Source organism: Stutzerimonas kunmingensis, assembly GCF_021432085.1.
Lineage (GTDB): Bacteria > Pseudomonadota > Gammaproteobacteria > Pseudomonadales > Pseudomonadaceae > Stutzerimonas.
On sequence record NZ_CP090366.1, the window covers coordinates 2,663,382 to 3,124,754 of the forward strand.

General features: G+C 60.8%; 422 protein-coding genes, 7 tRNA genes, 3 rRNA genes, 1 other RNA gene, 11 pseudogenes and 1 other annotated feature (2 of these 445 running past the window's edge). Of the genes and pseudogenes, 182 read left to right on the forward strand and 262 right to left on the reverse strand.

Features of this window, described 5'->3' with window-relative positions; all coding sequences use genetic code 11:
• Window positions 1–64: the 5' portion of a DUF1883 domain-containing protein gene (locus LW136_RS12490; protein ID WP_003279791.1), read on the reverse strand. It extends 236 nt beyond the left edge of the window; 64 of the gene's 300 nt are visible here — the first part of the coding sequence; its start codon is at window positions 62–64; its stop codon lies beyond the left edge, outside the window.
• Between the two features lie 331 nt (window positions 65–395).
• Here LW136_RS12490 and LW136_RS12495 point away from each other — a divergent pair, with 331 nt between their 5' ends.
• From LW136_RS12495 to LW136_RS12530, 8 genes are all read left to right on the forward strand, one after another.
• Window positions 396–1,544: an MFS transporter gene (locus tag LW136_RS12495; RefSeq protein ID WP_234173024.1), complete on the forward strand. Its 1,149-nt coding sequence runs from the start codon at window positions 396–398 to the stop codon at window positions 1,542–1,544.
• 22 nt (window positions 1,545–1,566) lie between these two features.
• Window positions 1,567–2,607 carry an RNA methyltransferase gene (locus tag LW136_RS12500; protein WP_125898400.1) on the forward strand — a complete coding sequence of 347 codons (1,041 nt, stop codon included), beginning with the start codon at window positions 1,567–1,569 and terminating at the stop codon, window positions 2,605–2,607.
• 81 nt (window positions 2,608–2,688) lie between these two features.
• The gene (locus LW136_RS12505) at window positions 2,689–4,005 is read left to right on the forward strand and encodes a leucine-rich repeat-containing protein kinase family protein (protein ID WP_234173025.1); all 1,317 of its coding nucleotides are present in this window, start codon (window positions 2,689–2,691) and stop codon (window positions 4,003–4,005) included.
• A gap of 24 nt (window positions 4,006–4,029) precedes the next feature.
• Entirely contained in the window at window positions 4,030–4,479 is a 450-nt protein-coding gene (locus LW136_RS12510; protein WP_234173026.1) for a 3-phosphoshikimate 1-carboxyvinyltransferase, read from the forward strand.
• Between the two features lie 166 nt (window positions 4,480–4,645).
• Window positions 4,646–5,176 carry an Hsp20/alpha crystallin family protein gene (locus tag LW136_RS12515; protein WP_234173027.1) on the forward strand — a complete coding sequence of 177 codons (531 nt, stop codon included), beginning with the start codon at window positions 4,646–4,648 and terminating at the stop codon, window positions 5,174–5,176.
• Window positions 5,177–5,342: 166 nt separating this feature from the next.
• On the forward strand, window positions 5,343–5,558 hold the full coding sequence (locus LW136_RS12520) for a DUF2970 domain-containing protein (RefSeq protein WP_023445301.1): 216 nt from the start codon (window positions 5,343–5,345) through the stop codon (window positions 5,556–5,558).
• A 345-nt stretch (window positions 5,559–5,903) separates the two neighbouring features.
• Window positions 5,904–7,562 (forward strand): nitrite/sulfite reductase, encoded by a 1,659-nt coding sequence (locus LW136_RS12525; RefSeq protein ID WP_023445300.1) that lies wholly within the window; start codon window positions 5,904–5,906, stop codon window positions 7,560–7,562.
• Window positions 7,546–8,046: a DUF934 domain-containing protein gene (locus LW136_RS12530; RefSeq protein WP_003279803.1), complete on the forward strand. Its 501-nt coding sequence runs from the start codon at window positions 7,546–7,548 to the stop codon at window positions 8,044–8,046. The genes LW136_RS12525 and LW136_RS12530 overlap by 17 nt, the downstream gene beginning before the upstream one ends.
• Window positions 8,047–8,315: 269 nt before the next feature.
• Here LW136_RS12530 and LW136_RS12535 read toward each other — a convergent pair whose 3' ends face one another.
• Window positions 8,316–9,308, reverse strand: a complete 993-nt coding sequence (locus LW136_RS12535) for a YhdH/YhfP family quinone oxidoreductase (protein ID WP_234173028.1) — start codon at window positions 9,306–9,308, stop codon at window positions 8,316–8,318.
• A 13-nt stretch (window positions 9,309–9,321) separates the two neighbouring features.
• Window positions 9,322–10,344 carry a protease SohB gene (gene sohB / locus LW136_RS12540; protein WP_230357445.1) on the reverse strand — a complete coding sequence of 341 codons (1,023 nt, stop codon included), beginning with the start codon at window positions 10,342–10,344 and terminating at the stop codon, window positions 9,322–9,324.
• A 179-nt stretch (window positions 10,345–10,523) separates the two neighbouring features.
• On the opposite strand from sohB, the gene LW136_RS12545 reads away from it, so the two are divergent.
• From LW136_RS12545 to LW136_RS12560, 4 genes are all read left to right on the forward strand, one after another.
• Window positions 10,524–11,222: a histidine phosphatase family protein gene (locus LW136_RS12545; protein WP_230357447.1), complete on the forward strand. Its 699-nt coding sequence runs from the start codon at window positions 10,524–10,526 to the stop codon at window positions 11,220–11,222.
• Between the two features lie 59 nt (window positions 11,223–11,281).
• Window positions 11,282–11,596 (forward strand): SCP2 sterol-binding domain-containing protein, encoded by a 315-nt coding sequence (locus LW136_RS12550; RefSeq protein ID WP_014820131.1) that lies wholly within the window; start codon window positions 11,282–11,284, stop codon window positions 11,594–11,596.
• 207 nt (window positions 11,597–11,803) lie between these two features.
• Entirely contained in the window at window positions 11,804–12,871 is a 1,068-nt protein-coding gene (locus LW136_RS12555; protein ID WP_014820130.1) for a phosphotransferase family protein, read from the forward strand.
• Between the two features lie 55 nt (window positions 12,872–12,926).
• A complete protein-coding gene (locus tag LW136_RS12560; protein ID WP_023445295.1) occupies window positions 12,927–13,694 on the forward strand; it encodes an SDR family oxidoreductase in 768 nt (255 codons plus the stop codon).
• Window positions 13,695–13,749: 55 nt separating this feature from the next.
• Here LW136_RS12560 and LW136_RS12565 read toward each other — a convergent pair whose 3' ends face one another.
• Window positions 13,750–14,397 (reverse strand): hypothetical protein, encoded by a 648-nt coding sequence (locus tag LW136_RS12565; protein WP_234173029.1) that lies wholly within the window; start codon window positions 14,395–14,397, stop codon window positions 13,750–13,752.
• Between the two features lie 194 nt (window positions 14,398–14,591).
• On the opposite strand from LW136_RS12565, the gene LW136_RS12570 reads away from it, so the two are divergent.
• On the forward strand, window positions 14,592–15,377 hold the full coding sequence (locus LW136_RS12570; RefSeq protein WP_234173030.1) for a TSUP family transporter: 786 nt from the start codon (window positions 14,592–14,594) through the stop codon (window positions 15,375–15,377).
• Here the strand turns inward: LW136_RS12570 and nudC are convergent.
• The 7 genes from nudC to LW136_RS12605 form a co-directional block, all read right to left on the reverse strand.
• Window positions 15,345–16,175: an NAD(+) diphosphatase gene (nudC, locus tag LW136_RS12575; protein WP_234173031.1), complete on the reverse strand. Its 831-nt coding sequence runs from the start codon at window positions 16,173–16,175 to the stop codon at window positions 15,345–15,347. The two genes, LW136_RS12570 and nudC, sit on opposite strands and share 33 nt — an antisense overlap.
• Window positions 16,175–17,857 carry a FimL-related protein gene (locus tag LW136_RS12580; protein WP_045666311.1) on the reverse strand — a complete coding sequence of 561 codons (1,683 nt, stop codon included), beginning with the start codon at window positions 17,855–17,857 and terminating at the stop codon, window positions 16,175–16,177. The genes nudC and LW136_RS12580 overlap by 1 nt, the downstream gene beginning before the upstream one ends.
• 37 nt (window positions 17,858–17,894) lie before the next feature.
• On the reverse strand, window positions 17,895–18,707 hold the full coding sequence (locus tag LW136_RS12585; RefSeq protein ID WP_014820125.1) for a crotonase/enoyl-CoA hydratase family protein: 813 nt from the start codon (window positions 18,705–18,707) through the stop codon (window positions 17,895–17,897).
• Between the two features lie 180 nt (window positions 18,708–18,887).
• Entirely contained in the window at window positions 18,888–21,140 is a 2,253-nt protein-coding gene (locus LW136_RS12590) for an Orn/Lys/Arg family decarboxylase (protein ID WP_234173032.1), read from the reverse strand.
• A gap of 116 nt (window positions 21,141–21,256) precedes the next feature.
• A complete protein-coding gene (gene dnaQ / locus LW136_RS12595; protein WP_234173033.1) occupies window positions 21,257–21,982 on the reverse strand; it encodes a DNA polymerase III subunit epsilon in 726 nt (241 codons plus the stop codon).
• Between the two features lie 14 nt (window positions 21,983–21,996).
• Window positions 21,997–22,452 carry a ribonuclease HI gene (gene rnhA / locus LW136_RS12600; RefSeq protein WP_014820122.1) on the reverse strand — a complete coding sequence of 152 codons (456 nt, stop codon included), beginning with the start codon at window positions 22,450–22,452 and terminating at the stop codon, window positions 21,997–21,999.
• A 38-nt stretch (window positions 22,453–22,490) separates the two neighbouring features.
• Window positions 22,491–23,261, reverse strand: a complete 771-nt coding sequence (locus tag LW136_RS12605; RefSeq protein ID WP_023445286.1) for a class I SAM-dependent methyltransferase — start codon at window positions 23,259–23,261, stop codon at window positions 22,491–22,493.
• 109 nt (window positions 23,262–23,370) lie between these two features.
• Here LW136_RS12605 and gloB point away from each other — a divergent pair, with 109 nt between their 5' ends.
• A complete protein-coding gene (gene gloB / locus LW136_RS12610) occupies window positions 23,371–24,150 on the forward strand; it encodes a hydroxyacylglutathione hydrolase (protein ID WP_041013715.1) in 780 nt (259 codons plus the stop codon).
• A 100-nt stretch (window positions 24,151–24,250) separates the two neighbouring features.
• Complete coding sequence (locus tag LW136_RS12615) at window positions 24,251–25,807, forward strand: lytic transglycosylase domain-containing protein (protein ID WP_234173034.1); 1,557 nt, start codon at window positions 24,251–24,253, stop codon at window positions 25,805–25,807.
• An 11-nt stretch (window positions 25,808–25,818) separates the two neighbouring features.
• On the opposite strand, the gene LW136_RS12620 is transcribed toward LW136_RS12615, so the two are convergent.
• On the reverse strand, window positions 25,819–27,270 hold the full coding sequence (locus tag LW136_RS12620) for an HDOD domain-containing protein (RefSeq protein WP_234173035.1): 1,452 nt from the start codon (window positions 27,268–27,270) through the stop codon (window positions 25,819–25,821).
• A gap of 139 nt (window positions 27,271–27,409) precedes the next feature.
• Here LW136_RS12620 and LW136_RS12625 point away from each other — a divergent pair, with 139 nt between their 5' ends.
• Genes LW136_RS12625 through fabI form a run of 6 tightly spaced genes read left to right on the forward strand, consistent with a single transcriptional unit; the run spans window position 27,410 to window position 35,657 of the window.
• Window positions 27,410–29,239 carry an extracellular solute-binding protein gene (locus LW136_RS12625; protein ID WP_234173036.1) on the forward strand — a complete coding sequence of 610 codons (1,830 nt, stop codon included), beginning with the start codon at window positions 27,410–27,412 and terminating at the stop codon, window positions 29,237–29,239.
• Window positions 29,236–31,122 (forward strand): extracellular solute-binding protein, encoded by a 1,887-nt coding sequence (locus LW136_RS12630; RefSeq protein WP_234173037.1) that lies wholly within the window; start codon window positions 29,236–29,238, stop codon window positions 31,120–31,122. Before LW136_RS12625 ends, LW136_RS12630 begins: the two co-directional genes overlap by 4 nt.
• 2 nt (window positions 31,123–31,124) lie before the next feature.
• Window positions 31,125–32,198: a microcin C ABC transporter permease YejB gene (locus LW136_RS12635; protein ID WP_234173038.1), complete on the forward strand. Its 1,074-nt coding sequence runs from the start codon at window positions 31,125–31,127 to the stop codon at window positions 32,196–32,198.
• 1 nt (window position 32,199) lies between these two features.
• A complete protein-coding gene (locus LW136_RS12640; protein WP_234173039.1) occupies window positions 32,200–33,219 on the forward strand; it encodes an ABC transporter permease in 1,020 nt (339 codons plus the stop codon).
• A gap of 1 nt (window position 33,220) precedes the next feature.
• The gene (locus LW136_RS12645; RefSeq protein ID WP_256449914.1) at window positions 33,221–34,882 is read left to right on the forward strand and encodes an ABC transporter ATP-binding protein; all 1,662 of its coding nucleotides are present in this window, start codon (window positions 33,221–33,223) and stop codon (window positions 34,880–34,882) included.
• Window positions 34,863–35,657 carry an enoyl-ACP reductase FabI gene (gene fabI / locus LW136_RS12650; RefSeq protein ID WP_003282073.1) on the forward strand — a complete coding sequence of 265 codons (795 nt, stop codon included), beginning with the start codon at window positions 34,863–34,865 and terminating at the stop codon, window positions 35,655–35,657. The genes LW136_RS12645 and fabI overlap by 20 nt, the downstream gene beginning before the upstream one ends.
• Before the next feature lie 67 nt (window positions 35,658–35,724).
• Here fabI and LW136_RS12655 read toward each other — a convergent pair whose 3' ends face one another.
• Complete coding sequence (locus tag LW136_RS12655) at window positions 35,725–36,489, reverse strand: SDR family NAD(P)-dependent oxidoreductase (protein WP_125898383.1); 765 nt, start codon at window positions 36,487–36,489, stop codon at window positions 35,725–35,727.
• Between the two features lie 251 nt (window positions 36,490–36,740).
• On the opposite strand from LW136_RS12655, the gene LW136_RS12660 reads away from it, so the two are divergent.
• Entirely contained in the window at window positions 36,741–37,610 is an 870-nt protein-coding gene (locus LW136_RS12660; protein ID WP_234175262.1) for a helix-turn-helix domain-containing protein, read from the forward strand.
• A 102-nt stretch (window positions 37,611–37,712) separates the two neighbouring features.
• On the opposite strand, the gene LW136_RS12665 is transcribed toward LW136_RS12660, so the two are convergent.
• Window positions 37,713–39,488: a PQQ-dependent methanol/ethanol family dehydrogenase gene (locus LW136_RS12665; protein WP_045665660.1), complete on the reverse strand. Its 1,776-nt coding sequence runs from the start codon at window positions 39,486–39,488 to the stop codon at window positions 37,713–37,715.
• Window positions 39,489–39,767: 279 nt separating this feature from the next.
• Here LW136_RS12665 and LW136_RS12670 point away from each other — a divergent pair, with 279 nt between their 5' ends.
• Complete coding sequence (locus LW136_RS12670) at window positions 39,768–41,006, forward strand: substrate-binding protein (protein WP_125898381.1); 1,239 nt, start codon at window positions 39,768–39,770, stop codon at window positions 41,004–41,006.
• A gap of 52 nt (window positions 41,007–41,058) precedes the next feature.
• On the opposite strand, the gene LW136_RS12675 is transcribed toward LW136_RS12670, so the two are convergent.
• Genes LW136_RS12675 through pedF form a run of 4 tightly spaced genes read right to left on the reverse strand, consistent with a single transcriptional unit; the run spans window position 41,059 to window position 44,190 of the window.
• On the reverse strand, window positions 41,059–41,988 hold the full coding sequence (locus LW136_RS12675) for a quinoprotein relay system zinc metallohydrolase 1 (RefSeq protein ID WP_234173040.1): 930 nt from the start codon (window positions 41,986–41,988) through the stop codon (window positions 41,059–41,061).
• Between the two features lie 53 nt (window positions 41,989–42,041).
• Complete coding sequence (locus LW136_RS12680) at window positions 42,042–42,788, reverse strand: quinoprotein dehydrogenase-associated SoxYZ-like carrier (RefSeq protein ID WP_234173041.1); 747 nt, start codon at window positions 42,786–42,788, stop codon at window positions 42,042–42,044.
• 50 nt (window positions 42,789–42,838) lie between these two features.
• Window positions 42,839–43,753: a substrate-binding periplasmic protein gene (locus LW136_RS12685; RefSeq protein WP_234175263.1), complete on the reverse strand. Its 915-nt coding sequence runs from the start codon at window positions 43,751–43,753 to the stop codon at window positions 42,839–42,841.
• Window positions 43,753–44,190 (reverse strand): cytochrome c-550 PedF, encoded by a 438-nt coding sequence (pedF, locus tag LW136_RS12690; RefSeq protein ID WP_023445273.1) that lies wholly within the window; start codon window positions 44,188–44,190, stop codon window positions 43,753–43,755. The genes LW136_RS12685 and pedF overlap by 1 nt, the downstream gene beginning before the upstream one ends.
• Window positions 44,191–44,499: 309 nt before the next feature.
• Here pedF and exaA point away from each other — a divergent pair, with 309 nt between their 5' ends.
• From exaA to LW136_RS12710, 4 genes are all read left to right on the forward strand, one after another.
• The gene (gene exaA, locus LW136_RS12695) at window positions 44,500–46,371 is read left to right on the forward strand and encodes a quinoprotein ethanol dehydrogenase (protein WP_234173042.1); all 1,872 of its coding nucleotides are present in this window, start codon (window positions 44,500–44,502) and stop codon (window positions 46,369–46,371) included.
• A gap of 163 nt (window positions 46,372–46,534) precedes the next feature.
• Window positions 46,535–47,188 (forward strand): pentapeptide repeat-containing protein, encoded by a 654-nt coding sequence (locus LW136_RS12700; protein WP_234173043.1) that lies wholly within the window; start codon window positions 46,535–46,537, stop codon window positions 47,186–47,188.
• A gap of 125 nt (window positions 47,189–47,313) precedes the next feature.
• Window positions 47,314–48,630, forward strand: coding sequence for a methyl-accepting chemotaxis protein (locus LW136_RS12705; RefSeq protein ID WP_234173044.1), 1,317 nt, complete (start codon window positions 47,314–47,316; stop codon window positions 48,628–48,630).
• Between the two features lie 106 nt (window positions 48,631–48,736).
• Window positions 48,737–49,372 (forward strand): 3'-5' exonuclease family protein, encoded by a 636-nt coding sequence (locus tag LW136_RS12710; protein ID WP_234173045.1) that lies wholly within the window; start codon window positions 48,737–48,739, stop codon window positions 49,370–49,372.
• 30 nt (window positions 49,373–49,402) lie between these two features.
• On the opposite strand, the gene LW136_RS12715 is transcribed toward LW136_RS12710, so the two are convergent.
• The 5 genes from LW136_RS12715 to LW136_RS12735 all read right to left on the reverse strand — a co-directional run bounded on the left by LW136_RS12715 (window position 49,403) and on the right by LW136_RS12735 (window position 55,900).
• Window positions 49,403–50,566, reverse strand: coding sequence for an MFS transporter (locus LW136_RS12715; RefSeq protein ID WP_234173046.1), 1,164 nt, complete (start codon window positions 50,564–50,566; stop codon window positions 49,403–49,405).
• Window positions 50,567–50,804: 238 nt separating this feature from the next.
• Window positions 50,805–53,105, reverse strand: coding sequence for a TonB-dependent receptor (locus LW136_RS12720; protein WP_234173047.1), 2,301 nt, complete (start codon window positions 53,103–53,105; stop codon window positions 50,805–50,807).
• 394 nt (window positions 53,106–53,499) lie between these two features.
• On the reverse strand, window positions 53,500–54,159 hold the full coding sequence (locus LW136_RS12725) for a response regulator transcription factor (RefSeq protein WP_041013699.1): 660 nt from the start codon (window positions 54,157–54,159) through the stop codon (window positions 53,500–53,502).
• Window positions 54,156–55,421 (reverse strand): HAMP domain-containing sensor histidine kinase, encoded by a 1,266-nt coding sequence (locus LW136_RS12730; protein ID WP_234173048.1) that lies wholly within the window; start codon window positions 55,419–55,421, stop codon window positions 54,156–54,158. The genes LW136_RS12725 and LW136_RS12730 overlap by 4 nt, the downstream gene beginning before the upstream one ends.
• Before the next feature lie 41 nt (window positions 55,422–55,462).
• Window positions 55,463–55,900 (reverse strand): cupredoxin domain-containing protein, encoded by a 438-nt coding sequence (locus LW136_RS12735; protein WP_014820096.1) that lies wholly within the window; start codon window positions 55,898–55,900, stop codon window positions 55,463–55,465.
• A 389-nt stretch (window positions 55,901–56,289) separates the two neighbouring features.
• On the opposite strand from LW136_RS12735, the pseudogene LW136_RS12745 reads away from it, so the two are divergent.
• The 8 genes and pseudogenes from LW136_RS12745 (at window position 56,290) to LW136_RS12780 (ending at window position 64,291) form a co-directional block, all read left to right on the forward strand.
• Window positions 56,290–58,462, forward strand: a pseudogene (locus LW136_RS12745) (methyl-accepting chemotaxis protein).
• Between the two features lie 138 nt (window positions 58,463–58,600).
• Complete coding sequence (locus LW136_RS12750; RefSeq protein WP_234173050.1) at window positions 58,601–59,788, forward strand: ABC transporter substrate-binding protein; 1,188 nt, start codon at window positions 58,601–58,603, stop codon at window positions 59,786–59,788.
• A complete protein-coding gene (locus tag LW136_RS12755) occupies window positions 59,785–60,273 on the forward strand; it encodes a tetratricopeptide repeat protein (RefSeq protein WP_234173051.1) in 489 nt (162 codons plus the stop codon). The genes LW136_RS12750 and LW136_RS12755 overlap by 4 nt, the downstream gene beginning before the upstream one ends.
• Before the next feature lie 18 nt (window positions 60,274–60,291).
• Window positions 60,292–61,263 carry a YVTN family beta-propeller repeat protein gene (locus LW136_RS12760; protein ID WP_234173052.1) on the forward strand — a complete coding sequence of 324 codons (972 nt, stop codon included), beginning with the start codon at window positions 60,292–60,294 and terminating at the stop codon, window positions 61,261–61,263.
• Window positions 61,260–62,117 carry an ABC transporter ATP-binding protein gene (locus tag LW136_RS12765; protein ID WP_234173053.1) on the forward strand — a complete coding sequence of 286 codons (858 nt, stop codon included), beginning with the start codon at window positions 61,260–61,262 and terminating at the stop codon, window positions 62,115–62,117. The genes LW136_RS12760 and LW136_RS12765 overlap by 4 nt, the downstream gene beginning before the upstream one ends.
• The gene (locus LW136_RS12770) at window positions 62,114–62,905 is read left to right on the forward strand and encodes an ABC transporter permease (RefSeq protein WP_234173054.1); all 792 of its coding nucleotides are present in this window, start codon (window positions 62,114–62,116) and stop codon (window positions 62,903–62,905) included. Before LW136_RS12765 ends, LW136_RS12770 begins: the two co-directional genes overlap by 4 nt.
• Window positions 62,906–63,008: 103 nt before the next feature.
• The gene (locus tag LW136_RS12775) at window positions 63,009–63,572 is read left to right on the forward strand and encodes a PQQ-dependent catabolism-associated CXXCW motif protein (protein WP_014820089.1); all 564 of its coding nucleotides are present in this window, start codon (window positions 63,009–63,011) and stop codon (window positions 63,570–63,572) included.
• A 53-nt stretch (window positions 63,573–63,625) separates the two neighbouring features.
• The gene (locus LW136_RS12780; RefSeq protein ID WP_014820088.1) at window positions 63,626–64,291 is read left to right on the forward strand and encodes a response regulator transcription factor; all 666 of its coding nucleotides are present in this window, start codon (window positions 63,626–63,628) and stop codon (window positions 64,289–64,291) included.
• A 28-nt stretch (window positions 64,292–64,319) separates the two neighbouring features.
• Here LW136_RS12780 and cysG read toward each other — a convergent pair whose 3' ends face one another.
• The 6 genes from cysG to ftsK all read right to left on the reverse strand — a co-directional run bounded on the left by cysG (window position 64,320) and on the right by ftsK (window position 72,061).
• Window positions 64,320–65,714, reverse strand: a complete 1,395-nt coding sequence (gene cysG, locus LW136_RS12785; RefSeq protein ID WP_179484083.1) for a siroheme synthase CysG — start codon at window positions 65,712–65,714, stop codon at window positions 64,320–64,322.
• A gap of 126 nt (window positions 65,715–65,840) precedes the next feature.
• Complete coding sequence (gene serS, locus LW136_RS12790; protein ID WP_234173055.1) at window positions 65,841–67,121, reverse strand: serine--tRNA ligase; 1,281 nt, start codon at window positions 67,119–67,121, stop codon at window positions 65,841–65,843.
• Window positions 67,122–67,193: 72 nt separating this feature from the next.
• Window positions 67,194–67,568 (reverse strand): fluoride efflux transporter CrcB, encoded by a 375-nt coding sequence (gene crcB, locus LW136_RS12795; protein WP_234173056.1) that lies wholly within the window; start codon window positions 67,566–67,568, stop codon window positions 67,194–67,196.
• On the reverse strand, window positions 67,565–68,890 hold the full coding sequence (locus LW136_RS12800) for a replication-associated recombination protein A (protein WP_234173057.1): 1,326 nt from the start codon (window positions 68,888–68,890) through the stop codon (window positions 67,565–67,567). Before LW136_RS12800 ends, crcB begins: the two co-directional genes overlap by 4 nt.
• Before the next feature lie 73 nt (window positions 68,891–68,963).
• Complete coding sequence (gene lolA, locus LW136_RS12805) at window positions 68,964–69,590, reverse strand: outer membrane lipoprotein periplasmic chaperone LolA (RefSeq protein ID WP_014820083.1); 627 nt, start codon at window positions 69,588–69,590, stop codon at window positions 68,964–68,966.
• 17 nt (window positions 69,591–69,607) lie between these two features.
• The gene (gene ftsK, locus LW136_RS12810; RefSeq protein WP_172602807.1) at window positions 69,608–72,061 is read right to left on the reverse strand and encodes a DNA translocase FtsK; all 2,454 of its coding nucleotides are present in this window, start codon (window positions 72,059–72,061) and stop codon (window positions 69,608–69,610) included.
• A 161-nt stretch (window positions 72,062–72,222) separates the two neighbouring features.
• Here ftsK and trxB point away from each other — a divergent pair, with 161 nt between their 5' ends.
• The 4 genes from trxB (at window position 72,223) to infA (LW136_RS12830) (ending at window position 74,981) form a co-directional block, all read left to right on the forward strand.
• Complete coding sequence (trxB, locus tag LW136_RS12815) at window positions 72,223–73,170, forward strand: thioredoxin-disulfide reductase (RefSeq protein WP_234173058.1); 948 nt, start codon at window positions 72,223–72,225, stop codon at window positions 73,168–73,170.
• A 51-nt stretch (window positions 73,171–73,221) separates the two neighbouring features.
• The gene (gene aat, locus LW136_RS12820) at window positions 73,222–73,902 is read left to right on the forward strand and encodes a leucyl/phenylalanyl-tRNA--protein transferase (RefSeq protein ID WP_023446954.1); all 681 of its coding nucleotides are present in this window, start codon (window positions 73,222–73,224) and stop codon (window positions 73,900–73,902) included.
• Between the two features lie 52 nt (window positions 73,903–73,954).
• The gene (locus LW136_RS12825; protein WP_014820079.1) at window positions 73,955–74,662 is read left to right on the forward strand and encodes an arginyltransferase; all 708 of its coding nucleotides are present in this window, start codon (window positions 73,955–73,957) and stop codon (window positions 74,660–74,662) included.
• 100 nt (window positions 74,663–74,762) lie between these two features.
• Window positions 74,763–74,981: a translation initiation factor IF-1 gene (gene infA, locus LW136_RS12830; RefSeq protein WP_002553999.1), complete on the forward strand. Its 219-nt coding sequence runs from the start codon at window positions 74,763–74,765 to the stop codon at window positions 74,979–74,981.
• 130 nt (window positions 74,982–75,111) lie between these two features.
• Here the strand turns inward: infA (LW136_RS12830) and LW136_RS12835 are convergent.
• Window positions 75,112–75,321, reverse strand: a pseudogene (locus LW136_RS12835) (hypothetical protein); the annotation flags it as partial.
• Here LW136_RS12835 and infA (LW136_RS12840) point away from each other — a divergent pair.
• Window positions 75,318–75,434: pseudogene (gene infA / locus LW136_RS12840) on the forward strand (translation initiation factor IF-1); the annotation flags it as partial. The pseudogenes LW136_RS12835 and infA (LW136_RS12840) overlap by 4 nt on opposite strands.
• A gap of 129 nt (window positions 75,435–75,563) precedes the next feature.
• On the opposite strand, the gene clpA reads toward infA (LW136_RS12840), so the two are convergent.
• Together clpA and clpS are read right to left on the reverse strand one after the other, a co-directional pair.
• A complete protein-coding gene (gene clpA / locus LW136_RS12845; RefSeq protein ID WP_234173060.1) occupies window positions 75,564–77,834 on the reverse strand; it encodes an ATP-dependent Clp protease ATP-binding subunit ClpA in 2,271 nt (756 codons plus the stop codon).
• A 29-nt stretch (window positions 77,835–77,863) separates the two neighbouring features.
• The gene (clpS, locus tag LW136_RS12850; protein WP_003298832.1) at window positions 77,864–78,226 is read right to left on the reverse strand and encodes an ATP-dependent Clp protease adapter ClpS; all 363 of its coding nucleotides are present in this window, start codon (window positions 78,224–78,226) and stop codon (window positions 77,864–77,866) included.
• A gap of 218 nt (window positions 78,227–78,444) precedes the next feature.
• Between clpS and cspD the strand changes: the two genes are divergently transcribed.
• Window positions 78,445–78,708: a cold shock domain-containing protein CspD gene (gene cspD, locus LW136_RS12855; RefSeq protein ID WP_003298830.1), complete on the forward strand. Its 264-nt coding sequence runs from the start codon at window positions 78,445–78,447 to the stop codon at window positions 78,706–78,708.
• Window positions 78,709–78,769: 61 nt separating this feature from the next.
• Here the strand turns inward: cspD and icd are convergent, their stop codons facing one another.
• On the reverse strand, window positions 78,770–80,026 hold the full coding sequence (gene icd / locus LW136_RS12860) for an NADP-dependent isocitrate dehydrogenase (RefSeq protein ID WP_014820077.1): 1,257 nt from the start codon (window positions 80,024–80,026) through the stop codon (window positions 78,770–78,772).
• Between the two features lie 362 nt (window positions 80,027–80,388).
• On the opposite strand from icd, the gene LW136_RS12865 reads away from it, so the two are divergent.
• The 11 genes from LW136_RS12865 (at window position 80,389) to LW136_RS12915 (ending at window position 93,823) form a co-directional block, all read left to right on the forward strand.
• Window positions 80,389–82,617 (forward strand): NADP-dependent isocitrate dehydrogenase, encoded by a 2,229-nt coding sequence (locus tag LW136_RS12865; RefSeq protein ID WP_234173061.1) that lies wholly within the window; start codon window positions 80,389–80,391, stop codon window positions 82,615–82,617.
• A 104-nt stretch (window positions 82,618–82,721) separates the two neighbouring features.
• Window positions 82,722–83,162 (forward strand): NUDIX hydrolase, encoded by a 441-nt coding sequence (locus LW136_RS12870; protein WP_046618908.1) that lies wholly within the window; start codon window positions 82,722–82,724, stop codon window positions 83,160–83,162.
• 69 nt (window positions 83,163–83,231) lie between these two features.
• Entirely contained in the window at window positions 83,232–84,359 is a 1,128-nt protein-coding gene (gene mnmA / locus LW136_RS12875) for a tRNA 2-thiouridine(34) synthase MnmA (protein WP_125898361.1), read from the forward strand.
• On the forward strand, window positions 84,356–84,994 hold the full coding sequence (hflD, locus tag LW136_RS12880; RefSeq protein ID WP_014820073.1) for a high frequency lysogenization protein HflD: 639 nt from the start codon (window positions 84,356–84,358) through the stop codon (window positions 84,992–84,994). The genes mnmA and hflD overlap by 4 nt, the downstream gene beginning before the upstream one ends.
• Window positions 84,995–85,081: 87 nt before the next feature.
• Window positions 85,082–86,452: an adenylosuccinate lyase gene (gene purB, locus LW136_RS12885; protein ID WP_234173062.1), complete on the forward strand. Its 1,371-nt coding sequence runs from the start codon at window positions 85,082–85,084 to the stop codon at window positions 86,450–86,452.
• A 76-nt stretch (window positions 86,453–86,528) separates the two neighbouring features.
• On the forward strand, window positions 86,529–87,695 hold the full coding sequence (locus tag LW136_RS12890; RefSeq protein WP_234173063.1) for a ribosomal protein uL16 3-hydroxylase: 1,167 nt from the start codon (window positions 86,529–86,531) through the stop codon (window positions 87,693–87,695).
• Complete coding sequence (locus LW136_RS12895; RefSeq protein WP_014820070.1) at window positions 87,688–88,113, forward strand: GNAT family N-acetyltransferase; 426 nt, start codon at window positions 87,688–87,690, stop codon at window positions 88,111–88,113. The genes LW136_RS12890 and LW136_RS12895 overlap by 8 nt, the downstream gene beginning before the upstream one ends.
• A gap of 6 nt (window positions 88,114–88,119) precedes the next feature.
• Window positions 88,120–88,749, forward strand: coding sequence for a DUF7931 domain-containing protein (locus tag LW136_RS12900; protein ID WP_234173064.1), 630 nt, complete (start codon window positions 88,120–88,122; stop codon window positions 88,747–88,749).
• On the forward strand, window positions 88,746–89,555 hold the full coding sequence (locus LW136_RS12905; RefSeq protein WP_125898357.1) for a secretin N-terminal domain-containing protein: 810 nt from the start codon (window positions 88,746–88,748) through the stop codon (window positions 89,553–89,555). Before LW136_RS12900 ends, LW136_RS12905 begins: the two co-directional genes overlap by 4 nt.
• A gap of 483 nt (window positions 89,556–90,038) precedes the next feature.
• Window positions 90,039–91,634 (forward strand): isocitrate lyase, encoded by a 1,596-nt coding sequence (locus tag LW136_RS12910; protein WP_234173065.1) that lies wholly within the window; start codon window positions 90,039–90,041, stop codon window positions 91,632–91,634.
• A 194-nt stretch (window positions 91,635–91,828) separates the two neighbouring features.
• Window positions 91,829–93,823, forward strand: a complete 1,995-nt coding sequence (locus tag LW136_RS12915) for a PhoX family protein (RefSeq protein WP_234173066.1) — start codon at window positions 91,829–91,831, stop codon at window positions 93,821–93,823.
• Window positions 93,824–93,876: 53 nt separating this feature from the next.
• Here LW136_RS12915 and LW136_RS12920 read toward each other — a convergent pair whose 3' ends face one another.
• The 8 genes from LW136_RS12920 to LW136_RS12955 all read right to left on the reverse strand — a co-directional run bounded on the left by LW136_RS12920 (window position 93,877) and on the right by LW136_RS12955 (window position 102,481).
• Window positions 93,877–94,926, reverse strand: coding sequence for an AI-2E family transporter (locus LW136_RS12920; RefSeq protein WP_041013682.1), 1,050 nt, complete (start codon window positions 94,924–94,926; stop codon window positions 93,877–93,879).
• Window positions 94,927–95,048: 122 nt separating this feature from the next.
• Entirely contained in the window at window positions 95,049–96,365 is a 1,317-nt protein-coding gene (locus LW136_RS12925) for a Na+/H+ antiporter family protein (RefSeq protein ID WP_234173067.1), read from the reverse strand.
• 221 nt (window positions 96,366–96,586) lie between these two features.
• Window positions 96,587–96,943 (reverse strand): 6-carboxytetrahydropterin synthase QueD, encoded by a 357-nt coding sequence (gene queD / locus LW136_RS12930; protein ID WP_014820063.1) that lies wholly within the window; start codon window positions 96,941–96,943, stop codon window positions 96,587–96,589.
• Window positions 96,944–97,277: 334 nt separating this feature from the next.
• Window positions 97,278–97,393 (reverse strand): 5S ribosomal RNA (gene rrf / locus LW136_RS12935).
• 133 nt (window positions 97,394–97,526) lie between these two features.
• Window positions 97,527–100,417: ribosomal RNA gene (locus LW136_RS12940) — 23S ribosomal RNA — on the reverse strand.
• Between the two features lie 253 nt (window positions 100,418–100,670).
• Window positions 100,671–100,746, reverse strand: a tRNA-Ala gene (locus LW136_RS12945).
• A 30-nt stretch (window positions 100,747–100,776) separates the two neighbouring features.
• Window positions 100,777–100,853, reverse strand: a tRNA-Ile gene (locus LW136_RS12950).
• Between the two features lie 91 nt (window positions 100,854–100,944).
• A 16S ribosomal RNA gene (locus LW136_RS12955) occupies window positions 100,945–102,481 on the reverse strand.
• Together the 16S, 23S and 5S rRNA genes with 2 tRNA genes alongside form the textbook arrangement of a ribosomal RNA operon.
• A 101-nt stretch (window positions 102,482–102,582) precedes the next feature.
• Between LW136_RS12955 and LW136_RS12960 the strand changes: the two genes are divergently transcribed.
• The 5 genes from LW136_RS12960 (at window position 102,583) to LW136_RS12980 (ending at window position 106,896) form a co-directional block, all read left to right on the forward strand.
• Complete coding sequence (locus tag LW136_RS12960) at window positions 102,583–102,969, forward strand: hypothetical protein (RefSeq protein ID WP_234175264.1); 387 nt, start codon at window positions 102,583–102,585, stop codon at window positions 102,967–102,969.
• 246 nt (window positions 102,970–103,215) lie between these two features.
• A complete protein-coding gene (locus tag LW136_RS12965) occupies window positions 103,216–104,553 on the forward strand; it encodes a TRZ/ATZ family hydrolase (protein ID WP_234173068.1) in 1,338 nt (445 codons plus the stop codon).
• 146 nt (window positions 104,554–104,699) lie between these two features.
• Window positions 104,700–105,398, forward strand: coding sequence for a bifunctional 2-polyprenyl-6-hydroxyphenol methylase/3-demethylubiquinol 3-O-methyltransferase UbiG (gene ubiG / locus LW136_RS12970; RefSeq protein WP_023444774.1), 699 nt, complete (start codon window positions 104,700–104,702; stop codon window positions 105,396–105,398).
• Entirely contained in the window at window positions 105,398–106,069 is a 672-nt protein-coding gene (mupP, locus tag LW136_RS12975) for an N-acetylmuramic acid 6-phosphate phosphatase MupP (RefSeq protein WP_014820631.1), read from the forward strand. Before ubiG ends, mupP begins: the two co-directional genes overlap by 1 nt.
• Before the next feature lie 86 nt (window positions 106,070–106,155).
• Window positions 106,156–106,896, forward strand: coding sequence for a YciK family oxidoreductase (locus LW136_RS12980; protein WP_234173069.1), 741 nt, complete (start codon window positions 106,156–106,158; stop codon window positions 106,894–106,896).
• Window positions 106,897–106,962: 66 nt separating this feature from the next.
• On the opposite strand, the gene rluB is transcribed toward LW136_RS12980, so the two are convergent.
• The 5 genes from rluB to prmB form a co-directional block, all read right to left on the reverse strand.
• A complete protein-coding gene (rluB, locus tag LW136_RS12985; RefSeq protein ID WP_041014290.1) occupies window positions 106,963–108,096 on the reverse strand; it encodes a 23S rRNA pseudouridine(2605) synthase RluB in 1,134 nt (377 codons plus the stop codon).
• A gap of 112 nt (window positions 108,097–108,208) precedes the next feature.
• Window positions 108,209–108,853: a bifunctional 4-hydroxy-2-oxoglutarate aldolase/2-dehydro-3-deoxy-phosphogluconate aldolase gene (locus LW136_RS12990; protein ID WP_041014291.1), complete on the reverse strand. Its 645-nt coding sequence runs from the start codon at window positions 108,851–108,853 to the stop codon at window positions 108,209–108,211.
• Window positions 108,854–108,870: 17 nt separating this feature from the next.
• Window positions 108,871–109,584 (reverse strand): 6-phosphogluconolactonase, encoded by a 714-nt coding sequence (pgl, locus tag LW136_RS12995; RefSeq protein WP_234173070.1) that lies wholly within the window; start codon window positions 109,582–109,584, stop codon window positions 108,871–108,873.
• A complete protein-coding gene (zwf, locus tag LW136_RS13000) occupies window positions 109,571–111,040 on the reverse strand; it encodes a glucose-6-phosphate dehydrogenase (protein WP_041014292.1) in 1,470 nt (489 codons plus the stop codon). Before zwf ends, pgl begins: the two co-directional genes overlap by 14 nt.
• A 237-nt stretch (window positions 111,041–111,277) precedes the next feature.
• Window positions 111,278–112,201, reverse strand: coding sequence for a 50S ribosomal protein L3 N(5)-glutamine methyltransferase (prmB, locus tag LW136_RS13005; RefSeq protein WP_023444768.1), 924 nt, complete (start codon window positions 112,199–112,201; stop codon window positions 111,278–111,280).
• Between the two features lie 312 nt (window positions 112,202–112,513).
• On the opposite strand from prmB, the gene LW136_RS13010 reads away from it, so the two are divergent.
• The 3 genes from LW136_RS13010 to folE all read left to right on the forward strand — a co-directional run bounded on the left by LW136_RS13010 (window position 112,514) and on the right by folE (window position 114,442).
• A complete protein-coding gene (locus LW136_RS13010; RefSeq protein WP_014820638.1) occupies window positions 112,514–113,110 on the forward strand; it encodes a cysteine hydrolase family protein in 597 nt (198 codons plus the stop codon).
• Between the two features lie 133 nt (window positions 113,111–113,243).
• Window positions 113,244–113,801, forward strand: coding sequence for a Smr/MutS family protein (locus LW136_RS13015; protein WP_014820639.1), 558 nt, complete (start codon window positions 113,244–113,246; stop codon window positions 113,799–113,801).
• Window positions 113,802–113,896: 95 nt separating this feature from the next.
• A complete protein-coding gene (folE, locus tag LW136_RS13020) occupies window positions 113,897–114,442 on the forward strand; it encodes a GTP cyclohydrolase I FolE (RefSeq protein ID WP_003282585.1) in 546 nt (181 codons plus the stop codon).
• 43 nt (window positions 114,443–114,485) lie between these two features.
• On the opposite strand, the gene LW136_RS13025 is transcribed toward folE, so the two are convergent.
• Window positions 114,486–115,088: a glutathione S-transferase family protein gene (locus LW136_RS13025; protein WP_023444766.1), complete on the reverse strand. Its 603-nt coding sequence runs from the start codon at window positions 115,086–115,088 to the stop codon at window positions 114,486–114,488.
• 39 nt (window positions 115,089–115,127) lie between these two features.
• Window positions 115,128–116,294: an aminotransferase-like domain-containing protein gene (locus LW136_RS13030; RefSeq protein ID WP_234173071.1), complete on the reverse strand. Its 1,167-nt coding sequence runs from the start codon at window positions 116,292–116,294 to the stop codon at window positions 115,128–115,130.
• Between the two features lie 80 nt (window positions 116,295–116,374).
• Between LW136_RS13030 and LW136_RS13035 the strand changes: the two genes are divergently transcribed.
• The gene (locus tag LW136_RS13035) at window positions 116,375–116,818 is read left to right on the forward strand and encodes a MarR family winged helix-turn-helix transcriptional regulator (RefSeq protein ID WP_003282582.1); all 444 of its coding nucleotides are present in this window, start codon (window positions 116,375–116,377) and stop codon (window positions 116,816–116,818) included.
• Window positions 116,819–116,910: 92 nt separating this feature from the next.
• Here LW136_RS13035 and rpsA read toward each other — a convergent pair whose 3' ends face one another.
• The 8 genes from rpsA to mtnA all read right to left on the reverse strand — a co-directional run bounded on the left by rpsA (window position 116,911) and on the right by mtnA (window position 129,208).
• Window positions 116,911–118,593 (reverse strand): 30S ribosomal protein S1, encoded by a 1,683-nt coding sequence (rpsA, locus tag LW136_RS13040; RefSeq protein ID WP_003302488.1) that lies wholly within the window; start codon window positions 118,591–118,593, stop codon window positions 116,911–116,913.
• A gap of 193 nt (window positions 118,594–118,786) precedes the next feature.
• The gene (gene cmk / locus LW136_RS13045; RefSeq protein WP_046621889.1) at window positions 118,787–119,476 is read right to left on the reverse strand and encodes a (d)CMP kinase; all 690 of its coding nucleotides are present in this window, start codon (window positions 119,474–119,476) and stop codon (window positions 118,787–118,789) included.
• Window positions 119,473–121,716, reverse strand: a complete 2,244-nt coding sequence (locus LW136_RS13050) for a bifunctional prephenate dehydrogenase/3-phosphoshikimate 1-carboxyvinyltransferase (RefSeq protein WP_234173072.1) — start codon at window positions 121,714–121,716, stop codon at window positions 119,473–119,475. Before LW136_RS13050 ends, cmk begins: the two co-directional genes overlap by 4 nt.
• Window positions 121,713–122,822 carry a histidinol-phosphate transaminase gene (gene hisC, locus LW136_RS13055; protein ID WP_234173073.1) on the reverse strand — a complete coding sequence of 370 codons (1,110 nt, stop codon included), beginning with the start codon at window positions 122,820–122,822 and terminating at the stop codon, window positions 121,713–121,715. Before hisC ends, LW136_RS13050 begins: the two co-directional genes overlap by 4 nt.
• Window positions 122,823–122,901: 79 nt before the next feature.
• Window positions 122,902–123,999 carry a prephenate dehydratase gene (gene pheA / locus LW136_RS13060; RefSeq protein ID WP_023444760.1) on the reverse strand — a complete coding sequence of 366 codons (1,098 nt, stop codon included), beginning with the start codon at window positions 123,997–123,999 and terminating at the stop codon, window positions 122,902–122,904.
• Window positions 123,999–125,084 (reverse strand): 3-phosphoserine/phosphohydroxythreonine transaminase, encoded by a 1,086-nt coding sequence (gene serC, locus LW136_RS13065; protein ID WP_041014296.1) that lies wholly within the window; start codon window positions 125,082–125,084, stop codon window positions 123,999–124,001. The genes pheA and serC overlap by 1 nt, the downstream gene beginning before the upstream one ends.
• A gap of 102 nt (window positions 125,085–125,186) precedes the next feature.
• On the reverse strand, window positions 125,187–127,997 hold the full coding sequence (gene gyrA, locus LW136_RS13070) for a DNA gyrase subunit A (RefSeq protein ID WP_014820647.1): 2,811 nt from the start codon (window positions 127,995–127,997) through the stop codon (window positions 125,187–125,189).
• A 134-nt stretch (window positions 127,998–128,131) separates the two neighbouring features.
• On the reverse strand, window positions 128,132–129,208 hold the full coding sequence (gene mtnA / locus LW136_RS13075) for an S-methyl-5-thioribose-1-phosphate isomerase (RefSeq protein ID WP_234173074.1): 1,077 nt from the start codon (window positions 129,206–129,208) through the stop codon (window positions 128,132–128,134).
• Between the two features lie 362 nt (window positions 129,209–129,570).
• On the opposite strand from mtnA, the gene imuA reads away from it, so the two are divergent.
• From imuA to LW136_RS13110, 7 genes and pseudogenes are all read left to right on the forward strand, one after another.
• Window positions 129,571–130,194 carry a translesion DNA synthesis-associated protein ImuA gene (gene imuA, locus LW136_RS13080; protein WP_234173075.1) on the forward strand — a complete coding sequence of 208 codons (624 nt, stop codon included), beginning with the start codon at window positions 129,571–129,573 and terminating at the stop codon, window positions 130,192–130,194.
• A 2-nt stretch (window positions 130,195–130,196) separates the two neighbouring features.
• Window positions 130,197–131,609, forward strand: a complete 1,413-nt coding sequence (locus tag LW136_RS13085; RefSeq protein WP_234175265.1) for a Y-family DNA polymerase — start codon at window positions 130,197–130,199, stop codon at window positions 131,607–131,609.
• A pseudogene (locus LW136_RS13090) lies at window positions 131,606–132,208 on the forward strand (PHP domain-containing protein); the annotation flags it as partial. The gene LW136_RS13085 and the pseudogene LW136_RS13090, both read left to right, overlap by 4 nt.
• Before the next feature lie 77 nt (window positions 132,209–132,285).
• Window positions 132,286–133,656, forward strand: a complete 1,371-nt coding sequence (locus LW136_RS13095; protein WP_003116647.1) for an IS1182-like element ISCfr1 family transposase — start codon at window positions 132,286–132,288, stop codon at window positions 133,654–133,656.
• 157 nt (window positions 133,657–133,813) lie between these two features.
• A pseudogene (locus LW136_RS13100) lies at window positions 133,814–136,297 on the forward strand (error-prone DNA polymerase); the annotation flags it as partial.
• 62 nt (window positions 136,298–136,359) lie between these two features.
• A pseudogene (locus LW136_RS13105) lies at window positions 136,360–136,681 on the forward strand (tyrosine-type recombinase/integrase); the annotation flags it as partial.
• 328 nt (window positions 136,682–137,009) lie between these two features.
• On the forward strand, window positions 137,010–138,419 hold the full coding sequence (locus LW136_RS13110) for a tyrosine-type recombinase/integrase (protein ID WP_234173076.1): 1,410 nt from the start codon (window positions 137,010–137,012) through the stop codon (window positions 138,417–138,419).
• On the opposite strand, the gene LW136_RS13115 is transcribed toward LW136_RS13110, so the two are convergent.
• The 3 genes from LW136_RS13115 to LW136_RS13125 all read right to left on the reverse strand — a co-directional run bounded on the left by LW136_RS13115 (window position 138,413) and on the right by LW136_RS13125 (window position 139,338).
• Window positions 138,413–138,706 carry a type II toxin-antitoxin system RelE/ParE family toxin gene (locus LW136_RS13115; RefSeq protein WP_234173077.1) on the reverse strand — a complete coding sequence of 98 codons (294 nt, stop codon included), beginning with the start codon at window positions 138,704–138,706 and terminating at the stop codon, window positions 138,413–138,415. The two genes, LW136_RS13110 and LW136_RS13115, sit on opposite strands and share 7 nt — an antisense overlap.
• Window positions 138,694–138,966: a CopG family ribbon-helix-helix protein gene (locus LW136_RS13120; protein WP_017940300.1), complete on the reverse strand. Its 273-nt coding sequence runs from the start codon at window positions 138,964–138,966 to the stop codon at window positions 138,694–138,696. Before LW136_RS13120 ends, LW136_RS13115 begins: the two co-directional genes overlap by 13 nt.
• 126 nt (window positions 138,967–139,092) lie before the next feature.
• Window positions 139,093–139,338, reverse strand: a complete 246-nt coding sequence (locus LW136_RS13125) for a type II toxin-antitoxin system Phd/YefM family antitoxin (RefSeq protein ID WP_034021179.1) — start codon at window positions 139,336–139,338, stop codon at window positions 139,093–139,095.
• Window positions 139,339–139,778: 440 nt separating this feature from the next.
• Here LW136_RS13125 and LW136_RS13130 point away from each other — a divergent pair, with 440 nt between their 5' ends.
• The gene (locus LW136_RS13130) at window positions 139,779–140,801 is read left to right on the forward strand and encodes a restriction endonuclease (RefSeq protein ID WP_234173078.1); all 1,023 of its coding nucleotides are present in this window, start codon (window positions 139,779–139,781) and stop codon (window positions 140,799–140,801) included.
• A gap of 147 nt (window positions 140,802–140,948) precedes the next feature.
• On the opposite strand, the gene LW136_RS13135 is transcribed toward LW136_RS13130, so the two are convergent.
• Entirely contained in the window at window positions 140,949–141,887 is a 939-nt protein-coding gene (locus LW136_RS13135) for a hypothetical protein (protein ID WP_234173079.1), read from the reverse strand.
• A 606-nt stretch (window positions 141,888–142,493) separates the two neighbouring features.
• On the opposite strand from LW136_RS13135, the gene phnC reads away from it, so the two are divergent.
• Genes phnC through LW136_RS13160 form a run of 5 tightly spaced genes read left to right on the forward strand, consistent with a single transcriptional unit; the run spans window position 142,494 to window position 146,884 of the window.
• Window positions 142,494–143,321: a phosphonate ABC transporter ATP-binding protein gene (phnC, locus tag LW136_RS13140; protein ID WP_003117867.1), complete on the forward strand. Its 828-nt coding sequence runs from the start codon at window positions 142,494–142,496 to the stop codon at window positions 143,319–143,321.
• The gene (phnD, locus tag LW136_RS13145; protein ID WP_003117866.1) at window positions 143,318–144,181 is read left to right on the forward strand and encodes a phosphate/phosphite/phosphonate ABC transporter substrate-binding protein; all 864 of its coding nucleotides are present in this window, start codon (window positions 143,318–143,320) and stop codon (window positions 144,179–144,181) included. Before phnC ends, phnD begins: the two co-directional genes overlap by 4 nt.
• An 8-nt stretch (window positions 144,182–144,189) precedes the next feature.
• Complete coding sequence (gene phnE, locus LW136_RS13150; protein WP_003298907.1) at window positions 144,190–145,017, forward strand: phosphonate ABC transporter, permease protein PhnE; 828 nt, start codon at window positions 144,190–144,192, stop codon at window positions 145,015–145,017.
• Window positions 145,018–145,025: 8 nt separating this feature from the next.
• Window positions 145,026–146,036, forward strand: a complete 1,011-nt coding sequence (ptxD, locus tag LW136_RS13155; RefSeq protein ID WP_003152798.1) for a phosphonate dehydrogenase PtxD — start codon at window positions 145,026–145,028, stop codon at window positions 146,034–146,036.
• Window positions 146,030–146,884 (forward strand): LysR family transcriptional regulator, encoded by an 855-nt coding sequence (locus LW136_RS13160; protein WP_003118389.1) that lies wholly within the window; start codon window positions 146,030–146,032, stop codon window positions 146,882–146,884. The genes ptxD and LW136_RS13160 overlap by 7 nt, the downstream gene beginning before the upstream one ends.
• 33 nt (window positions 146,885–146,917) lie before the next feature.
• Here the strand turns inward: LW136_RS13160 and LW136_RS13165 are convergent, their stop codons facing one another.
• The 3 genes from LW136_RS13165 to LW136_RS13175 all read right to left on the reverse strand — a co-directional run bounded on the left by LW136_RS13165 (window position 146,918) and on the right by LW136_RS13175 (window position 149,392).
• The gene (locus LW136_RS13165) at window positions 146,918–147,538 is read right to left on the reverse strand and encodes a tyrosine-type recombinase/integrase (RefSeq protein WP_003118388.1); all 621 of its coding nucleotides are present in this window, start codon (window positions 147,536–147,538) and stop codon (window positions 146,918–146,920) included.
• Window positions 147,539–147,669: 131 nt separating this feature from the next.
• Window positions 147,670–148,848: a hypothetical protein gene (locus tag LW136_RS13170; protein ID WP_234173080.1), complete on the reverse strand. Its 1,179-nt coding sequence runs from the start codon at window positions 148,846–148,848 to the stop codon at window positions 147,670–147,672.
• A gap of 124 nt (window positions 148,849–148,972) precedes the next feature.
• Entirely contained in the window at window positions 148,973–149,392 is a 420-nt protein-coding gene (locus LW136_RS13175; protein WP_234173081.1) for a hypothetical protein, read from the reverse strand.
• A 19-nt stretch (window positions 149,393–149,411) separates the two neighbouring features.
• On the opposite strand from LW136_RS13175, the gene LW136_RS13180 reads away from it, so the two are divergent.
• Window positions 149,412–150,634, forward strand: a protein-coding gene (locus LW136_RS13180) for an IS3 family transposase (protein WP_101152418.1) whose coding sequence is annotated in 2 segments (ribosomal slippage) — window positions 149,412–149,697 and window positions 149,697–150,634 — 1,224 coding nt in all. Because the reading frame shifts where the segments join, the coding sequence is not laid out codon by codon here.
• Window positions 149,690–149,806, forward strand: a sequence feature (AL1L pseudoknot). It overlaps the preceding gene by 117 nt.
• Before the next feature lies 1 nt (window position 150,635).
• On the opposite strand, the gene LW136_RS13185 is transcribed toward LW136_RS13180, so the two are convergent.
• From LW136_RS13185 to LW136_RS13205, 5 genes are all read right to left on the reverse strand, one after another.
• Window positions 150,636–152,951, reverse strand: coding sequence for a hypothetical protein (locus LW136_RS13185; protein WP_234173082.1), 2,316 nt, complete (start codon window positions 152,949–152,951; stop codon window positions 150,636–150,638).
• Window positions 152,945–154,498, reverse strand: a complete 1,554-nt coding sequence (locus tag LW136_RS13190; RefSeq protein ID WP_234173083.1) for a hypothetical protein — start codon at window positions 154,496–154,498, stop codon at window positions 152,945–152,947. Before LW136_RS13190 ends, LW136_RS13185 begins: the two co-directional genes overlap by 7 nt.
• Complete coding sequence (locus tag LW136_RS13195; protein WP_234173084.1) at window positions 154,495–156,570, reverse strand: hypothetical protein; 2,076 nt, start codon at window positions 156,568–156,570, stop codon at window positions 154,495–154,497. Before LW136_RS13195 ends, LW136_RS13190 begins: the two co-directional genes overlap by 4 nt.
• 242 nt (window positions 156,571–156,812) lie before the next feature.
• A complete protein-coding gene (locus LW136_RS13200) occupies window positions 156,813–157,166 on the reverse strand; it encodes a hypothetical protein (RefSeq protein WP_234173085.1) in 354 nt (117 codons plus the stop codon).
• Between the two features lie 52 nt (window positions 157,167–157,218).
• Complete coding sequence (locus tag LW136_RS13205) at window positions 157,219–157,536, reverse strand: hydrolase (protein WP_234173086.1); 318 nt, start codon at window positions 157,534–157,536, stop codon at window positions 157,219–157,221.
• A gap of 178 nt (window positions 157,537–157,714) precedes the next feature.
• Here LW136_RS13205 and LW136_RS13210 point away from each other — a divergent pair.
• Both LW136_RS13210 and LW136_RS13215 read left to right on the forward strand, forming a co-directional pair.
• Window positions 157,715–158,591, forward strand: a pseudogene (locus tag LW136_RS13210) (helix-turn-helix transcriptional regulator).
• Window positions 158,592–158,652: 61 nt separating this feature from the next.
• On the forward strand, window positions 158,653–158,820 hold the full coding sequence (locus LW136_RS13215) for a plasmid pRiA4b ORF-3 family protein (protein WP_234173087.1): 168 nt from the start codon (window positions 158,653–158,655) through the stop codon (window positions 158,818–158,820).
• A 154-nt stretch (window positions 158,821–158,974) separates the two neighbouring features.
• Here the strand turns inward: LW136_RS13215 and LW136_RS13220 are convergent, their stop codons facing one another.
• Window positions 158,975–159,442, reverse strand: a complete 468-nt coding sequence (locus LW136_RS13220; RefSeq protein WP_125867762.1) for a hypothetical protein — start codon at window positions 159,440–159,442, stop codon at window positions 158,975–158,977.
• A 982-nt stretch (window positions 159,443–160,424) separates the two neighbouring features.
• Here LW136_RS13220 and LW136_RS13225 point away from each other — a divergent pair.
• Complete coding sequence (locus LW136_RS13225) at window positions 160,425–161,078, forward strand: integrase domain-containing protein (RefSeq protein WP_234173088.1); 654 nt, start codon at window positions 160,425–160,427, stop codon at window positions 161,076–161,078.
• A 55-nt stretch (window positions 161,079–161,133) separates the two neighbouring features.
• Window positions 161,134–162,680 (forward strand): IS3 family transposase gene (locus tag LW136_RS13230; RefSeq protein WP_086937305.1). Its coding sequence is split into 2 segments (ribosomal slippage): window positions 161,134–161,620 and window positions 161,620–162,680, totalling 1,548 coding nucleotides; the frame shifts between segments, so codons are not numbered across the junction.
• Window positions 162,681–163,439: 759 nt separating this feature from the next.
• Here the strand turns inward: LW136_RS13230 and LW136_RS13235 are convergent.
• From LW136_RS13235 to LW136_RS13245, 3 genes and pseudogenes are all read right to left on the reverse strand, one after another.
• Window positions 163,440–164,636 carry a type II toxin-antitoxin system HipA family toxin gene (locus LW136_RS13235; protein ID WP_234173089.1) on the reverse strand — a complete coding sequence of 399 codons (1,197 nt, stop codon included), beginning with the start codon at window positions 164,634–164,636 and terminating at the stop codon, window positions 163,440–163,442.
• On the reverse strand, window positions 164,636–164,887 hold the full coding sequence (locus LW136_RS13240; protein WP_234173090.1) for a helix-turn-helix transcriptional regulator: 252 nt from the start codon (window positions 164,885–164,887) through the stop codon (window positions 164,636–164,638). Before LW136_RS13240 ends, LW136_RS13235 begins: the two co-directional genes overlap by 1 nt.
• A gap of 1,314 nt (window positions 164,888–166,201) precedes the next feature.
• Window positions 166,202–166,639, reverse strand: a pseudogene (locus tag LW136_RS13245) (transposase); the annotation flags it as partial.
• Window positions 166,640–166,866: 227 nt separating this feature from the next.
• Here LW136_RS13245 and LW136_RS13250 point away from each other — a divergent pair.
• The 3 genes from LW136_RS13250 to LW136_RS13260 all read left to right on the forward strand — a co-directional run bounded on the left by LW136_RS13250 (window position 166,867) and on the right by LW136_RS13260 (window position 168,413).
• Window positions 166,867–167,310 carry a hypothetical protein gene (locus LW136_RS13250; RefSeq protein ID WP_234173091.1) on the forward strand — a complete coding sequence of 148 codons (444 nt, stop codon included), beginning with the start codon at window positions 166,867–166,869 and terminating at the stop codon, window positions 167,308–167,310.
• Window positions 167,311–167,657: 347 nt separating this feature from the next.
• Window positions 167,658–167,858: a helix-turn-helix transcriptional regulator gene (locus tag LW136_RS13255; protein ID WP_079263246.1), complete on the forward strand. Its 201-nt coding sequence runs from the start codon at window positions 167,658–167,660 to the stop codon at window positions 167,856–167,858.
• 240 nt (window positions 167,859–168,098) lie between these two features.
• A complete protein-coding gene (locus tag LW136_RS13260) occupies window positions 168,099–168,413 on the forward strand; it encodes a hypothetical protein (RefSeq protein WP_234173092.1) in 315 nt (104 codons plus the stop codon).
• A 112-nt stretch (window positions 168,414–168,525) separates the two neighbouring features.
• Here the strand turns inward: LW136_RS13260 and LW136_RS13265 are convergent, their stop codons facing one another.
• The 4 genes and pseudogenes from LW136_RS13265 to LW136_RS13280 all read right to left on the reverse strand — a co-directional run.
• Window positions 168,526–168,945: a Rap1a/Tai family immunity protein gene (locus tag LW136_RS13265; protein ID WP_234173093.1), complete on the reverse strand. Its 420-nt coding sequence runs from the start codon at window positions 168,943–168,945 to the stop codon at window positions 168,526–168,528.
• A 379-nt stretch (window positions 168,946–169,324) separates the two neighbouring features.
• Window positions 169,325–171,544 carry a DEAD/DEAH box helicase gene (locus LW136_RS13270; RefSeq protein WP_234173094.1) on the reverse strand — a complete coding sequence of 740 codons (2,220 nt, stop codon included), beginning with the start codon at window positions 171,542–171,544 and terminating at the stop codon, window positions 169,325–169,327.
• Window positions 171,519–172,814, reverse strand: coding sequence for an ATP-binding protein (locus LW136_RS13275; protein WP_234173095.1), 1,296 nt, complete (start codon window positions 172,812–172,814; stop codon window positions 171,519–171,521). Before LW136_RS13275 ends, LW136_RS13270 begins: the two co-directional genes overlap by 26 nt.
• Window positions 172,811–173,347, reverse strand: a pseudogene (locus LW136_RS13280) (tellurite resistance TerB C-terminal domain-containing protein); the annotation flags it as partial. The pseudogene LW136_RS13280 and the gene LW136_RS13275, both read right to left, overlap by 4 nt.
• Before the next feature lie 227 nt (window positions 173,348–173,574).
• Between LW136_RS13280 and istA the strand changes: the two are divergent.
• Window positions 173,575–175,260 carry an IS21 family transposase gene (gene istA / locus LW136_RS13285; RefSeq protein ID WP_234173096.1) on the forward strand — a complete coding sequence of 562 codons (1,686 nt, stop codon included), beginning with the start codon at window positions 173,575–173,577 and terminating at the stop codon, window positions 175,258–175,260.
• Window positions 175,148–175,897 carry an IS21-like element IS1474 family helper ATPase IstB gene (gene istB / locus LW136_RS13290; RefSeq protein ID WP_003291621.1) on the forward strand — a complete coding sequence of 250 codons (750 nt, stop codon included), beginning with the start codon at window positions 175,148–175,150 and terminating at the stop codon, window positions 175,895–175,897. Before istA ends, istB begins: the two co-directional genes overlap by 113 nt.
• A 49-nt stretch (window positions 175,898–175,946) precedes the next feature.
• On the opposite strand, the gene LW136_RS13295 is transcribed toward istB, so the two are convergent.
• The 10 genes from LW136_RS13295 to thrS all read right to left on the reverse strand — a co-directional run bounded on the left by LW136_RS13295 (window position 175,947) and on the right by thrS (window position 184,139).
• Window positions 175,947–176,387 (reverse strand): phospholipase D-like domain-containing protein, encoded by a 441-nt coding sequence (locus LW136_RS13295; RefSeq protein WP_234173097.1) that lies wholly within the window; start codon window positions 176,385–176,387, stop codon window positions 175,947–175,949.
• Between the two features lie 228 nt (window positions 176,388–176,615).
• Window positions 176,616–176,692, reverse strand: a tRNA-Pro gene (locus LW136_RS13300).
• An 85-nt stretch (window positions 176,693–176,777) separates the two neighbouring features.
• Window positions 176,778–177,134: a MerR family transcriptional regulator gene (locus LW136_RS13305; protein WP_003298372.1), complete on the reverse strand. Its 357-nt coding sequence runs from the start codon at window positions 177,132–177,134 to the stop codon at window positions 176,778–176,780.
• The gene (gene ihfA / locus LW136_RS13310) at window positions 177,115–177,417 is read right to left on the reverse strand and encodes an integration host factor subunit alpha (RefSeq protein ID WP_003282572.1); all 303 of its coding nucleotides are present in this window, start codon (window positions 177,415–177,417) and stop codon (window positions 177,115–177,117) included. The genes LW136_RS13305 and ihfA overlap by 20 nt, the downstream gene beginning before the upstream one ends.
• A 3-nt stretch (window positions 177,418–177,420) precedes the next feature.
• A complete protein-coding gene (gene pheT, locus LW136_RS13315) occupies window positions 177,421–179,799 on the reverse strand; it encodes a phenylalanine--tRNA ligase subunit beta (protein ID WP_234173098.1) in 2,379 nt (792 codons plus the stop codon).
• 36 nt (window positions 179,800–179,835) lie between these two features.
• Complete coding sequence (pheS, locus tag LW136_RS13320) at window positions 179,836–180,852, reverse strand: phenylalanine--tRNA ligase subunit alpha (RefSeq protein WP_041014308.1); 1,017 nt, start codon at window positions 180,850–180,852, stop codon at window positions 179,836–179,838.
• Window positions 180,853–181,024: 172 nt separating this feature from the next.
• Window positions 181,025–181,381 carry a 50S ribosomal protein L20 gene (gene rplT / locus LW136_RS13325; protein ID WP_003282569.1) on the reverse strand — a complete coding sequence of 119 codons (357 nt, stop codon included), beginning with the start codon at window positions 181,379–181,381 and terminating at the stop codon, window positions 181,025–181,027.
• Between the two features lie 27 nt (window positions 181,382–181,408).
• Window positions 181,409–181,603 (reverse strand): 50S ribosomal protein L35, encoded by a 195-nt coding sequence (rpmI, locus tag LW136_RS13330; protein ID WP_003289526.1) that lies wholly within the window; start codon window positions 181,601–181,603, stop codon window positions 181,409–181,411.
• 62 nt (window positions 181,604–181,665) lie between these two features.
• Window positions 181,666–182,217, reverse strand: a complete 552-nt coding sequence (infC, locus tag LW136_RS13335) for a translation initiation factor IF-3 (RefSeq protein WP_172602761.1) — start codon at window positions 182,215–182,217, stop codon at window positions 181,666–181,668.
• On the reverse strand, window positions 182,217–184,139 hold the full coding sequence (gene thrS / locus LW136_RS13340) for a threonine--tRNA ligase (RefSeq protein WP_102833666.1): 1,923 nt from the start codon (window positions 184,137–184,139) through the stop codon (window positions 182,217–182,219). Before thrS ends, infC begins: the two co-directional genes overlap by 1 nt.
• 347 nt (window positions 184,140–184,486) lie before the next feature.
• Between thrS and LW136_RS13345 the strand changes: the two genes are divergently transcribed.
• A complete protein-coding gene (locus LW136_RS13345) occupies window positions 184,487–184,765 on the forward strand; it encodes a shufflon-specific recombinase (protein ID WP_102833667.1) in 279 nt (92 codons plus the stop codon).
• A gap of 15 nt (window positions 184,766–184,780) precedes the next feature.
• On the opposite strand, the gene LW136_RS13350 is transcribed toward LW136_RS13345, so the two are convergent.
• Both LW136_RS13350 and LW136_RS13355 read right to left on the reverse strand, forming a co-directional pair.
• Window positions 184,781–185,931, reverse strand: a protein-coding gene (locus tag LW136_RS13350; RefSeq protein WP_102833668.1) for an IS3 family transposase whose coding sequence is annotated in 2 segments (ribosomal slippage) — window positions 184,781–185,694 and window positions 185,694–185,931 — 1,152 coding nt in all. Because the reading frame shifts where the segments join, the coding sequence is not laid out codon by codon here.
• Between the two features lie 427 nt (window positions 185,932–186,358).
• Window positions 186,359–186,435: transfer RNA gene (locus LW136_RS13355), tRNA-Val, on the reverse strand.
• 167 nt (window positions 186,436–186,602) lie between these two features.
• Here LW136_RS13355 and LW136_RS13360 point away from each other — a divergent pair.
• On the forward strand, window positions 186,603–187,886 hold the full coding sequence (locus LW136_RS13360) for an NAD(P)/FAD-dependent oxidoreductase (RefSeq protein WP_102833669.1): 1,284 nt from the start codon (window positions 186,603–186,605) through the stop codon (window positions 187,884–187,886).
• 6 nt (window positions 187,887–187,892) lie between these two features.
• Here LW136_RS13360 and LW136_RS13365 read toward each other — a convergent pair whose 3' ends face one another.
• Both LW136_RS13365 and LW136_RS13370 read right to left on the reverse strand, forming a co-directional pair.
• Window positions 187,893–188,846 carry a PA2778 family cysteine peptidase gene (locus LW136_RS13365; protein ID WP_102833670.1) on the reverse strand — a complete coding sequence of 318 codons (954 nt, stop codon included), beginning with the start codon at window positions 188,844–188,846 and terminating at the stop codon, window positions 187,893–187,895.
• The gene (locus LW136_RS13370) at window positions 188,843–189,244 is read right to left on the reverse strand and encodes a PA2779 family protein (RefSeq protein ID WP_003298355.1); all 402 of its coding nucleotides are present in this window, start codon (window positions 189,242–189,244) and stop codon (window positions 188,843–188,845) included. Before LW136_RS13370 ends, LW136_RS13365 begins: the two co-directional genes overlap by 4 nt.
• A 184-nt stretch (window positions 189,245–189,428) precedes the next feature.
• On the opposite strand from LW136_RS13370, the gene LW136_RS13375 reads away from it, so the two are divergent.
• Complete coding sequence (locus LW136_RS13375) at window positions 189,429–189,746, forward strand: I78 family peptidase inhibitor (RefSeq protein ID WP_180982772.1); 318 nt, start codon at window positions 189,429–189,431, stop codon at window positions 189,744–189,746.
• A 74-nt stretch (window positions 189,747–189,820) separates the two neighbouring features.
• Here LW136_RS13375 and LW136_RS13380 read toward each other — a convergent pair whose 3' ends face one another.
• A complete protein-coding gene (locus LW136_RS13380; protein ID WP_230697802.1) occupies window positions 189,821–190,852 on the reverse strand; it encodes an acyltransferase family protein in 1,032 nt (343 codons plus the stop codon).
• A 228-nt stretch (window positions 190,853–191,080) separates the two neighbouring features.
• Between LW136_RS13380 and mobA the strand changes: the two genes are divergently transcribed.
• The 3 genes from mobA to LW136_RS13395 all read left to right on the forward strand — a co-directional run bounded on the left by mobA (window position 191,081) and on the right by LW136_RS13395 (window position 192,184).
• Entirely contained in the window at window positions 191,081–191,686 is a 606-nt protein-coding gene (gene mobA / locus LW136_RS13385; RefSeq protein WP_230697801.1) for a molybdenum cofactor guanylyltransferase MobA, read from the forward strand.
• Between the two features lie 45 nt (window positions 191,687–191,731).
• Window positions 191,732–191,953: a YgdI/YgdR family lipoprotein gene (locus LW136_RS13390; protein WP_003298350.1), complete on the forward strand. Its 222-nt coding sequence runs from the start codon at window positions 191,732–191,734 to the stop codon at window positions 191,951–191,953.
• Between the two features lie 154 nt (window positions 191,954–192,107).
• Window positions 192,108–192,184 (forward strand) — tRNA-Pro (locus LW136_RS13395).
• A gap of 83 nt (window positions 192,185–192,267) precedes the next feature.
• Here the strand turns inward: LW136_RS13395 and LW136_RS13400 are convergent.
• The gene (locus LW136_RS13400) at window positions 192,268–192,513 is read right to left on the reverse strand and encodes a glutaredoxin family protein (protein ID WP_031297609.1); all 246 of its coding nucleotides are present in this window, start codon (window positions 192,511–192,513) and stop codon (window positions 192,268–192,270) included.
• 421 nt (window positions 192,514–192,934) lie between these two features.
• Here LW136_RS13400 and LW136_RS13405 point away from each other — a divergent pair, with 421 nt between their 5' ends.
• From LW136_RS13405 to LW136_RS13430, 6 genes are all read left to right on the forward strand, one after another.
• A complete protein-coding gene (locus tag LW136_RS13405; protein ID WP_041014314.1) occupies window positions 192,935–194,221 on the forward strand; it encodes an OprD family porin in 1,287 nt (428 codons plus the stop codon).
• A 314-nt stretch (window positions 194,222–194,535) separates the two neighbouring features.
• Complete coding sequence (locus tag LW136_RS13410; RefSeq protein WP_014596936.1) at window positions 194,536–194,937, forward strand: ElaB/YgaM/YqjD family protein; 402 nt, start codon at window positions 194,536–194,538, stop codon at window positions 194,935–194,937.
• A 17-nt stretch (window positions 194,938–194,954) separates the two neighbouring features.
• Window positions 194,955–195,335, forward strand: a complete 381-nt coding sequence (locus tag LW136_RS13415; RefSeq protein WP_041014315.1) for a phage holin family protein — start codon at window positions 194,955–194,957, stop codon at window positions 195,333–195,335.
• Window positions 195,332–195,631, forward strand: coding sequence for a hypothetical protein (locus LW136_RS13420; protein WP_041014316.1), 300 nt, complete (start codon window positions 195,332–195,334; stop codon window positions 195,629–195,631). Before LW136_RS13415 ends, LW136_RS13420 begins: the two co-directional genes overlap by 4 nt.
• Before the next feature lie 254 nt (window positions 195,632–195,885).
• On the forward strand, window positions 195,886–197,217 hold the full coding sequence (locus LW136_RS13425; protein WP_041014317.1) for a deoxyguanosinetriphosphate triphosphohydrolase: 1,332 nt from the start codon (window positions 195,886–195,888) through the stop codon (window positions 197,215–197,217).
• Window positions 197,218–197,222: 5 nt separating this feature from the next.
• The gene (locus LW136_RS13430; RefSeq protein WP_044314297.1) at window positions 197,223–198,317 is read left to right on the forward strand and encodes an FUSC family protein; all 1,095 of its coding nucleotides are present in this window, start codon (window positions 197,223–197,225) and stop codon (window positions 198,315–198,317) included.
• Here the strand turns inward: LW136_RS13430 and LW136_RS13435 are convergent.
• Entirely contained in the window at window positions 198,301–198,645 is a 345-nt protein-coding gene (locus tag LW136_RS13435; protein ID WP_014820690.1) for a YggL family protein, read from the reverse strand. The genes LW136_RS13430 and LW136_RS13435 overlap by 17 nt on opposite strands.
• Window positions 198,646–198,920: 275 nt before the next feature.
• On the opposite strand from LW136_RS13435, the gene dacB reads away from it, so the two are divergent.
• Window positions 198,921–200,378 carry a D-alanyl-D-alanine carboxypeptidase/D-alanyl-D-alanine endopeptidase gene (gene dacB, locus LW136_RS13440; protein WP_102832773.1) on the forward strand — a complete coding sequence of 486 codons (1,458 nt, stop codon included), beginning with the start codon at window positions 198,921–198,923 and terminating at the stop codon, window positions 200,376–200,378.
• A gap of 35 nt (window positions 200,379–200,413) precedes the next feature.
• On the opposite strand, the gene rlmKL is transcribed toward dacB, so the two are convergent.
• Window positions 200,414–202,594, reverse strand: coding sequence for a bifunctional 23S rRNA (guanine(2069)-N(7))-methyltransferase RlmK/23S rRNA (guanine(2445)-N(2))-methyltransferase RlmL (gene rlmKL, locus LW136_RS13445; protein ID WP_102832774.1), 2,181 nt, complete (start codon window positions 202,592–202,594; stop codon window positions 200,414–200,416).
• Between the two features lie 359 nt (window positions 202,595–202,953).
• Here rlmKL and rmf point away from each other — a divergent pair, with 359 nt between their 5' ends.
• The gene (rmf, locus tag LW136_RS13450) at window positions 202,954–203,169 is read left to right on the forward strand and encodes a ribosome modulation factor (RefSeq protein ID WP_003280740.1); all 216 of its coding nucleotides are present in this window, start codon (window positions 202,954–202,956) and stop codon (window positions 203,167–203,169) included.
• A gap of 92 nt (window positions 203,170–203,261) precedes the next feature.
• On the opposite strand, the gene LW136_RS13455 is transcribed toward rmf, so the two are convergent.
• Together LW136_RS13455 and LW136_RS13460 are read right to left on the reverse strand one after the other, a co-directional pair.
• Window positions 203,262–204,293 (reverse strand): quinone-dependent dihydroorotate dehydrogenase, encoded by a 1,032-nt coding sequence (locus tag LW136_RS13455; protein WP_014820693.1) that lies wholly within the window; start codon window positions 204,291–204,293, stop codon window positions 203,262–203,264.
• 111 nt (window positions 204,294–204,404) lie between these two features.
• Window positions 204,405–204,626 carry a DUF2835 domain-containing protein gene (locus tag LW136_RS13460; protein ID WP_003298332.1) on the reverse strand — a complete coding sequence of 74 codons (222 nt, stop codon included), beginning with the start codon at window positions 204,624–204,626 and terminating at the stop codon, window positions 204,405–204,407.
• A 158-nt stretch (window positions 204,627–204,784) separates the two neighbouring features.
• Between LW136_RS13460 and LW136_RS13465 the strand changes: the two genes are divergently transcribed.
• Window positions 204,785–205,699: a DUF6685 family protein gene (locus tag LW136_RS13465; RefSeq protein WP_102832775.1), complete on the forward strand. Its 915-nt coding sequence runs from the start codon at window positions 204,785–204,787 to the stop codon at window positions 205,697–205,699.
• 151 nt (window positions 205,700–205,850) lie between these two features.
• Here the strand turns inward: LW136_RS13465 and LW136_RS13470 are convergent, their stop codons facing one another.
• Window positions 205,851–210,701 carry an NAD-glutamate dehydrogenase gene (locus tag LW136_RS13470; protein WP_102832776.1) on the reverse strand — a complete coding sequence of 1,617 codons (4,851 nt, stop codon included), beginning with the start codon at window positions 210,699–210,701 and terminating at the stop codon, window positions 205,851–205,853.
• 210 nt (window positions 210,702–210,911) lie between these two features.
• Here LW136_RS13470 and LW136_RS13475 point away from each other — a divergent pair, with 210 nt between their 5' ends.
• The 10 genes from LW136_RS13475 to LW136_RS13520 all read left to right on the forward strand — a co-directional run bounded on the left by LW136_RS13475 (window position 210,912) and on the right by LW136_RS13520 (window position 221,366).
• Window positions 210,912–211,871: an AAA family ATPase gene (locus LW136_RS13475; protein ID WP_003298329.1), complete on the forward strand. Its 960-nt coding sequence runs from the start codon at window positions 210,912–210,914 to the stop codon at window positions 211,869–211,871.
• Complete coding sequence (locus tag LW136_RS13480; protein WP_041014324.1) at window positions 211,871–212,833, forward strand: DUF58 domain-containing protein; 963 nt, start codon at window positions 211,871–211,873, stop codon at window positions 212,831–212,833. The genes LW136_RS13475 and LW136_RS13480 overlap by 1 nt, the downstream gene beginning before the upstream one ends.
• Window positions 212,830–213,324, forward strand: a complete 495-nt coding sequence (locus LW136_RS13485; RefSeq protein ID WP_041014325.1) for a DUF4381 domain-containing protein — start codon at window positions 212,830–212,832, stop codon at window positions 213,322–213,324. The genes LW136_RS13480 and LW136_RS13485 overlap by 4 nt, the downstream gene beginning before the upstream one ends.
• Window positions 213,317–214,336 carry a vWA domain-containing protein gene (locus LW136_RS13490; protein WP_041014326.1) on the forward strand — a complete coding sequence of 340 codons (1,020 nt, stop codon included), beginning with the start codon at window positions 213,317–213,319 and terminating at the stop codon, window positions 214,334–214,336. Before LW136_RS13485 ends, LW136_RS13490 begins: the two co-directional genes overlap by 8 nt.
• Window positions 214,333–216,057, forward strand: coding sequence for a VWA domain-containing protein (locus LW136_RS13495; protein ID WP_041014327.1), 1,725 nt, complete (start codon window positions 214,333–214,335; stop codon window positions 216,055–216,057). Before LW136_RS13490 ends, LW136_RS13495 begins: the two co-directional genes overlap by 4 nt.
• A complete protein-coding gene (locus LW136_RS13500; protein ID WP_041014328.1) occupies window positions 216,054–217,682 on the forward strand; it encodes a BatD family protein in 1,629 nt (542 codons plus the stop codon). The genes LW136_RS13495 and LW136_RS13500 overlap by 4 nt, the downstream gene beginning before the upstream one ends.
• Before the next feature lie 175 nt (window positions 217,683–217,857).
• A complete protein-coding gene (locus LW136_RS13505) occupies window positions 217,858–219,078 on the forward strand; it encodes a CmpA/NrtA family ABC transporter substrate-binding protein (RefSeq protein ID WP_041014329.1) in 1,221 nt (406 codons plus the stop codon).
• A gap of 14 nt (window positions 219,079–219,092) precedes the next feature.
• On the forward strand, window positions 219,093–219,671 hold the full coding sequence (locus tag LW136_RS13510) for an ANTAR domain-containing response regulator (protein ID WP_023445173.1): 579 nt from the start codon (window positions 219,093–219,095) through the stop codon (window positions 219,669–219,671).
• Window positions 219,672–219,971: 300 nt separating this feature from the next.
• Entirely contained in the window at window positions 219,972–220,694 is a 723-nt protein-coding gene (locus LW136_RS13515; RefSeq protein ID WP_041014330.1) for a hypothetical protein, read from the forward strand.
• Window positions 220,695–220,922: 228 nt separating this feature from the next.
• On the forward strand, window positions 220,923–221,366 hold the full coding sequence (locus LW136_RS13520; RefSeq protein WP_041014331.1) for a thioesterase family protein: 444 nt from the start codon (window positions 220,923–220,925) through the stop codon (window positions 221,364–221,366).
• Here LW136_RS13520 and LW136_RS13525 read toward each other — a convergent pair.
• Window positions 221,350–222,300 carry a 1-phosphofructokinase family hexose kinase gene (locus LW136_RS13525; RefSeq protein ID WP_041014332.1) on the reverse strand — a complete coding sequence of 317 codons (951 nt, stop codon included), beginning with the start codon at window positions 222,298–222,300 and terminating at the stop codon, window positions 221,350–221,352. The two genes, LW136_RS13520 and LW136_RS13525, sit on opposite strands and share 17 nt — an antisense overlap.
• 357 nt (window positions 222,301–222,657) lie before the next feature.
• On the opposite strand from LW136_RS13525, the gene LW136_RS13530 reads away from it, so the two are divergent.
• Both LW136_RS13530 and LW136_RS13535 read left to right on the forward strand, forming a co-directional pair.
• The gene (locus tag LW136_RS13530) at window positions 222,658–223,869 is read left to right on the forward strand and encodes a nitrate/nitrite transporter (protein WP_041014333.1); all 1,212 of its coding nucleotides are present in this window, start codon (window positions 222,658–222,660) and stop codon (window positions 223,867–223,869) included.
• Window positions 223,870–223,936: 67 nt separating this feature from the next.
• The gene (locus tag LW136_RS13535) at window positions 223,937–225,610 is read left to right on the forward strand and encodes a bifunctional protein-serine/threonine kinase/phosphatase (RefSeq protein WP_041014334.1); all 1,674 of its coding nucleotides are present in this window, start codon (window positions 223,937–223,939) and stop codon (window positions 225,608–225,610) included.
• A gap of 3 nt (window positions 225,611–225,613) precedes the next feature.
• Here the strand turns inward: LW136_RS13535 and LW136_RS13540 are convergent, their stop codons facing one another.
• Window positions 225,614–225,922, reverse strand: a complete 309-nt coding sequence (locus tag LW136_RS13540; RefSeq protein WP_041014335.1) for a hypothetical protein — start codon at window positions 225,920–225,922, stop codon at window positions 225,614–225,616.
• A gap of 484 nt (window positions 225,923–226,406) precedes the next feature.
• Here LW136_RS13540 and nirB point away from each other — a divergent pair, with 484 nt between their 5' ends.
• The 4 genes from nirB to cobA are packed head-to-tail and all read left to right on the forward strand — an operon-like array spanning window position 226,407 to window position 232,723.
• A complete protein-coding gene (gene nirB / locus LW136_RS13545) occupies window positions 226,407–228,857 on the forward strand; it encodes a nitrite reductase large subunit NirB (protein ID WP_041014336.1) in 2,451 nt (816 codons plus the stop codon).
• A 24-nt stretch (window positions 228,858–228,881) separates the two neighbouring features.
• A complete protein-coding gene (gene nirD, locus LW136_RS13550; RefSeq protein WP_014820710.1) occupies window positions 228,882–229,211 on the forward strand; it encodes a nitrite reductase small subunit NirD in 330 nt (109 codons plus the stop codon).
• A gap of 43 nt (window positions 229,212–229,254) precedes the next feature.
• The gene (locus LW136_RS13555; protein ID WP_041014337.1) at window positions 229,255–231,960 is read left to right on the forward strand and encodes a nitrate reductase; all 2,706 of its coding nucleotides are present in this window, start codon (window positions 229,255–229,257) and stop codon (window positions 231,958–231,960) included.
• Between the two features lie 25 nt (window positions 231,961–231,985).
• Window positions 231,986–232,723 carry a uroporphyrinogen-III C-methyltransferase gene (cobA, locus tag LW136_RS13560; protein WP_041014338.1) on the forward strand — a complete coding sequence of 246 codons (738 nt, stop codon included), beginning with the start codon at window positions 231,986–231,988 and terminating at the stop codon, window positions 232,721–232,723.
• Window positions 232,724–232,802: 79 nt separating this feature from the next.
• Here cobA and LW136_RS13565 read toward each other — a convergent pair whose 3' ends face one another.
• The 8 genes from LW136_RS13565 to LW136_RS13600 form a co-directional block, all read right to left on the reverse strand.
• Entirely contained in the window at window positions 232,803–235,157 is a 2,355-nt protein-coding gene (locus tag LW136_RS13565) for an efflux RND transporter permease subunit (protein WP_014820713.1), read from the reverse strand.
• A 16-nt stretch (window positions 235,158–235,173) separates the two neighbouring features.
• The gene (locus LW136_RS13570; protein ID WP_041014339.1) at window positions 235,174–236,172 is read right to left on the reverse strand and encodes a WD40/YVTN/BNR-like repeat-containing protein; all 999 of its coding nucleotides are present in this window, start codon (window positions 236,170–236,172) and stop codon (window positions 235,174–235,176) included.
• Window positions 236,173–236,582: 410 nt separating this feature from the next.
• Window positions 236,583–239,243, reverse strand: a complete 2,661-nt coding sequence (gene pepN / locus LW136_RS13575; protein WP_228208686.1) for an aminopeptidase N — start codon at window positions 239,241–239,243, stop codon at window positions 236,583–236,585.
• Window positions 239,244–239,463: 220 nt separating this feature from the next.
• Window positions 239,464–240,297, reverse strand: coding sequence for a DUF2797 domain-containing protein (locus LW136_RS13580; protein ID WP_234173099.1), 834 nt, complete (start codon window positions 240,295–240,297; stop codon window positions 239,464–239,466).
• Entirely contained in the window at window positions 240,297–240,575 is a 279-nt protein-coding gene (locus tag LW136_RS13585; protein WP_003298300.1) for a YeaC family protein, read from the reverse strand. Before LW136_RS13585 ends, LW136_RS13580 begins: the two co-directional genes overlap by 1 nt.
• Window positions 240,576–240,636: 61 nt before the next feature.
• Window positions 240,637–241,506, reverse strand: coding sequence for a rhomboid family intramembrane serine protease (locus LW136_RS13590; protein WP_125876215.1), 870 nt, complete (start codon window positions 241,504–241,506; stop codon window positions 240,637–240,639).
• Window positions 241,503–242,474 carry a metallophosphoesterase gene (locus LW136_RS13595; protein WP_046619652.1) on the reverse strand — a complete coding sequence of 324 codons (972 nt, stop codon included), beginning with the start codon at window positions 242,472–242,474 and terminating at the stop codon, window positions 241,503–241,505. The genes LW136_RS13590 and LW136_RS13595 overlap by 4 nt, the downstream gene beginning before the upstream one ends.
• On the reverse strand, window positions 242,474–243,361 hold the full coding sequence (locus LW136_RS13600; RefSeq protein ID WP_003280695.1) for an NAD(+) kinase: 888 nt from the start codon (window positions 243,359–243,361) through the stop codon (window positions 242,474–242,476). The genes LW136_RS13595 and LW136_RS13600 overlap by 1 nt, the downstream gene beginning before the upstream one ends.
• A gap of 212 nt (window positions 243,362–243,573) precedes the next feature.
• On the opposite strand from LW136_RS13600, the gene LW136_RS13605 reads away from it, so the two are divergent.
• Together LW136_RS13605 and chrA are read left to right on the forward strand one after the other, a co-directional pair.
• Entirely contained in the window at window positions 243,574–244,539 is a 966-nt protein-coding gene (locus tag LW136_RS13605; RefSeq protein ID WP_041014343.1) for a DUF1853 family protein, read from the forward strand.
• Between the two features lie 63 nt (window positions 244,540–244,602).
• Complete coding sequence (chrA, locus tag LW136_RS13610) at window positions 244,603–245,823, forward strand: chromate efflux transporter (protein ID WP_041014344.1); 1,221 nt, start codon at window positions 244,603–244,605, stop codon at window positions 245,821–245,823.
• Between the two features lie 22 nt (window positions 245,824–245,845).
• Here chrA and LW136_RS13615 read toward each other — a convergent pair whose 3' ends face one another.
• Entirely contained in the window at window positions 245,846–246,598 is a 753-nt protein-coding gene (locus LW136_RS13615) for a sulfite exporter TauE/SafE family protein (protein ID WP_041014345.1), read from the reverse strand.
• A 109-nt stretch (window positions 246,599–246,707) separates the two neighbouring features.
• On the opposite strand from LW136_RS13615, the gene LW136_RS13620 reads away from it, so the two are divergent.
• Entirely contained in the window at window positions 246,708–247,664 is a 957-nt protein-coding gene (locus tag LW136_RS13620; protein WP_041014346.1) for a LysR family transcriptional regulator, read from the forward strand.
• A gap of 11 nt (window positions 247,665–247,675) precedes the next feature.
• Here LW136_RS13620 and LW136_RS13625 read toward each other — a convergent pair whose 3' ends face one another.
• Together LW136_RS13625 and speE are read right to left on the reverse strand one after the other, a co-directional pair.
• Window positions 247,676–248,017, reverse strand: coding sequence for a ribonuclease E inhibitor RraB (locus LW136_RS13625; RefSeq protein ID WP_023445156.1), 342 nt, complete (start codon window positions 248,015–248,017; stop codon window positions 247,676–247,678).
• 330 nt (window positions 248,018–248,347) lie between these two features.
• Window positions 248,348–249,208 carry a polyamine aminopropyltransferase gene (speE, locus tag LW136_RS13630; protein WP_234173100.1) on the reverse strand — a complete coding sequence of 287 codons (861 nt, stop codon included), beginning with the start codon at window positions 249,206–249,208 and terminating at the stop codon, window positions 248,348–248,350.
• Between the two features lie 188 nt (window positions 249,209–249,396).
• Between speE and LW136_RS13635 the strand changes: the two genes are divergently transcribed.
• Complete coding sequence (locus LW136_RS13635) at window positions 249,397–250,281, forward strand: DNA-3-methyladenine glycosylase family protein (RefSeq protein WP_041014348.1); 885 nt, start codon at window positions 249,397–249,399, stop codon at window positions 250,279–250,281.
• On the opposite strand, the gene LW136_RS13640 is transcribed toward LW136_RS13635, so the two are convergent.
• From LW136_RS13640 to aroC, 8 genes are all read right to left on the reverse strand, one after another.
• Entirely contained in the window at window positions 250,278–250,838 is a 561-nt protein-coding gene (locus LW136_RS13640) for a histidine phosphatase family protein (RefSeq protein WP_041014349.1), read from the reverse strand. The two genes, LW136_RS13635 and LW136_RS13640, sit on opposite strands and share 4 nt — an antisense overlap.
• Before the next feature lie 3 nt (window positions 250,839–250,841).
• Window positions 250,842–251,033: a PLDc N-terminal domain-containing protein gene (locus tag LW136_RS13645; protein WP_023445152.1), complete on the reverse strand. Its 192-nt coding sequence runs from the start codon at window positions 251,031–251,033 to the stop codon at window positions 250,842–250,844.
• Window positions 251,034–251,039: 6 nt separating this feature from the next.
• Window positions 251,040–251,249: a PLDc N-terminal domain-containing protein gene (locus LW136_RS13650; protein ID WP_041014350.1), complete on the reverse strand. Its 210-nt coding sequence runs from the start codon at window positions 251,247–251,249 to the stop codon at window positions 251,040–251,042.
• A 76-nt stretch (window positions 251,250–251,325) separates the two neighbouring features.
• Window positions 251,326–252,009 (reverse strand): acireductone synthase, encoded by a 684-nt coding sequence (gene mtnC / locus LW136_RS13655; protein WP_041014351.1) that lies wholly within the window; start codon window positions 252,007–252,009, stop codon window positions 251,326–251,328.
• 1 nt (window position 252,010) lies between these two features.
• Window positions 252,011–252,556 (reverse strand): 1,2-dihydroxy-3-keto-5-methylthiopentene dioxygenase, encoded by a 546-nt coding sequence (locus LW136_RS13660; protein WP_041014352.1) that lies wholly within the window; start codon window positions 252,554–252,556, stop codon window positions 252,011–252,013.
• A 53-nt stretch (window positions 252,557–252,609) separates the two neighbouring features.
• A complete protein-coding gene (locus LW136_RS13665) occupies window positions 252,610–253,230 on the reverse strand; it encodes a methylthioribulose 1-phosphate dehydratase (protein WP_234173101.1) in 621 nt (206 codons plus the stop codon).
• A complete protein-coding gene (locus LW136_RS13670; protein ID WP_041014354.1) occupies window positions 253,227–254,378 on the reverse strand; it encodes an MFS transporter in 1,152 nt (383 codons plus the stop codon). The genes LW136_RS13665 and LW136_RS13670 overlap by 4 nt, the downstream gene beginning before the upstream one ends.
• Before the next feature lie 74 nt (window positions 254,379–254,452).
• Entirely contained in the window at window positions 254,453–255,544 is a 1,092-nt protein-coding gene (gene aroC / locus LW136_RS13675; protein ID WP_041014355.1) for a chorismate synthase, read from the reverse strand.
• Window positions 255,545–255,689: 145 nt separating this feature from the next.
• Between aroC and LW136_RS13680 the strand changes: the two genes are divergently transcribed.
• On the forward strand, window positions 255,690–256,652 hold the full coding sequence (locus LW136_RS13680; RefSeq protein ID WP_041014356.1) for an alpha/beta hydrolase: 963 nt from the start codon (window positions 255,690–255,692) through the stop codon (window positions 256,650–256,652).
• An 81-nt stretch (window positions 256,653–256,733) separates the two neighbouring features.
• A complete protein-coding gene (locus tag LW136_RS13685) occupies window positions 256,734–257,513 on the forward strand; it encodes a hypothetical protein (protein WP_041014357.1) in 780 nt (259 codons plus the stop codon).
• 10 nt (window positions 257,514–257,523) lie between these two features.
• Here LW136_RS13685 and LW136_RS13690 read toward each other — a convergent pair whose 3' ends face one another.
• The 14 genes from LW136_RS13690 to LW136_RS13755 form a co-directional block, all read right to left on the reverse strand.
• Window positions 257,524–258,747, reverse strand: a complete 1,224-nt coding sequence (locus LW136_RS13690; protein ID WP_234173102.1) for a maltoporin — start codon at window positions 258,745–258,747, stop codon at window positions 257,524–257,526.
• A 104-nt stretch (window positions 258,748–258,851) separates the two neighbouring features.
• The gene (locus tag LW136_RS13695; protein WP_234173103.1) at window positions 258,852–260,024 is read right to left on the reverse strand and encodes an ABC transporter ATP-binding protein; all 1,173 of its coding nucleotides are present in this window, start codon (window positions 260,022–260,024) and stop codon (window positions 258,852–258,854) included.
• Between the two features lie 11 nt (window positions 260,025–260,035).
• Window positions 260,036–260,878, reverse strand: coding sequence for a carbohydrate ABC transporter permease (locus LW136_RS13700; RefSeq protein WP_003300621.1), 843 nt, complete (start codon window positions 260,876–260,878; stop codon window positions 260,036–260,038).
• Complete coding sequence (locus tag LW136_RS13705; RefSeq protein WP_234173104.1) at window positions 260,871–261,788, reverse strand: carbohydrate ABC transporter permease; 918 nt, start codon at window positions 261,786–261,788, stop codon at window positions 260,871–260,873. The genes LW136_RS13700 and LW136_RS13705 overlap by 8 nt, the downstream gene beginning before the upstream one ends.
• A 108-nt stretch (window positions 261,789–261,896) precedes the next feature.
• Complete coding sequence (locus tag LW136_RS13710; protein WP_023445140.1) at window positions 261,897–263,144, reverse strand: ABC transporter substrate-binding protein; 1,248 nt, start codon at window positions 263,142–263,144, stop codon at window positions 261,897–261,899.
• Between the two features lie 158 nt (window positions 263,145–263,302).
• On the reverse strand, window positions 263,303–264,754 hold the full coding sequence (locus LW136_RS13715; protein WP_272877619.1) for an ATP-binding protein: 1,452 nt from the start codon (window positions 264,752–264,754) through the stop codon (window positions 263,303–263,305).
• The gene (locus tag LW136_RS13720) at window positions 264,738–265,472 is read right to left on the reverse strand and encodes a response regulator (protein WP_003280657.1); all 735 of its coding nucleotides are present in this window, start codon (window positions 265,470–265,472) and stop codon (window positions 264,738–264,740) included. The genes LW136_RS13715 and LW136_RS13720 overlap by 17 nt, the downstream gene beginning before the upstream one ends.
• Before the next feature lie 56 nt (window positions 265,473–265,528).
• Window positions 265,529–266,491, reverse strand: coding sequence for a glucokinase (locus tag LW136_RS13725; RefSeq protein WP_090523037.1), 963 nt, complete (start codon window positions 266,489–266,491; stop codon window positions 265,529–265,531).
• On the reverse strand, window positions 266,488–268,317 hold the full coding sequence (edd, locus tag LW136_RS13730) for a phosphogluconate dehydratase (protein ID WP_234173105.1): 1,830 nt from the start codon (window positions 268,315–268,317) through the stop codon (window positions 266,488–266,490). Before edd ends, LW136_RS13725 begins: the two co-directional genes overlap by 4 nt.
• Before the next feature lie 168 nt (window positions 268,318–268,485).
• Window positions 268,486–269,259, reverse strand: a complete 774-nt coding sequence (gene scpB, locus LW136_RS13735; RefSeq protein WP_234173106.1) for an SMC-Scp complex subunit ScpB — start codon at window positions 269,257–269,259, stop codon at window positions 268,486–268,488.
• 19 nt (window positions 269,260–269,278) lie between these two features.
• Entirely contained in the window at window positions 269,279–270,100 is an 822-nt protein-coding gene (locus LW136_RS13740; protein WP_256449915.1) for a segregation and condensation protein A, read from the reverse strand.
• 34 nt (window positions 270,101–270,134) lie between these two features.
• Window positions 270,135–271,310: a tryptophan--tRNA ligase gene (locus LW136_RS13745; protein ID WP_014820747.1), complete on the reverse strand. Its 1,176-nt coding sequence runs from the start codon at window positions 271,308–271,310 to the stop codon at window positions 270,135–270,137.
• Window positions 271,311–271,521: 211 nt separating this feature from the next.
• Window positions 271,522–272,145 carry an L-threonylcarbamoyladenylate synthase gene (locus LW136_RS13750; RefSeq protein WP_014820748.1) on the reverse strand — a complete coding sequence of 208 codons (624 nt, stop codon included), beginning with the start codon at window positions 272,143–272,145 and terminating at the stop codon, window positions 271,522–271,524.
• A gap of 13 nt (window positions 272,146–272,158) precedes the next feature.
• On the reverse strand, window positions 272,159–273,025 hold the full coding sequence (locus tag LW136_RS13755) for a PHP domain-containing protein (protein WP_041014367.1): 867 nt from the start codon (window positions 273,023–273,025) through the stop codon (window positions 272,159–272,161).
• 415 nt (window positions 273,026–273,440) lie between these two features.
• On the opposite strand from LW136_RS13755, the gene LW136_RS13760 reads away from it, so the two are divergent.
• The 5 genes from LW136_RS13760 (at window position 273,441) to LW136_RS13780 (ending at window position 276,878) form a co-directional block, all read left to right on the forward strand.
• Window positions 273,441–273,740, forward strand: coding sequence for a YciI family protein (locus LW136_RS13760; protein ID WP_234173107.1), 300 nt, complete (start codon window positions 273,441–273,443; stop codon window positions 273,738–273,740).
• Window positions 273,741–273,806: 66 nt separating this feature from the next.
• Entirely contained in the window at window positions 273,807–274,184 is a 378-nt protein-coding gene (locus LW136_RS13765; RefSeq protein ID WP_044314172.1) for an SH3 domain-containing protein, read from the forward strand.
• A 14-nt stretch (window positions 274,185–274,198) separates the two neighbouring features.
• Window positions 274,199–274,876 carry a response regulator transcription factor gene (locus LW136_RS13770; RefSeq protein WP_014820751.1) on the forward strand — a complete coding sequence of 226 codons (678 nt, stop codon included), beginning with the start codon at window positions 274,199–274,201 and terminating at the stop codon, window positions 274,874–274,876.
• A 139-nt stretch (window positions 274,877–275,015) separates the two neighbouring features.
• Window positions 275,016–275,429, forward strand: a complete 414-nt coding sequence (locus LW136_RS13775) for a Spy/CpxP family protein refolding chaperone (RefSeq protein WP_041014370.1) — start codon at window positions 275,016–275,018, stop codon at window positions 275,427–275,429.
• A 90-nt stretch (window positions 275,430–275,519) separates the two neighbouring features.
• Window positions 275,520–276,878, forward strand: coding sequence for a sensor histidine kinase (locus tag LW136_RS13780; protein WP_234173108.1), 1,359 nt, complete (start codon window positions 275,520–275,522; stop codon window positions 276,876–276,878).
• Here LW136_RS13780 and LW136_RS13785 read toward each other — a convergent pair.
• Complete coding sequence (locus tag LW136_RS13785) at window positions 276,872–277,435, reverse strand: NAD(P)H nitroreductase (RefSeq protein ID WP_234173109.1); 564 nt, start codon at window positions 277,433–277,435, stop codon at window positions 276,872–276,874. The genes LW136_RS13780 and LW136_RS13785 overlap by 7 nt on opposite strands.
• A 222-nt stretch (window positions 277,436–277,657) precedes the next feature.
• Window positions 277,658–278,029 carry a YkgJ family cysteine cluster protein gene (locus LW136_RS13790; protein WP_003300645.1) on the reverse strand — a complete coding sequence of 124 codons (372 nt, stop codon included), beginning with the start codon at window positions 278,027–278,029 and terminating at the stop codon, window positions 277,658–277,660.
• Window positions 278,030–278,217: 188 nt separating this feature from the next.
• On the opposite strand from LW136_RS13790, the gene LW136_RS13795 reads away from it, so the two are divergent.
• Window positions 278,218–279,669 carry a TrkH family potassium uptake protein gene (locus LW136_RS13795; protein WP_102832798.1) on the forward strand — a complete coding sequence of 484 codons (1,452 nt, stop codon included), beginning with the start codon at window positions 278,218–278,220 and terminating at the stop codon, window positions 279,667–279,669.
• A 1-nt stretch (window position 279,670) separates the two neighbouring features.
• Here the strand turns inward: LW136_RS13795 and LW136_RS13800 are convergent, their stop codons facing one another.
• Window positions 279,671–280,603, reverse strand: coding sequence for a DUF808 domain-containing protein (locus tag LW136_RS13800; protein WP_234173110.1), 933 nt, complete (start codon window positions 280,601–280,603; stop codon window positions 279,671–279,673).
• Between the two features lie 79 nt (window positions 280,604–280,682).
• The gene (locus LW136_RS13805; protein ID WP_234173111.1) at window positions 280,683–281,696 is read right to left on the reverse strand and encodes an AraC family transcriptional regulator; all 1,014 of its coding nucleotides are present in this window, start codon (window positions 281,694–281,696) and stop codon (window positions 280,683–280,685) included.
• 124 nt (window positions 281,697–281,820) lie between these two features.
• On the opposite strand from LW136_RS13805, the gene LW136_RS13810 reads away from it, so the two are divergent.
• The 4 genes from LW136_RS13810 (at window position 281,821) to LW136_RS13825 (ending at window position 285,787) form a co-directional block, all read left to right on the forward strand.
• On the forward strand, window positions 281,821–282,138 hold the full coding sequence (locus tag LW136_RS13810) for an Mpo1-like protein (RefSeq protein WP_234173112.1): 318 nt from the start codon (window positions 281,821–281,823) through the stop codon (window positions 282,136–282,138).
• A 257-nt stretch (window positions 282,139–282,395) separates the two neighbouring features.
• Complete coding sequence (locus tag LW136_RS13815; protein WP_234173113.1) at window positions 282,396–283,784, forward strand: adenylate/guanylate cyclase domain-containing protein; 1,389 nt, start codon at window positions 282,396–282,398, stop codon at window positions 283,782–283,784.
• A 238-nt stretch (window positions 283,785–284,022) separates the two neighbouring features.
• A complete protein-coding gene (locus LW136_RS13820; RefSeq protein WP_234173114.1) occupies window positions 284,023–284,781 on the forward strand; it encodes a helix-turn-helix transcriptional regulator in 759 nt (252 codons plus the stop codon).
• Window positions 284,782–284,908: 127 nt separating this feature from the next.
• Window positions 284,909–285,787: a DMT family transporter gene (locus tag LW136_RS13825; RefSeq protein WP_023445121.1), complete on the forward strand. Its 879-nt coding sequence runs from the start codon at window positions 284,909–284,911 to the stop codon at window positions 285,785–285,787.
• Window positions 285,788–285,790: 3 nt separating this feature from the next.
• Here the strand turns inward: LW136_RS13825 and LW136_RS13830 are convergent, their stop codons facing one another.
• Window positions 285,791–286,072: an Rdx family protein gene (locus LW136_RS13830; protein WP_003300657.1), complete on the reverse strand. Its 282-nt coding sequence runs from the start codon at window positions 286,070–286,072 to the stop codon at window positions 285,791–285,793.
• 69 nt (window positions 286,073–286,141) lie between these two features.
• Here LW136_RS13830 and LW136_RS13835 point away from each other — a divergent pair, with 69 nt between their 5' ends.
• Window positions 286,142–288,328 (forward strand): patatin-like phospholipase family protein, encoded by a 2,187-nt coding sequence (locus tag LW136_RS13835; protein ID WP_234173115.1) that lies wholly within the window; start codon window positions 286,142–286,144, stop codon window positions 288,326–288,328.
• Window positions 288,329–288,348: 20 nt separating this feature from the next.
• Here LW136_RS13835 and LW136_RS13840 read toward each other — a convergent pair whose 3' ends face one another.
• A complete protein-coding gene (locus LW136_RS13840) occupies window positions 288,349–288,780 on the reverse strand; it encodes a MarR family transcriptional regulator (RefSeq protein WP_014820763.1) in 432 nt (143 codons plus the stop codon).
• A 181-nt stretch (window positions 288,781–288,961) separates the two neighbouring features.
• A complete protein-coding gene (gene recQ, locus LW136_RS13845; protein WP_213573693.1) occupies window positions 288,962–291,085 on the reverse strand; it encodes a DNA helicase RecQ in 2,124 nt (707 codons plus the stop codon).
• 160 nt (window positions 291,086–291,245) lie between these two features.
• On the opposite strand from recQ, the gene LW136_RS13850 reads away from it, so the two are divergent.
• Entirely contained in the window at window positions 291,246–291,833 is a 588-nt protein-coding gene (locus LW136_RS13850) for a UPF0149 family protein (RefSeq protein WP_102832807.1), read from the forward strand.
• A 239-nt stretch (window positions 291,834–292,072) separates the two neighbouring features.
• Window positions 292,073–292,492, forward strand: a complete 420-nt coding sequence (locus LW136_RS13855) for a YbaN family protein (protein WP_234173116.1) — start codon at window positions 292,073–292,075, stop codon at window positions 292,490–292,492.
• 40 nt (window positions 292,493–292,532) lie between these two features.
• Here the strand turns inward: LW136_RS13855 and LW136_RS13860 are convergent, their stop codons facing one another.
• On the reverse strand, window positions 292,533–293,117 hold the full coding sequence (locus LW136_RS13860; RefSeq protein WP_234173117.1) for a tRNA-uridine aminocarboxypropyltransferase: 585 nt from the start codon (window positions 293,115–293,117) through the stop codon (window positions 292,533–292,535).
• Window positions 293,118–293,203: 86 nt separating this feature from the next.
• Between LW136_RS13860 and LW136_RS13865 the strand changes: the two genes are divergently transcribed.
• Window positions 293,204–293,875: a glutathione S-transferase gene (locus tag LW136_RS13865; RefSeq protein ID WP_023445114.1), complete on the forward strand. Its 672-nt coding sequence runs from the start codon at window positions 293,204–293,206 to the stop codon at window positions 293,873–293,875.
• Window positions 293,876–293,887: 12 nt separating this feature from the next.
• Here LW136_RS13865 and LW136_RS22820 read toward each other — a convergent pair whose 3' ends face one another.
• Window positions 293,888–294,010: a PA1414 family protein gene (locus LW136_RS22820; protein ID WP_260466202.1), complete on the reverse strand. Its 123-nt coding sequence runs from the start codon at window positions 294,008–294,010 to the stop codon at window positions 293,888–293,890.
• Between the two features lie 193 nt (window positions 294,011–294,203).
• On the reverse strand, window positions 294,204–295,925 hold the full coding sequence (gene aceK, locus LW136_RS13870; RefSeq protein ID WP_041014381.1) for a bifunctional isocitrate dehydrogenase kinase/phosphatase: 1,722 nt from the start codon (window positions 295,923–295,925) through the stop codon (window positions 294,204–294,206).
• Window positions 295,926–296,051: 126 nt separating this feature from the next.
• On the opposite strand from aceK, the gene LW136_RS13875 reads away from it, so the two are divergent.
• A complete protein-coding gene (locus tag LW136_RS13875; RefSeq protein WP_234173118.1) occupies window positions 296,052–296,966 on the forward strand; it encodes a DMT family transporter in 915 nt (304 codons plus the stop codon).
• Between the two features lie 24 nt (window positions 296,967–296,990).
• Here LW136_RS13875 and cysK read toward each other — a convergent pair whose 3' ends face one another.
• Entirely contained in the window at window positions 296,991–297,965 is a 975-nt protein-coding gene (cysK, locus tag LW136_RS13880) for a cysteine synthase A (RefSeq protein WP_014820772.1), read from the reverse strand.
• A gap of 123 nt (window positions 297,966–298,088) precedes the next feature.
• On the opposite strand from cysK, the gene LW136_RS13885 reads away from it, so the two are divergent.
• The 4 genes from LW136_RS13885 (at window position 298,089) to LW136_RS13900 (ending at window position 301,844) form a co-directional block, all read left to right on the forward strand.
• Window positions 298,089–299,159, forward strand: a complete 1,071-nt coding sequence (locus LW136_RS13885; protein WP_234173119.1) for a DUF748 domain-containing protein — start codon at window positions 298,089–298,091, stop codon at window positions 299,157–299,159.
• Between the two features lie 143 nt (window positions 299,160–299,302).
• The gene (locus LW136_RS13890; protein WP_234173120.1) at window positions 299,303–300,151 is read left to right on the forward strand and encodes an AAA family ATPase; all 849 of its coding nucleotides are present in this window, start codon (window positions 299,303–299,305) and stop codon (window positions 300,149–300,151) included.
• Window positions 300,152–300,202: 51 nt separating this feature from the next.
• Window positions 300,203–300,616, forward strand: coding sequence for a GFA family protein (locus LW136_RS13895; protein WP_234173121.1), 414 nt, complete (start codon window positions 300,203–300,205; stop codon window positions 300,614–300,616).
• A gap of 49 nt (window positions 300,617–300,665) precedes the next feature.
• On the forward strand, window positions 300,666–301,844 hold the full coding sequence (locus LW136_RS13900) for a vWA domain-containing protein (protein WP_014820776.1): 1,179 nt from the start codon (window positions 300,666–300,668) through the stop codon (window positions 301,842–301,844).
• A 72-nt stretch (window positions 301,845–301,916) separates the two neighbouring features.
• On the opposite strand, the gene LW136_RS13905 is transcribed toward LW136_RS13900, so the two are convergent.
• The 3 genes from LW136_RS13905 to LW136_RS13915 are packed head-to-tail and all read right to left on the reverse strand — an operon-like array spanning window position 301,917 to window position 303,714.
• Window positions 301,917–302,432, reverse strand: a complete 516-nt coding sequence (locus LW136_RS13905) for a DUF2937 family protein (RefSeq protein WP_044314204.1) — start codon at window positions 302,430–302,432, stop codon at window positions 301,917–301,919.
• Entirely contained in the window at window positions 302,426–303,208 is a 783-nt protein-coding gene (locus tag LW136_RS13910) for a class II glutamine amidotransferase (RefSeq protein WP_023445104.1), read from the reverse strand. Before LW136_RS13910 ends, LW136_RS13905 begins: the two co-directional genes overlap by 7 nt.
• A gap of 35 nt (window positions 303,209–303,243) precedes the next feature.
• Entirely contained in the window at window positions 303,244–303,714 is a 471-nt protein-coding gene (locus LW136_RS13915) for an MFS transporter (protein ID WP_191122445.1), read from the reverse strand.
• Between the two features lie 271 nt (window positions 303,715–303,985).
• Between LW136_RS13915 and LW136_RS13920 the strand changes: the two genes are divergently transcribed.
• Window positions 303,986–304,426 carry a universal stress protein gene (locus LW136_RS13920; RefSeq protein ID WP_014820780.1) on the forward strand — a complete coding sequence of 147 codons (441 nt, stop codon included), beginning with the start codon at window positions 303,986–303,988 and terminating at the stop codon, window positions 304,424–304,426.
• Between the two features lie 46 nt (window positions 304,427–304,472).
• Here the strand turns inward: LW136_RS13920 and LW136_RS13925 are convergent, their stop codons facing one another.
• Together LW136_RS13925 and LW136_RS13930 are read right to left on the reverse strand one after the other, a co-directional pair.
• Window positions 304,473–305,165 carry a DUF6901 family protein gene (locus tag LW136_RS13925; protein ID WP_014820781.1) on the reverse strand — a complete coding sequence of 231 codons (693 nt, stop codon included), beginning with the start codon at window positions 305,163–305,165 and terminating at the stop codon, window positions 304,473–304,475.
• A 167-nt stretch (window positions 305,166–305,332) separates the two neighbouring features.
• Complete coding sequence (locus tag LW136_RS13930) at window positions 305,333–307,243, reverse strand: ATP-binding cassette domain-containing protein (RefSeq protein ID WP_234173122.1); 1,911 nt, start codon at window positions 307,241–307,243, stop codon at window positions 305,333–305,335.
• A 290-nt stretch (window positions 307,244–307,533) separates the two neighbouring features.
• Here LW136_RS13930 and LW136_RS13935 point away from each other — a divergent pair, with 290 nt between their 5' ends.
• Window positions 307,534–309,456 (forward strand): transglycosylase SLT domain-containing protein, encoded by a 1,923-nt coding sequence (locus LW136_RS13935; protein ID WP_234173123.1) that lies wholly within the window; start codon window positions 307,534–307,536, stop codon window positions 309,454–309,456.
• 57 nt (window positions 309,457–309,513) lie between these two features.
• Here LW136_RS13935 and LW136_RS13940 read toward each other — a convergent pair whose 3' ends face one another.
• The 3 genes from LW136_RS13940 to yegS form a co-directional block, all read right to left on the reverse strand.
• Window positions 309,514–310,314 carry an MOSC domain-containing protein gene (locus LW136_RS13940; RefSeq protein WP_234173124.1) on the reverse strand — a complete coding sequence of 267 codons (801 nt, stop codon included), beginning with the start codon at window positions 310,312–310,314 and terminating at the stop codon, window positions 309,514–309,516.
• Between the two features lie 80 nt (window positions 310,315–310,394).
• Window positions 310,395–311,327, reverse strand: coding sequence for a chemotaxis protein CheV (locus tag LW136_RS13945; RefSeq protein ID WP_125876291.1), 933 nt, complete (start codon window positions 311,325–311,327; stop codon window positions 310,395–310,397).
• A gap of 118 nt (window positions 311,328–311,445) precedes the next feature.
• Window positions 311,446–312,357 (reverse strand): lipid kinase YegS, encoded by a 912-nt coding sequence (yegS, locus tag LW136_RS13950; protein ID WP_234173125.1) that lies wholly within the window; start codon window positions 312,355–312,357, stop codon window positions 311,446–311,448.
• Window positions 312,358–312,732: 375 nt separating this feature from the next.
• Here yegS and LW136_RS13955 point away from each other — a divergent pair, with 375 nt between their 5' ends.
• The 11 genes from LW136_RS13955 (at window position 312,733) to LW136_RS14005 (ending at window position 326,390) form a co-directional block, all read left to right on the forward strand.
• The gene (locus LW136_RS13955; protein WP_014820787.1) at window positions 312,733–314,160 is read left to right on the forward strand and encodes an undecaprenyl-phosphate glucose phosphotransferase; all 1,428 of its coding nucleotides are present in this window, start codon (window positions 312,733–312,735) and stop codon (window positions 314,158–314,160) included.
• A gap of 154 nt (window positions 314,161–314,314) precedes the next feature.
• A complete protein-coding gene (locus tag LW136_RS13960) occupies window positions 314,315–314,752 on the forward strand; it encodes a low molecular weight protein-tyrosine-phosphatase (RefSeq protein WP_014820788.1) in 438 nt (145 codons plus the stop codon).
• A 13-nt stretch (window positions 314,753–314,765) separates the two neighbouring features.
• Entirely contained in the window at window positions 314,766–316,982 is a 2,217-nt protein-coding gene (locus LW136_RS13965; protein WP_042926903.1) for a polysaccharide biosynthesis tyrosine autokinase, read from the forward strand.
• A 130-nt stretch (window positions 316,983–317,112) separates the two neighbouring features.
• Window positions 317,113–318,192 carry a glycoside hydrolase family 5 protein gene (locus tag LW136_RS13970; RefSeq protein WP_234173126.1) on the forward strand — a complete coding sequence of 360 codons (1,080 nt, stop codon included), beginning with the start codon at window positions 317,113–317,115 and terminating at the stop codon, window positions 318,190–318,192.
• An 18-nt stretch (window positions 318,193–318,210) separates the two neighbouring features.
• Entirely contained in the window at window positions 318,211–319,398 is a 1,188-nt protein-coding gene (locus LW136_RS13975; protein WP_046619760.1) for a polysaccharide pyruvyl transferase family protein, read from the forward strand.
• Window positions 319,399–319,400: 2 nt separating this feature from the next.
• Window positions 319,401–320,633: an oligosaccharide flippase family protein gene (locus LW136_RS13980; RefSeq protein ID WP_045667101.1), complete on the forward strand. Its 1,233-nt coding sequence runs from the start codon at window positions 319,401–319,403 to the stop codon at window positions 320,631–320,633.
• A gap of 64 nt (window positions 320,634–320,697) precedes the next feature.
• On the forward strand, window positions 320,698–321,948 hold the full coding sequence (locus tag LW136_RS13985; protein ID WP_014820793.1) for a Coenzyme F420 hydrogenase/dehydrogenase, beta subunit C-terminal domain: 1,251 nt from the start codon (window positions 320,698–320,700) through the stop codon (window positions 321,946–321,948).
• A 44-nt stretch (window positions 321,949–321,992) separates the two neighbouring features.
• Complete coding sequence (locus tag LW136_RS13990; RefSeq protein WP_041014396.1) at window positions 321,993–323,246, forward strand: hypothetical protein; 1,254 nt, start codon at window positions 321,993–321,995, stop codon at window positions 323,244–323,246.
• Entirely contained in the window at window positions 323,206–324,081 is an 876-nt protein-coding gene (locus tag LW136_RS13995; protein ID WP_044314201.1) for a glycosyltransferase family 2 protein, read from the forward strand. Before LW136_RS13990 ends, LW136_RS13995 begins: the two co-directional genes overlap by 41 nt.
• Window positions 324,074–324,841, forward strand: coding sequence for a WecB/TagA/CpsF family glycosyltransferase (locus LW136_RS14000; protein ID WP_044314202.1), 768 nt, complete (start codon window positions 324,074–324,076; stop codon window positions 324,839–324,841). The genes LW136_RS13995 and LW136_RS14000 overlap by 8 nt, the downstream gene beginning before the upstream one ends.
• 448 nt (window positions 324,842–325,289) lie before the next feature.
• The gene (locus LW136_RS14005) at window positions 325,290–326,390 is read left to right on the forward strand and encodes a polysaccharide biosynthesis/export family protein (RefSeq protein ID WP_044314203.1); all 1,101 of its coding nucleotides are present in this window, start codon (window positions 325,290–325,292) and stop codon (window positions 326,388–326,390) included.
• Between the two features lie 242 nt (window positions 326,391–326,632).
• On the opposite strand, the gene LW136_RS14010 is transcribed toward LW136_RS14005, so the two are convergent.
• Together LW136_RS14010 and pap are read right to left on the reverse strand one after the other, a co-directional pair.
• The gene (locus tag LW136_RS14010) at window positions 326,633–327,817 is read right to left on the reverse strand and encodes a thiolase family protein (protein WP_234173127.1); all 1,185 of its coding nucleotides are present in this window, start codon (window positions 327,815–327,817) and stop codon (window positions 326,633–326,635) included.
• A gap of 306 nt (window positions 327,818–328,123) precedes the next feature.
• Entirely contained in the window at window positions 328,124–329,623 is a 1,500-nt protein-coding gene (pap, locus tag LW136_RS14015) for a polyphosphate:AMP phosphotransferase (RefSeq protein WP_044315584.1), read from the reverse strand.
• 290 nt (window positions 329,624–329,913) lie between these two features.
• On the opposite strand from pap, the gene LW136_RS14020 reads away from it, so the two are divergent.
• Together LW136_RS14020 and LW136_RS14025 are read left to right on the forward strand one after the other, a co-directional pair.
• Window positions 329,914–330,651, forward strand: a complete 738-nt coding sequence (locus tag LW136_RS14020; RefSeq protein ID WP_044315585.1) for a 4'-phosphopantetheinyl transferase family protein — start codon at window positions 329,914–329,916, stop codon at window positions 330,649–330,651.
• Window positions 330,652–330,835: 184 nt separating this feature from the next.
• Window positions 330,836–331,243, forward strand: a complete 408-nt coding sequence (locus tag LW136_RS14025) for a PA2817 family protein (protein WP_046619785.1) — start codon at window positions 330,836–330,838, stop codon at window positions 331,241–331,243.
• A 206-nt stretch (window positions 331,244–331,449) separates the two neighbouring features.
• On the opposite strand, the gene LW136_RS14030 is transcribed toward LW136_RS14025, so the two are convergent.
• The 30 genes and pseudogenes from LW136_RS14030 to LW136_RS14175 form a co-directional block, all read right to left on the reverse strand.
• On the reverse strand, window positions 331,450–333,450 hold the full coding sequence (locus LW136_RS14030) for a polysaccharide biosynthesis protein (RefSeq protein ID WP_234173128.1): 2,001 nt from the start codon (window positions 333,448–333,450) through the stop codon (window positions 331,450–331,452).
• 195 nt (window positions 333,451–333,645) lie between these two features.
• Entirely contained in the window at window positions 333,646–334,194 is a 549-nt protein-coding gene (locus LW136_RS14035) for a sugar transferase (protein WP_234173129.1), read from the reverse strand.
• 19 nt (window positions 334,195–334,213) lie between these two features.
• On the reverse strand, window positions 334,214–335,152 hold the full coding sequence (locus LW136_RS14040; RefSeq protein ID WP_234173130.1) for a UDP-glucose 4-epimerase family protein: 939 nt from the start codon (window positions 335,150–335,152) through the stop codon (window positions 334,214–334,216).
• Window positions 335,153–335,155: 3 nt separating this feature from the next.
• Window positions 335,156–336,325 (reverse strand): glycosyltransferase family protein, encoded by a 1,170-nt coding sequence (locus LW136_RS14045; protein ID WP_234173131.1) that lies wholly within the window; start codon window positions 336,323–336,325, stop codon window positions 335,156–335,158.
• Window positions 336,325–337,455, reverse strand: a complete 1,131-nt coding sequence (gene wecB, locus LW136_RS14050) for a non-hydrolyzing UDP-N-acetylglucosamine 2-epimerase (protein ID WP_200650137.1) — start codon at window positions 337,453–337,455, stop codon at window positions 336,325–336,327. Before wecB ends, LW136_RS14045 begins: the two co-directional genes overlap by 1 nt.
• Before the next feature lie 19 nt (window positions 337,456–337,474).
• On the reverse strand, window positions 337,475–338,593 hold the full coding sequence (gene wbjC / locus LW136_RS14055; protein ID WP_234173132.1) for a UDP-2-acetamido-2,6-beta-L-arabino-hexul-4-ose reductase: 1,119 nt from the start codon (window positions 338,591–338,593) through the stop codon (window positions 337,475–337,477).
• A gap of 3 nt (window positions 338,594–338,596) precedes the next feature.
• Complete coding sequence (locus tag LW136_RS14060) at window positions 338,597–339,631, reverse strand: polysaccharide biosynthesis protein (RefSeq protein WP_042926923.1); 1,035 nt, start codon at window positions 339,629–339,631, stop codon at window positions 338,597–338,599.
• Window positions 339,632–339,662: 31 nt separating this feature from the next.
• Window positions 339,663–340,448 (reverse strand): AglZ/HisF2 family acetamidino modification protein, encoded by a 786-nt coding sequence (locus LW136_RS14065; RefSeq protein WP_102832825.1) that lies wholly within the window; start codon window positions 340,446–340,448, stop codon window positions 339,663–339,665.
• A gap of 1 nt (window position 340,449) precedes the next feature.
• Complete coding sequence (gene hisH / locus LW136_RS14070; protein WP_042926925.1) at window positions 340,450–341,064, reverse strand: imidazole glycerol phosphate synthase subunit HisH; 615 nt, start codon at window positions 341,062–341,064, stop codon at window positions 340,450–340,452.
• Entirely contained in the window at window positions 341,061–342,227 is a 1,167-nt protein-coding gene (locus LW136_RS14075) for an N-acetyl sugar amidotransferase (protein ID WP_234173133.1), read from the reverse strand. Before LW136_RS14075 ends, hisH begins: the two co-directional genes overlap by 4 nt.
• The gene (locus LW136_RS14080) at window positions 342,224–343,519 is read right to left on the reverse strand and encodes a hypothetical protein (protein WP_234173134.1); all 1,296 of its coding nucleotides are present in this window, start codon (window positions 343,517–343,519) and stop codon (window positions 342,224–342,226) included. The genes LW136_RS14075 and LW136_RS14080 overlap by 4 nt, the downstream gene beginning before the upstream one ends.
• Window positions 343,506–344,762: a lipopolysaccharide biosynthesis protein gene (locus LW136_RS14085; protein ID WP_048512693.1), complete on the reverse strand. Its 1,257-nt coding sequence runs from the start codon at window positions 344,760–344,762 to the stop codon at window positions 343,506–343,508. The genes LW136_RS14080 and LW136_RS14085 overlap by 14 nt, the downstream gene beginning before the upstream one ends.
• Window positions 344,763–344,819: 57 nt before the next feature.
• On the reverse strand, window positions 344,820–346,085 hold the full coding sequence (locus LW136_RS14090; RefSeq protein ID WP_234173135.1) for a hypothetical protein: 1,266 nt from the start codon (window positions 346,083–346,085) through the stop codon (window positions 344,820–344,822).
• A gap of 82 nt (window positions 346,086–346,167) precedes the next feature.
• Window positions 346,168–346,929: an oxidoreductase gene (locus LW136_RS14095; protein WP_042926928.1), complete on the reverse strand. Its 762-nt coding sequence runs from the start codon at window positions 346,927–346,929 to the stop codon at window positions 346,168–346,170.
• Window positions 346,916–347,617: an acylneuraminate cytidylyltransferase family protein gene (locus LW136_RS14100; protein ID WP_042926929.1), complete on the reverse strand. Its 702-nt coding sequence runs from the start codon at window positions 347,615–347,617 to the stop codon at window positions 346,916–346,918. Before LW136_RS14100 ends, LW136_RS14095 begins: the two co-directional genes overlap by 14 nt.
• Complete coding sequence (locus tag LW136_RS14105; RefSeq protein ID WP_048512695.1) at window positions 347,614–348,630, reverse strand: Gfo/Idh/MocA family protein; 1,017 nt, start codon at window positions 348,628–348,630, stop codon at window positions 347,614–347,616. Before LW136_RS14105 ends, LW136_RS14100 begins: the two co-directional genes overlap by 4 nt.
• Window positions 348,627–349,673, reverse strand: coding sequence for a nucleotidyltransferase family protein (locus LW136_RS14110; RefSeq protein ID WP_234173136.1), 1,047 nt, complete (start codon window positions 349,671–349,673; stop codon window positions 348,627–348,629). Before LW136_RS14110 ends, LW136_RS14105 begins: the two co-directional genes overlap by 4 nt.
• 18 nt (window positions 349,674–349,691) lie before the next feature.
• Window positions 349,692–350,360 carry an acetyltransferase gene (locus LW136_RS14115; RefSeq protein WP_200650141.1) on the reverse strand — a complete coding sequence of 223 codons (669 nt, stop codon included), beginning with the start codon at window positions 350,358–350,360 and terminating at the stop codon, window positions 349,692–349,694.
• On the reverse strand, window positions 350,357–351,442 hold the full coding sequence (gene neuB / locus LW136_RS14120) for an N-acetylneuraminate synthase (protein WP_042926932.1): 1,086 nt from the start codon (window positions 351,440–351,442) through the stop codon (window positions 350,357–350,359). Before neuB ends, LW136_RS14115 begins: the two co-directional genes overlap by 4 nt.
• A gap of 3 nt (window positions 351,443–351,445) precedes the next feature.
• Window positions 351,446–352,600, reverse strand: coding sequence for a UDP-N-acetylglucosamine 2-epimerase (gene neuC, locus LW136_RS14125; protein ID WP_042926933.1), 1,155 nt, complete (start codon window positions 352,598–352,600; stop codon window positions 351,446–351,448).
• A complete protein-coding gene (locus tag LW136_RS14130) occupies window positions 352,597–353,748 on the reverse strand; it encodes a LegC family aminotransferase (RefSeq protein ID WP_200650143.1) in 1,152 nt (383 codons plus the stop codon). Before LW136_RS14130 ends, neuC begins: the two co-directional genes overlap by 4 nt.
• Window positions 353,749–353,758: 10 nt before the next feature.
• The gene (locus LW136_RS14135) at window positions 353,759–354,739 is read right to left on the reverse strand and encodes an NAD-dependent 4,6-dehydratase LegB (protein ID WP_200650144.1); all 981 of its coding nucleotides are present in this window, start codon (window positions 354,737–354,739) and stop codon (window positions 353,759–353,761) included.
• Window positions 354,740–354,950: 211 nt separating this feature from the next.
• Complete coding sequence (locus LW136_RS14140; protein ID WP_234173137.1) at window positions 354,951–355,460, reverse strand: hypothetical protein; 510 nt, start codon at window positions 355,458–355,460, stop codon at window positions 354,951–354,953.
• A gap of 96 nt (window positions 355,461–355,556) precedes the next feature.
• Complete coding sequence (locus tag LW136_RS14145) at window positions 355,557–357,206, reverse strand: MBL fold metallo-hydrolase RNA specificity domain-containing protein (protein ID WP_234173138.1); 1,650 nt, start codon at window positions 357,204–357,206, stop codon at window positions 355,557–355,559.
• 127 nt (window positions 357,207–357,333) lie between these two features.
• On the reverse strand, window positions 357,334–358,614 hold the full coding sequence (locus LW136_RS14150) for a Wzz/FepE/Etk N-terminal domain-containing protein (RefSeq protein WP_234173139.1): 1,281 nt from the start codon (window positions 358,612–358,614) through the stop codon (window positions 357,334–357,336).
• A 259-nt stretch (window positions 358,615–358,873) separates the two neighbouring features.
• Window positions 358,874–360,154, reverse strand: a complete 1,281-nt coding sequence (locus LW136_RS14155) for an LPS O-antigen chain length determinant protein WzzB (RefSeq protein ID WP_234173140.1) — start codon at window positions 360,152–360,154, stop codon at window positions 358,874–358,876.
• Between the two features lie 150 nt (window positions 360,155–360,304).
• Window positions 360,305–360,589 (reverse strand): integration host factor subunit beta, encoded by a 285-nt coding sequence (gene ihfB / locus LW136_RS14160; protein WP_015276650.1) that lies wholly within the window; start codon window positions 360,587–360,589, stop codon window positions 360,305–360,307.
• Window positions 360,590–360,847: 258 nt separating this feature from the next.
• A complete protein-coding gene (locus LW136_RS14165) occupies window positions 360,848–362,518 on the reverse strand; it encodes a DEAD/DEAH box helicase (RefSeq protein WP_014820801.1) in 1,671 nt (556 codons plus the stop codon).
• Window positions 362,519–362,902: 384 nt separating this feature from the next.
• Window positions 362,903–365,066, reverse strand: a pseudogene (locus LW136_RS14170) (methyl-accepting chemotaxis protein).
• Between the two features lie 273 nt (window positions 365,067–365,339).
• Entirely contained in the window at window positions 365,340–366,089 is a 750-nt protein-coding gene (locus LW136_RS14175; protein ID WP_023444991.1) for a spermidine synthase, read from the reverse strand.
• 132 nt (window positions 366,090–366,221) lie between these two features.
• On the opposite strand from LW136_RS14175, the gene LW136_RS14180 reads away from it, so the two are divergent.
• Window positions 366,222–367,571: a class II 3-deoxy-7-phosphoheptulonate synthase gene (locus tag LW136_RS14180; protein ID WP_234173141.1), complete on the forward strand. Its 1,350-nt coding sequence runs from the start codon at window positions 366,222–366,224 to the stop codon at window positions 367,569–367,571.
• Window positions 367,572–367,700: 129 nt separating this feature from the next.
• Here LW136_RS14180 and efp read toward each other — a convergent pair whose 3' ends face one another.
• From efp to ffs, 3 genes are all read right to left on the reverse strand, one after another.
• Window positions 367,701–368,267 (reverse strand): elongation factor P, encoded by a 567-nt coding sequence (gene efp / locus LW136_RS14185; RefSeq protein ID WP_003280508.1) that lies wholly within the window; start codon window positions 368,265–368,267, stop codon window positions 367,701–367,703.
• A gap of 177 nt (window positions 368,268–368,444) precedes the next feature.
• Window positions 368,445–369,599, reverse strand: coding sequence for an elongation factor P maturation arginine rhamnosyltransferase EarP (earP, locus tag LW136_RS14190; protein WP_234173142.1), 1,155 nt, complete (start codon window positions 369,597–369,599; stop codon window positions 368,445–368,447).
• Window positions 369,600–369,795: 196 nt separating this feature from the next.
• An RNA gene (gene ffs / locus LW136_RS14195) (signal recognition particle sRNA small type) lies at window positions 369,796–369,892 on the reverse strand.
• A gap of 309 nt (window positions 369,893–370,201) precedes the next feature.
• Here ffs and LW136_RS14200 point away from each other — a divergent pair.
• The 3 genes from LW136_RS14200 (at window position 370,202) to LW136_RS14210 (ending at window position 372,832) form a co-directional block, all read left to right on the forward strand.
• Complete coding sequence (locus LW136_RS14200; protein ID WP_104097425.1) at window positions 370,202–371,188, forward strand: NAD(P)/FAD-dependent oxidoreductase; 987 nt, start codon at window positions 370,202–370,204, stop codon at window positions 371,186–371,188.
• Window positions 371,189–371,288: 100 nt separating this feature from the next.
• A complete protein-coding gene (locus LW136_RS14205; protein ID WP_003299513.1) occupies window positions 371,289–372,104 on the forward strand; it encodes a motility protein A in 816 nt (271 codons plus the stop codon).
• Window positions 372,101–372,832 carry an OmpA/MotB family protein gene (locus LW136_RS14210; RefSeq protein WP_234173143.1) on the forward strand — a complete coding sequence of 244 codons (732 nt, stop codon included), beginning with the start codon at window positions 372,101–372,103 and terminating at the stop codon, window positions 372,830–372,832. The genes LW136_RS14205 and LW136_RS14210 overlap by 4 nt, the downstream gene beginning before the upstream one ends.
• Before the next feature lie 4 nt (window positions 372,833–372,836).
• Here LW136_RS14210 and LW136_RS14215 read toward each other — a convergent pair whose 3' ends face one another.
• On the reverse strand, window positions 372,837–373,769 hold the full coding sequence (locus LW136_RS14215; RefSeq protein WP_104097288.1) for a ZIP family metal transporter: 933 nt from the start codon (window positions 373,767–373,769) through the stop codon (window positions 372,837–372,839).
• A 185-nt stretch (window positions 373,770–373,954) separates the two neighbouring features.
• Between LW136_RS14215 and LW136_RS14220 the strand changes: the two genes are divergently transcribed.
• From LW136_RS14220 to LW136_RS14250, 7 genes are all read left to right on the forward strand, one after another.
• Window positions 373,955–375,139, forward strand: coding sequence for an efflux RND transporter periplasmic adaptor subunit (locus LW136_RS14220; RefSeq protein WP_234173144.1), 1,185 nt, complete (start codon window positions 373,955–373,957; stop codon window positions 375,137–375,139).
• A gap of 4 nt (window positions 375,140–375,143) precedes the next feature.
• Window positions 375,144–376,364: an ABC transporter permease gene (locus tag LW136_RS14225; protein WP_234173145.1), complete on the forward strand. Its 1,221-nt coding sequence runs from the start codon at window positions 375,144–375,146 to the stop codon at window positions 376,362–376,364.
• On the forward strand, window positions 376,357–377,115 hold the full coding sequence (locus tag LW136_RS14230) for an ABC transporter ATP-binding protein (protein ID WP_234173146.1): 759 nt from the start codon (window positions 376,357–376,359) through the stop codon (window positions 377,113–377,115). Before LW136_RS14225 ends, LW136_RS14230 begins: the two co-directional genes overlap by 8 nt.
• Before the next feature lie 126 nt (window positions 377,116–377,241).
• Window positions 377,242–378,105 carry an MBL fold metallo-hydrolase gene (locus tag LW136_RS14235; RefSeq protein ID WP_125896535.1) on the forward strand — a complete coding sequence of 288 codons (864 nt, stop codon included), beginning with the start codon at window positions 377,242–377,244 and terminating at the stop codon, window positions 378,103–378,105.
• A gap of 23 nt (window positions 378,106–378,128) precedes the next feature.
• Window positions 378,129–379,877 carry a bifunctional protein tyrosine phosphatase family protein/NAD(P)/FAD-dependent oxidoreductase gene (locus LW136_RS14240; RefSeq protein WP_234173147.1) on the forward strand — a complete coding sequence of 583 codons (1,749 nt, stop codon included), beginning with the start codon at window positions 378,129–378,131 and terminating at the stop codon, window positions 379,875–379,877.
• On the forward strand, window positions 379,874–381,652 hold the full coding sequence (locus LW136_RS14245; protein ID WP_234173148.1) for a SulP family inorganic anion transporter: 1,779 nt from the start codon (window positions 379,874–379,876) through the stop codon (window positions 381,650–381,652). The genes LW136_RS14240 and LW136_RS14245 overlap by 4 nt, the downstream gene beginning before the upstream one ends.
• Window positions 381,649–382,029: a rhodanese-like domain-containing protein gene (locus tag LW136_RS14250; protein WP_230697735.1), complete on the forward strand. Its 381-nt coding sequence runs from the start codon at window positions 381,649–381,651 to the stop codon at window positions 382,027–382,029. Before LW136_RS14245 ends, LW136_RS14250 begins: the two co-directional genes overlap by 4 nt.
• 73 nt (window positions 382,030–382,102) lie before the next feature.
• Here LW136_RS14250 and LW136_RS14255 read toward each other — a convergent pair whose 3' ends face one another.
• From LW136_RS14255 to LW136_RS14270, 4 genes are read right to left on the reverse strand one after another with little or no spacing between them, the layout of a single operon-like run.
• Window positions 382,103–382,303, reverse strand: coding sequence for a YgaP family membrane protein (locus tag LW136_RS14255; protein ID WP_003299529.1), 201 nt, complete (start codon window positions 382,301–382,303; stop codon window positions 382,103–382,105).
• 13 nt (window positions 382,304–382,316) lie between these two features.
• Window positions 382,317–382,736 (reverse strand): YeeE/YedE family protein, encoded by a 420-nt coding sequence (locus tag LW136_RS14260; protein ID WP_014820815.1) that lies wholly within the window; start codon window positions 382,734–382,736, stop codon window positions 382,317–382,319.
• A 2-nt stretch (window positions 382,737–382,738) separates the two neighbouring features.
• Window positions 382,739–383,173, reverse strand: coding sequence for a YeeE/YedE family protein (locus LW136_RS14265; protein ID WP_234173149.1), 435 nt, complete (start codon window positions 383,171–383,173; stop codon window positions 382,739–382,741).
• Window positions 383,170–383,487, reverse strand: coding sequence for an ArsR/SmtB family transcription factor (locus tag LW136_RS14270; RefSeq protein ID WP_234173150.1), 318 nt, complete (start codon window positions 383,485–383,487; stop codon window positions 383,170–383,172). The genes LW136_RS14265 and LW136_RS14270 overlap by 4 nt, the downstream gene beginning before the upstream one ends.
• Window positions 383,488–383,671: 184 nt before the next feature.
• Here LW136_RS14270 and LW136_RS14275 point away from each other — a divergent pair, with 184 nt between their 5' ends.
• The gene (locus LW136_RS14275) at window positions 383,672–383,962 is read left to right on the forward strand and encodes a metal-sensing transcriptional repressor (protein ID WP_014820817.1); all 291 of its coding nucleotides are present in this window, start codon (window positions 383,672–383,674) and stop codon (window positions 383,960–383,962) included.
• A 223-nt stretch (window positions 383,963–384,185) separates the two neighbouring features.
• Here the strand turns inward: LW136_RS14275 and LW136_RS14280 are convergent.
• A tRNA-Gly gene (locus tag LW136_RS14280) sits at window positions 384,186–384,261 on the reverse strand.
• 17 nt (window positions 384,262–384,278) lie between these two features.
• Window positions 384,279–384,354 (reverse strand) — tRNA-Glu (locus LW136_RS14285).
• A 216-nt stretch (window positions 384,355–384,570) separates the two neighbouring features.
• On the opposite strand from LW136_RS14285, the gene LW136_RS14290 reads away from it, so the two are divergent.
• Together LW136_RS14290 and LW136_RS14295 are read left to right on the forward strand one after the other, a co-directional pair.
• Window positions 384,571–385,338, forward strand: coding sequence for a hypothetical protein (locus LW136_RS14290; protein ID WP_234173151.1), 768 nt, complete (start codon window positions 384,571–384,573; stop codon window positions 385,336–385,338).
• A 36-nt stretch (window positions 385,339–385,374) separates the two neighbouring features.
• A complete protein-coding gene (locus LW136_RS14295) occupies window positions 385,375–386,052 on the forward strand; it encodes a glutathione S-transferase family protein (protein WP_023445004.1) in 678 nt (225 codons plus the stop codon).
• 67 nt (window positions 386,053–386,119) lie between these two features.
• Here the strand turns inward: LW136_RS14295 and LW136_RS14300 are convergent, their stop codons facing one another.
• The 3 genes from LW136_RS14300 to msrB all read right to left on the reverse strand — a co-directional run bounded on the left by LW136_RS14300 (window position 386,120) and on the right by msrB (window position 388,006).
• Entirely contained in the window at window positions 386,120–387,010 is an 891-nt protein-coding gene (locus tag LW136_RS14300; protein ID WP_234173152.1) for an ATP-binding protein, read from the reverse strand.
• A gap of 88 nt (window positions 387,011–387,098) precedes the next feature.
• Entirely contained in the window at window positions 387,099–387,581 is a 483-nt protein-coding gene (locus LW136_RS14305) for a glutathione peroxidase (protein ID WP_234173153.1), read from the reverse strand.
• 26 nt (window positions 387,582–387,607) lie between these two features.
• Window positions 387,608–388,006, reverse strand: coding sequence for a peptide-methionine (R)-S-oxide reductase MsrB (gene msrB, locus LW136_RS14310; protein WP_234173154.1), 399 nt, complete (start codon window positions 388,004–388,006; stop codon window positions 387,608–387,610).
• Window positions 388,007–388,196: 190 nt separating this feature from the next.
• On the opposite strand from msrB, the gene LW136_RS14315 reads away from it, so the two are divergent.
• The 4 genes from LW136_RS14315 (at window position 388,197) to LW136_RS14330 (ending at window position 391,569) form a co-directional block, all read left to right on the forward strand.
• On the forward strand, window positions 388,197–389,408 hold the full coding sequence (locus LW136_RS14315) for a pyridoxal phosphate-dependent aminotransferase (protein WP_041014431.1): 1,212 nt from the start codon (window positions 388,197–388,199) through the stop codon (window positions 389,406–389,408).
• A 3-nt stretch (window positions 389,409–389,411) separates the two neighbouring features.
• Complete coding sequence (locus LW136_RS14320) at window positions 389,412–389,882, forward strand: hypothetical protein (RefSeq protein ID WP_003299546.1); 471 nt, start codon at window positions 389,412–389,414, stop codon at window positions 389,880–389,882.
• Window positions 389,883–389,970: 88 nt separating this feature from the next.
• Window positions 389,971–390,843, forward strand: a complete 873-nt coding sequence (gene htpX / locus LW136_RS14325; protein ID WP_003299548.1) for a protease HtpX — start codon at window positions 389,971–389,973, stop codon at window positions 390,841–390,843.
• Between the two features lie 81 nt (window positions 390,844–390,924).
• Entirely contained in the window at window positions 390,925–391,569 is a 645-nt protein-coding gene (locus LW136_RS14330; RefSeq protein ID WP_041014433.1) for a DUF2959 domain-containing protein, read from the forward strand.
• Window positions 391,570–391,594: 25 nt separating this feature from the next.
• Here the strand turns inward: LW136_RS14330 and LW136_RS14335 are convergent, their stop codons facing one another.
• From LW136_RS14335 to ccmA, 15 genes are all read right to left on the reverse strand, one after another.
• The gene (locus LW136_RS14335) at window positions 391,595–392,254 is read right to left on the reverse strand and encodes a thiopurine S-methyltransferase (RefSeq protein WP_125876380.1); all 660 of its coding nucleotides are present in this window, start codon (window positions 392,252–392,254) and stop codon (window positions 391,595–391,597) included.
• 61 nt (window positions 392,255–392,315) lie between these two features.
• On the reverse strand, window positions 392,316–393,704 hold the full coding sequence (locus tag LW136_RS14340; protein WP_125876382.1) for a sigma-54-dependent transcriptional regulator: 1,389 nt from the start codon (window positions 393,702–393,704) through the stop codon (window positions 392,316–392,318).
• Window positions 393,705–393,709: 5 nt separating this feature from the next.
• On the reverse strand, window positions 393,710–394,897 hold the full coding sequence (locus tag LW136_RS14345; RefSeq protein WP_234173155.1) for a sensor histidine kinase: 1,188 nt from the start codon (window positions 394,895–394,897) through the stop codon (window positions 393,710–393,712).
• Between the two features lie 167 nt (window positions 394,898–395,064).
• Complete coding sequence (locus LW136_RS14350; protein WP_042926965.1) at window positions 395,065–396,534, reverse strand: sigma-54 dependent transcriptional regulator; 1,470 nt, start codon at window positions 396,532–396,534, stop codon at window positions 395,065–395,067.
• 373 nt (window positions 396,535–396,907) lie between these two features.
• Window positions 396,908–397,204: a flagellar protein FliT gene (gene fliT / locus LW136_RS14355; protein ID WP_234173156.1), complete on the reverse strand. Its 297-nt coding sequence runs from the start codon at window positions 397,202–397,204 to the stop codon at window positions 396,908–396,910.
• A gap of 150 nt (window positions 397,205–397,354) precedes the next feature.
• A complete protein-coding gene (locus LW136_RS14360; protein WP_228208612.1) occupies window positions 397,355–397,795 on the reverse strand; it encodes a hypothetical protein in 441 nt (146 codons plus the stop codon).
• A 17-nt stretch (window positions 397,796–397,812) separates the two neighbouring features.
• The gene (gene ccmI, locus LW136_RS14365) at window positions 397,813–399,033 is read right to left on the reverse strand and encodes a c-type cytochrome biogenesis protein CcmI (protein ID WP_228208611.1); all 1,221 of its coding nucleotides are present in this window, start codon (window positions 399,031–399,033) and stop codon (window positions 397,813–397,815) included.
• The gene (locus LW136_RS14370; protein ID WP_042926970.1) at window positions 399,030–399,500 is read right to left on the reverse strand and encodes a cytochrome c-type biogenesis protein; all 471 of its coding nucleotides are present in this window, start codon (window positions 399,498–399,500) and stop codon (window positions 399,030–399,032) included. The genes ccmI and LW136_RS14370 overlap by 4 nt, the downstream gene beginning before the upstream one ends.
• The gene (locus tag LW136_RS14375; protein ID WP_014820832.1) at window positions 399,497–400,027 is read right to left on the reverse strand and encodes a DsbE family thiol:disulfide interchange protein; all 531 of its coding nucleotides are present in this window, start codon (window positions 400,025–400,027) and stop codon (window positions 399,497–399,499) included. The genes LW136_RS14370 and LW136_RS14375 overlap by 4 nt, the downstream gene beginning before the upstream one ends.
• A 1-nt stretch (window position 400,028) precedes the next feature.
• A complete protein-coding gene (locus LW136_RS14380; RefSeq protein WP_023446668.1) occupies window positions 400,029–402,002 on the reverse strand; it encodes a heme lyase CcmF/NrfE family subunit in 1,974 nt (657 codons plus the stop codon).
• Window positions 401,999–402,466, reverse strand: coding sequence for a cytochrome c maturation protein CcmE (ccmE, locus tag LW136_RS14385; RefSeq protein ID WP_041014444.1), 468 nt, complete (start codon window positions 402,464–402,466; stop codon window positions 401,999–402,001). The genes LW136_RS14380 and ccmE overlap by 4 nt, the downstream gene beginning before the upstream one ends.
• Entirely contained in the window at window positions 402,463–402,639 is a 177-nt protein-coding gene (ccmD, locus tag LW136_RS14390) for a heme exporter protein CcmD (protein WP_014820835.1), read from the reverse strand. The genes ccmE and ccmD overlap by 4 nt, the downstream gene beginning before the upstream one ends.
• On the reverse strand, window positions 402,636–403,391 hold the full coding sequence (locus LW136_RS14395; RefSeq protein WP_090521208.1) for a heme ABC transporter permease: 756 nt from the start codon (window positions 403,389–403,391) through the stop codon (window positions 402,636–402,638). Before LW136_RS14395 ends, ccmD begins: the two co-directional genes overlap by 4 nt.
• Window positions 403,392–403,484: 93 nt before the next feature.
• A complete protein-coding gene (ccmB, locus tag LW136_RS14400) occupies window positions 403,485–404,156 on the reverse strand; it encodes a heme exporter protein CcmB (RefSeq protein WP_014820836.1) in 672 nt (223 codons plus the stop codon).
• Window positions 404,153–404,788: a cytochrome c biogenesis heme-transporting ATPase CcmA gene (ccmA, locus tag LW136_RS14405; RefSeq protein ID WP_014820837.1), complete on the reverse strand. Its 636-nt coding sequence runs from the start codon at window positions 404,786–404,788 to the stop codon at window positions 404,153–404,155. The genes ccmB and ccmA overlap by 4 nt, the downstream gene beginning before the upstream one ends.
• Before the next feature lie 136 nt (window positions 404,789–404,924).
• Between ccmA and fliK the strand changes: the two genes are divergently transcribed.
• Together fliK and LW136_RS14415 are read left to right on the forward strand one after the other, a co-directional pair.
• The gene (gene fliK, locus LW136_RS14410; protein WP_090521209.1) at window positions 404,925–406,454 is read left to right on the forward strand and encodes a flagellar hook-length control protein FliK; all 1,530 of its coding nucleotides are present in this window, start codon (window positions 404,925–404,927) and stop codon (window positions 406,452–406,454) included.
• Entirely contained in the window at window positions 406,451–406,783 is a 333-nt protein-coding gene (locus LW136_RS14415; protein WP_023446671.1) for an EscU/YscU/HrcU family type III secretion system export apparatus switch protein, read from the forward strand. The genes fliK and LW136_RS14415 overlap by 4 nt, the downstream gene beginning before the upstream one ends.
• On the opposite strand, the gene LW136_RS14420 is transcribed toward LW136_RS14415, so the two are convergent.
• The 15 genes from LW136_RS14420 to flhA all read right to left on the reverse strand — a co-directional run bounded on the left by LW136_RS14420 (window position 406,764) and on the right by flhA (window position 421,425).
• Window positions 406,764–407,204 carry a rhodanese-like domain-containing protein gene (locus LW136_RS14420; RefSeq protein WP_014820840.1) on the reverse strand — a complete coding sequence of 147 codons (441 nt, stop codon included), beginning with the start codon at window positions 407,202–407,204 and terminating at the stop codon, window positions 406,764–406,766. The genes LW136_RS14415 and LW136_RS14420 overlap by 20 nt on opposite strands.
• 136 nt (window positions 407,205–407,340) lie before the next feature.
• Window positions 407,341–407,754: a DUF2802 domain-containing protein gene (locus LW136_RS14425; RefSeq protein ID WP_041014448.1), complete on the reverse strand. Its 414-nt coding sequence runs from the start codon at window positions 407,752–407,754 to the stop codon at window positions 407,341–407,343.
• Window positions 407,755–407,757: 3 nt separating this feature from the next.
• On the reverse strand, window positions 407,758–408,237 hold the full coding sequence (locus tag LW136_RS14430; RefSeq protein WP_014820842.1) for a chemotaxis protein CheW: 480 nt from the start codon (window positions 408,235–408,237) through the stop codon (window positions 407,758–407,760).
• A gap of 83 nt (window positions 408,238–408,320) precedes the next feature.
• Window positions 408,321–409,121: a CheW domain-containing protein gene (locus LW136_RS14435; RefSeq protein WP_090521211.1), complete on the reverse strand. Its 801-nt coding sequence runs from the start codon at window positions 409,119–409,121 to the stop codon at window positions 408,321–408,323.
• Window positions 409,122–409,208: 87 nt separating this feature from the next.
• Window positions 409,209–409,997 carry a ParA family protein gene (locus tag LW136_RS14440; protein WP_014820844.1) on the reverse strand — a complete coding sequence of 263 codons (789 nt, stop codon included), beginning with the start codon at window positions 409,995–409,997 and terminating at the stop codon, window positions 409,209–409,211.
• Window positions 409,998–410,084: 87 nt separating this feature from the next.
• The gene (motD, locus tag LW136_RS14445; protein ID WP_014820845.1) at window positions 410,085–410,927 is read right to left on the reverse strand and encodes a flagellar motor protein MotD; all 843 of its coding nucleotides are present in this window, start codon (window positions 410,925–410,927) and stop codon (window positions 410,085–410,087) included.
• 5 nt (window positions 410,928–410,932) lie between these two features.
• A complete protein-coding gene (locus LW136_RS14450) occupies window positions 410,933–411,673 on the reverse strand; it encodes a flagellar motor protein (protein ID WP_014820846.1) in 741 nt (246 codons plus the stop codon).
• A 16-nt stretch (window positions 411,674–411,689) separates the two neighbouring features.
• On the reverse strand, window positions 411,690–412,805 hold the full coding sequence (locus LW136_RS14455) for a protein-glutamate methylesterase/protein-glutamine glutaminase (protein WP_042926982.1): 1,116 nt from the start codon (window positions 412,803–412,805) through the stop codon (window positions 411,690–411,692).
• Between the two features lie 58 nt (window positions 412,806–412,863).
• Window positions 412,864–415,056: a chemotaxis protein CheA gene (locus LW136_RS14460; protein ID WP_042926983.1), complete on the reverse strand. Its 2,193-nt coding sequence runs from the start codon at window positions 415,054–415,056 to the stop codon at window positions 412,864–412,866.
• Window positions 415,057–415,067: 11 nt separating this feature from the next.
• A complete protein-coding gene (locus tag LW136_RS14465) occupies window positions 415,068–415,862 on the reverse strand; it encodes a protein phosphatase CheZ (protein ID WP_014820849.1) in 795 nt (264 codons plus the stop codon).
• A 23-nt stretch (window positions 415,863–415,885) separates the two neighbouring features.
• A complete protein-coding gene (locus LW136_RS14470) occupies window positions 415,886–416,260 on the reverse strand; it encodes a chemotaxis response regulator CheY (RefSeq protein WP_011913679.1) in 375 nt (124 codons plus the stop codon).
• Between the two features lie 74 nt (window positions 416,261–416,334).
• The gene (gene fliA, locus LW136_RS14475) at window positions 416,335–417,060 is read right to left on the reverse strand and encodes an RNA polymerase sigma factor FliA (protein WP_102832866.1); all 726 of its coding nucleotides are present in this window, start codon (window positions 417,058–417,060) and stop codon (window positions 416,335–416,337) included.
• Between the two features lie 17 nt (window positions 417,061–417,077).
• Complete coding sequence (gene fleN / locus LW136_RS14480) at window positions 417,078–417,905, reverse strand: flagellar synthesis regulator FleN (RefSeq protein WP_014820851.1); 828 nt, start codon at window positions 417,903–417,905, stop codon at window positions 417,078–417,080.
• A 91-nt stretch (window positions 417,906–417,996) separates the two neighbouring features.
• The gene (gene flhF, locus LW136_RS14485; protein WP_042926986.1) at window positions 417,997–419,289 is read right to left on the reverse strand and encodes a flagellar biosynthesis GTPase FlhF; all 1,293 of its coding nucleotides are present in this window, start codon (window positions 419,287–419,289) and stop codon (window positions 417,997–417,999) included.
• A gap of 15 nt (window positions 419,290–419,304) precedes the next feature.
• Entirely contained in the window at window positions 419,305–421,425 is a 2,121-nt protein-coding gene (gene flhA / locus LW136_RS14490; RefSeq protein ID WP_045666631.1) for a flagellar biosynthesis protein FlhA, read from the reverse strand.
• Window positions 421,426–421,646: 221 nt separating this feature from the next.
• Between flhA and sodC the strand changes: the two genes are divergently transcribed.
• On the forward strand, window positions 421,647–422,168 hold the full coding sequence (gene sodC / locus LW136_RS14495) for a superoxide dismutase family protein (RefSeq protein ID WP_014820854.1): 522 nt from the start codon (window positions 421,647–421,649) through the stop codon (window positions 422,166–422,168).
• Between the two features lie 43 nt (window positions 422,169–422,211).
• Here sodC and flhB read toward each other — a convergent pair whose 3' ends face one another.
• The 18 genes from flhB to fliE form a co-directional block, all read right to left on the reverse strand.
• Window positions 422,212–423,348: a flagellar biosynthesis protein FlhB gene (gene flhB, locus LW136_RS14500; RefSeq protein ID WP_014820855.1), complete on the reverse strand. Its 1,137-nt coding sequence runs from the start codon at window positions 423,346–423,348 to the stop codon at window positions 422,212–422,214.
• A 27-nt stretch (window positions 423,349–423,375) separates the two neighbouring features.
• The gene (fliR, locus tag LW136_RS14505; protein WP_014820856.1) at window positions 423,376–424,152 is read right to left on the reverse strand and encodes a flagellar biosynthetic protein FliR; all 777 of its coding nucleotides are present in this window, start codon (window positions 424,150–424,152) and stop codon (window positions 423,376–423,378) included.
• Window positions 424,153–424,156: 4 nt separating this feature from the next.
• Window positions 424,157–424,426: a flagellar biosynthesis protein FliQ gene (fliQ, locus tag LW136_RS14510; protein ID WP_102832867.1), complete on the reverse strand. Its 270-nt coding sequence runs from the start codon at window positions 424,424–424,426 to the stop codon at window positions 424,157–424,159.
• A gap of 11 nt (window positions 424,427–424,437) precedes the next feature.
• Window positions 424,438–425,214: a flagellar type III secretion system pore protein FliP gene (gene fliP, locus LW136_RS14515; RefSeq protein WP_023446685.1), complete on the reverse strand. Its 777-nt coding sequence runs from the start codon at window positions 425,212–425,214 to the stop codon at window positions 424,438–424,440.
• A complete protein-coding gene (fliO, locus tag LW136_RS14520; RefSeq protein ID WP_102832868.1) occupies window positions 425,214–425,633 on the reverse strand; it encodes a flagellar biosynthetic protein FliO in 420 nt (139 codons plus the stop codon). Before fliO ends, fliP begins: the two co-directional genes overlap by 1 nt.
• 1 nt (window position 425,634) lies before the next feature.
• Window positions 425,635–426,108, reverse strand: a complete 474-nt coding sequence (gene fliN / locus LW136_RS14525) for a flagellar motor switch protein FliN (protein WP_003299587.1) — start codon at window positions 426,106–426,108, stop codon at window positions 425,635–425,637.
• A 40-nt stretch (window positions 426,109–426,148) separates the two neighbouring features.
• Entirely contained in the window at window positions 426,149–427,120 is a 972-nt protein-coding gene (gene fliM, locus LW136_RS14530) for a flagellar motor switch protein FliM (protein WP_014820859.1), read from the reverse strand.
• Between the two features lie 13 nt (window positions 427,121–427,133).
• Window positions 427,134–427,667: a flagellar basal body-associated protein FliL gene (gene fliL / locus LW136_RS14535; protein ID WP_031298308.1), complete on the reverse strand. Its 534-nt coding sequence runs from the start codon at window positions 427,665–427,667 to the stop codon at window positions 427,134–427,136.
• A 244-nt stretch (window positions 427,668–427,911) separates the two neighbouring features.
• On the reverse strand, window positions 427,912–429,150 hold the full coding sequence (locus LW136_RS14540) for a flagellar hook-length control protein FliK (RefSeq protein WP_031298309.1): 1,239 nt from the start codon (window positions 429,148–429,150) through the stop codon (window positions 427,912–427,914).
• Window positions 429,151–429,316: 166 nt separating this feature from the next.
• Window positions 429,317–429,667, reverse strand: a complete 351-nt coding sequence (locus tag LW136_RS14545; RefSeq protein WP_014820862.1) for an Hpt domain-containing protein — start codon at window positions 429,665–429,667, stop codon at window positions 429,317–429,319.
• A 28-nt stretch (window positions 429,668–429,695) separates the two neighbouring features.
• Window positions 429,696–431,387, reverse strand: coding sequence for an ATP-binding SpoIIE family protein phosphatase (locus LW136_RS14550; protein WP_180982734.1), 1,692 nt, complete (start codon window positions 431,385–431,387; stop codon window positions 429,696–429,698).
• Window position 431,388: 1 nt separating this feature from the next.
• The gene (locus LW136_RS14555; RefSeq protein ID WP_003299593.1) at window positions 431,389–431,694 is read right to left on the reverse strand and encodes an STAS domain-containing protein; all 306 of its coding nucleotides are present in this window, start codon (window positions 431,692–431,694) and stop codon (window positions 431,389–431,391) included.
• A 237-nt stretch (window positions 431,695–431,931) separates the two neighbouring features.
• On the reverse strand, window positions 431,932–432,384 hold the full coding sequence (gene fliJ / locus LW136_RS14560) for a flagellar export protein FliJ (RefSeq protein WP_014820864.1): 453 nt from the start codon (window positions 432,382–432,384) through the stop codon (window positions 431,932–431,934).
• A gap of 3 nt (window positions 432,385–432,387) precedes the next feature.
• Window positions 432,388–433,746, reverse strand: a complete 1,359-nt coding sequence (fliI, locus tag LW136_RS14565; protein WP_014820865.1) for a flagellar protein export ATPase FliI — start codon at window positions 433,744–433,746, stop codon at window positions 432,388–432,390.
• Window positions 433,736–434,512 (reverse strand): flagellar assembly protein FliH, encoded by a 777-nt coding sequence (gene fliH / locus LW136_RS14570; protein ID WP_014820866.1) that lies wholly within the window; start codon window positions 434,510–434,512, stop codon window positions 433,736–433,738. Before fliH ends, fliI begins: the two co-directional genes overlap by 11 nt.
• 19 nt (window positions 434,513–434,531) lie before the next feature.
• Entirely contained in the window at window positions 434,532–435,548 is a 1,017-nt protein-coding gene (gene fliG, locus LW136_RS14575; RefSeq protein ID WP_014820867.1) for a flagellar motor switch protein FliG, read from the reverse strand.
• Complete coding sequence (fliF, locus tag LW136_RS14580; RefSeq protein ID WP_102832869.1) at window positions 435,541–437,322, reverse strand: flagellar basal-body MS-ring/collar protein FliF; 1,782 nt, start codon at window positions 437,320–437,322, stop codon at window positions 435,541–435,543. The genes fliG and fliF overlap by 8 nt, the downstream gene beginning before the upstream one ends.
• Window positions 437,323–437,335: 13 nt before the next feature.
• Complete coding sequence (gene fliE / locus LW136_RS14585) at window positions 437,336–437,665, reverse strand: flagellar hook-basal body complex protein FliE (RefSeq protein WP_003299599.1); 330 nt, start codon at window positions 437,663–437,665, stop codon at window positions 437,336–437,338.
• Window positions 437,666–437,911: 246 nt separating this feature from the next.
• On the opposite strand from fliE, the gene LW136_RS14590 reads away from it, so the two are divergent.
• Window positions 437,912–439,099, forward strand: a complete 1,188-nt coding sequence (locus tag LW136_RS14590; protein ID WP_102832870.1) for a benzoate/H(+) symporter BenE family transporter — start codon at window positions 437,912–437,914, stop codon at window positions 439,097–439,099.
• A gap of 45 nt (window positions 439,100–439,144) precedes the next feature.
• Here the strand turns inward: LW136_RS14590 and LW136_RS14595 are convergent, their stop codons facing one another.
• On the reverse strand, window positions 439,145–439,906 hold the full coding sequence (locus LW136_RS14595; protein WP_234173157.1) for an SDR family oxidoreductase: 762 nt from the start codon (window positions 439,904–439,906) through the stop codon (window positions 439,145–439,147).
• A gap of 217 nt (window positions 439,907–440,123) precedes the next feature.
• On the opposite strand from LW136_RS14595, the gene LW136_RS14600 reads away from it, so the two are divergent.
• A complete protein-coding gene (locus LW136_RS14600; protein ID WP_234173158.1) occupies window positions 440,124–441,128 on the forward strand; it encodes an NADP-dependent oxidoreductase in 1,005 nt (334 codons plus the stop codon).
• Window positions 441,129–441,179: 51 nt separating this feature from the next.
• On the opposite strand, the gene pyrF is transcribed toward LW136_RS14600, so the two are convergent.
• Window positions 441,180–441,875 carry an orotidine-5'-phosphate decarboxylase gene (gene pyrF / locus LW136_RS14605; protein ID WP_041014464.1) on the reverse strand — a complete coding sequence of 232 codons (696 nt, stop codon included), beginning with the start codon at window positions 441,873–441,875 and terminating at the stop codon, window positions 441,180–441,182.
• Between the two features lie 166 nt (window positions 441,876–442,041).
• Between pyrF and LW136_RS14610 the strand changes: the two genes are divergently transcribed.
• A complete protein-coding gene (locus LW136_RS14610; protein WP_082041320.1) occupies window positions 442,042–442,209 on the forward strand; it encodes a DUF2897 family protein in 168 nt (55 codons plus the stop codon).
• Between the two features lie 121 nt (window positions 442,210–442,330).
• Window positions 442,331–444,896 (forward strand): annotated as a pseudogene (locus LW136_RS22785) (bifunctional diguanylate cyclase/phosphodiesterase).
• A gap of 25 nt (window positions 444,897–444,921) precedes the next feature.
• Here LW136_RS22785 and LW136_RS14625 read toward each other — a convergent pair.
• From LW136_RS14625 to LW136_RS14655, 7 genes are all read right to left on the reverse strand, one after another.
• On the reverse strand, window positions 444,922–445,443 hold the full coding sequence (locus tag LW136_RS14625; protein WP_041014466.1) for a superantigen-like protein SSL4: 522 nt from the start codon (window positions 445,441–445,443) through the stop codon (window positions 444,922–444,924).
• Window positions 445,444–445,476: 33 nt separating this feature from the next.
• Window positions 445,477–446,907 (reverse strand): aminotransferase-like domain-containing protein, encoded by a 1,431-nt coding sequence (locus tag LW136_RS14630; protein WP_014820876.1) that lies wholly within the window; start codon window positions 446,905–446,907, stop codon window positions 445,477–445,479.
• Between the two features lie 110 nt (window positions 446,908–447,017).
• The gene (locus LW136_RS14635; RefSeq protein WP_234173159.1) at window positions 447,018–447,815 is read right to left on the reverse strand and encodes an OmpA family protein; all 798 of its coding nucleotides are present in this window, start codon (window positions 447,813–447,815) and stop codon (window positions 447,018–447,020) included.
• Complete coding sequence (locus LW136_RS14640; RefSeq protein ID WP_042922615.1) at window positions 447,812–448,168, reverse strand: DUF4398 domain-containing protein; 357 nt, start codon at window positions 448,166–448,168, stop codon at window positions 447,812–447,814. Before LW136_RS14640 ends, LW136_RS14635 begins: the two co-directional genes overlap by 4 nt.
• A gap of 8 nt (window positions 448,169–448,176) precedes the next feature.
• On the reverse strand, window positions 448,177–449,001 hold the full coding sequence (locus LW136_RS14645) for a substrate-binding periplasmic protein (protein ID WP_234173160.1): 825 nt from the start codon (window positions 448,999–449,001) through the stop codon (window positions 448,177–448,179).
• A 126-nt stretch (window positions 449,002–449,127) separates the two neighbouring features.
• Window positions 449,128–450,057 (reverse strand): electron transfer flavoprotein subunit alpha/FixB family protein, encoded by a 930-nt coding sequence (locus LW136_RS14650; protein ID WP_234173161.1) that lies wholly within the window; start codon window positions 450,055–450,057, stop codon window positions 449,128–449,130.
• The gene (locus LW136_RS14655; RefSeq protein WP_041014470.1) at window positions 450,058–450,807 is read right to left on the reverse strand and encodes an electron transfer flavoprotein subunit beta/FixA family protein; all 750 of its coding nucleotides are present in this window, start codon (window positions 450,805–450,807) and stop codon (window positions 450,058–450,060) included.
• A gap of 330 nt (window positions 450,808–451,137) precedes the next feature.
• Between LW136_RS14655 and LW136_RS14660 the strand changes: the two genes are divergently transcribed.
• Entirely contained in the window at window positions 451,138–452,793 is a 1,656-nt protein-coding gene (locus tag LW136_RS14660; protein WP_234173162.1) for an electron transfer flavoprotein-ubiquinone oxidoreductase, read from the forward strand.
• A 63-nt stretch (window positions 452,794–452,856) separates the two neighbouring features.
• Here LW136_RS14660 and LW136_RS14665 read toward each other — a convergent pair whose 3' ends face one another.
• The 4 genes from LW136_RS14665 to LW136_RS14680 form a co-directional block, all read right to left on the reverse strand.
• Window positions 452,857–453,426 (reverse strand): DUF1285 domain-containing protein, encoded by a 570-nt coding sequence (locus tag LW136_RS14665; RefSeq protein WP_234173163.1) that lies wholly within the window; start codon window positions 453,424–453,426, stop codon window positions 452,857–452,859.
• A gap of 55 nt (window positions 453,427–453,481) precedes the next feature.
• The gene (locus LW136_RS14670) at window positions 453,482–454,096 is read right to left on the reverse strand and encodes a DUF4823 domain-containing protein (RefSeq protein ID WP_234173164.1); all 615 of its coding nucleotides are present in this window, start codon (window positions 454,094–454,096) and stop codon (window positions 453,482–453,484) included.
• A 130-nt stretch (window positions 454,097–454,226) separates the two neighbouring features.
• Complete coding sequence (locus LW136_RS14675; RefSeq protein WP_234175269.1) at window positions 454,227–455,123, reverse strand: radical SAM protein; 897 nt, start codon at window positions 455,121–455,123, stop codon at window positions 454,227–454,229.
• Between the two features lie 38 nt (window positions 455,124–455,161).
• The gene (locus tag LW136_RS14680) at window positions 455,162–455,782 is read right to left on the reverse strand and encodes a TetR/AcrR family transcriptional regulator (protein ID WP_234173165.1); all 621 of its coding nucleotides are present in this window, start codon (window positions 455,780–455,782) and stop codon (window positions 455,162–455,164) included.
• A 75-nt stretch (window positions 455,783–455,857) separates the two neighbouring features.
• Between LW136_RS14680 and LW136_RS14685 the strand changes: the two genes are divergently transcribed.
• The gene (locus LW136_RS14685) at window positions 455,858–456,991 is read left to right on the forward strand and encodes an aminotransferase class V-fold PLP-dependent enzyme (RefSeq protein WP_234173166.1); all 1,134 of its coding nucleotides are present in this window, start codon (window positions 455,858–455,860) and stop codon (window positions 456,989–456,991) included.
• Between the two features lie 204 nt (window positions 456,992–457,195).
• On the opposite strand, the gene LW136_RS14690 is transcribed toward LW136_RS14685, so the two are convergent.
• From LW136_RS14690 to tmk, 5 genes are all read right to left on the reverse strand, one after another.
• Window positions 457,196–458,593, reverse strand: coding sequence for an amino acid permease (locus LW136_RS14690; protein WP_090521251.1), 1,398 nt, complete (start codon window positions 458,591–458,593; stop codon window positions 457,196–457,198).
• A 108-nt stretch (window positions 458,594–458,701) separates the two neighbouring features.
• Window positions 458,702–459,487, reverse strand: coding sequence for a TatD family hydrolase (locus LW136_RS14695; RefSeq protein WP_090521254.1), 786 nt, complete (start codon window positions 459,485–459,487; stop codon window positions 458,702–458,704).
• Window positions 459,488–459,606: 119 nt separating this feature from the next.
• Window positions 459,607–459,963: a PilZ domain-containing protein gene (locus tag LW136_RS14700; protein WP_003283656.1), complete on the reverse strand. Its 357-nt coding sequence runs from the start codon at window positions 459,961–459,963 to the stop codon at window positions 459,607–459,609.
• A gap of 31 nt (window positions 459,964–459,994) precedes the next feature.
• The gene (locus tag LW136_RS14705; RefSeq protein WP_014820889.1) at window positions 459,995–460,981 is read right to left on the reverse strand and encodes a DNA polymerase III subunit delta'; all 987 of its coding nucleotides are present in this window, start codon (window positions 460,979–460,981) and stop codon (window positions 459,995–459,997) included.
• A protein-coding gene (gene tmk / locus LW136_RS14710; RefSeq protein ID WP_041014478.1) for a dTMP kinase crosses the window boundary here: on the reverse strand, window positions 460,974–461,373 show its 3' portion. The gene runs 233 nt beyond the window's last position; only the last 400 of its 633 coding nucleotides appear in the window; the start codon falls outside the window, past its right edge; its stop codon occupies window positions 460,974–460,976. Before tmk ends, LW136_RS14705 begins: the two co-directional genes overlap by 8 nt.

The following is a 461,373-nucleotide window of genomic DNA, read 5'->3' on the forward strand; positions in this document are numbered from 1 at the left end:
GCGAGCATTCGATGACGACGATGTCGTCCTCGTTGAGGTGCTCGCGCTGGTGTATGAACTTCATCGACTGCTCCGACAGCGCACGTGGCGGCAAAGCGGCCAACGATAGCATGCGCACCCGCCGAACCGGACCGGTTGTGAACCACGCGGGAGGTGCACCATGGTGCCAGGCCTACGCGCGGGTTGTTCAGTAGCTCGGGTTGTGTATCCTCTGTGCACCTATCCAACTGCTACCCTCCTTCCATGTCCAGCACGTCACTCCCCTGCTCTTCAAGCCTGCCCGCGGGAAGCCGACTGCTGTTTCTCTTCGATACCGGATTGCTGGCCCTGTGGTGAAACGCGGCTCGCCGCGCACTTAACCCATCGCCAACCCAGTTCATCGAGGAATGCCGCCCATGCTTGCGGTCCGTAACACCCTTCAGATCGACTCCCCTATCGTGCGCAACGCAACCCGTTGCGGTTTCTTCATGGCCGGCTTCGGCCTGTCCGTCTGGGCGCCGCTGGTGCCCTATGTACGCGAACGCATAGAGATGACAGATGCAGTGTTCGGCCTTTTGCTGCTCTGCATCGGCGTCGGCTCGCTGACCTGGATGCCACTGTCCGGCGTGCTGGTAAGCCGCTGGGGCATCCGCCCGGTGCAGCTGTGCAGCGTCGTGCTTCTGGCGTTGGCGCTGGCCGGCATGGCCCTGACCGACTCGATGCTGTTGCTGGCCCTGTCACTGTTCTGCTTCGGCGGCAGCCTGGGCGTCATCGACGTGATCATGAACATTCAGGCGGTGCTGGTGGAGACCGCGGTCGGCCGCCGGCTGATGTCGAACTTCCACGGCATGTACAGCCTCGGCGCCATCAGCGGCGCACTGATGCTCACGGGCTTGCTGACCCTCGGTCTGGCACCGGAGATCGGCAGCTTTCTGATGATCGGGCTGATCGTTGCGGCGAATCTCGGCCTGGCTCGCGGCTTTCTGCCCAATCGTGCGCCGGGCGGCGGCTTCGCATTCGTGCGGCCCACAGGCGTGGTCCTGCTCGTAGGCCTGATGTGCTTTGTCGTCTATCTGGCCGAAGGCGCCGTGCTGGACTGGAGCGCGCTTTACCTGACCGGTGAGAAAGGCCTCGAAGTGGCCAAAGGCGGCCTGGGTTACGCAGCCTTCGCCCTCATGGTGACCATCGCGCGCTTCGCTGGCGGCCCGCTGGTAAATGCACTCGGCACGGCCCGCGTCATCGCCTTTGGCGGGTTGCTCGCTGCGTTCGGCATCGGCCTGAGCCTGGCCGCCGAGCACTGGGCCGTGGCGCTGATCGGCTACGGATTGTGCGGGCTGGGCTGCGCCAACGTCTCGCCGGTGCTGATTTCATCCCTGAGCCGGCAGGATGGCATGCCGGTGCAGCTGGCCGTTACCGTGGCGACCACCATCGGTTTCGCCGGAGTCCTCGCCGGCCCGGCCATGATGGGCGTGGTCGCGCATTTCAGCTCGCTGGGCATGGCCTTCGCGCTGCTCGCCGTCCTGCTGGTCGGCATCGTGCCGTTCTGCCGTCGCTTCACCGCGTGACCCCGGATAGAATGCGCGCCCTATGCGAATCCCAGACCTGCAGCAACGCCTCGCCGACATCGGCGCCAAGCCCCGTCATATCGGGCGAATGACCCGTGCCTGGCTCAAGGGCCTGCCGCTCGATGTCGGCCGGCGCCAGCAACAGGCCGAGGACTTCCTGCCGCTGAGCGTGCGCGCAGGGCTGCCGGCGCTGAGCGCCGAGATCGACGGACTGGCGCGGCTGCGTTCCGAACACCCGGCGGCCGACGGTTCGGCGCGCCTGCTGGTGGAGCTGGCCGATGGGCAAATGGTGGAAAGCGTATTGCTGCCGCGCGACGGGCTGTGCGTGTCCAGTCAGGTCGGCTGCGCCGTAGGCTGCGTGTTCTGCATGACCGGCAAGAGCGGACTGCTGCGTCAGCTGGGCAGTGCCGAAATTGTCGCCCAGGTCGCCCTCGCCCGACGCTTCCGCCCGGTAAAGAAGGTGGTATTCATGGGCATGGGCGAGCCCGCACACAATCTCGACAACGTGCTCGAAGCCATCGACCTGCTCGGCACGGACGGCGGCATCGGCCACAAGAATCTGGTGTTCTCCACCGTCGGCGACATGCGCGTGTTCGAGCGCCTGCCGCAGCAGCGGGTCAAGCCGGCGCTGGCCCTGTCCCTGCACAGCACCGATGCGGCGCTGCGTCAGGCCCTGCTGCCGCGAGCGCCGCAGATCGCACCCGACGAACTGGTCGACCTCGGCGAGGCCTATGCCCGCGCGACCGGATTCCCGATCCAGTACCAGTGGACCCTGCTCAAGGGCATCAACGACAACCAGGATGAGATGGATGGCATCCTGCGCCTGCTCAAGGGCAAGTACGCGGTGATGAACCTGATCCCCTATAACAGTCTGGAAGATGACGAATATCAGCGTCCCGATGGCGAGCGCATCGTGCAGATCGTGCGTTACCTGCACAGCCGCGGCGTGTTGACCAAGGTACGCAACTCGGCCGGCCAGGACATCGACGGCGGTTGCGGCCAGCTCCGCGCCCGGGCCGAGCAGGTACTTGATCGCAAGCGACGCGTTGATCGTGGGGCCTGAACCCACAAGCCCCCGTCACTGTCCCAGCGCAATACCCACGCCGCCCACACCGCACATCTGAGCAAGGAAAGCGCAAGCCGCATGCACACATTGGAACAACTGGAACGTGGCGAGCTGGCCGGAATCCGCCGCCTCGATCTCTCGGCCGACCTGCAGAGCTTCCCGGAGGCGATCTTCGCTCTCGCCGATACGCTGGAAGTGCTGAATCTCTCCGGTAACCGACTCGACAGCCTGCCTTCCGACCTCTCCCGCCTGAGCAAGCTGCGCATTCTGTTCTGCTCGGACAACCTCTTCACCGAGGTGCCGGACTGCCTCGGCGACTGCGAGCAGTTGGAGATGATCGGCTTCAAGGCCAATCAGATTCGCCATCTGCCCGCCGCCGCGTTGCCATCGGCGTTGCGCTGGCTGATCCTCACTGACAACCAGCTGCAGGCGTTGCCTGACGAGATCGGCAACTGCCGACGCCTGCAAAAACTGATGCTCGCTGGCAACCAGCTGTCTTCACTGCCGGATTCGCTGGCCAATTGCGTCAATCTCGAACTGCTGCGCATCGCCGCCAACCGCCTGCCAGCGCTGCCCGACTGGCTGCTGACACTGCCGCGACTCAGCTGGCTGGCCGCTGCCGGCAACCCCTTCAGCGACGCCAGCGAAGCGATGAGCCTCGCTCGTCATTCGCTACCGGCGATTCCGCGCGAACAGGTCGTCCTGCACGAGCAACTGGGCCAGGGTGCGTCGGGCATCATCTACCGTGCCGCATGGCAGCCGAGCGGACAGTCGCCCAAGCAAATGGCCGCCAAGCTGTTCAAGGGCCATGTCACCAGCGACGGCCTGCCCCACAGCGAGATGGCAGCCTGCGTATCCGCTGGCGCCCATCCAAATCTGATCGATGTTGCCGGGCCGCTGGCTGATCAGCCGGGCCAAACGCCGGGCCTGCTGATGGATCTGGTCGAGCCGGCCTTCCAGCCACTGGCTGGTCCGCCGTCGCTGGTCAGTTGCACACGCGATTGCTACGCCGAGGATCGAACCTTTACCGTGGAGCAGGCGCTGCGGATTGCCCGTGGCACCGCCTCGGCGGTCGCTCACCTGCATCAGCGCGGCATCCTGCATGGCGATCTGTACGCCCATAATCTGCTGGTCGACCCAACGGGCGAATGCCTGCTCAGCGATTTCGGCGCTGCCTCGTTCTTCGAGCCGGAGAGTGCCACTGGCCAAGCGCTGCAACGCATCGAATCGCGCGCTTTCGGTTGTCTGCTGGAAGAGTTGCGGCAACGCTGCCCAGACCTCGAAAACGATTCGCATCGGCACACGCTGTTCGAGCTACAGAATCAGTGCATGTCAGAGCAGCCAGAAGGCCGTCCAAACTTCAGTCAGTTGCACACCACTCTCGCCGCGCTCTGACGCGCTTTCCGGAGCGACCCAGCAATGAACTCACCCAAAGCAGACGAAGAACATACGCCCTACCCTAAACCCTACTCGGATGCGGCGGTCGATCAGGACCCGTTCATCCGTGGTTTGAAACAGCGCCTGCCCGAGCACTTGCGTGAATCCTTCAGCGAAGCGCAGCTCGATGCCCTGCGTGGGGTGTTCGGCGCACGGTCATGGGTCAAGCACCGCGTCGACCTGCGCGGTACGGTGAAGGTGTGGCGCGACCGCTATTACTTCGCGATCGTCGCCGGCCGCAACAAACGTAACCTGACGCGTCCCCAGCAAAATCTCTCGCTGATGGCCAAGGCTGCATTGGCAACCTTGTTCCTGCTGTTTTCTGCATTGGTAGGGCTGTTGATCCTGTACGTATTCAAGTCAGCGCTGGGGATCAACCTTTTCCCAGGCTTCTCGCTAGGGCTTTGGGACTGGCTGAAGGAGAGCATCTGAGCGTCTCAAAAACGCTCCATCTGACCGTGCGCAGACCACAGCCCTGCACTACTCTAAATGACGCACAGATAGTGGGGTATTGGTTGATCCGCTTCAATCCGCAGTCCTGCAGCTGGCAGAGCAAAGTCTTGCTTTGAACTTCCCTAGCTAATGAGGAGCTTGCGAAATGAACGATGCTTCGAAAAAGCCTTCAGTCAGTACGAACGAGAAAAACATGCCTTCGGCGTCTCAGGAGCCCTGGCGTCCCTTCGACACCCTGCGCCGACAGGTGGATCGCCTCTTCGACGACTTTGAACGTCCCTGGCATCTGCCCTTCAGCCGCCATGGTCTGGAAACCCCGCCCCTGTGGCAGGGTGGCCCCAATCGGATGCCGGCGATGGACGTTGTAGAGAAGGAAAACTCGTTCGAGATCACAGCCGAACTGCCCGGACTGGATGAGAAGGATGTGGAGGTAAAGCTGGCTGGCAACAGCCTGATCATCAAGGGTGAAAAACGCCAGGATCATAAGGAGGAACGCGACGGCTACCACCTATCCGAAAGATCCTACGGCAGCTTCCAACGCAGTTTCGCGCTGCCCGAAGGCGTGGACCGCGACAAGATCGAAGCCACGTTCGGCAAGGGTGTATTGCGCCTGTCATTGCCCAAGCAGCCGGGCACCGCCGACAACACGAAGAAAATCTCCATCAAGGCGGAGTAATGCGACGGACCGGTTTGTAGTACAGCCGGTCCTGTATTTCAAAAATAGCCTGTGCGCTCGCCTCGCTCGGCTCTCTTTACCGCATCAAGTCTTTGCGCTGGCAATGCCTTTGTACGACTAGACTCTGGAGAAACCGCGATTGGAGGCAGTCATGTCCGAGACACCAATGAAAGACGACCAGGAAAAGACTCTGACGCTTCGCGAAATGCTGAGCAGCGTTCTGGCTGCGGCACTGGGCGTACAGAGCGGCAAGAACAGGGCCCGGGATTTCAGCCATGGAAAACCCAGCCACTTCATCATTCTCGGCGTGGGTTTCACCGTTCTGTTCGTGCTGGTGATCCTGGGGTTGGTGAAACTGGTGCTCTATCTGGTTGGGAGCTGAGCTTTTACTACTGATGGCTGACCCAGAAGATCGCGGTGCCCACCGCGAGCATGATCAGACTGAAGATAGCCGCGGCGTCCACCACACTGTCGCGCTGTTCGTTTCTCACGGAAGTTCTCCTCTAGCGGTTCGATGATATCGACAGCTTCTTTGAGGCAGTTAAGACCACTGTTGTGCGTTGCTCAAGGGCAGCGGGTTATAAGTCCATTTCGCTTGGTTTGGTTCTAAACATATTCCCAAACATCACTTTTGCGTATAACCACGAGCTGGTATCGTGCCACCCTCCCTTAATGGGTGCGCGGCCGTGCGCGCGAATGCTGTAGACAGCCTGAAAACAGGACATTTATGTACGTTTACGATCAGTACGACCAACACATCATCGAGGATCGGGTCCGGCAGTTCCGCGACCAGACTCGCCGCTTCCTGGCTGGCGAACTCGCTGATGAAGAATTCCGCCCGCTGCGTCTGCAGAATGGCCTGTACATCCAGCGCTACGCGCCGATGCTGCGCGTAGCCGTGCCTTACGGGCTACTGTCCTCCACCCAGGTACGCAAGCTGGCCGAGATCGCACGTCATTACGACAAGGGCTACGCACACATCAGTACCCGGACCAACGTGCAGTTCAATTGGCCCGAGCTGGAAGACGTGCCGGAAATTCTTGCCGAGCTGGCCACCGTGCAGATGCACGCCATCCAGACCAGCGGCAACTGCATCCGCAACACCACCACCGACCAGTTCGCCGGTGTCGCCAAGGACGAGCTGATCGATCCCCGCCCGTGGTGCGAGATCATTCGCCAGTGGTCGACCTTCCACCCCGAATTCGCCTTCCTGCCGCGCAAGTTCAAGATCGCCGTCAACGGCGCGGTCAGCGACCGGGCCGCCATCGAGGTGCACGATATCGGCCTGGAAGCGGTGAAGAACGAGGCCGGCGACCTGGGCTTCCGTGTTTCGGTCGGCGGCGGCCTCGGGCGGACCCCCATCGTCGGCAGCTTCATCAACGAATTTCTGCCTTGGCAGCACCTGTTGAGCTATCTCGACGCCATCCTGCGGGTCTATAACCGCTATGGACGTCGTGACAACAAGTTCAAGGCACGCATCAAGATTCTGGTCAAGGCGCTCACGCCAGAAGTGTTTGCCGAGCGCGTCGATGCCGAATGGGCGCACCTCAAGGACGGCCCGACGACGCTGACCGAAGCTGAAGTTCAGCGTGTCAGCAAGTTTTTCGTCGATCCGGAGTACAAAGCCCTGGAAGACCAGAGCGCTGCGCTCGCCCAGCTGGACGCAGAGCATCCGGGCTTTGCCCGCTGGCGCCAGCGCAACGTGGTCGCACACAAGAAGCCCGGCTACGCGGCAGTCACCCTCTCGCTGAAGAGCACTGGCGTGGCGCCCGGCGACGTCACCGACAAGCAGCTCGATGCCATCGCCGATCTGGCCGATCGCTACAGCTTCGGCGAGGTGCGCAACTCCCACGAGCAGAACATGATTCTGGCCGATGTCGAGCAGGCCAAGCTGTTCGAGCTTTGGCATGAACTGCGCGAATTGGGTCTGGCCACGCCGAACATCGGCCTGCTGACCGACATCATCTGCTGCCCTGGCGGCGACTTCTGCTCGCTGGCCAACGCCAAGTCGATCCCAATCGCCGAATCCATCCAGCGTCGCTTCGATAACCTCGACTACCTGTTCGACCTGGGCAACATCGACCTGAACATCTCAGGCTGCATGAACGCCTGCGGTCACCACCATGTCGGCCATATTGGCATTCTGGGCGTGGACAAGAAGGGCGCGGAGTTCTACCAGGTTTCGCTGGGCGGCAGTTCCGGCCGTGACGCGAGCCTCGGCCAGATCCTCGGCCCATCCTTCGCCCAGGACTCGATGCCAGATGTGATCGAAAAGATCATCAACGTTTACGTGGAGCAGCGTACCGAAGATGAACAGTTCATCGACACTTACCGCCGCATCGGCATTGATCCCTTCAAGGAGCGCGTCTATGCAGCGAATCATTAAGAACGATCAACTGGTCGATGAGACCTGGCACCTGCTGCCCAAGGAACAGACGCTCGACGACCTGTGCAACAGCGACGATCTGATCGTGCCGCTGCATCTCTGGCTGGACCATGCCCATGCGCTGAAAGCCCGCGACGGCGGCCTCGGGGTCTGGCTCGATGCCAACGAGCAGGTCGAGGACATCGCAGACGACCTTGCGCACTTCCAGGTCATCGCGCTGAATTTCCCCAGCTTCACCGACGGCCGCCACTACTCCAGTGCCCGCCTTTTGCGCGAGCGCTACGGCTACAAAGGCGAGATCCGCGCCATCGGCGATGTGCTGCGGGACCAGCTGTTCTACATGCGTCGCTGCGGCTTCGATGCGTTCGCCATTCGCGCCGATCGGGACCCGGTCGACGCGCTGGAAGGCTTGAAGGACTTTTCGGTGACCTATCAGGCCGCGGCCGACGATGAGCGCCCGCTGTTCCGCCGTCGCCAGGGTTGATACCAGCCCGGTCGATTGCGACAAATGAAAAGCCCGCCTATTGGCGGGCTTTTCATTGCTTCATTGATACATCCAGAAGTTGGGGTGTTCGACCGGCGTGGTGACTACATCGGCCTTTTTTCCGGCAGCGATCTGTTTGATCTTTTCGGCGAGCTTCTTCATGAAACATTTCCTCGGTTGCGATCAGGAGTGGCGCTAGATTCCGCCAATTAACGCTACCGAGGAAATTCATTGCCACTATCGCGGCGATAAGCCAGCACGTGTGGAATTCAGTCCACGCGGACCAGCACTCGACCCACCTGGCCGCCGGCCAGAATGCGCTCGATCGCCGTCGGTAACTCCTCCAGCCCGACCTCCTGCGAGAGGTCGTCCAGATTGGCCAGCTTCCACTGCAGCGATAGCTTGTCCCACATGGAAGCCTTGACTACCAGCGGGATCTCCACCGAATCAACACCCAGCAGATTCACGCCGCGAAGAATGAACGGCAGCACACTGGCCTGGAAATGCGTCCCGGCGGTAAGCCCGCAACAGGCCACGCTGGCACCTCGCTGTAGCGACTTCACCACGTTGAACAGGATGTCTCCGCCAACGGTGTCCACTGCCCCGCCCCATTGTTCCTTGAGCAACGCTTTCTCCACACCAGCCTGCAGTGCAGCGCGCTCGACGATCTGGCTAGCCCCCAGGCGAATAAGGAAGTCCGCCTGATCAGCCTTGCCCGTGACCGCCGCAACCTTGTAACCAAGACTGGCCAATAGAGCCACAGCTATGCTGCCAACGCCACCCGTCGCGCCGGTGACCAGCACGGGCGCTTCGCCTGGCTCAAGACCCGCCTGTTCCAGCTTGTCGACGCAGAGGGCCGCGGTCAGCCCGGCCGTGCCGAGGATCATTGCCTCGCGCAGCGAAAGCCCCTGCGGGCGCTTGATCACCCAGGCCGCCGGAACGCGGATGTACTGGCCGAAGCCACCGGCGGTGTTCATGCCCAGGTCGTAGCCCGTGACGATCACCTCATCGCCTTCGGCGAATTCACCGACGCTGGACGAAGCCACGACACCCGCGGCGTCGATGCCTGGCGTATGGGGAAATGAGCGGGTCACGCCGCGATTGCCGCTCGCCGATAGCGCATCCTTGAAGTTCAGCGAGGAGTAATGCACCCGAATGAGTACCTCACCGGCTGGCAGCTCGTCGGTAGTACGTTCGACGATACGGGTTTCGAAACGACCCTCGGTCGTCTCGCTGACTTGTAGTGCCTTGAAGCTGCTCATGCGGTTCCCCTTGTCATTGCCAAAAGCGTTGTTCGTTCAGCCGGCTCCAGCCTTTCAGCAAGCCGTGCTCCATAACCGTACTGGCCGCCATACCGAAGCGCTCGGGCAGGCTTTTCTTCTGTATGTAATGCAACTGGAACAGTTCCGCTTCCTGAGCGCGCTCGGCGAGATACTGATCACTGGTCTTGAGTTCGTCCGCCAGATGCTTGCCCAACGCGGCAATGCCCAGCCACACCTCTCCCGTCGCCACGTCATCTATCGACAGGTTCTGCCGGTAACGCGCGACGAAGTTCTTGAACAGCTCGTGGGTCGTCTCCAGGTCTTCCTGGAACTTCTCGCGGCCCTTCTCGGTGTTCTCGCCGAACACGGTCAACGTGCGCTTGTACTCGCCAGCGGTCAGCACTTCGAAATCGACATCGTGCTTCTTCAGCAGTCGATGCACATTCGGCAGCTGTGCCACCACGCCAATGGAACCGAGGATGGCGAACGGTGCGGTGAGGATGCGATTACCGATACAGGCCATCATGTAGCCGCCGCTGGCTGCGACCTTGTCGACACAGACGGTCAGAGGCACGCCGGCATCACGAATGCGCACCAGCTGCGAGGCAGCCAGGCCATAGCCATGGACCATGCCGCCACCACTTTCCAGGCGCAGCACAACCTCATCCTGCGGCGTCGCCATAGTCAGCAATGCGGTGATCTCATGGCGCAGGTTGTCTACTGCAGACGCGCGAATATCGCCATCGAAATCGAGAACGAAGACTCGAGCTGGAGACTCGGCCTTCCTGTTCTGCTTGGCCGCCTTCGCTTCGCGCTTGCGCAATGCCTTGAACGCGTCCTTCTCCATTACGGCCTGCTCCAGGCGCTCACGCATGGATTTGTAGAATTCGTTGAGCTTGTGCACCTCGAGGTGCCCACCACCCTGTTTGCTGCGTCCCCGCCGCATCGAAGCCAGCGCGATGAGCACGATCACGATCGCCACGACCAACGTGACGGTCTTTGCCAGGAAGCTGGCATAGTCGACAAGAAATTCCACGTATCCCCCTCGATGAGTTCCGGTCGCCGACAAACTACCTTCGGCGGCATGCCGCCAGCATACCGGCGGGCCTGTGGCGGAGCCAGCGTGAGCGATTCAAACAAACGTTCGAATTATCGTTGACACTCCTGAACGATGTCCCTACCCTCGCGAAAAACAGTGCCGGCCGGAGCAGCAGCATGGGCAGTATCTACCTGATCAGGCATGGTCAGGCGTCTTTCGGCGCAGAAAACTACGACGTGCTGTCCCCGCTGGGATATCGCCAGTCCGAAGCCTTGGGTGACTACCTGGCGCAACTCGATGTGTCTTTCGATAGATGCCTGAGCGGCGAGCTGGATCGCCAGCAGAATACCGCCCGCGCCACGCTGGCGAGACTAGGCGCTCAGCCTGAGCTTGAAGTCGATGCTGCCTTCAATGAGTTTCACGCCGATGCGGTTATTCGCGCGCATCTTCCCGACCTGCTCCAGGTGGAGCCGAATGCGATGCACATCCTGCGCAACGCCGCCGATCATCGTGCCGACTTTCAGCGCCTGTTCACCCATGTAGTGCATCGCTGGATATCCGGTGAACATGAGAAGGACGACCTGGAGAGCTGGCAGCACTTTCTCGACCGTGTACGTGGTGGCCTGGATCGCGTTCTCGATCAAGCCGGCAAACGCGACCGTATCGCCATCTTCACCTCCGGTGGAACTATCACCGCGCTGCTGCAACTGATCATAGGCGTGCCGCCGATCAAGGCGTTCGAGATGAACTGGCAGATCGTCAACACCTCGCTCAGCCTGTTGAAATTTCGTGATCGGGATGTCGCACTGGCTTCGTTCAACAGCCATGCGCACCTGCAACTCCTGAAGAATCCGGAGCTCGTCACCCATAGATGAGCCCAGCCCCAAGCGGCCAAAAGCTGCGTGTACCCATAACGACCAAAAAGGAAACCCTCATGAGCAACGTCGCCGAGACTTTCAAAGGCATGCAGTCGAAGTTCAACCCCAGCGCCGCTGCCGGCCTGGATCTGGTCTTCCAGTTCAACATCACTGATGCCGAAAACTACTACCTGGTGGTCAAGGATGGCACCTGCGATCTGCAGCAGGGCGATTCCAGCGACGCCAACGTCACTCTGATCATGGACAGCGAAACCATGCAGGGCATCGTTAGCGGCGAAACCGACGGCATGCAGGCCTTCATGGCCGGCAAGCTGCGCGCCGAAGGCGACATGATGCTGGCCATGAAGCTCAGCGAACTGTTCCCAGCCTGAGGCGAAAGCTGATTGCTGAGATGTAAAGGAACCGAAGTCTCAGACTTCGGTTTTTTTATGCCAGCGATTCATACGCGGACGAATCAGGGAGCTTGATTAACCAGCAACACTCCGGCCAATAACAGCGCGCATCGCTTGGTCTACGCAACCTCGAGCATTAGATTACTGAATCATCTTGGGCACCGAACATAAGTAGAAGGGATAACAATGGCGCTTACAGATCAAACCACCCGCGTCCGTGCAGGCGAGGAGTTGCCGGTCGATATCATCGACCAATACTTGAAGGCGCATATCCCTGGCCTGAACGGTACACCGCAGATTTCCCAGTTTCCCGGCGGCGCATCGAATCTGACCTACCTGCTGCAGTACCCCGATCGCGATCTGGTCTTGCGCCGCCCTCCCTTCGGACACAAAGCCAAATCAGCCCACGACATGGGCCGCGAATTTCGCATTCTCAATCAGCTCAACGAAGGCTTTCCCTACTGCCCGAAGGCGTACGTGTACTGCACCGATGATTCAGTGATAGGCGCGGAGTTCTACGTGATGGAGCGCGTCAACGGCATCATCCTGCGCTCGGAGCTGCCGCCGGAACTGAGCCTCGATGAAGGGCAGACCCGTGCCCTCTGCGAGAGCTTCATCGACAAGTTCGTCGACTTGCACAATGTCGACTATCAGGCCTGCGGCCTCGGCGACCTGGGCAAGCCGGAAGGCTACGTGAAGCGCCAAATCGAGGGTTGGAGCGAGCGCTACGAACGCGCCATCACTCCCGATGCGCCCGCCTGGGAGGCGGTGAAGGCCTGGCTGAAGGACAAGATGCCGGCGGATCACCCCAAGCCGGGAATCATTCACAACGACTACCGTTTCGACAACGTCATCCTCAACCCGGACAACCCGATGGAGATCATCGGCGTACTGGACTGGGAAATGACCACCATCGGCGATCCGCTGATGGATCTGGGCAATACGCTGGCCTACTGGATCGAAGCCGCTGATCCCCAGCCAATGCAGGCAATGCGTCGCCAACCGAGTCATCTGCCCGGCATGCATACCCGGCAGGGCTTCGTCGATTACTACGCGCAACGAGCCGGCATCGAGATTCCCTGCATCGATTTCTACTACACCTATGGCCTGTTTCGCCTGGCTGGAATCGTTCAGCAGATCTACTACCGCTTCTATCACGGTCAGACCCAGGACCAGCGTTTCGCCTCATTCATCCACATGAACAAGTTGCTCGAACACAAGGCGCTGCAAGTGATCGGGCAATCGACGCTCTGAAGCTATCCAAACCCTGTGGCACGCCACAGGACCGAACAAGAAAAGAGGAACGACCATGTCCAAGACAACCCTGTTCGACCTAGACGGCAAGATCGCCTTCGTTTCCGGCGCCAGCCGCGGTATCGGCGAAGCCATCGCCAAACTGCTCGCGCAGCAAGGCGCCCATGTGATCGTATCCAGCCGCAAGATCGAAGGCTGCCAAGCGGTAGCCGACGCGATCATCGCTGAAGGCGGCAAGGCCACCCCGGTCGCCTGTCACATCGGCGAGATGGAACAGATCCAGTCAGTGTTTGCCCAGATCCGCGAACAGTTCGGCCGCCTCGATATTCTGGTCAACAATGCGGCGACCAATCCCCAGTTCTGCCACGTGCTGGATACCGATGTTTCGGCCTTCCAGAAAACCGTCGACGTGAATATCCGCGGCTACTTCTACATGTCCATCGAAGCCGGCAAGCTGATGCGCGAACACGGCGGCGGCAGCATCATCAACGTCGCTTCCATCAACGGGGTAACGCCCGGCAACTTCCAGGGCATCTACTCGATCACCAAGGGCGCCGTGATCAACATGACCAAGGCCTTCGCCAAGGAATGCGCGCAGTTCGGTATTCGCTGCAATGCCCTGCTCCCAGGCCTGACCGATACCAAATTCGCCTCAGCGCTGGTCAAGAATGAGTCCATCCTGGAGATGGCACTGCAGCACATCCCGTTGAGCCGGGTCGCCCAGCCGAGCGAAATGGCCGGTGCGGTGCTCTACCTGGCCAGCGACGCGTCCAGCTACACCACCGGCGTGTCGCTGAACGTCGACGGTGGTTATCTGGCCTGATCGTTCGCCGCACAAAAAAGGGAGCCAAGCGGCTCCCTTTTTTGTCTGCCCACGCTTACCAGTTCTTCAGTGCCTCGGTCGCAGCGGCATTCACCGGTTTCGCCAGTAGCCCCGTAGGCGCCAGTTCCACGGCATAGACGGCCCCATCGGCGATCGGCATGTACTCGACACGCAGCACTTGCGGTTCTAGGAAGTGCAGATCGCGGCGCTCGAGCTGCAGCGCGTCCCATATATCCACGCCCAGAGGGTTCTCGCTCAGTACAACGCGACCATGGCGGGCGATGTTCTGTTGCTCCACGGCGAGATATCGTCCGGAAAGCCGCTCCAGTCGATACCCTGACTCCAGACCTATCAGCTCAGCCAGGCTCTTCCAGCGAAGCAGATGGAGATCGAGCTGCCATAGATCACCTTCCAGCATCACCGTTCGCGTCTCGTTGCCCTGTTCCAGGCTGACTTCGTAACGCTGCGGACCCTGGGCGTGGAAACTCACAGTGACCAGCGGCTTCTTGTCAGGCAGCGCAGCGTAGGTGCTGACGTCGTAGCCAATCAGGCCAATCAATCCGGCGAACAGCAGGACTAAAAAGCCGCAAGTCCCGCGCAACCATCCCATCAGCCAGTGCCCCCCCAGTAGCAAGCGCAGCGCGACCAGCAATACGATCACAGCCAGCAGTGCGACCACGATCGCAAGCCCGAGATATTGCATAACTATGCGTCCTTTCAATTGGGTGCAACATTATCCGCAGGAGCAATCAGAGCAGCCAGCATCTGCATGGGACGGCCATCACGCGCTGACACTATTGTCTATCAGGACGTGGATCTCGGTCATACGAGCAAGCTCTTTCGCCGACGTGGCCAGTCGCATTATCCTCCGCTGCCGTTCTGCCTATTGAGGCCCGCATGCCCTTCGCACTTGAGCTCGCGCTCGATCCTGCCACGTTGGTGATTCTGTTCGCCGTTGCCTTCACCGCCGGATTCATTGACGCCATCGCCGGGGGCGGCGGGTTGTTGACCATCCCTGCCCTGCTGACCGCCGGCCTACCACCGCATCTCGTGCTGGGCACCAACAAGCTGTGCGCCACATTCGGCTCGGCCACAGCCAGCTACACTTTCTATCGCCGCCGACTGTTCGAGCCGTGCCTGTGGCGACGAGCGCTCACAGGCACGGCGATCGGCGCTGCAGCAGGTGCAGTAGTCGCGCAGTTCATGCCGGCAAGCTGGCTTAACCAGCTATTGCCGTTGGTAGTGTCTGCCTGCGGGATCTACCTGCTGTTCAGCCATATGCCGGCCAAATCAGCCAGCGATACAGTGCTCATCGGCCGTAGACGCCAATGGCCACAGAGCCTTTCACTGGGCTTCTACGACGGCGTAGCCGGTCCGGGAACCGGCGCCTTCTGGACGGTCAGCAGCATGTTGCTTTACCCGCTCGACCTGCTGAGAGCGAGCGGCGTAGCGCGGACGATGAATTTCGTCAGCAATGCCATGGCGCTTGCAGTATTCATAATCGGCGGTCACGTCGCCTGGGTGCTGGGCATTGGGATGGGGCTGGCCTTGATGGCAGGCGCCTACTTCGGCGCGCGCACGGCGATCCGCGGTGGCTCGCGGTTCATCCGTCCGGTATTCATTCTGGTAGTACTGGCGATGAGTCTGCGGCTAGCCTGGCAACACTGGTTCGGGGTGGCCTAGCCGACGGGACAGATAAAGCTCGATCAGATAGCGGGCGATGGATTGGCGCGCGGGCAACGCCGGCAGGTTGTCGATGGCGAACCAACGGGCATCCTCGATTTCCTCGGGCTGCAGCACGATATCGCCACCGGCATATTCCGCGTGGAATCCGAGCATGAGGGAATGGGGAAACGGCCAGCCCTGGCTGGCGATGTACTGCGGCGCATGAATGGCCACACCGACTTCTTCTCTTACCTCGCGTGCGACGCACTGCTCCACCGACTCACCCGGCTCAACATAACCGGCCAGCGTGCTGTAGACACCAGGCGCGAAACGCGGTGAGCGCGCCAGCAACAGTTCGTCTCCACGGGTGACCAGGACGATCATGCTCGGTGAAAGCCGCGGGTAGTGCTGAACTCCACAGGCTGGACAGTACATGGCACGCTCACCGGCTCGCGCCTGCATGGGCGAGCCACAGCTGCCACAGAAACGATGCTGGCTGACCCAGGTACCGATCTGCGTGGCATAGCCGAGGAGCCGGAACAGATCGCGATCGTCCTCCTGCATGAACTGGCGCAGGCCCTGCCAGCGCGCGCCTGGTACATCGGCCGGAAAGTCCAGTTCGAAAAGAAACACCGGCTCTCCGTCGAAGTGCCCCAGACCCTGTTCGCTGAGCAGCGGCAAATCCAGGCGCTTGAGCCAGTCCCGCGGAAAGAGCGCACCGTTGCCATCGAGCAGAAACTGCTGTCGACAATGCACCACCGCCCAGCCTCCTGCCATCGAGGGATTGAGCAGCGCCGCCTGCCAGCGCAAGCTCATCAGGCGGCTACCGGCATGCCCAGCGCGCGCACGCTCTCGCTGGCCAGATCAAGCACGCTCACGCGCGAGTCGTCACGTCGCAATACCGCGCCACCTTCAAGGTAGTACTCCAGGCTGGTCAGCGCATCGGCCAGAGTTTCCAGCAGTTGCTCGGGGGGCATCTGGTTCGATTCGAGCATGTGCTTTTGAATGAAATCAGCGCAGGCGCCGATCAGGTCCGCCGCGCGCTCCTGCTCGAGGAAACGCAGACCGCCGCGCACGGCCTGCAGGCTGAACGGCACGTTGGCCAGGTGCAATTTCTCCCCGTTGGACTCGAGATAAGCGGTGATCGCCCGCTTGGCCAGTGCCAGGCCTGCGGTCGCCTCATCGATTACCACGATGCACGCTTCGGTGAGCTGGTGATTGGCAAAGGCTTCCGCTTCCATTCCGGGTCGGGCGACCTGAGGCTTGCTATCGCGTCGATCGCCGCGCTCAAGGCTGGCGACCATGCTCTCGACATACAGCACGGCATCGGCGAGACGCTGGATGACATGCGGTTCCGGCGCATGCTCCAGGCTCCAGCCAGACACGTCGCCCAGCTGCGCCTGCAGCGTGCTGGCCGCAGATGAAAGGCCAACCATGCCGAGGGTCTTGGCCATCTTCCCGAGCAGGTTATGCAGGTTCGAGTAGGCTTCCGCCTGGGCGGTACCTCGCTCGATCAGATCCAGCAGATCCTTCAGGCTCGCCAGTTCCTCACGGATCGCCGAGGACAGCGAACGCATGACGGCCTGGCCCGGGCCGGCCAGGCGCTGGGATTCATCTTCCAGCAGGTGGTCGGTGAACGGCAGCGAACCCAGCGAGAACACCTGACGGACCTGGCTGGCGATAGGCCCATGGGTGTCCGCCAGCGCGACGACGTATAGCAGCTCCTTGAGCAGGCTGCGTGGCGCCTCGTATGCAGGGTTGCCAATGACCTGCTTGAGTTCCCGGTCCAGACGGGAAAACAGCTGCTTGCGCGACTTGCGCGGCAATAGCTGGCCGTCCAGTTGCGATTCGACAGCGGCGCTGCCGATCCAGCACAGCCGACCTCCTGGCGACTCGACGAAGAGATGATCCAGCCGCGTCAAAGCGCGGCCCATGAGTTTCAGGCTGGCTGGCAGATTCTCTTCACGAATGAAGCCAAGCAACCCGACCTGATACATCTGACGCAGCCGCCGGGCCTCGGCAACTGGCGCGACTCCCGAACGAACCGGCACGTCCAACGCAGGACGGGCATGGTCGAGCCGGACGCTGAAAAAGAAACTTTCCGGCAACGGCGGCTGCGCGCACGCCTGGCGCAGCGCGTTGATGGCTGGAAGCAGCAGCTCGGGGATTTCCTGGCGGCTGGCATCGACGCTTTCCAGATAACGCCGCAGCACATAGAGCGCGTTGCTCAGCGCGGCGAGTTGCACGTCACGGTCCTCACCAGCGCCGACCGGGATGTCGGTAGCCAGCTGCAATATCTCCTGCGCCAGCAACTCGGCGCCGGTCAGCTCGATGAGGTTGAGCGTGCCGCGTACCTGCTTGAGGTTTTCCACCGCCTGCTGCAACAGGCCGCCGTTGTTGCGATCGATGATGAAATGCTCGAGGCTCTGCTCGGCTTCTTCCATGGTGGCGAACAGTTCGTCACGTACCAGACCGAGTGAAGTAGCTCCAGTAACCATGCCTAGTGCGCCTCCCGCGCAAACGTGTGGTGACGCATCAGTCGGCAAAGTCCGGCTTCTGTTTGCTCATATGAGCGGCGATGGCGACCTTGATGTCGGCCGACTGCAGCATGGCCGCATTCCAGGTGGCGATGTACTCGAGGCCATCGTCGACCCGGTGATCGCGCATGTAACGGATCATCTCCTTGGTGCCGCGAATGGCGAGCGGTGATTTGCTGGCGATGTCACGGGCCAGCTCCAGCACGGCGTCCATCAGCATCTGCTGATCGGCATAGGTGCGATTGACCAGCCCGATGCTGCGAGCTTCCTCGCCGCTGATGGTGCGGCCGGTAAAGGCCAGTTCGCGCATCATGCCATCGCCGATGATGCGAGGCAGGCGCTGCAAGGTGCCGACATCGGCCGCCATGCCCATGTCGATTTCCTTGATCGAGAATTTCGCGTCCGCCGTGCTGTAACGCATGTCGCAAGCGGAGATCAGATCGATGGCGCCGCCCAGACAGTAACCCTGGATCGCGGCGATGACCGGCTTGCGGCAGTTGTCAACGGCATTGAACGATGCCTGCAGAGAGAGGATCTTGCGCCGCAGCTGCTCTGCATTGCGGCCGACGTCGTTGCCAAGCTGGCTGCCGACCGAAGCGAGCATCTGCAGGTCTATACCGGAAGAGAAGTGGTCACCGGCGCCACTGAGGACGACTACGCGCACTTCGTCGGTTGCATCGATCCAGTTGAAGATATCGATGATTTCCGACCAGAACGCAGCGTCCATCGCATTGATCTTTTCAGGCCGATTGATCACGACGCGGGCAATCTTGTCTGCCAACTCTACGCGGAAGGCTTTGTATTCGGTCACGCTATCATCCTCGACAGCAAGGGCGCATGGGGAGCGCCGTGGCGGGTAAACCCGTACGACGGCGGGCAACTATAACAACTGCCACCACGACGAGTGAATGTCGATGCAGACGATGTGATACAGACCACGCCGCCAGACGACCTGTTCATGCCGTTGTAGACGGTGGCGAGCATCGACGCATCATTCTTCGCGGATACAGTCGACGGTGTACACACATCCATCCGCGCCTGCCTCATGTTGCAGGCCATGAACGTCGGCATCGAATCCGGGGAAACGCTCGGCGAAATCACGGGCGAAACGAAGGTAATCGAGAATCGAGCGAGTCTCTTCGGTAAAGCGCTCGCCCGGCATGATCAACGGGATACCCGGCGGATACGGCACCAGCATGACCGCCGCGATCCGGCCCTGCAGTGCCTCGATCGGCACCGCTTCGACCTCGCCGCGAACCAGCTTGTCATAGGCCTGGGCCGGAGTCATCGCAGGCTCCGGCAACGCCGTGTACATCCTGCGCATGGCCCGCGCCGTGGCGTTTTCGCAATAACAGGCATGCAGCTCATCGCAGAGATCACGCAGCCCCATACCCGTATAGGCCGCTGCACCGGCGCGCGCAATCGATGGCAGGGCCTCGACCAGCGGGATATTGGCGTCGTAGTGACGCTTGAACTCCAGCAACTCGGTCAGCAGGGTGCTCCACTTGCCCTTGGTGATGCCCATGGAGAACAGCACCAGCATCGAATACAGCCCGGTTTTTTCCACCACCAGACCACGTTCCCAGAGAAACTTGCTGACCACCGCCGCCGGTATGCCACTTTCACCCAGTGCGCCGGATGCGGTAAGGCCCGGAGTGACGAGCGTGACCTTGATTGGGTCGAGCAGTACGTAATCGTCGGCGATATCGCCGAAGCCATGCCAGTCAGCCGTTGGCTCGAGAAGCCAGTCCGGGGTCACCAGCGCCTCGGCGCCGTCGACCAGTGGTGGCTGCCAGATGCTGAACCACCAGTCGTCGGCATCGATGTGCTGGCGCAGGTTGGCCAGCGCCCGACGAAAGCTCAGCGCCTCATCGAACGTCTCTTGAATCAACGAGCGTCCCGCTGGGCCTTCCATCATGGCCGACGCCACGTCCAGCGATGCGAGGATGCCGTACTGCGGCGAGGTGGAGATGTGCATCATGAAGGCTTCGTTGAAGCGATCGCGGTCGAGCTGCCGTGTCTGGCTGTCGAGCACATGGATCATCGAGGCCTGACTGAACGCCGCCAGCAGCTTGTGCGTCGAGTGGGTGGTGAACACCAGCGGGCCCTGCTCCCGCGTATCCATGCCGTAGCGGCCGTCATAGAATTCGTGGAATGCCGCGTAGGCGTACCAGGCCTCGTCGAAGTGCAGCACTTCTACGTTATCAGCCAGGGTGCGCTTGATCAGGTTGGCGTTGTAGCAGAGCCCGTCGTAGGTCGAGTTCGTCACCACCGCCAGCTTGACCTTCGGCGGCCGGCCACGCGCCAGCGGGTTGGCGGCGATCTTCGCCTGGATGGACTCGCGGGTGAATTCTTCCAGCGGAATCGGGCCGATGATGCCCAGCTCGTTACGAGTCGGGCTCATGTACAGCGGTATCGCGCCCGTCATGATGATGGCGTGCAGAATCGATTTGTGGCAGTTGCGATCCACCAGTACCAGATCGTCCCGCGCGACCATCGAATGCCAGACGATCTTGTTCGCCGTCGAAGTGCCATTGATCACGAAGAACGTGTGGTCGGCACCGAAGTTGCGTGCGGCGCGAGCTTCCGCCGCCGCTACCGGCCCGGTGTGATCTAGCAACGAGCCAAGCTCGGGTACCGAAACCGACAGGTCCGAGCGCAAGGTGTTTTCACCGAAGAACTGGTGGAACGCCTGGCCGACCGGACTCTTGCGGTAGGCCACGCCCCCACCGTGTCCCGGCGTATGCCAGGAATAGTTCGACTCGCCGGTATGGCGTACCAGCGCGCTGAAAAACGGTGGCAGCAGATCCTCGAGATACCCGCGTGCGGCCCGGGCGACCTGGCGCGCCAGAAACGGCACGGTGTCTTCGTACAGGTAAAGCAGGCCACGCAACTCGTTGAGATCGGCCATTGCCTCAGCAGGCGCATTCTCGATGGTGATCTGCTCGCCCAGTGCAAAGATCGGCAGACGCGGCGCGCGGCGACGAGCGACGCGGATCAGTTCCACCACGTCGTGCAGCAGGCGCTGATTGTCACCGGCGCCTTCTGCCGCAACCAGGATGCAGGCCAGCCCATGGTGCGTGGAGGCGACGATTCGTCCCTCGTTGGAGCTTGCTGTAGGCAGGATATTGAAGCCGTCGCGCTCCAGTTCGGAAGCGATGCCACGCACTCGCTCACCGGCAACGGTGTCGGCTTTTATGTCACGGTGAACGATGAGGATGGGGAATTTCAGGTCTTTGTACATGCGCACTCTCTGCGAACGATCCACCTACAGGGTAGAAGCGTCCGCAGCAAAGGAACAGCGCATTGAAACAAGCGGTTGAGAGGCAGCGTCGCAAGTAGGCGGCAATGCCGAGCCATTCAGACTTCGAGCTGAGCCCAGAGCGGAGCTGCGCCGGCGGCTTTCTCGATCGCGGCCATTCGCGCCATGTGCGCGGCAACCTCTTCTTCGGTAGCGCGCAGCACCGCAGTGCGCGGCCGATCGGCCGGTAGCCGGCGGATCGGTGTGGGCTGGGGGCGACCGCCGTCGGAACTTTCACCATCACCCGCGAGGGACAGATTGGTCTGCCCGCCGGTCATGGTCAGCCAGACGTCGGCGAGAATCTCGGCATCGAGCAGAGCGCCGTGCAGATCGCGGCCCGAATTGTCCACGCCGTAGCGTTTGCACAAGGCGTCGAGGCTGTTGCGCTGGCCCGGGTGACGCTCCCGAGCCATCAGCAGGGTATCGAGCACCGAGCAGTGGTCGGTGATCTCGGCACGCTCCTGCTGACCGAGCAGCGCGAACTCGTTATTGATGAAGCCAAGGTCGAACGCGGCGTTGTGGATGACCAGCTGCGCGTCCTTGATGAACTCGAAGAACTCGTCGGCGACGTCGCGGAACCGCGGCTTGTCGACAAGAAACTCGTTGGTGATGCCGTGAACGGCGATCGCGCCCTCGTCCACTTCACGATCAGGTTGCAGATAGACGTGGTAGTGCCGCCCGGTCAGGCGGCGGCCGATGACTTCGACACAGCCAATCTCGATGATCCGGTGGCCATCGGTCACCGGCATGCCGGTCGTTTCGGTATCCAGCACTACGCTGCGCATATCGTTTAGCTCACTTACACAATCGGTTGTCGTTTGGCCTGTACTACGCCGCGATTCGCAAGCAGGTCGGCATGCTCGTTACCGGGATGGCCGGTATGACCGCGAACCCACTCCCAGCTCACCTGATGGCGGTTGACCTGCTCGTCGAGCTGCTGCCAAAGGTCGGCATTCTTCACCGGCTGCTTGCTCGCCGTTTTCCAGCCGCGCTTCTTCCAGTTGGGCATCCAGTCGTTGATGCCCTGCATGACGTACTGCGAGTCGGTCACCAAACGAACCTTGCACGAGCGCTTCAGCTCCGCCAACCCGCGGATTGCCGCCATGAGCTCCATGCGGTTGTTGGTGGTGTCGGGCTCGCCGCCCCAGAGCTCACGCTTGACGCCCTTATAAATAAGTAGCGCCCCCCAGCCGCCCGGGCCGGGATTGCCCTTGCAGGCACCGTCGGTGTAGATCTCGACCCAATCGTCGCTCATGTGGATTGCTTACTCTGTTTGCCGACAGGCTCGGGGCGTCAAGGGAGTCGGTGTTGTTCGGCTTCGCGGCGGCTGACTTTGGCGACGGGCATCGGCAATAGCTTGCCCATGCGTTCGCGGCGCTCCTGGCGCAAGGGCCGCAGGCCGATCATCAACTTGCGCGCGACCAGCAGATAGAAACCGCCAGTTGGCGCCTGCAACTGCTGCCCGACGGACTCCAGACGAGACAACCGCGCCTGCCAGTCGCTCGAAGAAAGCGGCGGACAATAGCATCCGAAGCGACGTTTCTCCAGCGCGAACCCCAGCAGGTTCAGCCAGTCCCCTACCCTTGACGGACGAATGCAACGCGCCTGCCGGAACGCCTCGCGCGAGACCAGATGACGCAGGCCCCAGGCACTCCAGGGGTTGATACCGACGATCAGCAGATGCCCGCCCGGGCGAACGCCACGCGCCGCTTCACGCAACAACCCATGGGGCGACAGGCTGAAATCCAATGCATGCTGCAGCACCACGACATCAGCAGCATGCTCGCCGAGCGGCCAGGCCTGCTCCTCGCAATGAATCTCCACACCAGGCAGTGGCGCACCGAGGCGAACGCTGCGTTTGATGTTCTGTGGTTGCACCGGCTCGCCGCTGAACGGACCGTTGTGCACCAGATAGCTGCCGAAACAACGCGCCAGCTCTTCGGTCAGGACTTGCTTCTCCTGAACCAGCAGCTGCTGGCCCAGCGGCCCCTCGAACCAGGCGGACGCCTCATTGATCATGGACAGCCAATGGTCGCTGCCTTGGGTGGACGGTCGATCGTTCATCGCTCGGCTCCGTTCGCCGCGCGATCTGCGCGGCGCTGAGTTCGCTCGGGTTCAACTTTCCCATGGGACTGCTAGGATGCGCCTTTGTCACTCAATTGGCGACCCGCCCATGTTGAAGATCGAAGCCCTGCCCGCCTTCACCGACAACTACATCTGGTTGCTTCGGGACGAGTCCACTCAACGCTGCGCTGCCGTCGATCCCGGTGATGCCACGCCAGTCCTGAAGTGGCTGCGCGACCACCCGGGCTGGCAGCTCAGTGACATCCTGATTACCCACCACCATCACGACCACGTCGGCGGCGTCGAACGGCTCAAGACACAGACCGGCGCGCGCGTTCATGGACCGGCGGCCGAGAACATTCCCGCGCGCGACGAGGCGCTGAGCGACGGCCAGCACCTCGAGGTACTCGGGACGGACTTGCAGGTCATCGCCGTCCCTGGCCACACGCTTGGCCATATCGCTTATTTCCATGCTGACCCCGTGCAGCCCTGGCTGCTCTGTGGCGATACGCTGTTCGCCGCCGGCTGCGGGCGTCTGTTCGAAGGCACGCCCGAGCAGATGTTCCGCTCGCTGCAGCGCCTGGCCGATACACCGGATAGCACCCTCGTCTACTGCACCCACGAATACACGCTGAGCAATTTGCGCTTTGCCCGGGCAGTGGAACCGGACAACCCGGCCATTGGAAAACGCATGCGCGAGGTGACCGAACTGCGCGAATCGAACCGCTTCAGCTTGCCAAGCAGAATGGATATCGAGCGCGCGACCAACCCTTTTTTGCGTTGTGGTGTCGCCGCCGTTCAGCATGCGGCAAGCGAGCGCAGCGGCGGCCAGCTAGACGGCGATGTGGCGGTTTTCGCGGCTTTGCGCGCCTGGAAGGACGCCTTCTGACAAGGTCGACAGGTTCCCGAAACGCGGCATGCAGCCTTGACCCCACCAGGGGCCGTTCCTAGAATCCCCCGAATTTTGTTTCCGGGGAAGATTCCAGCCAATGCCGCCAGCTCCCAAGAAACGCCTCGAACCGGACGCCTTGGCAGCCTCTGGTCGGGCGTTGGCTCTAGCCGTTTGCGTCGCCCTAGCGGGCTGTCATAGCAACGCCGTGCGTGATGATGCACGCGATCAGGCAAGCCGCACCACGGCGCCTGTGGCACAAGAGCCCATCTGGCTGAACGACACCCCCGTCATCACCGAACACCAGGACATCTGGGAGCGAATTCGCGAGGGTTACAAGCTTCAAGAGCATCTGGACAGCAACCCCCGCATCGAGCAACAGCGCCTGCTGTTCTCCAGTCGCCCAAGATCCATCGAAATCGCCAGCGAGCGCGGCAGCCCCTATATCCACTACATTGTCGAGCGCCTCGAAGAGCGCGACATGCCGCTGGAACTGGCTTTGCTGCCGATCATCGAAAGCTCCTACGATCCCTTCGCCTATTCGCCCGCCCATGCCGTCGGGCTCTGGCAGTTCATTCCCGCCACCGGCCGGCACTTCAATCTTCGGCAGACAAGCTGGTACGACGGCCGCCGTGACATCACCGCCTCGACCAATGCAGCCCTGCGTTATCTGAGCTACCTGCACGGCCTGTTCAACGGTGACTGGCTGCTGGCACTGGCTGCCTACAACTCGGGTGAAGGCACCGTGAGCCGGGCCATCGAACGCAACCAGAAGCTAGGCCTGCCGACCGACTACTGGAACCTGCCATTGCCGCAGGAAACCCGCGACTACGTGCCGAAGCTGCTGGCCCTGTCGCAATTGATCCAGGCCCCCGAGGCCTATGGCATCAATCTCAATCCGATCGCCAACGAGCCCTACTTCGAAGTCATCGCGCTCAAGCAGCGCATGGATCTGGCGCGGGTCGCCAAACTCGCCGACCTGGACGAGGACGAGCTCTACCAGCTGAATCCTGCCTTCACCCGCCGAATTACCCTGGATGGTCCGCAGCAGCTGCTGGTGCCAATGGAAAAGGCTGAAATGCTGGCAGCCAACCTGGCGCTGATGAAGCCGCAGGACCTGGTCGACTGGCAGCAGTATCAGGTGCGCGCAGGAGACACCCTGGGCGTCATCGCCAACCGTCATCATCTGACCGTCAACATCATCCGCGACGTGAACCGGTTGAAGAGCGACACGTTGCGGATCGGGCAGGTCCTCAGCCTCCCAACCAGCGGTGATGCCGGCGCTTCGCGGGAGTTGTTGCACGCTGTAGCGCGTCAGCCGGCCGCCACGCCGCGCAGCTACCGGGTCAAATCTGGCGACAATCTCTGGGACATCGCCAAGGCTCAGCGCGTCTCGGTACGCGACCTGCAGCGCTGGAACAAGCTCTCCGGCAGCCAGCTCAAAGTGGGCCAGGCGCTGTTCCTGCAGGGCCCGGCAGTAGCCAAAGCGCAAAGCAAGGGAAATTCGCCTACCTATTACAAAGTGCAGAAAGGCGACTCGCTGTACCAGATCGCCAAGCGCTTCAACGTACAGCTGAACAACCTGAAGACCTGGAACCCGAAAGGCACCAGCGTGCTGCGCCCCGGCCAGCTGCTGACGCTATACCTCGCCAACTAGCCCTCCGCCATTCACCCAGCCGGACGCTTGCTCAGGGACTCCAGACAGCGCCCAGTCAGCTGGGTAAAGCGCTGAAACGCGACGAACTGTTCGTGTTTCAGCGCCCGCCCCGAAAACCGGCAATCGCCGTAGATCACACCTATTTCACGCGTCCCCGCCATCAGCGGTGCGATGAAGAACATGCCATTACCAAACCACTGTCGCAGCGGCTGGGTCACCAGGTCGGCCAAGTTATAACTTGCCGGCACGCCCATCCAGAGCGACTGCCGATGACGCAGTGCGTAACTGAACACGTTCGGCTGTTCGGGTTGGTCAGCGGGAAGCACGAAGCCCTGAATCCAGGTCTCGGTCCCTTCACCGACGGCGCAACGCACCTTGAAACGCGTCTGCTGATCGGCCAGCACCGCCACCATCACACGTTCCAGGCCAACCCCGCGGTGCAGCCCCTTCAGCAGCGTATCCAGAATCAACGTGGCATCGCCGCCGCCCGAAACCATGAGCCCCAGATCCTGCAGCGCCTGTTGCATCAGCAACAGATCCGGTTGCAGCAAGGCTGCCTGACGCTGGGCCTGCTGCAGGCGGATCTGCTCGGGATCGGTACTGGGTATGAGCCGGCCCAGACGACTGGCGCCGAATGTGGTCGCCACCTGCACGGTTTCATCGGCGCTAGCGAGTATCTGCTGCAACGCATCAGCTTCATCCACGCCGGTGAACTCGGCCACGGCCCTGGTCAGTGACGTCATCCGCTCGCACTCCCAGCCTCCGAGTGCGGCTTCGCTTATCTGTACGCCCAGCGCGACCGCGCGAGCGGCCGGATCGCTGCTGGCCACCTGAGTGTGCGCAAGACTGGTCAACTCTCCCAGGTTCCAGCTTCTGACCAGACCCAGGCTGAGCTGCCGGAAGCTGGTGCCCAACACGTTCTGCACTGCATCGTCGGGCTTGATGCCCGGCTGCGTCAGCTGCAGGGCCAGCTCATCCGCCTGCTCGCCACCGCAGCCCCAGAACGCCAGCTCGCCCACGTTGTAGAGCAGCGCGGCGATGAATACTTCTTCCTCGTGACGCGAAAGCACATAGCCGGCGATGTTGCGGGCTTGCACCGCGGCGTGAAACGAACGAGCCAGCAGTTCCAGCAGCTGCTCCCTCGGGGCGCGCTCGAGCAGGCTGTCGATCAGCGTGACCGACAGACTGATCAAGCGCACGTTCTCGAAGCCGATCATCACGATGGCCCGAGAAATCGTCTTGATGGTCTCCTGGGAGGGGTTGTAATAGCTGCTGTTGCCGACCCTCAGCACCTTGGAAGTCAGCGAGGCATCCCGAAGCAGGACATCGGCCAGTTGCTGCACCGAAGCATGTTCATGCACGGCAAGGCGCTGCAGATCCTTGACCACGGACGCCAACGCAGGCAGCTCCGATTGATTCAGGCGGTCTACCCATGCCTGAAGACCCTGGGCACGTACATCCAAGAGGCCACCTCTGCACAATGCCATTACGGGAAATGACCGGCAGTTTGCCCGAGTTGCCCGGCCTTTTTCCAGCGCATACAAGCTGTTACTGTACCGGCCCGAGAAGCCCCTAAGCGCCAAGGATCGGATTCCCCGTCTGATGCGAGCCCTGCTACCGTTACTGACCTGCCTGGCCTTGAGCTTTCCCGCCTTCGCCACCATCAGCGAAAGCCATGGTTATGCGCAGTTCGGCACTCTTAAGTATCCGGCCAACTTCACCCACTTCGATTGGGTGAATCCGCGCGCGCCGAAGGGTGGCCAGATCAAACTGATGGCCTCCGGGACGTTCGACACCCTGAACCCCTACACTTTCAAGGGTACCAGCCTGAGTTCGGCGCCCGGCTTTCTGCAATACGGCATCAGCGAGCTGAACGAGCCACTGATGGTCGGCACCGGCATCTACGACCCGTCCGGCGACGAGCCTGCCTCCAGCTACGGTCTGATTGCCGAGTCAGTGGAGCACAGCGATAACTACAGCTGGGTGGTTTTCAACCTGCGCAAGGAAGCCCGCTTTCATGACGGTAAGCCGATTACCGCCTATGACGTCGCCTTCTCCTATCGCACCCTGATAAAGGATGGGCACCCCCAGTACCGCTCCAACCTGCAGGGGGTGAAGCGGGTCGACATCCTCAACCGACATCGCATTCGTTTCGTATTCGAGCAACCGAAAAATCCGCTGCTGATCATGCGTCTCGGCGAACTGCCTGTGCTGCCACAGCACTACTGGAAGAATCGAGACTTCAGCGCGACCACCTTCGAACCCCCACTGGGCAGCGGCCCCTACCGCATCACGCATGTGCAGCCGGGCCGGCAGGTAGTCTTCGAGCGAGTGCGGGACTGGTGGGGCGCCAAGCTGCCGGCCAATCAGGGTAAATACAATTTCAACCGAGTCTCGGTCGAGTTCTATCGCGATAGCGTGGTGGCCTTCGAAGCCTTCAAGGTCGGCGAGTTCGACTTCTTCATCGAGCACCAGGCGAAGAACTGGGCCAATGGCTACCAGTTTCCGGCGGTGATGCGCGGCGACATCATTCGCGCTGAAATTCCCCACCAGATTCCGACCCAGACCCAGGCGCTGTTCATGAACGGGCGCCGCGCGACCTTCGCCGACAATCGTGTGCGCGAAGCGCTCGGCCTGATGTTCGACTTCGAATGGACCAATCGTGCCCTGTTCTACGGCGCCTACCGCCGCAGCGAAAGCTACTACCCCAACAGCGACTTCACGGCGACAGGCAAGCCCGAAGGTGGCGAGTGGCTGTTGCTCTCGCCGTACCGCAAGCAGCTCCCGCCCGAACTGTTCACCGAGCCATTCCAGCTGCCGAAGACCGAAGGCCGCGGAATTCCGCGGGAAACCCTGCGCCATGCGCTGAAGCTGCTCGCCGAGGCGGGCTGGAAAGCCTCGGATGCCGGTCTGTTGAACAGCGCCGGACAGCCGCTGCGCTTCGAGATCCTGCTGGTCAACCCGAGGCTCGAGCGCATCCTCCAGCCCTACGTCGAGAATCTGGCACGCATCGGCATTCAGGCCAACCTGCGTACCGTCGATAGCGCGCAGTACAAGCAGCGCCTCGATCATTACGACTACGACATGATCCTGATGACGCTGGCACAGAGCCTCAGCCCCGGGATCGAGCAGTATCTGTACTTTCATTCCAGTCAGGTCGACGTCAAGGGCGGTCGCAACTATGCCGGCATCGCCAATCCGATCGTCGACGACCTGGTTGACAAGCTGCTCGCCGCGCAGACCCGCGACGAGCAAGTCGCCGCCGCCCGCGCAATCGACCGCGTGCTGCTGTGGAACCACTACACCATTCCGAACTGGTTCATCAGTAACCACCGCCTGGCGTACCGCAATCGGTTCGCCCACGTCACCACGCCACCCTATACGCTGGGTTTGCGAGCCTGGTGGCTGAAGAGCCTGGAGAAGAGCAAATGATCAATCGCGTGCGCCCTTCGCTGTTTCGCGCCGGCCTGCTAAGCCTGTTCTGCATGGCGACCCTAGCCGACGCCGCTCCCCGCCATGCCCTGACGCTGTACGACGAGAAGCCCAAGTATCCGACCAACTTCCAGTACTTCGAGTACGTCAATCCCGAAGCCCCCAAGGGCGGCACGCTGCGCCAGGCTGGCTTCGGCAGCTTCGACTCGCTTAACCCTTTCATCAACAAGGGCGTTGCGGCTGACGATATCAGCCTGATCTACGACACCCTCACCACCAACAGCCTGGACGAGCCTTTCACCGTCTACGGCCTGCTGGCGGAAAAGATAGAAAAGGGACCGAACAACAGCTGGGTGCGCTTCCACCTGCGCCCGCAGGCACGCTTCCATGACGGCGAGCCGGTAGAGGCCGAGGACGTGGTGTTCACCTTCGAAACCCTGATGAGCCAGGGTGCCCCACAATACCGCGCCTACTACGCCGATGTGGAGAAAGTGACAGCGGAAAGCCAAAGACGTGTGCGCTTCGACTTCAAGCATGCCGGCAACCGAGAGCTGCCGATGATTCTCGGGCAGTTGCCAGTGCTGCCGAAGCACTGGTGGGATGGAAAGGACTTCACCTCGGGCAGCCTCGAACCACCTCTGGGTAGTGGCCCGTACCGCGTCGAGAAAGTCCAGGCCGGTCGCTCGATCCGCTACGAGCGCGTAGAGGATTACTGGGGCAAGGATCTACCGGTGAATCGCGGTTTCTACAACTTCGATCACATCAATTTCGATTACTACCGCGACAACACCGTGGCCTTGCAAGCGTTCAAGGCCGGTCATTTCGACTACTGGTTCGAAACCAGTGCGAAGAACTGGGCGACCGCCTACGACATCGATGCGGTCAGGGACGGCCGCATCATCAAGGAAGAGATCCGCAACCATAATCCGACCGGCATGCAGGGCTTTATCTTCAATATCCGTCGACCACAGCTGGAAGACCGCCGCGTCCGTGAAGCCCTCGGGTTGCTGTTCGACTTCGAATGGACCAATCGCCAGCTGTTCAATGGCGCCTACACCCGCACCCGCAGTTACTTCGACAACTCCGAGCTGGCGTCATCCGGCTTGCCGAGCGAAGACGAACTGAAGATTCTCGAGCCCCTTCGCGGCAAGGTTCCGGACGAGGTGTTCGACAAACCGTTCGAGCTGCCGCGTACCGAAGGCAACGGTGTGATTCGCGAACAGCAGCGCGAGGCATACCGGCTGCTCACTGAAGCGGGTTGGAAGGTCGAGAACGACCGCATGCTGGACGCTGCCGGCAAGCCGGTGAAGCTCGAATTCCTGCTGGTTCAGGCAGAGTTCGAGCGGGTGCTGCTGCCGTACAAGCGCAATTTGGCGGATCTCGGGATCGAACTGGAAATCCGCCGGGTCGATGTTTCGCAGTACATCAACCGCCTGCGTTCGCGCGATTACGACATGATCGTAAGCGGCTTCGGCCAATCCAACTCGCCCGGCAACGAGCAACGCGAGTTCTGGCACTCGGCAAGCGCCGACAACCCGGGCAGCCGTAACTTCATCGGTCTCAAGGACCCGGCAGTCGACAGCCTTGTGGAAGGTTTGATAGGGGCCGATTCGCGCAAGGAATTGATCACCTACACCCGCGCGCTCGATCGTGTGCTGCTCTGGGGGCATTACGTGGTGCCTAACTGGCACATAAAGACCTGGCGCGTGGCGTACTGGAATCACCTCGCGCATCCTGAGGTGACGCCCCGGCAGGACATCGGCCTGATGACCTGGTGGCGCAAACCCGACGTCAAGACACCTGTCGCCGATCCCGTCGAAGCGAAGAAGGCCGAGGAAGCTGGCGCTGCGGTCCCGGCTGATAGCGTCGAGGCGGAGCGCTAAGCATGCTGGCTTACATCGTTCGCCGACTGCTGCTGATCATCCCCACGCTGTTCGGCATTCTGCTGATCAATTTCATCATCATCCAGGCCGCACCTGGCGGCCCGGTGGAGCAGGCAATCGCCAAGCTGGAAGGCTTCGAAGGCGCCACCAGCCGGATATCTGGCGGTGGCTCGGAAGTCGCGGTCGCCGGCACAAGTTACCGGGGTGGCCAGGGTCTGGACCCCGAGCTGATCGCCGAGATCGAGCGCCTGTACGGCTTCGACAAACCACCCGCAGAGCGCTTCTGGATCATGCTCAGCAACTATCTGCGGCTGGATTTCGGCGAGAGCTTCTTCCGTGACGCCAAGGTGACCGACCTGATCATCGAGAAGATGCCGGTTTCCATCTCGCTGGGTCTGTGGAGCACCTTGATCATGTACCTGGCCTCGATCCCGCTGGGCATCGCCAAGGCCACGCGTCACGGCAGCAAGTTCGACGTCTGGAGCAGCTCGGCGATCATCGTCGGCTACGCCATACCGGCGTTCCTGTTCGCCATTCTGCTGATCGTGCTGTTCGCTGGCGGCAGTTACTGGAACTGGTTCCCGTTGCGCGGACTGACGTCGGCCAACTTCGATGACCTGACCCTGGCCGGCAAGATCATCGACTACTTCTGGCACCTGGCCCTGCCCGTCACCGCGCTGGTGATCGGCAACTTCGCGACGCTGACGCTGCTGACCAAGAACAGCTTTCTCGACGAGATCAACAAGCAGTACGTGATCACGGCGCGGGCCAAGGGCCTGAGCAAGAATCGCGTGCTCTACGGCCACGTGTTCCGCAATGCCATGTTGATCATCATCGCCGGCTTTCCGTCTGCCTTCATCGGCATGTTCTTCACCGGCTCGCTGCTGATCGAGGTGATCTTCTCCCTTGACGGGCTCGGCCTGCTCAGCTTCGAGGCGGCAATCAACCGCGACTATCCGGTGGTGTTCGGCACCCTCTTCCTCTTCACCCTGCTCGGACTGGTGGTGAAGCTGATCGGCGACCTGACCTACACCCTGGTCGACCCGCGCATCGATTTCGAAAGCAGGGAGGCCTGAGATGCAGTTGTCCCCCCTCAACCAGCGCCGGCTGGCGCTGTTCAAGGCACACAAGCGTGGCTGGTGGTCGCTGTGGATCTTCCTCGCGCTGTTCGTACTCAGCCTTGGCGCGGAGATCATCGCCAACGACAAGCCGATCGTGGTGCGCTACGACGGCGAATGGTTCTTCCCGGTGTTCAAGCGTTATCCGGAAACGGCCTTCGGCGGCGAGTTCCCGCTGCAGGCGAACTACAAGAGCCCGTACATCAAGGAACTGATCGCCGAAAAGGACGGCTGGATGGTCTGGCCGGTCATTCCCTTCAACTACTCGAGCATCAACTACGAACTGCAGGTACCCGCGCCTGCGCCGCCGTCACTGGAGAACTGGCTGGGCACCGATGACCAGGGCCGCGATGTACTCGCCCGGGTGATCTACGGCTTTCGCATCTCGGTCCTGTTCGCCCTGACCCTGACCCTGATCAGCTCGGTGATCGGCGTCATCGCCGGCGCCCTGCAGGGCTTCTATGGCGGCTGGGTCGACTTGGTTGGCCAGCGCCTGCTGGAGATCTGGTCCGGGCTGCCGGTGCTCTATCTGCTGATCATTCTGGCCAGCTTCGTGCAGCCGAACTTCTGGTGGCTGCTGGGCATCATGCTGCTGTTCTCCTGGATGAGCCTGGTGGACGTGGTACGTGCCGAATTCCTCCGTGGGCGCAACCTCGAGTACGTGCGCGCCGCTCGTGCGCTGGGCATGCAGAACGGCGCCATCATGTTCCGCCACATCCTGCCGAACGCCATGGTTTCCACCATGACCTTCATGCCGTTCATCCTCACCGGCGCCATCGGCACGCTCACCGCGCTGGACTTTCTCGGTTTCGGTCTGCCGGCCGGTTCTCCGTCGCTCGGTGAACTGGTCGCCCAGGGCAAGGCCAATCTGCAGGCGCCCTGGCTGGGCATCAGCGCCTTCATGGTGCTGGCAATCATGCTGACCTTGCTGGTGTTTATCGGGGAGGCGGCGCGCGATGCCTTCGACCCAAGGAAATAACATGGCCGAACAACCGATAGCCGAGAATCTGGTCGAGGTCCGCGATCTGGCCGTCGAGTTCGTCACCGGCGAGCAGGTCCAGCGTGTCGTCGAAGGCGTGACATTCGACATTCGCAAGGGCGAAACCCTGGCCCTGGTCGGGGAAAGCGGCTCGGGCAAGTCCGTGACGGCTCATTCCATCCTGCGACTGCTGCCCTACCCGCTCGCCCGCCATCCGCAAGGGCAGATCCTCTTCCACGGGCAGGACCTGCTCAAGGCCGACGAAAAGGCCATGCGTAAAATCCGTGGCAATCGCATCGCCATGGTCTTCCAGGAGCCGATGACCTCGCTCAACCCGCTGCACACCGTGGGCAAGCAGATCAACGAGGTGCTGGAGATTCACAAGGGCCTGCGCGGCAAGGCCGCAACCGCTCGCACCCTGGAGTTGCTGGAACTGGTCGGTATCCCGGAGCCGCGCAAGCGCATCCGCGCCTACCCGCACGAGCTGTCGGGCGGCCAGCGGCAACGGGTGGTCATCGCCATGGCGCTGGCCAACGAGCCTGAACTGCTGATCGCCGACGAGCCGACCACGGCCCTCGACGTCACCGTGCAGCTGAAAATCCTCGAACTGCTGAAGGAGTTGCAGGCACGCCTGGGCATGGCACTGCTGCTGATCAGCCACGACCTCAACCTGGTTCGGCGCATTGCCCATCGCGTATGTGTCATGCAGCGCGGTCGCGTCGTCGAACAGGCGTTGTGTGAAGATCTGTTCCGCGCACCTCAGCATCCGTATACCCAGGAACTGCTCGCGGCCGAGCCCAGTGGCGGTCCGGTGGCGGTCGAAGAAGCGGCACCATTGCTGGAAGTGGACGACCTGCGGGTGTGGTTCCCGATCAAGAAGGGCTTGCTGCGTCGCACCGTCGACCACATCAAGGCAGTCGACGGCGTCAACTTCAGCCTGCCCAAGGGGCAGACACTGGGTATCGTCGGCGAGAGCGGCTCCGGCAAGTCCACGCTTGGATTGGCTATCCTTCGATTGTTGGGTAGTCGGGGCGAGATCCGCTTCCAGGGCCAGCAACTGCAAAGCATGTCGCAGCGCCAGGTACGGCCGTTGCGGCGGCAGATGCAGGTGGTCTTTCAGGACCCCTTCGGTAGCCTGAGCCCACGCATGTCGGTTGGGCAAATCATTGGCGAAGGGTTGCACATCCACCGGATGGGCAATGCCAAGGAGCAGGAACAGGCAATCATTGACGCGCTTGTGGAGGTTGGTCTCGATCCGGAAACCCGGCATCGCTATCCCCATGAGTTTTCCGGCGGACAACGGCAGCGCATTGCCATTGCCCGGGCTCTGGTGTTGAAGCCGGCGCTGATACTGCTCGACGAGCCGACCTCGGCGCTCGATCGTACGGTACAGCGCCAGGTGGTAGAGCTTCTGCGCTCGTTGCAGGCCAAGTACAACCTGACCTACCTGTTCATCAGCCATGATCTGGCGGTGGTCAGGGCGCTGAGCCACCAGATGATGGTGGTCAAGCAGGGCCAGGTGGTGGAACAAAGTGCGGCCGCTGACATTTTTGCGGCACCACAACATCCGTATACACAGCAGCTGCTGGAATCCGCCTTCATGGCGCCCGGCACTGCCGAACAACCAGAAGAGGGACAAGCACATGGGTTTTCTCACCGGTAAGCGCGTACTGATCGTCGGCGTTGCCAGCAAACTTTCGATTGCCTCCGGCATCGCCGCCGCCATGCATCGCGAAGGTGCAGAACTGGCTTTCACCTACCAGGGCGACAAGCTCAAGGGTCGCGTCGAGGAATTCGCTTCCGGTTGGGGCTCGAGCCCTGAGCTGTGCTTCCCCTGCGACGTCGCCAACGATGAAGAGATCGCGCGCGTATTCGAAGAACTGAGCAAGAAGTGGGACGGCCTGGACTGCATCGTGCACTCGGTCGGCTTCGCTCCGGGCGACCAGCTCAACGGCGACTTCACCGAAGTCACCACCCGTGAAGGCTTCAAGATCGCCCACGACATCAGCGCCTACAGCTTCGTCGCCCTGGCCAAGGCCGGTCGCGAGATGATGAAGGGCCGCAACGGCAGCCTGCTGACCCTCTCCTACCTGGGTGCCGAGCGCACCATGCCGAACTACAACGTCATGGGCATGGCCAAGGCCAGCCTGGAAGCTGGCGTTCGTTACCTGGCCGGCAGCCTCGGCCCGGAAGGCACTCGCGTGAACTGCATCTCTGCCGGTCCGATCCGTACTCTGGCCGCCTCCGGCATCGCCAGCTTCCGCAAGATGCTGGCTGCCAACGAGAAGCAGACCCCTATGCGTCGCAACGTCACCATCGACGAAGTCGGCAATGCCGGCGCCTTCCTCTGCTCGGACCTGGCTTCCGGCATCAGCGGTGAGATCCTTTACGTCGACGGCGGCTTCAACACCACCGCAATGGGCTCGCTGGAAGACTGATCCCGCGTCCGTCTACGTAAGCACCGAACCCCGCCTGCTGGCGGGGTTCGTGTTTCTGCGCAGCGGCTCAGCCTGCCGTAACCGTCATGCCGCCATCGGCCATGACCACCGAGCCCACCATGAAGCTCGCCCGCTCCGAGGCGAGAAAGGCGACGATCTCGGCGATCTCCTCCGGTTGCGCCGCGCGCCCGATGGGTGCGGCTTCGCCATGCTGGGCAAGAAAGCCCGGGCCGTCCTCGACCACGTCGTTGAGGATGTTGGTCACCACATCGCCTACGCCGATGGCGTTGACCCGGATGCCATGCTCGATCGCCTCCAGCGCCAGTGTGCGGGTCAGCTGGGCCAGCGCGCCTTTCGAGGCCGTGTACGCGGCGATGGTCGGAAAGGCGAAGTAGGACGCGTAGGAAGCGATGTTGACGATCGCCCCCGAGCGGTTGGGCATCATCGCCTTGACCGCTTCGCGACAATGCAGGAACGCCGCCGTGGCATTGACCGCCTGGATGCGCTCCCAATCCTCGCGGCTCATGTCCACCACCCGCTTGTTGATGATGATGCCGGCGTTGTTGACCAGGATATCCAGCCGGCCAAAATGCTCGATGGCCAGGCCGACCGCACATTCGGCTGCGCCATCCTCGGAAATGTCCGCCAGCAGCGGCACCAGCCCCGGCCGAGCGAGTTTCTCGACAGCCGGGTTGATGTCTTCGGCGATGATCTTGGCGCCCCGATCATGCAACAACAAGGCAATCGCCCTGCCGATGCCGCTGGCGGCGCCGGTGACCAGCGCGACCTTGCCTGCAACTTCCTGAACGACGATGTGATTCGAATCAGTCATGGTGCTCTCCTCTCTTTCAGGCTGCGCCACGAGGCGCGGTGGGTTAACTGTCTCCCATCGCCGGAGGCCGGGCTTTCGCACGCTTGCGCTGGCTGTTGCGGTTTTGCGCGCAGCAGTGATCTGCCGGCGCGCAGGGTCCTGCGCTAACCTTTCGGCGCTGAACGCTTTCAAATGTTTGCCAGGAGCACGTCATGCCGCGGTCATCACAAGCCCCGCCACGGCCCCATGCGGGGCAGACCTGTCCCCAGTCGATGAGCCATTACCTGCCTGGTGAAGCGCGCGCGACCGCACAGCAGCCGCCGATGCAGGACGTGGTGGTGCAGCTGTTCAGCCATCGCACGATCATCGAACCGATACAGGTACCGGCAGTGTTGGAGCCGCTGCTGGTGCTGGTACTGGCCGGTGCGGCACGAGTCGAGGAACGTGCGCCGGGTGGGCAATGGAGCGCAGCAACCGTCAGGGCCGGCGACTTCTTCCTGACCGATACCCACGAGCCGTACGAAATGCGCTGGCAGACGCTGGAAGGTGAGCAATTCGAGGTGATGCACCTGTATCTCGGCCTGCCGCTCATCGACCAGGCCGCACGGGAACTGCTCGGGCCGCAGAGCACAGCGGTTGCCTTGCGGGACGTCTCCGGCGCCCACGACGACACGGTTCGCTGGTTGATGGAGAAGCTGCACCACGAGCTGGTTGAGCAGCACCAGCCCAGCCCGCTCTGCGTTCGCGGCCTGGCCCAGGCACTGGCCGTGCATCTGGTGCGCCACTATCGGGATCGGCAAGACGCCGTCCGCCGCAGCAACGCCTTGCCGGCCTACAAGCTGCGCCGGGTCGTCGAGGCGATGGATGCGCAGTTGGCCGACGATTTCAGTCTTGCTCAGCTGGCACGAACCGCCGAGCTGAGCGAGTACCACTTCAGCCGGATGTTCAAACGAGCCACCGGGCTTTCGCCGTCTCAGTACTTCATCGGCCTGCGCATGGCACGGGCGCGACGGCTGCTGATCGAAACGCAGCGCAGCGTCATCGATATCGGCCTGGAAGTGGGCTATTCGAGCCCGAGCCACTTCTCCCAGGTATTCCGCCGCGAGGTGGGCGTTACCCCCAGCGCCTATCGCCAGGCATGAGCTGCCTTTGCATGGCGCCAGAACGACAAAACCCCGGCCATGACGACCGGGGTTCTGTTTGCACAAACCCGACGGTCGCCGGGTTTGCGTCACGCAGGCTGATCAGCGCTTGGCGACCAGATCCTTCGGCAGCTTGAAGGTCCAGACCATACCGCCCTGGTTGAAGTCCTTCACGCGCTTGGCGACCTCGCCGCCCCACAGCGGTACCGCACCACCCCAGCCGGAGAGAACGGAAACGTACTGCTCGCCATCCATTTCCCAGGTGACCGGAGAACCGATGACGCCCGAGCCGGTGTTGAACTCGTAGACCTTCTTGCCGGTCTTGGCGTCGAAGGCCATCAGGTAGCCCTCAGGGTTGCCGGTGAACACCAGATTGCCCTTGGTGGCCAACACGCCGCCCCACAGCGGAGCGTAGTTGTTGTAGCGCCATACTTCCTTGCCGGTCTTCGGATCGATTGCGCGCAGCACACCGATGAAGTCGTCGTTGAGCGGCTTGATGGTGAAGCCGGCACCCAGGTAGGCGGCACCCTTCTTGTAGGATACGCCTTCGTTCCAGATGTCCATGCCCCACTCGTTTGACGGCACGTAGAACAGGCCGGTGTCCTGGCTGTAGGCCATTGGCATCCAGTTCTTGCCACCGAGGAAGGACGGTGCGACGAACACCGACTTGCCCTTGTCCGCGTCGGCAGGATTGCCCGGGCGGTGGGCTTCGTCGTAGATCGGACGGCCAGTCTTGTCCAGGCCCTTGGCCCAGGTGATCTTGTCAACGAACGGGAAGCCACGGATGAACTTGCCGTTGGTGCGATCTAGCACGTAGAAGAAGCCGTTACGGTCTGCGGTGCCGGCAGCCTTGATGGTCTTGCCGCCGTCCTTGTAGTCGAAGGAGATCAGCTCGTTGACGCCGTCGAAGTCCCAGCCGTCATGCGGGGTGGACTGGAAGTGCCACTTGATCGAGCCGTCATTCGGGTCCAGCGCCAGACGCGAGGACGAGTACAGGTTGTCGCCAGGGCGCAGGTGCGAGTTCCACGGCGCCGGGTTACCGGTACCGAACAGCAGCGAGTCGGTGTCCGGATCGTAGTAGCCGCCCAGCCATGGAGCTGCACCGCCGGTCTTCCACAGGTCGCCCGGCCAGGTCTTGCCGGCTTCGCCGCCGGAGATGCCGCTCTCGACCTTCTTGCCGTCCTTCCAGACGTAACCCATGTGGCCTTCCACGGTCGGACGGGTCCACAGCAGTTCACCGTTCTTCGCGTCGTAGGCTTCGATCTTGCCGACCACGCCGAATTCACCACCGGAAACACCGGTGATCAGCTTGCCGTTGACTACCAGCGGTGCGGCGGTCAGCGAGTAACCGGCCTTGTAGTCGGCGACAGTCTTCTTCCAGACCACCTTGCCGGTGTCCTTGTTCAGGGCGACCAGCTTGGCATCCAGGGTGCCGAAGATCACCAGATCGCCATACAGCGCAACACCACGGTTGATCACGTCACAGCACGGCATGATGCCGTCGGGCAGGCGGGCATCGTACTGCCAAAGTTCCTTGCCGGTACGGGCGTCCAGTGCATATACACGCGAGTAGGAGCCGGTGATGTACATCACGCCGTCCTTGATCAGCGGCTGCGCTTCCTGACCGCGCTGCTTTTCACCGCCCAGAGAGAAGCCCCAAACCGGTCGCAACTGATTGATGTTATTGGTGTTCAACGTGTCCAGCGTGCTGTAGCGCTGGCCCTGCAAACCCAGACCGTTGGTGACGATCTGATCGGTGGATTTGGCGTCGTTGAGGATTTCCTGGTCGGTTACGGCCCAGGCGTGCAGGCTGGACATCGCCACCGCGGCGCATAGCGCCGTCAAGGCGAAGGGCTTGCGAAGACCGGTGTGCTTCATTGCGGCTACCTCTGCGGGTTCATTGTTATGCCGGGAAATTTTCCCGGTCTGTGGGTGATTCTTGGTTTGCACCGCCTCGCCAACAATTGCCCGCAGTGCCGATTTTCCTCCTCCCTTGGTAGCAATACGCCGCCGCAGGCCACGAAAGACGCGTGATTCCGCCCGCTGCCAATGCCGGGCGGCACCGAAAGTCGCACCTATTCGGCCGGAAAAGACAATTCCGCCGGGCCCACCCTACCCCCTAAAACGGATGCCCCCTCGCTCAGAAGGATAAGAGCTATGCTTCGCCCTACCCTGATCATCGCCTTCCTCGTCTTCACACTACAAAGCGCCCACGCGGCCGAACCGATCCGTCTGGGTCTCAACTACCCGAGCACCGGCAACTACAAGTCCGAAGGTCTGGAGCTGCGCCGTGGCGCCCTGCTCGCCGTCGACCAGATCAATCAGAGTGGCGGCTTGCTCGGCCGACGCCTGGAGCTGGTCAGCCTGAATTCGGCAGCGCGCGCGGAAAAGGCGCGTGCCAACGTCGACCGTTTCGCCAAACAGGGCGCAGCGATGATATTCGGCGGCGCCAACAGCGAAGAGGCGATGAGCGCCGGCCAGCGCGCACGCGAACTCGGACTGCTGTACTTCCCCACCCTCGGCTACGCCAACGAGATCACCGGACGAGACGGCCATCGGCATCTATTCCGCGAATCCAACAGTGCCTGGATGAGCGCGCGGGTACTCGGCGAGTACCTCAGCTGGCACATGCCCAATCGCCGCTACCACTACATCAGCCTCGACGATGCCTGGGGCCACAGCATGGAGCAGGCCCTGCGTGAAGCGACCAAGAGCCGCGACCGCGCCCGCCACGGCTACTCGAAGATCGCCGCGCGAGGTGCCCGCCGCGACGACTACCTGAGCGCATTGCAGAAGGCTGCCGCCAGTGATGCAGATGTGCTGGTGATCGTTCTGCTCGGCCAGGATCTGGTGCAGACCATGCGCCTGGCGCACACCCTGGAGCTGGGCAAGCGCATGCAGATCATCGCCCCCAACCTCAACCAGAGCATCGTCGAGCAAGCCGGACCGCTGGTGATGGAAAACGTGATCGGCACCGAAGCCTGGACCTGGCGGGTACCGCAGCGCGAGAAAAGCGAAACCGGTCAGGCGTTCGTCGAGCGCTACATCGCCTTGCATCAGGCCTACCCCGGCAGCACCGCGGCGTCGGCCTACGGCATCGTCCGGCAGTGGGCCGATGCCGTGCGGCGGGCGGGCCGACTGGATAGCGAAGCCGTCATCACCGCGCTGGAGAACCATCGCTACAGCCTGTTGAAGGACGAGCAGTACTGGCGCGACTTCGACCACCAGAACGTCCAGAGCATCTACGCGGTACGGGTTCGCGATCGCAGCGAGATCATGCAGGATCGCTTCAAGCAGGACTACTTCACCATCATCCATCGCATGGATGGCGAGGAAGCCGCGCCTAGCCTGGACGACTGGCAGCAGGAGCGCGGCGATCAGCTACAGCTGCAGTGACCGGATGCAGCGACTGGAGTGGAACACCAATAGGCGCGCCGCGGGCGCGCCTTCACTCGTCGACGCGCTGCAGCGCCATCGCTTCATAGCGCGGATACAGATGGCTGACGCTACGGATCAGCTCATAGCGGGTCAGGCTGATGCCGGCGAAGCGCTCGGGAATCGGGCTCTGGATCACCTCGTTCATGTCCGCCCCGCCGTTGGCGGCTTCTCGCAACAAGCCGTCCAGCCAGCCGAGGTAGTCGCGCATCTGCACGAACGGCTCGGCATCATCGGCCACCGGGCCATGGCCAGCGACCAGGCGTTTCCAGGGCAGCGCCTCTAGGGTATCGAGGTCTTCCAGCCAGACATCCAGGCCTGGGCTGTTGGGCGTGGTCAGCGCGCGTTGGTAGAACAGGATGTCGCCGGCGAAAAGCACGCCACTGCTTTCGTCGAGAATGGCCAGATCGGCACCGGTGTGACTGCGCAGGGCGAGCAGGCGCAGGGAGCGCCCGCCGATCTCCAGCGTGCCGGGCGCCAGGGTCTCGGATGGCAGCACCACCTCCGTACCGCGCATCCAGTCACCTACCAGGCGGTACATGTTCTCGGCCATGGCGTTGCCCTGCTCGCGCAACAGATCGGTCGTGCCAGCGAGCGCAGCGATGGGCACGTCGGCAAAGGCCTGGTTGCCCAGTACATGGTCGGGGTGATGATGGGTCAGCAGCAGCTTGATGACCGGGCGATCGGTAACGCTCGCGATGGCCGCGCGCATCGCCTCGCCATAACGCCGCGACGGGCCGCTGTCGATCACCACCACACCGGCCTCGGTGACGATGAAGCCGGTGTTGACGATATTGCCGCCGTTGGCCTTGTCGAAGTTGTCGGTCGATCCTTCCAGCAGCCACACGTCATCGGCAATCTGCCGCGGCTGCAGCGTGTAACGCAGCTCGGCGTATGCGGGCAGGGTCAGACAGAACGCGAACATCAGGAGCAACAGGCGCATGACGCCTCCTTGGCTTGGTTGCTGGCTCTCGGAGAAAACGCGGGCTGGTCAGCTCAGAGCGCGGCTTCGAACTCGTTGCCGTTGTTGTCACGCAGCCACAGACGGGTGTCCTGCGCGCCCTTCACTTCCAGGCTCAGACTCGGGTTTTCGGCGACCGCCGGATACAGTTCCAGCTCCGCCAGGACCTGACCGTCGGCATCGCGCAACTGGGCCTGGTTGAGAAAGAATTCGGGAATGCCGCCGACCAGGCCGTTATCCATCGGATGGGAGACCTGCAGGCGCAAACGACTGAAATCGCCGCGGGCGAAGCGCCCACCGATGACCTCACCGAGGCGGTCTTCCCAGCCTGGCTGGGCACGCACCACGCTCGGCGCCGTACAGCCGCCACCGGCAGCATCGACCTTGGCCGAACCGATGTGCCAGACGCCATCACGGGTCAGCACCGCCGCACGGATCGGTGTTGCCTGTTCCACGCGTATGCGGATGGCGACCAGCGGCACGACCTGCTCGCCGGGCGTGAAGGTGAAAATACGTGGAATGGGATTGAGGTCGGCCCAGGCCTCGATACGCACCACCTCGTCACCGAGGGCTCTGGCATCGATGTGCACCGGCACCTGTCGCGAATCCTCGGCGAATGGCGGCACCTGGACCTTTACGCGCTCGTCGAACACATAGGGCTCGCTGTTGAGCAAGCCCTTGTGGTGGTATTCCCACATCACCGATTGCAGCGGATCGGCCTCCGCCGCCAGGGCGCTCGGCGCGTGAAAGACCATCAGCAGCAGCAAGACTCGGACGCTCATGTCGACTCCTCGAACAGCGATCCGCAGCGGGATCGGCATGGCGCAACCGGTCAGCGCCCGGCCACGTCGCTCTCCACATCCTGGTACAACCCGGGCAACTCGTAGCTCAAGCCGTAGCTGGCGTAGAGCTTTTCCAGCTCGCCTTCGAGAATCAGCGGCTCCAGCACTTCTTCCAGCGCATAGGCCAGTTGGCGGTTGGATTCATGCACCGCCATGCCAAGATCCCATACCTGCTTGCCCATGTTCGGGTAAGCGTTCTCGGCGAGCTTCAGGTGCTTGTCGTCAGCCTGGTCGAGTAGCCACTCGATCTCCGCACGCATGGCCATGGTGGCGTCCACCTCGCCCTGCTGCAGCGCAGCGAATGCCTCGCGGATGCTCGGGTAATGATGGGTGTGCTTCGCCAGCCGGCCCTCGAATACCGAAGACAGGTAGAACGAGGGCACGCTGTCCACTTCGACGCCAATCGGGTGGTATTGAAAGACCGCCACGCTCGGCACCTCGTCGATCCGGCGATCGTCATACGCGGTCTGCCAGCGCTCGCGCTGATAGGGCGCGAACATCACCACCAGCTCGTTGATCATTTCACCCAGCTCGTTGCGCTTGTAGGCGAACTCGCGGTCGTACGGCACACGCAGCATCACGTCAGCCAGCACGCCAGGCCGCAGGTAGTGGCCCTTCCAGATGAAGTTGCGCAGGTCGTCGTCGAGGGTTTCGTCCGGCGTTACCCACAGCACTTCCAGTTTCAGGTCCAGCCCTTCGGCGAGCTTGCGTGCGAGTTCCACATCGACACCGCGCGGCTCGCCATCCTGCTGGTAGCTGTACGGCGGGAAATTCTCGTACATCGCCACCTTGAGCACGCCGGATTCGATGATGTCATCGAAGGCGCGCACCTTGACCACGTCCGCCTGCGCCAGTGCGCAGCACAGTGCCAGCCACAGCGACAGAACCAGCCGGACGGCGTTCATCACTGCTTGGCCGCTTCGCTTTCGATATAGGTCCGGATCGCCCACAGCGCTTCCTGGCTGAGGGTGTCGGCCATGCGCGGCATGTACACGGCACCGTCACGGACCGCGCCATTGATCACGCGCTCCTTGTACCACTCGTCGCCGTCGTAGCTGGCTTCCAGCTCACGCAGGTCGGGGGCGATACCGCCGGAAATGGCTTCCAGACCGTGGCAACGCGCGCAGTTCTGGTTGTAGGCGGAGGAACCGATCTCGACCGCCAGGTCGTGGTGCTCGTTGGGCGCACGATAGGGGTTCTCGTCCAGCCATTCTTCACCGAGTTGCGGCAGGCCCTTGGTGTTGACCGCTTGCGGCGTCACGTCGCCATGCGCCAGAACCAGGCCGGACATACCGAGAACACCCGCTGCCAGCAGTGAGCGCAAAAAGATCTTGTTATTCATGACTACCACCCTCTATTCGAGAACCTGTGCAAGGCAGCCCCATCGGAGCGCATGGTGGTCATGTTGGCCGTGTCGGTGCATCGGCAGAATCCTGCTTTGGATGCCTGCATCTCCTCCCTTGGTACTGGGTTTTGCTACCGCCTCCCGCCCCCCAGAGGTAGCAAGGCTAAATCAGCAGGGTTCGGGAAGGATTCCCGGCATCGGCGGGAGCTTTTCCGTGTCGGCGCCCATGGCGCGCTCCCAATAATCGAATCGCCAGGCCACCGGCATACGGCGGCCTCGTCCGAATCGACCAAGGGAATCGCAACCATGACAACAAGATCGCACCCCGGCAGCAAACGCCCCCTCGCCATTGCCGTGCAATGCCTGGCGCTGACCGGCAGCCTCGCGTTGGCCGCAGCCGCCCAGGCCAAGCCGGTCAACTGGGAAGACATCGCCAACGATCATCTGTCCACCGAGAACGTCCTGCAATACGGCATGGGCACCAGTGCGCAACGCTGGAGTCCGCTGGCACAGGTCAATGAAGACAACGTATTCAAGCTGACCCCGGCCTGGTCGTTTTCCTTCGGGGACGAGAAACAGCGCGGCCAGGAATCCCAGGCCATCGTCCATGACGGCGTGATCTACGTGACCGGCTCCTATTCGCGCGTCTTCGCCCTCGATGCCAAGACCGGCAAACGCCTGTGGAGTTACGCCCATCGCCTGCCCGACGACATCCGCCCTTGCTGCGACGTGGTCAACCGCGGTGCCGCCATCTACGGTGACAAGATCTACTTCGGCACCCTCGACGCCCGTGTCGTGGCGCTGAACAAGGACACCGGCAAGGTCGTCTGGAACAAGAAGTTCGGCGATCACGGCGCCGGCTACACCATGACCGGCGCTCCGACGCTGGTCAAAGACGCCAAGACCGGCAAGGTGCTGCTGGTACACGGCAGCTCCGGTGACGAGTTCGGCATCGTCGGCAAACTGTTCGCCCGCGACCCGGATACCGGCGAAGAAGTCTGGATGCGCCCCTTCGTCGAGGGCCACATGGGCCGTCTCAACGGCCAGGACAGCACGCCGACCGGCGACATCAAGGCGCCGTCCTGGCCGGACGATCCCAACCACCCGACCGGCAAGAAGGAAGCCTGGAGCCAGGGCGGCGGCGCGCCGTGGCAGAGTGCGAGCTTCGACCCGGAAACCAACACCATCATCGTCGGTGCCGGCAACCCCGCCCCGTGGAACGGCTGGGAGCGCACCAGCGATGGCGGCGACCCGAAGGATTACGACAGCCTCTACACCTCCGGCCAGGTCGGCGTCGATCCGAGCACCGGCGAGGTGAAGTGGTTCTACCAGCACACCCCGAACGATGCCTGGGACTTCTCCGGCAACAACGAGCTGGTGCTGTTCGATTACAAGGACAAGAACGGCAAGACCGTCAAGGCCACGGCCCACGCCGATCGCAACGGCTTCTTCTATGTCGTTGACCGCAAGGACGGCAAGCTGCAGAACGCCTTCCCCTTCGTCGACGGCATCACCTGGGCCAGCCATATCGATCTGAAAACCGGTCGCCCGGTGGAGAACGAGGGCCAGCGTCCACCCAAACCGGAGCCGGGCGAGAAGCACGGCAAATCGGTTGAAGTATCCCCACCCTTCCTCGGCGGCAAGAACTGGAACCCCATGGCCTACAGCCAGGACACCGGCCTGTTCTACGTACCAGCCAACCACTGGAAAGAGGACTACTGGACCGAGGAAGTCAGCTACAAGAAGGGCTCGGCCTATCTCGGCCAGGGCTTCCGCATCAAGCGCATGTACGACGACCACGTCGGTATCCTGCGCGCCATGGACCCGACCACTGGCAAGGTAGCCTGGGAACACAAGGAAAAACTGCCATTGTGGGCCGGCGTGCTGGCAACCAAGGGCAACCTGGTATTCACCGGCACCAGCGACGGCTACTTCAAGGCCTTCAACGCCAAAACCGGTGACGAGCTGTGGAAATTCCAGACCGGCAGCGGCGTGATTTCCCCGCCTGTGACCTGGGAGCAGGACGGCGAGCAGTACATCGGCGTGACGGTCGGTTACGGCGGCGCCGTGCCACTGTGGGGCGGCGACATGGCCGTACTGACCAAGCCGGTCGCCCAGGGTGGTTCCTTCTGGGTATTCAAGCTTCCGGATTGGGAGAAGAAAACCGCCAAGCGATGAGCCGAGCCGTGCCCGCCACCGCGCGGGCACGCCTCGTGTTTTCAACGTACAGCGGCTCGCGCGGCGCGTCTGGCCCAGCCGACTCCGGGTTGGCGCTCTCGTCGACAGGCCAGAAACGCCACGCGACCGCTTTTCTCTATTGCCCTGCCCCAGGTGACTTCCCATGAACAGTCCTAAACGCTTGCTCCTGCCACTGGCCCTGTTCGCCAGCGCGTCCGCCTTCGCCGCGGATGACGGTCCTCTGACGATCAACGGCTGCGTACTCCAGCCCGAGAGCCAATGTGCCAACGCCGATCTGCGCGGCGCCGACCTCAGCAATCAGGACCTGCGCCGCATCAACCTCGCCGGTGCCAACCTCTCCGGCGCCAACCTGCGCCACGCCAACCTCGACCTGGCCAATCTGGAAAAAGCCGACCTCACCGGCGCCACGCTTAACCGCGCCAGCCTGCAACAGGCCAACCTGCGCCTGGCCAATTTCACCGATGCCCGGCTGATCGCCATCCAGGGCTGGGGCCTGTTCGCCCAGGCCGCCCAGTTCAAGGGAGCCGACCTCACTGGCGCCTACCTTGAGTTCGCCCGCATGAGTGGCGCCAGGATGCACGGCAGCACGCTGCACGCCGCCGACCTGGAAATGACCTGGCTGAGCAAGGCCGATCTCGAGGGTGCCGATCTGACCGACGCCAACCTGCAGGAAGCCAAGCTCAACGACGCCAACCTCGGTAAAGCGGTGCTAACCGGCGCGCGCCGACACTACGCGACGTTTCAAGGCACCAGCATGGAAGGCTGCAAGGACTGCCCGGTCGATTGGGAGAAATGAAACCACCGGCGATAGGCCAGTTCAATCGCCTGTATAGAACAAACCATTGGCCGTCGACCTCAGGAAAATGACTCCCGCGCCGATCAAGTGACTGGGCGGTCTTGCCCTTCACTGGATGCCAATAAATGTTCAACAAGAACCTGAAACGAGAACTGGCTGAATTGCGCGAGGAAGCCGCAATCAATCAGCAAATCAAGAACTCGTTGTACAGGGAGATGATGGTCCTGGAACTGGACCCGCAAGGACGCATTCAGCACGCCAACGAGCTGTTCCTCAGCGAAATGGGTTATCGCCGCGACGATCTCATCGGCCGCTCCGTCGACGACTTCTTCAGCCAGCAGTTTCGTACCGAACCGAACTACTCACGCCTCAAGACCGCCATGCAGCGCGCGGAGCACATCAGCGGCGCCTACCGACTGCTGCAGGCTGACGGCCAGGAAGCCTGGCTGCGTTCGATCTGGCAGCCGATCACGGGCTCGGATGGCACGTTGCACCACTTCACGCTATGCGCCACCAACCTGACCCGCACCATCGAGACCTCACGCGAGCACGAGAGCGTAATCAACGCGCTGTTGCGCTCCACCGCGGTGATCGAGTTTGACCTCGGCGGGCATGTCATCACCGCCAACCAGCGGTTCCTCGACGGCATGGGCTACCGCCTCGAGCAGATCAAGGGCAAGCACCACCGCATGTTCTGTGAGCGTGAGGAAAGCGAGTCGCCGGCCTATCGCGAATTCTGGGCTAGCCTCAACCGTGGCGAGTACATCGCCGAACGCTTCAAGCGTATCGATGCCCACGGCCAGACCGTCTGGCTCGAGGCATCTTACAACCCGGTGCTCGATGCCTACGGCAAGCTGTACAAGGTGATCAAGTTCGCCACCGTCATCACCGATCAGGTCAACCGGGAGATGGCCGTGGCCGACGCCGCCACGGTTGCCTACGACACCTCCCAGCACACCGACCTCAGTGCCCAGCGCGGCGCGCAAGTGGTCCAGCAGACGGTCGAAGTGATGCATCGCATCGCCCAGCAGATGCAGGAAGCCTCCGACGGTATCGAGGCGCTGGACAAGCAATCGCAGCTGATCGGCGCGATCCTCAAGACCATCAGCGGCATTGCCGATCAGACCAACCTGCTGGCTCTCAACGCCGCCATCGAAGCCGCACGGGCCGGTGATCAGGGCCGTGGCTTCGCGGTGGTGGCCGACGAGGTTCGCCAGCTGGCGGCCCGCACCAGCAAGGCCGCCGAGGAGATCGTCGGCGTGGTGCAGAAGAACCAGGACCTGGCGCAAGCCGCCGTGCACAGCATGAGCGCGAGCCGTGACCAGGCCGAGCAGGGACTGGAATTCGCCAACCAGGCCGGCGCGGTGATCGTCGAGATCCAGGACGGCGCGCAGCGCGTGGTCGGCGCGGTCGGACAGTTCGCCAGCCAGTTGAAGAACTGATGGCGAGCCTGTCCACAGCAGATCGGCACATGAGGGATGGCCGCGCTACAGCCGAGTCGGCACCGCTGCAGGCTGACTCGATCATCAGCGTTCGGAGGACGCCAGCTTGACGCAGAAGCTGATCATTCATATCCGCCAGCATCCGAATGTCGACGGGCTGCCGCGCTTCGACGGGCTGACGTCGGCGAGCATCGTCACCCCCGCGGCGGCGGACGAATTTCGCGCGGCGGTGGAGGAAATCATGGGCTTTGCCTGCATCGGTTTCGATACCGAATCCAAACCGACCTTCAAGGTGGGCGAAGTCTCCAGCGGTCCGCACCTGATCCAGTTCGCCACCCCGGCAAAGGCCTACCTGTTCAGGATCGGCGTGCCCGGCTGCATCGAAGCGGCCAGCGCAATCCTGCAATCGCCCGCGCTGGCGAAGATCGGTTTCGGGCTGAAGTCGGATCGTTCCAGGCTGCAAGGCAAGCTGGGCATCCGCCCGATCAGGCTGCTGGACCTGGGCTCAGTGCTTCGCTATCAGGGCAAGAAGGGTCAGGTCGGCCTGCGCGGTGCGGTGGCCGCGGTGCTCGACGCACGGATCGAAAAATCCCGCAGCGTGGCCACCTCGAACTGGGCAAATCCCGCGCTGACCGAGGCACAGCAGGCCTACGCGGCCAACGACGCCTACGCCGCGCTGTGCGTATTTCTCGGTCTGAGCGCAGACCAACAAGCAATGCTGCTCGCGACGCTACCGCGCTGACAGGGCTTCGGCGGCGGCAGTCAACAGGAGTCAGGCCAGCCCATGCGCCCGGCGTTGCAGGAAGGTCAGTGCGGCATACGCCAGGACGCCCAGCGCCGCCGACAGCCACAGCGCCCGCGTACCGAAGTCGTCGATCAGCAGCGCGAACACCAGTGGCGAAAACGCTTGGGCGAAACGTGCCGGTACCATCAGCAGCCCCTGGCGCAGGCCATAGCCATGGGGGCCGAATATCGCCAGCGGCAAGGTCCCTTTGGCGATGGTCAGAATGCCGTTGCCGCCGCCATGCAGAAGCACGAATGCGGTGGTCGCAGGCGCACCCACCAGCATCACGCCAGCCGCGCCGATGGGATGGGCGATAGCGGCGAGACGGGCGGAGATCAGTGGATGGAAGCGCTGCAGCAGGACGAACTCCAGGCAGCGCGCCCCGACCTGGGCCGGTCCGACCAGCGCCGCGATTCCGATGGCCGCGGCCGCTGACAGCCCGGACTCCTGCAACAGACGTGGCAGGTGCGCCGCCATCGCCGTGCTGGTGAACCAGGTGGCGGCGAAGACGAAGGCCAGCAGCGCCATGGTCGATCCAGCACCCGAGCGATCGTTTGTCTGCGCTTGCTCTGCCGGGGACGGGGCCGGCTGCACGCCAACCGGAATCAGCAGCCGGTTCAACGGCAGCCCGAGCAGCAGATGCGCTCCGGCCCATGTGAGGCAGGTGGCGCGCCAGCCGAATTCGGCGTTCAGCCAGCCGCTGATCGGCCAGCACACCGTACTGGCGAAGCCGGCGAGCAAGGTGATGCCGGTGATCGCGCCGCGTGCATTGCGACCGTAGATGCCGGCAAGCGTGGAGAAGGCCGACTCGTAAAGGCCCAGCGCCATGCCGATGCCGATCACTAACCAGCCGAGCCAGAGCATCAGCGGTCCGTTGGCCAGGCCGAGCATGGCCAGGCCAACGGCAAAAACGACGCTGGAAAGCGCCAGCACATCGCGCCCGCCATGATGGTCGATGCGCTTGCCCGACAGCGGCCCGAGGACGGCCGTGACGATCAGTGCCAGGGAAAATGCAGCGAATACATTGCCTGTGGAAATACCCAGCTCGCCCGCCATCGGTTCGGCGAGAATGGCCGGCAGGTAGTAGGTCGAGCCCCAGGCCAGGGTCTGTGCACTGCCGAGTGCAAGAACGATGCGCAGACGTGACGGCATGCTCAGCGGCACCCGCCAGTGGCACGTTGCGAGACGAGGGGGTAATGATGGACGCGGTTCATCCGTGCTCCTGTGCTGCCGTCAATCAATCGGCCAAGCTCGCCAGGATACGCAATCGCCCGTGACGATTTCACGTCAGAACCTTGAACCGCGAGCACACCGAACACCGCAGCCAGGCCGGACGCGAACATGCCGGGCGCAAAGGCCCGGCATGCTCGGTGCTGCTGCGACTGATCGGTTATAGCGCATCCCAGCGATAACGCACGCCCACCCAGCCCGCCCGGGGCGCGCCTGGGGCGATGAACTGCTCGTGGCGCCATTCATCCGGGTCCGACTCGAAAGCGTTGCCAGCACCGACGAAGGAATTCTCGGCCAACGCACCGCCGGTGGCGTACCGCTTGTCGAAGAGGTTGTCGACCCGGCCGAACAGCGTCCAGTCACGGGCGAAGCGGTAATCGCCAGTGAGGTTTACTACCGCGTAACCTGGCAGCTTGCCGCTGCCCTCTACCTCGTCGTTGGGCTGATGACGATTGTTCTCGTTGCCGCGCACGTACTGCGACGAGTACGCCAGGACGCTGGTGCCGACTCGCAGCCGCTCATTGAGATTCCAGTTCAGCCCCAGCTTGAGGTTGTGCTTCGGCAGGCCTGGCAGATAGTCACCGCTGGACACGCGAATCTCGTCGTCCGGGCAGCCGCCCTCGCCTTCGGTGCTGTTGTTCTCGGCCAGGATGCAGGCCCCGGAGCGGAAGGTGGCGTGCAGGAAGGTGTAGTCCACCCGCCAGTCGAATGGCCCCTGCTCGCCAGCCAGACCCAGTTCGATGCCCTGACGACGGGTGCGGCCAAAGTTGGTGAAGTAGCCCATGCTACCGCCGGTGCCGACGAACAGCAGGTCATCATGGTTCACGCTGCGGAAAGCCCCGAGGTTCCAGCGAGTACCGCCTGCCAGTTCGCCGCGTACACCAACCTCCAGCGTGCGGGTGACAACCTGTTCAAGGAAGGGATCGGCCGCCATGGCATTTGGCAAGCTGCAGGGGTTCGCCGGGTCGGCGCAGCCCAGCTCGATCGGCGTCGGCGCGCGGTTGCCCTGGGAAAAGCCGCCGTAGACCGTCAGCGCCGGTTGTAGCTGCCAGGCGAAGCCCAGCGCGGGATTGAGTTTGCGATAGGTGAAGTCGCCATTTAGTGCATCGCCCATGCGATCGGTGTTCACCACGCGGGTGCGGTTGTAGCGCAGCGATCCGGTCAGCTGCAGCGCGTCGGTCAGCGCCCAGGTGTCGGTGGCATAGAGGCTGGAAGTACGGGTGCGCCCCAGCAGGCTGTTGGCCTGTTCCTCCTCTTCGCTGGCGGCGATTCCGCGCTCGTCGGTCAGCTCGCCGCCCTGCTCGCTCTGGTGGAAGCTGGCGCGGGTGTTGTCGTGGGACAGTCCGAAGGCGAACTGATGCGCACCTACATGCCGCGCCCACTGCAGCGCCAGACCGTAGGCACGTTGCGCGGTGCGGGTACGGTTCAGCACGCCGCTTTCCGGCCCTTCGCCGATAAAGCCGCCGTCTTCCCACGCCTCGTATTCGTCCTCGTACTCATCGTTGCCGTCGCCATTGAGCGTCGCGGTACGTGTGCGGCGCAGATAGACCGTGCCGGAAAGGCGATCGTTGTCGTTGAGCCAGTGGCTGGCGGACAGGGCCATCAGGTGGCTGCGGTTCTCGGTCTGGTCGGGATAGGTGAAGATCGACTCGCGCCGCTGGTCGTACATGCTCTCCGGGATCAGACCGTTGCCGATCAGATCGTTGTCGGCATGCGCCAGCGTCAGGGCCAGATCGGTGGTGTCGGTAGTCCAGGCGAACTTTCCGAACAGCTGGCGCACCTCGGACGGCGAATGGTCACGCCAGCCGTCCTCATCCATGCCTTCGGCGGCCAGGTACCAGGAGAACGCCTCATGGCTACCACCCTGTTCGATTGCACCGCCCTGGCGTCCGAACGAGCCGCCGTAGATTTCCGCCGAGCCACCTGGATGGGTATCGCCACGTTTGGTTTGCAGCGCCAGCGCGCCGCCCAGCGTGTTCAGGCCGTACAACGGGTTCGAACCCGGCACCAGGGCCATGTTGGCAATGGCGGTGTTCGGGATCAGGTCCCAGTGCACCACATCGCCGAACGCTTCGTTGACTCGCACCCCATCGAGGAAAACCGAAAGCCCCTGCGGCGTACCGAGCAGCGGCGAGGCGGTGAAGCCACGATAGTTGAGGTCCGCCTGGTACGGATTGCCCTGGATCTCGTTGATGTTGACGCTGGGCAATCCGCGCTGCAGTTTCTCGGCCAGCGACTGGCCGCCGAGCCGCCGCAGGTCTTCGTCATCCAGCGACTGGATGTTGGACGGTACCTGATCCTTTGGCAGCTCGATGCCCGGCAACGGTGTGGTACCGATCACCTCCTGACTGCCGAGATCGAGCGTCTGCTCGGCATGAACGGACGCCGGCAACAGTGCGGCGATGGCGAGGGACAGCAACGTACGTCGGGGCGTCGCGCTGCAACAGAGCTGGTACGGCATGGGTGGTCCTTGTTCTTGTTGGCCGATCGGACTGGCCAGGCCACCCGCATTAGCAACGCGGCGAGACCCGCGGACTACTGCATGCTGGCAACCTGCCAGACGCGATTATCAAGAGCCGTGGCGCGGTGCCGACAGGGAAGAATTCCCGGCTCTAGCGGGAAAAATTCCCGGCCGCATGGAGATTGGTCGTACGACCAGCGCACTAGCTGGGGCCCACGACTTTCGCAAGGCACAAGCGCCCCGCCCACTGTGTACAGGCGGGCAGGCGTTTTTTGGGAGTAGATTGAAGAGGTGCTGCGGACCCAGCAGACAGGCATGCCCCGCATCGCCGCAGGGAGCAGGGAGCAGGGAGCAGGGAGCAGGGAGCAGGAAGATCCGAAACGGTTAAGGCCGATCAGGCCTCGCACACCATGCGGTCGCCGACGCGAAGCAAGCCCTGATCGATGGCCAGGTGCACGAGCTCGGCCTGGGAGCTGACCTCCAGCTTGCTTTTCAGCAGGGCCATATGGTTCGAGACGGTCTTGCTGCTGATGCACAGCCGCTCGGCGATCTCCCGATTACCGATGCCTCGCGCAAGCATGATGAAGATTTCCATTTCACGCGGCGTCATATCGGCCAGTCGCCCCTTCATCGGCGACTGCGAAGGGCGCTGGCAGGCCAGCTCGGTCGCCAGCGGCTGCTCGATGAAGGTCTGCCCGGCAAGCACCTTGCGCACCGCCTCTACCAGCACGTCCGGCGCGCAGCGCTTGGTCAGATAGCCGGAGGCGCCAGCATCCAGTGCCTGCCGGACGAGTGCCAGCTCGTCGTGCATGCTGAAGATCAGCACCGGCATCAGCGGCAACCGCTGACGCAGGCGCCGGCAAGTTTCCAGCCCACTGATGCCCGGCAGACCGAGGTCGAGCACGACCAGGCTGGGAATCGATTCCTGCACCTGCTCCAGCGCCTGCTCACCGCTGGCGGCTTCACTGACTGTCACCTCGGGAAGCAAAGCCTTGAGCAGGCTCGCGTAGCCCTGACGCACTACCGCGTGGTCATCCACCAGCAGAATCTTCATGACGCGGCTCCTTGCAAAGGCAACTTGAGATAGAGCGCCCAACCCTTGCCGGCGCGGTGGCGCACACGCAGCCGAGCACCCAGACAGCGCGCGTGCTCGACCATCGAGCGCAGGCCGACTCCCGGCCGTTCTGGCGGCAACCCATGGCCATCGTCTCGCAGCAACAGGCGCAGCCCGTTGTGATTCCCGCACAGATGCAGGCACACGCGAGTCGCGCGCGCATGCCGCGCCACATTGGTCAGCGCCTCCTGCACCATGCGATAGAGATGCACCTTGGCGTCCATCGACAGCGCTGGAATCGGTCCGCGCAGCCGAACTTCGCACTCGATGCCCTGGGTGCTCTGCCACTGCTCGGCGAGTTGCCCGATGGCGTCTTCCAGGTTGAGGTGATCGAGCATCACCGGATACAGGTCACGCACCAGCGTGCGAAAGCCGTTCTGCAGATCGAGGCTATGTTGCTCGAGGTGCGCCGCGGTTTCGCGAACGGCGTCGGGCTGCTCAGCCTGGACGCGCAGCAGACACGCCCGCGCGCGAATACCGGCCAGATACTGGCCAAGGTCGTCATGCAGCGCCTGCGCCAGCCGGGTGCGCTCACGTTCCTGCAGCGCCAGCAGCGCCTGGGTCAGTTGCTCGTTGTCGGCACGCGCATCTTCGAGCGCAGCGGCCATGTGATTGAAGCGTTTGGCGAGCTTGCGCGATTCGGCGAAGCGATGCGATGGCAGGCGGGTGTCGAGGCGGCCATCGGCGATGCTCACCAGTGCACCCAGCAGTTCGCCGAGCACACGCATGCCCGGGCGCACGGCCCAGCGGATCGCCAGCAGGCAAAGCAGCAGCGCCAGGCCGAACAGCACCAGCAGCTGCAGCAACGAATCCCTGACCTCTTCGACTTCGTCGTGCGGATCGACGCTGATATGCAGCCGCTGGCCATTGGTTAGCTGAAGGACGCTGGGCGACGACAGCTCGGCGGGGTACAGCCAGGTCCCGAGCCAGTCGTCGAGCGCCGGATCGCCCCCGACGGGCATCGATTCGGTGGCGTCCAGCCAGCGCACGCGAATGTGGCGCAGGCTATCGGTCAGGCCCGGGCTGAGGGAGTCGGGATCACGCTCGGCCATCTCGCCGAGATAGCCAACCACCGCCGCCGCGGCATCGAGCTCGCGCTGTACATCGTGGGCGGCCTGGCGCAGCAATACTGCCAGACAGACCATGGTGATCAGGGTGAAGAGCAACGTGACCAGCAGATTGATTCGCCAGAGTGCGGACATATCGGCAGCTCCCCGTGATCAGCGCCGAGCGCCAGTCCGCTTCACTTGACCACGAACCGGCCTTCCATGCCCTTGTTCTGCAGCCCCTTGCAGTAGAACGGGTAGCTGCCCGGCTTGACGGGCAGAAAGAAGATTTCCGCCTCGCCGGCATCCTCGAACTCCAGCTCGACCAGCGTGATCGCCTTGATCTCCACACCACCGGCCTCGACCTTGCGCAGATAGATCGACTGGGCGAACTCGGGCGCCTGGAACGCGCACTCCTTCTGGCCATCGGAGCTGACCTTGAGCTGGTAGGCGACGCCGGTTTCCAGCTGATATTCCTTCTGCGACACCGCGTAGTCGCTCTGCTCGGAACCGAACTTCAGATCCGGCAAAGCCTGCGTACGACGGGTCAGGTCGCCAGCGGCGTGGCTGTGATCGAATCCGACCAGGCTGCCAACGAACAGCAGGTTGAGCAGCAGAGCTTTGTAAGTGGGCATGGGAATGGCCTCGTTATTGTTTTCGGTGTCGCCATCCTAAGGCGCCCCGCCCTGCCCAGCTTCCTACCTTGGTAGCGTTCAGAGGCCGATGAATCTGGCGCTCCAGACTCTTTCATGGCAGTGGCGGCGATTCAAATCTGCGCAAACACCGGCTGCGTCACCCGTTTCGGCAGCCTAACGGCGCGCACCCCGAGTGCCGAGCGAGCCGAATCAGTACCAAGGTCGCTGTACCAAGGTATCGATCAATTTATGCCAGCGCGGCCGCCATATCCAGGTATGCATGATGCCGATTGGACATCATCCGATCTTTGGCCGCCCCACGTGAGACCGTCAGCGTCCCTGGGCCCGCCACCGCTGGTTCTTTTGCGTTATCAGGAGTAGGAACCGTGATGTCTCTCAAATCCATACAGCAGCGAATAGCGATCACCGGCGGCTTATGCCTGCTGGCAACCGCTGGCATCTTGATTGGCTACAGCGTCTACCTTGCCAGCTCGACCCAGGGCATGGTGTCCGACCGGGTCAGTCAGCAGGCGCAGGAAGATGCCTTGCAGACCCTGCAGCACCTCGGCGGGAAATACGCCGGAGAAATCCGCTCCGAGGTTCACCGAAGCGCTGGAAGCGGCGCGGGGCATGGCGACGACCTTTGCGGTCGGCAAGCTGAACCCGGCGGGTTCGGGTGGGCTGCAGGTTGGCCGGGACGAGGTGAACTCGATTCTGCTCAACGTGCTGAAAAGCTATCCGGACTTCAACGGCACCTACTCGTGCTGGGAGCCGGACGCAATCGACGGCCAGGATTTCCTATTCACTGGTGGCCAGAACGGTAACAACGAGCAGACCGGTCGCTTCACGCCCTACTGGACGCGGGGCGCAGACGGCAAGATCGCGGTGCAGCCGCTGGTCGAGTACGACACCATGGACAAGCACCCCAACGGCGTACTCAAGGGCGGCTGGTACATCGGGCCGCGGGAAACGCTCAAGGAAAGCGTGCTCGGCCCGCTGCCCTACATCGTGCAGGGCAAGCAGGTATGGCTGGCGACGCTTTCGGTTCCGATCATCGTCGATGGCCGCTTCATGGGTGTGGCGGGCACCGACTACAACCTCGACTTCGTGCAGAAGATCAGCCAGGAAGTATCCGGCAAGCTGTTCGAGGGCCGAGGCGAGGTGGCGATCATCAGTGACCAGGGGCTGATCGTGGCGGAGAGCCGCTCGCCAGAACTGATTGGCCAGCACTTCCAGAAGGTATTGCCGAACGAGTGGCAGACGGCTCTGAGCGCCGTGCAGAAAGGCAAAGAACTCGCCCGTCTGGACGCAGACGGCACGATCGTGGTGTTCGCGCCTATCGAGCTGGGTCGTACCGGCAAACCCTGGTCGATGATGCTGAAGATCAACAAGGAAATCGTGCTGGCCAAGGCCACCGAGCTGAAGACCGAGATGGACGCCAAGAGTGATCGGAGCATGCTGCAGCAGATCGGCGCAGGCGTGCTCATCTCAATCCTCGCCGTGCTTGCGCTGTGGCTTTCTTCCCGCTCGGTCGCCCTGCCCATTCGCAAAGCCGCGCAGCTGGCCGGTGCCATTCAGAAAGGCGACTTTTCCCAGCGCCTGGCGCACCAGTCCGCGGACGAAGTCGGCCAGCTATCCGCCAGCCTCGACCGGATGGCCGACAGCCTGCAGGAGCAGGTACACGTGGCCGAACGCATCTCCCAGGGCGACCTGGCGGTGGAAGTCCGTCTGGCCTCGGAGCACGACCAGCTCGGGCTTGCGCTCAGGCGAATGGTCGACAACCTCAACGAGTTGGTATCCCAGGTCCAGCAGAGCTCAGGGCTGATCAACGACAAGGCCGGCCAGGTGACGAGCCTCAGCCAGGATCTTTCCAGCGGCGCAACGGAATCGGCCTCCGCGGTGACTGAGATCAGCGCCACCATCAACCAGATGGCTGCGCAGATTCGCCAGACCTCTGAATACGCCAGCGAAGCCAACGCCCTCTCGCGCGATTCCGAGCATTCGGCCCGCGGTGGCAACGAGTTGATGGTCACCCTGAAAGCGGCAATGCAGGAGATTAACCAGTCGGGCCTGGATATCACCAACATCATCAGGGCAATCGAAGAGATCGCCACGCAAACCAACCTCCTCGCACTGAACGCGGCCATCGAGGCGGCCCGTGCCGGCGAGCACGGCCGCGGGTTCGCCGTGGTCGCCGATGAAGTCCGTCAGCTGGCAGCCCGCAGTGCCGAGGCCGCACAGCGCTCTACCCGTCTGATCCAGGAGTCCAATGCGCGGACGATCAAGGGCATGGAGCTCACCGACGACACGGCACGGGCGCTGGAAGCGATCGTTCAGGGCGCGGCACAGGTTTCGCAGCTGGTCGACGAGATCGCCTCGGCGTCGAGCCAGCAGGCGTCCGGTATCGAATAGGTCAGCCTGGCCATCGGCCAGATTGATGAAGTGGTGCACCACAACAGCAGCAACTCAGAGCAATCGACGCAGGCCGCACAGGAGCTGACGCAGCAAGCGCAGCAAATGATCGTGCAGGTCGGCCGATTCAAGGTCAGGCGAGTCCGCTAAGGGCCGGGGCGGCGCAGGGCCTGCGCCGCCTTTTCATCGTCATTTCTACGACCTTGGTACACAGCGACTGGTACTTTCTGCATATTCCCCCGCTCTGCCATGGTTCCTATGCTGCCTGCAACGTCACAGGAGCTGCCCATGAGCCACGTATTACGACGAGCCGGTTTCCTGATCGCCCTCACTTGCTGCACGCAGTTCGCTGCAGCGGCTGCCAGCACGGAGCTGGCGATACGCATCGGTTATCTCGGTTATCGCCCAGACACCGGCCCGGTGCTCTCCAACGTCATTCCTGAGCCCGAAGACGCCGGCCTGCGCGGCGCCGAACTGGCGATCACCGACAGCAACAGCACGGGACGTTTTCTCAAGCACAGCTATGTGCTCGAAGCGGCCACCAGCGAAACGCCGGACGAACTCCTGGAACAGGCCGGCAGGCAGTACGCCGACGGCCTGCGCCTGTTCGTGGTCAACGCTCCGGCTGAATCCCTGCGCCAGCTGTCGGACGCCATGCCGGAAGCGCTGCTGATCAACGCCGGCAGTGCCGACGATGCACTGCGCAGCCAGAGTTGCCTGGCGAATGTCCTGCACACCCTGCCCAGCCGCAGCATGCTCGCCGATGCGCTCGGCCAGTTCCTCGCGGCACGCCGTTGGAATCGCTGGATGCTGATCGTCGGTCCGACCGTTGAGGATCAGGCCTATGCCGATGCTTTGCGCCGCGCGGCCAAGCGCTTCGGTCACCGCATCGTGGTGGAGAAGCCCTGGAGCTTCGATAACGACCAACGCCGCAGCGCCCAGGCCGAGATGCCGTTGTTCACCCAGGGTGCCGAATACGACGTGGTGCTGGTGGCCGACGAACGTGGCGACTTCGGTGAGTACGTGCCATATCACACCTGGTTGCCGCGCCCGGTGGCAGGCACCCAGGGCCTGACTGCCACCGGCTGGCACAAGACGGTGGAAACCTACGGCGCCGCCCAATTGCAGAAACGCTTCGAGGCGCATGCCAAGCGCTGGATGAACGACCGCGATTTCGCCGCCTGGATGGGCGTACGCAGCCTTGCAGCGGCGGTCACTCGCCTGCGCAGCACGGACGCCGCGGCAATCCGTCAGCTGTCGCTTAGCGGTGAGCTGCCGCTGGATGGTTTCAAGGGCCGCAAGCTGAGCTTCCGCCCGTGGAATGGCCAGCTACGCCAGCCGATCCCGCTGGTACACCCGCGGGCGCTGGTATCGAACTCGCCGCAGGACGGCTTTCTGCATCCAACCAGCGAACTGGACACCTTGGGCTTCGACGCACCGGAAAGCAGCTGCCGCCTGAGCGAGGTGCGCCCATGATCCGTCTCGCTGCTGCCGCCCTGCTCGGCCTTGCCACTCTGCCCGCCAGCGCCGACGAGCTGGGCTATGAAGCCTATGCCGACAGCCCCAAGCGCATCAAATGCCTCTACGGCTACGTGACGGCGAAGACCGGTAACTTCGATGCCGCTAAAGCCATCTTCGAAGACTGCGTGGCGCGCTGGAACGACGTCTACTCGATGATTTCGCTGGCGCAAATGTACGAGAGCGGCAGCGGCATGGAGCCGGATCTGAGCAAATCCGCCGCGCTACTGAAGAAAGGCGCGGAGCAACCGAACGACGCCAGCTACGTCAGCCTGGCGCGCTACCACTGGGGCGTCGCTCTGGCCGAAGGGCGTGGCGTCGAAGCCGATTCCGTCGCAGCACGCCATTGGTTGCAGCGAGCAGCCGCCGGCGGCCAGGAAGAAGCCGAAGAATACCTGCGCCAGCTGGACCACAGCGACACCACTGCCCCCATCACACAATAACGACAAGAGAGCCCAACCATGCCCAGAACTGTCCTTGCCTCCGCCATCGCCATTGCCCTCAGCCTTGCCGCAGGCTCGGCTGCCGCCGCCACGGCCTACGTCTCCAACGAGAAAGACGACAGCATCAGCGTGATCAACCTGGACACGATGGAAACCGTCGAGACCCTGGAAGTCGGCATGCGCCCGCGCGGCCTTACGCTCTCCCATGACAACAAGCTGCTGTACATCTGCGCCAGCGACTCGGACACCGTGCAGGTGATGGACCTGGCCACGCGGCAGATCATCAAGCAGCTGCCATCGGGCGCAGATCCCGAGCAGTTCGCCCTGCACCCGAACAACAAGTGGCTGTACATCTCCAATGAGGACGACGCGCTGGTGACCGTGGTCGACGTCGACAAGGAAGAAGTGCTGGCGCAGATCGACGTCGGCGTCGAGCCCGAGGGCATGGGGGTGAGCCCGGATGGCAAGTGGGCGGTCAACACCAGCGAAACCACCAACATGCTTCACTGGATCGATACCAGCACCAACGAACTGGTCGACAACACCCTGGTCGACCAGCGCCCCCGTCACGTGGAGTTCACCAGGGACAGCAAGCAGCTATGGGCCTCGGCCGAGATCGGCGGCACGGTCAGCGTGGTGGACGTGGACAAGCGCGAGATCCTCAAGACCCTGACCTTCAAGATCAAGGGCGTGCACCCGGACAAGGTCCAGCCGGTGGGCATCAAACTCAGCTCCGACGGCAAGTACGCCTTCGTTGCGCTCGGCCCGGCCAATCACATCGCCGTAGTCGATGCGAAAACCTACGAAGTGCTCGACTACCTGCTGGTAGGCCGCCGCGTCTGGCACATGGCATTCAATCCTGACGAAAGCCTGCTGCTGACCACCAACGGCGTCAGCGGCGACGTCTCGGTGATCGACGTCGACAAGCTCAAGGTCACCAAGTCGATCAAGGTCGGCCGCTATCCATGGGGCGTGGTGGTCACTCCATGAACGCTCTGGAGGTCAGCGACGTCGCGTTCGCCTATGGTGAGCGGCGGGCGCTGGACGGGGTGAGTTTTACCGCAGCGCAGGGGCGTTTCACGGCGTTGCTCGGTCCGAACGGAGCCGGCAAATCGACGCTGATCGCGTTGCTGACCCGCCTGTACGATCTACAGAAGGGGCAGATCCGTATCGCTGGCTTCGATCTGCGTGAAACGCCGCGCAAGGCCCTTGCGCGTCTTGGCGTGGTGTTCCAGCAGAGCACGCTGGACCTGGACCTTACGGTGGAGCAGAACCTGCGCTACCACGCGGCGCTGCATGGGATGCCGCGGGCCGTGGCCAACGAACGTATCGAGCTGGAACTGCAGCGCCAGCAGCTCGGCGAACGCCGCCGCAGCAAGGTGCGCGAACTCAACGGTGGTCACCGTCGCCGTGTGGAAATCGCCCGTGCCCTCCTGCACCGGCCCGAGCTGCTGTTACTCGATGAGGCCAGCGCCGGCCTCGACCCCGCCAGCCGTCAGGCGCTCAACCAGCATGTACGCCTGCTCTGCCAGGAGCAGGGTATGAGCGTGCTGTGGACCACGCACCTGCTCGATGAAGTCCGAGACGACGACGATCTGCTGATACTCAACCGCGGCCGCCTGGTGGCTCAGGGGCGTGCCGCAACCCTGGCCACCGAAGGCGAAGACCTGGCCGCGAGCTTTGCACGGCTGACCGGCAGCGGCCTCGATCACCAGAGCGCCCTGCTCGACAGCGCGCCGCGAGCAGTCGAAACCGGGCACGCGGCGTCTGCGACGCCGGCTTCCAACCCTGGGGCTGCTCCCGGCACGCGCGCGACCCTCGATTCCGGGCGGAAAAGTTCATGATCATCTACTGGGAATGCCTGCGCGGCATCGTTCTGCGCGAATGGCTGCGCTTCGTGCAACAGCGTACGCGCTTCTTCAGCGCCCTGGTGCGGCCGCTACTCTGGCTGGTGGTGTTTGCCGCAGGCTTTCGCGCGGCGCTCGGCATCGCGATCATCGAGCCGTACGACACCTACATCACCTACGAAACCTACATCGTGCCGGGGCTGGCCTGCATGATCCTGCTGTTCAACGGCATGCAGAGTTCACTCTCGATGGTCTACGACCGCGAGATGGGCAGCATGCGCGTGTTGCTGACCAGCCCGTTGCCGCGCAGCTTTCTGCTGGCCAGCAAGCTCGTCGCCACGGCGTTGATCTCCTTGCTGCAGGTCTATGCGTTTCTCGCCATCGCCTGGTTCTACGGCGTACAGCCTCCACCGCTTGGGCTGATCGCCGCCCTGCCCGCCCTGCTGCTGGTGGCGCTGCTGCTCAGCGCCCTGGGTTTGCTGCTCTCCAACGGCATTCGTCAGCTGGAGAACTTTGCCGGCGTGATGAATTTCGTGATCTTTCCGATGTTCTTTCTCTCGTCGGCGCTCTACCCGCTGTGGAAGATGCGTGAGGCGAGCGAGTGGCTGTACTGGATCTGCGCCCTCAACCCCTTCACCCACGCTGTGGAATTGGTTCGTCATGCGCTTTATCTGCGCCTGGCACCGACCGCACTGATGGTTTGCCTCGGACTGACCCTGCTGTTCAGTCTTCTCGCAGTAATCAGTTTCAACCCACAACATGCGGCCTTGCGCCGCTCAGCCTGAGCGATCTACTACTTTGGTATCGGTTTTCCCCTCCATCGTAGGATTTAAAAGACAGGCCCTTTGCTCTGTAATCGACCTATCGAAACGCCATGGAATACGGACTATGTTCAGGTCGCTGCTGCCCTTGCTGATCGCCGCGCTGCCTGGGGTCTGCCTGCCCACGATTGCCGCGGCCGAAGAGCAGCTCGCCCTGTTCTCCACCGACGGCTATCGCCAGACGCAGTACCGCAGCCCGACACCGCCTTCCATCGACGGTGCACAGACTCTGGATACGGCCGCGTTAAAGGCTTTGCTGGAAGAACAATCCGATGTGGTGCTGGTGGACGTGTATCGGAGCCAGTGGCTCGCCGGCCGTTTCATCGACAGCGAACCCCATGCAAACCTGCCCGGCAGCATCTGGCTGGCAAACACCGGCGATGGAGATCTGCAACCCGAATGGGCAAGCTATCTCAGCGAAAATCTTGCCCGCGCCAGCCAGGGCAATCTCGAGCAGCCAATCGTGTTCTACTGCCGGTCTGACTGCTGGCTCGGCTGGAACGCCACCAGGCGCGCCCATGCGCTGGGCTACAAACGACTGTACTGGTATCGCGATGGGGTGGACGGTTGGGAACAGGCGGGCCTGCCCTTGCACCCTGCTACTCCGGAGCCTCTGCCTGGCGATGAGTAGCATCACCTGACCAGCATGCCCCCACCATAATCACAACAAAGAGGTGACCGGCCTTGTACAAGATCCTGATTGCGGACGACCATCCGCTGTTCCGCGAAGCCATCCATAACGTCATTCGCGACGGCTTCCCCGACAGCGAAATCCTTGAAACTGCCGACCTCGACAGCGCGCTGGCGCTGACCCTGGAACACGACGATCTCGATCTGGTGCTGCTGGACCTGAACATGCCCGGCATGCACGGCCTCAACGGCCTGATCAATCTGCGCAACGAAGCACCGACCATTCCGGTGGTGATCGTCTCGGCCGAGCAGGACAAGCAGATCGTGCTGCAGGCCATTACCTACGGCGCGGTCGGCTTTATCACCAAATCCTCGCCGCGTGCGCAGATGACCGACGCCATCGAGCAGATCCTCAACGGCAACGTCTACCTGCCTTCGGACATCATCCGCAGCCAGAAGCCCAGCAGCCGCCACTCCCATCACAACGAGCAGTCGATCCCGCCGGAACTGTTGCAGGCGCTGACCCGCAAGCAACTGCTGGTGCTCGAGCGCATGACCAAGGGTGAATCCAACAAGCAGATCGCCTACAACCTCGACATCGCCGAAACCACCGTGAAGGCACATGTCTCGGCGATTCTGCGCAAGCTCAACGTGCACAACCGTGTACAGGCGATCCTTTCTGCCGGGGACATCGACTTCACCGCCTATCTGCGCCGCTGAAAACGGCGCAGATAGCGTCGATCTTCTGCTAGGCGCTCGCCTGGGCGCCTTCGAACCAAGCCAGTTTCTCGCGTAGCTGAACCACTTCACCGACGATCAGCAGGGTCGGAGCCTGGACCTGCTCCTGTGCGATACGCTGGGCGAGGGTTTCCAGCGTCCCTGTGAAGACACGCTGATTGGTGGTGGTGCCCTGCTGCACCAGCGCCGCCGGCGTATCCGCCGAACGTCCATGGGCTATCAGTTGCTGGCAGATCACCGGCAAACCCACCAGGCCCATGTAGAACACCAGCGTCTGTGCCGGCGCGGCGAGTTCCGCCCAGGGCAGATCGCAGCTGCCGTCTTTCAGATGACCGGTGACAAAACGCACCGACTGCGCATGATCGCGATGAGTGAGCGGAATGCCGGCATAGGCTGCACAGCCGCTGGCGGCAGTGATACCCGGCACGACCTGGAACGGCACACCGTTGGCTGCCAGCTCCTCGATCTCCTCGCCACCGCGGCCAAAGATGAATGGATCACCGCCCTTGAGCCGTAGAACGCGCTTGCCTTCCTTGGCCAGGGTCACCAGCTTTTTATTGATCTGCTCCTGCGGCACCGCGTGTTCCGAACGCTGCTTGCCAACGTAGATGCGATCGGCATCGCGCCGGCACAGGTCGATGATCGCCGGCGCCACCAGGCGATCGTAGAGCACGACATCAGCCTGCTGCATCAGGCGCAGGGCGCGGAAAGTCAGCAGGTCAGGATCGCCCGGGCCAGCGCCTACCAGATAAACCTCGCCCAGCGCGCGCGGCGCTGCACCGGCAAGCTTCTCCGCCAGCAGGCGCTCGGCTTCGGCGCTGCACCCAGCCAACGCCTGTTCGGCGATCGGTCCCTGAAAGGTTTCCTCCCAGAACACCCGCCGCTGCTGAACATTGGCGAACTTGGCTTTGACCTGAGCGCGGAACTGTTTGGCCAGCCCAGCCAGCTGCCCGTAGGCCGCTGGAATCCAGGTCTCGATACGCGCGCGGATCAACCGCGCCAGCACCGGAGCATCGCCACCACTGGAAACCGCAATCACCAGCGGCGAGCGGTCGACGATCGCCGGAAAGATCACGCTGCACAGCTGCGGCGAGTCGACCACGTTGACTGGCATACCCAGCGCGTTGGCATGCTGCGAAACCGCGGCATTCAGCGGCTCGTCATCGGTGGCGGCGATGGCCAGCACACAGCCCTGGAGGTCCTGCGGGTCATAGCCGCGATCGAGGCATTCGCCACCGCCCGCTTCTACCAGTTCGGCCAGTTGCGCCTCGATGCTCGGCGCCACCACCCGCAGCCGTGCTCCAGCTTCGCTCAGCAGCCGAGCCTTGCGCAGCGCAATCTCGCCACCCCCGACGATCAACACCGTGCGGCCTTTGAGGTTGTGGAACAGCGGGAGGTATTCCATGGGCGAATCCTGGAGGGTCGTTGGTGGTATGGGCATGACAGCCATTACGGCCGCGATGCCCCTTGTCGAATATCAAGGATCCGGCCTGATGCCGAACCGCGATGACGCAGCGCCGCAGCCTCAGCCTCAGCCGATGATTTCGATACCACCCATGTATGGCTTCAGCACGTCGGGCACCACAACGCTTCCGTCAGCCTGCTGGTAATTCTCCAGTACGGCGACCAGAGTACGACCGACCGCCAGGCCGGAACCATTGAGGGTGTGCACGAGCTCCGGCTTGCCGGTTTCCGGATTGCGGTAACGCGCCTGCATGCGCCGCGCCTGGAAATCACCGCAGTTGGAGCAGGAAGAAATCTCGCGGTACTTGTCCTGGCTCGGCACCCAGACTTCCAAGTCATAGGTCTTGGTCGCGCCGAAGCCCATGTCGCCGGTGCACAGCGACAACACGCGGTAAGGCAGTTCCAGCAGCTGCAGTACCTTCTCGGCGTTACCGGTCAGCTCCTCCAGCGCCTCGAAGGACCTGGACGGCTCGACGATCTGCACCATCTCGACCTTGTCGAACTGGTGCTGACGGATCATGCCGCGGGTATCGCGTCCCGACGCACCCGCCTCGCTGCGGAAGCACGGCGTGTGGGCGACGAACTTCAGCGGCAGCTGCTTGGCATCGAGAATCTCGCCGGACACGATGTTGGTCAGCGATACCTCGGCGGTCGGAATCAGGTAGAAGTCCGCTTCGCCTTCACGGCTGATCTTGAACAGGTCTTCCTCGAATTTCGGCAACTGACCGGTACCCTGAAGCGCCGGCGCCTGTACCAGATACGGCGTGTAGGCCTCTTCATAGCCGTGATCGCGGGTGTGCAGGTCGATCATGAATTGCGCCAGGGCGCGATGCAGGCGGGCAATCGGGCCGCGCATCAGGGCGAAGCGCGCACCGGACAGCTTGGCCGCGGTCTCGAAGTCCAGCCAGCCATGCTGCTCGCCCAGGGCGACGTGATCCTGAACGTCGAAGTCGAAAGTCTTCGGCGTCCCCCAGCGGCGAACCTCGACGTTCTCATCCTCGTCCGCACCCACCGGCACCGACTCGTGCGGCAGGTTGGGAATGCTCAGCATCAGCTGGTCGAGTTCGCTCTGGATGCGGTCCAGCTCCTGCTTCCCGGAGTCGAGTTCCGAGCCCATGCGATCCACGTCGGCGAGCAACGGCGCGATGTCCTCACCGCGCTGCTTGGCCTGGCCGATGGATTTGGAGCGCGCGTTGCGCTCGGCCTGAAGTTGTTCGGTGCGGGTCTGCACGGTCTTGCGCTGAGCTTCCAGCGCTTCGATGCGCGCCACGTCCAGCTGGTAGCCACGGGTGGCCAGGCGGGCCGCCACGTCCTGTAGCTGAGTGCGTACCAGTTTCGAATCAAGCATGGTGGGTCTCGTCTGTGAAAGCTTGGATGAAGGGCGAAGAGGGAGCGAAGTTTACTGTGAACGCGCGCCGGTTCATAACCTGGCGAGCGCCAGACCAGCCCAGGCCGCCAACAGGCCACCGAACACGCTGCCGCCGACATAGGCGAAGGCAGTCGCCAGCTGACCGCTTTCAAGCAGCCGCAGTGCGTCCAGTGAGAAGCTGGAGAAGGTCGTCAGTGCGCCAAGAAAGCCGATGATCAGTGCGCCACGCAGCTCGGGTGAAATGTCCGGTCGGGCGAGAAAGGTTGCATAGAGATAGCCGATCAGCAGGCACCCCAGCAGGTTCACGGCCAACGTGGCCAGATAGAAATGCCGTGGCCATTGATTGCTGACCCAGGTCGCCAGGGCAAAGCGAAACAGGGTCCCGATCACGCCGCCACAGGCGACGGCGAAGGCCATGCGGATCATTCCTTTCTCCGTTGTTTCGGGCTTTCGCGGTCGAGCCGGGCAAGGTGCTCGAGCTTGTCGCGGATCTTGCTTTCCAGCCCGCGCGGGGCCGGATGGTAGTAACGCCGCGGCGGCATCGCTTCGGGAAAATAATCCTCGCCTGCAGCATAGGCATCCGGTTCGTCGTGGGCGTAGCGGTATTCGTTGCCGTAGCCGAGTTCTTTCATCAACTTGGTCGGTGCATTACGCAAATGCAGCGGCACTTCCTGCGAGCCGTTCTCGGCAGCATCGCGCATGGCTGCCTTGAACGCGGTGTAGACGGCGTTGCTCTTCGGCGCGCAGGCGAGATAGACGATCGCCTGCGCTACGGCCAGCTCCCCTTCCGGGCTACCCAGGCGCTCCTGCACATCCCAGGCGTTCAGACACAGCGGCAGCGCGCGTGGGTCGGCATTGCCGATCTCCTCGCTGGCCATGCGCACGACGCGCCGGGCGATGTACAGCGGGTCGCAGCCACCATCGAGCATACGCGCGAACCAGTACAGTGCCGCGTCGGGATTGGAGCCGCGCACGGACTTGTGCAGTGCCGAAATCTGGTCGTAGAACGCCTCACCGCCCTTGTCGAAACGGCGTCGGCTATCACCCAGCAGGTCCTGCAGCAGGTCGGTGCTGATGCTACCGCCTTCCTCGGCCAGGTCCGATGCGTTCTCCAGCAGGTTGAGCAACCGCCGCCCATCGCCATCGGCCGCCGCCAGCAGCATCTGGAAGCTCTCTTCCGGCAGTTCCAGATGCAGGTCACCCAGCCCTTTTGGATCGCTCAATGCGCGGGTGACCAGTTTACGCAGCGCCGCCTCGTCGAGACTTTTCAGCACGTAGACGCGGGCGCGCGAGAGCAAGGCGTTGTTGAGCTCGAAGGAGGGATTCTCGGTGGTCGCACCGATGAAGATCAGCGTGCCGTCTTCGACGTAAGGCAGGAAGGCGTCCTGCTGGGATTTGTTGAAGCGATGCACTTCATCGACGAACAGGATGGTGCGCCGTCCGTACTGGGCGGCCTGCTGCTTGGCGATCTCGACCGCCTGGCGAATCTCCTTGACCCCGGCGAGCACGGCGGAAACCGTCTCGAAATGGGCATCGGAGACTTTTGCCAGGAGCCGCGCCAGAGTGGTCTTACCAACCCCGGGCGGCCCCCAGAACACCATGGAATGCAGCGCGCCCTGTTCCAGCGCCTCGCGCAACGGCTTGCCGCGCGCGAGCAGGTGCTCCTGCCCGACGTACTCGTCGAGGCTGGCTGCACGCAGACGCGCGGCAAGGGGTTGAGCGACAGGCTCGCGGCTGAACAGGTCCATTATTGCGGACGGTTACCTCGATTGCAGCGGCCAGCCGCTGCGCAGGCCGCCTGATACGAATGTCAGATGAGGGTCACTCGGAAATGACGTCGGCACCCTCAGGAATCTCGAAGGTGAACGTGTCGGCCTTGAGCGGCTGATTCATCTTCACGCCCATGAAGAGGATGTTGGTGCGCTGACCGACGCTGTCGATCAGCTGCATGTCGTTGATCACGCCGCTACGGAACGACAGGCGCAGATTATCGAACAATGTGTCCTTGGCCTTGGGCTTGAGAGTGAAATCCACAACTTCACCGGCCTCCTTGTGGGAAACCTCGAAGTTCTCGCTGATGGTCGATACGTCACCGGAGAGCAGTAGCGCCGGGGTATGCGTCAAGCGCTGGTCGAGTTGCTGGACGGTGACCTGCTCCAGGTCGGGGTCATACAGCCAGACCTTCTCGCCGTTGGAGACCAGCAGCTGCTCCATCGGTGCATCGGTGTGCCAGCGGAACTGCCCGGGGCGCTTGAGCGCCAGTTCACCGGAGGTTTCCTGCAGCTGGGTGCCGCTGCCGTCGAGCGACAGCTGCGAGAAGCGGCCGGTCAGGGTTTCAGCCTGGTTCAGCAAATCAGTCAGTCGTTTGGTGGATGCAGCCTGGTCGGCGTGTGCCGGGGCCAGGGCAACCATCAGGACAGATGCACACAGCAAACGGATCAATTGCATTTAGCCCTCGAAGCGATTCAATCGCGCATAGGCGGCGGCGCGATGACTTCGCGCGAGCCATTGGTGTTCATGGATGTCACCACGCCAGCCATTTCCATGGCCTCGATCATCCGCGCGGCGCGGTTATAGCCAATCTTGAGTTTGCGCTGCACAGCGGAAATCGACGCACGGCGGCTTTCAGTGACGAAGCGAACGGCCTCGTCGTACAACGGGTCTTCTTCGCTGCCCTCTCCGCTGCCTTCGCCACTGCTACCATCGAAGCCGCTACCCGCCTCTTCGGCGCCAGCAAGAATGTCTTCAATGTAGTCAGGCGCGCCACGGGCCTTCCAGGCCTCGACCACCCGGTGCACTTCCTCATCGGAAACGAACGCGCCATGGACACGAATCGGCAGGCCGGTGCCCGGCGGCAGGTAGAGCATGTCACCGTGCCCCAGCAACTGCTCGGCACCACCTTGGTCGAGGATGGTGCGCGAATCAATCTTGCTGGATACCTGGAATGCCATTCGGGTGGGAATGTTGGCCTTGATCAGGCCGGTAATCACATCCACCGACGGACGCTGGGTGGCAAGGATCAGGTGAATACCCGCCGCGCGTGCCTTCTGTGCGATACGCGCGATCAGCTCTTCGACCTTCTTGCCGACGATCATCATCATGTCGGCGAATTCGTCCACCACCACGACGATGGTCGGCAGGGATTTCAGCGGCGGCGGCTGGTCATCCATGCTCTCGCGACGGAACAGCGGATCGGTAAGCGGTGTGCCCGCCTCTTCGGCTTCCTTGACCTTGCGATTGAAGCCCGCGAGGTTACGCACGCCCATGGCCGCCATCAGCTTGTAGCGCCGCTCCATCTCGGCGACGCTCCAGCGCAGTGCGTTGGCCGCCTCCTTCATGTCCGTGACGACGGGGCAAAGCAGGTGCGGAATGCCTTCGTAGATCGACAGTTCAAGCATCTTGGGATCGATCATGATCAACCGCGCCTCTTCCGGCGTGGACTTGAACAGGATCGACAAAATCATCGCGTTGACGCCCACCGACTTACCTGAACCAGTGGTACCAGCCACTAGCAGGTGCGGCATCTTCGCCAGGTCGGCGATGACCGGCTTACCGCCGATATCATGGCCGAGTGCCAGGGTGACCGGCGATTTGGCGTCGTCGTAGGGGGCCGAAGAAAGCACCTCGGAGAAGCGCACGATCTGACGATCCTCGTTGGGAATCTCGATGCCTACAGTGGTCTTGCCCGGAATCACTTCGACCACCCGCACGCTGATCACTGCCAGTGAGCGCGCAAGGTCTTTGGCCAGATTGGAGATACGGCTTACCTTCACACCGGCTGCCGGCTGGATTTCGAAGCGGGTGATCACCGGGCCTGGATGTACCGACTCGACGATGACCTCTACACCGAACTCCTTCAGCTTGATCTCCAGCAGCCGCGACATCGCTTCCAGCGACTCAGGCGAGTATTGCTTCTGCTGTTTCTCGGCAGCATCAAGTATCGAGATCGGCGGCAGGCTGCCCTCGATCAGCGGATCGACAAACAGGTTGGCCTGCTTTTCTTTCAGCACCCGCTTGCTCGGTTCGGCGGCTTTGGCAGGAGCAGGCGGAGCGATCACCGGAGCCACGCGCTTGTCGCGCTCGCTCATGTGCTTGGCCAGGGACTCGTCACGTTCGATGATGCGCTCCTTGACCTTGGCCTGCTCACGACGGTCGCGCACCATCGGCGCAGCCACCTCGCTCACGACATCGTCGACTTCTCGCAACTGGGCGACCATCTGCTTGCGCTCGGCGCGGGCGCTCCACCAGCGACTGAAGAAGCTCTGGATCAGCTCGATAAGGTCGAGAGTGATCTTGCCGGTGATGTCCATCACTTTGAACCAGGACAGATCGGTGAACACCGTCAGGCCGAACAGGAAAAACGCCAACAGCGCAAGGGTGCTGCCCTGTACGTTAAGGGACAGCACGGCCAACTGACCGAGGCTCTCTCCCAGCGCACCGCCGGCAGACGCGGGCAAGCCAGGAGCGGCCTGGAAATGGATATAGGCCAGCGCGGACCCGGACAGGACCAGGAAAACCAGACCGATCAGGCGCCAGGAGAACAGCCAGCCGTTCCACACCCAGGGCTGATGACGCGCGCGGAACACTTGCCAGGCCTTGACGCCAAGCAGCAGGGGAAACAAATAGGCGAAATAGCCCAGCGCCATGAACAGAACATCGGCAAACCAGGCGCCGGCACGGCCGGCAGCGTTGCGGACCTGATCGACATTGCTGGTGTGGGTCCAGCCAGGATCGCCCGGATCGTATGTAAGCAACGCCATCCACAGGTAGACGCAGAGCGCACCGAGCGCTATCAACGCGCCTTCCTTGAGGCGATAGTGCAATTGTTGTCGCCAGACGGTTGCCGGCGCGGTAGATGAGGAATTCTTCAAAACGCTTTCTTTCCTGCGCCTGCGGCGCGATGAACCGTAGTCAGCCAGAACCCCGGCATTGTACGGGTTTGTCGATTCGATGGCATGCAGGTTCCGCGGCGGCTTGGGCTTTTGCCGATGCTTCGGTGTAGCATAAACGCCCGATTTCCCGACGCGGCTCGACTGGAGCACGCTTCTCTATTTGCAACAAAGGCTTATGAGGGCTTTTTATGAGTGAAGTCAAGCATTCGCGTCTGATCATCCTCGGCTCCGGCCCGGCCGGATATACCGCTGCGGTATACGCTGCCCGCGCCAATCTGAAGCCACTGATGATCACTGGCATCCAGCCCGGCGGTCAGCTGACCACCACCACCGAAGTCGACAACTGGCCCGGCGATGTCGAAGGTCTGACCGGCCCGGACCTGATGGTCCGCATGCAGAAGCACGCCGAGCGCTTCGACACCGAGATCGTCTTCGATCACATCCATACCGCAGAGTTGCAGCAGCGCCCATTCACCCTGCGCGGCGACAGCGGCGTCTATACCTGCGACGCATTGATCATCGCCACCGGTGCCTCGGCACAATACCTCGGCCTGCCCTCTGAAGAGGCGTTCGCTGGCCGTGGTGTATCGGCCTGCGCCACCTGCGACGGCTTCTTTTATCGCAACCAGGTTGTCGCGGTGATCGGCGGCGGCAACACTGCGGTCGAGGAAGCGCTGTACCTGTCCAACATTGCCAAGGAAGTCCACCTGATCCACCGCCGCGACAAACTGCGGTCGGAGAAGATCCTGCAGGACAAGATCATGGACAAGGCGGCCAACGACAACATCCGCCTGCACTGGAACCATACCCTCGAGGAAGTACTCGGCGATGCCAGCGGCGTGACCGGTGTCCGCTTGAAGAGCACTCTCACCGGTGAAGAGAACAAGCTGGACCTCGCCGGCGTATTCATCGCCATCGGCCACAAGCCGAACACCGACCTGTTCCAGGGCCAGCTGGAAATGAAGGATGGCTACCTGAAGATTAGAGGTGGCGGCGAGGGTGATGCCACCTGCACCAGCATCCCTGGCGTCTTCGCTGCTGGTGATGTGGCTGATCACGTCTATCGCCAGGCGATCACCTCGGCCGGTGCCGGCTGCATGGCCGCTCTGGACGCAGAAAAGTACCTCGACAACTGATCTAGTGGCGGGCCTCGGCTCGCCCTCCCCTACCTGCATTTGCGTGGCGACATGCTAACCTGGCTAAAGCGCGACGATCTCTGCTTTCCCCCTCTCGAAGCGGCTTTGCGAGAACCCAACGGCCTTTTGGCTGCTGGGGGTGACCTTAGCCATGAACGCCTGCTGGCCGCCTATCGCCACGGCTGCTTTCCCTGGTACCAGGATGGGCAGCCGTTGCTGTGGTGGTCTCCCGATCCGCGAACGGTGCTGTTCCCGAACGAACTGCATGTGTCGCGCAGCCTGCGCAAGCGCATCCGTCAGGGCGAATTTCAGGTGACCTTCGATCAAGCGTTTACCGACGTGATCCAAGGCTGTGCCGGGCCTCGTAGCTATTCGGACGGAACCTGGATCACCACACCGATGCAGCAAGCCTATGTTCAGTTGCACGAAATGGGTGTCGCGCATTCGGTAGAAGTCTGGCAGGAGCAGCATCTCGTCGGCGGACTCTACGGACTGGCAATCGGTAAGCTATTTTTCGGCGAGTCGATGTTCAGTCGCGCTACCGATGCGTCCAAGGTTGGATTCGTCACACTGGTGGAACAGCTGCGTGACTGGGGTTTTGTCCTGATTGACTGCCAGATGCCGACACGTCATCTGGAAAGTTTTGGCGCCCGCAGCATTGCGCGTGAGCAATTCGCCGCCGCACTTGCCGAGCATCTGGATCAGCCCAGCACAGCCGACTGGCGCGCCTAGTCGGCTACCGCAAGCTGACCTACACTCAGCTCATGATTTCTGAGAGTTGACCATGACTTCACTGGCTCGCCTCAAGTTCTACGCCACACAGCCCCATGCGTGCAGCTATCTGCCCGATGAACAGGCAACCACGCTGTTCCTCGACCCTAGCCAGCCGATGGACGCGCAGGTGTACGCGGAACTCTCCGAGATGGGCTTCCGGCGTAGCGGCGATCACCTCTACCGCCCCCATTGCCAGCGGTGCTCGGCCTGCATTCCAGCTCGCATTCCGGCAAGCTCGCCAGAGCTCAGCCGGCAACAGAAACGAATCCTCAAACGCAACGCTGACCTGCAGGTGCGTTGTGTTCGCCCGGCGTTCAGCGAGGAGCTCTACGCGCTCTACGCGACCTACATCGAAAAGCGCCATGCGGACGGCGACATGTACCCCCCCAGCCGCGAGCAGTTCAATACTTTTCTGGTGCGTGACCTACCGTTTTGTCGATTCTACGAATTCAGGCTGGATGGACGACTGCTCGCAGTCGCCGTCACCGATGTACTGCCCAATGGACTGTCCGCCGTTTACACCTTCTACGATCCCGAAGAAGAACGGCGCAGCCTGGGGCGCTACGCGATTCTCTGGCAGATCGGCGAAGCAGCGCGTCTCGGCCTGAAGGCCGTGTACCTCGGGTACTGGATCAAGAACTGCCGGAAGATGAATTACAAGACCGAATATCGCCCCATCGAACTGCTGGTCAACCAGCGCTGGGTGACGCTCAGCTGAAGTCCTTGGCTCATCGACCCATTTCGGGCACAATGCTTGCCGCTTTTGCCCGCGCATGCATGCGCCGGGTCACTCATTTGGACACCGAGGACTTTACTGAATGTCGAAAGAAGACAGCTTCGAAATGGAAGGTACTGTCGTCGACACCCTGCCTAACACCATGTTTCGTGTGGAGTTGGAAAACGGGCACGTCGTTACTGCGCACATCTCCGGAAAGATGCGCAAGAACTACATCCGGATTCTTACCGGTGACAAGGTTCGCGTGGAACTGACCCCCTACGATCTGAGCAAGGGTCGCATCACCTACCGCGCCCGCTAAGCGAGCCGCGAGAAAAATGCCCGGTTTATGCCGGGCTTTTTTGTTGCAGCAGCAACAGCCGGAAACAGCCGCACGCAATGCCGGAACGAAAAACGCCCGGCCGAAGCCGGGCGCTCGATACCACCTAGGGTCAGGCCAGCTCTGCAGTGGTCTCGAATTCGAAGAACGGCTCGCCGCCCCGAATATCGATGTGAACCACGCCACCATGTTCGGCCAGCTCACCGAACAGGATCTCCTCGGCCAACGGCCTCTTGATCTTGTCCTGAATAAGCCGTGCCATCGGCCGCGCACCCATCTGCGCATCGTAGCCATGCTCCGCCAGCCAGCTGCGCGCAGCATCTCTCCGGAAAGATGCGCAAGAACTACATCCGGATTCTTACCGGTGACAAGGTTCGCGTGGAACTGACCCCCTACGATCTGAGCAAGGGTCGCATCACCTACCGCGCCCGCTAAGCGAGCCGCGAGAAAAATGCCCGGTTTATGCCGGGCTTTTTTGTTGCAGCAGCAAACAGGCGGAGGCGGCAGCACACAATGCCGGAACGAAAACGCCCGGCCGAAGCCGGCGCTCGATACCACCTAGGGTCAGGCCAGCTCTGCAGTGGTCTCGAATTCGAAGAACGGCTCGCCGCCCCGAATATCGATGTGAACCACGCCACCATGTTCGGCCAGCTCACCGAACAGGATCTCCTCGGCCAACGGCCTCTTGATCTTGTCCTGAATAAGCCGTGCCATCGGCCGCGCACCCATCTGCGCATCGTAGCCATGCTCCGCCAGCCAGCTGCGCGCAGCATCTGACACCTCCAACGTCACATGCTTGTCTTCGAGCTGCGCCTGCAGCTCGATCAAGAACTTGTCGACGATGCTCTTGATGACTTCGTGACTCAGACGGCCGAACTGGATGATGGTATCCAGACGATTGCGAAACTCTGGCGTAAAGCTCTTCTTGATGACCTCCATCGCGTCAGAGGCATGATCCTGCAAGGTAAAACCGATAGAAGCCCGCGCCGCGGTCTCCGCACCAGCATTGGTGGTCATGATGATGATCACGTTGCGGAAGTCGGCCTTGCGACCGTTATTGTCCGTGAGCGTGCCATGATCCATGACCTGTAGCAGGAGGTTGAAGACCTCGGGGTGCGCCTTTTCGATTTCGTCCAGCAACAGCACGCAATGCGGCTGCTTGGTGATGGCCTCAGTCAACAAGCCACCCTGGTCGAACCCAACGTATCCCGGAGGCGCACCGATCAGACGAGATACAGTGTGACGCTCCATGTACTCGGACATGTCGAAACGGACCAGCTCGACGCCCAGCGCTCGAGCCAGCTGGCGTGCAGCCTCTGTCTTACCCACGCCGGTAGGCCCGGCAAAAAGGAACGATCCAACCGGCTTGTCCGGAGCCTTCAATCCAGCCCGTGAAAGCTTGATGGCTGTCGCCAGCGAGTCGATCGCATCATCCTGGCCAAAAACCGTGAGCTTCAGATCGCGCTCGAGGTTACGCAGCAGCTCCTTGTCCGAACTGCTGACGTGCTTCGGAGGAATCCGCGCAATCTTTGCCACGATGTCTTCGACCTGTTCGACATCAATGCACTTGACCCGCTGCTCTTCCGGCTGCAGGCGCTGATAGGCGCCCGCCTCATCGATCACGTCGATGGCCTTGTCAGGCATATGCCGATCATTGATGTAGCGCGAGGCCAATTCTGCCGCGGCACGAAGCGCCTCATCGCTGTATTCGATGTTGTGATGCTGCTCGAAACGCCCCTTAAGGCCACGCAGAATGCCGATCGTGTCTTCGACTGAAGGTTCGCTGACATCGACTTTCTGGAAGCGACGCGCGAGTGCGCGATCCTTCTCGAAGATCCCACGGAATTCCTGGAAGGTCGTAGAGCCGATGCAGCGGATTTCACCGGAAGAAAGCAAGGGCTTGAGCAGGTTCGACGCGTCCATCACGCCGCCAGACGCAGCTCCGGCACCGATGATCGTATGGATCTCATCAATAAAAAGAATGGCATGCGGCCGCTTGCGCAACTCCCCGAGCAACGCCTTGAAGCGCTTCTCGAAATCACCTCGATACTTCGTACCCGCCAGCAGCGCACCCAGATCTAGCGAGTAGACGACGCTATCAGCGAGTAGGTCCGGAACCTGATTATCCACTATGCGTTTTGCCAGGCCTTCAGCAATAGCGGTCTTACCGACGCCAGCTTCACCTACGAGAAGCGGATTGTTCTTACGCCGACGCGCGAGAATCTGCGCGACACGCTCGACTTCGTTCTCACGCCCAACCAGCGGGTCGATCCGTCCTTGGCGCGCCAGCTCGTTCAGATTGCTCGCATAGGCATCCAGAGGATTGCCTGACGCACCCGGCTCGCCACCGTCCTCATCCTGCATTTCCGCATCGTTCTCCGGGCTACCAGCATTGCCAGGCACCTTTGAAATACCGTGAGCAATGTAGTTGACGACGTCGATACGCGCGACGTTCTGCTGCTTGAGAAGGAATACGGCCTGGCTCTCCTGCTCGCTGAAAATCGCGACCAGCACGTTTGCCCCGGTCACTTCCCGCTTGCCAGAGCTTTGGACATGGAATACGGCACGCTGCAGTACGCGCTGAAAGCCAAGCGTAGGCTGGGTTTCGCGCTCCTCATCGTGCTGTGGAATTAGTGGAGTGGTGGAATCAATGAACTCCTGCAGATCATGGCGCAGCTTGTCCAGGCTCGCGCCACAGGCCCGCAGCACGGTGGCTGCCGCTTCATTGTCCAGTAGGGCCAACAGGAGGTGTTCAACCGTCATGAATTCATGACGTTTGGTACGTGCCTCTTTGAAAGCCAGATTCAGAGTGACTTCGAGCTCACGGTTCAACATAGCTTTCACCTCTTCTCCAGCAGTCGGAGTTAACCGTCCTTCTCGATCTCACAGAGCAGCGGGTGCTGGCATTCCCTTGCATATTGATTCACTTGCATCGCTTTGGTTTCGGCTACGTCGCGCGTATAGAGCCCGCAGACGGCCTGCCCCTCGGTATGGACGGCCAGCATGATCTTGGTGGCCTGCTCCCTGCTGTGATTGAAAATGCCTTCCAGCACCTCGACGACGAAATCCATCGGTGTGTAGTCGTCATTGAACATGACAACTTTATACATCGGTGGTGCCTTTAATTCCGGCTTGGCCTCCTGGACAGCGAGACCAGACGCGTCGTCTTCGTCCCGTTGAGGCCGGTCCTGATTGAATGTTAGTCGAATCTGAGCAAATGCATGCATGCGCATAACGGTTCTAGGTCGTGGCGCGGGGGCCAGATAAATATGGACAGCTTCGCAGCCAGCTGACGAGTCGCCTTGACTATCGGCAAAACGGTGATACAAACAGCATGTGCCTACAAGGGCAAACGGGTTGCGCAACATGAGGCCTCGGGCTGCATAAGCGCGGAATGAAATGGATGTTACTCCAGTAATGGACTCCTTTGCAGAGGGATAACAGCATGCTAAGCGGTAAGGTCAAGTGGTTCAACAACGCCAAAGGCTACGGGTTCATCGTAGCAGACGGCGGCGATGAGGACCTGTTCGCCCACTACTCGGCCATCCAGATGGAAGGCTATCGAACTCTGAAAGCTGGGCAAGCGGTCATGTTCAACATCCTGCAGGGTCCGAAAGGCCTTCACGCAACCGACATCAGGCCACAGCAGGCCGTGTCCGAGGCGACGACCCCTGCTGCTGCCCAAGGCGTCTCGACGGTAGATGCCTGATTTGTCCTGAAACAAAACAAAAAAAGGCCGATCATCTGATCGGCCTTTTTCATTCCACACCTTACATATGGCTGATCATCGCGTCGCCAAATTGCGAGCATGACATCAACTGGGCGCCCTCCATGAGACGCTCGAAGTCGTAGGTGACGGTCTTGGCGGCGATAGCGCTCTCGGTCGACTTGATGATCAGGTCTGCCGCTTCCACCCAACCCATATGGCGCAGCATCATCTCAGCCGAGAGAATCAGCGAGCCCGGATTGACCTTGTCCTGACCGGCGTACTTCGGCGCGGTACCGTGCGTAGCTTCGAACATGGCGACCGTGTCAGAAAGGTTTGCCCCGGGGGCAATACCGATACCGCCGACCTCAGCGGCAAGCGCGTCGGACAGGTAGTCACCGTTCAGATTGAGTGTTGCGATGACGTCGTACTCGGCCGGGCGCAGCAGGATCTGCTGAAGCATGGCATCGGCAATAGCGTCCTTGACTACTATGTTCTTGCCGGTGTTAGGGTTCTTGAACTGCATCCAGGGCCCGCCATCCAGCAGCTCGGCGCCAAACTCGTCGCGGGCCACTTCATAGCCCCACTCCTTGAAGGCACCCTCGGTGAACTTCATGATGTTGCCCTTGTGGACAATGGTGACGGAGCTGCGGTCATTGTCGACGGCGTACTGCAACGCCTTGCGAACGAGACGCTTCGTACCTTCCAGTGAAACCGGCTTGACCCCAATTCCGCAGTTTTCGGTAAAACGGATTTTCTTGACGCCCATTTCCTCGGTAAGGAACTTGATGACCTTTTCCGCTTCCGGGGAGCCTGCCTTCCACTCGACACCGGCGTAGATGTCTTCGGAGTTCTCCCGGAAGATCACCATATCCACATCGCCCGGCTTCTTGACCGGGCTCGGCACACCGGTGAACCAGCGAACCGGACGCTGGCAGACGTAGAGATCCAGCTCCTGGCGCAGCGCAACGTTCAAGGAGCGGATGCCACCGCCGACCGGAGTGGTCAGGGGGCCTTTGATCGACACGACGTAATCGCGGACAGCTTCGAGGGTTTCTTTCGGCAGCCAGGTGTCCTGATCGTAGACCTGCGTGGCCTTCTCGCCCGCGTAGATCTCCATCCAGGCAATCTTGCGCTTGCCGCCATAGGCCTTCTGAACAGCGGCATCCACGACCTTGATCATCACCGGGCTGATGTCGACGCCGATACCGTCCCCTTCTATATAAGGGATGATCGGGTTGTCGGGAACGTTCAGGGTGTTATCGGCATTAACGGTAATTTTGTCACCGCTGGATGGCACCTGGATCTTTTGGTATCCCATGCTGGACTCCGTCTTCGTGGTTAGACATCGATCATCTTTGAGGGTAACCCACTCGAATTGCCTGAAACTACATGTTCGTTCGTCGTATGCGCAATGCCGTTCTGCCCGAGGCTGGCTCGATGGTATACTGCCGCGATGACTCACAAGTCATAAGGGACGAACCTGTCTTGTACAAGTCCCGCCCCTTGAAACCTCAGAGTCGCTACCGCGGCTCGGCGGTTCAAATGCTCGACACTCTATTGGTGCATCCATCATCACCGCGGCGAATCCCCCTTCTGGTTTCATCTAGACGGAGAGCCAGAGCGCCTACCCGGCGCACTCGGGATTCTGTGCACGCCCTGCAAGAAGAGAGTTATCGCTAAATGTCCACCCCTTCGAAGATCATCTATACCTTCACCGACGAAGCCCCTGCGCTGGCTACCTATTCGCTTCTTCCTATTGTAGAAGCCTTCGCCGCCTCCGCTGACATAGCCGTCGAAACACGCGACATCTCTCTTGCAGGGCGCATTCTTGCGAGCTTTGCCGACCAGCTCGACGCTGACAAGAAAGTCGACGACGACCTGGCCAAGCTTGCCGAGCTGACCGTTCAGCCCGATGCCAACATCATCAAACTGCCCAACATCAGCGCTTCCGTGCCGCAGCTCAAGGCCGCCATCGCCGAACTGCAGGCCCTGGGCTACAACATTCCCAACTTCCCGGAAGACCCGCAGACCGATGCGGAGAAAGATACCCGCGCCCGCTATGGCAAGGTACTCGGCAGCGCCGTGAACCCCGTACTGCGCGAAGGCAACTCCGACCGCCGCGCTCCGGCCGCCGTGAAAGCCTACGCTCGCAAGCACCCGCACTCGATGGGCAAATGGAGCAAGGCTTCGCAGTCCCATGCCGACTACATGCGTGGTGGCGACTTCTTCTCCAGCGAGCAGTCGATCACCATGGACAAAGCTGGTGATGTGCGCATTGAGTTCGTCGGCAAGGACGGCAAGGTCGAGGTCAAGAAGCAGCTGTCTCTGCAGGAAGGCGAAGTGCTCGACGGCATGTTCATGAGCTGCAACAAGCTGCGCGCCTTTTTCGAAGACACCCTGCAGGACTGCAAGGAAACCGGCGTGATGTGGTCCCTGCACGTCAAGGCCACCATGATGAAGATCTCGCACCCGATCGTCTTCGGTCATGCGGTCAGCGTTTACTACAAGGATGTGTTCGACAAGTACGGCGAGCTGTTCAAGGAACTGGGCGTCAACCCGAACAACGGTATCAGCAGCGTCTACGACAAGATCAAGTCGCTGCCGGTCTCGCAGCAGGAAGAAATCCTGCATGACATCCATGAGGTTTACAGCCACCGCCCTGAAATGGCGATGGTCGACTCGGTCAAGGGGATCACCAACCTGCACATCCCGAGCGACGTCATTGTCGACGCCTCGATGCCGGCGATGATCCGTAACTCCGGTCAGATGTGGGGCAAGGACGGCAAGCAGAAGGACACAAAAGCGGTAATGCCGGAGAGCACCTATGCCCGCATTTACCAGGAGATGATCAACTTCTGCAAGACCAACGGCGCCTTCGACCCGGTCACCATGGGCAGCGTCCCGAACGTCGGCCTGATGGCACAGAAAGCCGAGGAATACGGTTCGCACGACAAGACCTTCGAGATGCAGGCCGACGGCACCATGCGCGTCGTTCTGGCCGACGGCACCGTGCTGATGCAGCACGAAGTCGAGAAAGGCGACATCTGGCGTGCCTGCCAGACCAAGGACGCTCCGATCCGCGACTGGGTCAAGCTGGCCGTGACCCGTGCTCGCCAGTCGAACACCCCGGCAATCTTCTGGCTTGACCCGGAGCGCGCCCATGATCGTCAGCTGCAGAACAAGGTCGAAACCTACCTCAAGGATCACGATCTGAGCGGTCTGGACATCCGCATCATGGGCTACAACGAAGCCATCCGCGTCAGCATGGAGCGCATGATTCGTGGCCAGGACACCATTTCGGTGACCGGCAATGTGCTGCGCGATTACCTGACCGACCTGTTCCCAATCATGGAACTGGGTACCTCGGCCAAGATGCTCTCCATCGTTCCGCTGATGGCGGGCGGCGGCATGTACGAAACCGGCGCCGGCGGCTCCGCACCAAAGCACGTGCAGCAGCTGGTCGAAGAGAACTACCTGCGCTGGGATTCGCTGGGTGAGTTCCTGGCACTGGCGGTATCCCTGGAAGAAACCGGCATCAAGACCGACAACATCAAGGCCAAGATCCTCGGCAAGACCCTTGACCAGGCCACCGGCAAACTGTTGGACAACAACAAGTCACCGGCGCGTAAGGTTGGTCAGCTGGACAACCGCGGCAGCCACTTCTACCTGGCTCTGTACTGGGCGCAAGCTCTGGCCGCCCAGGACGAAGACGCCGAGCTGAAGGCCCACTTCACCCCGCTGGCCAAGCAGTTGACCGAGCAGGAAGCGACCATCGTCGCCGAACTGGCCGAGGTGCAAGGCAAGCCGGTGGATATCGGTGGCTACTACCGCTCCAATCCGGAACTGACCAGCAAGGTGATGCGCCCCAGCGCAACCTTCAACGCAGCCCTGGCCGCGCTGAACGCCTGAATCGACGCTTGAGTGTTATCACGAACCCCGGCCTGGTGCCGGGGTTCGTGCTTTCTGAACGGAGGTGACTGTTATCATCCCGTCATTTACACAAGGCAGCTCTTATGGACTGGCAACCGCATATTACCGTCGCGACCGTTATCGAAGACCAGGGGCGCTTTCTGTTGGTAGAAGAGCTCAAGGCGGGCCGACTCGTACTCAATCAGCCTGCCGGGCATCTCGAAGCCAATGAGAATCTGCGCCAGGCGGCTGTACGGGAAACCCTCGAAGAAACCGGCTGGGAGGTCGAGCTCATTGGCGTTGTGGGAATTTATCTGTACACCGCGCCCAGCAATGGCGTGACCTATCAGCGCGTATGCTTCGCCGCCAGAGCCCTGCAGCATGATCCGCAGCGTCATCTCGACGAGGGCATTGTCGCGGCTCGGTGGCTGAGCCGCGACGAGCTGGAGGCGCAACCTGAACGCTGGCGCAGCGAACTGGTGCCCCGCTGCATCGATGATTATCTGACCGGGCCGCTGCATTCGCTTGACGTGATTCGCAACTGAACGCGGCTTCGTCATGCCTGCTGCAGCCTGATAGAATTCCGCCCCTTTGCAGAGCCTCAGCGTGTTCCTATGTCTGTAACCACCCTCACCGCCCCGGAAAAAACACGTGTCATCGTCGGCATGTCCGGCGGAGTGGACTCTTCCGTTTCCGCCCTCCTGCTGCTCGAGCAGGGCTATCAGGTCGAAGGCCTGTTCATGAAGAACTGGGAAGAGGACGACGGCACGGAATACTGCACCGCCAAGGAAGACTTGGCCGACGCCCAAGCGGTGTGCGACCGGATCGGCATCAAGCTGCATACGGCGAACTTTGCAGCCGAATACTGGGACAACGTCTTCGAACACTTCCTTGCCGAATACAAGGCGGGACGCACGCCGAACCCGGACATCCTTTGCAACCGGGAGATCAAGTTCAAAGCCTTTCTCGACTACGCATTGATGCTAGGGGCGGACCTCATCGCGACCGGCCATTACGTGCGTCGTCGCGACGTGAATGATCGTAGCGAGCTGCTCAAAGGGCTGGACCCGAACAAGGATCAGAGCTACTTCCTGCATGCGGTCGGCGGTGAACAGCTGAGCAAGACGCTGTTTCCTGTCGGCGAGCTGGAAAAGCCCGAAGTGCGGGCGATCGCCGAAAAGTACGGGCTTGCCACGGCGAAGAAAAAGGATTCCACCGGCATCTGCTTCATCGGCGAAAGGCGCTTCAGCGACTTTCTCAAGCAATACCTTCCGGCCCAGCCCGGCAATATCGAAACCATTGATGGTGAAGTGATCGGCCGTCATCACGGCTTGATGTATCACACCATCGGTCAACGCCAGGGCTTGGGCATCGGTGGCCTCAAGGATGCTTCCGACGAGCCTTGGTACGTGCTGAGCAAGGACCTGCAGCGCAACGTGCTGGTGGTCGGCCAGGGCAACGATCATCCGTGGTTGTTCTCGCGCGCGTTGCTGGCATCTGAAATCTACTGGGTGAACCCCATCGACCTCAGCGCTCCGCTCCAGCTGACCGCCAAGGTCCGCTATCGCCAGAGCGATCAGGCCTGCACGCTGGAAAAGACGGCAGACGGCTATCGTGCCGTCTTCGAAGCGCCACAACGGGCGGTGACACCGGGCCAGTCGGTCGTGTTCTACGACGGCGAAGTCTGCCTTGGCGGCGGCGTGATCGAGCAGGCCGAACCCTGGTTCGAGGGTCGAGCATGAATACGCTCGACGAACAACTGATTGCACTCGGCGCAGTGTTCGAAGCCGCAACGCTGGTGGACCGCATCGCTCGCACCGGCCAGGTTCCGAACGCCTCGCTCGGCTGCATGCTGGGCAGCCTGCTGGCCCGCAATCCGGAAACCACACTGGAAATCTACGGCGGTGATGACCTCAACCTGCGTGATGGCTATCGCGCTCTGGTCGGTGCCTTGGAGCGCGACAGCAGCGCACTGCAGCGAGAACCACTGCGTTACGCACTGGCGATGATCGGTCTGGAGCGCCAGCTGGACAAGCGCGACGACATGCTTCAGGTCATTGGCAGCCGTCTGGATCAGATTCAACAGCAGGTCGAGCACTTCGGCATCACCCACGAAAATGTCGTGGCCTCGTTCGGCGGTTTGTACCAGGACACCCTGAGCACATTTCGCCAGCGCATTCAGGTTCAAGGCGACATGCGGCACCTGCAGCAGACGGACAATGCAGCCAAGATTCGCGCCCTGCTGCTCTCCGGAATTCGCTCGGCACGTCTGTGGCGCCAGCTCGGCGGGCACCGTTGGCAAATGATCTTCAGCCGCCGCAAGCTGCTCGATGCGCTCTATCCACGGCTGCGCTCGACCCAGGATGACGACCGCTAACGGTGGCGAATGTACCGGGCCCACCCGGTCCATTCGTGTATAATCTGCGCCCTCTTTTCGTTGCCTGACTGTCCGAGAATGCCCTCTATGCAGCTTTCCTCGCTCACGGCGGTTTCCCCCGTCGACGGCCGCTACGCCGGCAAAACCAGCGCCCTGCGCCCGATCTTCAGCGAATTCGGCCTGATTCGTTGCCGCGTCCAGGTCGAAGTCCGCTGGCTCCAGCGCCTGGCAGCCCACCCAGGCATTCCGGAAGTCCCCCCCTTCTCCGCCGAAGCCAACTCGGTGCTGAACCAGCTGGCCGAGAACTTCCAGCTGAAGCACGCCGAGCGCGTGAAGGAATTCGAGCGAACCACCAACCATGACGTAAAAGCCGTCGAGTACCTGCTCAAGGAGCAGGCCAAGCAGCTGCCGGAACTGGCCAAGGTCAACGAATTCATCCACTTCGCCTGCACCAGCGAAGATATCAACAACCTCTCCCACGCGCTGATGCTGCGTGAAGGCCGCGACAGCGTTCTGCTGCCGCTGATGCGCCAGCTTGCCGAATCAATCCGCAGCCTGGCCGTGCAATTCGCTGACGTACCGATGCTCTCGCGTACGCATGGCCAGCCAGCGTCGCCGACGACGCTCGGCAAGGAGCTGGCGAACGTGGTGTACCGTCTGGAGCGCCAGATCGCCCAGGTCGCCGCCGTTCCGCTGCTGGGCAAGATCAACGGCGCAGTGGGCAACTATAACGCCCACCTGAGTGCCTATCCCGAGATCGACTGGGAAGCCAACGCCCGCGAGTTCATCGAAGGCGACCTCGGCCTGACATGGAACCCCTACACCACGCAGATCGAGCCGCACGACTACATTGCCGAACTGTTCGATGCCATCGCCCGGTTCAACACCATCCTCATCGATTTCGACCGCGACGTCTGGGGCTACATCTCGCTCGGTTACTTCAAGCAGAAGACCGTTGCTGGCGAGATCGGCTCGTCGACCATGCCGCACAAGGTCAATCCGATCGACTTCGAGAACTCCGAAGGCAACCTGGGTATCGCCAATGCACTGTTCCAGCACCTGGCCAGCAAGCTCCCGATCTCCCGCTGGCAGCGTGACCTGACCGACTCCACCGTGCTGCGCAATCTTGGCGTCGGCTTTGCCCACAGCGTCATAGCCTACGAAGCGAGCCTCAAGGGTATCGGTAAGCTGGAGCTCAACATCGCCCGCATCGCCGAAGACCTCGACGCTTGCTGGGAAGTGCTGGCCGAACCGGTACAGACGGTCATGCGCCGCTACGCCGTGGAAAACGCCTACGAAAAACTGAAGGACCTGACCCGCGGCAAAGGCATTACGCCCGAAGCCCTGCAGTCTTTCATCGACGGCCTGGATATTCCTGCCGAAGCAAAGGCCGAACTACGCAAATTGACGCCGGCCAACTACATCGGCAACGCCGTTGCCCAGGCCAAGCGCATCTGAGTACGACCATGTATGCACGCCCGGCTGTGCCGGGCGTTTTTATTTTCAGCTCTGTATATAGAGCAAGGTGTTACGCATGACTTCTGATATTCCACTTCAAATTCTGGGCGGCATCAGCGCCCGGGAATTTCTGCGCGACTACTGGCAGAAGAGACCGCTGCTCATTCGCCAGGCCATCCCAGACTTTCAGAGCCCCATCTCGCCGGACGAACTGGCTGGCCTTTCGCTGGAAGAGGAAGTCGAATCCCGCCTGATCATCGAGCACGGCGAAAGCCCCTGGGAGTTGCGTCGCGGTCCCTTTGCCGAAGACACCTACCAGCAGCTGCCCGAGCGTGACTGGACCCTGCTGGTCCAGGCCGTCGACCAGCTGGTACCGGAAGTCGCCGATCTGATCGAGCACTTCCGCTTCCTTCCCAACTGGCGCATCGACGATGTGATGATTAGCTATGCCGCACCGGGCGGCGGCGTCGGCCCGCATTTCGACAACTACGACGTATTCCTGCTGCAGGCGCATGGTCAGCGCTGCTGGCGCATCGGGCAGATGTGCGACAGCGAAAGCCCGATGCTGAGCCACGGCGATCTACGCATCCTGGCCGAATTCGAAGGCACCGATGAATGGGTGCTGGAACCCGGTGACATGCTTTACCTTCCGCCTCGCCTGGCCCACTTCGGCACCGCAGAGGATGCCTGCATGACCTATTCGGTCGGCTTCCGTGCCCCTAGCGCTGCCGAGGTACTGACCCACTTCACCGACTTCCTGGCGCAGTTCCTGCCGGACGAGGATCGTTACAGCGACGCCGATCTGCAACCGAGCGACGACCCCTACCAGATCCAGAGCGACGCACTGGATCGATTGAAAGCGCTGCTTGCCGAGCACATGAGCGACGAGCGTTTGTTGCTCACATGGTTCGGCCAGTTCATGACCGAGCCGCGCTATCCGGAGCGGGTGGAGGGGCCTGAGCTGGAGGAGATCGATCTGCGCTCGGCAATCGAAGATGGCGCCCTGCTGGTCCGCAACCCGGCGGCACGCCTGGCCTGGAGCGAAGTCGACATCGGCCTGCTACTGTTCGCCAGTGGCCAGAGTCGCCTGCTTCCCTCTAAGCTGCGCGAACTGCTGAAACTGATCTGCTCGGCTGATGCGTTGCACGCCGATAATATCGGCGACTGGCTGAGCGACGACGACGGCCGGGGGCTTTTGTGCGAACTGGTCAAACAAGGAAGTCTGGAGTTTGCTGATGAATAGCGTTCAGGTACGGATCGCCGACTGGCAGCAGGACAACGCCGAACTGCGGCGCATTCGGGAGGCCGTGTTCATTGCCGAGCAGGCCGTTCCGCCCGAGCAGGAGTGGGATGCCGACGATAACGAAGCCGTGCATTTTCTCGCCCTCGAGGGCGACTATCCGATCGGTACTGCACGGTTGCTGGCCGACGGGCAGATTGGCCGGGTAGCAGTCCTGCGCGACTGGCGCGGCATGAACGTGGGCGATGCGCTGATGCGCGCCGTCCTTGCGGAGGCGGAGCGCCGGGGCCTGACGGAGCAGACACTGACTGCGCAGGTTCACGCCACCGCCTTCTATGAGCGACTTGGTTTTGAAGTGGTCAGCGATGAGTTTCTCGAAGCTGGAATCCCCCACGTCGACATGCTCCGCCGGAGCCACTGAGGCCGTATGAGCGACAGCGCCCCTGACGAAAGTAGCGATCAGGCCGAACTCCCGGCCATAGACTTTCACTCTCCGGGGCGTTTTGCCGTTCACAACCCCCAAGCCGACCTTCCCGAGCCTCTCGCTTGGAGAGGGGCCACCTTTGAGCTTGGACAGGACACCGAACTGCAACGCTTCAGCGAACCCAACGAGGTTCGCCAGCATGCTTTGGCCATGTTGCAGCAGGCGACTCGCTCGCTGTGCATCTACAGCACGGATCTGGAACCCTGGCTTTATCATCACAGCAGCGTTCAGCAGGCTTGCACTCGCCTACTGCTGGCCCACCCGCGCAACCGCCTGCGTATTTTGATCGGCGACCCGACACGAGCGATCAAAGAAGGCCACCGTCTTCTGCAGCTTGCTCGGCGATTGACCAGCAATGTACATATCCGCAAGCTGAACCCCGATTATCCCGAGCAGAGCGGCGCCTATCTGATCGCCGATGATTGTGGTCTGCTGCAACGCCCCAAGGCTGACCAATACGCCGGCTATGCCCTGTACCACGACCTCGCCCGGGTGCGCATACGCCAAGTGGAATTCGACAAGGCCTGGGAACATGGATTAGCGGATGCAAACCTGCGGAGTTTTCTGCTATGAGCCCTCGAATCTTTCTGCTGTCCGTTGCTGTCAGCATCTGTCTTCCGTTACAAGCGGCGACCGAAGTCATTCAGCTCGACAATCGCATGGCCGAAGACGTTATTCCCGTAGCGGAGTCGGTGCTCGGTGGCCAGGGACGGGTCACAGCCTACGGCAGCCAGCTGATCGTCAATGCACCGGACGCGCTCATCAGCGAACTGCGGCAGGTGATCGATCAGCTGGACGTCGAGCCCAAGCGTCTGCTCATCAGTGTCGATACTCAGGACTCGGCCAGCAGCTCCGCAGGCGGCTATCAAGTGGACGGCTCGGTACGCTCCGGCGACGTGGAGTTTGAAACCGGACGCGGAGAGATTGGTGGGCGTGATCGGGCGCGAATCATCCGCCGCAGCACGAACAGCAGGGATGGCGGCGTTCAGCAGGTTCAGGCCAGCGAGGGTTATCCGGCGCTGATTCAGGTGGGCCAGAGTGTGCCGCTGACCACCCAGGGCACAGATGGCTACGGCCAGATCTACCAGCAAACGCAATATCGCGACGTTCTCCGCGGCTTCTACGCCACCGCCACAGTGCACGGCGACCGGGTGCAAGTCACCATAAGCAGTACCCGAGACCGGCTTGCGCAAGGCAGTGGTGGCGTGGTGGAAGTTCAGAATGCGGACACTCGGGTAAGCGGTCGTATCGGTGAATGGATCACCATCGGCGGCGTCGATGAAAGCGCTAGCTCCGAGCAGCAAGGCACGTTACGTCGCTATTCCACCCAGGGCGGCCAGAACCTGTCGATGCGCCTCAAGGTCGATGTTCTGGACTGAACATCAGCAGGTCCCTGACAGCCACGCCACGATGTAGTGCCCCAAAAAAAACACTACAAAACGATTGACGATGCAATTTCAGCGGAGCATTATTGCCCCGCTCCCGCTAACCAGGGGCCCTGGCAAGGGTCTCCGGGGCGTGCTCAAGCCAACCAGCCGAGCCGTTCCGTGACTGTACTGCCCACAAGGCGGACTGACGAGGTTGCGACTGGAACGAGTCGTCCTGAGGGACGGGGTAGCGATTGACGCATCAGCCAGACTGAAAGCTTCTCGTTGTTGTAGCGCACACGGCAGCCACGCCGGCTGTGGGCGCAGCAACCGGAACCAGCCCGGCGGTCGTATCCCCCCTTCTCTTGGTTCAATCCTCGTCCCGGTCGATATTTCGACGCTCTGCCGCGTGTTGCCCGCAATGATCAGCGATAGCACGTAGGTTTCGGTGGGAAAAGTCGGTGCTCAACCACACTCATTTTTGAAGGATTGAACATGTCCGCATATCAAGACGACATCAAGGCAGTTGCCGCCCTGAAAGAGCAACACGGCAGCAGCTGGGCCGCCATCAACCCTGAGTCCGTCGCTCGCATGCGCGCCCAGAACCGCTTCAAGACCGGTCTGGAGATTGCTCAGTACACCGCCGACATCATGCGCAAGGACATGGCCGAGTACGACGCCGACTCGTCCGTCTACACGCAGTCCCTCGGTTGCTGGCACGGCTTCATCGGTCAGCAGAAGCTGATCTCCATCAAGAAGCACCTGAAGACCACCAACAAGCGTTACCTCTACCTGTCCGGCTGGATGGTTGCTGCTCTGCGCTCCGAGTTCGGCCCGCTGCCGGACCAGTCCATGCACGAGAAGACTGCCGTTTCCGACCTGATCGAAGAGCTGTACACCTTCCTGCGTCAGGCTGACAGCCGCGAGCTGGACCTGCTGTTCACCGCTCTGGACGCCGCTCGCGAAGCTGGCGACAGCGCCAAGGCTGCCGACATTCAGAACCAGATCGATAACTACGAAACCCACATCGTACCGATCATCGCAGACATCGACGCTGGCTTCGGTAACCCGGAAGCCACCTACCTGCTGGCCAAGCGCATGATCGAAGCAGGCGCTTGCTGCATCCAGATCGAGAACCAGGTTTCCGACGAGAAGCAGTGCGGCCACCAGGACGGTAAAGTGACCGTTCCCCACGCCGACTTCCTCGCCAAGATCGCAGCTGTGCGTTACGCCTTCCTCGAACTGGGCATCGACAACGGTGTGATCGTTGCTCGTACCGACTCCCTGGGTGCCGGCCTGACCAAGCAGATCGCCGTGACCAAAGAGCCGGGCGACCTGGGCGACCTGTACAACTCCTTCCTGGATTGTGAAGAAGTCTCCGCCGCCGATCTGAACAACGGTGACGTAGTTCTGAACCGCGAAGGCAAGCTGCTGCGTCCGAAGCGTCTGCCGTCCAACCTCTTCCAGTTCCGCGCTGGCACCGGTGAAGCACGCTGCGTACTGGACTGCATCACCTCGCTGCAGAACGGTGCTGACCTGCTGTGGATCGAAACCGAGAAGCCGCACGTTGGTCAGATCGCGGCCATGGTTGACGAAATCCGCAAGACCATCCCGAACGCCAAGCTGGTCTACAACAACAGTCCGTCGTTCAACTGGACGCTGAACTTCCGTCAGCAGGTCTTCGATGCGTTCGTCGCCGAAGGCAAAGACGTTTCCGCCTACGACCGCGCCAAGCTGATGAGCGTCGAGTACGACGAAACCGAACTGGCCCAGGTTGCAGACGAGAAGATCCGTACCTTCCAGCGCGACGGTTCGGCTCACGCCGGCATCTTCCACCACCTGATCACCCTGCCGACCTACCACACCGCCGCGCTGTCCACCGACAACCTGGCCAAGGGGTACTTCGCCGACCAGGGTATGCTGGCGTACGTGAAGGGCGTTCAGCGTCAGGAACTGCGTCAGGGCATCGCCTGCGTCAAGCACCAGAACATGGCTGGTTCCGACATCGGCGACAACCACAAGGAGTACTTCGCTGGCGAAGCCGCTCTGAAGGCAAGCGGTAAAGACAACACCATGAACCAGTTCCACTAAGAATCGGTTCGCGGCCCTCACCGGCCGCAGGTGTTAACAAAAAGCCTCGGCATCTGCCGAGGCTTTTTTTTTGCGAGCAAGCAGACTGCGTAGACGAGGCGACATTTCGTCGGCACGACCCCTACCTGTCATTCTGTTGTCGCATATCGAATTTAGCGTCATGGGTCCGACAAAAATCGTAATGGAGCTGCGCCGTGACTACTGAGAACAACGACATTTTGTTTGGCAACGGGGACGAGTTGCCCAGTAACCAATCGACGAACCCACACATTCAGGATGTGATCTCTGCTGGCCGTCGAAAGATAGTGGTTGGCGGCGCAGCCCTGGGAGCCATGGCCTTTCTAGGTGCGGCTATTCCCGGACTTGCGCGAGCGGCTGAACCATCCGCGCAAGGACTCAAGGAGCTCCCCTTCCGACGCCGTACCCGTCTGCCGTTTTCGCCAGTGGCGGTAACGCGGGCCGATGCTATTACCGTTCCTGCTGGCTATTCCGCGACCACTTTCATTCCATGGGGCACCCCGATTACCGGTAGCTACCCGACCTGGATGGAAGACGCGAGCAATAGCGCCGAAGACCAGGCTCAACAAGTCGGCATGCATCACGACGGAATGCATTTCTTCCCGATGAACGCAAAACTCGGCGGGCGCCAGAGCGATCACGGCTTGCTGGTGCTAAATCACGAATACATTCAAGCGCCTCTGCTCCACCCCAACGGCCCGACGGTGGTCGATGGTAAGCGTGTCGATGTCGACGAGGTCCGCAAGGAAATCAACGCCCACGGCGTTTCGGTAGTAGAAATCCGCCGGGGCCCGCGCGGCGATTGGTCGGTCTTGCCGACAGCCCGTAACCGCCGCATTACGGGTGCCACGCCGATGCGCATTGAAGGCCCCGCGCGCGGCCATGCGCTGATGCGCACCCGCTACAGCCCGAGCGGCACCTCAACCCGCGGAACCCTTAACAACTGCGCCAACGGGCATACGCCTTGGGGTACCTACCTCACCTGTGAGGAAAACTGGGCAGGTTACTTCGCCACCGCCGACAGCGACCTACCTCGTGAACTTAGCCGCTATGGTGTGCGCGGTAGCGGTCGTTATGGCTGGGAGACAGTTGCCGGCGATGAGTTCGAGCGCTTCAACGCCTCGCGCATCGCGACCGATCCACAAGCGGATTATCGTAACGAGCCCAACACCTTTGGCTGGATCGTCGAGATAGATCCGTTCGATCCGAACTCAACGCCAGTCAAGCACACGGCCCTCGGCCGTTTCGCCCACGAAGGACTGGTGTTTGCCCCCGTCAGGCCGGGCCGCCCCGTTGTCTGTTATTCCGGCGACGATTCGCAGAATGAATATATCTACAAGTACGTCAGCCGCGACCGCTATCGGCCGCAACGAAGCGATGGGCGGCTGCTGGACGAGGGGACCCTCTATGTCGCGCGTTTCAACACCGACGGCAGTGGTGACTGGCTCGCTCTCGATCATGCCAATCCGGCCTTCCAGCGGGCCTGCGAGACCGCCGGCGTTCAATTTGCAGATCAAGGTGAAGTTCTGATCAACACCCGTCTGGCCGCCGACATCGTCGGAGCCACCAAGATGGACCGCCCAGAATGGGGGGCGGTTAACCCAGATAGCGGTGAGGTCTACTTCACCCTCACCAATAACAGCGGACGCAAGGAAACCGACGCCTCCAATCCGCGAGCACCAAACGCATTTGGTCACATCATTCGCTGGCGTGAAGCGAGCCGCGACTTTGCAGGCACGCGATTCAACTGGGATATCTATTTGCTTGCCGGGCCACAGGACAACAGCCGGGGGCCGAAGGGTCGAGCGCTGGATGAAAGCAACATCATGGCCAGCCCGGATGGGTTGTGGTTCGACGACGAGGGTCGACTGTGGATTCAGACTGACATGAGCGGTAGCCAACTGCGCAGCGGGCCGTTTGGTAACAATCAGATGTTGGTTTCCGATCCCAGAACCGGTGAGACCAAACGGTTTCTCGTCGGGCCTCAGGGCGCTGAGGTAACCGGAATCACAGCTACACCGGACTTCCGGACCCTGTTCGTCAACATCCAGCACCCTGGCGAAGACTCGACCGCGACGAACTACACGAGCACGTGGCCGGACGGGCCGGGTCGCAGACCCCGCTCAGCAACCGTCATCGTCACGCGGGACGACGGAAAGCGCCTGATGTAACTGCGGAGGGGCCAAGCCGCAAGGCTGGCCCCCCATAAATCCACTGACCACACTCAAGGCTCATCTGGTGAGGTGAAAAGGCCCCAGGTCGATATGAATAGCGCCGCGACCAGCGGGCCGATCACGAAACCATTCAGTCCGAACAATGCCAGCCCCCCCAGCGTCGAGATAAGCACGACGTAGTCCGGCATCTTTGTATCCTTTCCAACCAGAATTGGTCTGAGGATGTTATCCACCAGGCCGATTACCAACACACCATAAAGCGTGAGTATCACGCCCTGCCAGATCGCGCCGGTCATCAGGAAATAGATGGCTACCGGCGTCCATATCAGGCCCGCCCCGACAGCGGGCAACAATGACAGGAATGCCATCAGCACGCCCCACAGCAGCGCCCCGGAGATCCCGAGCACGGCGAAGATGATTCCGCCGAGCGCTCCTTGGGTAACGGCGACGACAATGTTTCCTTTTACCGTCGCGCGTACGACTCGCGTGAACTTGCTGAACAGGCGCCGCTTCTGAGCATCGCTGAGCGGAATGGCCTTCCGGATACGCGCCACCAGATCACGCCCGTCGCGAATCAAGAAGAACAGCAGGTACAGCATGACAAAGAAGCTGACCAGAAACTGGAACGTCCCCTGGCCAAAACTGAACGCTTTTGTCGCGAGGAATTGACTTCCCTCGAGCGCCCCAGAGGCCAGCCGTTCACGCATGGAATCGAGGTCACCGAAACCGAAGCGCTGAAGCTGCAGCTGGATCGATTGAGGCAGGAGCTCGCGGAAGTTGACGACCCAGCTGCCGATGTCCAGCTCGCCACTTTCGATCTGCTTGTAGAGGATCGCACCCTCTTGAACCAGCATCCCGGCGATCAGAATCACCGGCAGTACGGCGACCAGCAACGAAACTAGCAAGGTGATCAGAGCTGTCAGGTTGCGTCGCTGGCTAAACCGTCTGTAAAGATAGCGCTGCAAGGGGGCGAAGATGATCGCCAGTATCACCGCCCAGAAGACTGCCCCATAGAACGGCAGCAGGATCCAGCCAAAAGCCAGAGACACCACCACCAGCAGCGCAAGAAAGACCTTCTGCTCGAGCCTCGAATTGTCCATTGTTGACCCTGTCGCTGCGTTTGGTTCTGTTTAGTCAACGAGCGACGGTACGAGTGCGGGCCTGGCAGATGATTCAGTGTCAGGCCGGAGTTAGGCGTACAGCTGACACTGAATTTGATGCGTTACAGCGTCATTGCCGCCAACCAACCAAATGCCAGAAGTGGCAGGTTGTAATGTAGAAACGTCGGCACGACAGTATCCCAGATATGATTGTGCTGGCCGTCCGCATTCAACCCGGCGGTCGGACCGAGAGTGGAGTCGGATGCGGGAGAACCGCCATCGCCCAGAGCACCGGCAGTCCCGACCAGACTGACGATCGCCAACGGACTAAAACCCAGCTCGACACCTAGGGGAACAAAAATCGCGGCAATGATCGGCACTGTGGAAAAAGAAGACCCAATTCCGATGGTTACCAGCAATCCCACCAGGAGCATCAACAGCGCGCCGACAGCCTTGCTGTCGCCGATCCATTGAGTCGAAGCGTCTACCAGCAACTTGACCTCGCCCGTTTCACGCATCACCTCGGCAAAACCAGCGGCCGCGATCATGATGAAGCCAATCATGGCCATCACCTTCATCCCGTCGGTGAACAGGTCATCCGCTTCGCGCCAGCGCACCACGCCGGAAACGGAAAAGATCACGAACCCAGCAAGCGCACCAAGTATCATCGAGTCCAGCCAAAGCTGAATCACGAAGGCCGCTGCAACTGCGACAGCAGCCACCAGCAGCGTGAGGGGACTGTAGGTCACTGTAGTTTTTTCAAGCTGCTCGACACGCACGAGGTCGTATTCGCGGGGCTTTCGATAGCTATAAAAAGCAATCAGCAATCCCACGAGCATCCCGATTGCGGGGATCAGCATTGCCTGCGTGACTATGATTCCAGTTACATCCACGCCACTTTTAGCAACGTTTGCCAGCAAGATCTCGTTCAAGAAAATATTGCCGAACCCGACCGGGAGAAACATATACGGGGTAATCAGACCGAACGCGAGCACACATGCAATCAAACGCCTGTCGATCTTCATCTTCGACAGCACAAAAAGCAGCGGGGGAACCAGTAGGGGAATAAATGCGATATGAATAGGAAGGATATTCTGTGATGAAACAGCAACGGCAAGCAGCAAGCCGATCATCATCCACTTAACCGCTCCGCCCCCTTGCGCTCCTTGCTTTCCAACCAAAGCTAGCGCCTTGTCAGCAAGGGCGTGAGCCAACCCGCTTTTTCCAATGGCAACGGCAAACGCACCCAGCAACGCATAAGACAAGGCAACTGTTGCGCCACCGCCTAGCCCCTTGTTGAATGCCGCCAAGCTACCCTCAATTCCCAAGCCACCAATCAAACCGCCAGCCATGGCTCCAGCGATGAGCGCGACCACTACATGCACGCGGCAAAGACTCAGGATCAGCATGATGCCAACAGCCGCAACAACTGCGTTCATTGAACTCTCCATACAAACGACAAACGTCGCGGAAAAAACGCCGTACTCTGCAATAACGGAACTGGGGTGTCAAAAGCAGATCTGCACGATAAGCAACTTACACGTATCTACCTGGGCAACGCGCTGCACGAGAATGCTTTACCCAAATGCCTACTTAGCCCACTTTGTCTGATATAGATGCCAAGCATAGGAATGATCAGACCGCACGCTCTGGGCAATGCTTAATCGCCGCAGTACTCACAACCGCTTGTACAGGTTTCATGAATACGGATACGCGAAAGCTCAGGCAGAAGCGGTTTGAGCTCAGTCCAGATCCATTTCGCAAGATTCTCGCTTGTGGGGTTTTCTAACCCAGGAATATCGTTCAGGTAATTGTGATCCAGCAGCTCATACAACGGCTTGAAGACAGACTTGATTTCACCAAAATCGCGGATCCAGCCCGTATGCGGATCCACCGTACCGCTGATATATAACGCTACCCGGAAAGAATGCCCGTGCAGTCGGCCACATTTGTGTCCCTGCGGTACATTCGGCAAACGATGTGCTGACTCAAACGTAAACTCTTTGAATATTTCCACTAGATAGACTCACAGTCTGGTCGCCAGTTTGAGGGGCGATTTTACGCATTTTGACAGCATGGCACATGCATTACACCAGCTGTAGATGCTGGCCGATGAGCGAATGAATGGCTGTGGAAGTGCTGAAGCACTAACGGCACACGGTGGAGCCGGAGAACTGCAAAGGACTACGTGGTTGGTCACCACCGGCTCCAGGCAGACGAAAACAGCACAAGATAACTGCAGTTCAGTTGCACTATCGGCAATTCCAGCACCGCGTTAGCGCCTTGTGCTTTTCTCTGCCCCAAAAGCAAACCCCCGACCAGCTTACGCGGGTCGGGGGTTTGGGAAAGGAGCTTGACGATGACCTACTCTCACATGGGGAGACCCCACACTACCATCGGCGATGCGTCGTTTCACTACTGAGTTCGGGAAGGGATCAGGTGGTTCCAACGCTCTATGGTCGTCAAGCAATTCAGTTGCTGCCTCGGGGTTTAGCCGCTGCAGCCAATCGGGTATGTGATGAATCGGTATTGCGTGTTCGTGCAGATTTTCGGTCTGTTTGTCGACTTTCCGTCTAACAGCCAAATTGTTTGGGTGTTATATGGTCAAGCCTCACGGGCAATTAGTATTGGTTAGCTCAACGCCTCACAGCGCTTACACACCCAACCTATCAACGTCGTAGTCTTCGACGGCCCTTCAGGGAGCTCAAGGCTCCAGTGAGATCTCATCTTGAGGCAAGTTTCCCGCTTAGATGCTTTCAGCGGTTATCTCTTCCGAACGTAGCTACCCGGCAATGCCACTGGCGTGACAACCGGAACACCAGAGGTTCGTCCACTCCGGTCCTCTCGTACTAGGAGCAGCCCCTCTCAAATCTCAAACGTCCACGGCAGATAGGGACCGAACTGTCTCACGACGTTCTAAACCCAGCTCGCGTACCACTTTAAATGGCGAACAGCCATACCCTTGGGACCGGCTTCAGCCCCAGGATGTGATGAGCCGACATCGAGGTGCCAAACACCGCCGTCGATATGAACTCTTGGGCGGTATCAGCCTGTTATCCCCGGAGTACCTTTTATCCGTTGAGCGATGGCCCTTCCATACAGAACCACCGGATCACTAAGACCTACTTTCGTACCTGCTCGACGTGTCTGTCTCGCAGTCAAGCGCGCTTTTGCCTTTATACTCTACGACCGATTTCCGACCGGTCTGAGCGCACCTTCGTACTCCTCCGTTACTCTTTAGGAGGAGACCGCCCCAGTCAAACTACCCACCATACACTGTCCTCGATCCGGATAACGGACCAGAGTTAGAACCTCAAAGTTGCCAGGGTGGTATTTCAAGGTTGGCTCCACGCGAACTGGCGTCCACGCTTCAAAGCCTCCCACCTATCCTACACAAGCAAATTCAAAGTCCAGTGCAAAGCTATAGTAAAGGTTCACGGGGTCTTTCCGTCTAGCCGCGGATACACTGCATCTTCACAGCGATTTCAATTTCACTGAGTCTCGGGTGGAGACAGCGCCGCCATCGTTACGCCATTCGTGCAGGTCGGAACTTACCCGACAAGGAATTTCGCTACCTTAGGACCGTTATAGTTACGGCCGCCGTTTACCGGGGCTTCGATCAAGAGCTTCGCTTGCGCTAACCCCATCAATTAACCTTCCGGCACCGGGCAGGCGTCACACCCTATACGTCCACTTTCGTGTTTGCAGAGTGCTGTGTTTTTAATAAACAGTCGCAGCGGCCTGGTATCTTCGACCGGCATGGGCTTACGTAGTAAATACTTCACCCTCACCGGCGCACCTTCTCCCGAAGTTACGGTGCCATTTTGCCTAGTTCCTTCACCCGAGTTCTCTCAAGCGCCTTGGTATTCTCTACCCAACCACCTGTGTCGGTTTGGGGTACGGTTCCTAGTTACCTGAAGCTTAGAGGCTTTTCCTGGAAGCATGGCATCAACCACTTCGCTTTCTAAAAGAAAGCTCGTCATCAGCTCTCGGCATTAAGATCCCGGATTTACCTAAGATCTCTGCCTACCACCTTAAACAAGGACAACCAACGCCTTGCTGGCCTAGCCTTCTCCGTCCCCCCATCGCAGTAACTAGAAGTACGGGAATATTAACCCGTTTCCCATCGACTACGCTCTTCAGCCTCGCCTTAGGGACCGACTCACCCTGCGTCGATTAACGTTGCGCAGGAACCCTTGGTCTTTCGGCGTGCGAGTTTTTCACTCGCATTGTCGTTACTCATGTCAGCATTCGCACTTCTGATACCTCCAGCCAGCTTCTCAACTGACCTTCACAGGCTTACAGAACGCTCCTCTACCGCTCAACTTACGTTGAACCCGTAGCTTCGGTACCTGGTTTGAGCCCCGTTACATCTTCCGCGCAGGCCGACTCGACTAGTGAGCTATTACGCTTTCTTTAAAGGGTGGCTGCTTCTAAGCCAACCTCCTAGCTGTCTAAGCCTTCCCACATCGTTTCCCACTTAACCAGGATTTTGGGACCTTAGCTGACGGTCTGGGTTGTTTCCCTTTTCACGACGGACGTTAGCACCCGCCGTGTGTCTCCCGTGCTGACACTTGCTGGTATTCGGAGTTTGCATCGGTTTGGTAAGTCGGGATGACCCCCTAGCCGAAACAGTGCTCTACCCCCAGCAGTGATACACGAGGCGCTACCTAAATAGCTTTCGAGGAGAACCAGCTATCTCCGAGCTTGATTAGCCTTTCACTCCGATCCACAGGTCATCCGCTAACTTTTCAACGGTAGTCGGTTCGGTCCTCCAGTCAGTGTTACCTAACCTTCAACCTGCCCATGGATAGATCGCCCGGTTTCGGGTCTATTCCCAGCGACTAGACGCCCTATTAAGACTCGCTTTCGCTACGCCTCCCCTATTCGGTTAAGCTCGCCACTGAAAATAAGTCGCTGACCCATTATACAAAAGGTACGCAGTCACCTAACAAAGTAGGCTCCCACTGCTTGTACGCATACGGTTTCAGGTTCTATTTCACTCCCCTCTCCGGGGTTCTTTTCGCCTTTCCCTCACGGTACTGGTTCACTATCGGTCAGTCAGTAGTATTTAGCCTTGGAGGATGGTCCCCCCATATTCAGACAAAGTTTCTCGTGCTCCGTCCTACTCGATTTCACTTCTAAGACCTTTTCGCGTACAGGGCTATCACCCACTATGGCCGCACTTTCCAGAGCGTTCCGCTAAAATCAAAGAAGCTTAAGGGCTAATCCCCGTTCGCTCGCCACTACTAAGGGAATCTCGGTTGATTTCTTTTCCTCAGGGTACTTAGATGTTTCAGTTCCCCTGGTTCGCCTCACACACCTATGTATTCAGTGTGTGATAACCATCTTATGATGGCTGGGTTCCCCCATTCAGACATCTCCGGATCAAAGTCTGTTTGCCGACTCCCCGAAGCTTTTCGCAGGCTACCACGTCTTTCATCGCCTCTGACTGCCAAGGCATCCACCGTATGCGCTTCTTCACTTGACCATATAACCCCAAGCAATCTGGTTACTGTCTATAACGTGAAGACGACATTCGCCGAAAATTTGCATAGAGAACACGCAAATTTTACCTTGACTTGAATAATCACCAGTGAAAGTGACCACTCAAATCTACTTCTATCACATACCCAAATTTTTAAAGAACAGTTCTGGCGCAAAGACCAGAAATCAATACCCTCACACATCACAGGATGCGCAAGCAGCACTCATTTCTGAGCTTTCAGCGATTTTCGAGTTAATGGTGGAGCCAAGCGGGATCGAACCGCTGACCTCCTGCGTGCAAAGCAGGCGCTCTCCCAGCTGAGCTATGGCCCCATCTACAGATCGGCCACATCCCATGACAATTGGTGGGTCTGGGCAGATTCGAACTGCCGACCTCACCCTTATCAGGGGTGCGCTCTAACCAACTGAGCTACAGACCCAATCGTCTCTCTCGGGTCGAAACCCAATCGCTTTTCGCTAGTGAATCAAGCAATTCGTGTGGGAGCTTATGAAGAAGCTGAAGTCTTCGATTAAGGAGGTGATCCAGCCGCAGGTTCCCCTACGGCTACCTTGTTACGACTTCACCCCAGTCATGAATCACTCCGTGGTAACCGTCCCCCCGAAGGTTAGACTAGCTACTTCTGGAGCAACCCACTCCCATGGTGTGACGGGCGGTGTGTACAAGGCCCGGGAACGTATTCACCGTGACATTCTGATTCACGATTACTAGCGATTCCGACTTCACGCAGTCGAGTTGCAGACTGCGATCCGGACTACGATCGGTTTTATGGGATTAGCTCCACCTCGCGGCTTGGCAACCCTTTGTACCGACCATTGTAGCACGTGTGTAGCCCAGGCCGTAAGGGCCATGATGACTTGACGTCATCCCCACCTTCCTCCGGTTTGTCACCGGCAGTCTCCTTAGAGTGCCCACCTTAACGTGCTGGTAACTAAGGACAAGGGTTGCGCTCGTTACGGGACTTAACCCAACATCTCACGACACGAGCTGACGACAGCCATGCAGCACCTGTGTCAGAGTTCCCGAAGGCACCAATCCATCTCTGGAAAGTTCTCTGCATGTCAAGGCCTGGTAAGGTTCTTCGCGTTGCTTCGAATTAAACCACATGCTCCACCGCTTGTGCGGGCCCCCGTCAATTCATTTGAGTTTTAACCTTGCGGCCGTACTCCCCAGGCGGTCGACTTAATGCGTTAGCTGCGCCACTAAGATCTCAAGGATCCCAACGGCTAGTCGACATCGTTTACGGCGTGGACTACCAGGGTATCTAATCCTGTTTGCTCCCCACGCTTTCGCACCTCAGTGTCAGTATTAGCCCAGGTGGTCGCCTTCGCCACTGGTGTTCCTTCCTATATCTACGCATTTCACCGCTACACAGGAAATTCCACCACCCTCTGCCATACTCTAGCTTGCCAGTTTTGGATGCAGTTCCCAGGTTGAGCCCGGGGCTTTCACATTCAACTTAACAAACCACCTACGCGCGCTTTACGCCCAGTAATTCCGATTAACGCTTGCACCCTTCGTATTACCGCGGCTGCTGGCACGAAGTTAGCCGGTGCTTATTCTGTCGGTAACGTCAAAACACTAACGTATTAGGTTAATGCCCTTCCTCCCAACTTAAAGTGCTTTACAATCCGAAGACCTTCTTCACACACGCGGCATGGCTGGATCAGGCTTTCGCCCATTGTCCAATATTCCCCACTGCTGCCTCCCGTAGGAGTCTGGACCGTGTCTCAGTTCCAGTGTGACTGATCATCCTCTCAGACCAGTTACGGATCGTCGCCTTGGTGAGCCGTTACCTCACCAACTAGCTAATCCGACCTAGGCTCATCTGATAGCGCAAGGCCCGAAGGTCCCCTGCTTTCTCCCGTAGGACGTATGCGGTATTAGCGTTCCTTTCGAAACGTTGTCCCCCACTATCAGGCAGATTCCTAGGCATTACTCACCCGTCCGCCGCTGAATCAGAGAGCAAGCTCTCTTCATCCGCTCGACTTGCATGTGTTAGGCCTGCCGCCAGCGTTCAATCTGAGCCATGATCAAACTCTTCAGTTCAATACTGCTTGGGTTTTGAGAAAACCCTAAACTTGGCTCAGCAATCGCAAATCTCTTTACAAGTAAAGAGTAACTCTCGAATAAACGAGTGTTGCTTTGTGATGCTGATAATCTATCTGACCATCAGTCTTACATTCACAAGCACCCACACGAATTGCTTGATTCAGTTGTTAAAGAGCGTTTCGATCAAGCCTTTCGTCTCAACCGAGGCCGCGCATTCTACAGCAGCCTTGTTACCTGTCAAGCTGTTTTTGAAGAAGTTTTTCTTTCTTCTCAACCGCTTGCGCTTCAGATCAACCTGCGTCTCTCGTCAGCGGGAGGCGAATCATACAGCGTTCAAAACCGCTGTCAACCACCTCTTTCAACCGCTTCCGATCAACCCGACCGAAGCCGCCAACAGGATTCAACCACCACCCTGCCAGCCCGGCGGATTCTACTCGAATCCGCCATCCGTGCAACCCTTTTATTTCGCTAACCTTTTGATTTAAAAAAGGTTTTGCTTAAGGACTGCGCCGGAAGAGGTGCGCATTATAGGAGCCTGGAAATCAACGTCAACCGTTTATTTCAGTTTTATTCAGATGACGGCCAAGCGAGTCAAAAAGCACCGTCCGTACGAGTGATACCAGCCACAGCTTTATATAAGGATGCTCGGCAAAAATCGCGACTCTCTCGTTTCTTCAATCCTACGCCACCAGCCATTACACTAGCCCTCTTCTCCTCAGTCATGGCTTCACATGTCCCGGCAAAGTGATGCACCGCTCGATCTGCTTTTATTTCCGACCTGGCTCGTTCCGGTGGAGCCAGCTGGCGTGGTGTTGAAGGGGCACGGTCTCGGCGTTCGAGATGGACGCATTGCGCTCATCGCTCCGCGTGCCGTAGCACTCAAGTATCAGGCGATAGAAACGCGAGAGCTCGAGGGCATGCTTCTCGCTCCAGGTCTGATCAATGCGCATGGCCATGCCGCGATGACTCTTTTTCGTGGACTTGCTGATGACCTGCCCCTGCAGCGCTGGCTTAAAGATCACATCTGGCCAGCCGAGTCGCGTTGGGTCGATGAGGATTTCGTTCGCTGTGGCACCGAGTTGGCAATCGCCGAGCAACTAAAAGGTGGGATCACCTGCTTTTCTGACATGTACTTCTATCCCAGCGTCGTCAGCGAGCTGGTACACAAGCACGGTGTGCGAGCGCAGATCACTATCCCGGTTCTTGACTTCCCGGTTCCCGACGCTCGCGATGCGGATGAAGCGCTACGCAAAGGTGTAGCGCTGTTCGACGATCTCAAGCATCACCCCCGAATCACGGTCGCCTTCGGGCCTCATGCTCCTTATTCGGTTGCGGACGACAAACTTGAAAGCATTCGCGTTCTGGTAGCGGAGATGGATGCAGGCATCCATATGCACGTCCATGAAACCGCTCATGAAGTCCAGGAGGCGCTGCGGAAACACGGTGAGCGGCCGCTGGCGCGACTAGCGAGATTGCAGTTGCTAGGGCCGCGTTTTCAGGCAGTGCACATGACCCAGGTCGATGATGACGATCTCGCGCTGCTCACCGAGCATAACTGCAGCGTTATTCACTGCCCAGAATCCAACCTCAAGCTCGCCAGTGGCTTCTGTCCGGTCGAGCGCCTTTGGGAAGCAGGAATCAACGTGGCAGTCGGCACGGATGGGGCGGCAAGCAATAACGACCTGGACCTGCTAGGCGAAACTCGTACGGCAGCGCTGCTGGCGAAGGCCGTCGCCGGCTCGGCCACGGCACTGGACGCCCATCGCGCTCTACGCATGGCCACATTGAATGGCGCCCGAGCGCTGGGCATCGATGAGCACACCGGTTCTCTAGAGATAGGCAAGTTCGCCGATCTGGTCGCGCTGGATCTTTCCGGTCTGGCGCAACAACCGGTATACGACCCGGTATCCCAATTGATCTACTCCACCAGTAGAGACGCGGTGCGACATGTATGGGTAGGCGGTAAACAGCTGCTGGAAAGCGGCCGCCTTACGCGAATGGATGAGCAGCAAGTGATTGCGAACGCTCGCCAATGGGGCGAGAGAATTTCGAGCACCGATCGACATTGAAGGTGTGAAACCGACCATACACAGCTTCTGCGCGACCAAATGACATACGAACCACGGCGGCTACGATGCCCCGACCTTAGCTGAAGCTGGCAACATGAGCCCTTGCAGCTCAAGCTTCTCCCTCAAGCTTTCAAACGGACCGGATCATGAGCAACGTCGACCACGCTGAAATCGCCAAATTCGAAGCCCTTGCACATCGTTGGTGGGATCGCGAAAGCGAGTTCAAGCCGCTTCACGAGATCAATCCACTGCGAGTGAACTGGATAGACGAGCATATTGCTCTGGCGGGCAAGAAGGTAATCGATATCGGTTGCGGAGGCGGCATTCTCAGCGAAGCCATGGCTCAGCGAGGCGCTCAGGTCACCGGTATAGACATGGGTGAGGCGCCGCTTTCGGTAGCGCGCTTACACCTGTTGGAATCCGGACTCGAAATCGATTATCGGCAGATCACTGCCGAAGCCATGGCCGAGGAAGCTCCCGAGCAGTTCGATGTGGTCACCTGTCTCGAAATGCTCGAGCACGTGCCGGACCCGGCGTCGGTCATCCAGGCCTGCTGTGCACTGGTCAAGCCAGGCGGGCAAGTCTTCTTCTCGACGATCAACCGCAACCCGAAAGCCTATGCATTCGCCATCATTGGCGCTGAGTACGTATTGCAACTATTGCCGCGCGGTACCCACGACTTCAAGAAGTTCATCCGCCCCTCGGAGTTGGGTGCCTGGAGCCGCGACGCGGGCCTGGCCGTCAAAGACATCATCGGCCTTACCTACAATCCGCTCACCAAGCACTACAAGCTGGCTGCGGACGTCGATGTCAACTACATGGTCCAGACCATCAAGGAGGCATGATGCGCCTGCGCGCTGTTCTGTTCGACATGGACGGTACTCTGCTCGATACCGCTCCCGACTTCATTGCCGTCGTGCAAGCCATGCGAGCCGCCCGAGGGCTGGCACCGGTTTCCGAACAACAGGTTCGTGATGTCGTGTCAGGCGGAGCGAGGGCCATGGTACTCAGCGCTTTCGAAGTCGACCCTCTATCGGCTGAGTTCGAAGAACTGCGGCTCGAGTTCCTTGCGCGGTATCAGGAGAACTGCGCGGTGCACAGTCATCTTTACGATGGCATGGCCGAACTGCTCGACGAGATCGAACGCGCGAACCTGATCTGGGGCGTAGTGACCAACAAGCCGCTGCGCTTCGCCGAACCGATCATGCACCAGCTGGGCCTGGCTTCCCGCTCCGCTGTGCTGATCTGCCCTGATCATGTCACCAAGAGCAAGCCTGATCCCGAACCCATGCTTCTGGCATGCAGCCAGCTCGACCTTGACCCATCCGCGGTTCTGTTCGTCGGCGACGACCTGCGAGACATCGAATCAGGCCGCGCGGCAGGCAGTCGTACAGCCGCAGTGCGGTACGGCTACATTCACCCCGAAGACAACCCAGGAAACTGGGGCGCTGATGTGGTGGTAGACCACCCGCTGGAGCTCCGGCAAGTCCTGGATAGAGCACTGTGCAGTTGCTGAAACGGCGGCAGCGCAAACCTTCCTAGCCTTATCGTCCGGCGAGCATTCGTCCGGGCGCCACCTATCATCGATTCAAGAGGCATCCGATGTTCGAGTATTCCGCCCGCCCCGACTTGCTCGCTGGACGCACCATTCTGGTTACGGGAGCCGGCCGCGGCATCGGCGAAGCTGCCGCGAAAGCCTATGCGGCACATGGAGCAACCGTACTGCTGCTTGGCAAGAATGAAGACAACCTGAACCGGGTTTACGATGACATCGAAGCCGCGGGCCATCCTCGTCCTGCCGTTATTCCGTTCAATCTGGAAACTGCGCTGCCGCACCAGTACGACGAACTGGCCGCCATGATCGAGCGCGAGTTCGGTCATCTCGACGGCCTTTTGCATAACGCGGCGATCGTTGGTCCGCGGACGCCGCTCGAGCAGTTGTCCGGCGACAATTTCATGCGCGTGATGCAGGTGAATGTGAACGCAATGTTCATGTTGACGAGCACACTGCTGCCGCTGCTGAAGCTAGCCAAGGACGCTTCGGTGATCTTCACGTCGAGCAGTGTCGGCCGCAAGGGGCGTGCATATTGGGGCGCCTACGCTGTATCGAAGTTTGCCACCGAAGGGCTAATGCAGGTGCTGGCGGATGAACTGGATGACACCGCTGCGGTCCGCGCCAACAGCGTCAATCCGGGGGCCACTCGTACCGACATGCGCGCGAAGGCTTATCCCGGCGAGAACCCGCTGGTGAACCCGCTCCCAGAGGAAATCATCCCTGTCTATCTGTACCTGATGGGCCCGGACAGCATCGGGGTTAATGGTCAGGCGCTGGACGCGCAATAACCAAGGCCTCCAAAACAAAAACGCTGCGCAGCGGCTTCGCCCACTGCGCAGCGCTGGATACAACGATCAGGTGCGTTTGCTACGCCCGAAGCCTGGACGCTGACCATCTCCGGCCGGCCTTTTACCTGACCCCGACGGACGCCCTGCCCCGTCACTACGCTTACCACCTTTACGCGTCTCGCCCGGACGCTCAGCGACCGGCGTTCCGCGAGGCTTCTCACTACGCCCGTCGCTGACACGCGGCTTGCGCCCGCCTTCGCTACCCCTCGGTGCCCGCGGCTTGTCCGACACAGGCACATCGGCCTCGCTTGACGAACGCAACACCCGAGGTCGCCGCTCACCGCGGCTCAGCGGCTTCGCCACCTTACGCTGCATGCGGTCGATCTTTTCCTTGGCCTTGGCTTTCATGCTCGGCAGTGCAACCGGCTTTAGCCCGACTTCCTGGCTGAGAATGTCCACCTCGGTTTGCGACATTTCACGCCAGCGTCCCATCGGCAGATCGGAGGTCATGAAGACCGGCCCGAAACGCACACGCTTCAATCGACTCACGACCAGTCCCTGCGATTCCCAGAGACGGCGAACCTCGCGGTTACGGCCTTCCATCACCACGCAGTGATACCAATGGTTGAAGCCTTCACCGCCGGGCGCCTCCTGGATGTCGGTGAAGCGTGCCGGACCGTCTTCGAGCATCACGCCGGTCTTCAGCCTTTCGATCATCTCGTCGTCGACTTCCCCACGCACCCGCACCGCGTACTCGCGGTCCATTTCATAGGATGGATGCATGAGGCGGTTGGCCAGCTCGCCGTCGGTGGTGAACAGCAGCAGGCCGGTGGTGTTGATGTCGAGGCGACCGATATTGATCCACCTCCCCTCCTTCGGGCGCGGCAGACGATCAAATACCGTTGGGCGCCCTTCCGGATCGTTGCGTGTGCAGATCTCGCCGTCCGGCTTGTTGTAGATCAGTACGCGGCGGACTACTTCGCTGACTTCTTCCCGCTTGAGCAGGCGACCGTCAACTGCAATCGCATCATGAGAGTCGACGCGCTGGCCTAGGCTCGCAACCGCGCCATTGACCTTGACACGGCCTTCGGAAATCCATTTTTCGACATCGCGACGCGAAGCCATGCCCAGGCGGGCCAAGACTTTCTGCAGCTTTTCGCCGTGAGTAACGTGAGTGCTTGTTTCTTCGTGCTCGGTCATCTGGGCACCTCCCGGTGTGGCAATCCGATTGAAAGGGCGCGAATCATACGCGCATCGCTGCGGCTACGCACCAACCACAGCGTAGCAGTGATCCTGACCTGCGCTGGCGAGATCACCCCAGTGCGGCCAGCGCCTGAACAGTACGTTGCTGAATACCGGCCCAGTCGCCCGAACTGAGGCTCACACCATCGATCATCCAGGTACCACCGACGCACATCACGTTCGCCAGGGCCAGATATTGCGCGGCATTCGCTGCGTTCACGCCGCCGGTCGGACAGAAACGCACGTCGGCAAAGGGGCCGCCGAGCGCCTTCAGCGCAGCGATGCCGCCACAGATCTCTGCCGGGAAGAGCTTGAAGCGGCGATAACCCAGCGCGTAGCCCTCCATGACATCCGATGCGCTACTGGTGCCTGGCAGCAGTGGCACCGAGCAGCTCACCCCCGCTTCGAGGATTTCCCGCGTGGAACCGGGTGTGACGATGAACTGCGCCCCTGCCGCCTCCACTTCATCCATCATGCGTCGGTCCAGAACGGTACCAGCGCCGATACAAATATCAGGACGCTCTTCACGTAGCCGTCGAATGGCTGTCAGGCCATGACTGGATCGCAGGGTGATCTCCAACGTACGAAGGCCGCCAGCAGCCAATGCATCAGCAAGAGGCAGGATCTGCTCTTCGCTACCGATGGTGATGACCGGCAGAATCCTCGACTCTACACAGATTCGTTCAATCAGAGCGTTCTTCTGGTCCATGGTCATGCGGAAGTCCTCGGGCCTCACGGGCACCAATAGATTTCGAGCGGGGAATGCAGGAATGCGCGAATCGGCATCTGCAGCGGATCGACATTCAGCGCCGCGCGCAGGGTTTCGAGCTTGTCAGCACCTTGGATAGCCAGGCACTGCATCCGAGCACCAGCGAGCAGCGGATAGGTCATTGTCAGACGTGCCTGCGGATCGACCGGCGCCTGCATCGGCAGGCACCGCTCCAGGCAGTCATCGCGCAACACATGCGCCAGCTTTGGGTTGCCGGGGAACAACGAGGCCGTATGACCGTCATCTCCCATTCCCAGTATCAGCACGTCGATAGGCCGCTGCAGCTGCGCCAGGGCGTGGTCAGCGAGTGATGCGGCCTGCTCGAGGGATTCGGCCGGGTGGTACAGCCCGATCAGCCACGCCTCACGTGCCGCGTTCTGCAGCAAATGGCGCCGCACCAAGCCTTCGTTGCTGGCCGGATTGGTCGCAGGTACCCAGCGTTCGTCAGCCAGGCTGATCTGCACCTTCGACCAGTTCAATTCTCGTATCGACAGGGCTTCGAAGAATGCAATCGGACTGCGCCCACCGGATACGACGAGACTGGCGATGCCATGGGTTTGAACCGCGTAGGCCAGGGCCTTGGCCACATTGTCAGCCATCAGTTCAGCTTGCCGCTGCGGATTGGCCGAACTATGCGCCACCACACCGGTAGGAAGATCCAGTTCAGAGATCGCCATACCACGCCCTCCCATCGCGTGTGATCAGTGCAATCGAAGCGACTGGCCCCCAGGAGCCAGCGGGATAAAGCTTGAGCTCTGCGCCGAGACGATTCCAGCCCTCGATCAGCTGATCGCACCATTGCCATGCGTACTCGATTTCATCCCTGCGCACGAACAGGTTCTGGTTGCCCTGCATGACCTCGAGCAGGAGTCGCTCATAGGCGTCTGGAATGCGTGTGCTCTTGTAGGTTTCGGAGAAATTCAGCTGCAAGGGACCGCTGCGCAGATGCATGCCCTTGTCCAACCCCTGCTCCTTGGTCATCACCTGCAGCGAGATGCCCTCGTCAGGCTGCAGTCGAATGATCAGGCGATTGCTGATCAGCGCTCGCTGCTCGGGCGCGAAAATGTAGAAGGGTGGCTCCTTGAAATGAATCACGATCTGCGAAAGCTTCTGCGCCATGCGTTTGCCGGTTCGCAGATAGAACGGCACGCCCGACCAGCGCCAGTTGCAGATATCGGCACGCAACGCGACGAAGGTTTCCGTACTGCTTTCGGCGTTCGAGTTCTCCTCATCCAGGTAGCCAGGCACCGAGACACCAGCAACGTTGCCGGCCGCGTATTGGCCCCGCACCACCCGCTGATGAAGGGATTCGGCAGTGATCGGTGCCAGCGCCTTGAGGACCTTTACCTTTTCATCACGGATGCTGTCCGCAGTCAGGTTGCTCGGCGGGTCCATGGCGATCAGGCAGAGCAGTTGCAGCAAATGGTTCTGAACCATGTCGCGCAGTTGTCCAGCCTGGTCGAAATAACCCCAGCGTCCTTCGATGCCGACCGTTTCGGCCACGGTGATTTCTACATGGGAGATATGGTGCTGGTCCCACTGCGTCTCGAACAGGCTGTTGGCGAAGCGTAGCGCGATGAGGTTCTGTACCGTTTCCTTGCCGAGATAGTGGTCGATGCGATAGATGCGGCTCTCGGGAAAGTGCTCGGCGACCGCATCGTTGATGACACGCGAAGAAGCCAAGTCATGACCGATGGGCTTTTCCAGAACGACGCGCGCCTGCTCGGCGAGCCCTGCCGTAGCCAGGAACCTGCAGATATCACCGTAGACCGCCGCGGGTGTCGCGAAATAGGCGATCAGAGGCTGCTCGGCCGGCACGCAGTCACGCAGCGCCATGTAATCCTCGGATCGACGAAAATCCATCGCCAGATAGTGAAGCCGGGCGCTGAAGCGACTGAGGGCCTGCTCATCGAACTCGGCCTTGGGAACCCGCGTACGCAATGCTTGCTCGATTCGCGCCTTGTGCGTGGCCGGCTCGCCGCTCTCCCGCGATAGCGCCAGTATCTGGGTATCGGCATGCAGCAGGCCGGCGCGATCCAACTGATACAGCGCGGGAAACAGCTTGCGCAACGCTAGGTCGCCCAGGGCACCGAACAACGCGAATGTGATGGGTTCTACCGTAATGCCTGGCATGGTCCGTCCGCTTGAATGCAGGGTTCAATGACGTGCAGCGCGAGCACGACGATGATCGGTCAACGATAGCGAGGATATCGCGCTCCTCGCCTTCCGATCAGACGCCACATGCTACAGACCACTCAGCGGCTCAAATGCTCAGCAGTCGACGGGAAAATCCCAAGGTTGCCCGTGCCCACAGGAACAGCGCAAACACCTGAGCGCGACAGCTCGGTCGTTAAAGGGCACGGAGCTGAGTCAGCTTCCCGCGACGCGTGCACGGAACAGGGCCTGATGCTTACGGCACTGCTGCGCCGCAAGCAGGAAGACACCATGCCCCCCGCGCGAGAACTCCAGCCAGGTGAAATCCACTTCGGGATAAAGGGCCTGGACATGAACCTGACTATTTCCCACTTCGACGATCAGGATGCCATCGTCAGTGAGGTGATCCGCGGCCTCGGCGAGCATACGTCGCACCAGATCCAGCCCGTCTTCACCGCATGCCAGGCCAAGAGCCGGCTCGTGATGAAACTCAGCCGGCATGTCGTCGAAATCTTCGGCATCGACATATGGAGGATTGGAAACGATCAGATCAAAACGTTGATTTGGCAGCCCGTCGAAGCCATCGCTCTGCACGGTATAAACCCGCTCTTCGAGTCCGTGATGCTCGATGTTTTGGTTGGCGACCTCGATCGCATCGAACGACAGGTCAGCGAGCACCACCTCGGCCTTGAGAAACTCGTAAGCGCATGCGATGCCGATGCAGCCCGACCCCGCGCACAGATCGAGAATCCGCTTGGGCGTGCCAGGCAGCCAGGGTTCGAAGCGGTGCTCGATCAGCTCACCAATCGGCGAACGTGGGATCAGCACGCGCTCGTCGACGATGAAGGGCAAGCCGCAGAACCAGGCTTGCCCGAGGAGATAAGCGGTCGGCACGCGTTCCTCAATACGGCGACGCAGCAGTTCCTGTAAGTGCTCGCACTCGTCGAGCTCGAGGCGGCAATCCAGATAGCTGTCAGCCATTTCCCATGGCAGGTGCAGCGCACCCAGCACCAACTGGCGCGCGTCATCCCAGGCATTGTCGGTGCCATGGCCGAAGAACAACTGCTCCGCCTGAAACCGGCTGACGGCCCAGCGGATATGGTCACGCAGCGTACGCAAGCGGGAGAGCGAAGCGGTCACAAGGGCATCTCCTGTAAAAAGGGCGCGAGTGTAGCAGGCATACGAAAACCCGAGCCATGTCAGCTAAGGCCACGCGAGCAAGGCTCTCGAGCCATCCACTTGGGCTGTAAATACTCAATTCGTTTCAACACCAGGCGTGCGACCGGCATTACCCTTCGGCTCGCGGTCGGGACTCGATATCTCCGACATATCGTGCGCCCATGCAGTTCGACCGAGTAGTCAGCACAACGACCAGCGAAACATGAGCCGGACGGTTCACATCGGCGCATTCTGGCGCCACAATCAGCCCCCTCACAGCACAAGGAGCCGAAAATGACCAAGCCACAGACCATGCTTCAGCTCAGTGGCCGCAGCTACAACCCGGCGACGCTGACGAATGCCACCTTGCTGGTCATCGATGTGCAGGAAGAGTACCGCAGTGGTGTTCTTGCCCTGCCTGCCCTGGATCGGGCACTTCCGGAAATCACCCGTCTACTGGCAGCTGCGCGCGAAGCTGGCGCGCCGATCGTGCACGTGCATCACCTGGGTATCAGCGGTGGTCTTTTCGATCCGCAGGGCTTCCGTGGACAGATCATGCCGGAGGCTGCACCACTGCCCGGTGAGGCAGTGGTTGCCAAACGCCTGCCGAACGCTTTCTCCGGCACCGAGCTCCACGAACTGCTGCAGAAACTGGGTCGCCTGGATTTGATCGTTTGCGGCTTCATGACCCACTCCAGCATCAGCACAACGGTTCGCGCCGCCAAGGATTACGGCTATCGCTGCACACTGGTGGACAGCGCCTGTGCCACACGCAATCTGCCGATGGGCGAAGGCAGCATCGATGCCGAACAGGTGCACCGCATCGAGATGACCATTCTTGCCGACAACTTTGCCGTTTGCGTGCAAGACGCTGCGGCGCTGGCGCGCTGAAGACCCACTACCCGAACGAGCTGGCAGCCTTTCCAGACACTCTCTGCATGATGCAAGCAAAAGTACGCCTGGATGGAAGCTCGTCCGCCAGGCGCTGTGGCTGGGGTAAACTGCCATCCTGTTTGGAGGCCCCATGCAAGACGACGACTTCTCTCTCTTCCAATCGGCTGTGCGCGGTGTCAAGCCGATCAAGCACGACCGCGCCGAAACCGGCAAAGTGCGCAGCAATCGCGAACAGATCGCGACTCGCCGCAGCAACGCCACCGTCAGCAACGAAACCACGCGCGTCGACGGATTATCGGATCAGTTCGTCATCGACGTAGGTGCCGAGGACGAGCTTTATTGGGCCCGCGACGGGGTTCAGGACAGTCAGGTCCGCAAGCTCAAAGCCGGCCAGATCCCATTTGAGGGAAGTCTCGACCTGCATGGCATGAGCGTCGAGAAAGCCCGGGAGCTGTTATGGGACTTCATCGCCGAAGCGACGCGGCTCGAAGTGCGCTGCGTCCGCGTGACCCATGGCAAGGCGGCAAGACTCGACGGCAAGCGGCCACTGATCAAGAGCCACGTCAACACCTGGTTGCGGCAGCATCCGCAAGTGCTCGGCTTCACCTCCTGCCTGCCACGTCATGGCGGCACCGGCGCCATTTACGTGATGCTCAAACGCACCATGCTTGAAGGCCGGGACGAATGAGCCGAGGCCAGCGTCTCGCTCGCCATACTTGCCAGCCGAGCGGCGGCCCCCTACCCTTCGCGTTCGCGACCCCATGAAGCCTGACAGGTAGCTCAATGTCCCTGGAACAACACTACACCGCGATCCTCGGCCAACTCGGCGAGGACGTTAGCCGCGAAGGTCTGCTCGACACGCCCAAGCGCGCCGCCAAAGCCATGCAGTACCTGTGCAAGGGCTATCAGCAAACCCTCGAGGAAGTCACCAACGGCGCGCTGTTCACGTCAGATAACAGCGAGATGGTGCTGGTCAAGAATATCGAGCTGTACTCGCTGTGCGAGCATCACATGCTGCCTTTCATCGGCAAGGCACACGTTGCGTATCTTCCCAATGGCAAGGTACTCGGCCTGTCGAAGGTCGCTCGCATTGTGGATATGTATGCGCGCCGCCTGCAGATTCAGGAAAACCTGACCCGTGAAATCGCCGAGGCGATGCAGCAGGTTACCGGCGCATCTGGCGTTGCAGTGGTCATCGAAGCCCAGCACATGTGCATGATGATGCGCGGCGTGGAGAAGCAGAACTCGTCAATGGTTACATCGGTGATGCTGGGTCAGTTCCGCGATAACGCCGCGACCCGTAGCGAGTTTCTCGGCTTGGTGAAATAGCACCGAGCCCACAGTAAAACAGGGCCTTGCGGCCCTGTTTCGTTCAATCGTACATGCCTACATGCCGCGGATGACTGGCGACACGCTGCAGCCATCGGCGAATTGCGGGATAGCCTTCGAGGCTGAACCCTCCCTCTTCAGCCACATGCGTGTAAGCATACAGCGCAACGTCGGCAATCGAGTAATGCTCACCCACCAGGTAGGGCGTGCGTAGCAACTGCTGCTCCATAACGTTCAACGCATGGTAGCCATCGAGCTGCTTGGCCTCGTACTCCTCACGGCGATCCTCGGGCATGCCGAGATACACCTTGATATAGCGGGCGACAGCCAGGAACGGCTCATGGCTGTACTGCTCGAAGAACTGCCACTGCAGCACCTGGGTACGCAGCCGCGGGTCCGCTGGCAGAAACTCGCTGCCGTCGGCCAGATAGTTGAGGATGGCGTTGGACTCCCACAGGCAGGCGCCATCCTCCAACTCAAGAACCGGAATCTTGCCATTCGGATTCTTCTTGAGAAACTCCTCGGAGCGGGACTCACCACGAAGGATATTGATCGGAATCCATTCGTACGATTGGTCCAGCAGGTGCAGCATCAGCTTGACCTTGTAGCAATTACCCGACCGGTAATCACCATAGACTTTCAACATGCTCCCTCCCATCGACCCACAACGCAGGTCAGCGATATCTCAGGCGGCTTCCAGCGCTTTACCTTCGCGGATGACCTGCGCCAGACGACGCACCCCTTCTTCCATTCTCTCAGCAGCCACATGGCTGAAGTTCAGCCGCAGATAACCGGGATTAGCGTCCGGGTCCACGAAAAAGGGCTCCCCAGGCATGAACACCACATCATTGGCGAGCGCTCGATCAAGCAGGGTTCGCGTATCCAGCGGCTGCTTCAGCGTCAGCCAGAAGAACAGCCCTCCCTGCGGCAGCTGCCAGGTCGCGAGATCACCGAAGTGCTCGCTGAGCGCAGCCTGCATGGCATCACGACGAACGCGATAGAAATCGCGAAGCTCCGCCAGATGCGCCTGATACCGCTCGCTACCCAGCCACTGCAGCGCCTGCCACTGCCCAATGCGGTTGGTATGTAGATCAGCCGACTGCTTCAGTCGTAGCAAATAAGGGAACAGATCCGGCGAGGCGATCAGATACCCCACCCGCAAGCCAGGCAGCAGCGTCTTGGAAACCGTACCGGTGTAGATCCAGCTAGCACGTTTCAGACGCGAGACGATCGGCTTGGCACTGCCCTGATCGAATACCAGCTCACGATATGGCTCGTCCTCGAGCAGCGTCACGCCAAACTCATCCAGCAATGCTGCGACAGCATCACGCTTGGCTTCGCTGTAGCGAACGGCGGATGGATTTTGGAACGTAGGAATCAGATAGGCAAAAGCAGGCGCGTGCTGCTCCAGCGTTGCGCGCAGGGCAGCCAAATCCGGACCATCGGCCTGCTGGGGAACTGCCAGACATTCAGCTCCGAACAATTGAAAGGACTGCAGAGCAGCGAGATAGGTTGGCGCCTCGACCAGCACCTCTGTTCCTGAGTCGATAAACAGCTTCGACGCGAGATCAAGCGTCTGCTGCGAGCCACTGACGATCAACACCTGACTGGCTTCGCAAGGCACGCCAAGCGCCCGCGCCTGGGCGGCAATAAGTTCACGGAGAGCGGGCTCGCCTTCGCTCATCCCATACTGCCCCATGCTTGCGGGCAGTTCTGCCCAATCAACGATCGGCAGCATCGCCTCAGCCGGCAACCCGCCAGCGAAGGACATCACTTCCGGGCGCTGGGCTGCAGCGAGGATTTCACGAATGAGAGAGCTTTTAAGGCGAGTAATACGTTGGGAGAAGGCCATTTCCATACCAGATGCGAGGCGCTGCAAAATAAGTCAAACTTCTTGACCGAAATTACGCCTCTCACGATAAATACGTCAATATGCCTGACCTAAAAAAAAGCGCAGTGCAGCGCCAGATCATGGAGAGTTTCTTTCTCGGCTATCAGGCCTTCACAGCCAAGCCTGACGAAATGCTCGCCCGCCGCGGCCTGTCCCGTGTGCACCACCGCATTCTTTTCTTTATCGCTAGCTACCCGGACCTGAGCGTCAAGGAGTTGCTGAGCTATCTCGGTGTGTCCAAGCAGGCACTGAATACACCGCTACGCCAGTTGATCGAAATGCACCTGGTGGAGAGCCTGACTGCAGAGGATGACAAGCGAAAGCGCATGCTGCGCTTTACCGCAGAGGGGGCGAAGCTGGAGCAGGCCTTGCGCAGAGAACAGGTCCGGCTGCTTCAAAGGGCCTTCGATGATGTGGGTGAACAAGCGGTAGACGGCTGGCTCGCGGTCAACCAAGCGCTCGCCATGGAGAAAGCCAGAGGCTAGCAGCCCTCAAGAGGCGGCCCGCTTCACCACGCCGGAATCGCGGACACAAAAAAGGGCGACCGAGGTCGCCCTTTTTCATGAAGAACCCGAACTTAGTTCTGGTTTTCCATCTGAGCACGGATCAGATCACCAATGGTGGTCGGGCCAGTGCTTTCTACGTCCTGCTTGGTGCGCAGCTCTTTCATCGCATCCTTTTCGTCTTCGACGTCTTTGGACTTGATGGACAGGCTGATCACGCGGGACTTGCGGTCGATGCTGATGATCTTGGCTTCGACTTCGTCGCCTTCCTTCAGCACGTTGCGCGCGTCTTCAACGCGGTCACGGCTGATTTCGGAAGCTTTCAGAGTGGCTTCGATATCGTTGCCGAGGTCGATGATGGCGCCTTTGGCGTCAACTTCTTTCACGGTACCGCGAACGATGCTGCCCTTGTCATTGACGGCGGCGTAGTTGGAGAACGGATCGTCTTCCAGCTGCTTGATGCCCAGGGAGATACGCTCACGCTCCGGATCGACCGACAGGATGACGGTATCCAGCTCGTCGCCCTTCTTGAAGCGACGCACGGCTTCTTCACCCGGCTCGTTCCAGGAGATGTCGGACAGGTGAACCAGGCCGTCGATGCCGCCGTCCAGACCAATGAAGATACCAAAATCGGTGATCGACTTGATGGTGCCGGAGATGCGGTCGCCCTTGTTGAACTGGCCAGAGAAGTCTTCCCATGGGTTGGACTTGCACTGCTTGATACCCAGGGAGATGCGACGACGCTCTTCGTCGATGTCCAGAACCATGACTTCCACTTCGTCGCCGACCTGTACGACCTTCGACGGGTGGATGTTCTTGTTGGTCCAATCCATTTCGGAAACGTGTACCAGACCTTCGACGCCTTCTTCCAGCTCGGCAAAGCAGCCGTAGTCGGTGAGGTTGGTGACGCGAGCCTGAACACGAGTGCCTTCCGGGTAACGAGCCTTGATGGCAACCCATGGGTCTTCGCCCAGCTGCTTCAGGCCCAGCGATACACGGTTGCGCTCGCGGTCGAACTTCAGAACCTTGACATCGATCTCGTCGCCAACGTTGACGATCTCCGACGGATGCTTGATACGCTTCCAGGCCATGTCGGTGATGTGCAGCAGACCATCGACGCCGCCCAAGTCAACGAACGCACCGTAGTCGGTGAGGTTCTTGACGATACCTTTGACCTGCTGACCTTCCTGCAGGGACTCGAGCAGAGCTTCGCGCTCGGCGCTGTTCTCGGCTTCCAGTACGCTGCGGCGGGAAACGACAACGTTGTTGCGTTTCTGGTCCAGCTTGATGACCTTGAACTCAAGCTCTTTGCCTTCCAGGTGGGTGGTGTCGCGCACAGGGCGGACATCGACCAGGGAACCCGGCAGGAACGCACGAATGCCGTTGACGTCGACGGTGAAGCCACCTTTGACTTTGCCGTTGATGACGCCCTTGACCACTTCTTCTGCAGCGAAAGCCGCTTCCAGAACAATCCAGGATTCCGCGCGCTTGGCTTTTTCACGGGACAGCTTGGTTTCGCCAAAGCCATCTTCAACCGCGTCCAGAGCAACGTGGACCTCGTCACCCACCTTGATGGTCAGCTCGCCCTGCTCGTTGTAGAACTGCTCGACCGGGATGACGCCCTCGGACTTGAGGCCGGCATGCACGGTGACCCAGTCACCGTCGATGTCGACCACGATGCCGGTGATGATGGCACCCGGCTGCATGTCGAGGGATTTAAGGCTTTCTTCAAATAGTTCTGCGAAGCTTTCGCTCATGTTGATTCCTGCTGTTTTCAGGCGAGAATCCGCCCAATCTCCACATTCCAGACAATGTGGGTTCATTCATATAAAAAAAGGCCTGTGGGACTGGATCTGGTCTCCCACATGCCTCCTTGTTAACGGCCCCGAGATGCACAGCCTGGTGGCTGTGCCTACTCAAGGTCCGTTTGGCCGCCTTTCGGCGTTCCGATCATCCAGCCAAATCGCGGTCAGCGACTTCGCTCAGAATCTTTTGCAACACCTCATCAATGGAGAGTGTAGTGGAATCCAGTTGAACGGCATCATCTGCCGGCTTCAGCGGGGCCACCGCACGTTGGGTATCGCGCTCATCGCGCTCCCGAATCTCCTCAAGAAGACTCGCGAGATTAACATCATCGCCTCGTGCCTTCAACTGCAAGTAACGTCTGCGAGCACGCTCTTCCGCACTCGCGGTGAGGAATATCTTCAACGGCGCGTCGGGAAATACCACAGTACCCATGTCACGCCCGTCCGCGACCAGTCCCGGCGCCTCGCGGAAGGCCTTCTGTCGCTGCAGCAAGGCGGTGCGAACCACCGGTAACGCTGCGACCTGGGATGCGCCGGCGCCAACCTGCTCGTTACGGATCGACTCGGTGACCTCCTCCCCCTCCAGAATGATGATCATGCCGTGCCCATCGCGTGCGGCACCAAACTGGACATCGAGGTGCTCGGCGAGCACCTTCAGCGCTTCTTCGTTGGTCAGATCGACCCCGTGATTGCGCGCTGCGAATGCCAGCAGGCGATACAAGGCACCGGAGTCGAGGAAATTCCAGCCAAGCCTGCCCGCGAGCAAGGCTGCAACTGTGCCTTTCCCCGAGCCACTCGGCCCATCGATGGTGATGACCGGAACGGGCCTGATCATGAATCACCCTCCGAATGTACCTGCATGCCGGCGCGCTGCGCCAAGGAGAGGAAGTTGGGGAACGACGTCGCCACGTTGGCGCAGTCATGGATTCGAATCGGGCCATTAGCTCGCAGCGCAGCCACACTGAAGGACATCGCGATGCGGTGATCGCCATGCGCCCAGACTTCACCGGAACCGATCGCACCACCTTCGATGACAATCCCGTCCGGGGTCGGTTCAGCCTTGACCCCCAGTGTCTGCAGCCCGTCCGCCATGACCTGGATGCGGTCAGACTCCTTGACCCGCAGCTCTTCGGCACCGCGCAACGTGGTACGACCTTCCGCGCAGGCCGCAGCCACGAAGAGCACCGGGAACTCGTCGATCGCCAGCGGAACCAGGTCCTCGGGAATGTCGATACCCTTGAGCTGCGCGCCACGCACGCGAATATCCGCCACCGGCTCGCCGCCCACCTCGCGCGGGTTCTCCAGAGAGATGTCGCCGCCCATCAACTTCAGAATGTCGATCACCCCTGTACGGGTCGGATTCACGCCGACATGCTCGAGCACGATCTCCGAACCCTGCGCAATGCTCGCCGCCACCATGAAGAATGCCGCTGAAGAAATATCGGCAGGCACTTCAATATGGGTACCACGCAGCTTGTGTCCTGGCTCGACAACCGCAGCACTGCCCTTGACGGTCACCGGATAGCCGAAACCGCGAAGCATCCGCTCGGTGTGATCACGCGTCGGAGCCGGTTCGGTTACCGAGGTCTGATCAGCTGCATACAGGCCGGCCAGTAACAGGCAGGACTTGACCTGCGCGCTGGCCATCGGCATTTCGTAATGCATGCCGGACAGACGCTGGCCGCCGCGAATGGTCAGCGGCGGACGCCCTTCCGGTGCCGTCTCGATAACGGCTCCCATCTCGCGCAGCGGCTTGGCGACGCGATTCATCGGCCGTTTGGACAGGGACGCATCACCCGTCAACGTCGTATCGAACGGCTGCGCCGCGAGCAAACCGGACAGCAGCCGCATGGAGGTTCCTGAGTTGCCCAGGTAGATCGGCCCGGGCGGGGCCTTGAGGCCGTGCAGACCGACACCATGGACCGTCACGCGCCCCTGATGCGGACCCTCGATGACGACGCCCATGTCCCGGAACGCCTGAATGGTCGCCAGAGCATCTTCGCCTTCCAGGAAGCCTTCGACTTCCGTCACGCCCTCGGCAAGGGAGCCGAGCATGATCGAGCGATGAGAAATGGATTTGTCGCCTGGCACACGCAGATGGCCGGTCAGGCTGCCGCCAGGGTTGGCGAGGAAAACGAGGTCATTGGAATGCATAACGTCCACATAGGCTCGGCGAGCCAGTATTTTGCTGAAATGTTCCCGGGCAGCCTTGGCGCGAGTGAAAACGCCCAACAGCTTGTGCCCGTCTCCTTCATCGACCGCGGCGCGCAGCGCGTCGAGGTCGGCACGAAAATCGTCCAGGGTATGCAGCACTGCCTCGCGGTTGGCGAGAAAGATGTCGTGCCACATCACCGGATCGCTACCGGCGATACGGGTGAAATCGCGAAAACCACCTGCCGCGTAGCGGAATATCTCGAGATTCTCATGGCGCTTGGCGAGCGAATCAACCAGTCCGAAGGCCAGCAGATGCGGTAAATGACTAGTGGCAGCCAGCACCTCATCGTGATGCGTCACCTCCATATGCTCGACATCCGCACCCAGCGCCGACCAGAGCTTGCTCACCAGGGTGAGCGCTTGCGGATCGGTATTTTCCAGCGGCGTCAGGATCACCTTGTGCCGTCGAAACAGCGTGCTGTTCGCCGCCGTCACGCCACTGAGTTCGGAGCCGGCGATGGGGTGGCCAGGCACGAACCTTGGTGGCATGTTGCCGAACACTTTACGCGCACAGCGCACGACATTGCCCTTGGCGCTGCCGACGTCAGTGATCACTGCGTCGCCCAGTTCAAGCTTCGCCAGTTCACCAAGCAGCCGCTCCAGCGCAAGGATAGGCGTCGCAAGCTGAATTACGTCAGCCCCATGACAAGCCTCGGCGAGCGTGTCGGCGCAGCGATCCACCACGCCCAGTTCGACCGCCAGCTCACGCGAGCGTGCATCCAGATCGAAGCCGACCACCTCGCGACAAAGGCCAGCCTCACGCAAGCCCTTGGCGAACGAGCCGCCAATCAGGCCAAGGCCGATCACAACCAGGCGATTCACAATCGGCGAAGGCTGTTGCGCGTGACGAGCGTGATTCACTGAGCGAGTACCTGGCGCAGCACATCGAGAAAGCGTGCATTTTCCTGCTCGGTGCCAATTGAGATACGCAGGAATGTTGGCATACCGTATCCGGCCACAGGACGCACAATCACCCCTTCGCGCAACAGCGCCTGATTGATCGGCGCAGCGTCACGGGCGAAGTCCACCGCGATGAAGTTGCCCCGCGAAGGGATCCACTCCAGTCCCAGCTGACGGAAACCCGTTTCCAGCTGAAGCATCCCGGCATCATTCGCCTTGCGGCTGGCAAGCAGGTAATCGACGTCATCCAGCGCTGCGCAAGCCGCCGTCAGTGCCAGACTGTTCACGTTGAATGGCTGCCTGACGCGATTCAGCACATCGGCGATCACCGGCGAACTGATCGCGTAGCCGACCCGCAGCGCAGCAAGCCCATAAGCCTTGGAGAAGGTGCGCGAAACCAGCAGGTTCGGATAGTCGGCCAGAAACGCCAGGCCATCCGGCAACTCCTGCCCTTCGGCATATTCGATGTAGGCCTCGTCCAGCACCACCAGAACACGCTCCGGTACGCGCGCGAGAAATCCACCCAGCGCAGCAGCATCGAACCAGGTTCCGGTGGGATTGTTGGGGTTGGCGACGAAAACCACGCGGGTATTCTCGTCGATGGCCGCCGCCATTGCGTCGAGGTCGTGCCCCCAGCTCCTGGCCGGCACGGCACGTCCCTCGGACCCGACCGCCTGCGTCGCGATCGGATAGACAGCGAAGGCATGCTCGCTGAACACGGCGTTGAGTCCCGGAGCCAGATAGGCGCGCGCAACCAGTTCAAGAATGTCGTTGGAACCATTGCCCAGGGTGACTTGATTGATTCCGACCGAATAGCGCTCGGCAAGTCGCTGCTTGAGCGCGAAGCCGTTGCCGTCCGGGTAGCGGGTCAACTCCGAAAGCTCAGCCCTGATCGCATCAAGCACTTTCGGGCTTGGCCCCAGCGGGTTCTCGTTACTGGCCAGCTTGACGATTCCTGCGGGGTCCAAACTCAGCTCGCGCGCCAGTTCTTCAACCGGCTTGCCCGGTACGTACGGCGACAGCTTCTGCACCCCTGGCTGCGCCAGGGCGAGGAAATCACAACTCATAACAAAACCTCAGGCTGCAGGCTTCAGGCGGCAGGTACAAGCCGGTCGCCTGCCCCACTGCCGCGACCTGAAGCCGCAATTAAAGAACCGCTTTGGGGTAGGAACCCAACACCTTAAGAGCCACAGCTTCCTGCCCGAGCTTCTCCAGCGCATCCTTGATCAGCGGATCCTGGTGGTGACCCAGGAAATCGATGAAGAACACGTAGGTCCACTTGCCGCTGCGCGACGGCCGCGTTTCGATTCGAGTAAGGTCGATGCCGTTGGCATGGAACGGCACCAGCAGCTCGTGCAAGGCGCCTGGCTTGTTGCGCATCGAGACGATGATCGAGGTCTTGTCATCGCCGGTCGGCGGCACTTCCTGGCTACCGATAATCAGGAATCGCGTGGAGTTGTCCGGGCGGTCCTCGATCTTCTCGGCCAGCTTGGTCAGACCGTAGAGCTGGGCAGCCATGTCGCCGGCGATGGCCGCCGAATTCCACTCGCTCTTGACCCGCTTGGCCGCATCCGCATTGCTGGAAACCGCTACGCGCTCGACATTCGGGTAGTGGGCATCAAGCCACTTGCGGCACTGCGCCAGCGATTGCGCGTGGGAGTAGATGCGCGTGATCCGATCGGTCTTGGTCGTCTCGCCCACCAACAAATGGTGGTGGATACGCAGCTCCACTTCGCCGCAGATCACGATGTCGTGCTCGAGGAAGCTGTCCAGCGTGTGATTGACTGCACCTTCGGTGGAGTTCTCCACCGGCACTACGCCGAAATTCACGGCTCCCGCCACAACCTCGCGAAACACCTCATCAATGGCTGCCATTGGCGTGCTGATCACCGCATGGCCGAAATGCTTGAGCGCCGCAGCTTGGGAGAAGGTGCCCTCTGGGCCGAGATAGGCAACCCGGAGCGGCTGTTCCAGGGCCAGGCAGGACGACATGATCTCGCGGAACAGACGCGCCATTTCCTCGTTATCGAGCGGCCCGCGGTTGAGCTCCATGATGTGCTTGAGCACCCAGGCTTCGCGCTCCGGACGGTAGAACACCGCGGACTCGCCCTCGGCCAGCGCCGCGGTCTTGACCCGGGCGACTTCCTGGGCACAGCGGGCGCGCTCGCTGATCAGATCGAGAATGCGCTCGTCGAGGCTGTCGATTCGAACCCGCAGGGCCTTCAACTGATCGGCGTCGCTCATCAGCCGTGCTCCTTCTCGAACTCGGCCATGTAGGCCACCAGCGCTTCGACCGCATCCAGTCCTACGGCGTTGTAGATAGAAGCACGCATGCCACCCACGGAGCGATGCCCTTTGAGGTTCAACAGGCCACGCGCGTCGGCGCCGGCCAGGAACGCCTTGTCCAGACGCTCATCGGCCAGACGGAACGGAACGTTCATCCACGAACGCGCATTGATGGCGATCGGGTTGGTGTAGAAATCGCTGGCATCGATGGCACCGTAGAGCATGTCCTTCTTGGCGCGGTTGCGCTGCTCCATCGCCTCGACGCCGCCCTGCTCCTTCAGCCACTCGAAGACCAGCCCCGAGAGATACCAGGAAAAGGTTGCCGGCGTGTTGTACATCGAGCCGTTATCCGCCGCGATCTTGTAGTCGAGCATGGTCGGGCAAGCGGAACGCGCATGGCCGAGCAGGTCTTCACGAACGATGACGACCACCAGCCCGGATGGCCCGATGTTCTTCTGCGCTCCGGCGTAGATCAGGCCGAACTTCGAGACGTCGATGGTCCGCGACAGAATGTCCGAGGACATGTCGACGACCAGCGGCGTATCGCCGAGATCCGGAATCCAATCGAACTGCAGGCCGCCAATGGTCTCATTGCTCGCGTAGTGCAGGTACGCTGCGCGCTCGCTCAACTGCCAGTCGTTCTGTCCTGGAATGGCGAAATAATCGAGGGGTTTGGCGCTGGCCGCCACGTTGACGTTACCGAAACGACGCGCCTCTTCGATCGCCTTTCGCGACCAGATGCCGGTATCGATGTAGTCGGCAACGCCATCTTCCGGGAGCAGGTTCAGCGGAATCTCGGCAAACTGCTGGCTGGCGCCCCCCTGGAGGAACAGCACCTTGTAGTTCGACGGAATCGCCAGCAGGTCGCGCAGATCCTGTTCGGCCTTTTCGGCGATAGCGGTGTATTCGTCGCTACGGTGACTCATCTCCATGACCGACAGGCCCTTGCCATGCCAGTCGAGAAGCTCCGCCTGGGCACGCTGAAGGACGGCTTCGGGAAGCGCAGCCGGACCGGCACAGAAGTTAAAGGCGCGTTTGCTCACTGCTGTTCTCTCGCTCTTGCTCGATATTGAATCCCGCGGCGCGGCGACCGGTACCTCTACCGTCCGCCGCGCTACCACCTGATTGCGGATTGCTTTCGCCGATCAGTCTTCGTCGTCTGTCGGCACCACATCCGGAGATACGTCGCCAGCCCCGCCGAGCAGTTCATCCTCGCTCGGCTCAGTGCTGAGTACAGGCATTTCCTTCTCGAGGGCGTCGTCATCGAGCAACGCTTCGATGTCTTCCAGCACGTCTTCCTCGGATGGCTCCTGCACGCGCTCCAGACCAACCAGATGCTCGCCCTTGCTCAGTTTGATGAGGGTGACGCCCTGAGTATTGCGCCCCAGCGATGACACCTCGTCGACGCGGGTCCGGACCAGCGTGCCCTGATCGGAGATCAGCATGATCTCCTCGCCCTCGAGCACCTGCACGGCACCGATCAATGGACCGTTACGCTCGTTGGTGACCATGGCGATGACGCCCTGACCACCGCGACCGCGGCGTGGAAACTCTTCCATCGCGGTGCGCTTGCCGTAGCCACGCAAAGATGCGGTAAGGATCTGAGCACCCGATTCCGGAATCAGCATGGAGATGATGCGCTGCCCTTCGGGCAGACGCATACCGCGTACACCGCGGGCATTGCGGCCCATGATGCGAACCTTGCTTTCCTTGAAACGGATGACCTTGCCGCCGTCGGAGAACATCATCACTTCCTGGGCACCATCGGTGACGGCCGCAGCGATGAGGGTGTCGCCTTCTTCCAGCTTGAGCGCGATCAGGCCGGACGTACGCGGACGGCTGAACTGCACCAGAGGTGTCTTCTTGACCGTGCCATTGGCGGTAGCCATGAAAATGTAGGAGCCGGTCGGCTCGTCTTTCTCGTCGCTGTCGGCGTCATCGCTTTCGACGTCGTCCGCATCATCATGCTCGATGACCAGGCCTTCTGCTTCGTCCAGGTCGTCCTCACCTTCGGCGGCCTGCTTGCGCAGCGCTTCCAGATCGACCTGAAGCATGGCGGTGATGCGCTCGCCCTCATCGAGCGGTAGCAGGTTGACCAGCGGGCGGCCACGCGAAGTGCGAGATGCTTCGGGAATCTCGTAGGTCTTCAGCCAGTACACTTTGCCCTTGCTGGAGAACAGCAGCAGCGTGGTGTGACTGTTGGCAACCAGCAGATGCTCGACGTAATCCTCTTCCTTCACACCAGTCGCAGCCTTGCCGCGACCACCACGGCGCTGCGCCTGGTAGGCGGCCAGCGGTTGCGACTTGGCATAACCACCATGAGAGATGGTGACGACGCGCTCTTCTTCAGTGATCAGGTCCGCCAGCGTCAGGTCCAGACGCGACTCGAGAATCTCGGTGCGCCGTGCATCGCCGAAATCGCGCTTCACGCCTTCCAGTTCTTCGCGGATGACTTCCATCAGGCGAACCGGATTGGTCAGGATGCGGATCAGCTCGCCGATCTGGGTGAGGATTTCCTGGTATTCGCTGAGCAGCTTCTCGTGCTCGAGGCCGGTCAGGCGGTGCAGACGCAGATCGAGAATCGCCTGCGCCTGTTCCGGCGACAGAAAGTACTTGCCGTCACGCAGGCCAAACTGCGGATCGAGGCCTTCCGGGCGACAGGCATCAGCCCCTGCGCGCTCGACCATGGCTTCAACGGCGCTCGATTCCCAGGCAGTGGAAATCAGCGCATCCTTGGCCTCGGCTGGAGTTGGCGAAGCCTTGATCACCGCAATGACCGGATCAATGTTGGACAGCGCGACCGCCTGCCCTTCAAGAATGTGCCCACGCTCGCGCGCCTTGCGCAGTTCGTAGACCGTACGGCGGGTGACGACTTCGCGACGGTGGCGAACGAAGGCTTCCAGCAGCTCTTTCAGGTTCAGCGTGCGTGGTTGGCCATCGATGAGAGCAACCACGTTGATACCGAAGACACTCTGCAGCTGGGTCTGGGCGTATAGGTTGTTGAGGATCACCTCCGGCACTTCGCCGCGGCGCAGCTCGATGACCACGCGCATGCCGTCCTTGTCGGACTCGTCACGCAGCTCGGTGATGCCTTCGATCTTCTTCTCTTTCACCAGCTCGGCGATCTTCTCGATCAGCCGTGCCTTGTTCAGCTGGTAAGGCAGCTCGGTGATGACGATCTGCTGGCGGCCGCCGACCTTGTCGATATCTTCGATATCGGCGCGAGCACGAATATAAATGCGGCCACGGCCGGTGCGGTAGGCCTCGATGATGCCAGCACGGCCATTGATGATACCGGCAGTGGGGAAATCGGGGCCCGGGATGAACTGCATGAGTTCGTCGATAGTGATATCGGCGTTGTCGATCAGCGCCAGGCAACCATCAATCACTTCGCCCAGGTTATGCGGCGGGATGTTGGTCGCCATGCCTACCGCAATACCGCTGGAGCCGTTCACCAGCAGATTGGGAACCTTGGTCGGCATGACCGCCGGGATCTGCTCGGTGCCGTCGTAGTTGGGCACCCAGTCGACGGTTTCCTTTTCCAGGTCGGCCAGCAGCTCATGGGCCAGCTTGGCCATGCGCACTTCGGTGTAACGCATCGCTGCAGCGCTATCGCCGTCGACCGAACCGAAGTTGCCCTGACCGTCGACCAGCATGTAGCGCAGCGAGAACGGCTGAGCCATACGCACGATGGTGTCGTATACCGCCGAATCGCCGTGCGGGTGGTATTTACCGATCACATCACCGACCACACGGGCGGATTTCTTGTACGGCTTGTTCCAGTCGTTGCCGAGTTCGCTCATGGCGAACAGTACGCGGCGGTGTACCGGTTTCAGGCCATCGCGCGCGTCCGGCAGCGCACGGCCAATGATCACGCTCATGGCGTAATCAAGGTAGGACTGCTTGAGCTCGTCTTCGATATTGACCGGGAGGATTTCTTTGGCCAGTTCGCCCATGGAAGCCTGGTTCCTTATAGTCAGCAGGGTCCTGTAATAAGCGCGGGATGGTAACACAGACGACTGCTATAAACTGAGCCTTGCACGGAGCAAGGCCGGCTTGCACACCACACCCGAGCGCGACCGATCGTTGCTCAGTGCAGCCGCTTGCGGCTCATCAGTTCGGCCATCTTCGCGGCACTCGGCCGCTCGACCACGCCTTTCTCGGTGACGATGGCATCGATGAGATCGGCCGGCGTCACGTCGAACACCGGATTGAATGCCTCGACATCAGCCGCGAAGCGCCGACCGCCGACCTCAAGCAGCTCGCTGCCGGCGCGCTCCTCGATCTGGATCTCCTCGCCGCTCTCCAGCGCCATGTCGATGGTCGAACTTGCCGCCACCACCATGAAACGCACGCCGTGGTGCATCGCCAGGACCGCAAGCTGGTAGGTACCGATCTTGTTCGCCACATCGCCATTGGCGGTGATGCGATCCGCACCGACGATCACCCAGGAGATGCCCCTGGATTTCATCAGATGAGCAGCCGTCGAGTCCGCATTCACCATGGCCGGAACGCCATCACCGAGCAGTTCCCAGGCCGTCAGCCGGGAGCCCTGCAACCAAGGCCGGGTCTCATCGACGTATACCCGCTCCACCAGACCCTCGAGATGCGCCGCCCGGATGACCCCGAGCGCCGTACCGAAACCGCCGGTCGCCAGGGCGCCGGTATTGCAATGGGTGAGCAGGTTCTGCGGATTGCCCTGATGGCGGCGGATGAGGTCGACGCCAAACTGCGCCATCGCCAGATTTGCCTCGCGATCGCTGTCATGGATGGAGATGGCCTGGGCTTCCAGCGCTGCATACGGGTCTTCACCCGGCTTGAGGCGATCCAGTCGTTCGCGCATCTGATTCAGCGCCCAGAACAGATTGACTGCAGTGGGACGGGAATCGGCCAGCACCTTGAAGTCTTCCTCCAGGGCCTGCCGCCAATCACCGCCGTCGGCGATACGGGCACGCACGGCAAGGACCAGGCCATAGGCTGCGCTGATTCCGATTGCCGGCGCGCCGCGCACGACCATATCCCGAATCGCCGCAGCGACCGACGCCGCAGAATCATGGCTGCACCAAATCTCTTCGACGGGAAGCTTGCGCTGATCGAGCAGGTTCAGGCGCCCGTCCAGCCATTCGATCGACTTAACCTTTTCCGCAGCCAACAAACGCTCGCGCATGGCATTTCCCTCGTTCAGCTTCGTCGACACAGGACCATCATGCGCCCCGAACAGCAAAGAAAAAGCCCGGATCGCGGGCGAACCGGGCTTTCCAATCTCGATATGGCCGGGAAGCAGCAACATGAGCACTGCGGCCTCTTATCCCGGGCGCGAATGCTAATCGACGGGTTTTCCGAGCACAAGCAGTGATCAGGGCTTGGCGACGCCTAATGGCCGAGCAGCTTTCAGGCTGGCCCCGCCTTCCACGGAGAGAGCATGCGCTCGAACAGATGAAGTGTCGCGCTCACTCATCGCGTCGTGCTTGACCAACTCGCGGCAGGCCAAATACTGTATCTATATACAGTTATTTTGGATGCCTCTTCATGACCGCAGTGGTCGCCCTCGATAGCCTGCTGGATACACGTCGCGTCTGGCGTGGCCAGACCATAACGTCTCGCACGGCCGTCCAGCCGACCGGAAATGCCACACTGGATGAGTTCCTGCCCGGCGGCGGCTGGCCGGAGTCAGCCATCAGCGAGCTCCTCGTCGCGGCCACGGGCATTGGCGAGCTGAATCTGCTGTGGCCGACCATTGCACGACTGACCACCGCCGGCGAGCGGGTGGCGCTGGTAACGCCCCCTCATCGACTTTACCCCCAGGCCTGGCTGGCCGCGGGTGTAGACCTGCGGTGGCTGACCATCATCCAGGCAAAGGGCCGCGATGCGCTGTGGGCTGCAGAACAATGCCTACGTTCCGGCAGTTGTGCCGCCGTGCTGTGCTGGCCGCAACAAGCTGATGACCGTGCCTTAAGACGCTTGCAGATTGCCGCTGAATCCGGCCAAACCCTGGGCTTCGTCTATCGGTCACTGCATGAAGCAAATAACCCATCACCGGCGGCACTACGCCTGACCATCGAGGCCCAGCCGGCGCAGCTGCGTGTCATCAAGTGCCGCGGCGGCCTGGCTCCGGGACAGGCGCTCCCGGCCAGCGCCTGGCAACAGGCGTGACGATGCTCTGGGCCTGCATTCTGCTGCCGCAACTGGCCATGGACGGCGTTTTGCGCCACCGCGACGATGCCGCCGCGCCACTGGCCCTACTCGCCGGCCCGCCACAGCGCCGCGTGCTGCAGGCCGTCAACGCAGCCGCCCGCAAGCTCGGCCTCCAGCCAGGGCAATCGCTGATCGCAGCCCAGGCATTGACCCACGACTTCGCCACCGCCGATTACGACCCGCTGATGATCGAACGCTGGCAGCGGTTTCTGGCGGCCTGGGGTTACGGCTACAGCGCCCAGGTCAGCCTGCATTACCCGCGCTGCCTGCTGTTGGAGGTGCATTCCAGCCTCGGCCTGTTCGGCCCCTGGCCACGATTCGAGACGCGTCTACGCAAGGAGCTCACGGCTCTGGGCTTCCGCCACCGCATCACCCTGGCGCCCAACCCGGCGGCCGCGCGCATCCTCGCCAATGCCCATGACGGGCTGGCCGTGACCGATACAGCCACGCTTCATCAGGCGCTCGGGGTACTGCCGGTCGAGCGCCTCGGTCTGCCCCGCGAAGTCAGCACATCGCTGGTACGCATGGGCCTGCGCCATCTTCATCAACTGCTCACCCTGCCGCGCAACAGCCTGGCCAGACGCTTTCCGGCCGAAGTGCTGGCCCAGCTCGACACCCTGCTCGGGCATCGGCCGCTGCCTCTGGAGTTCTACCGTCCACCGGATGTCTTCGACACCCGCATCGAACTGAATTTCGAGGTCGAGTCCCATCAGGCTCTGCTGTTTCCATTGCGCAGACTGACCGCCGACCTGGCCGCCTTTCTCGCCGGGCGGGACAGCGGCGTCCAGCGTTTCAGCCTGTACCTGGAACATCGCACCCTGCCCGACAGCGAGGTAGCGGTCGGCCTACTCAGTACCGAACGCGAGCCCGCCATGCTGTTCGAACTGACCCGTGGCCGCCTCGAGCATCTGCAACTGCCGGCCCCCGTCCTGGCCGTGCGTCTGCTGGCTCGTGATCTGCCAGCCTTCACGCCGGCCCATCAGGCCTTGTTCGACGAGCGCCCGCAGCAGAATGTGCCCTGGGAGCAACTGCGCGAACGCCTCCGCGCCCGACTGGGCGACGATGCCGTGGTCTCGCTGAGCGCACGAGCGGACCACCGTCCCGAATATGCCTGGCGGGAAAGCAGCCTCGCCCGCACCGAACCACTGCCTCACGTGGGGTTGCGCCCCGGCTGGCTGCTGAGTACCCCGCAACCCTTGCGCGAAGAGGGTCTGCTCACCCTGACCGGCCCCGAGCGCATCGAGTCCGGCTGGTGGGATGGTGCCGACGCGCGACGCGACTACTACCGGGTGCAAACCGCTACCGGCCAACAGGGTTGGGCGTTTCGCGCCCTCGCCGGAGGCCCCCTGCTGCTGCACGGCTGGTTCGCATGAACGCCGAATATGCCGAGCTGCACTGTCTGTCCAACTTCAGCTTCCAGCGGGGTGCATCCAGCGCGAGCGAACTCTTCGAACGCGCCAAACGCCAGGGCTATGACGCTCTGGCGATCACCGATGAATGCAGTCTGGCCGGTATCGTGCGCGCCTGGCAGGCCTCGAAGGACACCGGCCTGCCGCTGATCATCGGCAGCGAGGTGCAGATCGAGGGCGGGCCCAAGCTGGTCTTGCTGGTGGAAAACCTGACCGGCTACCAAGCACTCTGCCAATTGATAACCCGTGCCCGCCGAAGGGCCGAGAAAGGTCGTTACCAGGCGTTGCGCGAAGACCTGAGCGAGGGGTCGCTAGAGGGACTGCTGGCGATCTGGCTGCCCGGTCACGCCGGCGCCGACACCGACGGTCGATGGCTGCTCGAGCGTTTTCGCGAGCGGCTGTGGCTCGGCATCGAACTGCATCGGGGGCCGGACGACGCGCTGCAGCTGCGGCAATCCCTGACCCAGGCTTCACGCCTGGGCATACCCGCCGTGGCCTGTGGCGACGTGCACATGCATGCCCGCGGTCGCCGGGCATTGCAGGACTGCATGACCGCCATCCGCCGATTCTGTTGAAAAAGTAGCGGCCTCTCCATGCCGTTGGCAAAATTGCTCTGTCAGCGAGCGTGGGGGCGAACAGCATGATGGGGCAGTTACCGGGAGGACAGCAGCGCCTGTTCTACTCGTTCAACCTAGAAGATCACGTCCCGGCTCAACACCTCCTGCGCAGCATCGACCAGTGCCTGGATCTTAGTGATCTGCGCGCCTACCTGGCGGACTTCTATAGTCCCATCGGACGCCCCTCGATTGACCCGGAATTGATGGTGCGCATGCTGGTCGTCGGCTACTGCTATGGCATTCGTTCCGAGCGGCGATTGTGCGAAGAGGTGCACCTGAACCTGGCCTATCGCTGGTTCTGCCGGCTGGGTCTGGAAGACGAAGTCCCCAATCACTCGACCTTCTCGAAGAATCGCCATGGGCGTTTTCGTGACAGCGATCTGTTCCGCTGGTTGTTCAATGAGGTGCTGCGGCGTTGCATGGCAGCCGGCCTAGTCAAGGGCGAAGGTTTTGCCGTCGACGCTAGCATCATCAAGGCGGATGCCAGCCGGCAACGTGGGGTAGCGGGAGATGAGGTCGATTGGAACGATCCAAAGCTCAGCAGCCGCGCAGTGCGCGAGTACCTCGAAGCCCTTGATGAAGAGGCGCTGGCTGAGGCTCTTCCCAAGAAAATTTCGCTCACAGATCCTCAGTCCCGTTGGACAGCAGCGCCAGGTGGGCCGGCCTTTTTTGCCTACTCCACGAATTACCTGATCGACACTGAGCACGGTGTGATCATGGACGTGGAAGCTACCCCGGCGCACCGTACCGCCGAAGTCGATTCGACTAGGACGATGGTCGAGCGTGTCAAAGCTCAGTTCGATCTCACACCGGAACGCCTTATCGGCGATACCGCTTATGGCACCGCCCCGATGCTGGCCTGGATGGTCGAAGAAAAGGACATCGAGCCGCATGTGCCGGTGTGGGACAAGACTGAGCGCAAGGACGACAGCCTCTCCAGTAACGACTTCCACTGGAACCAGGAGGCCAATGAATACCGCTGCCCAGCCGGCAAACCACTACGCAGTGAGTGGCGCGCCTTCACCCAGAAAAGATCGCGGGTGACCAAGGCCAACACCATCATTTATCGCTCCAGCCAAACCGACTGCACTACCTGTCCGCTGAAAGCGAAATGCTGCCCCAACACGCCGAATCGGAAGATCGTCCGCAGTATCCATGAGGCTGCCCGCGATGTGGCCAGGCGCATCGCCAAGACACCGGAATACCTCGTCTCTCGCTGCGAACGAAAGAAGGTGGAGATGCTGTTCGCCCACCTCAAACGGATCATGAAACTCGATCGTTTACGACTGCGCGGCCTGACAGGTGCCACTGACGAATTCACTTTGGCGGCGGCGGTGCAGAACCTGCGACGCATGGCCAAGCTTTTGCCTCAAGGGCCACCGCTCACGGGATAGGTACGCCTGCTGAGAGCAGAAACCTTCAAATTAACCCTCAGGCCTGAGCAAGGACGCTCAGCGAAACGCCGAAAGGCAACCTGAAGTGGCTTGCAGTCACTTCGACAGCAGGCACACCTGATCGGCAGGCCGCCGCTAAACCTACTTTTTCAACAGAATCCGCCATCATCTGCCGGTCGCCGAGGCCGGATGCCACCTCTTTCCCAATGGCGAACGCCACCTGCGGTCGCGCGAGGAGCTGGCCCAGCTCTATCCGGCCGCACTGCTCACCGAAACCCTTCGCATCAGCCAGCGCTGTCATTTCCAGCTCGATCAGCTGAAATATCACTACCCCCACGAACTGGTCCCGCCTGGACATGACACCACCTCATGGTTGCGCAAGCTGGTCGAGGATGGCGCACGCTGGCGCTGGCCGGACGGCATCCCGGAAAAGGCCCGCGCGCAGATCGAACATGAACTGGAGCTGATCGGCGACCTGCATTACGAAAGCTATTTCCTGACCGTGCACGACATAGTCCGCTTCGCCCGCGAACGGGGCATTCTCTGTCAGGGTCGAGGCTCGGCGGCCAACTCAAGCGTCTGTTTCGTGCTGGGTATCACCGAGCTCGACCCGGTGCGCAGCAAACTGTTGTTCGAGCGTTTCCTCTCCCGCGAACGCAACGAGCCACCCGATATCGACGTGGACTTCGAGCACGACCGGCGCGAGGAAGTCATCCAGTACGTCTTTCAGCGCTACGGGCGCAATCGTGCCGCCCTCACCGCCGTCGCCAGCAGCTACCGCGCCACTGGCGCCCTGCGGGATGTCGCCAAGGCACTAGGCCTGCCACCGGACCAGATCAACGCCCTGGCCGGCTGCTGTGGGCGCTGGAGTGAGCACATACCCGACGACTCGCGGCTGCGCGAAGCCGGCTTCGACCCGGATAATCCGGTTCTGCGCCGAGTTCTGGTACTGACCGATGCGCTTATCGGCTTCCCCCGCCACCTGTCCCAGCACCCTGGCGGCTTCGTGATCTCCGAGCAGCCGCTCGACACCCTGGTGCCGATCGAGAATGCCAGCATGGCCGACCGCACGGTGATTCAGTGGGACAAGGACGACCTCGATGCGGTAGGCCTGCTCAAGGTCGACGTGCTGGCACTGGGCATGCTCAGCGCGATACGCCGCTGTTTCGACCTGATCGAACATTATCGCGGCACGCGCTGGACCATCGCCACGCTGCCCGCGGAGGACAAGCCCACCTACGAGATGATCAGCCGGGCCGACACGATCGGCGTCTTCCAGATCGAATCACGGGCACAGATGGCCATGTTGCCGCGCCTGCGCCCGAAGACCTTCTACGACCTGGTCATCCAGGTCGCCATCGTCCGCCCTGGGCCTATCCAGGGCGACATGGTGCATCCGTACCTGCGTCGACGTAACCACGAAGAAAAGGTGGATTACCCGTCCGAAGAACTGAAACCGGTGTTCGCGCGCACCCTTGGCGTGCCACTGTTTCAGGAGCAGGTGATGGAGCTGGCGATCGTGGCGGCCGAATACACCCCAGACGAGGCCGACAAGCTGCGCCGCGCCATGGCCGCCTGGAAGCGTCACGGCAGTCTGGAGCCCCACCGCGTGCGGCTGACCGAGCGAATGCTCGCCAAAGGCTATCAGCCCGACTTCATCGCGCGGATCTTCGAGCAGATCAAAGGGTTCGGCAGCTACGGCTTTCCCGAATCGCACGCTGCGAGTTTTGCGCTGCTCACCTATGCCAGCTGCTGGCTGAAGCGCCACGAACCGGCTGCGTTTGCCTGCGCCCTGATCAACAGCTGGCCGATGGGCTTCTACAATCCGGACCAGATTCTCCAGGACGCCCGTCGTCACGGTCTGGAAATACGCCCGGTGGACGTTCGCCACAGCGGCTGGGATTGCAGCCTCGAGCCAAGCCACCAGGAACAACCGGCCATCCGCCTGGGGCTACGTATGGTGCGCGGCTTTCGGGAAACCGATGCCCTGCGCATCGAAGCCGCACGCCAATGCCAGCCATTCATGGACATCCATGACCTATGCCGTCGCGCCGAGCTCGAACCGCGCGCACGCGAGCAGCTCGCCGATGCCGGGGCCCTGCGCGGTCTGGCCGGTCATCGGCATCGTGCGCGCTGGGCCGTCGCAGGGATCGAACCACAGTTACCCCTGTTTGACGGCCTGCCCGCTATGGAGGAAACGCCCATCTACCTGCCGCTGCCTTCGGTGAGTGAAGACCTTTTCAACGACTACGCGACCCTCGGCACTACGCTGGGGCCGCATCCGCTGACCCTGCTGCGAAATGAACTCAAGGCCAGGCGCTGCCAGAACTCACGGGAACTGGCCACGATCGAACATGGGCGCCTAGTCAGCGTCGCCGGCCTGGTTATCGGCCGCCAGCGCCCGCAGACCGCCAGCGGTGTCATCTTCGTCACCCTGGAAGACGAGTTCGGCATGGTCAACGTGGTGGTCTGGCGCGACTTGGCCGAGCGCCAAAGGCGGCCGTTGATCCAGTCGCAACTGCTTCGTGTGGATGGCCATCTGGAGTCGGCCAGCGGCGTACGACATCTCATCGCCGGCCGCCTGAGCGACCTCACGCCCCTGCTCACCGGGCTCGATGTGCGCAGCCGGGACTTTCAGTAAATTAGAGCTTTCGTCCATTAGTGAGTGCCAGCGAGAAAAGCATGGCGAAACCAGGCACGCCACCGATGCATCGAATGAACGATTTGGTCCTACGAAAAGGCAAGGAAGCGAGCGGCAACGGTGTATGAGCAACGTTCAGACAAGCAACCGCTCAGGTTTGCACCGATCTGCGTGCACAACTCCAAGCACAGGTTCGGCCTCAGGCTTCGCGCCGCAGGCGTGACGGCGGAAGACCGGAAGGTCCTGTTGGGCCACAAGAACGGCAGCATCACCAGCCACTACTCGGCGGCCGAACTGGGCAAGCTGATCGATGAGGCCAACAAGATATCGGCGACGGATTCGAGCGGACCGGCCCTGACGATACTGAGGAGGAAGGCGGGTTGAAAAAAGTCCCCCCAAAAGTCCCCACACTGCCACGCGCGGACCGGACAAAAAAAATCCAGTCACCGCTAAGTGACTGGATTTTCTAGGGATTTTTTGGTCGGGACGGAGTGATTCGAACACTCTACCCCTTGCACCCCATGCGCTTATTTGGTGGATTTCTATAGATCCTACCAAACACTATTGGACAGGCTTAAACCTAGTAAATACGGGGCTTACAGGCTAATCTTGCATCCGGTAGCGTCCAATACCGTCCACCACCAGCTATGCAATTCGGTGGCACAAAAGTGGCACAAAATTCGGGCGCAAGGAATTGTACTAGGGGTAGAGAGTGTCCAAGGTAACGATTAAGCAATTAGAGGCACTGACAGCCCAAGATGACGGCAAGGTCTTCCGTGAGGATGGAGGATTGGTTGCCGAGGTGCGCGCCGGGGTTCGCGGAATCACAGTTCAGTTCAGCTATGAATTCAAGCTGGATGGAGCGCGAACCAGGAAGCGCTTGGGTAGCTGGCCGAAGAAAAGCTTGGCGCAAATTCGGTCTGAGCGCGACGAGGCCCGGGTACTCGTCACCAAAGGCCTGCACCCTACCCTTGCCGCCAAAGCTGCACGGATCGAGGCGCAAGCGGCAATCGCCACCACTATTGCTGAAGCAGAACGTGAAGCCGCAGAAAACAAGACAGTCTCCGATCTCTTTAATGAGTGGATACGTGACGGCGTCTCCCGTCAGGACGGCAACGCCGAGCTGATCCGCAGCTTCAAGAAGGACGTACTGCCGCTGATTGGCAAGAAGCCGCTGCGCAACCTGAGCGAGAAGGATCTGCTCGCTGTCCTACGCTCAGTCAAATCTCGCGGCCTAAACCGCACCGTCGTTATCCGCAGCAAGGACATCGGCCAGATGCTGCGCTGGGCCGAGAAACGCAAACCATGGCGTGGCCTCATGACTGACGGCAATCCAGCCGACCTGATAGACGTTAACAAGCTGCTCGACCATGACTACGAAGAACAGCGGGATAGACTGCTCTCCCCTGACGAGATTCGAGAACTGCGTGACATCCTCGAACGCCTGGAGAAAGACTACGAAGAGCTTCCTGCTGGCCAGAAGTATTCCGGCATTCGCCCGGTCAACACGCGAGTCCAGTGCGCGCTGTGGATCTGCCTGAGCACCCTCTGCCGAATCGGCGAGCTGCTTAAGGCAGAATGGCGCTTCGTGGATCTGGAGAAAGGCACCTGGTTCATCCCTGCCGAGGCCACCAAGGGCCATAAAGGCAAGCGCCAGGATCACCACGTGTTCCTGTCAGCGTTTTCCATTGCGCAGTTCAAACGCCTTCAGGAAGAAACCGGCGATACGCCGTTCTGCTTCCCCAGCAAGGATGGTCGAAGCCACGTTGATACCAAGACTGTCAGCAAGCTCATCGGAGACCGCCAGTGTCGATTCAAGAACCGCAGCAAGCCACTGGCCGGCCGGCATCATGACGACTCACTGGTACTGAGCAAGGGAACCAAGGGTGAATGGACCCCGCATGACCTGCGCCGCACGGGCGCGACGATGATGCAGGAGCTGGGTGTAACACTGGAAATAATCGACCGCTGCCAGAACCATCTGCTGGGCGGCTCGAAGGTACGCCGACATTACCTGCACCACGATTACGCCAAGGAAAAAACCGAAGCCTGGCGCTTGTTGGGTGAGAAGCTGGAGTCGATTCTTGCCGGGAGCCCGGTAGCTGCTGTCCAGCCTCAGTAGCCAGCTTCTTTTTGATGGCGAAAGGCCAAGACATAGGCGGTGTCATCTGCGCGCTCATAGCGGTACAGCGCGACGTAGCCTGAGTCACCAAACTCGATGATGAGCTCACGCAGCTCTGGCAGATCTGGAAATGGACGCCCTACTTCCGGACTTTCCTCCAATCGAGCGAATTGGCGCTCGATTGCCTGTGCAGCACGGCGTGCGATCTGCGGATCTTTATCGGAGAGAAATCGCCGGCAACGCTCCAGGCCCTTCGCCGCGCCTTCAGTGACGATCAGTCGTGGCACTTGGGTAACTCTGCCTCAGCATCTGTACCCCAACTACCAAGCCAGGTGCGAGCCTCCTGGCCGGTCAAATGCTGGCCGGTTTCCTGGTATGCAGCCCAAGATGCCAGCGCTTCTTGTTTGAAGCTCTCACGGGCCTCCTCACGTTCGACGTACTGGGTGATCGCCTCACGCATGATCCAGTGAGATGAGCGCTGCCGCAAACCAGCCAAATGCTGAATGCGACCTTTCAGATCGTCGTCAATTTTGATGGAAGTGGCCATGGTCAGCCCTCCGTTATCTAAGGGTATTACCTTTGAATATCGTAGCAGAGAAAAAACTGTGCTGCCTATCAAGACGCCGATGGGCAAAACACTGGATGGCCGAATCCAAGCCCGAGCATCTGCTGCTTAAAGGTCATCCAAGGACACCCGGATGGATTTTTCAGCTGCCCGAGCCTTCGCCAATGCAGACAGCTCGAAATCGTCCAGGCGCTCCAGTATTTGTTCGTACAGCTCTGCTGGCACCAGATATGCCATAACACGATCCTGGTCGAGCAAGGCTACAGGGGCACATGCGGCTTCAGCCAAGATGCGGGATGGGGTTTTCTTCAGCTCAGAAATGCTGACTGCTGCCTCAGAGAAGATGTTTTGCATAGAAAACCTCTTTGCCCCTATTGCCCAGGGGTGGGTTCTACCCCGGATTAGCTTGAAGCCCACACGGCCTTTCAAATATAGATAGGCCAAACTTTTATTTGTTAACTGAGCCGGACACTGATGGCGGACTGGGCAGAGTTCTGAACGAGAGAAAAATGACCATCCACAGCCAGCAACAAAGCAGCCGGTAGCAACAGGCAGAAACCGGCCAGAGGCGGTCAGCCGTGAAGGCAGTTTTTAATCATTCCGAGCCGCACACAGACGGGATCAGAGTGCAGAAAAGAAAGCAGATTTTTCATTTCCTAACTTAGCTTTGTGCGCATATCGGAAGGCATGAAGAAAAAAGTTTTTATTTCGTTCGGGCTTGGCACAAACATCAGCACTATAATATCAATTAGTTATAATCGGGCGCATAGGTAATCCGGGAGCGAAAAAGCAGCATGGGATCAATTTGGTTCGACCCAGAAGTATTAGGCGATAGTTTGTCCGAAACCGCCGGCTACAAATCTGGCCTAGCTTTGTCTATTGAAGAAATGTGTGATCATTTGGTCGGCACAGGATACTCAGATCTTCTAAGGGCCTCTGAGACCCAAGTTGTAAGGCTTCGATCTGAAGATTATGATGATTTATTTTATAAGCTGCTCTATCGAATTGGATATACGAAAGAAGAGTATAATGGAGATATTACAGGTATTGGCCTTTTCCATAAGTACCGCGGAACTGATCTTGAACAAATCCACGCAGGTGTACAAGAACTTTTCATCGAAATTTGGCCGAAGCTTATAGAGACCGCTGTTAAGAGTGGCACTAAAGCCTTAGATCCAACCCCGTTCATTCGCGCGGCCCATATAAAATATGGCTTTAAAGGCGCAGAGTTAGCACTTGAGAGAGTGCAAGTCATTGACGAGGGGATGCGCTTGAGCCCTAACTCAGGACTTCGATATACCGAATGGAGCAGCGTTGAAGCCTTAGAGGCTCTTTTCAAGGGCGGATCGGGAGATGTTGAAGTTGGAGAATTTATAGATCAGAGATTTGTGAATTATCTAATTGCAAATCACGATAGACTTTCTGACATGCACTGGAGAAAGTTTGAGGAACTGACAGCTGAATATTTTTATCAACAGGGCTTTTCTGTGGAGCTTGGTCCAGGCTCAAACGATGACGGAGTTGACGTTCGAGTATGGAAAATCAACCAAGACGAGGGAGTAGAGCCACCCCACATGATAATTCAGTGCAAGCGACAAAAAGCTAAAATTGAAAAAGTCATCGTTAAGGGTCTGCACGCCGACATGCAGCACCTAAACGCGGAGTACGGCTTAATTGTTACAACTTCGGAGTTAAGTCCTGGAGCAAAGGAAACAATTATTGCTCGCGGCTATTCTATAAATGAAGTAGATGGTGCAGGTCTCAAAGAGTGGCTAAAAGCGTTAGAAAAACCAGGCTCTGGGATTGTAAGAGTTTAAATTATTCAGACGACATCCCAGCCCTACCAGAGCGGTAGCTGCCGGCCCCAAGCGGCGTTGTGACGTCTATGGAATCCGGATCGATTGGGGGGGCTCTGTTCTGCGGTCAGTCTCCCACGCCGGACTCTACGTCCTATTGCAACATGTTTAGCTTCGCGTAAAGAAATTATTCTGCAAAGCCGTGTTTGACAAACAGCACGATTCAATTTCCGATGCCCTGATCATATGGGGATTCGAAATGCTCAAGGCACCGAGAGAAAATATGTAACATGCGAGCATGGAGAAATAGTAGCTCTCATATCGCTCCAAAGAAGACTTGCTCGTTTTAAATGGGCTCAAAGCTGATCCATGGGCTCGCTCATTTCGCATGGTGAATAACCATATGGAAAGCAAGAATTCTATCCTGCGAGCATCGGTAAGAGTGTTTTTCGGGTTCGTGAGGTCAAGAGATGGATAAATATTTCGCCTTTTCTGAGTTCCCACCGTCCCCGATAGATAAAGTCGCATGAAGCTAGAGGCCGATTGAAGAAGCTCGCCAGATGGAATTGGTGTAATACATTTGGACTGGTCGACACTAAATTTTTTTATGAATTCGTCGTAAAATAGCTGTCCGGTGCAATCAACAACTCTTCCAGAAAACTGCTTGCTTGCGTCGTTTTGCGGTGCATACGACTCACACATGCGTCTAACAATGAACATCAATGTTGGGGCGGGGAGATTGCGGCAAAGACTATCCGTGATAACCTTCCACTCCGCCGGCGCCGCTTTGACTAATTCTTTCCCGAGGCCTTGCGCCACTCCTTTTAAACCCTTTTTTGGATACCGCATTTTGGATGAGCTATCAATCACCCTAAAACAATGATCAAACATGTAATCTGGGCGATGCGGGAGTGCTTCTAAACCATCTAGGTAGTGGCCAATATAGACGCTTTGGTTGTTATCCAGAGGATTGCCTAGCTTCGCTGTTTCGAACGGGATTTTGTTATGATTTCGTTCCAGGCACGAATCAAATTTCTCTTCAGCTTTAAATTTTGTGCGTTGAGGCCATTGGTGGTAAGCATTTAATCGAGCGGTTTTAAAATTCAATATGAATCCACCTTCTAACAAATAACTTTAAATTGGTAATTTATTAATTGCTAGCCGATTCTGAAAGCACATCAGTGTGCAGAATTCACAACTGGAGCTGGCGTTATAGCATCAGATTACGCTGCTGGGTGGCGGACGTCCACAGGCGCCCGAATAAGATTCGATGAGGGTGAAGTGTTCACTAGGTGTCATGTTTTCCCTCTCGATTGCACCGAGAGTACCTTGATACGAGAGTAATGAATCGTTGCCAGCGATCTCTCTTGCCCGCAAGGTTGGGAGAGTCATCTTTATGTCGATGCCTACCGGCTTTGACTGTCCACTATTGGCCGCTAGTGTGCGCCCTCTTGCTTGGATGGCATTACGTTCTGGCCCAACGTTACTGTAGCGAATCCGCAGCAGTATCAATCAAAGCTTCCTGTATCCCGCGTGAAGAAAGACGCTACGTTGCGCCCGTTCTTCCACGGCTTCGCTTGCCGCCCCGCTACGGCAGATTCGAAGCATTCATCGAAATGTCATCATTTAGAAGCAGTGCGTTAACAAGGAATTTCTACCCTTTGCATCGCGAACCGCAATTGTGCGGCCAGCAATATTGCGAAAGGTGATCAAATGACGCCCCATCCGATACAGGACGCCGTGCTGCGGGTCGACCGGTTGAGCGTCGTCTACCCAGGCGGCGTGACAGCCCTACGCGATACCTCGATTGCATTTCGGCGTGGTGAGTTCACCGTGCTGCTTGGTCTCTCGGGCGCAGGCAAGTCGACCTTGCTCCGTAGCCTCAATCGACTCGTCACGCCCACTCGCGGCAGTGTCACCAGCGAGCTCGGTGAGCTCGGCAGCGGCTCGGCCTTGCGTCAGCATCGTCGGCGTACCGCCATGATCTTTCAGCACCACCAGCTAATCGAACGTCAAAGCGCACTGGCTAATGTGCTTACCGGTCGGCTGGCCTTTCACAACACGCTCCGCTCGCTGTTTCCTCTGCCGCGTGCCGATCAGGAGATTGCGCTCAGTTGCCTCGCTCGGGTCGGTCTGGCAGACAAGGCGCTAAGCCGGGTGGACAAACTGTCCGGTGGCCAGCAGCAGCGGGTAGGCATCGCGCGTGCGCTAGCGCAACAGCCCGCGATCATTCTTGCCGATGAGCCGGTAGCCAGTCTCGACCCGGCCACTTCGGTCCGTGTTCTCGGACTGCTGCGCGACATCTGCAAGGAAGACGGCATCACCGCCATCGTTTCGCTGCATCAACTCGAATATGCCCGCCGCTTCGCCGATCGCGTCGTCGGGCTGGCCGATTCTCAGATCGTTTTCGATGCCGCGCCCTCGGAACTCACCGATGCGCAGCTTGAGCGCATCTATGCAGGCCGCTCTACGACTCAGCCAGCAACTGCTCCGGCTGAAACCCCTGTCATGCTCGCACCTTCACTGGAGATGTCCCGATGAAACGCTTATCCGCTCTCTTATTGACCTGTTTGCTGTCCGCTGTTTCAAGTCTGTCCGCCGTAGCGGCCGATGCCGATCCGGATGTGCTAAAGGTTGCGCTGCTGCCGGACGAAAACGCCTCGGAGTTGATCAAGCGAAACCAGCCGCTGAAGGATTATCTGGAAGAGCATCTGGACAAGAAGGTGCAGCTGATCGTAACCACCGACTATTCCTCGATGATTGAGGCGATGCGCTTTGGCCGTATCGACCTGGCGTATTTCGGTCCGCTGTCCTACGTCATGGCCAAAAGCAAAAGCGACATCGAGCCCTTCGCTGCCATGGTCATCGACGGCAAGCCGACCTATCGCTCAGTGATTATCGCCAATGTGGCGTCAGGCGTGAATGAGTATGCCGACCTTAAGGGCAAGAAGATGGCCTATGGTGACCGGGCATCGACGTCCAGCCATCTGATTCCCAAAACCGTGCTTCTTGAGACGGCCGAGCTGACGGGTGGGCAGGACTACGAACAACATTTTGTGGGCACGCATGACGCCGTTGCCGTCAACGTGGCGAACGGAAACGCCGATGCGGGTGGGCTGTCGGAGGTAATTTTCAATCAAGTAGCCGAACGTGGCCTAATCGATCCGAGCAAGGTGAAAGTACTTGGTTACAGCGGCGAATATCCCCAATACCCCTGGGCGATGCGCTCGAACCTGAGCCCCGAGCTGAAAACCAAGGTGCGGGATGTATTCGTCGGTATCGACGATCCCGAAGTGCTGCGCAACTTCAAAGCCGAGGCCTTCGCGCCAATCACCGACGCCGACTACGATGTGATTCGCAACATGGGATCGCTGCTCGGCCTCGACTTCGCCACGATGTGAGCACCGATATGTCTACTCATCATGACGTGCAGGCGCTGCCTGCAGAGCAACGCGAGCACATCCTTCGAGGCTTCGGCCTCGGTTGGTGGCGCCAGCTGGGGCAGGTGGCAATTGTACTCGGAGTGGTGCTGTTGGCCTGCTGGTACGTGGGGCTGCTCGATGCCACCACGCTGCTGAACGGGCTGCCCTCCATCGCGACCCTGGCAGGCGAGGCCATGCCGCCAGACTTTTCGGGCTATCGAAGCTGGATTCGCCCGTTGATCGACACGCTGGCGATGAGCATCGCCGGCACGGCCATCGCAGTGGTGTTCTCGCTGGTGGTGGCCTTCGTTGCAGCGCGCAATACGGCGCCGCACCCCCTTGTGTTCGGTGTTGCCCGGGTGCTGCTCAATGCCCTGCGGTCGGTGCCGGAGCTGATCATGGGCATCATCTTCGTTGCAGCCGTAGGGTTCGGCGCCTTGCCGGGCGTGCTTGCCCTGGGTCTGCATTCGATCGGCATGGTCGGCAAGTTCTTCGCCGAGGCCATCGAGCACGTCGACGAAGCGCCGGTGGAAGCCGCTCGGGCGGCGGGGGCTACGCCGATGCAAGTGCTGCTGCACGCGGTTTTGCCACAGGTGACTCCGCAGTTCGCCGACGTGGCGATCTACCGCTGGGAATACAACTTTCGCGCCTCCACCGTGATGGGCATGGTTGGCGCCGGCGGTATCGGCTTCGAACTCATGGGCTCGCTGCGCATCATGCAGTACCAGGAGGTTGCAGCAATCCTGCTGGTCATCCTGGCCATGGTCACGCTAGTAGACGCCTTCAGTGGCGTGCTGCGCAAACGTTTCAAATAGGACAAACCATGCTGCCGAAACTCGTTATAACTCACCGAGTACACGATGAGATCCTGCAACTGCTGGCGCCACATTGCGAGCTGATGACCAACCAGAGCGACAGCACGCTGACGCGCGAGGAGATTCTGCGCCGCTGCCGCGATGCTCAGGCGATGATGGCGTTCATGCCCGATCGGGTCGATGCAGAATTTCTCCAAGCCTGCCCCGAGCTGCGTGTGGTCGGCTGCGCGCTCAAGGGCTTCGACAATTTCGATGTGGACGCCTGTACTGCCCGCGGGGTCTGGTTGACCTTCGTGCCTGATCTGTTGACGGTCCCGACTGCCGAGCTGGCGATCGGACTGGCGGTGGGGCTGGGGCGGCATCTGCGCGCAGCAGATGCGTTCGTCCGCTCTGGCGAGTTCCAGGGCTGGCAACCACAGTTCTACGGCACGGGGCTGGATAACGCGACGGTCGGCATCCTTGGCATGGGCGCCATCGGACAGGCCATGGCTGAGCGCTTGCAGGGATGGGGCGCGACCCTGCAGTACCACGAGGCGAAGGCTCTGGATACACAAACCGAGCAACGGCTCGGCCTGCGCCAGGTGGCGTGCAGCGAACTCTTCGCCAGCTCGGACTTCATCCTGCTGGCGCTTCCCTTGAATGCCGATACTGAGCATCTGGTCAACGCCGAGCTGCTTGCCCTCGTACGGCCGGGCGCTCTGCTTGTAAACCCCTGTCGTGGTTCGGTAGTGGATGAAGCCGCCGTGCTCGCGGCGCTTGAGCGAGGCCAGCTCGGCGGGTATGCGGCGGATGTATTCGAAATGGAAGACTGGGCTCGCGCGGACCGGCCGCGGCTGATCGATCCTGCGCTGCTCGCGCATCCGAATACGCTCTTCACTCCGCACATAGGGTCGGCAGTGCGCGCGGTGCGCCTGGAGATTGAACGTTGTGCAGCGCAGAGCATCATCCAGGCGTTGGCAGGTGCGCGCCCAATCAACGCTGCGAACCGTCTGCCCCAGGCCGAGCCTGCCGCATGTTGAATCCGGTCTGGCTGAAGAGCCTGGTAGCGATCGTTCAAACAGGCAGTTTTCAGAGCGCGGCGAGGGCGTTGGGGCTGGCCCAGCCGACGGTGTCGCAGCACTTGCAGAAGCTTGAAGAGCAGGTCGGCGTAACGCTGGTGCAGCGCAGTCGTAGCGGCTGCCAGCCTACCACACGTGCGCTGGCCTTCATGCCGCATGCGACCGCCTTGCTCGACATGCACGCCCGGGCGCTAGAAGCCCTGCATGGAAATAGTGAGCGCGTCGGGGCCAGCTCCAACATCGGCACCTACCTTCTCCAGCCATTCGTGCGCAGCTATCTGACGACCGCAAATGAGAGGGGCGAGGTGGATCTGCGCATCGCCGCCAACCCGGATGTGGCCGACCAGCTACTGGCGGGCCAGCTCGACGCCGCGATCATGGAATGGTGGCTACCTCACCCCGACTTCGAACACCGCCTCTGGCGGGTCGAGCCGCTGGTACTTATCGTCAGCCCCGACCATCCGCTGGCTGAAGCAGGGTGCATAGAACGCGATCGTCTGGTGGACCTGCCGATGCTGGGAGGTGAACCGGGTAGCGGTACCGGACGGCTTCTGACCGAATACTTTGGCGAGCTGGGCGTGCCTCGCAGCGGTATGCAGCTAGGCAGCACCGAGGCAGTCAAACAAGCAGTCAGGGCGGGACTCGGCGTGTCGTTGGTGATGGCTTCCGCAGTACAAGACGAAGTTCGCAGTGGCGCGCTGGTAGCTCTTCCCATCCCGGGGCTTGAAAAGCGTCTCCAACTGATCTGGCGCAAACCGCCCGGAAATCTGCACCCGCCGGGATTTGTGCGGCACTTATTGGCCGGTTAGCGACGGCCTGACTTTGGCCGTCGCTACACATGGTCACACTTCGGTCTGTTCCGCCATTTCCAAGGCGTCATCGACCTCAATTCCCAGATATCGAACGGTGCTCTCCAGCTTCGTATGGCCGAGCAGCAGTTGAACGGCCCGCAGGTTCTTCGTCCTGCGATAGATCAGTGATGCCTTTGTGCGTCTCATTGTGTGAGTGCCATACATGGCTGGGTCAAGGCCAATGGCTTTCACCCAGCCTTTGACGATACGGGCGTACTGACGAGTGGATAGATGGTCTGAGTTATGCAGTCGACTCGGGAACAGGTAGTCCTCGCCGCGGAGCTGTACTTGATGTATCCAAGCCGCGAGCGCCGCCCGAGTTTGCTCAGTGATCTCGAACTGCACTGGCCGCTGTGTTTTCTGCTGCATCACTATTGCTCGTGATGACACCTGCTCACCATGGGCAACGTCCCGCACACGGAGCTTGGTTAAGTCGCAGGCTCGAAGCTTGCTGTCGATGGCCAGGTCGAAGAGAGCCAGATCCCGAGTTCTTTCTGCAATTTGAAGCCTTACTCGGATGGCCCAGATATCTCTCAGTCGGAGTGGGGTTTTCTGTCCGACCAGTTTTCCTTTGTTCCAGGGCTGGCGGCTGCAGGTAGCGATGATGTTCATAGCAAGTCCTCCACGTGTGGGAGGACAAGAATGGCTAGCCTGAACGGTGGTCGCTAACCGGCCAGAAGCGGTCATTCTGTGTCTAGTAAAATCGGGGCGATTCACGGCATATTTGGCGAAGAGCTCAAGCGCTAACCAGAAGGCTTTTCAGTAGTTTTAGAGCCAATAACAGCCTTATCGCTCTCGATTTGATTTTTCACAGTCACTAGACGCGCTTCATTTATACTAAGAGCAGATGCCACTTCGGCATACTTATCCCAAAATATTGGCTCCCCTTTAATCTTGCCATTCAAAGCAAAATGATCACGGTACCTGCCAATTGGGATTTCACGACCGCTGGCATCCACATATCTCTTGGGAGTCAATCTAACTTGCACAGACTTTGCATCTTGCCAAGACGTAGTATCCATAAAGTTACTCGTAATGCCCTCTTCCCCGCTTACGGAAAATTTCACCTTACGTGTTTCTCCGGGTTTAAGTCCTTTGACCGATTCAATGCTCGTGAATTTATCAGTCTTGAAGGCGCGACCCTGACCATTTAGGAAAATGTCGGCAGAGAAAAACATGGCGTCGACTGTCACAGCTGACGTATTCTTGACCTCGGCTGAGAAGACTATTTTTTTGTCGAAAAAATTGGTTTCCACCATGCCGGTATTAACCAAAACTGGCCGCATCGACATGTATTCGTTTGTTAATAACACGGTTTTACCGCTGGCAATCGCCTTCTCAGTTTCGGCAACGACTGGATAGAGCTCCTTGAGCTGCGCGCTGAGTTCAGAAATGGTTTTTTCCAAACGCTCTAGCTCTCCCTCGTTTTTTATCAAGCGGGCGCTAGCATACGTATATGCTTGATACTCAGCATAAGAATCAAATCCCTTTTTCTTTGCGATTTCCTTCTCGTAAGTATCCTTGATAAGGCCATACACATTCGTTGCGATGTAATTAAATGTATCGGCGTAAGAGTATTGGCTTCTGGTGGATTCAGCGCCACCAGAAACTGTTTGATTCTCATATTTTATGCCTTGAAATGCCGTCTGCTCTGAAACGCTGGTATGAACAACGACTTTGGCCTCGCAGGAACGAGACTGCGCACTCTTGTCTGCAGCGAGCGTTACGATTTCGACAAGTTCGATATTCGTAATGTAATCTATTGCCCCTTCAGGCATATCCTTTTTGATTCTCGCCTTAAAGTCTTCGATTATTCTTTCTTTCGTAACTGACGAATCACATTCCACTTCACTATCGAAGCATCCAGCCAAGCTCAGCGCGGCGCACAGGAAGACTACTTTTTTTATGTGCTTTTTTACCATTACACAACCATCCAATTGCATATATAGATGAAAAAATCAGCGTCCACACTGGCTCCCGCCAAGTGCTAGAAACCCGTATCTACCCTTGAGTCAATAGAGATAATGAATAGCACTTAATGAACGCCTAATCCGGCGCCACAAAATATAGATGTTTCCCCTTATTGAGTACCGACTTAGGAATTGTATTTCTCGCGCCCGGATTATAAATGTAAAACCAGTCCGGGAGAGCTTCGGAAAGACGCTCTAGCTCTTCAAGTTGCTTATAGCTATTCAAGCGGCCAAAACCAAGTACCAGCGGGCCGTAGACCTCACCACTGCGCTGCATAAAAATTGGGGCTGGCTCTTTTTCAGGCGTTACACCAACCACCATGTCAACTAGCTGGGTAAAGGAACCGGTTAAGCCGTTTTCGCCATATGGCTCATCCAGAATGTATTGAAGCTTCCTTGATGCGATAGCGGCCTTTTCTTCCGGTGACTTATCAGAAATTTCCGCCCACGCCTGATTGACGGTCTTGAATCGCCCCGGGTTTCGTGGAGGCCTCAACTCTTGAGAAGATGAGGCTATGAGAAAGACTACGACCTACTCCCCCGAAGTCCGTGAACGTGCTGTGCGCATGGTTCTGGAGCACCTGAACGACTACCCCTCCGAGTGGGCGGCCATTGAGGCCATCGCCCCGAAGATTGGTTGTGCAGCGCAAACCCTGCATGGCTGGATTCGTCGCCACCAGACTGATGCCGGTCAGCGTCCTGGGCCGACCACCGAAGAGCGCGAACGCATCAAAGCCCTGGAGCGTGAGAACCGTGAGTTGCGCAAAGCCAACGAGATTCTGCGCCTGGCCAGTGCGTATTTTGCCCAGGCGGAGCTCGACCGCCGCACCAAGTCCTGAGGGCATTTGTCGATCAGCATCGTGACCGTCTCGGGGTCGAGTCGATCTGCCGTGTCTTGCAGATCGCCCCGTCCGGTTACCGCCGGCACGCGGCGCAGCAGCGCAACCCGGAACTGCGCTGTTGCCGTGCTCGGCGCGATGACGCGTTGATCTTGGAAATCCAGCGGGTGTGGAACACCAACATGCAGTGCTATGGCGCGGTGAAGGTCTGGAAGCAACTCCGGCGAGAAGGCATCGAGACGGCCAGATGCACGGTGGAACGGTTGATGCGTCGGGCTGGATTGCAGGGCATTAGGCGCGGCCAGGTCGTGCGGACAACGGTGGCCGGCGACAAGTCGCTCTGCCCGCTGGATCGCGTACAGCGCCAGTTCCATGCCGATCGCCCGAACCAGTTGTGGGTGTCGGACTTCACGTACGTGTCGACCTGGCAGGGCTGGCTGTATGTGGCCTTCGTGATTGACGTATTTGCGCGACGGATCGTCGGCTGGCGAGTCAGTACCAGCATGAAGACCGACTTCGTGCTGGATGCCCTGGAGCAGGCCCTATACGCCCGCCAACCGCATCGCACTGGCGGCCTGATCCATCACAGCGACCGTGGCAGTCAGTACGTCTCGATCCGCTATACCGAGCGACTGGCAGAGGCCGGTATTGAGCCCTCAGTTGGCAGCAAGGGCGATAGCTACGACAACGCCTTGGCCGAAACAATCAACGGGCTGTACAAGGCCGAGCTGATTTACCGTCAATCATGGAAGAGCCGCGAAGCTGTTGAGATGGCGACTTTGAAATGGGTGCACTGGTACAACCACCAGCGGTTGCTGAGTTCAATCGGCTATATCCCGCCTGCGGAAGCTGAGGCAAACTTCTACCAGCAACAAGCAGGTCAGGCCATGGCGGCCTGACTTAAACGAAACGGCCTCCACAAAAGCCGGGGCGATTCAGCTCTAAAGCTCCGGCTCGATTGAGAACCGCGATCTCTGGATAGAATGGATGTGCGATCTCATCAGAGAGCTCCCGCATAAAAATCTCGCGGTCGCCATAGAGAATGCTATTACTTGATAGCAAGTGAGTGGCAAAACCGGCAACGCGCCGCGTCTTTACCGCAAGGGCCTTCATTCGCTCGGGATGCCACGGTGGGATGATCACGACCGGGTTATCTCCGGCAACACGGACAGTGCCCACTGACAGTACTTCGGAGACCAGTCGCGAACGACAAACGTCACCACGAGCATGCGCCATCAGGGTATTCAATAGTTCAGCGTAAGACTCCGCTTGACGTATAACAGCCTCGCCATGCAGGCCAGTCGTGACGAAGTCCTCCATCGCCTTGATGTAGTCCTCTTCGAACTTATCCCAAGACGCCTTAATTTCATTTTGCTGATGTGCCGTCAGCCTACCCTCTTCGGCGAGCTCTTTGATACGAGTTTTAATTACATGGCGCAGGCTCTGGAGCTTACTTGCCGCCGGCACCAATGACCCAGCATCAGTCGAGTAAGTCGCTTCCAATGTCCCGGTGTCGAGCAAAGAGACATTTTGTACGCCCCCCTTTTTACTTACTAACTTGCGGGGAACCTCAGTACAACCTACTCCCCCTTTCTCCAGGAGGCGACGCATGTCAGCGGTCAGCGAAAGACCAATCGTTGTAGGCCTGTAGCTCCAAAGGAGCTGTGTCTTAGCCAACACCGTCTCTTTATCTTTAACTACCTGAATTAAGGCCACGTCAAACTTGATTTGCAGAGCTAAGCGCGATAGCGACGAATTTGGACGAATCTTGCTCTTCTTATCGTTACGAAGCTCCTTCTCCTTGGCGAAGAAGGCCTCATAGTCAAAAAGTGGGTCGGGTAAGTTTGCATTTCCCAGCCGCTCGACCCTCCACTCAACCTTAGAGCCCATAAGCTCCTTTAATCCGCGGTACATCGCAGAGAAATAACTGCCAGCGTCGTAGTTGAATCGCTCGCGCCAATCCTTGCGGCCCTTAGTCACCGTAAAGCGGAGAATTCGTTCCCCCTCTGGATCTCGCAGGCCGGCGTGCAGGCTATTGACCACACGAGCGAATCCATCGAAGAAGTCATTGCAGTCGATGGGCTTGCCATAGAGAGCCTTTTCCCAACGCGAGCAAAGTTTGGTGTCCTGTTCCAAGAGCCTTCGCTGCTTAACGAAAAACTCCTCGTCCTCCTCAGTAAAATCTGAGCGCCGCTCACGGCCCTTCAGATCCTCCAATAGCTTGCGGCTTTCGTTATCAAGTGCGTCCTCTTGGTCGCACTCATGATCGAAGAAGCGGATTGTCGACTCTGCTAAGCCAAGCTGCTTTTCTTTGGGCTTGTCGAAGGCAAGGTATACGCCATCGCCTTCCCACTCGAATTGAGCAAGGACCTCGGATGCTTCTTGATCTCCAGCAGGGGCGTTAGCAAAGGCCACGATAGCCTGGCGGGCCCCATCCGAAATTTCTCCAGCATGGGCCTCGATTCGCTCGATTATCTCGTCCGGATCAAGAGGTTGGCCATTCTGGCGGAGCTTCTTAAGAAGCGGCGCACGCTGAGCAAAGAGCTTGATGAAAGCTTTGTGCCATGGCTTGCGCATTGCCCCGAAAGTTTTGGCATTCGAGAAGAATGTGCTGTCTCTTGGAAGTCCCGCGCACGGCAGGGCGAAGCCAATCGCATCACGGATGGGTAAGCCATGCGTGGCGAAAGCTTCGACGATAGCGGAGCAAAATTCGCCAAGTTGCACTAACGAAAGCTCCGAGGATGCTAATAGCCCATCAAGAGCCGCATGGAACACCGCTCGGTCCTCAGGCACCGGCGAGATACCACCCGAATGCAGCGTGGCCTCGACCCACGGTTCAGGATCGGCCCGCATCTCTTTGGCACCGATGGCCATCACATGGCCCAGCGTGTCCGCGAGATTATGTTCATTGCCATTGGCCGTAAGGATTGCCGCCTTAGTGGTCACAGCGTTGTTGCGCACATAGCCAGCGTTATGTGGAATCAGGATATCCAACGGCAGGCCTTGGCCTCCTACCAAAGCCTCCGGGATCATTAGATCCACTTGGGCGAGCAGATCTGGATTGGCCAGAATAGCTCGCGCAACTGCCGCAATCTGACCGCCTGATAATTTGTCTAGCCTGAAAAGCGCGGCCAAATCACCAGCCTGGCTAGGCTTAGATATGCGCTGTGCGAGAATGTCCGCGCCGACGCGCCCAATAATGCGATCGGTCAGCATGCGGCTTCTCCCTGAAACGCGAACGGATTTTCTACAAACGAGCAGGAGTCGGAGAGCCTGCGTACTAAGCCCAAGCTGACGAGACGGGTTTCAAGATTGTTTCGGTTCTCGCTGAGCTCTTCTTGATCAACAAGCTTGGCGCCAACTAGGCGCGCGCCCTCCGCATCACCAATTACCAGGCCATAACGGCGCTTGGCCTCAGCGAGAAACTCATCGAACTGCATCCGCTCTTCAACGATCGACACAACAATCGACTTGAGCAACCTATCGTTCGGCGCATAACGGGTGCGTCTCGAGAGCCTACGTGAGCTGAGCCCGATCGCTCGCGACCATGAAGCATGAATCTTGCCGACATGCTGCTCATGACGCGATAAGGCGTTTTCGGTCAGTTTGGCAACTAACTCTTCAGGACTCTTATCAGTGAAGTCCTCATCGTCGCCACCATCAGTCGGCGGCCACTGAAAGCGATCGCGCATTAGCTTCACTCGCTCGGCATCCGGAAATTCCTTAGCCTCAGCTGCGGCCCACTCAACATCCAAACGGATCGATTCGACATGAGCCCGCACTGCCTTTGAAGGCAACCCTTGATTGAGTTGATAGCTGTCGCTAGAAAGAGCTCGCACCTTCGTACGTTCCTTGGAGACGATTTCGCAGACAATTTCGACCGGATCGTCATCACCTGCTACACGCTTAGCACGCTCTAGGAAATAGAGCAGCATGTTCAGGCCAGTGATCGCTATCAAATGCTCCAAGGCATCGTAGATCGGCATATCCTTGCTCAAGATCGACAACCAGTCTTCGCAGATTTGGTCGAAGCGATTATTGGCAACCTCGGGTAGATAACCCGAAAGTCTTGGTTCTTCGGCGGTCTGCGGCGCCCCTTGAAGAGCCCTGACCAAACGATTCATCGGGGCCCCGTGATCAAAAAGACGCTCTGCAAGGCTGTCACCGAGCTCGGCTCCACGCTTGGCACGTGTGAGCATGAGATAGAGCAGCTCACCTGTACGAGCAAAGAAGCGACGATCATTGCTCATTCCTCCTTTCGCATTGATCGCCAAGTCCTCATAAAGAGCGTCGGGACCGAAAGGAAAGACAAACTTTGAACTCCAACGCTTGTTACTACGAGATTCAAATGACGACGAGCGCAGCAGCTCAATGGCCTTTGCGAAGTCATCAAAACTGGTAAACGAGCGACGCAGATAGGCCATGTCTTCATCACCATTACCAGTTGCTCCCTGCCTAAAACGCTCAAACCACTGCTTCCATTTCTCCTCATCAGACACGGTGCTTTCTGCAATTGATTCAACGTAGGGATTGTTGAACAGCAACGCACGTAGGCGGACTTGCCTCTGTGGCTTGAACATGACGGAGCCGCCTTGGTCTTGGTGAGGCCTAAGCGGTCGATCCAAGTTCGAACCTAGTACGCCCAAGAACTCCAGAACAGTCAGGTGAGGGAGCTGCTCATCGTAAAGGCGATGTCCCCAAATATTTTCGTCGACACAAAAATCGACGCTTTTAATCTCAGGCCTCTTGATGATTGCGCTCATTCAGAAACCCTCACAGTCACGGGGCGCGAAAAACCGCGACCGCCGGGCTCGATATCGATGAAGTTCAGTGTCAACACGGAAGTCTCTCCACCGATTTCGTCATCATCTCCAGTCACGCTGGCTTTCTTGACAATCTCAGCCTTGCGCAAGAGTTTTGCCTTGAAAGCCAATAGATCTTCGAGACATTCGTTGGAGAAACTTGCGGGCAAAGCCCCCTCAGCCACACGCGAGAGAAACTCGTGGCGAATAGGCGTTAGGTCGAAAGCGACCGAATTACCCGCCCCCATAGCAAGCGAAACGTCGAGTCGAGGGCGCCCCGTTTCCTCGGAGAGCCTGATCGCCATACCAACGCCGCTCTGCCTACGGGAGAGAGTCTCGTAGTCACAAAGCACACTCACCCGGCTTTGCGTGAAGCCACCTGAACTGGCGATAAAGAGACGATCTTCGTTTTCGAGAAGAAGACCTGTTAATACTCGGTTGAGGCCCTTTGCGATGCGCCCACGAACCGTCTCGCTCACAGGCTTCTGCGCTTTGAGCGACTCGATGATTTCTAAGTAGTCCCCAGCAAAGCTGAAGGCAGTCATCGACCAATACGGATAGCCCCTTTCCCCATCCGGAAGCGTGAAGAAAAGTCTGCGGCGCTGGTCTTCCAGCATCCCCAGAAACTCGGTGGCTCCTCCTTCTAAGCGAGCCCCCTCGTACCCCTCCAAATAGGCGTCCTGGGCTGCTCGAAAGGCAGTCGTAGCGCCGTATATCGGATCGCTCGCAACCAAGCGACCGAAGTCGGCTTGCAGTCGCGAATCATCCTTGCCATAGACAAGCAATCCATCAGCAGCATTGGTCGACTCATCGCCCACCCCAAAGCTGGACATCGCTTTGAAGATGGGACGGTCAGAAGTCCTTCTTTTAAGTAGATTGGCGCCGAAGACGTTGGCATAGACACTAGCTTTGCTAAGGTCGCCACCATCCTGGATCTTCGCGACATCCGCGCAGGTCATCAGGTTGTCCTTAGCCTGCTTGGCATCGGAGCAACCGAGAATCATGTTCGAACAAAGCGCAAGCAAGTCGCGTATAGGGAGATGCAAACCATTGTGCCTGGCAATTTCGACCAAATCGCCAAGGCGGCGAGAAAGCTGACCACTATCTGACTCACCCAATAGCCTGCGGCGATTCTCGTCAATGGGACAAACTTTACCGTCGCTCTGGAGTGCGCAGTGCTTGCAGTTGTCCCACTCGGGATGCCCTGCCACAGCCAGAGCAACCTCGTCTAACGTTTTGCGGCTAGTCGAGCGACTGAGATCAAAAACTGCCAGGCGATCAGGTGCTGGTCCCGCCTGTAAGAAGCGCTCTTGCAGCGGTTTGCGAAGTGGGTGATCACGCTCCTGGCGCCGTCCTAAATCACGAAGACGATCAAGAATTTGGCCATGGTTTGCAGCAAGGATCACGACTACGGAGTCATCGCCTCCTAGCACCGACCCTTCAAGTAGCTGCAACGGCAGGTCGCTTTCCTCGCCATTGAACTCTGAAAGGTCCTTGATGAACACAGCCAAACGTCCATCCGCCAGAGGTAACTCTTTCACGTTGCCTTTGGCAGCCCAAGCCTTAGGGTCTCCACCAATGCGCTCCCAGAGGGAACGGCAGTGATAGGTCTTTCCATCACCAGCTGTTCCGGCGATCAAAATAGACCCTGGCACCTTCGACTCGAGGTGTCGCACCATATCTTCTAACATAGGAGCTGCCAGGCTAATCGGCTGGACTCCAGCCTGCGCTAACGCCCTTGAAACATACTCGTCAAACATCGCCAAGTTTGACGATGACGGCCCATAGCTACGGAGAAATTGAACCCAATCACTTGCTGGTGGGACCTTAACGTCTGTGCGCCGCACAGACCCACCACGACCTTTACCGGTCTGCAGCACTCCCTGATCAACGAGTGCGTCACGTGTTTCCCAATAGAAATCGTCAGTTAACTGAGGGAATTGAATTCTGAGTCGCTCTAGCAACGACTGATTACCGATACCAGATCCATCGGCGGGAACGGCGGCCAGCAAGGCCTCAACTAATTCATTCATGCACGACACCCTCTCTCGCCCGGATCAACGAGCGGCCCGAAATCGATTAGCGGCTGAAAATAGAGCCGTAGGGGCCCCAGAGAGTGACTTACGCAATAAGTGCTGTGGCGGCAGCACTTATAGATGGCCATCCCTGGATACCACGATCTGCCATTTGCTATGCCCGCCACCTTATCCACTGACAAGGCAGGGGTAAAGCCGGGGCCCGTTCTTTTGCCGGGGCGGTCAGCTTGTTCCGACATTTAATGCCGCGTCAGGCTGATGCGCTCGCGGCGCGCCACTACGCAGCCTTCCTCCAAGCGGATATGCACGCTGGGAATGCTCAGGCGATGCCCGGTGGGCATATAGCCAGCTGCATCTTCAAAGGGGTGAAGATTAACCGACTCCATACACTCCTCGATGCCTTCATACCAAGGCAGAGCCACCAGCCCGGCACCCTCGGCTGCACAGGGAAAGCACTCACGGAAATGCTCCATCGTCCCCATGCTGGCAATCACACGCTCCTGACGAGCCACGTAGCAGGGCATGAGCAACTCCAGCCCCTCTCCATCAACAGTCAATTCGGCACAGGCTGTAGCCATCAGTGAGTCACTCATCCCAAGCTCCATCGTTATCAAGGTCCCTATCAATGCCGTCAGCGGACTCGTCTCACAGCCCGTCGTTGTCCAAGTCACGGTCTATACCGCCGGCGTCATGGTCCCAACTGCCGTCATTGTCGACATCTCGGTCAATGCCACCGGCGCCGTGATCCCAAGTCCCGTCGTTATCCAGATCGCGGTCGATACCGCCCTTGTCGTAATCCCAGGTGCCATCGTTATCGACATCCCGGTCGATGCCGCCTCTGCCGTAATCCCAGACGCCATCGTTATCCAGGTCTCGGTCCTGAGCCTGAGCACTGACCAACAGGAATACCGCCAATCCGGCGGCCAGCCATTGCAGGGCATCACAATGTTTTCTTCGACTCATGGCCTTGCTCCCTTCTGCATCAGGACCCGGGATAGCGTTCTCATACCGGACTAGCTACAGCCCTCGGACTAACTGACATCTGCCCGCTTGTCTCTGGCTATCACAGATATGTAGTGTTGAGCGACGTATCTACGGTGTTTGCCCGTACAGGTAAAGTTTTCGAGCAGATGGAGAGGCTATGAAGCGTAAGCAGGAAATCGCGTCGGTTCGCTGGGATCTGGCGCTGCGCTACCGTTTGATCGAGACGGTCGCCTGGTGGGAAGGCCGCTTAACCACTGGCCATCTGATGCAGAGCTTCGGCATCAGCCGCCAGCAGGCGTCGAAGGACATCAACTCGTACATTTCCGAGTACGCGCCGAAGAACCTGGAATACGACAAGCATTTGAAGGGGTATGTGCCGAGCCGCCACTTCAAGCCGCTGTTCATTGATGACAGTGCCAGTGCCTACCTGCATCTGCTTAATCAAAACTACGAGCGGGCGGGTTCATATCGACGGGCTAGCCCTGGCCTATGCGCACACCGAGGTGCTGGGTGTACCGGATCGTTCAGTCCGCCCGCAGGTGTTGCGCCCTCTGCTCAAAGCCTGCCGAGAGGGACTGCGGCTGGAGTGCGAGTATGTGTCTTTCAGCACCCCGGACGTTGAGACCAGGTTGATTGCCCCACATACCCTGATTTACACCGGCATGCGTTGGCATGTACGCGCTTACTGCGAGAAGAACGGAGATTATCGGGACTTTGTGCTCAGTCGTTTCCGCGGTGAGCCGGGGCTTATGGATGACCAGTCTGAACACAGCCGGGACCTGGATTGCGGGTGGAATACCGAGCTCGCGGTGGTCATCGAACCCGACTCGCGCCTGAAGCCTGAGCAGCGTGCCATTATCGAAGCAGACTATGGCATGCAGGACGGCCAGCTACTGATCGAGACCCGTGGCGCGCTGGTGCAGTACGTGTTGCAGCGCTACCAGATCGACCCGACTAAGGTGCATGCCATGCCCGAGGCTCAGCAGATTGTTGTAGCCAACCTCGATGAACTGAAGCCCTGGCTTTATCACTGACAGATGGAGCCCGTAGGCCACCCAACCCCTGCTCTACGCCCTACATATCCAGCTAGAGCCATTGCAGCTCGATCCGCCGATCTGGCGGCGCATCTGGGTGAACGGCGACTGCACCCTACGCAAACTGCACCACTTCATTCAGGCGGCCTTCGGCTGGCACAGCTGCCACTTGCATGAGTTCAGCAATGGCGTGAACAGCTATATGCCGCTGGATGCCGAGCTGGTGTAGCAGTACGACGACGTGCTGGATGACCGCAAAACCAAACTGCGCCGAGTATTCAAAGAGGCGGACCGGCTGCGCTATCGACCTTGAAGAGGGTACACTAGCCCTTAGCACCGACTGAATAGCCAGCCACTCCCAGCTATCCCGAAGTAGGTATTTATTAGATATCAACATAGAATGCGGGAGTATATTTTGCTCGAACATGAATAGCCGATCGGCAGCGATCCGAAGCAAGCCTCAAGCGCAGCACGCCATCTTTCATCTCGACTATTAATAATACCCCATCCTTTCTGGCCGAACCGCTAGGCAGAGCACTCATCAAGCATTCCAAAATCTCTTCTCTGAGAAGATCAACAACCAACATGGCTAGTGAACTCCCTAAGGCGGCACTTCCAAGATATAGAAAGATTTCACGGACAATCTTCCCAGGCGAGTCACTAAAACTACGCACATCTTTAAATGCAATACGTCCGGACAACTCACCCCCGCCATTTGCAGAACTAACTGATGGACAACTTAAGCTACCCAACTCATCAGCAACCCCTTCTAGGCGCCAGGAAATATAGTTTGCTACCTCTTGCACACTCTCCAGGAAAAGAACCTCGGAGTATGGGCCTGGAATATTCAATCGAAACGAACCTGCCAATCTCGCTCACCTATCGTATGAAACCCTGCCAAGGGCATGCCCAGTAAACCAAGTGCAAAAGGGTTCACTTTTATGCACCTACTCCAGCAACAGGCAATGGCCAAGCTTGGTAATTTGGTTCACTTTTGTGCACCTTTTTACATCTACCTAGCCCACTACAGAATGACCTCCCACGCCTAGGACAACACTAAAATGATACCTCATGCCTCCAATACGCAATGCACCTGCTCAACAGAGACGGTTTTTTTTGTTGGCCTCGAAGCCCCATACGCCGTGCACTTTCTCCGGATACGTGCGTGACAAAACCAGCGACAAGCTCATCAGGAGGGTTGCACTGGTTGTGACCTCTGTGAAATCATCAAGATGTCCGCTCAGACTCATGAGAGCCTGCAGCAATGACTAGCTGATTCCAGCACTTCAGGTCAGAACATCGATGCACAGGCGTCGACTGCAGACCAAGCCCTAGTGGCTCTACCCTCCACTTATGAACAACGTGGCCCTTATCGGACTGCCTGTTTCTATCTTGATATCCGGCGAGCCTGCTTTTGCGCTATTAGCTGCAAGGGGCTGCTACGCCAATCTACCCTCTGTGGTACGTCGACCATTTGTGTTGGTTAGCTATCCACCAAACCGGTGATCTCCTCTTGTATCTCCGCTCTGCGGAGCAGCTGTGTGACACACAGCCTCGGACTATGAGAAACAATCACGCGCGAATCATTCAATGCGGCGGAGCATCGTCAGCCCGCCAGCCGTTCTCCGCCGTCCGCCTAGGACACAAACGGCCGTGCATTTCCGGTGCAACAACCCTCTCCGGGTACTTCACCTATCTAAACCCGCAGCTAGTTGCAGGGAAAAATCCCTGTTAACACTAACCAACTCCTGGCGGAGCTGGATGCGACCCTTATAGGAATATCTATTACCCCTCTAGGGCATTAGCCCTCTAGCTTTTTATGGAAAACCAGTTATGCCACAACACGCGAAACACGCCTCGAAAAACATGGGATACGGACGAAATCTAAAATACGCAGTAAAAAACAAGCTAAGAGATCATTTTAAGTCCGGCCACTTTGCAACGACCAGCGCCCACTGCGAGAGATTCAACCTCTTCATTGACTGGATAGAAGAGCATCACAAAATAAACGACCTATGGGACATAACCAACAGCCATTTACTCGCGTACTCAGAACATATCAAGGCACTAATGAGCAACGAGATAATCGCTGTATCAACCGCACACAACAGAATCTCATCATGCAACGTCGTTTTAAAAATAATGCGCGGAGACAATTATATCCGCATAGATAAAATTGCTAATGCCTTAGGAAAAAAACGTTGCTACGTCCGCAGTCAAGTACCAGACGGGATTGATCTCGACGAAGTACTCCAAGCCCAATATCAACTGAGAAACAATGGAAATATTCGACTTGCCGCCATACTCGGCCTCGCACGAACATTAGGAATGCGCCTCAGAGAAGCAGTTTTATGCGACCTTCAGCGCTTAAAAAGGGAGGCTCAAAAATTTGGAGGAATCAATATTCAGGAAGGTACCAAGGGCGGACGAAAAGGATCGCACGCGCCTAGATGGATTGATATTAAAGAACCCGCCGCGTCAGGATAGTTGTCGTGTGAGTTGATTCGATGAGTCTTGGTCGGTGGGCGGAAGTGAGAGCCGTGTGGCGCGTTATTCGATAGAGCATCGGGAGTGGGTGGTGCGGCAGATGATGCCGCCCTTGAACCGGACGGTGCCGGAGCTGGTGGAAGCGACAGGCATTACTGATGCCACCCTGTATGCTTGGCGCAAACAGGCCAGAGCAGCGGGAGCAGTGGTGCCGGGAGATGGACAGCAGGCCGACCAGTGGTCGAGCCAGGACAAGTTTCGGGTGGTGCTGGAAAGCGCCAGCCTCAATGCGGCTGAGCTGGCGGAGTACTGCCGGCGCAAAGGCCTGTATGTCGAGCAGATCAACGCCTGGCGCGAAGCCTGCGAGCAGGCCAACAGCCTGGCTCAGCCGATCAAGACCCGGCGCGAACGCGAAGAGGAAAAGGCCGCGAAGAAGCGCATCAAGCAGCTGGAGCGTGAACTGCGGCGCAAGGATGCGGCGCTGGCAGAAACCGCGGCTCTGCTGGTGTTGCGAAAAAAAGCCGAGGCGCTCTGGGGGAAGGACGAGGACGAATGATCAGCGCCCCGGATCGCCGTGAAACGCTGCAGTTGATCGAGGACGCCGTGGCGGCGGGAGCGCGGCGGGCGCAGGCCTGCGCCGAACTGGGCCTGTCGCTGCGCAGCCTGCAGCGCTGGCAGCACTGCCCGGAGGATCGGCGTCCTTCGGCACAGCGAGCTGAGCCGGCCAACAAGCTGACCCCGCAAGAGCGCCGCCGCGTGCTGGAGGTCGCCAACCAGCCCGAGTTTGCCAGCCTGCCGCCGCAGCAGATCGTGGCGCGGCTGGCCGATCAGGGCACCTGGCTGGCCTCGGAGTCGACCTTTTACCGGTTGCTGAAGGACGCCGAACAGCAGCATCCGCGCGGCCGTAGCCGCCCACCGGTGAAACGAGCGCTGACGACCCATGTGGCCGACGGCCCGAACCAGCTGTGGTGCTGGGACATCACCTGGCTGCCGACCACGGTCAAGGGCCGTTACTTCTACTGGTACATGATCAAGGACGTCTACAGCCGGAAGCTGGTGGCCAACGAGGTGCATGAAAGTGAAAGCGCCGAGCAGGCCGCCCAGCTGCTACGCCAGGCCTGCCTACGTGAACAGCGGGCAGGCCAGCCGCTGGTACTGCACTCGGACAACGGCAGCGCGATGAAGGGCTCGACCATGCTGGCGGCCATGCAGAACCTGGGTGTGATGCCCTCGTTCAGCCGCCCGCGGGTGAGCAATGACAACGCCTATGCCGAGGCCTTGTTCCGCACGGCGAAGTACTGCCCGCTGTGGCCGGAGCGGCCCTTCGACACGCTGGAGCAGGCCAGGAACTGGGTGAACAGCTTCGTGGCCTGGTACAACCATGAACATCGCCACAGCGCCCTGAAGTTCGTGACCCCGGCGCAGCGACATACTGGCCAGGCGGAAGAGTTGCTGCGCAAGCGTATCGAGCTGTACGAGGCGGCGCGTGCACGGCACCCGGAGCGCTGGAGCGGCAACATCAGGAACTGGGTGCTGGCACCAATCGTGTGCCTGAACCCGGAGCGGGAAGCGGTACTGCAGCAAACATCAAAGGCAGCGTGACACGCTCACGCGACAACTACCTTGAAAATCGCCGAGAATGCGCCGCCGACGCTATTGATTTTGCAATTCTCGCGTCACCACCCAACAGCAAAAATCTTCTCAAACCGAATGAGACATACATTTCATTCATACGCTCAGTAGTCAGATACAAAGGCAAAAGTCTTGGAGGCTATGGCATCCGCAAAATCCATGATCTTAGAGCCGCATATGCCTGCGAGCGCTATGAGCAAATCACAGGACACCCAGCTCCTGTAATTGAAAAGCGACTAGCCATGTCAAAAGAGGAACTTAAAATGGACAAAGAGGCGCGTAGAATCATCAGCAGAGAGCTTGGCCACGAGAGGATAGAGATCTGCAACTCCTACGTTGGGAGTTGCAAAAAATGACCTCAACAATGGAGATTTTTATTGCAGGCGTGCTCAAAGGAGCACCCGCAACTCGTAGACGCCATATACAACGAGCAAACACAATTAAACTGGCAATCGAATCACGATGGAATATTCGTCACCCAGCCCAATACCAGGTAAAACACCTGCGCTGGTTTCTAGCTGAGCATATCAAGCTCGATAACTCTAACGCTCGATACCAGTATTGGCTGACCGTGAGGTTGATAGTGCAGAGACGAGACAAAATCGCCGACTGGCTGCCACTACTTAAGGGCGAATGGAACTCCCCCGCCAGAACGAGCGAGTCTACCCCAAGCAACCTGTCAACAATTAACTAAACCAGCGCCTCCCACAGTGCAGACGAAAACACACTCTAGCCGAAAGTTTTTATAAACGGCTCAGAGCAATTTCTGATTGCAGCAACTACATGCGGAGCCTGCTCGCACAGCTCGATCGAGCGAGACAGCACTCGCTCTAGGGCTTGCAACTGCTCGCGAATGACATCCTCCGGCCGAGCCACATCACACGCCTTGGCGAACTCCAGCAATCCCTGCCTCGACGCGAATAGTGACTTGTTGCCAACTAGATCCAGCGCCAATACATCCTCTGGAATGTAAGCCGTGGTGTTGACGATGTCATAGGCCGGCGCCAGCCGGGCATCGCGCTGCGTAGGGTCGGAATACAGCAGCCCGAAGTTCTTCAGATGGGCATCGCCATTTCCGACAATGCAACTCAGGCTCACCATGGCAAACAACTGCGCCAGTGAACCCTGTACCTGTTCAGGCGGACAAAAAAGGCGGATGGCCTTGACGATAGCCGAGTAACTCTTGCTGTATTTCTGCTCTGCCCCCAGCCCCATCAATGCGGCCATATCCTCGAAACCGATAGGGTTGAGTTGTTCATCCCGGTCGAAACGGCGCAGGACGAACAGCTTGGCATTGTCGGACAGGTAGAACTCCGGCACTGCAATCCTGGCCTCCCTCGCCACGGACATGCAGAGGAACTCGTTGATCGCCAGCCCGGGAAACTCATCCCGACCGCTCTTGATGATCAGGTCAGATGTCTTCGAGGTAAAACGCTGCGGCGCGGCGTCATGCTTCTCTGGTACCAGCACCTTGGGCTGCACGCCCGAAATCCCAGCGCGCAGAATGTAGCGATCTACTAGGCCAGCAAAAATGTCTTCTGCACCATCCCAGGCCAGGATTTCCTCCAGCTTTTCCCCAGGAAACTGCTGCCTTCGCAGTAGCGCATCTACCTCTGCTGAGCTCACCGCGACACGCCCAATGGGCGAGCTGCTGCCGGACAGCGCCAGCAGCAACATGGGGTCGACATTCGCCACCTTGGCCAAGCGATTGCGCAGCTGCTCCAGGACATAGCCCTCAGGGAGGTTCATCTGGAAGATCGGGTGCAACTCTCTGTGGCGGTATTCATCCAGGCGCACAGGCATCAGCAAACTGATAGCTGCCTGCGCTTTGGCCTCTTCGCGGTAGCGAAACAGGTAGTCCCTAGCGGAGCTGAGAATCCTCCCGCTCTCGCCCTCTGGCGTTGCCACTTGCAGCAGGACTGTCATCAGTCGAACACTCCCTGAATCTCTTCCAGCGTGGGCATGGCCGCGGGCACCAGCGCGAACTCACAGTCCAGAGCTCCCAGCACTCGTGCATAGGCCGTCATGCCTACCGACAAGTCGCCCTTCTCGATGGCGATAACCTTCTGCCGGGTAATGCCCGCGAGGGAAGCCAACTTGGCCTGGGTCAGGCCGCGATTCAGGCGGCGCTGCCGAATCTGTTCGCCAAGGCGCCTGGTAATAAGCGAGTAGTCCATGTCCAATATACGTAACAAATTAGATTACATGTAACGTATACCTAACCATAGAAAAAATCAAAGCTAACCCGGTTAGCTGCTAGATCGGGCGCAGGCTCTCTCGGCGGCCAGAAGTCCCAAACAGAGGAAGGTAACTTCTGTGAGGTACCAACATCGCGCTCGTCCCTTCTCGCCAGGCTTAGCTTCGCCTTACCTGCCCAATCTGATCTGCTGACAGCCGCCTATCCAGCTGCCTGCAGATCAATCCGCCGATAGTGCCCAGGACAATCAAAAATAACGGCACACCCACGATTACGTATCCCAAAGGTTCCACTTGCTCCCCCTGCGTCTACCCAATGATCACCCCAATGCAGCCACAGAAGTAACTTCTGTAGCCCCTTTACGCCAACTGGCCTCCAAGATGGCGCCACATTCCCGTACCTCACGGTGACCGCTACCCAGGGAACTCCGGATAAGTCGCGTGAGCTGAATATAGGGCTCCCGATGAACCGGAGCTTTGCTGCCTGACATGGACAAGTTTTTCCTATGCCGAGTACGCCGGCAACGTAAAAAGACCCAGTCAACGCGCTTTCTGGTAGAAAGAGCAAGTGCTGCCATGGACGGGGCCACTGCTGCTGATCGACCCCGTCTCCCCCAAGGCTTGTAACGCCCCATCCGTCTTTACTAGAAACCAAGCTGCGTATTAACGCGCTCTATATGCGGCTACTCCGATACAGCGTTGTATTGCAGTGGTTGCATCTGTGCAGGCGGCGGGGGTCATTATTCGCAGCCCAGCCTAGCTGGCGAATGCTCCTCGACCCACAAAACCGGCACGAAATGCCTGATTTACCATCTCGCCTGAGCTGATCTAAGTATGTGTTCACGCTAGGCTGATGTAGCCACTGCTGATCCAATCGTTTCCTTAACGCGCATTCTTGCCTCCACACCCAATAGATCAGGCAAGGAAATGCAGCGATCAGACCAAAAATTAGAAACATTGCTTGCTCCGTAATGTAATACCACCTGCCACTCTGTATGGGCTTACGCGCCTTTGGCTCAGAAGATGAAAGGTGGGGAAGTTGCTTTTGTGATTACGGCTCCCAGTCTCCACCGTTTCTGGAATACACAAGCTCGCTCAACGCCAGTGCAGAGGCATGCGGAGTCGCCTAGGAGGCCGGTTGGCCACTAAGGATGGTCTGAAGTAGTCATGTGTTTCCGGCTGACTTCAGCCACTGCCGACTTTGAAAGCGGTGAACCGATCAAAAAGGATCGGATCACCCGCTCATTTCGGTGTTTTCAGCCGTCGTGAGTACCTCGCGACGGCCATTTTCCGCATTACAGGCGCACCCCTCCTGCATTCGTCAGCAAATGCCGACGCGCCATCCACAGATTCGATAGCGCAAACAACGTCACCAGTTGTGCGGTGTTCTTCACCAGCCCTCTGAAGCGCACCTTGGTATAGCCAAACTGCCGCTTGATCACGCGGAACGGGTGCTCAACCTTGGCGCGCACCTGAGCCTTGGCCTTCTCGATCTTGCGCTTGGCCTTGTATAGCGCACTGCGCTTATCGAGATTCTTGTAGGTGTTGCGGCGTGCCGCCACCTGCCAGATAACCTTCCGATCAGCATGCTCCGAGCGTTTCTCAACACCGGTGTAGCCCGCGTCGGCCCCAACCATGTTTTCCTTGCCGTGCAGCAGTTTGTCGACCTGGGTAACGTCTGCAACGTTGGCAGCCGTCCCCGCCACGCTATGCACCAGACCGGACTCATCATCGCTTAAGTGCTCTGTGAGGGACGCAAAGCAGGCTGTAATGGGGCTTTCGGACGCAGAGTATCTGCTCCGTCGACCTTACTCGAAACTGGTTTAGACTTTTGCAAAGTTACTTCTGTCGTTCGGCGATTGCGAGGTTTGGCCCCCTCCGAGGGGCCTAATTGGCCATATTTTTTTTAGCCCAGATGAGAAGCTCCTCTCTGCAACCTAATTTATGAGGAGCGGTATGAATGAGTGACGTTGTTAAACACATCAATAAGAGGCTGGAGTCGTTAGATCAGTTCGACGATCAGCTAAAAAGCCTAACGGGAGTGCTCAACGAGGAAATTTGGGGGACGGCCCGTGAGCAGAAAATTGTGCTAGTTCGGTCTGTGCACATCAGGCAGTGCCCGAATCGTTTCAGGATTGAGTGGTGCCGCCTGAAACATATCAAGTCGGATTCCTTCGCTAAATCTAAGGTGTATTTCAGCCGGATAAAGCTAAACAACTGCTCGTCTAAAAAGACGTTTAAGCAGAGCCAAACCTTGATGGGCAAGCTCGATGAATTTCACTTGGGGATCTTCAATGAATACGACAAGAAGTTTGCTGCAATTCGCGAAATGGCCGAAGCGAACGGAGACTATCGTGAAGGGTTGAAAAAAATGAAACGCATCTTCGAGAATATTGAATTTTAATCAATATCTTGGTTTTGATGGAGCCCAAAATTGGCTCCATCAAAAATAAACCACCAGATTTTCGATAAGTTCACTGCATCACTACCAGGGCGTAGAAACGCAAGACATATATGATCAAGGGGCAGTAGCGAAATTAATCGCTCTGTTTCCGTTTAGGCTACCTCAAGCCTATTCACCAAAAAGCCGCATCAGCTTTAACCGACTGACTGCTTGCCATAACACTCAGCGATGGCACATACCGGCAATCTCCAAATGCCAACCAGCCAAAATTACTGAGAAGGCAATTAATATCTCTAAGTCTATTTATCTACGAGGAGGATATATGGGCAAAACTTCGAGAAACTTATATGCAGCAATTAGAGCAAAAAACGGAAGATCGTTTCATTAGACTCCCAGAACTCATCCACATTACCGGAAGGAAGCGCTCCACAATTTACCGAGACATCAAGAAAGGCACTTTCCCCAAACAATTTAAGCTTGGCTGCAGATCTGTTGGATGGCTTAGCACTGAAGTTTTCATGTGGATGCAGAGCCAGAACCGCGCATAGCAGTTTGCACCCCAAAACCTAGCAGTAAATTAGCAAGGCGCCGACATAAGATTGTTAATGTCGGCGCCTTAATTTTTCACAACCCACTATCACATTACCGAGACCAGCTGCAACGAAGACCCAACCACTTGCATTTCCAAAAAAAGATGGAGACTGAGCATATCTAAGGAAAACTCACAGCTAACCCAGCGGGTCATAGATATGAGAAAGCTCAGACTACTGCTCAGCAAGATTATTACCATGCTATCCAAAGAATCACCCAGCCTTGGATACAAAACGATAATCTATCCAATATCTGGCCAACCGCTTGTTATTCACGACTCGCTATATGATGGGCAAATAGCTTCAGACGCGCAGCTCAGCGAGCTTTCTGAATTTTGGAAAATTGATGAACAAGATTTTGATGCCCTAAACACAGCCGATTTACACAATCTAGACCTTGGCTTTCCCAGCCGGAAAGTAAATCCATGTACAGGTTTACCGATGTTGGATGATGCCATTGACGTAGCGGGAAACATCTACGGCATGCACTACATCGAGTCAGATCCCCTGTGAGCCCAACAGGCATTGAATCGCCTCTACTCGCGGAGAAGTAGGCTTCTCCGCCAAATCCTACCCATCTATATATAGAGCCGACCAGGAAATCAAGCGAACGTGTATCTCAAGCTCAGTGCCTGCAGGGAAACTCGTCAACGAATGCTTTCAGAGCCAATATGAAACCAGGCCCATCTAATGTTTCGGGATGGTCTTTACCATATAGAACAACAACACCAGCTAAATCCCCTGCACCTCCACGATTATCAGGAATACAATAAGTATTAGGAATATCCTTGCCGTAAGAGTGCTTGAGAACAGAGGTATTGACGAGCACACCTTCATTAAAACCCATTAAATACCCTAAACACTGACCGCTTTTAAGAATCTGCATCTTTGACATTTCATCGCCTTGCAAAGAGGCAGCGCGACAGGCCTCGAGAAGCTCCCTTCCAAGCATGCCATCAGCCACTGCGATGGGAGATGCTAGCGTGAAAGCACAATAGCAACTCACTTTAAACCAACGACTCAAAGAGCCACTCACTCTATTCATAAGATTTTCCATATTAGGAAGCCGAGCCTGAGTTCACGACTCATCTTACACGAAAGCAGATCTGATTATATGCATTGACCTTCAGAACTTCATAGTACAGCGCCTAAAATCTGACAACCGAGGCCGTCATCGCCAAACTGCCGCTCAATTAACAGCTGGTTTCGGCGTAGATGCGAAAAATGATTTACCACAAGGAACGCTGAATCATGGCCCCTCAGACCCTGCAATTGATTTTCAGCTCAACTAGAAGCGTTGCAATTGACTAGGTAGACGCGCTCAATTCCCACTTCTACCCGAATGCGAATAATTGCTTCTGGCCGGATGTCGCCGCTCGCAGCAGGTAGGTTGACCAAACCAAACATTACACATCAGCCAACAATCAGTTCGTCACTACGGGTTGTCTCGCCAACCCCAATGCCGCTTCCTTCGCCCCCTCCAAATCTAGCTGCATAGTGGCGTACGATTGCATGAGTAACGCTGACGGAAGCACCCAATCCCATTTTTCTTGAACCATGTTCTGTACGCTCATCAGAACGGTCGATGCGCCAATATCATCCCACCCGGCAATCTCGCGCAGCTTGCCCTCAAGCGATGCCCGATCTCCCTCGACCTCGATCACCAGCCCACTGTTTTCACTGGCTAGCCCGCTATGTGTACGCAAGATGGCCAAGGCATCGTTTACCCAATCGCCTTGCCAGGTAAAAAGGTAAGTCTTGCCTCCGCTTTCGGTCATACTCGAATGTGCCAAGCCAAGATCCGCAAAGGTGCTGCGTGCCTGAGCCAATAGCTCCTGTGCCGCCGGGTCGAGATAGGGATAAACCTCCGCGCCCAACAACACGGCCTTCATCTCTTGCCGAACGCGGTCATGTACCGGGGCGCCAAGCCCATCGAAGGAAGGCGGAGCACCACCAGGATCGGATCTAACGACGATGACCTTGGCTTCAGTGTCAACACTGATGACCCGCCACCGACGCCCTGCAAAGATGATGCGCTGATCGACGGTCAAGGGCCTGGAGACCGGTAGAGCTCCCAGTGGCTTGCCATCGCATACCAGACGGAACTCTTCATTGCTGACGAACGCGCTGTAGAAGTCGTAGTGGTTGATCATTCGCTCCCCCACAACACCGGGTAACAGCAGCCCCGACGCCTCCTGGGCTATCAAGTCATGATCACCGAGCGCGCGAAGCAGGCTAAGGAAGCTGCCCTGCTCCACGCAAGCAAACGGGCCACCTCGTATCAAGGTGCTCCACAGCTCTGCTGCTGTTGCTCCACCGCGCTGAGCTATCACCGAGAGGCACTGCTGAACCAGTGTCGATAAATGCAGGCCCTGAACACGAGGTGGCTCGAACCAGCCCTGCATCAATAACCTGATCATGGCGATGCTTTGCACCAACCCCTGGCGGAGCCGATCCGACAGTGGTGAGTCATCGTCCAGCGGACGCTCCTTGCAGTAACTGCGGAGAATCGCTGCCTCTCCCGGACGGCGTCCGGATCGGCCCAGACGCTGGCGCAGACTGGCTACCGATGGTGGTGCGCCGATCTGCACCACCGTCTTGATACTGCCGATATCGACACCCAGCTCCAATGTCGTTGTACAAACTGCGCTGGCCGGCTGGTCACCAGCCTTTAGAGCCTTCTCGGTTTCCTCTCGAATGTCCTTCGCCAGGCTGCCGTGATGCGGCCAAAACTCATTCGGCACGCCATCCTGCTCGCAACGGCGCCGCAAATTGTCAGCAAACCACTCCACCTGGGATCGGCTATTGGGGAATATCAGGTTGTTGCTGCCCCGCAGCACCTGAAAGAGGTGATCTGCAATGGCATGGTCTGCGGAAAACACTTCTTCGCCGTCCGGGAGTGCCGAGAGATTCTGTCGGGTCTCCGCATAGCCCCTGATCTGAACCTTCAATAGCTGACCACTCCCCTTGGACTCGATCACCGACACATGATAAGGCGCATTGGGCCGCAAGAAGGCTGCTGCCATCGCCATGTCGCCCAGCGTGGCGGAGAGCCCCACCCTGGGCAGGGGGCGATCAATAACGGTTTCCACCCGAGGCATCAGGGACTGCAGCTGCTTGCCTCGCTTGCTACCGATAAAGGCATGGAGTTCATCCACGACCAGATAGCGTAAGTTGGCAAACAACCCCGCCAGGCTGGTTCCCCTGTTCACAAACAGAGCTTCGAGAGACTCCGGTGTGATCAGCAGGATGCCTTCCGGAGACTTGAGGAAGCGATGTTTGCGGCTCGCAGAGATATCCCCATGCCAGGCAATAACAGGGATCTCCAGGTCATCGCATAGTCTGGCAAGGCGTTCCCACTGATCGTTGATCAGCGCCTTCAGAGGACTGATGTACAGCACGGCCCCGGGCGCGCCCTGTGTCTGCAAGAGGTTGGTGAGGATGGGCAAAAACGCGGCTTCGGTTTTCCCTGCTGCCGTCGCCGCCGCGATGATGACATCCTGATCCGCGCCCAGGAGCGCGGGGATAGCACGCTCCTGGGCATCGCGCAGAGAGGTCCAACCTTCGGACCATATCCAGCGCTGGATTCGCGGTTCGAGGAGTTCGAACCCGGCCGACTCAGAGCTGGAAGGTGGCAAGCTCATCGTCCGTGTCCACCTGGGTATCGGCTTCACCACCTCGGTCTGTCTCTATCTCGACCGCGCCCAGCAGTGCGCGCCAATCAGCCCCCGGATTCTGCTCCAGCACCGCTAGTAGGTTTATGAATGCGGTGATGGTCGTCCGTGGGGTGCGGAAGTAGGCCTCGCCCATCCGTTGGTTGCAATGGGCCATAAACAGCGGTAATGCTTCGTCAGGTAGCAAATAGCGTTCGCTCTCGCCTGCCGCGTAGACATGACGCAGCTTCTGCAGCAGTACGTAAAAGTCCTCAGGCGTCAGACTGGTGAGGCGTATAACCGGGCCGGACAGATCTACCAGCCCGGACTTGGCGAAGTTGTTTTCCGTCAAGCGCGACTGCAGGGCCGGATAGCTGTAGAGCCCGCGACGTGTATCCATAAGGAACTCGGGTGTGCCACCCAGCACGAAACCCAGCCCCTCAGCGGAGCCCTGCAGAGAATCATTGAGGATGCGCAAGATCTGTTCGTAGTTAGCGTTGCGTGCCTGAGTATTGGCAAGCTTGTACAGGTTAACCAACTCGTCGAGACACACCATCAGCCCACTGAATCCGGCCAAGCGCACAAATCGGGAAAGCAGCTTGAGCTGGTCGTAGACCGACGCATCGTCGACTATGGTTCTGACCCCCAAAGCGGTGCGGGCCTCTGTTTTGGTAGTGAACTCGCCACGCAACCAACGAATAGCATCGGCCTTGAGCTGCTCGTTGCCCTCCTCGAAGCCTTTGCAATAGGCCGCGATTACATCAGCAAAGTCATAGCCGTTGACCATCTCCGTCAGTTGATCGAGATGCTCACGAATCACAGCTTCGCTGTCCCTCCCGGACGCTTTGGCTTCCGTCTTGGCCTGTGCAATGAATTTCTCGACGATGCCTTGCAGAGCACCACCGTCAGGCTTAGTCCGGGTGGACATATTCTTGGCCAATTCGGCATATAGCGAGCGGGCCTGGCCGCCAGTCGCATGGAGGCGACGATCAGGGTTCAAATCCGCATGCATGGTGACGAGCTTGCGCTCCATCGCAATAGCGCGAACCAGATTGAGGAAAAACGACTTACCCGCACCATATTCACCGATCACTACCCGGAATGCGGAACCACTTTCCGCGAGGCGCTCCACATCACGAATAAGCGCTTCCAGCTCACTAACACGCCCCACCTGGATCAGGTGCTGACCTGCACGCGGCACAACGCCAGCGCGCAGGGACTGAATGACCGCATCGCGATCCTTGGCTCTGATGCTGCTCATAGCGGTAGTTTTTCCATGATTTCAGGGTTGATTTCGAAAGGGTCTTCCCCTTCGGTGACTGGCATATCGAAACGATCAAAGGCCATGCCGTTGATCTGCTCCAATGCGCCGTCGAGCATGAGCTCCATATCGCTGGCAACTGCCTCCAACTCGTCACGCATCCACTCGCTACGGGATACAAGAACACGCAGGAAAGCTGAGTGATCTGCGTCCAATCCACAGATGGCGGAGGTATCCTCGACAGCTTCTTCGACAACGTCCTCGTCAGGCTCAGAAGGCTTGTCGTCAACGAAAACCTCAGCCAGCAGCGCGGATACCTGTTCCGTTTCACGCTGCAACTGAGCGATGCGCTCCTGGTCTAAAGCAAATCCACCAACGGGCTTGGACAAAGCAGTTCCAGGCATAGAAGTCGTTGTCTGCGGTGAGCCAAGGGAGGGACTACTGGCGGCCACATGAAGGTCGCTGTATAGCGATTGCGGATCCAACTGAAGGGCCTTGTAGACACGCTCCAGCAACTTCACCTCTGCGGGGCTGCGGATTTCGGAGCATCGTGACCGGCCGTTTCGGTTGATCGTGACCGGTCATTTCGCTAACGCGTGACCGCTGATTTCGCTAACAACGTGACCGATTTTCCACCTGTTCCGAAACAGGTGGTCACGGCTTACCGAAATCGTCGGTCACGGCTTAGCGAAAACCTTCCCCCTGCGTTGCGCATGACCTGACGCGACCGTCACCCTCGCCCGATTTCGGGAGACGAGGGATGGCGGCGCCGCGAGTAGCCATGCGAAACATCAAAGAATGTCTGCGCCTCAAGCTTGAGGCCGGTTTGTCCCACGAGAAGATTGCCCGCGCCTTGCAGCTGTCCAAGGGCGTTGTCAGCAAGTACGTCACGGCGGCGTGCGTGGCCGGGCTGGACTGGCCGGCGCTGGTGGCGATGGATGAGGCCGTGTTGGCAGCCGCCTTGTTTGCGCCGATGCCACCGGGCAAGCCGCGCGGTGAGCGGGTACTGCCCGATGTGCTAAGTATCCATCGCGAGCTGCGGCGCAAGGGCGTGACCTTGCAGCTGCTGTGGGAGGAGTATCTCGCCGCGCATGCGGGGCAGCCGACCTACCGCTACACCCAGTTCGTCGAGCACTACCGGCGTTACGCACAGACGCTCAAGCGTTCGATGCGCCAGCTGCACCGCGCGGGCGAGAAGCTGTTTATCGACTATGCCGGCCCGACGCTGCCGGTGGTCGATCCAGGCACCGGCGAAGTCCGCCGGGCGCACATCTTCGTCGCCGCCCTGGGCGCCTCGAATTACACCTATGCCTGCGCGACGCCGGGCGAAACCCAGGTGGACTGGCTGACTTCGCTGGGGCAGGCGCTTGCCTACTTTGGTGGCGTGCCGGAGATGGTCGTGCCGGATAATCCACGTGCCCTGGTTGCTCAGCCGGATCGTTACGAGCCGGGCCTGAACCGCGCGACATTGGAATGCGCGCGCCATTACCAGACGGTGATTCTGCCGGCACGGCCACGCAAACCACAGGACAAAGCCAAGGCAGAGGTAGCGGTGCAGGTTGTCGAGCGCTGGATCATGGCGCGGCTGCGCCATCAGCAGTTCTTCAGCCTGCATGCGCTCAATCAGGCCATCGCGGAGTTGCTGGAGGATTTGAATCAACGCCCGTTCAAGCGGCTCGATGGCTGCCGGCGCGACTGGTTCGAGCGCCTGGATCGGCCGGCTCTGCGCGTGCTGCCGGCACATCCCTACGAGGTGGCCAGCTTTAAGCGCTGCAAGGTCAACATTGATTACCACATCGAGGTAAATGGCAGCTTCTACAGCGTGCCCTCGGCTCTGGCCCGGCAGAGCGTCGATGTGCGGCTGACAGCGCACACCTTGGAGGTGCTGCATGGCAACCGGCGGGTGGCCAGCCACCTGCTGCTGGGTCGCCGCGGTGCCTACAGCACCCAGCGCGAGCACATGCCCGCCGCACACCAGGCCCATCGCGAATGGACGCCGCAACGACTGCTCGACTGGGGCGAGCGGATCGGCCCCTACACGCGCCAACTGATCGATCACCAGCTGACCCACAAGCCGCACCCGGAAATGGGCTACCGCGCCTGCCTCGGGTTGCTCTCGCTGGCTCGTCGCTATGGCAATGCGCGCCTGGAAGCCGCCGCCGAACGGGCCGTCCAGCTGCGCGCCTTCACCGGGCGTAGTGTACGCAACCTGCTTCAGCAAGGCCTGGATCGACAGCCGCTGCCCAAGCGTGCGGCCGAAGCGAGCCTCCCCGAGCACCACGAAAACGTCCGTGGAGCCGACTACTACCAACCCCCGCAACAGGAGCTGTTCGATGATGCCGCAACACACCCTGAATCAACTGCACCAGCTACGCCTGGACGGCATGGCCCGCGCACTGGAGGAGCAATGGACGCTGCCGGCCAGCCACAGCCTGAGCTTCGATGAACGCCTCGGCCTGTTGCTTGACCGTGAACTGGCCTGGCGTGACAACCAGCGCCTAGTGCGGCTGCGCAAGAAAGCCAAGCTCAAGTACAGCAATGCCTGCCTAGAGGATCTCGATCGGCGTCCCGGCCGCGCCCTGGACGAGCGCCTGATCGCCGCCCTGGCCAACGGTGACTGGATCCGCCAGCAGCACAACCTGCTGTTGACCGGCCCGACCGGTGCCGGCAAGACCTGGCTGGCCTGTGCCTTGGGCAACCAAGCCTGCCGCCAGGGCTACAGCACCCTGTATCTGCGCACCCCGCGCCTGCTGGAGCAACTGCGCATCGCCCACGGCGACGGCAGCTTCGGCCGCACCCTGCAACAGCTGGCAAAGGTCGACGTCCTGGTTCTGGACGACTGGGCGCTAGCCCCGCTGGAGGAAGGGGCCCGGCATGACCTGCTGGAGGTGATCGACGACCGCGCCGGCAACCGCTCCACCATCCTGACCAGTCAACTGCCCATCGAACACTGGCACGGCTGGATCAACGACCCGACCTTGGCCGATGCCATCCTTGATCGCCTGGTGCACAACGCTTACCGACTGACGATGAAGGGCGAGTCACTGCGCCGGAAAAAAGCCGAGGAAGACACCGCATCGTGACCGATGCGATTACAATCTCAAAACCGCGCAACCGGGACGGAAGCACCGGTCACGTATTAGCGAAACGCTCGGTCACGTTCACCGAAATCCGCACGCAGGCAAACTGCTGCATGGGTGCCTTGCTGCGATTGGACTTGAACGTCGCCTTACGCCGCATCCAGTCCGCGCACTCTTTTGCAATCGCGCGCTGGGTCAGTTTGTTGCGTAGCTGAATCTCGAACTCACTCCCGTACAGACTCCGTTCGCGGTCAGCCTTCGGGATGTGGAATTCTTTGCGTTCCTTGCGAATCTTGTCGGTAACCTCGTTGGCGGTGAACGTCGGCGAGGTAAAGATGAATTGAAGCTCGTCGATTTTTTCCAGCTCTGCTTTGAGCGCTTCAAACGCGTACATCGAAAAGCAGGAGGCCGCGATCTTCAGGCGGGCACCTGGTTCGAGCGTCTGCTTGAGATCATCGCCGAGCAGGTGGTTGATGTTGTCGATCAGTTCCATGATGCCGTCGCCCCTAATAAGCTAGTCAGAGCCGACATCCGCCCTCCCCCTAGGCTCGCGAATACCACTCCGTTGTCAGGGTTGATCCTAATCTCCCCAGGACTGAGAAGCCAATCTCAATTGGCAACCAATTGGCAACCAGAAAGCCATTATCTAGAAAGCGCCGAAAAATCTGCAGGCATAAAAAAATCCAGTCACCGTTAAGTGACTGGATTTTCTAGGGTTTTTTGGTCGGGACGGAGTGATTCGAACACTCGACCCCTTGCACCCCATGCAAGTGCGCTACCAGGCTGCGCTACGCCCCGACTGACGCCAACAGCACTGCTGAAAGCGGATCGAACTATACATTAAGCATCTGAAAATGTGAAAGTTTTTTAGATACCAGATCGACTATTTCCTCAGCACCTGAAGAACCTCTTCCAACTCCGAGATCATCTGCCGAATGAGCTGCTTGTACTGAGTGGTGTCGTCGCGCGCTTCGTCGCCGGACATGCGCTGTCTGGCGCCACCGATGGTGAAGCCTTGATCGTACAGCAGCGCACGAATCTGACGAATCATCAGGACATCCTGCCGCTGGTAGTAGCGCCGGTTGCCGCGTCGCTTAACCGGATTGAGCTGAGGGAACTCCTGCTCCCAGTAACGCAGCACGTGAGGCTTGACTGCACAAAGCTCGCTCACCTCACCAATGGTGAAATAGCGCTTGCCGGGGATCGACGGAAGCTCGTCGTTATGACTTGGTTCCAGCATAGGCCTCGACTCTCGCTTTGAGTTTCTGCCCTGGACGGAACGTCACCACGCGACGCGCCGTGATAGGTATCTCCTCACCTGTCTTCGGATTGCGACCCGGCCGCTGACGCTTGTCGCGCAGGTCAAAGTTGCCGAACCCGGACAACTTGACCTGCTCGTTATGCTCGAGCGCCTGACGGATCTCCTCGAAAAACAGCTCCACCAACTCCTTGGCCTCGCGCTTATTCAAGCCCAGCTCTTCATATAGACGTTCCGCCATTTCAGCTTTCGTCAGAGCCCCCATACGCTATTTCCTTAACGTGGCGTTGAACCTTTCTTCCAGGGAGGTGAGGATTTTCTGCATCGCACCGTTCACCTCATCGTCGTTTAGAGTGCGCGATGGGTGCTGCCAGGTCAAGCCGACTGCCATACTTTTGCTAAGAGGATCAATACCTTTCCCCTGATAGACATCAAATAGCTTGAGGTCTGTCAGGTTCTCGCCCGCAGCATCACGAATGCAACTCAGGATATCTTCGGCCGCGATCTCCTGCCCGACCAGCACAGCAAGGTCACGCCGGACTTCCGGGAATCGCGACAGCTCCGTGAAGGAAGGCATCCGCCCCTCGGCAATCTCGCTAAGCTTCAACTCAAACATGTAGACCGGCTGATCGATACCCAGGGTGCTTGCCAGCTCAGGATGGAGACTCCCAACGAATCCGACCAATCGGCCGTCGCGCTCGATACGCGCGGTCTGCCCCGGGTGCAGTGCCGGATGTTCTCCCGCAACGAAACGATAGACGCCAGCATTTCCGGCAAAAGCAAGCAGCGCCTCGACATCTGCCTTGATGTCGTAAAAGTCCACCGCCTCGCGCGAGTTCGTCCAACCCTCTGGCTGACGGCTCCCGGTTAGCACGCCAGCCAGCATACTTTCCTGCTCAAGCTCTTGTAACTGACCAACAAAGCGCAACCCTGCCTCGAACAGACGCACACGTGGTTGCTGCCGGTTGAGGTTGTACTGCAGCGCCTTGACCAGCCCTGGCCAAAGCGACGCGCGCATGGCCGCCATATCAGCGGAGATCGGGTTGGCAAGCTGCAACGGCTTCATGTCAGGACTGAACAGCTCGAACAGCTTGGGATCGATGAAGCTGTAAGTGATCGCCTCCTGATATCCGCGGGCGACCAGTAAACGCCGAAGCAAAGGTAGCTCGGCACGAGCCTCGGGCTTTGCCTCAGGTGCAAGCCGGGCCTGCGGATAACGCACGGGCAAGCGGTCATAACCATACAGCCGACCCAGCTCTTCGATCAGATCGACCTCAAGACTGATATCGAAGCGGTGACTCGGAACACAGACCTGCCAGCGACCTTTAGCCTCTTCGATAACCACCAAGTCTAAGGATGTCAGCAGGCGCACCACTTCGGCGCCATTCATTTCCAGCCCCAGCATCTGGTTGATGCGCTCAGCGCGCAAAGTTACTGGAGCGACTTTCGGCAAGTCGTCTTCGCTGACCACCTCAATGATCGGGCCCGCCTCGCCGCCAACGATATCCAGTAACAGACTCGTTGCACGCTCCATTGCCTGACGGGCGAGCTGCGAGTCGACGCCCCGCTCGTAGCGATGGGAAGCATCGGTGTGCAAACCGTAGGAACGAGCTTTGCCGGCCAACGCAATGGTGTCGAAAAAGGCACTTTCGAGGAAGATATTCTGGGTAGCGGTGCTTACGCCGCTGTGCTCTCCACCCATGACACCCGCGATGGCAAGAGCGCGCTGATGGTCTGCAATAACGAGCGTATCCGCACGCAGGGCGATCTCCTGACCGTCAAGCAAGACGAGCTTTTCGCCCTCCTCAGCCATCCGAACCCGGATACCGCCCTTGATCTCGGCAAGGTCGAAGGCATGCAGGGGCTGACCCAGTTCGAGCATTACGTAGTTGGTTACATCGACGATGGCATCAATGCTACGGATATCGGAGCGGCGCAGACGCTCAACCATCCAAAGCGGCGCCGGGCGCGACAGATCAACATTACGGACAACACGCCCGAGATAACGCGGGCATGCCTTGGGAGCCAGGACCTCGACTGGGCGTGTGTCGTCATGATGCAAAGGCGCCACGGTGAATTGCACCGGACTGACCAGTGAGCCATAAATCGCACCAACTTCACGAGCCAAGCCAGCGATGGAGAGGCAGTCACCACGGTTTGGGGTCAAACCGATTTCGATACTTGCATCGTCGAGACCGAGATACTCACGAAAATCAGTACCGACCGGCGCATCGCCGGCCAGCTCCATCAGTCCGCTATCGTCACTCCCCACCTGCAGCTCGGTTTCCGAGCAAAGCATGCCATTGGATTCGATACCGCGGAGCTTGGCCTTCTTGATCTTGAAGTCGCCCGGCAATTGAGCACCGATCATTGCAAACGGAATCTTCAGGCCAGGCCGCACGTTCGGGGCTCCGCAGACGACCTGAAAGGTTTCACTTCCATTGCTGACCTGACAGACCCGAAGCTTGTCGGCATCAGGATGCTGCACGGTTTCGAGGACCTCACCAACAACCACACCGCTGAAGCTGCCAGCAACGGGGGTAACAGCATCCACCTCAAGCCCGACCATGGACAGCCGAGCGACCAGCTCCTCGCGGGAGACCTGCGGATTTACCCAGCTCCGCAGCCATTGTTCACTGAATTTCATCCTGTTCTCCTAATAGTTCGTTGACGGGCGGCGGTACTAGCGAAATTGCGCAAGAAACCGCAGATCGTTATCGAAGAACAGGCGCAAGTCATTGACACCGTAACGCAGCATAGCGAGACGCTCAACACCCATACCGAAGGCGAACCCGGAATAACGCTCCGGATCGATTCCAGACATCCTCAATACATTCGGATGCACCATGCCGCAGCCCATTACCTCAAGCCAGCCGGTCTGCTTGCACACTCGGCAACCCTTGCCGCTACACATCACGCACTGCATGTCGACTTCTGCAGAGGGCTCGGTGAACGGAAAGAAGGAAGGCCGGAAGCGAACACCTAGCGGCTTCTCAAAGAACACCCGCAGGAACTCTTCAATGGTGCCTTTCAGATCAGCAAAGCTAACGCCCTCGTCGATCAGCAGCCCTTCGACCTGATGGAACATGGGGGAGTGAGTGATATCGGAATCGCAACGATAGACGCGGCCAGGGCAGACGATACGAATGGGAGGTTGACGTGATTCCATGGTGCGCACCTGAACCGGCGAGGTATGCGTGCGCAGCAACATGTTGGCATTGAAGTAGAAGGTATCGTGCATCGCCCTCGCCGGGTGATGCCCCGGAATATTCAGCGCCTCGAAGTTGTGGTAATCATCTTCGACTTCGGGACCCTCTGCCACGCTGTAACCAATGTGGCTGAAGAACTGCTCAACGCGCTCCAAGGTACGAGTTACCGGGTGCAGTCCGCCGGACGCCTCGCCGCGTCCAGGCAGTGTCACGTCGATTCGCTCGGCTGACAATTTAGCATCCAAGGCGGCCTTTTCCAGATCAGCCTTGCGAGCATTCAGCACATCCTGAACACTGCTCTTGGCCGCGTTGATCAGCGCACCGGCTTGCGGACGCTCCTCAGCAGAAAGCTTGCCCAGCGTTTGCATCAGCTGAGTGAGTTCGCCCTTCTTTCCCAGGTACTGAACACGTACCTGCTCGAGAGCACCGATATCCTCGCTTTGTTGCACGGCCTCTAGCGCTTGGGAGACCAGTGCATCCAAATTTTCCATGTACACAACCTCCAGAGGTTCTTGCAGAACCGCGCCGGTCAAACGCCCTTATTGGTCGTCGCCATACGCATTTTTGCAAAAGCCCCTTCCAGATACGAAATAGGGGAAGAGCACAAGGCTCTTCCCCTATTGATGACGTTGCAACGAACCCGAGAGTCCGGATTGTCAGGGCTTAAGCCAGAGAAGCTTTGGCTTTCTCGACAATCGCAGCAAACGCCGCTTTTTCGTTCACTGCCAGATCGGCCAGAACCTTGCGATCGATCTCGATGGCCGCCTTTTTCAGACCGGCGATCAGACGGCTGTAAGACAGACCGTTAACACGAGCACCAGCATTGATACGAGCGATCCACAGAGCGCGGAACTGACGCTTGCGCTGACGGCGATCGCGGTAGGCGTACTGGCCAGCCTTGATTACCGCCTGCTTGGCGACGCGGAATACACGCGAACGCGCTCCGTAGTAGCCTTTGGCGAGTTTCAGAATTTTCTTGTGACGGCGACGGGCAACGACGCCACGCTTAACACGAGCCATGAGTTATTCCTCTGAGTCTTGACCGGATCAACGAACGCGCAGCATGCGCTCCACTTTTGCAACGTCGGACGGGTGCACTTGCGAGCAACCGCGCAGCTGACGCTTACGCTTGGTGGACATCTTGGTCAGGATGTGGCTCTTGAAAGCGTGCTTGTGCTTGAAGCCGTTAGCAGTCTTCTTGAAGCGCTTCGCAGCACCACTTTTAGTCTTCATCTTTGGCATGTTCGGTACTCCACATTGTGGGTGATTACAAATAACCGCAAGGCCTGCCAGTGCCCTGGGGGTTACTTTTTCTTCTTGGGAGCGATGACCATGATCAGCTGGCGTCCTTCCATCTTCGGATGCTGTTCGACCGAGCCATATTCCGCGAGATCGTTTTCGACCCGCTTCAACAGCTCCATCCCCAGCTCCTGATGGGCCATCTCACGGCCACGGAATCGCAAAGATACCTTGGCCCTGTCCCCGTCACTCAGGAAACGCACCAGGTTGCGTAGCTTGACCTGGTAGTCCCCTTCTTCCGTCCCTGGACGAAACTTTACTTCTTTAACCTGAATCTGCTTCTGGTTTTTCTTCGCCGCAGCAACCTGCTTTTTCTTCTCAAACAGATGCTTGCCGTAATCCATGATCCGACAGACCGGAGGATTTGCATCGGCGGAAATTTCAACCAGATCCAGCTTGGCTTCTTCAGCTACTTGCAGCGCTTCATCAATCGAGACGATGCCAATCTGCTCGCCGTCAGCACCAATCAAACGGACCTCACGAGCCGAGATATTCTCGTTGATCGGGGCCTTGGGTGCAGCTCGTTTATCCTGTCTCATTTCACGCTTAATAGTCATTACTCCAATTCTTGGCGACCACGCCGGGAAACCGCCTGTGTCAACATCTGCGCGAACTGCTCGAGGGGCATAGAGCCCAGATCGACGCCTTCACGGGTGCGCACAGCAACGGATCGTGTCTCAACCTCCCGATCCCCGATAACCAAGAGATAAGGAGTCTTGAGCAAAGTATGCTCGCGGATTTTAAAGCCGATCTTTTCGTTTCTCAAGTCGCACTTGGCACGAAACCCGCTTTGGACGAGCGTTTTTTCGACTTCAGCGGCAAAAGCGGCCTGCTTGTCGGTGATATTCATGATCACCGCCTGAGTCGGCGCAAGCCAGGCCGGGAAAGCGCCCTCGTAATGCTCGATCAGAATACCAATGAAACGCTCGAACGAACCGAGGATGGCTCGATGCAGCATGACTGGGTGCTGCCGATCATTATTCTCGCTGACATACTCTGCGCCCAGCCGCACCGGAAGATTGAAGTCCAGCTGCAGGGTACCGCACTGCCATACACGACCCAGACAATCGCGCAAGGAGAACTCGATCTTGGGGCCATAAAAAGCCCCCTCGCCCGGCTGCAGGTCGTACGGCAGCCCAGCACTTTCGAGCGCCGCCGCCAGCGCCGCTTCAGCCTTATCCCAAAGCTCATCGGAGCCGACACGCTTCTCGGGCCGGGTCGAGAGCTTCAGCTCGATATCCGAAAAACCGAAATCGGCATACACCGCTTGCGTCAGCTTGATGAACGCCGCCGACTCAGCCTGCATCTGCTCTTCGGTGCAGAAGATGTGCGCATCGTCCTGAGTAAAGCCTCGTACTCGCATGATGCCGTGCAGCGCACCAGACGGCTCATTACGGTGGCAAGCGCCAAATTCGGCTAGCCGCAGCGGCAGCTCGCGATAGCTCTTCAAGCCCTGATTGTAAACCTGCACATGGCAGGGGCAGTTCATCGGCTTGATCGCGTAATCACGACTTTCCGACTCAGTCGTGAACATGTTTTCGGCGTAGTTCGCCCAATGCCCGGATTTCTCCCAGAGCACGCGATCAACCACCTGCGGCGTCCTAATTTCCAGGTAACCGTTTTCGCGCTGAACCTGCCGCATGTACTGCTCTAGCACCTGATACAGCGTCCAACCATTGGGATGCCAGAACACCATCCCAGGCGCCTCTTCCTGGGTATGAAACAGATCCAGACGCTTGCCGATCTTGCGGTGGTCGCGCTTTTCAGCTTCCTCGATACGCTGGATATAAGCAGCCAGCTGCTTCTTGTCGGCCCAAGCCGTACCGTAGATGCGCTGGAGCTGCTCATTCTTCGCATCTCCACGCCAGTAGGCACCAGACAGCTTGGTGAGCTTGAAAGACTTCAGAAAGCGTGTATTCGGCACGTGCGGACCACGACACATGTCGACGTACTCTTCGTGGTAATACAAGCCCATCGCCTGTTCGTCGGGCATATCTTCGACCAGACGAAGCTTGTAATCCTCGCCGCGCGAGGCAAATACATCTATCACCTCCGCTCGCGGCGTCACCTTCTTGATGACGTCGTAGTCGCGTTCGATCAGCTCTTTCATACGCTGCTCGATGACAGCAACGTCATCGGGAGTGAAAGGACGTTCGTAGGCGATATCGTAGTAGAAGCCCTCATCAATGACCGGCCCAATGACCATGCGGGCGGTCGGGTAGAGCTGCTTCACAGCATGCCCGATAAGGTGCGCACAGGAGTGACGAATGATCTCCAGCCCCTCCTCATCCTTCGGCGTGATGATCTGTAGCGCTGCATCTTTTTCAATCAGATCACAAGCATCGACCAGCTTGCCGTCGACCTTGCCGGCAACGGTCGCCTTGGCGAGGCCAGCACCAATGGACTGAGCCACTTCGGCCACAGTAACCGGATGATCGAACGAACGCTGACTGCCATCGGGAAGAGTAATGGTGGGCATGGCGCCTCCTCTCCTAGTGGTGACCCGTACCAAAGGCCACATGGGTTGGGATGAGCCAGTAAAGCGATTCGGCGAGCACACCTGCCGCACAATGGCAGGAGCCTTAGGCTCACCCGACCGAACCGAAGTCACTGGAGGAAAACAAGACTGGCGATGCTTTCAGAAACCCTGACCTCTGACAAGCAAGCCAAAAAAAAGGGCCGCGTAAGCGACCCTTTTATTCGAATTGGTAGGCACAATTGGATTCGAACCAACGACCCCCACCATGTCAAGCAGGCCGCAAAAGCGACGGGCACTATACACGGTGCAGCCCCTAGGAACCATCCATTCACACAGGAGGTTTCTAAATGGCAACGATACGTCAGCTTTCCTCAGGGAACTGGAATGCACAGGTAAGGGTGCAGGGGAAGCCTGCTCAGTCCAAGACCTTCCCCACCGAGGAAGCAGCACAGCAATGGGCTAGGCAGCAAGAAGCCCTCACCAAGGAACACAAGTCGCACACCATCTATTCCCTTGGCATGTCCTATTGCCAAGCCCGCCTCCTGGGGAGAGGAAGCCACAAGCATGCTCTACAAATAGTGGAGCATCTAGCCAAGGCATTCCCTCAGCCCATCCAAGACATCTGAATCGCCCCGGCTTTCCTAGACACTTTCCAAGCTCTGGAAATAGCGCTTTTCAAAATCCACTGGCGATAGCTGCATAGCGCTGCTGTGCCGGCGTTTAGGGTTATAAAACATCTCGATGTAATCGAACACATCAGCGCGTGCTTCTTCCCGAGTGCCGTAGGTTTTCTGTCTGATGCGTTCGGGCTTCAGCAGTTGGAAAAAACTTTCTGCCACGGCATTGTCGTGACAGTTACCGCGCCGGCTCATGCTACTGATCAGGTTGTTGGCCTTAAGGAAACTTTGCCAGTCCAAGCTACTGAACTGACTGCCCTGGTCTGAGTGGATCATCACTTCCTGCTTGGGTTTGCGCCGCCACACCGCCATCAGTAAGGCATCAATCGCGAGATCGCTGCACATCCGTGGTTTCATCGACCAGCCGACCACTTGGCGTGAAAACAGATCCAGCACCACTGCCAAGTAAAGCCAGCCTTCATAGGTGCGGATGTAGGTGATGTCAGTAACCCAGACTTTATTGGGCTCAGCGACCTTGAACTGCCTCTCCAGACGGTTGGGCGAGGCCACTTTCGGCTTGCCACCGTAATAGCCAGGGCGCCGACGATAGCCGGTCTGCGAACGCAGCTTCTCCAACCTCATCAGGCGGGCCACGCGGTGACGGCCACAGGACTCACCCAACTCACGCAGGTCGTCGTGGATCTTTCGATAGCCGTAAACACCACCACTTTCCAGCCACGCATGCTTGATCAACCCGAGCAGACGCTGATCTTCCTTGGCGCGTACGGAGCTAGGCTCGGATAGCCAAGCGTAGTAACCGCTGGGATGCACTTTGAGGGCTTGGCAGAGACGCCGAACCGGATACTCCACCGACAGCTTGCTGATGAAGGCGTACTTCAGCCGGACTCCTTGGCAAAGTACGCGGCGGCCTTTTTTAGGATGTCTCGCTCTTCGGTCACTCGCTTGAGTTCAGCACGCAGACGACGCAGTTCGGCCTGCTGATCATCCTCTTGCTGCCGCTTTTCCTGGGGCTTGCTGTAGCGTTTGATCCAGGCATACAGGCTGTGCACCGACATACCTAACCGCGCTGCCACCTCGGCTACAGGAAGGCCACGCTCGGTCACTTGCTTGACCGCTTCGATTTTGAATTCTTCGGGGTAACGCTGGTTGCTCATGGCACCTCCTAATGGGCCTCATTATGAGGCTTGGAGGTGTCTACGAAACTAGGGGCGATTCACGCATAAGGGCTGGCAGTGTCTCGCCTATGGCATCGGGTAGGCATCAGGTGTAACTCCTCGTATACGAGCTTACAGAGGCTCCCCATCGAAGGCACATAGCTCAGTTGGTTAGAGCATCTGAGCGTAGCGAATCCGGGGCGAACGAAGTGAGGACCACCTTCACTAGGTGGGGACATTCCTATATATAACAAAGGCTTAGGTATTGACGTTCACACTAGATCGGTGTGAATGAGGGGATGTCCTTCACACGTTCACATTGCCCAGTGTGAAAAGGGGCTGTAAATTGTAAAGGTTTTCTAGGGACAAACAAAAAGGGGAACCCGCTAGGATTCCCCTTTATGTACCGCGCTAAGCGGCTTCGAATTGGTAGGCACAATTGGATTCGAACCAACGACCCCCACCATGTCAAGGTGGTGCTCTAACCAACTGAGCTATGTGCCTTCGATGGGGGCGCATTCTAAAGCCAAGAAAAAAAGAGTCAAGCGGTTTTTCTTCTAACTCACTGATATCTGGAAATTTTGAAAATTCCTGCTTGCTATGTTGCGACGCTGGCGAGCTACAGGGTCAAGCGCTAGGATGCGTAAAAAATTCAGAACAGAGAATCCAAGATGCCGCACAACAATTATCCCGCTTCCTACTACGCAGCGACGGCCAACGCGAAAGTTGTTCGACAAGAACTTCAGGAAAACAAGCAGGCCGACGTGTGCGTGATCGGCGCCGGATACACAGGCCTGTCGACGGCCCTGTTTCTTCTTGAAAAGGGTTTCAGCGTAATCATATTGGAAGCAGCCAAGGTCGGTTTCGGCGCCTCTGGGCGCAATGGCGGGCAGATCGTCAACAGCTACAGCCGAGACCTTGACAGCATCGAGCGCAGTGCGAGCGCCTCGGCAGCGAAGTTGATCGGGGATATGGCATTCGAAGGCGGACGAATTATCCGTGAACGTGTAGCACGCTATGGCATTCAGTGCGACCTGAAAGACGGCGGCGTATTTGCCGCCTTCAATCAGAAGCAGATGCACCACCTCGAAGCACAGAAGGCCTTGTGGGAAAGATATGGCTACCCGCACCTCGAGCTACTGGATAAACAAGGCATACAGCGAGTGGTCGCTAGCGAGAGCTATGCCGGAGGTATGCTCGACAAGCAAGGCGGCCATATTCACCCTCTCAATCTGGCACTCGGAGAAGCAGAAGCTGTTGAATCACTGGGAGGCAGCATCTTCGAGCAATCCCCCGCGCTTCGCATCGAATATGGCGACGCGCCGCTGGTGCACACTCCAAAGGGGACCGTGCGCGCAAGATTCGTCGTAGTAGCAGGCAACGCCTATCTTGGCAATTTGATTCCCGAGCTCGCCGCCAAATCCATGCCTTGCGGCACACAAGTGGTCGCGACGGAGCCACTTGATGATGAACTCGCAAACAGCCTTCTGCCTCAGGACTATTGCGTAGAGGACTGCAATTATCTGCTTGATTACTACCGGCTCTCAGCGGACAAACGGCTCATCTACGGGGGCGGCGTAGTGTACGGCGCACGTGATCCCGCCGACATCGAATCGATCATACGGCCCAATATGCTGAAGACCTTTCCGCAGCTGGAAAAAGTGAAGATCGACTTTGCCTGGACAGGCAATTTCCTGCTGACGCTTTCACGGCTGCCCCAGGTGGGGCGACTGGGCAGCAACATCTACTACTCGCAGGGTTGTAGCGGCCATGGCGTCACCTACACACATGTTGCTGGAAAGGTGATCGCGGAGGCCCTGAGCGGCCAGGCAGAGCGCTTTGATGCGCTCGCCAGCCTGCCTCATTACCCTTTCCCTGGAGGACAGCGTTTTCAGGTACCGCTCAGCGCTCTCGGAGCGATGTACTACAACCTGCGCGACAGGCTTGGCTTCTGACCGAGATCACTTGGACACGCATGGCGGGCTCGGCAAGCATTGCGCCGCTCGCTTGCTCTCCAGGGCCGGCAGCGGCGCCCTGAGCCGATCATCATCCGGATCCATTCGCAGGGCACAGGCCTGTGCGTGGCGAGCACCCACGTCACAACCGTTCTCAGCCATTACCTGCGATAGATTGAACCAGCCAATGGCGAAGCCCGGGTCGAGACGAACACTGCGCCGTAACGATTCCTCAGCCGCAGCCTTTTCTCCAGCCGCATACTGACTGTTCGCCAAAGCAAACTGCGTGAGCGCCGAGTTCCAACGCTTCGCGCCGGCTTCGTACGCCGCCCGAGCCGCGCGCAGTTGCCCAACCTCTTCCAGATCGCTGGCACTGCGCAGCCAGACAGTTTCTTGCGCAGTTTGTGGTATCCGCTGTGGCTGCAAAGCAAGCACGGCCCAGCGCTCCGCCTTGCGCCACGAGCGCTCGAACTCGTGAAAACTCACCACCAAACGCTTGGTAGTGCCAGACCTAAGCACAATTTCCTGATCTGCAAGGTCATAGCCCACCACCACGGCAAAATGCCATTGAGGCCAACGATCGAAAGCGAGGTTCTGTAGAACCAGCACCGGGTTGCCCGCAGCGACTTCGGCAAGAAGATCACTGAGACTAGGCTGCAGCGGATATACAAGAAGCCCAGCAGAGCGGGCGGCAGCAACCATCTCCACCTGCAAGCTGCCTTTGCGCTTGGGAATGTAGACCTGCTCTACAAGCGCTTCCGGCGTTACTTCGATGTCACGCTGCACGAGCATGGTTGCCAATGCAGCGGGTCCGCATTGGTAGTCTTCCTGCGGGTAGAACGGAACGTCCACCAACTCGGCTCTTGTCGGGAGCTGAGCATGATCGACAAGCGTAACCGTCGTTCGCGCACAGCCCCCGAGAAGACCGATCAGGAGCAGTATGAGGAGCCGCTGGCTCAACGATTGATGCAGTTGACGAAGTTGAAAATATTAGTGGCACATAGCATGTCCGTGATGATGAAGATCACTAGGAACAGCACGATCACGCCGACAACGCCTGCCCCTGCAGGGGCCTGATCAAGTTGCTGATTGAACTGGGCCAGTTCCGCTGCCGTCAGGCCGTTGATGCGCTTTTCAACCTGATCACGTTCGACGCCCATCGCTTCCAGCTTCTTTTGCACATCCTGATCATCCAGCATCGTCAGCAACTGTTGCCGATCGACCTGCTGCTGATGTTCAGCAACAACCTCAGGCGTGCCGATCATCGCAGCTTGCGCCAGCGGAACTTGAGCTACCAGAAGCAAGTGCAGAGCAGCTAGCACCGTAGCGACACGCTTGAGTAGGGGGGAATTGAACATAGCGGAACTCCTTATTTTTCTTGCAGCCAGGGGATTGCAAAGCGCCATCAGCCATTAAGACGAGCCAACGCCGCTTCGGTTCCCATCCACAGCTGTTTTTTCCAACTGGCATGGAGGCCTATCGGCATTCCCGTATCTTTGATAGTAGTTGCGCTCCGACAAACCAGACGAAAAAGGAGACGCTGTGCAGCGCATCAAACGAGCCCTACCAATTGCCATAACCTCGGCCACATTTGTACTGACAGGCTGTCAAACGACATCTACAGCACCGTCAAACAGCAGCCCGACTGTGTCAGTCGGACGGTGCAACGCCGATGCCGTGGCAAGCTTGACGGGCCAAACCGTCACGCCAGAAATACTTGAACGAGCAAGGGAGCAATCCGGGGCAATCACCGCGCGGGTCCTGCGGCCCGACGATATCGTCACGCTGGAATACAACTCGCAGAGACTGAATATCTATACCGACAAGGATATGACCATAGAGCGCATCGGCTGCGGCTAATACCGCATGCGTGATACCGCTCAGCAAGCATGGCCTGCTGAGCGGCATCTGCGTCGGTGCATGACAGGGCCGCGCTAGTGGGCAACAGCCTTGCGCATATGGAACTGAGATGCCGAAATCTGCTTGGGCGGGGTGAGCAAGAAGTACAGTTTGTAGCGATTGATCACGACTTGCGCCAACAACGGAGCCCCCGTACCGATCAGCGTTCCGATAATCAGATGCGCTGTGATTGAATCAATACCAAGGAATTTGCTGAGTATTACCCGCACCCCGCTACCGGCCAGAATATGCATCAGGTAGATCGTCATCGACGAAGCGCCGATAAACAGAAACCAATCCACGCGAAACTGACCTAGCCACATCGACAACGCGATCATGAAAAAGATGGATATGGTTGCAAGCGCGAGTACCGCCATGCCGCCATCGGCATAGTTCAGACCGAAGGTCACATGAAACAGGTACTGCCCCAGGATGAACAGCGCACCAAAAAATAGTGTCAGCTGGGTATAACGCGCAAGGAAGAACGTCTTGACCTCGTTGAACCAGACGCCCAGTGCAAAGAAGACGGTATTGCCCAGGATAAAGCGGGTCATGTTGTTTACCGTCAGATCCTGCTGGAAGACATACAGCAAGCCAAACAGGACCACGAATGGCAAGAAATAGCGCCGATCTGCCCGCGCATAAAGAAACGCACAAACTACGAACACCAGAAACAGAGCGTACAGGAACCAGAACTGCGCTCGCGGCATCCAGAGCAACGAGAACACCTCAACCAAGGTGACCTGACCGTTCGTGTAATTCGACAGGACGACTTCGAACAGACCTTGTAGTAAAGACCAGACAATAAAGGGATAGACGATTGTGTCGACCTTGTTGATGATCAACCCGCCCCGGCCCCGCTTCTGCAACGAATCGAAGAAGAATAAACCCGACAGGAAGAAGAACAGCGGCATGTGAAAGCTGTAGATGATGCTGTCGACCAGCACGAATCGCGCCTCATCCATCGGCAACCCGGCATTGAACACGCCTCGCGCGACATGCCCGTAGACAACAAGAATGATCCCGATCGCCTTGGCATAATCAACCCAAACGTTTCTCTCCTGCATTTGATTGTTCTCCTTGTATCAGCCAATGAGCAGGCGGCACCCGCTTCCAGAGAAAGTGGATGGAGGAGATAGACAACAGGATTTTTCGTTGGTTTAGCTGAAGCACTCCTGGGTAGCCGAAGCGCGACACGGATTCCAATAGAGCGCCAGGCCTCCACACCAATACCGCGCGCACGCTGCCTGACCGCCAGCCCGAGCGCTATATGCAAGCTTTTCTGGAGCGATGATATGCCCGACCCGCTACTGCCTTCCTGCTCCATCCTGCTTCTGGCGGGTGGCCGTGGGCAACGCATGGGAGGACAGGACAAAGGACTGCTCGAATGGCAGGGACGCCCATTGATTGCATGGTTGCATGAGACCGTTCAGCCATTGACAGACGACCTGCTGCTGTCCTGCAACCGCAATCGAGCCCGCTACTCGGCCTATGCCGATCGATTGATTAGCGATGAAGAGCAGGGATTCCCCGGCCCCCTTGCAGGAATACGCAGCGGTCTTGCAGCTGCTCGCAACGCCTGGATGCTCGTACTGCCGTGCGACACCCCGTTGATTGATCGCCCCTTGCTGCAGTCGCTCTACCAGACCGCGCTCGAAGAGCCAGACAGGCCAGTCATGCTGAGCTGCGAAGGCCAGTGGGAGCCCCTGTTCAGCATAATTCCCACCGGCCGACAGGCCGAAGTTGACGCTTGCTGGCAATCTGGAGAGCGCAGCCCTTTGCGTGCACTTCTTCATCTTGGCGCCCGTGCGCTTGAGGTACACCGGGGCGACCCCCGCCTCGCCAACCTGAACACACCGGAGCTGCTCAAGATCACTGGCTCGAGGGGAACTTCGTCCTAGCGGGTTTCGTCCCATGGGTATCGAACCCGCAGAAGGAACAGCGTCATGCAACCACGCATCATCCCCGCCCTGCTACTCGCGCTGGGCTTTACCGTCCTTGCCGGCTGCGCGAACCCCAGCGTGATCACGCTCAACGATGGTCGTGAAATTCAAACTCTGGACCATCCCGATTTCGATGACGAGTCGGGCTTCTACGAATATGAGCAAATCGATGGCAAGCCAGGCAAAGTGAACAAGGATCAGGTTCGCACCGTACGAGAACTCTGAGCCAGGTCGACCTTCGCACAAGATAGATCCTAGGTTATCTGCCGCGAAGGTCGATTGTTCCGCTAGCAGCTCGCAAAAGGCTGGTCGCCCCCCAAAAAAAACCCTCCTAACACCTTGTGCAGCAAAACTTTTTCTGTAGAATGCGCGCCATCTTCGGAGCGTAGCGCAGCTTGGTAGCGCGTCTCGTTCGGGACGAGAAGGTCGCTGGTTCGAATCCAGTCGCTCCGACCATATCCCGCTGTTCAGCTAGCTGCTTAGCTGAACAAAAAACCGGCAAACATGCCGGTTTTTTTATGCCTGTAATTTGTTCAACATCACGTCGAACCCTGAAGAAAACTCACCACCTGCTCTGCCTCGAACGGCCAGTCCAATTCGGAACCGGTATCGACGCGACGAAGCACCGGGATTCGCAAAGCGTAATCCTCGACCCAATCAGGGCGCTCAGCGATATCGATCAACTCGACCAGCAGCCCATATTCGACCAAAGGCATGAGCACTTCCTCGGCCTGCTCGCATAGATGGCAGCCCAAGGTCCCGAACAGTTGGCATTCCGGCAACATCTGACGTTCTCGCAATGTTATGTGCTCGAATTCTAGCAAGCGTTATTCGGCGCGCCATTGATAAATGACTTCGGTCGGCAGACGCACCAGCAACGAAAATGTGAATTCAGCCTCACTCATCAGGCGATTATGCGATGGCCCTTCGACTCTGCCCGAGCAAAACGCTAGGATGCTGCCACCCGCGGCGACGCAGATCGCCCGGCACACCCTTTAGTCTTTAACCGCCAGGCCGTTGTCTTGTGCCACTTTACGGGTCGTACACGAATATCGCGCACATGCACGATATGCCCGCGACCGTCTAGCACGTTGACTTGCGGGACTTGGCGACTAAAGTCTAAAGGCTGAAACAATGATGAAATGTTTTATTGCATGTCGCCGTAAGAGCGACCTTCAGAGCATCATCCAACGAGGAGAACAAGAAATGCCCAAGACCCCAATCGCCCGGGGCGTGGCCCTGGCCACTCTGGGAGCAACCCTAGCCATTCCTTCCATGGCTCAAGCTGCTTTTATCGAAGATACAAAGGCTGGCCTGGAGCTGCGTAACTTCTACATGAATCGTGATTTCCGCGATAACGCTAGTACTGCAAATAGCAAGGCAGAAGAGTGGGCACAGGGCTTCATTCTTCGCGTTGAGTCCGGCTTTACCGAAGGCACCGTGGGCTTTGGTGTAGATGCTCTCGGCCTGCTGGGCGTCAAGCTTGATTCGGGCGGTGGCCGTGCCAATACCGGCATTCTGCCCATGGGTGACTCGGGCGAAGCTCCCGATGACTATTCCTCGCTGGGTCTCGCAGCGAAGTTCAAGGTATCCGAGACTGTTCTGAAAGTCGGCACTCTCCAGCCCAAGAACATGGCGATTTCCTCCAGCGACTCTCGCCTGCTGCCGCAAACCTTCCAGGGCGCACAGATTGTCTCCAAGGAGATCACGGGCCTGACTCTGGACGGCGGTTACCTCAACCGTGCCAACCATCGTAACTCGTCCAATAATCAAGGCTTGGGTTATGGCGGTAAAGGCGCAGCTTTTGGTGAGGATGCAATTGATGCTTCAGACGTAGATGATTTTATCTTTGCTGGTGGTAGCTATAAGCTGACCAATGACCTTACTGCGTCGTACTACTACAGCAATCTCGAAGAAGTCTACAAGCAGCATTCCACTAACCTAGTTCATATTCTCCCACTGGGAGAAGGCCAGTCGCTGAAGACTGACCTGCGTTACGCTCGTTCCAGCGAAGACGGCAGCTCGAATGTTGACAACAAAGCACTCGGGGCTATGGTGACATACTCGCTGAGCGGCCATAGCTTTGGTCTCGGCTATCAAAAAATGAGTGGTGACACCGGTTTCGCCTATGTGGCTGAATTCACAGACCCCTTCCTGGTCAACTATGTGCAAATCAATGATTTTGCTAACGCCAACCAGAAATCCTGGCAGGCCCGCTATGACTTCAACTTCGCTGCTGTCGGCATTCCTGGCCTGACCTTCATGACTCGTTACATCACTGGCGATGGCCATGAAGATGCCGCTGGAAGGGACCTCAACCAGTGGGAACGCAACACCGATATCGGTTATACCTTCCAAGAAGGCGCGTTGAAAAACCTGAACGTCAAATGGCGTAACGCTACAGCTCGTAGCAATTACGGTACAGGCACTACGGCGTTCACTAACGCCGACGAAAACCGTCTGATCGTTAGCTACACCATCCCGCTGATGTAATAGCGGCCTACCGCATCTCGATGCAGTAGACAGAAAAACCCGCTTCGGCGGGTTTTTCTTTTCAGGAAGGTTGCGTATTACAGGCTTTATCGATTCCGCCTGTGATAAAAGTGCTGTGCAATTAAAGGGTGGAATCACCGCAGGCGTTTCTGAGGCTCACTGCACGCTCAACACAAACCCGAGTCATTTCACTTCTCACCGTAACCGCAGCTTTCCGCTGCTTCATTCAAAACGAAGCGGGAACCTTGCGTCACCGTCATGCTCGAACTTGAAGTACCGTCACCATTCCCATGACTTCACCAAGGAGCAAGCAGATGTCTACCGAATCCACTTTCAGCACCAGTGATAACACCCCTATCCCTGACGCAACCGCTGGCTCTACCGGCTCGCTGATCGACAAATCAGCCCACCGCCGCAACCTTCAGGCTGCACAGAACGCACTGATCGAAGAATTCCACACGCTTATCGCAGATACCGAGCGCCTGCTCAAACACACCCAGGACACCGCCGGAAGCCAGACCGAAGAATTGCGCGGGAAAATTACTGCCAACATGAGTCGTGCCCGGGAAATGTTGAAGGAGCAGGAAAACACGCTGCGTGATCAGAGTGAAGCAGCCATTCAGTGCACGGAAGAATACGTTCAAACGCACCCCTGGCAGTCCATTGGTATTGCTGCGGGCGCCGGCTTTCTTCTTGGCATGATCATGCGCCGCTGAAGGAGGAAAGCAGGCCAATGGAAGCAAAATATTCCGATGAAGCACCCGCACCGTCCCTGAAAAAAATGGGCGGCGCGGTTGTCGGCCTTCTTCAAGGGCATCTGGAGCTGATTGGAATAGAGCTCCAGGAAGAGCGCAGCCGCGTATTCAGGCTGTTTCTTCTGGCAAGTATCAGCCTGATCCTGGGCCTGCTGATTCTGGCGGGGCTTTCAGCAGCCATCGTCATCACCTTCTGGGAAACCAATCCCATCGCGGCCATTCTGATTCTCTGTCTGGTGTATGCGATTGTCATGGCGGTGTGTATAAGCCGCGCCATTCGCCTCGCCAAGGCCTGCGCGTCGCCCTTCCAGGCAACAGTCGAGGAACTGGCCCGCAACCAGGAGCGTTTACTGCCATGAGTCTTCCCCTCAGCACTTCCAGCGATCTGGCCCTGCGCAAGGATCTGATTCGACTGCGCATGGAGATGAATCGTCAGCAGATCCTCTATCATGCGCAGCCTTTGGCTCATCCTGTGCAGCGTATCAAGAGCATCATGAGCAACCGTGGCGCAGCTTCCGAGCGCCACGGAAAAGGGCCGCTGATGCTGGCTGCGACCGTTGTACTCGCCGTATTCGGCCCGCGCCTGGGCAAAGTAGGCAAGCTTGCGCGTCTGGGAATCACGCTCTACCCGCTGGTTCGCAAACTGCGCCAGTAGCCCAAGGCACAATGGCGCCAATAACTGCAATCCGGCACGTTCCAAAAAGCAGAAACCGCATTTACAGGCCCTGCCTAATCGGCGACAAAATGGTCGAACCGTAGGGCCGAACCTTTTCGCCCTCTGCTGGCAATCCTGGCCGAATGAACTCGGGCCTATGGGTGCTGGTCAGGCCTGTAATCAATACCTGGAATGCGTCACACTGCGCTGTCGGCGTACCAGCCTCCCTGGCGGCCACAAGGAGATAGCCCCCTTTGGACTGGCATACCCTACTTAATCGTGAACGGCTCGGAAAGTCCGTTCACAGCACAGAGGAACTGGGTCGAAGTCCTTTCCACAAGGACCACGACAGGGTCATCTTTTCCGGCGCGTTCCGGCGGCTCGGACGCAAGACCCAGGTGCATCCTGTTTCCAGCAATGACCATATCCACACCCGCCTGACCCACTCGCTTGAGGTCAGCTGCGTCGGCCGTTCCCTGGGCATGCGCGTAGGGGAAGTGCTGCGCGAGAACCTGCCCGAATGGTGCAGCCCGGCCGACCTCGGGATGATCATCCAGTCGGCCTGCCTCGCCCATGACATTGGCAATCCGCCGTTTGGCCATTCCGGCGAGGATGCTATTCGCTGCTGGTTCCAGCAGGCCGCAGGGCGCGGATGGCTCGACGATATGAGCGACGCGCAACGCGCGGACTTTCTCAACTTCGAAGGCAACGCACAGGGATTTCGAGTGCTTACGCAACTCGAATACCACCAGTTCGACGGTGGAACGCGACTGACCTACGCCACCCTCGGCACGTATCTCAAGTACCCCTGGACTTCACGCCATGCAGAGGCGCTGGGGTACAAGAAGCACAAGTTCGGGTGCTATCAGAATGAGCAACCGCTGCTCGAGCAAATTGCACAGAAGCTGAACCTGCCCAACGTCGCAGAGCAACGCTGGGCCCGCCATCCTCTGGTCTACCTCATGGAGGCAGCAGACGACATCTGTTACGGCCTGATCGACCTGGAAGACGGCCTCGAGATGGAGCTGCTGGAATATTCGGAAGTCGAAGCGCTGTTACTGGCTCTGGTGGGCGATGACATTCCGGAAACCTATCGTCAGCTGGGCCCGAGGGATTCAAGGCGGCGCAAACTGGCCATTCTGCGCGGCAAGGCGATCGAACACCTGACCAATGCGGCCGCTGGTGCCTTCGTCGAGCAGCAGAGCAACCTGCTTCGTGGCGAGTTGCACGGTGACCTGGTCGAACATATGCATGGGCCGGCCAAAGAGTGCGTATTGCAGGCAAAGGCGATGGCGCGGCAGAAGATTTTTCAGGACAAGCGCAAAACCCTGCACGAGATAGGCGCCTATACCACGCTGGAAATACTGCTCAATGCATTTTGCGGCGCAGCACTGGAACAACATCGCGGCGGTACCCCCTCGTTCAAGAATCAGCGGATCCTCGACCTGCTCGGACGCAGCGCGCCCTCGCCCGAGCTACCGCTCTATCAGTCGTTCCTGCGCATGATCGACTTCATCGCAGGCATGACCGATAGCTACGCCACGGAGATGGCCGGCGAGATGACCGGCCGCTCCAGCCCGGTTTGACCCACATGAAGCGCCTGCTGCGGCAAAGCATCCACTGGCACCCCGTGCACCCCGCCTGGGGCGCTGCCATGGTGGCCGGCTTTGGTTGCGCCTTGCCGTTGCTGCTGGGGCTGTTCAGTGGCCATCCCGGCTTCCTCTGGGCAACGGTCGGCGCCTTTCAGGCGGCCAAGGCCAACCCACTTCATCGCTTCGGCATGCTGCGCATGCTGTTACTCATCGCGCTGGGCGCCGGGAGTGCCGGACTGGGCTTCTGGTCGGCGACTCATCCACTGATCAGTCTCGGCCTGTTCGCCTTCTACGGCCTGCTGCTGGCTTGGTTGCAGCGCTACGGCAGCGAAGCGGGAAAGCTCGGTATCGGTCTGGCCATCTGCCTCTGCCTTGGCCAAGGGCAGCACGGCATCGGTGAGTTCAACAACCCGTACGCGATAGCCTTTCTTTTCGCGCTCGGGGGACTCTGGGTTACCTTGCTCGCCTTCGGCCTGCGGGGGATGCATGGGCTGCGCATGTGGCCATATATGCCGCGGCTGATGAGCATCCTGCGGGTGCTGCGCAGGCATGCTCGCCGAACGCCGATCCGGCAATGGCGTGTGCACGCCCTGACCTACATCCTGGCCGGAGCATTGGGCGGGGTGATCGTGAATATGGCTGAACTGCCCAGAGGCTACTGGCTGACGCTGGCGGTGTTCACCACGCTGCAGATGGATTTGGAGCGGAGTCTGGTGCGGGCGCTACAGGCCAGCCTTGGAATATTGGCGGCCGCGACCATACTGATCTACATCGGCCACGGCCTGGCTGACCCGCCTCTGATGGTGATGATCCTGCTGCCGCTTATCGTGCTGGGCAGAGCGTTTCAGGCGAATCACTATGGGCTATTCGTCCTGCAGACCACGCTGCTGTTCCTGCTGCTGGCGGAGACGCTGGCCCAAGACTGGAACCTGCCGCAGATACGCCTCATCAATGCTGCCATCGGTGTAGCTGTGGCGCTGCTCATCGCAACGCTGATGCACGTCTTGCAGATGCTGCTGGCCAGGCGCTCGCGCAGGAAAGCCCAGCGGGCAGCATCGCAACGATCAGACGAAAAGACTACTTCTCAGCCCTGATCGGGTTTTCCGGGTACCACACATCCATCAGCGGACTGACACTGTACTCAGCCAGTTCGCTGCGGCCTTTCAGCCAGGCGTCGACTTTCGCACGCTGCTCTTCGCTGACCGAGCCGCGACGGCCGAGGCAGACAAAACCGTAGTCTTCGCCACCGATATAGCCGAGTTCATTGGCTTCCATCGCTTCGCTGATAAACGCTTCGAGGAAGTCGTCCACAGCCTTGCTTTCGATACCTTCGCGGTAGGTGAGATTGACCTCGAAGCCGAGCTCCTGGAACTCATCGACACAGAGTTTCTTACGCAGGCGGCGCGAACGATTGGTAGCCATTTGGGGGCGATCCTTTTTCTACTTGATGACGGCGCGCACTCTAACAGCAACCCCGCGCCAAGGCGATGACCGACAGCAGCGCTCGGCTCATCGCAGCCTAGTGCACATCTGTCTTTGCAGTAACCCATGCACCGCAGCTACGCTTATCGGATAGAGGCACGACGCCTCTACAGCACGGGCATAATGGCCCGCATTCGTTCCCTAAGAGCAGTGGGAAACACATGCCAAATCAAACCGCCAGCAGCCCCCTGTGTTTGCCCAGAGGCGCTCGTACGATGAGCTCCATCCTCCGCGGCATCACCTTAGCCATCCTCGCCCTGCCCTTGACCCTGCCAGCCCAGGCCGCCGGGGTGAACCAGACACTGCCACCGCGCGTCGAACAGGCACTGAAAGCCAACAAGATCAGCAGCGACGCACTGTCCGTAGTCATGCTGCCACTGACCGGTGACGCCGCGCCGACGTTCGTCAACGCCGACGTATCGGTCAACCCCGCCTCGACCATGAAGCTGGTTACCACCTACGCCGCCCTCGAACTGCTCGGCCCCAACCACCAGTGGAAGACCGAGTTCTATGCCGACGGCCCGCTGGTGGACGGCACCCTCAACGGCAATCTCTACCTCAAGGGCGGCGGCGACCCGAAACTGAACATGGAGAAGCTCTGGCTGCTGCTGCGAGATTTGCGTGCCAACGGAGTCACCAAGGTCACTGGCGACCTGGTGCTCGATCGCAGCCATTTCGTCCAGCCCGACCTGCCCGTCTTCGATGACGACGGCAATGACAAGAACAAGCCCTTTCTGGTTGGTCCCGACTCACTACTGGTCAACCTCAAGGCGCTGCGCTTCATCGTCCGCAACGATGGCGGAAAGGTGAACATTGCAGTCGAGCCGCCGATCGCCAGCGTTCGAATAGACAACCGGGTCAAAGCGCTGCCCGCAGGCAAATGCCCAGGCTGGCCGGACGTGCTCTACAACCCGGTTGCGGATGGGGATGGCGTGACCGTCGTGGTCACCGGCAAACTCGCCGACGGCTGCAGCGCACAGACCTACCTTTCACTGCTTGATCACCAGCGCTATGCCGCCGGCGCGGTGCGTGCTATCTGGGCCGAGCTCGGCGGCAGCATTCTCGGCATCGACCGTGTGGCCCAGGTGCCTGACAAAGCAAGACTGCTGGCGAGGGCCTATTCGCCGGATCTCACCGAGATCATTCGAGACATCAACAAGTACAGCAACAACACCATGGCCAAGCAGCTGTTTCTGAGCCTCGGCGCCGAATTCCGTAACGAAGCGGATGCCGATGACGCCAAAGCGGCACAGCGGGTCATCCGCCAGTGGCTGGCCAAGAAAGGGCTCATCTCGCCGCATCTGGTGATCGAGAACGGCTCCGGGCTTTCCCGCGCCGAACGCGTCAGCGCACGCGAACTGGGGAGCTTGCTGCAGGCCGCCTGGCGCAGCCCTTACTCGGCCGAATTCATTTCATCGATGCCGTTGGCCGCCGTGGACGGCACCATGCGCAAGCGCCTACGCAATACCCCTGTCGCCGGCAAGGCGCACCTCAAGACGGGAACCCTGAACACCGTACGCGCCATCGCCGGCTACAGCCGCGACGGCGACGGCAATGTCTGGGCGGTCGTGGCGATCCTGAACCACCCCCGCCCCTGGGGCGCAGCCTCGATTCTCGATCAGGTGCTGGTCAGCCTCTACGGTCAGCGCAACCAGAACACCGCACAACGCTGACTCCGGCAGGCCGAGGGCCTGCCTACACCGGATGATCATCGCGCCTGGAGTTTCCAGGCGCGATGAATACGGGGGTTACGACGGAAGTCCTCGTCCAGCGTTTCGCTGCTGATTTCCTCTACCGCATAGCGCTCGCTCAGGCTGGCATCCAGCACGAACTTGCGGAAGTTGTTGGAGAAATACAGCGTCCCGCCCGCCGCCAACCGGGCCATCGCCAGATCGAGCAGCACCTGATGGTCCCGCTGCACGTCGAAAACGCCTTCCATGCGCTTGGAATTGGAGAACGTCGGCGGGTCGATGAAGATCAGGTCGTACTCACCACGATCTTCTTCCAGCCAGGCCATCACGTCGCCCTGTTCCAGGCGCTGGCGATCCGAAAGGCCATTCAACGAGAGATTGCGACGCGCCCAGTCCAGATAGGTTTTCGAGAGGTCGACGCTGGTGGTGCTGCGCGCACCACCCTTGGCCGCATGAACCGTGGCGGTTGCGGTATAGCAGAACAGGTTGAGGAAACGCTTGCCAGCCGCTTCACGCTGAATGCGCAGGCGCAATGGGCGATGATCGAGGAACAGGCCGGTATCCAGATAATCGGTGAGATTCACCAGCAGCTTGACGCCGCCCTCGGTCACCTCGAGAAATTCGCCCTGACTGGCCTGACGCTCATACTGGCGTGTTCCCGTCTGGCGCTCGCGGCGCTTTACCACCACCTTCTCGCGTGGAATGCCCAGTGCTTGCGGGATGGCAGCCAATGCATCGAGCAGGCGCACCTGGGCCTTCTCCGGATCGATGGAGCGCGGCGGCGCATACTCCTGCACGTGTACCCAGTCACCGTACAGATCGATCGCCAGGGCGTACTCAGGCATATCCGCGTCATATAGCCGGTAGCATTCGATACCCTCACGACGCGCCCATTTGCCGAGCTGACGCAGATTCTTCTGTAGCCGATTGGCGAACATCTGCCCGCCTTCGCTGAGGCGTGCCTGCTCGACCGGCGCCTGCTGCTGTGAATGTTCCTCATGGCCGGCGCCGCGCTGACCGGTCACGAACTGATCCAGCTCGACCTTGATCAGCAGCAGCTTGCACGGCAGCGCACCGTTCCAGAACGCGTACTGCTTGTGACTGCGGATTCCCATGCGCTTGCCGAGATCCGGCGCGGCGGTGAATACCGCGGCTTCCCAGCCCAGGCAGGCCTGGCGCAGTCGTTCGCCGAGGTTCTGGTAGAGATAGAGAAGGCTCGCCTCGTCGCCGAGGCGCTCGCCGTAGGGCGGATTGCAGATCACCAAGCCCTTCTGATTCTGGTCCGGGCGCGGCTCGAAGTCGCCGACATCGCCCTGATAGACCTTGATCCAGCCGGCCAGCCCAGCGCGTTCGATGTTGTTGCGTCCCGGCTGGATCAGCCGCGGGTCGGCCTCATAGCCGCGAATCCATAAGGGCGGCTTGGCCAGGCCAACCTCTGCCCGTGCCTGAGCTTCGGCATGCAGTCTCGACCACAGCGCGGGTACGTGTCCCAGCCAGGCACTGAAACCCCAACGCTCGCGCTTGAGATTCGGCGCGATGTCCGCCGCCATCATCGCCCCTTCGACAAGAAAGGTGCCGACGCCGCACATGGGATCTGTCAACGCGCCGCCAGCAGCGGCGATACGTGGCCAGCCGGCACGCATCAGGATCGCGGCAGCAAGGTTTTCCTTGAGCGGCGCTGCACCCTGCTGCAGTCGATAGCCACGCTGGTGCAGGCTGTGCCCGGAGAGGTCGATCGAAAGCACCGCTTGCCCCTTGTCGAGGCGCAGATGCACACGCAGATCAGGATCGAGCTTGTCGATGCTGGGTCTCTCGCCAGATGCGGTTCGCAGCCGATCCACAATGGCGTCCTTGACCTTGAGCGCACCGAAATGGGTATTGTCGATGCCCGAGCCACGACCACTGAACTCCACTGCCAGGCTGCCGGCAGGCTGCAGATGGTCAGCCCAGTCGACGGCGTGAACCCCTTGGTAAAGCGTCTCGGCGTCTACAGTGGGAAAACGGCTGATCACCAGCAACACGCGATTGGCCAAGCGCGACCATAGGCAGAGCCGGTAGGCCACCTCCAGCGTACCGAAGCCGCGAATCGCGGATGTCTGCTCGCGACTCTCCTCCAGTCCAAGCGCGGTGGCTTCCTCGAGCAGCAGGCCTTCGAGTCCCTTGGGACAGGTCAGGATCAGTTCATGGCGGTCGGTCATGGAGTTTCCACAAAAGGTGCTTCGGACCGCTGCGACCCTTTCGTCGGAACAGGCCCAGCAAAGAAAATTAGAAAGAAGTTACAAACATCATGGTTGCAATCATGCAGAAGCGCCCAAGCAGTGCACTTCGCATCCCTTGCCCTTTCAGGCTTATGGGTAGAACCATAGATTCGTTACCTACTTATGACAAAACGATCATTCCAGCGTCTTCAGCATTGCGTTAGAACTCACCTCAGGCCGACATCGCAATGGTGCCGGCGAAGCGTGCCACGCCGGCAGCGCGCTTCATTGGCAGTCTATCTGCCCGGTCTCGCCATGAGGCCACAGGAACACCAGTCAACCACTGAGGGCAATACCCAATGAGAAGACTCAAGCGTGATCCGATGGAACGAGCATTTCTACGCGGTTATCAGCACGGCATACATGGCAAATCTCGCGACCTCTGTCCTTTTTCCCATCCCAATGTTCGCCAAGCCTGGATTAACGGCTGGCGGGAGGGTCGCGGCGACAACTGGGATGGTCTGACCGGCACGGCCGGTCTGCATAGACTCAACGAACTTCACGCGGTCGGCTAATTCACCGATCCACCCGACTTGATAGCGCGCCCCACCCGGGCGGCGGGCGAGAAGCCCAGGGGCTCCCAACAGGAGCCCCTTCCGGGCAATCATCAATGCGCTTTTGAACGCAGCGCCGCGATGGCATCCACCGCCTCTCGGATCAATGCCGGTCCCTTGTAGATGAAACCTGAATACAACTGAACCAGGCTGGCACCCGCCTCGATCTTCTCTGCCGCGTGCCTGCCCTCGGTGATGCCGCCCACAGCAATGATCGGCAGCCGTCCGCCTAGCGTCTGTGCCAGCACCCTGACCGTGTGCGTGCTCTTCTCCCGAACGGGCGCACCAGACAGGCCACCAGCTTCGTCAGCATGAGCCAAGCCGGCAACGCCTTCTCGGCCAAGGGTAGTGTTGGTGGCGATGATCGCGTCCATCCCGGCCTGAAATACCGCCTCGCCCACCAGAGCGGTTTCTTCGTCGGTCATGTCCGGAGCGATCTTGATCGCAAGCGGCACGCGCTTGCCATGCATGATCTCCAGATCCTCACGGCGCAGTCGCAACGCATCGAGCAAATGCTTGAGCGAGTCGCCGAACTGCAGGCTGCGCAAGCCAGGCGTGTTAGGCGAACTGACATTGACGGTGACGTAGCTTGCGTGGTGATAGACCTTGTCCAGGCAGAGCAGGTAGTCCTCCTCGGCGCGCTCGACAGGCGTATCGAAATTCTTGCCGATGTTGATACCGAGGATGCCCTTGAACCTGGCGGCCTCTACCCGAGCCAGCAGCGCATCTACACCATGGTTATTGAAACCCATGCGATTGATGATCGCCTCGGCCTCGGGCAGGCGAAATATCCGTGGCTTGGGGTTGCCTGGCTGCGGGCGCGGCGTCACGGTTCCCACTTCGATGAAACCGAAGCCCAGCTGCGACATTCCGCGAATGGCTTCGCCGTTCTTGTCCAACCCTGCTGCCAGGCCAACCGGATTGGGGAAATCGAGCCCCATCACCTGAACAGGAAGACTTGCTGGCGCTTTGCCGAGCATTGCATTGAGCCCGAGACGGCCACCGGCGCCAATCAGCTCGAGGGAAAGTTCATGGGAAGTTTCCGGAGATAACTTAAACAATAGCTGGCGGGCCAGGTTATACATACGCAGCCTAAGGTCTCGGTAAATGTGGACGCGGAGTATAGCAGCCCGAGAGGGCTTCAGCCGCTGCCGCCAGTGAGGAAATAGGCCGGCCGAGCGCACCGACCGACGGGTTCATTGCAGACGCCGCAAACGCAGCAATTGTCCCTGCTCAGCGAATTCGAGCTCGAAGGAACCATATATCCCTTCGTGGGTCAGAAACGGGCGCAGATGATGCGCCGGCAAGCTGACTCGCGTGCCGTCGCGACTTCGAATCAGGACTCGATTCGCATGGCCCTGGTAGACCGCCTTCATTCGTTCGGCGGACAGCGCGATATCCAGTACCAGATTTGGCATGGAGGCTCCTCAGTGATCTATTCAGCGATATTGCCACATCGACACGCGATCTTTGCCCAAGGCTGTGACGCAGGCCAGCGCTACGGGTGGCGCAAAGCCCGTGCGCAAATGAAACAGGTCTGCCACACTTCGGCCGTAGCCCTGAGAGCTCAAGCATCATGATGAGCCTGCCCGAGCCAATGCCTTCACTGACTTCTCAAATCGCACGACTTGCGCAACGCCTCGGGCTGCGCTCCAAGGCTTCGCTTCCCATTCAGGATCGCGCCAGCAGCCTGCAGCTGCCCTTTTCCCGCCTACCCGAGCCTGAGCCCAGCATTTTCTGGAACGATGGCCCCTGCCTGCAACGCTTGCTGGAGCTGCCACGTGGTGCGCTCTCCGGTCCGGTGCAGGAAGACAAGGCCCGTGCCCATGCTGCGCTGACCCGCTTGATCAGCAAGGATTGCACCCGGTCACGGCTCGACCTGCGGCAGATCGACGGCTTCGGCGGGCAGCGCAAAAATGAACCGAGTTACCCGACCTTCGAAGCCTTTTCCAGCACGGCGGGTTGTCGACAGGTACGAATCATCAGCTACAAGGATTTTCTTCGAGCACTCGGTACCGCCTTGCCCGGCTTCGACAAGGAAGCAGCGATCGATGTTCGCCAGGCCAGCTGGCTCGGGGAGCGGCTTTATTGGGCCGGCGAACACCATCTGGAAGCCTTTGCCTGCGCCGTGGCCTACGCGCGCTTGCGCGGCCTGGAAGTCATGCTGCCGGCGGAGGTCACCGATTACCGCCTCGACCGCTCCGGTGTTCACGCGCTGGACGCTGACTACCACGCCGTGACGATGCCTGCTCAGGCCTGGAGCGACCGTGAATTCATGGCCATGCTGCTCGACAGCCAGGTCCCCTATGCCCGCTTGACACTACTGCGCGATGCCAGCAATTCCGAGTTGCTGTTGCTGGAGAAGCGTGACCCCACAGCCAATGCCATTGGCGAGGGGCTGAAGCTGGCAGGCGCACCCGACCTGATTCGCTACCTGCGCGATCTGCCGCAGATCACTCGCTTCAAGGTCGGACTGCCTGCGCAGGACTGAGCGTTTACCGCCACGGACTCCCTGCGCAGCAAACACCCATCCGCTAAAAAAAACGCACCGCCCGAGGGCAGTGCGTTTTTCAGTTGCGCCGCATTAATGGCGCGGCCTCTGCCGCGGACGGATCGTCCACAGAGGAAGCCGCAAGGCCTCGTCAGCCATGCCGTACCGACTGCGCCAGCCCCTGCAGCTCGCGGCTGGCGACTGCATAGATGGCGTAGTCGGTGCCGCTGGCGCCGCGCAGCTCGGCCAGCATCGAGCGCCAGCGCTCCATTAACACTGGTCGTTGAGACAACCAGGCGTCGACCCGCTCGCTGATCGCCTCCGGACCGTTCTCCATCTGCAGCACCGATACCGTGATGCTGCGCTGCTGTGAGTCGAGGTCGTCGCGGAAGCTTTCACGCGCCAGGGCCTGCCAGTTGTTGGCAACCGGCAGGTTGGTGAGCAGATGCAGATACCAGGGAAGCTCCAGCGCACCACCGACGGCGAAGTAGGTTGCCGCCACCTGCGCAGGCACCTGGCCAGTTTCGTCAGCGGCCTCCAGAATCGGCAACAGCGTGTACAGATGGCTGGTACCGGCCACCATGCGCGCCAGCAGCTCCGGCACCCCGGCTTCGGTGTAACGCTTATAGCGCTCCTGCCAGCGGTCACGCGTCGAGCCTTGCAGCAGTTCATCGAGCTTCAGACCAAGGGCAGCGACCCGCGGGCCAAAGTGCGCGACGTCGCGTGCGGCATCCAGCTCGCTACGACGATTGCGCAGGAACCAGCGCGTCGCGCGGCGGCCCAGGCGCATCAGCTCATCCATCAAGGCCAACTGCAGCTCCGCCGGTACCTTGTGATCCAGCGCCTCGATCTGCCGGAACCAGTGAGGCAGATGGAAGATGTCGCGCACGATCACGTAGGCTCCGGCGACATTCGCCGCACTCATGCCCGTCGCCTCGTTCAGGCGCTGAACGAAAGTGATGCCCATGTTGTTGACCAGATCGTTGGCAATCTGGGTAGCAACGATTTCGCGCTTGAGGCGATGTTGCAGCATGGCATCGTGGAAACGCTCGCTCAGTTGCTGCGGGAAGGCACTTTCCATTTCGCGGGCGAGGTAGTCGTCGTCCGGCACGCGCGAATCCAGCAGCGCTTTCTTCAGTTCGATCTTGCTGTAGGAAATCAGAACCGACAGCTCCGGCCGGGTCAGCCCCTTGCCGATGCTGGCGCGCTCGGTCAGGGCGTCATCGCTGGGCAGGAACTCGAGCGCGCGGTCGAGCTGCCCCGCCACCTCCAGCGCATTGATCAACCGAACATACTCGGCGGCCCGCTCCCGCGAGCGATGCTGCGCCTGGGACAGCGCCTGGGTCTGCTTGTAGTTGTTCTGCAGCACCAGCTCGGCCACCGCGTCGGTCATTTCGAACAGCAGTTGATCGCGCTGCTTGGCGGTCATGTCGCCAGCGCTGACCACCTCATTGAGCAGGATCTTGATGTTCACTTCATGATCCGAGCAATCGACGCCGCCGGCATTGTCGATGAAGTCGGTATTGCTCGATCCGCCATGCAGCGCGTACTCGACGCGTCCCAGCTGGGTCATGCCGAGGTTGCCGCCCTCGCCCACCACTTTGGCGCGCAGATCGGCACCATTGACCCGCACCGCATCGTTGGCCTTGTCGCCGACTTCGGCGTGGCTTTCGCCGCCGCTCTTCACATAGGTACCGATACCGCCATTCCATAGCAGGTCCACCGGTGCCTTGAGCAGCGCGTGGATCAGCTCGGCTGGAGTCAGCTGATCTGCCTCGATGGCGAAGCGCTCTTTCATCTGTGGCGTGATCGCGACTCGTTTGGCCGAACGCGGGAAGATGCCACCGCCTTCCGAGATCAGCGACACGTCGTAATCGGTCCATGACGAGCGCGGCAGGTCGAACAGGCGCTTGCGCTCGATGAAACTGCGCGCAGGATCGGGATTGGGGTCGATGAAAATATGCAGATGGTTGAACGCGGCCACCAGCTGCAGGGTTTCGGACATCAGCAGACCGTTGCCGAACACATCGCCAGCCATGTCGCCGATACCGATGACGCTGATCACGTCGCTCTGCACGTTGATGCCGCGCTCACGGAAGTGCCGCTGCACCGAAACCCAGGCGCCGCGAGCGGTGATGCCCATCTTCTTGTGGTCGTAGCCTGCCGAGCCGCCCGAGGCAAAGGCGTCACCGAGCCAGAAGTCGTATTCGGCGGCGATGCCGTTGGCGATGTCCGAAAAGCTCGCTGTGCCCTTGTCCGCAGCGACCACCAGATAGGGATCGTCACCGTCATAGCGAAGTACATTGGCGGGCGGAACGACCTGGCCTTCATGCAGGTTATCGGTGATGTCGAGCAGGCCACTGATGAAAATGCGATAGCAGGCGATCGCTTCGGCCTGACTATCATCCCGCGTGCCACTGGTAGGCAGACGACGCGGCACGAAACCGCCTTTCGCGCCGCCGGGAACGATTACCGCATTCTTCACCTGCTGCGCCTTGACCAGGCCGAGCACTTCAGTGCGGTAGTCCTCTTCACGGTCGGACCAGCGCAACCCGCCACGCGCCACCTTGCCGCCGCGCAGGTGCACGCCCTCGACCCGTGGCGAATAGACGAATATCTCGTACATCGGTGCCGGGCGCGGCATCTCCGGGATCGAGCGCGGATCGAGCTTGAAGCTGAAATACGACTTGGGTTTGCCGTTGGCATCCGGCTGATAGAAGTTGGTTCGCAGGGTGGCCTGAATCAGCGCCAGATAGCGCCGCAGAATCCGGTCCTCGTTGAGTACCGCCACCTCATCAAGCGCTGTGAGAATCGCCTGCTCCAGCCGTTGCTGCTTGTCTGCCAGATCCTCGTCACCGAGCTTGCGCGCCAAGTAGAAGCGCATCTTGAACAGCCGCACCAGCTCGCGGGCGATATCCGTGTGGTTGAGCAGCGCGCTGGCAATATAGCCAAGGTCGAAGCCCATGCGGATCTGCTTGAGATAGCGCGCATAGGCGCGCAGCAGCGCCACTTCCCGCCAGGCCAACCCGGCGGTCAGCACCAGACGGTTGAATCCATCGTTCTCGGCAAAGCCACCGTAGATATGGATGAACGCATCCTGCAGCGCCTCGTTGATCTCCAGCAGGTCGATTTCCAGACCTTCGGCATAGGTAAAGGCGAAGTCGTGTATCCAGTACTCACGGCCGCCTCGGTCACGCAACCGGAACGGAAACTCGCCGAGCACCCGCAGCCCCAGGTTCTCCATGATCGGCAGGATGTCCGACAGCGGCAGCGGTGTATTCAGGTGGTAGAGCTTGCAGTGCAGGCGGTTCTCTTCAGCCGTGATCGGCTGATAGAAGCTCATCACCAGCGGGCGTTCCTCGCTGAGGTCGAGCACATGCTGCATGTCGACGGTGGCCGATTGCGGCGAGAAGCGCTCGCGGTAGCCGGCCGGGAAACCTTTCGGAAACTCGCTGAGCAGATGGGTGCCCCTGGCCTCGCCGAAGCGCTCGACCACCAGGCTCTGGTAATCGTCCTGCCACGTACGGCATGCCTGCAGCACTTCCTGCTCCAGACGCACCGTATCCACCTGCAGCGCGCGGCTGGGGTCCAGACGCAGGATGAACTGCACGCGCGTCAGCACCGATTCGGAAAAATAGGTGGAGAACTCGCAGTCGCTGGCTTCGAGCCGCTCCTGCAGCACCTGCTGGATTTTCAGCCGTGTCTCGGTGGAGTAACTGTCACGCGGCACGTACACCAGGCAGTAGCAGAAACGCCGATAGGGGTCGAAACGCAGGAACAGCCGTAGCCGATTGCGTTCCTGGATCTGCACGATGGCGATGGCGTTTTCGAACAGCTCGTCGATCGGCGCTTGGAACAGCTCGTCACGCGGCAGCACCTCGAGAACCTGCACCAGCTCCTTGGCCAGATGCGCGGAGCTGCCGAAATTGGCGCGCAGCACGACCGTCTCGACCTTGCGGCGGATGAACGGGATGCGTCGCACGCTCTGGGTGTAGACCGACGAGGTGAACAGGCCGAGGAAGCGGCATTCGCGAACCACCCGCCCCTCGTCATCGAATTCACGCACCGAGACGAAGTCCGGGTAAGCCGGACGGTGCACGCGGCTGGGCATGGCCGCCTTGGCGAACGACAGCAGCAGCGGCTCACGCAGGTAGCTGACCGATTGGCCGGTGAGCGATTGCTCTTCCTCGGAAAGCCCGGTGCGCATGCTGCGCGACAGACCCAGCAGCGAGCTTTCGTCATAGACGATGCGGCCGCCGTCGGCCTGTTCCTGCACGGAGAACTCTTCGTAGCCGAGGAAGGTGAAATGGTCGTCCGCCAGCCAGCGCATGAAGTCGCGGATCTCTTCCAGCTCGTCGCCGTCGATGCTCAGGTTGACCTGCTCCAGACGCCCTTGCAGCTCGACCGCCTTGCCCTTCATCGCCGCAAAGTCACCCACCACCTGACGCACATCAGCCAGCACACCCAGCAGTGACTGCTCGAGCTCGCGCAGGGCCGTCGGGCTGGCGCAGCGATCGATCTCGACGAAGATCAACGATTCGGCGTGGCTGTCAGCGGCGCGCTCGTCCTTGGGCAGCAGCTCCAACAAGCTGCCGTCGGCCCCGCGACGCACCTGCAGCACGCTGGTTTGCAGGGTATGGATGCTGTAGCCGCGGCGCGTCAGCTCCATGCGCACCGAATCGACCAGGAACGGCATGTCCGGATGCAGCACCTCGACCACGCTGTGGGTCGATTGCCAGCCATGCTTCTCGAAGTCGGGGTTGAATACCTGCGCCTCGGGTTTGGCGGGATCGAAGCGCTCCAGCAGGCGCCAGCTGGCCAGTGTCGAGCCGACCAGATCGCTCATGCGCCGTTCGGTGAGTTCTGGCAGCGCGACGATGCCGAAGAACTGTTCGGCGAACAGACTCAATTGCGGCAGGATTTTCGGGTCTACGTGTTGCGCTAACGCTGTCTGCAATTGCTGCTGAAAGTCGGCCTTGCTGGCCGCTGAAAAGAACGCCATGTATGGCTCCGCTTGGCTTGCTGGGGAAAGAGACGTCGGTAGTGACTGACGGCACAGGACGAAGGTTCAAGGTTAGTCTAGTCGAGTGTTAATGCAGTAAAGTGGCGCTTCTCCTGCAGTCGCCTGCGACTGTCTGTAGCAGGCAATAGCAGCCGGCGTCTCTGCCCGCCGCGCCAGCCGATTTGCCGCCCACCTGGAAGACTCGAAACGATGGATCACCGTGAATCGATAATCGCGCTGCGACAGTTCCTGTCCACCCAGATCCTGGGGCAGGAACGGCTGATCGAACGTCTGCTGATCGCCCTGCTCGCCGACGGGCACATGCTCGTCGAAGGCGCGCCGGGTCTGGCCAAAACCCGCGCCATCAAGGAGCTCGCCGAAGGCCTGGAGGCGGAATTCCATCGAATCCAGTTCACTCCCGACCTGCTGCCCGCCGACATCACCGGCACCGAGATCTATCGACCGGAGACCGGTAGCTTCGTGTTCCAGCAGGGGCCGATCTTCCACAACCTGGTACTGGCCGACGAAATCAACCGGGCGCCGGCCAAGGTGCAATCGGCGCTGCTCGAAGCCATGGCCGAGCGCCAGGTCAGCGTTGGTCGCAGCACCTACGACCTGCCGCCGCTGTTCCTGGTGATGGCGACGCAGAACCCGATCGAGCAGGAAGGCACCTACCCCCTGCCCGAAGCACAGCTCGACCGCTTCCTGCTGCACGTGAAGATCGGCTTCCCCGACGCCTCGGTGGAACGACGCATCCTGCAGCAAGCCCGTGGCGAGGCGATCAATGGCGAGGCGGCGCCGGAACATCGGGTCAGCCAGCAGGCGATCTTCGCCGCGCGCAAGGACATCCTCGGCCTGTACATGGCCGATGCGGTGGAGGAATACCTGGTGCAGCTGGTCATGGCCACGCGTACCCCGGCCAAGTTCGATGCCGAACTGGCCGAATGGATAGCCTATGGTGCGAGTCCGCGGGGTTCGATCTCGCTGGACCGCTGCGCCCGTGCCCATGCCTGGCTGGCCGGGCGCGATTTCGTCAGCCCCGAGGACATCCAGGCGATGCTTTTCGATGTGCTGCGTCACCGCCTGATTCTCTCCTTCGAGGCAGAAGCCGCCGGCATTGATCAGGACCGGGTCATCCAGCGCATTCTCGACGTGGTCGCGGTGGCCTGATGCAACCGCAGGCTTCCGCCGCCGGGCAGCCAACCGAGCAGGGCTCCGGTATCCGTGTGAGCCTGGCCGAACTCATCGATATGCGTCATCGCGTCCGTGAAGTGCCGCTGTTTTCCACACCGCATCGCCGCAGCCCGCTGGTCGGGCTGCATCATTCCAAGCTGCGCGGGCGTGGCGTCGATTTCGACCAGGTTCGCATCTATCAGCCCGGCGACGACGTGCGCACCATCGACTGGCGCGTCACCGCACGCACCCAGGAGCCGCACACCAAGCTGTTCCATGAAGAACGCGAGCGGCCGATCTATATCGTGGTCGAGCAGAGCCCGCGACTGTTCTTCGGCAGCGGCCGACTGTTCAAGTCGGTGCTGGCGGCGCAGGCGGCGAGCCTGATCGGCTGGGCGGCGCTCAGCCACAATGATCGGGTTGGCGGGCTGGTGTTCGGCGACGAGCGTCAGGAAATCAAGCCACGGCGCAGCAAGCAGAGCCTGCTGCAGCTGCTGAATCGCGTCACCCGCGCCAACAATCGCCTGCAGCCAGACAACCCGATCGACCCCAACGCTTTCAGCATGGCCCTGCGCCGGGCACGGGAAGTGCTGCGTCCGGGCAGTCTGTCGGTGATTCTCTGCGACGAGCGCACCCTCACCGATGCCGCCGAGCAGCAGCTCAGCCTGCTCGCGCGCCATGTCGACCTGCTGTTGCTGCCGCTGTTCGATCCACTGGATCACGCCCTGCCCGCGGCCGGCCTGCTGCGCTTCAGCGAAGGCAATGCGCGGCTTGAACTGGATACCCAGGATGCGGATCTGCGTCAGCGCTACCGCGAGCAGGGCGAGGCGCGCAGCGCCCGCTGGCAGCGTCTGGCCGATCGCCTGCGGGTGCCGCTGATGCCGCTGGACACCCAGCACGATCTGGTCGAGCAGTTGCGCGAGCACCTGAGCGTCCGCCATCCGAGCGCACGGCGATGAATCCGCTCGATCAACTCGCTCCGCTGATCAGCCCCGACCCGATCAGCTGGTGGCCTCCAGCGCCGGGCTGGTGGCTGCTCGGCCTGGTGCTGCTGATGGCGCTTGGCTTGCTCTGGCGACTTCGTCACCGGCTGCTCAGGCGCAAGCCCCATGTGCAGCCGGAGCCACCGCTGGAGCCGCAGCGTCAGGAGGCGCTCATCGAGCTTTCGCGCTTGAGCAAACCCTACGGCGGGCAACCGGCCAGCCAGTGGCTGCAACAACTCAATGGGCTGCTCAAGCGGCTCTGTCGCATTCGTTATCCCAACGACCACCCGCACACACTCAGTGGGCGTGCGTGGCTGGCCTTTCTCGACAACCGCTGCCCGGCCGCCGGGCTGACCCGCTGGATGATTCTTGTCGAAGGTGCCTACCGGGCCGAGTGCCGCCTCGACGACAAGGCAATCGACGGGCTCGAACAGGCCGTCGACATCTGGATCCGCAAGCATGTTTGAACTGGCCTGGCCCTGGGTCTTCCTGCTGCTACCGCTGCCCTGGCTGCTGCGCGCACTGCTGCCGCCTGCCGATAGCGGCGAAGCCGCGCTGAAGGTCAGCTTCCTCGACGAACTGCAGCAGCTGTCCGGCCGGCGCGCGCGTGTCGCCCTGCCTGCCTGGCGCCAGCAACTGCCCTACCTGACCATCTGGCTGTTGCTGCTGTTCGCCGCAGCACGCCCCCAGTGGCTGGGTGAACCACTGCCGCTGCCCACCAGCGGCCGCGATCTGCTGCTGGCAGTGGACGTCTCCGGCTCGATGGATTACCCCGACATGCAGTGGCAGGACGAGGAGCTGACGCGGCTGGAACTGGTCAAGGTGCTGCTCGGCGACTTCATCGAGGAGCGTCGTGGCGATCGCGTCGGCCTGATTCTCTTCGGCAGCAAGGCCTATCTGCAGGCGCCACTGACCTTTGATCGCCACACCGTGCGAGTCTGGCTGGACGAAGCCCGGGTTGGCATCGCCGGCAGCAACACTGCGATAGGGGACGCCATCGGCCTGGCGGTTAAACGCCTCAGGGAGCGACCGGCGAACAGTCGTGTGCTGGTACTGATCACCGACGGTGCCAACAACGGTGGCGAAATCGAGCCGCTGCTGGCGGCCTCGCTGGCCGCCGAAGAAGGCGTGCGGGTCCACACCATCGGCATCGGCGCCGTGCCGGAAGAAGGTGGCGTGCTCAGCCGCTTCGGTTTCAACCCTGGCCTGGACCTCGACGAGCCGACTCTGCGCGCCATTTCCGAGCAAACCGGCGGTGAGTATTTCCGCGCCTCGTCGAGCGCAGAGCTGAAGGCGATCGGCGACACGCTGGATCGTCTCGAGCCGGCAGCGCAGCAACCAGCCCAGGCCCGTGTGGCCGAGGCCCTGTACATCTGGCCGCTGTCGGCGGCTTTGCTGATCAGCCTGCTGATGGTCGCGGCCAGCCTGTGGAGCGCACAGTTGCAGCGCCTGGCCTGGCGACGGGAGCAGCGCCGATGAGCGAGCTGCTACCCCATCTGTTACGGCCATACTGGCTGCTCATCCTGCCCCTGCTGATCTGGCTGCTGTGGCGGCTCTGGCATCGGCAGCTACAGGTCGGTCGCTGGCAGCGTCTGCTGCCGGAAGCCTTTCATGCCGCCCTGCTGACCCGTGGCCGACTGCGCCACAGCCGCCTGCCCTGGCTGGTGCTGGGCCTGGCCTGGCTGCTGGCGGTCATCGCATTGCTCGGGCCCAGCTGGCAGCGCTTCGAACAGCCGAGCATCAAGCGCAGCGATCCCCTGGTGGTGCTGCTGGAACTCACGCCATCGATGCTCGCCAGCGACGCACCACCCACTCGCCTGGAACAGGCCAAGCGCAAGCTGCTGGATCTGCTCGAGCGCCGGCAGGACGTACAGACCGCCGTCGTGGTATTCGCCGGCAGCGCCCACACCGTGGTGCCGCTATCCGATGACCTGGCGACCACCCGCAACCTGCTCGACGCCCTGCACCCGACGCTGATGCCCGAGCAGGGCCAGCGCGCGGACCTTGCCGTCGCCAAAGGCCTCGCCCTGCTCGAACAGGCTGGCCTGGGGCGCGGGCGCTTGCTGCTGATCGGCAGCAGTCTGGACGAGCACGAGCGCAGCGCCATCGTCACGCTGATGGAAGGCAGAAACGAGCAACTGCTGATACTCGGCGTCGGCACCGAACAAGGCGCGCCCATCGCCGGCAAGGACGGCAGTTTCATCAAGGATGCCCAGGGCGCAATCCTCATCCCGCGGCTGGACAACGCCAGACTGCAACGCCTGGCCAACGAGCTGGGGGGGCGCTATCAGCGCGCGCGGCTGGGTGACGACGACCTGACGGCCCTCGGTCTGCTCGATCAAACTGGCACGTTGCGCCAGGACGATGAAATCACGCGGCTGGAAGCCTGGCTGGATCAGGGGCACTGGCTGCTGTTGCCACTGCTCTTGCTGGCCGCACTCGCCGGTCGCCGCGGCTGGTTGTTCTGCCTACCGCTATTGCTGCTGCAGCCGCAGCCTGCCAATGCCTTCGAGCTAGAGGATCTCTGGCTACGTCGCGATCAGCAGGGCCAACGCCTGTTGGACGCGGAGCGGCCGGCCGAGGCCGCCGAGCGCTTCACCGATCGCCGCTGGCAGGCCACCGCCCGCTATCAGGCCGGCGACTATGCCGGCGCGGCAGAACTGTTCGCCGAAGGCAACACGGCGGCCGATCACTACAACCGTGGCAATGCCCTGGCTCGTAGCGAAGCCTTCGAGGCCGCCATCGAAGCCTATGACCAGGCGCTGGACCTGCAGCCTGATCTACAGGCGGCGCAGCGCAACAAGGCGCTGATCGAAGAGCTGCTGCGCCGCCAGCAGGAACAGCCCGAGCCCGAGCAGGAACAGAATCAGCAGGACGAGCAAACCGAAGAACCACTGCCGCAACCCGAGCAGCCGCAATCACAGGAAGCGCGCTCTGCCCATTCCCCTTCGCCGGAGGATGCTCAGGGCGAGCCGTCCAGCGAAGCCAGCGGCGCCTCACAGCCATCGACAACCGAAGCCACGCCCGAGACCGAAGAAATGGATGGCAGCGCGGCCCAGGTGGAACACGAGGCGCTCCCCGAGCAGGAGCGGCAACAGGCGATGGAGCAATGGTTGCGGCAGATTCCGGACGATCCCGGCGAGCTGCTGCGACGAAAATTCCTCTACGAACAACGCAAGCACCAGGAAACCAATCGATGATGCGCCTGATGGCTTTTCTTCTGCTCGGCCTCCTTGCTGGTCAGGCCGCAGCCGCCGGCCTGTTCGCCCGGGTTGACCGCACCCAGCTGAGCATTGACGAAACCCTGGAGCTGAGCCTGGAAAGCCAGGGCAGCACGGTATTCGGCAAGCCCGACCTGCAGCCGCTGGAGCCATTGTTCGAGGTGTTCGACACCCGTCAGGTCAACCAGCTTTCCAGCAGCAACGGCGAAGCCCATGCGATCACACGCTGGTTGATTACCCTGCGGCCGAAGCAGACCGGCTACGTGATCATCCCGCCGCTGCAACTGGGCGACTGGCGCAGCGAGCCGATCACATTGATGGTCCAGGAATCGCTGAAAAATACCGAAAGCGACCAGCTGGCCCCGATCTTCATCGATGCCAGCGTCGATCAGGAAAACGTTTACGTTCAGGCCCAGGTGATTCTTACCCTGCGCATCTATCATTCGGTTTCGCTGTACGACGACAGCACCCTCTCGCCGCTGCAGATGCCGGAAGCCCTGGTCGAACGGCTCGGTGAGCCACGCACCTACGAGAAAACCATCAACGGCATTCGCCACGGCGTCATCGAAGTGCGCTATGCGCTGTTCCCGCAGAAGTCCGGCGAGCTGACCATCCCTGCCCAACTGTTCAGCGCCACCACCGTGACCAATGGCAGCAACCCGCTGTTCGGCTCGCGTTCGGGCCGCTCGACACAGGTCAGATCACCAAGCATCCCGCTGACGGTCAAGCGCAAACCGGCGGACTACCCCGCCGCGGCGCCCTGGCTACCGGCACGCAGCCTGACCCTGGTCGAGGCCTGGAGCCCGGAGCCCGATCAGGCACAGACCGGCGAATCGCTCACCCGCAGCCTGTTGCTCAAGGCCGAAGGCCTGACCAGCACCCAGTTGCCCGCCATCGGTTCTGCCCAGAGCCCCGACCTGCGCCGCTACCCGGATCAACCGATCCTGGCCAACGAAGTCAGTGGCGCGGGTCTGGTCGGTAGCCGCGAGCAGCGCGAGGCGCTGATTCCCACGCGCAGCGGCGCGTTGCAGTTACCCGCCGTGGAAGTGGTCTGGTGGAACACCGTGGAAGACCGGCTGGAACGCACCACGCTGGACAAACGGACCCTGAATGTCGCCGATAATCCGAATCTCGCGCCGACGCCCGCCGAGCAACCGGCCGCAACGCCACTACCTGCCGAGCAGCAGCTACTGTGGCCCTGGCAGCTGAGTACCCTGCTCTTCGCCCTGTCCACCCTCGCCGGCTTCGGACTGTGGCTACACGCGCGGCGGCAACCCGCAGTGCAGCGCGCACTGCAGCCTGGTCCGACCCCACGCAGCCTGCTCGACGACCTGCGTCGCGCCTGCCAGGCCAACGATTCCCAGGCCACTCGCCAGGCACTGGACGCCTGGGCACGGCAACAACCGGAGACGCTGGCCGACATGGCCGCCCGCTTCGTACCGCTGTCCGATGCGCTGGACGGGCTCAACGGTGCGCTTTACAGCGAGGCCGGCCAGCGCTGGCAGGGGGAAGCACTCTGGCAGTCGATCCAGGCGCTACCTCCGGCAACCAGCCCCAGTGTCGCGCACGACCAGAGCGCCCTGCCACCACTGTATCCACGCTGACCGGCAACGCCGCACCGCTTCACACCAGACGCGCCTGACCAACGCGGTGCACGGGCACCGCATGGCGCACCACTTTCTCGCTGGCATATCGCTTGCTTCAGGCTTGGTAGACCACTCCTGATCCGTCGCGCACAGTTAACTGTGCCGCACGCTTCGCAATCGAAAGGCCCACAGCATGACCGAACCCTCTACATCGCCCCGCCACGATGCACTGGCCTGGGTTGCCGGCAGCGATGCACCGGAAAAGAGCTCGCTCAACCTGGGCTTTCTGCCACTTACCGATGCCGCCTCGCTGATCGTCGCCGCCACTCAGGGCTTCGCCCAGCCCTTCGGCCTGACGCTCAACCTGCACCGCCAGAACTCCTGGTCGGGCCTGCGCGACAAGCTGATCGGCGGTGAACTGGACGCAGCGCACGGCCTGTACGGACTGATATATGCCGTGCACCTGGGAATCGGCGGCAGCCGCGCGGTGGATATGGCGGTGCTCATGGGGCTAGCGCAGAACGGCCAGAGCATCAACCTGTCGACCCCGCTCAAGGCAGCCGGCGTGACCGATCCCGAGGCATTGCGCAACAGCGTGCGCCAAAGCGGTGCACGCCTGACTCTCGCGCATACCTTCCCCACCGGCACCCACGCGCTGTGGCTCTATTATTGGCTGGCCGCCAATGGTATCCACCCGCTGCAGGATGTGCGGACGCTGGTGCTGCCGCCATCGCAGATGGTGGCGTACCTGCAGGCCGGGCGCATCGACGGTTTCTGCGCCGGCGAACCCTGGGGCGCGCAGGCGATCGCCGAGGGGGTCGGCTTCACCCTCGCAACCAGCCAGTCGATATGGCCGGATCATCCGGAAAAGGTGCTCGGCTGCACCCGCGCATTTGTTGAGCAGTACCCCAACACCGCGCGCGCACTGGTGATGGCGGTGCTCGAAGCGAGTCGCTTCATCGACCAGAGCCAGGAAAACCGCCGCAGCACCGCACAGCTGATTGCCGGGAGCGAGTATGTCAACGCGCCGCTGGCAGCCATCGAATCACGCTTTCTCGGCTCGTATCAGGATGGGCTGGGCAACGCCTGGAATGACCAACACCCGCTGCGCTTCTTTGCCGATGGCGCGGCGAACATGCCCTACCTGTCCGACGGCCTCTGGTTCATGACCCAGCTGCGGCGCTGGGGCCTGTTGCGCCAGGACCCGGACTACCAGCTGGTTGCAAGCCAGGTGCAACAGATCGAGCTGTACCGACAGGCTGTCGAAGCGCTGGGTATCACCGTGCCGGAGTCGCCCATGCGCAGCGCCACGCTGATGGATGGCAAGACCTGGGACGGCAGCGATCCGGCAGCCTACGCCCGCAGTTTCCCGCTGCACGCCATGGCCGATCAGGCCATGGCGGCTGCCCTTTGAGCAGGGGATCAGACATGTTGCGCATCCTGCTGATCGACGACACCCCACGCAAGATCGGGCGCCTGCGAAGCGCGCTGATCGAGGCCGGCTTCGAAGTCATCGATGAATCCGGCCTGACCATCGATCTGCCCGAGCGGGTCGAGACAATCCGCCCGGACGTGGTGCTGATCGACACCGACTCACCGGGCCGCGATGTGCTGGAGCAAGTGGTGCTGGTCAGCCGCGATCAACCACGGCCCATCGTCATGTTCACCGACGACAGTGACCCGGATGCCATGCGTCAGGCCATCCGCGCCGGGGTCAGCGCCTATATCGTCGAGGGCATTCAGGCCCAGCGGCTCAAGCCGATCCTCGATGTGGCGATGGCGCGTTTCGAGACCGACCAGGCGATCCGCGCGCAATTGCAGGCCCGCGAGCAGCAACTCGCGGAACGCAAGCGCATCGAGCTGGCCAAGGGCATGCTGATGAAGATGCGCGACTGCAAGGAGGAAGAGGCCTACACCCTGATGCGCCGCCAGGCGATGAGTCGCCAGCAGAAGCTGATCCAGGTCGCCGAGCAGATCATCGCCATGAACGAGCTGCTTGGGCAGTGAGCTGCCCGCCCGCAGCGCAACCGCTCGACCAAACGCACCATCGGCGAGCGTGCTCTCGGTCCCTCGGCATGGACCGTGAGACAGCCGCAACGCCACCATCCGCCACGACGCGGCGTTCAGCCGAAAGCCTGCAGCAAGCGGCAGGCTGGCAAGCAGCTTGCTAGATGGATTGGCCGAGCCAACGAAGGCGTCCGGCAAAGACGAAGGCGTCCCTGCACCGCATGTTTCGACATGCCGGTCCGGACGCCTTTTTTGTTGCCCGCGCGGCAGTGCCGCGCGCTCACTTCAGGGATTTGCAGAATGACCATCACCGCGACCTTGGCGATCACCTGTGCACTGTTGATGCTGGGCCACTATCTGAACGGCATGGCCAGCGCACAACATTCCCGACGCGTAGCGCAGTTGCGCCTGCTGGCAGTTCAGGAAGATCTGGAGATTCTCCGCCTGCTGCAACAGCATCGCGGTCTGGGCGTACAGAGCGAACCCACTGCGGTAGCGCTGCGCTGCGCGCTGGCGACAAGCCTGACGCAACGTCTGCAACAGCGCAGTGCCCTGCCCGATGCGTATTCGATAACCGAAGGCTGGCTGGTTCTGCGCAACAACCCTGCCGATTTCGACGGGCATTGCGCTCTGATCGAAACCCTTATCGATACGCTTGAGAAGCGGGCGCCGATATCGAGCAACGAACCCGCCGAAGCCGCTCGCGCCTGCCGCGAACTGGAAGACGTGGCACGCCTGCGCGGCCTCTGCGTCGTCGCCTCGAATCAGGGCGGCTGCACGCCGGCTTTGCAAAAGCGCCTGAAAGCACTCTGTCGGCGCATGGCTACAGACACCGATATGGAGCTGAAGCGGCTGGTCGGCAAGCTTGAGCGCAGCGTGATCCATGCAGCCCAACCGAGGCTGAGCCCGCCCGAGTGTTTTGCCCTGGTCACTCCCTTCATCGACGCGCGCCTGCAATTGATCCAGCAACGTCTGCAGCACAGTGGCGCGCAAGCGCAGCACGGCTTGCGTCGGGTGGGCTGACGAATCGAGGTTGCGGGGTCTGCCTCCGCTCCACTCGTAGCCGCCACCGCATGGCTACGTGCAGGCGCCGCTCCACCTAGGGCCTCCAGTAGGAGCGACCTCGGCCGCGAATGGGCCCGCCCGGTGCCAGCCCATTCGCGGTCAAGACCGCTCCCACGAGCCCGCATCTAACCTGGGCGAATGACACAACGCTAGAATGCGCACCTTCGACCGATTACCGAGCGACCCATGGCGCGTCTTACCCTGCATTTCCCGGAAGACCAGTACTGCTTTTCCACCCAGCTCACCGTGCGAATCACCGACATCAACGCCGGCAACCATCTGGCCAACGATTCGATGATCTCGATGATTTCCGAGGCGCGGGCGCGCTTCCTGTTCGCCTACGGGGTTGCCGAGACCCGTCAGGACGGTGCTGGCATCATCGTGACCGACCTTGCCACGACCTACAAAGCCGAAGCCCATGCCCGTGATGCGCTGCTGTTCGAGGTCGGCGTGATGGATTTCAACAAGTACGGCGGCGATATCATCTTCCGCATCACCCGCCCTGCCGACGACACACTGATCGCCATGGCCAAATCCGGTTTCGTCTTCTACGACTACGCCCAAAGCCGCGTCGTCGCCATGCCCGAGGCGTTCGCCGGCAAGTTTCCGCGGGTCAACCGGATCGACTAGGGGCGTCAGCCACAGATTGCAGCAACCGCTGGACATCCTCGCGATGACACAGCTCGGTGCCGGGACGCATCACCGTCGCGGCACCCGCGGCAATGCCCCGGCACACCGCATTCTGTAGCGAGCGCGCCTCGGCCAGCGCCAGCACCATGGCGCCGAGCATGCTGTCACCCGCACCCACCGCGCTGACCACCGGGACATCCGCCGACGGCAGGCGCTGCAGCTCATCGCCACAGGCGTACAGCGCACCCTGGGCTCCCAGCGACAACACGACCACTTCGGCGCAGCCCTGAGCGATCAGGCGGCGCAGCGCTGCCGCCTGTTCGGCCTCGCTGGAGATGGGGTAGCCCACAAGGCTGGACAGCTCGTCGAGGCTCGGCTTCATCAGGTATGCACCGCCCTGCCGGGCGGCGTGGCGTAATGGCTCGCCGGACAGATCGACGACCAGCCGCGCACCGATACCGCGCGTCAATGCCAGCAGCTCGTCGTAGAAACCCAGGTCGACGCCAGGTGGAAAGCTGCCGCTCAGCACCACATAGGCCGGCGCTGGCTGCAGCGCTACGAGGCTGTCGAGGCAACGCTGAAGTTCCTGCGCGGATAGCGTCGGACCGGGCAACACGAAACGGTACTGCAGGCCTGAGCCCAGCTCGTCGACAGTGAAACTCTCGCGGGTATCGCCAGTAATGGACACCGGACGATGCACCAGACCCAGTTCGTCCAGCGAACGTTTCAGGAGATCGCCAAAGGGCCCTCCAGCCGGATAGATGGCGATCGCCCTGCCCCCGAGCGTCTTCACCACCCGCGCCACGTTGATCCCGCCGCCACCCGGGTCGTGGCGCGGCAGCGAACACCGCAGCTTTTCGGTACTGATCACACGGGCGGTGCTGACGGAAAGGTCCATCGCGGGGTTGAGGGTCAGGGTCGCAATCAGAGGCATCGCTCGCTCCTTGGCAAAAGCCGCTCAAGACTAACAGCAAGCGCGACCAGGTTTTACCTGACGCGCCGCCCTGATTTGGCGCGCGGTTGCGCGCTATCTGTGCGCTTTGTCGTCGTGCGGCATCTGCTTAGCCACGCCGAACGCACAGAATCGGCGGCCTCCGCAGGCTGGCACGCTAGATGCTAGTTCCGCTTCAGGCAGGCCAACGGCGGTCTGCAATATCACGACAAAGGCGTCGCACCACACCTGCTCCCGCAGGCGTGCTGCGGCGCCTTTTTGTTTTCCGCCTCGACGAGGGGGCGGTCTGAGCAGCCCTAGCGGCCAACGCCGCGTCACGAACGCCCTGGAGCCGATCCAATGAGCACGAGTTTCTGGAAAGCCGGCCACGCGCCGACCCTGTTTGCCTCCTTCCTCTACTTCGACCTGAGCTTCATGGTCTGGTACGTCCTCGGCCCGCTGGGCGTGCAGATCGCCGCCGATCTCGGCCTGACCACCCAGCAACGCGCCTTCATGGTCGCCACGCCGATCCTCGCCGGTGCCGTACTACGTCTCGCGCTGGGCATCCTGGCGGATCGCACATCGCCGAAAACCGCGGGGCTGTTTGGCCAGAGCGTCGTCATCGTCGCGCTGTTCGTCGCCTGGCTGCATGGCATCCACAGCTACGAGCAGGCTTTGCTGCTCGGCCTGTTCCTCGGCATGGCCGGCGCATCCTTTGCCGTCGCGCTGCCGCTGGCCTCACAGTGGTATCCGGCAGAGCACCAGGGCAAGGCGATGGGCATCGCCGGTGCCGGTAACTCCGGCACTGTGCTGGCGGCCCTGTTCGCGCCGGTCCTGGCGGCCATCTTCGGCTGGAACAACGTATTCGGCCTGGCGCTGATCCCGCTGGTCCTCACCCTAATAATCTTCGCCAGCGTGGCGAAGAATGCGCCCAACCGCCCGGCGCCGAAGTCGCTGGCCGATTACATGAAGGCGCTGGGCGACCGCGACAGCTGGTGGTTCATGTTCTTCTACAGCGTGACCTTTGGCGGCTTTCTCGGCCTGGCCAGCACCCTGCCCGGCTATTTCCACGACCAGTACGCCTTCGACCCGGTCAAGGCCGGCTACTACACCGCTGCCTGCGTCTTCGCCGGCAGCCTGCTGCGGCCCCTTGGCGGCGCTCTTGCCGACCGCATCGGCGGCATCCGTGCACTGCTGGTGATGTACACCGTCGCCGCCTTCTGTATCGCCGTGGTGGGGTTCAATCTGACCAGTTCGACTGCAGCGTTGGCGCTGTTCGTGGTCGCCATGCTCAGCTTGGGTGCCGGCAACGGTGCGGTGTTCCAATTGGTGCCGCAGCGCTTCAACAAGGAGATCGGCGTGATGACCGGACTGGTCGGCATGGCCGGCGGTATCGGCGGCTTTCTACTCACCGCCGGGCTTGGCGCAGTCAAACAATCGACCGGTGACTACCAGTTCGGCCTCTGGCTATTCGCCAGCCTCGGCGTGCTCGCCTGGTTCGGTCTCTATGGCGTCAAGCGTCGCTGGCGCACCACCTGGGGTTCTGCTGCGGTAACCGCAGCACGGGTGTGATGCCCACGCAGATCCTGCAGGGCGCGAATATTGCTCTGCTGCAGTACGCAGTCATTCGAGAACGACCATGCCCCTGCGATTGAGCTATGGCGAGGCCAGCGCTGCCGGACCGCGCCCGGAAAACCAGGATGCGATACGCATCGTCACCCCGGCGCCCGGGCTGGCAACCGGCAAGGGCTATCTGTTCGCGCTGGCCGATGGCGTCAGCCAGTGCGCCGATGGCGGCCTGGCTGCGCGAGCGACCTTGCAGGCGCTGGCTTTCGACTATTACGCGACGCCGGAGACCTGGGCCGTCGCGCAATCACTCGACCGCGTGCTGGTCGCGCACAACCGCTGGCTGCAGGCCAACGGCGGCAACCAGCCGCTGTTGACCACCCTCACCACACTGGTGCTGCGCGGTCGCCGCTTCACCCTGGCGCATGTTGGCGATTGCCGTGCCTACCGCTGGAACGGCTCCCAGCTCGAGCGACTCAGCGAAGACCATGTCTGGGAGCAGTCGGGCATGCAGCATGTGCTCAAGCGTGCGCTGGGACTGGATCAGCACCTGGTGATGGACTACCTCGACGGCGAGCTGCAAGAAGGCGAAAGCTACCTGCTGCTGAGCGACGGCGTCTGGTCCTGCGTCCCCGAACGCGACATCGCGCATATCCTGCACGATCAACCAGACCTAGGCGCAGCGGCACGGGCGCTGGTCAATCTGGCGCACCAGAGCGGCAGTCAGGACAACGCCAGTGCCTTGCTGCTGCGCGTCGAAGCCCTGCCCGAAGCGGTGCTGGCCGACGCCCTCGCCCAGCTCGATCATTGGCCGTTGCCGCCGAAGCTGCGCCCCGGCCAGCTGTTCGAGGGCTGGCAGGTGAATGCACTGCTGCACGAGTCGCGGCAGTCGCTGATCTACCGGGTGCAGGATGCTCAGGGCCAGGCCTGGCTGCTGAAGACGCTGCCACCCAGCCGGCAGGACGAGGCAGACGCAGGGCCGGCGTTGCTGCAGGAAGAATGGTTCATGCGCCGGGTTGCCGGGCGCAACTTCGCCGAACTGCATCTGCTGCCAGAACGCCAACACCTCTATTACGTGCAGCGCGAGTACAGCGGGACGACCCTGGCGCAACGCTTCGAACGAGACGGCCCGCTGCCACTGGCCGATTTGCTGCACGTCGCCTCCCGGCTGATCCGCGCGGTGGGCATGCTGCATCGGCGCAACATCCTGCATCGTGACATCAAGCCGGAAAACCTGCTGCTGGGTGAGGACGGCGAGCTGCGTATCCTGGATTTCGGCCTGGCGTTCTGCCCCGGGCTGACTCGCGACCTGCCCAATCACCTGCCCGGAACCCCGAGTTTCATTGCCCCGGAGGCATTCACAGGGGCCGAACCCAGCGCATCGCAGGATCTCTATGCGACCGGCGTGACACTCTATTACCTGCTGACCGGGCACTACCCCTACGGCGAGATCGAAGCCTTCCAGCATCCACGCTTCGGCAACCCGACACCGGCCAGCCGCTATCGCCCGGACGTGCCGACCTGGCTGGAGGAAAGTCTCGCCCGCGTGCTAGCGGTCGATCCACGACAGCGTTTCGAAACCGCTGAGCAATGGCTGCTTGAGCTGGAACAGGGCGAACAGCGCAGCGCCAGCCTTCGGCCGCGCCCCCTGCTCGAACGTGAGCCGCTCAAGGTATGGCGCGGCATGGCGCTGTTGTCGCTGCTACTCAACCTGCTGCTGGTCGTGCTGCTGATAAAAGGCGCTTGACGCTCAGCGACGGGTAATCAGCCCCTGGCGCGCCACCCGGGTCAGCTCGCGCACGCATTCTTCCAGGCGCTCAGCGGTCGGTGCCTGAATCACGGCCAGATCGAAGCTGTCGGTGGCAAAACGCGCCAGCGACTCTTCGGCCGTGGCGAACTGGATAAGCAGGGCGCGGGATTTGCGATGACGTCGCGGCCAACCTTCGAGGTAGCGCAACAGAGATGGCTGGTGAGTACCGCCGAGGAGGACTTTCGGATTGCTGGGGTGTAGGCCGCTGGTGATCGGGGCCAGGCGCAACTGAGCGTGCTTTGCGTTCATCGATTTCAACTTCCGCCTCGAGGATTCCGCTGGGCAGCGGTGGGAGGCGACACCGGAACCAGCGCTTTAGCGGTATTTCGAAGCCATCGGCTCCAGGCGCCCCGCAAGTAGCTGACTAAATCGGCGCATGGGCGAAACTTTAGAAAGCTGGTTGCAGCATGTCAACGGCCTTTTAAGGATCAACAACAGGCGTAATTCGCACCACCACGGCGCAAGCCGCTGCATATCAGTGCAACGATCGGCCTCGACTGCTCCATAGCAAGCGCTCAAGCCCTTGAAAACCGAGGACATTGCAAGTTGGCACAGCCTCTGCAAAGCAGAACCTCGAAGAATCATTACGACCTGACCCTCAACGTGGAGCGGCAGGTTTCCCGAGAGAGCGGGACACGGACAAAGGCGTCCTCACTGGGTAACCGGTGGGACGCCTTTTTTGTTGTTGAAAAATTTCGAGCAGGCCGGACGGCAGCTGGCACGGAGAACGGGCATGAAGAAACTCAAACTGGTAATGATCGGCAACGGCATGGCCGGCGTGCGGACCCTTGAGGAACTGCTCAAGCTCACCAACGAGCTCTACGACATCACGGTGTTCGGCGCCGAGCCGCATCCCAACTACAACCGCATCCTGCTCTCCCCGGTGCTGGCCGGCGAACAGCAGTTCGAAGAGATCGTGCTCAACGACCTGAACTGGTACGCCGAGAACGATATCCACCTCAAGCTCAACCGCAAGGTGGTGAAGATTGACCGGGTCAAACGCCGGGTGATCGCCGATGACGGCAGCGAGGCGGAATACGACCGCCTGCTCATCGCCACCGGCTCCAACCCGTTCATCCTGCCGATTCCCGGCAAGGACCTGCAGGGCGTGATCGGCTACCGCGACATTGCCGACACCCAGGTGATGATGGAAACCGCCAAGACCCACAAACACGCGGTGGTCATCGGCGGCGGCCTGCTCGGCCTGGAAGCGGCCAACGGCCTCAAGCTGCGGGGCATGGACGTCACCGTGGTGCACATCGGTGACTGGCTGATGGAACGCCAGCTCGACAAGACCGCCGGCACCCTGCTGCAGAGCGCGCTGGAAAGCCGTGGCCTGAAGTTTCTCCTGCCCAAGCACACCGCCGAACTGCTCGACAACGGCGAAGGCCGGGTATGCGCGGTCAAGTTCAAGGACGGCGACGTGATCCCCGCCGACCTGGTGGTGATGGCCGCCGGCATCCGCCCCAACAGCGAACTGGCCGAACAGGCCGGCATCCCGTGCAATCGCGGCATTCTGGTCAACGACACCCTGCAGACCTACGACCCGCGCATCTACGCCGTCGGCGAATGCGCCAACCATCGCGGCACCGCCTATGGCCTGGTCGCACCGCTGTTCGAACAGGCCAAGGTCTGCGCCAACCACCTGGCCATGCTCGGCTTTTCCCGCTATCTCGGCTCGGTGACTTCGACCAAGCTCAAGGTCACCGGCATCGACCTGTTCTCGGCCGGCGATTTCATCGGCGGCGACGGCACCGAGACCATCACCCTCTCCGACCCCATCGGCGGCGTCTACAAGAAGCTGGTGATCAAGGACGACGTGCTGGTCGGCGCCTGCCTGTATGGCGACACCGCCGACGGCGGCTGGTACTTCCGCCAGGTACGCGAAGGCCAGAACGTGGGCCAAATACGCGACCATTTGATGTTCGGCGAGGGCGCCATCGGCGATGCCGGCCACCAGGGCCAGAGCAAGGCCATGTCGATGCCGGACGACATGGAAGTCTGCGGCTGCAACGGTGTGTGCAAGGGCACCATCGTCAAGGCGATCCAGGAGCACGGGCTGTTCTCGGTGGACGAGGTGAAAAAGCACACCAAGGCCGCCAGTTCCTGCGGCTCCTGTGCCGGCCTGGTCGAGCAGATTCTGATCAACACCGTGGGTGGCGCCGCCGACGTCAAGCCGAAGAGCGAGAAGGCCATCTGCGGCTGTAGCGACCTCAACCACGGTCAGGTGCGCAAGGCCATTCGCGAGCACCACCTGACCAGCATTCCGGCGGCCATGGCCTTCATGGAATGGCGCACGCCGAACGGCTGCGCCACCTGCCGCCCGGCGCTGAACTACTACCTGATCTCCACCTGGCCGGGCGAAGCCAAGGACGACCCGCAATCGCGCTTCATCAACGAGCGCGCCCACGCCAACATCCAGAAGGACGGCACCTACTCGGTCATCCCACGCATGTGGGGCGGCGTCACCAATGCCGCCGAACTGCGGCGCATCGCCGACGTGGCGGACAAGTATCAGGTGCCGATGGTCAAGGTCACCGGAGGCCAGCGCATCGACCTGCTGGGTATCAGGAAGGAAGACCTGCCGGGCGTCTGGAAAGACCTGGATATGCCTTCCGGCCACGCCTACGGCAAATCCATCCGCACAGTGAAGACCTGCGTCGGCAGCGAGTTCTGCCGCTTCGGTACGCAGAACTCGACGCAGATGGGCATCGACCTGGAACACGCCCTGTTCAACATGTGGTCGCCGCACAAGGTCAAGCTGGCCGTTTCCGGCTGCCCGCGCAACTGCGCCGAATCCGGCATCAAGGACGTCGGCATCATCGGCGTGGACTCCGGCTGGGAGCTGTACATCGGCGGCAACGGCGGCATCAAGACCGAAGCCGGCGAGTTCTTCGTCAAGGTGAAGACGGCCGAGGAGGTCATGGAATACAGCCTGGCGTTCCTCCAGCTCTACCGCGAGGAAGCCTTCTACCTCGAGCGCACCGTGCACTACATGCAGCGCGTCGGCATGGACCACATCAAGAAGGCCGTGCTGGACGACGCCGAGCGACGCAAGGCGCTGCACCAGCGGTTGCTGTTCTCGCTTTCCTTCGAGCAGGACCCGTGGCAAGAGCAGCTTTCCAAGCCGCAGCTGAAAAAGGAATTCGACCGCATCGCCGTCAAGCAGCTGGAAAACGCCTGAGAACCCGATCTGGAGAAACACCGCATGAACTGGCTCGATATCTGCGCACTGGATGAGATCAACCCGCTCGGCTCGCGCATCATCGCCGGCCCCAAGGGCGATATCGCGATATTCCGTACTTCCGACGATCAGGTCTTCGCCCTCGACGACCGCTGCCCGCACAAGGGCGGCCCGCTGTCGCAGGGGATCGTCTACGGCAAGCAGGTCGCCTGCCCGCTACACAACTGGCAGATCGATCTGCAAAGCGGCGAAGCACTAGCGCCCGACGTCGGCTGCGCCCACCGCCACGAGGCGCGCGTCGAGAATGGTCGCGTGCAGCTTTCGCTTAACCAGCGCAAGGAATGCGCGGCCTGAACACACCGCAGTTGACCAGCACCTTTTCCCAGGAGACGACGCCATGCGTATGACAACCGCCTCGACCTGCTGCTACTGCGGTGTCGGCTGTGGCGTGCTGATCGAGCACGACGGCGAGCGCATCCTCGACGTGGCTGGCGACTCCAGCCATCCGGCCAACTTCGGCAAGCTGTGCAGCAAGGGTTCGACCCTGCACCTGACCGGCGACCTCGACGCCCGCGCCCTCTATCCCGAGCTGCGCCTGGGTAAGGGCCTGGCCCGCGGCCGTACCGACTGGGACAGTGCCCTGGAGCATGCCGCTAACGTGTTCGCCGAGACCATCCGCGAACACGGGTCGGACAGCGTCGCCTTCTATGTCTCCGGCCAGCTGCTGACCGAGGACTACTACGCCTTCAACAAACTGGCCCGCGCCCTGATCGGCACCAACAACCTGGATTCCAATTCGCGGCTGTGCATGTCCTCGGCAGTAGTCGGCTACAAGCGCAGCCTGGGTGCCGATTCTCCGCCCTGCTCCTACGAAGATATCGAGCAGGCCGATTGCCTGCTGATCGTCGGCAGCAACATGGCCTATGCACATCCGGTGCTGTTCCGCCGACTGGAGGAAGCCAAGGCGAAGCGGCCGGAGATGACCATCATCGTCATCGACCCACGCCGTACCGACACCAGCGAGCTCGCCGACCTGCACCTGCCGATCCTGCCCGGCACCGATGTCGCGCTGTTCCACGGCCTGCTGCATATCCTCATGTGGGAAGGCTGGATCGACCGCCGCTTCATCGATGCCCATACCGAAGGCTTCGATGCGCTGAAAAGCCTGGTGCGCGACTACACCCCGGCAATGGTCGCCGACCTCTGCGGCATCTCTGTAGATGATCTGCAAACCTGTGCACGTCTGATTGGAAGCGCTCCAGCTTTTCTCTCCCTGTGGTGCATGGGGCTGAATCAGTCCACCGCCGGCAGCGCCAAGAACAGTGCGCTGATCAACCTGCACCTGGCCACCGGTCAGATTGGCAAGCCAGGCACCGGGCCCTTCTCGTTGACCGGCCAACCGAACGCCATGGGCGGCCGCGAAACCGGCAGCCTGTCCAATCTGCTGCCCGGTCACCGCGAAGCGGCCAACGCCGCACACCGTGCCGAAGTCGCGGACTACTGGGGCGTCGAGCAGCTGCCAAAACAGCCCGGCCTGTCCGCCATCGAGCTGTTCGACGCCGTGCGCGCCGGCAGGATCAAGGCGCTGTGGATCGCCTGCACCAACCCGGCTCAGTCGCTGCCGGACCAGCAGAAAGTCCATGAGGCCCTGGCCGCCTGCCCCTTCGTCGTGGTGCAGGAAGCCTTCTTCACCACCGAAACCTGTCGCCACGCCGACCTTCTGCTGCCGGCCGCGAGCTGGGGCGAGAAGGAAGGCACCGTGACCAACTCCGAGCGTCGCATCAGCCACGTGCGCCGCGCCGTGCCGGCCCCAGGCGAAGCCCGTGCGGACTGGGCGATCACCTGCGATTTCGCCCGACGCCTGGAACGTCACCTGCGCCCCGGCCGCCCGAGCCTGTTCACTTTCGAGAATGCCGAAGCGCTGTTCGAGGAGTACAAGCCGCTCACCGCCGCCCGCGATCTGGACTACAGCGGCCTGAGCTACGCACTGATCGATACCCTCGGTCCGCAGCAATGGCCGTTTCCGCCAGGCAGCGAACAAGGCACCGCGCGGCTTTATGATGACGGTGTGTTTCCCACTGCCAATGGCCGCGCCCGTTTCATCGCCGAGCACTACCAGGCGCCGAAGGAAAAGCGCGAGGCGCGCTATCCGCTCACGCTCAATACCGGCCGGCTACGCGACCAGTGGCACGGCATGAGCCGCACTGGCACCGCGGCGCGGCTGTTCGGCCATGTCGAAGAAGCGTTGCTCGGAATGAACGCTGATGACATGCGCCGCCGGCGTCTGCTGGACGGCCAGCTGGTGAAGGTGAAGAGCCGTCGCGGCAGCCTGATCCTCCCGGTACAGAAGGACGACAGCCTGCGTGCCGGCCAGGCGTTCCTGCCGATGCACTGGGGTGATCGCTTTCTCAAGGGGCTGGGCTGCAACGTGCTGACCCTGGCCAGCGTCGACCCTTTGTCGAAGCAGCCCGAACTCAAGCACGCCGGCATTGAAGTGGAACAAGCCGAATTGCCCTGGCAGTTCTTCGCGCTGGTTGAGGGCGATGTGCAGCGACGCTTCGAGGCGCTGCGGCCATTGTTCGAAACCTTCGACTACGCCAGTTTCAGCCTCGGCGGGCGCGAACGCTCGGCGTTGCTGATCCGCGCCGCCCGGAATGCGGCGCCAACGGCTGCCGAGCTGGACACCATCGACAGCCTGCTCGGCCTCGACGAAGGCCCGGTGCTGGCCTATGACGACCCGCGTCGCGCGGTCGGCAAGCGCGTACGCATCGAGGAAGGCCGTATCGTCGCGTTGCGCCTGGCCGGCGAGACCGCCGCCCGGCAGTGGCTGCGCGGACTCTGGGAAAGCGGCAGCGCCGACGCCGAACTGCGTCGCTGGCTGCTGGCTCCACTCAGCGCGCCACCTGGCGGCGCAACCATCAGCACCGACCGTATTCTGTGCAACTGCATGAACGTCAGCCAGAGCAAGGTCCGTGCAGGCATCGAGCGCGGTCTCGATCTGACCGGCCTCAAGCAGGAACTCGGCTGCGGCACCAGCTGTGGCTCCTGCGTACCCGAAATCAAGCGTCTGCTGGCCAGCCAGCCGGAACGCGCACTTCTCTGATACCAACCAAGACGAGGATTACCCCATGAGCGCAAAAGTCTGGCTGGTAGGCGCCGGCCCTGGCGATCCGGAACTGCTGACCCTCAAGGCCGTGCGCGCGCTGGGCGAGGCACAGGTGGTGATGATCGATGACCTGGTCAACCCCGCCGTGCTCGAACACTGCCCGAACGCTCGCATCATCCCGGTGGGCAAGCGCGGCGGCTGCCGCTCCACACCGCAAGCCTTCATCCACCGTCTGATGCTGCGTTACGCCCGCCAGGGCAAGTGCGTGGTGCGCCTCAAGGGTGGCGATCCGTGCATCTTCGGCCGCGGTGGCGAAGAAGCCGAATGGCTGTCGGCACGCGGCATCGAGGTCGAGCTGGTCAACGGCATCACCGCCGGCCTGGCCGGCGCCACGCAATGCGGTATCTCGCTGACCCAGCGCGGCGTAGCCCGCGGCGTCACCCTGGTCACGGCGCACACGCTCGACGACAGCAGTCCGGAATGGCAGGCGCTGGCGAAAAGCGGCACCACGCTGGTGGTGTACATGGGTGTGAGCAAGCTGGAACAGGTGCAGGCCGGGCTGTTGGAGGGCGGACTTTCCGCCGGTACACCAGTGGCGATGATCGAGAACGCTTCACTGCCGCAGCAACGCGAATGCCGTTCGAGCCTCGCCGGCATGTGCCGCGATGCTTTGGCCTTCAAGCTGAAGAGCCCGGCGATCCTGGTGATCGGCGAAGTGGCCGCACATGCTGCGTTCCAGGCGGTAAGCCAGAGCGCCTGACCGTAGCTGACCGCCGTACCAAAATACCCGTAAAAAAAACCGCGGCCCCAGGGCCGCGGTTTTCGTTACTGCGTGATCATCACGCTTTCTGACGCAGCTTCTCCGGTTTGATCAGGAAGCGAGCCAGGGCCGGCAGCAGCCAGATCGCGCCGACCATGTTCCAGAGGAACATGAAGGTCAGCATCAGACCCATGTCGGCCTGGAACTTGATCGCCGAGAACACCCAGGTCACCACACCAATCGCCAGGCAGACGCCGGTGAAGATCACCGCCTTGCCGGTGGACTTCAGGGTCTGGTAGTAGGCTTCCTGCAGGGTCATGCCCTGGCGCAGGAACGACTCCAGACGGCTGTAGATGTAGATGCCGTAGTCCACACCGATACCCACGCCCAGTGCGATCACCGGCAGCGTCGCTACCTTCACCCCGATGCCCATGAAGGCCATCAGCGCGTTACCGAGGATCGAGGTCAGCACCAGCGGCAGGATCACGCAGAGCGTGGCCGCCAGTGAACGGAAGGTCAGCAGGCACATGATGCTCACAGCCAGGTAGACGGCGATCAGCATGGTGGTTTCCGACGCCGCGATGACCTCATTGGTGGCCGCTTCGATACCGGCATTACCTGCCGCCAGCACGAACTCCAGTCCTTCGCGGTTGTTCTCCTCGGCAAACTCCTTCGCCGCGGCCACCACGTGTTCCAGCGTCTCGGCCTTATGGTCGTTAAGGAACACCAGTACCGGTGCCAGCGAGCAGTCGCTGTTGTACATGCCTTCGGCACGGGCGATGGAGTTGTTCAGCACATGCTGGTTACGCGAAAGCGTTTCCCATTTCAGGCTGCCCTCGTTCATGCCCTTGATGCCCTGGCGCGCCACCGACACCATCGACACCGCCGACTGTACCCCCTCGGTGTTCTGCATCTTCCACATCAACTCGTCCATGGCGGCGAGCGTGTCGTAGTGCGAACAGCCTTCCGGCGCGGTCTTGACCATCACTACCAGCACGTCGGAACTGGTCGAGTAGTTGCGAATGACGAAGTCGTTGTCCAGGTTGTAGCGCGAATCCGGATGCAGCTCCGGCGCGCCCTGATCAAGGTCGCCGATCTTCAGGTTCTGGCCGTACCAGAGGCCACCCGCCAGCGCGACCACGGCGATAGTGATGGAGATCGGTGCCACCTTCGGGCTGGCGAAATTCGACAGCGCGCGCCAGAACGGATGATCGCGCGAGGCTTCTTCGCGGGCCTGCTTGATCGCCCGCTGGCTGATGCCCATGTAGGAAATCGCAACCGGCAGCAGGATCAGGTTGGTCAGGATGATCACCGCCACGCCCAGCGAAGCACCGATGGCCAGCTCGCGGATCACGCCGATATCGATCAGCAGCAGGGTAACGAAACCCACCGCGTCGGACAGCAACGCCACCATCCCCGGGATGAACAGCTGACGGAAAGCCATGCGCGCCGCCGTCACCGGATCCTCGGTATAGCCGGAGGCCATGGCGATGCCGTTGATCTTCTGTACGCCGTGGGAGATACCAATGGCAAACACCAGGAATGGCACCAGCATCGAGTACGGATCGAGCCCGAAGCCCAGGGTGTGCAGCAGGCCAAGCTGCCAGGTCACGGCGATCAGCGTGGTGATCAACACCGCGATGGTGCTCTTCAGGCAACGGGTGAACCACAGCAGCAGGACGAAGGTGATGCCGATGGCGACGATGAAGAACAACGCCACACCGACCAGCCCGTCGATCAGGTCACCGACCTTCTTGGCGAAGCCGATGATGTGAATCTCCACATTCGGGTTCTGCGTCTCGTACTTGTCGCGAATCTTCTCTTCCAGCTCGTGGGAGAACTTCTGGTAGTCCAGCTTGATCTGCTTGCTGCGATCTTCCGGATCCGAGTAGGACTCCATCAGCGGCACGTCGATGATGCTGGACTTGAAGTCATTGGCGACCAGACGCCCGACCTGACCGGACTTGAGAATGTTGCTGCGAAGGTCATCGAGACTTTCCGGCGACCCGTCATAGGTCTGCGGAATGACCTCACCGCCGGCGAAGCCTTGCTCTGTCACCTCGGTCCAGCGAACGCTGGGACTCCAAAGCGACTTCATGTTGGAGCGATCGACACCTTGGATATAGAACACTTCGTCATGAATCTGCCGCAGCGTTTCCATGTAGTCCTTGGCGAAGATGTCACCATCTTTTGCTGCCACGGAGATCCGCACCGTGTTGCCGAGGTTGGCCAGATCATTCTGGTGCTCGAGCATCTTCTGGATATACGGATGCCCCAGCGGAATCATCTTCTCGAAGCTGGTCTGCGGCCGAACCTGGGCCGCCTGATAGAAGAGAAATGCGCTGATCAGCAGGCAGAGTACGACGACTGCCGGCCGGTTGTTGAAGATCAGGCGCTCGAGGAACGACGCCGGCTTCTGGTGGTGCTTGGTCATGCAGACTCTCCCGGCTTTATTGTTGTGTGGCCAGATCCGCGCCCGATGGCGAGGCGATGCGAACACCACCCTGCCCTACCAGGATCAGGTTGCCTTGGGAATCGGAGGTGACACCCGACAGCGAACGGCGGTCGGGGCGATTGAACAGCTTGAAGCTACGGCCCTGATCGTCGCTGGTGAGTACCGCGCCGCCGTGACCGACCACCACGATGCGCCCGTCGCGCAACAGGTTGCCGTCGGCCAGCCCAGACTCCAGCACATTGCCGTTACCGTTGCCGAGCTTGATGCCTTCCCAGTTGTCGCCGAAGTCGACGGAGCGGAACAGGTGGCCGCGCAAGCCGAAGGCAACAACCACTCCTGGCTCCGAACCACCGACCACACCGAAGAACGAGCCCTGATACGGCGACTCGACGCGCTCCCAGGTTTCGCCCAGATCGACAGAACGGAACATGCCGCCCAGTTCGCCCACGACCAAAAGTCCCGAGCCCTGGATATGGGCGATGGCGTTCAGGTGATAGCCGTCCTCGTTGTCGAGGCGCTCACTGATGTCCTCCCAGCTCTGACCGCCATCGATGGTTTCGAGCAGCGCACCGTAGGCGCCCACCGCGATGCCGTGCTGGGTGTCTTCGAACCAGACGTCCAGCAAGGGAGCCTCGCGCTCGCGATCCTCGTACTGCGCCGTCCAGCTCTCACCGCCGTCGGCTGTAGCCAGGATCAACGCGTCATGGCCAACCGCCCAGCCGTGCTTGTCGTCGACGAAGTCGATGGCCGTCAGCAGCTGACGCGTCGGCACCTTGGCCTGCATCCAGCTGGCGCCACCATCGTCGGAATAGAGAATGTGGCCTCGATCGCCCGCCGCAACGAGGCGTTCGCCGGCTTGGGTGATATCGAGCAGAAGATTGGATACCGCCTTGGCCGACTCGATCGAGTAGCGGGCCTGGCCATCGGTAGCGGCCTGGGCGGGTGCCGATGCTGCGAGCAGCAGGAGTGAGAAGGCGCCGCACAGCGAAAGCATGCCGGCAACCGATGAGTGAAGACGCGACGCCCTCGCCTGGCATGGAACCACGGCGCGGCCGGATAGTGTGCGCCGCTGAACGGGCTCACTCATACATACCCCCTTTATTCTTATTAGGTAAGGCCTGTAATGCAGGCTCGGCCATCCTAGCCAGCTTCCACAGACAGGCACAATTGGCCGGACGTTATGAATTGTTAACTCTCACGCAATGATTGACGCGTGATCACTCAGGCTGATTGGGCCAGTGGCCAGCATGGCCGGCCGCCTCGTTCGCACGCGCAGTGACGATCCGACGCGAGGCGCCAGAGGATGGTCACGACACGCAGGATGGTTGTTTGCCGTGGATAGTCCCTGGGAACGGGCTCTCGTAAAAGAAAGGCCGATCGCATTGCACGATCGGCCTTGTCGAGTCAGGCGAGGCTCTTGCTCACCACTTCGTAGACATCGCTGGACAGCTCTCCGGACGCCAGGATGCGCTCCAGCTCGCCCTTCATCAGCGCCTGCCGGGCGCTGTCGTACTTGCGCCAGCGGGTCAGCGGTGCCAGCAGGCGCGAGGCGATCTGCGGGTTCAGCGCGTTGAGGGTGATCACCTGGTCGGCGAGGAAGCGGTAGCCGGCGCCATCGGCGCGGTGGAAGTTGACCAGGTTCTGGTTGGCGAAGGCGCCGATCAACGCACGCACCTTGTTCGGATTCTTCAGGGTGAATGCCGGGTGCTGCATCAGCGTCTGCACCCGTTCCAGCCCGCCGGGCAACGGGTTGCCGGCCTGAACACTGAACCACTGGTCCATTACCAGCGGGTTGTCCTTGAAGTGCTCGGCGAAGGCCTGCAGCGCCTTGTCGCGCTCGGCCTCGAACGGCGAGTTGACCAGCACGGCCAGTGCGGTCAAGCGCTCGGTCATGTTGTCGGCCTGCTCGAACTGTTCCAGACAGGCTTCCACGACTTCGGCTTTTTCGCTCAGCATCAGATACGACAATGCGATGTTCTGCAGGGCGCGACGGGCGAAATGTTCGGCCGAGGCGACATAGGGCGTGCTGCGCGAGGTTTCGCGATTGGCCTGGTAGCGCTGCCACAGCGGCTCGAACAACGCGTCGGCGATGCGCTTGCGGGCGAACTCGCGTGCCGTATGGATGGCATCCACGTCCGCCACTTCGCTGATTTCGGTCAGATAGGCCTCGCCCGGCAACGAAAGCATCTCGGCAACCATGGCTGCATCGAGCGTCTCGTTTTGCAACAGGCTGCGTAGCGCCTCGACCAGGCGCTCATCCATCACCAACGCTTCCCCACGCTGATGCTGACCGATCAGCTCCTGCAGCACCTGCACCGACAGCTGCTGACCCGCTTCCCAGCGATTAAAGCCGTCGGAATCGTGCTGCATCAGAAACATCAGCTGGTCGCGGTCGTACGGGTAATCCAGCTTTACCGGCGCGGAGAAGCCGCGCAGCAGCGATGGCTGCGGACGCTCGGCGACGTCGACGAAGGTGAAGCTCTGTTCGGCTTCGGTCACCGCCAGCACGCGACTGGTGCCCGCAGCTTGCGGCTCGCCTTCCAGGCGCAGCGGCATGTCCGAACCATCGGCGGCGAGCAGGCCCAGCGCCACCGGGATCACGAACGGCTCCTTGGTCGGCTGGCCCGGTGTCGGCGGACAGCTCTGGCGGAAGGTCAGGCGGTAGGTCTTCGCTGCCTCGTCGTATTGCTCGCTGACGGCCAGGCGCGGTGTACCGGACTGGCTGTACCAGCGCTTGAACTGGGTCAGGTCCGCACCGTTGGCGTCCTCCATCGCCTTGACGAAATCGTCGACCGTCACGGCCTGGCCGTCATGCCGCTCGAAATAGAGGTCGCTGCCCTTGCGGAAGCCCTCGTCGCCCAGCAGCGTCTGGATCATGCGCACCACTTCGGCGCCCTTCTCGTAGACGGTCAGGGTGTAGAAGTTGGAAATCTCGATGAAGGATTCCGGGCGCACCGAATGCGCCATCGGGCCGGCGTCCTCGGCGAACTGGTGGGTGCGCAGGTAGGCGACGTCCTCGATGCGCTTGACGGTCGGCGAGTTCATGTCGGCGCTGAACTGCGAATCGCGGAAGACGGTGAAGCCTTCCTTGAGCGACAGCTGGAACCAGTCGCGGCAGGTCACGCGATTGCCCGACCAGTTGTGGAAATATTCGTGGGCGACGATGGCCTCGACGCGCTGGTGCGCGGCATCGGTAGCGGTTTCGGCGCGGGCCAGCACTGCGCTGGAGTTGAAGATGTTGAGGCCCTTGTTCTCCATGGCGCCCATGTTGAAGTCGTTCACCGCGACGATCATGAAGATGTCCAGGTCGTACTCGCGACCGTAGGCCTCTTCATCCCACTTCATCGACTTCTTCAGGCTGTCCATGGCGTGCTGGCACTTGTCGACGTTCTCCGGCTCGACATAGATGCGCAGCGCCACGTCGCGCCCGCTCATGGTGGTGAAGCTGTCTTCGATCGCCCAGAGGTCACCTGCAACCAGGGCGAACAGGTAGGCCGGCTTCTTGAACGGGTCTTCCCAGGTCGCCCAGTGGCGGCCGTCGTCCTCGCTGCCGCTGGCAATCGGGTTACCGTTGGAGAGCAGCACCGGATAGGCCTTTTGTTCGGCGCTCACGGTGGTGGTGAACTTGCTCATCACGTCCGGGCGGTCGAGGTAATAAGTGATCTTGCGGAAGCCCTCGGCCTCGCACTGGGTGCAGAACATGCTGCCGGACTTGTACAGCCCTTCCAGCGCGGTGTTGGTTTCCGGATGGATCACCACCGAAGTGTCGATGACAAAGCTTTCGCTGTCCGGCTGCAGGGTCAGACAGTCTTCGCTGATCTGGTAGTCGCCCAGGCCAAGCTCGCGGTCGTTCAGCGCGATGGCCTGCAGCTCGAGCTCCTGGCCGTGCAGCTCCAGCGGCGGCAGCTTGCCAGCCGGGCGCTCGGGATTGCGGCGCATCACCAACTGGGCGTGCACCAGGGTGCGGTCCTCGTACAGTTCGAAGGTCAGGTGGGTTTCATCGATCAGGTATTCAGGCGCCTGGTAATCCTTCAGATGAATGACTTTCGGTTGTTCGGTACGCATGGAAACCTCGTCGGCTGAGCTTCAAGCGGCTAGCTTCAAGCAGGAATTTGGCGATGGACTGCCAGCCCGGAAACCGGGCTGCGGATGAGTTCGAGCTTAGCGTCTGTCGCGACGGACTTGTAGGGTGGAAACGGAGAAGCCTTTTCCACAGGGTTGTTCCAGGCCGCTCATCCTTGAGCCCGCCGGCCGTAAGCGGTGGATAAGCGAAGCGTTATCCACCCTACGCGGTAGCGCTGGCGGCGACCTGATAAGCGGTGAACTTGCGAATGTTGATCACGCCGGTATCGAGAATCAGGTACTGGCCCTTGATGCCCTTGAGCGTACCTTCGACTACGGGCGTCTTCTCCAGATCGAGACTGACCACCTTGGTCGGATAGGCGTCGACCGGATAGCGAATCTCCAGCACCTCGGCGTCCGCCACCGGCTGGATCGCCTGCAGCCCGTAGCGCTGTTGCAACTCGCGTAACCCATCGGCACAGGCATCGAAGATCTGCTCGCGCATTTCGATCAGGTCGATGGGCTCGGCATCGCCCTTGAGCAGCGCGCGCCAATTGGTGCGATCCGCCACCTGGCTGCGCAGCAGGTCTTCGACCATTCCGGACTGCTGGCGCGTGGCGACGCGCATGATCGGCAGCGCCTGGCTGGCGCCCTGATCGAGCCAGCGCGTCGGCAGCTGCGTGGCACGGGTGATCCCGACCTTGATGCCCGACGAGTTGGCCAGGTAGACCACGTGGTCGGTCATGCAGAAGTCCATGCCCCACTGCGGGTCGCGGCAGGTGCCGAAATCGTGGTGGCACTTTTCCGGGCTCATGATGCAGACATCGCACTGCGGCAGCTTCTTGAAGCAGGGATAGCAATAACCCTGGCTGAAGCTCTTGTTGGTCTTGCGACCGCAATGGGTGCAGTTGATGGCGCCGAGGTATTCCAGACGCAGGGTCTTGCCGATCAGCGGATTGACCGGCACCAGCTCGTCGTTCAGACGGAAGGAATACTGCGCCGGTGCGCCGAGCTGGATCGACATCTTGCTCAGCGCACCGCGTCCCAATTCGAGCATCAGTGGCGGGTTCCCGAAGCGGGAGCGAACAGGCTGGTATCGATGGCCGGCTCAGCCTTCTTGCTCTTGGAAGCACATTCCTGACCGCCCATGAAGCCGGTGCGCTGTTCTTCCGGGAGGTTCTTCATCTCCCAGGCGATCACCGCCTGCATACAGGTTTCCTTCTGCTCGGGGGTCAGCTTGCGGCCGTCAGCCCATTTGCCGAGTTCAAGCGCCTGCTTGAGGTTCAGGTAGATTTCGGGGGTGATGTTTTCGGCGGTTTGGATAAAGGTCGACATGGCCAGCTCCGAGGGAAACGAGCGGCCATTCTACCGGGCAGCCGTGCTTTAGGGAAAAGCCTCAGAGCTGGCGCCGACGGCGCGCCAGGGTGCCGCCAATCACGCCGGTCACGCAGCCGGCGACCAACCCGCCGACATGAGCGGCATTGGCGATGGCCAACGCGCCGAAACTGAGCACCTCAATGACGCCGGTGAGGCAGATCACCAGCCACACCAGCATCAGCACCACCACGCCGGGCGGCAGTCGGTAGGCCTCGTTGGGCGCGAGCTTCTGATATAGCCAGCAGTGCCCGAGCAGCCCGTACAGCACGCCGGAAAGCCCACCAAAAATACCCGGGCCACCGAACAGGTACTGGGCGAAGTTGGACACCAGACCGAACAGCAGCGTCAGCGCCAGCAGCATCCAGGCGCGCTGAAGGGCTTCGATGCGCCGCCCCAGCTCCCAGAACCACATGCTGTTCATCGCCAGATGCAGAATGCCGAAATGCACGAAGATCGGCGTAATCAGCCTCCACCATTGTCCGGCAGCGAGTGTCTGCTCCAGCGAGGCGAAGTAGGCGTATTCACCGTCGACACGGAAGTCGACGAAGTTCAGCCAGCGGATCGTCGCGAAATTCTCACCAAGCATGGTGATAGCCGCGACAACCAGGGTGATGACCAATACAGCCGCGGTCAGCGGGCTGGCGCGCAGGGCGGCGACGAAACCGCCGCGGCGACGCGGCTGTTCGATGACGACGCTGTCATCGCCATGGGGATGCCGTGAGTACAGGTCACGAACCTGCTCGACGACCTCAACCGGCACGCGCAGCACCTGTTGATCGCCCTCCTCCGATACCCGGCACGGCACCCGCAGACGGCGCAGCAGGGCGATGAAGCCGCTGAGGTCTTCCGACAGCGGCAGGCGCAGCGCTTCACTCACCTCGACACTCATGTTCGGAACACCGCGCAGACATCGACCCAGACGAACTTCGCCGGGTCCAGACAGACTTCCTGATCCAGCCGATAGGCCACCAGTTTGCCGTTCTTCACCGCGCTGTAGTCCAGGCAGGCCAGATTGTCGCGCAGCGGCCCCGGCTGGCCGCGACGCCAATAGTGGCCGACGAACAGCAGCGGCTCGTCCGGACCGTAGAGGAACAGGCGATTCTTCTGTTGCGCAGACAGTGGCATGCGCGCCGCATGATCCGGCAGGCCATCGGGCTGGAACACCACGTCACCGTAGGTCTGTGGGTTCTCTTCCCAGAACTTGGTGCGGAAGAAGGTACGCACGAAACCTTCCTCACTGGTCAGCGTCATGCCCTCGGGCAGCGGCATGTCTGTGCCGCGCAGCAGCCGATCCAGCGCCTGGCAGATGAAGGTGCCCGGCAGGCCGGCTTCGCGCAGGATTGCCGGATTGAGGCAGGCGTCGTTGAGAAACGGACGCAGGCGTGCGATCACCCAGCTGTCCCAGCAGGCATGCACCACGCGGAAGCGCTCGGATTCCAAGAACAGTGGCAACTCGTAGAACCATTCGCGGAACGCTCGCCACTCGTCCGGATACCGTTCGAACTGCTCGAACGTCTCCTGCAGCAGGCGGGCGAAGCGCGGCGTGCGGTCACGCACGAACTCCCGGCCGCTGCCCGGCGGTGCCGGCATGTACCAGCCCAGCGCATTGAACTCGTGGTTACCCATGATGCAGTAGGCTTGCCCACGATCGACCATGTCGTAGACCAGATGCAGCGCCTCGCGGATATGCGGGCCGCGGTCGATGATGTCGCCGAGGAAGATCACCTGTCGCCGCGAATGGCGCCAGACCCCGCCCTGCAGGCGGTAGCCCAGCTGATCCAGCAGCCGCGCAAGTGCACGACCGCAGCCATGCACATCACCGATAAGGTCGTAGCCGCGTTCGGGATCAAGCTGCATCAATCGCCCCCGCCGAGGCGACTGCCCCAGCCCAGCTTGGTCCGGCAAACTTCGTAGTAGTTGTGGTCCAGCGGATGGATCAGGTGCAGCTTCTGCGGCTTCTTGCGCACCGTCACGGTATCGCCCGGGGCACAGGTGAAGTGGTTCTGGCCGTCGCAGGACACTTGCGGATAGATCTGCATGTTCGGCGACACCACGATCTTCAGCTCGCTGTTGCCATCGACCACGATCGGACGGCTCGACAGCGTGTGCGGGTACATGGGCACGACGACGATGGCGTCCAATCGCGGATGCATGATCGGCCCGCCCGCCGACAGCGAATAGGCAGTGGAGCCGGTGGGGGTCGCCACGATCAGACCGTCGGCCTTCTGGCTGCAGACGAACTGGCCGTCGATGTACAACTCGAATTCAATCATGCGCGTGGATTTGCCCGGATGCAGCACCACATCATTGAGCGCGTCGCCCTCGCCGATCGGCTCATCGAAGCGTCGCGCCTGGGCCTCCAGCAGAAAGCGATTTTCCAGGGTGTACTGGCCGTTGAGCACTTCGGCGACTTTCTCTTCCAGCTCATCCGGACGGATGTCGGTGAGAAAGCCGAGGCTGCCACGGTTGATGCCGAGTACCGGCACCCGGTGCTTGGCCATCGCCCGGGCGGCGCCCAGCAGGCTGCCGTCGCCGCCGACCACGATCACCAGGTCGCAGGATTCGCCCAGCCGCTGCCGCGACGAGGTCTGCATGCCGTGTCCCGGCAGCACCTCGGCGATGTTCTCTTCAAGAATCACATGCAGATGGCGTTCGACGAGGAATCGCTTCAGCCGGCGGATGGTATCCAGCACCTGGGAGCTACCCAGGCGGCCGATGATGCCGATATTGCGGAATTGCTCCATTGACGTTCCCTGGTGTGGCTGGGCGGATGGTTGCGGGCAGTCGCAGCGCTAGAAAATAACACGCAGCACGCAGGCGACGACGCCGATACGAATCGGCTATTCGCCTGAAATCCAGCACAGGGGTTAGAGCCCCTGCTCGCCGCGGTGTTCAGCGGCAGCGGATTATCAGCGAAACGCCGGACCATCAGCAAACCGACAGCTATGCTGCATTCATGAGCCTGTGCAGTCTTTCCGCCCTCCCCAACCGCCTCCAGCATCCGCAGGTGCGCGATCTCGCCTGGACGATCCTCTCGCCGCCGCTGCTGAACGAGGCACCGCAGTGTCAGCGTCACCCGCTGTCCGCGAGCTGCTGGAACAGCGAGCCGGAGCGACTGGCCAACTGGTTGTGGCAACAGGATGCCGAGCCATCGATTCTCGAAGCCTGGCTGTCGCTGCACCGCATTCGACGACTGGGCCTGTACTACGAGCGACTGTGGCAATACGCGCTGTCCCACGCACCCGATATCCAGCTGCTCGCCGCCAATCTGCCGATCCGGCAGAACGGCAGCACCCTCGGCGAGCTGGACCTGCTGTTCTGCGATGACCAGGGCGTGCACCACCTGGAGCTGGCCGTGAAGTTCTACCTGGGGCTCGGGCAGGGCGATGGCAGCCGGCACGCGCATTGGCTTGGTCCCGGCAGTCACGATCGACTCGATCTGAAACTCGACCATATGTGCCAGCGCCAGCTGCCGCTGTGTACCCAGCCAGCAACGCTGGCGGTGCTCGCCGAACTTACCGGCCGCCCGGTGCAAAGCAGCTTCTGGCTCAGCGGGTACCTGTTCCGCCCCTGGCCGCAGAGCTGCACGTCGCCGCTCGGCGCCAACCCGCACCACCTGCAGGGCAGATGGCTGCGCCAGGCCGACTGGCCGCGCTTCCAGTCCGAGACGCCCGACGCTGTCTGGCAACCCATCGCTCGCTCGGCCTGGCTCGCGCCAGCACGTGTTACGCCGGCCGAGCTGTGGGATGCGACCCGGTTTGCCGACTGGCAAGCCGCCAATCCGGCACAGGCGCGGGCGCAGCTGCTGGCGCGGCTCGAACCGGATGCATCGGGCGTCTGGCTGGAGCAGGAACGGCTGTTTCTGGTTGCCAATGATTGGCCCTGTAACGGCGCCGCAGCGCGTCCGTTGTCATCCACCTGACACCTTGAACAGCTAGACTGCCTGCCCGACTCGACCCTACAGATCGATAGCCGACAGACCCGCATGCCCACCGACTCGCAGCATCATTCGACATCCTCCCGACTCGACGCCTGGACCATTTTTCTGGTGTTCCTGCGCCTGGGCCTCACCTCCTTTGGCGGTCCCATCGCGCATCTCGGCTATTTCCGCGAGGAGTTCGTCCAGCGTCGCCGCTGGCTGGACGAGCGCAGCTATGCCGATCTGGTCGCGCTCTGCCAGTTTCTTCCAGGCCCGGCCAGCAGCCAGGTAGGCCTGGCGATCGGTTTGCTGCGCGGCGGTTACCGTGGCTCGCTGGCGGCCTGGGCAGGCTTCACCCTGCCATCGGCGATCGCGCTGACGCTGTTCGCGCTGGGAATCGCCACATGGGGCGACGCGCTGCCTGCTGGCGTCCTTCAGGGTCTGAAGATCGTCGCTGTGGCCGTAGTTGCCCAGGCCGTCTGGGGCATGGCACGAACGCTGTGCACCGACGCGCCGCGAATCGCCATTGCGCTGGCGGCGGCGAGCACCGTGCTGCTGCTCCCGTTCATCTGGAGTCAGGTTGCGGTCATCGCCACGGCGGGTCTGATCGGGGTGGTTTTCTTTCGCCCTGCCACCACGGAAGCACATGTCGCATTGCCCGTTGCGGTGAAGCGTCGGGCCGCGCTCACAGCACTGGCGCTGTTCTTTGCGCTGCTCATGCTGTTGCCGCTACTCGCCAGCGGCACGGACAACCCGTTGCTGGCGTTGCTCGATGCGTTCTACCGCGCTGGCGCGCTGGTGTTCGGTGGCGGCCACGTGGTGCTGCCGCTGCTGCAGGCCGAAGTGGTGCAGCCAGGCTGGGTAGACCGCGATACGTTCCTCGCTGGCTACGGCGCGGCCCAGGCGGTACCCGGCCCGCTGTTCACCTTTGCCGCGTTTCTCGGCGCCTCGATGAATGAGTCGCCCAGCGGCTTGCTGGGAGCGGCGGTGTGCCTGGTTGCGGTATTCGTGCCGTCGTTTCTGCTGGTCATCGGCGTGCTGCCGTTCTGGGAGCGCCTGCGCAGCAACCGGCGCACGCAGGCAGCCCTGGCGGCGGTCAACGCGGCGGTGGTCGGGTTGCTGCTGGCTGCGCTGTACGATCCGGTATGGACCAGCGGCATCAAGACGCCAGAGCATTTCGTCCTTGCCCTGCTCGCCCTCGCCGCACTGATGTACTGGAAACTGCCGCCCTGGCTGGTGGTGATCGGTGGCGCTGTGGGTGGTGGCCTGATCGGCCTAACGAGCTAAACGACTGGCGAAATCGCGCCGATCAGCTTTCCATCGCCAGCAACACGGCGCTTGCCACCAGAAAAACGCTGAACAGCAGTCGCAGCAGACGTTCCGGCAAGGCATGCGCCAACCGCACGCCCAAGCTGATGCTGAGCAGCCCGCCTACCGCCAGCGGCAGGCCCAGCGACCAGTTGACCTGATGATGCAGCGCATAGGTCACCAGAGTGACGCCGGTGCTCGGCGCGGCTAGTGCCAGCGACAGGCCCTGAGCGACCACCTGCGAGGTGCCGAATACGCTGGTCAGGATCGGCGTGGCGATAACCGCTCCACCGACACCGAACAGACCTCCCATTGCGCCGGCACCCGCACCGAGCAGGCCCAGCCATGGCCAGGGATGACGCAGCTGTCCGTCGCCGGCGGCCGGGCGCAGAAACACCCGTAGCAATGTGTAGGCAGCCAGGGCCAGCAGGAAGCCGACGAACGCCATGCGCATGCGCCCGGCATCCAGCGACACGGCAACGGCCGCACCGGCAATGGCGAACACGAAACTGGCACTGCCCAGCGCGAGGGCATGCCGCCAATCGATGCGATTGCGCTGGTGATAGCGCCAGATGGCAAGCAGCACGTTGGGCACGACCATCACCAGCGCGGTGCCTTGCGCCAGTTGCTGGTCCAGGCCGAACAGCACGCCCAGCACGGGAATCGCAATCAGCCCGCCGCCGATACCGAACAAGCCGCCCAGCGTGCCTAGCGCCAATCCGAGCAGTACGTTCAATCCGATATCCAGCAGCATTCCGACGCTCCAGTTCACAGGGGCGCTCATCGTACGCCGCCGCCGCTGGCGCCGGTACGCATAGCCACGCACAATGGCTTTGCGCAGATCGCACAAGCAAGGAATTCGAATGCTGCCCGACGCCCTTTCCGCCCAGCTCAGCCTGTTCATCGATGTGCTCGAAGCTGGCAGCTTCTCTGCCGCCGCGCGCCGCCACGGCCTGACACCTTCGGCGGTGGCGCGGCGCATCGATGCACTGGAACAGGCCCTGGGCTGCCAGCTGTTCAACCGCAGCACCCACGCGGTTCGCCCGATGCCCGCCGCATTGGCATTCGCCGAGCGCGCCCGGCGCATCGTGCAGGAACTGCACCTGGCGCGCGCCGAAGCGACGTCGCTGGACAGCGCACCGGAAGGCCGCATCCGGATCGACGCACCGGCCCCCTTCGGTCGCCGTCACCTGGCGCCGGCCCTGGCCGAATTTCTCCAGGCCTATCCGGGAGTCGATATCCAGCTGCGTCTGATCGACAGCTTCGTCGACCTGCACGGCGAGCACCTGGGTGAGGTCGATCTGGTGTTGCGCATCGGCCCGCTGGCCGACACCCGTCTGGTCGCCACACCGCTGGCGCCGATGGTGCGAGTAGTCTGCGCCAGCCCCGCCTATCTGGAACGCCGCGGCGTGCCACTACAACCGGAGGAATTGCCCGACCATGATGGGTTGGACTGGGATGCGCTGGCGCCGCCCCATGCGTGGCGCTTCGAGCGCGGCGGGCGACCGCAACTGCTGCGCCCGGGTCGCCTGCGCATGGTGGCGAACAATGCCGAAGCGCTGCTGGCAGGGGCATTGGCGGGACTTGGCATCGCCCACCTGCCAACCTGGCTGATCAGCGACCAGCTGCTGCGTGGCGAACTGCTGCCGCTGTTCTGCGAAGGGGGATTGCCGCAACCGGAAGCCAGCGGCATCTACGCGCTGCGATTGCGACGCGAGGCCGACTCGCGGAGCCGTCTGTTGCTGGAGTTTCTGAAAAACCGCTTCGGCCCGGTCCCTCCCTGGGACCAGGCACTTCAGAGCGGCTTCAAGAGGGAGTGAGGATAGAACGGTCAGGCACCCTGACCTTCGATCTCCTGGGTGACGCCCCAGCCATCAAGCACCCCACCGAGGGGTTCGACCAGGTATTCAAGATCCTGCTCGAAATCGCCGATGCCATCGAACGTCGCATACATCACCTTGCTTACCTGCAGATTCCAGCTTCCGTCCTCACGCGGAAACACCTGGGTATTGATGGTTTCGCCGCGAAAGTTCTGCGCGGCCCTCTGAGCGCGGTCCTGTTCGGAAAATACCGCATAGAACTCGATTGGATGGACTCGGGCGAAATCGAAACCGCCCTCCTTCATCCGGCGCAGAACGGTGCTGCTGACATCCTCGTGGAAGGTGGTGCTCATAAATCAACCTCCTCTCATACCTGGATGAAGTTGCCACGAGCTCAGCGGGAGATCGGCTCCGTCGTCAAGACATCGGGCAAACGGGAGTCGCAACAGCTAGTCGAAGTGACGCGGTGGACGCAGTCCACGCTGACAAGCTAGCAGGCCGCGGAGCCAACTGCGAGGGCTTAATTAACCCCCGACCCAAGCGCGCGGCCTCGCTCCAGTAGAACCCGGAAAAGTCCCGGCAGTTCAACCCGGACGCTGGATGCAAAAACGGCCCGCACCGTTGCCGGGTGGGCCGTGGATCAAGCACAGCGCGTGTTGCTGCGCCGCTATCACGATCCGGAATCAGTCGTTGCTAGGCTTGGCGATCGCATGCAACACGTATTGCGGCAGTGCAAAAGCGCCAATGTGCACATGCGGGTTGTAATACCGCGTAACGATGCCGCTGCCGGCGAAGCGCTGCATCAGAGCTTCCAGCGGCAGCTTGCGGCTCTCGGCACTGCACGCGCCCCAGGCAAAGGACATGGCACCGCCGATGTAGGTCGGCACGGCCGCCTGGTAGAAATGCCAGTCGGCGAACAGGCCCTGCATGCGTTTGGCAGTGGTCTGCAGTTCGCCCAGTTGCATGAACGGCGTACCGTTCTGCGCAACGAGAATGCCGCCTTCGTTCAGGCAGCGGCGACAGGCCTGGTAGAAGTTCTCCGAGAACAACACTTCACCCGGGCCGATGGGATCGGTGGAGTCTGAAATGATGACGTCGAACTTCTCTTCGGTGGTCGCCACGAAGTGCATGCCGTCATCAATCACCAGATTCAGCCGCGGGTCCTCGAAGGTGCCGGCGGAATGATTCGGCAGGAACTCCCTGCACATCTCCACTACGGCGCCGTCGATCTCGACCATGGTGATGCTTTCGATATCGCGATGACGTGCCACTTCACGGAGGATGCCACCGTCGCCGCCACCGATGATCAGCACCCGGCGCGCCAGGTCATGGGCCAGGATCGGCACGTGGGCGAGCATCTCGTGGTAGATGAATTCGTCGGCTTCGCTGGTCTGGATCACGCCGTCCAGGGCCATCACCCGGCCCATGCGCGGGTTCTCGAAGATCACCAGATGCTGATGCTCGGTGCGCATCTCGTGCAGCAGCTTGTCGACCTGGAGCCGCTGCCCGTATCCCTCGTAGAGAGTTTCCTGAAAGTCGCTCATGGGTTATCTCCCTTGACCGGCGACGAAGCAGCGCTCCGCCGCATGATGGCAATCTGGCTTGACGGGCGATGCAGCCTGCCCACCGAAAAGAGGCGCATTCTACGTTGGCCAAGATGACAGCGGAAACCGCAGGCAGCAAAAGCACACTTCGGGACGACAAGGCCATCGGGAGATCCTAGAGTCTGGTCATGAACGAAATCATCCAATTGCCCTACCTCGAACCCTGGGACTGGCAGCAGTTCCACCGCCATTTCGCCCTGCGCCTGCTACCCGGCGTGGAGTGGCTGGACGTTGACGGCTACGCGCGTACGCTGCGACTCGGCGAAGCCTGCGGTTGGCTCCACGTGCGCGCGCAGGCCGACCGCCCGGCGCTCGAACTGACTCTCAGCAACTCCCTGCAACAGGCTACCCAGCCACTCGTCGGGCAGGTTCGCAGGATGTTCGATCTGGATGCCGACCCGCAGGCCATCGCCACACATTTCGCTAGCGATCCCGCGCTCGGCCCGTTGATCGCCGCGAACCCCGGCCTGCGCCTGCCAGCCGCCTATGACCCGTTCGAACAGGCGGTGCGGGCGGTGGTCGGCCAGCAGGTCACGGTCAAGGCGGCGGTGACCATTACGCGACGTCTGCTGGAACGCCTCGGCGAGCCGCTGCAGGACGCGCTACCGGGGCTGGAGATGCTCTTCCCTACCGCACAAGCGATAGCCGATGACCCGCTGGACAATATCGGCATGCCATCCAAGCGAGCCCAGGCGCTACGCCGGCTCGCTGCCACGGTGGCCGAAGGGGCGCTGCAGCTGCATGTGGAAGATGGCGCCGATGCGCTGGTGCAACGACTCTGCGAATTGCCGGGAATCGGTCCCTGGACCGCCGAATACATCGCGCTGCGCGGCTTCGGCGTCGCGGACGCCTTTCCCGCAGCCGATCTCGGATTGCTGAAAGCGCCAATGTGGGGCGCGGATGGCATCAGCGCCAAGGCGCTGGCCGGACGCGCCGAAGCCTGGCGTCCGTGGCGCGCCTATGCGGCTATCCATATCTGGGACAACTATTCCAAAGCGGCCAAAGGCGGCTAAGGCGGCGCGATACGCGCCAGCAGTCTGGGCGGACTGGTCAGCGGGCGCTCCAGGATCAATCCCTCGCCCGACTGCGGGAAGATACCCGTCAGTGCAGTGATGTTGACCTGGTGAGTGACTAGCACCGCTACCTCGCCGGCCGGAAGCTGCTCGACGGCCTCGCGCAAGGCTTCGGTACGCCAGTGCTCGTTTGCGGGCGACGTGAAAAACGAATCCAGCGCAGGCAGTGGTTCCACCCGGCCGAGCGCCATCTGCTCCGCGGTCTCCAGCGCACGGCACCAGCGACTGCTGAACAAGCGCACCTCATGCAGACCCGCTTCGCGCAGCCGCGCGCCCCAGCGCCGGGCCTCATCCCGGCCGCGCTGAGTCAGATTTCGCTGGGTTTTGCAGTCTTCGAGAACGAAGCCTTCGGGATCGCCGAGACCTGGCGCGCTGGCGTGACGCATGACAAGAATCGCCCGCCCCTCGCGCAATGCCTGCCAGGCCGCCGCGTCGTCAGCCCGAAGCGGCTCGGCAGCAAGTGCCAGCAGACCGATCAGCAGACCGCTGCGCCACATGTGTCACAACCGCGCCTTGCCGAACGGCCCGGCCGCTACCGCCCACATGATCAGACCGACCACGGGCAGCAGCAGGATCACACATGACCAGACAACCTTGCGCCCGACCTCGATGCGGCTGCGCCACACATAAGCGATGGCGAGGACGTCGAGCACGAGAACCACGATGGCCAGCGGGCCGCTGAGGCTTTCCATCAACGGCTACCGATACGGCCCGCGCGAGTCAGGGCGATTGCCGCGCGGCCCCATGATTCCCCAGATGATCAGGCCGAGCACTGGCAACAGAACGATCAGAAGCACCCAGAGCACCTTCTTGCCCCCGGTGCTATCGCTGCGAACGATGCTGATGATCGCCCAGATATCCAGTATCAGGATGAGCAGGCCGAAAATACCGCCGAAGGCATCTCCCATGGGTTCGCTCCTGTTTGGGTGAGTACCTAATCTAGGATGCCAGCGCGGCGGCAGGGTTCAGTAATCGCCCGGTGGCTCAGTAGCGCCGCGGGTCGATCTGCGCAAAGCTGGCGACGGTCTCGTGCTCACCGAGGGCGCCGCCATCGCGGCCCAGCCCACAGACGCGCATGCCGGCCTGCTGCGCGGCATCGAGTTCTTCGACCACATCGGAAAGGAACAGCACCTCGACGGCTGGCACGCCAATGGCTTCGGCGATGCGCTGGTAGGAGACCACCTCGCGCTTGTGCCCGCTGGTGGTATCGAAATAACCGGAGAACAGCGGTGTCAGGTCGCCGGCCTCGGAACAGCCGAAGATCAGCTGCTGTGCCTGGATCGAGCCTGAGGAATACACGTACAGCGCATACCCCTGCGCCTTCCACTCCCGTAGCGCAGCCACTGCGTCCGGATAGATGTGCCCCTTGAGCTGGCCGGCCCGGTAGCCCTGGAACCAGACCATGCCTTGCAGCGCCTTGAGCGAGGTCGCCTTGCGATCGCTGGCGATCCAGCCGAGCAGTATCTCGATGACGCGCTCGATATCCGCATCGCCCTCACCGCTTTCGCCGCGCACCGCATCGAGCTGCGCAGCGACCGCAGGTTCGCCGGCGTGGCTGCGGATATACGCCGGCAAATGCTCGCGCGCATAGGGAAACAGCACATCGAAGACGAAGCTGACGGCGCTGGTGGTGCCTTCGATATCGGTGAGGATCGCCTTGATCGGCATCTCAGTCGTCCAGCCGCGGGAACTGATCGGCGATGCGTTCGCCGGTGAATTTCGCGACCCAGCCTTCCGGGTTGTTGAACAGGCGGATGGCGACGAAGTGTGGCTCTTCACCCATGTCGAACCAGTGACGCGTGCCGGCGGGCACGGAGATCAGGTCGTTCTTTTCGCACAGCACGGCGTAGACCATGTCATCGATATGCAGGGTAAACAGCCCGCGCCCGGCAACGAAGAAGCGCACTTCGTCCTCGGCATGGCGATGCTCGTCAAGGAACTTCGCACGCAGTTCGTCCTTCTGCGGGTGATCGCGGGTCAGGCTGATCACATCCACCGTGACGTAGCCACGCTCGGTCATCAGCTTGTCGATCTGCGGCCGGTAGGCGGCGATTACCTCTTCCTGCCTGGCCCCGGCGGCGATTGGTGCGCTGGCCTCCCAGCGCTCCAGCTGCACACCGACCTTGGCCAGCGTCGGGGCGATGTCTTCGAGGTGGGTCAGCACCTTGAGCGGCTGATCGGGTCGGGTCTCGTGATAGACGCTGAGGACACTCATGTTCGGCTCTCCGAAAAGGTCGTCTGACCGGTCGCTACCGGGCAGGCTGGAATTTATCTGGGCTGCAGGGCACGCATCTTCAGTTCGCATTCGAACAGAAATTCGAATGCCTCGATCTGTCGCAGCGCATCGCTCATCGTCTCGCCCCAGGTGTACAGGCCGTGGCAGCGAATCAGGTAGCCGACGCAATCGGGATGCTCGTCAAGCCACGGCTGCACCCTGGTGGCCAGGGCGGCGATGTCCTGATCGTTGTCGAAGATTGGCACCAGCACCTGCAATTCATGGCTCGAGATGCCGCTGAAGGCCTTTTGCAACTCGTAATCGGCGAACACCAGCGAATCGGCCAAGGCGACGCGGGACAGCACCGTGGCATTCACCGAATGGGTGTGCAGCACCGCGCCGATCTCCGGTTTCCAGCGATACAGCTGGGTATGCAGCAGTGTCTCCGCCGAAGGCCTCTTGCCCTCTTCCAGGCTGTTGCCGTGCATGTCGACGGCCAACAGGTCATCGGCAGTCAGCTCGCCCTTGTGCCTCCCGGAAACGGTCAGCAGCAGCTCGGCGCTGGTCAGGCGCGCCGAGTAGTTGCTGCTGGTCGCCGGCGACCAGCCACGGCCATACAAGAAGCGTCCGGCGTCGATGATCGCCTGGCTCAGGTGCTGGCGGGTAGCAGTCATGCGCGGTCCTCCTGCAAACGGAAGGCAATGATAGCGGCTGCGGCCAGCGCCGCCAGACTGGCGATGGCGAACGACCAGCCCGGTCCCAGACCGGACCAGGCGTAGCCCGCGTAGAGCGCACCCAGCGCTCCACCGATGCCGGACAGGCTGGCATACAGCGCCTGGCCCTGGCCCTGCTGGCGATGGCCGAAACTGCGCTGGACGAAGTGAATGGCGGCGGCGTGGAAACTGCCGAAGGTCGCCGCGTGCATCAGCTGCGCGACCAGCAGCACGGCCAGATGCTCGGCGAACTGCCCGAGCAACACCCAGCGCAGGGCGGCGATCAGGAAGCTGGCCAGCAGCACCTGACGCAGCGAGAAACGCTCGAGCAGCCGCGCCATTACCAGGAACAGCAGGATTTCCGCGACCACGCCCAGCGCCCACATCAGTCCGATAAAGCTGCGGCTGTAGCCCAGTGCTTCCAAGTGAATACTGAAGAAGGTGTAGTACGGACCATGGGCCAGCTGCATCAACGCCACGCAGCCGTAGAAGGCCAGTACGCCAGGCCGCCGCAGCTGGGCGAGGAACCCACCCTGCCCGGCCGCCTCGCTACGTTGCCGCGGATGCGCGTTGGGCACCCAGGCGCTGCTCAGCACGATGCCGACCATCACGAAGGCCACCGCGGTCGGGTAAAGATCGAGGCTCAGCCGCTGGAACAGCAGCCCGAGCCCTACCACCGCGAAGATGAAACCGATGCTGCCCCACAGCCTGACCTGGCTGTAGCGCTCAGTCTGCTCGTGCAGATGCGCCAGGGTGATGACTTCGAACTGCGGCAGCACCGCGTGCCAGAAGAACGCATGCAACGCCATCACCAGCGCCAGCCAGGCAAAGCTCTTGTCGAAGAAGATCAGCCCGAAGGACAGCAAGGTGCACAGCGCGCCGAGACGGACGATTTCCAGCCGGCGACCGGTTGCATCACCCAGCCAGCCCCAGAGATTCGGCGCCACGCAACGCATCAGCATGGGAATGGCGATCAGCTCGCCGATCCGCTCCGGCGAGAAACCCAGATGATCGAAGTACAGCCCGAGAAACGGCGCCGTGGAGCCGAGCAGGCCAAAGTAGAAGAAATAGAAACCGGACAGACGCCAGTACGGCAGAGCAGCGGCCATAGGCTACAAGCTACCGACTGCGGACAACTGCCGCCTTATGCTGCCGCCGTCGGTCTGCCGTCTACGGCCCGGATTCACAGTTGCGGCAGCACCGGGGTGAGCACTTGCACATCGGCGTTCTGCCCACGGTGGCGCAGCAGGTGATCGAGCAGAACGATGGCCATCATGGCCTCGGCGATCGGCGTGGCACGAATGCCGACGCAGGGGTCATGACGACCCTTGGTGATGACCTCGACCGGCGCGCCATTCACATCGATCGACTGCCCTGGCGTGGTGATGCTGGACGTGGCCTTGAGCGCCAGGTGGGCGACGATCGGCTGTCCCGAGGAGATGCCACCGAGAATGCCGCCGGCACTGTTGGAGAGGAATCCTTGGGGCGTCAGCTCGTCGCGATGCTCGGTGCCACGCTGGGCGACCGAAGCGAAACCGGCGCCGATCTCCACACCCTTGACCGCGTTGATGCTCATCAGCGCGTGGGCCAGCTCGGCGTCCAAACGGTCGAAGATCGGCTCGCCAAGGCCCGGCGGTACGCCATCGGCGACCACGGTGATCTTCGCGCCCACCGAATCCTGATCGCGACGCAGCTGGTCCATATAGGCCTCCAGCTCCGGCACCTTGTCCGGGTCCGGACTGAAGAAGGCATTCTGCTCGACACTGTCCCAGGTCTTGAACGGGATCTCGATCGGACCGAGCTGGCTCATGTAGCCGCGCACCTGGATGCCCAGGGTCGCCAGATACTTCTTGGCGATGGCACCGGCCGCCACGCGCATGGCGGTCTCGCGCGCGGAGCTGCGGCCACCGCCGCGGTAGTCGCGCAGGCCGTACTTGTGGTGATAGGTGTAGTCGGCGTGGGCCGGACGGAACTGGTCCTTGATCGCCGAGTAGTCCTTGGACTTCTGGTCGGTGTTGCGGATCAACAGGCCGATGGGGCAACCGGTTGTCCTGCCTTCGAAGACGCCGGAGAGGATTTCCACCTCATCGGCTTCCTGGCGCTGAGTGGTATGCCGGCTGGTGCCCGGCTTGCGGCGGTCGAGATCGCGCTGCAGATCGTCCAGCGACAGCTCCAGCCCGGGCGGGCAACCGTCGACGATGGCCACCAGCGCAGGACCATGGCTCTCGCCGGCAGTGGTGACGGTGAACAGCTTGCCGTAGGTATTGCCGGACATGCAGGACGCTCCGCGATCGACCGAAAAACAGGGGCCGGAAGTATACCTGAGGCCGCTACGGTGTCATCGCTCCTGTTGCCGGCGCATACTGACCTTTGCGTCGATTGCCGCGTCCAACCTGCTCCGTGACCAACGAAATCCTTCCATGCGTGCCCTGCTGATACTGCTGCTACTGACCATGTCCCCTTCTCTCCTGCAGGCGCAGACCCTGCTCAATCAGACCCTGAACCTGGATACCGGCAGCGGCGTGCTGCAGGGCAGCCTGTTGCTGCCGAAAAGCGACCAGCCGGTACCGGTAGCGCTGCTGATCGCAGGTTCCGGCCCGACCGATCGCAACGGCAACAACCCGGCCGGACGCAACGACAGCCTCAAGCGCCTGGCCCAGGGCCTGGCCAAGCTGGGCGTGGCCAGCCTGCGCTACGACAAGCGCGGCGTCGGCGCCAGCCTGGCGGCCGCACCGGACGAGCGCGAGCTGAGCGTCGAGGGCTATGTCAACGATGCGCTGGCCTGGAGCGCGAAGCTCAAGGGCGATCCCCGTTTCAGCCAACTGATCCTGATCGGCCACAGCGAAGGCGCGCTGATCGCCAGTCTCGCCGCGCCGAAGTCGGGCGCCGCGGCGCTGATCAGCATCGCCGGCAGCGGCCGACCGATCGACGAGGTGCTGCGCGAGCAACTGCAGGGCCGCCTGCCGCCGGCACTGCTCGCCACCAGTTATTTTCTGATCGACGAGCTCAAGGCCGGCCGAACCCACGCCGAAGTGCCGGAGCCCCTGCAGGTGCTGTTCCGCCCGAGCGTGCAGCCGTACCTGGTTTCGCTGTTCGCCTACGACCCGGCGGAGGCCTTCGCGGCCGTCGAGACACCCGCGCTGATCGTCCAGGGCCGCCACGACATCCAGGTCGGCATCGAGGACGCCGAAGCCCTGCAGCGCGCAAAAGCCGACGCCAAGCTGGCACTGATCGATGGCATGAACCATGTGCTGCGCATCGTCCCGGCGAATGCGCAACAGCTGGCCTCCTATGATGACCCCGACCTGCCGCTCGCCTGGGACCTGCAGGAACGTATCCGACACTTCCTGCAGGCCAATGGCATCCTGCCAGCCTCCAGTTAGGCGCCGCGCTGCCGATAGCCCGCATGACGAGGGCCCGATCGGCTCCTGAACGAGCCGCCGCGCAGGCCCAGGAACGCGCAGATGACCGACAGCGAAACCACCCAGAGCACTGAAAAAGACCAGCCGGCAGCACCTAAGCATCCGTGGACGGAGCTCAAGCCCGACCGTTTCCGCCTGCTGCGCCTGGCACCACTGCCCACCGAGCGCGACGGCGGCGCGCGCCCGCTGCGATTCGTCGAACTTGCGCAACTGGAACGGCATACGCCGGAGCAGAGCCTGCTGCGGATGTTCATCAACATCCCCGGCCAGGTGCGCTCGCGCAAGAACAACGTGCTGGAGGTGTGGGCCGATCACCGCAGCAAGGAACTGCGCTTCGTGCCAGATAACGGATTACAACTGGACCCGGCCAATCGAGGCCTCGGCCGCTTTCTGTTGGCCCAGGGCGCGGCATGGGCGCAGAAGCGCTGGAGCCACTATCTGGTCGAGGGCGGCGCGTTGCCGAAGGATGTGGCGAGCGAAGACCAGCGCCTGCGTCGCGATCACTGCCTGCGCACCCAGGGCTTCGATATCGACTACCCCCAGGCGACGCCGCTCAAGCCAACCTACGGCGCACCGCGGGTCAGCGCCCTGCGAGCGGACTGGAACAGCGAGAAGGTGCAGGTAGTGGAGCTGCAGGAGGCGGCGGCGATGCTGGAACAGGCCGACCGCAACCTGCAGGCGCAGGAAAACCAGATTCGTGAACTGCAGGAGCGAATCGCCCGCTTCCGCCGAGAGGACGGTGCGCTGCGATTCACCATTGTTTGCCTGATTGCGCTGGCGCTGTTCCAGGCCGGCCTGCTGATCTGGATGGCGACGCGCTAATCCGCGACTTTTACCACCAATGCTCCACCTGCACGCCGAAGTTCGAACCATGGCGGGCATTGCCGAATGCGCCGGTGTCTGACAGCGCCGAGCCTTCGGCCATGAGGTTGGCCGCACGCTGCGCCGCCTCGTTCCAGCTGGCATAGGTGTAGTACAGCCGGAACTCCGGCCGCGCCCAGAAGCCAGGGCCGGCGGGTGACCAGGTCGGCGCGACGGTGAACTTGCTCAGCTTGCGCGTGCCGTCGGTGGCATCGATCTGGTCATGCCCTACTTCGGCGACGAGTTTGAACTGCTCGCTGAACGCATAGACAGGCCGCGCCCCCACCGACCACCAGTCCTGGTCGCCGCCGTCGTCGCGCTTGTCTTTCTGGTAGACCACCTGGAACTGGCCGCCGAAGCGCGGCGTCAGCTGCCAGTCGAAATACTCCACCACTCGCCAGCTCTTGGCGCTGTTGTCCAGGGTGACGTCGCCGGTATAACCGAGGCCGGTGCCCGGACCCTCGCCATACTGCAGCGCCAGGGTGTTCTTGCCGCCGAGGAAGTCGGATTGCACATGCTGCACCGTCACGGCCCAACCGCTGTTGGCATCGTCACGGCTGGGCTTGTCGAGGTAGCTCAGGCCGAACTCCAGCTCACCTCCCGGGTTGCTGTCGAAGCCGCCAACGTTGAAGTCGTGGCGGGTGACGTAGTCCTTCTGGAACACGCTGTCCTTGCGCGAGAAGGCATAGCTGTACTTCAGCCCGCCAATCTCCATGTCCTCCACGCCGGCACCGGTGGCGCTCTGGTTCCAGTAGTAGAAGTCGGAGATATGGATGTCGTTGCGCTTGTAGAAGCGCCGCCCGGCCCACAGCGAGCCGTTGTACAACGCCGGCACCTTGCTCCACTCGGCATAGGCCTGCACCATCCGCGCCCAGCCGTGATCGCCGGTGAACTCAGGGGTGTGGTTGTACTGGTTGTAGAGCGCCGTCATGCCTTCCAGGCTCAGTACCGAGCCGTCGGCGAAGGTGTAGAGGTCCTGACGCAGATCGAGCTCGGCGTACTGCTCGCACTCGTTACCCAGGCGGTACTTGGTCGGCGCGCCGGGCAACTGGAAGCAGGACTGCGAATCGCTGTTGACCGATTCGCCGACCCCGCTGCGCATGTAGCCGGTGAACTCCAGTGCATGGGCGCCCACAGGCAGCGTCAGACCCGCAATGGCGCTGGCAACGCTCAGGGCTGTTAGTGTTTTTTTCATATCCACTCCGCTTTTGTTGTTATTGATCGGTGGATCGAGCCTGTTCGGCTCCGTTGGTTCCTGTCTCCGTTATCCCCAGCCTGCTGGCAAGGCAGGCCGGTACCTCACTGCACCGGCCCCGCTCCGTTGGAAACCAGCCGGGTGACCTTGCTTTCGCGCGTGGCTGCAGGCTGCACAACGCCAAGCCGCTCGCCGGTCTGCGCATCGAAGAGCAGCGCCTTGCGCGGGTCGAACTGCAGATTGAGCGTTTCCCCCACCCGCGGCGCCTGATCCGGCGCCAAGCGGCAGCAGGCCTTGACCTGATTCAGCGTGAACACCACCAGGGTGTCTGGCCCGGTGGGTTCCACCACTTCGATGTCGACCGCCAGCGAAAAATCAGCTGTTCCGACTCCGGCGAGGCCGATCTGTTCAGGGCGAATGCCGAGGATGAGTTCACGATCACGCAGACCGTCGTCGGTAGTGATCGGCAGCGGCAGTTCGCAGCTGCCCTGTTCGCTGTTGAGCACGCCTACCCAGCGTCCGTCGCGCTGACGAATACGCAGCGGCACGAAGTTCATCGGTGGCGAGCCGATGAAGCTGGCGACGAACAGGTTGGCCGGATTGTTGTAGATCTCATGCGGAGTACCGAACTGCTGGATCACGCCGTCCTTCATCACCGCGACCTTGTCGCCAAGGGTCATCGCCTCGATCTGATCGTGGGTGACGTACACCGTGGTGGTCTTCAGGCGCTGGTGCATCAGCTTGATTTCGGTGCGCATCTCCACCCGCAGCTTGGCATCGAGGTTCGACAGCGGCTCGTCGAACAGGTAGATCTTCGGCCGCCGAGCCAGCGCCCGGCCCATGGCCACGCGCTGCTGCTGGCCGCCGGAGAGCTGCGCCGGCTTGCGCGCGAGCAGCGGTTCGATCTGCAGCAGCTTGGCGACCCGCGCCACCTCCTCCTCGATCTTCGCCGCCGACACCTTGCGCATCTTCAGGCCGAAGGCAATGTTGTCGCGTACGCTCATGGTCGGGTAGAGCGCGTAGGACTGAAACACCATGGCGATGTCGCGATCCTTCGGGCTCGCCTGGCTGATGTCCTCGCCGTCGACGAGAATCTCGCCACCGGTGATGTTCTCCAGCCCGGCGATGCAGTTCATCAGGGTGGATTTTCCGCAGCCCGAAGGCCCGACCAGGATCAGGAATTCACCGGCGTCGATCTTCAGCGCGATGTCCTTCAGCGTTGCGATCTGGCTGTTGCCATAACTCTTTTGAACATTGCGCAGTTCCAGGGAAGCCATCGTTGTTCTCCTCAACCCTTGACGGCGCCGGCAGTCAGCCCGCGCAGGAAATATTTGCCGGCGACCACGTAGACCACCAGCGTGGGCAGGCCGGCGATCATCGCCGCGGCCATGTCGACGTTGTATTGCTTGGCGCCAGTGCTGGTGTTCACCAGGTTGTTCAGTGCCACGGTGACCGGCTGGGTATCGCCACTGGCGAACACCACGCCGAAGAGGAAGTCGTTCCAGATCTGGGTGAACTGCCAGATCAGGCAGACCATGATGATCGGCACCGACATCGGCAGCAGAATGCGCCCGAAGATGGTGAAGAAGCCGGCACCGTCCAGCCGTGCCGCCCGCACCAGCGCGTCCGGCACGCTGACGTAGAAGTTGCGGAAGAACAGCGTGGTGAAGGCCAGGCCGTAGACCACGTGCACCAGCACCAGGCCGGTAGTGGTATTGGCCAGGCCGAGCTTGCCGAGGGTGAAGGACGCCGGCAGCAGGATCACCTGAAACGGCAGGAAGCAGCCGAACAGCAGCAGACCGAAGAACAGCTGCGAGCCACGGAAGCGCCACATCGACAGCACGTAACCATTGATCGCACCCAGGGCGGTGGAGATCAGCACGGCCGGAATCACGATCTTCACCGAGTTCCAGAAATAGCCGCCAATGCTGTCCCAGGCGGTTAGCCAGCCCATCGCGCTGAATGCTTCAGGCCAGCTCAGCAGGTTGCCGGTACGGATGTCTTCCGGGGTCTTGAAGCTGGTCAGCAGCATCACGATCAGCGGCACCAGGTAGACGGCGCAGGCCAGCAACAGGGTGGCATGGATGGTCAGGCGCCCGAGAGTCAGGCGCGGTTGCGCGAAGTCAGACATGGCGCTTGTTCCTCAGCTCGGAATACAGGTACGGCACGATGATCGCCATCACCGCGCCGACCATCAGCATGGCGCTCGCCGCACCCAGGCCCATCTGGCCGCGGGTGAAGGTGTGGGCGTACATGAACATCGCCGGCAGATCGCTGGAATAGCCCGGCCCACCGGCGGTCATCGCCGCGACCAGGTCAAAGCTCTTGATCGCGATGTGCGCGAGGATCATCAGCGCGCTGAAGAACACCGGGCGCAAACTCGGCAGCACGATGCGCAGGTAGATGGTGGGCAGGCTGGCGCCGTCCACCTGGGCGGCGCGGATGATCGACTGATCGACGCTGCGCAGACCGGCGAGAAACAGCGCCATGACGAAGCCCGAGGCCTGCCACACCGCTGCGATCACCAGGCAATAGATGACCCGATCCGGATCGACCAGCCAGTCGAAGCGAAAGCCTTCCCAGCCCCAGTCGCGCAGCAACTTGTCCAGGCCCAGGCCGGGATTGAGCAGCCACTGCCAGGCGGTGCCGGTGACGATCATCGACAGCGCCATGGGGTACAGGTAGATGGTGCGGATCAGCCCTTCGCGTCGAATGCGCTGGTCCAGCAGTACGGCGAGCACCACGCCGATCAGCAGACTGATGGCGATGAACATGCCACCGAACACCAGCAGGTTCTGGCTGGCGACCCACCAGCGATCGTTGTCCCACAGGCGCTCGTACTGCTGCAGGCCGGCCCACTTGTAGCTGGGCATGAAGCGTGAGTTGGTGAACGAGAGCAGGAAGGTCCAGCCGATGTAGGCGTAGAAGCCGACCAGCACGATCAGCATGCTCGGCGCCAGAACCAGCTTGGGCAGCCAGCGCTGTAGGGCGTCGAGCGGCGAGGCTTTGGCAGGCCTGGCTTGAAGCGCGATGGAGCTCATGGGTGTGATCCCTCATGGAAATCGGGGATGTCGTCGTCCGCGGCACAGACCGAGGCCTGTGCCGGGACGAACGTTTCGGGAAGCGGGCGGAACGGTCCGCCCTCAGCGTTACTGCACGGCCTGGATCGCTGCCGCCAGTTGCTTGGCCGCCTTTTGCGGGTCGGCCTTGGGGTCGTTGAAGAAGTTGGTGACGACGTCGAACACCGCGCCCTGCACATAGCTTGAAGCCGCCATGCCATGGGTCAGGCTGGGCTGCAGGCCGCTGCCCTTGGCGGCCTCCTTGAAGTCGGTCATCGACTGCTGGGCGCAGGCGTCGAACTCGCTCATGTCCTGGTCCTGGCGAACCGGGATAGAGCCCTTATTCTGATTGAAGAAGGTCTGGAACTCCGGCTCCAGCACCGTGCGCGCCAGGTCTTCCTGAGCCTTGCGGTTGTCATCGTTGCTGAGCTTGAACATGGCCAGCGAGTCGATATTGAAGGCGAAGCTGCCCTGGGTGCCGGGGAACGGCAGGCACTGGTAGTCCTCGCCAGCCACCTTGTTGGCGGCGGTGAACTCGCTCTTGGCCCAGTCGCCCATGATCTGCATGCCGGCCTTGCCGTCGATGACCATGCCGGTGGCACGGTTCCATTCGCGCCCGGCCGCGTCGGCGTCGATGTAGTCGCGCAACTTCTTCAGTGCGGTGAAGGCCTGAACCATCTTGTCGCCGGTCAGGGTGTCGTTATCCAGCTCGACGAAGGCCTTGTGATAGTCGTCCGGGCCGAGAATGCTCAGTACAAAGCCCTCGAACACGGTGCCGTCCTGCCAGGGCTGGCCGCCGTGGGCAACCGGAATGAAGCCGGCAGCCTTGAGCTTGTCGGCTGCGGCGAAGAATTCGTCGAGGGTCTTCGGCGGCGTGGCGCCGGCCTTCTCGAACACTTCCGGGTTGATCCACAGCCAGTTGACCCGATGCACGTTGACCGGCACCGCAACGTAGGAACCGTCGTACTGCATGATCTTGCGCACCTGCTCGGGCAGCATTTCGTCCCAGCGTTCTGCCTTGGCGGTGTCATCGAGATTGGCGAGCAGGCCGAGTTCGCCCCACTCCTGGATGTCCGGGCCCTTGATCTGTGCGGCGGACGGCGGGTTGCCGGAAACGGCGCGGGTCTTCAGTACGGTCATGGCAGCCTCGCCACCACCGCCGGCGACGGCGAAGTCCTTCCAGGTATGGCCTTTCTGCTCGACCAGCTTCTGCAGGGTGTCGGCGGCGCGCTTCTCGCCACCGGAAGTCCACCAGTGCAGAACTTCGACCTCGCCGGCATGGGCGAGCAATGGCAGGGCAAGGGAAACGGAAAGAGCGAGACGATGGATCGCGTTCATGTAGAGGCACCTTCTTGTTTTTATCCGGCAAGTCATGGTTGCTTGCGATGGACCGAGTCTATGCGCAGGGAAATGGACACTGGGTAACGAAGGGATGGGCGATGGTCACAGAGCCATTACAAAGCCGCAGCGATCGTAACGAAGTGCACTGAGCCGGATCAGCGCGGCAAGGTCAGCGTCACCCTCAGCCCTCCCTGCTGCAGATTGCGCATGCTCAGTTCGCCACCGTGGGCGTGGGCGATATTCCGTGCGATACCGAGCCCCAGCCCATAGCCCTGCTGCTGCCCCGAGAGCCGCACGTGGGGTTCGAAGACATGCTCAAGACGCTGCTCGGGCACGCCCGGGCCCTCGTCATCGACGTGCAGCACCAGCGCCTCCTTGCCGTCCTCGACATGCAGGTGGGCGCGCTCACCGTACTTCAGGGCATTGTCCAGCAGATTGCCGATGCAGCGCTTGAGCGCCAGCGGCTTGCCCGGATAAGGCGCCGAAGCCCGGCCGTCCAAAGTCACGCGGGTCTGGTCGCAGGCCTGATAGGGCTCGACGATATGCTCGAGCAGCAGATTTAGATCCACCGCCTCGATGTTCTCGTGGATGTCGGTGTCCTTCACGCATTGCAGTGCGCCCTTGACCAGCAGCTCCAGCTCGTCGAGGTCACGGGTGAACTTGATCTGCTGGGCTTCATCTTCCAGCAGCTCGACACGCAGACGCAGACGCGTGATGGGCGTGCGCAGGTCATGGGAAATCGCGCTGAACAATTGGCCTCGCTCGGTCAGGTAGCGACTGATGCGCTGGCGCATGTTGTTGAAGGCACGGCTCACCTCGACGATCTCGCTGGCGCCGACCTCGGTCAACGGCTGCACCTCGGCGCCCAGCGACAACTCCCGCGCCGCCTTGGCCAGGCGCTTCAGTGGCCGGCTCTGCCAGCGCACCAGCAGGCCGATGAACAGCAGCAGGAAGGCGCTGGTCAGCACGATGAACCACAACTGCTGGGCCGGCAGCCCCTCGTCCTCCAGGCTGACGTAGGGAGCTGGCATCAGCGAGGCCAGATAGAGCCATTCCTGCGGGGCGATCTGGATCTGCGTCACCAGCACCGGCGGTGACAGCGGTTCGAGGCCCAGCGCGTAGTGCGCCCAGGAGCGCGGCAACTCATCGAGCGTGATGCCACTGTTGAAGATGCGCAGGTCATCGGGGCTGACGAACTCGATGTTCAGGTCCACCGCGCCGCCGAGTCGCTGGCGCAATACCTGCTCCACCTCATGTAGGACCGCACGCTTGCGCGGCGTTTCCGGGAGGATCTCCATGTCCAGCGGCTTGTCGTTGAGCGACACGAAGAAACGTGTACCGCCCATGCTGCGCAACTGATCGAGCACCAATGGGCGATAGCCCAGCGGCAGCGAACGGAAGTAGCTGACGCTGGCCGCCATCGACTGCGCCAGGCTGCGGGCGCTGGTGAGCAAGCCTTCCATCTGGCTGGCGCGTAGCTGCGATAGCCAGATCAGGCTCGAAAGCCCCTGGGCCAGCAACACCGCCAGCAGGGTCAGCAACAGCATCCGTCCGAGCAGCGAACGTGGCACCAGCCGCAGGCGCCCCCGCTCAGTGCGCAGATTCATGGTGCGGCGTCACCTGGGTAGCCAACAAGTAACCGCTGCCACGTACCGTGCGGATCAGCCGCGGCGACTTGCCGGTGTCGCGCAGGCGCTGGCGCAGGCGACTGACCGCCATGTCGACGATGCGCTCCAGCGGCATCACCTCGCGACCACGGGTGGCGTTGGCGATCGTGTCGCGGTCGAGGATCTGCTGCGGATGATCGAGAAACAGCTTGAGCAGGGCGAAATCGGCGCCGGAGAGAAAGACCTCCTCGCCGTCGGCGTGGAACAGGCGGTGGCTGATCATGTCCAGCCGCCACTCATCGAAGGCCAGAACATCACTGCCGCGTTCCTGGGCGAAGCTGACGCGTCGCAGCAGTGCCTTGATCCGCGCGAGCAATTCGCGCGGGCTGAACGGCTTACCCAGGTAGTCGTCGGCCCCCAGCTCCAGGCCGACGACCCGATCGGCCTCGTCGGAGCTGGCGGTGAGCATGATGATCGGCATCGAAGCCAACCGCTCGTGCTGGCGAATCCAGCGGCACAGGCTGAAGCCGTCCTCGTCGGGCAGCATCACGTCGAGAATCACCAGATCGGCCGGCTCGGCACACAGCGCCGCGCGAAACTGCCCGCCGTCCGGCACGCCGCGCACATGAAAGCCCGAGCGGCTGAGATAGGTCTGCAACAGTTCGCGGATTTCCTGATCGTCGTCGACCAGAAGGATGTTCTTACCTGCTTGGCTCACGTCACGTCCCTTTTCTTGTTGTTATGGGGTCACCCGTCGACCCGACATGTCGCAGCCTAGGCTCCCTCCAACAACGGTTGCAATGCCACGCCCGCGCCCTCGAGGCCGGGATACGGCGCGGTCACCAGCCAGACCGGCAGGCGATCGAAATAACGGCTCATCTGTCCCTTCTCGCGCAACGCCTCGCTAAAACCGCTGCGCAGGAACATCTCGGCGAAACGCGGCACCACTCCACCGACGATGTAAACGCCGCCGCGGGCACCGAGGGTCAGCACGTTATCGCCGACGATACGCCCCAACCAGCGGCAGAACTGCTCCAGCACCGCCGCGGCGTAGGTATCGCCGGCCAGCGCGGCCTTGGTGATAGCTGCGGGCGAATCGAGCGCCACCTGCTGTCCATCCAGCGCGCAGCATGCGCGGTAGAGCGTCAGCAGCCCTGGACCGCTGAGCACTGCCTCGGCATTCACATGGCCGAGCGAACGGTGCAGATGCGCCCAGATCGCCGCCTCGCGCTCGCTGCCGACGGGAAGGCAGATATGCCCGCCCTCGCCCGGCAAGGCGCGCCAACCGCCGCCAGACAGTGGCAGCAATCCGGCGACTCCGAGCCCGGTGCCGGGCCCTATGACCAGTCGCGGCCGTCCCGGTTCAGGCTCGCCATCGCAAACCGTGATGCGCTCACCATCGTGCAGCCGCGTCATGCCGAGGGCCATGGCGGTGAAGTCGTTGATCAGCAACAGCTCCTTCACACCCAGCTCGCGGCAGAAGGCTTCGCGGCTCAGCTGCCAATGGTTGTTGGTGAAACGAAACAGATCGCCGCCGACCGGCCCGGCACAGGCCAGGCACACCGCCTCGAGGGTTTCCAGCGGCTGATCGACTTCACTCAGGTACGCGAGGATCGCCAGCTCCGGCCGCGCATGGTCGGCCGTGGGAATCACGCGAATCTGCTCGATGCGCTGGTCGCGCCACAGCGCGAAACGTGCATTGGTACCGCCAATATCTCCAACGAGCGCCGTCTTCACTTCAGCGCCTCCAGACTCTCGGTAAATGCACTGGCGCCCTGCTCTGCCGTGCTGAACGAGGCGCGCATGAAGGCAAAGAGCTCCCGACCGCAGCCGATGCCCATGTCTTCGGGCCGAATCGCCGGTTCCCGCGCATCCCATTCGGAGGGATCGACCAGTGCTCGCAGTTCGCCGTTCTCGCCGTCGACGCGGAGGATGTCGCCATCGCGCACCCGCGCCAGCGGCCCGCCGTCCAGTGCCTCCGGGCAGACATGAATGGCCGCCGGCACCTTGCCCGAAGCACCGGACATGCGCCCGTCGGTGACCAGCGCCACCTTGTAGCCGCGGTCCTGCAGCACACCGAGAAACGGCGTGAGCTTGTGCAGTTCGGGCATGCCATTGGCTTTAGGCCCCTGAAAACGCACCACGGCAATGAAGTCGCGCTCCAGCTCCCCGGCCTTGAACGCTGCCGCCAGCTCGCTCTGGTCGATAAATACCCGCGCCGGCGCCTCGACAAAACGGTGCTCGGGCGCCACGGCAGAAATCTTCGTCACGCCGCGGCCGAGGTTGCCTTCCAGCACGCGCAGCCCGCCCTCCGGCGAGAATGGCCGCTCGGCCGGGCGCAGGATGTTTTCGTCAAGGCTCTGCGCCGGGCCATCGCGCCACACCAGCTTGTCACCGTCGAGGAACGGCTCCTGGATGTAGCGCCGCAGGCCCTTGCCGACGACGGTATGCACGTCCTCGTGCAACAGACCGGCGTCGAGCAGCGTGCGCACCATGAACGGCACCCCGCCACAGGCGTGGAAATGGTTCACGTCGGCCTGGCCGTTGGGGTAGACCTTGGCCAGCGTCGGCACCACCTCGGAAAGATCGGCCATGTCCTGCCAGGTCAGCTGGATGCCGGCGGCGCGGGCGAACGCAGGGATATGCAGGGTGTGGTTGGTCGAGCCGCCGGTGGCGTTGAGCGCGACCACCGAATTGACGATGGATTTCTCGTCGACCACCTGGCATAGCGGTGTGTAGTTGCCGGCCTGATGGGTCAGGCGCGTGACCTGGTGCGCCGCCTCCCGGGTCAGCGCATCGCGCAGCGGCGTGTAAGGGTTGACGAACGACGACCCTGGCAAGTGCAGGCCCATGATCTCCATCACCACCTGATTGGTGTTGGCGGTGCCGTAGAAGGTGCAGGTGCCAGGGCTGTGATAGGACTTCATCTCCGACTCCAACAGCTCCTCGCGGCTGGCCTTGCCTTCGGCGTAACGCTGGCGCACCTCGGCCTTCGCCTTGTTCGGAATTCCCGAGGGCATCGGCCCACCCGGCACGAAGATGGTCGGCAGATGGCCGAAGCGCAGCGCGCCGATCATCAGACCCGGGACGATCTTGTCGCAGATGCCGAGCATCAATGCCGCATCGAACATGTTGTGCGACAGCGCGACTGCCGTGCTCATGGCGATCACTTCGCGGCTGGCCAGGCTCATTTCCATGCCCGCCTCGCCCTGGGTCACGCCATCGCACATCGCCGGGACGCCGCCGGCGTACTGGCCGACCGAGCCGATCTCACGCAGCGCCTGGCGAATCATTTCCGGAAAATGCTCATAGGGCTGATGCGCCGAGAGCATGTCGTTGTACGCCGAGACGATGGCCACGTTTGCCGCGTTCATCAGGCGCAGGCTCTGCTTGTCCTCGCCGGAATTGCAGCCGGCGACACCGTGGGCAAAGTTGGCACACTGCAGCTTGCCGCGCTGCGGACCCTCACTGGCGGCGGCGGCCATCATCGCCAGATAGCGCTCGCGGGTCTTGCGGCTGCGCTCGACCAGGCGCTCGGTGACTTCTAGAACTCGCGGATGCATGCCTCACTCCTGCTGCAAAATTCAACTGTGGTTGAAGGGCTCAACGCTTGGTTGAAAGCTCAGACAACCATAAACCATCCAGGGTCAGTTGGCGTTCGGACACGACGCGATGCCGGCGTGGAAGCGGCAACCAGGAGCCTGAGTACGCCGGTTGGGGTGGCTTGGCGCTTAGTGCGCGGGCTCGTCTCCGCGCGGCTCGTCTACCGATGTCTCTTCGGCTTCCAGCAGATCGTCGAAGTCGGTCTTCAGGCCCTGCTCCATGCCGTCGAGTTCGGCCAGCAGGCTGCGGAAGCTGGTCTGTTCACGCAGCGGGGCCTGCGGCTCATCTGCAGCTTCATCGGCCCGCGCCTGCAAGGCGACAGGCACGGGGGCATCCTCGTCGTCTAGCATCGGACGGAGCTCCGGTTCCATCTCGCGCAATACAGCGAGTGGCGGCAGCTCATCGAGGTTCTTCAGGTTGAAATGGTCGAGAAACTGCCGGGTAGTGGCGAACATCGCCGGGCGTCCCGGCACGTCACGATGGCCAACCACACGAATCCACTCGCGCTCCTGCAGCGTCTTGACGATCTGGCTGTTCACCGCGACGCCGCGGATATCCTCGATCTCGCCACGGGTGATCGGCTGGCGGTAGGCAATCAGCGCCAGGGTTTCCAGCAGCGCGCGAGAGTAACGCTGGGGGCGCTCTTCCCAGAGCCGGCCGACCCATGGCGAAAAGCGCTGACGCACCTGCAGGCGGTAACCGCTGGCGACTTCCTTGAGTTCGAAGGCGCGGCCCTTGCAGGACTTTTCCAGCACTTCGAGGGCCTTCTTCAGCTGTGCCGAAGACGGCCGCTCGGCTTCCTCGAAGAGTTCGCCGAGGCGCTCCAGGGAGAGCGGTTTGCCGGATGCGAGCAGAAAGGCTTCGAGCAGAGAAGCGAGATCCTTGGGATCGGACAGGTCCACGATTGACTCCTGCAAATGCCTATTCGGTACGGCTGCGCACATGAATCGGCGCAAAGGGTTCGTTCTGCACCAGCTCGACCAACGACTCCTTGATCAGCTCGAGCACAGCCATGAAGGTCACCACCACGCCGAGTCGCCCGTCCTCGATGCGGAACAGCGCTACGAAGGGGACGAAACCACCGTCCTTCAGTCGTTCGAGCACTTCGCTCATGCGCTCGCGGGTCGACAACGCTTCGCGGGTGACCTGATGGCTCTCGAACATGTCGGCGCGGCGCAGCACCTCGGCCATCGACACCAGCAGCTCTTCCAGGCTCACGTCCGGCAGCAGCTTACGCGCCCGAGCCTCGGGTGCATCGAGACGCGGCACCTGCAGGTCGCGGCCGACCCGTGGCAGCTCGTCGATGTCCTCGGCGGCGGCCTTGAAACGTTCGTACTCCTGCAGCCGGCGGATCAGCTCGGCGCGCGGATCATCCTCTTCTTCGGCGACCTCAGCCGAGCGCGGCAGCAGCATGCGTGACTTGATCTCGGCGAGCATCGCGGCCATCACCAGATACTCGGCGGCCAACTCCAGGCGCACCGATTTCATCAGCTCGACGTAACCCATGTACTGCCGGGTGATCTCAGCCACCGGAATATCGAGGATGTCGATGTTCTGCTTGCGGATCAGGTAGAGCAGAAGATCCAGCGGGCCTTCGAAGGCTTCGAGAAAGACTTCCAGCGCATCCGGCGGAATGTAGAGGTCCAGCGGCAGCTCGGTCACCGCCTCGCCATAGACCAGCGCCAGGCGTAGCTGCTCGCCGGGCTGGATCGCTTCGGGACTGGGGGACTCGGTGTGCTGCATGAAAATCCTTCGGAGCCGGCCGCTTATGCGCCGCTCAGCGGTAATTCAGGCCCATCGCCTGGCGAACTTCGATCAGCGTCTCACGGGCCTCGTCACGGGCGTGCTCCGCACCTTCTGCGAGGATGCTGCGGACCAGGTCGGGATTCTGCTCGTAGTCCAGCGCGCGCTCCTGCAGGGGTGTCAGATCAGCCTTGATCGAGTCGATCAGCGGCCCCTTGCACTCCAGGCAGCCGATGCCGGCGCTGCGGCAACCCTGCTCTGCCCACTGGCAGACGGCCTCTTCGGAGTGCACCAGATGCATCTGCCACACCGGGCAGCGCGTCGGCTCACCAGGGTCGCTGCGATGCACGCGGGCCGGGTCGGTGGGCATACGGCGAATCTTCTCCTCGATCTCGTTCGACGTATCGCGCAGGTAGATCGCATTGCTGTTGGACTTCGCCATCTTGCCGCCGTCGAGCCCGGAAATCTTCGGTTGCTCGCCGAGCAGCGCCTGCGGTTCCGGCAGCAGCAGCTTGCCGCAGCCTTCCAGGTAGCCGTAAAGCCGCTCCTGATCGCCGATGGTGATGGTCTGCTGTTCCTTGATAACCGCACGGGCGGTGTTCAACGCCTCGACGTCACCCTGCTCCTGATAGCTCTTGCGCAGGCTGACGTACAGCTTGGAGGTCTTCTTGCCGAGCTTGCGGATCGCCGCTTCGGCCTTGTCCTCGAAATCCGCTTCGCGTCCATAGAGATGGTTGAAACGTCGCGCCACGTCGCGGGCGAATTCGATATGCGGCAGCTGGTCGGCGCCGACCGGCACCAGCCCGGCGCGATAGATCAGGATGTCCGCCGCCTGCAGCAGGGGATATCCGAGGAAGCCATAGGTATCCAGGTCCTTGTGCTGCAGATTCTGCTGCAGCTCCTTGTAGGATGGCACCCGCTCCAGCCAGCCAAGTGGGCAGATCATCGACAGCAGCAGGTGCAGCTCGGCGTGCTCCGGCACCTGTGACTGGATGAACAGCGTCGCTGAACTGGGACTGACGCCGGCAGCCAGCCAGTCCACCGCCATATCCATGATGTTCTGCGAGATTTCGCCGGAGCTTTCGTAGTCGGTGGTCAGCGCGTGCCAGTCGACGATGCAGAAGAAACACTCGTACTCGTGCTGCAGCCTGACCCAGTTCTTCAATACGCCGTTGTAGTGACCGAGATGAAGCCGGCCGCTGGGACGCATGCCGGAAACCACGCGCCGCTGTGAATCCATGGAGCTCAAAAGGGTGTCCTTGATTAATTGGCCTGTTTGGTAAGTTCAGTTGGTCAATTTCGGCGCCCATGGCCCAGATACCGCGTCGCCGCGCCTTGTCTCGGAGCCATGTTCATCCGAACTTGCCTCAACCCTCTCACCGACAGGCCAGATGGTGTACAGGCACGCTCGCCATCCAGGCTCAAGCCATGAAGGGCTCGGGATCGCCGCAGCCGACCCTTATCACTTCAGGCCGATCATCGACCAGGCTGACCACCGTCGATGCTTCGAGGCCACCGTAACCGCCATCGATGATCAGGTCTACCTGATGCTCCAGCGCGTCACGCATCTCGTAGGGGTCGCTCATCGGCAGGTCTTCACCGGGAAGGATCAGGCTGACGCTCATCAGCGGCTCACCAAGTTCTTCCAGCAGCGCCTGGGCGATCGGCTGTGCCGGCACACGCAGGCCGATGGTGCGGCGCTTGGGGTGCAGCAACATGCGCGGCACCTCGCGGGTAGCCGACAGGATGATCGTGTAGGGACCGGGCAGATGAGCCTTGAGCAGGCGAAAGGCCGCGGTATCGACCTTGGCGAAAAGGCCAAGCTGCGACAGATCGCGACAGGCCAGCGTAAAGTTGTGCTTGTCATCGAGCTGGCGCAGCCGGCGAATGCGTTCGATGCCGGCCTTGTTACCCATCGAGCAGCCGACGGCATAACTGGAGTCGGTCGGGTAGACCACTACCCCGCCCTTGCGGATGATTTCCACGGCCTGTTTGATCAGGCGCGGTTGCGGGTTGTCCGGATGGATCTGAAAGAACTGGCTCATGGAAACTCCCTGTTCAGCTGGCAGCAGGTATGCGGCGCTCATGATCGAAATGTCTCCAAAGCGGCGACAGGTCCTCCGGCAGGCTGCGGTACAGCCCCAGTTCCGACCAGTCGCCGGGCGCATGGAAATCACTGCCCACTGTGGCCATCAGGCCCAACTCACGTACCAGGATCGACAGACCGCCGACCTGTTCCAGCGGCTGCATGCCGTTGACCACCTCCAGCGCGTGACCGCCGGCCTGGGCGAAATCGATCACCAGCCGGCGCCGCTTGCTGCGGGTGAAATCGTACTGCCACGGGTGCGCCAGGCTGATCCACGCACCTGCGTCACGCAAGGTCTGGACTGTCTGCTCCAGGCTCGGCCAATGCTGCTTGACGTCGCCGAGCTTGCCCGAACCCAGCCATTTGCGAAACGCTTCGGCACGGTCGCGGACATGACCGGCACGCACGAGAAAATCGGCGAAATGCGGCCGCGCCGGTGCGTTGCCACTGTCGCCGAGTTCCTGCTGAAGCGCCCGCGCGCCTTCCAGCGCACCCGGCATCCCCTTCGCTTCCAGGCGCTGGCCGATCAGTTCGGCGCGGCGCCAACGGCCTTCGTGCAGTTGTGCGATCGCCTGCTGCAGCGCAGGCGCATCAGCGTCGAAGGCGTAGCCCAATACATGAATGGTAGCCCCGTTCCACAGGCAAGAAAGCTCGATGCCATTGACCAGCTGCATACCGAGCGCCTGCGCAGTTGCCCGCGCCTCGGCAAGGCCGTCGACCGTGTCGTGGTCGGTGAGCGCCAGCATCTCGATACCACGCGCATGGGCTCGCTCCACCAGTTTGGCAGGCGCCAGCGCGCCGTCCGAGGCGGTGCTGTGGCAATGCAGATCGACAATCATCTGGTAACGCGCTCCAGTGAGATGCAGACACCTCGATAAGAATCCGTAAGCCTGCGGCGGTAAGGCTTCACCGGCCCGAAGACGGGGTGCTCCGGCGCAAACGGCCGACTAGTCTAACGCCGCACCGGCGCTTTGGCTCGTGTCGTCACCGTCATTACGGCCAGCCAGCGCTGCAGGCGCCGCAAACTGCTCTTGCTTCGACCGCCGATACGATCCTGCGTGCCATCAACCGCTGCAGCGGGGGAAAGCGCAGCGCTTCCGTCGCAAGCGCCGTTTGCTATGATGCCGCGCTGCACGGCGCGGTCCGTTGTGTGTAGCGCTTGGACCCGCGCGACAAAGAAGCCGCGCCGGCACTGTCACCATGCCGGGCTTTCTGTACTTTTTATATACGCCCCTACGCGAACGAGGATCGACCATGCTCTACGCCGTTATCGCCACCGACGCACCGAATTCCCTGCAGGACCGCCTCGCCACTCGCCCGGCCCACCTGGCACGCCTGGAGCAGCTGAAGAACGAAGGTCGCCTGGTTCTCGCCGGCCCGCACCCAGCCATCGACAGCAACGACCCGGGCGAAGCCGGGTTCAGCGGCAGTCTGGTAGTCGCCGAGTTCGGTTCGCTGGAAGCCGCGCAGCAGTGGGCCGACGCCGATCCGTACAAGGCCGCCGGCGTATACGTGAACGTGGTGGTCAAGCCCTTCAAGAAAGTACTGCCCTGAGCCGACACAGCAGGGAATAGCCCGGCCGCTGGCAGCCCACGGCCTCGTACGGAAATAGGAGTTCCGATGCGTCAACGATCGCTTGCCCTGCTGTTTGCCCTGACCCTGCTCACCCCGGCGCTGTATGCCGAGGAAGCAATAACGGAACCTGCTGTTCCGGTGACCGAGCCCGGCGACCCCGCCGAATACGACGAGCTTGACGCCGTTGCCGAGCCAGAGCCTGCCGGCCCGAGCGCTGACACCACCGAAGCTCTGTTGCTGCGTCTGCGCGAGGAAAATCGCCGCTTGCGCCTGCAGTTGCAGACCGAGCAGGCAAAAGTGCTGCCCGCGATGTTGAACGAACAGCAACAGTGGTTCGCCGTCGGTGGTGCTGTCGGGGTCGTCAGTTTCACCCTGGGCCTGCTGGTCACGCGCGGTCGCCGTCGACGCCAGTGGCTCAACTGAGTACCTGAGCCGACATGAGTGAATTGCTGCTTATCGACGATGACGAAGAACTCTGCGAGCTGCTGATCAGCTGGCTCGCACAGGAAGGTTTCGTCGCCCATGCCTGCCACGATGGCAACAGTGCACGCCAGGCGCTGGCGCAGCACCAGCCAGCCGCGGTGGTCCTGGACGTGATGCTGCCCGACGGCAGTGGCCTGGAGCTGCTCAAGCAACTGCGCAGTGAACATCCCGATCTGCCGGTGCTGATGCTGTCGGGTCGCGGTGAGCCACTGGATCGGATTCTCGGCCTCGAACTTGGCGCAGACGATTACCTGGCCAAGCCCTGCGACCCGCGCGAGCTCACCGCACGCCTGCGTGCCGTGTTGCGCCGCAGCCAGCCGACCGCGACGCCCAGCCAGGTCGAGTTCGGCGATCTCTGCTACAGCCCGGCACGCGGCGTGGCCAGCGTCGGCGGTCATGACGTCAGCCTGACGCTCTCCGAAGGCCGCATCCTCGAAACGCTGCTCGCGCAACCAGGCGAGCCGATCGACAAGCAGACCCTTGCCCAGCATGCCCTGGGACGCAAGCTCACCCTCTACGACCGCAGCCTCGACATGCACGTCAGCAACCTGCGGCGCAAGCTTGGTCCGCACGCCGACGGCAGCCCGCGGATCGTCGCTCTGCGCAGCCGCGGCTATCTGTACGCGGTCTGATCGTCTTTACCGAGGCTTTACCCTGAGCTGACCGCCCTTGACCTTGCCCTGCGTAGACTGAACTCATCCGGTCACAGACCTGCCGCCAATGAGCAACGCGTCGGTATGGCCGGTTTCCCTACACAGGAGAGTTTTCACCATGCGCAAATCACTCGTAGCCGTACTGTTCGCCGCTGCCGTTCCGACCCTCGCTTTCGCCATGCCTGGCGGCATGCACGACGGTCATCACGGCGGCAAGAACGCCCCGCACATGTTTCAGGACCTGGACCTGACAAAGGAACAGCAACGCGAAATGCGCAAGCTGATGGGCGAGCAGATGCGGCAGCGCCAGCAGATCACCCAGCGCTACCTCGACAAGCTGCCCGAAGCCGAGCGCAAGGCCATGCAGAACGATCTCGACGCCAGCCGCGAGAAGACCCACCAGAGCATGCGCGCGCTGCTCAAGCCCGAGCAGCACAAGGCCTTCGACGAAGGCATGAAGAAGATGGAAGAAAAGCGCGCCGAACGTGCCGAGTTCCTCAAATGGAAAGCGGACCGCGATCAGAAGAACTGATCTGCGCCCTTCCTGAAACCTGCCCGGCAGGCTCCGCCAAGCGTTCAGAACGCCGGAGGGAGCTGCCGGGCTTTGCCGTGGAGAGACCCAGTGCGATCACTGTTCTGGCGCATACTCGCAACCTTCTGGCTGGCCATTGCACTGGTTGCCGGCCTGGCCATGCTGCTCGGCCATGCGTTGAATCAGGACGCCTGGATTCTCGGCCGCCACCCGGCGCTGCAAGGTCTCGCCGAAACCTGGACCGAGGTCTACGAGCGCCAGGGCCCGCTGGCTGCACAGCGCCTGCTGGAACAGCACCGGCATCGTGCACGGGTCGATGTACAGGTGCTGGCGGAAAACGGCCAGCCAATCATCCGCGGCACCTTCCCTGCCCGCGCCGCCGCCTTCGAGGCGCGCCATCAGGATCGCGAGCGCCCACTGCCCTGGCGACGCCTCACCGCCGATTACACCAGCCCGACCAGCGGTGAAACCTACCTGTTCATCTACCGCATTCCCTATCCCGAACTGCAGGCCTGGCATCGCGGCAGCCTGGCCTGGCCGCTCAGCGCGCTGGGCATCGCACTGGTGGTGCTCACCGGCTTCAGCCTGCTACTGACGCTGTCCATCACCCGCCCATTGGATCGCCTGCGCCGTGCCGTGCACGATCTGGGACAGGCCAGCTATCAGCAGCAGTCCCTTGCCCGCCTGGCAACACGGCGCGACGAACTCGGCGTGCTGGCGAGCGATTTCAACCGCATGGGCGCACGGCTGCAGGCGCTGATCGGCAGTCAGCGCCAGTTATTGCGCGACGTATCCCATGAACTGCGCTCACCGCTGGCGCGCCTGCGCATTGCCCAGGCACTGGCCGAGCGCGCCAGTCCGAGCGAACGCGAAGTGATCTGGCCGCGACTGGCGAAGGAATGCGATCGACTGGAAGCGTTGATCAGCGAGATTCTCGAACTCTCGCGCCTGGATGCGGAACCCGGCGCGACAACGGCCGTCGACCTGCCAGCGATGTTCGAACAACTGGAGGACAACGCCCGGATCGTCGCGCCCGCTCAGCGTATCGACAGCCGGGTCGAGCCAGGCCTGGCATTCACTGGCTGGACGGAAATGCTCGAACGCGCGCTGGACAATCTGTTGCGCAACGCCCTGCGCTTCAACCCCGAGGGCGTGCCCGTGGAGCTGCGCGCGCAGCGCGACGGTGACGAGCTGGTACTGAGTGTGCGCGACCACGGGCCAGGAGTCGCCGACGAACACCTGCCGCAACTGAGCCAACCCTTCTTCCGAGCGCCAGGACAAACGGCGGCCGGACATGGCCTCGGATTGGCCATCGCCCGCCGTGCGGCCGAGCGCCACGGTGGGCAGCTGCAGCTGGCCAACCACCCCGATGGCGGCTTCATCGCGAGCCTGCGTCTGCCGTTGGCAAACGCAGCAAGCACGGTGTCAGAAATCCAGGCCCATTACTGAACGTTCCAGGCGCTGACGAAAGCCTCGGGCTCGAGCACCGGAGCGCTACGGATGCGGCCCTCCGGCGTGCCCAGGTACAGGAAGCCCAGCAGACGTTCCTGCTCGGCCAAGCCCAGCCCCTTCATTACATGCGGGTCATAGGCGAACTCGCCGGTGCGCCACACCGCGCCAATCCCTTGAGCATGGGCGGCCAACAGCAGACCATGCGCCGCGCAGCCGGCAGCCAGCAACTGTTCGCCTTCCGGGACTTTCGGGTGCGCCTTCGGACTGACGATCACCACGATCAACATTGGCGCACGCAGCGGCATGTTGCGCGCCTTCTGCAGCGCTTCGTCCGAGGCATCGGTCTGCCGGGCCTGCAGAGCGTCGGCAAACAGCTCACCGAGCTTGCCGCGCGCATCGCCCTCGACGGTCAGGAAGCGCCAGGGGTGCAACTGGCCGTGATCCGGCGCACGCAAGGCTGCACGAAAAAGCAGATCGAGTTGATCGGCATCGGGTGCCGGCTCGCATAGGCGAGTGACAGATACACGGTTGAGCAACAGGTCCAGAGCGTCCATCCATTACCTCCTGAAAGGGTCGGACATTCTAGAGGGTGTTGGCGACGTACCGCGAGTGATGGCCTGTGCAGTGAGTTGGTCGAGGCAAGTTCGGACGAACATGGATCCGAGACAAGGCGCTGCGACGAGTCATAGCGGGCTTATGGCAACGAGCAGCAACACAGTATCGGGGCCATGGTCATCCGAAATTGACCAACCGAACTTACCAAACAGCCCGCCAGGTCAAGCCACCCGATCCGGCGAGAGCTGCGGCTGCAGCGGCGGCACCAGCGGTGGCAGGCCGTGTGCCGCCCGCGCCGCGTCGCAATGCGCATTGTGCTCGCCGTTCTCCCAGGACGCCTCGAATTCGCGGCAGGTGCTCGAACGCTGCTCGTACATGCTGCAGCGCACGCCGCAACCGACATCGCCCAGCAGTCCGACGCAGCGCGCAGGTTTGCTCTCGGTCCCGAGCATGGCCACATGGAACGGCGAAACCTGAACCGTCAGCTGGTCCGGCACCGCACCGCCGGCAGAAACGCATTCACCAAAATAGAAGGACACACGAAAGTACGCGCAGCAGGCGCCGCACGTGAGGCAGGGATTGTCGATTGACATGGAAGGTGAACACCCAGAGACCGGAAATGGGCCGGCGCCCGGGCGGCTATTCTATTCATGGCGCTGCGCTTGGGAAGAGGCTCCACGGCTGCCGAGAAAACATTTTTCTACCAGCCGTCGGGCGGTTTACTGGCGGAGCGACGCGAGTAGAATGTCCGCCCTCTTTCACCGTGCCGAGCACCCTCTACATGGCCCTGCCGACCTTACGCATCATCGGTTTTATCCTCGGCATTTTCCTGATCACCCTGGCCGTCAGCATGATCATTCCGATGCTGACCCTGCTGGCATTCGAACGCACCGATGACCTGCAGGCATTCATCTGGGGCAGCCTGATCACCTTTTCCTGCGGCTTCGCCCTTGTCGCACCGGGTAGACCGGCCAACACCAACCTGCGGCCGCGCGACATGTACTTCCTGACCACGATCAGCTGGGTGGTGGTCTGCTGTTTCGCCGCCTTGCCGCTGATGCTGATCCAGCACATCAGCTATTCGGACGCCTTCTTCGAAACCATGTCCGGTATCACCACCACTGGCGCCACCGTGCTCTCGGGACTGGATAGCGCATCGCCCGGGCTGCTGATGTGGCGCTCGCTGCTGCACTGGCTGGGTGGCATCGGCTTCATCGGCATGGCGATCGCGATTCTGCCCCTGCTGCGAGTCGGTGGCATGAGGCTGTTCCAGACCGAGTCCTCGGACTGGTCGGAGAAGGTGATGCCGCGCTCGCACGTGGCCGGGCAGTACCTGCTGGTCATCTACGTGACGTTTACCGTCGCCGCGTTTCTGGCCTTCCTGTTGACCGGCATGAGCATGTTCGATGCCATCAACCATGCGATGTCGACCGTCGCCACTGGCGGCTTTTCCACCTCCGATGCATCGATGGGCAAGTTCGGGCCGTCCGCGCACTGGGTCGCCGTGTTCTTCATGATTCTCGGCAGCCTGCCGTTCACCCTGTACGTGATGACGCTGCGAGGCCACCGCACGGCGTTGCTCAAGGATCAGCAGGTGCGAGGCTTCGTCCTGATGCTCGCCATGACCAGCGTGCTGTTCAGCGGCTGGTATTGGCTGAACAATGACATTCCGGCGCTGGATGCACTGCGCATCGTGACCTTCAGCGTGGTTTCCGTGGTTACCACGACCGGTTTCGCGGTGGATGACTACACCCAGTGGGGCGGTTTCGCCGTCATGGCATTTTTCTACCTGACCTTCGTCGGCGGCTGCTCGGGCTCGACGTCAGGCGGGCTGAAGATGTTCCGCTTCCAGGTGGCCTACTCGCTGCTACGCGCCAACTTCAAGCAGCTGATTCACCCCCGCGCGGTAATCCGCCAGCAGTACAACGGGCACAATCTGGACGAAGAAATCGTTCGCTCGATCCTGACCTTTTCCTTTTTCATCACCATGACCATCGGCGTACTGGCGCTGTGCCTGGCGCTGCTGGGCCTCGACCCGATCACCGCGCTCACGGGCGCGGCGACCGCGGTCTGCAACGTCGGCCCGGGGCTGGGCGAGATCATCGGGCCAGCCGGCAACTTCTCCACACTGCCCGACACGGCAAAATGGCTGCTGTCGATCGGCATGCTGCTGGGACGCCTGGAGATCATCACGGTGCTGGTGCTGCTGACCCCGGCCTTCTGGCGCCACTGACTTAGGCCGCGGCGCCGGAGCCGCGCTTGAACAGCCGGCCGCCAAGCGTAACCAACGCCAACACCACGCCGCCGGCGATGATGCCGAATGCGGCGTCGAGCAGCGTCGGCAACAGGCCGCCGAGTACCGCTCCGATATAGGGCAGTCCGAGCGCTTCGTGGGCGCTGTTCTCGATGAAATGATGCACAGCGCGAATACCGTGGGTGAGGATGCCGCCGCCCACCATGAACATTGCAGCGGTGCCGATGACCGACAGCGACTTCATCAGCCACGGCGCGACGCTCAGAATGCATCGCCCGATGGCGCTGGCCACACCGCTGGCCCGCTTGCTCAGGGCCAGACCAAGATCGTCGAGCTTGACGATGGCGGCTACCAGCCCGTAGACGCCTATCGTCATCAGGATGGCGATGCCCACCAGAACCATGACCTGCTGACTGAACGACGCGGCCGCGACCGTGCCGAGGGTGATGGCGATGATTTCGGCGGAGAGGATGAAGTCGGTACGCACCGCGCCGCTGATCTTTTTCTTCTCGAACGCCACCATGTCCACGGACGGGTCGGCGAGCGCCTTCACCGTCTCCGCGTGATCGCTGTCATCGCTATGAAGGAAGCGGTGCGCCAGCTTCTCGAACCCCTCGTAACAGAGAAACGCGCCGCCGAGCATCAACAGCGGTGTGATTGCCCAGGGCAGAAAGGCACTGATCAGCAGCGCAGCGGGGACCAGGATCGCCTTGTTGCGAAACGAGCCCTTGGCCACTGCCCACACCACAGGCAGTTCCCGGTCGGCATTCACCCCGGTCACCTGCTGCGCATTGAGTGCCAGATCGTCGCCCAGTACGCCAGCGGTCTTCTTGGCCGCCACCTTGGTCATGAGCGAGACGTCGTCGAGTACGGTCGCAATATCGTCTATTAACGCGAGCAGGCTGGTGGCCAATTGGGTCACTCCATCATGGAAAGGCGCATATAAGTAACCGATCTTCTCTAGCTAAGGCTATGTGGGCTTTCACAGGTTCCTACTGGCGTGAGCGCGCGGCCAGACGGTATTCGCCGGGCGTGACGCCGAACCAGCGCTTGAACGCCCGGTAGAAATTGCTCGGATCGGCGAAGCCAAGCAGATAGGCGATTTCCAGCGGCGCCAGGTCCGGCTGGGCGAGGTGCTGCACCGCCAGATCGCGACGCGTATCGTCGAGCAATTGCTGGAAGCTGCTGCCCTCCTCCTGCAAACGCCGTTGCAGGGTGCGCTCCGACAGGCAAAGCGCCTGCGCCACGACTTCGCGCCTGGGCTCGCCCTGCGGCAGCAATCGACAGAGTATCTGCCGCGCGCGATGCATAACTTTGCTGTCGGAGAAGCGCGAGAGGTACTCACCGGCGAAACGATCGTGCAATTGCGCCAGCGCTTCGTTGGCGGTCGGCAAAGGCATTTCCACATCCTCTTCGCGAAACAGCAACGCGTAGCGAGGCGCGTCGAAGCGCAAAGGCGCCTGGAACAGCTGCCGATAGGGCTCCAGATCATCCGGCGGTTGGCCCTGAAAGCTGACTTCCAGCGGCAGCAACGGCGTTCCGGTGAGCCAGCGGCAGAATGTCAGGCAACCTGCAAGGGAGCCTTCGGCACTTTGCCTAGCTGGCGGCAAGCGGTCGCCGATTATCGTCAGACTCAACCGATAGCCCTGCGCGCAGGGCCGGAAATCCAGATCGGCACCCTCGGCGATGATCCGCTGGTAGCGCACCAGTCTGGCGAAGCCTTCCTTGAGATTGCGGCTGGACATCAGTGCATAACCGACAACATTCAGTGCAGCCGGCCGCGCCTGGCGCGCCATATTCAGGCCAATCGCGGGGTCACCGGAAACCACCACAGCGCTTTGCCACAGGCGCGTCATGTCGTCCTGAGCAAAGCGCGCGTCAGGATCGCTCAAGGCGGCATAGTCCAGATGCAGCTCAATGAACAACTGGCGGCAATCGATCCCGGCGGATTCCAGGGCCTGGACGATACCGAGCGCCCAGCTCGAGGAAGTGGTGCGTTCGGTCATGGGGTTTCTTGTTCTTCGATAGGTGGGGCAGCTGCGCCCAAGGCTACTAAACTGGCCCTGATTGTCACTGACACGCAAGGTTAGCGATGACTAGTCTGTGCGCGACAATAACAGGAGGTACGCCATGAGTACGCAAACCGCCGAACGCTTCAGCCGCTTTGCCGATTTCTATCCGCTCTATCTCGCCGAGCACAGCAACCCCACCTGCCGTCGCCTGCACTTCGTCGGTAGCCTGCTGGTGTTGGGCATACTTGGCTACGCACTCTTTACTCAGCAGTGGCTCTGGTTGCTGGCGATGCCGGTGGCCGGTTATGGCTTCGCCTGGGTCGGCCACTTTATCTTCGAGAAGAACCGGCCGGCGACATTCCAGTATCCGCTCTACAGCTTTCTCGGCGATTGGGTGATGTTCAAGGACATGCTGACGGGCCGGATTCGCTTCTGAGCCTGATGACAGCGGCTATCCGACCGGTGCCATCATTGTTTTCATCCTCTGGTTTGGCGATGCGGCGTTGCTTGGTTATGATCTGACGGCTTTCGCGCGGGCCGGCCATCGCCGAGCTGGCCCCGTGATCGCGAGACTGTCGCTGATGTGCTCGAAAGCTGTCACCTTCGCAGGGTGACCCGACGATCGAGCCTGGCGTCAGGCTGCAAGGCGCGCGAGAACGGCGTCGAAAAAACTACCAGGGATCGTACGCACACATGACTTCCACTACGGTTGAGCGCCGCAATGGCCTCGCCACTCGCCCGTTGCGCGAGTACTACTCCCGCGTGCTCGCCTACCTGATCTGCGCCGCAACGCTGGCAGCCGGTACCTACACCCAGTATTTCTCGATGGACCTGCTGTGGATGGTGCCGTATACCCTGCTCTATCCGCACCTGGCCTATCACCTGAGCTATCGCTTCAAGCGCGATAACCCAGAGCGTACGGCGCAGGTTCTGCTCTGCCTGGATGCCTTGAACGCCGGCGCCGGCATATTGCTGCTCGGTTTTTCGATCGTGCCCAGCCTGATGTTTCTGCTGACACTCAGCTTCAGCGCGCTGGTGAGCGGCAGCCTGCGCAACCTCGCCATCTCGCTGATCTGCGTGGGTGTCGGGGTCGGCCTGGCATCTCTCGTGGTGCCCCTGAGCTACCGCGGTACCACACCGCCACTGGTTTCTCTGGTGAGCATCCTGTTCACGACCTTTTACATATGCGCCACCGCCTACTTCGTGCACCAGCAGGGCCAGCGCCTCGCCCAGGCGCGCAAGGAGATCGAAACGGAGCAGGCCAAGGCCGCGCGTCTGGCACGCAACCTCGCCAAGTACCTCTCGCCCCAGGTGTGGGAGTCGATCTTCACTGGCAAACGCAGCGTTCGCCTGGAAACCCAGCGCAAGCGGCTCACCGTGTTCTTCTCCGACATCAAGGGATTCACCGAGCTGGCCGAGGAACTGGAGGCCGAGGCCCTTACCGACCTGCTCAACAACTACCTAAACGAGATGTCGAAGATTGCCCTGAAGTACGGTGGCACCATCGACAAGTTCGTCGGCGACTGCGTGATGGTGTTCTTCGGTGACCCTTCCAGCCAGGGTGCCAAGAAAGACGCGGTGGCAGCGGTTTCCATGGCCATCGCCATGCGCAAACACATGAAGGTGCTGCGCCAGCAATGGCGCGCACAGGGCATTACCAAACCCATGGAAATCCGCATGGGTATCAACACCGGTTATTGCACGGTGGGCAACTTCGGCGCCGATACGCGCATGGACTACACCATCATCGGGCGCGAAGTGAACCTGGCCAGCCGTCTTGAAAGCGCCGCCGAGGCCAGCGAGATCCTGATCTCCCACGAAACCTATTCGCTGATCAAGGACGTCATCATGTGCCGCGACAAGGGCCAGATCACGGTCAAGGGTTTCTCCCGCCCGGTGCAGATCTACCAGGTGGTGGACTTCCGCCGCGACCTTGGCGCCACCTGCAGTTTCGTCGAGCATGAACTCCCCGGCTTCTCCATGTACCTGGATACCAACGGCGTGCAGAACTTCGACAAGGAGCGCGTGATTCAGGCACTGCAGCAAGCGGCCGAGAAACTTCGCGACAAGGTCATCCTCTGATTCTCTGACCGCTGGCGGCCAGCCGTTGACTAACCGAATCTGGCCAAGTGCCCTGTTTGGTAAGTTCAGTTGGTCAATTTCGGCGCCCAAGGCCCCGATACGGTGTTGCAGCTCCTCGCCATAGCCCGCTATGACTCGTCGCAGCGCCTTGTCTTGGAGCCATGTTCATCCGAACTTGCCTCAACCAACTCACCGCACAGACCAATGGTCAGCGGGCCTGCTTCGGGACAGCCGCCAGATGCTATCGCTGCGCAACTACCATCATCACCTCATTGCCCACAGCCACGAACATCCGCAACTGGTGTTCGGCCTGAAAGGACTGCTGGAATTCGAGATTGCCGGGCGCGGCAGCCGCGTCGGCGGGCAGAGTCTCGCGGTAATTCCGTCCGCCACTCACCATGCCTGTGCCAGTGTCACCGGCAGTCATTGCCTGGTGCTCGATCTCCCGTCGGAGAGCTGGGTTCGTCAGCGCTTGGGCCACCACACCGAACCCAGCCTGCGTCTGATCGATCGGCCGGATACCGTGCGCCTGAACGCCAGCCAGCAGCGCTTGGTCGCCTGGCTGGCGCACAGCCCGATCAACGATCCATTGATTGCCGAACAGGGCGCCGTACTACTGCTCGCCAGTCTGGCCAGTGGGCAACATATCCACCATGACCAGCACGCACTGCCGGTCGCCACTATCGACGCCTTCATCGATCAGCATCTATCCCACCCGCTTCAGGTTGCCGACCTGGCCCGTATCGCCGGGTTGTCGGTGGCCGGTCTGCACGCGCGCTTTCTTCGCGAGACGGGCCGAACGCCGATGGAACACGTACGCCAGCGCCGCTTGCAGCATGCCGAGGCGCTGTTGCACGACACCCGCCTGCCGATCGGCGAGATCGCCGCGCAGGTGGGCTATGCCTCGCAAAGCGCCTTCACCGCCGCACTGGTTCGCGCACGAGGCTGCACACCGCGCGCACTGCGACGCGAGCTGCGCGACAAAACCGGTGACTGACGCGACAGACACACTCCAAGCCACGGCCTAGCATGGTCCTGATTCGCAAGGTTCAGGTAGCCATGACCCCACTCTTTTTTTTCCCCGCCACTTCACGCACACACCACTCGCTCGGGTGGATCGTTCCATGACGCCGCGCAACGCGCTGTTGGCCATCCATCTCGGCGCGCTGATGTTCGGCCTGTCCGGCGTGCTCGGAAAACTGGCCGAAAGCTCGGCGCTGATCATCACCTTTGGTCGTGCACTGTTCGCCGTGTTGGCCCTGCTGCTGGTGGCGCAGTTGCTGCGGCCCAGCGGGGCGACGCCAAACTGGCGGCAGCGTGGCGGTCTGGCCTTGGGCGGGCTGTTGCTGGGTGCGCACTGGTTGACGTTCTTCATCGCAGTGAAGATCGCTGGCGTCGGCATTGCAACCCTAGGCTTTGCCAGCTTCCCCGCCTTCACCGTGCTGCTCGAAGGCCTGTTGTTCCGCGAACGCACCCGCGCCATCGAGTTCGCCATGGTCGGGCTGGTCTGTGCCGGCCTGCTGCTTGTCGCGCCGGCGTTCGATCTGAGCAGCGGACCGACTGCCGGATTGCTCTACGGTGTGCTTTCCGGCCTGCTGTTCGCGCTCCTGTCGCTGCTCAACCGTGCCGTCACCCGCGGCCTCGATCCGGTTCGCTCGGCGCTCTGGCAGAACCTGGCGATCCTCGCAGCCCTGCTGCCATTCTGCTGGTCGGCGATACCTGCGATACCCGCGCAGGACTGGCTCTGGCTTGCTCTGCTCGGCGTGCTCTGCACCGGACTCGCACACAGCCTGTTCGTCGCTAGCCTGCGGGTCCTGAAGGCGCGCACGACGTCGGTGATCTTCGCTCTCGAACCGGTCTACGGCATCGCCTTCGCCTGGTGGCTGTTCGGCGAGCAGCCGACGCTACGCATGCTGCTCGGCGGCGCCTTGATCATCATCGCCAGCGTGGTTACCAGCCGCTTGAAAAGCCCGCCGAGTGTCGTTCCGAAACTGGCCAGCTGACGCTCAGCGGTCGTTATGCCCCAACGAGCGCTGCGGGTCGATGCGATCACGCACGCGCTGCTTGAGCTCCTTCGCCTCGGGAAAACCGCCGTCGAGCTTGCGCTCCCAGATCTGCACGCCATCGCAGCTGATATGGAAGGTTCCGCCTGTGGCGGGCACCAGACACACGCGGCCCAGGTCATCGGCAAAGGTCGACAGCAGCTCCTGTGCGAGCCAGGCAGCACGCAGCAGCCACTGACACTGGGTGCAATACGTAATGACGATTTCCGGTTTGCTTGCGGTCATTCAGGACAGCTCCGAAGGGAGATACGGCAGCCTATAATAGCCGCCTCTCCACCCTTCCCCGGTTCAGCCATGCTCCGCCTGTTCGTTTCCCTGCTGATGCTGTTAACCCTGCCGCCGCTGTTCGCCGAGCCGGCTCAGCCGAAGACCGGGCTCGTCCTGTCTGGCGGTGCGGCGCGCGGGCTGGCTCATGTCGGCGTGCTCAAGGCGCTGGAAGAGCAAGGCGTACGCATCGACGCCATCGCCGGCACCAGCATGGGCGCGGTCGTCGGCGGGTTATACGCAGCAGGCTACAGCGTTGCCGAACTCGAGCGCCTGGCATTGACCCTCGACTGGCAGCAAGTGCTGTCCGACGATCCGCCGCGCCAGGACATCCCCTACCGCCGCAAGCAGGACGACCGTGATTTCCTCATCAAGCAGAAGCTCAGCTTCCGCGACGACGGCAGCCTCGGCCTGCCGCTGGGCGTGATTCAAGGGCAGAACCTCGCGCTGCTGCTCGAGCGCCTGCTGGTGCACGCCAGCGACACCCGCGACTTCGACCAGCTGCCGATCCCCTTCCGTGCGGTGGCCACGGATATTGCCAACGATGAAAAGGTGGTCTTTCGCAGCGGCCACCTGCCCCAGGTGATTCGCGCCAGCATGTCGATTCCGGCCGTGTTCGCACCGGTGGAGCTGGACGGCCGCCTGCTGGTGGATGGCGGCATGGTCGACAACATCCCGATGGACGTGGCACGCGACATGGGCGTCGACCGCCTGATCGTGGTGGACATCGGCACGCCGCTCAAGCCGCGCAAGGAATTGCTGACAGTAGTCGACGTGCTCAACCAGACCACCACCATGATGACCCGCCGCAACTCCGAAGCGCAGCTGGCCACCCTGCAGTCGCAGGACCTTCTGATCCAGCCGCCGTTGGCCGCTTACGGCTCCACCGACTTCGCCCGCGCCGAACAGCTGGTCGATGCCGGCTACCGTGCCACGTTGGCTCTGGAGGGACGTCTTGCCGAAATGCGCATCACCACCGGTGGCAATCCGGCACTGAGCCTTGCGCGCTCCAGCGACCCGCGAACACCAGTCATCACCGCTATTAGGGTGGAGAACGACTCGAAGGTCAGCGATGCGGTGATCCGCCGGCATGTCCGCCAGCCACTCGGTGAACCGCTGGATCTGGAGGACCTGCAGAAGGACATGGGCACCCTCTATGGCCTGGACTATTTCGAGCGCGTGGAATATCGCGTTCAACGCGGCAAGCTCGGCAATACGTTGGTCATCAACGCCCGCGAGAAGCGCACCGGCACCGATTACCTGCGACTGGGCCTGAGCCTGTCCGACGACTTCCGCGGCGACAGCGTATTCAACCTCGGTGCGAGTTATCGGAAGAACGGCATCAACGAACTGGGTGCCGAGTGGCTTACCCGCCTGCAGCTGGGTGATCGGCAGGAACTCTACAGCGAGTTCTACCAGCCACTGGATGCCGGCTCGCGCTGGTTCGTCGCGCCGAATCTGTTCGTCGAGGCGCAGAACGTCGAGTCCATTCTCGACAACGATCCGATTGCCGAGTACCGCCTGCAACGCTACGGCTACGGTCTCAATCTCGGCAGACAGATCGCCAACAATGGCGAGATCCGCTTTGGAATCGGCCAGGCCTGGGGTGAGGCCGATGTGCGAATCGGCGAACAGGATCTACCCGACTTCAGCTTTACCGAGGGCTACTACGAGCTGCAGTACTCGTTCGACACTCTCGACAACATCGACTTTCCCCGCGAAGGCGAGGATATCCGCCTGACCATGCGTCAGTACGACCCCAGCCTGAGTTCGGACCAGCGTTATCGACAGTGGCACCTCAAGCTGGACAAGGCACTCAGTCACGGTGCCAACACCTGGGTGCTCGGTGGGCGCTACGGTCGCACGCTGGATGACGCGGAAGTGGTGACGTCGAGCTTTCTGCTTGGCGGCGCGCGTCAGCTGTCGGGCTTCCGTCAGGATGCCCTGGCCGGCCAGAACGTCAGCCTGGCGCGCATGGTGTACTACCGTCGCGTGACGCCGCGAGCGTTTCAGCCGCTGGACTTCCCGCTCTATCTCGGTGGATCACTGGAGCGCGGTCGCGCCTGGAATGCCGACAATGCCTTCGACAGCGGCTATATCAACGCCGCGAGCATCTTTCTCGGCTACGACACGCCACTGGGGCCACTGAACTTCGGCTACGGCTTCAATGACGAGGACGAACAGGCGCTGTACATGAATCTTGGGCGCAGCTTTTAGACCGGCGTGCCCGGCCTGGATCAGCGCCGGTCGAGATTGGCCAGGATCCGTGCATGCACCTGCTGGCACTTGCGCAGATCCTCCTCGTCGATCCCGGCAAAGGCTTCCTGACGCACCTGTGTGGAAATAGCCTCGATCTTCTCGATCAGCGGCCGTGCCGGCGCACCCAGGGAAATGCGTTTGGCCCGGCGATCCTCTGCAGACGCCTTGCGATGCACCAGCCCCTGCGCTTCGAGGCTATCGAGCAAGCGGGCCAGCGTCGGCCCTTCAACGGCAACGCTTTGGGCCAGCTCGCGCTGGGTGGGTTCGTGATCGAAACGGGCCAGGTGCAACAGCACCAGCCAGCGCGCCTGCGAGAGTCCGAGATCAGCCAGGCGTCGATCCAGTTCAGCGCGCCAGCCACGAGAAAGTTGTGCCAATTGCATGGCAAAGCGATGTTGCTCGGCGTACATGTACGGCCATTCCTGCAAAAACTAATTATTAGTGAGCTAACCACAGCTCCGGAAAGCAGGCAAGACGACCTTCGAACCCTGATCGAGCGACAGAAGTCGTAATGATGGCACGGCGGGCGTTGCAGCCCGGCAGACGCCCGCGGTCGCAGCAGCTTCAGACCGAGCTGCAGGATGCACCTGGTTACAATTCGAACTCGACCTGCAGTGCGGCACGCACGCAATAAAGCACCTGTTCGGGTACCCGCCCAGCGAACTGCTCGGCCACGGCGCTCACCGGTGGCAGCTCGCCCTCTCCGTCGAGAAAGGCCTCCTGGATTTCCCCGAGCAGATCCTCGGGCAGATCCAGCGCCTGTTCCAGGCTCAGCTGTTGCAGACCGATGGCTTCGGCGAGCATTGCGTAGACGTTCTTCTCACTGCAGTCGAGCTGACGCGCGATCTGTGCAGGCGTCATGCCTGCGCGCGCCAGCGTGATCAATTCGTGTCGCAGATCGGCAGGTGACTTGGCCACTTCGACGCTGCCTTGCAGAACCTCCAGGAAGGCCTGACCGTAGCGCTCCAGCTTGCGCGCGCCGACACCGCTGATGGTGGCCATGTCCGACAGCGAGGCCGGCTGGCTGCGTAGCATCTCCAGCAGCGTGGCATCCGGGAAAATCACATACGGCGGCACACCGTGTTCTTCGGCCAGTTTGCGGCGCAAGGTGCGCAGCGCTTCCCAGGTTTCCCGTTCCTCGCTGCGCACCAGCTGGCTGGCGGCACTAGCTGCCGGCTTCGGTGCCTTGCTGGTCAGATCTCGGCGAAGTTCGAGGTTCACCTCTCCACGCAGCAATGGCCGGCAGCTGTCACTCAGACGCAGCCCACCGAAACCATCCAGGTCAACGTCCGCCAGCCCGCGCGCCACCAGCTGGCGAAACAGCGAACGCCACTCAGCCTCAGCCAGCGCCTTGCCCATACCGAACACGGACAGATGCTGATGGCCCAGGCCGCGGACCTTGTCATTGTCACGCCCGAGGAGGATGTCCACCAGATGGCCGACGCCGTAACGCTGGCCGCTGCGGTAGATCGCCGATAGCGCCTGACGGGCGGGCTCGGTGGCATTCCAGGTCTGCACGCCATCGACGCAGTTGTCGCAATGACCGCAGGGCTTGGGCAGCTCTTCATCGAAATACGCGAGCAGCGCCTGGCGCCGGCAGCGGGTTTCCTCGCAAAGCGCCAGCATGGCATCGAGCTTGTGCTGCTCGACGCGCTTGTGCCGCTCGTCGCCTTCGGAGTTATTGAGCATCTGCTTGAGGAAGATCACATCCTGCAGGCCATAGGCCATCCAGGCGTCGGCAGGCAGCCCGTCGCGCCCTGCCCGTCCGGTTTCCTGATAGTAGGCTTCCAGCGACTTGGGCAGATCGAGGTGGGCGACGAAGCGCACGTTGGGCTTGTCGATCCCCATGCCGAAGGCGATGGTCGCGACCATGATCAGGCCTTCCTCGTTGAGGAAACGCTTCTGGTGATAGGCGCGCAGCTCGTTGGGCAGGCCCGCGTGGTAAGGCAGTGCCGGGAAGCCCTGCTCGCTGAGGAACGCAGCCAGGTCATCGACCTTCTTGCGCGACATGCAATAGACAATGCCGGCATCGCCGCGGCGTTCGGCTAGGAAACCCAGCAGCTGCTTGCGCGGCTGCTCCTTGGGCACAATGCGATAGAAGATGTTCGGTCGGTCGAAACTGGAGAGAAACCGTTCGGCGTTCTCCAGATGCAGACGCTGGACGATTTCTTCCCGCGTCCGCTTGTCCGCCGTCGCGGTCAGCGCAATACGCGGCACACCAGGAAACAGTTCGGCCAGCTGGCCCAGCTGCATGTACTCGGGACGGAAATCGTGCCCCCACTGGGAGACGCAATGGGCCTCGTCGATGGCAAACAGGGCGATATCCAGCCGCTGCAGGAAGGCCAGCATGCGGGGCTGAACCAGTCGCTCAGGCGCGAGATAGAGCATCTTGATCTCGTTGCGCCGGATGCGCTCAGCGATCTCGCGCTGCTCATCGGCGCTCAGCGTCGAGTTGAGCGCAACGGCCGAGACGCCCAGCTCGTCGAGTGTCGCGACCTGGTCGTCCATCAGCGCGATCAGCGGCGAAACCACCACCGCCAGTCCTTCGCGCAAGAGCGCCGGAACCTGGTAGCACAGGGACTTGCCGCCGCCGGTCGGCATCAGTACCAGCGCATCGCCGCCACTGCCGACACGCTCGATGATCGCGCCCTGGTTGCCACGAAACGCGTCGTAGCCGAATACGTCTTTAAGGATGCGCTGTGCCTGGTCGAGCATGCCGGTCTCCGAAACAAGGCGCGCAGTATACGCGAGCGAACCATGGAGTTCAGGATCGCGCGGCCAATACGGACGAGGCGTCATCCGAAGGCACGAGTAGCCTGCGCCCCCCGCCTCGTCTAGAATCCGGGTTGTCTTCCAGCCCCCAAGGTAGTTCCCGATGTCATTCGCCGAGCAACTCGCCCGCCTGCAAGTCTTTCTTGATGCAGATGACCTGCACGAGGAAGCACTGGATTACATCGCCGCCCATGGCTACCTGACAGCGCTGTGCATCTGCTCCGAACAGGTGCCCGAGCGTGAATGGATCGACGCGCTGTTCTCCGAACCACCCAAATACAAGGACGACACCGAGCGGGAAGCCATCGAGGCCACGCTGGTTCAGCTCAAGGCACATATTGCTCGCCAGCTGGCCAGTGACGAGGACATGGAACTGCCGTGCGACCTGGACCTGGGTGAAGAGCCGGATGAATCCGATCTGCGCGGTTGGTGCATCGGCTTCATGGAAGGCGTGTTCATGCGCGAGGCGATCTGGTTCGAGGACTCCGAAGAGGAAGTCAGCGAACTGCTGCTGCCGATCATGGTCGGTTCGGGCCTGTTCGACGAGCAACCGGAATTCGCCGATATCGCCGACAACCCGGAGCTGGTCGACGAAATGGTGGCGCAGATCCCCGAGCTACTGACGGCCCTCTACCTGATCTGCCATGCCCCCGAGGAAAAGCCAGCCCTGCTCAAGCCGCGTCGCCACTGACCGGCTGCGACATGGCCAAGCGTCAAGGTGGGCGTCACGCTCACCTGCAACGGTGCGACTGCCGGAGCGCAGTCGCCGGCGCGTCGCCCCACTGCCGGACCTGTCCCGCTGGCTAGCACCACAGGAGGGAAAGGCATTGTTCTGCTCATTTCGATGCCCATCGCGAATATCTGACGACGCTGACGTGAGCCAGCCGCGCACAGATCGCAGCGAATCGAAGAACCGGGCTGACTAGTACCATGGCCCATCGCGATATCCGGCAGCATCGCAACCCTCTGATCCGATCGATCCTGCTCGGCGTCGGCTGGCTGGCCGTTGTGCTGGGCGTCGTCGGCATCTTCCTGCCCGTCCTGCCGACCACGCCATTTTTGCTGCTGGCCGCGGCCTGTTTCGTGCGTAGCTCGCAACGTTTCTATGACTGGCTGGTAGGCCACCCACGGCTCGGTCCGTGGTTTCGTGACTACTTGGAAGGGAACGGTATTCCGCTCAAGGGCAAGGTATACGCCATCGCCACCATGTGGATAAGCATCGGCATATCCTGCTGGCTGGTGCCACTGATGTGGGCCCGCATCGGGATGCTACTGAGCGCGGCGCTGGTGACGCTCTACATCCTCAGGCAGAGAACATTGCCGGTCAGCAATGACACTGGTTTCAGGTAAATCAGCTCCGCACGGCCATAGCGCTTTCGCTCGCATACCTCTAGGTGTCGGCATGATTACGCTGATATACCTCCCGCCCCATCGCATCGATCTGGCCCTCGATCAAGGCGTCGAACGGAAGGAGCAACTCATCGAATCGGCTGGGGCTTTCCAGTAGGTTAAGTGCCGTAACGATCGCCTCGATTGTCGACAACGCGCCGGGCATTGGCGCTTTGCGCAAGCGGTAGCGGGAGCTCAGCCCTTCTGGCAACGCAACCCGCGGCAACCCAGCCAGCCATGGATTGACGTGAAGGATCTTGCGCGCCTTTCGCCAGGTCCCATCCGGCACGATCAGGCGCACGGGTTGGGCGGCATCGGCCAGACTCCCTAGCGGTAAGGCATCTTCGCCGGGAAATAACAGGTAGCTCGGCCGTGCGGCATCGCAATCGGCCTCGAAGCGCTCGCCCACCCGCAGTTCTGCATTGCGCAGCCCCAACGCGGCCAGGCGCGCCGTATTGAGCGCATGACTCGCTTCACTGGAATGCTGGAGGATGAGCACCTGGGTACGGCTATCCAGCGCAGGTATCAGCGCGCAAAGGCACAGGGAAGACGGGCGCTGGCAGCGTGAGCATCGTGGACGGGACATGGTTCACCTCGGCGGCGGAGTCTGCCATAACGGCCACTGCTCTGCAGAGCGACTATGCTTGCGACGTCCCCGCATGAGGAGCAGGCATGATCACCGTCCACCATTTGAACCACTCCCGCTCGCACCGCGTCCTGTGGCTGCTGGAAGAACTGGAACTGCTTTACGAGCTGAAGCGTTATCCGCGCGACCCGAAGACCATGCTCGCGCCAGCAGAGCTGAAAGCCGTACACCCACTGGGCAAGTCTCCAGTGATCACCGACGACGACCTGACGCTGGCCGAATCGGCAGCCATCCTCGAATACCTGCTGGAACGCTATGGCAACGGACGCCTGATGCCGCAGGGCGGCACTCCGGAATACCGTCGTTTTCGCTACTGGATGCATTACGCGGAAGGCTCTGCGATGCCCCCACTGCTACTGCGGCTGGTATTCGACCGCGTCGCCAATGGGCCGATGCCGTTCTTTGTTCGCCCTATCGCGCGCGCAATCGCCAAGGGCGCTAACAGCGCCTTCATCGGGCCACAACTGAAGACCCATCTCGATTACATGGAAGCGGAACTGGAGAAGTCCGACTGGTTTGCAGGCAGCACGTTCAGCGCAGCGGATATACAGATGAGCTTCCCGCTGGAAGCTGCCCGTTCCAGAGCCGGCCTGGACGAGAGTCGCCCACGCCTGATGGATTTTTTGCAGCGGATACAGCAGCGGCCCGCTTACAAACGAGCCGTGGAGCGCGGAGGACCCGCCTTGCCCACCGCGTAGACGCCACCAAACTCAGCGGCGACGGTGATCCTGCTCGCGCGGGGCACGTACCGGGATGGGTTGCATACGAGGCGGTTCGATCAAACCAAGAGCGACCGCCAACTTCCAGAACATCTCATTGAGCCTTGCTTTCATGGTCACACCCTCCTGCGATATAACGGGCTACATCGGAGCCATGCGGGCTTCGTGGACAGCATAATTCAACTTCGGCTCCCGCGCTCGTGCCCTTTGCAAGCGCAATCCCCGAATGGAACGCCGCTTTGTTACGGCGCTTTACAACTGCGACCGAGGCGGCGCAAAGGCGTTCAAACGAATTCACTGCCGGTCTTCAGTTGCGATCGGCCTTGCGTCGATAAGGGAACACATCGATCACCTTGCCGCCGCTGATGGCGTCCTGCAGCCCTTTCCAGTAATCAGCATCGTAGAGCTCGCCATGCAAGCTGGCGAAAAGCCGGCGCTGGCCATGGTCGGCGAACAGAAAGCGCGGGAATTCCTCGGGAAATACATCGTTCGGCCCCACCGAATACCAGGGCTCGGACGCCATTTCATCCTCGGGATAGCGCGGCGGCGGAATATGGCGGAAATTCACTTCGGTCAGAAAGCTGATCTCGTCATAGTCGTAGAACACCACCCGACCATGGCGGGTGACGCCGAAGTTCTTCAGCAGCATGTCGCCGGGAAAGATATTCGCCGCCGCCAACTGTTTGATCGCCAGCCCGTAGTCTTCCAGCACCTCGCGCACCTGCTCATCGCTGGCATGCTCGAGATAGAGATTCAGCGGTGTCATGCGCCGCTCGGTCCAGCAATGCCGCACCAGCACCGTGTCACCCTGCACCTCGACCGTTGACGGCGCGACTTCCAGCAATTCGGCCAGGCATTCCGGATCGAACTTGGCCTTGGGGAAGCGAAAGTCGGCAAACTCCTGGGTGTCGGCCATCCGCCCTACCCGGTCGACGCTCTTCACCAGGCGATACTTCTCGATCACCGTGGCCCGGTTGACGCTCTTGATCGGCGAGAAACGGTCTTTGATCAGCTTGAACACCGTATTGAAGCCCGGCAGCGTGAATACCGTCATCACCATGCCGCGAACGCCGGGCGCCATGACGAAGCGGTCGTCGGTATTGGCCAGGTGATCGATCAGCGCACGATAGAACTCCGACTTGCCATGCTTGTAGAAGCCGATCGAGGTGTACAGCTCGGCGATGTGCTTGCCGGGCAGGATGCGCTTGAGAAAGCCGACGAACTCCGCGGGAATCGGCACCTCGACCATGAAATACGAGCGAGTGAAGGAAAAGATGATCGACACCTCCGCCTCGTCGGTGATCAGCGCGTCGGCAATGATGCCTTCACCCTCGCGGTGCAGTAGTGGGATGACCAGCGGCCACTGTTCGTCGCGGGTGAAGATCCGCCCAAGCAGGTATGCCCCCTTGTTGCGATAGAGCACCGAGACGAACAGCTCCACGGTCAGCTCCGGATCCTTGCAGACCCAGTCGGGCAGGGTCTCGTGCAATTGCGCCTGCAGGCGTCGCTGGTCTCCTGGCAAGTCGCAGTAGGGCACGGCGAATGCGTAATCGCCAAGGATCTGTTCGAGCATCCCGCTCAAGTCGCCGTTGGGCTGGTAGGTACGGGTTTGCGCCAGCCGTTCATGAGCACGCACCGCCGGTCGCGTGGTATGGATGAACATGGTGCCGTCGCTGATGCAGTCATGGCTGAACAGCCCACAGAAGATGGAGTTGTACCAGGTCTCCGACAGCTCGTCGTCGAAGCGTGGGTTGATCAACTCGATGTAGGCACTTTTGATCTGCGGCCATGCCTCGACCTGAAGCAGGTCGGCGTGATCGAAACCGGCCAGCAGGCCGCGCCGGGTTTCACCAACCTTCTCTTCGTAGAGGTTGATCCGCGCCGCCGATGCGCGCTGCGCTTCCTGCCATTGCGCCTGCTCGAAGCGCGCCCGCGCGCCTTCGGTGATCAGGCGAAAGTGCTCTCGGTAGTCGTCGAAGCCCAGGAGGATCTGCCGAGCGATTTCAGCGGCCAGTTTCTGCTGCACCATGTTGCACCCACTGCAGGACATGAACGTCCGCCGAGCTTAGCAGCACGCCGTTTGAAAGTCGGTTTCGGATTGCCAGTTGGTTAATGAGCGACAACACTTGCAGCTCCCTCCCGGTGGAGCCGCCTCATGCGCCCGCTCGACATGTTCCGCCTGCTTGCTCTCGCCGCCATCTGGGGCGCAAGTTTTCTTTTTCTACGCATCATTGCCCCAGTGCTCGGCACCTTTCCCACGGCGTTCTTTCGTGTGCTGCTGGCAAGCGCAGGGCTGCTGGTCATCCTGCTGTTGCTGCGCACGCGCTGGGATTTCCGCGGCAAGCTGGGGTTGTGCCTGGTGCTGGGCGTGATCAATTCCGGCTTGCCGTTCGCACTGTATTCGGTGGCCGCGCAGCTGGTGCCGGCTGGCTATTCGGCGATCTTCAATGCCACCACGCCGATGATGGGCGTACTGATCGGCGCCCTGTTCTTCGCCGAGGAGTTGACGCTCGCCAAGATTATCGGCGTTTTCAGCGGGCTCGGAGGCGTGGCATTGCTGATGCGAATCGGGCCGGTGCCATTCGACACGGAGCTGCTGCTCGGCGCACTGGCATGCCTGGGCGCCACCGCCTGCTATGGCTTCGGCGGCTTTCTCACCCGCCGCTGGATCAACCAGGGCGAAGGCCTGGACAGCGAGGTGGTCGCGTTCGGTAGCCAGCTCGGTGCGGCGCTGTGCCTGTTGCCATTGTTCGGACTGTCGTTACTGAATGCGCCGCCGGTGAACTGGGGCGATTCGACGGTCTGGCTGAGTCTGTTGGGTCTGGGGCTGGTCTGTACGGCGTTCGCCTACATCCTCTACTTCCGTTTGCTGGCGGATATCGGACCGGTCAAGACACTGACGGTGACCTTCCTGATCCCGCCATTTGGCGTGCTGTGGGGCGTTATCTTTCTTGATGAGCCACTTTCCTGGGCTTACGTCCAGGGCGGTGCGCTGATCGCGCTCGCGCTGTGGCTGATTCTGCGCCAGGCGCCAACCACACGGCCAACCGCGCAGTTGCGACGCAGCTGAATTGCTCAGCTGCGTCGTACCGCATCACTGCACCAGTTCCTGCTCGCTGAACATGTCGGTGAACAGCATGCTGGATAGGTAGCGCTCGCCGGAATCCGGCAGGATCACCACGATGTTCTTGCCCTGCATCTCTGGACGCTCGGCCAGACGGACCGCCGCAGCCATCGCCGCGCCGCAGGAAATGCCGCAAAGAATGCCCTCTTCGCGCATCAGCCGCAGCGCCATCTGCTTGGCCTCCTCGTCGTCGACCAGTTCGACCTGATCGACCATGGACAGGTCGAGGTTCTTCGGCACGAAGCCTGCGCCGATCCCCTGGATCTTGTGCGGGCTGGGCTTGACCTCGTCACCCGCCAGGGTCTGGCTGATAACCGGCGAGCTGGTCGGCTCCACGGCAACGCTGAGGATCTGCTTGCCCTTGGTGTTCTTGATGTAGCGCGAAACACCGGTAATGGTGCCGCCCGTTCCGACGCCGGCCACCAGCACATCGATGCTGCCGTCGGTGTCGTTCCAGATTTCTGGGCCAGTGGTCTTTTCATGGATCGCCGGGTTGGACGGGTTTTCGAACTGCTGCGGCATGTAGTACTGCTCGGGGTTCGAAGCCGCGATTTCGGCGGCCTTCTCGATCGCGCCCTTCATGCCCTTCGCCGGCTCGGTAAGCACCAGTTCGGCACCAAGAGCTTTCAGCACCTTGCGCCGCTCAAGGCTCATGGAAGCCGGCATGGTGAGCATGAGCTTGTAGCCGCGTGCAGCGGCAACGAAGGCCAGACCGATCCCGGTATTGCCCGAGGTTGGCTCGACCAGCGTCATGCCGGGCTTGATCCGGCCGCTGTCTTCGGCATCCCAGATCATCCCGGCACCGATTCGGCACTTGACGGAGTAGGCCGGGTTCCGGCCTTCGATCTTGGCCATGATGCTGACGCCCTTGGGACCAAGGCGGTTGATCATGACCAACGGGGTGTTGCCGATGGAGCGTGCGTTGTCTGCGAATATGCGACTCATGGGAATGCCCTGTCCGAGGTGTACCAGACCAATCAGCCTATGCGCAGTCCAGGCGTCAGTCCAGCCGAACTCACGGCGGAAACCTGGGGTCCATCGTCAACACGCCCACATCCCCGGAATGCCATGACCCGTCGCCTGCTTCCCCTGTGGATTCTTCTCGCACTCGGCCTGCTGCTGATCGTGGTGCACCTCGCCCTGCCCCACCTGGTGCGCAATTACCTGAACGAAAAGATGGCCGACATGGGCGACTATCAGGGCCATGTCGAAGACGTCGATCTGGCTTGGTGGCGCGGGGCTTATCGCGTCGAAGGGCTGTTGATCGAGAAGAAGGACAAGCGCGTTCAGGCGCCGCTGCTGAAGGCGCCAGGTATCGATATCGCCATCAGCTGGGACGCAATCCTGCGTCACCGCGAGATCGTCGGCGAGGTGATCTTTGAACAACCGCACCTGAACTTCGTCGATGGCGGCGACAGCGGCGATTCACAGAACGGTGAAGGAGTCGATTGGCGCGACCAGCTCGATGCCCTGGTACCGATTACGCTGAACGAGATTCGCGTTGTCGATGGACAACTGTCCTTTCGCAACTTCTCTTCCGACCCACAGGTGCACGTCTACGCCAGCGATATCCAGGCCAGTCTGTATAACCTGACCAACACCGACGGCGCCGATGGCACCCGCACAGCGGCGTTCGAGGGCACGGGAAAGCTGTTCAACCAGGCCCCGATCGAGGCGACGGCCAGCTTCGACCCATTCACCGACTGGGAGGACTTCGAGGTCGATCTGCGCGTCACCGGGGTGCCGCTGAAACAGCTGAATGACCTCAGTCGCGCCTATGCCAACTTCGATTTCGCCGGCGGGACGGGTGATCTCGTCCTCGAAGTGCAGGCCACCGACAGTCAACTCGACGGCTACATCAAGCCGTTGCTGCGCAACGTGGATATCTTCGATTACGAACAGGACGTGGCAAACGAGGACAAGGGCTTCTTCCGCGGCCTCTGGGAGGCCGTGGTTGGCGGCGGACAGGAGGTGCTGGAAAACCAGCGCAAGGATCAGTTCGCAACCCGTGTCGAGCTGTCCGGCACCACCCGCGAAACCGACGTGAGCCCATTCCAGGCCTTCGTCGCGATATTGCGCAACGCCTTCGTCGAAGCCTTCTCGGCTCGATTCGAACGATCCCTGAGCGAGGACGAGTAACCAAGCAGCGTCACCAGAAGCGCACGTGCAGCCATTCAGTGACTGAATGATGCTCTCGCGTTCACACTCAAGCGAGCTTCCCTTATAGTCCCCTCCTGACTACAACGAGCGCCTGCGTGCCAGGCCCGCCGAAGGAATCCGCAATGAAATTCGAAGGCACCCAGTCCTACGTCGCCACCGACGACCTGAAACTCGCAGTCAACGCAGCCATCACCCTGCAGCGCCCGTTGCTGGTCAAGGGCGAACCCGGCACCGGCAAGACCATGCTGGCCGAGCAGCTGGCCGAATCCTTCGATGCCAAACTCATCACCTGGCACATCAAGTCCACCACCAAGGCACATCAGGGCCTCTACGAATACGATGCGGTAAGCCGCCTGCGCGACTCCCAGCTGGGCGTGGACAAGGTCCATGACGTCCGCAACTACATCAAGAAAGGCAAGCTGTGGGAGGCCTTCGAGAGCGAGGAGCGGGTCATCCTGCTGATCGACGAAATCGACAAGGCCGACATTGAGTTCCCCAACGACCTGTTGCAGGAACTCGACAAGATGGAGTTCTACGTCTACGAGACCAACGAAACCATCAAGGCGAGCCAGCGCCCGATCATCATCATCACCTCGAACAACGAGAAGGAGCTGCCTGACGCCTTCCTCCGCCGTTGCTTCTTCCACTACATCGCCTTCCCGGACCGGGAAACGCTGCAGCGCATCGTCGATGTGCACTACCCCGACATCAAGAAGGATCTGGTCAGCGAGGCGCTGGACGTGTTTTTCGACGTGCGCAAGGTGCCAGGGCTGAAGAAGAAGCCCTCGACCTCAGAGCTGGTCGACTGGCTGAAGCTGCTGATGGCCGACAACATCGGCGAGGCAGTGCTGCGCGAGCGCGACCCGACCCGCGCCATCCCGCCGCTGGCTGGTGCTCTGGTGAAGAACGAGCAGGACGTGATGCTGCTGGAGCGTCTAGCCTTCATGAGTCGACGCGCCAACAGCCGCTGATCGGTGCCGGCTTCGGTGGCGCCGGTCGCGCACTCACTGGAGGAACAAACCATGCAAACGCATACCGGTAGTTGCCTGTGCGGCGTCGTGCGCTATCGCATCGACGCCCCCATCGACGAGCTGACCCACTGCCACTGCAAGATGTGCCGCAAGGCCCATGGCGCCGCCTTCGCCAGCTACGCCAGCTACGCCAGCGTGCCACTGGACGCCCTGTACTTCATGTCAGGCAAGGATCAGCTGGGCGTTTACCACTCCTCCGAACATGTGACGCGCACCTTCTGCATCCGCTGCGGCTCCAATCTGCTGTTCGTCGACAACCGCGAGCATGAGGTCGGCGTCGCTGCCGGGACCCTCGATTCACCGCTGCCGGCACCGCCGCAATCGCACATCTTCGTCGACTCCAAGGCGGCGTGGTACGAGATTCACGACGCACTGCCCCAACACAACGGCGACAGCCCCCGCTGAGCGCCCCGAACATTGCGCACTATCCACGGTGCGTCAGAGGTTTTCTGCCATGCTGCTTGGCCTGTTCAATGAGATGCGCGCTGCCAAGGTGCCGGTATCGGTGCGCGAACTGCTAGACCTGATCGATGCGCTCAAGCACCGCGTCGTGTTCGCCGACATGGACGAGTTCTATTTCCTGGCACGCACGGTGATGGTCAAGGACGAGCGCCACTTCGACAAATTCGACCGGGCCTTCGGTGCCTATTTCAAAGGCCTGGAAAACCTCGATCAGCATCTCGAGGCGCTTATCCCCGAAGACTGGCTGCGCAAGGAATTCGAGCGCAGCCTGACCGACGAGGAACGAGCGCAGATCCAGTCCCTAGGCGGCCTGGACAAGTTGATCGAAGAGTTCAAGAAGCGTCTCGAGGAACAGAAGGAACGCCACGCCGGCGGCAACAAGTGGATCGGCACCGGCGGCACCAGCCCCTTCGGTTCGGGCGGCTACAACCCCGAAGGCATCCGCATCGGCGACGCCGGCAAGCGCCAGGGCAAGGCGGTGAAGGTCTGGGACCAGCGCGAGTACAAGAACCTCGACGACCAGGTTGAGCTCGGTACGCGCAACATCAAGATCGCCCTGCGCCGCCTGCGCAAGTTCGCTCGCCAGGGCGCGGCGGACGAGCTGGATATCGACGGCACCATCGACCATACCGCGCGAGATGCCGGCCTGCTCAACATCCAGATGCGCCCGGAGCGGCGCAATGCGGTGAAGCTGCTGATCCTGTTCGACATAGGCGGTTCGATGGACGCCCACGTGAAGGTCTGCGAAGAGCTGTTCTCGGCCTGCAAGACCGAGTTCAAGCACCTCGAGTACTTTTACTTCCACAACTTCATTTACGAGTCGGTGTGGAAGAACAATTTCCGCCGCACTTCGGAACGCACGTCGACCCTGGACGTGCTGCACAAGTACGGCGCGGACTACAAGGTGGTGTTCGTCGGCGACGCGGCGATGGCACCCTATGAGGTCACCCAGCCGGGCGGTAGCGTCGAGCACTGGAACGAGGAAGCCGGCTACGTCTGGATGCAACGCTTCATGGAGAAGTACAAGAAGCTCATCTGGATCAACCCCTACCCAAAGGACACCTGGGGCTACACCACGTCCACCGGCATCATCCGCGAGCTGGTGGAGGACCGCATGTATCCGCTGACGCTGAGCGGGCTCGAGGACGGGATGAAGTTTCTGGCGAAGTGAGTTGATCCGTCGGTTCGCCAGCCGCTACCTGAGCCGAGACTAGGCCAGGCAATCGGCAATGCAACCCTCAAGTCACGAGCGAAAGGCACGGTAGCGGCGCCGCGAGCGAAACGGAAAGCTTGCCGCCAGCAGCAGGCTCTCCACCAGCCAGGCCAGCAACAGTGCGCAACTCAGCCCCCAGGCAATGGCTTCGGGCGCCAGCAGGACCTGGAAGCGATAGCTGCTCCATACCTGCTCGCGCAGGCTGCGCTCGGCGCCGAGCAGTACGTGAATGGCGCGTGCGTACCACGGTCGCTGCATCGCCTGCCACTCGCGCTCGAGCAGGCGGGCCCGCGACACCAGATGCTCGACGCTTTGAGCGTCGTTCTGGAAAACCGGGTCGTCGCTATCTCGATAGTGCCGCACTAGCGCATCCAGATCGCCGCTGAAGAAGCGCCGCGCTGTGTCCTGAAAGCCGTGCAAACCCTGCTCGGCCTCAAGGCGCCTCGCCTCGACGTGCTTGGCATAGGCATCGATGAATCCCGGCACCTGTACGCCCACCAGCAAGCCGAACGCAAACAGGGTCAGGCGCAGATAACTTCTCAGCATGCCGCCACCTTGCCCTGCGCGACGCATTCCCCCTGCTGCCAGAGGCTCCATTGACCGGGCTCGTGCAGGGTCCATTGCTCGTTATTGGTTAGCGGTTCGGTCGCCAGCACGGTGACGACATCATCGGGGGTGGTTTCGGCATGGAAGTTCACCGTCAGCTCGGCGTCTCTGAGCTGAGCAGGGCCGAACGGGGCGCGCCGGGTGATTTCCGCAAGCTTGGTGCTGCAGAAGCTGAACAACCATTCACCGTTGCTCAGCAGGCAATTGAACACGCCCTTGCGGCGATACTCGTTGCAGGCGCCGAGCAACACAGGCAGCAGGCTCTGCGGGTCGCAACGGTCAGGGAAATCTAGTCGGATGCGGTTCAGCAGGTCGCAGAAGGCGCGCTCGCTATCGGTGTCGCCGACCGGGCGATAGATGCCCTTGCCAGGCTCGAAGTCCGAAAGCTGGCCATTGTGCGCGAAGCACCAGTGCTGCCCCCAGAGTTCGCGGACGAAGGGGTGGGTATTGACCAGGGAAACCTTGCCGACATTGGCGTGACGAATGTGGCCGATCACCACTTCGCTCTTGATCAGGTAGCGCTGCACCATCTTCGCCACCTCGGATTCGCAGCTGGCGACGGGGTCCTGAAACAACCGCAAGCCGCGCCCTTCATAGAAGGCGATACCCCAGCCATCCTTGTGTGGGCCGGTCTTGCCGCCCCGCTGCATCAGACCGGTGAAGCTGAAAACGATATCGGTTGGAACATTGGCGCTCATGCCCAGAAGCTCGCACATGCGTCATCTCCGCTCGGTGTCTGTGAATCGCTCGACTAGAGCCTGGGTTCGGTGCGCATCCGCCCGCGTGACGGCGTGTAGTCCAGCTCGTCATCGCTGTCATCCTCCATGCGTTCGCGCAGCGTCCGGCTGTCCTCGGCTTCGTCCGCAGTGTCGCGGCGGCGTCGATACTTTCGCTCGATCGGCCAGCGTATGGCGACGAGCAGCAGATACAGGCCGAACGCGATCAGCCCGTACATGGCCAGATCCGCCACGGCGCGCCAGGCGTTGTTGCCCACCTGGAAGATCATGTCCATGGCGGTAATGGCCACCGCCGGCGCGAAGAGTTCCTTCGCCGGGTCGACGATGGTCGGCGTGAACAGCAACACAGCCGCGATCAGTCGTAGCGGCTCGCGCAACCAGCGCCACATTCCGCGCGTCACCCGGAACCAGAACATCAGGCATCCCAGCGCGGCTATCCCGTAGAGAGCCCAGGCGAGCGAGTAATCGGAGTCGAACATCAGCATGGTGTTTTCTCGGTGACAGCCGTTCACAACTGCCAGCGGCGGCTGGCGAGGCAACAGGGGGTGCATTCAGCGTCGCCACGGGCATGCTATGCCTCGCAGCGACAAGGGCGGCCATGATAGCAGCCTGTGTCCCTCAGCCGTCATCGATGGTGACAACAAGCCACTGGCGAAGGCCGAAGCAAGGTCGTATAAACCTCTTAAACGAGGGGTTATCCCCAAACATCGCCGGGACGGCTGCCTCAGGCAACCGGCAAGCAAGGAGAAACACGCCATGCCCTACCAACACATACTGGTCGCCATCGATCTGACCGAAGAGTGCCATCCGGTCGTGGCTCGCGCCCAGGCGCTGGCCAGCACCTCGAATGCCAAGCTGAGCCTGGTGCACATCATCGAGCCGATGGCCATGGCCTTTGGCGGCGACGTGCCGATGGACCTTTCGATGCTGCAACAACAGCAGTTCGACCAGGCACGCGAGCGCATGAATGGCTTCGCCGACAGCTACCCAGGCCTGGCTCCAGAGAATCGCCACCTCGCCTACGGACAGCCCCGCCAGGAAGTACACCGCCTGGCGAAGGAACAGGGCTGTGATCTGATCGTGGTCGGCAGCCATGGTCGCCACGGACTCGCCCTGCTGCTGGGGTCGACCGCCAACGACATCCTCCACGGCGCGCCGTGCGACGTACTGGCCGTGCGTTTGAAAAAGGCCGATTAGCCAGGGCGCAGCGCAGGGTGAAGCCACTCTGCGCAAGCTGGCGAGCTCAGACCGCTTCGACGCCCTCGCCCGCACTCATCACCAGCGGGCGGATCTTCTGCAGTTGCGTCTCGAGCGAATAGGTCAGGCTCGACGCCATGGAAAAGAAGGTCAGAAAGGCCTTGAGATTGGAGTCGGCGTGACAGGTATCGTGAATACGCTGCCAGAACGCCTGGTTGACCAGTTGCAGCTGCTGAAATGAACGCACCAGCCCGCGCAGTTCCCAGTCCGCATGGCGACCCTCGCGCAGGTTGAAATACTGCCGCGCCAGATAGAGCGATACCGCCCGCAAAACGAACTCGTTGTTGCTGGCAAATGGCAAATGCTGCTTGGCCATGGGCTTGAGTCCGCCGAGCACCGGGCAGGCACTGGTAGCCATGATCACCCCGAGCAGTGCCCGCAGCCCCTCGTCCAGACCAACCTGCTTGGTGTACTCACGCTCCGGCGTGCGCACCCATACCAAGGCCTTCTTCACTGCCGGCAGGCCCTGGAAATCCTCGATCACCCGGTGCAGGTCGACCGCCGCCGGGCAATGGCTGAAATCGTCCTTGCTCAGTGGGCAATTCGAGCAGCGCTGATGCTCCAGACGGGTCCATTTCGGCGCCTGCGCGGCGACCTCCCTGTCGTACTCACGATCCAGCTCGATCCTGTAGCTGAAGTCGTGTTCATCATCTAGGGTAATGCGGTATTCGATTGCCATTAACGCTCCATCATGACTGCATGATCCGATGCGGATACTTAACTACGCGCCAGCACGCCGTGCATTGATCCATCTCATAAGCCGTGATGGGGAGCCGCATCGCCGGGCAACGATTGGTGTGGCGCAGGCCCCAGCAACCCGCACCCCTGCTCGCCAGTGTGGCGGGATTACTCCTCCAGCTCTGCCCAGCGCTCCAGCAAGCCGTCCAGCTCCAGCTGCAGCGCTTCAAGGCGACTCAGCACCGCAGCGGTCACGTCTGCCGGCTGCTGATAGAAGGCCGGATCGGAGATCTGCGTCTGGAGCGCCTCGATTGCCTGTTCCGCCTCATCGATCTTGCCCGGCAAAGCCTCAAGCTCGCGCTGCAACTTGTAGCTGAGCTTCTTCTTCACCGGCGCGACCTCGGCAGCTGCCGCCGCGACCGGAGCCTGCTGCGCTTTCTTGGCGTCCTTCGTCTCGCCGCCGGACTCTGCAACACCCAACAAACGCGGCGAACCACCCTGGCGCAACCAGTCCTGGTAGCCGCCAACGTACTCGCGTACCTCACCACCACCCTGAAACACCAAGGTGCTGGTGACCACGTTGTCGAGAAAGGCCCGGTCGTGGCTCACCATCAATACGGTGCCCTGGAAACCGAGCAACACCTCTTCGAGCAGTTCGAGGGTTTCCACGTCGAGGTCATTGGTCGGTTCGTCGAGCACCAGCAGGTTGGCCGGCTTACTGAACAGCTTGGCCAGCAAGAGCCGTGCCCGCTCGCCTCCAGACAGCGCCTTGACCGGCGTCCGTGCCCGCTGCGGGCTGAACAGGAAGTCGCCGAGATAGCTCAGGACATGACGATTCTGGCCATCGATGGTGATGAACTCACGTCCTTCGGCGAGGTTGTCGACCACGGTCTTTTCCAGCTCCAGCTGGTGACGCAATTGGTCGAAATACGCCACTTCGAGCTTGGTGCCGAACTCTATGGAACCGCTGCTCGGATGAAGCTCGCCCAGCAGTAGCTTGAGCAAGGTGGTCTTGCCGGTACCGTTGGCACCGAGCAAGCCGATGCGATCGCCGCGCTGGATGACCATGGAGAAGTTCTTGATCAGCGGATCGCCGCCGACATGGGCGAACGTCACATCCTCGGCAACGATGACCTGCTTGCCGGACTTCTCAGCGGTTTCCACCTGGAAGGTTGCTTTGCCCTGCACGTTACGGCGCTCGCTGCGCTCGGCGCGCAGCGCCTTCAATGCCCGAACGCGGCCTTCATTGCGGGTACGCCGCGCCTTGATGCCCTGGCGAATCCACACTTCTTCCTGTGCCAGCTTCTTGTCGAACAGCGCATTGGCCGTTTCCTCAGCCGCCAACTGCTGCTCCTTGTGCACCAGGAAGCTTGCGTAGTCGCCATTCCAGTCGATCAGGTGGCCGCGGTCCAGTTCGAGGATGCGGGTCGCTAGGTTCTGCAGGAATGCCCGGTCGTGGGTGATGAACAGCACGGCACCGTTGAAACCGGTAAGCGCCTCTTCCAGCCAGGCGATAGCACCGATATCCAGGTGGTTGGTGGGCTCGTCGAGCAACAGCAGATCCGGTTCGGACACCAGTGCCTGGGCCAGCAGCACGCGGCGGCGCCAGCCACCTGAGAGTTCGGCCAGGGTGCGGTCAGCCGGCAGCTGCAGGCGGCTCAGGGTGCTGTCGACCAGTTGCTGCAAGCGCCAACCATCCTTCGCCTCGAGCGCCTGCTGCACATGCATGAGCTTCTCGAGATCGGCGTCGTTCTGGATGTTCTGGCTCAGGTGATGGTACTCGGCGAGCAGCTCGCCGACCCCGGCCAGGCCTTCGGCGACCACATCGAATACCGTGCGGTCATCCGCTCGCGGGAGCTCCTGCGGCAGTTCACCGATCTTCAGCCCCGGGGCACGCCAGATTTCCCCGTCATCGGCGGCACGATCACCTTTGACTAGGCGCAGCATGCTGGATTTTCCGGTGCCATTACGGCCAATGATGCAGACCCGCTCGCCTCGCGCGATTTGCCAGGACACGCCGTCCAGCAACGGCGTGGTGCCGTAGGCGAGAGATACATCGGTGAACTTGAGCAGGGTCATGACTACCTCCGGAAAACAGGGCGCGCAGTCTAACAGATCGTCATGGCCCACCCGCTGTGAGCAAGGCTTTATCAGCCGCACGGGCTATCGCATCCGTTTGCTATCGATGGCCACGCGAGCCATGGCAGGTACGCTCGTCGGAAGTCTGCCTTTGTTTGTTACGGGAGCTTAATGCTCGTTTAACTGCCCCGTGCGGCAGGCTAAGCTAGCCCCTGCAACAGGCCGATTGCGGCTGTGCCCAGGCGCAGCCGATCACCTGTCATCTCAAGCCCCCGTTTTACGGATGTACCATGCGCGGCCGACTCTCCAGTTTGTGTTTCTGCCTGTTCGTTTCAACCCTCGGCCTGGATGCGTCCGCCGCCAGTCTCAGTCAGCAGCGCCAGTATTACGACCAGGCCAAGCAGGCCCTGGCCAAGGGCGACAGCGGCCCCTACCGGCGTTATTACAACGCCCTGCGCGACTACCCGCTCGAACCTTATCTCGCGTACGACGACCTGACCCATCGCCTGAAATCGGCCAGCAACCAAGAGGTGGAGAAGTTTCTTGCCGAGCACGGTGACCTGCCACAGATCAGCTGGATGAAGCTGCGTTGGCTGCGCCTTCTGGCCGCGCGCGGGGACTGGCAGACCTTCATCCGCTACTACGACCCGAAGATGAATTTCACCGAGCTCGACTGCCTGTTCGGCCAGTATCAGCTACGCAACGACCTGCCAGGTGCCGATGCCACGGCCGAGCGCCTTTGGCTGGTCGGCAAGTCGCAGCACAACGCCTGTGATTCCTTGTTCGAACTGTGGGATATCAAAGGGTTGCTGACCGAAGAACGCCGCTGGAAGCGCACCAAGCTGGCAGTCGAGAGCGGTAACTACGGCGTGGCCAGCTATCTGGTCAAACGCCTGCCGACCCTGCAACCTCAGGGACAGCTGATGATCGATGTCGCGCAGAAGCCGCAGATGCTTCGCCAGCCGGATCGCTTCGTGCCAACCAGCCCGGAAATGGCCGACGTCGTGTCGCTCGGATTGCGCCGCCTAGCCCGTCAGGACCCGGAGCAGGCGCTGAATCTGCTCGACGGCTACGCTCGGCGCTTCGCCTTCTCGGCCGAAGAGAAAGTCGCCATCGCCCGGCAGATCGGGCTGACGCTGGCCAAGCGTTTCGACGCACGCGCCCTGAAAGTGATGGCCGAATACGACCCCGAACTGCGTGACAACACCGTCAGCGAATGGCGCGCCCGGCTGCTGCTGCGCCTGGGCCAGTGGGATGACGCATACCGGCTTACCCAGCGCTTCCCCGAAGACCTGGCCAATACCAATCGCTGGCGCTACTGGCAGGCACGCAGCCTGCAACTGGCCAAGCCCGAAAGCCAGCAAGCGGCACAGCTTTACCAGCCGGTTGCCAAGGAGCGGGACTTCTACGGCTTTCTTTCTGCCGACCGCATTCAGGCACCGTATAAGCTCAACCACCAGCCACTGGCGCTCGATAGCAAGGTCGTGCAAAAGGTGCGCAACACCGCTGGCATCCGCCGCGCGCTGGAATTTCACGACCGCGGGCAGATCGTCGATGGCCGCCGCGAGTGGTACCACGTCAGCCGTCTCTTTAGCAGGGACGAACTGGTGGCTCAGGCGCGGCTTGCCTATGAAAAGGAATGGTATTTCCCGGCGATCCGCACCATCAGCCAGGCGCAGTACTGGGACGACCTGGACATCCGCTTTCCCATGGCCCACAGCAGCACGCTTATTCAGTCAGCCAGGGCCCGAGAGATTCACCCGAGCTGGGCATTCGCCATCACCCGCCAGGAAAGCGCGTTCATGGCCGACGCCCGCTCCCATGTCGGCGCCACTGGGCTGATGCAGCTGATGCCGGCCACGGCCAAGGAAACCGCCAGACGTTTCAATATCCCGCTGGCCTCACAGCAGCAGGTGCTCAACCCCAATACCAATATCCAGCTGGGCACCGCCTATCTGAGCCAGATCTACGGCCAGTTCAATGGCAACCGCGTGCTCGCCTCGGCCGCCTACAACGCCGGGCCGGGTCGAGTACGCCAATGGCTGCGCAACGCCGAGCACTTGTCATTCGATGTCTGGGTGGAAAGCATTCCGTTCGACGAAACCCGCCAGTACGTGCAGAACGTGCTGACCTACTCGGTCATCTACGGGCAGAAACTGAACTCGCCGCAACCGCTGGTGGAATGGCACGAGCGCTTCTTCGAATCTCAGTGATGCGGCGGCTTTCAGGCAACCGAACAGGCCTGCTCACTTGGGCAGGCCTGGCTGAAGTTACTCCAGCACTTCCGCCGGCATCCCCACCTCCAGCTCACCGGTGCCTTCGGCGATCAGGTTCTGACCGAAGAAGACACCGCCCTTCCCTTTGCGATATGTGAGCAGCGTATTCAGCGGCTCACGATCGGGATCGCGCTCGGCGGTGAACGGGTCAAGGGTGGGGATGACGCATCGGGAACAGGGCTTGACGATGCGAAACGCCAATTGGCCGATGCGAATACGCGTCCAGCCGTCCTCGGCATAAGGCTCCGCACCGCTGATGACCAGATTCGGGCGAAACCGCAACATTTCCAGCGGGCGCCCAACGCGGCGAATCAGGTCGTCCAGAGAGCCCTGACCGATCAGCAGAAAGGGAAATCCATCGCTGAATGCCGTGCGCTCGCCCAGCCTTGCGTAGTCAAGATCGACTTGAATGCCGTCGTCTTCGGGCAGATACACCAGACGGCAGGGCTGACCGAGAAAATCCGTCAGCCAGGCCGCTGCGGCATCGCCGGCATCAGGCACCACGGCATTGGAACTCCAGATCTGCACGCAGCGCATTACCTTGGCATCCGGCACGGCAACCAGCAGCTCCTGCATGCCGGGCGCAGTCAGCCGCAGCGCGGTTTCGCCGTCCCAGTGCGCCTGTAAAAGCGCCATTGCTGGTACAGCACGCTGGGTAAGAAAGCGACCTGTGCCGGCCGCAACCACCATCCAGCGCCGATCACCGACCAGACCCAGCGCGTCACTCGCGCATTGCTGCAGCGCTTCGCCAGCGGCCGATTTGAGGGGGAAGCGATAGAGCGAGGAGAGATGCATGCGGCGCCTCCTGAGGGGAAGCGCAGCAGCATATCAGGGCTCGACTGCGATGTTCAGCAGCCGACAGAGCGAGGGAGTGATCAGTCCTGCTCTTCCATTTTCAGACGGTCCTGGATCACGTCCACGAGCTTTTCCGGCTGGAACTTGGAAAGGAAGTTATCGCAACCAACTTTCTGCACCATCGCCAGGTTGAAACTGCCCGACAGCGAAGTGTGCAGCACCACGTACAGATCACGCAGGCGCGGGTCATGGCGAATTTCCGTGGTCAGGCGATAGCCATCCATCTCCGGCATTTCGGCGTCGGTGAAGACCATCAGCAACTTGTCGGTCAGCACCTCGCCGGCATCGGCCCAGGCCTTGAGCATGTTCAGGCCCTTCAGTCCGTCGCTGGCAGTGTGGACCTTAATGCCGAGCTGGCTGAGGGTTTCGCGCAGCTGCGCGAGGGCCACGGTGGAGTCATCCACGCACAGCACTTCGCGACCCCGGGCGCGCTCGAGCAGCGGATCGGCCAGGCGCTCGGCGGAAATACTGGTGTCGTAAGGCACGATCTCGGCAAGCACCTTTTCCACATCGATCACTTCAACCAGCTCGTTATCGACCTTGGTGATCGACGTGAGGTAGTGCTGACGACCGGCCGTGCTTGGCGGCGGCATCACCTCCTCCCAGTTGAGGTTGACGATACGATCCACACCGCCAACGAGAAACGCCTGCACGGTACGGTTGTATTCGGTAACGATGATGGTGCTGCGCTCATCCGGCACCAGCGGGCGAAGGCCGATGGCTCGCGAAAGGTCCACCACCGGCAGCGTCTGCCCTCGCAGGTTGACCACGCCGCAGACCGAGCTGTGGCGGTGCGGCATCAGGGTCATCTTCGGCAGCTGGACGACTTCCTGCACCTTGAAGACGTTGATGGCAAACTTCTGCCGCCCGCCGAGCCGGAACATGAGAATCTCCAGGCGATTCTGCCCCACAAGACGGGTACGTTGATCGACTGAATCGAGAATGCCGGCCATTTCCAGGCTCCTTGGGAAAACATGGTAAAAGGCATATCGGCCGGATGCTCCAACGCTTTATGCGCCGCAGCGTGTTTTTTATGCTGCGCGTCGCAACCGTCGGAATGGCAAACAGGGGTTATTGCTTTTCGGCATTGCGCAACAGCAAGGGAGAGTCAGGCGGCAGGTGCATGCGCAATGCGCCGGCGCGCACTTCGAAGCGCAGATGGGCGCTGCGGAACGGCTCGCCGTCCAGATTGATGTCGATCTTCGTCGGCGCCTCTACCTCGAGCCAGGGCACCCGCGCGCTGACGGACACAGCCTCGACTCCGAGCAATCCGCCGCTGAGCAATGTTCCCAGCGTACCGACGGCATCGGCCGGCGCAGGCACGATGCAGACATCGAGCAAGCCGTCATCGACGCTCGCCTGCGGGCATAGCAGTTGGCCACCGCCCGCCTGGCGGCCATTGCCGATCCCTAGCGCCAGAAACTCGCCCTCCCATTCGAAGTCCGGACCGCTGAAGCGGCCACGGGCCGCATCGATCTCGGCAAAGCGCGTCAGCCCGGTCAGCAGGTAAGCACCACCACCCAGGAAACGCTTGAGTTCTTCCGAGGTGCTGGCAGTTACCCGCGAACCGAAGCCACCGGTAGCCATGTTGACGAATGGCCGCCCGTTCATCATGCCGATATCGACGGCCTGCGCAGGCTCATCCAGCAGCGCCAGCGATTCGAATGGATCGAGCGATATACCGGCAGCCTTGGCGAAATCATTGGCGCTACCCAGCGGCATCAGTGCCAGGGTCGCGTCTGCTCCGATCTCCAGCATGGTTTCGGCAACTTCACGCAGGGTGCCATCGCCACCACCGGCAACCAGCATTCGGTAGCCCGCACTCAAGGCCTCCTGCACCAGCCGTTGAGCATCGCCGGGCTCCCAGGTCACGCGAACCGCCAGCTCCCAGCCCAATTCACGCTGCTGTTTGACAGCCTCGCGTACCTCCTCATTGAGCGCCTGTTTTCCATGCAGTATCAGCAGCGCCTTGGCATAGCTCATGGCTGTTCATTCCTCGCTATTCGCACCGTTTCATAAGACAGGACCCAGCGCCGGAAGTTGTGCGAAACAAGCGCAGCGGTATTAATCCAAAAGTTCGATCAATGGCGCCGTCGGTCACCGAATGCGCGCACCCAGGTCTTCCAAGACATCCGCAAGTTCCGTCTAAACCTCTTACAAAACAGTGGTTTGCAGGCAGATCGTGGTTTTCAGCATTTTTTTGGCAGGCCTTTGACTAGTACTGAACTCATTCTGAGAGGCACGGTCGGAGCAGGAGTCCCGATCACGGTTGCGATGGCGGCCTGCTATCACCCTCCCGCGTGCCGCGGCGATTAATTCGAGATTTGAGCCAGCTTTGAGCTGAGGATGGAGCCTTGTATGCGCGTACAGTCAGTTGGAACCCTTGAATATGCTCACCCGAGTTTCGTCGATTACTTCCTTGCCAGCATTCGCCTGATACATGCGCTGACGGCCATCCTGCCGGGGCTCCTGCTTCTTGCCTTCATGGAGCTGCCCACCAGCGGCCCGTTTAGCGCCTTCCTCGGCTTCTTCGCGGTACTGAGCGTCATCATTTTCCAGACCGTTGGCATCTACAGCGAAGAGGTGTTCAGCACCCTGCTGCGCTTCCGCGTGATGTTCGTCGCCTGGGCGGCAGCGTTCAGTTTCCTGGTCTTTATGCATCAAGGCATGGGGATGTTCGGTTATCTCGAGGCCAAACACCTGGCGTTCTGGTTCCTCACCAGCACCATCCTGTTTGGCGCCGAACGCCTGGCGATGCTTGCGCTGTTCCGTCGCCTGATGGCACGCGGCATGTTCCTGCAGAACGCCGTGATCCTCGGCGGCACCGACAATGGCGTACGCGTTGCCGAGTACCTGCAGAACCACCGCGATATTCGCACCGGCGTGCTCGGCTTTATCGACGATCGCCTCGAACGTCTGCCCAAGGAGCTGGCCAACCTGCCGCTGCTGGGCAACACCCGTGATCTCGAACAGATGATCCGTGAAGAGAAGGTCACCCAGGTGCTGGTCGCCCTGCCCTGGTTCGCCGACAGCCGGATCGGCCAGTTGATCGCCGAGCTGCGCAAGCTGCCGGTCAATGTTCTGCTGGTACCCGACATGGTCGCCTTCCGCCATGCCGACAAGCGCATCACCGAGGTCGGCGGCCTGCCGACCCTGATCGCGTCGGATCTGCCGCTGCGCGGATGGTCGCCGATGTTCAAGCGTCTGGAAGATATCGTCATTTCCAGCATCGCCCTGCTCGCCGCCGCGCCGGTCATGCTGGCGATCGCCCTGGCGATCAAGCTCGACTCGCCAGGCCCCGTGCTCTTCAAGCAGAAGCGCTACGGCTACAACAACCGCCTGATCGAAGTTTTCAAGTTCCGCTCGATGTACCACGAGAAGTCGGACGCCAACGCCGATCGGCAAACCACCCGTGGCGATGATCGCATCACCCGTGTGGGCCGCTTCATCCGCAAGACCAGCCTCGACGAGCTGCCTCAGCTGCTGAACGTCTTCCTCGGCAGCATGTCAATGGTCGGTCCGCGCCCTCATGCCACGGCTACCAAGGCTGCCGGCGTGCTGTTCGAGGATGCCGTGGCCGAGTACTCCGCGCGCCATCGGGTCAAGCCAGGCATCACTGGCTGGGCACAGATCAATGGCTACCGCGGTGAAACCGACACGCTGGAGAAGATCGAGAAACGCGTCGAGTTCGACCTGGATTACATCGAGCGTTGGTCCGTGTGGTTCGACCTCTACATCCTGGTGCGTACCCCGCCAGCGCTGCTGCTCAACAAGGATGTGTACTGATCGGCAAACGCGCTGAACACCGCCGAAAAAGATCAGAAAAGCCGCATCACAAGATGCGGCAGGAAGGAACTAATGACACTCCCAAAAATCTCACATTCGTTCACCCCGGGCCGCACCCCGGCGGCTGCGAAGTTGCAGCCACGAGGTTGATCCCATGTTCAAGAACATCTTGATCGTCTGTGTCGGAAACATCTGCCGAAGCCCCACGGCCGAAGCGCTGTTCGCACACAGACTCAGCGGCCAGGACCTGACGATCAGCTCGGCAGGGATTGGTGCATTAGTAGGTAACCCGATGGACAAGACCGCCCATGAAGTACTGCAGGACAACGGGCTGGAGCTACCAGCTCACTGCGCGCGCCAGGTCGACAGCCACATGCTGCACCAGGCGGATCTGATCCTAGCGATGGAGCATAGCCACATTCAGCACATTCGCCAGATCGCACCTGAAGTGCACGGTAAAACGTTTCTCATCGGTAAATGGCAGGACGAGCTGGAAATCCCGGACCCGTACCGCCAATCCAAACCCGCGTTTGAACATGTCCACAATCTCCTGACGAAATCCGTCGAGAGCTGGCTTCCTTACCTGAAATGAAGAAGGAACTTCGATGACAACCATGCCCCGCCCGATCTATGAAACCAAAGAGGACAAGGACATCGACTTGGCCCACCTCTTTGACACCTTCATCAACAACCGCCTGCTGATCCTGGGCATCACCGGGTTCTTTGCAGCCCTGGGGATCGCCTACGCCCTGCTTGCGACGCCGGTCTATCTCGCCAGTGCGATGATCCAGATCGAACCGAAGAACGGGCTGCCAAGCCTGACTGACGTGGTCAACACCAATCCGCCGGTGTCTCCGGCGCAAACCGAGATCGCGCTGCTCAAGTCGCGCTCGGTGGTTGGTGGTGCCGTTGCCAGCCTGAATCTCGATATCCAGATCACCCCCCACCACTTCCCGATCATCGGCGGTTTCATGGCGCGTCGCTTCGAGCCGAGCGAAGAAGGTGAATTGGGTTGGCACCCTGCCGGTCTTGGCGCTTACGCCTGGGGTGGCGAGACGCTGAAGGTCACTCAGCTGGAAGTGCCGGACAAGGTCCATGGCAAGGAGCTGACACTCGAAGCGGCAGAGAACAACGGCTTCATCCTGCGTGACAAGGACGACGAGGTCGTGGTTCAGGGTGTCGTGGGCGAGCCGGTCGAGACAGAGGACTACCGCGTCACCGTGGCTGAGCTGAATGCACGGCCGGGTACCACGTTCACCGTGGTCAAGAACCGTACCTACAACACCACCGAAAGCTACCAGCAGCGTCTGTCGGCCGCCGAACGCGGCAAGCAGTCGGGCATCGTCAACGTGACCCTCGAAGACCCCAACCCGGAGCACGCTATTCGCGTTCTGGAAGAGGTCGCCAGCCGTTATGTAGACCAGAACGTCGCGCGCAATGCCGCCGAAGCCACCCAGAGCCTGGAGTTCCTGAATGAGCAGGTGCCAGCCGTACGCAAGAAGCTGGAAGCTGCGCAGACAGCCCTGAACAAGTACCAGACCGGCTCGGGCTCCGTGGATATCACCGCCGAAACGCAATCCGTGCTGGACCGCATCGTCGATCTTGAGAAGCAGATCTCCGAGCAGAACCTCAAGCGTACCGAGATGGAACGCCGCTTCACCCGTCAGCATCCGAACTTCCAGGCATTGATGAACCAGATCAACCAACTGCAGATGCAGAAGGAAGAACTGGAGAAGCAGATCGGCACCCTGCCGTCGACCCAGCAGGAACTGCTGCGCCTGACCCGTGACGTGGAAGTTTCCTCGGAAACCTATTCCATGCTGCTGAACAAGACCCAGGAGCTGGACATCATTCGCGCCGGCACCGTAGGCAACGTGCGCATCATCGACCATGCTGCCGCGGATCTGGAAAACCCGGTCAAGCCGAACAAGCCGCTGGTGGTCATCGTCGCGACCCTGCTGGGCGCCCTGCTCGCTACCGCATTCGTCTATGTGCGTGAAGCACTCAAGCGTGGCGTCGAGAACCCGGAAGACATCGAGCGTACCGGCACCCCGGTGTATGCCTCGATCCCGTTCACCGACAAGCAGGCCGCGCTGGAAAAACGCCTGGCCAACTTCAAGCGCGACAAGAGCACCGCCTCTTACCTGCTGACCATCAACGACCCGGCCGACCTCGCCACCGAAGCCATGCGCAGCCTGCGTACCAGCCTGCACTTCGCGATGATCGAGGCCAAGAACAACGTCCTGATGATCACCGGCCCGAGCCCTGCGGTGGGCAAGTCCTTCGTCACCACCAACCTCGCCGCGGTCGTTGCACAATCCGGCAAGCGCGTGCTGCTGATCGATGCCGACATGCGCAAGGGTTACCTGCACAAGGTCATGCGCTGTGACGGTGACAAGGGACTGTCGGACATCCTCTCCGGCCGCATCACCCTGTTCGATGCCATCCAGAAGACCCAACTGAACAACCTGCACGTGATCACCCATGGCCAGCTGCCGCCGAACCCCTCGGAGCTGCTGATGCACGAGAACTTCTCGCGCTTCGTCAAGGAGATCAGCCACATGTACGACCTGGTGATCTTCGATACCCCGCCGATCCTGGCGGTCACCGACGCCGCGCTGGTCGGCAGCCAGGCCGGTACCACACTGATGGTCACCCGCTATGCGCTGAACGGTGTGAAGGAAATCGAGGCAGCCAAGCGTCGACTCGAGCAGAACGGCCTGATCGTCAAGGGCGTCATCTTCAACGCAGTGGTTCGCAAGGCTTCAACCTACGGCGAGTACGGCTACTACCAGTACGAATACGCCAGCACCAGCAAATAAGGTGAGTGCATGGCGACGGCTCGCCGTCGCCATGCAGAACACTGCAGCTACCCCCACTTTCCTCACTGCCGAGCAACTGGCCTTCCGAGCGTCAGTGGAACTTACTTTTGCCCGAAGATAGGTGTTAGCGATGACCAGACACCCCAACCGGCCAGCACAACGCCTCACACGACTGGCTGTGGCACTGGTGGCCACGCTGTCCGCAGTCGGCGCGAGCGCCGCCGATTGGCCAACCAGCGACAAGGGCCTCGCCCTGCTCGGGGTCAACATCTCCGGCGCCGGATTTGCCCCACACGTGACTCCGGGCAAGAACGGCACGAACTACTTCTATCCGGAAAAGAAGCACTTCAGGTACTACGCCGATCAGGGCATCCGCCTGATCCGCTTTCCCTTCATCTGGGAGAGGGTTCAACACTCGCTCGATGACGGATTGAACTTCGACCAGATCCGGTTGTTGAAGAAGACCCTGGATCTGGCCGCGATGAATGGCCAGAAGGTCATTCTGGACATGCACAACTATGGTCGTTACCACGGCGAACTCATCGGCTCGAGCAAGGTGCCTTACGACGCCTACGCATCGGTGTGGCGCGAACTGGCCAAGCGCTTCAAGGGTCACCGCGGCCTGCTCGGCTACGACATCATGAACGAGCCACACGGCACCGTTGGACTCTGGCCAGGCGCGGCGCAAGCGGCGGTCGATGCGATTCGCGAAGTCGACGATCAGACGCTGATCTTCATCGAAGGCGAGCGCTGGTCCAGCGCGTACCACTGGCCGCTGGTGAACGCCAACTTCCTCATCAACGACCCGGCCGACCGCATCGTCTACGAAGCGCACCTGTATTTCGACCAGGATTTCTCCGGCAAGTACATGGCGCAGACCAGCCGCGATATCGATCCGATGATCGGCGTCGAGCGCGCTCGACCCTTCATCGAGTGGCTGAAGAAGCACGGCCAAAAAGGCTTCCTCGGCGAATACGGCATTCCCGACGACCTGCCCGAAGCGGCGGTCGCCATGGACAACCTGCTCGCCTACCTCAATGACAACTGCGTACCCAGCGCCTACTGGGCCGGCGGCCCCGGCTGGGGCACCTATAAGCTTGCAATCGAGCCGCGCAAAGGCGAGGACCGTCCTCAGATGGAGCTCATGCGCAAACACCTGGCGAACGACTGCACTGCCATTGGCCCTACACCTGCGCCCAACGCTGACTGATTCTGGAGTGACTCGAACATGAAATTCGGACTGCTATGGCACTCGTTCTCTTCCGGCAACCTCGGGGTTGGCGCCCTGAGCATTTCCAACATGCTGCTGATCGACGAGGCCGCGCGTAAATGCGGGATCACCCCGGAGTTCCTGATCATCGGTTCGTCCGGGCCCTGCGACTACCCTCCGTCCACCGAGCGCTTCAAGTACGAATTCATCGAGTTCAACGAGAAGGCGCTGCTGAAGAATCCCCACGGCCTGTACCAGGCGATCAGCTCCTGTGACGCGGTATTCGATATCGGCGAAGGCGACAGCTTCTCCGACATCTACGGCGCCAAGCGCCTGATCAAGCTGCTGGTCAGCAAGGGCATGGCCCTGGGCGGTCGCGTTCCGCTGATCCTCTCGCCGCAGACCATCGGCCCGTTCAAGTCGGACTGGGGCACCAAGGCTTCGGCCTGGGCAATGAAGAAGAGCACCATGGTCTTCGCCCGCGACCACCAGTCGTTCGACGTGCTCAAACAGCTGAACATCCCCAATCGCGACGAAGTCATCGACGTCGCCTTCGCCCTCCCCTTCGAGCGCCAGAGCGAACAGCGCGATCCGAGCAAGCTGGCTGTCGGCCTCAGCGTGTCGGCGTTGCTGCATCACGGCGGCTACGAAGGCACCGCCAATCAGTTCGGCCTGCGTGCCGACTACAAGACGCTGACCGACCGCCTGATCCGCACGCTGCTCGAGCGCGGCCACGAAGTACACCTGGTGCCCCACGTGATCCCGATCGGCTTCCCCGCCGAAGACGACTACACCGTGTCCCAGCAACTGCAGCAGCAGTATCCCGAGCTCAAGCTGGCGCCGCGCTTCAAGGGGCCGATCGAGGCCAAGTCCTATATCAGCGGCATGGACTTCTTCGTCGGCGCGCGCATGCACGCGACCATCGGTGCGTTTTCCGCCGGTGTGCCGGTCGTGCCGCTGGCCTACAGCCGCAAGTTCGCCGGGCTCTATCAGTCGCTCGACTACCACCGCGTGGTGGACCTCAAGACCGAGGACACCGAGAGCGCACTGGAGCTGGTTCTTGCGCATCTGGACAACCGTGAACAGCTCAAGGCCGAAGTCGCCGCCAGCGGCGCGATCATCCGCCGCAAGCTGGACGCCTACAGCGTGGCGCTGGAGCAGATCCTTGCCACCCTGCACCAGCCTCAGGCCGCGTATCAGAGATAACCATGCGCGATCACGCCCTGATGGGGGTTACCACGGCGGCCCGCACCGCCGTGCAGCTCGGCACCCTGCTGATCCTCGCGCGAACGCTGGGGCCGAGCGACTTCGGCTTCATTTCGATCGTGATCACCTGGTCGACCATCGTCGCCCTGGTGACCGACTACGGCTTCGGCATGCGCGCCTTGCGCGACATCGGCGCCGAGCGCCATCGCGCGGGCGAGATCATGTCCGCCAGCCTGGCGGCGAAGTCCGTACTGGTACTGCCGGCCTGCGTCGTGCTGCTGCCGATCATTCTGTTCGTGCTCGATCTGCACACCACCGAGCGCTTCGCTGCGGTGCTGTTCCTGCTCGGCACGATTGCCTCCTCCTATGGCGACCTTGGCCTGACGGTGTTTCGCAGCATTGGCCAGTTCCATCGCGAGACGAAGATCGTGGCTGCGACGGCACTGGTGCATTTCGTCCTGATCGGCGCGGCGATCCTGCTGCGCAACGATGTGCTTGCCATCGGCGTCGCCTTTCTGGTGTCACGTCTGATCTACGCGACTTTCGCCCTGCGCGCGCTGTCGAAGATCCTCGAATTGGGCGGCATCCTGCGCAACTCTTGGAAAGTGCTGGCCGAGCGCTTCAGGTCTTCCACCAGCTTCGCGGTGGACAGCGGTGCGACCAACATCTTCGCCCAGCTGGACGTCATCCTCGTCAACCACCTCGCCGGGCGCGAAGCCGCAGGCATCTACTTCGCCGGCTCGCGCCTGATCCAGGGCGCGGTGCCGTTCAGCGTGCTGCTGGCCAGCGTGCACATCCCGCGTTTCGCCTACCAGCTGCACAACAAGACCGCCGGGCTGGCCCGCTATGGCCTACGCATCCTCGGCGAGTATGCGGGCATGGGACTGGTGTTCGCGCTGGCGTTCTTCTTCATCGGGCCGCTGTTCACCGACTACTTCCTCGGCGCCGAGTACGCCGAGCTGAACACCCTGTGGCTGGCCTTCGCCTGCTTCACCGCGGCGCGCTTCATCGCCGCCGGTCTGGGTGTACAGCTGATGGCGATGGGCACGGGTTTTCTGCGCACCTTCGGAATCATCGCCTCGGGCGTGATCACGGTGCTCTGTTACTGGATTTTCATCCCCTCGCACGGGATACAGGCGGCTCCCTGGGTGTCCACTCTGGGCATGGTCGTCCTGACGCTTATCTACGGTTATGCGGTGCTCAACATCTATCGCAAACGGCGCCAGCCAGCATGACCGCACTCGTTAAATACTGCCGGTCGCGCATCGCGCTCGACTGGCCGCTCAAGGGAAGGCAGGTATGAAAGCTTCATTGAATCGCGTGCTGAACAACGACTTGTGCAGCGGCTGTGGCATGTGCAGCTCGGTCGCAGACGACGACGCTATCAAGATTCGTCTGACTGGCGATGGCTATCACCGTCCGGTCCTCAACAGCCAGTACCAGAACAAGCCGGTGGCCAACGAGCAGACCAGCGCCGCTTTCGCCAAGTCCTGCCCGGCGCTGAATCTGGATATTCGCCCGTACAAGTCGGAGAACTACCACCCGATATGGGGCGAGATCCTCGACACACTCAAAGGCTACGCCGCTGATAACGAGATCCGTCAGGCTGGCTCGTCCGGCGGCGTGATCTCGGCGCTGGCGCAGTATTGCCTGGAGAACAAGCTGGTCGACGGCGTCATCCAGATCCAGGCTTCGCAGACCGATCCGCTGGAGAACGTCGCCACCATCAGCCGCTCGCGGCAGAACGTCATCGCCTCTTCCGGCTCTCGCTACGCGCCGGCCAGCCCGGGCGAAGCGCTGAAGTGGGTGGCCATGTCCACCGAGAAGTACCTGTTCATCGGCAAACCGTGCGACGTCGCCGCCGTGCGCCAGATGCAGCAGCACAATCCGCGGCTGAAGGAAAACATCCCTTACATCGTCTCGTTCATGTGCGCCGGCACGCCGAGCCTGCAGGGCACCGAGCAGGTGCTGGACAAGCTGGAGGTCAAGCGCAGCGACGTTACCGCCTTCCGCTACCGCGGCGACGGCTGGCCGGGGCTGACCAAGGCCACGCTGAAGAATGGCGACGAACGCACCATGACCTACAACGACTCTTGGGGAAAAGTGCTCAACCGCCACCTGCAAACCCGCTGCAAGATCTGCCCGGACGGCATTGGCGAATTCGCCGACATCGTCTGCGCCGATGGCTGGGAAGGCGATGAAAAGGGCTACCCCTCCTTCGAGGAGCGCGAGGGCAATTCGCTGATTCTGGTACGCACCGCAAAAGGTCGCGAACTTTTTCGCAACGCGGAGGCTGCTGGCGTTGTCAAAGCCGAGGCTTTCGATACGGGCAGCATCTTCTCCATTCAGCCGTTCCAGTACTACCGCCGCACGACGATCCTGCCGCGGCTGCTGGCGATGAAGCTGCTGTTGCTCAAGACCCCTACGTACAAAGGCTTCGAACTTGGCAAAGGGGTAAAGGAGATCGGGTTCTACCAGAGCTTCAAGGCGTTCACCGGTCTGCTGGTGCGGCGCAAGAAGATCAAGAAGCGGGCGCTGGAAACAGCTTGAAAGGCTGTGGCGCTCAAGGAACCAATACCTAAGGACTCAGGTTGATGACGAATTTCAGTTCACGCTTCTTCTTTTTTCCGTTGCTGATCCTGGCACTGATACTGCACTTTTCGGTGTTCGGCGACAGCCCGCACAACCCCTATGGCATCAAGGGGCTGAACGAGGCGTACCTGGCAGTCAGCATCGTGTTCACCATTTTGCTGTTGCTGGCATCGGCGGAAAACGCTCCGCGTGAATTTCGCATCCTGATGTACTACTGCCTGTACAGCGCGGTGGTGTTTCTGGTGATGCCGGCGATCTTCGCCTATTTCACCTACGGCCAACCGATCGTGTTCGGGCTCATCGAAGAGCGCCGCGTGCTGTTCTGCCTGGGCTTTGCGCCGCTGTTGTTCCTCGGCAAGCGCGTCAGCACCCTGCAGTTCGAACGCGCCCTGCTCTATGCAGCCTTGGCCGCCGCGTTCTTCTCGTGGTGCTTCAAGTTCGGCGTGATCCCCGACATGCGCCCGGAAGTGCGCTCGGATGACCGCCCGGATCGATCATCAATCGGTCCGTACCTGATCTGCCTGGCGTACTTCTACTGCATCCAGATCTGGTCGAAGGGCGCCTCGCCGATCAACGGGGCCGCGCGGAACAAGACCTTCTATCTGGTGATCGCCGCCCTACTGCTGCTGACCCTGGTGTTTGCAACCCAGACGCGCCAGCTGATCGTCCTGTGCCTGGCCTTCACCCTGTTCTGTCTGCGTGCCAAGGCCGTCATCTGGGCGGCTTCGCTATCGATTCTGCTGTCGCCTTTCTATTTCTACCCGAGCCTGCTGGAAATTCTCGGGCTCAACACGGAGTTCTACGACAGCACGCTGGAAGGCGTGGAAGACGGCGCCCGCTCGGTCACCATTTCTCTGATCTTCGACCATCTGGATCAGGTCAACTGGCTGCCCAGCGGCTCGCTTTCGCTGATGTGGCAGGACGGCTTCATCCCGTACTTCGGCGAGCACTTCTTCCTGTCAGATGTCGGAATCATCGGAACGCTGTTCCGCTTCGGCTTTCTGACCTTCCTCATCGTCCCGATGACACTGTTCGTCTATCACCGCATCGCCAAGAACATTGCCACCGACATGACCTTCATCTACTCGACGATGCTGGCGTTCTTCGTCATCTGGCCGCTCAACGGATTCTTCGAATACGGCCAACCGGTTTTCGCATTGCTGTTCGTCATTCACGCCCTCAGGGCCCGTCACCTTCGCCGCCAGGAACCCATCCATGAACGTCGCGCTTATCCTCAACTACAAGGCAGCTACTGAAACCATCAGTTGCGTTGAGAGCTTGCTCGCTCATTGCCCGGCTCTCAACCATGTGGTGGTCATCGACAATGACTCCCAGGACGGCTCCGTGGTGGCATTCAACCAGTGGCTTGAGGCCCAGCCGCGCCACAACGTTACCGTTCTCGCCAACCCGGAGAACAACGGCTACGCCGGTGGCAACAACTACGGCCTGCGTTGGGCGCTGGACAACCTGCCAGTGAGCACTTTCTGGATCGTCAACAACGACACCTATGTCGATAGCGATGCCTTTGCGCCGTTGCTCGATGCGCTGAAGGAGAACGACCGCCAGTTCGTCGGCTCGGTCATCCTCAGCGCCGACACCGGGCGCCTGGAATGCTACGGCGGCGGCAAACTCTACCCGCTGCTGGGCAAGGCCAAGCTGCTGGGCAAGGACCAGACCCTTGAGGCCATGGCAAACACCAGCGAGCAGCCGGATTACCTGATGGGCTGCAGCCTGGCGTTCTCGGCCAAGCTGGTCGATCGCATCGGCCTGATGGACGAGGCGTACTTCATGTATTCCGAGGAAGTCGACTGGCAGTTCCAGGCGAAGAAGAAAGGCGTTTCGATCCGCGTCGTGCCGAGCAGCCGGCTCTTCCACTACGGCTCGCTGAGCTCGGGCGGCCGCTCGGCGTTCTATCACTACTACCGCAATCGCGCCGCCACCCGATTCAACAAGCGCTTCTACGGCCAGGGTTTCGCCTTCGCGTCGGCCTGTTTCCTGTCGGCGATCACCGTCATCAAGGAGTTCAACCACCCCAGCCTCGCCTGGTCCGGCATCAAGGGCGCCTTCAAGGGAGTAACGATGAGTGTCTAACGAGACTAACCACGCGTTCGGTGTGAATTTCTATACCGGCAGCAAGGCGACGCTGCTGAACTGCATTCGCGAGGGGGTCAAGCAGCCCTACTCGTTCGTGGTAACCCCCAATGTCGACCACCTGGCGCAACTGCAGGATAACCCTGCACTGCGCGAGGCTTACGCCAAGGCTCGCCTGCGCCTGTGCGACAGCCGAATCCTGCAGCCACTGCTGCAGCGTCTCGGTGTACAGATCGAAGAAGTGATTCCGGGCAGCGACCTGACCGTCGACCTGCTGGAATGGGCAGACCGCGAGCACCTGCGCATCGTCCTGATCGGGGCGACCGAAGAGGAATGCGTAAAACTGCGCGCGATCTACCCCGGAATCACGCTCTATCACCACAATCCGCCGATGGGCTTCATCAATCGTCCGGATGAAGTGCAACGGGCATTGCAGTTCGTTCGGGAAAACCCGTCCGAATTAGTGCTCTACGCTGTCGGCGCACCGCGCCAGGAAATACTTGCCAGTTCAATCGAAAGCCACGAACGGACCGGTATGGGCTTTTGTATCGGCGCATCCATTTCGTTCGCTACCGGCAGTATTAAACGGGCCCCGGTGTGGATGCAGAACTGCAAACTCGAATGGTTGCATCGCATGCTTTCCGAACCCAAACGGCTGGTTAAACGCTACGCGCATGACGCGATGTTCATAGTTCCGGCATTCATGCGGGAAAAAAACTACCGCGTGCAGAAGGCCAAGCCGGCGAAACAGGACAGCTAATCCCAATGATCGAAAAATTGGGCGAAATTGCACTGAACAACGGTGAACCCAGCGAAATCGAGACGGTCTATCCCTTCTGTGTGAGCGTGACAGGTTGGCAATTCAACATCTAACTAAACATGAGCGCCATCCCGCCTCGGTGGTAACGCAGCAGCCGTATGTGAAGAACTTAGGAATTAAACCTGCCCCACCAAACAGCCGCTGACTTTACAACCAGGAGGGAAATAAAAACGCGTCTACGTAGCTGAATAGATAGCTGCTGGAGATGAACAATTCAGGAAGGAGAAAAACTTTGGCTACCGATCCAATTTGGTCGCTGAGGAGTGTGGAGTGATGACTCCGGTCCTCTTGGAAAGGCGAAAAAATTACTCAAGCGCCTCAGGCAGAAAAGTGAATCAAGCCGTCTCACTCTTTGAACAACAACCACTCCCTCAAGGATGAACAACCCATGAAACCATTTATCGCTCTAGCTTTTACTTCCGCCTTGGTATTGCAGGGCTGTGCGTTCGCCCCCGGCCAGTACCTCGATCCCGATGAGTTCAAGGAAGGCGCCGAAGCCGAGCACGGCACCGTTCAGCTGATCCGCATCACCCCCGAAATGCTCAAGGGTCACCTCGCCTCTGACGCGGGCACCTCCAGCAAGCAGGAACTGCTCAACTACAAGCCCGGCGCCTACCGCATCGGCGCCAACGACCTGCTCTACATTACCGTCTGGGACCACCCGGAGCTGACCGCGCCGTCCGGCCCGCAGCAGCAGCTGGATGCCAACGGTCGTCTGGTACGCCCCGATGGCACCCTGTTCTACCCGTACATCGGCAACATCGAAGCCGCGGGCAAGACCATAGAAGAACTGCGTGCCCTGATTGCGCGTCGCCTGACCAACTACATCGACAGTCCGCAGGTCGATGTATCCATCCTGCGCTTCGGCAGCCAGCGCGTCGTCGTATCCGGTGCATTCGACACCGCCGGCGAAGTCCCGGTGACCACCGCTCCGATGACCATCACCCAGGCTATCGGTCAAGCCGGTGTGGATACCGAAACCGCGGACCTCACCGGTCTGACGCTCAAGCGCGACGGTCGTGAGTACATGCTTGACATGGATTCGCTGAACCGCCCGGACTCGTGGCTGCACCAGGTTTACCTGAAGGACGGCGACCAGCTGCACCTGCCATACAACGACCAGCGCAAGATCTACGTGCTGGGCGAGGTCAACCTGCCGCAAGCGCTGTCGTTCAAAGCCACCAGCATGAACCTGATGGACGCAATCGGCACCGCAGGCGGCATTCGTCAGGAGACTGCCGACGGTGAGGCGCTGTACGTCATTCGCGGAGCTGAAGACATGATGACCGAGCCGGCCAAGGTCTTTCAGCTGAACGCCGAGTCGCCGACCGCCCTTGCCCTGGCCAAACACTTCCCGCTGCAGCCGCAGGACGTCGTGTTCGTCGGTCCGGCCAACATCACTCGCTGGAACCGTTTCATCAGCCAGCTGCTGCCGTCGGCTAACGTTGTTGGCATCGGTGCCGCAGCGGAATACAACATCAACCGCTAAGCCGCACTGCGTGATCGTCTGACGATCACGCAAAAAAAGAAGCCGCAGACTCAATCGATCTCTGCGGCTTTTTTGTGCCCATGCTACGCATCTGACAACTACCAGACGCCTGTCAGATATAGGCCCCTATGCGGCCAGCCGATCAGGCTCGATAGCACGGCTCGGCTTTATGGCCGGCCAAAAGAAAACGGGCCTGCTACGGCTTCGTAGCAGGCCCGTCTCAAGACGGTATCACCAAGCTGTTAGCGCGCCGCTTCGAACAGACCTGCAGCCCCCATACCGCCACCGACGCACATGGTCACCACGCCATAACGCAGGTTGCGCCGCTGCAGCTCACGGACAATATGCCCGGCGGTGCGCGAACCGGTCATGCCGAACGGGTGCCCGATCGAGATCGATCCGCCATTGACGTTGTACTTCTCGTTGTCGATGCCAAGCGTGTCGCGGCAATACAGACATTGCGATGCAAAGGCCTCGTTGAGCTCCCACAGGTCGATGTCGTCGATTTGCAGCCCCTTGGCCTTGAGCAGACGCGGCACGGCGTATACCGGCCCGATGCCCATCTCTTCCGGCTCACAGCCTGCCACGGTGAAACCACGGAAAAAGGCGCGCGGCTTGAGGCCAAGTTCGATGGCCTTGTCCAGGCTCATCACCAGCGTCATGGACGCGCCATCGGACAGCTGCGAGGCATTACCGGCGGTGACCGAGCCGTCTTCAGCGAACACGGGCTTGAGCCCGGCCAGGCTTTCCAGCGTGGTGTCCGGACGGTTGCAATCATCACCCTCGACCACGCCCTGATGCACGGTGCGCTCGCCAGTGTTCTTGTCCTCGGTGTAGTACTGGACATTCATCGGCACGATCTCATCGCTGAACAGCCCATCGGCCTGCGCACGCGCAGTACGCTGCTGACTCTGCAGCGAGTAGAGATCCTGCTGCTCGCGAGTCACGTTGTAACGACGTGCCACCAGTTCGGCCGTCTGCCCCATGGTGTGGTAGATGCCCGGCACACGCTCCTGGATGATCGGGTTGAACAGGTGATCGGTGTTGCGGCTCTTCAGGGTCAGGGTGATCGACTCCACCCCGCCGGCGACGATGATGTCGCTGCAACCGGAGGCAATCTGGTTGGCCGCGACAGCGATGGCCTGCAGGCCCGATGAACAGTAGCGATTGAGCGTCATGCCGGCGCAGCCGATGCCCAGACGGGACAGCACCGCGACGTTGCGACCGATGTTGTAGCCCTGGGCGCCCTCATTGGAGCCAGCACCGACGATGCAATCCTCGACGAGTGCGGGGTCGAGATCATTGCGCGACAGCAACGCATCAACGCAATGCGCGGCCATGTCGTCAGGACGGGTCAAGTTGAACTTGCCACGGAAGGACTTGGCCAGGCCGGTCCGTACGCTATCGACGATCACTACTTCACGCATGACATACCTCGGAGACTAGGCGCGGTCGCGGGGATGTTGTGACGGCGCTGCGCGCACGGTTTGTTCCACGACCGCGGGGTGGACGGTGACCCGAGCATAGTTCGCGCCTCGCAGCGCTGGCGACGACCATTCAGCTCGGATATGCACGGCCATCGGCTTGCCGGCCGGATAGCGCGCTTGGGCAGGCTTTTCAGGCTCGTAGATAGGGTGCAACTGCAGATCGACTCGCGCGACCAACCCTGCGGCGGCTCCCGGTCACAGGACACCGTCGACCCCGTAAGCAACAGCCTGGCAACCCCGCCCCGGTTAACGTCCCTTCTCGATCGCCGCCTCCAGCGCTTCATTCAACGTCCGCAGCACCTTGACCCTGGCGAAGCGCTTGTCGTTGGCCTCTACCAACGTCCAGGGTGCGATTTCGGTACTGGTGCGGTCGACCATATCGGCTACGGCATGCCCGTAGTCGTCCCAGCGCTCGCGGTTGCGCCAGTCCTCATCGGTGATCTTGAAGCGCTTGAAGACCGTCTCCTCACGCTCCTTGAAACGCTTGAGCTGGGTTTTCTTGTCGATGGTCAGCCAGAACTTCACCACCACGATATCGGCATCGACCAGTTGCTCTTCGAAGTCGTTGATTTCCGAATAGGCACGCAACCACTCATCCGGGGTGCAGAAACCTTCCACCCGCTCGACCAGTACGCGGCCATACCAGGAGCGATCGAATATGGTGAACTTGCCGCGCTCCGGCACATTGCGCCAGAAGCGCCAAAGCCAGGGCTGCGCGCGCTCTTCCTCGGAGGGCGCAGCGATCTGAATGGTCCGGTACATCCGCGGGTCCAGCGCGCCGGTCACGCGGCGAATCGCACTCCCCTTGCCCGCCGCATCATGCCCCTCGAACAACGCCAGCACGCCCCGCTTGCGCAGACGGCGATCCCGCAACAACTGCGACAACCGCGCCTGCTCCTCGGCGAGCTGCTGCTGGTAGTCGTCCTTGGTGAGCTTCTGGCTCAGATCCAGGCTGTCCAACAGGCTCAAATGATCCAGATCGATCTGCAGCGGCGCCGAATGCGGCTGCGACGCCGCCTGCCCTGGCTGCTCCGCGGCGGCCAGGGCGGCCTGCAGACCTTCGAGCAAAATGCGGCCGACGGTCAGGCTGCGATAACGCTCGTCCGCACCCTCGATCACATACCAGGGCGCAAAATCCCGGCTGCTGAGCCGCAGGATCTTCTCACCGTGGCGCACGAACTTGTCGTAAGTCTTCGACTGTTGCCAATCCAACGGGCTGATGCGCCAGCTGTGCAGCGGGTCATTCTTCAGCGAATCGAGCCGGGCGTTCATACGCTCCTTGGACAGATGGAACCAGAACTTGAAGATCAGCGCGCCCTCGTCACAGAGCATCCGCTCCAGGCGCTGCGCCCGCGCGGTGGCGAGTTTCAGCTCGGCACCATCGATGCGCCCGTGCACACGGTCCTCGAGCATCTTGCTGTACCAGTTGCCGAAGAAAATCCCGGTGTGGCCCTTCGGCGGCAGGCGTCGCCAGAAACGCCATGCTGGTGGATGCGCGAGCTCTTCGTCGCTGGGCACATCGAAGCTGTCGACACGTATCAGCCGCGGATCCATCCACTCGTTGAGCAGCTTGATAGTTTCCCCTTTGCCGGCGCCCTCGATGCCATTGATCAGTATGAGGACCGGGAACCGCGCCTGGGCCTTGAGCCGGTACTGCGCCTGCAGCAACGCTTCACGCAACTCTGGCACCGCCGCATCGTAGGTCTCCTTGTCGATGGAGTGACCAATTTCGGCTGATTCGAACATCGCTTTCTCCGTCCAGGTGATGCGCTCAACCCTAGCAGGCACCCTGAAGGCATAGCGAGCAGCGCGTGAAAAAATAACCGCAGCCTTGATACGGGTTATCCCACCTGAAGCGGGGCTGCAGCCGTTTGCGACGATGGCGTGTGCAGTTGGTTGGCGCGCCTCTCCCTGTGGACTGTTACCGATGCCGGCGAAACAGCGCGAGGAGCAACGGGTAATCCGCCAGGCGAAGTACGGCGCGTCCGCCGCAGCGCGATCACATCCAATACCTGCCTTGAGGCAGAATAGCGACCATGAACGATCTGCCTTCCTACCCGCGCTGCTGCACGCCACTCACCGACCACTGGCCGCTACCGCAAGCCTTGGCGGGTGTCAGCCTGATGAGCACACGCTTCGACCCGGCATTGCTCGATCCCGAGGATTTTAGTCGCTGGGAGATTCCCGCACAGAAAGGCGTCAGCAAGCGGCAGACCGAGTTTCTCGCTGGACGCTTGTGCGCTCGGGAGGCCCTGCGAGGCCTGACCGGCACTGCATTCGTGCCGCCAGTGGGTGAAGACCGCGCACCGCAATGGCCGGCCGGCATCGTTGGTTCCATTACCCACGGCGCAGGCTGGGCAGGCGTCGTGGTGGGTTCCAGTCAGCAATGGAGCGGACTGGGACTGGATATCGAGCGCATTCTTGCCCCCGAACGAGCTGACCGCCTGGCCGCCGAAATCCTCACACCCCGTGAACTGGAACTCTACTCTCCGCTAAACGAAGACGAGCGCGCCGAACTGGTTACCCGAACCTTCTCGTTAAAGGAAAGCCTGTTCAAAGCACTGTATCCGCTGGTGAAGCAACGCTTCTACTTCCAGGATGCCGAAGTGCTGGACGCCACTCATCAAGGGGCTGCGCGCCTGCGTTTGTTGATCGATCTATCCGCAAACTGGCGTAACGGCATCGAGCTTGGCGGCCAGTTCACTACCTTCGAAGGCTACCTGCTCAGTTTGGTCAGCATTCCAGCGCTGCCCGGCGAGATCGAGCCAAGCTAGTACGTCGCGCTGTCGGCAAAGCGATAGAAGACCCCTTTTTTCAGCGCTGGCAAGCCGACGAGCCAACCATCGCCTCATCCGAAAAACCGAACCTGCGAGCCATAAGCGAGTCAACCAGACACCCCAATTCACCGGCGCGCACGCCTATAATCGCGCCTTTCAGAAAATCGACACAGGTGAACACATGGCCAATCCCTACCACGATCACAACCTGGCCCTGCTGGCCCATCTACGCGGCATCCTGCTCGCCATGGGCGAGGCCGAACAAGTCTCGGAAGAAAGCCACGCACTGTTTCTCGAACGCTTCGACGAACTGATCATGAACCTGCAGAACGTCCCGGAAGAGCGCCACATGGGCCAGGACCTGATCTGCCAGGTCTTCCACCGATATCCCCAGATCGCCCACCTGGTTCCGCGCGATTTACTGTGGTACTTCGGCGGCGACTGCCTGCACTTCATGCCGGATGACGAGATTGCCGTCTTCCAGCAACTCGAAGAGCGCCGCTACGAAGCCGAGCAGAACGACGAACCGTTCGACTGGAACCGTGAAAAGCAGCTGTTGAGCATGTCGGATGAGGGCGCACGGCACTGATATCCGACACTAGCCAGCCGAATGGCGAGGAGTATTTGACCAACAGAGAGGCAATCAACAACCGCTAATGGTGGGGGCTGAAGCCCCCTTGGGAAGGAGGCACCTTCACGATGGAGGCTGTTGCAGAGCAGATTTAAAAGCGCGCTTACCCAACAGCTGAGCAGTTCAGAAGCTGCCAGACTAGGCCACCCCTGACGTAACTCTACTTACTCAGGCTCTACCCGCCGCTGCTGGTAGATCCAGTCGACGATTTCCCCTTCAGGCACATAGCCGCTCACCAGTTCACGAAGCAGCTGCCGTACCTGCGGGTAATCATCGCTTTCCACCGCCTTGAGCAGCTTGGCCAACCGGTCCTTGAGCACATCCCAGTCAAGATGCTCCTCATTGGCGCGCATGATCATCGGATGTTCGGTAGCGCTCACGTTGTCGCCGATCAACAGCTCCTCATACAGCTTCTCGCCGGGCCGCAGTCCGGTGTATTCGATAGCGATATCCCCGTGCGGGCATTTCTCAGAACGAACACTCAGGCCAGACAGATGAATGAGCTTCTCCGCCAGCTCAGCGATCTTCACCGGCTGTCCCATATCCAGCACAAACACGTCACCGCCCTGCCCCATCGAGCCCGCCTGGATCACCAGCTGAGCCGCTTCGGGAATGGTCATGAAGTAACGGGTGATCTTCGGATGGGTCACAGTCACCGGCCCACCGTTGCGAATCTGCTGGTAGAAGCGCGGAATCACCGAGCCCGAGGAGCCCAGCACATTACCGAAACGCACCATGGTGAAGCGCGTCTTGTTGACGTGATGTACCGCGTCATCAGCGCCAAAAAGTACCGGCGCAGTTTCACGACTCAACGCCTGCAGAATCATCTCCGCCACGCGCTTGGTACTGCCCATCACGTTGGTGGGCCGCACAGCCTTGTCGGTAGAGATCAGAACGAAGTTGGCCACCCCGGCCTGCACCGCCGCCTGGGCCGTGTTCATGGTGCCAAGCACATTATTAAGCACGCCTTCGGCGACGTTGTGCTCCACCATGGGTACATGCTTGTACGCCGCTGCGTGGTAGATCGTCTCCACCTGCCAGGTGCGCATCACGTCCAGCAGGCGCTCGGGATTACGAATGGAGCCCATGATCGGCACCAACCTCACCGGTAGCGAAGCCCGCTCGACCGTCCGCTCCAGCTCGATGTGAATGCTGTAAAGGTTGAATTCGCTGTGTTCGAACAACAGCAGCGTGCGAGGCTTGTTCGCCAGAATCTGCCGGCACAGCTCCGAGCCAATCGAGCCGCCCGCACCTGTCACCATCACCACTTTGTTGATAATGCACTGCTCGAACAGCGCCTGCTGCGGTGGCACTGCATCACGCCCGAGCAGATCCGCGATATCCACTTCCTGGATATCCTCTACCTTGACCTTGCCGCTGGCCAAATCCATGAACCCCGGCACGCTGCGCACGTGAAGCGGATAAGGCTCCAGCGTTTCCAGCACCTCACGCCGCCTGCCACGCGTCGCCGACGGAATCGCCAGCAGGATCTCATCGGCGCCTGTTTCATCGATCATCTGCTGGATATGTTTAGGCGAGTAAACCCGTATCCCAGCAATGGTGCGGTTGTAGAGATTGGAGTCATCATCGATAAAAGCCACCGGGCGCATTGCCCGCCCCAGGCGCAATGCCGCAACCAGTTGATTACCCGCCGCACCAGCGCCATAAACGGCCACTTTCGGCAGCCCAGCATCACGCCCCCTGAATTTGGTAATCGACTCCGGGGAAAACCAGTCACCCATGAAGTACTGGCGCATCACCAGGCGCAGACCGCCGATCAATACCAGGCTCAACCACCAATAGTTGAATACCATCGAACGCGGTATGACCTTGGGGGCATCGGTGCGCCAGTAGACCGCCAGCGACAGCAACAACGCCGACAACGTAACAGCCTTGGCAATAGCCATCAGCGCATCGTTGCCGAAGTAACGCATCACCGCTCGGTACATACCGAAACGGATGAAGAACGGAATCGCGATCAGCGGCGCGACGCCGAACAGCCAGGCATGACCCCCAAAAGGCTGCACAAAATCCGCTTCACCCACGCGAACGAAAAAAGCCAGCCAAAGTGCCAGCCAGACCAGTAGCACATCCGTGGCCACCTGTATGACACGCTTCTGTCTGCGTGGCAGCTGTACCAGGCGGGACCGTAATTTTTCAGCCAATCTCAACACAGGAAAACCCCAAACCAAGCAACCCTAACGCGCATTAATCACCCAAACGGCATAGGCCCCTATCCGCGAACTCTGGCAGACTGCCCACTGTAGGAGCCAGCTTGCTAGCGAAAACGCACATACCGCATACCTCAAGGGGCGCTTCAGCCCGATCGGGAACAGGCAAAGCAAGACAACAACGAGACCTCACCGAACCCTATCGCCTGCCCCTTTTCCGGCCACCGTCATAAAGATGTATTTGAAATAATCCGTCACCGTAAGGCTCTGGATCATCTTCTGGTCTGTTTCGGCCAGCAATGCCGGCGTGGACATATCGATTTCATTCACTTGTGCCAGCCCGGTAATCCCAGGTCGAACATCGAATACCCCGCGCTTGGCGCGTTCTTGCGTCAACTCTTCCTGGTTGAACAGCCCGGGGCGCGGCCCTACCAGGCTCATCTCACCCTTGAGTACATTCCAGAGCTGGGGCAATTCATCCAGCTTGGTCTTGCGCAGGAAATGACCGAAACGGGTAATGGAAGCACTACTGGCCAAGTGAGTGGCAACCGATGCGGTATCTACCTTCATAGTGCGGAACTTGACTAACGAGAAAGGCTTCTGATGACGCCCAACACGTACCTGCCGAAAGATCGGTGAGCCGGTATCGAACAAACCAATAATCGTCAGCACCAATAGCACCGGAAACCCGACCACCAGGCCTAACAGCGAAAAAAGAAAATCGAAAATTCGAATCACGGGTTCATCCGATAACAAATCAATTGGAACGCTCGAAGCAGCGCTTGAGCCCTTCTTCCACCGTATAGGGCGGCTTCCAGTTCAGCAGCTCGCAGGTCTTGCTGATATCCACCTGCAACGAACCAAGCAGCCGCTGTGCCATGGCTTTCTTTCCCAATAAGGTAGCACTAAGCTGAAGCATGCCAGCCGGGACGGGAATCAACCGAGCAGGCTTGCCCATGGCACTGCCCACGCCACGCAGTAACTCGGTTGTAGACAGATCCTCGCCGTCTCCCGCGAGAAAAACCTGGTTGGCGGCGGCGGGATGATCGATGCAGCGGATGATCAGATCGACCAAGTTGTCGACACCCACCAGGGAACGCTCGTTATGGATGGCGCCTAGAGGAAGCGGGATACCTTTATCGACCAGCTTGATCATGCTGGCAAAATTCCCCTTCACGCCAGGGCCGTATACCAATGGCGGCCGAATAGTGACTATCTCCATGTCAGTTTCAGCGGCCAACAGTATTAATCCCTGCTCGGCCTCCAACTTGGAAATACCATAGGCATCCTCTGGCGACGGCACGTCATCGGCGTGAAAAGGATTTCCCGGGGCGGTCGCCTCACCGTTGACTTTAATCGAACTCAGAAATACAAAACGCCGGACTCCGGCGGAAACCGCCTGGCGTGCCAAGTTCAACGTGCCCTCAACATTAACCTTACGGTATTCGGCAAGGGGATCATCCACCTCATCACGCATGATATGGGCACGGGCAGCTGCATGAATGACGACATCGACGCCTGCTAGAGCTTCAGAAAAGTCCGTGCCCCCATCAATATTGCCTACAGCAACACAGTCAGGACTTTTCCTCCCCCGGCGTACCGCAGTTACTAGGTGAATACCAGAGCCAGATACCAGTTCAGCTTTCAATGCAGAGCCAACGAATCCGTTAGCTCCGGTCAGCATTATTTTTGTCATCCCTCAAATACTCCGCTCACTTATGACCAATTGGCTCAAGCGCTCCACAAAAACATCAAACCCCAGATGTTCTTTGAGCTTTTCACGGTCAGTATCGAAAGACCCAGGTGACAAGTCTCCACTCTCAACAGCACGGAAAAACTGGCAGAGTCCGTCAGCGGTGGGATCGAGAACTACTCCCAAATTTTTTTCCAAAACCCACTTGGCAACACTGGTTTCCGCTCCACAGATAGCTGCAACCAAAGCTCCTGAGAAAACGTAGGAAGATGACTTACTAGGGAACGCAAAGCGAGTCACCTCATCTTCAATCGGCAGGAGTGCCCATTGATAGTCAGCATTCAACTGAGCTGCTTCGAGTGCCGAAACGAACCCGAAATAAGTGACATTACCATGCGTGGCTGCAAGCTCCTTTAAATTCTCGGAAAACACGCCAGCACCAGCAAAAACAAAGGGCAATTTTCCGCCGCCCGCACAATACTGTTCAATGGCCTGAATCAATAAAGGTATCCGCTGCAAACGCCCAGCATTCCCACAGAAGGCGAATCCGGGTCGTTTGTTGTCAGGCAGCACTACCTCCTCGAAGGATACGGAAGGGTTCGACAAAATCTGAACAGGAGACAGCGTGCCGGATCGCTCCTTAATTTCCGTGGCCATTTCCTCAGTGATCGTGATCAGAAGACTGGCGTTTCGCATCGTAATTGCATCGAGCCAGCGCAAAAAACGATAAATTACTGGCCGTACAGGAAAAACAACATTAGCCGCTTCGGGGTGAATGTCCTGCAGGTGATACACATACCGCGCCCGAAAAATCTTGCTGTACACCATCACGATGAAGGGTACCAGAACCGGCGGGTCAGTGGACACATACACTTTCTTGGGGCGCTTTATCAGCAGAACTGCGAACACCCACAACATAAAAAACACCGCGTCGGCGGCACGTCGCACAATACTACTGCCAGAGACAGAAAAAGCACGGCAGGGATAAAAGCCAACCTTGTCCCCGCGTTGCTCACACGCAAGGTGTTTCTTAATATCGGCATGGTCCTGAAGAATTACGCCAACAGACTGCATCTGTGCGTGCTGCTCGGCGAAACGCATCAGAGCCTCACCAATCACGGGATAAATTGGCCAGAAGCTTCGATTGATAATTACCAGGTCCAGTCTTCTAGACATCAATACCGCTTCCAAACCGTGCGCATCACATAATCCCGATAGCTATGGATAATACGCACTACCTTGTCCGATACATTCGGCATGCTGTAATCCGCCACCAAGCGCAAGCTACGCTCTTCATTACGAGCTTGGCTTTCGAGAATCTGGAGCCCTTGCAATACACGTTCCCTCTCAAGACCGACCATCATCGCCGCAGCCTCCTCCATGCCTTCCGGGCGTTCATGCGCCTCGCGAATATTCAACGCAGGGAAATTCAGGATTGAAGACTCTTCGTTGATCGTGCCGCTATCAGATAACACTGCCTTGGCAGTGAGTTGCAGCTTGTTGTAGTCCTTGAAGCCCAGCGGCTTGAGCAGGCGAACATTGGCGTGGAACTGCACGCCCATCGCATCCACGCGCTTCTGGGTGCGCGGATGGGTAGAGACGATTACCGGGAAGCCATAGTGCGCAGCGACGGTATTCAGCACCTCAACCAGCTTGAGGAAGTTCTTGTCGGAGTCGACATTCTCTTCACGGTGCGCACTGACCACGAAAAACTTGCCGGCCTCAAGGCCCAACCGTTCCAGCACATCGGAAGCCTCGATACCCTCGCGGTAATAATTGAGCACTTCGAACATCGGGCTGCCGGTCTTGATCACCATGTCCGGCGACAACCCTTCGCGCAGTAGATAATCGCGGGCAATGGTGCTGTAGGTCAGGTTGATGTCGGCCGTGTGATCAACGATGCGGCGATTGATCTCTTCCGGCACGCGCATGTCGAAGCAACGGTTACCCGCTTCCATATGGAAGGTGGGAATCTTGCGGCGCTTGGCCGGAATCACAGCCATACAACTGTTCGTATCGCCCAGTACCAGAAGCGCTTCGGGCTGTACTTCAGCCAGCACGCGGTCCACAGCGATGATCACATTCCCGATGGTTTCCGCACCGCTGGCACCGGCAGCATTGAGGAAATGATCCGGCTTGCGAATGCCCAGATCTTGGAAAAAGATTTCGTTCAGTTCGTAATCGTAGTTCTGGCCGGTATGCACCAGCACATGCTCACAGTATTCATCCAACTTGGCCATCACCCTCGACAGGCGAATGATTTCGGGGCGAGTACCTACTACGGTTACGACTCTCAGCTTCTTCATTGCGGTTTCCTGTTCGTACTCAGGCTTCGGTGCCGACTGGCCGAGCATAGGTATCGGGGTGTTCACGATCGAAGATTTCGTTGGCCCACAGCATCACGATCATCTCGTCCTCCCCTACGTTGGTGATGTCATGCGTCCAACCCGGGACAGTTTCGACAATTTCCGACCGCTCTCCGGTGGTGAACAGTTCGTAGAACTGACCAGTCAGGATATGCCGAAAACGGAAACAGGCCTTGCCCTTGATGACCAGGAATTTTTCCGTCTTGGAATGATGGTAATGCCCACCACGAGTAATACCGGGATGAGCCGTAAAAAAGGAGAACTGCCCCGAATCCCTGGTTTTGAGCATTTCCACGAAGACGCCGCGTGGATCACCATACCTGGGCACCTCGTAAGTGAAGCGCTCGGGTGGCAGGTAGCTCAGATAAGTGGAATACAACGCTCTGATCAAACCGCCACCTACAGGCTCGGTGACCATGGACTTGCGGCTATCACGGAAGGCATACAACTGCTCGGCCAGCTCGCCAACCGAAATGCTGTATTGCGGTTCAACACCGACGAAAGGCTTCCCGGTCAACTTGCCATCCATGATCGCAACGAACTGACTGATCACATCATCGATGTAGACGAGATTGATACGCGCGGCGGAATCATTGATCTGGATTGGCAGGTCACGCGCGATGTTATGACAGAAGGTCGCCACTGCCGAGTTGTAATTTGGTCGCGCCCATTTTCCGAAGACATTAGGCAGGCGAAATAGATGAACCGGAGAGCCCTGGGTGGACTGCAGCTCCAGTAACGCCTGCTCAGCGCCCCGCTTGCTGCTGCCATAGAGGTTATCCAGCTCCGCCTGGCTGGAAGAGGTGTAAATCACCGGGATCTGCCGGCCAGAGGATTTGATGGCTTCGCACAGCGTACGGGTCAAATCGGTATTGCCGGTATGAAATTCCTGTGGGTCTTGCGGGCGATTGACTCCAGCGAGATGAAAGATGCATTCCACCTGAGCAACCAGGCAAGGCAAATTTTCCAGCGAATCCTCACGGGTAAAACGTAGCACCTCGATGTCGGCGCGCTCGCCCAAATGCGCGATGAGATTCTGGCCGACAAAGCCATTAGCCCCAGTAATCAGAACCTTCATTCTTCACTCCTCGGGCGTTGCGTGCTCACCGCGTTGGATAGCGCGCATGAAATCAAGCTTCAGCAGCAGCTGCTGCATTCCCGCTACATCCAATCGCTCGGTATTGTGCGAATTGTAATCTTCGGTGCGGGAAATTTTTGTTTCGCCCTGCTCCACGAACTTTGCGTAATTGAGGTCGCGCAGATCAGGCGGTACACGGAAGTACTTTCCCATATCCTCAGCGCAAGCCATTTCTTCGCGACTGAGCAAAGCTTCATACAGCTTTTCGCCATGACGGGTACCAATCACCTGGATTGGATGGTCGGACTTTCCAACCAGATCGGTCAGCGCCAGCGCCAAGGTTTCTACGGTTGCAGCCGGCGCTTTCTGTACGAATAGGTCGCCGTTATTACCGTGTTCGAAGGCATAGAGCACCAGATCGACCGCATCGGCCAAGGTCATCATGAAACGGGTCATATTCGGATCAGTGATCGACAGCGGCTTGCCGGCACGAATCTGCTCGATAAACAAAGGGATTACCGAACCACGCGAAGCCATCACGTTTCCGTATCGCGTGCCGCAAATGACCGTCTTGGTCTCATCAACGTTTCGCGACTTGGCGACCATGACCTTTTCCATCATTGCCTTGGAGATACCCATGGCATTGATCGGGTAAACGGCCTTATCCGTACTAAGGCAAACCACCCGATTCACTTCATTCTGGATTGCAGCCTCCAAAACGTTCTCGGTGCCAAGCACATTGGTTTTAACCGCCTCCATAGGATGGAACTCGCAGGACGGGACCTGCTTCAACGCCGCGGCATGGAAGATGTAGTCCACCCCTCGCGTGGCGTTCAACACGCTCTGGTAATCGCGCACATCACCAATATAAAACTTCAGCTTGGAGTTGGCGTAGCGTTTACGCATGTCATCTTGCTTTTTCTCGTCACGGCTGAAAATGCGGATTTCAGTGATATCGGTATCGAGAAATCGCTTGAGCACGGCGTTGCCGAAAGAGCCGGTGCCACCGGAAATGAGTAGCTTTTTTCCTTTGAACATAAAGAAACCTAGAGTCGAGGTGCAGAGTCGCTTAGCGACCATCCTGCAAGGCTGAATAGATAGAGTCGAGTTTTTGCTGTGCTGTGGGATAGCTGATCAACACCGCGCGATAAGGGCCTTTGAACACGAAAAAACTGCCTGCCGCGACGCCAACAACACCGCAGGCAGCGACCACCTTGTGCATATCATCGAGGCTGCCACCGCCACCAAGCACCGTCAGCGGGACGGTCAGCAGCTCGCGCAAGTGCGCAGCCAGCGCGAGGTCATAGCCTTTCATCTTCCCGTCGTTATCGATGGAGTTAAGAACTATCTCGCCGGCCCCAAGCTTCTCCATTTCCAACGCGACCTCGACGACGCCGCGTTTGGTGTTGCGCGTGCCGTTATGTGTCCAGACGTCCTGAGTCTTGCCCAGTAACCGCTGCTTGTGATCGAGTACTACGACCACACTCTGCCGACCAATCTCGGCAGCAATTTCACTGATCAGTGTGGGATTGGCCAGTGCAGCCGAGCTGATGGCAACCTTTTCGACGCCCAGCGCGATGATGCGCTTGGCCTGTTCGGCTGTACGCACGCCTCCGCCGTAGCAAAGCGGCATCCGGCATTCAGACGCAAGGTGAGCGATCTGCTGGTAATCGGGCTCGCGGCCGTTGGTAGTGGCATCGATATCGATGACGATCAGCTCATCCGCTTCCTTCTCGTTGAAGATCTTCACTGCATTAATCGGATCACCAACGTATTTAGGATCCTTGAAACGAACGGTCTTGACGAGACCGCTATCTTGAATCAACAGGCAGGGGATGATGCGTGGTCTCAACATTTCACAGTTCCGCGAAGTTCTTCAGCAGGGCGACGCCACAGTGGTGGCTCTTCTCAGGGTGGAACTGCACCCCATGCACATTCTTCGATGAGACTGAACAACTAAAACCAGCGCCATAGGTGGCAGTAGCAGCGATATGCTCAGGCTCAGCGCACTCGAAGAAGTAGGAATGAAGAAAATAGAACAGCCAGCTTTCCTGTTGCCCGCGGAACAACGGGCTTCCGGGCGTTGGCAGCACATCGTTCCAGCCCATATGGGGTAGAGCCAGCTCACTCGACTCGTGCACCGAATGGAAACTGCGCACCTTTCCTGGAATCCACCCCAGGCCGGGCAGCACACCCTCGTCACTGGAGTCGGCGAGCATCTGCATGCCCACGCAGATGCCCAGCACGGGAATACCCTGGCCAAGCACCATGTCATCGAGCGTTTGCCGCATTCCAGACGCACTCAGGCGCTGCATGGCATGGTCGAAGGCGCCCACGCCCGGCAGGATCAGCTTGCTGGCACCGGCCAGCTGATCAGCGCTGGTCGCTACCGTGACCGGTATATGCAGGCGCTTGTAGACGTTTACGAAGGCCTGAATGTTACCCAGACCATAATCGATGATGGTGATCATCTGAAAAGTCTTCTCTCCAATCCGAGGGCGCTCATTACACGCGAACCGATGCCGATTAGAAAGCGCTTGTTCTTGTAATCCCGATACGTCTTGTTCTCGCCTTCGAAAATTGCCTGCAGCTCAGCGACCGAAAGCCCCAGTTTGTTGGCCACGAACTCGAATTCGGTTTTCAGGAACTGCTCGTCCATCTCGGGCTTGGCGATACGTTCCAGCGCTTCGTCGCGGGTCATCTGCCCGGTCATGATCAGGCTGGAGAAATGCGCACGGCGCTTCTCGTAGCCGAATTTGCGCGGCATCCAGTAATCTTCGTAGAAGCGCGTGAAGCGGGATTCGTGGTGCTTGTGCTGGAATTTCTGCCAACCGAAGCGCTGCTCGAGCTCCGCTTCGGCGTCTTTCTTGACGTAAGGCACCAGGTTGAGCGGCTTGACGATCTCCATCCCCAGTACACGCTGGTAGAGGATCTTGTAGGTCATGATATCGACCAGGGGGAAGGTCTTCAGCGGTCGCTTGCCGAAGCGCTTGTGAATATCCGCGAACAGGGTCTTGTCGATGCCCGGGTAGCCACCCCACTCCTCGGGCTCGCGGCAGCATTCGGTGGAATAGTTGCCGCCGGTCAACACGTACTTGATGCCATGCTTGCGGGCGAACTTGTACAGGCCGGAGAAAAAGGCGGCATCCTGAGGCAAGTCCTGGTCTGCAATCTGCGAGCGCAGAAATGCCACCTGCAGATCCTTCATTTCTTCCCAGTTGATGACCTCGGTGTAAAGATCAAGGCCGAGGCCATCTACCAGCTTTTCAATGTTGCCCACCGCCTGGTCGGTATTCCAGCCCGCATCGACATGGAACAGCAATGGGCGCAGCCCCATCTTTTCCTTCGCGATATAAGCCGCGTAAGAACTGTCGAGGCCGCCGCTCAAGCCAATGATGCAGTCGAAATCCTTGCCCTCACCCTGCTTCCTGATTTTCGCGGCGAGTGCTGCAAGCTCAGCCTCGCCCCGCGCATCGGGATGCCAGTTGGGAGCGATTTCGAATTTGAAATTGTTGCAAAAATCACAGACACCGCTGGCATCGAACTTAATACCTGGGTCAGTGCTATCCATGATACAGGACGTACAAATCTGATATTTTCTATTATCCATACCAACCCCAAAAGCAAGTATCAATTTGCGATGTCATTTTTTTCACTCATGAGCGGATCAATTGTAGAAAGGATTTGCTGCAAAAGCATCGAGCGATCCACTTCGGACTCGTTTAACGAATGTAGAACAGCCGGAACTCCAAGAGACGCATATTCATCTACCAATGTAGATGGATAAGAAATCAGAAGATCAACGGGCGGAAAAATCTCGCGACCCTCGATAAGAAGCCATGACTGATTGACGACCTCATTACTTGGTGGTGACGTAGGGTGAGGTTTATAGAAACTGAATATTGGCTCGCTGCCAAGACTGCGATGTAGATCAATATGCAGCTTTTCACACAACGAGTGCCCGACAAAAAGTATGCTAAACCCTTTTTGCGCATGAAGCTCAGACAGAATTATAGTGGGCCGATAGTAATCCACTCTCACACCGCGCGACTGGCAGCCACGCGAAATAACACTATTAAAAAAGACATTCTGAGAATGGATGTCATAAACTAAAAGTGAGGACACAGAGCGGTGACGGCTGCGTAACGCCAGCGGCAACTCTGCCTTCGACGATTGGCTGTTATTCAGGCTAATTAAGGAACCATGCTGAACAATAGTAAAACCAGGCGGGGGGGCAGAAGCTTTTCTAGAATGAGAGTGGACAACAGAGTCAATCAAGCACGCCCACCGATCATAGTGCTCAGCAATTACATAACCTTTAGCATCGATTTTATCAAAAGCAATTCGAGTAGCCATCCAGCGAAAAGCTGTGTACCCCTGAAAAACCCAGTGTTTCGTTGTTGCATTCCTCCCAAGGCAGCGAACAGCCCTGACAGATAGAGACCACGCCCTTATCAAATCGCTTGGACTTAATAACATCAGGATATCGAGAGTCCGGTCACTGCTTTTTATACTGTCGTTAATAACCCAGGGAAACGTTACCCACACCAGAGCATTATTGGGAATCGCTTGATTGATAACACCCGCAGCTCGATCTGAAAATAGAATCCCATATGAATCATCCGCTGACAGAACAGGTGATGGCTTTTTATTCTTAGGAGCAACCAATCGAATAAAACGCAGACATTCTACAAATAGAAAAGTCGCCCCTCCCCCAAAGCGCCAGAAGAACCTGAGCAAACTAACGCAAGGCAACAGGTTTTTTTGCCACGGAGCGAGCCTCGTTAAAAACTTGCCCGGTCTTGGCAGATAGCCACCCTGGAAAGGTTGCAAGCCGAGTATTTCATACAGGCTTGTGTCGATTGCTATCTCGTTTTCGGTAGCTCGCAAATAATCCGCAAGCAAGCGTAACTCAGCGCGTGTCATTCAAAACACCTTGTTCCGCTGAATCGAAAGTAGATAAAGAGCGACACACCCAAGCCTTCCAAACCAGCATTATTCCGAAAGCAGCACAAATCGCCCATGCGATAGCTTGTGCCCCATAAGCATCTGAGTAGAGATAAGCGACAATCAGAAACGCAACCAACGCAGCCAACTGGCTATACGTAATGGCTTTGTCTTTATCGAAAGCATAAAGCGCAACATGGGGAACCATGCTTAGCGAGTAAAAAGTTATCGCCAGCAACAACCAATGCAACAGATAAAGATACTGTATATAAATATCATTACCCACCCACGCCAACAGCGGGTTAGCAATGGCCCAGCAACTAACAACTAAAAATGCAGTAACCACTATGATATTCACCGAGAACGACCTCATCACTTGCCGAAATACGGCAAACTCTTTCGCTTTGGCGGCAGCCACGAGTTTCGGATAGAAGAATACAACTACACCTGCATCCAAAAAAGAAAGTACCGCTACAGCCATGCTTATGAACAGCACATAGGCACCCAGCACTTCCAAATTCGTTACAGACTCAACCCAATAACGGTCGAATGTAAAAATACCTCTAACAGCCAAGCTGGCGACCAATAGCGGAGCAGCAACCTTCACCCCCCTCCTCATCCATCGCCAGTCTATCGGCAAACACAAAGCCAAGCGATCCAGACTGCGTAATTTGAGCAAAGATAAAGCACAAGCTGAGAATGCGCCTATAACCCATCCAGCTAGAATAAATTCCAGCTGACGCAGGTCTTTATTGAGCCACATGAACAGTACGACCGCCAGACACCAGATGCCGCTGCGTAAAAAAAGCACGATGCTGGCAAACAACTGCTCCGACATTGCAACCAGAATACGGTTCATCTCTTGCGCAAAATGCTCCAGAAACAACAACACCAAGAACCAAGCAAAGAAACTCCACGGAAGCAGTCCCATATAGAAAACCACCAAGACTACAGGCATGAAGAAAAAATACATTATCAAATAGAATACCGACTGATCCCTGACTAATCGCAGCCACTCCTTGGAGCTCGACCCTATGATTTCACGAGTAGAAAAATTGTAAAAATCGAAACCCAAAATATATAGAGAATAACCGATCGCCGCTGCCAATAGACCATAAAGCCCTAACAGGCTGGGCTCTAAAAACTTAGCCAAAAAAAATACGAGCACAAATTTACTTAACAGAGTCAATCCGCGCAAACCAACATTGAAGATACGGTTCAAAGAGCAGGCTCCAGCACATCAAAGAAAGCGATTTTTTCTCTGAAAAAACTAATAAGCTTAGCTAGCCTCATGCATACAAACCTTTCTTGAGAAAAGTAATCGCTGCACTAAAAAAAGCAACAAGTAGAACCCGATGTTAAATACCCATATCCACTGCAACATACTCCCCCTGAACATGCTTAAAAACACAAAAAGCTCAGACATAAAAATAAATAGAAATATTGGCCCACACCTGAACCTGAGAGAATAAAGCCCTCCCATAAACAAAGAATAGATTGCAACCGGCGCCATCCAAAAAACATAGTTACCATAATTCAAATATAGCTCTGTTTCGACTGGCCATTGCTGTGTAGCGGACTCTTTAAACCATTGCGATGGATAATAAATGGATGTCAGCCAACGACTAATATCATGCATATGATCTGGGGAAGCAACGCCTAAAAAGGTCATCCATTTGCTAAACGGAAAACCCACAGTCTGAAAATAATCTGGCGGCATGTCCCTCAAAATCATGTCATGTAGAAATATCGTATTAAAGTATGTCAAAAAATATTCAAGAAGCATCTCAGGAGTTTTATAAAAACCATTGGATCTAACATACATTGCCCCAGAGAATAAAAAAACAAAACCCAAAAAAAGGAGAACACCTTTCTTCAAGCTCAGTCGCGCGACAGCGAGCCAAGGCAGGCTGAAAAATATACCAAACAGAAAAACTCTACTTTTCACACCTTGTAAATAGGCGCAGAAACCGAGAACCAAGAAAACAATAAGTATTAGAACAAGACTTCTTCGCTCAGCTGTTCGACAATAAAATCCCAACCAAAAAGCCATAAAGTTTGACCACATGATTAGAAGAAAATTAAGAAGTCCATAACCTTTCTTTTTAGAAAGATACGTTTCACTATAATTTCCAGACCAAGCGTCCAGTCCGCCAGTAACCTCAAAAAAATAAGCGCACCCCAAGAACAAGAAAAATGCACACAGCAGTATCGCAAACGGCCGCGAACGATACTCAAACATTTCTGCACCGTCATCCTGACGTTCCAGAAGCACTTCGAGAAAACGTAAAAAATAAAAAAACAAAGCAAATATATACGCGTAGGAGAGAACGGCTTCATCAGAGACCGACGCCCAGTCATTGAGCTTCCCCCAAGGTAGAACATACTCCCAAGATATCCAATCAAGTATATAGAAAAGAGTTGCAGGAAAAACCAAATAGAGAAAATAGTTTCCAAACACAACGTTGGACGGACAAATTATTCTTTTATTTCGCAACAAGAGAAATGACAGGACAATGAACGTCGCGGAAGAAAATAGAATCATCAGACCAAGGCACCACGTTTTGGGTTACAACCGATACCGCCCGCAAAAAATTCAAAAACATTTCTCATCTGGAGCGTTAAAGTCACAATGTAAATCCATCATCGACTATTATATTTTGTCCATTTACATAGCTTGCGTGGTCAGAAAGAAGGAAAATGATCGCGCCTACTACATCTTTAATATCCAGCATCCCCTTTCCTAAAGTATATTTCTTGTAAGCCCCCAAGAAAGGTTCGGGCTGAGAATCCAATATACCGCCAGGACTCACACAATTAGAGCGAAAGTGGCTGTTACCTACATAGCCTGCCAAATATTTACTAAGGTGAATTAGGGCGGACTTGATAGCCGCATATTCCACAGGCATTGTCATTGACGTACGATCATATACCTCGAACTTGGGTGGTACCACACCATAAATAGATGAAATATTAACTAATGAAAATGAACGATGGCTACGCTCGAAGTACTTTGCGCACTGCTGCATAAATAAAAAGGAAGAACCAAGGTGCAGAGACACGTTTTCGTTAAAATCAGCGAGCGTCACGTTTTCAAAGCTGGCGCCATAGCGCTTGTTGCGCGGATAAGTGCAATTCACTGCACCATCCACGTCGCCTAGAGCATTGAACAATGCTTCGACTGATCCGACGTCGTTAAGATCGAGAGCAAACCTCATAACATCCGGATGTTCTTGATCGATGCCCTGCTGCCTGAGGCGCTCGTCCATTAAAGGTAGATTGATATCAGCAACAAGCAATTTTGCTCCTTGCTCCAGCAACGCCGCGCTAAGGGTACTTCCTAGTAGGCCACCCGCCCCTGCCACTAAAATTCTTTTATCCTTCAGCATCTGTTTGCTCTCTGTCCAAATACAACATTTCGGCCATTTTGAAATCGTATATATCATCGATATCGACAGCCCGCTCCCGCGGAACCACCACCGACCGAACCCGACCGGAGAAAATCCGAGATTGCTCCAGCACAAAGGCAGGGCGGGTTACGTAGGCCACCGTGGTCATATCGAACACCGCCGGCGCATCCTGCCGGCGATCTACCGACTCACCGGTGCAGACCAGCCTGCTATTGCCCGCGTCGTCGCGCACGACCATGTTGAAATACGGGCTGCGCGCGGCCGGAGTAACGGTCACCACTACATCGGTATCCTGGTCGAGTGCACCCAGGCAACTGCGGACATCGTCAGCATTGCGCAGCGGACTGGTGGCAGGCAGGCTGATGAAGGTCTCGAAGTCGTCGCCGCGCTCCTTGAGGTAGTTGATGGCGTGCCGCCATGCCAACCACTCTGCAGCGGTGTCGGTTGCCAGCTCGTCCGGCCGGAGGATGACCTGCGCGCCATAGGTGCGCGCCACTTCGGCGATCGCTGGCGAATCGGTTGAAACGAATACCTTCTCGATGGCCTCTACCTGCCGGGCGGCGAGAATGGAATGGGCGATCAGGGGCGTGTCCCCCAACGGCCTGATGTTCTTGCCTGGCAGGCCTTTGGAATTGCCACGGGCGAAGATGAACGCGTAAATACTCACGCTTTGATGTCTCCAACAGGAACGGCCTGGCCCGCCGAAGCGGAGCGTTTCATGGCTTCGATCAAATGCAGCGTAGCCAGCGCATCGGCAATCCCCACCGCCGGTTGCGCACGCCCGCTTGCAACGCTGGCGAAGTGTCGTAGCTGGTCAAGGTACATGTCATTGCGATCATAGAGCGGATCATCGAATAGCACCGATTGCTCATCGCGCGTGGTGTACAGAGAAATGCGGTTGTTCAGGATGTCCCACACCAGGGTGCCGGTTTGACCAACGACCTTGCAGGTGCGTACCGGCGCGCGCTGCAGGAAATCCATGTGCACATTCGCGACCAGCCCATCTGCACGCATCAGCAAAGCGTCGACAGTATCCTCGACGTCGATCTCCAGCGACCCGGTATTGCGCGCCGAACAATAGACGGTTTCGAACCGGCCAAATAGCCAGCCAAGGTAGTCCAGCTCGTGGCTAAGCTCCAGCAAAACGCCCCCACCCAACTCACGGCGGGCAGACACGTTCTTGCGATAGTCGCTGGCTGGACGCCAGTCGGGAAGGTACTGGCCAACGTCCACACTGACACTGCGCAGCGCCCCGATTCGCCCCTCGTCGATGAGTGTCTTGAACGTCACCGCTGAGCTCATGTAACGAAGGTTATAAGCCACGTCGATGAGCGAGGAATACCCTATGAGTTGATCGTGGATACCACTCAAGCGCTGCAGGCTATCGGCGATCGGTTTCTCGATCAGTACGGGCACCCCTGCCTCCAACAACTGTAGGCTGTGTTCGGCGTGCCATGGCGCCGGGGACGCGATGATCGCGAAGATCGGCTGCTCAGCCAGCGCCTCTGCTATCGAGGGAAGAATCACGACACCTTCCCCAACATCCCCGGAGCTCAGTGCACGGCCGGACGCGGAAACGCAAGCGACCCTGGCCGGAGCGAACAGTTTCTTCAGGTTGCCGATATGGCGCTTGGCGATACTGCCGCTGCCCACTACCAGATAAGCGCCGGACTGACTCATAGGCCGCCGAACTCCTGCTGGGCACGCTGGAAATCTTCCATACGGCCGATATCCAGCCAATATTCATGCACCGGGAACATGTTGACGTCACGACCGGCGGAAATCTCGTTCTCCAGCAGGGTTGGCATGTCCACGCGCGTACCTGCCGATACGCTTCTCACCAGGTCGGGGGAAAGCATGTAGATACCGGCATTGATGAAGAAACGCTGCACGGGCTTTTCCACCATCGATTGAATTCGATGACCATCACTCTGAATCACGCCGTAAGGTACGCAGTATTCGTACTCGCGTACGCACATGGTGGCGGCGCCGGAATGGGTTTCATGAAACTCGAGCAGATTTTTGAAATCCAGAGTCGTCAGCAGGTCACCATTCATTAGAAACATCGGTAGATCGATTTCATCGTGCGGTAGCAAGCCGAGAGCGCCCCCCGTACCTAGCGGCGAGTCTTCATGGATATAACGAATACTGACTCCCCAACGACTTCCATCGCCGAAATGCTCACGGATCATCTCCGGCATGTAGTGGGTGGAAATGAAGAAGCGATGAAAACCGGAGTTAATGAAGCGCTCCAGAATCAGCTCGAGAATCGGCTTTTCACCAACTTTCAACAAAGGCTTCGGGCAGTTGTGGGTCAACGGGCGTAAACGAGTACCGAAACCGCCGGCCATCAGAAAGACCGGGTTGTTCCGACGCGGCTTGCTCAGAAGGTCATGCAACGTTTCAAGGCCAATCACCACTCCATTGCTATCGAGCACCGGGAGCTGCAACAGCTGATAACGCTCCATCACAGTCAAAATGCGGTCCTTGGTCCAGTCACGCTCGGCTGTCTTTGGGGTGGAACACATAACCTCCCGGACAGGCGTGTTCAGTGGTCGCTGCTTCAGCAAGGCTCGCCGCACGTCTCCGTCGGTCAGGGTTCCCAGCAGCCGGCGCCCCTGATCGACGACCATGACGATCCTCACTGCGACCTGGTCCAGCGTTGCAATGGCCTGCTCCATAGAGCACTCAGGATCGACGAGTGTTAATTCCCACTGCTTCATTGCATACCTTCTTTAGTTTCACGAGCCCACCACGCCCTTGGCGCGGGGCGACGGACCTATCAGAACACCCCGGGCGGGAACGTCGCGGACGACGACGGTTCCGGCACCGATCAGGGCGCTCTCTCCTATGGTGATTCCCTGGATAATCGTGGATCCGCTTCCAACAAACGTACTTTGGCCGATTGTTACGCCACCACACAGCACCGCACCGGGTGCGATATGCACATGGGCAGCCACATGACAGTCGTGGTCAATGCCGGCCCGGGTATTCACGATGCTACAGCAGCCGATGACGACATCGGGTTGCAATACAGCACCGGCCATTACCTGGACCCCTTCCTCCAGCACAACGGTTTCGTCGACCCAGGCTGCGGGATGGACCAGCGCAGGAAAGCGAAAGCCTCTGGCACAGGCACTTTCGTGCACTCGCTGGCGAAGGTTGCCAGCCACGACCTGACCGATACCGTTGACCAGCTCGACCTGGTCAGGAGCATACCTCTCCAATGCATCATCCGCGCCGAGCACCTTGAGACCGCGCCAATGGCTGGCACCCTGCTCGACCAGGCCCGGATCGCAGACACCGACCACCTCGTAGCCAAGAGCACGGACCAGTGAAAGTAGCACCTTCGCATGCCCTCCCGCACCGAGCAGGATCAACGGCAAGGGGCCGCTCACGGTCGCGGTCATTTCTCGATGATCTCGCCCGCTTCGAACCCTCGACGGCTGACGCTGCCCACGAGCTCCCACAGGGTGGTAGGCGGCAAACCGCTGCCACTGCGAGCGGTGGTGAGATCCTCACGAGTAATGACTGCACCGGCGGCGATTTGCCGGGCCGCGACGACCTGCTGACGGGCAGCCTTTCGTGTGTCCCATTCACTGGGCTGCGCAACCTTGCACGGATCGCCGAGCGCGAGCTGGAGCGCGCGGATCTGAGAAACCATCGACCTGAGCTCCTGCGGCTCCAGCGACGCCTTGTGATCCGGGCCTGGCATTGCTCGATCCAAGGTAAAGTGTTTTTCAATGACGGCGGCACCACGGGCGGCCGCCGCGACCGGAATAAGACAGCCCTCGGTGTGATCGGAATATCCCACGGCCAGCCCAAACGCCTTCAGCGTGTCCATTGCCAGCAGATTGACTTCACGTGCCGGCGTGGGGTACTGAGAGGTGCAATGCAGCAGGGTGACATGACCTTGCAGGCGCCGACGGTTAAGTGGATCACTCCAGCACTTCCAAACATCGTCCATGCTTGCGGGCTCGTCATGTGACGCCAGGGCATGGGCAACGATAGCAAGGCCCTGCTCGACTTCGCTCATGGTCGCCATGCCAGTAGAAAGCACCAGAGGCTTGCCGGTATGCGCAAATTGCCAGAGCAGCGGGCCGTTGGTCAGCTCACCTGACGGCACCTTGAAAAATGGCAGATTCATTTCGCAGAGAAATTGCAGGCTGCCACTGTCGAATGCCGTGGACAGGAACTCGATGCCCTTGCTGCGTGCATAAGCCTGCAGATCGAAGTGCCAGTCGCGTGGCAGTTCGAGCTTCTTGAGCATGGCCAGCTGGCTCTCCTGCACATCGGTGCTCTGCTTCTGGTAGCTCGCCTTCGGGGCAGTCTTCGAGGCTAGTCGCGTGGCGTCGAAGGTCTGGAACTTAACAGCATCGGCACCGGCGTCGGCAGCGACAGCGACCAATTCAAAGGCTAGATCGCGCTCGCCATTATGGTTAACGCCCGCCTCCGCAATGATGTATACGGCACCTGCATCGGATAGTTTCATGGCTCAACCTATATCGTGAAACGACTTGTGATGATTCAGATCGCAGCCTTCGAGAACGGCTACGATGCTCTGCGAGGCGTTGCCCGCGCCGTAGGGATTGACTGCGCTACGGCAGACCTCTGCAAATTCGCTGGAAAGTGCCGTGCGCAACGTCTGCTCAATATCCTCGGCCCGGGCGGCGCAATGCAGGACCGACTCCGCCGCCAGACGCCCGTCCTGACGTGCCCCGATATTGACGGTGGGCACAGCGAATGCCGGTACTTCGATGATCCCGCTGGAAGAATTGCCTATCACCGCATCAGCCAGCGCGACGGCGCTCAAGTAGCGCTTGAAGCCGAGCGAAGGAATCGCCTTGATCCTTTCAGGTGACTTTTGTGCATAGGCTTCGAGCAACGGGATGATGGCACGTCCACCATTGTCGGCATTCGGGTAAGTGATGATCACCTTGTGTTCCGGGAACCTGTCGAGCGCGGACAACAGCGCCTCGAAACTACGCAGCGGATCTTCCTCTGCAAGCGTCACTGGATGGTAGGTCACCAACAGAAAAGGCGAGTTAAGGTCAAAGGCAAGGCTTTGTGAGAGCTCCGCCCTGGTCATGCGCTCGCTACGCAGCAGATGATCGAGGCCCACGGCACCGACATTGAAGACCCGCTGTGGCGCCTCACCCAGCTGGATAACCCGCTGCCTGTAGGCTTGCGCTGCGACGAAATGCAGATACGACATCTTGGTGATCGCGTGCCGAATGGCATCATCATAGGCGCCCTCGGTGATTTCACCACCGTGAAGATGAGCTACGGGAATCTTCATCACCAATGCGGCCTGAACCACAGCCAGCGCCTCGAAACGATCACCTAATACTACCAGCACATCGGGTCGCAGGCGGTCCAACGCGTCAGCGAAACCAAGGATGCCAAGCCCCATGGACTTGACCACCCCCACATCGCTGTCGGACGACAGCAACATTTCGACCTTGGCGTCAATAATAAAGCCGTCGCTTTCCACCACTTTCCAGGTCTCGCCAAATTCGGGAGACAGGTGCATGCCGCTGACGATTACTTGCAACTCAAGGGCCGTGCTGGCCTGGATGTCCTTCATCAGCCAATACAGTAGGCCGTATTCAGCACGGGTACCGGTAAAGACTGCGACCTTGCGCCTCAAGCCGAGGTCCCCAATCGAACGCTGCTGGGCAGGTTCACCACACGGTCTTCGAGCCATAGGGCGTTGGTAAGGTCGCCGCGCAGCGCATTAGAAAACGCTGGCAGATGAGTCATCAGCTTCCAGATAGGGCGGGTCATCACACCTGCCTGATTGCTTTCCTGCAGCAGCGCATCACGCTGCGCCAAGTCTTCGCACACAACTGCGTTCAGCCAGTAATTGGAACGACAGCCTTCCGGCTCGCGGAAGAACTGGATCGACTGCCCCTCGAAGAACTGCTCGTAGCTCGCCGCCAGTTCGCGCTTACTGGAAATAAAGGCCTCAAGGTTTTCAAGCTGGGCGCAGCCAAGAGCGGCGTTCAGGTTGGGCAGGCGGTAGTTGTAGCCTACCTCGTCATGAACGTACTCGTAGGCGTGGGCTTTCTTGGCAGTTGTCGTGATGTGCTTGGCACGTGCGCCAAGCGCCTCTCCGGCCAAAATCATACCCCCACCACCTGTGGTTATGATCTTGTTTCCATTGAAACTCAGTGTTCCAACACAACCGAATGTCCCAGTGTGCCGGCCCTTGTAGAGGCTACCCAAGGATTCAGCCGCGTCCTCCACCAGCGCAACATTCCAGCGCGTGCACACTGCAAGTAGGCCGTCGATATCGGCCGGGTGCCCGAAGGTATGCATGGGCAGACAGGCTCGAAGCACACGATCTGTTTCTCTAACACGGCAAACGCCATCGTCATCGAGGAGAGCATTTTCCTCCAGCCAGGCGTCAAGGGCCCGCGGGGAAAGGCCCATGGTGTGCCGATCAACGTCGATGAAAACCGGCTCGGCTCCGCAATAGGCAATAGCGTTACAGGTTGCAACGAAGGTCAGCGGCTGGGTCAGAACCAGATCTCCTGACTTGACCCCCGCGAGCAACAGGGATACGTGTAGCGCCGCAGTACCGTTCACCGTCGCAATAGCGCGAGGTGAGCCGGTATAGGCCGCCATGTCAGTTTCAAATCGATCAACAAACGCGCCGACACTTGAGACGAACGTCGAATCCACGGTCTCCAGCACATACTGCTTTTCATTCCCCGGGAAAACGGGTGCATGCAGCGGGATGAACTGATCAGTATGGTATTGCTCACGGATGAAACCGATTAGCGTTTTGAACATGGGCAAGAACTCAGACGTTGTAGAGGTCAGCTTTGTATTTGGCCAGGTTTTCCGCCACGGAAAACCAATTGATCGTTTCTTGTAAACCCTGACGGATAGAGTAGGCCGGCTTGAAGCCGGTCAGCCCGTTGATCTTGGTGTTGTCGCACCACAGACGAAACACTTCGGACTTCTCCGGGCGTAGTCGCTGATCATCGGTGAGAAACTCGACGTCGCTGCCCATCAGTTCACGAATCAGCTCAAGGGTATCGCCGACCGAAATCTCGTAGTTGGAGCCGATATTGACAGTTTCGCCTATGGCTTTATCGCAGCGAGCCAGTTCGAGGAAACCACGACAAGTGTCCGCGACATAGTTGAAATCGCGAGTAGGCGAAACATCGCCCAGCTTGATCTGCTTCTTGCCACTGGCAATCTGAGTAATAATCGTCGGAATGACAGCTCGCGCAGACTGGCGTGGGCCATAAGTATTGAACGGGCGAGCAATGGTCAGCGGAAGATCAAAAGCGTTGAAGAAGCTCATCGCCATAGCATCGGAGCCGATCTTCGAAGCGCTGTAGGGCGACTGCGGTTGGATTGGGTGTTTCTCATCGATCGGCACATATTGGGCTGTGCCATACACTTCACTGGTGGACGTATGGATAACACGCTGCACACCGTTATCCAGTGCCGCCTGGCAGATATTCAGAGTACCTTTGATATTGGTATCGACATAACTGTCAGGCGCGACATAGGAGTAAGGAATAGCAATAAGCGCCGCCAGATGAAAAACCGAATCCACGCCCTTGGTAATATGCTTGCAGTAATGCGGATCACGAACATCACCATTTAGCACTTCAATGTCTTCCAGACAAATTATATCTTCAAGCCACCCCCAGTAATTGAACGAATTATACTGGGAAAGAGCCTTGACCTTATACCCTTCACGAACCAATAACTCAACCAAATGAGATCCGATAAATCCGTCCGCACCTGTAACCAAAACCGTTTTCATGACTTACCCCTTGGCTTAATTCATATTAGGTGACCCAGGCCTTTATCAGAGACTAGGCCGTAGCATTAGGAATGCTGATTCTTCATGAGGACAATTCTAATCAGTGCCCAGAAAGACACCAAGAATTAAACCCAAGATCAGCCAATAGGTACAATTGCTATTTTCTTAGGCTTAACAGCAGACCTAGGATATATAGCTTGTCTATCAATATTCACCAATTGCAAAGCGCTGAGAGGTTCAGCCCCTTTAGCGCCGCAGCCTCCTGCCCTCTTCGCATAGTTCTCGATGTATACGTCTTCATCAGCACGCCATTTAAGGAGTTCGACCTCGCGGCTCCTCTCCAGTAATCGCAGGTCTGCCTGAATCTGCGCGATACGAGGCTCAGTAAATTCATCCGAACGCCGCTTCTGCAACACCTTGCGCTCGCGCCGTAATTACGCAGGGCGACCATCCATTGCTTGTGGCTGGGCAAACAGCCCTGCCGTTCGGCACGGCGCTCCAGTTCCTGTTGTATCTGGCGAGGCAGAGACCTGCGTCCCGGACGATAGCGCCATGGATAGCCATGCCAGCTGTCGCCGGAGTATACCGCCTCATAAACCACACCATCACGCAGGTTGTAGATGCGTTTGGGGCTTTCCTGCCCAATGGGGTAGCCAATGCCGTCATTGAGCAGTTGCTCGGCCAGTTGCTTGCTCACTGTCGATGAGCATTTGCCGATCATGGCGCTGCGTCCTACACGAATGCTGCGCAGGGCTCGTTCCAGCAATGCTTGGAGCGGTGCTCGCCTGGATCGTAGCGCAGGTGTGGCCGAGAGGTTTCAGAGCGCATCGTCGCCACCCGGTTCAGTCATATCCCCTACTCTGCCGGTACTGATGAATACTGCCGGCTTGTTGTGCTGCGTGTAGCTAGCTTGCAGTTGCTCGGCCAACGCCTCCTTGGCTTTTTGCTCCCCATGCACCACCCGTATCTCAGTCGGCCATTGCTGCATCCCAGTCACAAAATCCACCAACCCGTTCTGATCCGCATGGGCAGAATAGCCACCGATGCTGCTAATGCCAGCACGGATATCGAAGCGTTCACCATCCAGGTTTACATAGCCGCCTTTCGGACCGTAGGTCTGGATGGCGTGCCCTGGTGTGCCTTTGGCCTGGTAGCCAACGAAGAGGACGTTATGCCTTTTATCGCCCAGCATGGCTTTCAGGTAATTGACGATGCGGCCACCCGAGCACATGCCACCGCCGGCGATGACAATGGCAGGGCGTGCGGTCTGGGTCAGGTGGTTCACTATTCGTTGGTGGTCGCTGTGGCTGTCTATTGTAATGAGTTGTTCGAAGCTCAGCGGGCGGCGCCCGGATTGGACTCGGTCGCGGGCTTCCTGGTTCCAGAAGGGTTTCAGCTCACGGTAGGCTGCAGTGAAGCGGCTGGCCAGGGGTGAGTCGAGGATGACGGGGAGTTCAGGCCAGTTGGTTTCGGGCGTGTCACGCCTCATCCCAGCGCTTTCGGAGGTAATGCTACTCTCCGGCAGGGCTTCCCTTCCCCTCACCCCAGCCCTCTCCCCAGAGGGGAGAAGGGGGCGGTCCGGGTTGTTGCTGTTCGCGAGCGAGCTCGCTCCTACAGAAGCGGATACAGTCTCCGAAGGGGGCACATTTATGAGCGGGCTCGCTCCTACGGAGCGCGTATGGATGATTTCTTCGAGTTCGTAGAGCAGTTCCTGGGTGCGGCCGATGCTGAAGGCGGGGACAAGGACCGTACCTTGGTCCTGCAGCGCTTGTTCGATGATGGCTTCAAGGCGTTGGCGGCGGGTTTGGCGGTCTTCGTGAAGGCGGTCGCCATAGGTACTTTCCAGCACCAGGATATCCGCACGTTCGGGCGGTTGCGGCGGCATCAGAAATGGCGCATGGGGCGCGCCCAGGTCGCCGGAAAACACTATCCGCTTGCTCTCCCCTGCCTGAGGATAATTAAGATCGATTTCCACATAGGCGGAACCAATGATATGGCCGGCACGTTGCAGGCGGATACGTGCGTTGAGTTCTTCGGTGTCTACCAGGGTGAACCAGTGCTGGTAAGGCAACGCGACAAGGCGGCTTTCCACCAGGTCGATGTAGCGCTCGACCCGCTGCTGGTCGCGACTGAAGCTCAGCTTGAAGGCATCTTCGAGGACGATGGGCAGGAGTTTTGCCGAGGCTTCGCTGCAAAGAATCGGCCCTTCGAAGCCTGCCGCCAACAGATAGGGAATACGCCCGACATGGTCGATGTGTACATGGGTGACCACCAGCGCCTTGATGGTATCCAGCGGAAAGTCGATCGGTAGACGGCTACCGCCCTCGCCGCTCGGAATGGAAGCGTCGTCACCTTGAAACAGCCCGCAGTCGACTAGAAGACTGGTCGTAGCATTCATGTCGAGCTGGTGACAGGAGCCGGTCACGCCGTCCTTGGCGCCGTGATGTTCGATTTGAGGATAGCCCATGGTTATTCCTTTAACGATGTGCCAACGACTCGCGGCACCCTGTTCACGAGTCGGCTGAAATTAAAAAGGGGATTCTATCGGGTTTCGACACCGCTGAGGTGCCAGCGGCGTTCCGACGGATGGATGGTCAGTCTATCGGTACGGGCCGGCGCAGATTGCGCATCAGCGCGATGAACAAACCGAGCATACCGCCGAGCACCAGGGCGAGCGCGACGATCAGGGCCTTCCTGGGTTTGATCGGACGGCTTGGCTCTACGGCGCTCTGGTCAATGGAGACGAGTTTGAGCGAATCGGTATCCAACTGCATCGCACGTAGCCGTGCAGCCTCTTCACGCCAACCGGCAAGATCCTTCAGGAACAGGTCTTCATTCTCGCGACTGTTGAGCGCTTCGATCTGGCGGTTGTGCTCGAGCAACTTGAGTTCACGGGCGATTTCAGCGATGCGGGGCTCGGTGAAATCGTCCGAGCGGCGCACCAGGAGCGCTTTGCGCTCGGCCTCCAGCGCTTCGCTGCCCATGAAGTAAAGCGGGATCTGCTGATTGTTGACTTCGGTGCGGATCACGCTGCCCTGGCTGGTGATCTGGGCCGCGCCGAGCGAAGACGGCGTCGTGGGTTTGGTGATGCCCAGCGAGGTGGCGATGCGAATCGCTTCATTGAGCTGATTGATGCGGTTATCGCGGCGAGTCTTCAATTGCTGGCGCAGCGCTGCGAGCTCGTCGTTGAGCTGGGCGCGCTTGAGTGCATCCGCCTCACTCAGCTTGGCGATTTTGATTTCCTTGCTGGCCTCGTAGTTGGTGCGTGCCGCATCCATCCGCGTTTCCAGTTGATTGAGGCGATTACCAATGAGCGTCTCGAGGTCGGCCGCAATCTGTTGACGCACATTGTTCAGCGAGTACTGCACGAAACCGTTCACGACCTCGACGCCGTTGATGTTCTCCGGGTAGGTCAGTTGGATACCGACAAAAGGCGTGGTGCCTTCAGCCTTCTTGGGGTCGGGCTGCAGCAGTTTGAACGCCTCATCATTGAAAGACTCAAAGGTTTGTTCGAGGCTGCGACCGGGCTGGGCCAAGTCAGCGAACAGCTGCTGATTATCACGAAAGAAGCCGAGCCGGTTATCGTAGGAATCGAGTGCTGCTCCGACCTGCGCCAATGCTTGTTTCGGCGACAGCTTGTAGATACCAAGATGATTCAACTCATCGAGATCTTTGATAGCGGCCGGTCGTAGCACGCTTTGAACGGTGTAATAGCTAGGCGCCAGCATGGCGTAAAGCAGACCGATAAGCGCGCACACTCCAGTTATGGCGCCGATCAGAAGCTTTTGCTTCCACAGCGAGCGGAAGAGCTGGATCAGGTCAATTTCATCAGGCGTTGCCGAAGCAAGGACTTGCGGAGGAGTTACTGCGTTCACTTGAGGTCCGTCTCGCTGAATGCGGCGACGCAGAGCGCGCGCCAGGGGCTATACCGCAAGCAAACGGAAAAGTTCCGTCATGCTGCGGGCCGCCATTTTGCCAGCCAGCTCACAAAAAACAAGTGACGCGCATCAATTTAATTTGGCGATTGTGAGCGCCTATAACGTCCTGCTAGATGCCGGCCGATCTTCAGTTACGCTGCCAGGCAAAGCGTTCAACGCCGTGCCTGGCTCTCGCAGAGGAAAGTAACGCGGCAACTTATGACGCCGATGGGGTTTGCAGCTCGCGGCCGCGATTTGCAAGGCTGCGTACCAAAGCGGCGAATACGCCAAGCATGCCGCCAAGCACAAAGCCCAACGCCAGAATCAGCGCCTTCCTGGGTTTGATTGGCTTGGACGAATCCAGCGCTGGTTGATCCAGACGAACAAGCCGCAACCGATCAGTATCGAGTTTAATTCCCTTCAAGCGGGCGGCCTCTTCGCGCAACTCAGCGAGATTGGTCAGGTATAGGTCTTCACCCTCTCGCTCTCTGAGAATTTCCACCTCGCGATTATTTTCTAGCATTGCGAGCTCGGACTGAATCTCGGCGATTCGAGGCTCCATGAAGTCATCCGACTTGCGACTCGCGAGGGCATCACGCTCCGCGGATAGTGCTTCTGTTCCCATGAAATACAGCGGGGTTTCCCGGCTGTTTACCTCCGTCCGAATAACTTGCGCGCCGCCTCTGGCTGAGTCGGACATGGCGGACGGGCTTGTTGGCTTACGAATGCTCAACGACTCGGCTATGGATATCGCCTCAGTCAATTCCTGAATTCGGTTGTTCCGTCGAGTCTTGAGTTCCTCGCGCAAAGCAGCGATTTCGTCCTGAAGCTGGGCCCGCCTCAGCGCGCTTTCTTCGAGCAGGGACGCAATCTTCGCCTCCTTGGACGCTTCGTAGTTTGCACGCTGCGCCTCAATGTTCATCTCAAGGCTGGCCAGACGATTGTTGACCAGGCTTTCCACATCCTCAGCGATTTCGCGGCGCTCCAGCTCCAACACATAAGCGACAAAGCCATTGACTACCGAAGCACCAGCGACGCCCTCAGGGTAAGTCAGCCTCAGACCCACGAACGCGCTGCGGTTCTCCGTACGCTTCGGGTCAGGGAACAGCATCTCAAACGCCTCTTCATTGAACTCAGCGAATGCCTGCTCTGATTGCTCGCCCCGCTCGGTGAGATTCGGAAACAGCTCCTGATTGCTCATGAAGAATTCCAGGCGGTTGTCATAAGACGACAATCCGCCAGCCACGCGATTTATGGCCTCTTCCGGAGTGAGCTTGTAGATGCCCGTTTCGTTGAGCTGGTCTAGATTGCTCTGCGGCACTGGGCGAAGGTAGGTTCGGGCTTGAAAGTACGGTGTCGCCAGGAAGGCGTACAGGGCCGCCAGCACTGTGGTGAGAAGCGTGACGCCGATGATTAGAATCTTCTGCCGCCAAAGCGCGCGGAACAGCTCGACCAGGTCAATCTCATCGTTGGGCGAAGTAGGTTGCTGCACGGTCATCCGAAGTCCTTGTTATGTGTGCTCTTCACTGCGGAGCAAGCGAACCGGATTTTGTACGTACGAACCGCAAAAAGTTCAGATAATGATGACTTTTAACAACTATTTAGGTTGATGCCTCGCTGCTACAGGGAGAGCTAGCCTAGCCGCTTGTCAGTCCTCCTCATTCACCCGATCGCGCAACTCCTTCCCAGGCTTGAAATGCGGGACGAATTTTCCGTCAAGGCTGACGGATTGGCCGGTTTTGGGATTGCGGCCTACGCGGGGGGCGCGGTAGTGCAGGGAAAAGCTACCAAAGCCGCGGATCTCGATCCGGTCGCCAGTGGCCAGAGCCTGAGCCATTTGCTCAAGCATGGTCTTGATGGCCAGCTCGACATCCTTCGACGACAGCAGCCCCTGCTGGGTGACGATTCGCTCGATCAACTCCGACTTGGTCATGGTTTTCCCTTCGTTTTCAAGCGGCTAGATCATTCGGGTTGCGGTCGTTTGTAGCATGTTGTTCAGAGTTTGAACAGCCCGAGCGGGATTGACGAGCAAGGAGTGCTTCGTTTATCGGAGCACGACACGGAATGCAAAGGGACGGATGAGTAACCAGTCCTTGGCGTGATCGATGGAAGCAAGAGCCGAGGTGGATCTTTCTTTGGGCAATAAAAAAGGCGGGCTAATAAGCCCGCCTTTCGTTTAACCAGCTACCGATCAATCCTCGCGATAGCGACGCAGCTTGAGCTGCTTGCCGCCGACGCGGGTGTCCTTGAGTTTGCCGAGCAGGCGGTCAAGGCCGTCTTCCGGCAGCTCGACCAGGCTGAAGCTGTCGCGCACCTGGATGCGACCAATGGCTTCGCGAGCCAGGCCGCCTTCGTTGAGGATGGCGCCGAGCAGGTTGCGGGCAGCGATGCCGTCACGCGCTCCAAGCGGCGTACGGCAGCGGGCGCGACCTTCGGCCAGCGGGACCGGAGCGCGACGCTCGCGATCACCACTACGCTCAGGACGATCCGAACGCTCGGTGCGCTCACGCGGGCTGCTGGTCGGAACCAGCGGCTGCTCTCTTTCCACCTCGGCCAGGGTCAGAGCCTGACCATTGGTGGCCTTGCGCAACAGCGCAGCGGCCAGAGCACGTGGGCTGCAACCAATGTCGGCGACCAGCTTGTCGAGCAACTCGCCATGGGTAGCTTCGGCATCGGCAACCAGCGGCGCGAGGCTGTTAGTGAGTTTCTTGATGCGCGCGTCCAGCACCTGCTGCGCATTCGGCAGACGGGCTTCAGCGACCTTCTGGTTGGTCACGCGCTCGATAACCTGCAGCATGCGACGCTCACGCGGGGTAACCAGCAGCAGCGCGCGGCCTTCGCGACCGGCACGGCCGGTACGGCCGATGCGGTGTACGTAGGATTCCGGATCGTAGGGCATGTCCACGTTGAATACGTGGGTGATGCGCGCCACATCGAGACCGCGGGCGGCCACGTCGGTAGCGACGACGATGTCCAGACGGCCATCCTTGAGCGATTCGATAACGCGCTCACGCTGGTTCTGGGCGATGTCGCCGTTCAGCGCGGCAGCCTTGTAGCCCTTGGCTTCCAGCGCGGCGGCGAGATCCAGCGTGGCTTGCTTGGTGCGCACGAAGGCAATCAGGGCGTCGAAATCCTCGACTTCCAGCAGGCGCAGCACAGCCTGGATCTTCTGATCGGCATGGACCATCAGGTGTGCCTGCTCGATACGAGCGACGGTCTGGGTCTTGGCAGCGATCTTGATGTGCTGCGGCTCACGCAGGTGCTTTTCGGCAATCGCGCGAATGGAGTGCGGCAGCGTAGCGGAGAACAGAACAGTCTGACGGCTCTCTGGCATCGCTTCGAAGATCACTTCGAGGTCGTCCATGAAGCCCAGCTTGAGCATCTCGTCCGCTTCGTCGAGGACCAGGAAGCGAATGGTCGACAGCAGCCCGCTGTTGCGGCTCAGGTGATCGACCAGACGACCCGGCGTGGCGACGATGACCTGCGCGCCTTGGCGGATGGCCTTGAGCTGCGGGCCCATCGGGGCGCCACCGTAGACCGCGACGACGGTCAGGCCAGGCATCTGCTTGGAATAGGTTTCGAATGCAGTGGCGACCTGCAGGGCCAGTTCGCGAGTCGGCGCGAGGATCAGTGCCTGCACTTCCTTACGAGCGGGATCGATCTTGGACAGGATCGGCAGCGCAAAGGCCGCGGTCTTGCCGGTACCGGTCTGCGCCTGGCCGATCATGTCGTGACCGCCAAGGATCACCGGGATCGCCTGAGATTGAATAGGGGATGGTTCTTCGTAGCCGACTGCGCTGATGGCAGCAAGAACAGCGGAGTGAATACCGAGTGCGGCAAAGCCGCCGATTTCCTGGGTCATGGGTCTTGTCTCTGATGCTCCGCAAGACCCATTGTTCCGAAGCTGCGCATGCCGTGCAAAACCCGAAGGTCACCCTGGCAGCCTGGTCGGCGGGGTTGCGAAAACGTATGAATGATGAATCGTCAAGGATAGCCCGCTCGAAGCGGACAGCAGCCGAAGCAGTGCTTCGTGTGTTGCAGTACCTGAACGCAGGCTGGGTTTCAGCCGGCGCGTACTATACCGGATTAACGTGACGCTGTGCGGGTATTTTGCGCCGGCGGTTGGGCTGCCGGGCGCGCTGCTGACCAGCAAGCCGCGCAATGTCGCCGCGCGGCTCGCCTGCACCGAGCCAGGTGCACAGCAGCGGCACCGTGGCAGGTCTCGTCCTCGCGGCGGGCATCAATTTCAGGCAGCCTCGCTATTGGCGGCGCTGACGCGGAAGCGGCCGACCAGTTGGTGCAGCTTGCCAGCCGTATGACGAACACGTTCGGCGCTGTCCTGCAGCACGCCGAGGGTCTGTCCCATCTCATTGGAGGCCTGGTCGACGCCACGGATGGTCTGGCCGTAATGCAGGCTGCGCTCGTTCAGCCCCTTGATGATGTCGAACATGCGCTCGACGGTGTGATGCAGATGCACATTCTCCGAGGATGCCTCCTCGGTCAGGCGCAGGCTGCTGTCGACATTCTGGACGCCACCCTCCATGAACGACACCGCCTGGCGCGTTTCCGCCTGCAGGCTCTCGACCTTGTGCCGAATGTCCTCAGCCGCCTTGGCCGTACGTTGCGCCAGTGAGCGGACCTCACCCGCCACCACGGCGAAGCCGCGACCATGGTCCCCCGCCCTGGCCGCCTCGATTGCCGCGTTCAGTGCCAGCAGATTGGTCTGCGTGGTGATGTCGCTGATCAGCCCGACGATCTCATCGATCTCGCCCATGCGGCTGTCAAGCAGCTGAACGCTCTGAGCCGAGCGCTGCACCACATCACGGATCGATTCGGTACCGTTACGCACGGTGTCGAAACGCTCGCGGGCGCGCTGCATCACCTCGTCCATGGCGCCCTTCATTTCCTCGGCGGTCATCGATGCCTGCTGAATTTCGCCAAGTTGCTCCTCCACCAGCAGCAACAATTGATGGATCGATTCGGCCACATCGCTGGTGGTCTGCCCCGCTTCGCTGCTGCGTTCGAGCATCAGCTCATTGTCCTGACGAACGTGTTTCGAGACTTGGATCACCTGGCCGACCACACCGTCCAGGCTGTCGATGAAGCTGTTGATCCAACGCCCCATGTCGCCACTCTCATCGCGCTGCATGGTGCTGCTGTCGACCCTTTGGCGCAGATTGCCCTCGCCTTCGGCCAGCGTACGAATCACCTCGGTCATCTCCTGCATGCGCGCAGCCAGCCGTCGCGGCCCGAAGGACGCGAACGCCCAGGCCCCCAGCAGGAGCAGCAAACCGTTGACCAGGTGCAGCGCGGTGGTGGGCAGACCGCTGAACTCCTGCAGCAGACTGCCGATGGCGAACAGCGTGGTCACCGTGAGCAGATACGTCTTCATCAGCCCGACGCTCAGCGAACGGCGACGATAGACCTCCTCCAGATCCGCCTCGCACATCATCCCCCAACGGTCTGGCGAGCCTTGCAGCTGAAAGGTAACGCCCTTGCCAATAACCGGAATATGGCGGTAGTCCGAGTAGCCGGGATAGGTGACGAACAGGTTGGCACCCTTGGCGATCGTCTCCCGCACACCAGGATGCAACTGGCCGGTGGCCGGATCGGTAAAACGCAATTCCAGCTCGGTATGCTGCTGCACGCGCACCGTTCCCCAGCGCGTGTGCACACCGCTTTTCAGGTTCTCGCCGTGGCTGAAGGTGGCATCTTCGAAGCGCGAGCGTGACAGCGCCGTGCCGGTCTGAACACTGCTGTCGAAGCGCGACTCCACCATGAACAGGTAGTTGTCACCCGATTCCGGGTAGACGTGGCCCGCCTCGCGCTGGATGAGGTCACCGATCACATCATTGGGCACCCGCGCGCAGATGCAGCCGAGACACTTACCGCCAACATGCACCGGCTGATAGAACATCAGGGTGACCGCATCATGGAAGCGCGACGTGCTCGCGCCCAGGCGCTGGGTCAGCGGATCACGGTAAGGCCCATGCAGGAACGGATCACTCATCCCGCGCGCTACCGCTCGGCCATCAAGATCCTGCTGCCCGATATGAGCCGCGCAGGTGGATGCCAGCACGCGGCCTTGCGGGTCGATGACGAACAGCTCGGAAATATCCGGCAGCTGTGCCCGTTTCCCCTCCAGCACATCGCTAGCGACGTGGCCAACGGCTTCGCCCAGATTTGGCGGCGAGGTCCGCCAGATGACCCCAGTGACTGGCGACCCAGTTCTGCAGGATGCGCACCCGTGACTGCGCAACGCCCTCGAAGACCTGCTCCACCACGGGATACACGCCACGATTCAACCAGCACGACCAGCGCATCGACAGCTTGCCGGTTGGCCCCGACCACGGAAGCCAATGGCGCTCGCTAGCGGACAGATGCATCAGATTGCTTTGAAGATGAGGCACGGGCGATTCCTTACTGCCGACAAAATATGCTGGCGTTTTGCAATTAGCAGACCAGCCATGCCGTCACGTTTGCTCATCAGCGCGGCAAGACACAGCGCTCCAGCATTGATTAACTGCTGGCTTCGTGGGACCCAGATATTGAGTGGGACGAGTGAGGCCCCGCGATAGAGCCGCGCGTCGCGCTTTTCCGTGCGGGACGGCGCCGGTCAGTACGCACCGATATGGAACAGCCACAAACCTTCACTACCGTCGACGCACCCGTTCGGTGCAGAGTTAGCTCGCGGGCCGCAGTGCCGCAATCAACGAATCCAGCGAATAGCCCAAGCGCGGTGCCAACACTTCGGCCCGCTGGCGCAGCCCGGTCATGTCCAGCTGCTGATCGAGATCCGCTGGCACCAGCAGCACCACGTTGCCCTCCTTCACGGGGCACTCCCAGTAATGCCGATGATAGAGGCCACGCAGCAGCGCCGCGCCCAACGGGCGATCGTCATCGGTGCCCCACTGATTGATGATCAGCCAGCCGCCCGGATTGAGTTTTTCCTGACAGCGCTTGAGGAACGACCAGGCCAGATGCGCGGCATCCGGGCCTGCATCGTTGTACAGGTCGACGAAGATCAGATCGGAACTCTCGGCGGTATCCAGCAACTCGGTGGCATCGCCGATGCGGATATACAGCCGCGAGTCGTTCTGCAAGCCGAGGTACTGCATCGCAAGCTCCGGCACCGCCGGCCGCAGCTCAATGACCTCGACGTCCTCCAGCGGCAGGAACTGCAGACAGGCCTGCGTCAGGTTGCCGGCACCAAGCCCTAGAAACAGTGCGGTTTCCGGTTCTGCATGACAAAGCCCACCGAGCAGCATCGCGCGGGTGTAATCGTATTCAAGCCAGGCAGGATCGGCGGTGAATACGCAGCTTTGTTCGACCGCCGCGCCAAACTCGAGAAAACGGTAGTCGCCCACCTCGAGTACGCGAATCAGCCCGAAAGCGTCATGCACTTCGGCGAGCAGACGTTCCTCTTTGTCCATCAATGTGCTCCGCAGCTATCCGATCACCAGCGTGTCGGCGAACGCATCTTACGCAGCCCCATAGGCCATCGCTATCTCCGGGGCCCGGGCGCTTCAGGTAAAATCGCCGCACTTTTATCAGTTGGAACGATCATGAACGACGCCTGGAGCCCCGATAGCTGGAAAAGCAAGCCGATCCAGCAGCAGCCCGAATACCCGGATGCCGAACACCTCTCGCGCGTTGAACGCACCCTGGCCGGCTTGCCACCGTTGGTCTTCGCCGGCGAAGCACGGGAGCTGAGACGGCAGTTCGCCGAGGTGACCCAGGGCCGCGCGTTCCTGTTGCAGGGCGGCGATTGCGCCGAGAGTTTCGCCGAATTCTCGGCCACCAAGATTCGCGACACCTTCAAGGTGCTGCTGCAGATGGCGATCGTCATGACCTTCGCGGCCGGCTGCCCGGTGGTAAAGGTCGGGCGCATGGCCGGCCAGTTCGCCAAGCCCCGTTCGGCCGGCGACGAAACCGTCGATGGCGTGACGCTGCCGGCTTACCGGGGCGATATCGTTAATGGCATCGACTTCAACGCACAAAGCCGCGTGCCGGACCCGGAGCGTCTGCTGCAGGCCTACCATCAGTCCACCTCCAGCCTGAACCTGCTGCGTGCATTCGCCCAGGGCGGTTTCGCCGACCTGCACCAGGTGCATCAGTGGAACCTGGACTTCATCGCCAACTCCCTGCTGGCCGAGAAGTACCACCAGCTCGGCGCACGCATCGACGAAACGCTGAAATTCATGCGCGCATGCGGCCTGGATGGCGCGCCACAGTTGCGCGAGACCAGCTTTTTCACGGCTCACGAGGCACTGTTGCTGAACTACGAGCAGGCTTTCGTCCGCCAGGACAGCCTCAGCGGCGGCTGGTACGACTGCTCCGCGCACATGCTGTGGATCGGTGACCGCACCCGACAGCTCGACGGCGCGCATGTCGAATTCCTGCGCGGAGTGGGCAATCCGATCGGCGTGAAGGTCGGCCCGAGCATGGACAGCGAGGAGCTGATCCGCCTGATCGACATCCTCAACCCGCAGAACGACCCCGGTCGCCTGAATCTGATCGTGCGCATGGGCGCCGACAAGGTCGAAGCCGGCCTGCCGCGACTGGTGCGCGCGGTACAGAACGAAGGTCGCCATGTGCTCTGGAGTTCCGACCCAATGCATGGCAACACCATCAAGGCGTCCAGCGGCTACAAGACGCGGGACTTCGAGAAGGTGCTCGCCGAAATGCGTCAGTTCTTCGATGTGCATCGTGCCGAGGGCAGCTACCCCGGTGGGATTCATATCGAGATGACCGGACAGAACGTCACCGAATGCATCGGCGGTTCGCGGCCGATCACCGAAGCCGGCCTCAGCGATCGCTATCACACCCAGTGCGACCCGCGGTTAAACGCCGATCAGTCGCTGGAAATGGCGTTCATGATCGCGGAAACCCTGAAGCAGCTGCGGCCCAACTGATGGCGAGGTAGAAGCCGCGGGCTGCCGGTCACGGTGCTCGACACTTATCGCGCACCGATCGGCAAGTGAAAGGACATAAAAAACCCGGCACCAGGCCGGGTTTCTTTTTCGAGCGGTCTGCGTGGCCTATCAGGCCTTGACGCGGGACTTGTACTCGCCGGTGCGGGTGTCGATTTCGATCGAGTCACCGATTTCGCAGAACGCGGAAACCTGCAGCTCAGCACCGTTCTTCAGGCGGGCGGTCTTCATGACCTTGCCGGAAGTATCGCCACGTACGGACGGCTCGGTGTAAACGATTTCACGAACGATGGTGGTCGGCAGTTCGACGGAGATCACCTTGTCGTTGTAGAAAACGGCTTCGCAGACGTCGGTCATGCCGTCTTCGATGAAGGTCATCACACCTTCCAGGTCGTCTTTTTCGATTTCGTACTGGTTGAACTCGTCGTCCATGAACACGTACAGCGGGTCGGCGAAGTAGGAATAGGTCACTTCCTTGCGCTCGAGGATGACCGGCTCCAGCTTGTCGTCAGCCTTGTAAACGGTCTCGGTAGCCGAACCGTTGAGCAGGTTCTTCAACTTCATCTTGACCACGGCACTGTTACGGCCGGACTTGTTGAACTCGGCTTTCTGGATGACCCAGGGTGCGCCGTTGATGATGGCCACCTGGCCGGCACGGAACTCTTGTGCGGTTTTCATACGAAATATCCGAAGGGGAATTAGAGACAAAAAACAGGCCGCGTATCATAGGGTCTGTTCCCGCCTGGTCGCAAGCCACGTTGCTGCGCCAAATGGCGCCATGCGGAGCGGCGTACAACAAGGCGCGGAGATCAGGCTACGGCCTTTCCCCACCATAATTGAAGCTGCGGTCGCACGCTAAGCGTGAACAGCACCTAGCCAATCGGTGTAGAAAAACACCAGCTTTCCGGCCAGATCGCCATTGGCCACCTGCTCGTGGGTCCAGGCTTCGGCATGTTGCAGCAAGGTCGGGTATTCGCGGACCAGAGCGGTCCAGGCTTCGCCAGCCCCCTGCCCAGCGTTCCAGGCACGCCAGAATTCGCGCAGCGCTGCGCTGGCCGTGGGCGACAGCTCATGCGCGTACAGATCGAGAAAGGCATGGAGCTTATCCCAGTGGGCATCCTCTTCCTGAGGATAGATGTGCCACACCAGCGGTCTGCCGGCCCACTGGGCGCGGATAAAGGACTCCTCCCCGCGCACTGCGTTGAAATCGCAGCTCCACAGCAACAGATCGTACTCGTCCTGAGTCATGAACGGCACGATGCACAGCTGCAGACTGCCGCGCCGATGCTGATCGCCCGCCTGCAGGCTCGGCACGCCAAGCCAGGCGGCAACATCGCCAAGCACTCGACCTTCCGGAACCAGCAGCTGGTTGCTGCGCGAATCGGCCGCGAGGGCGTCTAGCCAACCCGCGACCGCAGTGTTTTCGTAGGCGAACAAAGACAACAGGCGCGCGCCGGGCTGTCGCGCTACGCCGAGCGAGGCAAGAAAAGCGGTCTGTTGCGCCATATCGCTCTGAAATTCCGCACGGCGCAACATCAGATCAGCTTCACGGATCAGCCCGCCGGTCCGGGCTTCGAAGCCCGGGAAGAAGAAGTACTTCTGCAAGCCGTTGGCCTGCAGTGAGGGCAGCGCATGGCAGCCGACGATCCAGTCCTCGGCACTCAGATACTCGAGGTTCAGCCAGAGGATGCGACGACCGCTGGCAGCCATGGCATTGATGTAGGGTTGCGGCAGATTGCAGGCGAACGCCTCGATGACCACATCGGCGGGCTCGGTAGCTGACCATTGGCCGGACCAGCGCCGGACCTCCACGCCCTCGTGCAGCTGCTGTTCCGCCTCGGCATTGGCCGCCGGGCACAGCCGAGCGAAAGTATCCAGGTCATCCACCCACAGCCGCACGTGCTGACCGTGTTCCGCCGCCAGCTGCCGGGCCAGGCGCCAGGTGACGCCGATGTCACCGAAGTTATCCACGACTGCGCAGAAGATGTCCCACTTCGCTTTTACAGACAAAACCGTGCTCCTCGAGCCGATACCGGCACTTCGTTCCTCTGGAAACGCTGCGCAGGATACAAGGTTGGCGCCAGCAACCGGTTGCCATGCCACAACCCAGGAACGGCAGACGCGCGTATACGCCCGAGCCTGCAAAGGCGTCAGCGGATTCAGACAAGAGAGAAAGGAAAAACGAGAAGATCGTTATGGAGGTGAACCCTACCAGCCACACCCCGGCACACAATGTCACCGCTGCGGCTGCTCCCTTCCGGGCCTGACCGGGTTCACGGCTGATCGTTGCGAGGGGACCGGCAGGGCCCACCATAACGAAACCCGCCTGGCGGCGAGCGGCGCCATTGTACCGGCTTATCAGCAACTTACAACCACAGACTGCTTCCACGCTTACGGCAGGCCAATTGCATCCTCTTCCATGAAGCGCCAGCAACCCGACTATCAATGGATTGAACCGGCGAGCGGTATGCGCATTGCGTCGAAAGCCTCTAGCCAAAGACCAACGTCTGTCCGAGGATGAGCAGGCTCAAGCGCTATCGCACGCTTGTCATGAAACCATGCTGTGCAGCGATTTCGCTGTGCGGCTGATGGCAACAGCACACGAGGTAATCATGAGCAAGGCTCCAATCGCCGTCATCGGAACCGGGATCGCGGGGCTCTCCGCTGCGCGCGCCCTCCACGATGCCGGGCAGGCAGTACATCTGTTCGACAAGAGCCGCGGCAGCGGCGGCCGCATGGCCAGCAAACGCAGCGATGCGGGCTCGCTCGATCTGGGCGCGCAATACTTCACCGCCCGGGATCGTCGCTTTGGCGAAACCGTCCGCCAGTGGCAGAGCGAAGGCTGGGTCGATCAATGGTCGCCCAGCATGTACCAGTCCCATGACGGTCAACTGAAACCATCTGCCGACGAGCAGGTGCGCTGGGTCGGCACACCGACGATGAGCTCGATCACCCGCGGGTTGCTGGGCGACATGCCGGTCAACTTCAGCTGCCGCATCACCGAAGTGTTTCGCGGCGAGCAGTTCTGGACGCTGGTCGATGCCACAGGCGTAAGCCACGGACCATTCAGCCAGGTGGTGATTGCCGTGCCGGCGCCGCAGGCGGCTGCGCTGCTCTCCAGCGCGCCCAAGCTCGCCGCCGTCGCCGCCAGCGTAGCCATGGAGCCCACCTGGGCGGTCGCGCTGGGCTTCGCGATTCCGTTGAACACCATGCTGGAAGGCTGCTTCGTTCGCGACGATGCGCTGGACTGGATTGCTCGCAACCGCAGTAAGCCCGGCCGCAACGGCGAGCTGGATACCTGGGTTTTGCACGGCACCAGCAGCTGGAGCCGACAGCACCTCGACCTGCCCAAGGAGGCGGTGATCGAGCGCTTGCATGGCGCATTCGCCGAGCTGATCGATTGTGTGGTGCCGGCCCCGGAGTTCACCTTGGCCCATCGCTGGCTGTATGCCCGCCCGGCCCAGGCCCACGAATGGAATGCCCTGGCCGACGCCGGGTTGGGTCTTTACGCCTGCGGCGACTGGTGCCTGTCCGGCCGAGTGGAAGGCGCCTGGCTTAGCGGCCAGGAAGCGGCGCGCCGGCTGCTTGAGAATCTGTAGAGCGGCTGCCAGCGGCTGATCTGACCCAGGTCAGCCGTACGCGCAAGGCCAGCTGCTATGATCGCGCGCTTTCTGCACTGCCCCCTTCAGCGGAGTTCCGATGAATCCCTCCACCCTGATCGGCATCGTCGCGAGCATCGGACTGCTCGCCGTCGTCATGCTCTTCGCCGCCAAAGAACCCGCGCTTTTCATCGACCTGCCAAGCCTCGGCATCGTACTGGTCGGCACCCTGGCGGCGACCTTTATCAGCTATCCGTTGCGCGAAGTCACCCGAGTGTTCGGGCTGATCTGGACCGTGATGCGCAACGAGCGCCTGTACACGCGGCAGGATCTCGATGAGCTGGTGCAGATCTCGCGACTGTGGATCAGCGGTGACCTACCTGCGGTGGAAAAAGCGGTCGAGCAGGTCAGCAATCCCTTTCTGCGCACCGGCGTGCAGCTGGTGATCGACAACACCCCGGAAGAAGACATCCTGGAACTTCTGCAATGGCGCATCGCACGACTGCGCGCCCGGGAGAATGCCGAGGCACAGCTGTTCCGGGCGATGTCCAACTATGCGCCGGCGTTCGGCATGATCGGCACGCTGGTCGGGCTGATCAACCTGATGTTCATGCTCGGTAGCGGCAATATGGACCTGATCGGCCGCAGCCTCGCGGTCGCGCTGATGACGACCTTCTACGGCGTGCTGCTGGCCAACCTGATCCTCAAACCAGTGGCCGTGAAGCTCGAACGGCGTACCGAGCAACGCGTGGCGCTGATGAATCTGGTGATGCAGGGCATCTCCATGATGTGCAATCGCCGCAGCCCGGCCTACATGCGCGAAACGCTCAAGTCGTTCATCGCCCACCACGACGACGAAATTCGCGACGGCAGCCCCGCCGCACCGCGCAGCGCGCCGCAGGACGAACGCACGTGAACGGCCAGGCATCGCCGGGCAGCAGCTTCTCCCGCTGGCATATCGAGCCGCAGCGAGAGGAAGAGCAGGAAGCCTGGCTGATCACCTACCTGGACATGCTCACCCTGCTGCTGGTGATGCTGGTGATCATGCTGGCGCTGGCCGGCAAGGGCGAAGGCCAGCAGAGCGAGCCCTCGATGGTAGAAGCCACGCAGCAGGCGGCTGGCGATCAGCTGGTAGCACTGCAGCCAAGCGCTTCACCCATACCATCGATCGTGCCGCTACCGGCGCCGGCGGCTGATACGCAGCAGGACGACACGAGCGAAGCGAAGCCCGATCTGGCGCTGGGCGACGACATCGAGGTCATCGTCAACGATGGCAGCATCAGCTTTCGAATCAGCAGCGAAATTCTGTTCGGCTCAGGGCGGGCGGAGCTGGAAGACGCCGGGCTGGATGTGATCGACCGATTGGTCCCGACCCTCGCCGCAGGCGGTCATCGGATCATCGTCGAGGGCCATACCGACAATCTGCCCATCCAGACCGAGCGCTTCCCGTCCAACTGGGAGCTTTCCGCCAGCCGCGCCAGCAGCGTGGTGCGCTACCTGCAGCTGACCGGCATCGAATCGACGAGGCTGAGCGCAACCGGCTACGCCGACACGCGACCGCTCGCCGACAACGGCGACGAACAGGGTCGCGCCAGCAACCGCCGCGTCGAGCTGGTCATGCAGACCGAGGCGGACAAGCCCTAACGCGTCAGCCCAGCGCGGTATCGAGGAACATCATCACCGCGAAGCCCACCATGAGGCCCAGCGTGGCGGGCGTCTGATGGCCGTTGCGGTGGGTTTCCGGGATCACCTCGTGGGATACCACGAAGATCATTGCCCCCGCGGCCAGGCCGAGGCTGATGGGATAGGCGATGGCGAAGCCGCTGGACATGCCGATACCCACCAACGCGCCGATCGGCTCCATCAGCCCGGATGCCGCGGCGACCAGCACCGAACCCAGCGCCGACAACCCGGTGGTGCGCAACGCCAGCGCGACGGCCAGGCCCTCGGGAATGTCCTGAATGGAGATCGCCGTGGTCAGCGGCAGGCCGACGCTCAGGTCGCCATTGGCGAAGCTCACACCGATGGCCATGCCTTCTGGGATGTTGTGCAGCGCAATGGCGAGCACAAACAGCCAGACCCTGTTCAGGCGTTCGCACTCGGGACCACAGGGGCCAGTGCTTTCATGCTCGTGCGGCGTGAAGTAATCCAGACCGAGCATGAGCAACACGCCAAGACCCAGGCCGACCACCACCGTCAGCGCCGCAGCCGGGCCGTTACCGAACAATTCACGCCCCGCTTCCAGCCCCGGAAGGATCAGGGAGAAAGCGCTCGCAGCGAGCATCATGCCGGCGGCAAAGCCAAGCATGCTGTCCTGGGTGCGGGTAGAAATGTCACGCAGGCCGATCGCCAGAAACGCGCCGACCGCCGTCGCTACGAAACCGGCGCTGCCGCCCAACAGCGCGTAGCGAACGTTGCCCGCCTCGCTGCTCTGCAAAGCGTTGGCGGTACCCGCCACTAGCAGTAACAGCACCGCCACTGCAGTTGCCGCAAGACCGAAGGTGATCCAGGGGTTGGCTTGCGCCTGTGCGAGCCAGGCAGCGCGCAGAGTGGCCGTCGGGCTTTGAACGGTGGACGCCATGATTTCAGAATCCTCGATGCGGGCGGCCAGTGTACTCCGCCACGCCCTGCTCCAGAGCCTATGGTCACGATAGCCGCAGACCATCGCCGACCTGCGCGCAACGCCCGCGTTGTACCCCCATGGGTATGACCGTAAGCTTGGCGGGTTCGATGGCCCGGAGGGGCCGCATTAAGGAGTGGTCCGTCGTGCCCGCTGCAAAAACCATTCGTCGCGCGCTTTTGCTGATCATCCCGGTCCTGCTGCTGGCCGGCTGGATGATCTGGCGCCAGCTTCAAGGGCCGGAACTGCCCGGTTATCGCCTGGAAACACGCCCACTGGTGCAACGCGTGGTCGCCAGTGGCGAGGTGGACAGCCAGTCGCTGGCGCAGGTCGGCAGCGAAATCACCGGAGTTGTCGCCGTGCGCCATGTGCGCGAGGGCGATGCGGTAAAGGCTGGCGATCTGTTGCTGGAGCTGCGCGACGACGAGCAGCGCGCCCGCCTGCGCGAGGCGGAAGCGGCCCTGCAGCAGCTGATCGATTCCAGCCGCCCCCAGGCACAGGCCACCCTGCGCGAGGCACAGAACAACCTCGAACAGGCCGATCGCGAACTCCAGCGCCGGGAGACACTGTTCGAACGCAAGCTCCTGGCCTCCGAGGCGCTTGAGCAGGCTCGCCGCGCAACGCTGACTGCCCGTGTGGTCCGCGATCGCGCCCGCTTCGCCGCCGCGGCCGTGGGCGAAGGCGGCAGCGAGGAACAGGTCCTGCGTCAGCGCCTGGAAGCGGCGCGCGCGAACCTGGCGAAAGCCCGCATCCACGCCCAGGTCGACGGCATCGTGCAGACGCGCGAAGTCGAACCCGGCGACCTGGTACAGCCCGGCCGCACCCTGCTGACGATCGCCCGCTCCGGCAGTAGCGAAATCCTGCTGCCTCTGGACGAAAAGAATCTGGCCCCGATCGAACTGGGCCAGGCCGCCAGGATCATCGCCGATGCCTACCCGGATCGCGTGCTGCCGGCACGCGTCAGCTTCATCGCGCCGAGCGTCGATACCGCCCGTGGGACCATCGATGTCCATCTCGACCTGCTGGAGCCAGCCGACTTCCTGCGTCAGGGTATGACCGTCTCGGTGAACATCGAGACCGGCCGACGCGAGCAAGCCCTGGTATTGCCCAACGATGCGCTGCGCGCCCGCGACGGAACACGTGCGCAGGTATTGCGCGTCAATGACGGCGTGGTGGAGCGGGTCGGCGTGCGTCTGGGGATGCTCGGCACCGCACTGAGCGAAGTCAGTGAAGGGCTGGCGGCAGGTGATTTGGTGTTGATCGGCGACGCCGAGGAAGGCCAGCGCGTACGCGTGCGTGAGCAAGCGATTCCAACCGGCATTCAGGACTGACTGCATGCGCCTGGCCGACTCGCTGTGGACCGAATGGAAGATCGCCCTGCGCTTCTTGCTGGACAACCGCATGCAGACGTTGCTGATCATGTTCGGTATCGCCGTCGGCTCGGCGGTGATCGTGTTCATCACGGCACTGATCACCGGCCTGCAGGCCAATGTGGTCGAGCGCACCCTGGGCACCCAGGCGCATATCCGCATCCTGCCGCCGGACGAGGTCAACCGCATTCTGCCCGCCGATGACCACAGCTGGCCGCTGGTGCTGGAGAGCCCGCGGGCCCAGCGCCTGCGCTCGATCATCAACTGGCAGGACGTACGCGACGTGCTCGACCAGGACGCACAGATCCTCGCGGTGTCGCCGGTGATCAGCGGCCCGGCCATCGCCCGACGCGGCGTGGCCCGCGCCTCGGTGGCGCTGCTCGGCATCGACCCGCCGCGCTATCAGCGCATCATCCCGCTGGCAGACGACCTGATCGCCGGGCAGTTCACCGTGGGCGCCGGCCACGCGGTTATCGGCAAGGAACTGGCACGCGACCTCGGCCTGGGCATCGGGGACAAGCTGCGTTTGGACGCCGGCGAAGGCCGCGAGGCAGTCGTCGATATCGCCGGTATCTTCGAGCTGGGCGTACGCGAGCTGGATGCGCGCTACGTGTACCTGGACCTGAAACAGGCGCAGACACTGCTCGACCTGCCCGGCGGCGTCACGGTGATCGATACCACGGTCGCCGAGATCTTCGAGGCCGATCAGGTCGCCGCGCGCCTCGCACGCCTTACCGGGCTGCGTGCCGAAAGCTGGATGGAAACCAACGGACAACTGCTCAATGCGCTCGCCTCGCAGAGCATGACCACGGAGATGATCCGTGTATTCGTCGGTATCTCTGTGGCCTTTGGCATCGCCAGCGTGCTCGCCGTGAGCGTCGTCCAGCGCACCCGCGAGATCGGCATCCTGCGCGCCATGGGCAGCCCGCGCGGGCAGATCCTGCGCGTGTTCCTGCTGCAGGGCGGGCTGCTCGGGCTGCTAGGTTCGGCCTGCGGCGGAGGCGTCGGCTGGGGCCTGGTGCAGGTTTTCAATCTGTTTGGCCCGCGGCTGTTCACCATTCCGGTCGATCCGACGCTGGTGCCGCTGGCCATGCTGGTAGCGACAATCACCGGCGTGCTGGCGGCGGCGATGCCGGCGCGGCGTGCGGCGCGCTACGACCCTGCGGTGGCGATTCGATATGTCTGAAACCCTGTCAGCCAGCCCGGCCAATGACGTCCTGCGCCTGGAACAGGTACGCAAGGCCTTCAACATAGGCACACCACTGGAAACCGAGGTGCTGCACGGTATCGACCTGCGCCTGAACCGCGGCGAGCTGGCCGCGCTGATCGGCCCGTCCGGCTCAGGTAAGAGCACTTTGCTTAACCTGATCGGCCTGCTCGATACGCCCAGCTCCGGCGAACTGTACGTGCTCGGCCAGGCGACACGCGACAGCGACGACGAAGCGCGCACGCACCTGCGCAACCAGGCAATCGGTTTCGTGTTCCAGTTTCACCACCTGATTTCGGCATTCAGCGTGCTGGAGAACGTGCTGATGCCGCTGATGATTCGCCACGGCAAGCCGTCACACGCGGATATCGACCTGGCTCGCGGCCTGCTCGACGAAGTCGGACTGGCGCAGTTCGCCGACAAGAAGCCGACGCAGATCTCCGGCGGCCAGCAGCAACGAGTTGCCATCGCCCGGGCGCTGGTGACCCGCCCGCCTCTGTTGCTGGCCGACGAGCCGACCGGCAACCTCGATACCCGCACCGCTCAAAGCGTGTTCGAGCTATTTCATCGCATCAATGCCCAGTTCGGCTGCGCAATACTGGTGGTGACCCATGATCCACGGCTTGCGGCCGATTGCGGGCGGACCATACAGCTGGTCGATGGCCATATCGTCAGTGACGCTGCCAATCCGCCAGTCGCTGACCCGACAGCCGCGGCGCCCCTTCCATAGCGGGTCGCGGCGAATGTCCCGCCACCAGCTAATAACTATTAAGTCTAAGCATATAACCTAAATCAGGGCTAACATCACTCCACATGCATACCCCCACCGGTATTAATCTTGGAGAGGAGCGCGTCCATGAATGCCCATATCGAACCCTTCTTCGATCCCGCGACTTTCACCTACAGCTACGTGGTCAGCGATCCGCAGACACGCCAATGCGCGGTGATCGATTCGGTGCTGGACTACGATCCGGCATCCGGCCGTACCTCCCATGCTACCGCCCAGCGTCTGGTCGACTATGTACGCGAGCAGGACCTCAAGGTGCAGTGGCTGCTGGAAACCCACGTGCACGCCGACCATCTGAGCGCCGCGCCGTACCTCAGGCAGCAACTAGGTGGTCAGCTGGCGATCGGTGATCGCATCACCGTGGTGCAGGACACCTTCGGCAAGCTGTTCAACGCCGGTACCGGCTTTGCGACCGATGGCCGCCAGTTCGACCACCTGTTCCACGATGGCGATACCTTCCAGGTCGGCAACATCCAGGCGCGCGCCATCCATACCCCGGGCCACACCCCGGCCTGCATGACCTATGTCATCGGTGATGCGGCGTTCGTCGGCGACACGCTGTTCATGCCCGATTACGGCACTGCCCGTTGCGATTTCCCGGGCGGCGACGCGCGCACGCTGTACCAGTCCATCCAGAAGCTGTTCGCCCTGCCGGGCGACACACGGGTATTCATGTGCCACGACTACAAGGCGCCCGGCCGTGAAGAGTTCCTCCATGAAACGACCATCGCCGCCGAACGCGAACACAACGTGCACGTGCACGCCGGCATCAGCGAGGACCAGTTCGTCTCCATGCGCACGGCACGGGATGCCACGCTGGGCATGCCTACGCTGATCCTGCCCTCTGTGCAGATCAACATGCGCGGCGGCGAGCTGCCCGAGCCGGAAAGCAACGGCACGCGCTACCTGAAGATCCCCCTGGACGTGCTGTAGCCCCAAGCGTGGAGGACGTCGACATGCAAACAATAAAACGACTGACCCCTTTCATCTCCGTCGCTGCCCAGTTGCAACCGGCGGACATGGCGCTGCTGGCCGGCAGCGGATTTCGCTGCGTCATCAACAACCGCCCGGACAACGAGGACGAAGGCCAGCCGTCCAGCGAGGCCATGCGCACCGCCGCCGAGGCGTCCGGCCTTGAGTACCATCATCTACCGGTCGTATCCGGGCAGATCACTGATGCCGACGTCGCGGCCTTCCGAGCGCTACTGGCGCGGATCAAGGGGCCAGCACTGGCGTTCTGTCGCACCGGGACACGCTCGGCCTCGCTCTGGGCACTGGCCGAGGCCCATCACCTCGACCCGCAGGTGTTGCTGCAGACAGCCCAGCAAGCCAGTTACGACCTCAGCGGCCTGCTGCCACGCATGCAGGGTTACTGGCAGTCGACAACCGATCTGCCGCTGCCGGGCGCTTCGAAATTCGCCGTCACGCCGCGCTACGACGTCCTGGTGATTGGCGGCGGCGCGGCCGGCGGCGCCGTGACAGCCAGTTTGCTCAAGCGCGACCCCGAACTGCGCGTCGCAATCATCGAACCCCGTGAACAGCACTACTATCAGCCCGGCTGGACGCTGGTAGGCGCCGGCGTGTTCGACCGCGCCGCCACCGAGCGCGCGATGAGTCGCTGCATTCCGTCCAAGGCGCAATGGATCCGCGCGGCTGCCGAAGCCTTCGAGCCGGAGCACCAGCAAGTGGTGCTCGAAGACGGCAGTCGCATCGGCTATCGGGCGCTGGTGGTCTGCCCGGGCCTGAGCCTCGACTGGGACGCCATCGAAGGCGCCCGCGACAGCCTCGGCAAGTTCGGCGTGACCTCGAATTACGCCTTCGAACTGGCGCCCTACACCTGGCAACTGGTGCAGAACCTGCGCGGCGGCAAGGCGCTATTCACCCAGCCACCCATGCCGATCAAGTGCGCCGGAGCACCGCAGAAGGCGATGTACCTGTCCTGCGATCACTGGCGCCAGCAAGGCGTGCTGAAGGATATCGAGGTCGACTTCTGTTCGGCTGGCGCGGTGCTGTTCGGCGTCGCAGACTTCGTGCCCGCGCTGATGCAGTACGTCGAGCGCTACGGCGCGCGGCTGAACTTCAACCACAATCTGGTGGCTGTCGACGGACCGGCGCGCAAGGCCTGGTTCAAGGTGACCGACAGCGCCGGGCAAAGTACCACGGTGGAGCGTGAGTTCGATCTGCTGCACATGGTGCCACCGCAGCACGCACCGGACTTCATTCGCCACAGCGCCCTGGCCAACGCCGACGGCTGGTTCGAGGCCGAGCACGAGACGCTGCGACATCCGCGCTTCGGCAACGTTTTCAGCCTCGGCGATGTGTGTTCCGCGCCCAACGCCAAGACCGCCGCAGCGGTGCGCAAACAAGCACCGGTGGTCGCCGAAAACGTGCTGAGTGTGCTCAAGGGCAGCGGCCCGCGGGCGATCTACGATGGTTACGGCTCCTGCCCGCTGACCGTCGAGCACGGCAAGGTGATCCTCGCCGAGTTCGGCTATGGCGGAAAGCTGCTGCCGACGTTCCCGCTCGACCCGAAAGTGCCGCGCCGCCTGGCCTGGAAGCTGAAGACCCAATGGATGCCGTCGATCTACTTCGAGATGATGCTCAAGGGCCATGAATGGCTGGCCGAGCCGAAGCATCTGGACTTCGAACCGCGCCCGGCCGAGGCACCCGACGCTTGCGACTTCACCCAGGAGAAGAAGGGATGAAGCAGCGCTTGGCCCGCTACATGCCCATATTGGAGTGGGTCAGGCACTATGATCGCGCGGCCGCGGCCAAGGACAGCCTGGCCGCGCTGATCGTAACGCTGATGCTGATCCCGCAGAGCCTCGCCTACGCCATGCTCGCCGGCCTGCCGCCAGTGACCGGCCTGTACGCCAGTATGCTGCCGCTGATCGCCTATACCCTGTTCGGCACCAGTCGCACCCTGGCAGTCGGCCCGGTGGCAGTGGTATCGCTGATGACTGCGGCCGCCTTGGGACCGTTGTTCGCCCCGGGTAGCGCGGAATATGCGGGCGCGGCCATGCTGCTGGCGCTGCTCTCCGGCGCGGTGCTGCTGCTCATGGCCATGCTGCGCCTGGGCTTTCTGGCGAATTTCCTCAGCCATCCGGTGATTTCCGGCTTCATCAGCGCTTCGGGCATCCTCATCGCTCTCGGCCAGCTCAAGCACATCCTCGGCATCTCAACCGGAGGTGAAAACGCCGTGGAGCTGGTTTGGGGCCTGCTCGGAGCATTGTCGCAAATGCATCTGCCGACATTCATCGTCGGCACGACGAGCCTGCTATTTCTCTACCTGGTGCGCAGCCGCCTCTCCACTTGGCTGCAGCGTTTGGGTATGAGTCCGCATATCGCCGGCACGCTGAGCAAGATCGGGCCGGTCGCTGCCTTGCTGCTGGCGATAGCGGCGGTCAGCGTCTTTCAGCTCGCCGATGCCGGCGTGCGGGTAGTCGGTGCGGTGCCTGGCGGCCTACCCAGCATGAGGCTGCCGACGCTGGATATGACGCTAGCACTGCAACTGCTGCCTGCGGCGGTGCTGATCAGCCTGGTCGGCTTCGTCGAGTCGGTTTCCGTGGCGCAGACCCTGGCGGCCAAGCGCCGCGAACGCATCGAGCCTAACCAGGAACTGGTCGCGCTTGGCGGCGCCAATGTCGCCGCGGCCGTCAGTGGTGGCTTTCCGGTAACCGGCGGCTTCGCCCGCTCGGTGGTCAACTTCGATGCTGGCGCACAGACGCCGCTGGCTGGTGCGCTGACCGCAGTGGGCATCGGCCTCACCGTGCTGCTGTTCACGCCACTGGTCCGCAATCTGCCACACGCGGTACTGGCCGCGACGATCATTGTCGCTGTGCTCAGCCTGGTGGACCTCTCCGCCCTGCGCCGCACCTGGCGCTACTCCCGACAGGACGCAGCGGCCATGGCTGCCACCATGCTCGGTGTGCTGCTGATCGGCGTGGAGAGCGGCATCCTGCTCGGTGTCGGCCTATCGCTGTTGCTGTTTCTCTGGCGCACCAGCCAGCCGCATATTGCCGTGGTCGGCCAGCTGCCGGGTAGCGAGCATTTCCGCAACATCGAGCGCTTCGCCGTAATACAGAGCCCGAGGGTGCTCTCGGTGCGCGTCGACGAGAGCCTGTATTTCCCCAATGCGCGCTTCCTCGAAGACCGCGTCGCCGAGCTGATCGGGCGCTATCCGCAGGCCGAGCACCTGGTGCTGATGTGCCCAGGCGTGAACCTGATCGACGCCAGCGCCCTGGAGAGTCTTGAGGCCATCACGGCCCGCCTGCACACCGCAGGCATCCAGCTCCATCTTTCCGAGGTCAAGGGGCCGGTCATGGACCGATTACGGAACACTGATTTCCTCGCTCATTTGGGCGGTCAGATTTTCATCAGCCAGTACGAAGCGCTGCTCGCACTGGACCCGGACACCACCCACCATGCCCGTGAACGGCAGCGTGAATGTTTTGGCAACATCAAGGAGAACGCAGGATGAAGAACGCACATGACCTCGTCGAACTGGCCCGGGCCCACGTACAGGAAGTCGCAGTCGCGGATGCCGACGCCGCGATCCAGGCAGCGGACGTGCTGATCGACGTGCGCGAGGCGGATGAGTTTCGTGAAGGCCATATCGCCGGCGCCCTCAACATTCCGCGGGGGCTGCTGGAGTTCAAGCTCAGCGGCACACCGGAACTCGCCGCGCGCGACATGAGCATCGTGCTCTATTGCAAGACCAGCGGTCGCGCCGCACTGTCCGCAGCAGCGCTGCAGGACATGGGCTACCTGCATGTCCAGTCGATCGCCGGCGGGTTCGACGCCTGGGTCGGCGCGAACAAGCCCGTTGTGAAGCCGAGCCTGCCCAGTTTCGAATAGCCGGACCGCAGCGCGCAGACAAAAAAAGGCCGACACCGATGTCGGCCTTTTTGCTGTGGAGCCTCGCAGACTCTCAGGACTTGGAATCGCACGCCTTGCAAGTCTTGATACCAAGCAGCGTATACGCTGGGCAGAAACGGAAGATGCCAGTCGCCAGCGGCAACAGACCGATCCAGCCCCAGGCACCGATCACGCCGCCCAGGCTCAGACCGATAAGCACCAAGCCGACAACGATGCGCAGTGCCCGATCAATGGTTCCAACGTTGACTTTCATAAAGACCTCCCGGTCAGCAAGCGCGCCGGCGTTCCAGCGCGGAGAACAACAGCATTCCGCCAAGCATGGCGAGAACGAAAAGCACGACCTGCCAGTGCCCGCCGAGCAGCATGGCGATGGCCGGGCCCGGACAGATGCCAGCGATTCCCCAGCCCACACCGAACAGCAGACTGCCACCGATCAGCCTGCCATCCAGCTCGCGCTTGGTTGGCAGCTGCATCGGCGCATCGAGCAAAGAGCGCTCGTGTTTCCTCGCCCAGGTGAAAGGCACCAGCGCCGTAGCGATGGCACCGACCATCACCAGCGCCAACGAGGGATCCCAGGCGCCCGCCAGATCAAGGAAACCGATGACCTTGGCCGGGTTGGCCATTCCGGAAAGCAGCAGCCCCAGCCCGAATAGCAGACCAGCAGCAAACGAAGTCAACTTGCGCATGCTCAGCCCCCCGACAGATGACGTAGTACATAGACCGTGGCGAAGCCGGCGACCATGAATGCCACGGTCGCCACGATGGAGCGCGGTGACAGTCGCGAGATCCCGCAGACTCCATGCCCACTGGTGCAACCGGAGCCGTAGCGAGTACCGACGCCGACCAACATCCCGGCCACCAGCAAACCGATCCAGCCGGACTGAAACTCCATCGCTGGCAGGGTGCCAAACAGCATCCAAAGGAGCGGCGCGAGCAGGATGCCGAGCAGAAACAACAGTTTTTCGCTTCGCCCCTCGCCCCCAGTTTCCAGCAGGCTGGCAAGCAGCCCGCTGATCCCGGCGATTCGGCCATTGAGCAGGACGAACAAGCTGGCCGCGGCACCAATGAGGACACCACCAGCCAACGCCGCCCAAGGTGTGAAATTGATCCAATCGATGGTCATTGCTTGCCCCCTTCGCAGAACAGCTGATAAAGCGTCGTGATCACCGCCAATGCTTCAGCGCTGCTGATCCGGTAGTAGACCTGCTTACCTTCGCGGCGCGTTGCAACAAGCCCCTCCCGGCGCAATACGGCGAGCTGCTGCGACAGCGTCGGCTGCTGAATGCCCAGCAGCTGTTCCAGCTCGGAGACGTTGCGCTCGCCCAGCGACAACTGGCAAAGCACCAACAGGCGGTCAGGGTTGGCCAAAGCCTTCAGCAAAGCCCCCGCGGACGCCGCATTGGCGCGCAGTTGCTCGATATCCAGATCGGCAGTCATAGGTCAGCGATCAAACATTTAAGATGATGACAATATATTTTTTTATATATTGTTTGGCAAGCCCTGACCGAAAGAAGTTGGCCGCCAGCGGCGGCGTCGCTAGCATGCCCCTACCCGTATATGAGCCGCGACCCTAAATCGGAATCTTCGCAGGCTCTCCATCCAGTCATGTCGAGGTAGCCGCATGAATGACCAGACCCTCCCCGTGGAATCCGCAGAGATGCAGGCCCAGCAGCAGGCCATGCTGAAACGTTTAGCGAGAGTCGAGGGGCAGGTGCGCGGCATCCAGGCAATGATCAAGCGAGGCGAAGATTGCGAAGCCATCGCTCAGCAGTTTTCCGCTGCTCGTAGCGCGCTGGACAAAGCCTACCGACTGATGCTGACCTGCCTGATCGAAGAGGCGCTGCACGACCAGACGCAAGATACAGGCGAGACCCTGGAACGGGTGCGCAGCATCTTCACCAAATACACCTGAGGGGACGCCACCACCTTGAGTCTCCTCCGGCAGCCCCGCCGCGCGATGCAGTAGGCTGACCTGAGGTAGCGGACGGCGCCAGCGCATGGCAAGCCACGCAGGCACTGGCCATAAACATCAGCAGGCGCTGAGATCTGAAAGGGATCGACTGAAACGAAAAAAGCGACCCTAAGGTCGCTTTTTTCTTTCTTCAATCACCTTGATAAGGCCACCGAAGAGAATTTGGAGCGGGAAACGAGACTCGAACTCGCGACCCCGACCTTGGCAAGGTCGTGCTCTACCAACTGAGCTATTCCCGCGTTGTCTACAATAAATATGGCGTCCCCTAGGGGACTCGAACCCCTGTTACCGCCGTGAAAGGGCGGTGTCCTAGGCCACTAGACGAAGGGGACGTTGCCCGGAAACCACAAGCTTCATTCCGGCTTGCAGCGCTCTGTTTGGTGCTTCACGCTGCAAGTGGCGCGCATTCTATGGAGGCCCTCGGGAGTCGTCAAGCATAGTTTTAAAAAAAATTTGAAGGCCATATCCGGGCAGCACGCAGAGCTATCGGCCACATCATCAAGCCACTACACTCAGCGAAAGACCAGCGGCTCAAGAGGTGCAGTCAAGTGTCTCCATTAATGATCACTGGGTTGATCCTGGCCGGTGTGTTCCTGCTGGTCGGCATCGTCTACACCATTCAGATCGTCGAAAAAGGCAATCTGGAAAAGGCCCGTAAGCGGGCTGACCTCACTGACCGCTGCCGCCGCTGCGCGGAACTGTCCGACGGACTCCCGGGACAGATGATGACACCCGCGCTGAAGCTATTGCTGACCCGCCTCGAACTTGCGCTGAGCGAACGCCTGCGGCCGGTGGACAAGGGCAATGACAAACTGAGCGCGCGAATGCAGACGCTGCAGGCCGAGCTGGCCAAGGGCGAAGCGATCGAGATGCGCAATGCTCCGCGGCAGATCGTGACGGAAGCACAGGCCAAGGAAAGCCGCTTCATGCTCGAAGATCTCCACGCCCAGATCGTTCGCGCCACCAAGGACGGCCTGATCGATCAGGCCGAAGCCAAACGCTGGGTGCAGGACATCCAACGCATGCTGGCTATCCTGCACATCGAGTTCTTCACCGGCTTGGGCAAACTTGCGCTGCAACAGAACCAGCCGCAACGCGCACGCCTGGCCTTCGAACGAGGCATTCAGCATATTCGCCGCCAGCCTGCACCGGCGCCTTATCAGAGCCAGCTCAAACAGCTGGAAGCCCTCCTCGCACATGCCGACGCTTTGGTGTTGAAGAACGAGGTGCCCAAGACAGACGAGCCCAACGAGCTCGCCGAAGGCATGAAGGCGTTCGATGACGAAGATCTCTGGAAGAAAAACAACGTCTATTGATAGCTCATCAGCCCTGATCTGCTACGGAGAAATCCCATGACCTTGACCGTGTATGGCGTTCCCCTCTCACCGTTCGTGCGCAAGGTGCGCCTGTGCCTCAGGCAAAAGGGGCTCGATTATCAGCTAGAGACGGTCATGCCCTTCACGCCTCCGCAATGGTACCTGGCCATCAATCCACTGGGACGCATCCCGGCGCTCAAGGACGGCGACTGCACCCTCGCTGACTCCAGCGTGATCTGCCAGTACCTCGAGGAGGCCTATCCCGATACGCCTGCCCTTTACGCTAGCAACGCGCAGGAACGCGGGCGGGTCCGCTGGCTGGAAAAGTACGCAGACTACGAGTTGGCACCTCTGGCCACCTTTACCGTTTTCCGCAACCGCATCCTTAAGCCGACCGCCGGTCAAGCCTGCAATGAAGAGGCAGTGCAGGCCGCGCTGAAGCAGAAGCTACCGCCGCATTTCGATTACCTTGAGCAGCAACTCGCCCAGCGGGAGTTCCTCGTCGGCAACCAACTGTCGATGGCGGACATCGCCGTCGCCTGCCAACTGATCAACATGGCGCACGGTGGCGAACAGCTCGACGCGCAGCGCTGGCCCGACCTCGCAGCACATCATGCACGCATGCTGGCATTGCCATCGGTCGCGGGCATCCTGCCGGACGAGCAGCGCATGAACGCCAAGCTCAAGGAAATGGGCAAGGCAGCTACCGCCTGAGTTCCGATCACGCCCGCGGTGAGGTCACGCAGCAGGCTGCCTTGACGCGTTATCTCAGCAGATACGTTCAGGCTCGCGCTTCGAGCAGACGCTTACCCACCCACTGCCGAGCGTATTGGTAGGCGCAGCGACCGTTGCGGTTGCCGCGCCCGGTCGCCCAACGAATCGCATCCTTCTCCAGGGCTTCGCTCCACTCCCAATCGAGGCTGGCCCGCCGCGCCAACGAATCGATCCAGTGGCGTACCACACTGAGGTAGTGCTGCTGGGTGAAGGGGTAGAACGACAGCCACAAACCGAAGCGATCGGACAACGCGATCTTGTCTTCCACCGCTTCGTTCGGGTGCAGTTCGCCGTCGACCATCTGCCAGTTCTCGTTGTCACTCTGGCGTTCCGGGACCAGGTGCCGGCGATTGGACGTGGCGTACAACAGCACGTTCTCCGGCGCGCGCTCCAGCGAGCCATCCAGCACACTCTTGAGCACGCGATAGTCGCCCTCTCCCGCCTCGAACGACAGGTCGTCACAGAACAGAACGAATGCCTGTTGTAACCCGGCCAACAGTTCGACAACGCGTGGCAGGTCCGCCAGATGGTCACGCTCGATTTCGATCAGACGCAGCCCATCCGCGGCGTATTCGGCCAGCAACGCGCGAATCAACGACGACTTGCCGGTGCCACGGGCGCCCCACAACAGCACGTGGTTGGCCGGCAATCCATCGACGAACTGGCGCGTGTTGGCGGACAGCAGATCGCGCTGGCGATCAATGCCGATCAGATCAGCCAGACTCAGATCCAAGCTGACTTCCAGCGGTGCCAGAAAGCCGCTGCGAGCATCACGCTGCCAGCGCGCCGCAAAGGTACGATCCCAATCGATGACCGCTGGCTGGGCAGGTAGCAGCGGCTCGATACGCGCCAGCAGTCCCTCGGCACGCTGCAGGAAGGCTTTCAACTCGACATCCATGATGACTCCAGAGACGAAAAGGCCCGGCTGAACCGGACCCGACAACAGGCAATCAGGCAGGCGAAACGCAACCTCACTTAAGCAGCAGTCAAAGCAATGTCTCGATTTCCGCGGCCATTGCCTCCGGCGTGGTGCGAGAGGAAAAACGCCTCACCGCCCTACCCTGGTCAGAGATGAGAAACTTGGTGAAATTCCACTTGATCGCCTTGCTACCCAACAGCCCAGGTGCGCGCTTTTTCAATTCAATGAAGAGCGGATGAGCATCCCCACCGTTCACCTCGACTTTGGCAAACAGGGGAAAGGAAACGCCGAAACGGCGTTCGCAGAATGCTGCGATGTCCTGCTCGCCGTCTGGCTCCTGCTTGCCGAACTGGTTACAGGGAAATCCGAGCACGATCAATCCGCGCCCGCCGTAACGCTGCCACAACGCTTCCAACCCCTTGTATTGCGGGGTAAAACCACACTGACTGGCCGTATTGACCACCAGCAGCACCTTTGCATCGAAATCCGCGAGCCTCTTCTGCTCGCCCTCGATGGTGACGCAGGGAATGTCCAGCATAGGATCGTGCATGCGAGGCTCCTTGCAACCGACGATGCTCAGGCTTCGCGCGGTTTCAGGTTGAGAGAGGCGGAATTGATGCAGTAGCGCAACCCGGTCGGCTGCGGGCCATCGGGAAAAACATGACCGAGGTGAGCATCGCAGCGTGCGCACCTGACCTCGATCCGGTGCATACCGTGACTGAAATCATCCAGGCTGGCGATAGCGGTATCACTGACCGGCTGGAAATAGCTGGGCCAGCCACAGCCGGAATCGAACTTAGCATCCGCATCGAACAGTGGCGTGTCGCAGCAGGCGCAATGGTAGATGCCAGGTGTCTTCGTGTCGTTGTACTTACCCGTGAAGGGACGCTCGGTGGCGCGCAGCCGGCATATCTGGAACTGCTCATCGGAGAGTTCCTCGCGCCAGACGTCGAGCGGTTTTTCCAGCTTGTCCATCGATACACTCCTCAGCTCAAAAAAGGCCGATCTGTACCTTTTCCGGTGGTCGGGGCGCACGTATCATGCGTCCCTCTTCGACGCCTAGTCTGGCAGCGGGGTTTCCGACTGCCAAGGCGCCCGGGTTCATGCCAAGCGCGGCCAGCCATTTTCGGAACTGGCGCGTTTTCACTTCGGGACACTCAGGATCATGCAGGTCAGCAAATCGAACAAGCTTGCCAATGTCTGTTACGACATCCGCGGGCCCGTGCTCAAGCACGCCAAACGCCTGGAAGAGGAAGGCCATCGCATCCTCAAGCTGAACATCGGCAACCCGGCGCCGTTCGGTTTCGAAGCACCGGAGGAAATCCTCCAGGACGTGATCCGCAACCTGCCCACTGCCCAGGGCTACAGCGACTCCAAAGGCCTGTTCAGCGCCCGTAAGGCGATCATGCAGTACTACCAGCAGAAGCAGGTTGAAGGCGTCGGCATCGAAGACATCTACCTCGGCAACGGTGTGTCCGAGCTGATCGTCATGTCCATGCAGGCATTGCTGAACAATGGCGATGAAGTGCTGATCCCTGCCCCGGATTACCCGCTGTGGACCGCTGCGGTGAGCCTGGCCGGCGGCAAGCCGGTGCACTACCTTTGCGACGAGCAGGCCAACTGGTGGCCGGACCTGGCCGATATCAAGGCCAAGATCACGTCTAACACCAAGGCATTAGTGCTGATCAACCCGAACAACCCCACCGGCGCGGTCTACCCCAAGGAAGTGCTCGAAGGCATGGTCGAGCTGGCGCGCCAGCACAAGCTCGTTCTGTTCTCCGACGAAATCTACGACAAGATCCTCTACGACGACGCCGTACACATCTCCACCGCTTCGCTGGCGCCGGACGTGCTCTGCCTGACCTTCAACGGGCTGTCCAAATCCTACCGGGTTGCCGGCTTCCGTTCGGGCTGGGTGGCGATTTCCGGGCCGAAGCACAAGGCGCAGAGCTACATCGAAGGCCTGGATATACTCGCCAACATGCGCCTGTGCGCCAACGTACCGTCGCAGCATGCGATTCAGACTGCACTGGGCGGCTACCAGAGCATCAATGACCTGGTATTACCGCCGGGCCGCCTGCTCGAGCAGCGTAACCGTACCTGGGAGTTGCTCAACGACATCCCGGGCATCAGCTGCGTCAAACCCATGGGCGCGCTGTATGCGTTCCCGCGCATTGACCCGAAGATCTGCCCGATCCACAACGACGAGAAGTTCGTGCTTGACCTGCTGCTTTCCGAGAAGCTGCTGATCGTTCAAGGCACTGCATTCAACTGGCCATGGCCGGATCATTTTCGCGTGGTCACCCTGCCCCGCGTCGACGATCTGGAGCAGGCCATCGGCCGCATCGGCAACTTCCTCAAGACCTACCACCAGTAAGCGATGGACCTGCAGATCGACGACTTCTACAAGGACGCGGCGGGCGGCCTGCTGATGCTCTATCAGGCCTTCCCACGCAAGGTCTCGCTGTATGTAGAAGATCTGATCGGCCGGGAAGAGCCGGATGAGTTCGGCCTTCCCTCCAAACGCCACCAGAGCTGCCTGGGTGCTCTGCTCTGGCTCGCCGAGGAGGGCTATCTGCGTTACGAGAGCACCATTCATTTCCAGGCGCTGGACCAGGCGGTGCTTACCGAAAAAGGCTTCGTGCGCCTGTCACGAGCGGTGCCTGGACAGATCGCCGACGACCTCAGCCTCCCTCCCAGCGTGCTGCGCATTCAGGCCAGCCTCGCCCATCAGCTTCGCGAGGCATTGAAGCGCGCGAACAGCGAGCGCATCGCTCAGCTGGCCCGATTGATGTTCGAAAGCCAGTCCGGCGCACCACTGCATCCCAGCCTCCATGGGCAAGCGACATAGCTTGAAATAGTCGCCCGGTTGAATAGCTCAGGGGCGCACCTTATATAGCCTATCGTTCTTCAATTCCTACCCTGGAGTCTGCCGCAACATGATGCGCATTTTCTTGTTCCTGGCCACCAACCTTGCGGTACTGGTCATCGCCAGCATCACCCTTAAGCTGCTCGGGGTCGATCGCTATACCGGCCAGAACTACGGCAGCCTGCTGGTCTTCTGTGCGGTTTTCGGCTTCGCGGGCTCGCTCATTTCGCTTTTCATATCCAAATGGATGGCGAAGATGAGTACGCGTACGGAAATCATCAGCCAGCCGCGCACCCGTCACGAGCAGTGGCTGCTGCAGACAGTCGAGCAGCTGTCGCGCGACGCCGGCATCAAAATGCCCGAAGTCGGCATTTTCCCGGCCTACGAGGCCAACGCCTTTGCCACCGGCTGGAACCGCAACGACGCACTGGTGGCGGTCAGCCAGGGACTGCTCGAGCGCTTCTCGCCGGATGAAGTGAAAGCGGTGCTTGCCCACGAGATCGGCCACGTGGCCAACGGCGACATGGTGACCCTGGCGCTGATCCAGGGTGTGGTAAACACCTTCGTCATGTTCTTCGCACGTATCTTCGGCAACTTCGTCGACAAGGCGATCCTGAAAAACGAGGACGGCCACGGCATCGGCTACTTCGTCGCGACGATCTTTGCCGAACTGGTACTGGGCCTGCTCGCCAGCATTATCGTCATGTGGTTCTCGCGCAAACGCGAGTACCGTGCCGACGAGGCCGGTGCCCAACTGGCCGGCACCAGCGCCATGATTGGCGCCCTGCAGCGCCTGCGTGCCGAACAGGGCATGCCGGTTCACATGCCCGACACGCTCAAGGCATTCGGCATCAACGGTTCGCTGAAGCATGGCCTCGCCGGGCTGTTCATGACCCACCCGCCGCTGGAAGACCGCATCGAAGCGCTGCGCCAGCGCGGCTAATTGCACTGAACGCAACAGGGGCGACGCAAGTCGCCCTTTTCTTTTGTCTATGCAGACTCAACCCGCATACAAGGAATCGCCATGCGTCGTTTCATATTCGCCTGCTTCGCGCTGCTCGCGCTCGGCGGCTGTCAGAGTGCCTACTATTCAGCGATGGAGAAGGCCGGTATCCATAAGCGCGATATCCTGGTCGATCGTGTGGAGGAGTCGCGTGACGCGCAGCAGGAAGCCAAACAGCAGTTCAAGGATGCTTTGGAGCGCTATCGCAGCGTCGTCGAGGTCAAGGGCGGCGATCTGGAGAAGCGTTACGACGCACTCAACGAAGAGTACGAAGCCAGCGTAGCGAGTGCGCGTGACGTCCGCGCCCGCATCGAAGCGGTCGAAGACGTGGCCGACGCGCTGTTCAGGGAATGGGAAAGCGAACTCAAGCAATACAGCAACGCCAGCCTGAAAGCCGCCAGCGCCAAAGAACTCAACCGCACCCGCGCCGAATACCGAACGCTGATCCAGCGGATGAAAGCGGCGGAGAAACGCATCGACCCGGTGCTCAGCGTTCTGCGCGATCAGGTGCTGTTTCTCAAGCACAACCTCAATGCTCGCGCGATAAGCGCCTTGCACGGGGAATACCGCACGCTGCAGGGCAACGTCGACCAACTGATGGCTGACATGCAGCGCGCCATCGACGAGGCCGACACGTTCATCCGCCGCTTACAGGCCGACGGCTGATCGCTGCAGCATTACAAGCGGCGGGTCAGACCCGCCGTTGCAGCCAATGGAAGTGCTCCTCGAGCCGCGTCAGACCGCGCTCGCGCATCCGCGGATTACGCTCCAGCACTTCCTTGGCTTCCAGCAGTTCCACGCTCCACTCAGCGGCGTACAGGTCGCGCACCTCGCTCGTACCCACCGCGAAGGGCGGGCCTTCCATCTCTGCCTGGTCATAATCCAGCGTAACCAGAAGCTGCTGACAGCCGGCCGGGAGGATGCTCGACATCAGTGCCGCGTACCGCTGACGCATCGCGTGCGGCAATGCGATCAAGGCGGCGCGATCATAGACCGCCTGGCACCCGAGGACATCGGCCGCACTGAGCGCGAAAAAGTCGCCGCAACGGATCTCCAGGGTATCGGAGCGATAGACCTTGAACGGCCCACACTGGGAAATTTCAGCTTCGAGCTGCTGCTCGGAAAAAAATGCTTCTACAGCCTTCTCACTCAGCTCCACCCCCACGACATTGAACCCTTGCCCGGCCAGCCAGGCCAGATCCAGACTCTTGCCGCACAACGGCACCAGCACCGTCGCACCATCAGGCAACGCCAGTCGCGGCCAGTGGCGACGCATGCAGGGATGAACATCGTCAAGGTGGAAACCAATCTCGTTGCGAGCCCAGCGCTCCTGCCAGAAGTCTTTGTGCACCTGGAAATCTCCATCATGAGGATGGCGGCAGCTTATCAGAGCGAGGTTGAAGGGAGCGCGCTCAGCCCGCGTAGAGCGATGCCTCGACATCCATCCCGGCGTCGCGCATCTGCGCCAGCTTGTAACGCAGGGTGCGCGCACTGATGCCCAGGCGATCAGCCGTCTCCTTGCGCCGTCCACGTTCGGCACGCAGGGTATCGATGATCAACTGGAACTCGCGGCGGCGCAGATCATCCCCCAGTCCCGAGCAGGCCCCCGCCTCCCCTGCAGCGCCCTCGCACGGTTGTGCCGCGCTGCTGGCGACAGGCAAGCTGGTGACACCGCCCACACCAGCCAGGCACAGATCCTGCGGCTGGATCATGCCGCTCTGCTGAAGAATCAACGCTCGCTGTATCGCGTTGTCCAGTTCGCGTACGTTGCCCGGCCACGCGTGCGCCACCAGGCAGCGCTGCGCCTCGGCCGAAAGCCGCGCAGGCGCCTGGCGCATCTTACTGGCGTGGCTGGCCAACAGGCGTTCGGCCAGCGGCAGAATATCGGCCGGGCGCTGCCTCAGCGGCGACCACGCCAGTGGGAAAACCGAAAGACGGTAATAGAGGTCCTCACGGAAGCGACCCGCCGCTACCTCGCCAGCGAGATCACGGTTGGTGGTGGCGAGCACACGAATATCCAGAGCGATAGGCTTCCGCCCACCGACCCGCTCGACCTCTCGCTCCTGCAGCACACGTAGCAGTTTCGCCTGCAACCCCAACGGCATCTCGGATATCTCGTCGAGCAGTAAAGTACCGCCGTCGGCCTGCTCGAACTTGCCAGGCTGACTGGCAATTGCGCCGGTGAAAGCGCCCTTCTCATGCCCGAACAGGGTTGCCTCGAGCATGTTGTCCGGAATGGCAGCGCAATTGATGGCGATAAATGGCTTGCCGTGCCTCGGTGACTGCTGGTGGATATAGCGCGCCAGCACCTCCTTGCCAGTGCCTGACTCACCGGAGATCAGTACAGTGGAGTCACTTTGCGCCACCCGCCGGGCAAGAGCCAGCAGCTGCTGGCTGGACGGCTCGAGCGCCACCGGCCCCTCTGCCTCGGTAGCAGCGATGCCGTTCACATGACGTCCCAAGAGCTCAAGCAATGTGCCTGGCTCGAACGGCTTGACCAGATAATCGACAGCGCCCTGGCGCATCGCATCCACCGCCCTCGTTACCGCGCCAAAGGCGGTCATCAGCAGCACGGGCACCTGCGGATAGCGTTGCCGAACCAGCGAGAGCAGTTCGTGGCCGTCCATGCCGGGCATGTTCACGTCACTGATCACCAGACCGAATGACTCTTCCTGCAGCGCACACAAGGCCGCTTCGGCGCAATCGACGGCACGGTACTCGTAGCCCCCAAGCTGCAGCGTGATGCCCAGGGCTTCGCGCAGGGCGTGATCGTCTTCGACGAGAAGTATCGTGGCGGCCATAAAGGTCACTCCGGTTTGTGAGTGGCGGGAATCAGCGGCAGGCTCATCAGCGCACAGGTTCCGCGGCCTGGCCGCGAGCGCAACTGCAGGTCACCTTGATGGGCTCGGGCAACGGCCTTGGCCACTGCCAGACCCAGGCCGGTTCCCGTGGTTCGGGTGGTGAAAAACGGCTCGCCCAACCGGCCCAGTGTTTCGGCGTCGATGCCTTTACCGCAGTCGCTTATGCACACCCGCACCGTTTCGTCACGGCGATACAGGTGGACCTTCAGACGCGGCGCCCCGACGCTGGCCTGTAACGCATTTTCGATGAGATTGAGCAATGCTCCGACCAACGTATCGCGATTGCACAACACCTCCACCCCCTGCACATCACACTGCCAGCGCACGCTGGCGCCCTGCAGACGTGACTCGCCGGCCGAACGCAGCGCCAACAACAGCGCAGCCGGACTCAGTCGGTCGTTCAGCGGCAGATCACCGCGGGCGAAGATCAGCATGTCACGGACCTGATGCTCCAGTTCGTGCAGACGAGCCTTGAGGCTACCGGCGAAGCGCTGCTGTTGCTGTTCGCTCAGGCCACCCTGTTCGAGGTGACTGGCATATAGCAACGCGGTGGACAGCGGAGTGCGAATCTGGTGGGCAAGCGAAGCCACCATGCGCCCTAGCGACGACAGCCGTTCATGACGAGCTAGCTGATCCTGGAGTCGGCGGGTCTCGGTAAGGTCGGTGAGCAGCACCAGCTGACCAGGCTCCCCGGCAAGCGAGCGCGTAGCGATCGATAGGCGGCGACCATTGCGTAGCGATATCTCGTGCCCGTCGTCCCGCCGCGGCGCAAAACAGCGGCCAATCACCTCGCGCCAGGGGTGCCCCACGAGTGGCTCGCCCAACAGCTCAAGACCAACCGGGTTCGCATCGCGCACCACACCCTGCCCATCGATCACGATGACGCCACCTGGCAGCAGGTCGAGAACGCTCTGCAATCGCTGCGCGAGACGCTCTTTCTCCTCCAGCTCCTGTCGTCGGAGCTCGCCGGCCTCGGCAAGTTGCCCCTTGAGCTCGGCGACGCGTACCTGCAACAGCTCCTCGGATTCACCAAGCTGCCCGGATACCTGACGAAAGAGCTCCAGCGATCGAGTCAGCGCCAGCACGTCTGGGGCATCGAATGAACTTTCGGATGGCTTGGTGACGGAATTCACGGGTCGCTTGCGCCTGTCAAAAGAAAGTCGGTTGACGGGGACCAGCAATCTTCGTGCCCGGCACTCAGCACGTCCCGGCGGCCGCCATCGGCACGACCATGCCAAACGAAAAAAGCCACCTGATCCAGGTGGCTTTTTTGAACGTCTTTTTAGAACCGCCTAGCGTGCTAGTCGCCCATATCGTCGTCGCGACGATTCATGCCGTACTTGCGCATTTTCTCGACCAGCGTGGTTCGACGAATCCTCAACCGCTCGGCTGCCCGAGCCACCACGCCACCAGCATCTTCGAGAGCCTGATGAATAAGTCCCTGCTCAAGATTGCCGAGGTATTCCTTGAGATCCAGACCCTCGATCGGCAGCATCGCCTGAGCTTCGGGTACTACCATTGGCGCACTGATTGCCGCGCGCTCTTCCATCTCATCATGCAGACTGGTCGCGTACTGCTCGTCATCGTCGTCGACGTGGCGAAACTTCTTCGGCAGCTCCATTACCCCGATAACGCCATAGGGATGCATGATCGCCATGCGCTCTACCAGGTTGGCCAGCTCGCGGACATTACCCGGCCAGTCGTGCCGGCATAGCGACATGATTGCAGCCGAGTTGAAACGTATAGAGCCGCGCTTTTCATGCTCCATGCGCGAGATCAGCTCGTTCATCAGCAACGGAATATCCTCGACGCGCTCCCGTAGCGGCGCCATCTCGATGGGGAAGACATTCAGACGATAGTAGAGGTCCTCGCGGAAGGTCCCCTCCTCGATCATTTTCTCCAGGTCCTTATGCGTCGCCGCGATGATGCGCACATCGGCATTCTGCGTACGGTTGCTGCCAACACGCTCGAAGGTGCGCTCCTGCAGAACCCGCAGCAGCTTGACCTGCATCGGCAACGGCATGTCGCCTATCTCATCGAGAAACAGCGTGCCGCCCTCGGCAAGCTCGAAACGACCCGCGCGAGCAGTAATCGCGCCGGTAAAGGCGCCCTTCTCGTGACCGAACAGTTCGCTTTCCAGCAACTCCGCCGGAATCGCTCCGCAATTGACAGGTACAAAAGGCCCCTGACGCCGCTTCGAGTGATAGTGCAGATTTCGCGCGACCACTTCCTTGCCGGTGCCGGATTCACCAAGAATCAGCACGCTGGCTTCGGTGTCGGCGACCTGTTCCATCATCTGCCGGACGTGCTGCACCGCTCGGCTGGTGCCGACCAGGCTGCGGAAAAGATTGGGCTCGCGCTGGCGACCACGGGACTTTGCCTGGTCGTACATCTCGCGATAGACCTGCGCACGGTGCAGGGAGTCGAGCAGCTTGTTATAGCTGGGTGGCATTTCCAGGCTGGTCAGCACTCGGCGTCGCAGATCGTCCGGCCAGTCCGCCGGAGCGGGCTCACCGATCAGCATCAGCGGGACATTCTCATCCCATTTGCCCATCTGCTTGATCAGTTCGACAGCGCCGCCCTTGGAGGACACGTCGCCCAGCATGACACCGTTGACAACACGGCTGGACTCGAGGCCGGCGACCGCCTCCTGCCATTCACTGCTTGAACAAGCCAGATGATCCTCGCTGAGAAAGTTCAGGATGACGGCCAGGTCGCGCCGGCGGTCGTGATCATCGTCTATCAACAAAATCTTGGTTTCACGCCACATCTTGTTTATAGGGCTCTAAAGAAGCTGAAAGAAAGCCTGCGCTCGCATCCATGGAAGAACGGCGATCACACTGATGGCAGATGGAACGTAGATTAATGAAAAAATGAACTGAGTCAAATTTATGGCGTGAATTAGCGACCAAAGAACGAGCCAAAAATCAGTACCTTGAGAGACACCTCAAGATCGATTTGAAGACTTCGGTGCACGATGACCGCGAAGATAGGTATTTACCAGGCAATAAGCGCCAATTAGCCGCTCGCCAACAAAAGGGTAGCGGCATAATGCCACATACTTTGTAATGATAAATATTGAGGAAGAATTCAGCCCCAGTGATCCTGGGAAGAATTTGAAGCTGTCGGGCCTGAGGCCACGCTTAGGCGAATAGCTGGTAGACCTTGGCACCCTGTTGAGACTGATTCAGCTGACGCAGCTCGCTTGCGACCCGTGCCTGTTCAATCTGGCAGGTCATTACCAGCTCACCATACAGATCAAGAAGCTCCTGCAACCGCTGACGAACCACGCCGCTGTCGCGCTCATGTGCCTGCATCGCCTCGTCGACGGCATTACGGCACTCGCGATCCAGCATACTGATTGCGGCCCAGTCCTGCTGCGTCAGCGCATCGCGTAGAGCGGAACCAGTTTCTTCGAGGCGCTTGACGGAAGCATTCATTATCGACTCCGGGGCATGAGCCCGATGGACGGCATAGGCCGAGCCAGCTGGGAACGTTGCAGTGCAACGGTGCTGAACCTTTATCGGCAATAGGCAAGCCGCCTTTAGGCTGAAGCGCAAAAAGTTAGCGCCTGCTGCCGAGGAGTAACATCAATAGCGGTCACGAAGACCCGGCGGAACACTGGGCGGCGCGACCGGCTCCCACGGGCCATCGGGGCGCCCAGCACAGTACCAGTCGCCATCCCACCGGTAATACAGGCGCTCCCGGTAAAAGAGATCACGCCCCTCCACGACATAGACACCAAGACGATTGTCCCAGTGCGCAGCCACGTGCGGTGGCGGCGCATAACGCGGATGGCTCTTCTGGGTAGTTGGAGCCCTGGGTGCCGGTGGCGCCTTGATAGGAGGGGGTGAGATAACCGGCCCACTGGGCTCGGGCGCACGCGGCACCGGACTTGGAGCAGGCCCCTGAGGCGCGGAACCGTAGGGATTACCTGCGCAAGCGCCGAGCGCCAATGTCAATCCGAGCAGTACGCCCCGCGGGCCGAACCGCGCAAGCCTAAGCGGGTGTGCTGACGAATTCGTGTGCATCTCTACCTCATGGGGGTTCAGGGAGCCTCGGCGCGGTCGATCACCAGATCAATGGCGTTATCGCTGGCAGTATCAAGCGCTTCGCTTTGACCCATCCACTCACCTTTTGTTGCGTCGCCGGAACGGGAGACCCGCGCCATTATCGTGACCTGCTCGACGCTGGAGATCTTCATCGAAGGCACCATCGCATCGGCATCGCCAAGCGTGACGGTTGCAGGCAGATCGGCAATCGTCAGGCGTTTTGCTGCCAGCGGAACGGGTGGCCCCGCTACTGCGCGAGCGAATACGAAAACCGTATCCTGCGGCGAAACCGATTCCGCCACCTTCGGGTCCAGCGCAACCTGAATCTGCAGCGTGGCCCCTGCGTTATCAGCCTTCTCGCTTACCGCTGATGTCTGTTCGGTGGTGGAGCTGCCCCCCTCGATCTGCTGCCGCGCCCGCTCGATGCCGCCACGGATCGCTTCGCGCGAAGGATCTTCTTCGGGAAGCGCCGCAACCAGTTGCTCCCAGAAGCGCACTGCATCCGGATAACGCGCTTCCTCGAATGCCGCGATGCCAAGCAGGCCGAGACTGGTCACTTCCTGCGGATCGCCCTGCAGCGCTTCGTCAGTAAGGGCTTGAAGCTTATCGGACCACTGACGGTCACCAGCGAAATAGAGCGCCTGCGCCAGCTGACCGAGCAGCTCGGGCTGACGGCCCGCAATTTCCACCACGCGCCCGAAAGCCTTGGCTGCGTCGGCTGGACGCTCCTGGTTCATATAAGTACGACCCAGGAAGTACCAGGCTTCGGCAGAATCCGGCTGCTCCTGTACGGCCTGCTCCAGATGAGCGGTCATTTCTTCGACTGTGCGAGGCTGCTCCGAAAACTGTCGAGCCATCTGAACTTTGTCGCTGGCGCCCCAATACATATAAAGCCCGTAGCCCATCAGGGGCACCAGAACCGCCGCAATCAGCGGAACGCTGCGACCAAGCTTGGCGATTCGCGGCTTGTCGCTATTCTCGGTGTCCTCCAACAGCTCGCGTGCAGCATCTGCTCGCCCAGCCTCCAACTGCTCGGCGGTCAAGGTTCCGGCAGAGTGCTGAGAGGTCAACTCGGCAAGGCGCTCTTCATACAAGGCAACGTTCAGCGCCGTACGATCTTCTTCGGCCTGGGCTCGACGGCCACGCAGGATGGGTAACAACAAAAAGGCCAATGCCACCAGCAGCAAGGCGCCGGCGGCTATCCAGAAATCGATCATGAGTCTTTTTTATCCAGAAGCTGGGCGAGACGTTCGCGCTCGGTCTCGGAAAGGGTTGATGCAGGTGCCTTTTCGACCCGGCGACGACGCACCAGAATCACGGTCAGCACGCCGAAGCCGAGGACCAGCAAACCAACCGGCCCATACCAGAGCAGCATGGTTTTCGCGTTTACCGGCGGCTTGTAACGAACGAAATCGCCGTAGCGATCGACGAGATAGTCGACGATCTGGTCATTGCTTTGGCCCTCTTCCAGCATGCGGAAGATTTCCTGGCGCAGGTCCATGGCGATCGGCGCGTTGGAATCGGCGATGTTCTGGTTCTGGCACTTCGGACAGCGCAGCTCTTCGGTTAGGGTGCGGTAGCGCTCACGCTCGGCTTCGTCCCTGAATTCATAGGTATCGATTGCTGCCTGGGCGGTCGTGACCAGGAACAGACCAAGCAGCGCACCGCGGATCAGTCGTTTCATTCGTCCACCAGCTCCTGATAGAGCGCTGCCAGCTGTTCTCGCCAGACCCGATCGTCGATCACGCCGACGAACTTGTGGCGGATGATGCCCTGCTTGTCGATGAGGAAGGTTTCAGGAGCGCCATAGACTCCCAGATCCAGCCCAAGACTGCCGCGTTCGTCGCGGATGTTCAGCTGATAAGGATCGTGGAACTCGTTGAGCCACTTCAACGCCGCGGCGTTGTCGTCCTTGTAGTTGACTCCATGAATCACCACACCCTGAGCTGCAAGACGGTTCAGCACTGGGTGCTCGACCTTGCAGGCGACACACCAGGTCGCCCACACGTTGACCAGCGCCGGCTTGCCCTTGAGGTCCTCGGCGGTGATGACGCGCTGCTCGTCTTCCACCGACGGCAGCGAGAACGCCGGGAGTGGCTTGCCGATCAGCGCCGAAGGCAGCTCGGAAGGATCGAGGAACAGGCCGCGATAAAGGAACACTGCAACCACCAGGAAAATCACCAGCGGCAGCAACATCAGCAATCGTTTCACATCAGGCTCCTTGTGCGGCCATGCCCAGCGCTTCGCGCACGCGGGTCTTCACCTTGACTCGATAACGACGATCACTCGCCGCCAGCACACCGCCGAGCCCCATCATCAGCGCTCCGAGCCAGATCCAGCGAACGAAGGGCTTGATGTGAACACGCACGGCCCACGCCCCATCACCCAGCGGCTCACCCAGCGCGACATAAAGGTCGCGGGTGAAGCCCGCATCGATACCCGCCTCGGTCATCGGCATCTGCTGCACGGTGTACAGGCGCTTTTCCGGGTGCAGCGTGGCGATCTGCTTGTCGCCGTCGAGCACGCGAATGGTCGCCTTGTCCGACGTGAAGTTCGGTCCTTCGTGATGCACCGCGCCTTCGAAGACGAACTCATAGCCGCCAAGCGACAGCGACTCCCCAGGAGCCAGGCGCAGATCGCGCTCCGCACTTTGGTGGCTGGTGAGTACCACGCCAATGGCACAGACCGCCAGCCCGAGGTGCGCCAGATGCATGCCCCAGTAGCTTGGCGCGAGGCTGCGCATGCCCTTGAACAAACCCTTGTGGCGCGTCTTGTCCAGCAGATCACGGACGCCAGCGATCACCACCCAGGCCGCCAGCAAGGACACCGCAAGTACCGCCCAGTTGAAGTCACCGAACAGCAACGAGCCCAGGCCACCAAGCACTACGCTAGTGATCAGCACTGGTGTGAGCATGCCGAGCAACCACTTCAGCGGAGTGTCCTTCCAGCGCACCAGGATTCCGACACCCAACGTCAGCATCAGCGCGCCAATCAGCGGAACGAACATCGCATTGAAGTACGGTGGGCCGACGGAAAGCTTGGCACCGGACAATGCGTCCAGCAGCAGCGGATAGAGCGTGCCGAGGAGAATCATCGCCGTGGCGACGACCAACAGCAGGTTATTGACTAGCAGCAGAGTCTCGCGCGACCACAGGCCGAACCCGACCTGGCTCTTGACCACAGGCGCGCGCATGGCAAACAGCGTCAGCGAGCCGCCTACCACCATCAGCAGAAAGATCAGAATGAACACGCCACGCTCGGGATCGGTAGCAAACGCATGCACCGACGTCAGCACGCCGGAACGGACCAGGAAGGTCCCAAGCAGGCTCAGCGAGAACGCCGCGATTGCCAGCAACACGGTCCAACTCTTGAACACGCCGCGCTTCTCGGTCACTGCCAACGAGTGAATCAGCGCCGTACCGACCAGCCAGGGCATGAAGGAGGCGTTTTCCACCGGATCCCAGAACCACCAGCCGCCCCAGCCGAGCTCGTAATAGGCCCACCAGGAGCCAAGGGCGATGCCCAGGCCGAGGAAGGCCCAGGCGACGAGCGTCCAAGGACGCGACCAGCGCGCCCAGGCCGCGTCAAGGCGCCCCCCCAGCAACGCGGCGATCGCAAAGGCGAACGCCACCGAGAAACCCACGTACCCCATGTAAAGCATGGGCGGGTGGACGATCAAACCGAAATCCTGCAGCAGTGGATTGAGGTCGCGTCCATCCATTGGAACCTGCGGCAGCAGCCGCTCGAAGGGGTTCGAGGTGACGATAAGAAAGAGCAGGAAACCGATGCTGATCAAACCCATGACGCCGAGCACGCGCGCCAGCATGTCTTCCGGTAGCTGGCGGGAGAAGATCGCCACGGCAAAGGTCCAGCCGGCCAGGATGAAGGCCCACAGCAGCAAGGAGCCTTCGTGAGCACCCCAGACTGCGCTGAACTTGTAGTACCAGGGCAAGGCACTGTTGGAGTTGTGGGCGACGTAGGCAACGGAGAAATCGTCGACCATGAAGGCGTAGGTCAGGCAGGCGAAGGAGAAACCGAGAAAGGCGAACTGACCCCAGGCGGCTGGTTGGGCCAGGCCCATCCACTGTCGGTCACCGCGCCAAGCACCGATCAGCGGCAGCGTGGCCTGGACCACTGCCAGGCACAGCGCCAGAATCATCGCCAGATGGCCGAGCTCGGGAATCATTTCGCGTACTCCTGCTTACCGCCCTCGTAGTGCTTCATCATGCCGCTCTTCTCCAGCGCCTGAGTTACTTCGGGCGGCATGTAGTTTTCGTCATGCTTGGCCAGCACTTCGTCGGCAACCAGAACGCCCTCGGAATTGACCCGACCCAGCGCGACGATACCCTGCCCTTCGCGGAACAGGTCCGGGAGAATTCCCTGGTAAGTGATAGTGATCGCCTGGGCGCCATCAGTGACACGGAAGGCGACGCTGAGTGAGTCGTTGGTACGCTTCACCGAACCCTCTTCGACCAGGCCGCCTGCTCGAATCCGGGTGCCCTCAGGAGCCTCCCCCGCTGCGATCTGGGTCGGCGTGTAGAACAGGTTGATGTTCTGCTGCAGAGCGGACAACGCCAGCGCCACGGCGATACCGACACCGGCGAGGATCGCCAGGACGATGAAAAGACGCTTCTTGCGCACCGGATTCACTTCGACTCCTCCCGGCGCAAACGACGCGCCTCATCTTGCAGGTAACGCCGGCGTGCCAAGGCTGGCAGCGCGACGTTGAGAATCAGGACAGCCAGGCTGATGCCATAGGACGTCCAGACGTACACGCCATGATTGCCCATGGCGATGAAATCCGCGAAGGATGAAAAGTTCACGAGTTGTTTCCTACCAGGGCCTTGACCTCATTCTTCACCCAGCTGGCGCGCGATTCGCGACGCAGCACTTCCAGGCGCATGCGCATCAGCAGCACCACGGTGAAGAAGCAGTAGAAGCCGATCACCATCACCAGGAGCGGCAGCCACATTTCCGCTGGCATCGCCGGTTTTTCGGTGACGGTGAACGTTGCCGGCTGGTGCAGCGTGTTCCACCACTCCACCGAATACTTGATGATCGGGATGTTCACCACTCCGACGATGGCCAGCACAGCGCACGCCTTGGCCGCGCTGTCACGATTGCTGATCGCCTGTCCGAGCGCAATGATGCCGAAGTACAGAAACAGCAGGATGAGCATCGAGGTCAGCCGCGCGTCCCATACCCACCAGGCACCCCAGGTTGGCTTGCCCCAGACCGCGCCGGTCAACAGGGCGATGAAGGTCATCCAGGCACCGATGGGGGCAGCCTGCTGCAGAGCCACATCGGCCAGCTTCATCTTCCAGACGAGCCCGACCACCCCCGCCACGGCGAGCATCACGTAGATCGACTGAGCGAGAAACGCAGCCGGCACGTGGATATAGATGATCCGGAAGCTGTTGCCCTGCTGGTAATCCTCAGGCGCGAACGCCAGACCCCAGACCATACCGACGCTGACCAGCAGCACGGCTGCCCAGGCAAGCCAGGGCAGCCAGCGGCCGCTGATCTCGTAGAACCATTTGGGTGAGCCCAGCTTGTGAAACCATGTCCAGTTCATCGGATGACTCGTCGTCCAGCGGGACCTTGCAAATGCAGGCCCCGAGATTCGTTACATCGACCGGGTGTGAGCGCCGGCCATCTGGGTGTGTCGCTATTCGCCAACGCTGATCTTCAGCCCGGCAGCTATCGCAAAGGGTGTAAGGGTAACGGCCAACGCAGTCAGACTGGCCAGCCAAAGCAGGTGACCGACTGCCGGTAGACCTTGCAACGACGCTTGCAGGGCGCCGCTGCCGAGAATCAGTACCGGGATGTAGAGCGGCAGGATGAGCAACGCCAGCAGCAAGCCACCCCGCTTCAATCCTACCGTCAACGCCGCGCCCACCGCACCGAGCAGACTCAGAATCGGCGTCCCCAGCAACAGTGAAACCAGCAGCACCGGAATGGTCCCAAGCGGCAGACCCAACATCAAGCCCAACAGCGGCGCCAGCAGCACCAGCGCCAACCCGGAAAAAGCCCAGTGCGCCAGTACCTTGGCGAGAACCAGGAGCGCGAGCGGGTGCGGCGAAACGACCCACTGCTCGAGCGAGCCATCTTCGAAATCACTGCGAAAAAGACCATCCAGTGACAGCAGAACGGCCAGTAATGCTGCCACCCAGACCAAGCCGGGAGAGATGGTTTGCAGAAGCTGAGTCTCCGGCCCTACCGCAAGCGGGAACAACGCGATAACGATGGCGAAGAACACCAGCGGGTTGGCCAGCTCAGCCGGGCGACGGAACAGCAGACGCGTCTCGCGCGCCAGCAGAAGAGTGAATACGCTGCTCATGCGGCTCGCTGTCCCAGATCGAGCTCACAGTAGCCGGTAGGCTTTTCCGTCAGGCTGTGGTGAGTGGTCAGTACGACCAGTCCGCCCTGCTCGCAATGCGCTGCGAGATGCCTCTCAAGCTGCGCCACGCCATGTTTGTCGAGCGCGGTAAATGGCTCATCGAGAATCCACAGCGGCGGTGGCGAGAGATACAGACGCGCCAACCCCACGCGGCGCTGCTGGCCAGCAGAAAGGGTATGACAGGGCACGTCTTCGAACCCGCGCAGTCCCACTTCGGCAAGTGCATGCCATATCGCCTCGCGGCTGGCCGGCTGGTGCAACGCACAGAGCCAAGTGAGATTCTCCTCAGCTGTCAGCAAGCCCTTGATGCCAGCAGCATGGCCGATCCACAACAGGTTGCGTGCCAGTTCACCACGCTGAGCGCTGAGCGACCGGCCCTTGAGCAGCACCTCGCCTGCGGTTGGTTGCATCAGGCCGCATAGCAGGCGCAGCAGACTGGTTTTGCCGCTGCCATTGGGCCCGGAAATCTGCAGCATTTCCCCACTCTCGAGACGCAGATCCAACTTGTCGAAAAGCAGCCGCCAATCCCGTTCGCAAGCGAGGGCTACGGCTTCGAGAAAGGGAGTTGACACGGCTGGCGACACCTCAAGATGAAAAAGGCCTGGCCGCTATACTCAGGAAGCAGGGCCAGGCGGGCGGAATTATACATGGCAACCTTTGGTGCCGAGGGCCGCGAACGCGAAAGGTTGTAAGAGCATTTGAGGAAAGATGACCGAGATCAAGAGTACCACTGCCCTGCCCCCAAGCAGCGCGCCGCGCCAGGCGGCAGCGGCGAATGACCTCGCTTTGAAACTGCTGCAACCGATGCAAGGCCTTCTGGCGGCTGGCGAAAACGCCGAAGCGGAGGTAGTCAGCATCAGGGAAGCGGCGCAGGCATTTCGGCTGGTGCTGCGGCTGACCATGGGCAGCGGGCGCCAGGCGACCGTCGAGGTCAGCAGCAACAAGGCACCGCCACCCGGCACCGCATACGTCATCACCGCCCTGTCCGACACCCGGTTGCTGGCCGCTCCACAGATCGCCGGGCGCCAGCCCGCCTCGATGATCGACCTTCAGCAACTGCCGGTCGGCAGCGTCATCCAGGGCCGTGTCGTGGCGACCAGTCAACAGCAGTCGGAGGACGGGCAGAAGATCTTCAAGGCGGTCATCAGCCTGCTCAACAGCCCCGTCGCTGGACAGAAGCTGAATATCGAATCAGCCAACCCGCTGGCACTCGGCAGCCTGCTGACAGCGCAGGTCAAAGGCGACCAATCCCTCGCATTCCTTCCGCTGAGCGGGCGCCTCGATCAGCTGCATCTCGGCGAGCAACTGGGCGCCCAACACAACCGCCAGGCCTCGCTGGAAGGCCTGTTCAAGGCTCTACAGGGTGGTACCGGGGCTCTCCCCGAGGGGCTGCGCGGCGCCGCCGAAAAACTGCTGGGGCTGATACCCGAAATGCAGCAACTGGGCGATGCCAAGGCACTCGCCGCAGCGCTGGCCAGGAGCGGCGTGTTCCTTGAAGCGCGCTTGCTGGCCGGGCAAACCGAAGGACTGCAGGGCGACCTCAAGGCTGGACTGCTGCGCCTACTGGCGCAAATGCCCAATCTTCCAGGTAGCACGCCGCTGGTCTGCGCCCAGGCCAGTGCCGCCATGGGCCAGGCGTTGCCTGCATTTGCGCGGCAAGCACTGGGCTCCCTGGCGCAAAGCAATGTCCGTCAGCTCGCGCTGGGGTTCCCGCTACCAACCCGACTGCCGCCTAGCCTGGAAGAAGAAGCCGACCTCGAAATGCTGCTCAAGCTCGCAGCCGCCGCGGTATCCAGGCTGCAGACCCATCAACTGTCCAGTCTCGCGCAGACACAAATCGGCCCGGACGGCGCCCTCCTCACCACCTGGCAGCTGGAGCTGCCAATGCGCGACCAGCGCGATATCGTGCCGCTGCAAATCAAGCTGCAGCGCGAAGAAGAGCCGAGAAAGCAGGAGAAGGAGCGTGGCGAGCCGCTCTGGAAGATCGAACTCGCATTCGATGTCGCACCACTCGGGCCACTGCAAGTTCAAGCACAGTTGACGCGCGGCACCCTCACCAGCCAGCTGTGGGCCGAGCGCAGTGCCACGGCCCAGTTGGTGGCGACCGAACTTACCCATCTGCGTGAGCGCCTACAGGCAGCCGGGCTGAGTGTCGGAGAATTGAGCTGCAGGCAAGGCACGCCACCGCAGGGTCCGAGCACCAATCTGGAGCAACGCTTCGTGGACGAGAAGGCATGACCGACAAGCAGCCACGCCAGGCAATCGCGCTCAGCTATGACGGTGTCAACGCGCCGAGCCTGAGCGCCAAGGGTGATGACGAACTGGCCGAGACGATCCTCGCCATCGCTCGGGAACATGAGGTGCCGATCTACGAGAACGCCGATCTGGTGAGATTGCTGGCGAAGCTTGAGCTGGGCGACGAGATCCCGGAAGCGTTATACCGCACCATCGCGGAGATCATCGCCTTTGCCTGGTACCTCAAGGGCAAATGCCCGCCAGGGTTCCACGAACGGAGCTCAGGCGAACCAGCGCCGCCCCTGCCGCAACTCAGTGGGCCTGCGCGTTGAGTACGACGGCTGCACGATCTTCACCAGTGACCTGAGGGAGATCATGCAGCTGCCAGGCGAAATAGCCGGCACGGAAATAGAACACCCGCTGGTAGCCCCAGGCCACGGCCATTCTTGCGGCTTCCGCGCTGCGCGGGCAGATTTCGCTGTCGCAGTAAATCACCAGCGGAAGCTCACGCGGCCACTCCGGCCCGGCCAGGCTGACGAAATCACTGGCCAGATCGAAGTGCACGGCGCCTTCCACGTGGCCCCATAACCATTCGCGGTCGGCACGCACATCGATGAAGACGGCGCCCAGTTCATGAAGGCGCTTGGCTTGAAAGACGTTTACGGTCATTGCGCCGTCCACATCGTCTGGCGCCTCGACGGCCTGAGCGCCAAGCGAAACCATGAACAGCAACAGAATGAGAGTAAGCCGCATCATTGCCCTCCTCGCCCCAAGCATGGGACCTGGACAAGCTCAGCAATGCCAAGCTGATACGGATTGGAATGTGCAGGGTGTGGGAGGTTCCGGCACAAGGCCTGGAAGGGACGACCAGTCGACGGAAAAACCGCAATCAGGGTTTCTTGCGAGCCTGATGCAGTTTGCTCATCAGCTCCGCTTCGGATTGCGACAGGCCACAGGACTGCGTCAGGTCGTCGACGCTTGCGCCCATGCCGACCAGTTTGGCCGCCTGGGAGAAGGAGAAGTTGTTGGGGTCGCGCTGTTCCAGCTGGGTGAGCTTGTCCGGCAACGGCGCCAGCGTGCGACTCAGCTCACGCAACTCATCACCCATGCGCAAGCTGCCTTCCAGATAGGCATCCAGGCGGCTGCTCAGCTCCTTGATGCGCTTATCCCTGTTCGCATCGCGTTGCTGCTGTTGTTCGGCCAGAAACCGCTGCCGCCTGAGCAGCCACAGGCAGAAGCCCAGCAGCCCAAGACAGCAGAAGGCCAGCGCAACCAACGATGCGACCAGCGACGCGATCAGCATGTATCAGATGCTCTCAAGCTCGGCCCATTCTTCTTCGCTCATCATCTTGTCGAGTTCGACCAGAATCAGCAGCTCGCCGTTCTTGTTGCAGACGCCCTGAATGAATTTGGCCGACTCATCATTACCGACGTTGGGCGCAGTTTCGATCTCGGATTGGCGAAGATAGACCACCTCGGCAACGCTATCGACCATGATCCCGATGACCTGACGATCCGCCTCGATGATCACGATTCGAGTATTGTCCGATACCGACGCGGTTTCCAGGCCGAAACGCTGACGCGTGTCGATCACCGTCACCACATTGCCGCGCAGGTTGATGATGCCGAGCACATAGCTCGGAGCACCCGGTACCGGCGCGATCTCGGTATAACGCAACACCTCCTGGACCTGCATCACGTTGATACCGTACGTCTCGTTGTCCAGACGGAAGGTCACCCATTGCAGTACAGGATCTTCGGAACCTTGCGCAGACGTCATCTTCATAGCCCCACCTTCTTCAGTTACCGCAATGGCGGTCGATTCTATCGCCGGGCCGCGCAACAGGCGCGACCGTCAATTGTTTGCTTTCAATGCGTCCGCGGCTTCGTCGCGCCCTGCATCTGTTTCACAGCGCCACTGGCGATCAGCTCGGCCAGCGCAGTCACGTCGACCAGCGCGCACATATGCTCGATTACCGTACCGGCCAGCCATGGACGCTGACTGCGCTGCGTACGCCACTTGACCTCACTGGGGTCGAGGCGAATCGAGCGACTGACCTGATGGACCGCCAGCCCCCATTCGTAGCCCTGAACCGAGATCACGTACTGCAACCCCTCGCGGAAGTCGTCACGATACCGATCAGGCATCACCCAGCGCGCGGTGTCCAGCACCTTCAGATTGCCTGACTGGCTCGGCAGTATGCCAAGAAACCAGTCGGGCTGACCGAACAGCGGCGTCAGTTCCTGCCCGGCCAGCGGATAGATGGAGCCCAGACACACCAGCGGCACCGCCAGGGTCAACCCTGCCACATCGAACAGCAGGCACTCGAAAGGCTCCTCCCCCCAACCCGGATGGGCGTCAGGCACGGCTTCGACTGGCTCGCTGGGCAGCTGCGGCGCAACCTCGAGCTCCACGACCGGCTCAATAGTCGGCACCGGCGGCATCGTTAGAGGCGCTTCCACCACGGGCGGCGGCGCCGGCTGGACTATTTCAAGACGCGGCGGTTGGCTCTGCCGCGTATCACGCAGTTGCTCCTCGAGCACGGCCGCCTGGAATTCGTCCTGACTGACCGAGTCGGCCAGTTCAATGGCAGCGTCCTGCAACAGCCCATCGAGATAGGACTGCAGCGCCTGCTGGGATCGGGTTTCGGTTAGGACGGTGCGGCTCATGGAACGAACTCGTTATGAGAATCTGAACAGGCTATCGGCCACTGGCGCGACAAACTTGAGCTGGCAGGCGCCGAGCGGCATGGCACTTCACGCCACCTGCGGAGACACTTGCGACGCCAGCAGATGCTTGAGCAAGGCCCGATAGGCAAGAACCGCACGACTGGTCGGATCGAACTGCGAAGGCGTCAGGCCGGCGCGGCTGGCATCGCGCAGCCGCGTATCGACCGGGATGAACGCTGGCCAGAGATGATCGGCATAACCGGCTCGCAGTACCTTGAGCGTATTCATCGAGGCCTGGGTGCGGCGGTCGAACAAGGTCGGCACGATGGTGTAAGGCAGCGCTTGCTTGCGCGAACGGTTGATCATCGACAGCGTGCTGACCATTCGCTCGAGACCCTTCATCGCCAGAAACTCCGTCTGCACCGGAATCACCAGCTGCTGACTGGCAGCCAGCGCGTTGACCATCAGCACACCGAGCAGCGGCGGGCTGTCGATGATGGCGTAATCGAAGTCCTGCCAAAGCTGCGACAGGCTCTTGGCAATGACCAGCCCGAGGCCGTTCTGCCCGGGCGACTGGCGCTCGAGTGTCGCCAGCACGGTACTGGAAGGCATCAGCGAGATACGCTCGTGACTGGTGGCCAGCAGCAGCTGCCACGGCAGGCCATCCGGCACGGTACCCTGGTGCTGGAAGAGATCGAAGACGCTATGGTCCAGGTTATCGGGATCATGCCCGAAATAGCTGGTCATCGACCCATGTGGATCCAGATCCAGCACGACGACGCGCTTGCCGGAATCGGCCAGCAAGCCCGCCAGTGCGATCGACGTAGTGGTCTTGCCCACCCCACCCTTTTGATTGGCTACAGCCCAGACTCTCATTGATCTTCCACCCGGCGAAGCTGACCGGAACGGCATTGCCTGAAAACGGCAAAGCGACGGTGTTTTGACGACTGCGCCCTGAAGCGCTTACATGGACACAGCCGGTGCAGATTGTGTGCCAGCCCGACGCAACGCATCGTCAGGCCGTACATTGCTGCTACCCATTCCGGTGACACTTCGGCGCACATCGAGATTGCGCGACACCACCAGAATCACCCGCCGGTTGCGCGCCCGGCCTTCGGCTGTCGCGTTGTCCGCCACGGGCTGAAATTCGCCATAGCCCACCGCTGCCATCCGCGAAGGGTCCACCCCCTGCGCCGCAAGCATCCTCACAACGCTGCCAGCGCGGGCTGCGGACAGCTCCCAGTTGGTCGGGAACTGGCTGGTGCTGATTGGCAGATTGTCGGTAAACCCTTCGACATGGATCGGGTTGTCGAAAGGGGCCAGAATTCCGGCGACCTTGTCGATCAGCAGAAATGCCTGGTCGTTGGGAAGCGCATCGCCGCTGGGGAACAGCAGGCTGGAGTTGAGTTCGATCTCGATCCACAGCTCATTGCCACGGATCGTCAATTGCTCGTTGGCGATCAGCTCGCCGAACGTCTCGCGCATGCTCTGCGCAATCCGCTCCAGCGGATCGACGGTCGGCTTCCCCGCCGACGAAGCCGGGCCCGACAGATCCTCGACCTGGGACACTTCCGCCTCGGTGGTCCGAGGTCGCTCCTCACCGATGGGGATGGGCTTGACCGAACGATCGACCTGATTGAACACGCCGACCAGCGAATCGGAGAGGATCTTGTACTTGCCCTCGTTGATCGAGGAGATCGAGTACATCACCACGAAGAAGGCAAATAACAGCGTGATGAAGTCGGCGTAGGACACCAGCCATCGCTCGTGATTCTCGTGCTCTTCCGGTGGTCTGCGTCTGGCCATGGCGGTCAGTCCATGAAGCCTTGCAGCTTCATCTCGATGGAACGCGGATTTTCGCCCTCGGCAATGGACAACACGCCCTCCAGCAGCATCTCGCGATAGGCGGTCTGCCGCTGGACGACGCTCTTCAGCTTGTTGCCGACCGGCAGCACCAGCAGGTTGGCGAAAGCGACGCCATAGATGGTCGCCACGAACGCAACGGCGATGCCGCTGCCCAGCTGGCTGGGATCGGCCAGATTGCCCATCACGTGGATCAACCCCATTACCGCGCCGATGATGCCGATGGTCGGCGAGTAGCCACCCATGCTCTCGTAGACCTTGGCCGCGCGCAGGTCACGCCCCTCCTGGGTATACAGATCGACCTCGAGGATGCTGCGAATCACTTCCGGCTCGGCGCCATCGACAAGCAACTGCAGGCCCTTGCGCGCGTATGGGTCGGGTTCCGTCTCGGCGACCGGCTCGAGGCCGAGCAACCCCTCCTTGCGCGCAGTATTGCTCCAGGTAGTGACCATGAGGATGCCGCGCGCGAGATCGATGCGCGGCGGAAAGAATATCCAGCGACCGATACTCATCGCCCGCATGAACACGGCGATGGGCGTCTGCAGCAGCACGGCACCCAGGGTACCGCCAAGCACGATCAACGCGGCCGGCCCATTGAGCAGCGCCGAGATATGGCCGCCCTCGAGAAAATTGCCCCCAACGATGGCGACGAACGCCAACAGCAGCCCGATCAGGCTGAGCACGTCCATTAGAGGCGGGCCTCCATCAGATGCACGCCTCGGCCAGATTGCGACCGATATCGTCGAGCCCGTAGACCGCATCACTCAGGTTGGCTTTGACCACCGCCATCGGCATGCCATAGATCACGCAGCTGGCTTCATCCTGCGCCCACACCTGGCTGCCGCTCTGCTTGAGCAACCGTGCGCCTTCGCGACCATCGGCACCCATGCCGGTCAGCACCACCGCCAGCACCTTGTCGTGAAACGACTTGGCGGCCGAACCGAAGGTAACGTCGACGCAAGGCTTGTAGTTGAGGCGATCATCGCCCGGCAGGATGCGAACCGCACCGCGGCCATCGATCATCATCTGCTTGCCACCCGGTGCCAGCAAAGCAAGCCCCGGACGCAGTACATCGCCGTCTTCGGCTTCCTTGACACGAATGCGGCAAAGCTTGTCCAGACGATCGGCGAAGGCTTTGGTGAACGCGGCCGGCATGTGCTGGATGAGCACGATCGGCGCGGGGAAATTCGCCGGGAGCTGAGTGAGCACACGCTGCAGCGCCACCGGACCGCCAGTAGACGTACCAATGGCCACCAGCTTATACGCCTTGCGCTTGGGCGCCGGCGAACGAGCTGCCGGCGCCGCGGGCGCTGGCGTTGTAGCGCCGATCCGGGGCGCTGCAGTAGCCAATGTCGAGGCAGTGCCACGCGCGGATACCGGCGGCGTACTTACGCTCGAGGTACAGAACGTGCTGTAGCGCCGGTTGCTGCGCGAGACGGTATGTACCTTCTCGCACAGCAGCTGCTTGACCTTATCCGGGTTACGCGAAATGTCTTCGAAGTTCTTCGGCAGATAGTCGACGGCGCCGGCATCCAGTGCATCGAGGGTGACCCGAGCGCCTTCGTGCGTCAGCGAGGAAAACATCAACACCGGTGTGGGGCAGCGCTGCATGATCTGCCGCACCGCCGTGATGCCGTCCATCATCGGCATCTCGTAGTCCATGGTGATGACATCCGGCTTCAACGCCAGCACCTGGTCGATCGCCTCGCGTCCGTTGGTGGCGGTGCCGACGACCTGGATATTCGAATCAGAGGAAAGGATTTCCGAGACGCGCCGACGAAAGAAGCCGGAATCGTCGACGACCAGGACCTTGACTGCCATACATCACTCCTAGCGGCAGCGCTCCCATCCCATCCGAGGTAAGCGCTGCCTGACTGAATCAAATCCTGCGTGCGTAGCGCTTGAGCATGCTGGGAACATCGAGAATCAGCGCGATGCGGCCATCGCCGGTGATCGTCGCACCGGACATGCCAGGCGTACCCTGCAGCATCTTGCCAAGCGGCTTGATGACCACTTCTTCCTGTCCCACGAGCTGATCGACGACGAAGCCGATGCTCTGATTGCCGACGCTGAGAATTACTACATGGCCTTCACGCTGCTCTTCCTGAGCCGCATCGTTGACCAGCCAGCGCTTGAGGTAGAACAGCGGCAGCGCCTTGTCGCGGACGATCACCACTTCCTGGCCATCGACGACGTTGGTCCGCGACAGGTCGAGGTGGAAGATCTCGTTGACGTTGACCAGCGGGAAGGCGAAGGCCTGGTTGCCGAGCATGACCATCAGGGTCGGCATGATCGCCAGGGTCAGCGGCACCTTGATCACCACCCGCGAGCCCTGGCCCTTGGTGGAGAACACGTTCACTGTGCCATTGAGCTGGGAAATCTTGGTCTTGACCACGTCCATGCCGACACCGCGGCCGGACACGTCGGAAATCTCGGTCTTGGTCGAGAAGCCCGGCGCGAAGATCAGGTTATAGCACTCCAGGTCGCTCAGGCGATCGGCGGCATCCTTCTCCAGCATGCCTTTCTCGACGGCCTTGGCGCGCAGGACGTTGGCATCCATACCCTTGCCGTCATCACTGATGATCAACAGGATATGGTCGCCTTCCTGCTCGGCGGAAAGCACTACCCGTCCGGTACGTGGCTTGCCGGCGGCTTCGCGCTCCTCGGGCATCTCGATACCGTGGTCGACCGCGTTGCGCACCAGGTGCACCAGCGGATCGGCCAGGGCTTCGACCAGGTTCTTGTCGAGGTCGGTTTCTTCACCGACGAGCTCAAGGTTGATCTCTTTCTTCAGGCTGCGAGCCAGGTCGCGGACCAGGCGCGGGAAGCGACCGAAGACCTTCTTGATCGGCTGCATGCGGGTCTTCATCACCGCACTCTGCAGATCGGCCGTCACCACGTCGAGGTTGGAGACGGCCTTGGCCATCGCCTCGTCGCCGCTGTTGGAGCCCAGGCGTACCAGACGGTTACGCACCAGCACCAGCTCGCCGACCATGTTCATGATCTCGTCCAGGCGTGCGGTATCGACGCGCACGGTGGTCTCGGCCTCGGCCGGAGGCTTTTCCGCCGGAGCAGCAGCGGCCGGCTTGCTCACCGCAGCTGCCGGAGCGGCCTTGGCCGGAGCAGCAGCAGGGGCAGGCTTGGGCGCCGGTTTGATCGGCACAGCCGCAGCAGGTTCAGCCGGGGTCTCGACGACCGCAGGCTCGAACTTGCCCTTGCCATGCAGTTGATCGAGCAGTGCTTCGAACTCGTCGTCGGTGATCTCGTCAGCTGCACCAGCTGTACCACCGCCCTTTGCCGGTTCGGCGCTTGCCGGCGCAGCGGGTTCAGCCGGGGCCGCTTCGAACTTGCCCTTGCCATGCAGCTGGTCCAGCAAGGCTTCAAATTCGTCATCGGTGATTTCGTCACTGGTCGGCGCAGCAACGAACTCGCTCTCGGCAGGCATCGAGGCACCCGCAGCGGCAGAGAATTGTCCCTTGCCATGCAGCTGGTCGAGCAGCGACTCGAATTCGTCGTCGGTAATCTCGTCGGTGGCAGGGCCAGTCGCTACTTCGGCCGCAGCCGGCTCGCTGGCGGACGGCTGAATGGCATCGAGCATCTGTTCGAATTCGCTATCGGCGCCCTCGGACCGGGATTCGGCCACGACCTGCGGTTCGACTGCCGGCGCTGGCTCATCAGCCGAGGCTGGCTCCGCCAGACGTGCCAGCGCCGCAAGCAACTCACGCGAGGCTGGCGTCGGCTCGACGCGCTCGCGGACCTGGCTGAACATCGCGTTCACGGCGTCGAGCGCCTGCAGAACGACATCCATCAGTTCGGAATCGACTCGACGCTCACCCTTGCGCAGGATGTCGAAGACGTTTTCGGCGATATGGCAGCACTCCACCAGCTCATGCAGCTGGAGGAACCCGGCACCGCCCTTGACCGTATGGAACCCGCGAAAAATCGCATTGAGCAACGCCATGTCATCGGGGCTGCTTTCCAGCTCCACGAGTTGCTCGGACAATAGTTCGAGAATCTCGCCGGCCTCTACCAGGAAGTCCTGGAGGATTTCTTCATCGGCGTCGAAGCTCATATTCACTTCCCCTAAAAGCCCAGGCTTGAAAGCAGATCATCGACATCGTCCTGGCCGGAAACGACGTCTTCACGCATATCGGCATGCATCTGCGGACCTTCACCCTTGGAAGGCTCTTTTTCTTGTTTTTTCTTTTCCTGCTCGGCGCGCATCGCTTCGCGGTCATGCTGGATGCCCGCCACGCGATCGACCTGCCCCGCCATCAGGACCAGGTTAAGCAGGTTGCTTTCGAGTTCAGTGATGAGACGCGTCACTCGCTTGATCACCTGGCCCGTCAGGTCCTGGAAGTCCTGCGCGAGCATGATTTCGCTGAGGTTCTGCGACAGCTGGCCGCCATCGTTCATGCTGCGCTGCAGGTACTGGTCGATGCGCTTGACCAGATCGCGGAACTGATCGGCATTCATCTCACGACGCATGAAGCGCTGCCAGTCGGCTGTCAGGCTCTGCGCCTCATAGCTCACGTAGTTCACCAGCGGCGCTGATTCTTCGACCAGGTCCATGGTGCGGTTGGCAGCCTTCTCGGTCATCTCCACCACGTAGGACAGGCGATCGGTCGCGTCCGTGATCGGCGACGGATCACCGCCAGTGGCGCAGGTGTCCATCTCGAGCTTGACGATGGCGTTGTGCAGCTCTCGGGTGAGCTTGCCAACCTCCAGATAGAGCCCGTGGTTGCGCACCTGATTCAGCTCATTGAACATCTGCGTCGCTTCATCGAAGCGGCCCTGCTGCAGACTTTCGATCAACTTGGGTGCATGCGCCTTCAGAGTTGCTTCGAACTCTGCCAGGCTTTGGTCTGCTTGCGTCATAGTGCCCTCGCGGCGTTGCTGCTTCAGCCGTTGACGCGCTCGAAGATCTTCTCGATCTTCTCCTTGAGCACCTGGGCAGTGAAAGGCTTGACCACATAGCCGTTAACCCCGGCCTGGGCGGCTTCGATGATCTGATCGCGTTTCGCTTCGGCCGTCACCATCAGCACCGGCAGGTGCTTGAGGCGCTCATCGGCACGCACGGTGCGCAGCAGATCGATTCCGCTCATTCCCGGCATGTTCCAGTCGGTCACCAGGAAGTCGAAGCTGCCGCTCTTGAGCATCGGCAGCGCGGTAGTACCGTCATCCGCTTCAGCGGTGTTGGTGAACCCCAGATCACGCAGGAGGTTCTTGATGATTCGTCTCATCGTCGAGAAGTCATCGACGATGAGGATTTTCATGTTCTTGTCCAAGTCGACCTCCGTAAGTCCCAAAATGCCTCAGCAAACCGAGCACGTCATACCGCAAACAATCGTTAATTGGCGCGCCATTCGCCGAGGCGCGCGCGCAAGCGCGCAGCGCACTGGCTATGCAACTGGCTCACACGCGACTCGCTGACCCCCAGCACCTGACCGATTTCCTTCAAATTCAATTCTTCGTCGTAATACAGCGACAGCACCAGCTTTTCACGCTCGGGCAGGTTGGCGATGGCGTCGGCCAGCGCCTGCTGAAAACGTTCATCCTCGAGATCACGGAACGGCTCCGGGTAGAGACTGGCAGCGTCCTCCTCGAGCTCGCCATGATCGCCTTCCTGCAGCAGATCGTCGAAGCTGAACAGGCGACTACCCAGCGTATCGCCAAGAATGCCGTAATACTCGTCGAGACTTAGCTTAAGTTCGGCCGCAACCTCGTGATCTTTAGCGTCGCGCCCGGTTTTCGCTTCGATCGCCCGGATCGCCTCGCTGACCATCCGCGAATTGCGATGTACCGAACGCGGCGCCCAGTCACCCTTGCGGACTTCGTCCAGCATGGTGCCGCGAATGCGGATACCGGCGTAGGTTTCAAAGCTGGCACCCTTGCCGGCGTCGTATTTCTTAGCTGCTTCCAGCAGTCCGATCATTCCAGCCTGAATCAGATCGTCCACTTGCACGCTTGCAGGCAGACGCGCCAACAAGTGGTAAGCGATTCGCTTGACCAACGGGGCGTACTGATCGATCAGGCGGTACTGCGCATCCTTTGCCTGAGCCTTGCTGTAATACATAGCGGATCCGGCACCTGTCATTCGTGGCTGGGTGAAGCGGGGCTGATGAGGCGCTCTACGAAGAACTCGAGATGACCCCGCGGCGTCGCCGGCAGAGGCCAGGTATCAACCTTCTGCGCGATCGCCTTGAAGGCTAGTGCACATTTCGAGCGCGGGTACGCTTCATAGACTGCGCGCTGCTTCTGCACGGCCTTGCGCACCGCTTCGTCGTAAGGGACTGCACCGACATACTGCAGCGCCACGTCGAGAAAGCGCTCGGTAACCTTGGTCAGCTTGGCGAACAAATTGCGGCCTTCCTGCGGTGCGTGAGCCATGTTGGCCAACACGCGGAAGCGGCTGATGCCGTAATCGCGGTTCAGCAGCTTGATAAGTGCATAGGCGTCGGTGATGGACGTGGGCTCGTCGGTGACCACCAGCAGCACTTCCTGAGCTGCGCGCACGAAGCTCACTACGGAATCGCCGATGCCAGCCGCGGTGTCGATGATCAGCACGTCGAGCTCGTCGCCAAGCTCGCTGAACGCCTGGATCAACCCGGCGTGCTGCAGGGAAGACAGCTGCACCATGCTCTGCGTGCCGGATGCGGCCGGCACTACGCGGATGCCACCCGGCCCCTGGATCAGTACGTCGCGCAGATCACATTCGCCGGCGATGACGTCAGCCAGGGTGCGCTTGGTGGTAAGCCCCAGCAGCACGTCGACGTTGGCCAGGCCAAGGTCGGCGTCAAGCAACACCACACGCCGGCCGAGGTCCGCCAGCGCCAGTGCCAGATTGACCGACACGTTGGTCTTGCCGACGCCACCCTTGCCGCCAGTCACCGCAATCACCTGTACGGGATGCATACCCATGTTCACATGCCTATATCTTGCTGGGGCCTTGCGGCCGGCGATGCGTCCGCATGGCACGCATCTGATTCATTCGAGTACCGCTGTCGCAGCATCATCCAGCCCGCCGTGACGAGCCGTTGTACAACCCGGCGAACATGTCGGCCATGGTTTCTTCGCTCGGCTCCTCGCCGGACTGCAGGCTCACCGCCCGGCTGACCAGCTGATGGCTGCGCGGCAGATGCAGGTCGTCAGGAATCCGGGGACCATCGGCCAGGTAGGCTATCGGCAAATGCTGGCTGATCGTGAGACCGAGCACATCGCCAAGGCTGCCCGCCTCGTCGAGCTTCGTCAGGATACAACCGGCCAGCCCACAACGACGATAGTTGTGCCATGCAGCCTTGAGCACCTGGCTCTGGCTGGTTGCCGCCAGCACCAGGTAATTCTTCGATTTGACGCCCTTGTCCGACAGCGCTTCGAGCTGCATGCGCAGCGTCGGATCGCTTGCCGGCAAGCCGGCGGTGTCGATCAGGATGATCCGCTTACGCGCCAGCGAGGCCAGCGATTTGCTCAGCGGCTGGCTAGGATCGATCTGCACCACCGGCACGTCGAGGATCCGGCCCAGTGTCTTGAGCTGTTCCTGCGCACCGATCCGATAATTGTCCATGCTGGCCAGCGCAATGCTCTGCGCGCCGTGTTTCAGCACGTAGCGAGCAGCCAGCTTGGCCAGCGTAGTGGTCTTGCCGACGCCTGCTGGGCCGACCAGAGCAATCACACCGCCCTCTTCCAGCGGCTCGTTCTTGGTGACCTTGATTGCCTGCGCCAGATACGCCAGCACCATGCGCCAGGCCTGACGCGGCTCGTTAATGCCGGCGACCTTTTCCAGCAGGCTACGCGACAGCTCGGCCGGCAGGCCCAGGCGTTGCAGACGGCGCCAGAGGCCTGCCTGCTGCGGGCGACGGCTCTGCTCCTGGCCCCAGGCGATCGAGCCGAGCTGCACTTCGATCAGCTCGCGCAAACCGTGCAGTTCCGAGTACATCGCTTCGATGGCTCGGGAGTCGGCCGCGGGTGAAGGCTCGGCGACCGTATCGGGCTGCACCTTGCTGGCCGCGACGGCAGGCTTCTCGTCAACCAGTTGACGATCCTGCATCTTCGCGCGCGGCGCAGCGCTCAGCTCGGCATGTGCATTGGCCAGCCGCGACTGCGTCTTGCGCAATTCGGCTTCCAGCGCCGGGTTGGGCTTGTTGGCCGCCGGCGCGGACTGCATGGGGTAATCGAGCACAGCGGTCAGCTCGACGCCACCGGCCACCCGGCGATTGCCGATGATCACGGCATCGGCGCCCAGCTCGTCGCGAACCATTTTCATGGCGATGCGCATATCGGCGGCGAAGAAACGTTTGACCTGCATGGCCTGCACCCTCGGTTAATTCTGACCCACCGTCGAGACGATGGTGACCTGCTTGTTGTCCGGTATTTCCTGGTAGGCCAGAACATGAATGTTCGGTACCGCCAGACGCGCGAATCTCGACAGCATCGCCCGTACCGGGCCGGCTACCAGCAGTACCGCCGGCTTGCCGAGCATTTCTTGACGCTGTGCTGCTTCTACCAGGGACCTTTGCAACTTTTCGGCCATTCCCGGCTCCAGCAAAATGCCGTCTTCGGAGCCTTGACCAGCCTTCTGCAGGCTATTGAGCAAAATCTGTTCCAACCGAGGCTCCAGAGTGATCACAGGCAGCTCCGGCTCTAGTCCCACAACGTTTTGCACGATTGCGCGAGACAATGCGACGCGTACCGCAGCAACCATTGCGGCGGGATCTTGACTCTTGGCGGCCGCATTGGCGATGGCCTCGGCGATGGTCCGGATGTCGCGCACCGGCACCTGCTCCTGCAGCAAGGCTTGCAGCACCTTGAGCAGCGTGGACAGCGAAACCATCCCGGGCACCAGCTCCTCGGCCAGCTTGGGCGAGCTCTTGGCCAGCAGCTGCAACAGCTGCTGGACCTCCTCATGGCCAAGCAGTTCGTGGGCATGCTTGTGCAGCACCTGATTGAGGTGGGTGGCGACCACCGTACTGGCATCCACCACGGTATAACCAAGCGACTGCGCCTGATCACGCTGGCTCGCTTCGATCCAGACCGCCTCCAGCCCGAACGCCGGATCTCTGGCGGTAATGCCATTGAGCGGCCCGAACACCTGGCCCGGGTTAATCGCCAGCTCCCGATCCGGATAGACCTCAGCCTCGGCCAGACTCACCCCCATCAGCGTCAAGCGATAGGCGTTGGGCAACAGATCGAGGTTGTCACGGATGTGAACCGAGGGCATGAGAAAACCCAGGTCCTGCGAGAGCTTCTTGCGTACGCCCTTGATTCGGGCCAGCAGCTGGCCACCCTGGTTGCGATCCACCAGCGGAATCAGACGGTATCCAACTTCCAGCCCCACCATGTCCACCGGGGTTACATCGTCCCAACCCAGCTCCTTGGTTTCGGCCGCACGCTGGGCCGGGAGCAGATCCTGCTGTTTCTGTACTTCCTGCTCGGCCTTCTTCACGACCTGCTTCTGCCGATGCCAGATCCAGTAGGCACCCGCTGCAGCCGCGGCGCCAAGGCCGAGAAAGGACATGTGCGGCATGCCGGGAACCAGACCCATGGCAATCATGATTGCCGCGGAAACGGCCAGCGCCTTGGGCGAGGCGAACATCTGCCGCTGCACCTGCTGCCCCATGTCCTCGGAACTGGTAACGCGGGTAACCATGATGGCCGCCGCGGTGGACAGCAGCAGCGAAGGAATCTGCGCAACCAGGCCATCACCGATGGTCAGCAGTGCATAGACCTGGCCGGCATCGCTGAAGCTCATGCCGTGCTGCGCCATGCCGATACCGACGCCGCCGATCAGGTTGATGAAGAGAATCAGCAGACCGGCGATGGCGTCACCACGGACGAACTTCGACGCACCATCCATGGAACCGTAGAAATCAGCTTCCGATGACACTTCACTACGTCGCTTCTTGGCTTCTTCCTGGTCGATCAGGCCGGCGTTGAGGTCGGCGTCGATCGCCATCTGCTTGCCGGGCATGGCATCAAGGGTGAAGCGCGCACTCACTTCCGAGATGCGGCCGGCACCCTTGGTCACCACGACGAAGTTGATGATCATCAGGATCGCGAACACCACGATACCGACGACGTAGTTGCCGCCGATCACCACATTACCGAAGGCCTCGATCACATGGCCGGCAGCGGAGCCGCCTTCATGGCCGTTGATCAGCACCACCCGCGTCGACGCCACGTTCAACGCCAGACGCATCAGTGTGGCAACCAGCAGAATCGTCGGGAACACTGCGAAATCCAGCGGGCGCAACGCATAGACGCTGACCAGCAGCACGACGATCGACAACGCAATGTTGAAGGTGAACAGCAGATCCAGCAGGAACGGCGGCACCGACAGCATCATCATGCCCATCATCACGAGCAGCAGCAGCGGCACGCCGAGGTTGCCGCGCCCCGCACCCGTCAGGCCATTGCGAATATTGATGAGTTGCGTGCGATCCAACGTAGCCCCCGGGGATACAGAACGAATTCTTGACGCGACAAGCGTCCTGCCCGGGTTATAGCAAGAAGGGGTCCAACTTCTGCGGCCCGTCGCAGAGCCCGCCGCACGGTCTGTCCCTAGCCAGACCTGCGAGCCGCCGCGCCAGCGAACGCCAACGACAACTGGCAGTCACACTAGCAACCGGCGACAGCCCGTCGCCGTTTGTACAAAGGAGCTTCCAGATGAAACAGTGGATCATCGCCGCGCTGGCCGGCTGCACTGCGGTCGCCGTTCAGGCTGATACATTGAACGTCAAGGTGAACGCCGTGACGGCCCAGGGCGTCGGCGAATCGGTCGGCAGCGTCAAGATCGAAAACAGCGAATACGGGCTGGTGTTCCGCCCCGAGCTATCGGGCCTGCAGCCTGGCGCCCACGGCTTTCACGTTCACGCCAAGGGCAGTTGCGAGCCGGCCGAGATCGATGGCAAGCAGACCCCGGCTGGCGCAGCGGGCGGTCACTGGGACCCGAAGAACAGCGGCAAGCATGGCGAACCCTGGGGTGACGGCCATATGGGCGACCTGCCGGCGCTGTACGTCGACAGCGAGGGCAAAGCCAGTCAGCCAGTGCTGGCGCCGCGCCTGAAGAGCCTGGGCGATATCAAAGGCTTGGCGCTGATGGTTCACCAGGGCGGAGACAATCATTCCGACCATCCGCAACCCCTCGGCGGTGGCGGTGCGCGGGTCGCCTGCGGCGTCATCGAATAACGCAGGGACACGCGGCGAGCCGGCAATCGCCGCGTGACGCGCCTCAGTCGTCGCGGCGCAGATTCGGCGGGATGGGCACATCATTCAAGGGGTCCGGCCGCCGCCCCTTGCCCGCGCGGTACTGGCGCAGCTGATAGACGTACGCCAGTACCTGCGCCACTGCCAAGTAAAGGCCGGCGGGAATCTCCTGGTCCAGTTCGGTCGAGTAGTACACCGCCCGCGCCAGCGCCGGCGACTCCAGCACCGTCACCTTGTGCTCCTGGGCGATTTCACGAATCTTCAGCGCGACGAAGTCGCCGCCCTTGGCCACCAGCCGGGGCGCACCGCCCTTGTCGCCGTCGTATTTCAGGGCGACGGCGAAGTGCGTCGGGTTGGTGATCACCACGTCTGCCTCGGGCACAGCCTGCATCATGCGCCGCTGCGCCGCCTCACGCTGCAGCTGGCGGATGCGTGACTTGACCTCCGGCTTGCCCTCGGAATCCTTGTACTCGTCCTTGACCTCCTGCTTGGTCATCATCAGCTTCTGCTTGTTGTCCCAGAGCTGGAACGGCACATCCACCGCCGCGATCAGGATCAAGCCGCAGGCCATCCAAAGGGCGCACCAGCCAACCACCTCGGCACTGTGCATGATGGCCAGGTCCAACGGCTGCTTGGCGATGGACAGCAGATCGTCCTGATAGGCCGAAAGCACCAGCAACGCCACGCCGAGTACCACGAGAAACTTGCCCAGCGCCTTGAGCAGCTCGACCAGCGCCTTGGTGGAGAACATCCGCTTGAGCCCGGCAGCCGGATTCATCCGGCTCATCTTCGGCGCCATCGCCTTGGCCGAGAACAACCAGCCACCCAGCGATACCGGGCCGACGATCGATGCGATCAGCAAGGCGATCAGCAGCGGCATGATCGCCTCCAGCGCAATCATGCCGCTGCCCATCAGCAGTCGTACCATGGAGCCTTCGTCGAGCAGCGTTTCCCGGCTCAGCTCGAAGGTACCCTGCATCATCGCCATCAGGCTCTGCGCCAGACCTGCGCCAGACGCCAGCAGCCCGCCGATACCGCCCAGGGTCACTGCGACCGTGCTGAGCTCGCGGGAACGGGCCAACTGCCCTTTTTCGCGGGATTCGCGCAGGCGTTTCTCTGTGGGTTCCTCACTTTTGTCCGCGCCGCTTTCGCTCTCAGCCATGCGCGACCTCCGACCCTGCCACTCTCATCAGCGCGCTCCCGCCAGTTCACGCAGCATGGCCAGCGCCTCGCTGACAAAAACCTGGTACTGCGCAAAGATGTCCGCCATGCCGATCCAGACGATGATCAGGCCCAGCACCAGGGTCAACGGAAAGCCAATGGAGAAGATGTTCAATTGCGGCGCGGCCCGCGTCATCAGGCCGAACGCCAGGTTCACCACCAGCAGTGCGGTGATCGCAGGCAGCACCAGCAGCAACCCGGCGCCCAAGACCCAACCCAGCTTGCCCGCCACCTCCCAGTAATGATTGGTCGACAGACCACCACCTACCGGCAGCGTCACGAAGCTCTCGGCAAGAATCTCCAGCACCACCAGATGGCCGTTTACCGAGAGGAACAACAGGATCACCAGCATGTTGAAGAACTGACCGAGCACCGGCACCGAGATGCCGTTGGCAGGATCGACCATCGACGCGAAACCCAGGCCCATCTGCATGGCCAGCAACTGGCCGGACACGATGAATACGTGGAAGAAAAGCTGCAGGACGAACCCCAGCATCACACCGATCACCAGCTGCTCGGCGATCAGCAGCAACGAGGCCAGGCTGAGCGACTCGACCACCGGCATGGGCGGCAACGTCGGCACCAGTACTAGGGCGATGGCCAGCGACAGGTAAAGCCGCACCCTCATCGGCACCAGCTGCGTACCGATCAGCGGCATGCTCATCAGCAAGGCGGCGATGCGGAACAGCGGCAGCAGGAACTGCCCTACCCAGCCGCCGATCTGCGCATTGCTCAGCTCAAGCACGCGCTTACCCGATCAGCAACGGAATGTTCTGGACAAGGTTCTGGGTGTACTCCATCAGCTCGCGCACCAGCCATGGCCCAGCCCAGATCATCGTCAGCAGCATCACCAGCAGGCGCGGCAGGAAGCTCAGGGTTTGCTCGTTGATCTGCGTCGCGGCCTGGAACATCGCCACCACCAGGCCGACCAGCAGGCTTGGCACCACCAGCACGCCGACGATCATCGCCGTCATCCACAACCCTTCGCGAAACAGGTCCACCGCTACTTCTGGAGTCATATGCGTGGTTCCTAAAGCGTGCCGAAGCTACCGGCCAGCGTGCCGATTATCAGACCCCAGCCGTCCACCAGCACGAACAGCATGATCTTGAACGGCAACGAGATGATCAGCGGCGACAGCATCATCATGCCCATCGCCATGAGCACGCTGGCCACCACCATGTCGATGATCAGGAAGGGAATGAAGATCATGAAGCCGATCTGGAACGCCGTCTTCAGCTCGGAGGTGACGAACGCTGGCACCAGGATGGTCATCGGTGCAGCTTCCGGCGATGCGATATCGGTGCGTCGTGACAGCCTGACGAACAGCTCCAGATCGCTCTCGCGGGTCTGCGCCAGCATGAAACCCTTGAGCGGCACCTCGGCCCGGGCGATCGCTTCCTGCGCCGGGATCTGCTCACTGAGGTAAGGCTGCAGCGCTTCCTGGTTAATCCGCTCGAACACCGGCGCCATGATGAATAGCGTGAGGAACAGGGTCAGGCCGATGAGGATCTGGTTCGACGGTGTCTGCTGCAGCCCAAGCGCCTGACGCAGGATGGAAAACACGATGATGATGCGGGTGAAGCTGGTCATCAGCATGACGAACGCCGGAATGAAGCTCAGCGCCGTCATGATCAGCAGAATCTGCAGGCTGACCGAGTATTCCTGCTGCCCTTCCGCGTCGGTGGTCAGAGTGATCGCCGGAATCGAGAGCGGGTTGTTTCCCTGGGCCAGGATGCCGGAAGACTCCTGCGCCATGGCGAGCGGGCCGAGCAACATCAGCGCGACCACCAGCAGAATGCGCAACATCAAGGCTTATCCTTGTGGTCCTTGCCGAGCAGCTCCATCAGACGCTGGGCGAATTCAGGGTTGGCCGGCTCGGCGTCCGGCAGGTGCACCGGCTCCTGCATCACGTGCAGTGGCGTGATGCGGCCGCCACTGAGGCCGATCAGGATCTGCTCGCCGCCGACCTGGACCAGCACCAGCCGCTCGCGCGGACCCAGCGCCTGGGTGGAGATCAGCTTGATCACCTGGGTGCCGCGGGGGTTCAACTGCTGAACCCGACGCAGCAGCCATGCGAGCAGGAAGATCAGTCCGATCACCAGCAACAGGCCGAGCATCAGCTTGCTCAGCTGCGCGCCCATGCCGGCGCTGCTCATGCTGGCTGCCGGCTCCGCAGCGAAGGCTGGCAGCGCGACGAACGCTGCCAGGAATACGAGCGCGCGCACGTCAGCGCAGCTTCTTGATGCGTTCGGTCGGGCTGATCACATCGGTCAGCCGGATGCCGAACTTCTCGTTGACCACCACCACCTCGCCGTGGGCGATGAGCGTGCCATTGACCAATACGTCCAGCGGCTCGCCAGCCAGACGATCGAGCTCCACCACCGAGCCCTGGTTGAGCTGCAGCAGGTTGCGGATGCTGATTTCGGTACTGCCGACCTCCATCGAGATGGAAACCGGGATGTCGAGGATCACATCCAGGTTCGGGCCGTCCAGCCCCAGCTGCACGCCATTGGACTTGGGTGCGCTGGCGAAATCCTCCAGCGGTGCGCGCGGAGCGGCCGGGGCGGCTGCTTCCGGGCCCTGATTCAGCAGCGCATCGATGTCGTCCTGGCTGGCGTCGCCGGCTTCGGCCAGCGCTGCAGCCCATTCATCGGCCAGCGCCTGTTCCTCGGGGGAGGTGTTGTCGTGTTCGTCTGCCATCGCTAATCCTCGATCGGCTCGAATTGAGTAAAGGGCTGGCTCAGCGTGGGCGGACCACGGGCTCCAGCACCTGCAATGCCAGGTTGCCTTTGTGGGCACCCAGCTTGACCTTGAAGGACGGCATGCCATTGGCACGCATGATCATGTCTTCTGGCATTTCCACCGGGATCACGTCGCCCGGCTGCATGTTCAGAATGTCGCGCAATTTCAGTTGCCGCCTGACGACAGTCGCGCCGAGCGGAACGTTGACGTCGAGAATGTCTTCGCGCAGCGCCTTGACCCAACGCTCATCCTGGTCACTGACGTCCGACTGGAAGCCGGCATCCAGCATCTCGCGGATCGGCTCGATCATCGAATAAGGCATGGTCACGTGCAGGTCGCCGCCGCCGCTGTCCAGTTCGATGTGGAAGGTGGAAACCACCACCACTTCGCTGGGGCTGACGATGTTGGCCAGGGCCGGATTCACTTCCGAGTTGACGTACTCGAAGTTGACGTCCAGCACCGCGTGCCAGGCTTCCTTGAGATCGGTGAAGGCCTGATCGAGCACCATGCGTACGACTCGCAACTCGGTCGGGGTGAACTCGCGCCCCTCGATCTTGGCGTGGCGACCGTCGCCGCCGAAGAAGTTGTCCACCAGCTTGAACACCAGCTTGGCGTCGAGAATGAACAGCGCCGTGCCACGCAGCGGCTTCATCTTCACCAGATTGAGGCTGGTGGGTACATACAGCGAATGCACGTACTCGCCGAACTTCATCACCTGCACGCCACCGACCGACACATCGGCCGAGCGACGCAGCAGGTTGAACATGCTGATGCGGGTGTAACGGGCGAAACGCTCGTTGATCATTTCCAGGGTGGGCATGCGCCCGCGAACGATGCGGTCCTGACTGGTCAGGTCATAGCTCTTGATGGATCCCGGCTCGGAATCGCTTTCGGTATCCACCAGACCGTCGTCGACCCCGTGCAGGAGCGCATCGATCTCGTCTTGCGAGAGCAGGTCTTGAACAGCCATCTGCGGCAGCCTTCTATTGCAATACGAAGTTGGTGAAAAGCACTTGCTCGACGGCAAGCTTGCCAATTTCCTTCTGCGCCAGTTCCTGCACGCTGGCAGTCGCCTGCTGACGCAGCATCTCCTTGCCCACGGGCGTTTTCAACGCCTCGAAGTCCTGACTGGAGAACAGCATGACCAATCGGTTGCGCAACAACGGCATATGCACTTTCAGTGCATCCAGCGCAGCCTGATCACGCGACATCAACGCAATGCTGACCTGCATGTAACGCTGGCGCCCCTTGTTGCTGAAATTGACCACGAAGGCCGGCATCAGGACTTCATAGATCGCCGGCTGCTTGCCGGAGGCAGTGGTCGCGGCCTCTTCGGCCTTGTCGTCACCAAGGTCGCCGCCCTTGTTCATGAAGTAAAGCGTACCGCCGATGGAAAGCCCTACGGCCACCAACATGGCGACCACGATCACCAGGATGAGTTTCAGCTTTCCCTTGCCTGCCGGTTCCGCTTCCGGTCCGGTTGGCGGCACTGTTGGTGGAGCCTGTTTCTTAGCCATGCCAAATATCCGTCATCAACAGCGTTCGATTCTGATTTCAGGAGTTAGGAGCAACAGCTGTGCCAACGTTAATGCACGCCGGTACGGCGCAGCCTCGGGCTCCAGGCAGTGCGCTCACAAGGTATCAGGAAAAGGATGGAGATAACGCCTGGATAGGCGACGCGAAAGCGATTGCAGCGACGGGCGGCGGAAAACCGGCGCGCACCTGAACCGAGGCGCCGGATTATCCCTAAAAGCGGATGGCTCAGGCGTAGTAGTCGACGAGTCCGCGATCACCGGCGACTCGATTGGAGGCGATTTCCGTCACGCCGAGCTCCACCTCATCGCCTGCCAGATCGCCCTCACCCGACGCTCCACCCCGCGAGGAACCACCATCGGCTCCGCCTTGCCAGCCACGCGCCAGCGACTGATCGGATACGTTCACGTCCATCAGGTTCATGCCCTGCTGGGTGAACATTTCCCGTAGTCGCTGCATCTGCCCTTCCAACGCGTCGCGCACCCCCGCATGCGGGCTGAGGAAGGTCACCTGCGCCTGGTCCTTGGTCAGGTCGATGCGTACTTCCATACGACCGAGTTCAGCCGGGTCGAGTTGGATTTCCGCCGACTTGAGATTCTGGCTGGACAGCCACATCACGCGGTCGACGACCGCCTCGCTCCAGCCGGACTGCTGCATCTGTACCGGTTGACCCGGCACCAGTTGCGGACGCTGCGATTGCTGCACCTGCTGAGCGATGGCCTGGCTCAAGGGGTTGAGGCGCCCCGCAGCCAGTTCGCTGGCGCTGGCACGACTCTCCTTTGGCGCCTCCACGCTTTCCAGCAGGTCCTTGGTCAGCAATTCCACATCGAGCTCTTCGCCCTCACCCGCGTCCTGACTCGCCAGCAACGCGCTGGCAAAGCCATCGTCAGCCGAGGCCTTCGCCTGCGCATCGGTCAGCGGGTTCTGCAATTGCTGCTGGGCCGTCTTCTGCATAGCTGCCGGGGTTTCGGTCAGCGTACGCATGCCGGCCAGTGTTGCTTCGTCCGCATCGACGGCCTCATCGCCGGCGATGCCGGCAGCGGCCGTCGGCAGCCCCGGAAGCAGGGAGACAGCATCGACCTCGGTTTCAGGCTGGGCTTCGGACTCCGCCACGAACTGCGTGCCAAGACCAAGCAGCAGCATTGGATCGAGCTCCGCCTCCGGAATTTCCTCAGCCGGCGTTTCGGGAGGCAAGGTATTGCCGCTTTCGGCAACCGCCGGCTTCTCGTCGGTGGTCGCCTCCGCCGTTTCCTGCTCGCGCTTGTCCTCGACCGGCTTGTTGCGGCTGGCCTCGTTGCGCACCGGGCGCTCGGCTGGTTTCGTCTGACGCTCCTTGGCGTAGACATCGGAGAAGCTGGCGCTGCCGCTGTCTCGCCCTTCACGCGGCATCTCCGGCGCTTTGGCCGCAGCTTTGGGACGTGCGTCGACGGAAGGGGTTCTAAGCAACAGGTCGGGGGAAACAGCCATGAGGTCATTCCGCTACGGATGGATCGTGGCGGAAGCAGAGCAAGTTCCGGGCCAGCGGCATGAATGCCGGAAAAACGCCAGGGAAGCGCGCTGACATGAACAGAAACGACGGCCCGGCGGCAGCGGCTCTGCTATTAGCGGGCACCGGCGTCAGAGATTTGGCCACTCAGCCGTGGCGCTGGCGCTCGGCGCGGAACAGGATGCCGACGATGGCGAACTCCCGCTCGATGGATTCGATGAGCGCCGGGGCTTGGGCGAGGTTCTCCTCCCGAGCGGCACTCTCGAGCTCCTGGCAGAGGTCGGCCAGCAGCGTCGCGCCCATGTTGCTGCAGCTGCCTTTGAAGCTGTGCGCAGCACGCCGCAAGGTTTCAGACTGGTCGGCGAGACAGGCCTGGCGGAGCAGCCGAACGCGCTCCTCGGAGTCGGCAAGAAAGGTATCCAGCAGCGCCGGATACTCACTCTCCATCACGTCCTGCAGCGTGGTCAGCACGGCGCTGTCGAGATGAGTGTTGGACACCGGTACACCCCTGAGTGAAAGCGGACGATTATGCCTCAGCCTGCCAGGCGAACTCCACGCTCAGCCCGCGCCCATCCGACTGCCAGTCGAATCGGTCGCTCAACTGGCGCACCAGATGTAAGCCGCGCCCACTGAAGCGGTCGCTGCCAAACTGCGCCTGCAACGCGCGCGACACGTCGAAGCCCGAGCCGCTGTCGCTGATGCCGATGCGCAGGCGCCCTCCATGCGGGGAGGTCTTGATGTTCAGCTGCAGATGCACATGACCGTCGACCAACGCCTGCAGGCGTTGTTGGCGTAAGTCGTAGTAATGCTTGAAACCGTCGGCATCACACTTGAGGCTCGAATCGAGTCCGAGCACGCCATGCTCCAGGGCATTGGAATAGAGCTCGCCCAACACGGTGTAGATCTCACCGACACGCGAGCGCAACTGATTGACCTGCAGCAGGATCTGCAGCAACGAAGGCAATGGATTGCCGCTGCGCAGGCTGTCGGCACGCAGCTCGAGCCGAATCGACCAGTCCATCGGCCGTGAGCGGTGCGCGGTGGCCGGGGCAATCGACGGCATCGTGATCACCTCCGGGCTGACCACGACCTCGACCAGGCTCAGGTCGTCGTGCTGCTGGCCGTGGAAATCCAGCAGCGCCTGCTCGATCTCGCCGAACAGCCGTGCCGGATCGTCGTTGGCGTCCAGAGTGGCTAGCAGGCGCTGTTCGCCGAACAGCTCGTCATTGGCATTGCGGCTCTCGACCACGCCGTCGGACAGCAGCAACAGCCGGTCGCCGGGGGCCAAGGGGTAATGCTCGAACTTGTTGTCCAGCGCCGCCGGGGAGACGACGCCGAGCGGCAGGTGACGGGACACCAGCGCCGTGCGCCGACCATCCGCGCCGATCAGGTAGCCATCCGGCAACCCGCCATTCCACACCCGCAGACTGCCCTGCTTGGGATCGATATCGAGCAGCGTCGCGCAGCAGAACATTTCCACCGGGAGGATCTGTTTGAGCTTGGCATTCATCTCTCGAAGGATGTCGGTGCTCGAATAGCCTTTCGCCGCCATCCCGTAAAAGGTTTCCGCCAGCGGCATGGCCCCGATCGCGGCGGGCAGCCCGTGGCCGGTGAAATCTCCGAGCAGGACAAACATCTGCCCCGCCGGGGCCTGCGCCGCCAGCAGCAGGTCGCCGTTGAACAGCGCCTGCGGCGACTGGCGGAAGCGGATGGTGGGCGCGCTCAGGCAACCAGCATGTGCGACTTTGTCGAAGATCGCCTTGGCAGCCCGATGTTCGTCGAGCAGCTGCTGATTGCGCCTGGCGATCAGGTCGCGCTGCTCGAGCACGGTCGCCTGCAGGCGGCGCAGACGATGCATGGCCTGAATCTTGGCTTCGAGAATGATCGGGTTGTAAGGCTTGGCGATGAAGTCGTCGCCGCCAGCCTCGAGGCAGCTGACCAGCGCTTCGTGCTCGGTCAGCGAGGTGAGAAAGATGATCGGGACCAGCTCATCGCCGGCCAGTTGCTTGATGCGCCGCGCCGCCTCGAAGCCGTCCATCACCGGCATCAGCGCGTCCATCAGCACCAGCTGCGGCCGCTCCTCCTGAAACAGCTCGACCGCCTCCTGCCCATCGGCTGCCGTCAGCACCCGGTGGCCCTGCTTGGCAACGATGGTGGAAAGCAGCATCCGATCGACCGGGCTGTCCTCGGCGATCAGGATCGACAGCCGCATGGGCATGTCAGGCGATCACGAATAATTGTTCGAAATTCGACACCGACAGGATCTTGCGCACGTCGCCGTTGCAGTTGAGCAGGCGGATGTCCGCCTCGTCGCCACCGGCGTGATCGCGCAACAAGAGCAGCATGCCCAGCGCCGAACTGTCCATGTAAGTGGTGCCTTGCAGATTGACCACATAACGCTGCGGATTCACGTCCTGACGTTGGTAAGCATCACGGAAGGCCTGATGCGCATTGAAGTCGAAGCGTCCGCTGATGGATATGGTCAACTCCTGGCCATCCGTCGAAGGCTGCGAGGTAATGGTCATGTGGCACTCCTGATCCGGTACGTCTTGAAAGCGGCTTGCGAGCAGCCGTCGCGATAAGCGAAATGAACAGCCGTGTACCGGCTGAAAGGCGGCCATCCGGTTCTGAGACTTATCCTCGGAAGAGCCAGATGGCAGCGGAAACGATCTGTTGGCGGTCGCCGCGCTGAAACGCGGTCAAGATTTATCATTCAAGCAGCGGTACGGCAAGCACGAATCCGGCCTGAGACCGTGGCTGGATCACTGCTCACGCGTTCTCCCGGACAGCCGCTGGGCGTACTCGTCGAGCAACTTCTGCTCGCGCTTGTCCGCCGCGATCCGCGCCTCCTTCTGATAGCTTTCGACCAGCTTGCTCAGGCCTTCGACACGCGCATGGCGCTGGTGCCACTGCTGGCGCAGCTTCTTCAGATTGTCGCGGTACCAGTTGACGCTGCGCTGCTGCTGCCCAATGGCCGACTCCAGCTGCGACAGGAAGCGCTGGTAATTCATCAGCCACTGCCCCGAGACGCCCTGACTGCCCTGCTGCATCCATTGCTGCTGGTAGTCGCTGAAGTACTGTTCCAGTTCACCGAGCTTGGCCTCGGCCTGATTCAGCTGAGTCTGGCCCTGTCCCAGCAGTCGCGCGGCCTCCTGCTCGGCCTTTTCGGCCATCTCGATGACCGGCGCCAGGCGCGCCGCCCGACTGGCCGCCATCGGTTAGCCTCCCTGCCGTGGATTGAACACAGCTGCGAGTTGCGCGGCGCTGCGCGTCAGGTCCTCGCTTTCATCGAGGCCCTGACGCAGGTAACTGACCATCTCGGCCTGGCGCGCGATGGCCATATCCGTTTCCGGATCGCCGCCTGGCACATAGGCGCCGACACTGATCAGGTCGCGGCTCTGCTGGTAGCGCGACCAGAGCTGCTTGAAACGCTGCGACGCACGCACATGTTCGGCGCTCACCACCTGCGGCATGACCCGACTGATGGAGGCTTCGATGTCGATAGCCGGATAGTGGCCTTCTTCGGCCAGACGGCGCGACAGCACGATGTGGCCGTCGAGCACACCGCGAGCGGCATCGGCGATCGGGTCCTGCTGGTCGTCACCTTCGGAGAGCACGGTGTAGAACGCCGTGATCGAGCCGCCGCCCTGCTCGGCATTACCGGCGCGCTCGACCAGACTCGGCAGCTTGGCGAACACCGACGGCGGATAGCCCTTGGTCGCTGGCGGCTCGCCGATGGCCAGGGCGATCTCGCGCTGGGCCTGGGCATAGCGCGTCAGCGAATCCATCAGCAGCAACACGTTCTTGCCCTGATCGCGGAAGTACTCCGCAATACGCGTGCAGTACTGCGCGGCGCGCAAGCGCATGAGCGGCGCCTCGTCAGCGGGCGATGCCACCACCACGGAGCGCTTGATGCTTTCCTCGCCGAGGATGTTCTCGATGAATTCCTTGACCTCTCGCCCCCGCTCGCCGATCAGGCCGACGACGATGATGTCGGCCTCGGTGAAGCGGGTCATCATGCCCAGCAGCACCGACTTGCCGACACCGGTGCCGGCAAATAGGCCTAGGCGCTGACCGCGACCGACGGTCAGCAAGCCATTGATACTGCGGATGCCGACATCCAGCGGTTCGCTGATGGGGTGGCGCTTGAGCGGGTTGATAACGGGGCCGTCCATCGGCACCCAATCCTCCGCTCTCATGCCGCCCTTGCCGTCCAGTGCACGCCCTGCGCCATCCAGCACGCGGCCGAGCATGGACATGCCCATGGGCAGCCGTCCGGTATTGACCAGCGGCACGACCCGCGCGCCCGGCGCGATGCCGGCAAGGCTGCCGACAGGCATCAGATACAGCTTGCCGCTGGAAAAGCCCATCACCTCGGCCTCGACCTCAGTGGGGTGATAACTGTCGTCGTTGATCACCAGGCAGCGACTGCCAACGGCTGCGCGCAGCCCTTCAGCCTCCAGCGTCAGACCGACCATGCGCAGCAGGCGCCCTTCGAGCATGGGCTGGCTGGGCAGTTTGATCGCTTCGCCATAGGCTTCGAATCGCTTGGCGAAACTGGTTCGCTCAAGGCGCATCGGGCATGTCCAGATCGATGGTCAGATCGGCGGCAGGAGGACGGGTGGCATTCTCGCGCTGCTGTTCGAACAGTTGTTTGATGGCCTGGGTGAGACGCGTCTCGATGCTCGCATCGATGCGACTGTGCTCGGTTTCGATATGACAGCCACCAGGCAGCAGGCTGCTGTCCTCGAGAATTCGCCAGCTTTCCTCGTGCCGCTCGCGCAGCGCCTTGATCAGCTCGAAGTCCTGCGGATTGACGTGGATTCGCACATTGCTGGCGCCCATTGGCAGCAACTTCAGCGCCTCACGCAGCACCTGACGGATCTGGCTGGAATCGATCAGAAGATCACGCTGGATCACTTCGCGCGCCATGTGACTGACCAGGGTCGCCATGGCGTGCTCGAGATTGCGATCCTGATCGGCAATCGGCTCGAGCAACTGACCCATCAGCTGCTCAAGGTTTTCCAGCCGCGGCGCCAACGCGGCCTCGGCCTCCTGCCGCGCCTTGAGCTGGCCGGCATGGAAACCATCTTTCTCGCCGGTGGCGAAACCTTCGTTGTATGCCTGCTGGCGGATCGCTTCGAGTTCGTCGAGCGTCAGCGGTTTGACTTCCTCGACCGGGACGTCCTCGCTTCGCGCCAGCTCTTCGGCGGGCTCTTCCACGACCCCTGCTGCCGGCAACTCGTCTTCTTCGCCCTGCGGGTCGAAGCTGGGCAGCGACCAGCGATCGAACAGGCTGACGTCTTTCGCGCGTATGACGTCGCTGGGGTTGTCCTTGGCCATGTGTGGAATTCGTACCTGGTTAGATCATCTCTTCGCCGCCCTTGGAGCCCAGGACGATTTCACCGGCCTCGGCCATGCGGCGAGCAATGGTAAGGATTTCCTTCTGCGCATTCTCGACATCGCTGACGCGCACCGGGCCCTTCGCCTCCAGGTCGTCACGCAGCAGCTCACCGGCGCGCTTGGACATGTTCTTGAAGACCTTTTCCTTGATGCCGTCGTCGGCGCCCTTGAGCGCCATCACCAGCACGTCGGAGGATACCTCACGCAGCAGCACCTGAATGCCGCGGTCGTCGACTTCGGCGAGGTTGTCGAAGACGAACATCAGGTCTTCGATCTGGCTCGACAGGTCCTCGTCCACATCGCGGATGGCATCCATCAGCTGGCCTTCGATGGAGCTGTCCAGGTAGTTCATGATGTCCGCCGCGCGCTTCACGCCGCCCAGACTGGCGCGGCTGGTGTTGGTGCTGCCGGAGAACTGCTTTTCCAGGATCAGGTTCAGCTCTTTCAGCGCAGCCGGCTGCACGGTATTGAGCGAGGACACGCGCAGGACGATGTCCAGGCGCACCTTGTGGTCGAAATGCGAGAGCACCTCGCCAGCCTGGTCCGGGTCGAGATAGGCCACCACGATGGCCTGGATCTGCGGGTGCTCGTAGCGGATCACATCCGCCACCGCACGCGGCTCCATCCATTTCAGGCTGTCCAGACCGCTGGTGTTGCCGCCCAGCAGAATGCGGTCGATCAGGCCGCCGGCCTTGTCCTCGCCGAGCGCCTGGGTAAGCATCTTGCGAATGTAACCGTCGGAGCCGACGCCGAGGCTGGTCTGGTCGCCGACGATCTCGACGAACTCGCTCATTACCTGTTCGATCTGTGCCTTCTGCACGTTGCGCATCTGCGCCATGGCAGTACCGACGCGCTGCACCTCTTTCGGACCGAGGTGACGCAGGACCTGCGCAGCGTCGGTTTCACCCAGCGAGAGCAACAGGATGGCGGCCTTGTCGACCTTGTTGAGCTTGGCTTGAACTCGATTGTCATTCATCGGCGTTGATCCACTCTTTCACCACCTGGGCTACCCGTCCCGGGTCATCGGCCACAAGGTTCTTGATCGCGTTCAGCTGGGCTTCATATCCCTCGCTGGGGCTCGGCAGCAGAATGTTCTGCGGGCCGCTCAGGCTGACCCGGTCACTGGCCAGGCCGGAGTCCAGTCCATCATCGTCACCCAGTTCGCCCGGACCGCTGGCAACCTGCAGTTCCTTGCCGCTGGACGGATTGGTGAGGCTCTTGAGCACCGGACGCAGCACACCGAACACCAGCACCAGGATGAACAGCACGCCGAGGACCTGCTTGACCACATCCCAGAACCACGGTTGCGAGTAGAACGGTATCTCTTCGAAGGTCTCACCGGCGCTGTCGGCGACGAACGCGGTGTTGATCACGCTGACGCTGTCGCCGCGGCTGGCATCGAAACCCACCGCGTCTTGCACCAGCCGGGTGAAGCGCGCCAGATCATCGGCGTTCCACGGTACGCGAACCATCTCGCCGGCCGCATTGAGCGTCATCTGATCGTCGACCACTACTGCCACCGAGAGCCGGCGCAGGCGACCCTGCTGCTGCTTGGTATAGCTGATCGAGCGATCGAGTTCGTAGTTGCGCGTAGCCTGCTCACGCTTGTCGGCCGGATAAGGCGCCAGCATCGGCTGACCGGTCACGGGATCCATGACCTGCTGACCATTGGCATCGAGCAGAGGCTGACCAGGAGCCACGGCACCCGCGGCGGCTGCGGCCTGATTGGCCTGCTCGGGCGCGGTCGCCGGGCCAGGAGGCTGATTGCTCAGGGCGCCCGGCACGCCTTGCGGCGGCAGGCTGCTCTGGCGCTGCTCATTGACGCTCTGTTCGCTGCGCAACGCCGGCTGATCGGGGTTGAAGGTTTCCGAGGTTGATTCGACGGCGCTGAAATCCACGTCCGCGGAGACTTCGGCCTTGTAGCGGCCACTGCCCAGCACCGGCTGCAGAATGTTGTGCACGCGCTGGGTGTAGAGGCCTTCCATGCGGCGGCTGTAGTCGAACTGCTTGCCGGCCATGCTCAGCTCGGTCAGTTCCTGCTGATCGGACAGCAGGTTGCCCTTCTGATCCACCACGGTGATCTGCGATTTGCCCAGTTCCGGCACGCTGGTGGCGACGAGGTTGATGATCGCCATCACCTGGCTCGGCTCCAGCGCGCGGCCCGGGTAAAGCTCCACCAGTACCGAGGCACTGGGCTTGCGCTCGTCGCGAACGAACACCGAGCTCTTCGGGATCGCCAGGTGCACACGGGCGCCCTTGACGTTGTTCAGGCTGGAAATGGTGCGGCCCAGTTCGCCCTCGAGGCCACGGCGATAACGGGTCGCCTCCATGAACTGGCTGGTACCCAGCCCCTGTTCCTTGTCGAGGATTTCGAAACCGATGTTGCTGTCGGCCGGCGCGATACCCGCACCGGCGAGCTTGAGACGTGCGCGAGCAAGATCATCCGCCTTGACCAGCAGAGCGCCGGAGTTCGGTTCGACGGTATAGGCGATATCCGCAGCGGCGAGGGTTTCCATCACCTGATTGGCATCCATCCCCGCCAGGCTGCCGAGCAGCGGACGATAATCGGGCTGCTGCGACCAGAGCACCACGGCAAAACCGATCGCCACGCTGGCCGCCAGCCCGACCAACAGGCCGACCTGCCGCAGCATGGACATATCCGAAAGGTTTTCCAGAAAGGACAAGCCCAGCAGGGGCTTCCTGACACCCTCGGGAGTAGCCGGCACCGGAACGTTCACCGCTTCAGCCATGATTCAATCCGCCTCACACCGGCATCTGCATGATGTCTTGATAAGCCTGAACCAGTTTGTTGCGCACCTGGGTCATGGCTTGAAAGGAAACGCTTGCCTTCTGGGAGGCGATCATCACTTCGGTCAGGTCGACACCGCCCTGCCCCATCTCGAAGGCAGATGACAGCTGGCTCGAAACCTGCTGGGTTTCGTGCACTTTATTCACCGCCTGGCCAAGCATGTCGGAGAAGCTCGGAGCGCCGACCTCCTGGGTCTTGACCTCCGGCTTGGCGCGCGCCATTGCATCGGTCTGCATGGCCCGCATTTCCAGCATCAAGCGATTGAATTGAACACCCTGACTCATCTAATCCTCCAACAGCCGCGGTTTTTTTGACGCATCGCGGCAGGCAAAGACTAGATAGCAACAAGGGTGCCAGATCGAATACCAGCGGCCAGGCGCGGCGATGACCTGCACTCACGCCCGTCGCAACTGTTACGTCCAATACGCGAGCGGCTGTACCGCGACGCTACCCGAGCACGGCCAATAGGCTTTGTACGATAGCCTGCCGCAGCCGCGCGACGTCATACCTTGCACAAGTAGAAGTCAGCAATGAACGAAATCAGCCGTACCGCCCTGCGCCCCCTCAGTGATAGCTCGCCTTCGACCGTCGTCGCCGGCTTCATCGCCATGCTCACCGGCTATACCAGCTCGCTGGTGCTGATGTTCCAGGCCGGCCAGGCAGCAGGCCTGAGCACGGCGCAGATCTCTTCGTGGATCTGGGCACTGTCGGTCGGCATGGCGATCTGCAGCATCGGCCTGTCGCTGCGCTATCGCACGCCGGTGGTAGTTGCCTGGTCGACGCCCGGCGCGGCCCTGTTGATCACCAGTCTGCCCGGCGTGCCGTACGCCGAAGCCATCGGCGCCTTCATCTTCGCCTCGGCGCTGATTGCCCTGTGCGGCCTGACTGGAAGCTTCGATCGGCTGATGCGGCGAGTACCGGCATCGCTGGCTGCCGCGCTGCTGGCGGGCGTGCTGTTCAATATCGGAAGCGAGATTTTCCGTGCCGTCGAGGTTCAGCCGGTGCTGGTGCTCGGCATGTTCTTCAGCTACCTGCTGGCCAAGCGAATGCAGCCCCGCTACGCCGTGCTCGCTGCGCTGCTGGTCGGCTGCCTGATCGCCGGTATTTCCGGCCTGCTGGACTTCCAGCGCTTCAGCCTGCAGGTCGCGGTGCCGGTGTGGACTACACCGGCGTTTTCCCTCGCGGCGATCTTCAGTATCGGCATCCCGCTGTTCGTCATCGCCATGGCTTCGCAGAACATGCCAGGCCTGGCCGTGCTGCGTGCCGAGGGATATCAGGTGCCGGCTTCGCCACTGATCTCGATCACTGGCATCGCTTCGGTACTGCTGGCGCCGTTCGGCTCCCACGGCATTCATCTAGCGGCGATCACCATGGCCATCTGCGCAGGCCCCGAAGCTCATCCTGACCCGCAAAAACGCTATACCGCTGCTGCCTGGTGCGGGGTGTTCTACGGCATTGCCGGCATCTTCGGCGCAACCCTGGCCGCGCTGTTCGCCGCCTTCCCCGCGGCACTGGTGTTGTCCGTCGCCGCGCTGGCATTGCTCGGCTCGATCGGCTCGGGGCTGACCCAGGCGATGCAGCAGCCCGACGAGCGAGAGGCAGCGCTAATCACCTTCATGGTCACGGCGTCAGGGCTGACGCTGTTCGGCATCGGCGCGGCGCTGTGGGGATTGATCGCAGGTGTAATCACCTTGCTGATTCTGCGCCGTCGTAACTGAGCGGCGCTGAAAGGGGTGCCCGGCCAGACAGCGCCGGGCGCGCCGTCAGATCGCCGTCGCCCCGCCATCTACCGCCAGCGCATGACCGGTAGTGAAGGCGGCTCTGTCGCTGCACAGGTACAGCACCGCGGCGGCAATCTCTTCGACCTTGCCGATGCGCCCGACTGGGTGCATGGCCGCAGCGAACTCCGCCTTGCGCGGGTCGGCCTCGTAGGCACGGCGGAACATGTCGGTGTCGATCACCGCCGGGCATACCGCATTCACGCGAATCTGCTTCTTGGCGTACTCGATCGCTGCCGACTTGGTCAGGCCGATCACCGCATGCTTGGATGCCGCGTAGATGCTCATCTTCGGCGCAGCACCGAGACCCGCAACGGACGCGGTGTTGACGATAGCGCCACCACCCTGCGCCAGCATGACCGGCAGCTGGTGCTTCATGCACAGCCAGACGCCCTTAACGTTGACGCCCATGATCGCGTCGAACTCCGCCTCGCTGCCCTCGGCCAAGCGTCCCTGCTCGATCTCGATGCCGGCATTGTTGAAGGCGTAATCGAGCCGCCCGTACTGCGCCAACGTCTGCTCGATGAGCGCCTTGACCTCCGCATCGCGCGTGACGTCGCAGCGCACGGCGATCGCCTGGCCGCCAGCAGCACGAATGCTTTCTGCGCCATCGCGGATGCCCGCTTCGTCGATGTCGGCCAGCACCACCTTGTGGCCCTGCTCGGCGAACGCCTGCGCGGTGGCGCGACCGATTCCTGCTGCTGCGCCGGTAACCAGGGCAACCTGCCCGGAGAATGTCATGCTCATGATTGTTCTTCCCGAAGAATTCGACTCACCTTGCGCCCGCAAAATGACCGCACAAGGCTTCCCGGTCGAACTTATACCGCTATGCGCTCGCGCATTTAACTGCCGGCACGGTCATATCACCGAACTGGATGCCCGTTCATTCCAGCCTGCTGACGTAGCTTGCGGCGCGGCGCTGGCCGGGCTAAACCAAACCTTTCGCAAACACGAGGCTTATTCCATGACCCTGCTCAACCAGCAATTCCTGCTAGCCCAGCGGCCGATCGGTGCGCCGACCCGGGAGACCTTCGACTACGTCGAGAAGCCGGTGAGCGAGCCTGGCCCCAATCAGATTCTGGTCAAGGTCGAATACCTGTCCATAGACCCAGCCATGCGCGGCTGGATGAACGATGCCAAGTCCTACATTCCACCTGTGGGCATCGGCGAAGTAATGCGCGCTCTCGGTGTCGGCAAGGTGATTGCCTCGCAGCATCCTGACTACAAGGAAGGCGACTATGTAAACGGTGCGCTGGGCGTGCAGGCGTACTACCTCGGCGAGCCGAAGGGTTTCTACAAGGTCGACCCGCAACAGGCTCCGCTGCCGCGTTACCTGTCCGCGCTGGGCATGACCGGCATGACCGCCTACTTTGCGCTGCTCGCGGTCGGCCAGCCCAAGGCCGGCGAGACCGTGGTGATCTCCGGCGCCGCCGGCGCGGTCGGCAGCATTGCCGGGCAGATCGCCAAGATCAAAGGCTGTCGCGTCGTGGGCATCGCCGGCGGTGCTGACAAGTGCCGCTTCCTCACTGAGAAGCTCGGCTTCGATGGCGCCATCGATTACAAGAACGAAGATCTGGCCGCTGGCTTGAAGCGCGAATGCCCGAAAGGCGTGGACGTGTACTTCGACAACGTTGGCGGCGACATCCTGGATACGGTGCTGCAGCGCATCAGCGTCGGCGCGCGAGTGGTGATCTGCGGCGCCATCAGCCAGTACAACAACAAGGAGGCGGTGAAGGGCCCGTCCAACTACCTTTCGCTGCTGGTCAACAGCGCGCGAATGGAAGGCATGGTGGTGACTGACTATGTCACTCGCTATCCCGAGGCGATGCGCGACATGGCCGAATGGCTCGCGAGCGGCCAGCTCAAGAGCAAGGAAGACATCATCGAGGGACTGCAGACCTTCCCGGACACGCTGATGAAGCTGTTCACCGGCGGCAACTTCGGCAAGCTGGTGCTCAAGGTCAGCTGAGCAACTGCCCGCTGCGAAAAAAGCTGATCCGTGAGGCCCAGCCTTTTTTCGTCATGCCAGCTCGGCCACCACGGCTGCCAGCGCTTGCGCCGGATCGGCTGCCTGCGCGATCGGCCGGCCGATCACCAGATAATCGGAGCCTGCAGCCATGGCCTGGGCCGGAGTCAGGATGCGGCGCTGATCGTCCTGCGCACTGCCGGCCGGACGAATACCCGGTGTGACCAGCTGTAGCGCCGGGAACTGCGCCTTGAGCGGCACTGCCTCCTGCGCCGAACAGACCAGTCCATCCAGCCCAGCCTGCGCAGCCAGCCCGGCCAGCCGCAGCACCTGCTCCTGCGGTGCGATATCCAGACCGATGCCAGCGAGATCGTCCTGCTCCATGCTGGTCAGCACGGTGACACCAATCAGCAGCGGCGTGGGTCCGGCCATACCAGAAAGCGTGTCACGGCAGGCCGCCATCATCCGCAGACCGCCGGAGCAGTGCACGTTGACCATCCACACGCCCAGCTCGGCAGCGGCCTTCACCGCCATCGCGGTGGTGTTGGGAATATCGTGAAACTTGAGGTCCAGGAACACCTCGAAGCCCATTCCCTGCAATGCCTCGACCACCGCCGGACCGCAACGCGTGAACAGCTCCTTGCCGACCTTGACCCGGCAAAGCCGCGGATCGAGCTGGCGCGCCAATGCCAAAGCAGCATCGCGGGAGGGGAAATCGAGCGCTACGATAATCGGAGTCTGGCAGGTCATGACACGTCCTCGGAAAAGTCGGCGCGCATTGTCGCAGAAAACACCACGCGCGACGAAAGGCTCCCTGCGGGGTCAGAATAGCTATCGCAACGCCGATAGTGACCACCCTGACGCAGCCACGTAGAGTGCGGCTCGTCACTGCCGCCCAACCGCCCGGAGGAAAAACATGCCCTGGTATTTCTGGCTTATTCTGCTCGTCGCGCTGGGCTCGATCGTCGGTAGCCTGCTGATGCTGCGCTCGACGGCAAAGAAGATTCCCCTGACCGAAGAACAGAAAAAACGCATCGCTGAACGCAATGCCGAGGCGGACGCACAAGACTCCCGCGACCGCTAAAAGTCGAAGAGCACAGTCGCTCGAGCCAGTGGTCCGCGCAATTTACGATGATTTTGCCGAGCAGTAGTGGCACCATGCCGCCATTGCCGCGATCCAATGCAGTGCTGGCAGGACTCCCCTCATGCAAACTCTCCTTCCCGACGATGGCCCGGTAAAACCGAAGGCCAGCTCGATTTTCGCTCGCCGCATTCTTCCTGGCATGGTCGCCCTACTGGTCATCGCCCTCATTGTGGCCGCTGCCGCACTCATCCACATTGCCCGGAGAATCGATCAGGATGCACTGCAGCAAAGCCACTTCCTCGTAGGAAAGGCGCTGCAGGCACAGCACGACTGGATGAACCGCTCCATCGTCGACTATGCGTTCTGGGGCGATGCCTACATGCATCTCAACAGGCAGGTCGACCTCGACTGGGCTTATACCCAGGCCAATCTCGGCCCATCCTTGTACACGGACTTCGACTACGAGGTGGTGCTGGTCATCTCTCCGGCAGGCGATACGGCCTATTCCGTAGTTCGCGGCGAACTCCAGACAATCGACGGTTTCGAGTTTCTCCACGGTTTACCGCAACTGCTGGCGCGGGCCCGGGAAGCTGTCGAGGAGGAATCGGGCGTCTCCGCCCTGCTCTGGGCTGACGGTCAGCCGGCGCTGGTCGCCGCAGCCGCGCTGACCACCGGTGGTACGGATATCGACGAGGACGAAGGGCCGGCGTCGATTCTGTTGTTCGTCGACCTGCTGGACGCCGAGCGGCTGGCGGAGATCGGTGAGCAGTATGCGATCGAGCATCTGCGCCTGGCTCCAGACTCAACGCCAACCGATGATCCGCGCATCGAGCGGCCTCTGGAGAATGGCTCAACCATCCAGCTCACCTGGACGCCGGCGCAGCCGGGGCGCCTGCTGCTGTGGGTTACCCTGCCAATCCTCGCGGCCGTGGCCCTGGGGCTGGGGCTGCTCGCCTGGCTGCTCATTCGCCATGCCTTGCGCAGCCTGCACTTGCTCGACATCAGCTATGCAAGGCTGGCCGCCAGTCGCAGCGCGCTGGCGGAAAGCGAGGAGCGGTTTCGCGATGTCGCCGAGGCCGCTTCCGACTGGATCTGGGAAACCGACGCGCAAGCTCGGCTGACCTTCCTTTCCAATCGCTTTCGGCAGATCACCGGACACGAATCCAGCCAGTGGCTGGGCCGCCCGTTGCTGGAACTGTTGATCAGCGACAGTGCCGCGCTGCAGAACTGGCTCCAGGCACCACAGGTCGCACCACTGCGCAGCTGCTATCGTGCCGCCGATGGCTGCGAGCGTTTCTGCCGGCTGGCTGCCCGCGCCATCCATCAGGACGACAAGCTGGTCGGCTATCGCGGCACCGCCAGCGACATCACCGAGGAAACCAAGGCGCAAGCTCGCGTTCAGTACCTCTCTCAGCACGATGCCCTGACCGGCCTGCCCAACCGCAGCCGGCTGCGCGACTACCTGGATCAGAATCTGGCGACGCTTCGTAGCGGCTCGGCACTGACACTGCTCTACATCGACCTGGACCGCTTCAAACCGGTGAATGACACCCTCGGTCACGCCGCTGGCGACGAAGTACTGATCGGCGTGGCATCCCGCCTGCGCCAACACACCCGCGACGGCGACCTCGTGGCGCGGCTGGGCGGTGACGAGTTCGTCGTCGCGCTCCCACCGGATGAGCGAAGACACCGATATCGACCGTCTCTGCAACCGCATCATCGAGGCCCTCAGCGCGCCCTTTGTCTACGAAGACCAGCAGATCAATATCGGCGCCAGCATCGGCGTCGCCCTGGCGCCCGACGATGCCAACCAGGCCAACGAACTGCTGCGTTGCGCCGACATTGCGCTCTACCAGGCAAAGGAAGCAGGCCGGGGAACCTGGCGTGCCTATGGCCGGGAGATGGATCAGCGGCTGCACGAGCGGCTCCAGCGGGAAGAGGAACTGCGCGTCGCGCTTGCCGAGCAGCAGCTGGAGGTGTACTACCAGCCGCGCTACCTGAGCCAGGGCATGCAAATCATCGGCGCCGAGGCACTGGTGCGCTGGAATCACCCCGAGCGTGGGCTGCTACTGCCGGAGCAGTTCATTCCACTGGCCGAAGAAACCGGGCTGATCATTCCGCTCGGGCGCTGGGTGCTGCATCAGGCCTGCAGCCAGGCGACCCGCTGGCCAGGCGATACGGTCGTCTCGGTCAACCTCTCGCCATTGCAGCTGCATGATGATCGGCTGCTCGATGAGATAGCCCATGCGCTCGGCGAGAACGGCCTGCCAGGGGAGCGGCTGGAACTGGAGGTTACCGAGAGTGCACTGCTACGGGAAACGCAGGGCACGCTGGACCAGCTCAAGCGGGTCAAGGCGCTCGGCGTGCACCTGGCCGTGGATGACTTCGGCACGGGCTACTCGTCGCTCACCAGCCTGCGCCACTACCCCTTCGATGTGATAAAGATCGACAACAGCTTCGTAGCCGGTATCGGGCAGTCGATGGAAGATCATTCGATCGTACGCGCCTTGATCGAACTGGGCCGCGGCCTGCAGATGCGCGTGACGGCCGAGGGCGTGGAAACCGAGGAACAGCTGCGGCTGCTGAAAGACGACGGCTGCACCGAGGTGCAAGGCTTCCACATGAGCCACCCGATGTCGGCCGACGAACTGCAGCGGCTGCTATCGCAGCTGCCAGCCAGGGACTAAAGCGCAGGGCCGGAACGCATGCACCTCAGCGCTTGAATTCGAGGCGAATCTCCGCGCCCTCGATGAGCTCCTCGTCTTCTGCCTCGCCGGAAATCAGCCGGCCGCCGATCTGCATCGATCGCGACGGCCCGCCACCCTCGAAAAGCGGCGGTAACAGCCGCATCGATTCATCACCCGGCCCTGGCGCCAGCTCCTCGACCAGTTCCTCGGGCAAGCGCAGATCGAGTTCCGGCTCGGGCAGTTCGACCTTCGCTGGCGGCGGCGTGGAGCGCTTGGCCGTCGATGGCTGCGGCGCCGGGGCAGGTGCCTCGTCCTCGGGAACGGGTTCGGGCAGGCTGATCTCCACTTCCGGCGGCTCGGCATCGGAGGTTTCTTCGATTGGCGCCAGCTCAATATCGAGATCAGGCGGCACCTCTTCCTGCTCGACGATATTCTCCGGTTCCGAGGGCTGCTCGACCGGCGCGTGCGCACGCGATGAGGTCGATTCGTCGTCCCCGCACCCGCCCAGCAAGGCCAACGACAGCAATAACAACAGCGGCCTTCGCATCTGATCGCTCCTTACAGCGGCAGGTTTGGGGCGCTACTGGGCATCCCGGCACAGTTCCGAAGCCAGCTGCCCGAGTGTCCGCAGCGCCCGCTCGGTCTCGTTATTCCAGGGCAGCCCACAGTTGAGACGAATGCAGTGGTTGAATTGTTCAGTGTTGCTGAAGATCAGTCCCGGCGCGATGCTGATCCCCCGCTCCAGCGCCCTGACGTGCAGGTCCTGGGTATTGACCCGCACCGGCAGGCTGACCCAGAGGATGAAGTTGCCCTTGGGGCGCGTCATCTGTGTGCCTTCCGGGAAGTAGCGCTGTACCGCCAGCTGAAACGCGCTGAGATTCTTGCGGTACTCCTGGCGGATGGCACGCAGGTGTCGATCGTAACCCCCGTTCTCCAGATAAGCCGCCACACCCATCTGAGTGACGCTGCACGCCGAATGGGTGCTGAAGGTCTGCAGGCGCTCGATCTCGGCCTGATGGCGCCCGGCGATGACCCAACCGATCCGCACCCCCGGCGAAAGCGTCTTGGAAAAGCTGGAACAGTAGATGACACGTCCGTCCCGATCATTGGACTTGAGCGCCTTGTACTGGCCCTGGTCGAACATCAGTTCGCCATAGATATCGTCCTCGACGATCTGGATGTCGAAACGCGCCGCCAGGCTCAGCAGCTGCTTCTGGCGGTGGTCAGGCATGCTCACGCCCAGCGGATTGCTCAGGCGCGCGGTCAGCACCAGCGCCTTGATCGGCCACTGCCCTGCCGCAAGCTGCAGCGCCTCAAGGCTCATTCCGGTATCCGGGTCGCTGGGTATCTCGATGACCTTCAGACCGAGCAGATCGGCCAGTTGCAGCAAGCCGTAATAGGTCGGCGACTCGGCGGCGATGAGATCGCCCGGCTTGGTCAGAACCCGCAGTGACATCTGCAGCGCGTCAACGCAGCCGTGGGTGATGACGATCTCGCTCGAATCCACCACCACACCGGCATCGCGCATGCGAATCGCCACCTGGCGGCGCAGCGGCTCGTAGCCCGGGCTGAACATGTAGCTGAACGCCCGCGGGCTGTGAAACCGCGTGACCTTGGCCAGCTGCTGGTGCAACGCCCGCACCGGCAGGTAATCCACATGCGGCACGGCCGCCCCCAGCGGAATCAGCCCCTCGCGGCGCGACTCGCTGAGCACCTGATTGATGATGCTGCTGCGGGTGACCAGTTTCGGCCGCTCGACCTGGGCAATATCCGGAGTCGGCGCAGTGAGTACGGGCGTCTGGTGGACGTAGAAGCCGGACTGCGGGCGCGCACGGATCATGCCCTGATCTTCGAGATTGGCGTACGCCTGCAACACCGTGGCGTGGCTGACACTCAGCTGTCGGCTCATCTTGCGTACCGACGGCACGCGCTCGCCGGGGCGATATACGCCGCGCCGAATATCTTCGGCAAGCTGCTGGGCAATGCGCTGATAGAGCAACAGATTGGTCATCTCGCCGGTCTCCTGCCAACTGAACCGTAACAGTAGCGCACTGCTGGAGACCCAGACCAATACAGTTAGGTCACGTCTAGGCGAAACAGTCTGCTCAGATGGCCGCGCGACTAACGGTCGGGACCGAGATTGCCTTCCGCGTCGGAGAATAGGATCTCAACGCGACGGTTCTGCGCGCGACCGCGTGCCGAGGCGTTCTCGGCCAACGGAAAGCGCTCACCATAGCCGCGCACCTCTACCCGCTCGGCAGCGACGCCAAGATTGATCAGCAGATCCGCCACCGTTTGCGCCCGCGCCTGTGACAGCGCGAGATTCTCCTGGGCATCGCCGCGGCTGTCGCTGTATCCCTCGATGCGAATCTTGCGCTGCGGATTGAGCTGGAGGAAATGCACCAGCTTGAGCAAGGTGCGATTGGCCGTGTGGCTGAGGTCGGCACTGCCGGCACGAAACAGCACGTCGCCCAGCGTCATGACCATGCCGCGATCGGTTTCGCTGGCAGCCAGGCTCATCATCTGGTCTTCCAGCCAGCGACCCTGTTGCTCGGCGGTCATCAACCTGGCGTCCTGCAGCATGCGCCGCAGCCGGTCGCGCTCCATCTCCAGGCGTGCGACCTGTTCCTGATGCTGCAGCAGCTCACCCTGCTGCGCGGCGATTTCGCTGTAGCGCTGACTCAGGTATGCGTAATGCCGGGCGTCGGCGGCGCCCCCCCAGTACTGGTTGAAACGCTCGGCACGTTGCTGCGTTTCGAGCGCACGCTGAATATCCTTTGGCGCGCTGCGCTGGACCATGCTGTCCGCCTGAATGCGTTGCAGCGCGGCAGATGCGCGTTTCAATTCGAGCTCGGTCTGCGACGTCGAGCAACCAGCCAGTATCAGCCCAGCCAGGGCTATCGCAAATCCCCTTCTCACCTGGCCTCCCCCAGCAACTGCCGTAGCCGCTGAATGCGACGATTCAGATCGTCGATCTGCGCCTCGCGCTTGTCCTTCAGAACCCTGCTCTCCGCCAGACGAGCATCCAGCTCCGCTTGCTCGCCCAGCAGCCGGGCTTTGCGATTATCGCCTGCCTCGAGTGCCTCCTGGGCCTTGCTCAACTTGCTTTCGGCCAGCACAAGCTCCTCGTACGCATCGGTTGCGCCTACGGAGCGTGCCTGCGCCACGGCCTGCGAGCTCAGGCGCAGTTGTTCTGTCGGGGCGGGATCACTGGCACAGCCAGTCAGGAAAACCAGGACCAGAAATGGGCTGGCGAAAAGTCTTTTCAACACGGCGAGTCCTACTTTTTCGAAGCCTTTGCCCGCTCTGACTGCTGGTTCTTCCAGACGGTCAGGTTGTGCGCCACCAGTTGCTCAGGCACACCGGCGGCGCGCAATTCTGTCATCTTCCGCGCCAGTTGTCCGCGCAGCCAGGGATCATTGCAAGCCGAGTCGTGCGAAATGGCCAGGTGCATATCCCGGCCTACCACTGGAGGCTCGAGACGCTGCACCTTGTCCAGCAGCCCCAATGCATCAGCCGCCGCGACTGCACTGTACCTCTCATGCAGCAAGTAGTCGCCATTGCCCGCCACGATCCGCTTCAGCCCCTGAGCGAGGTCGGCGACCGGCTGCAATTGCAGGTATTTTTTCGCGAAGGCGTCGAACTCGCTACCGAAGCGGCTGGTGCCAGCGATCAAGCCGGCGTGGCCTCCCAGATCTTCACGACTGGCATAGAAGAAGCCGGGCTCATTGCGTACCCAGGCGACGGTCTGCAATTGCAGGATGGCCGGGTGGACGAAATCCAGTTCTTCGAGTCGCTGCACCGTCAGTGTCGCATCGGCCAGTACGTCGACCCGACCACTGCGCACCTCTTCGAGCGCTTTGGTTCGGTCACCGGTGTAAAGCAGGTCCAGTTTCAGATCGAGCGAGTCGGCGATCTGCCCGAGCAGGTCCGCATTGGCCCCGATCAGACGCTTCGGGTTCTGCGGATCGCGCCAGAGAAAGGGAGGGTTGTCCGCTGCGCCAGTCGCCACCAGACGGTCGCACTTCCCCGCTGCCGCTGCCGTGAATGGCGTTGCCAACACCAGCGCGACCATGGCCAATTTCAACGGAAAAGCGAAACGCATGAAGATCCCCTTATTGCGCGAGTTAACTGATGCTGATCGAAGTTCGCCGATGGTACACCGGCGAACCCGCCCATCGCCCATGAAAAAACCCGCTACATGAGCGGGTTTCTTCAACAGCGATCAGCTTCAGACGAGCTTTTCCAGCTCCGGCACGATCTCGAACAGATCGCCAACCAGGCCGTAGTCGGCAACCTGGAAGATCGGGGCTTCCTCGTCCTTGTTGATCGCGACGATCACCTTGGAGTCCTTCATACCCGCCAGGTGCTGGATGGCGCCGGAGATACCCACCGCGATGTACAGCTGCGGTGCAACGATCTTGCCGGTCTGTCCGACCTGCATGTCGTTGGGCACGAAGCCGGCATCGACAGCGGCACGGGAGGCACCAACAGCCGCGCCAAGCTTGTCGGCCAGCGAGTACAGGTGCTTGAAGTTCTCGCCGTTTTGCATGCCACGACCGCCGGAAACAACGATCTTGGCAGCGGTCAGCTCGGGACGATCCGACTTGGCCAGCTCTTCGCCAACGAAAGTCGACTTGCCGGCATCGCCAGCGCCTGAGACCTGCTCGACCGCAGCCGAACCGCCGGTGGCATTCACGGCATCGAAGCCGGTGGCACGCACGGTGATGACCTTGATGGCAGCGCTGGACTGCACGGTAGCGATGGCGTTACCGGCATAGATCGGGCGCTTGAAGGTATCGGCGCTTTCCACGGCGATGATCTCGGAGATCTGATCGACATCCAGTTGAGCAGCAACGCGCGGCAGGAAGTTCTTGCCGTTGGTGGTCGCTGCAGCCAGCACGTGGCTGTAGTTCTTCGCCAGGTCGGCGATCAGCGGCGCGACGTTTTCCGGCAGCTGATTGGCGTAAGCCGCGTCGTCAGCGACCAGTACCTTGGCCACGCCTTCGATCTGCACGGCTGCTTCACCGATGGCACCGCAGCCGCTGCCGGCTACCAGTACGTGGATGTCGCCACCGATGGCCTTGGCGGCGGCAACGGTGTTCAGAGTAGCGGCCGCGAGGACGGCATTATTGTGTTCAGCGATAACCAGGATAGTCATTTAGATTACCTTCGCCTCGTTCTTCAGTTTCTCGACCAGTTCAGCCACGGACTTGACCTTGATACCGGCGCTGCGGGCAGCCGGCGCTTCGACTTTCAGGGTCTTCACGGTCGACGTGGTGGTGACACCCAGTGCATCCGGAGTCAGCGTTTCCAGCGGCTTTTTCTTAGCCTTCATGATGTTCGGCAGCGACGCGTAGCGCGGCTCGTTCAGACGCAGGTCGGTGGTGACGATCGCCGGCAGGCTGAGCGCGACGGTCTGCAGGCCGCCGTCGATTTCGCGGGTCACGTTGACCTTGTCGCCAGCCACTTCCACCTTGGAGGCGAAAGTGCCCTGGGCATAGCCGGTCAGCGCGCCGAGCATCTGCCCGGTCTGGTTGTTGTCGCTGTCGATCGCCTGCTTGCCGAGGATGACCAGCTGCGGCTGCTCCTTGTCGACCACTGCCTTGAGCAGCTTGGCGACCGCCAGGGAGTTCAGTTCGTCGTTGGACTCGACCAGCACGGCGCGGTCGGCGCCCAGCGCCAGCGCGGTGCGCAGCTGCTCCTGGGCAGCGGTCGGACCGATGGAGACGACGACGATTTCGCTCGCCACGCCCTTCTCTTTCAGGCGTACGGCTTCTTCCACGGCAATTTCGCAGAAGGGGTTCATCGACATCTTGACGTTGGCGAGGTCAACGCCCGAATTGTCCGCCTTGACGCGAACCTTGACGTTGTAATCGACCACTCGTTTGACAGCTACAAGAACCTTCATGGATTCCTCGTTACTCTCCGGTGAATAGAATTCCGCCGAGGCGAACCGAGCCTTGCTCGTGGCTTGGGTTTTGATAGCCGCTGCCCTGTTCGGCGAGTGCAAACCGTCCGTATCTTGACCGCAGGCCGCGGACGGGGTCAACAACGCATATGACCCGTCATAACGACGCGGTTCGGGCGATTCTAACAGGCTTCCAGAAAATTCAAACAAACGTTTGTATTGGACCGATTCGAGCGTCTATATATAATGCGCCGGCCCGGCTCGGTCAGGGACCGATCACAGCCCTCCACCACTTATATAACAACCAAGCCCTGAGTAGGAGAAAGCCCAATGGAACGCGAATACATGGAATTCGACGTTGTCATCGTCGGCGCCGGCCCTGCAGGCCTATCCGCAGCCTGCCGCCTGAAGCAGAAAGCCGCCGACGCTGGTCAGGAAATCAGTGTATGCGTCGTTGAGAAAGGCTCCGAAGTAGGCGCCCATATTCTATCCGGCGCAGTCTTCGAGCCGCGCGCACTGAATGAGCTGTTCCCTGACTGGAAAGAGCTCGGCGCCCCGCTCAACACGCCGGTCAAGCGTGACGATATCTACCTGCTCAAGACCGCCGAAGCCGCCAGCAAGCTGCCCAATGCACTGGTCCCCAAGACCATGCACAACGAAGGCAACTACATCATTTCCCTCGGCAACCTGTGCCGCTGGCTGGCCCAGCAGGCCGAGAACCTGGGTGTCGAGATCTACCCAGGCTTCGCCGCTCAGGAAGCGCTGATCGACGAGAACGGCGTCGTGCGCGGTATCGTCACCGGTGATCTGGGCGTCGATCGCGAAGGCAACCCGAAAGAAGGCATGTACACGCCAGGCATGGAGCTGCGTGCCAAGTACACGCTGTTCGCCGAAGGCTGCCGTGGCCACATCGGCAAGCAGCTGATCAGCCGCTTCCAGCTCAACGCCAACGTCGACCCGCAGCACTACGCCATCGGCATCAAGGAACTGTGGGACATCGACCCGGCCAAGCATGAGCAGGGTCTGGTCGTGCACACCGCGGGCTGGCCGTTGAACGACGAAAACACTGGCGGTTCCTTCCTTTATCACCTGGAAAACAATCAGGTGGTCGTCGGCCTGATCGTCGACCTGTCGTACAGCAACCCGTATCTGTCGCCGTTCGACGAATTCCAGCGCTACAAGCACCATCCAGTGATCAAGCAGTATCTGGAAGGCGGCAAGCGCGTTTCCTATGGCGCACGTGCGATCGCCAAGGGCGGCATCAACTGCCTGCCGAAGATGGTATTCAACGGTGGTGCACTGATCGGCTGCGACGCCGGCACCCTTAACTTCGCCAAGATCAAAGGCAGCCACACGGCGATGAAGTCCGGCATGCTGGCTGCCGAAGCCGCTGCGGACGCACTGCTGGCCGGACGCGAAGGTGGCGACGAGCTGACCGCGTACGAAGAGGGCTTCAAGTCCAGCTGGCTGTACGACGAGCTATACAAGAGCCGCAACTTCGGCGCTGCCATTCACAAGTGGGGCGCAATCAAGGGTGGCGCGTTCAACTTCATCGATCAGAACATCTTCGGTGGCAAGATCCCCTTCACCCTGCACGACACCAAGCCGGACTACGCCTGCCTCAAGACGGCTTCAGAGTCGAAGAAAATCGACTACCCCAAGCCGGACGGCAAGCTGAGCTTCGACAAGCTCTCCTCGGTATTCCTCTCCAATACCAACCACGAGGAAGAGCAGCCGGTTCACTTGAAACTGACCGACCCGAGCATTCCGATCGAAAAGAACCTGCCGATGTACGACGAGCCGGCACAGCGTTACTGCCCGGCCGGCGTTTACGAGGTCGTGAGCAACGACGATGGCAGCAAGCGCTTCCAGATCAACGCGCAGAACTGCGTGCACTGCAAGACCTGCGATATCAAGGACCCGGCGCAGAACATCACCTGGGTCGCGCCCGAAGGTACCGGCGGGCCGAACTACCCCAACATGTAAGACCAGCAAAAAAGGCTCCCTCGGGAGCCTTTTTCGATCATGGGTAACGAAACAGCCGGCGCACTACTCAGCGGCGCCAATCGGGAAGAACGTCCCGCCACTCCACACACCGAGGTAATCCTTGCCATCTACCTTGCCGGGCACCGCCAGCTCCACAAGCTCATAAAACACATTGCGATGGATCAGTGCCTCGAGGTTGGCACGCACATGCACATATGGCGCCGGCTCCTGCGTTTGCGGGTCGGTGACAACGCGCAAAGGGTGCTCTTCACCAGCCTCGACCTCGTCCTCGACATTGGTGATAAAGCACAGGCTTTGCGTCTCACCCTCGCCACTGACTTCCAGCCGGACCGCAACGAAAGGCGCATCTTCGACCTGGATACCGACCTTCTCTACCGGTGTCACCAGGAAGTAGTCGTCGCCGTCGCGGCGAATCACCGTGGAAAACAAACGCACCATTGCCGGCCGCCCGATCGGCGAACCCTGATAGTGCCAAGTCCCGTCGCGCGCGATGCGCATGTCCAGATCGCCACAGAACGGAGGGTTCCACAGATGCACCGGCGGCAACCCTTTCTTCTTCCCGCCAGCGGACAGCTGCGCCAGCAGATCCCCAGCCTTGCCTGTATCGGTCATTCGGTCCTCCTCGATTGAATGAGGTAATCGCCTGTTCCCGATACTGCCACATCGCTCAACGTGACAGGCCCAACAACCGACGAGCATAGTCCTGCAGTGGCGGACGCAAGAGTTGCTCCGGCTTTGCATCGTAGATGCCGAGCACGCCGCCACGATTACGAATGCGAGCGGTATCGACCAGATAGCGAGTTCCGGTCTCCACCAGCATCAACTGCACCACGCCGGAATCGACACCAAGGCGATCCAGTGCGCGCTGATCGTTCAGCTCGTCGAAACTGCCGATGCGATCATCAGCCGCGGCAAACCGCAGATACAGCAGATAATGCGCGCCCATTGCCGACGCTTCGGCCATTGCCTCCTCAAGCCCGAGCGGGCCACGGGCTCGACGAACCATTGGGAAGTACTCGACAAACCCGCTGAAGGCCTCTTCGGCCACGACGTTCGGCCGCGGGTATGCGTCTCCGGGCGGCACGAAATGTCCCTGCGCGATATAGATGAATGAGTCCGGCTGCAGGCGCCAGGAGTTGGAACGACGGGTCTCGCTGTGATCCAGAATTCCGGCATCGCGAAGGTGATAACGGGTACCCTCCGCCAGGTCGCTGACCTTCATGCAGCCAGAAAGCATGAGCAATGCAAGCAAGCCAGGCACTGCCAGTAACAGAAATCGCATGGAACTCACCTCATAGGGCCGGCGACGAAAAACCGACGATTCGACAGCCAATGCAGCATCCACGCCACTTCCAGCACCGAGGCGAGCCGGTTCAGCTGGATGCTCTCGACTCCCCGCTCGAACGAGGCGGCTAGAGCCCTCGCTGCCACTCCTGACGCAACGGAGCGTTACGCGGGTCTTCGATGGCCTCACGTACCCGACGCAGCAGGCCCGGTTTATCGACACCCAAAATGCCCTTGAGCACCAGATAATTGGACGCGTGATCGCTGCGAAAAACCGTATCGGTCAGCTGCAGATCCTCGAGCAACCACTCTAGCTCGCGAAACAGATCGGCCGGCACCAGCGGCTCGAAATCCTCGAAGGTTTGCCGAAAACGCGCTTCACCCTGCGGAAAACTGACCACCAGCGTAGACAGAAACTCGGGCTGCGCTGCATTCATCAGCCGCGCCGAATTGCGTGCGTGCTGGCGACTCAGTTGGCGACCGCCAAGCCCGTTGAGAATCATCACCGAGCGTGCGATGCCCGCCGCCCCCAGCTTATCCAGCGCGCTGAGCGTCGATTCGTAGGTCTCCCCCTTGTTGACCAGCGCCAGCACCTCATCGTCGCCGGACTCGGCGCCGACATAGGCCATGCCGAGCCCCGCATCCGCCAGTTCCTGCAGCTCGGCAACCGACTTCTTGCGCAGGTTGCGTGGCAGGCAATAGCTCGAGACACGTTGAACTTCGGGCAGGCACTGGCGGATCTGTTCAAGGATTCTCAACAGCCGGTGGGTCGGCAACACCAAGGCGTCACCGTCGGCGAGGAATACGCGTTGCACGATCAACTGCTCGCCGCAACGACGGATCTCGTCGAGCACCTCCGCCTCATCGCGAGCACGAAACTTCTTCTGCGGCGCGGTATACATCTCACAGAAGGTACAGCTGTTCCAGGAGCAGCCATTGGTCACCGGCAGGATCAGCGAATGCGCCTCGCTGGGTGGCCGAAATACCGGCTCGATGTAGCGGATGGGAAACTCGCTCGCGTTCATTGCGTCCACGCCTGTTCGATCTTCACGCTGCCGCCAATTCAGTCACGCTTGCGCTTGTTGCCCATGCGTACGCCGATATCCATAAGGAACTGGAAGAAGCCGTCCTGATCTTCCAGCACGTTGCTCCAGAACGGCGAGTGGTACAGCGCCACCGCACCGTGCACCAGCGCCCAGGCGGCGCAATAGTGGAAATACGGCGGCACGTCTTCCAGCTTGCCTTCGGCAATACGGCCTTTGATCAACTGGGTCAGATGTTCGAAGTTGGAGGCGCGGATGCTGTGCAGCTGCTCGACCATTTCCGGCACCTGATGGCCCTTGACCACTTTCTCCTCGAGGCGGTCGAACAGCCGATAGCGCTGCGGGTCGCGCATGCGGAACTCGAAGTAGGCGCGCGAAAGCGCTTCCTTGTCGCGGTCCAGGTCGGGAGAGTGGAGGATCTGGTTCAGGTCGCGCTCGTAGTCCAGCATCAGCCGCAGGTAGATTTCGGCCTTGGACTTGAAGTGCTTGTAGATCGTGCCTTTGCCGATACCGACCGCATCGGCAATCATCTCGACAGTAACGCTGTCCTCTCCCTGGTCGAGAAAAAGCTGCAACGCGGTATCGAGGATTTCCTGTTCGCGGCGACGAAATTCGCGGACCTTACGAGGTTCATTCTGCATAGGAAGGCTGCTTGAGGTGAAAAACGAGGCAGCCATTATGCCTAACCGGTCATGAAATGCACGGGGCATCCAACCATGATTCAAATAAATGACGAATTCCCGCAAATAGTCGGTTTGCGATATCTGAACCATGCCGCCGTCGCTCCCTGGCCCAGGCGGGCCGCTCGGGCCGTGAGCGCCTTTGCCGAGCAGAATGCAACCCTGGGCGCGCGCGACTACCCCGAATGGCTCACGGTGGAACGCAGCCTGCGCCAACGCCTGACGCGACTGCTCAACGCGCCGAGCAGTGCCGATGTGGCGCTGGTCAAGAACACCTCCGAAGCGCTCTCATTCGTCGCCTTCGGGCTGGACTGGAAAAGCGGTGATCAGATCGTGATCAGCGACGAGGAGTTTCCGTCCAATCGGGTGGTCTGGGAGGCATTGCGGCCACTCGGCGTGGAAGTCATTCAGGTCAGTCTCAAGGGTGTCGATCCCGAGGCTGACCTCCTTGCAGCGTGTGGTCCTCGGGTACGCCTGATGTCGATCAGCGCCGTGCAATATGCGAGCGGCATGCGGTTGGATCTTCCGCGCCTGGGCGAAGGCTGCGAGCAACGCGGCGTGCTTCTGTGCATCGATGCAATCCAGCAATTGGGCGCCCTGCCCTTCGATGTCCAGCAGAACCGTTGCGCCTTCGCCATGGCGGATGGTCACAAGTGGATGCTCGGCCCGGAAGGACTCGGTGTTTTCTATTGTCGCAACGACCTACGCGAGCAACTGAAACTGCACGAGTACGGCTGGCACATGCTGGAGCACGCCGGCGACTACGACCGTAGCGACTGGGAGCCCGCACGCAGTGCCAGGCGGTTCGAGTGCGGCAGCCCGAACATGCTGGGAGCAATGGCACTCGAAGCCAGCCTGTCGCTGCTGGAGGAAGTGGGGATGGAGCAAGTCGCCAGATCGCTGGACGAGCGAATCGAATGGCTGACTCACGGGATCAGCAAGCTGAAAGGAGTAGAAACCCTCTCGCCAGGCCAAGCGGAGAGACGCTCCGGCATCGTCACGTTCCGCCTCGACGGCTGGCCCAATGCCGCTCTGTTCGAGCGACTCAAGACTGAACAGGTGGTGTGTGCACAACGCGGCGGCGGCATTCGCTTCTCGCCACATTTCTACACGCCGGAGCACGTCATAGACGAAACGCTAGGCCTTTTGCATGATCTGGCTGCGCACTGAAGGCGATCAGCCAGCGAGACTTGTATTCCAAATGCGTTTAAAAACCAGGGAAATCCGCCGGCAAACCCGCGGAGCAGCGTTAATACTTGAGTAACTGGCCGGGCAATCCCCCCACTGCCCAGCCAGATGAGGTCGCTAGGATTGCGATTTCATACTCCTAATGGTCTTGGCCCGGCTTCTCAGGAAACCGGGTTTTTTTTGCTCTCAGGTCTGGGGCTGCGCCAGCAAACGAGTCCGCAGCCGGTAGCACAGCCAGAGAAACCCGACCCAGACCGGAATCGCGAACACCGACATGCGGATGCCGGGTAGCCACAGCATGATGACCAGGATCCCGCTGACGAAGGCCAGGCACAGGTAATTGCTCAGCGGGAACCAGAACGCCTTGAAGCTCGGCTCAACGCCCTGGCGCTGCATGGCGCGACGAAATTTCAGGTGCGCAAGGCTGATCATCGCCCAGTTGATTACCAGCGCAGCCACCGCAAGGGACATCAGCAGTTCGAGCGCGCCCTGCGGAAACAGGTAGTTCACCGCCACGCAGAGCAGGGTTACCAGGGCCGACACGCCCACCGCTAGCACCGGGACACCCCGGGCATTGATCTTCATCAGGCTGCGCGGCGCATCGCCCTGCTCTGCCAGGCCGTACAGCATGCGGCTGTTGCAATACACGCCGCTGTTGTAGACCGAAAGCGCAGCCGTCAGCACGACGAAGTTCAGCAGATGCGCCGCCGTATCGCTGCCGATCAGCGAAAATATCTGCACGAAGGGGCTGCCGCTGTAGGGGTCGCCCGCGGAGCCCAGCGTCTGCAACAGCGCGTCCCAGGGATACAGCGCCAGCAGCACCGTCAGCGCGCCTATGTAGAAGATCAGAATGCGATAGACGACCTGATTGATCGCCTTGGGAATCACGGTTTTTGGCTCCGCCGCTTCTGCCGCCGTGATGCCGACCAGTTCCAGTCCACCGAAGGAGAACATGATGATCGCCAGCGCCAGCAGCATGCCGCTGAAGCCGTTGGGGAAGAAGCCACCGTGCGTCCACAGGTTGCTGATGCTTGCCTGCTCGCCCCCCTCGCCACTGACCAGCAGGAAAAGCCCGAGCAGGATCATGCCGACGATGGCGGCGACCTTGACGATGGCAAACCAGAACTCGGCCTCACCGAAAGCCTTGACGTTGCTGAGATTGATCAGATTGATCAGCACGAAGAACGCAGCGGCTGTGGCCCAGGCGGGAATATCAGGCCACCAGAACTGCACGTACTTGCCGACCGCCGTCAGCTCGGCCATGCCCACCAGGACGTACAGCACCCAGTAGTTCCAGCCGGAAAGGAACCCCGCATAACCGCCGCCATATTTGTGTGCGAAATGGCTGAACGACCCTGCGACCGGCTCCTCGACAATCATCTCCCCCAGCTGGCGCATGATCAGAAAAGCGATGAAGCCACCGATCGCATAACCCAGGATCATCGACGGGCCGGCACTTCTCAGAACTCCGGCCGAGCCCAGGAACAGTCCCGTTCCAATCGCTCCGCCCAGGGCGATCAGCTGGATATGGCGATTCTTCAGACCGCGCTGGAGCGGTCCAGTGTGCAGCGTTTCAGCGGTCATACGCCACCTTGTGGATCTTCAGGGCAAGAAAAGCGCCGCTCGTGTCGGCGAGAAAGATGGCAGCGCACCGGACGTGCTGGAACGCATCAATCCTGCGCGACGGCGACGTCAGCTGCGCACCCTGGCCAGCGGGAACAGTGTCTTGAAGTTGGCAGTGGTTTGCTCAGCCAGCGCCTCGAGCGGAACGCCACGCAACTCCGCAACAAACTCGGCGACCTCCCGCACATACTGCGGCAGGTTGGCTTTGCCACGGTGGGGAACCGGCGCCAGATACGGCGAATCGGTTTCGACCAGCAAGCGATCAGCCGGCACTCTGCGGGCCACATCGCGCAGCGCATCGGCATTGCGGAACGTGACGATCCCCGACAGCGAGATATAGAAACCGAGATCAAGCGCAGCCTTGGCCATGTCCCAGTCCTCGGTAAAGCAATGCAATACACCTGCCTGCGGCAGCGCCGCCTCACGCAGCAGATCCAGCGTATCGGCGCGGGCAGCTCGGGTGTGCACGATGACCGGTTTGCCGGTCAGCCTGGCTGCTTCAAGATGCAGCCGGAAGGACTGCTGCTGCATCTGCGCAGCTTCGGGCTCGTAGTGGTAATCCAGACCGGTTTCACCAATGGCAACCACATGCGGGTGCTGGAGCTCGCCAAGCAACCAGTCCAGCACCGGCTGGCTCGTCGGCTCGAGATCCAGAGGATGAACACCGATCGAGCAATCCACGTCGGCATAGCGCTCGGACAGCGATCTGACCGCCGCTGCGTTGTCGGCGCTAACGCCGATGCAGAGGAAATGCCCGACACCGCGCGAGCGCGCAGCGTCCAACGCGGCATCCAGTGAACCGTCATGTGCGGTCAGGTCGAGTCGGTCAAGGTGACAGTGGGAATCTACCAGCATGAAATGCACTACTTGCTATCGCGAAAAAGGGGCGATTGTAGAGCAAATGGCCGGTTGTCAGGAAAGGCCAACGAACACCCTGCCGTCTGGCGAGGGATGACGTTCAGTGACTCAGAGCGTTACATCGTGTGGGTCGGGCGGTCGGATTTGAGCGCACCGGCCAGATAGGTTTCGATCTTGTTGCGTGCGGTACTGTCGCCTTCGTTGAACTGCACGCCAATTCCCGCAGCGCGACTGCCCTGGGCACCCTTTGGGGTGATCCAGACGACCTTGCCGGCAACGGGAATCTTTTCCGGCTCGTCCATCAGGTTGAGCAGCATGAACACTTCGTCGCCAAGCTTGTAGCTCTTGTTGGTCGGGATGAACAGACCTCCATGCTTGATGAAGGGCATGAACGCGGCATAGAGCACCGACTTGTCCTTGATGGTCAGGGACAGGATGCCATTACGCGGACCAAGATTTGCTGGCAGGCTCATGCGGTGTTCCTAACGAAAATTCCAGTCGATTCTAGCCCGCGCCGGGCAGCGTTGCCCACTGCACCAGCAGCGCTTCGAGAAGCAACACACGGTTGAGGTTGGCTTTGCCTAGCACTTTTTGCCGATGTTCGAGCAGCCAGTCCTGCAGCGCCATCACTTTGTGTTGCGCTGACTTCTGCGCAAGGTACTGCAACACCTTCTGCATATCGGCTGCACCGAGCTCAGCATCATCACCGGCCATCTGATACCGCAGGATCAGATGCGTCCACTCGCAAAACCAGTCGAACAGTAGGATCAGCGGCAGCGCATTCCAGCCCTCAGCCAGCTGACTGGGTGACTGTTGCTGCTTGAGCAGCTTCTTCACGCTGTCGACAACCTGCGCGCGCAAGTCCAGTACTTTCTGCTCATGCAACTTCAAGGCGGCCAGAGGTGACCCCGCCGCCAGTGTCAGTAGCTGCTCACGCAGCTCCGCTGCCAGCTCGGGGAGCTGTCCAGCCAGCCAGTCGAGACTCTGTTGCCGTCCCGGCAGAGGGCAGGCCTGCTGCACGCAACGGCTCTTGATGGTCGGCAACAGGCGGCTCGGCTGGTGGCTGATGAGCAACAGTACCGTATCGCCGGAGGGCTCCTCGAGGCTCTTGAGCAATGCGTTGGCCGCATTGAGATTCATCGCCTCGGCGGGCTCCAGCAGTATCACCTTGCGCCCACCCAGCTGCGCAGTCTGGGTGACGAAGCCGACCAGATCACGTACCTGGTCGACCCGTATGGCCTTGTCGACCTCTTCCGGCTCGAGGATGTAATGGTCCGGGTGCGTATGTGCAGCCAACAGCTGACAAGCCTTGCATTCACCACAGGCCGTGGCGTTCACGGGCCGCTGGCAAAGCAGCAACGCCATCAATTGCTCGGCGAGCTGCCGCTTGCCGATGCCGCCCGGACCGTGCAGCAGGTAAGCGTGAGCATGCTGCGTACGACCTGCCAGCTGCCGCCAGAGCTCCGCCTGCCAGGGGAGGACGTCAGCCATCGAGGCGCCCCATCAGGTCGGGAATCAGGGCCTGTACATCCTGCTGCACGACATTCAATGGCTGCCCTGCATCGATGATTCGATAGCGCGACGGCGCAGCCTTGGCGCGCTCCAGATAGGCGCGCCGTACCGATTCGAAAAAGCGGAGGCCTTCCTGTTCGAAGCGATCCAGACGACCGCGCGCCGCAGCACGGGCCAGCCCCACCTCGACCGGCAGGTCGAAGATCAAGGTCAGATCAGGTCGCAGCTCACCCTGCACGAAGGCTTCCAGCTGGGCGATCCGCTCGATAGAGAGCCCTCGACCCCCGCCCTGATAGGCATAGGTGGCATCGGTGAAACGATCGCAGAGCACCACCGCCCCGCGCTCCAGTGCCGGGCGTATGACCTGCGCG

Coding starts and splice junctions, on each gene's coding strand:
- LW136_RS12495 (WP_234173024.1), top strand. CDS start 396: ATGCTTGCGGTCCGTAACACCCTTCAGATCGACTCCCCTATCGTGCGC.
- LW136_RS12500 (WP_125898400.1), top strand. CDS start 1,567: ATGCGAATCCCAGACCTGCAGCAACGCCTCGCCGACATCGGCGCCAAG.
- LW136_RS12505 (WP_234173025.1), top strand. CDS start 2,689: ATGCACACATTGGAACAACTGGAACGTGGCGAGCTGGCCGGAATCCGC.
- LW136_RS12510 (WP_234173026.1), top strand. CDS start 4,030: ATGAACTCACCCAAAGCAGACGAAGAACATACGCCCTACCCTAAACCC.
- LW136_RS12515 (WP_234173027.1), top strand. CDS start 4,646: ATGAACGATGCTTCGAAAAAGCCTTCAGTCAGTACGAACGAGAAAAAC.
- LW136_RS12520 (WP_023445301.1), top strand. CDS start 5,343: ATGAAAGACGACCAGGAAAAGACTCTGACGCTTCGCGAAATGCTGAGC.
- LW136_RS12525 (WP_023445300.1), top strand. CDS start 5,904: ATGTACGTTTACGATCAGTACGACCAACACATCATCGAGGATCGGGTC.
- LW136_RS12530 (WP_003279803.1), top strand. CDS start 7,546: ATGCAGCGAATCATTAAGAACGATCAACTGGTCGATGAGACCTGGCAC.
- LW136_RS12535 (WP_234173028.1), bottom strand. CDS start 9,308: ATGAGCAGCTTCAAGGCACTACAAGTCAGCGAGACGACCGAGGGTCGT.
- LW136_RS12545 (WP_230357447.1), top strand. CDS start 10,524: ATGGGCAGTATCTACCTGATCAGGCATGGTCAGGCGTCTTTCGGCGCA.
- LW136_RS12550 (WP_014820131.1), top strand. CDS start 11,282: ATGAGCAACGTCGCCGAGACTTTCAAAGGCATGCAGTCGAAGTTCAAC.
- LW136_RS12555 (WP_014820130.1), top strand. CDS start 11,804: ATGGCGCTTACAGATCAAACCACCCGCGTCCGTGCAGGCGAGGAGTTG.
- LW136_RS12560 (WP_023445295.1), top strand. CDS start 12,927: ATGTCCAAGACAACCCTGTTCGACCTAGACGGCAAGATCGCCTTCGTT.
- LW136_RS12565 (WP_234173029.1), bottom strand. CDS start 14,397: ATGCAATATCTCGGGCTTGCGATCGTGGTCGCACTGCTGGCTGTGATC.
- LW136_RS12570 (WP_234173030.1), top strand. CDS start 14,592: ATGCCCTTCGCACTTGAGCTCGCGCTCGATCCTGCCACGTTGGTGATT.
- nudC (WP_234173031.1), bottom strand. CDS start 16,175: ATGAGCTTGCGCTGGCAGGCGGCGCTGCTCAATCCCTCGATGGCAGGA.
- LW136_RS12580 (WP_045666311.1), bottom strand. CDS start 17,857: ATGGTTACTGGAGCTACTTCACTCGGTCTGGTACGTGACGAACTGTTC.
- LW136_RS12590 (WP_234173032.1), bottom strand. CDS start 21,140: ATGTACAAAGACCTGAAATTCCCCATCCTCATCGTTCACCGTGACATA.
- dnaQ (WP_234173033.1), bottom strand. CDS start 21,982: ATGCGCAGCGTAGTGCTGGATACCGAAACGACCGGCATGCCGGTGACC.
- rnhA (WP_014820122.1), bottom strand. CDS start 22,452: ATGAGCGACGATTGGGTCGAGATCTACACCGACGGTGCCTGCAAGGGC.
- LW136_RS12605 (WP_023445286.1), bottom strand. CDS start 23,261: ATGAACGATCGACCGTCCACCCAAGGCAGCGACCATTGGCTGTCCATG.
- gloB (WP_041013715.1), top strand. CDS start 23,371: ATGTTGAAGATCGAAGCCCTGCCCGCCTTCACCGACAACTACATCTGG.
- LW136_RS12615 (WP_234173034.1), top strand. CDS start 24,251: ATGCCGCCAGCTCCCAAGAAACGCCTCGAACCGGACGCCTTGGCAGCC.
- LW136_RS12625 (WP_234173036.1), top strand. CDS start 27,410: ATGCGAGCCCTGCTACCGTTACTGACCTGCCTGGCCTTGAGCTTTCCC.
- LW136_RS12630 (WP_234173037.1), top strand. CDS start 29,236: ATGATCAATCGCGTGCGCCCTTCGCTGTTTCGCGCCGGCCTGCTAAGC.
- LW136_RS12635 (WP_234173038.1), top strand. CDS start 31,125: ATGCTGGCTTACATCGTTCGCCGACTGCTGCTGATCATCCCCACGCTG.
- LW136_RS12640 (WP_234173039.1), top strand. CDS start 32,200: ATGCAGTTGTCCCCCCTCAACCAGCGCCGGCTGGCGCTGTTCAAGGCA.
- LW136_RS12645 (WP_256449914.1), top strand. CDS start 33,221: ATGGCCGAACAACCGATAGCCGAGAATCTGGTCGAGGTCCGCGATCTG.
- fabI (WP_003282073.1), top strand. CDS start 34,863: ATGGGTTTTCTCACCGGTAAGCGCGTACTGATCGTCGGCGTTGCCAGC.
- LW136_RS12655 (WP_125898383.1), bottom strand. CDS start 36,489: ATGACTGATTCGAATCACATCGTCGTTCAGGAAGTTGCAGGCAAGGTC.
- LW136_RS12660 (WP_234175262.1), top strand. CDS start 36,741: ATGAGCCATTACCTGCCTGGTGAAGCGCGCGCGACCGCACAGCAGCCG.
- LW136_RS12665 (WP_045665660.1), bottom strand. CDS start 39,488: ATGAAGCACACCGGTCTTCGCAAGCCCTTCGCCTTGACGGCGCTATGC.
- LW136_RS12670 (WP_125898381.1), top strand. CDS start 39,768: ATGCTTCGCCCTACCCTGATCATCGCCTTCCTCGTCTTCACACTACAA.
- LW136_RS12675 (WP_234173040.1), bottom strand. CDS start 41,988: ATGCGCCTGTTGCTCCTGATGTTCGCGTTCTGTCTGACCCTGCCCGCA.
- LW136_RS12680 (WP_234173041.1), bottom strand. CDS start 42,788: ATGAGCGTCCGAGTCTTGCTGCTGCTGATGGTCTTTCACGCGCCGAGC.
- LW136_RS12685 (WP_234175263.1), bottom strand. CDS start 43,753: ATGAACGCCGTCCGGCTGGTTCTGTCGCTGTGGCTGGCACTGTGCTGC.
- pedF (WP_023445273.1), bottom strand. CDS start 44,190: ATGAATAACAAGATCTTTTTGCGCTCACTGCTGGCAGCGGGTGTTCTC.
- exaA (WP_234173042.1), top strand. CDS start 44,500: ATGACAACAAGATCGCACCCCGGCAGCAAACGCCCCCTCGCCATTGCC.
- LW136_RS12700 (WP_234173043.1), top strand. CDS start 46,535: ATGAACAGTCCTAAACGCTTGCTCCTGCCACTGGCCCTGTTCGCCAGC.
- LW136_RS12705 (WP_234173044.1), top strand. CDS start 47,314: ATGTTCAACAAGAACCTGAAACGAGAACTGGCTGAATTGCGCGAGGAA.
- LW136_RS12715 (WP_234173046.1), bottom strand. CDS start 50,566: ATGCCGTCACGTCTGCGCATCGTTCTTGCACTCGGCAGTGCACAGACC.
- LW136_RS12720 (WP_234173047.1), bottom strand. CDS start 53,105: ATGCCGTACCAGCTCTGTTGCAGCGCGACGCCCCGACGTACGTTGCTG.
- LW136_RS12725 (WP_041013699.1), bottom strand. CDS start 54,159: ATGAAGATTCTGCTGGTGGATGACCACGCGGTAGTGCGTCAGGGCTAC.
- LW136_RS12730 (WP_234173048.1), bottom strand. CDS start 55,421: ATGTCCGCACTCTGGCGAATCAATCTGCTGGTCACGTTGCTCTTCACC.
- LW136_RS12735 (WP_014820096.1), bottom strand. CDS start 55,900: ATGCCCACTTACAAAGCTCTGCTGCTCAACCTGCTGTTCGTTGGCAGC.
- LW136_RS12750 (WP_234173050.1), top strand. CDS start 58,601: ATGAGCCACGTATTACGACGAGCCGGTTTCCTGATCGCCCTCACTTGC.
- LW136_RS12755 (WP_234173051.1), top strand. CDS start 59,785: ATGATCCGTCTCGCTGCTGCCGCCCTGCTCGGCCTTGCCACTCTGCCC.
- LW136_RS12760 (WP_234173052.1), top strand. CDS start 60,292: ATGCCCAGAACTGTCCTTGCCTCCGCCATCGCCATTGCCCTCAGCCTT.
- LW136_RS12765 (WP_234173053.1), top strand. CDS start 61,260: ATGAACGCTCTGGAGGTCAGCGACGTCGCGTTCGCCTATGGTGAGCGG.
- LW136_RS12770 (WP_234173054.1), top strand. CDS start 62,114: ATGATCATCTACTGGGAATGCCTGCGCGGCATCGTTCTGCGCGAATGG.
- LW136_RS12775 (WP_014820089.1), top strand. CDS start 63,009: ATGTTCAGGTCGCTGCTGCCCTTGCTGATCGCCGCGCTGCCTGGGGTC.
- cysG (WP_179484083.1), bottom strand. CDS start 65,714: ATGGAATACCTCCCGCTGTTCCACAACCTCAAAGGCCGCACGGTGTTG.
- serS (WP_234173055.1), bottom strand. CDS start 67,121: ATGCTTGATTCGAAACTGGTACGCACTCAGCTACAGGACGTGGCGGCC.
- crcB (WP_234173056.1), bottom strand. CDS start 67,568: ATGATCCGCATGGCCTTCGCCGTCGCCTGTGGCGGCGTGATCGGGACC.
- LW136_RS12800 (WP_234173057.1), bottom strand. CDS start 68,890: ATGGACCTGTTCAGCCGCGAGCCTGTCGCTCAACCCCTTGCCGCGCGT.
- lolA (WP_014820083.1), bottom strand. CDS start 69,590: ATGCAATTGATCCGTTTGCTGTGTGCATCTGTCCTGATGGTTGCCCTG.
- trxB (WP_234173058.1), top strand. CDS start 72,223: ATGAGTGAAGTCAAGCATTCGCGTCTGATCATCCTCGGCTCCGGCCCG.
- aat (WP_023446954.1), top strand. CDS start 73,222: ATGCTAACCTGGCTAAAGCGCGACGATCTCTGCTTTCCCCCTCTCGAA.
- LW136_RS12825 (WP_014820079.1), top strand. CDS start 73,955: ATGACTTCACTGGCTCGCCTCAAGTTCTACGCCACACAGCCCCATGCG.
- infA (WP_002553999.1), top strand. CDS start 74,763: ATGTCGAAAGAAGACAGCTTCGAAATGGAAGGTACTGTCGTCGACACC.
- clpA (WP_234173060.1), bottom strand. CDS start 77,834: ATGTTGAACCGTGAGCTCGAAGTCACTCTGAATCTGGCTTTCAAAGAG.
- clpS (WP_003298832.1), bottom strand. CDS start 78,226: ATGCATGCATTTGCTCAGATTCGACTAACATTCAATCAGGACCGGCCT.
- cspD (WP_003298830.1), top strand. CDS start 78,445: ATGCTAAGCGGTAAGGTCAAGTGGTTCAACAACGCCAAAGGCTACGGG.
- icd (WP_014820077.1), bottom strand. CDS start 80,026: ATGGGATACCAAAAGATCCAGGTGCCATCCAGCGGTGACAAAATTACC.
- LW136_RS12865 (WP_234173061.1), top strand. CDS start 80,389: ATGTCCACCCCTTCGAAGATCATCTATACCTTCACCGACGAAGCCCCT.
- LW136_RS12870 (WP_046618908.1), top strand. CDS start 82,722: ATGGACTGGCAACCGCATATTACCGTCGCGACCGTTATCGAAGACCAG.
- mnmA (WP_125898361.1), top strand. CDS start 83,232: ATGTCTGTAACCACCCTCACCGCCCCGGAAAAAACACGTGTCATCGTC.
- hflD (WP_014820073.1), top strand. CDS start 84,356: ATGAATACGCTCGACGAACAACTGATTGCACTCGGCGCAGTGTTCGAA.
- purB (WP_234173062.1), top strand. CDS start 85,082: ATGCAGCTTTCCTCGCTCACGGCGGTTTCCCCCGTCGACGGCCGCTAC.
- LW136_RS12890 (WP_234173063.1), top strand. CDS start 86,529: ATGACTTCTGATATTCCACTTCAAATTCTGGGCGGCATCAGCGCCCGG.
- LW136_RS12895 (WP_014820070.1), top strand. CDS start 87,688: ATGAATAGCGTTCAGGTACGGATCGCCGACTGGCAGCAGGACAACGCC.
- LW136_RS12900 (WP_234173064.1), top strand. CDS start 88,120: ATGAGCGACAGCGCCCCTGACGAAAGTAGCGATCAGGCCGAACTCCCG.
- LW136_RS12905 (WP_125898357.1), top strand. CDS start 88,746: ATGAGCCCTCGAATCTTTCTGCTGTCCGTTGCTGTCAGCATCTGTCTT.
- LW136_RS12910 (WP_234173065.1), top strand. CDS start 90,039: ATGTCCGCATATCAAGACGACATCAAGGCAGTTGCCGCCCTGAAAGAG.
- LW136_RS12920 (WP_041013682.1), bottom strand. CDS start 94,926: ATGGACAATTCGAGGCTCGAGCAGAAGGTCTTTCTTGCGCTGCTGGTG.
- LW136_RS12925 (WP_234173067.1), bottom strand. CDS start 96,365: ATGAACGCAGTTGTTGCGGCTGTTGGCATCATGCTGATCCTGAGTCTT.
- LW136_RS12960 (WP_234175264.1), top strand. CDS start 102,583: ATGCTGATAATCTATCTGACCATCAGTCTTACATTCACAAGCACCCAC.
- LW136_RS12965 (WP_234173068.1), top strand. CDS start 103,216: ATGTCCCGGCAAAGTGATGCACCGCTCGATCTGCTTTTATTTCCGACC.
- ubiG (WP_023444774.1), top strand. CDS start 104,700: ATGAGCAACGTCGACCACGCTGAAATCGCCAAATTCGAAGCCCTTGCA.
- mupP (WP_014820631.1), top strand. CDS start 105,398: ATGCGCCTGCGCGCTGTTCTGTTCGACATGGACGGTACTCTGCTCGAT.
- LW136_RS12980 (WP_234173069.1), top strand. CDS start 106,156: ATGTTCGAGTATTCCGCCCGCCCCGACTTGCTCGCTGGACGCACCATT.
- rluB (WP_041014290.1), bottom strand. CDS start 108,096: ATGACCGAGCACGAAGAAACAAGCACTCACGTTACTCACGGCGAAAAG.
- LW136_RS12990 (WP_041014291.1), bottom strand. CDS start 108,853: ATGACCATGGACCAGAAGAACGCTCTGATTGAACGAATCTGTGTAGAG.
- pgl (WP_234173070.1), bottom strand. CDS start 109,584: ATGGCGATCTCTGAACTGGATCTTCCTACCGGTGTGGTGGCGCATAGT.
- zwf (WP_041014292.1), bottom strand. CDS start 111,040: ATGCCAGGCATTACGGTAGAACCCATCACATTCGCGTTGTTCGGTGCC.
- LW136_RS13010 (WP_014820638.1), top strand. CDS start 112,514: ATGACCAAGCCACAGACCATGCTTCAGCTCAGTGGCCGCAGCTACAAC.
- LW136_RS13015 (WP_014820639.1), top strand. CDS start 113,244: ATGCAAGACGACGACTTCTCTCTCTTCCAATCGGCTGTGCGCGGTGTC.
- folE (WP_003282585.1), top strand. CDS start 113,897: ATGTCCCTGGAACAACACTACACCGCGATCCTCGGCCAACTCGGCGAG.
- LW136_RS13025 (WP_023444766.1), bottom strand. CDS start 115,088: ATGTTGAAAGTCTATGGTGATTACCGGTCGGGTAATTGCTACAAGGTC.
- LW136_RS13030 (WP_234173071.1), bottom strand. CDS start 116,294: ATGGCCTTCTCCCAACGTATTACTCGCCTTAAAAGCTCTCTCATTCGT.
- LW136_RS13035 (WP_003282582.1), top strand. CDS start 116,375: ATGCCTGACCTAAAAAAAAGCGCAGTGCAGCGCCAGATCATGGAGAGT.
- rpsA (WP_003302488.1), bottom strand. CDS start 118,593: ATGAGCGAAAGCTTCGCAGAACTATTTGAAGAAAGCCTTAAATCCCTC.
- cmk (WP_046621889.1), bottom strand. CDS start 119,476: ATGATCAGGCCCGTTCCGGTCATCACCATCGATGGGCCGAGTGGCTCG.
- hisC (WP_234173073.1), bottom strand. CDS start 122,822: ATGAGTTGTGATTTCCTCGCCCTGGCGCAGCCAGGGGTGCAGAAGCTG.
- pheA (WP_023444760.1), bottom strand. CDS start 123,999: ATGAGCGACGCCGATCAGTTGAAGGCCCTGCGGGTTCGAATCGACAGC.
- gyrA (WP_014820647.1), bottom strand. CDS start 127,997: ATGGGCGAACTGGCCAAAGAAATCCTCCCGGTCAATATCGAAGACGAG.
- mtnA (WP_234173074.1), bottom strand. CDS start 129,208: ATGCGCGAGCGTTTGTTGGCTGCGGAAAAGGTTAAGTCGATCGAATGG.
- imuA (WP_234173075.1), top strand. CDS start 129,571: ATGACCGCAGTGGTCGCCCTCGATAGCCTGCTGGATACACGTCGCGTC.
- LW136_RS13085 (WP_234175265.1), top strand. CDS start 130,197: ATGCTCTGGGCCTGCATTCTGCTGCCGCAACTGGCCATGGACGGCGTT.
- LW136_RS13095 (WP_003116647.1), top strand. CDS start 132,286: ATGATGGGGCAGTTACCGGGAGGACAGCAGCGCCTGTTCTACTCGTTC.
- LW136_RS13120 (WP_017940300.1), bottom strand. CDS start 138,966: ATGGCCACTTCCATCAAAATTGACGACGATCTGAAAGGTCGCATTCAG.
- LW136_RS13125 (WP_034021179.1), bottom strand. CDS start 139,338: ATGCAAAACATCTTCTCTGAGGCAGCAGTCAGCATTTCTGAGCTGAAG.
- LW136_RS13130 (WP_234173078.1), top strand. CDS start 139,779: ATGGGATCAATTTGGTTCGACCCAGAAGTATTAGGCGATAGTTTGTCC.
- phnC (WP_003117867.1), top strand. CDS start 142,494: ATGACGCCCCATCCGATACAGGACGCCGTGCTGCGGGTCGACCGGTTG.
- phnD (WP_003117866.1), top strand. CDS start 143,318: ATGAAACGCTTATCCGCTCTCTTATTGACCTGTTTGCTGTCCGCTGTT.
- phnE (WP_003298907.1), top strand. CDS start 144,190: ATGTCTACTCATCATGACGTGCAGGCGCTGCCTGCAGAGCAACGCGAG.
- ptxD (WP_003152798.1), top strand. CDS start 145,026: ATGCTGCCGAAACTCGTTATAACTCACCGAGTACACGATGAGATCCTG.
- LW136_RS13160 (WP_003118389.1), top strand. CDS start 146,030: ATGTTGAATCCGGTCTGGCTGAAGAGCCTGGTAGCGATCGTTCAAACA.
- LW136_RS13165 (WP_003118388.1), bottom strand. CDS start 147,538: ATGAACATCATCGCTACCTGCAGCCGCCAGCCCTGGAACAAAGGAAAA.
- LW136_RS13170 (WP_234173080.1), bottom strand. CDS start 148,848: ATGGTAAAAAAGCACATAAAAAAAGTAGTCTTCCTGTGCGCCGCGCTG.
- LW136_RS13185 (WP_234173082.1), bottom strand. CDS start 152,951: ATGCTGACCGATCGCATTATTGGGCGCGTCGGCGCGGACATTCTCGCA.
- LW136_RS13190 (WP_234173083.1), bottom strand. CDS start 154,498: ATGAGCGCAATCATCAAGAGGCCTGAGATTAAAAGCGTCGATTTTTGT.
- LW136_RS13195 (WP_234173084.1), bottom strand. CDS start 156,570: ATGAATGAATTAGTTGAGGCCTTGCTGGCCGCCGTTCCCGCCGATGGA.
- LW136_RS13200 (WP_234173085.1), bottom strand. CDS start 157,166: ATGAGTGACTCACTGATGGCTACAGCCTGTGCCGAATTGACTGTTGAT.
- LW136_RS13205 (WP_234173086.1), bottom strand. CDS start 157,536: ATGAGTCGAAGAAAACATTGTGATGCCCTGCAATGGCTGGCCGCCGGA.
- LW136_RS13225 (WP_234173088.1), top strand. CDS start 160,425: ATGCCACAACACGCGAAACACGCCTCGAAAAACATGGGATACGGACGA.
- LW136_RS13235 (WP_234173089.1), bottom strand. CDS start 164,636: ATGACAGTCCTGCTGCAAGTGGCAACGCCAGAGGGCGAGAGCGGGAGG.
- LW136_RS13240 (WP_234173090.1), bottom strand. CDS start 164,887: ATGGACTACTCGCTTATTACCAGGCGCCTTGGCGAACAGATTCGGCAG.
- LW136_RS13250 (WP_234173091.1), top strand. CDS start 166,867: ATGAGTGACGTTGTTAAACACATCAATAAGAGGCTGGAGTCGTTAGAT.
- LW136_RS13255 (WP_079263246.1), top strand. CDS start 167,658: ATGCAGCAATTAGAGCAAAAAACGGAAGATCGTTTCATTAGACTCCCA.
- LW136_RS13260 (WP_234173092.1), top strand. CDS start 168,099: ATGCTATCCAAAGAATCACCCAGCCTTGGATACAAAACGATAATCTAT.
- LW136_RS13265 (WP_234173093.1), bottom strand. CDS start 168,945: ATGAATAGAGTGAGTGGCTCTTTGAGTCGTTGGTTTAAAGTGAGTTGC.
- LW136_RS13270 (WP_234173094.1), bottom strand. CDS start 171,544: ATGAGCTTGCCACCTTCCAGCTCTGAGTCGGCCGGGTTCGAACTCCTC.
- LW136_RS13275 (WP_234173095.1), bottom strand. CDS start 172,814: ATGAGCAGCATCAGAGCCAAGGATCGCGATGCGGTCATTCAGTCCCTG.
- istA (WP_234173096.1), top strand. CDS start 173,575: ATGGCGGCGCCGCGAGTAGCCATGCGAAACATCAAAGAATGTCTGCGC.
- istB (WP_003291621.1), top strand. CDS start 175,148: ATGATGCCGCAACACACCCTGAATCAACTGCACCAGCTACGCCTGGAC.
- LW136_RS13295 (WP_234173097.1), bottom strand. CDS start 176,387: ATGGAACTGATCGACAACATCAACCACCTGCTCGGCGATGATCTCAAG.
- LW136_RS13305 (WP_003298372.1), bottom strand. CDS start 177,134: ATGCTGGAACCAAGTCATAACGACGAGCTTCCGTCGATCCCCGGCAAG.
- ihfA (WP_003282572.1), bottom strand. CDS start 177,417: ATGGGGGCTCTGACGAAAGCTGAAATGGCGGAACGTCTATATGAAGAG.
- pheT (WP_234173098.1), bottom strand. CDS start 179,799: ATGAAATTCAGTGAACAATGGCTGCGGAGCTGGGTAAATCCGCAGGTC.
- pheS (WP_041014308.1), bottom strand. CDS start 180,852: ATGGAAAATTTGGATGCACTGGTCTCCCAAGCGCTAGAGGCCGTGCAA.
- rplT (WP_003282569.1), bottom strand. CDS start 181,381: ATGGCTCGTGTTAAGCGTGGCGTCGTTGCCCGTCGCCGTCACAAGAAA.
- rpmI (WP_003289526.1), bottom strand. CDS start 181,603: ATGCCAAAGATGAAGACTAAAAGTGGTGCTGCGAAGCGCTTCAAGAAG.
- infC (WP_172602761.1), bottom strand. CDS start 182,217: ATGACTATTAAGCGTGAAATGAGACAGGATAAACGAGCTGCACCCAAG.
- thrS (WP_102833666.1), bottom strand. CDS start 184,139: ATGCCCACCATTACTCTTCCCGATGGCAGTCAGCGTTCGTTCGATCAT.
- LW136_RS13345 (WP_102833667.1), top strand. CDS start 184,487: ATGGCAACGATACGTCAGCTTTCCTCAGGGAACTGGAATGCACAGGTA.
- LW136_RS13360 (WP_102833669.1), top strand. CDS start 186,603: ATGCCGCACAACAATTATCCCGCTTCCTACTACGCAGCGACGGCCAAC.
- LW136_RS13370 (WP_003298355.1), bottom strand. CDS start 189,244: ATGTTCAATTCCCCCCTACTCAAGCGTGTCGCTACGGTGCTAGCTGCT.
- LW136_RS13380 (WP_230697802.1), bottom strand. CDS start 190,852: ATGCAGGAGAGAAACGTTTGGGTTGATTATGCCAAGGCGATCGGGATC.
- mobA (WP_230697801.1), top strand. CDS start 191,081: ATGCCCGACCCGCTACTGCCTTCCTGCTCCATCCTGCTTCTGGCGGGT.
- LW136_RS13390 (WP_003298350.1), top strand. CDS start 191,732: ATGCAACCACGCATCATCCCCGCCCTGCTACTCGCGCTGGGCTTTACC.
- LW136_RS13400 (WP_031297609.1), bottom strand. CDS start 192,513: ATGTTGCCGGAATGCCAACTGTTCGGGACCTTGGGCTGCCATCTATGC.
- LW136_RS13405 (WP_041014314.1), top strand. CDS start 192,935: ATGCCCAAGACCCCAATCGCCCGGGGCGTGGCCCTGGCCACTCTGGGA.
- LW136_RS13410 (WP_014596936.1), top strand. CDS start 194,536: ATGTCTACCGAATCCACTTTCAGCACCAGTGATAACACCCCTATCCCT.
- LW136_RS13415 (WP_041014315.1), top strand. CDS start 194,955: ATGGAAGCAAAATATTCCGATGAAGCACCCGCACCGTCCCTGAAAAAA.
- LW136_RS13420 (WP_041014316.1), top strand. CDS start 195,332: ATGAGTCTTCCCCTCAGCACTTCCAGCGATCTGGCCCTGCGCAAGGAT.
- LW136_RS13430 (WP_044314297.1), top strand. CDS start 197,223: ATGAAGCGCCTGCTGCGGCAAAGCATCCACTGGCACCCCGTGCACCCC.
- LW136_RS13435 (WP_014820690.1), bottom strand. CDS start 198,645: ATGGCTACCAATCGTTCGCGCCGCCTGCGTAAGAAACTCTGTGTCGAT.
- dacB (WP_102832773.1), top strand. CDS start 198,921: ATGAGCTCCATCCTCCGCGGCATCACCTTAGCCATCCTCGCCCTGCCC.
- rlmKL (WP_102832774.1), bottom strand. CDS start 202,594: ATGACCGACCGCCATGAACTGATCCTGACCTGTCCCAAGGGACTCGAA.
- rmf (WP_003280740.1), top strand. CDS start 202,954: ATGAGAAGACTCAAGCGTGATCCGATGGAACGAGCATTTCTACGCGGT.
- LW136_RS13455 (WP_014820693.1), bottom strand. CDS start 204,293: ATGTATAACCTGGCCCGCCAGCTATTGTTTAAGTTATCTCCGGAAACT.
- LW136_RS13460 (WP_003298332.1), bottom strand. CDS start 204,626: ATGCCAAATCTGGTACTGGATATCGCGCTGTCCGCCGAACGAATGAAG.
- LW136_RS13465 (WP_102832775.1), top strand. CDS start 204,785: ATGATGAGCCTGCCCGAGCCAATGCCTTCACTGACTTCTCAAATCGCA.
- LW136_RS13470 (WP_102832776.1), bottom strand. CDS start 210,701: ATGGCGTTCTTTTCAGCGGCCAGCAAGGCCGACTTTCAGCAGCAATTG.
- LW136_RS13475 (WP_003298329.1), top strand. CDS start 210,912: ATGGATCACCGTGAATCGATAATCGCGCTGCGACAGTTCCTGTCCACC.
- LW136_RS13480 (WP_041014324.1), top strand. CDS start 211,871: ATGCAACCGCAGGCTTCCGCCGCCGGGCAGCCAACCGAGCAGGGCTCC.
- LW136_RS13485 (WP_041014325.1), top strand. CDS start 212,830: ATGAATCCGCTCGATCAACTCGCTCCGCTGATCAGCCCCGACCCGATC.
- LW136_RS13490 (WP_041014326.1), top strand. CDS start 213,317: ATGTTTGAACTGGCCTGGCCCTGGGTCTTCCTGCTGCTACCGCTGCCC.
- LW136_RS13495 (WP_041014327.1), top strand. CDS start 214,333: ATGAGCGAGCTGCTACCCCATCTGTTACGGCCATACTGGCTGCTCATC.
- LW136_RS13500 (WP_041014328.1), top strand. CDS start 216,054: ATGATGCGCCTGATGGCTTTTCTTCTGCTCGGCCTCCTTGCTGGTCAG.
- LW136_RS13505 (WP_041014329.1), top strand. CDS start 217,858: ATGACCGAACCCTCTACATCGCCCCGCCACGATGCACTGGCCTGGGTT.
- LW136_RS13510 (WP_023445173.1), top strand. CDS start 219,093: ATGTTGCGCATCCTGCTGATCGACGACACCCCACGCAAGATCGGGCGC.
- LW136_RS13515 (WP_041014330.1), top strand. CDS start 219,972: ATGACCATCACCGCGACCTTGGCGATCACCTGTGCACTGTTGATGCTG.
- LW136_RS13520 (WP_041014331.1), top strand. CDS start 220,923: ATGGCGCGTCTTACCCTGCATTTCCCGGAAGACCAGTACTGCTTTTCC.
- LW136_RS13525 (WP_041014332.1), bottom strand. CDS start 222,300: ATGCCTCTGATTGCGACCCTGACCCTCAACCCCGCGATGGACCTTTCC.
- LW136_RS13530 (WP_041014333.1), top strand. CDS start 222,658: ATGAGCACGAGTTTCTGGAAAGCCGGCCACGCGCCGACCCTGTTTGCC.
- LW136_RS13535 (WP_041014334.1), top strand. CDS start 223,937: ATGCCCCTGCGATTGAGCTATGGCGAGGCCAGCGCTGCCGGACCGCGC.
- LW136_RS13540 (WP_041014335.1), bottom strand. CDS start 225,922: ATGAACGCAAAGCACGCTCAGTTGCGCCTGGCCCCGATCACCAGCGGC.
- nirB (WP_041014336.1), top strand. CDS start 226,407: ATGAAGAAACTCAAACTGGTAATGATCGGCAACGGCATGGCCGGCGTG.
- nirD (WP_014820710.1), top strand. CDS start 228,882: ATGAACTGGCTCGATATCTGCGCACTGGATGAGATCAACCCGCTCGGC.
- LW136_RS13555 (WP_041014337.1), top strand. CDS start 229,255: ATGCGTATGACAACCGCCTCGACCTGCTGCTACTGCGGTGTCGGCTGT.
- cobA (WP_041014338.1), top strand. CDS start 231,986: ATGAGCGCAAAAGTCTGGCTGGTAGGCGCCGGCCCTGGCGATCCGGAA.
- LW136_RS13565 (WP_014820713.1), bottom strand. CDS start 235,157: ATGACCAAGCACCACCAGAAGCCGGCGTCGTTCCTCGAGCGCCTGATC.
- LW136_RS13570 (WP_041014339.1), bottom strand. CDS start 236,172: ATGCTTTCGCTGTGCGGCGCCTTCTCACTCCTGCTGCTCGCAGCATCG.
- pepN (WP_228208686.1), bottom strand. CDS start 239,243: ATGCGTACCGAACAACCGAAAGTCATTCATCTGAAGGATTACCAGGCG.
- LW136_RS13580 (WP_234173099.1), bottom strand. CDS start 240,297: ATGCTCGAATTGGGACGCGGTGCGCTGAGCAAGATGTCGATCCAGCTC.
- LW136_RS13585 (WP_003298300.1), bottom strand. CDS start 240,575: ATGTCGACCTTTATCCAAACCGCCGAAAACATCACCCCCGAAATCTAC.
- LW136_RS13590 (WP_125876215.1), bottom strand. CDS start 241,506: ATGAGTGTCGAGGTGAGTGAAGCGCTGCGCCTGCCGCTGTCGGAAGAC.
- LW136_RS13595 (WP_046619652.1), bottom strand. CDS start 242,474: ATGCAGCTTGATCCCGAACGCGGCTACGACCTTATCGGTGATGTGCAT.
- LW136_RS13600 (WP_003280695.1), bottom strand. CDS start 243,361: ATGGAGCAATTCCGCAATATCGGCATCATCGGCCGCCTGGGTAGCTCC.
- LW136_RS13605 (WP_041014343.1), top strand. CDS start 243,574: ATGAGCCTGTGCAGTCTTTCCGCCCTCCCCAACCGCCTCCAGCATCCG.
- chrA (WP_041014344.1), top strand. CDS start 244,603: ATGCCCACCGACTCGCAGCATCATTCGACATCCTCCCGACTCGACGCC.
- LW136_RS13615 (WP_041014345.1), bottom strand. CDS start 246,598: ATGCTGCTGGATATCGGATTGAACGTACTGCTCGGATTGGCGCTAGGC.
- LW136_RS13620 (WP_041014346.1), top strand. CDS start 246,708: ATGCTGCCCGACGCCCTTTCCGCCCAGCTCAGCCTGTTCATCGATGTG.
- LW136_RS13625 (WP_023445156.1), bottom strand. CDS start 248,017: ATGAGCACCACCTTCCACGAGGATGTCAGCAGCACCGTTCTGCGCCGG.
- speE (WP_234173100.1), bottom strand. CDS start 249,208: ATGAGCGACTTTCAGGAAACTCTCTACGAGGGATACGGGCAGCGGCTC.
- LW136_RS13635 (WP_041014348.1), top strand. CDS start 249,397: ATGAACGAAATCATCCAATTGCCCTACCTCGAACCCTGGGACTGGCAG.
- LW136_RS13640 (WP_041014349.1), bottom strand. CDS start 250,838: ATGTGGCGCAGCGGTCTGCTGATCGGTCTGCTGGCACTTGCTGCCGAG.
- LW136_RS13645 (WP_023445152.1), bottom strand. CDS start 251,033: ATGGAAAGCCTCAGCGGCCCGCTGGCCATCGTGGTTCTCGTGCTCGAC.
- LW136_RS13650 (WP_041014350.1), bottom strand. CDS start 251,249: ATGGGAGATGCCTTCGGCGGTATTTTCGGCCTGCTCATCCTGATACTG.
- mtnC (WP_041014351.1), bottom strand. CDS start 252,009: ATGCCGATCAAGGCGATCCTCACCGATATCGAAGGCACCACCAGCGCC.
- LW136_RS13660 (WP_041014352.1), bottom strand. CDS start 252,556: ATGAGTGTCCTCAGCGTCTATCACGAGACCCGACCCGATCAGCCGCTC.
- LW136_RS13665 (WP_234173101.1), bottom strand. CDS start 253,230: ATGACTGCTACCCGCCAGCACCTGAGCCAGGCGATCATCGACGCCGGA.
- LW136_RS13670 (WP_041014354.1), bottom strand. CDS start 254,378: ATGGCCGCTGCTCTGCCGTACTGGCGTCTGTCCGGTTTCTATTTCTTC.
- aroC (WP_041014355.1), bottom strand. CDS start 255,544: ATGTCCGGCAATACCTACGGCAAGCTGTTCACCGTCACCACTGCCGGC.
- LW136_RS13680 (WP_041014356.1), top strand. CDS start 255,690: ATGCGTGCCCTGCTGATACTGCTGCTACTGACCATGTCCCCTTCTCTC.
- LW136_RS13685 (WP_041014357.1), top strand. CDS start 256,734: ATGACCGACAGCGAAACCACCCAGAGCACTGAAAAAGACCAGCCGGCA.
- LW136_RS13690 (WP_234173102.1), bottom strand. CDS start 258,747: ATGAAAAAAACACTAACAGCCCTGAGCGTTGCCAGCGCCATTGCGGGT.
- LW136_RS13695 (WP_234173103.1), bottom strand. CDS start 260,024: ATGGCTTCCCTGGAACTGCGCAATGTTCAAAAGAGTTATGGCAACAGC.
- LW136_RS13700 (WP_003300621.1), bottom strand. CDS start 260,878: ATGTCTGACTTCGCGCAACCGCGCCTGACTCTCGGGCGCCTGACCATC.
- LW136_RS13705 (WP_234173104.1), bottom strand. CDS start 261,788: ATGAGCTCCATCGCGCTTCAAGCCAGGCCTGCCAAAGCCTCGCCGCTC.
- LW136_RS13710 (WP_023445140.1), bottom strand. CDS start 263,144: ATGAACGCGATCCATCGTCTCGCTCTTTCCGTTTCCCTTGCCCTGCCA.
- LW136_RS13715 (WP_272877619.1), bottom strand. CDS start 264,754: ATGAATCTGCGCACTGAGCGGGGGCGCCTGCGGCTGGTGCCACGTTCG.
- edd (WP_234173105.1), bottom strand. CDS start 268,317: ATGCATCCGCGAGTTCTAGAAGTCACCGAGCGCCTGGTCGAGCGCAGC.
- LW136_RS13740 (WP_256449915.1), bottom strand. CDS start 270,100: ATGCAGCACACCGAGTCCCCCAGTCCCGAAGCGATCCAGCCCGGCGAG.
- LW136_RS13745 (WP_014820747.1), bottom strand. CDS start 271,310: ATGCGTCCCAGCGGCCGGCTTCATCTCGGTCACTACAACGGCGTATTG.
- LW136_RS13750 (WP_014820748.1), bottom strand. CDS start 272,145: ATGAGCCAGTTCTTTCAGATCCATCCGGACAACCCGCAACCGCGCCTG.
- LW136_RS13755 (WP_041014367.1), bottom strand. CDS start 273,025: ATGATTGTCGATCTGCATTGCCACAGCACCGCCTCGGACGGCGCGCTG.
- LW136_RS13760 (WP_234173107.1), top strand. CDS start 273,441: ATGCTCTACGCCGTTATCGCCACCGACGCACCGAATTCCCTGCAGGAC.
- LW136_RS13765 (WP_044314172.1), top strand. CDS start 273,807: ATGCGTCAACGATCGCTTGCCCTGCTGTTTGCCCTGACCCTGCTCACC.
- LW136_RS13770 (WP_014820751.1), top strand. CDS start 274,199: ATGAGTGAATTGCTGCTTATCGACGATGACGAAGAACTCTGCGAGCTG.
- LW136_RS13775 (WP_041014370.1), top strand. CDS start 275,016: ATGCGCAAATCACTCGTAGCCGTACTGTTCGCCGCTGCCGTTCCGACC.
- LW136_RS13785 (WP_234173109.1), bottom strand. CDS start 277,435: ATGGACGCTCTGGACCTGTTGCTCAACCGTGTATCTGTCACTCGCCTA.
- LW136_RS13790 (WP_003300645.1), bottom strand. CDS start 278,029: ATGTCAATCGACAATCCCTGCCTCACGTGCGGCGCCTGCTGCGCGTAC.
- LW136_RS13795 (WP_102832798.1), top strand. CDS start 278,218: ATGGCCCTGCCGACCTTACGCATCATCGGTTTTATCCTCGGCATTTTC.
- LW136_RS13805 (WP_234173111.1), bottom strand. CDS start 281,696: ATGACCGAACGCACCACTTCCTCGAGCTGGGCGCTCGGTATCGTCCAG.
- LW136_RS13810 (WP_234173112.1), top strand. CDS start 281,821: ATGAGTACGCAAACCGCCGAACGCTTCAGCCGCTTTGCCGATTTCTAT.
- LW136_RS13815 (WP_234173113.1), top strand. CDS start 282,396: ATGACTTCCACTACGGTTGAGCGCCGCAATGGCCTCGCCACTCGCCCG.
- LW136_RS13820 (WP_234173114.1), top strand. CDS start 284,023: ATGCTATCGCTGCGCAACTACCATCATCACCTCATTGCCCACAGCCAC.
- LW136_RS13825 (WP_023445121.1), top strand. CDS start 284,909: ATGACGCCGCGCAACGCGCTGTTGGCCATCCATCTCGGCGCGCTGATG.
- LW136_RS13830 (WP_003300657.1), bottom strand. CDS start 286,072: ATGACCGCAAGCAAACCGGAAATCGTCATTACGTATTGCACCCAGTGT.
- LW136_RS13835 (WP_234173115.1), top strand. CDS start 286,142: ATGCTCCGCCTGTTCGTTTCCCTGCTGATGCTGTTAACCCTGCCGCCG.
- LW136_RS13840 (WP_014820763.1), bottom strand. CDS start 288,780: ATGTACGCCGAGCAACATCGCTTTGCCATGCAATTGGCACAACTTTCT.
- recQ (WP_213573693.1), bottom strand. CDS start 291,085: ATGCTCGACCAGGCACAGCGCATCCTTAAAGACGTATTCGGCTACGAC.
- LW136_RS13850 (WP_102832807.1), top strand. CDS start 291,246: ATGTCATTCGCCGAGCAACTCGCCCGCCTGCAAGTCTTTCTTGATGCA.
- LW136_RS13855 (WP_234173116.1), top strand. CDS start 292,073: ATGGCCCATCGCGATATCCGGCAGCATCGCAACCCTCTGATCCGATCG.
- LW136_RS13860 (WP_234173117.1), bottom strand. CDS start 293,117: ATGTCCCGTCCACGATGCTCACGCTGCCAGCGCCCGTCTTCCCTGTGC.
- LW136_RS13865 (WP_023445114.1), top strand. CDS start 293,204: ATGATCACCGTCCACCATTTGAACCACTCCCGCTCGCACCGCGTCCTG.
- LW136_RS22820 (WP_260466202.1), bottom strand. CDS start 294,010: ATGAAAGCAAGGCTCAATGAGATGTTCTGGAAGTTGGCGGTCGCTCTT.
- aceK (WP_041014381.1), bottom strand. CDS start 295,925: ATGGTGCAGCAGAAACTGGCCGCTGAAATCGCTCGGCAGATCCTCCTG.
- LW136_RS13875 (WP_234173118.1), top strand. CDS start 296,052: ATGCGCCCGCTCGACATGTTCCGCCTGCTTGCTCTCGCCGCCATCTGG.
- cysK (WP_014820772.1), bottom strand. CDS start 297,965: ATGAGTCGCATATTCGCAGACAACGCACGCTCCATCGGCAACACCCCG.
- LW136_RS13885 (WP_234173119.1), top strand. CDS start 298,089: ATGACCCGTCGCCTGCTTCCCCTGTGGATTCTTCTCGCACTCGGCCTG.
- LW136_RS13890 (WP_234173120.1), top strand. CDS start 299,303: ATGAAATTCGAAGGCACCCAGTCCTACGTCGCCACCGACGACCTGAAA.
- LW136_RS13895 (WP_234173121.1), top strand. CDS start 300,203: ATGCAAACGCATACCGGTAGTTGCCTGTGCGGCGTCGTGCGCTATCGC.
- LW136_RS13900 (WP_014820776.1), top strand. CDS start 300,666: ATGCTGCTTGGCCTGTTCAATGAGATGCGCGCTGCCAAGGTGCCGGTA.
- LW136_RS13905 (WP_044314204.1), bottom strand. CDS start 302,432: ATGCTGAGAAGTTATCTGCGCCTGACCCTGTTTGCGTTCGGCTTGCTG.
- LW136_RS13910 (WP_023445104.1), bottom strand. CDS start 303,208: ATGTGCGAGCTTCTGGGCATGAGCGCCAATGTTCCAACCGATATCGTT.
- LW136_RS13915 (WP_191122445.1), bottom strand. CDS start 303,714: ATGCTGATGTTCGACTCCGATTACTCGCTCGCCTGGGCTCTCTACGGG.
- LW136_RS13920 (WP_014820780.1), top strand. CDS start 303,986: ATGCCCTACCAACACATACTGGTCGCCATCGATCTGACCGAAGAGTGC.
- LW136_RS13925 (WP_014820781.1), bottom strand. CDS start 305,165: ATGGCAATCGAATACCGCATTACCCTAGATGATGAACACGACTTCAGC.
- LW136_RS13930 (WP_234173122.1), bottom strand. CDS start 307,243: ATGACCCTGCTCAAGTTCACCGATGTATCTCTCGCCTACGGCACCACG.
- LW136_RS13935 (WP_234173123.1), top strand. CDS start 307,534: ATGCGCGGCCGACTCTCCAGTTTGTGTTTCTGCCTGTTCGTTTCAACC.
- LW136_RS13940 (WP_234173124.1), bottom strand. CDS start 310,314: ATGCATCTCTCCTCGCTCTATCGCTTCCCCCTCAAATCGGCCGCTGGC.
- LW136_RS13945 (WP_125876291.1), bottom strand. CDS start 311,327: ATGGCCGGCATTCTCGATTCAGTCGATCAACGTACCCGTCTTGTGGGG.
- yegS (WP_234173125.1), bottom strand. CDS start 312,357: ATGAGCTATGCCAAGGCGCTGCTGATACTGCATGGAAAACAGGCGCTC.
- LW136_RS13955 (WP_014820787.1), top strand. CDS start 312,733: ATGCGCGTACAGTCAGTTGGAACCCTTGAATATGCTCACCCGAGTTTC.
- LW136_RS13960 (WP_014820788.1), top strand. CDS start 314,315: ATGTTCAAGAACATCTTGATCGTCTGTGTCGGAAACATCTGCCGAAGC.
- LW136_RS13965 (WP_042926903.1), top strand. CDS start 314,766: ATGACAACCATGCCCCGCCCGATCTATGAAACCAAAGAGGACAAGGAC.
- LW136_RS13970 (WP_234173126.1), top strand. CDS start 317,113: ATGACCAGACACCCCAACCGGCCAGCACAACGCCTCACACGACTGGCT.
- LW136_RS13975 (WP_046619760.1), top strand. CDS start 318,211: ATGAAATTCGGACTGCTATGGCACTCGTTCTCTTCCGGCAACCTCGGG.
- LW136_RS13980 (WP_045667101.1), top strand. CDS start 319,401: ATGCGCGATCACGCCCTGATGGGGGTTACCACGGCGGCCCGCACCGCC.
- LW136_RS13985 (WP_014820793.1), top strand. CDS start 320,698: ATGAAAGCTTCATTGAATCGCGTGCTGAACAACGACTTGTGCAGCGGC.
- LW136_RS13990 (WP_041014396.1), top strand. CDS start 321,993: ATGACGAATTTCAGTTCACGCTTCTTCTTTTTTCCGTTGCTGATCCTG.
- LW136_RS13995 (WP_044314201.1), top strand. CDS start 323,206: ATGAACGTCGCGCTTATCCTCAACTACAAGGCAGCTACTGAAACCATC.
- LW136_RS14005 (WP_044314203.1), top strand. CDS start 325,290: ATGAAACCATTTATCGCTCTAGCTTTTACTTCCGCCTTGGTATTGCAG.
- LW136_RS14010 (WP_234173127.1), bottom strand. CDS start 327,817: ATGCGTGAAGTAGTGATCGTCGATAGCGTACGGACCGGCCTGGCCAAG.
- pap (WP_044315584.1), bottom strand. CDS start 329,623: ATGTTCGAATCAGCCGAAATTGGTCACTCCATCGACAAGGAGACCTAC.
- LW136_RS14020 (WP_044315585.1), top strand. CDS start 329,914: ATGAACGATCTGCCTTCCTACCCGCGCTGCTGCACGCCACTCACCGAC.
- LW136_RS14025 (WP_046619785.1), top strand. CDS start 330,836: ATGGCCAATCCCTACCACGATCACAACCTGGCCCTGCTGGCCCATCTA.
- LW136_RS14040 (WP_234173130.1), bottom strand. CDS start 335,152: ATGACAAAAATAATGCTGACCGGAGCTAACGGATTCGTTGGCTCTGCA.
- LW136_RS14045 (WP_234173131.1), bottom strand. CDS start 336,325: ATGTCTAGAAGACTGGACCTGGTAATTATCAATCGAAGCTTCTGGCCA.
- wecB (WP_200650137.1), bottom strand. CDS start 337,455: ATGAAGAAGCTGAGAGTCGTAACCGTAGTAGGTACTCGCCCCGAAATC.
- wbjC (WP_234173132.1), bottom strand. CDS start 338,593: ATGAAGGTTCTGATTACTGGGGCTAATGGCTTTGTCGGCCAGAATCTC.
- LW136_RS14060 (WP_042926923.1), bottom strand. CDS start 339,631: ATGTTCAAAGGAAAAAAGCTACTCATTTCCGGTGGCACCGGCTCTTTC.
- LW136_RS14065 (WP_102832825.1), bottom strand. CDS start 340,448: ATGTTGAGACCACGCATCATCCCCTGCCTGTTGATTCAAGATAGCGGT.
- hisH (WP_042926925.1), bottom strand. CDS start 341,064: ATGATCACCATCATCGATTATGGTCTGGGTAACATTCAGGCCTTCGTA.
- LW136_RS14080 (WP_234173134.1), bottom strand. CDS start 343,519: ATGACACGCGCTGAGTTACGCTTGCTTGCGGATTATTTGCGAGCTACC.
- LW136_RS14090 (WP_234173135.1), bottom strand. CDS start 346,085: ATGATTCTATTTTCTTCCGCGACGTTCATTGTCCTGTCATTTCTCTTG.
- LW136_RS14095 (WP_042926928.1), bottom strand. CDS start 346,929: ATGCTGAAGGATAAAAGAATTTTAGTGGCAGGGGCGGGTGGCCTACTA.
- LW136_RS14105 (WP_048512695.1), bottom strand. CDS start 348,630: ATGAGTCAGTCCGGCGCTTATCTGGTAGTGGGCAGCGGCAGTATCGCC.
- LW136_RS14110 (WP_234173136.1), bottom strand. CDS start 349,673: ATGAAGCAGTGGGAATTAACACTCGTCGATCCTGAGTGCTCTATGGAG.
- LW136_RS14115 (WP_200650141.1), bottom strand. CDS start 350,360: ATGACCGCGACCGTGAGCGGCCCCTTGCCGTTGATCCTGCTCGGTGCG.
- neuB (WP_042926932.1), bottom strand. CDS start 351,442: ATGAAACTATCCGATGCAGGTGCCGTATACATCATTGCGGAGGCGGGC.
- LW136_RS14130 (WP_200650143.1), bottom strand. CDS start 353,748: ATGTTCAAAACGCTAATCGGTTTCATCCGTGAGCAATACCATACTGAT.
- LW136_RS14135 (WP_200650144.1), bottom strand. CDS start 354,739: ATGAAAACGGTTTTGGTTACAGGTGCGGACGGATTTATCGGATCTCAT.
- LW136_RS14140 (WP_234173137.1), bottom strand. CDS start 355,460: ATGATCGGCAAATGCTCATCGACAGTGAGCAAGCAACTGGCCGAGCAA.
- LW136_RS14145 (WP_234173138.1), bottom strand. CDS start 357,206: ATGGGCTATCCTCAAATCGAACATCACGGCGCCAAGGACGGCGTGACC.
- LW136_RS14155 (WP_234173140.1), bottom strand. CDS start 360,154: ATGACCGTGCAGCAACCTACTTCGCCCAACGATGAGATTGACCTGGTC.
- ihfB (WP_015276650.1), bottom strand. CDS start 360,589: ATGACCAAGTCGGAGTTGATCGAGCGAATCGTCACCCAGCAGGGGCTG.
- LW136_RS14165 (WP_014820801.1), bottom strand. CDS start 362,518: ATGACCCAGGAAATCGGCGGCTTTGCCGCACTCGGTATTCACTCCGCT.
- LW136_RS14175 (WP_023444991.1), bottom strand. CDS start 366,089: ATGGACAAAGAGGAACGTCTGCTCGCCGAAGTGCATGACGCTTTCGGG.
- LW136_RS14180 (WP_234173141.1), top strand. CDS start 366,222: ATGAACGACGCCTGGAGCCCCGATAGCTGGAAAAGCAAGCCGATCCAG.
- efp (WP_003280508.1), bottom strand. CDS start 368,267: ATGAAAACCGCACAAGAGTTCCGTGCCGGCCAGGTGGCCATCATCAAC.
- LW136_RS14200 (WP_104097425.1), top strand. CDS start 370,202: ATGAGCAAGGCTCCAATCGCCGTCATCGGAACCGGGATCGCGGGGCTC.
- LW136_RS14205 (WP_003299513.1), top strand. CDS start 371,289: ATGAATCCCTCCACCCTGATCGGCATCGTCGCGAGCATCGGACTGCTC.
- LW136_RS14215 (WP_104097288.1), bottom strand. CDS start 373,769: ATGGCGTCCACCGTTCAAAGCCCGACGGCCACTCTGCGCGCTGCCTGG.
- LW136_RS14225 (WP_234173145.1), top strand. CDS start 375,144: ATGCGCCTGGCCGACTCGCTGTGGACCGAATGGAAGATCGCCCTGCGC.
- LW136_RS14230 (WP_234173146.1), top strand. CDS start 376,357: ATGTCTGAAACCCTGTCAGCCAGCCCGGCCAATGACGTCCTGCGCCTG.
- LW136_RS14235 (WP_125896535.1), top strand. CDS start 377,242: ATGAATGCCCATATCGAACCCTTCTTCGATCCCGCGACTTTCACCTAC.
- LW136_RS14240 (WP_234173147.1), top strand. CDS start 378,129: ATGCAAACAATAAAACGACTGACCCCTTTCATCTCCGTCGCTGCCCAG.
- LW136_RS14245 (WP_234173148.1), top strand. CDS start 379,874: ATGAAGCAGCGCTTGGCCCGCTACATGCCCATATTGGAGTGGGTCAGG.
- LW136_RS14250 (WP_230697735.1), top strand. CDS start 381,649: ATGAAGAACGCACATGACCTCGTCGAACTGGCCCGGGCCCACGTACAG.
- LW136_RS14255 (WP_003299529.1), bottom strand. CDS start 382,303: ATGAAAGTCAACGTTGGAACCATTGATCGGGCACTGCGCATCGTTGTC.
- LW136_RS14260 (WP_014820815.1), bottom strand. CDS start 382,736: ATGCGCAAGTTGACTTCGTTTGCTGCTGGTCTGCTATTCGGGCTGGGG.
- LW136_RS14265 (WP_234173149.1), bottom strand. CDS start 383,173: ATGACCATCGATTGGATCAATTTCACACCTTGGGCGGCGTTGGCTGGT.
- LW136_RS14270 (WP_234173150.1), bottom strand. CDS start 383,487: ATGACTGCCGATCTGGATATCGAGCAACTGCGCGCCAATGCGGCGTCC.
- LW136_RS14275 (WP_014820817.1), top strand. CDS start 383,672: ATGAATGACCAGACCCTCCCCGTGGAATCCGCAGAGATGCAGGCCCAG.
- LW136_RS14295 (WP_023445004.1), top strand. CDS start 385,375: ATGACCTTGACCGTGTATGGCGTTCCCCTCTCACCGTTCGTGCGCAAG.
- LW136_RS14300 (WP_234173152.1), bottom strand. CDS start 387,010: ATGGATGTCGAGTTGAAAGCCTTCCTGCAGCGTGCCGAGGGACTGCTG.
- LW136_RS14305 (WP_234173153.1), bottom strand. CDS start 387,581: ATGCACGATCCTATGCTGGACATTCCCTGCGTCACCATCGAGGGCGAG.
- msrB (WP_234173154.1), bottom strand. CDS start 388,006: ATGGACAAGCTGGAAAAACCGCTCGACGTCTGGCGCGAGGAACTCTCC.
- LW136_RS14315 (WP_041014431.1), top strand. CDS start 388,197: ATGCAGGTCAGCAAATCGAACAAGCTTGCCAATGTCTGTTACGACATC.
- LW136_RS14320 (WP_003299546.1), top strand. CDS start 389,412: ATGGACCTGCAGATCGACGACTTCTACAAGGACGCGGCGGGCGGCCTG.
- htpX (WP_003299548.1), top strand. CDS start 389,971: ATGATGCGCATTTTCTTGTTCCTGGCCACCAACCTTGCGGTACTGGTC.
- LW136_RS14330 (WP_041014433.1), top strand. CDS start 390,925: ATGCGTCGTTTCATATTCGCCTGCTTCGCGCTGCTCGCGCTCGGCGGC.
- LW136_RS14340 (WP_125876382.1), bottom strand. CDS start 393,704: ATGGCCGCCACGATACTTCTCGTCGAAGACGATCACGCCCTGCGCGAA.
- LW136_RS14350 (WP_042926965.1), bottom strand. CDS start 396,534: ATGTGGCGTGAAACCAAGATTTTGTTGATAGACGATGATCACGACCGC.
- fliT (WP_234173156.1), bottom strand. CDS start 397,204: ATGAATGCTTCCGTCAAGCGCCTCGAAGAAACTGGTTCCGCTCTACGC.
- LW136_RS14360 (WP_228208612.1), bottom strand. CDS start 397,795: ATGCACACGAATTCGTCAGCACACCCGCTTAGGCTTGCGCGGTTCGGC.
- ccmI (WP_228208611.1), bottom strand. CDS start 399,033: ATGATCGATTTCTGGATAGCCGCCGGCGCCTTGCTGCTGGTGGCATTG.
- LW136_RS14370 (WP_042926970.1), bottom strand. CDS start 399,500: ATGAAACGACTGATCCGCGGTGCGCTGCTTGGTCTGTTCCTGGTCACG.
- LW136_RS14380 (WP_023446668.1), bottom strand. CDS start 402,002: ATGATTCCCGAGCTCGGCCATCTGGCGATGATTCTGGCGCTGTGCCTG.
- LW136_RS14395 (WP_090521208.1), bottom strand. CDS start 403,391: ATGAACTGGACATGGTTTCACAAGCTGGGCTCACCCAAATGGTTCTAC.
- ccmB (WP_014820836.1), bottom strand. CDS start 404,156: ATGAGCAGCGTATTCACTCTTCTGCTGGCGCGCGAGACGCGTCTGCTG.
- fliK (WP_090521209.1), top strand. CDS start 404,925: ATGACCGAGATCAAGAGTACCACTGCCCTGCCCCCAAGCAGCGCGCCG.
- LW136_RS14415 (WP_023446671.1), top strand. CDS start 406,451: ATGACCGACAAGCAGCCACGCCAGGCAATCGCGCTCAGCTATGACGGT.
- LW136_RS14420 (WP_014820840.1), bottom strand. CDS start 407,204: ATGCGGCTTACTCTCATTCTGTTGCTGTTCATGGTTTCGCTTGGCGCT.
- LW136_RS14425 (WP_041014448.1), bottom strand. CDS start 407,754: ATGCTGATCGCGTCGCTGGTCGCATCGTTGGTTGCGCTGGCCTTCTGC.
- LW136_RS14430 (WP_014820842.1), bottom strand. CDS start 408,237: ATGAAGATGACGTCTGCGCAAGGTTCCGAAGATCCTGTACTGCAATGG.
- LW136_RS14435 (WP_090521211.1), bottom strand. CDS start 409,121: ATGAGCCGCACCGTCCTAACCGAAACCCGATCCCAGCAGGCGCTGCAG.
- LW136_RS14440 (WP_014820844.1), bottom strand. CDS start 409,997: ATGAGAGTCTGGGCTGTAGCCAATCAAAAGGGTGGGGTGGGCAAGACC.
- motD (WP_014820845.1), bottom strand. CDS start 410,927: ATGGCCAGACGCAGACCACCGGAAGAGCACGAGAATCACGAGCGATGG.
- LW136_RS14450 (WP_014820846.1), bottom strand. CDS start 411,673: ATGGACGTGCTCAGCCTGATCGGGCTGCTGTTGGCGTTCGTCGCCATC.
- LW136_RS14455 (WP_042926982.1), bottom strand. CDS start 412,805: ATGGCAGTCAAGGTCCTGGTCGTCGACGATTCCGGCTTCTTTCGTCGG.
- LW136_RS14460 (WP_042926983.1), bottom strand. CDS start 415,056: ATGAGCTTCGACGCCGATGAAGAAATCCTCCAGGACTTCCTGGTAGAG.
- LW136_RS14465 (WP_014820849.1), bottom strand. CDS start 415,862: ATGACGCAAGCAGACCAAAGCCTGGCAGAGTTCGAAGCAACTCTGAAG.
- LW136_RS14470 (WP_011913679.1), bottom strand. CDS start 416,260: ATGAAAATCCTCATCGTCGATGACTTCTCGACGATGAGACGAATCATC.
- fliA (WP_102832866.1), bottom strand. CDS start 417,060: ATGTATTACAGCAAGGCTCAGGCAAAGGATGCGCAGTACCGCCTGATC.
- fleN (WP_014820851.1), bottom strand. CDS start 417,905: ATGGGTATGCATCCCGTACAGGTGATTGCGGTGACTGGCGGCAAGGGT.
- flhF (WP_042926986.1), bottom strand. CDS start 419,289: ATGCAGGTCAAACGTTTCTTCGCCGCCGATATGCGCATCGCCATGAAA.
- sodC (WP_014820854.1), top strand. CDS start 421,647: ATGAAACAGTGGATCATCGCCGCGCTGGCCGGCTGCACTGCGGTCGCC.
- flhB (WP_014820855.1), bottom strand. CDS start 423,348: ATGGCTGAGAGCGAAAGCGGCGCGGACAAAAGTGAGGAACCCACAGAG.
- fliQ (WP_102832867.1), bottom strand. CDS start 424,426: ATGACTCCAGAAGTAGCGGTGGACCTGTTTCGCGAAGGGTTGTGGATG.
- fliP (WP_023446685.1), bottom strand. CDS start 425,214: ATGTTGCGCATTCTGCTGGTGGTCGCGCTGATGTTGCTCGGCCCGCTC.
- fliN (WP_003299587.1), bottom strand. CDS start 426,108: ATGGCAGACGAACACGACAACACCTCCCCCGAGGAACAGGCGCTGGCC.
- fliM (WP_014820859.1), bottom strand. CDS start 427,120: ATGGCTGTTCAAGACCTGCTCTCGCAAGACGAGATCGATGCGCTCCTG.
- fliL (WP_031298308.1), bottom strand. CDS start 427,667: ATGGCTAAGAAACAGGCTCCACCAACAGTGCCGCCAACCGGACCGGAA.
- LW136_RS14540 (WP_031298309.1), bottom strand. CDS start 429,150: ATGGCTGTTTCCCCCGACCTGTTGCTTAGAACCCCTTCCGTCGACGCA.
- LW136_RS14550 (WP_180982734.1), bottom strand. CDS start 431,387: ATGCCCATGCGGCTGTCGATCCTGATCGCCGAGGACAGCCCGGTCGAT.
- LW136_RS14555 (WP_003299593.1), bottom strand. CDS start 431,694: ATGACCATTACCTCGCAGCCTTCGACGGATGGCCAGGAGTTGACCATA.
- fliJ (WP_014820864.1), bottom strand. CDS start 432,384: ATGGCGGCCAGTCGGGCGGCGCGCCTGGCGCCGGTCATCGAGATGGCC.
- fliI (WP_014820865.1), bottom strand. CDS start 433,746: ATGCGCCTTGAGCGAACCAGTTTCGCCAAGCGATTCGAAGCCTATGGC.
- fliH (WP_014820866.1), bottom strand. CDS start 434,512: ATGGCCAAGGACAACCCCAGCGACGTCATACGCGCGAAAGACGTCAGC.
- fliG (WP_014820867.1), bottom strand. CDS start 435,548: ATGAATGACAATCGAGTTCAAGCCAAGCTCAACAAGGTCGACAAGGCC.
- fliF (WP_102832869.1), bottom strand. CDS start 437,322: ATGGCTGAAGCGGTGAACGTTCCGGTGCCGGCTACTCCCGAGGGTGTC.
- fliE (WP_003299599.1), bottom strand. CDS start 437,665: ATGAGTCAGGGTGTTCAATTCAATCGCTTGATGCTGGAAATGCGGGCC.
- LW136_RS14590 (WP_102832870.1), top strand. CDS start 437,912: ATGAACGAAATCAGCCGTACCGCCCTGCGCCCCCTCAGTGATAGCTCG.
- LW136_RS14595 (WP_234173157.1), bottom strand. CDS start 439,906: ATGAGCATGACATTCTCCGGGCAGGTTGCCCTGGTTACCGGCGCAGCA.
- LW136_RS14600 (WP_234173158.1), top strand. CDS start 440,124: ATGACCCTGCTCAACCAGCAATTCCTGCTAGCCCAGCGGCCGATCGGT.
- pyrF (WP_041014464.1), bottom strand. CDS start 441,875: ATGACCTGCCAGACTCCGATTATCGTAGCGCTCGATTTCCCCTCCCGC.
- LW136_RS14610 (WP_082041320.1), top strand. CDS start 442,042: ATGCCCTGGTATTTCTGGCTTATTCTGCTCGTCGCGCTGGGCTCGATC.
- LW136_RS14625 (WP_041014466.1), bottom strand. CDS start 445,443: ATGCGAAGGCCGCTGTTGTTATTGCTGTCGTTGGCCTTGCTGGGCGGG.
- LW136_RS14630 (WP_014820876.1), bottom strand. CDS start 446,907: ATGACCAATCTGTTGCTCTATCAGCGCATTGCCCAGCAGCTTGCCGAA.
- LW136_RS14645 (WP_234173160.1), bottom strand. CDS start 449,001: ATGCGTTTCGCTTTTCCGTTGAAATTGGCCATGGTCGCGCTGGTGTTG.
- LW136_RS14650 (WP_234173161.1), bottom strand. CDS start 450,057: ATGACTATCCTGGTTATCGCTGAACACAATAATGCCGTCCTCGCGGCC.
- LW136_RS14655 (WP_041014470.1), bottom strand. CDS start 450,807: ATGAAGGTTCTTGTAGCTGTCAAACGAGTGGTCGATTACAACGTCAAG.
- LW136_RS14660 (WP_234173162.1), top strand. CDS start 451,138: ATGGAACGCGAATACATGGAATTCGACGTTGTCATCGTCGGCGCCGGC.
- LW136_RS14665 (WP_234173163.1), bottom strand. CDS start 453,426: ATGACCGATACAGGCAAGGCTGGGGATCTGCTGGCGCAGCTGTCCGCT.
- LW136_RS14670 (WP_234173164.1), bottom strand. CDS start 454,096: ATGCGATTTCTGTTACTGGCAGTGCCTGGCTTGCTTGCATTGCTCATG.
- LW136_RS14675 (WP_234175269.1), bottom strand. CDS start 455,123: ATGAACGCGAGCGAGTTTCCCATCCGCTACATCGAGCCGGTATTTCGG.
- LW136_RS14680 (WP_234173165.1), bottom strand. CDS start 455,782: ATGCAGAATGAACCTCGTAAGGTCCGCGAATTTCGTCGCCGCGAACAG.
- LW136_RS14685 (WP_234173166.1), top strand. CDS start 455,858: ATGATTCAAATAAATGACGAATTCCCGCAAATAGTCGGTTTGCGATAT.
- LW136_RS14690 (WP_090521251.1), bottom strand. CDS start 458,593: ATGACCGCTGAAACGCTGCACACTGGACCGCTCCAGCGCGGTCTGAAG.
- LW136_RS14695 (WP_090521254.1), bottom strand. CDS start 459,487: ATGCTGGTAGATTCCCACTGTCACCTTGACCGACTCGACCTGACCGCA.
- LW136_RS14700 (WP_003283656.1), bottom strand. CDS start 459,963: ATGAGCCTGCCAGCAAATCTTGGTCCGCGTAATGGCATCCTGTCCCTG.
- LW136_RS14705 (WP_014820889.1), bottom strand. CDS start 460,981: ATGGCTGACGTCCTCCCCTGGCAGGCGGAGCTCTGGCGGCAGCTGGCA.